This window comes from Cupriavidus sp. SZY C1, assembly GCF_032190535.1.
In the GTDB taxonomy this organism is placed as follows: domain Bacteria; phylum Pseudomonadota; class Gammaproteobacteria; order Burkholderiales; family Burkholderiaceae; genus Cupriavidus; species Cupriavidus pauculus_C.
On sequence record NZ_JAUANU010000001.1, the window covers coordinates 1 to 451089 of the forward strand.

General features: G+C 67.5%; 415 protein-coding genes, 12 tRNA genes and 3 pseudogenes (1 of these 430 only partly in view). 189 read left to right on the plus strand and 241 right to left on the minus strand.

The window, feature by feature from the left end; genetic code table 11:
* Position 1 precedes the first annotated feature (1 nt).
* Together QTN24_RS00005 and gltX are read right to left on the minus strand one after the other, a co-directional pair.
* Positions 2–74, minus strand: a tRNA-Ala gene (locus QTN24_RS00005).
* A 205-nt stretch (positions 75–279) separates the two neighbouring features.
* Positions 280–1677, minus strand: coding sequence for a glutamate--tRNA ligase (gene gltX / locus QTN24_RS00010; protein ID WP_313834937.1), 1398 nt, complete (start codon positions 1675–1677; stop codon positions 280–282).
* 207 nt (positions 1678–1884) lie between these two features.
* Here gltX and QTN24_RS00015 point away from each other — a divergent pair, with 207 nt between their 5' ends.
* Complete coding sequence (locus tag QTN24_RS00015) at positions 1885–2811, plus strand: patatin-like phospholipase family protein (protein WP_124683935.1); 927 nt, start codon at positions 1885–1887, stop codon at positions 2809–2811.
* A 157-nt stretch (positions 2812–2968) separates the two neighbouring features.
* On the opposite strand, the gene QTN24_RS00020 is transcribed toward QTN24_RS00015, so the two are convergent.
* The 5 genes from QTN24_RS00020 to QTN24_RS00040 all read right to left on the minus strand — a co-directional run bounded on the left by QTN24_RS00020 (position 2969) and on the right by QTN24_RS00040 (position 9758).
* The gene (locus QTN24_RS00020; RefSeq protein WP_124683934.1) at positions 2969–3646 is read right to left on the minus strand and encodes a C40 family peptidase; all 678 of its coding nucleotides are present in this window, start codon (positions 3644–3646) and stop codon (positions 2969–2971) included.
* Positions 3647–3993: 347 nt separating this feature from the next.
* The gene (locus tag QTN24_RS00025; RefSeq protein ID WP_313834938.1) at positions 3994–5664 is read right to left on the minus strand and encodes an ABC transporter ATP-binding protein; all 1671 of its coding nucleotides are present in this window, start codon (positions 5662–5664) and stop codon (positions 3994–3996) included.
* On the minus strand, positions 5661–6794 hold the full coding sequence (locus QTN24_RS00030; protein WP_313834939.1) for an ABC transporter permease: 1134 nt from the start codon (positions 6792–6794) through the stop codon (positions 5661–5663). The genes QTN24_RS00025 and QTN24_RS00030 overlap by 4 nt, the downstream gene beginning before the upstream one ends.
* Entirely contained in the window at positions 6791–7840 is a 1050-nt protein-coding gene (locus QTN24_RS00035; protein WP_124683931.1) for a microcin C ABC transporter permease YejB, read from the minus strand. Before QTN24_RS00035 ends, QTN24_RS00030 begins: the two co-directional genes overlap by 4 nt.
* A 31-nt stretch (positions 7841–7871) precedes the next feature.
* Complete coding sequence (locus QTN24_RS00040; RefSeq protein ID WP_313834940.1) at positions 7872–9758, minus strand: extracellular solute-binding protein; 1887 nt, start codon at positions 9756–9758, stop codon at positions 7872–7874.
* Between the two features lie 214 nt (positions 9759–9972).
* On the opposite strand from QTN24_RS00040, the gene fabI reads away from it, so the two are divergent.
* Positions 9973–10755, plus strand: a complete 783-nt coding sequence (gene fabI, locus QTN24_RS00045; RefSeq protein WP_124683929.1) for an enoyl-ACP reductase FabI — start codon at positions 9973–9975, stop codon at positions 10753–10755.
* Between the two features lie 48 nt (positions 10756–10803).
* Here fabI and QTN24_RS00050 read toward each other — a convergent pair whose 3' ends face one another.
* On the minus strand, positions 10804–11700 hold the full coding sequence (locus tag QTN24_RS00050) for a LysR family transcriptional regulator (RefSeq protein ID WP_124683928.1): 897 nt from the start codon (positions 11698–11700) through the stop codon (positions 10804–10806).
* Between the two features lie 101 nt (positions 11701–11801).
* Here QTN24_RS00050 and QTN24_RS00055 point away from each other — a divergent pair, with 101 nt between their 5' ends.
* Both QTN24_RS00055 and QTN24_RS00060 read left to right on the plus strand, forming a co-directional pair.
* Positions 11802–13775 carry an alkyl sulfatase dimerization domain-containing protein gene (locus QTN24_RS00055; protein ID WP_313834941.1) on the plus strand — a complete coding sequence of 658 codons (1974 nt, stop codon included), beginning with the start codon at positions 11802–11804 and terminating at the stop codon, positions 13773–13775.
* A gap of 27 nt (positions 13776–13802) precedes the next feature.
* Positions 13803–15449 carry a GMC family oxidoreductase N-terminal domain-containing protein gene (locus QTN24_RS00060; protein ID WP_313834942.1) on the plus strand — a complete coding sequence of 549 codons (1647 nt, stop codon included), beginning with the start codon at positions 13803–13805 and terminating at the stop codon, positions 15447–15449.
* A gap of 70 nt (positions 15450–15519) precedes the next feature.
* On the opposite strand, the gene QTN24_RS00065 is transcribed toward QTN24_RS00060, so the two are convergent.
* The 3 genes from QTN24_RS00065 to QTN24_RS00075 form a co-directional block, all read right to left on the minus strand.
* A tRNA-Arg gene (locus tag QTN24_RS00065) sits at positions 15520–15596 on the minus strand.
* 93 nt (positions 15597–15689) lie between these two features.
* A complete protein-coding gene (locus QTN24_RS00070) occupies positions 15690–16343 on the minus strand; it encodes a class I SAM-dependent methyltransferase (RefSeq protein ID WP_124683925.1) in 654 nt (217 codons plus the stop codon).
* 123 nt (positions 16344–16466) lie between these two features.
* The gene (locus QTN24_RS00075) at positions 16467–17741 is read right to left on the minus strand and encodes a GGDEF domain-containing protein (RefSeq protein ID WP_313834943.1); all 1275 of its coding nucleotides are present in this window, start codon (positions 17739–17741) and stop codon (positions 16467–16469) included.
* A gap of 422 nt (positions 17742–18163) precedes the next feature.
* On the opposite strand from QTN24_RS00075, the gene QTN24_RS00080 reads away from it, so the two are divergent.
* From QTN24_RS00080 to QTN24_RS00095, 4 genes are all read left to right on the plus strand, one after another.
* Positions 18164–18240, plus strand: a tRNA-Pro gene (locus tag QTN24_RS00080).
* A 539-nt stretch (positions 18241–18779) separates the two neighbouring features.
* Complete coding sequence (gene infA / locus QTN24_RS00085) at positions 18780–19001, plus strand: translation initiation factor IF-1 (protein WP_008641674.1); 222 nt, start codon at positions 18780–18782, stop codon at positions 18999–19001.
* Positions 19002–19187: 186 nt separating this feature from the next.
* Positions 19188–19664 (plus strand): SixA phosphatase family protein, encoded by a 477-nt coding sequence (locus tag QTN24_RS00090; RefSeq protein ID WP_124683923.1) that lies wholly within the window; start codon positions 19188–19190, stop codon positions 19662–19664.
* A gap of 228 nt (positions 19665–19892) precedes the next feature.
* Positions 19893–20744, plus strand: a complete 852-nt coding sequence (locus QTN24_RS00095; RefSeq protein WP_124683922.1) for a GNAT family N-acetyltransferase — start codon at positions 19893–19895, stop codon at positions 20742–20744.
* A gap of 111 nt (positions 20745–20855) precedes the next feature.
* On the opposite strand, the gene ppx is transcribed toward QTN24_RS00095, so the two are convergent.
* Complete coding sequence (ppx, locus tag QTN24_RS00100) at positions 20856–22388, minus strand: exopolyphosphatase (protein ID WP_124683921.1); 1533 nt, start codon at positions 22386–22388, stop codon at positions 20856–20858.
* Positions 22389–22498: 110 nt separating this feature from the next.
* On the opposite strand from ppx, the gene ppk1 reads away from it, so the two are divergent.
* Entirely contained in the window at positions 22499–24619 is a 2121-nt protein-coding gene (gene ppk1, locus QTN24_RS00105; protein ID WP_313834944.1) for a polyphosphate kinase 1, read from the plus strand.
* Between the two features lie 86 nt (positions 24620–24705).
* Here ppk1 and phoR read toward each other — a convergent pair whose 3' ends face one another.
* From phoR to QTN24_RS00160, 11 genes are all read right to left on the minus strand, one after another.
* Positions 24706–26028 (minus strand): phosphate regulon sensor histidine kinase PhoR, encoded by a 1323-nt coding sequence (phoR, locus tag QTN24_RS00110; RefSeq protein WP_124683919.1) that lies wholly within the window; start codon positions 26026–26028, stop codon positions 24706–24708.
* A 140-nt stretch (positions 26029–26168) separates the two neighbouring features.
* Complete coding sequence (phoB, locus tag QTN24_RS00115) at positions 26169–26876, minus strand: phosphate regulon transcriptional regulator PhoB (protein WP_124683918.1); 708 nt, start codon at positions 26874–26876, stop codon at positions 26169–26171.
* A gap of 35 nt (positions 26877–26911) precedes the next feature.
* Positions 26912–27616, minus strand: coding sequence for a phosphate signaling complex protein PhoU (gene phoU, locus QTN24_RS00120; protein ID WP_124683917.1), 705 nt, complete (start codon positions 27614–27616; stop codon positions 26912–26914).
* A gap of 57 nt (positions 27617–27673) precedes the next feature.
* The gene (pstB, locus tag QTN24_RS00125; protein ID WP_061959259.1) at positions 27674–28462 is read right to left on the minus strand and encodes a phosphate ABC transporter ATP-binding protein PstB; all 789 of its coding nucleotides are present in this window, start codon (positions 28460–28462) and stop codon (positions 27674–27676) included.
* Positions 28463–28505: 43 nt separating this feature from the next.
* Complete coding sequence (gene pstA, locus QTN24_RS00130; RefSeq protein WP_313834945.1) at positions 28506–29408, minus strand: phosphate ABC transporter permease PstA; 903 nt, start codon at positions 29406–29408, stop codon at positions 28506–28508.
* A complete protein-coding gene (gene pstC, locus QTN24_RS00135; protein WP_124683915.1) occupies positions 29405–30370 on the minus strand; it encodes a phosphate ABC transporter permease PstC in 966 nt (321 codons plus the stop codon). The genes pstA and pstC overlap by 4 nt, the downstream gene beginning before the upstream one ends.
* A 130-nt stretch (positions 30371–30500) precedes the next feature.
* Positions 30501–31532, minus strand: coding sequence for a phosphate ABC transporter substrate-binding protein PstS (gene pstS / locus QTN24_RS00140; RefSeq protein WP_124683914.1), 1032 nt, complete (start codon positions 31530–31532; stop codon positions 30501–30503).
* Positions 31533–31881: 349 nt separating this feature from the next.
* Positions 31882–33228, minus strand: a complete 1347-nt coding sequence (glmM, locus tag QTN24_RS00145; RefSeq protein ID WP_124683913.1) for a phosphoglucosamine mutase — start codon at positions 33226–33228, stop codon at positions 31882–31884.
* A 4-nt stretch (positions 33229–33232) separates the two neighbouring features.
* Positions 33233–34102 (minus strand): dihydropteroate synthase, encoded by an 870-nt coding sequence (folP, locus tag QTN24_RS00150; RefSeq protein ID WP_313834946.1) that lies wholly within the window; start codon positions 34100–34102, stop codon positions 33233–33235.
* Between the two features lie 126 nt (positions 34103–34228).
* Positions 34229–36130: an ATP-dependent zinc metalloprotease FtsH gene (ftsH, locus tag QTN24_RS00155; protein WP_124683911.1), complete on the minus strand. Its 1902-nt coding sequence runs from the start codon at positions 36128–36130 to the stop codon at positions 34229–34231.
* 198 nt (positions 36131–36328) lie between these two features.
* The gene (locus QTN24_RS00160; RefSeq protein ID WP_124683910.1) at positions 36329–37000 is read right to left on the minus strand and encodes an RlmE family RNA methyltransferase; all 672 of its coding nucleotides are present in this window, start codon (positions 36998–37000) and stop codon (positions 36329–36331) included.
* A 125-nt stretch (positions 37001–37125) separates the two neighbouring features.
* Here QTN24_RS00160 and QTN24_RS00165 point away from each other — a divergent pair, with 125 nt between their 5' ends.
* Positions 37126–37629, plus strand: coding sequence for a YhbY family RNA-binding protein (locus QTN24_RS00165; RefSeq protein ID WP_124683909.1), 504 nt, complete (start codon positions 37126–37128; stop codon positions 37627–37629).
* A gap of 92 nt (positions 37630–37721) precedes the next feature.
* Here the strand turns inward: QTN24_RS00165 and QTN24_RS00170 are convergent, their stop codons facing one another.
* The 15 genes from QTN24_RS00170 to gloB all read right to left on the minus strand — a co-directional run bounded on the left by QTN24_RS00170 (position 37722) and on the right by gloB (position 57279).
* Positions 37722–38225: a DUF4149 domain-containing protein gene (locus QTN24_RS00170; RefSeq protein ID WP_313834947.1), complete on the minus strand. Its 504-nt coding sequence runs from the start codon at positions 38223–38225 to the stop codon at positions 37722–37724.
* 15 nt (positions 38226–38240) lie between these two features.
* Entirely contained in the window at positions 38241–38717 is a 477-nt protein-coding gene (gene greA / locus QTN24_RS00175; protein WP_092594162.1) for a transcription elongation factor GreA, read from the minus strand.
* A gap of 240 nt (positions 38718–38957) precedes the next feature.
* A complete protein-coding gene (gene carB, locus QTN24_RS00180; protein ID WP_124683907.1) occupies positions 38958–42206 on the minus strand; it encodes a carbamoyl-phosphate synthase large subunit in 3249 nt (1082 codons plus the stop codon).
* A 68-nt stretch (positions 42207–42274) separates the two neighbouring features.
* Positions 42275–42949, minus strand: a complete 675-nt coding sequence (gene leuE, locus QTN24_RS00185; RefSeq protein ID WP_124683906.1) for a leucine efflux protein LeuE — start codon at positions 42947–42949, stop codon at positions 42275–42277.
* A gap of 43 nt (positions 42950–42992) precedes the next feature.
* Positions 42993–44141, minus strand: a complete 1149-nt coding sequence (gene carA / locus QTN24_RS00190; RefSeq protein WP_313834948.1) for a glutamine-hydrolyzing carbamoyl-phosphate synthase small subunit — start codon at positions 44139–44141, stop codon at positions 42993–42995.
* A gap of 305 nt (positions 44142–44446) precedes the next feature.
* Positions 44447–44860 carry a RidA family protein gene (locus QTN24_RS00195; RefSeq protein WP_313834949.1) on the minus strand — a complete coding sequence of 138 codons (414 nt, stop codon included), beginning with the start codon at positions 44858–44860 and terminating at the stop codon, positions 44447–44449.
* Positions 44854–45333: a thioesterase family protein gene (locus QTN24_RS00200; protein WP_313834950.1), complete on the minus strand. Its 480-nt coding sequence runs from the start codon at positions 45331–45333 to the stop codon at positions 44854–44856. Before QTN24_RS00200 ends, QTN24_RS00195 begins: the two co-directional genes overlap by 7 nt.
* The gene (locus QTN24_RS00205; protein WP_313834951.1) at positions 45330–47021 is read right to left on the minus strand and encodes an AMP-binding protein; all 1692 of its coding nucleotides are present in this window, start codon (positions 47019–47021) and stop codon (positions 45330–45332) included. Before QTN24_RS00205 ends, QTN24_RS00200 begins: the two co-directional genes overlap by 4 nt.
* 20 nt (positions 47022–47041) lie before the next feature.
* Positions 47042–48217: an acyl-CoA dehydrogenase family protein gene (locus tag QTN24_RS00210; RefSeq protein WP_313834952.1), complete on the minus strand. Its 1176-nt coding sequence runs from the start codon at positions 48215–48217 to the stop codon at positions 47042–47044.
* A 10-nt stretch (positions 48218–48227) separates the two neighbouring features.
* The gene (locus QTN24_RS00215) at positions 48228–49079 is read right to left on the minus strand and encodes an enoyl-CoA hydratase family protein (RefSeq protein ID WP_313834953.1); all 852 of its coding nucleotides are present in this window, start codon (positions 49077–49079) and stop codon (positions 48228–48230) included.
* 54 nt (positions 49080–49133) lie between these two features.
* Positions 49134–49928: an SDR family NAD(P)-dependent oxidoreductase gene (locus QTN24_RS00220; RefSeq protein ID WP_313834954.1), complete on the minus strand. Its 795-nt coding sequence runs from the start codon at positions 49926–49928 to the stop codon at positions 49134–49136.
* A 2-nt stretch (positions 49929–49930) separates the two neighbouring features.
* Entirely contained in the window at positions 49931–52306 is a 2376-nt protein-coding gene (locus QTN24_RS00225; protein ID WP_313834955.1) for a bifunctional salicylyl-CoA 5-hydroxylase/oxidoreductase, read from the minus strand.
* A 214-nt stretch (positions 52307–52520) separates the two neighbouring features.
* On the minus strand, positions 52521–54410 hold the full coding sequence (locus QTN24_RS00230) for a propionate--CoA ligase (RefSeq protein WP_124683897.1): 1890 nt from the start codon (positions 54408–54410) through the stop codon (positions 52521–52523).
* Between the two features lie 187 nt (positions 54411–54597).
* Entirely contained in the window at positions 54598–56301 is a 1704-nt protein-coding gene (locus QTN24_RS00235; RefSeq protein ID WP_313834956.1) for a transglycosylase SLT domain-containing protein, read from the minus strand.
* A 177-nt stretch (positions 56302–56478) separates the two neighbouring features.
* Positions 56479–57279, minus strand: a complete 801-nt coding sequence (gloB, locus tag QTN24_RS00240) for a hydroxyacylglutathione hydrolase (RefSeq protein WP_313834957.1) — start codon at positions 57277–57279, stop codon at positions 56479–56481.
* Between the two features lie 10 nt (positions 57280–57289).
* Between gloB and QTN24_RS00245 the strand changes: the two genes are divergently transcribed.
* From QTN24_RS00245 to QTN24_RS00260, 4 genes are all read left to right on the plus strand, one after another.
* Positions 57290–58090, plus strand: coding sequence for a class I SAM-dependent methyltransferase (locus tag QTN24_RS00245; RefSeq protein ID WP_124683894.1), 801 nt, complete (start codon positions 57290–57292; stop codon positions 58088–58090).
* A 25-nt stretch (positions 58091–58115) separates the two neighbouring features.
* On the plus strand, positions 58116–58553 hold the full coding sequence (gene rnhA / locus QTN24_RS00250; RefSeq protein WP_124683893.1) for a ribonuclease HI: 438 nt from the start codon (positions 58116–58118) through the stop codon (positions 58551–58553).
* Positions 58554–58608: 55 nt separating this feature from the next.
* Complete coding sequence (gene dnaQ, locus QTN24_RS00255; RefSeq protein ID WP_313834958.1) at positions 58609–59346, plus strand: DNA polymerase III subunit epsilon; 738 nt, start codon at positions 58609–58611, stop codon at positions 59344–59346.
* Between the two features lie 127 nt (positions 59347–59473).
* Positions 59474–59548 (plus strand) — tRNA-Val (locus QTN24_RS00260).
* A gap of 68 nt (positions 59549–59616) precedes the next feature.
* Here the strand turns inward: QTN24_RS00260 and QTN24_RS00265 are convergent.
* Positions 59617–60411, minus strand: coding sequence for an aminoglycoside adenylyltransferase family protein (locus QTN24_RS00265; RefSeq protein ID WP_313835372.1), 795 nt, complete (start codon positions 60409–60411; stop codon positions 59617–59619).
* A gap of 259 nt (positions 60412–60670) precedes the next feature.
* On the opposite strand from QTN24_RS00265, the gene QTN24_RS00270 reads away from it, so the two are divergent.
* The 6 genes from QTN24_RS00270 to QTN24_RS00295 all read left to right on the plus strand — a co-directional run bounded on the left by QTN24_RS00270 (position 60671) and on the right by QTN24_RS00295 (position 65765).
* Complete coding sequence (locus QTN24_RS00270) at positions 60671–63046, plus strand: ATP-binding protein (RefSeq protein ID WP_313834959.1); 2376 nt, start codon at positions 60671–60673, stop codon at positions 63044–63046.
* A 54-nt stretch (positions 63047–63100) separates the two neighbouring features.
* Positions 63101–63817, plus strand: coding sequence for a methyl-accepting chemotaxis protein (locus tag QTN24_RS00275; RefSeq protein WP_313834960.1), 717 nt, complete (start codon positions 63101–63103; stop codon positions 63815–63817).
* Positions 63814–64353, plus strand: coding sequence for a hypothetical protein (locus QTN24_RS00280; protein WP_253699814.1), 540 nt, complete (start codon positions 63814–63816; stop codon positions 64351–64353). Before QTN24_RS00275 ends, QTN24_RS00280 begins: the two co-directional genes overlap by 4 nt.
* Before the next feature lie 20 nt (positions 64354–64373).
* Positions 64374–64739 (plus strand): response regulator, encoded by a 366-nt coding sequence (locus QTN24_RS00285; protein ID WP_124683889.1) that lies wholly within the window; start codon positions 64374–64376, stop codon positions 64737–64739.
* Between the two features lie 334 nt (positions 64740–65073).
* The gene (locus QTN24_RS00290; protein WP_124683888.1) at positions 65074–65295 is read left to right on the plus strand and encodes a hypothetical protein; all 222 of its coding nucleotides are present in this window, start codon (positions 65074–65076) and stop codon (positions 65293–65295) included.
* Between the two features lie 5 nt (positions 65296–65300).
* Positions 65301–65765, plus strand: coding sequence for an MEKHLA domain-containing protein (locus tag QTN24_RS00295; protein WP_409558959.1), 465 nt, complete (start codon positions 65301–65303; stop codon positions 65763–65765).
* Positions 65766–65789: 24 nt separating this feature from the next.
* Here QTN24_RS00295 and QTN24_RS00300 read toward each other — a convergent pair whose 3' ends face one another.
* From QTN24_RS00300 to QTN24_RS00310, 3 genes are all read right to left on the minus strand, one after another.
* Positions 65790–67391, minus strand: coding sequence for a rhodanese-related sulfurtransferase (locus tag QTN24_RS00300; protein ID WP_313834961.1), 1602 nt, complete (start codon positions 67389–67391; stop codon positions 65790–65792).
* A 5-nt stretch (positions 67392–67396) separates the two neighbouring features.
* On the minus strand, positions 67397–68008 hold the full coding sequence (locus QTN24_RS00305) for a cysteine dioxygenase (protein ID WP_313834962.1): 612 nt from the start codon (positions 68006–68008) through the stop codon (positions 67397–67399).
* Positions 68009–68097: 89 nt separating this feature from the next.
* Positions 68098–69306 (minus strand): acyl-CoA dehydrogenase family protein, encoded by a 1209-nt coding sequence (locus tag QTN24_RS00310; RefSeq protein WP_313834963.1) that lies wholly within the window; start codon positions 69304–69306, stop codon positions 68098–68100.
* A gap of 194 nt (positions 69307–69500) precedes the next feature.
* Here QTN24_RS00310 and QTN24_RS00315 point away from each other — a divergent pair, with 194 nt between their 5' ends.
* From QTN24_RS00315 to QTN24_RS00340, 6 genes are all read left to right on the plus strand, one after another.
* Complete coding sequence (locus QTN24_RS00315) at positions 69501–70589, plus strand: LLM class flavin-dependent oxidoreductase (RefSeq protein WP_313834964.1); 1089 nt, start codon at positions 69501–69503, stop codon at positions 70587–70589.
* Positions 70590–70655: 66 nt separating this feature from the next.
* On the plus strand, positions 70656–71669 hold the full coding sequence (locus tag QTN24_RS00320; RefSeq protein WP_313834965.1) for an ABC transporter substrate-binding protein: 1014 nt from the start codon (positions 70656–70658) through the stop codon (positions 71667–71669).
* Positions 71670–71684: 15 nt separating this feature from the next.
* Complete coding sequence (locus QTN24_RS00325) at positions 71685–72713, plus strand: ABC transporter permease (protein ID WP_313834966.1); 1029 nt, start codon at positions 71685–71687, stop codon at positions 72711–72713.
* Complete coding sequence (locus tag QTN24_RS00330) at positions 72707–73504, plus strand: ABC transporter ATP-binding protein (RefSeq protein ID WP_313834967.1); 798 nt, start codon at positions 72707–72709, stop codon at positions 73502–73504. The genes QTN24_RS00325 and QTN24_RS00330 overlap by 7 nt, the downstream gene beginning before the upstream one ends.
* Positions 73505–73507: 3 nt before the next feature.
* Positions 73508–74695 carry a cytochrome c gene (locus QTN24_RS00335; protein ID WP_313834968.1) on the plus strand — a complete coding sequence of 396 codons (1188 nt, stop codon included), beginning with the start codon at positions 73508–73510 and terminating at the stop codon, positions 74693–74695.
* 152 nt (positions 74696–74847) lie between these two features.
* Positions 74848–75525, plus strand: coding sequence for a hypothetical protein (locus QTN24_RS00340; RefSeq protein WP_124683881.1), 678 nt, complete (start codon positions 74848–74850; stop codon positions 75523–75525).
* Here QTN24_RS00340 and waaC read toward each other — a convergent pair.
* Both waaC and QTN24_RS00350 read right to left on the minus strand, forming a co-directional pair.
* On the minus strand, positions 75498–76514 hold the full coding sequence (waaC, locus tag QTN24_RS00345; RefSeq protein WP_313834969.1) for a lipopolysaccharide heptosyltransferase I: 1017 nt from the start codon (positions 76512–76514) through the stop codon (positions 75498–75500). The two genes, QTN24_RS00340 and waaC, sit on opposite strands and share 28 nt — an antisense overlap.
* Positions 76515–76662: 148 nt before the next feature.
* Positions 76663–77274, minus strand: a complete 612-nt coding sequence (locus QTN24_RS00350) for a cysteine hydrolase family protein (RefSeq protein WP_124683879.1) — start codon at positions 77272–77274, stop codon at positions 76663–76665.
* A 105-nt stretch (positions 77275–77379) separates the two neighbouring features.
* Between QTN24_RS00350 and QTN24_RS00355 the strand changes: the two genes are divergently transcribed.
* Positions 77380–78240 carry a LysR family transcriptional regulator gene (locus QTN24_RS00355; RefSeq protein ID WP_313834970.1) on the plus strand — a complete coding sequence of 287 codons (861 nt, stop codon included), beginning with the start codon at positions 77380–77382 and terminating at the stop codon, positions 78238–78240.
* Between the two features lie 237 nt (positions 78241–78477).
* On the plus strand, positions 78478–80466 hold the full coding sequence (locus QTN24_RS00360) for a diguanylate cyclase domain-containing protein (protein ID WP_313834971.1): 1989 nt from the start codon (positions 78478–78480) through the stop codon (positions 80464–80466).
* A 103-nt stretch (positions 80467–80569) separates the two neighbouring features.
* Here the strand turns inward: QTN24_RS00360 and QTN24_RS00365 are convergent, their stop codons facing one another.
* From QTN24_RS00365 to QTN24_RS00390, 6 genes are all read right to left on the minus strand, one after another.
* The gene (locus QTN24_RS00365; protein ID WP_313835374.1) at positions 80570–82300 is read right to left on the minus strand and encodes an ABC transporter substrate-binding protein; all 1731 of its coding nucleotides are present in this window, start codon (positions 82298–82300) and stop codon (positions 80570–80572) included.
* Between the two features lie 122 nt (positions 82301–82422).
* A complete protein-coding gene (locus QTN24_RS00370) occupies positions 82423–82731 on the minus strand; it encodes a DUF2160 domain-containing protein (protein ID WP_124683877.1) in 309 nt (102 codons plus the stop codon).
* A gap of 10 nt (positions 82732–82741) precedes the next feature.
* The gene (locus QTN24_RS00375) at positions 82742–83572 is read right to left on the minus strand and encodes a carbohydrate ABC transporter permease (RefSeq protein ID WP_313834972.1); all 831 of its coding nucleotides are present in this window, start codon (positions 83570–83572) and stop codon (positions 82742–82744) included.
* Complete coding sequence (locus tag QTN24_RS00380; protein WP_313834973.1) at positions 83565–84449, minus strand: sugar ABC transporter permease; 885 nt, start codon at positions 84447–84449, stop codon at positions 83565–83567. Before QTN24_RS00380 ends, QTN24_RS00375 begins: the two co-directional genes overlap by 8 nt.
* Positions 84446–85546 carry an ABC transporter ATP-binding protein gene (locus QTN24_RS00385; protein WP_313834974.1) on the minus strand — a complete coding sequence of 367 codons (1101 nt, stop codon included), beginning with the start codon at positions 85544–85546 and terminating at the stop codon, positions 84446–84448. Before QTN24_RS00385 ends, QTN24_RS00380 begins: the two co-directional genes overlap by 4 nt.
* A 1-nt stretch (position 85547) precedes the next feature.
* Positions 85548–86666 (minus strand): ABC transporter ATP-binding protein, encoded by a 1119-nt coding sequence (locus tag QTN24_RS00390; protein WP_124683873.1) that lies wholly within the window; start codon positions 86664–86666, stop codon positions 85548–85550.
* A gap of 158 nt (positions 86667–86824) precedes the next feature.
* Here QTN24_RS00390 and QTN24_RS00395 point away from each other — a divergent pair, with 158 nt between their 5' ends.
* Positions 86825–87595 carry a DeoR/GlpR family DNA-binding transcription regulator gene (locus tag QTN24_RS00395; protein WP_313834975.1) on the plus strand — a complete coding sequence of 257 codons (771 nt, stop codon included), beginning with the start codon at positions 86825–86827 and terminating at the stop codon, positions 87593–87595.
* Positions 87596–87653: 58 nt separating this feature from the next.
* Here the strand turns inward: QTN24_RS00395 and purU are convergent, their stop codons facing one another.
* Complete coding sequence (gene purU, locus QTN24_RS00400; protein WP_124683871.1) at positions 87654–88520, minus strand: formyltetrahydrofolate deformylase; 867 nt, start codon at positions 88518–88520, stop codon at positions 87654–87656.
* Positions 88521–88567: 47 nt separating this feature from the next.
* The gene (locus QTN24_RS00405) at positions 88568–89386 is read right to left on the minus strand and encodes a DUF4743 domain-containing protein (RefSeq protein ID WP_313834976.1); all 819 of its coding nucleotides are present in this window, start codon (positions 89384–89386) and stop codon (positions 88568–88570) included.
* A gap of 33 nt (positions 89387–89419) precedes the next feature.
* Here QTN24_RS00405 and glpK point away from each other — a divergent pair, with 33 nt between their 5' ends.
* The 3 genes from glpK to QTN24_RS00420 all read left to right on the plus strand — a co-directional run bounded on the left by glpK (position 89420) and on the right by QTN24_RS00420 (position 93043).
* Positions 89420–90955, plus strand: a complete 1536-nt coding sequence (glpK, locus tag QTN24_RS00410; protein ID WP_253699810.1) for a glycerol kinase GlpK — start codon at positions 89420–89422, stop codon at positions 90953–90955.
* Positions 90956–90976: 21 nt separating this feature from the next.
* Positions 90977–92581 carry a glycerol-3-phosphate dehydrogenase/oxidase gene (locus QTN24_RS00415; RefSeq protein WP_313834977.1) on the plus strand — a complete coding sequence of 535 codons (1605 nt, stop codon included), beginning with the start codon at positions 90977–90979 and terminating at the stop codon, positions 92579–92581.
* A gap of 78 nt (positions 92582–92659) precedes the next feature.
* Positions 92660–93043: a hypothetical protein gene (locus QTN24_RS00420; protein WP_124683867.1), complete on the plus strand. Its 384-nt coding sequence runs from the start codon at positions 92660–92662 to the stop codon at positions 93041–93043.
* A gap of 80 nt (positions 93044–93123) precedes the next feature.
* Here the strand turns inward: QTN24_RS00420 and QTN24_RS00425 are convergent, their stop codons facing one another.
* Together QTN24_RS00425 and QTN24_RS00430 are read right to left on the minus strand one after the other, a co-directional pair.
* Positions 93124–93345, minus strand: coding sequence for a hypothetical protein (locus QTN24_RS00425; protein ID WP_124683866.1), 222 nt, complete (start codon positions 93343–93345; stop codon positions 93124–93126).
* 110 nt (positions 93346–93455) lie between these two features.
* Positions 93456–93890 (minus strand): YXWGXW repeat-containing protein, encoded by a 435-nt coding sequence (locus tag QTN24_RS00430; protein ID WP_124683865.1) that lies wholly within the window; start codon positions 93888–93890, stop codon positions 93456–93458.
* 232 nt (positions 93891–94122) lie between these two features.
* Between QTN24_RS00430 and QTN24_RS00435 the strand changes: the two genes are divergently transcribed.
* The 3 genes from QTN24_RS00435 to QTN24_RS00445 all read left to right on the plus strand — a co-directional run bounded on the left by QTN24_RS00435 (position 94123) and on the right by QTN24_RS00445 (position 98214).
* Positions 94123–94728 carry a YfiR family protein gene (locus QTN24_RS00435; protein WP_409558975.1) on the plus strand — a complete coding sequence of 202 codons (606 nt, stop codon included), beginning with the start codon at positions 94123–94125 and terminating at the stop codon, positions 94726–94728.
* Positions 94725–95996 (plus strand): diguanylate cyclase, encoded by a 1272-nt coding sequence (locus QTN24_RS00440; protein WP_313834978.1) that lies wholly within the window; start codon positions 94725–94727, stop codon positions 95994–95996. The genes QTN24_RS00435 and QTN24_RS00440 overlap by 4 nt, the downstream gene beginning before the upstream one ends.
* A 286-nt stretch (positions 95997–96282) precedes the next feature.
* The gene (locus QTN24_RS00445) at positions 96283–98214 is read left to right on the plus strand and encodes a putative bifunctional diguanylate cyclase/phosphodiesterase (protein WP_313834979.1); all 1932 of its coding nucleotides are present in this window, start codon (positions 96283–96285) and stop codon (positions 98212–98214) included.
* A 25-nt stretch (positions 98215–98239) separates the two neighbouring features.
* Here the strand turns inward: QTN24_RS00445 and QTN24_RS00450 are convergent, their stop codons facing one another.
* Both QTN24_RS00450 and QTN24_RS00455 read right to left on the minus strand, forming a co-directional pair.
* On the minus strand, positions 98240–98515 hold the full coding sequence (locus tag QTN24_RS00450) for a hypothetical protein (protein ID WP_124683862.1): 276 nt from the start codon (positions 98513–98515) through the stop codon (positions 98240–98242).
* 68 nt (positions 98516–98583) lie between these two features.
* Complete coding sequence (locus tag QTN24_RS00455) at positions 98584–99432, minus strand: D-amino acid aminotransferase (RefSeq protein ID WP_313834980.1); 849 nt, start codon at positions 99430–99432, stop codon at positions 98584–98586.
* Positions 99433–99756: 324 nt separating this feature from the next.
* On the opposite strand from QTN24_RS00455, the gene bcsB reads away from it, so the two are divergent.
* The 13 genes from bcsB (at position 99757) to QTN24_RS00520 (ending at position 117266) form a co-directional block, all read left to right on the plus strand.
* Positions 99757–102018, plus strand: coding sequence for a cellulose biosynthesis cyclic di-GMP-binding regulatory protein BcsB (bcsB, locus tag QTN24_RS00460; protein ID WP_253699808.1), 2262 nt, complete (start codon positions 99757–99759; stop codon positions 102016–102018).
* Between the two features lies 1 nt (position 102019).
* Positions 102020–103207, plus strand: a complete 1188-nt coding sequence (gene bcsZ / locus QTN24_RS00465; RefSeq protein WP_313834981.1) for a cellulose synthase complex periplasmic endoglucanase BcsZ — start codon at positions 102020–102022, stop codon at positions 103205–103207.
* Entirely contained in the window at positions 103189–106983 is a 3795-nt protein-coding gene (locus QTN24_RS00470; protein ID WP_313834982.1) for a cellulose synthase subunit BcsC-related outer membrane protein, read from the plus strand. Before bcsZ ends, QTN24_RS00470 begins: the two co-directional genes overlap by 19 nt.
* A 20-nt stretch (positions 106984–107003) precedes the next feature.
* A complete protein-coding gene (gene bcsE / locus QTN24_RS00475; protein ID WP_313834983.1) occupies positions 107004–108797 on the plus strand; it encodes a cellulose biosynthesis protein BcsE in 1794 nt (597 codons plus the stop codon).
* Positions 108798–108799: 2 nt separating this feature from the next.
* A complete protein-coding gene (locus QTN24_RS00480; RefSeq protein WP_313834984.1) occupies positions 108800–109000 on the plus strand; it encodes a hypothetical protein in 201 nt (66 codons plus the stop codon).
* On the plus strand, positions 108997–109773 hold the full coding sequence (gene bcsQ / locus QTN24_RS00485) for a cellulose biosynthesis protein BcsQ (protein WP_124683856.1): 777 nt from the start codon (positions 108997–108999) through the stop codon (positions 109771–109773). The genes QTN24_RS00480 and bcsQ overlap by 4 nt, the downstream gene beginning before the upstream one ends.
* Positions 109770–112355, plus strand: a complete 2586-nt coding sequence (bcsA, locus tag QTN24_RS00490; protein WP_313834985.1) for a UDP-forming cellulose synthase catalytic subunit — start codon at positions 109770–109772, stop codon at positions 112353–112355. Before bcsQ ends, bcsA begins: the two co-directional genes overlap by 4 nt.
* 21 nt (positions 112356–112376) lie before the next feature.
* Complete coding sequence (bcsG, locus tag QTN24_RS00495; protein WP_313834986.1) at positions 112377–113933, plus strand: cellulose biosynthesis protein BcsG; 1557 nt, start codon at positions 112377–112379, stop codon at positions 113931–113933.
* Positions 113934–113943: 10 nt separating this feature from the next.
* Entirely contained in the window at positions 113944–114144 is a 201-nt protein-coding gene (gene bcsR, locus QTN24_RS00500) for a BcsR/BcsP family cellulose biosynthesis protein (protein ID WP_124683853.1), read from the plus strand.
* Positions 114145–114239: 95 nt separating this feature from the next.
* The gene (locus tag QTN24_RS00505) at positions 114240–115499 is read left to right on the plus strand and encodes a SpoIIE family protein phosphatase (protein ID WP_313834987.1); all 1260 of its coding nucleotides are present in this window, start codon (positions 114240–114242) and stop codon (positions 115497–115499) included.
* A gap of 30 nt (positions 115500–115529) precedes the next feature.
* Positions 115530–116102, plus strand: a complete 573-nt coding sequence (locus QTN24_RS00510) for a SiaB family protein kinase (protein WP_124683851.1) — start codon at positions 115530–115532, stop codon at positions 116100–116102.
* Positions 116103–116127: 25 nt separating this feature from the next.
* Positions 116128–116517: a DUF1987 domain-containing protein gene (locus QTN24_RS00515; protein ID WP_124683850.1), complete on the plus strand. Its 390-nt coding sequence runs from the start codon at positions 116128–116130 to the stop codon at positions 116515–116517.
* A 32-nt stretch (positions 116518–116549) separates the two neighbouring features.
* The gene (locus tag QTN24_RS00520; RefSeq protein ID WP_313834988.1) at positions 116550–117266 is read left to right on the plus strand and encodes a diguanylate cyclase; all 717 of its coding nucleotides are present in this window, start codon (positions 116550–116552) and stop codon (positions 117264–117266) included.
* A 35-nt stretch (positions 117267–117301) separates the two neighbouring features.
* Here the strand turns inward: QTN24_RS00520 and QTN24_RS00525 are convergent, their stop codons facing one another.
* Complete coding sequence (locus tag QTN24_RS00525) at positions 117302–117436, minus strand: hypothetical protein (RefSeq protein ID WP_301337465.1); 135 nt, start codon at positions 117434–117436, stop codon at positions 117302–117304.
* 193 nt (positions 117437–117629) lie between these two features.
* Between QTN24_RS00525 and QTN24_RS00530 the strand changes: the two genes are divergently transcribed.
* From QTN24_RS00530 to QTN24_RS00555, 6 genes and pseudogenes are all read left to right on the plus strand, one after another.
* Positions 117630–118112, plus strand: coding sequence for a hypothetical protein (locus QTN24_RS00530; protein ID WP_313834989.1), 483 nt, complete (start codon positions 117630–117632; stop codon positions 118110–118112).
* 427 nt (positions 118113–118539) lie between these two features.
* Entirely contained in the window at positions 118540–119304 is a 765-nt protein-coding gene (locus QTN24_RS00535; RefSeq protein WP_313834990.1) for a hypothetical protein, read from the plus strand.
* Between the two features lie 265 nt (positions 119305–119569).
* A tRNA-Ser gene (locus QTN24_RS00540) sits at positions 119570–119660 on the plus strand.
* Between the two features lie 58 nt (positions 119661–119718).
* Positions 119719–119883 (plus strand): annotated as a pseudogene (locus QTN24_RS00545) (MFS transporter); the annotation flags it as partial.
* Positions 119884–120004: 121 nt separating this feature from the next.
* Positions 120005–121198, plus strand: coding sequence for a DUF4382 domain-containing protein (locus QTN24_RS00550; RefSeq protein ID WP_313834991.1), 1194 nt, complete (start codon positions 120005–120007; stop codon positions 121196–121198).
* Between the two features lie 36 nt (positions 121199–121234).
* On the plus strand, positions 121235–121390 hold the full coding sequence (locus QTN24_RS00555; protein ID WP_172966044.1) for a hypothetical protein: 156 nt from the start codon (positions 121235–121237) through the stop codon (positions 121388–121390).
* Between the two features lie 127 nt (positions 121391–121517).
* Here the strand turns inward: QTN24_RS00555 and QTN24_RS00560 are convergent, their stop codons facing one another.
* Together QTN24_RS00560 and acs are read right to left on the minus strand one after the other, a co-directional pair.
* The gene (locus tag QTN24_RS00560) at positions 121518–123569 is read right to left on the minus strand and encodes a VC_2705 family sodium/solute symporter (protein WP_313834992.1); all 2052 of its coding nucleotides are present in this window, start codon (positions 123567–123569) and stop codon (positions 121518–121520) included.
* A 108-nt stretch (positions 123570–123677) separates the two neighbouring features.
* Positions 123678–125660, minus strand: coding sequence for an acetate--CoA ligase (acs, locus tag QTN24_RS00565; RefSeq protein ID WP_313834993.1), 1983 nt, complete (start codon positions 125658–125660; stop codon positions 123678–123680).
* 304 nt (positions 125661–125964) lie between these two features.
* Between acs and QTN24_RS00570 the strand changes: the two genes are divergently transcribed.
* From QTN24_RS00570 to murI, 3 genes are all read left to right on the plus strand, one after another.
* Positions 125965–126528: a TIGR00645 family protein gene (locus QTN24_RS00570; RefSeq protein WP_313834994.1), complete on the plus strand. Its 564-nt coding sequence runs from the start codon at positions 125965–125967 to the stop codon at positions 126526–126528.
* Positions 126529–126682: 154 nt separating this feature from the next.
* Positions 126683–128206, plus strand: a complete 1524-nt coding sequence (locus tag QTN24_RS00575) for a fumarate hydratase (RefSeq protein ID WP_124683843.1) — start codon at positions 126683–126685, stop codon at positions 128204–128206.
* A gap of 73 nt (positions 128207–128279) precedes the next feature.
* Positions 128280–129095 carry a glutamate racemase gene (gene murI, locus QTN24_RS00580; RefSeq protein ID WP_313834995.1) on the plus strand — a complete coding sequence of 272 codons (816 nt, stop codon included), beginning with the start codon at positions 128280–128282 and terminating at the stop codon, positions 129093–129095.
* 31 nt (positions 129096–129126) lie between these two features.
* On the opposite strand, the gene QTN24_RS00585 is transcribed toward murI, so the two are convergent.
* Positions 129127–131442: an AAA family ATPase gene (locus QTN24_RS00585; RefSeq protein ID WP_313834996.1), complete on the minus strand. Its 2316-nt coding sequence runs from the start codon at positions 131440–131442 to the stop codon at positions 129127–129129.
* A 458-nt stretch (positions 131443–131900) separates the two neighbouring features.
* Here QTN24_RS00585 and QTN24_RS00590 point away from each other — a divergent pair, with 458 nt between their 5' ends.
* The 4 genes from QTN24_RS00590 (at position 131901) to QTN24_RS00605 (ending at position 134377) form a co-directional block, all read left to right on the plus strand.
* Positions 131901–132557, plus strand: coding sequence for an energy transducer TonB (locus QTN24_RS00590; RefSeq protein WP_124683840.1), 657 nt, complete (start codon positions 131901–131903; stop codon positions 132555–132557).
* A gap of 50 nt (positions 132558–132607) precedes the next feature.
* On the plus strand, positions 132608–133339 hold the full coding sequence (locus QTN24_RS00595) for a MotA/TolQ/ExbB proton channel family protein (RefSeq protein ID WP_124683839.1): 732 nt from the start codon (positions 132608–132610) through the stop codon (positions 133337–133339).
* Positions 133340–133371: 32 nt separating this feature from the next.
* Complete coding sequence (locus QTN24_RS00600; RefSeq protein ID WP_124683838.1) at positions 133372–133785, plus strand: ExbD/TolR family protein; 414 nt, start codon at positions 133372–133374, stop codon at positions 133783–133785.
* A 244-nt stretch (positions 133786–134029) separates the two neighbouring features.
* Positions 134030–134377 carry a hemin uptake protein HemP gene (locus QTN24_RS00605; RefSeq protein ID WP_313834997.1) on the plus strand — a complete coding sequence of 116 codons (348 nt, stop codon included), beginning with the start codon at positions 134030–134032 and terminating at the stop codon, positions 134375–134377.
* A gap of 227 nt (positions 134378–134604) precedes the next feature.
* Here QTN24_RS00605 and QTN24_RS00610 read toward each other — a convergent pair whose 3' ends face one another.
* The 3 genes from QTN24_RS00610 to QTN24_RS00620 form a co-directional block, all read right to left on the minus strand.
* A complete protein-coding gene (locus QTN24_RS00610) occupies positions 134605–135012 on the minus strand; it encodes a heme-binding protein (protein WP_124683836.1) in 408 nt (135 codons plus the stop codon).
* A gap of 182 nt (positions 135013–135194) precedes the next feature.
* On the minus strand, positions 135195–135425 hold the full coding sequence (locus tag QTN24_RS00615) for a hypothetical protein (RefSeq protein ID WP_124683835.1): 231 nt from the start codon (positions 135423–135425) through the stop codon (positions 135195–135197).
* A 286-nt stretch (positions 135426–135711) separates the two neighbouring features.
* The gene (locus QTN24_RS00620; RefSeq protein WP_313834998.1) at positions 135712–136077 is read right to left on the minus strand and encodes a hypothetical protein; all 366 of its coding nucleotides are present in this window, start codon (positions 136075–136077) and stop codon (positions 135712–135714) included.
* Between the two features lie 180 nt (positions 136078–136257).
* On the opposite strand from QTN24_RS00620, the gene QTN24_RS00625 reads away from it, so the two are divergent.
* Positions 136258–136344: transfer RNA gene (locus QTN24_RS00625), tRNA-Leu, on the plus strand.
* A 33-nt stretch (positions 136345–136377) separates the two neighbouring features.
* On the opposite strand, the gene QTN24_RS00630 is transcribed toward QTN24_RS00625, so the two are convergent.
* Positions 136378–137469, minus strand: coding sequence for a YeiH family protein (locus tag QTN24_RS00630; RefSeq protein ID WP_313834999.1), 1092 nt, complete (start codon positions 137467–137469; stop codon positions 136378–136380).
* 103 nt (positions 137470–137572) lie between these two features.
* Between QTN24_RS00630 and QTN24_RS00635 the strand changes: the two genes are divergently transcribed.
* Complete coding sequence (locus tag QTN24_RS00635; RefSeq protein ID WP_124683832.1) at positions 137573–138490, plus strand: LysR family transcriptional regulator; 918 nt, start codon at positions 137573–137575, stop codon at positions 138488–138490.
* Here QTN24_RS00635 and ybaL read toward each other — a convergent pair.
* The 6 genes from ybaL to uvrC all read right to left on the minus strand — a co-directional run bounded on the left by ybaL (position 138478) and on the right by uvrC (position 143593).
* The gene (ybaL, locus tag QTN24_RS00640; RefSeq protein WP_313835000.1) at positions 138478–139713 is read right to left on the minus strand and encodes a YbaL family putative K(+) efflux transporter; all 1236 of its coding nucleotides are present in this window, start codon (positions 139711–139713) and stop codon (positions 138478–138480) included. The two genes, QTN24_RS00635 and ybaL, sit on opposite strands and share 13 nt — an antisense overlap.
* A gap of 392 nt (positions 139714–140105) precedes the next feature.
* A tRNA-Cys gene (locus QTN24_RS00645) sits at positions 140106–140179 on the minus strand.
* A gap of 133 nt (positions 140180–140312) precedes the next feature.
* Positions 140313–140388, minus strand: a tRNA-Gly gene (locus QTN24_RS00650).
* Positions 140389–140471: 83 nt separating this feature from the next.
* A tRNA-Gly gene (locus QTN24_RS00655) sits at positions 140472–140547 on the minus strand.
* A 180-nt stretch (positions 140548–140727) separates the two neighbouring features.
* The gene (gene pgsA / locus QTN24_RS00660) at positions 140728–141327 is read right to left on the minus strand and encodes a CDP-diacylglycerol--glycerol-3-phosphate 3-phosphatidyltransferase (protein WP_124683830.1); all 600 of its coding nucleotides are present in this window, start codon (positions 141325–141327) and stop codon (positions 140728–140730) included.
* A 145-nt stretch (positions 141328–141472) separates the two neighbouring features.
* The gene (gene uvrC, locus QTN24_RS00665) at positions 141473–143593 is read right to left on the minus strand and encodes an excinuclease ABC subunit UvrC (RefSeq protein ID WP_313835001.1); all 2121 of its coding nucleotides are present in this window, start codon (positions 143591–143593) and stop codon (positions 141473–141475) included.
* 133 nt (positions 143594–143726) lie between these two features.
* On the opposite strand from uvrC, the gene earP reads away from it, so the two are divergent.
* Together earP and efp are read left to right on the plus strand one after the other, a co-directional pair.
* On the plus strand, positions 143727–144878 hold the full coding sequence (gene earP, locus QTN24_RS00670) for an elongation factor P maturation arginine rhamnosyltransferase EarP (protein WP_313835002.1): 1152 nt from the start codon (positions 143727–143729) through the stop codon (positions 144876–144878).
* A 131-nt stretch (positions 144879–145009) separates the two neighbouring features.
* A complete protein-coding gene (gene efp / locus QTN24_RS00675) occupies positions 145010–145570 on the plus strand; it encodes an elongation factor P (protein WP_124683827.1) in 561 nt (186 codons plus the stop codon).
* A 94-nt stretch (positions 145571–145664) separates the two neighbouring features.
* Here the strand turns inward: efp and nagZ are convergent, their stop codons facing one another.
* From nagZ to QTN24_RS00780, 21 genes are all read right to left on the minus strand, one after another.
* Positions 145665–146714, minus strand: a complete 1050-nt coding sequence (nagZ, locus tag QTN24_RS00680) for a beta-N-acetylhexosaminidase (protein WP_313835003.1) — start codon at positions 146712–146714, stop codon at positions 145665–145667.
* A 6-nt stretch (positions 146715–146720) separates the two neighbouring features.
* The gene (gene acpS / locus QTN24_RS00685) at positions 146721–147149 is read right to left on the minus strand and encodes a holo-ACP synthase (protein ID WP_124683825.1); all 429 of its coding nucleotides are present in this window, start codon (positions 147147–147149) and stop codon (positions 146721–146723) included.
* A complete protein-coding gene (gene pdxJ / locus QTN24_RS00690; RefSeq protein ID WP_124683824.1) occupies positions 147146–147928 on the minus strand; it encodes a pyridoxine 5'-phosphate synthase in 783 nt (260 codons plus the stop codon). The genes acpS and pdxJ overlap by 4 nt, the downstream gene beginning before the upstream one ends.
* Before the next feature lie 25 nt (positions 147929–147953).
* Positions 147954–148838, minus strand: coding sequence for a DNA repair protein RecO (gene recO, locus QTN24_RS00695; RefSeq protein ID WP_313835004.1), 885 nt, complete (start codon positions 148836–148838; stop codon positions 147954–147956).
* 5 nt (positions 148839–148843) lie between these two features.
* Positions 148844–149782: a GTPase Era gene (gene era / locus QTN24_RS00700; RefSeq protein ID WP_313835005.1), complete on the minus strand. Its 939-nt coding sequence runs from the start codon at positions 149780–149782 to the stop codon at positions 148844–148846.
* Positions 149779–150549: a ribonuclease III gene (gene rnc / locus QTN24_RS00705; protein ID WP_124683821.1), complete on the minus strand. Its 771-nt coding sequence runs from the start codon at positions 150547–150549 to the stop codon at positions 149779–149781. The genes era and rnc overlap by 4 nt, the downstream gene beginning before the upstream one ends.
* A 4-nt stretch (positions 150550–150553) precedes the next feature.
* Positions 150554–150865, minus strand: coding sequence for a DUF4845 domain-containing protein (locus QTN24_RS00710; protein ID WP_253699806.1), 312 nt, complete (start codon positions 150863–150865; stop codon positions 150554–150556).
* A 132-nt stretch (positions 150866–150997) separates the two neighbouring features.
* Positions 150998–151897 carry a signal peptidase I gene (gene lepB, locus QTN24_RS00715; protein WP_313835006.1) on the minus strand — a complete coding sequence of 300 codons (900 nt, stop codon included), beginning with the start codon at positions 151895–151897 and terminating at the stop codon, positions 150998–151000.
* A 63-nt stretch (positions 151898–151960) separates the two neighbouring features.
* Positions 151961–153754: a translation elongation factor 4 gene (lepA, locus tag QTN24_RS00720; RefSeq protein ID WP_313835007.1), complete on the minus strand. Its 1794-nt coding sequence runs from the start codon at positions 153752–153754 to the stop codon at positions 151961–151963.
* 271 nt (positions 153755–154025) lie between these two features.
* On the minus strand, positions 154026–155516 hold the full coding sequence (locus tag QTN24_RS00725; RefSeq protein ID WP_124683817.1) for a DegQ family serine endoprotease: 1491 nt from the start codon (positions 155514–155516) through the stop codon (positions 154026–154028).
* A 130-nt stretch (positions 155517–155646) separates the two neighbouring features.
* A complete protein-coding gene (locus QTN24_RS00730) occupies positions 155647–156726 on the minus strand; it encodes a MucB/RseB C-terminal domain-containing protein (RefSeq protein ID WP_124683816.1) in 1080 nt (359 codons plus the stop codon).
* 8 nt (positions 156727–156734) lie between these two features.
* Positions 156735–157391 carry a sigma-E factor negative regulatory protein gene (locus tag QTN24_RS00735; RefSeq protein ID WP_313835375.1) on the minus strand — a complete coding sequence of 219 codons (657 nt, stop codon included), beginning with the start codon at positions 157389–157391 and terminating at the stop codon, positions 156735–156737.
* A 106-nt stretch (positions 157392–157497) separates the two neighbouring features.
* Entirely contained in the window at positions 157498–158097 is a 600-nt protein-coding gene (gene rpoE / locus QTN24_RS00740; protein ID WP_092594264.1) for an RNA polymerase sigma factor RpoE, read from the minus strand.
* A 253-nt stretch (positions 158098–158350) separates the two neighbouring features.
* Complete coding sequence (gene fabF, locus QTN24_RS00745) at positions 158351–159583, minus strand: beta-ketoacyl-ACP synthase II (protein WP_124683815.1); 1233 nt, start codon at positions 159581–159583, stop codon at positions 158351–158353.
* A 203-nt stretch (positions 159584–159786) separates the two neighbouring features.
* Positions 159787–160026: an acyl carrier protein gene (gene acpP, locus QTN24_RS00750; RefSeq protein WP_008644813.1), complete on the minus strand. Its 240-nt coding sequence runs from the start codon at positions 160024–160026 to the stop codon at positions 159787–159789.
* A gap of 169 nt (positions 160027–160195) precedes the next feature.
* Positions 160196–160945, minus strand: coding sequence for a 3-oxoacyl-ACP reductase FabG (gene fabG / locus QTN24_RS00755; RefSeq protein WP_124683814.1), 750 nt, complete (start codon positions 160943–160945; stop codon positions 160196–160198).
* Positions 160946–160965: 20 nt separating this feature from the next.
* The gene (fabD, locus tag QTN24_RS00760) at positions 160966–161901 is read right to left on the minus strand and encodes an ACP S-malonyltransferase (protein ID WP_124683813.1); all 936 of its coding nucleotides are present in this window, start codon (positions 161899–161901) and stop codon (positions 160966–160968) included.
* 72 nt (positions 161902–161973) lie between these two features.
* Positions 161974–162954 (minus strand): beta-ketoacyl-ACP synthase III, encoded by a 981-nt coding sequence (locus QTN24_RS00765; RefSeq protein WP_124683812.1) that lies wholly within the window; start codon positions 162952–162954, stop codon positions 161974–161976.
* A gap of 87 nt (positions 162955–163041) precedes the next feature.
* Complete coding sequence (gene plsX / locus QTN24_RS00770; protein WP_124683811.1) at positions 163042–164121, minus strand: phosphate acyltransferase PlsX; 1080 nt, start codon at positions 164119–164121, stop codon at positions 163042–163044.
* Between the two features lie 192 nt (positions 164122–164313).
* Complete coding sequence (gene rpmF, locus QTN24_RS00775) at positions 164314–164493, minus strand: 50S ribosomal protein L32 (protein WP_008644820.1); 180 nt, start codon at positions 164491–164493, stop codon at positions 164314–164316.
* A 122-nt stretch (positions 164494–164615) separates the two neighbouring features.
* Positions 164616–165233 carry a YceD family protein gene (locus QTN24_RS00780; RefSeq protein ID WP_313835008.1) on the minus strand — a complete coding sequence of 206 codons (618 nt, stop codon included), beginning with the start codon at positions 165231–165233 and terminating at the stop codon, positions 164616–164618.
* A 177-nt stretch (positions 165234–165410) separates the two neighbouring features.
* Between QTN24_RS00780 and QTN24_RS00785 the strand changes: the two genes are divergently transcribed.
* Together QTN24_RS00785 and QTN24_RS00790 are read left to right on the plus strand one after the other, a co-directional pair.
* Positions 165411–166010: a Maf-like protein gene (locus tag QTN24_RS00785; RefSeq protein WP_124683809.1), complete on the plus strand. Its 600-nt coding sequence runs from the start codon at positions 165411–165413 to the stop codon at positions 166008–166010.
* Between the two features lie 2 nt (positions 166011–166012).
* Complete coding sequence (locus QTN24_RS00790) at positions 166013–166744, plus strand: SAM-dependent methyltransferase (protein WP_313835009.1); 732 nt, start codon at positions 166013–166015, stop codon at positions 166742–166744.
* Between the two features lie 48 nt (positions 166745–166792).
* Here the strand turns inward: QTN24_RS00790 and QTN24_RS00795 are convergent, their stop codons facing one another.
* The 4 genes from QTN24_RS00795 to QTN24_RS00810 form a co-directional block, all read right to left on the minus strand.
* Positions 166793–167950 carry a S49 family peptidase gene (locus QTN24_RS00795; protein ID WP_313835010.1) on the minus strand — a complete coding sequence of 386 codons (1158 nt, stop codon included), beginning with the start codon at positions 167948–167950 and terminating at the stop codon, positions 166793–166795.
* Between the two features lie 39 nt (positions 167951–167989).
* The gene (locus tag QTN24_RS00800) at positions 167990–168394 is read right to left on the minus strand and encodes a Rieske (2Fe-2S) protein (protein WP_124683806.1); all 405 of its coding nucleotides are present in this window, start codon (positions 168392–168394) and stop codon (positions 167990–167992) included.
* Positions 168387–169046: an HAD-IA family hydrolase gene (locus QTN24_RS00805; RefSeq protein WP_124683805.1), complete on the minus strand. Its 660-nt coding sequence runs from the start codon at positions 169044–169046 to the stop codon at positions 168387–168389. The genes QTN24_RS00800 and QTN24_RS00805 overlap by 8 nt, the downstream gene beginning before the upstream one ends.
* A 61-nt stretch (positions 169047–169107) precedes the next feature.
* Entirely contained in the window at positions 169108–170109 is a 1002-nt protein-coding gene (locus QTN24_RS00810) for an RluA family pseudouridine synthase (protein WP_313835011.1), read from the minus strand.
* Between the two features lie 999 nt (positions 170110–171108).
* Here QTN24_RS00810 and QTN24_RS00815 point away from each other — a divergent pair.
* The 5 genes from QTN24_RS00815 to QTN24_RS00835 all read left to right on the plus strand — a co-directional run bounded on the left by QTN24_RS00815 (position 171109) and on the right by QTN24_RS00835 (position 178078).
* Entirely contained in the window at positions 171109–174267 is a 3159-nt protein-coding gene (locus QTN24_RS00815) for an Rne/Rng family ribonuclease (protein ID WP_313835012.1), read from the plus strand.
* 230 nt (positions 174268–174497) lie between these two features.
* The gene (gene moaA / locus QTN24_RS00820) at positions 174498–175622 is read left to right on the plus strand and encodes a GTP 3',8-cyclase MoaA (RefSeq protein WP_313835013.1); all 1125 of its coding nucleotides are present in this window, start codon (positions 174498–174500) and stop codon (positions 175620–175622) included.
* A complete protein-coding gene (gene mobA / locus QTN24_RS00825) occupies positions 175622–176221 on the plus strand; it encodes a molybdenum cofactor guanylyltransferase MobA (protein WP_313835014.1) in 600 nt (199 codons plus the stop codon). Before moaA ends, mobA begins: the two co-directional genes overlap by 1 nt.
* 24 nt (positions 176222–176245) lie before the next feature.
* The gene (gene glp / locus QTN24_RS00830; RefSeq protein WP_313835015.1) at positions 176246–177532 is read left to right on the plus strand and encodes a gephyrin-like molybdotransferase Glp; all 1287 of its coding nucleotides are present in this window, start codon (positions 176246–176248) and stop codon (positions 177530–177532) included.
* A 264-nt stretch (positions 177533–177796) separates the two neighbouring features.
* The gene (locus QTN24_RS00835; protein WP_124685079.1) at positions 177797–178078 is read left to right on the plus strand and encodes a hypothetical protein; all 282 of its coding nucleotides are present in this window, start codon (positions 177797–177799) and stop codon (positions 178076–178078) included.
* Between the two features lie 65 nt (positions 178079–178143).
* Here QTN24_RS00835 and rmuC read toward each other — a convergent pair whose 3' ends face one another.
* The 6 genes from rmuC to QTN24_RS00865 form a co-directional block, all read right to left on the minus strand.
* On the minus strand, positions 178144–179505 hold the full coding sequence (gene rmuC, locus QTN24_RS00840) for a DNA recombination protein RmuC (protein WP_313835016.1): 1362 nt from the start codon (positions 179503–179505) through the stop codon (positions 178144–178146).
* Between the two features lie 23 nt (positions 179506–179528).
* Positions 179529–180524, minus strand: coding sequence for a 2-hydroxyacid dehydrogenase (locus tag QTN24_RS00845; protein ID WP_124683798.1), 996 nt, complete (start codon positions 180522–180524; stop codon positions 179529–179531).
* 5 nt (positions 180525–180529) lie between these two features.
* Positions 180530–181960, minus strand: a complete 1431-nt coding sequence (locus tag QTN24_RS00850; RefSeq protein WP_124683797.1) for a sodium:proton antiporter — start codon at positions 181958–181960, stop codon at positions 180530–180532.
* Positions 181961–182160: 200 nt separating this feature from the next.
* Positions 182161–182847 (minus strand): lactate utilization protein C, encoded by a 687-nt coding sequence (locus QTN24_RS00855; RefSeq protein ID WP_313835017.1) that lies wholly within the window; start codon positions 182845–182847, stop codon positions 182161–182163.
* A gap of 51 nt (positions 182848–182898) precedes the next feature.
* A complete protein-coding gene (pncB, locus tag QTN24_RS00860) occupies positions 182899–184074 on the minus strand; it encodes a nicotinate phosphoribosyltransferase (RefSeq protein ID WP_124683795.1) in 1176 nt (391 codons plus the stop codon).
* A 102-nt stretch (positions 184075–184176) separates the two neighbouring features.
* Positions 184177–184713, minus strand: a complete 537-nt coding sequence (locus QTN24_RS00865) for a hypothetical protein (protein WP_313835018.1) — start codon at positions 184711–184713, stop codon at positions 184177–184179.
* A 426-nt stretch (positions 184714–185139) separates the two neighbouring features.
* Here QTN24_RS00865 and fdxA point away from each other — a divergent pair, with 426 nt between their 5' ends.
* The 8 genes from fdxA to QTN24_RS00905 all read left to right on the plus strand — a co-directional run bounded on the left by fdxA (position 185140) and on the right by QTN24_RS00905 (position 191165).
* Positions 185140–185463: a ferredoxin FdxA gene (gene fdxA / locus QTN24_RS00870; protein WP_061957871.1), complete on the plus strand. Its 324-nt coding sequence runs from the start codon at positions 185140–185142 to the stop codon at positions 185461–185463.
* A 141-nt stretch (positions 185464–185604) separates the two neighbouring features.
* Positions 185605–186708: an NAD(P)/FAD-dependent oxidoreductase gene (locus QTN24_RS00875; protein ID WP_124683793.1), complete on the plus strand. Its 1104-nt coding sequence runs from the start codon at positions 185605–185607 to the stop codon at positions 186706–186708.
* A 242-nt stretch (positions 186709–186950) separates the two neighbouring features.
* Positions 186951–187026 (plus strand) — tRNA-Asn (locus QTN24_RS00880).
* 146 nt (positions 187027–187172) lie between these two features.
* Positions 187173–188012: an AraC family transcriptional regulator gene (locus QTN24_RS00885; protein ID WP_313835019.1), complete on the plus strand. Its 840-nt coding sequence runs from the start codon at positions 187173–187175 to the stop codon at positions 188010–188012.
* 24 nt (positions 188013–188036) lie between these two features.
* The gene (locus tag QTN24_RS00890; protein WP_313835020.1) at positions 188037–188657 is read left to right on the plus strand and encodes a LysE family translocator; all 621 of its coding nucleotides are present in this window, start codon (positions 188037–188039) and stop codon (positions 188655–188657) included.
* A 350-nt stretch (positions 188658–189007) separates the two neighbouring features.
* Positions 189008–189220, plus strand: coding sequence for a 30S ribosomal protein S21 (gene rpsU / locus QTN24_RS00895; protein WP_008648415.1), 213 nt, complete (start codon positions 189008–189010; stop codon positions 189218–189220).
* Positions 189221–189407: 187 nt separating this feature from the next.
* Entirely contained in the window at positions 189408–190301 is an 894-nt protein-coding gene (gene nodI, locus QTN24_RS00900; RefSeq protein WP_409558976.1) for a nodulation factor ABC transporter ATP-binding protein NodI, read from the plus strand.
* 9 nt (positions 190302–190310) lie between these two features.
* Complete coding sequence (locus QTN24_RS00905) at positions 190311–191165, plus strand: ABC transporter permease (RefSeq protein ID WP_313835022.1); 855 nt, start codon at positions 190311–190313, stop codon at positions 191163–191165.
* Positions 191166–191400: 235 nt separating this feature from the next.
* Here the strand turns inward: QTN24_RS00905 and QTN24_RS00910 are convergent, their stop codons facing one another.
* The 29 genes from QTN24_RS00910 to QTN24_RS01050 form a co-directional block, all read right to left on the minus strand.
* Positions 191401–192609, minus strand: coding sequence for an O-succinylhomoserine sulfhydrylase (locus tag QTN24_RS00910; protein ID WP_124683788.1), 1209 nt, complete (start codon positions 192607–192609; stop codon positions 191401–191403).
* Between the two features lie 29 nt (positions 192610–192638).
* Entirely contained in the window at positions 192639–194165 is a 1527-nt protein-coding gene (gene purF, locus QTN24_RS00915) for an amidophosphoribosyltransferase (protein WP_124683787.1), read from the minus strand.
* Positions 194166–194303: 138 nt separating this feature from the next.
* Positions 194304–194801, minus strand: a complete 498-nt coding sequence (locus QTN24_RS00920) for a CvpA family protein (RefSeq protein WP_124683786.1) — start codon at positions 194799–194801, stop codon at positions 194304–194306.
* Between the two features lie 104 nt (positions 194802–194905).
* Positions 194906–195634 carry an SPOR domain-containing protein gene (locus QTN24_RS00925; protein WP_313835023.1) on the minus strand — a complete coding sequence of 243 codons (729 nt, stop codon included), beginning with the start codon at positions 195632–195634 and terminating at the stop codon, positions 194906–194908.
* 60 nt (positions 195635–195694) lie between these two features.
* On the minus strand, positions 195695–197005 hold the full coding sequence (gene folC / locus QTN24_RS00930; RefSeq protein WP_313835024.1) for a bifunctional tetrahydrofolate synthase/dihydrofolate synthase: 1311 nt from the start codon (positions 197003–197005) through the stop codon (positions 195695–195697).
* A gap of 89 nt (positions 197006–197094) precedes the next feature.
* Positions 197095–197967 carry an acetyl-CoA carboxylase, carboxyltransferase subunit beta gene (gene accD / locus QTN24_RS00935; RefSeq protein ID WP_124683783.1) on the minus strand — a complete coding sequence of 291 codons (873 nt, stop codon included), beginning with the start codon at positions 197965–197967 and terminating at the stop codon, positions 197095–197097.
* A gap of 193 nt (positions 197968–198160) precedes the next feature.
* On the minus strand, positions 198161–198958 hold the full coding sequence (trpA, locus tag QTN24_RS00940; protein ID WP_313835025.1) for a tryptophan synthase subunit alpha: 798 nt from the start codon (positions 198956–198958) through the stop codon (positions 198161–198163).
* A gap of 20 nt (positions 198959–198978) precedes the next feature.
* Entirely contained in the window at positions 198979–199905 is a 927-nt protein-coding gene (locus QTN24_RS00945; RefSeq protein WP_313835026.1) for a site-specific DNA-methyltransferase, read from the minus strand.
* A complete protein-coding gene (gene trpB / locus QTN24_RS00950) occupies positions 199905–201098 on the minus strand; it encodes a tryptophan synthase subunit beta (RefSeq protein WP_313835027.1) in 1194 nt (397 codons plus the stop codon). Before trpB ends, QTN24_RS00945 begins: the two co-directional genes overlap by 1 nt.
* Positions 201099–201195: 97 nt before the next feature.
* Positions 201196–201909, minus strand: a complete 714-nt coding sequence (locus QTN24_RS00955; RefSeq protein WP_409558960.1) for a phosphoribosylanthranilate isomerase — start codon at positions 201907–201909, stop codon at positions 201196–201198.
* Positions 201896–202717 (minus strand): tRNA pseudouridine(38-40) synthase TruA, encoded by an 822-nt coding sequence (gene truA, locus QTN24_RS00960; RefSeq protein ID WP_313835028.1) that lies wholly within the window; start codon positions 202715–202717, stop codon positions 201896–201898. Before truA ends, QTN24_RS00955 begins: the two co-directional genes overlap by 14 nt.
* Positions 202718–202861: 144 nt before the next feature.
* Complete coding sequence (locus tag QTN24_RS00965; protein ID WP_313835029.1) at positions 202862–205696, minus strand: FimV/HubP family polar landmark protein; 2835 nt, start codon at positions 205694–205696, stop codon at positions 202862–202864.
* 303 nt (positions 205697–205999) lie between these two features.
* Positions 206000–207136: an aspartate-semialdehyde dehydrogenase gene (gene asd / locus QTN24_RS00970; protein WP_124683777.1), complete on the minus strand. Its 1137-nt coding sequence runs from the start codon at positions 207134–207136 to the stop codon at positions 206000–206002.
* A gap of 417 nt (positions 207137–207553) precedes the next feature.
* Positions 207554–208621, minus strand: a complete 1068-nt coding sequence (leuB, locus tag QTN24_RS00975; protein WP_313835030.1) for a 3-isopropylmalate dehydrogenase — start codon at positions 208619–208621, stop codon at positions 207554–207556.
* Positions 208622–208646: 25 nt separating this feature from the next.
* Complete coding sequence (gene leuD, locus QTN24_RS00980) at positions 208647–209297, minus strand: 3-isopropylmalate dehydratase small subunit (RefSeq protein WP_124683775.1); 651 nt, start codon at positions 209295–209297, stop codon at positions 208647–208649.
* A 10-nt stretch (positions 209298–209307) separates the two neighbouring features.
* Positions 209308–209439, minus strand: a complete 132-nt coding sequence (locus QTN24_RS00985) for an entericidin A/B family lipoprotein (protein WP_066733342.1) — start codon at positions 209437–209439, stop codon at positions 209308–209310.
* A 49-nt stretch (positions 209440–209488) separates the two neighbouring features.
* Positions 209489–210898: a 3-isopropylmalate dehydratase large subunit gene (leuC, locus tag QTN24_RS00990; protein WP_124683774.1), complete on the minus strand. Its 1410-nt coding sequence runs from the start codon at positions 210896–210898 to the stop codon at positions 209489–209491.
* A gap of 356 nt (positions 210899–211254) precedes the next feature.
* On the minus strand, positions 211255–211956 hold the full coding sequence (locus QTN24_RS00995) for an ABC transporter ATP-binding protein (RefSeq protein WP_313835031.1): 702 nt from the start codon (positions 211954–211956) through the stop codon (positions 211255–211257).
* Positions 211956–212723 carry a high-affinity branched-chain amino acid ABC transporter ATP-binding protein LivG gene (gene livG, locus QTN24_RS01000; RefSeq protein WP_313835032.1) on the minus strand — a complete coding sequence of 256 codons (768 nt, stop codon included), beginning with the start codon at positions 212721–212723 and terminating at the stop codon, positions 211956–211958. Before livG ends, QTN24_RS00995 begins: the two co-directional genes overlap by 1 nt.
* Positions 212720–213994 (minus strand): high-affinity branched-chain amino acid ABC transporter permease LivM, encoded by a 1275-nt coding sequence (locus QTN24_RS01005; protein WP_313835033.1) that lies wholly within the window; start codon positions 213992–213994, stop codon positions 212720–212722. The genes livG and QTN24_RS01005 overlap by 4 nt, the downstream gene beginning before the upstream one ends.
* Before the next feature lie 15 nt (positions 213995–214009).
* Positions 214010–214936 (minus strand): high-affinity branched-chain amino acid ABC transporter permease LivH, encoded by a 927-nt coding sequence (gene livH, locus QTN24_RS01010; RefSeq protein ID WP_124683770.1) that lies wholly within the window; start codon positions 214934–214936, stop codon positions 214010–214012.
* Positions 214937–215076: 140 nt separating this feature from the next.
* Positions 215077–216204 (minus strand): branched-chain amino acid ABC transporter substrate-binding protein, encoded by a 1128-nt coding sequence (locus QTN24_RS01015; protein WP_124683769.1) that lies wholly within the window; start codon positions 216202–216204, stop codon positions 215077–215079.
* A gap of 576 nt (positions 216205–216780) precedes the next feature.
* Positions 216781–218082: a citrate synthase gene (gltA, locus tag QTN24_RS01020; RefSeq protein ID WP_124683768.1), complete on the minus strand. Its 1302-nt coding sequence runs from the start codon at positions 218080–218082 to the stop codon at positions 216781–216783.
* Between the two features lie 42 nt (positions 218083–218124).
* The gene (locus QTN24_RS01025; protein ID WP_124683767.1) at positions 218125–218406 is read right to left on the minus strand and encodes a succinate dehydrogenase assembly factor 2; all 282 of its coding nucleotides are present in this window, start codon (positions 218404–218406) and stop codon (positions 218125–218127) included.
* A gap of 131 nt (positions 218407–218537) precedes the next feature.
* Positions 218538–219239, minus strand: a complete 702-nt coding sequence (locus QTN24_RS01030) for a succinate dehydrogenase iron-sulfur subunit (protein ID WP_019449065.1) — start codon at positions 219237–219239, stop codon at positions 218538–218540.
* Positions 219240–219269: 30 nt separating this feature from the next.
* On the minus strand, positions 219270–221048 hold the full coding sequence (sdhA, locus tag QTN24_RS01035) for a succinate dehydrogenase flavoprotein subunit (protein WP_124683766.1): 1779 nt from the start codon (positions 221046–221048) through the stop codon (positions 219270–219272).
* A 3-nt stretch (positions 221049–221051) separates the two neighbouring features.
* Positions 221052–221417 carry a succinate dehydrogenase, hydrophobic membrane anchor protein gene (gene sdhD / locus QTN24_RS01040; protein ID WP_124683765.1) on the minus strand — a complete coding sequence of 122 codons (366 nt, stop codon included), beginning with the start codon at positions 221415–221417 and terminating at the stop codon, positions 221052–221054.
* Positions 221418–221429: 12 nt separating this feature from the next.
* A complete protein-coding gene (sdhC, locus tag QTN24_RS01045; RefSeq protein WP_124683764.1) occupies positions 221430–221840 on the minus strand; it encodes a succinate dehydrogenase, cytochrome b556 subunit in 411 nt (136 codons plus the stop codon).
* 373 nt (positions 221841–222213) lie between these two features.
* A complete protein-coding gene (locus QTN24_RS01050) occupies positions 222214–223053 on the minus strand; it encodes a GntR family transcriptional regulator (RefSeq protein WP_124683763.1) in 840 nt (279 codons plus the stop codon).
* Positions 223054–223467: 414 nt separating this feature from the next.
* Here QTN24_RS01050 and QTN24_RS01055 point away from each other — a divergent pair, with 414 nt between their 5' ends.
* The 6 genes from QTN24_RS01055 to QTN24_RS01080 all read left to right on the plus strand — a co-directional run bounded on the left by QTN24_RS01055 (position 223468) and on the right by QTN24_RS01080 (position 230914).
* Positions 223468–224451, plus strand: a complete 984-nt coding sequence (locus tag QTN24_RS01055; RefSeq protein ID WP_124683762.1) for a malate dehydrogenase — start codon at positions 223468–223470, stop codon at positions 224449–224451.
* Positions 224452–224577: 126 nt separating this feature from the next.
* Positions 224578–225558 carry an HpcH/HpaI aldolase/citrate lyase family protein gene (locus QTN24_RS01060; protein WP_124683761.1) on the plus strand — a complete coding sequence of 327 codons (981 nt, stop codon included), beginning with the start codon at positions 224578–224580 and terminating at the stop codon, positions 225556–225558.
* Positions 225559–225825: 267 nt separating this feature from the next.
* Positions 225826–226380 (plus strand): hypothetical protein, encoded by a 555-nt coding sequence (locus tag QTN24_RS01065; RefSeq protein ID WP_124683760.1) that lies wholly within the window; start codon positions 225826–225828, stop codon positions 226378–226380.
* A 206-nt stretch (positions 226381–226586) separates the two neighbouring features.
* Positions 226587–229292 carry an aconitate hydratase AcnA gene (acnA, locus tag QTN24_RS01070; RefSeq protein ID WP_124683759.1) on the plus strand — a complete coding sequence of 902 codons (2706 nt, stop codon included), beginning with the start codon at positions 226587–226589 and terminating at the stop codon, positions 229290–229292.
* A 182-nt stretch (positions 229293–229474) separates the two neighbouring features.
* Positions 229475–229609 (plus strand): hypothetical protein, encoded by a 135-nt coding sequence (locus QTN24_RS01075; protein ID WP_301337463.1) that lies wholly within the window; start codon positions 229475–229477, stop codon positions 229607–229609.
* A gap of 102 nt (positions 229610–229711) precedes the next feature.
* Positions 229712–230914 (plus strand): DUF2863 family protein, encoded by a 1203-nt coding sequence (locus tag QTN24_RS01080; protein ID WP_313835034.1) that lies wholly within the window; start codon positions 229712–229714, stop codon positions 230912–230914.
* 49 nt (positions 230915–230963) lie between these two features.
* On the opposite strand, the gene QTN24_RS01085 is transcribed toward QTN24_RS01080, so the two are convergent.
* A complete protein-coding gene (locus QTN24_RS01085; protein WP_313835035.1) occupies positions 230964–231635 on the minus strand; it encodes a methyltransferase domain-containing protein in 672 nt (223 codons plus the stop codon).
* Positions 231636–231758: 123 nt separating this feature from the next.
* On the opposite strand from QTN24_RS01085, the gene QTN24_RS01090 reads away from it, so the two are divergent.
* Positions 231759–233345, plus strand: a complete 1587-nt coding sequence (locus QTN24_RS01090) for an ABC transporter substrate-binding protein (protein WP_313835036.1) — start codon at positions 231759–231761, stop codon at positions 233343–233345.
* Between the two features lie 167 nt (positions 233346–233512).
* Here QTN24_RS01090 and QTN24_RS01095 read toward each other — a convergent pair whose 3' ends face one another.
* Both QTN24_RS01095 and QTN24_RS01100 read right to left on the minus strand, forming a co-directional pair.
* Positions 233513–234394 carry a spermidine synthase gene (locus QTN24_RS01095; protein WP_313835037.1) on the minus strand — a complete coding sequence of 294 codons (882 nt, stop codon included), beginning with the start codon at positions 234392–234394 and terminating at the stop codon, positions 233513–233515.
* A 29-nt stretch (positions 234395–234423) separates the two neighbouring features.
* Positions 234424–235191, minus strand: a complete 768-nt coding sequence (locus QTN24_RS01100) for a tetratricopeptide repeat protein (RefSeq protein ID WP_124683755.1) — start codon at positions 235189–235191, stop codon at positions 234424–234426.
* A gap of 158 nt (positions 235192–235349) precedes the next feature.
* Between QTN24_RS01100 and QTN24_RS01105 the strand changes: the two genes are divergently transcribed.
* Complete coding sequence (locus tag QTN24_RS01105; protein ID WP_313835038.1) at positions 235350–235853, plus strand: hypothetical protein; 504 nt, start codon at positions 235350–235352, stop codon at positions 235851–235853.
* Between the two features lie 54 nt (positions 235854–235907).
* Here QTN24_RS01105 and QTN24_RS01110 read toward each other — a convergent pair whose 3' ends face one another.
* From QTN24_RS01110 to QTN24_RS01120, 3 genes are all read right to left on the minus strand, one after another.
* Entirely contained in the window at positions 235908–236402 is a 495-nt protein-coding gene (locus tag QTN24_RS01110) for a DNA-deoxyinosine glycosylase (protein ID WP_313835039.1), read from the minus strand.
* A 136-nt stretch (positions 236403–236538) separates the two neighbouring features.
* Positions 236539–238440, minus strand: coding sequence for a molecular chaperone HtpG (gene htpG, locus QTN24_RS01115; RefSeq protein ID WP_313835040.1), 1902 nt, complete (start codon positions 238438–238440; stop codon positions 236539–236541).
* 128 nt (positions 238441–238568) lie between these two features.
* Positions 238569–240092: a PLP-dependent aminotransferase family protein gene (locus tag QTN24_RS01120; protein ID WP_409558961.1), complete on the minus strand. Its 1524-nt coding sequence runs from the start codon at positions 240090–240092 to the stop codon at positions 238569–238571.
* A gap of 84 nt (positions 240093–240176) precedes the next feature.
* On the opposite strand from QTN24_RS01120, the gene QTN24_RS01125 reads away from it, so the two are divergent.
* The 7 genes from QTN24_RS01125 (at position 240177) to QTN24_RS01155 (ending at position 245636) form a co-directional block, all read left to right on the plus strand.
* Complete coding sequence (locus QTN24_RS01125) at positions 240177–240854, plus strand: VOC family protein (RefSeq protein ID WP_313835041.1); 678 nt, start codon at positions 240177–240179, stop codon at positions 240852–240854.
* A gap of 30 nt (positions 240855–240884) precedes the next feature.
* Positions 240885–241601: an alanyl-tRNA editing protein gene (locus QTN24_RS01130; protein WP_313835042.1), complete on the plus strand. Its 717-nt coding sequence runs from the start codon at positions 240885–240887 to the stop codon at positions 241599–241601.
* Between the two features lie 5 nt (positions 241602–241606).
* On the plus strand, positions 241607–242239 hold the full coding sequence (locus QTN24_RS01135; protein WP_313835043.1) for a LysE family translocator: 633 nt from the start codon (positions 241607–241609) through the stop codon (positions 242237–242239).
* Between the two features lie 15 nt (positions 242240–242254).
* Positions 242255–243223: a DMT family transporter gene (locus QTN24_RS01140; RefSeq protein WP_124683747.1), complete on the plus strand. Its 969-nt coding sequence runs from the start codon at positions 242255–242257 to the stop codon at positions 243221–243223.
* A gap of 13 nt (positions 243224–243236) precedes the next feature.
* On the plus strand, positions 243237–243689 hold the full coding sequence (locus QTN24_RS01145) for a RidA family protein (RefSeq protein ID WP_124683746.1): 453 nt from the start codon (positions 243237–243239) through the stop codon (positions 243687–243689).
* 76 nt (positions 243690–243765) lie between these two features.
* Positions 243766–244953, plus strand: coding sequence for a PLP-dependent aminotransferase family protein (locus tag QTN24_RS01150; RefSeq protein WP_313835044.1), 1188 nt, complete (start codon positions 243766–243768; stop codon positions 244951–244953).
* A gap of 38 nt (positions 244954–244991) precedes the next feature.
* Positions 244992–245636, plus strand: coding sequence for a glutathione S-transferase (locus tag QTN24_RS01155; protein ID WP_313835377.1), 645 nt, complete (start codon positions 244992–244994; stop codon positions 245634–245636).
* Positions 245637–245708: 72 nt separating this feature from the next.
* Here the strand turns inward: QTN24_RS01155 and QTN24_RS01160 are convergent, their stop codons facing one another.
* The 5 genes from QTN24_RS01160 to QTN24_RS01180 form a co-directional block, all read right to left on the minus strand.
* A complete protein-coding gene (locus tag QTN24_RS01160; RefSeq protein ID WP_124685074.1) occupies positions 245709–246239 on the minus strand; it encodes a chromate transporter in 531 nt (176 codons plus the stop codon).
* Positions 246239–246817 carry a chromate transporter gene (locus QTN24_RS01165; RefSeq protein WP_313835378.1) on the minus strand — a complete coding sequence of 193 codons (579 nt, stop codon included), beginning with the start codon at positions 246815–246817 and terminating at the stop codon, positions 246239–246241. The genes QTN24_RS01160 and QTN24_RS01165 overlap by 1 nt, the downstream gene beginning before the upstream one ends.
* 205 nt (positions 246818–247022) lie before the next feature.
* Entirely contained in the window at positions 247023–249353 is a 2331-nt protein-coding gene (gene parC / locus QTN24_RS01170; RefSeq protein ID WP_124683744.1) for a DNA topoisomerase IV subunit A, read from the minus strand.
* A 131-nt stretch (positions 249354–249484) separates the two neighbouring features.
* Positions 249485–250294, minus strand: a complete 810-nt coding sequence (locus tag QTN24_RS01175; RefSeq protein ID WP_124683743.1) for a lytic transglycosylase domain-containing protein — start codon at positions 250292–250294, stop codon at positions 249485–249487.
* A 25-nt stretch (positions 250295–250319) separates the two neighbouring features.
* A complete protein-coding gene (locus QTN24_RS01180; RefSeq protein ID WP_313835045.1) occupies positions 250320–252314 on the minus strand; it encodes a DNA topoisomerase IV subunit B in 1995 nt (664 codons plus the stop codon).
* A 235-nt stretch (positions 252315–252549) separates the two neighbouring features.
* Here QTN24_RS01180 and QTN24_RS01185 point away from each other — a divergent pair, with 235 nt between their 5' ends.
* Both QTN24_RS01185 and QTN24_RS01190 read left to right on the plus strand, forming a co-directional pair.
* On the plus strand, positions 252550–253761 hold the full coding sequence (locus QTN24_RS01185; RefSeq protein WP_313835046.1) for an MFS transporter: 1212 nt from the start codon (positions 252550–252552) through the stop codon (positions 253759–253761).
* Position 253762: 1 nt separating this feature from the next.
* Positions 253763–253888 carry a hypothetical protein gene (locus QTN24_RS01190; RefSeq protein WP_258096258.1) on the plus strand — a complete coding sequence of 42 codons (126 nt, stop codon included), beginning with the start codon at positions 253763–253765 and terminating at the stop codon, positions 253886–253888.
* Positions 253889–253909: 21 nt separating this feature from the next.
* On the opposite strand, the gene abc-f is transcribed toward QTN24_RS01190, so the two are convergent.
* Positions 253910–255826, minus strand: coding sequence for a ribosomal protection-like ABC-F family protein (gene abc-f, locus QTN24_RS01195; RefSeq protein WP_313835047.1), 1917 nt, complete (start codon positions 255824–255826; stop codon positions 253910–253912).
* 519 nt (positions 255827–256345) lie between these two features.
* Between abc-f and QTN24_RS01200 the strand changes: the two genes are divergently transcribed.
* Together QTN24_RS01200 and QTN24_RS01205 are read left to right on the plus strand one after the other, a co-directional pair.
* Positions 256346–257239, plus strand: coding sequence for an amino acid ABC transporter substrate-binding protein (locus tag QTN24_RS01200; RefSeq protein WP_409558962.1), 894 nt, complete (start codon positions 256346–256348; stop codon positions 257237–257239).
* A 162-nt stretch (positions 257240–257401) separates the two neighbouring features.
* Complete coding sequence (locus QTN24_RS01205) at positions 257402–257731, plus strand: DMT family transporter (protein ID WP_313835048.1); 330 nt, start codon at positions 257402–257404, stop codon at positions 257729–257731.
* A gap of 11 nt (positions 257732–257742) precedes the next feature.
* Here QTN24_RS01205 and QTN24_RS01210 read toward each other — a convergent pair whose 3' ends face one another.
* Positions 257743–258024 (minus strand): hypothetical protein, encoded by a 282-nt coding sequence (locus QTN24_RS01210; RefSeq protein ID WP_253699803.1) that lies wholly within the window; start codon positions 258022–258024, stop codon positions 257743–257745.
* Positions 258025–258289: 265 nt separating this feature from the next.
* Here QTN24_RS01210 and QTN24_RS01215 point away from each other — a divergent pair, with 265 nt between their 5' ends.
* Positions 258290–259027, plus strand: coding sequence for a hypothetical protein (locus QTN24_RS01215; protein WP_313835049.1), 738 nt, complete (start codon positions 258290–258292; stop codon positions 259025–259027).
* Here the strand turns inward: QTN24_RS01215 and QTN24_RS01220 are convergent.
* The 3 genes from QTN24_RS01220 to QTN24_RS01230 all read right to left on the minus strand — a co-directional run bounded on the left by QTN24_RS01220 (position 259007) and on the right by QTN24_RS01230 (position 263007).
* Positions 259007–260260, minus strand: a complete 1254-nt coding sequence (locus QTN24_RS01220; protein WP_313835050.1) for an EpsG family protein — start codon at positions 260258–260260, stop codon at positions 259007–259009. The two genes, QTN24_RS01215 and QTN24_RS01220, sit on opposite strands and share 21 nt — an antisense overlap.
* Positions 260261–260462: 202 nt before the next feature.
* A complete protein-coding gene (locus tag QTN24_RS01225; protein ID WP_313835051.1) occupies positions 260463–261518 on the minus strand; it encodes a hypothetical protein in 1056 nt (351 codons plus the stop codon).
* A gap of 1 nt (position 261519) precedes the next feature.
* Entirely contained in the window at positions 261520–263007 is a 1488-nt protein-coding gene (locus QTN24_RS01230; RefSeq protein ID WP_313835052.1) for an MBOAT family O-acyltransferase, read from the minus strand.
* 406 nt (positions 263008–263413) lie between these two features.
* Here QTN24_RS01230 and QTN24_RS01235 point away from each other — a divergent pair, with 406 nt between their 5' ends.
* The 4 genes from QTN24_RS01235 to QTN24_RS01250 all read left to right on the plus strand — a co-directional run bounded on the left by QTN24_RS01235 (position 263414) and on the right by QTN24_RS01250 (position 266849).
* Positions 263414–264154 (plus strand): transporter, encoded by a 741-nt coding sequence (locus tag QTN24_RS01235; RefSeq protein WP_313835053.1) that lies wholly within the window; start codon positions 263414–263416, stop codon positions 264152–264154.
* A 45-nt stretch (positions 264155–264199) separates the two neighbouring features.
* On the plus strand, positions 264200–265258 hold the full coding sequence (locus tag QTN24_RS01240) for a DUF1254 domain-containing protein (protein ID WP_313835054.1): 1059 nt from the start codon (positions 264200–264202) through the stop codon (positions 265256–265258).
* Positions 265259–265507: 249 nt separating this feature from the next.
* The gene (locus QTN24_RS01245) at positions 265508–266320 is read left to right on the plus strand and encodes a DUF2092 domain-containing protein (protein WP_313835055.1); all 813 of its coding nucleotides are present in this window, start codon (positions 265508–265510) and stop codon (positions 266318–266320) included.
* A gap of 10 nt (positions 266321–266330) precedes the next feature.
* On the plus strand, positions 266331–266849 hold the full coding sequence (locus QTN24_RS01250; protein WP_124683733.1) for a hypothetical protein: 519 nt from the start codon (positions 266331–266333) through the stop codon (positions 266847–266849).
* A gap of 62 nt (positions 266850–266911) precedes the next feature.
* Here the strand turns inward: QTN24_RS01250 and QTN24_RS01255 are convergent, their stop codons facing one another.
* From QTN24_RS01255 to QTN24_RS01295, 9 genes and pseudogenes are all read right to left on the minus strand, one after another.
* Positions 266912–267202 (minus strand): PAAR domain-containing protein, encoded by a 291-nt coding sequence (locus tag QTN24_RS01255; RefSeq protein ID WP_313835056.1) that lies wholly within the window; start codon positions 267200–267202, stop codon positions 266912–266914.
* Between the two features lie 72 nt (positions 267203–267274).
* Complete coding sequence (locus tag QTN24_RS01260) at positions 267275–268183, minus strand: T6SS immunity protein Tli4 family protein (RefSeq protein WP_313835057.1); 909 nt, start codon at positions 268181–268183, stop codon at positions 267275–267277.
* Between the two features lie 44 nt (positions 268184–268227).
* Entirely contained in the window at positions 268228–268446 is a 219-nt protein-coding gene (locus QTN24_RS01265) for a T6SS immunity protein Tli4 family protein (RefSeq protein ID WP_313835058.1), read from the minus strand.
* On the minus strand, positions 268344–269126 hold the full coding sequence (locus QTN24_RS01270) for a hypothetical protein (protein WP_313835059.1): 783 nt from the start codon (positions 269124–269126) through the stop codon (positions 268344–268346). The genes QTN24_RS01265 and QTN24_RS01270 overlap by 103 nt, the downstream gene beginning before the upstream one ends.
* Positions 269127–269229: 103 nt before the next feature.
* Complete coding sequence (locus QTN24_RS01275) at positions 269230–270276, minus strand: T6SS immunity protein Tli4 family protein (protein ID WP_313835060.1); 1047 nt, start codon at positions 270274–270276, stop codon at positions 269230–269232.
* On the minus strand, positions 270242–270859 hold the full coding sequence (locus QTN24_RS01280; protein ID WP_313835379.1) for a T6SS immunity protein Tli4 family protein: 618 nt from the start codon (positions 270857–270859) through the stop codon (positions 270242–270244). The genes QTN24_RS01275 and QTN24_RS01280 overlap by 35 nt, the downstream gene beginning before the upstream one ends.
* Positions 270860–270889: 30 nt before the next feature.
* Positions 270890–271111: pseudogene (locus QTN24_RS01285) on the minus strand (hypothetical protein); the annotation flags it as partial.
* Positions 271112–271119: 8 nt separating this feature from the next.
* Positions 271120–272925: a hypothetical protein gene (locus QTN24_RS01290; RefSeq protein ID WP_313835061.1), complete on the minus strand. Its 1806-nt coding sequence runs from the start codon at positions 272923–272925 to the stop codon at positions 271120–271122.
* Between the two features lie 23 nt (positions 272926–272948).
* A complete protein-coding gene (locus tag QTN24_RS01295; RefSeq protein ID WP_313835062.1) occupies positions 272949–275429 on the minus strand; it encodes a type VI secretion system tip protein VgrG in 2481 nt (826 codons plus the stop codon).
* Between the two features lie 1028 nt (positions 275430–276457).
* Here QTN24_RS01295 and QTN24_RS01300 point away from each other — a divergent pair.
* Both QTN24_RS01300 and QTN24_RS01305 read left to right on the plus strand, forming a co-directional pair.
* Positions 276458–276676 (plus strand): DUF2188 domain-containing protein, encoded by a 219-nt coding sequence (locus QTN24_RS01300; RefSeq protein WP_124684668.1) that lies wholly within the window; start codon positions 276458–276460, stop codon positions 276674–276676.
* Between the two features lie 50 nt (positions 276677–276726).
* Complete coding sequence (locus tag QTN24_RS01305; protein WP_313835063.1) at positions 276727–277311, plus strand: hypothetical protein; 585 nt, start codon at positions 276727–276729, stop codon at positions 277309–277311.
* Positions 277312–277692: 381 nt separating this feature from the next.
* On the opposite strand, the gene QTN24_RS01310 is transcribed toward QTN24_RS01305, so the two are convergent.
* The 12 genes from QTN24_RS01310 to QTN24_RS01365 all read right to left on the minus strand — a co-directional run bounded on the left by QTN24_RS01310 (position 277693) and on the right by QTN24_RS01365 (position 285414).
* Entirely contained in the window at positions 277693–278070 is a 378-nt protein-coding gene (locus tag QTN24_RS01310; protein WP_313835380.1) for a hypothetical protein, read from the minus strand.
* Complete coding sequence (locus tag QTN24_RS01315; protein ID WP_313835064.1) at positions 278070–278447, minus strand: DUF6527 family protein; 378 nt, start codon at positions 278445–278447, stop codon at positions 278070–278072. Before QTN24_RS01315 ends, QTN24_RS01310 begins: the two co-directional genes overlap by 1 nt.
* Entirely contained in the window at positions 278444–278632 is a 189-nt protein-coding gene (locus tag QTN24_RS01320; protein ID WP_313835065.1) for a hypothetical protein, read from the minus strand. The genes QTN24_RS01315 and QTN24_RS01320 overlap by 4 nt, the downstream gene beginning before the upstream one ends.
* Complete coding sequence (locus QTN24_RS01325; RefSeq protein ID WP_313835066.1) at positions 278629–279060, minus strand: hypothetical protein; 432 nt, start codon at positions 279058–279060, stop codon at positions 278629–278631. Before QTN24_RS01325 ends, QTN24_RS01320 begins: the two co-directional genes overlap by 4 nt.
* Complete coding sequence (locus QTN24_RS01330) at positions 279044–279415, minus strand: hypothetical protein (protein WP_148094321.1); 372 nt, start codon at positions 279413–279415, stop codon at positions 279044–279046. The genes QTN24_RS01325 and QTN24_RS01330 overlap by 17 nt, the downstream gene beginning before the upstream one ends.
* Positions 279412–279945: a glycoside hydrolase family 19 protein gene (locus QTN24_RS01335; RefSeq protein WP_313835067.1), complete on the minus strand. Its 534-nt coding sequence runs from the start codon at positions 279943–279945 to the stop codon at positions 279412–279414. The genes QTN24_RS01330 and QTN24_RS01335 overlap by 4 nt, the downstream gene beginning before the upstream one ends.
* Before the next feature lie 62 nt (positions 279946–280007).
* On the minus strand, positions 280008–281390 hold the full coding sequence (locus QTN24_RS01340) for an acyltransferase family protein (RefSeq protein ID WP_124683714.1): 1383 nt from the start codon (positions 281388–281390) through the stop codon (positions 280008–280010).
* A 60-nt stretch (positions 281391–281450) separates the two neighbouring features.
* Positions 281451–282443 carry a hypothetical protein gene (locus QTN24_RS01345; RefSeq protein WP_313835068.1) on the minus strand — a complete coding sequence of 331 codons (993 nt, stop codon included), beginning with the start codon at positions 282441–282443 and terminating at the stop codon, positions 281451–281453.
* Between the two features lie 8 nt (positions 282444–282451).
* Positions 282452–283114: a DUF2612 domain-containing protein gene (locus QTN24_RS01350; protein WP_313835069.1), complete on the minus strand. Its 663-nt coding sequence runs from the start codon at positions 283112–283114 to the stop codon at positions 282452–282454.
* Between the two features lies 1 nt (position 283115).
* The gene (locus tag QTN24_RS01355) at positions 283116–284297 is read right to left on the minus strand and encodes a baseplate J/gp47 family protein (protein WP_313835070.1); all 1182 of its coding nucleotides are present in this window, start codon (positions 284295–284297) and stop codon (positions 283116–283118) included.
* On the minus strand, positions 284297–284650 hold the full coding sequence (locus tag QTN24_RS01360; protein ID WP_313835071.1) for a hypothetical protein: 354 nt from the start codon (positions 284648–284650) through the stop codon (positions 284297–284299). Before QTN24_RS01360 ends, QTN24_RS01355 begins: the two co-directional genes overlap by 1 nt.
* Before the next feature lie 8 nt (positions 284651–284658).
* A complete protein-coding gene (locus QTN24_RS01365) occupies positions 284659–285414 on the minus strand; it encodes a Gp138 family membrane-puncturing spike protein (protein ID WP_313835072.1) in 756 nt (251 codons plus the stop codon).
* A gap of 10 nt (positions 285415–285424) precedes the next feature.
* On the opposite strand from QTN24_RS01365, the gene QTN24_RS01370 reads away from it, so the two are divergent.
* Positions 285425–285790, plus strand: a complete 366-nt coding sequence (locus tag QTN24_RS01370) for a hypothetical protein (protein WP_313835073.1) — start codon at positions 285425–285427, stop codon at positions 285788–285790.
* Here QTN24_RS01370 and QTN24_RS01375 read toward each other — a convergent pair.
* The 8 genes from QTN24_RS01375 to QTN24_RS01410 are packed head-to-tail and all read right to left on the minus strand — an operon-like array spanning position 285787 to position 291944.
* On the minus strand, positions 285787–286755 hold the full coding sequence (locus QTN24_RS01375; protein ID WP_313835074.1) for a phage protein: 969 nt from the start codon (positions 286753–286755) through the stop codon (positions 285787–285789). The two genes, QTN24_RS01370 and QTN24_RS01375, sit on opposite strands and share 4 nt — an antisense overlap.
* A complete protein-coding gene (locus tag QTN24_RS01380; protein WP_313835075.1) occupies positions 286755–287069 on the minus strand; it encodes a phage baseplate plug protein in 315 nt (104 codons plus the stop codon). The genes QTN24_RS01375 and QTN24_RS01380 overlap by 1 nt, the downstream gene beginning before the upstream one ends.
* Positions 287069–287647, minus strand: a complete 579-nt coding sequence (locus QTN24_RS01385; protein WP_313835076.1) for a phage baseplate protein — start codon at positions 287645–287647, stop codon at positions 287069–287071. The genes QTN24_RS01380 and QTN24_RS01385 overlap by 1 nt, the downstream gene beginning before the upstream one ends.
* Positions 287644–289353, minus strand: a complete 1710-nt coding sequence (locus QTN24_RS01390) for a phage tail tip lysozyme (RefSeq protein ID WP_313835077.1) — start codon at positions 289351–289353, stop codon at positions 287644–287646. The genes QTN24_RS01385 and QTN24_RS01390 overlap by 4 nt, the downstream gene beginning before the upstream one ends.
* On the minus strand, positions 289328–289501 hold the full coding sequence (locus QTN24_RS01395; protein ID WP_313835399.1) for a DUF6889 family protein: 174 nt from the start codon (positions 289499–289501) through the stop codon (positions 289328–289330). Before QTN24_RS01395 ends, QTN24_RS01390 begins: the two co-directional genes overlap by 26 nt.
* 29 nt (positions 289502–289530) lie before the next feature.
* A complete protein-coding gene (locus QTN24_RS01400) occupies positions 289531–290004 on the minus strand; it encodes a phage tail assembly chaperone (protein WP_124683704.1) in 474 nt (157 codons plus the stop codon).
* 2 nt (positions 290005–290006) lie between these two features.
* Positions 290007–290453 carry a phage protein gene (locus QTN24_RS01405; RefSeq protein ID WP_124683703.1) on the minus strand — a complete coding sequence of 149 codons (447 nt, stop codon included), beginning with the start codon at positions 290451–290453 and terminating at the stop codon, positions 290007–290009.
* A gap of 15 nt (positions 290454–290468) precedes the next feature.
* A complete protein-coding gene (locus QTN24_RS01410; RefSeq protein ID WP_313835078.1) occupies positions 290469–291944 on the minus strand; it encodes a DUF3383 domain-containing protein in 1476 nt (491 codons plus the stop codon).
* Positions 291945–292027: 83 nt separating this feature from the next.
* Here QTN24_RS01410 and QTN24_RS01415 point away from each other — a divergent pair, with 83 nt between their 5' ends.
* A complete protein-coding gene (locus QTN24_RS01415) occupies positions 292028–292708 on the plus strand; it encodes a hypothetical protein (RefSeq protein ID WP_313835079.1) in 681 nt (226 codons plus the stop codon).
* Here QTN24_RS01415 and QTN24_RS01420 read toward each other — a convergent pair.
* From QTN24_RS01420 to QTN24_RS01440, 5 genes are read right to left on the minus strand one after another with little or no spacing between them, the layout of a single operon-like run.
* On the minus strand, positions 292705–293268 hold the full coding sequence (locus QTN24_RS01420) for an LIC_12616 family protein (protein ID WP_313835080.1): 564 nt from the start codon (positions 293266–293268) through the stop codon (positions 292705–292707). The genes QTN24_RS01415 and QTN24_RS01420 overlap by 4 nt on opposite strands.
* A gap of 3 nt (positions 293269–293271) precedes the next feature.
* Positions 293272–293643: a hypothetical protein gene (locus QTN24_RS01425; protein WP_313835081.1), complete on the minus strand. Its 372-nt coding sequence runs from the start codon at positions 293641–293643 to the stop codon at positions 293272–293274.
* Between the two features lie 3 nt (positions 293644–293646).
* Positions 293647–294183, minus strand: a complete 537-nt coding sequence (locus QTN24_RS01430; RefSeq protein WP_124683699.1) for a hypothetical protein — start codon at positions 294181–294183, stop codon at positions 293647–293649.
* Between the two features lie 28 nt (positions 294184–294211).
* On the minus strand, positions 294212–294595 hold the full coding sequence (locus tag QTN24_RS01435) for a DUF4054 domain-containing protein (RefSeq protein WP_124683698.1): 384 nt from the start codon (positions 294593–294595) through the stop codon (positions 294212–294214).
* Positions 294592–294759 (minus strand): hypothetical protein, encoded by a 168-nt coding sequence (locus tag QTN24_RS01440; RefSeq protein WP_313835082.1) that lies wholly within the window; start codon positions 294757–294759, stop codon positions 294592–294594. The genes QTN24_RS01435 and QTN24_RS01440 overlap by 4 nt, the downstream gene beginning before the upstream one ends.
* A 14-nt stretch (positions 294760–294773) precedes the next feature.
* Between QTN24_RS01440 and QTN24_RS01445 the strand changes: the two genes are divergently transcribed.
* Positions 294774–294977: an AlpA family transcriptional regulator gene (locus QTN24_RS01445; RefSeq protein ID WP_313835083.1), complete on the plus strand. Its 204-nt coding sequence runs from the start codon at positions 294774–294776 to the stop codon at positions 294975–294977.
* 133 nt (positions 294978–295110) lie between these two features.
* Positions 295111–295584: a hypothetical protein gene (locus tag QTN24_RS01450; protein ID WP_313835084.1), complete on the plus strand. Its 474-nt coding sequence runs from the start codon at positions 295111–295113 to the stop codon at positions 295582–295584.
* A 14-nt stretch (positions 295585–295598) separates the two neighbouring features.
* Here the strand turns inward: QTN24_RS01450 and QTN24_RS01455 are convergent, their stop codons facing one another.
* A complete protein-coding gene (locus tag QTN24_RS01455; RefSeq protein ID WP_313835085.1) occupies positions 295599–296243 on the minus strand; it encodes a hypothetical protein in 645 nt (214 codons plus the stop codon).
* Between the two features lie 31 nt (positions 296244–296274).
* On the opposite strand from QTN24_RS01455, the gene QTN24_RS01460 reads away from it, so the two are divergent.
* Positions 296275–297039, plus strand: coding sequence for a hypothetical protein (locus tag QTN24_RS01460; RefSeq protein WP_313835086.1), 765 nt, complete (start codon positions 296275–296277; stop codon positions 297037–297039).
* A gap of 103 nt (positions 297040–297142) precedes the next feature.
* Here QTN24_RS01460 and QTN24_RS01465 read toward each other — a convergent pair whose 3' ends face one another.
* Positions 297143–297763, minus strand: coding sequence for a hypothetical protein (locus tag QTN24_RS01465; protein WP_313835087.1), 621 nt, complete (start codon positions 297761–297763; stop codon positions 297143–297145).
* A gap of 34 nt (positions 297764–297797) precedes the next feature.
* Between QTN24_RS01465 and QTN24_RS01470 the strand changes: the two genes are divergently transcribed.
* Entirely contained in the window at positions 297798–298229 is a 432-nt protein-coding gene (locus tag QTN24_RS01470; RefSeq protein ID WP_313835088.1) for an ASCH domain-containing protein, read from the plus strand.
* A 72-nt stretch (positions 298230–298301) separates the two neighbouring features.
* Here the strand turns inward: QTN24_RS01470 and QTN24_RS01475 are convergent, their stop codons facing one another.
* From QTN24_RS01475 to QTN24_RS01490, 4 genes are all read right to left on the minus strand, one after another.
* Entirely contained in the window at positions 298302–299933 is a 1632-nt protein-coding gene (locus tag QTN24_RS01475; protein ID WP_313835089.1) for an AAA family ATPase, read from the minus strand.
* Complete coding sequence (locus tag QTN24_RS01480) at positions 299923–301137, minus strand: tyrosine-type recombinase/integrase (RefSeq protein WP_313835090.1); 1215 nt, start codon at positions 301135–301137, stop codon at positions 299923–299925. Before QTN24_RS01480 ends, QTN24_RS01475 begins: the two co-directional genes overlap by 11 nt.
* A gap of 167 nt (positions 301138–301304) precedes the next feature.
* Positions 301305–301379 (minus strand) — tRNA-Arg (locus QTN24_RS01485).
* Positions 301380–301622: 243 nt separating this feature from the next.
* A complete protein-coding gene (locus tag QTN24_RS01490) occupies positions 301623–302090 on the minus strand; it encodes a lecithin retinol acyltransferase family protein (RefSeq protein WP_313835091.1) in 468 nt (155 codons plus the stop codon).
* A 414-nt stretch (positions 302091–302504) separates the two neighbouring features.
* Between QTN24_RS01490 and QTN24_RS01495 the strand changes: the two genes are divergently transcribed.
* Positions 302505–302795 (plus strand): hypothetical protein, encoded by a 291-nt coding sequence (locus QTN24_RS01495; RefSeq protein ID WP_124683675.1) that lies wholly within the window; start codon positions 302505–302507, stop codon positions 302793–302795.
* Positions 302796–302899: 104 nt separating this feature from the next.
* Complete coding sequence (locus QTN24_RS01500) at positions 302900–303676, plus strand: protein phosphatase 2C domain-containing protein (protein ID WP_313835092.1); 777 nt, start codon at positions 302900–302902, stop codon at positions 303674–303676.
* Positions 303677–303742: 66 nt separating this feature from the next.
* Here QTN24_RS01500 and QTN24_RS01505 read toward each other — a convergent pair whose 3' ends face one another.
* From QTN24_RS01505 to QTN24_RS01545, 9 genes are all read right to left on the minus strand, one after another.
* Complete coding sequence (locus QTN24_RS01505; protein ID WP_313835093.1) at positions 303743–305065, minus strand: sigma-54 dependent transcriptional regulator; 1323 nt, start codon at positions 305063–305065, stop codon at positions 303743–303745.
* Complete coding sequence (locus QTN24_RS01510; protein ID WP_313835094.1) at positions 305062–308163, minus strand: peptidase domain-containing ABC transporter; 3102 nt, start codon at positions 308161–308163, stop codon at positions 305062–305064. The genes QTN24_RS01505 and QTN24_RS01510 overlap by 4 nt, the downstream gene beginning before the upstream one ends.
* Positions 308144–308896 carry a peptidylprolyl isomerase gene (locus QTN24_RS01515; RefSeq protein WP_124683672.1) on the minus strand — a complete coding sequence of 251 codons (753 nt, stop codon included), beginning with the start codon at positions 308894–308896 and terminating at the stop codon, positions 308144–308146. The genes QTN24_RS01510 and QTN24_RS01515 overlap by 20 nt, the downstream gene beginning before the upstream one ends.
* Before the next feature lie 23 nt (positions 308897–308919).
* Positions 308920–310302, minus strand: coding sequence for an HlyD family efflux transporter periplasmic adaptor subunit (locus tag QTN24_RS01520; protein WP_124683671.1), 1383 nt, complete (start codon positions 310300–310302; stop codon positions 308920–308922).
* A complete protein-coding gene (locus tag QTN24_RS01525; RefSeq protein WP_313835095.1) occupies positions 310299–312896 on the minus strand; it encodes an FHA domain-containing protein in 2598 nt (865 codons plus the stop codon). The genes QTN24_RS01520 and QTN24_RS01525 overlap by 4 nt, the downstream gene beginning before the upstream one ends.
* A 210-nt stretch (positions 312897–313106) precedes the next feature.
* Positions 313107–314687 (minus strand): efflux transporter outer membrane subunit, encoded by a 1581-nt coding sequence (locus tag QTN24_RS01530; RefSeq protein WP_313835096.1) that lies wholly within the window; start codon positions 314685–314687, stop codon positions 313107–313109.
* A gap of 160 nt (positions 314688–314847) precedes the next feature.
* Positions 314848–315111, minus strand: coding sequence for a hypothetical protein (locus QTN24_RS01535; RefSeq protein ID WP_313835097.1), 264 nt, complete (start codon positions 315109–315111; stop codon positions 314848–314850).
* A gap of 465 nt (positions 315112–315576) precedes the next feature.
* The gene (locus QTN24_RS01540; protein ID WP_313835098.1) at positions 315577–316083 is read right to left on the minus strand and encodes a DUF4399 domain-containing protein; all 507 of its coding nucleotides are present in this window, start codon (positions 316081–316083) and stop codon (positions 315577–315579) included.
* 27 nt (positions 316084–316110) lie between these two features.
* Positions 316111–316539 carry a DUF4399 domain-containing protein gene (locus QTN24_RS01545; protein ID WP_313835099.1) on the minus strand — a complete coding sequence of 143 codons (429 nt, stop codon included), beginning with the start codon at positions 316537–316539 and terminating at the stop codon, positions 316111–316113.
* 223 nt (positions 316540–316762) lie between these two features.
* On the opposite strand from QTN24_RS01545, the gene QTN24_RS01550 reads away from it, so the two are divergent.
* Positions 316763–318022 (plus strand): formylglycine-generating enzyme family protein, encoded by a 1260-nt coding sequence (locus QTN24_RS01550; protein ID WP_313835100.1) that lies wholly within the window; start codon positions 316763–316765, stop codon positions 318020–318022.
* 12 nt (positions 318023–318034) lie between these two features.
* Here QTN24_RS01550 and QTN24_RS01555 read toward each other — a convergent pair whose 3' ends face one another.
* Positions 318035–320164 carry a protein kinase domain-containing protein gene (locus tag QTN24_RS01555; protein ID WP_313835101.1) on the minus strand — a complete coding sequence of 710 codons (2130 nt, stop codon included), beginning with the start codon at positions 320162–320164 and terminating at the stop codon, positions 318035–318037.
* Between the two features lie 405 nt (positions 320165–320569).
* On the opposite strand from QTN24_RS01555, the gene QTN24_RS01560 reads away from it, so the two are divergent.
* The 5 genes from QTN24_RS01560 to QTN24_RS01580 all read left to right on the plus strand — a co-directional run bounded on the left by QTN24_RS01560 (position 320570) and on the right by QTN24_RS01580 (position 324655).
* Positions 320570–320845 (plus strand): hypothetical protein, encoded by a 276-nt coding sequence (locus QTN24_RS01560; protein WP_124683664.1) that lies wholly within the window; start codon positions 320570–320572, stop codon positions 320843–320845.
* Between the two features lie 69 nt (positions 320846–320914).
* Entirely contained in the window at positions 320915–321181 is a 267-nt protein-coding gene (locus QTN24_RS01565; RefSeq protein ID WP_124683663.1) for a hypothetical protein, read from the plus strand.
* Positions 321182–321263: 82 nt separating this feature from the next.
* Positions 321264–321530 (plus strand): hypothetical protein, encoded by a 267-nt coding sequence (locus tag QTN24_RS01570; RefSeq protein WP_124683662.1) that lies wholly within the window; start codon positions 321264–321266, stop codon positions 321528–321530.
* Positions 321531–321678: 148 nt separating this feature from the next.
* Complete coding sequence (locus tag QTN24_RS01575; protein ID WP_313835102.1) at positions 321679–321894, plus strand: hypothetical protein; 216 nt, start codon at positions 321679–321681, stop codon at positions 321892–321894.
* 850 nt (positions 321895–322744) lie between these two features.
* The gene (locus tag QTN24_RS01580; protein ID WP_313835103.1) at positions 322745–324655 is read left to right on the plus strand and encodes a DEAD/DEAH box helicase; all 1911 of its coding nucleotides are present in this window, start codon (positions 322745–322747) and stop codon (positions 324653–324655) included.
* A 64-nt stretch (positions 324656–324719) separates the two neighbouring features.
* Here the strand turns inward: QTN24_RS01580 and QTN24_RS01585 are convergent, their stop codons facing one another.
* Both QTN24_RS01585 and egtD read right to left on the minus strand, forming a co-directional pair.
* Positions 324720–325976, minus strand: coding sequence for an SUMF1/EgtB/PvdO family nonheme iron enzyme (locus tag QTN24_RS01585; RefSeq protein WP_124683659.1), 1257 nt, complete (start codon positions 325974–325976; stop codon positions 324720–324722).
* A gap of 141 nt (positions 325977–326117) precedes the next feature.
* Positions 326118–327221 carry an L-histidine N(alpha)-methyltransferase gene (egtD, locus tag QTN24_RS01590; RefSeq protein ID WP_313835104.1) on the minus strand — a complete coding sequence of 368 codons (1104 nt, stop codon included), beginning with the start codon at positions 327219–327221 and terminating at the stop codon, positions 326118–326120.
* 582 nt (positions 327222–327803) lie between these two features.
* Here egtD and QTN24_RS01595 point away from each other — a divergent pair.
* The 3 genes from QTN24_RS01595 to QTN24_RS01605 all read left to right on the plus strand — a co-directional run bounded on the left by QTN24_RS01595 (position 327804) and on the right by QTN24_RS01605 (position 329922).
* Positions 327804–328520: a TerC family protein gene (locus tag QTN24_RS01595; protein ID WP_124683657.1), complete on the plus strand. Its 717-nt coding sequence runs from the start codon at positions 327804–327806 to the stop codon at positions 328518–328520.
* A gap of 110 nt (positions 328521–328630) precedes the next feature.
* Positions 328631–329425: a thymidylate synthase gene (locus QTN24_RS01600; protein WP_313835105.1), complete on the plus strand. Its 795-nt coding sequence runs from the start codon at positions 328631–328633 to the stop codon at positions 329423–329425.
* Positions 329422–329922 carry a dihydrofolate reductase gene (locus QTN24_RS01605; RefSeq protein ID WP_313835106.1) on the plus strand — a complete coding sequence of 167 codons (501 nt, stop codon included), beginning with the start codon at positions 329422–329424 and terminating at the stop codon, positions 329920–329922. The genes QTN24_RS01600 and QTN24_RS01605 overlap by 4 nt, the downstream gene beginning before the upstream one ends.
* A gap of 60 nt (positions 329923–329982) precedes the next feature.
* On the opposite strand, the gene pmbA is transcribed toward QTN24_RS01605, so the two are convergent.
* Positions 329983–331350 carry a metalloprotease PmbA gene (pmbA, locus tag QTN24_RS01610; protein WP_124683630.1) on the minus strand — a complete coding sequence of 456 codons (1368 nt, stop codon included), beginning with the start codon at positions 331348–331350 and terminating at the stop codon, positions 329983–329985.
* A gap of 48 nt (positions 331351–331398) precedes the next feature.
* Between pmbA and yjgA the strand changes: the two genes are divergently transcribed.
* Both yjgA and mog read left to right on the plus strand, forming a co-directional pair.
* Entirely contained in the window at positions 331399–332025 is a 627-nt protein-coding gene (gene yjgA / locus QTN24_RS01615; RefSeq protein ID WP_124683629.1) for a ribosome biogenesis factor YjgA, read from the plus strand.
* Positions 332022–332669 (plus strand): molybdopterin adenylyltransferase, encoded by a 648-nt coding sequence (gene mog / locus QTN24_RS01620; RefSeq protein ID WP_124683628.1) that lies wholly within the window; start codon positions 332022–332024, stop codon positions 332667–332669. Before yjgA ends, mog begins: the two co-directional genes overlap by 4 nt.
* Positions 332670–332712: 43 nt before the next feature.
* Here mog and QTN24_RS01625 read toward each other — a convergent pair whose 3' ends face one another.
* Together QTN24_RS01625 and orn are read right to left on the minus strand one after the other, a co-directional pair.
* A complete protein-coding gene (locus QTN24_RS01625) occupies positions 332713–333594 on the minus strand; it encodes an AEC family transporter (protein ID WP_124683627.1) in 882 nt (293 codons plus the stop codon).
* A 78-nt stretch (positions 333595–333672) separates the two neighbouring features.
* The gene (gene orn, locus QTN24_RS01630) at positions 333673–334299 is read right to left on the minus strand and encodes an oligoribonuclease (protein WP_124683626.1); all 627 of its coding nucleotides are present in this window, start codon (positions 334297–334299) and stop codon (positions 333673–333675) included.
* Positions 334300–334461: 162 nt separating this feature from the next.
* Between orn and QTN24_RS01635 the strand changes: the two genes are divergently transcribed.
* From QTN24_RS01635 to QTN24_RS01645, 3 genes are read left to right on the plus strand one after another with little or no spacing between them, the layout of a single operon-like run.
* On the plus strand, positions 334462–335712 hold the full coding sequence (locus QTN24_RS01635; protein WP_124683625.1) for a M48 family metallopeptidase: 1251 nt from the start codon (positions 334462–334464) through the stop codon (positions 335710–335712).
* Entirely contained in the window at positions 335709–336686 is a 978-nt protein-coding gene (gene rsgA / locus QTN24_RS01640; RefSeq protein WP_124683624.1) for a ribosome small subunit-dependent GTPase A, read from the plus strand. The genes QTN24_RS01635 and rsgA overlap by 4 nt, the downstream gene beginning before the upstream one ends.
* A 33-nt stretch (positions 336687–336719) precedes the next feature.
* On the plus strand, positions 336720–337025 hold the full coding sequence (locus QTN24_RS01645) for a putative signal transducing protein (protein ID WP_124683623.1): 306 nt from the start codon (positions 336720–336722) through the stop codon (positions 337023–337025).
* 41 nt (positions 337026–337066) lie between these two features.
* On the opposite strand, the gene QTN24_RS01650 is transcribed toward QTN24_RS01645, so the two are convergent.
* Both QTN24_RS01650 and QTN24_RS01655 read right to left on the minus strand, forming a co-directional pair.
* Positions 337067–338044, minus strand: a complete 978-nt coding sequence (locus QTN24_RS01650) for a CobD/CbiB family protein (protein ID WP_313835107.1) — start codon at positions 338042–338044, stop codon at positions 337067–337069.
* Positions 338045–338230: 186 nt separating this feature from the next.
* Positions 338231–338932, minus strand: a complete 702-nt coding sequence (locus QTN24_RS01655) for a pirin family protein (protein WP_313835108.1) — start codon at positions 338930–338932, stop codon at positions 338231–338233.
* A gap of 144 nt (positions 338933–339076) precedes the next feature.
* Between QTN24_RS01655 and QTN24_RS01660 the strand changes: the two genes are divergently transcribed.
* Positions 339077–340009 carry a LysR family transcriptional regulator gene (locus QTN24_RS01660; RefSeq protein WP_313835109.1) on the plus strand — a complete coding sequence of 311 codons (933 nt, stop codon included), beginning with the start codon at positions 339077–339079 and terminating at the stop codon, positions 340007–340009.
* Between the two features lie 12 nt (positions 340010–340021).
* Positions 340022–340903: a tRNA glutamyl-Q(34) synthetase GluQRS gene (gene gluQRS / locus QTN24_RS01665; RefSeq protein ID WP_313835110.1), complete on the plus strand. Its 882-nt coding sequence runs from the start codon at positions 340022–340024 to the stop codon at positions 340901–340903.
* Between the two features lie 36 nt (positions 340904–340939).
* Here the strand turns inward: gluQRS and QTN24_RS01670 are convergent, their stop codons facing one another.
* Complete coding sequence (locus QTN24_RS01670; RefSeq protein WP_313835111.1) at positions 340940–342457, minus strand: DEAD/DEAH box helicase; 1518 nt, start codon at positions 342455–342457, stop codon at positions 340940–340942.
* Positions 342458–342737: 280 nt separating this feature from the next.
* On the opposite strand from QTN24_RS01670, the gene QTN24_RS01675 reads away from it, so the two are divergent.
* Positions 342738–344333 (plus strand): alkaline phosphatase D family protein, encoded by a 1596-nt coding sequence (locus QTN24_RS01675; protein WP_313835112.1) that lies wholly within the window; start codon positions 342738–342740, stop codon positions 344331–344333.
* A gap of 46 nt (positions 344334–344379) precedes the next feature.
* Here QTN24_RS01675 and QTN24_RS01680 read toward each other — a convergent pair whose 3' ends face one another.
* Both QTN24_RS01680 and QTN24_RS01685 read right to left on the minus strand, forming a co-directional pair.
* Entirely contained in the window at positions 344380–345378 is a 999-nt protein-coding gene (locus QTN24_RS01680) for a tripartite tricarboxylate transporter substrate binding protein (RefSeq protein WP_409558963.1), read from the minus strand.
* 64 nt (positions 345379–345442) lie between these two features.
* Complete coding sequence (locus tag QTN24_RS01685) at positions 345443–347086, minus strand: malonate decarboxylase subunit alpha (protein WP_313835113.1); 1644 nt, start codon at positions 347084–347086, stop codon at positions 345443–345445.
* 141 nt (positions 347087–347227) lie between these two features.
* Here QTN24_RS01685 and QTN24_RS01690 point away from each other — a divergent pair, with 141 nt between their 5' ends.
* The gene (locus QTN24_RS01690) at positions 347228–348046 is read left to right on the plus strand and encodes an IclR family transcriptional regulator C-terminal domain-containing protein (protein WP_313835114.1); all 819 of its coding nucleotides are present in this window, start codon (positions 347228–347230) and stop codon (positions 348044–348046) included.
* A 395-nt stretch (positions 348047–348441) separates the two neighbouring features.
* Here the strand turns inward: QTN24_RS01690 and QTN24_RS01695 are convergent, their stop codons facing one another.
* Positions 348442–349050: a glutathione S-transferase gene (locus tag QTN24_RS01695; RefSeq protein WP_313835115.1), complete on the minus strand. Its 609-nt coding sequence runs from the start codon at positions 349048–349050 to the stop codon at positions 348442–348444.
* Between the two features lie 221 nt (positions 349051–349271).
* On the opposite strand from QTN24_RS01695, the gene QTN24_RS01700 reads away from it, so the two are divergent.
* The 4 genes from QTN24_RS01700 to QTN24_RS01715 all read left to right on the plus strand — a co-directional run bounded on the left by QTN24_RS01700 (position 349272) and on the right by QTN24_RS01715 (position 353372).
* On the plus strand, positions 349272–350255 hold the full coding sequence (locus QTN24_RS01700; protein WP_313835116.1) for a 2-keto-3-deoxygluconate permease: 984 nt from the start codon (positions 349272–349274) through the stop codon (positions 350253–350255).
* Positions 350252–351475 carry a four-carbon acid sugar kinase family protein gene (locus tag QTN24_RS01705; RefSeq protein ID WP_313835117.1) on the plus strand — a complete coding sequence of 408 codons (1224 nt, stop codon included), beginning with the start codon at positions 350252–350254 and terminating at the stop codon, positions 351473–351475. Before QTN24_RS01700 ends, QTN24_RS01705 begins: the two co-directional genes overlap by 4 nt.
* A 27-nt stretch (positions 351476–351502) precedes the next feature.
* A complete protein-coding gene (pdxA, locus tag QTN24_RS01710; RefSeq protein WP_313835118.1) occupies positions 351503–352504 on the plus strand; it encodes a 4-hydroxythreonine-4-phosphate dehydrogenase PdxA in 1002 nt (333 codons plus the stop codon).
* Between the two features lie 91 nt (positions 352505–352595).
* Positions 352596–353372 carry a DeoR/GlpR family DNA-binding transcription regulator gene (locus QTN24_RS01715; protein WP_124683609.1) on the plus strand — a complete coding sequence of 259 codons (777 nt, stop codon included), beginning with the start codon at positions 352596–352598 and terminating at the stop codon, positions 353370–353372.
* Here QTN24_RS01715 and QTN24_RS01720 read toward each other — a convergent pair.
* Positions 353369–354361, minus strand: coding sequence for an FAD:protein FMN transferase (locus QTN24_RS01720; protein WP_313835119.1), 993 nt, complete (start codon positions 354359–354361; stop codon positions 353369–353371). The genes QTN24_RS01715 and QTN24_RS01720 overlap by 4 nt on opposite strands.
* Positions 354362–354602: 241 nt before the next feature.
* Between QTN24_RS01720 and nosZ the strand changes: the two genes are divergently transcribed.
* The 6 genes and pseudogenes from nosZ to QTN24_RS01750 all read left to right on the plus strand — a co-directional run bounded on the left by nosZ (position 354603) and on the right by QTN24_RS01750 (position 362206).
* Positions 354603–356525, plus strand: a complete 1923-nt coding sequence (gene nosZ, locus QTN24_RS01725; protein WP_313835120.1) for a TAT-dependent nitrous-oxide reductase — start codon at positions 354603–354605, stop codon at positions 356523–356525.
* A pseudogene (locus tag QTN24_RS01730) lies at positions 356525–358672 on the plus strand (4Fe-4S binding protein); the annotation flags it as partial. The gene nosZ and the pseudogene QTN24_RS01730, both read left to right, overlap by 1 nt.
* A gap of 50 nt (positions 358673–358722) precedes the next feature.
* A complete protein-coding gene (locus tag QTN24_RS01735) occupies positions 358723–359952 on the plus strand; it encodes a nitrous oxide reductase family maturation protein NosD (protein ID WP_409558977.1) in 1230 nt (409 codons plus the stop codon).
* Complete coding sequence (locus QTN24_RS01740; RefSeq protein WP_313835121.1) at positions 359939–360862, plus strand: ABC transporter ATP-binding protein; 924 nt, start codon at positions 359939–359941, stop codon at positions 360860–360862. Before QTN24_RS01735 ends, QTN24_RS01740 begins: the two co-directional genes overlap by 14 nt.
* Positions 360849–361673 carry an ABC transporter permease gene (locus QTN24_RS01745; protein WP_313835122.1) on the plus strand — a complete coding sequence of 275 codons (825 nt, stop codon included), beginning with the start codon at positions 360849–360851 and terminating at the stop codon, positions 361671–361673. The genes QTN24_RS01740 and QTN24_RS01745 overlap by 14 nt, the downstream gene beginning before the upstream one ends.
* Positions 361670–362206: a nitrous oxide reductase accessory protein NosL gene (locus tag QTN24_RS01750; RefSeq protein ID WP_313835123.1), complete on the plus strand. Its 537-nt coding sequence runs from the start codon at positions 361670–361672 to the stop codon at positions 362204–362206. Before QTN24_RS01745 ends, QTN24_RS01750 begins: the two co-directional genes overlap by 4 nt.
* 105 nt (positions 362207–362311) lie before the next feature.
* Here QTN24_RS01750 and QTN24_RS01755 read toward each other — a convergent pair.
* Positions 362312–362390: transfer RNA gene (locus QTN24_RS01755), tRNA-Ile, on the minus strand.
* Positions 362391–362406: 16 nt separating this feature from the next.
* Positions 362407–364689 carry an RNA polymerase sigma factor RpoD gene (gene rpoD, locus QTN24_RS01760; RefSeq protein ID WP_172966033.1) on the minus strand — a complete coding sequence of 761 codons (2283 nt, stop codon included), beginning with the start codon at positions 364687–364689 and terminating at the stop codon, positions 362407–362409.
* Between rpoD and QTN24_RS24880 the strand changes: the two genes are divergently transcribed.
* Complete coding sequence (locus QTN24_RS24880) at positions 364679–365038, plus strand: hypothetical protein (RefSeq protein WP_409558964.1); 360 nt, start codon at positions 364679–364681, stop codon at positions 365036–365038. The two genes, rpoD and QTN24_RS24880, sit on opposite strands and share 11 nt — an antisense overlap.
* Before the next feature lie 163 nt (positions 365039–365201).
* Here QTN24_RS24880 and dnaG read toward each other — a convergent pair whose 3' ends face one another.
* From dnaG to QTN24_RS01775, 3 genes are all read right to left on the minus strand, one after another.
* A complete protein-coding gene (gene dnaG / locus QTN24_RS01765; protein ID WP_124683602.1) occupies positions 365202–367046 on the minus strand; it encodes a DNA primase in 1845 nt (614 codons plus the stop codon).
* A 218-nt stretch (positions 367047–367264) separates the two neighbouring features.
* The gene (locus QTN24_RS01770; protein ID WP_124683601.1) at positions 367265–367714 is read right to left on the minus strand and encodes a GatB/YqeY domain-containing protein; all 450 of its coding nucleotides are present in this window, start codon (positions 367712–367714) and stop codon (positions 367265–367267) included.
* Positions 367715–367934: 220 nt separating this feature from the next.
* The gene (locus QTN24_RS01775) at positions 367935–369170 is read right to left on the minus strand and encodes an NAD(P)/FAD-dependent oxidoreductase (protein ID WP_313835124.1); all 1236 of its coding nucleotides are present in this window, start codon (positions 369168–369170) and stop codon (positions 367935–367937) included.
* 146 nt (positions 369171–369316) lie between these two features.
* On the opposite strand from QTN24_RS01775, the gene tsaD reads away from it, so the two are divergent.
* Positions 369317–370366, plus strand: a complete 1050-nt coding sequence (gene tsaD / locus QTN24_RS01780) for a tRNA (adenosine(37)-N6)-threonylcarbamoyltransferase complex transferase subunit TsaD (protein ID WP_313835125.1) — start codon at positions 369317–369319, stop codon at positions 370364–370366.
* A 97-nt stretch (positions 370367–370463) separates the two neighbouring features.
* The gene (locus tag QTN24_RS01785; protein ID WP_313835126.1) at positions 370464–372494 is read left to right on the plus strand and encodes an alkaline phosphatase D family protein; all 2031 of its coding nucleotides are present in this window, start codon (positions 370464–370466) and stop codon (positions 372492–372494) included.
* Positions 372495–372569: 75 nt separating this feature from the next.
* On the opposite strand, the gene folE2 is transcribed toward QTN24_RS01785, so the two are convergent.
* The 4 genes from folE2 to QTN24_RS01805 form a co-directional block, all read right to left on the minus strand.
* Entirely contained in the window at positions 372570–373373 is an 804-nt protein-coding gene (folE2, locus tag QTN24_RS01790; protein ID WP_313835127.1) for a GTP cyclohydrolase FolE2, read from the minus strand.
* 330 nt (positions 373374–373703) lie between these two features.
* Positions 373704–375620 carry a 1-deoxy-D-xylulose-5-phosphate synthase gene (gene dxs / locus QTN24_RS01795; RefSeq protein ID WP_313835128.1) on the minus strand — a complete coding sequence of 639 codons (1917 nt, stop codon included), beginning with the start codon at positions 375618–375620 and terminating at the stop codon, positions 373704–373706.
* Positions 375621–375664: 44 nt separating this feature from the next.
* Positions 375665–376549: a farnesyl diphosphate synthase gene (locus QTN24_RS01800; RefSeq protein WP_313835129.1), complete on the minus strand. Its 885-nt coding sequence runs from the start codon at positions 376547–376549 to the stop codon at positions 375665–375667.
* Positions 376546–376845: an exodeoxyribonuclease VII small subunit gene (locus tag QTN24_RS01805; protein WP_124683594.1), complete on the minus strand. Its 300-nt coding sequence runs from the start codon at positions 376843–376845 to the stop codon at positions 376546–376548. The genes QTN24_RS01800 and QTN24_RS01805 overlap by 4 nt, the downstream gene beginning before the upstream one ends.
* A gap of 422 nt (positions 376846–377267) precedes the next feature.
* Between QTN24_RS01805 and QTN24_RS01810 the strand changes: the two genes are divergently transcribed.
* From QTN24_RS01810 to QTN24_RS01820, 3 genes are all read left to right on the plus strand, one after another.
* A complete protein-coding gene (locus tag QTN24_RS01810; RefSeq protein WP_313835130.1) occupies positions 377268–378374 on the plus strand; it encodes an aromatic ring-hydroxylating dioxygenase subunit alpha in 1107 nt (368 codons plus the stop codon).
* Positions 378375–378569: 195 nt separating this feature from the next.
* Complete coding sequence (locus tag QTN24_RS01815; protein ID WP_313835131.1) at positions 378570–379490, plus strand: DMT family transporter; 921 nt, start codon at positions 378570–378572, stop codon at positions 379488–379490.
* Positions 379491–379574: 84 nt separating this feature from the next.
* Positions 379575–380435, plus strand: coding sequence for a sulfurtransferase (locus tag QTN24_RS01820; protein WP_313835132.1), 861 nt, complete (start codon positions 379575–379577; stop codon positions 380433–380435).
* 27 nt (positions 380436–380462) lie between these two features.
* Here QTN24_RS01820 and QTN24_RS01825 read toward each other — a convergent pair whose 3' ends face one another.
* The 4 genes from QTN24_RS01825 to polA form a co-directional block, all read right to left on the minus strand.
* Complete coding sequence (locus QTN24_RS01825; protein WP_124683590.1) at positions 380463–381323, minus strand: ZIP family metal transporter; 861 nt, start codon at positions 381321–381323, stop codon at positions 380463–380465.
* Between the two features lie 138 nt (positions 381324–381461).
* Complete coding sequence (locus QTN24_RS01830; protein ID WP_124683589.1) at positions 381462–382337, minus strand: dienelactone hydrolase family protein; 876 nt, start codon at positions 382335–382337, stop codon at positions 381462–381464.
* Between the two features lie 106 nt (positions 382338–382443).
* Positions 382444–383850, minus strand: a complete 1407-nt coding sequence (locus tag QTN24_RS01835) for an NAD(P)/FAD-dependent oxidoreductase (RefSeq protein ID WP_313835133.1) — start codon at positions 383848–383850, stop codon at positions 382444–382446.
* A gap of 281 nt (positions 383851–384131) precedes the next feature.
* On the minus strand, positions 384132–386942 hold the full coding sequence (polA, locus tag QTN24_RS01840) for a DNA polymerase I (protein ID WP_313835134.1): 2811 nt from the start codon (positions 386940–386942) through the stop codon (positions 384132–384134).
* 4 nt (positions 386943–386946) lie between these two features.
* Here polA and QTN24_RS01845 point away from each other — a divergent pair, with 4 nt between their 5' ends.
* From QTN24_RS01845 to QTN24_RS01860, 4 genes are all read left to right on the plus strand, one after another.
* Positions 386947–387894, plus strand: coding sequence for a TIGR00730 family Rossman fold protein (locus tag QTN24_RS01845; RefSeq protein WP_172966032.1), 948 nt, complete (start codon positions 386947–386949; stop codon positions 387892–387894).
* A 184-nt stretch (positions 387895–388078) separates the two neighbouring features.
* Positions 388079–388492: a DUF2782 domain-containing protein gene (locus QTN24_RS01850; RefSeq protein WP_124683586.1), complete on the plus strand. Its 414-nt coding sequence runs from the start codon at positions 388079–388081 to the stop codon at positions 388490–388492.
* Positions 388493–388664: 172 nt separating this feature from the next.
* Complete coding sequence (locus QTN24_RS01855) at positions 388665–389648, plus strand: homoserine kinase (RefSeq protein WP_313835135.1); 984 nt, start codon at positions 388665–388667, stop codon at positions 389646–389648.
* 6 nt (positions 389649–389654) lie between these two features.
* Entirely contained in the window at positions 389655–390461 is an 807-nt protein-coding gene (locus QTN24_RS01860) for a BPSS1780 family membrane protein (RefSeq protein ID WP_124683584.1), read from the plus strand.
* A gap of 58 nt (positions 390462–390519) precedes the next feature.
* Here the strand turns inward: QTN24_RS01860 and QTN24_RS01865 are convergent, their stop codons facing one another.
* Positions 390520–392874: a UvrD-helicase domain-containing protein gene (locus QTN24_RS01865; protein ID WP_124683583.1), complete on the minus strand. Its 2355-nt coding sequence runs from the start codon at positions 392872–392874 to the stop codon at positions 390520–390522.
* 210 nt (positions 392875–393084) lie between these two features.
* Between QTN24_RS01865 and QTN24_RS01870 the strand changes: the two genes are divergently transcribed.
* Together QTN24_RS01870 and galU are read left to right on the plus strand one after the other, a co-directional pair.
* Positions 393085–395952, plus strand: a complete 2868-nt coding sequence (locus QTN24_RS01870) for a valine--tRNA ligase (RefSeq protein ID WP_313835136.1) — start codon at positions 393085–393087, stop codon at positions 395950–395952.
* A gap of 106 nt (positions 395953–396058) precedes the next feature.
* Complete coding sequence (gene galU, locus QTN24_RS01875; RefSeq protein ID WP_124683581.1) at positions 396059–396934, plus strand: UTP--glucose-1-phosphate uridylyltransferase GalU; 876 nt, start codon at positions 396059–396061, stop codon at positions 396932–396934.
* An 82-nt stretch (positions 396935–397016) separates the two neighbouring features.
* Here the strand turns inward: galU and QTN24_RS01880 are convergent, their stop codons facing one another.
* The 6 genes from QTN24_RS01880 to QTN24_RS01905 form a co-directional block, all read right to left on the minus strand.
* Complete coding sequence (locus QTN24_RS01880; protein ID WP_092134760.1) at positions 397017–397244, minus strand: sulfurtransferase TusA family protein; 228 nt, start codon at positions 397242–397244, stop codon at positions 397017–397019.
* Between the two features lie 12 nt (positions 397245–397256).
* A complete protein-coding gene (locus QTN24_RS01885; protein WP_313835137.1) occupies positions 397257–397853 on the minus strand; it encodes an NUDIX domain-containing protein in 597 nt (198 codons plus the stop codon).
* A 22-nt stretch (positions 397854–397875) separates the two neighbouring features.
* The gene (locus QTN24_RS01890) at positions 397876–398904 is read right to left on the minus strand and encodes a low specificity L-threonine aldolase (protein WP_313835383.1); all 1029 of its coding nucleotides are present in this window, start codon (positions 398902–398904) and stop codon (positions 397876–397878) included.
* A gap of 55 nt (positions 398905–398959) precedes the next feature.
* On the minus strand, positions 398960–399148 hold the full coding sequence (locus QTN24_RS01895; RefSeq protein ID WP_124683579.1) for a 4-oxalocrotonate tautomerase: 189 nt from the start codon (positions 399146–399148) through the stop codon (positions 398960–398962).
* Between the two features lie 59 nt (positions 399149–399207).
* On the minus strand, positions 399208–399981 hold the full coding sequence (locus tag QTN24_RS01900; protein ID WP_313835138.1) for a class II aldolase/adducin family protein: 774 nt from the start codon (positions 399979–399981) through the stop codon (positions 399208–399210).
* 87 nt (positions 399982–400068) lie between these two features.
* Positions 400069–401298 carry a YbfB/YjiJ family MFS transporter gene (locus QTN24_RS01905; RefSeq protein WP_313835139.1) on the minus strand — a complete coding sequence of 410 codons (1230 nt, stop codon included), beginning with the start codon at positions 401296–401298 and terminating at the stop codon, positions 400069–400071.
* Positions 401299–401511: 213 nt separating this feature from the next.
* On the opposite strand from QTN24_RS01905, the gene QTN24_RS01910 reads away from it, so the two are divergent.
* Together QTN24_RS01910 and QTN24_RS01915 are read left to right on the plus strand one after the other, a co-directional pair.
* On the plus strand, positions 401512–402939 hold the full coding sequence (locus QTN24_RS01910; RefSeq protein WP_313835140.1) for a nodulation protein NfeD: 1428 nt from the start codon (positions 401512–401514) through the stop codon (positions 402937–402939).
* Positions 402940–402957: 18 nt separating this feature from the next.
* On the plus strand, positions 402958–403710 hold the full coding sequence (locus QTN24_RS01915; RefSeq protein WP_124683575.1) for a slipin family protein: 753 nt from the start codon (positions 402958–402960) through the stop codon (positions 403708–403710).
* Between the two features lie 72 nt (positions 403711–403782).
* Here the strand turns inward: QTN24_RS01915 and alaS are convergent, their stop codons facing one another.
* On the minus strand, positions 403783–406407 hold the full coding sequence (gene alaS / locus QTN24_RS01920; RefSeq protein WP_124683574.1) for an alanine--tRNA ligase: 2625 nt from the start codon (positions 406405–406407) through the stop codon (positions 403783–403785).
* 239 nt (positions 406408–406646) lie between these two features.
* On the opposite strand from alaS, the gene QTN24_RS01925 reads away from it, so the two are divergent.
* From QTN24_RS01925 to QTN24_RS01935, 3 genes are all read left to right on the plus strand, one after another.
* Complete coding sequence (locus QTN24_RS01925; RefSeq protein WP_313835384.1) at positions 406647–407867, plus strand: CaiB/BaiF CoA-transferase family protein; 1221 nt, start codon at positions 406647–406649, stop codon at positions 407865–407867.
* Positions 407868–407968: 101 nt separating this feature from the next.
* Positions 407969–408424 (plus strand): DUF2214 family protein, encoded by a 456-nt coding sequence (locus QTN24_RS01930; RefSeq protein WP_124683572.1) that lies wholly within the window; start codon positions 407969–407971, stop codon positions 408422–408424.
* A gap of 83 nt (positions 408425–408507) precedes the next feature.
* Complete coding sequence (locus QTN24_RS01935) at positions 408508–409512, plus strand: tripartite tricarboxylate transporter substrate binding protein (protein WP_313835141.1); 1005 nt, start codon at positions 408508–408510, stop codon at positions 409510–409512.
* Here the strand turns inward: QTN24_RS01935 and QTN24_RS01940 are convergent.
* Positions 409484–411289 (minus strand): potassium/proton antiporter, encoded by a 1806-nt coding sequence (locus tag QTN24_RS01940; RefSeq protein ID WP_313835142.1) that lies wholly within the window; start codon positions 411287–411289, stop codon positions 409484–409486. The genes QTN24_RS01935 and QTN24_RS01940 overlap by 29 nt on opposite strands.
* Positions 411290–411654: 365 nt before the next feature.
* Here QTN24_RS01940 and QTN24_RS01945 point away from each other — a divergent pair, with 365 nt between their 5' ends.
* Both QTN24_RS01945 and QTN24_RS01950 read left to right on the plus strand, forming a co-directional pair.
* Positions 411655–412116: a tripartite tricarboxylate transporter TctB family protein gene (locus QTN24_RS01945; RefSeq protein ID WP_124683569.1), complete on the plus strand. Its 462-nt coding sequence runs from the start codon at positions 411655–411657 to the stop codon at positions 412114–412116.
* A gap of 13 nt (positions 412117–412129) precedes the next feature.
* Positions 412130–413632: a tripartite tricarboxylate transporter permease gene (locus QTN24_RS01950; RefSeq protein WP_124683568.1), complete on the plus strand. Its 1503-nt coding sequence runs from the start codon at positions 412130–412132 to the stop codon at positions 413630–413632.
* Positions 413633–413713: 81 nt separating this feature from the next.
* Here QTN24_RS01950 and QTN24_RS01955 read toward each other — a convergent pair whose 3' ends face one another.
* Positions 413714–414598 (minus strand): LysR substrate-binding domain-containing protein, encoded by an 885-nt coding sequence (locus tag QTN24_RS01955; protein WP_313835143.1) that lies wholly within the window; start codon positions 414596–414598, stop codon positions 413714–413716.
* A gap of 161 nt (positions 414599–414759) precedes the next feature.
* On the opposite strand from QTN24_RS01955, the gene QTN24_RS01960 reads away from it, so the two are divergent.
* The gene (locus tag QTN24_RS01960; protein WP_313835144.1) at positions 414760–415737 is read left to right on the plus strand and encodes a tripartite tricarboxylate transporter substrate binding protein; all 978 of its coding nucleotides are present in this window, start codon (positions 414760–414762) and stop codon (positions 415735–415737) included.
* A gap of 50 nt (positions 415738–415787) precedes the next feature.
* Positions 415788–417413 carry a gamma-glutamyltransferase gene (gene ggt, locus QTN24_RS01965; RefSeq protein ID WP_313835145.1) on the plus strand — a complete coding sequence of 542 codons (1626 nt, stop codon included), beginning with the start codon at positions 415788–415790 and terminating at the stop codon, positions 417411–417413.
* Positions 417414–417542: 129 nt separating this feature from the next.
* Here ggt and gltS read toward each other — a convergent pair whose 3' ends face one another.
* On the minus strand, positions 417543–418736 hold the full coding sequence (gene gltS, locus QTN24_RS01970; protein ID WP_124683564.1) for a sodium/glutamate symporter: 1194 nt from the start codon (positions 418734–418736) through the stop codon (positions 417543–417545).
* 208 nt (positions 418737–418944) lie between these two features.
* Here gltS and QTN24_RS01975 point away from each other — a divergent pair, with 208 nt between their 5' ends.
* Both QTN24_RS01975 and QTN24_RS01980 read left to right on the plus strand, forming a co-directional pair.
* The gene (locus QTN24_RS01975) at positions 418945–419805 is read left to right on the plus strand and encodes a PhzF family phenazine biosynthesis protein (RefSeq protein ID WP_124683563.1); all 861 of its coding nucleotides are present in this window, start codon (positions 418945–418947) and stop codon (positions 419803–419805) included.
* A gap of 231 nt (positions 419806–420036) precedes the next feature.
* Complete coding sequence (locus QTN24_RS01980) at positions 420037–420678, plus strand: pyridoxamine 5'-phosphate oxidase family protein (protein WP_313835146.1); 642 nt, start codon at positions 420037–420039, stop codon at positions 420676–420678.
* Between the two features lie 31 nt (positions 420679–420709).
* Here the strand turns inward: QTN24_RS01980 and QTN24_RS01985 are convergent, their stop codons facing one another.
* Complete coding sequence (locus QTN24_RS01985; protein WP_313835147.1) at positions 420710–422179, minus strand: CoA transferase; 1470 nt, start codon at positions 422177–422179, stop codon at positions 420710–420712.
* Between the two features lie 294 nt (positions 422180–422473).
* Between QTN24_RS01985 and QTN24_RS01990 the strand changes: the two genes are divergently transcribed.
* The 7 genes from QTN24_RS01990 to QTN24_RS02020 all read left to right on the plus strand — a co-directional run bounded on the left by QTN24_RS01990 (position 422474) and on the right by QTN24_RS02020 (position 427090).
* Positions 422474–424222, plus strand: a complete 1749-nt coding sequence (locus tag QTN24_RS01990) for a glutamine--tRNA ligase/YqeY domain fusion protein (protein ID WP_313835148.1) — start codon at positions 422474–422476, stop codon at positions 424220–424222.
* Positions 424222–424452, plus strand: a complete 231-nt coding sequence (locus QTN24_RS01995) for an RNA-binding S4 domain-containing protein (RefSeq protein ID WP_124683559.1) — start codon at positions 424222–424224, stop codon at positions 424450–424452. Before QTN24_RS01990 ends, QTN24_RS01995 begins: the two co-directional genes overlap by 1 nt.
* A 99-nt stretch (positions 424453–424551) precedes the next feature.
* Positions 424552–424938 (plus strand): MAPEG family protein, encoded by a 387-nt coding sequence (locus QTN24_RS02000; protein WP_313835149.1) that lies wholly within the window; start codon positions 424552–424554, stop codon positions 424936–424938.
* An 11-nt stretch (positions 424939–424949) separates the two neighbouring features.
* The gene (locus QTN24_RS02005; protein WP_313835150.1) at positions 424950–425549 is read left to right on the plus strand and encodes a YceI family protein; all 600 of its coding nucleotides are present in this window, start codon (positions 424950–424952) and stop codon (positions 425547–425549) included.
* A 154-nt stretch (positions 425550–425703) separates the two neighbouring features.
* Positions 425704–426024, plus strand: a complete 321-nt coding sequence (locus QTN24_RS02010; RefSeq protein ID WP_124683556.1) for a hypothetical protein — start codon at positions 425704–425706, stop codon at positions 426022–426024.
* Between the two features lie 123 nt (positions 426025–426147).
* Positions 426148–426696 (plus strand): YaeQ family protein, encoded by a 549-nt coding sequence (locus QTN24_RS02015; RefSeq protein ID WP_124683555.1) that lies wholly within the window; start codon positions 426148–426150, stop codon positions 426694–426696.
* A 46-nt stretch (positions 426697–426742) separates the two neighbouring features.
* Positions 426743–427090, plus strand: coding sequence for an FKBP-type peptidyl-prolyl cis-trans isomerase (locus QTN24_RS02020; protein ID WP_124683554.1), 348 nt, complete (start codon positions 426743–426745; stop codon positions 427088–427090).
* A gap of 90 nt (positions 427091–427180) precedes the next feature.
* On the opposite strand, the gene QTN24_RS02025 is transcribed toward QTN24_RS02020, so the two are convergent.
* Entirely contained in the window at positions 427181–427501 is a 321-nt protein-coding gene (locus QTN24_RS02025; RefSeq protein ID WP_313835151.1) for a hypothetical protein, read from the minus strand.
* A 232-nt stretch (positions 427502–427733) separates the two neighbouring features.
* Between QTN24_RS02025 and QTN24_RS02030 the strand changes: the two genes are divergently transcribed.
* Both QTN24_RS02030 and QTN24_RS02035 read left to right on the plus strand, forming a co-directional pair.
* Entirely contained in the window at positions 427734–428531 is a 798-nt protein-coding gene (locus QTN24_RS02030; protein ID WP_313835152.1) for a gamma-glutamylcyclotransferase, read from the plus strand.
* A gap of 22 nt (positions 428532–428553) precedes the next feature.
* On the plus strand, positions 428554–429354 hold the full coding sequence (locus QTN24_RS02035) for an ankyrin repeat domain-containing protein (protein WP_216643973.1): 801 nt from the start codon (positions 428554–428556) through the stop codon (positions 429352–429354).
* A gap of 144 nt (positions 429355–429498) precedes the next feature.
* Here the strand turns inward: QTN24_RS02035 and QTN24_RS02040 are convergent, their stop codons facing one another.
* Complete coding sequence (locus tag QTN24_RS02040; RefSeq protein WP_313835153.1) at positions 429499–431205, minus strand: long-chain fatty acid--CoA ligase; 1707 nt, start codon at positions 431203–431205, stop codon at positions 429499–429501.
* A 237-nt stretch (positions 431206–431442) separates the two neighbouring features.
* On the opposite strand from QTN24_RS02040, the gene trxA reads away from it, so the two are divergent.
* On the plus strand, positions 431443–432282 hold the full coding sequence (trxA, locus tag QTN24_RS02045) for a thioredoxin (RefSeq protein WP_124683550.1): 840 nt from the start codon (positions 431443–431445) through the stop codon (positions 432280–432282).
* 28 nt (positions 432283–432310) lie between these two features.
* Here the strand turns inward: trxA and QTN24_RS02050 are convergent, their stop codons facing one another.
* The gene (locus tag QTN24_RS02050; protein ID WP_124683549.1) at positions 432311–432784 is read right to left on the minus strand and encodes a bacteriohemerythrin; all 474 of its coding nucleotides are present in this window, start codon (positions 432782–432784) and stop codon (positions 432311–432313) included.
* Positions 432785–432913: 129 nt separating this feature from the next.
* On the opposite strand from QTN24_RS02050, the gene QTN24_RS02055 reads away from it, so the two are divergent.
* Positions 432914–433492 (plus strand): ATP-binding protein, encoded by a 579-nt coding sequence (locus QTN24_RS02055; protein WP_313835154.1) that lies wholly within the window; start codon positions 432914–432916, stop codon positions 433490–433492.
* Between the two features lie 3 nt (positions 433493–433495).
* Here the strand turns inward: QTN24_RS02055 and tcdA are convergent, their stop codons facing one another.
* Positions 433496–434347, minus strand: coding sequence for a tRNA cyclic N6-threonylcarbamoyladenosine(37) synthase TcdA (gene tcdA / locus QTN24_RS02060; protein ID WP_313835155.1), 852 nt, complete (start codon positions 434345–434347; stop codon positions 433496–433498).
* A 193-nt stretch (positions 434348–434540) separates the two neighbouring features.
* On the opposite strand from tcdA, the gene QTN24_RS02065 reads away from it, so the two are divergent.
* The 6 genes from QTN24_RS02065 (at position 434541) to QTN24_RS02090 (ending at position 442512) form a co-directional block, all read left to right on the plus strand.
* Positions 434541–436859 carry an AsmA family protein gene (locus QTN24_RS02065; RefSeq protein WP_313835156.1) on the plus strand — a complete coding sequence of 773 codons (2319 nt, stop codon included), beginning with the start codon at positions 434541–434543 and terminating at the stop codon, positions 436857–436859.
* 314 nt (positions 436860–437173) lie between these two features.
* Positions 437174–438376, plus strand: coding sequence for an MFS transporter (locus QTN24_RS02070; RefSeq protein ID WP_124683546.1), 1203 nt, complete (start codon positions 437174–437176; stop codon positions 438374–438376).
* A 131-nt stretch (positions 438377–438507) separates the two neighbouring features.
* Positions 438508–439146: a pyridoxamine 5'-phosphate oxidase gene (pdxH, locus tag QTN24_RS02075; RefSeq protein ID WP_313835157.1), complete on the plus strand. Its 639-nt coding sequence runs from the start codon at positions 438508–438510 to the stop codon at positions 439144–439146.
* A 247-nt stretch (positions 439147–439393) separates the two neighbouring features.
* Positions 439394–440635 carry an SAM-dependent methyltransferase gene (locus QTN24_RS02080; RefSeq protein WP_124683544.1) on the plus strand — a complete coding sequence of 414 codons (1242 nt, stop codon included), beginning with the start codon at positions 439394–439396 and terminating at the stop codon, positions 440633–440635.
* 10 nt (positions 440636–440645) lie between these two features.
* Complete coding sequence (locus QTN24_RS02085) at positions 440646–441752, plus strand: DUF72 domain-containing protein (RefSeq protein WP_313835158.1); 1107 nt, start codon at positions 440646–440648, stop codon at positions 441750–441752.
* Positions 441753–441948: 196 nt separating this feature from the next.
* Entirely contained in the window at positions 441949–442512 is a 564-nt protein-coding gene (locus QTN24_RS02090) for a flavin reductase family protein (RefSeq protein WP_124683542.1), read from the plus strand.
* A 2-nt stretch (positions 442513–442514) separates the two neighbouring features.
* Here QTN24_RS02090 and QTN24_RS02095 read toward each other — a convergent pair whose 3' ends face one another.
* A complete protein-coding gene (locus QTN24_RS02095; protein ID WP_313835159.1) occupies positions 442515–443003 on the minus strand; it encodes an Lrp/AsnC family transcriptional regulator in 489 nt (162 codons plus the stop codon).
* A 158-nt stretch (positions 443004–443161) separates the two neighbouring features.
* On the opposite strand from QTN24_RS02095, the gene kynB reads away from it, so the two are divergent.
* From kynB to kynA, 3 genes are read left to right on the plus strand one after another with little or no spacing between them, the layout of a single operon-like run.
* The gene (kynB, locus tag QTN24_RS02100) at positions 443162–443809 is read left to right on the plus strand and encodes an arylformamidase (protein ID WP_124683540.1); all 648 of its coding nucleotides are present in this window, start codon (positions 443162–443164) and stop codon (positions 443807–443809) included.
* 31 nt (positions 443810–443840) lie between these two features.
* Positions 443841–445097, plus strand: coding sequence for a kynureninase (gene kynU / locus QTN24_RS02105; RefSeq protein WP_313835160.1), 1257 nt, complete (start codon positions 443841–443843; stop codon positions 445095–445097).
* A gap of 12 nt (positions 445098–445109) precedes the next feature.
* Complete coding sequence (gene kynA, locus QTN24_RS02110; protein ID WP_124683538.1) at positions 445110–445976, plus strand: tryptophan 2,3-dioxygenase; 867 nt, start codon at positions 445110–445112, stop codon at positions 445974–445976.
* 172 nt (positions 445977–446148) lie between these two features.
* Here the strand turns inward: kynA and QTN24_RS02115 are convergent, their stop codons facing one another.
* Entirely contained in the window at positions 446149–446958 is an 810-nt protein-coding gene (locus tag QTN24_RS02115; RefSeq protein WP_313835161.1) for an IclR family transcriptional regulator, read from the minus strand.
* 193 nt (positions 446959–447151) lie between these two features.
* Here QTN24_RS02115 and QTN24_RS02120 point away from each other — a divergent pair, with 193 nt between their 5' ends.
* A complete protein-coding gene (locus tag QTN24_RS02120; RefSeq protein WP_313835162.1) occupies positions 447152–448345 on the plus strand; it encodes an acyl-CoA dehydrogenase in 1194 nt (397 codons plus the stop codon).
* A 159-nt stretch (positions 448346–448504) separates the two neighbouring features.
* Here the strand turns inward: QTN24_RS02120 and QTN24_RS02125 are convergent, their stop codons facing one another.
* Positions 448505–449143 carry a peroxiredoxin gene (locus QTN24_RS02125; RefSeq protein ID WP_313835163.1) on the minus strand — a complete coding sequence of 213 codons (639 nt, stop codon included), beginning with the start codon at positions 449141–449143 and terminating at the stop codon, positions 448505–448507.
* A gap of 269 nt (positions 449144–449412) precedes the next feature.
* Here QTN24_RS02125 and QTN24_RS02130 point away from each other — a divergent pair, with 269 nt between their 5' ends.
* The 3 genes from QTN24_RS02130 to QTN24_RS02140 all read left to right on the plus strand — a co-directional run bounded on the left by QTN24_RS02130 (position 449413) and on the right by QTN24_RS02140 (position 450869).
* Entirely contained in the window at positions 449413–449760 is a 348-nt protein-coding gene (locus QTN24_RS02130; protein WP_313835164.1) for a YqjD family protein, read from the plus strand.
* Positions 449761–449955: 195 nt separating this feature from the next.
* A complete protein-coding gene (locus QTN24_RS02135) occupies positions 449956–450333 on the plus strand; it encodes a phage holin family protein (protein WP_313835165.1) in 378 nt (125 codons plus the stop codon).
* Positions 450330–450869: a DUF3318 domain-containing protein gene (locus tag QTN24_RS02140; protein ID WP_124683533.1), complete on the plus strand. Its 540-nt coding sequence runs from the start codon at positions 450330–450332 to the stop codon at positions 450867–450869. The genes QTN24_RS02135 and QTN24_RS02140 overlap by 4 nt, the downstream gene beginning before the upstream one ends.
* Here QTN24_RS02140 and QTN24_RS02145 read toward each other — a convergent pair.
* A protein-coding gene (locus tag QTN24_RS02145; RefSeq protein WP_313835166.1) for a diguanylate cyclase domain-containing protein crosses the window boundary here: on the minus strand, positions 450866–451089 show its 3' end. 1789 nt of this gene lie beyond the right edge of the window; the window shows 224 of its 2013 coding nt (coding positions 1790–2013); its start codon lies beyond the right edge, outside the window; it ends in the stop codon at positions 450866–450868. The genes QTN24_RS02140 and QTN24_RS02145 overlap by 4 nt on opposite strands.

Consider the following 451089-nt stretch of genomic DNA (forward strand, 5'->3'; position numbering starts at 1 on the left):
GTGGAGCTAAGCGGGATCGAACCGCTGACCTCTTGCATGCCATGCAAGCGCTCTCCCAGCTGAGCTATAGCCCCATAGTAACTGCCATTTACTACGCTTGCCGCCAGATTTACTGCTTTCCGGCGAAGCGGCGATTATAAATCAATCGCTGCGTTTTGCAAGTCCCTTTTTCAGCTTTTCAACCGATCCGCTTGACTTGCGTCGTGCAGCAGGGAGAACGAGATTATGCTGAAGTCCCGGCCGGAGCGCAAGCCCCCGCCGAGACATTTCTGCACATTTTTACGCGGTGGCCAGGCGGCGCAGCACCGTGTCGCGGCCGAACAGTTCCAGCACCGCGTCGATGCTCGGCGTCTGCAGTTGCCCCGCCACCAGCAGGCGCACCGGCATGGCCAGCTTCGGCATCTTCAGCCCGAACTCGGCCAGCACGGCCTTGAACGTGGCGTTGATGGACTCGCGCTTCCATTCCGGCAACGCGGCCAGTTGCGTAGCCAGCGCCTGCAGCGCCGGACGGATCTCGTCGGTCAGGTGCTCGGCGCGCAGCGCGGCATCGGCCTGCGGCTCGCCGCGGTAGAACAGCAGCGCGGTTTGCGCCACGTCCTTCAGCGTGTTCGCGCGGTCCTTGACCAGCGCCACCACGTCGGCCAGGCGGGCGCCCTCCACCTTGCCGCCCAGCGCCTCGATGAACGGGCGCGTCAGCTCGGCAAGCCGCGCGTTGTCGCCGGTCTTGATGTAGTGGTTGTTCAGCCAGGCGAGCTTCTCGGGGTTGTACTGCGCCGGCGATTTGCCCAGGTGGTCGAGGTCGAACCAGGCCACGAACTGCTCGCGCGTGAAGATTTCGGCGTCGCCGTGCGACCAGCCCAGCCGCGCCAGGTAGTTCAGCACGGCCTCCGGCAGGTAGCCCTCGTCGCGGTAACCGGTCACGGCCATCGCGCCGTGGCGCTTGCTCATCTTCTCGCCCTGCTCGTTCAGCACCGTGGGCAGGTGGGCGTAGACCGGCACGTCGCCGCCCAGCGCGCGGATGATGTTGATCTGGCGCGGCGTGTTGTTGACGTGGTCGTCGCCCCGGATCACGTGCGTGATCTTCATGTCGAGGTCGTCGATCACGACGCAGAAGTTGTACGTCGGCGTGCCGTCCGGGCGCGCGATCACCAGGTCGTCCAGCTCGTCGTTCGAGATCTCGATGCGGCCCTTGACCGCGTCATCCCACACCACGCTGCCGCCGATGGGGTTGCGGAACCGCACCACGGGCTGCACGCCTGCCGGCGGCTCGGGCAGCACCTTGCCCGGCTCCGGACGCCAGAAGCCGTTGTAGCGGGGCTTTTCGCCGGCAGCGCGCTGGGCCTCGCGCAGCGCGTCCAGTTCCTCGGTGCTCATGTAGCACGGGTAGGCCAGGCCGCTGTCCAGCATCTGGCGCACGACCTCGCGGTAGCGGTCCATGCGCTGCATCTGGTAGAACGGGCCCTCGTCGATGTCGAGTTCCAGCCAGGCCATGCTTTCCAGGATCACGTCGACCGCCTCCTGGGACGAGCGCTCGACGTCGGTGTCCTCGATCCGCAGGATGAAATCGCCCTGCATGCGGCGGGCAAAGGCCCACGGATAGAGCGCGGAGCGGATGTTGCCAAGGTGGATGAAGCCGGTCGGGCTCGGCGCGAAGCGGGTGCGGACGCGTTGTGTCATGGTCGGAAGAAACAAAAAAGCCCGCGCACGGATGCGCGCAGGCCGGATTTCGCTGAACGCTGCATTATACGCGCTGCCTCTCTCGCCATCGGCGCGCGGAATCATTTATGCTGCCACCGGTCTGACACCGGGCGCATGCCTTCCGTCACCCGCCGCGACCGTCGCGATGCCCCGCGCATCACTTTCCGGCCTGTTTCTTCCATCTCGATGCAACGACGACATTTCCTGGGCGCCTCCGCCGCGATGCTGCTGGCCGCCTGCTCGTTCGGCCCGAAGCCGGCCCCTACCCTGCCGCCCGTGGCCACCGCGCCGCCGCCGCGCCCGCTGCGCATCGGGCTGGCGCTGGGCGGCGGGGCCGCGCGCGGCTTTGCGCATATCGGCGTGATCAAGGCGCTGGAGGCCCAGGGCATCCACGCCGACATCGTCACGGGCACCAGCGCCGGCTCGGTCGTGGCCGCCCTCTACGCCACGGGCATGGACGGCTTCCAGCTCAACAAGCTGGCGCTGACGATGGACGAAGCCGCCATCGCCGACTGGGCGCTGCCGTTCGGCACCAGGTTCGGGGGCTGGCTCAAGGGCGAGGCGTTGCAGAACTACGTGAACCGGCTGGTCAAGAACCGGCCGATCGAGGCGATGAAGCTGCCGCTGGGCATCGTCGCCACGGACCTGAAGACCGGCGAGCGGATCGTGTTCCGGCGCGGCAATACCGGGCAGGCAGTGCGGGCGTCCAGCAGCGTGCCGGGCGTGTTCCAGCCGGTCTCGATCGCCGGGCACGACTACGTGGACGGCGGGCTGGTGGAGCCGGTGCCCGTGGATGCCGCGCGCGAGATGGGCGCCGATTTCGTGATCGCCGTGAACATCTCGGCCGACCCGTCCAGCCAGAAGAACAATGGGCAGAGCGGCGTGCTGCTGCAGACCACGGCCATCATGGGCCAGTCGATCAACCGGATGGCACTGGCGCGTGCCGACGTGGTGATCCGCCCCGACCTGCCCGACATGGGCGGCAGCGACTTTGCGTCGCGCAACCGGGCAATCCTGGCCGGCGAGCAGGCCACGTCGGCCGTGCTGGGCACCCTGCGCGACAAACTGGCGGCGGCCCGCCAGCGCCCTGCCGCCGCCGTCGCCACCCAGTAGCCGTCCGGCCGGCCCTGCGCGCCAGCCGTTGTCATCGCCGATGACAGAAAACGTCAGCGGCATGACAGACGGTGTCACCGGTGGCGGGGCGGCGCGGGCAACAAAAAAGGACTGCCGGGGCAGTCCTTTTCTTTTTGGCGCAGCGGTGCGGTGGGCGTCAGCCGCCCAGCATCGTGCGGCCCTGGGCGTTCGGATCGAAGCGCTTGAGCGTCTCGATCATGCTGCCCGTGTTCTCGACCGAACCCTTGGCCGAGTCGTCGATCCGGCGGGCGCCGTTGTAGCGCGTGACCCAGTACGACGCGCGCATGTCGTCGACGCGGATCTTGCTGCCGGTGGACGGCGCGTGCACGAACTTGTTGTCGCCAATGTAAATGCCGACGTGCGAGAACGTGTGGCGCATCGTGTTGAAGAACACGAGGTCCCCCGGGCGCAGTTCGTTGACCGCCACGGTGGTGCCCACCTGGCTCATTTCGACGGACCGGCGCGGCAACATGAAGCCGAAGGTGTCGTTGAACACGTAGCGGACAAAGCCGCTGCAGTCCAGGCCCGATTCGGGGCTGTTACCGCCAAAGCGGTAACGCACGCCAATCAGGCCCAGCGCGTTCATGACCAGGTCGCCAGCCTTGCTGGCAACGTTGCTGGTGGAGTTCATCACCGACGACAGCAAGCCACGCTTGCCTTCCGGATGCGCGTCCGTGCCATCGACACGGGCTTCGATCCGGGCGTCGGGGTCCTTGAACACCGTATCCGCCAGCACTCCATTCGACACAGTCGCACCGCAGGCAATGGCAATTCCGATAGCGGCGCGCGCCAGGGAATGAAGTACCGTTTGCATTGGCTCTCCTGATGATCGGACAAGGCTGACCGGCAAATCAGACAAAGCCGGACAGCGCGAAAACATCAGGGCGGATCGTACGCAAAAAGTACGCCAGCAGGACTGCACCAGCCGCGTGCAACAACGGCCTTCCCCAAGGCCAGCATGCGGCGGACGAACCACCCCCGTGAAAACTTATCGCGGGATAGTAAAGTACCGAACCTTGACGTGTCAAAGTTGGTTACAACTTTCCCGCATTTCGCTAGTAAATCAACGAACTACGACCCAAAACGTATTCTGTTTCTCGGAATCCTTATAAGGATTCCGTGTTACCGCCGCGTGACAAAGCGTGTTGCGGCGCACATCATTCAGGCCGCGCCCAACTGGGCCGCCGCCATCAGCTTGCGCGTATACGGATGCTGCGGTGCGCCGAGCACGGTTTCGGTCTCGCCGGATTCCACCACTTCACCGTTTTTCATCACGATCACGCGGTGCGCCATCGCACGGATCACGGCCAGATCGTGGCTGATGAACAGGTAGCTGAGGTTGTACTTGTGCTGGAGCTGGGACAGGAGCGCCAGCACCTGCTGCTGGATCGACACGTCAAGTGCCGAAGTCGGCTCATCGAGCACCAGCACCTGCGGCTTCAGGATCAGCACCCGGGCGATGGCGATGCGCTGCCGCTGCCCGCCCGAGAACTCGTGCGGATACCGCCCCAGCGCGGTGCGGTCCAGCCCCACCTCCCGGAGCGCCTCGATCACGCGCTCGCGCATGGCCTCGCGCGACAGCCCCGGCTGATGCAGCGCCAGCCCCTCGCCAACGATCTGCTCGATCGTCATGCGCGGCGACAGCGAGCCGAACGGGTCCTGGAACACCACCTGCATGCGCTTGCGCAGCGCGCTGCGCTCCTTCTGCGAGCAGGTGTCGAAGCTGCGGCCCAGGAACTGGATCGCCCCGGCGCTCTTGCGCTGGAGCGCCAGCACCGTGTGGGCCAGCGTGGTCTTGCCCGACCCCGACTCGCCGACGATGCCCAGCGTCTCGCCCTCGCGCAGTTGCAGCGTGACGTCCTTGACCGCCGCGAACGCTTCCTTGCCGAACCAGCCGGCGATGCCCGGCCGCTTCTTCTGGTAGTTGACCGACAGCCCATCGGTTTCCAGCAGCACCGGCGCCAGCGGCACCAGCGGCAGCACCTCGCGCCGCGGCCGGCTGTCGATCAGCTTGCGCGTGTACGGATGGCGCGGATTGGCAAAGACCTCGGCCGTCTCGCCGGTCTCGACCAGCACGCCCTTTTCCATCACGCCCACCCGCTGCGCAAAGGCGCGCACCATGTTCAGGTCGTGCGTGATCAGCATCACGGCCATGCCGAACTCGGCCTGCAGGCTGCGCAGCAGGTCCAGGATCTGGGCGCGGATGGTGACGTCCAGCGCCGTGGTCGGCTCGTCGGCCAGCAGCAGCTTGGGCCGGCAGGCCAGCGCCATGGCGATCATCGCCCGCTGCCGCTGCCCGCCCGACAACTGGTGCGGAAAACTGTTGAACCGGTTGGCCGCGTCGCTGATGCCGGTGCGCTCCAGCAGCGCGATGGCCCGGTCGCGCGCGGCGCGGCGGTCCAGGTCCTCGTGCAGCGCCAGCGTCTCCACGATCTGGTTGCCAATCGTGTAGAGCGGGTTCAGCGCCGTCATCGGCTCCTGGAAGATCATGGCGATTTCCGACCCGCGGATGCGACGCATCTCGCGGTCGGACACCTCCAGCAGGTCCTTGCCCTCGAAGCGGATGGCGCCGTGGTAGTGCGCGTCCTCGACCAGCCGCAGCATGGCCAGCGCCGTCACGGTCTTGCCGGAGCCGGATTCGCCCACCAGCGCGTAGCGCTCGCCGGCGCGCAGGTCGAAGCTGACGTCGCGCACGGCGCGCGTGGCGTGCTCGCCCTCGCCGAACGTGACCGACAGGTGATCCACGCACATGAGCTGGGTGCCGGGCGCGGGAGCCTCCACCGGGTCCGGGAAGACGGGCGTGGGCGGCGTCATCGGGGTGGCCGTGCTCATGGCGTGGCCTCCGCGGCGGTGCCGCCGGCCGGTACCTTCGGCTCCACGCGGCCGCGCAACTGGGCCAGCCCCAGGCGCGTGTCGAAGGCGTCGCGCAGCGCGTCGCCCATGAAGGTCAGCAGCAGCAGCGTCACCACCAGCACCGCGAACGTCGACAGCGAGATCCACCACGCGTCCAGGTTGCCCTTGCCCTGGGCCAGCAGCTCGCCCAGGCTCGGGGTCGTCGGCGGCACGCCCAGCCCCAGGAAATCGAGGCTGGTCAGCGCCAGGATGGCCGCGCTCATGCGGAACGGCAGGAACGTGATGACCGGCGTCAGGCTGTTGGGCAGGATGTGGCGCCACATGATCTGGACGTTCGACAAACCCAGCGCCCGCGCCGCCTTGACGTAGTCCAGCGACCGGTTGCGGTAGAACTCTGCCCGCACGTAGTCCGACAGCCCCATCCAGCCGAACAGCGACAGCAGGATGATCAGCAGCGCCAGGCTCGGCTCGAAGATCGACGCGAAGATGATCAGCAGGTACAGCTCGGGCATCGAGCTCCAGATCTCGATGGCCCGCTGCGACACCAGGTCGAAGCGCCCGCCAAAGAAGCCCATCAGCGCGCCGGTCAGCGTGCCGATCAGCACCCCGATCACGGTCAGCGCCAGCCCGAACAGCACCGACACCCGAAAGCCGTACAGCAGGCGCGCCAGCACGTCGCGGCCCCGGTCGTCGGTGCCAAGCCAGTTGTCGGCCGACGGCGGCGCCGGGTTCGGCTCCTTGGCGAAGTAGTTGATGGAATCGTACGAGTACCGGTTGGGCGGGAAAATGGCGAAATTGCCATTCGACGTGATGCGGTCACGGATGAACGGGTCCAGATAGTCCGTGCGCGTGGGAAAGTCGCCGTCGAACGTCGTCTCCGGGTAGACCTTGACGATCGGGAAGTAGTACTCGCCCTTGTAGCGCACCACCAGCGGGCGGTCGCTGGACAGCAACTCGGCGCCCATGCTGAGCACGAACAGGATCACGAACAGCACCAGGCTCCAGTAGCCCAGCCGGTTGCGCCGGAAGCGCTGCCACGCGCGCTGGCGCGGCGACAGGGAATGCGGCAGGCCGTTGCCCGCCACGGCGTGCTTGGGGCCGAATCTCATCGGTGCATCCCCTCGAAATGAATGCGCGGATCGACCATCACGTAGCAAACGTCCGAGATCAGGCGCGTGACCAGCCCGATCAGCGTAAACAGGTACAGCGTGCCCAGCACCACCGGGTAGTCGCGGCGCAGCACGGCTTCATAGGACAGCAGGCCCAGGCCGTCGAGCGAGAACAGCGTCTCGATCAGCAGCGACCCGGTGAAGAACGCGCCGATGAACGCGGCCGGAAAGCCGGTGACCAGCGGGATCAGCGCGTTGCGGAACACGTGCTTCCAGAGCACCCGCCGCTCGGACAGCCCCTTGGCGCGGGCGGTCAGCACGTACTGCTTGCGGATTTCCTCCAGGAACGCGTTCTTGGTCAGCATCGTCACCACCGCGAAGCTGCCGACGACCGACGCGGTGATCGGCAGCACAAGGTGCCACAGGTAATCCATCACCTTGCCCATCAGCGAAAGCTGCTCCCAGTCGTCGGACGTCAGCCCGCGCAGCGGGAACCACTGGACGAACGTGCCCCCGCCGAACAGCACCAGCAGCAGCACGCCCAGCACGAAGCCGGGAATGGCGTAGCCCACCAGCACGATCATGCTGCTGATCACGTCGAACCGGCTGCCTGCCCGGATCGCCTTGGAAATGCCCAGCGGCACCGATATCAGGTAGGTCAGGAAGAACGTCCAGAGCCCCAGGCTGACCGATACCGGCAGCTTCGACTTGACCAGCTCCCAGACGCTGCGGTGCTGGAAGTAGCTCTGGCCCAGGTCGAACTGGGCAAACCGCTTGAGCATCATCAGGTAGCGCTCCAGCGGCGGCTTGTCAAAGCCGTAGAGCGCCTGAATCTCCTTGATCTTCTCGGGGTCCACGCCGCGCCGGCCGCGGTATTCCGCCCCGCCGCCGCTGGCCTCGCCGGCGCCGCCGCGGCCTTTCATTTCGAGCATCATCTGCTCGACCGGGCCACCGGGCACGAACTGGATCACGACGAAGGTCAGCGTCACCACCCCGACCAGCGTCGGGATCATCAGCAGGATGCGCTTGAGCAGATAGGCGAGCATTGGCCGTCCGTAAGGGGTGCGGGTGACTGGATTACTGGGTCTTCGGCGCCAGGTCGCGGCGCCACCAGCTCGACAGGATCCAGCCCTCGGCGGTGTAGTAGTACGGCAGGCGCGTCGGGTAGCCGAGCTCCTTGCGGTACGACACACGGTGGAAGGCACTGTACCAGTTCGGCACGATGTAGTAGCCATGCATCAGCACGCGGTCCAGCGCGCGGCCGGCGGTCACCAGTTCCTCGCGGCTTTCGGCGTGCAGCACGGCGTCCACGAGCTTGTCGATGGCCGGCGACTTCACGCCGAACAGGTTGTCGGACCCCGGCGTGGTGGCCGCCTCGGACGAGAACCGGTCGCGCAGTTCGTTGCCCGGGCTCTGCGAGTCCGGGTAGCGGATCGACACCATGTCGAAATCGAAGTCTTCCAGCCGCTTCTGGTACAGCGCGAAGTCGGTGGTGCGCTGGTGCACCTGGATGCCGAGCTTTTCCAGGTTGCGCACGTAGGCCGTGATCACGCGGCTCATGGCGCCGCCATCGTCCAGGAACTCGAACACCATCGCCTCGCCCTTGGCGTTGCGCAGCGCGCCGTCGTCGTAGGTCCAGCCGGCCTGGGCCAGCAGGCGGCGGGCCTCGCGCAGGTTGTCGCGCAGCGAGCGCGGCGGATTGGTGCTGGGCTGCACCACATCGGCGCCGAATACCTCGGGCGGCAACTGGCTGCGCAGCGGGTCCAGCAGCTTCAGCTCACCGGCGCCCGGCTTGCCGTCGAACGTGGCGCTGGCGGCCAGGTCGCTGTTCGAGAACCAGCTATCGAGCCGCTTGTAGGCGCCGTAGAACAACTGGCGATTCAGCCATTCGAAGTCGAGCGCCAGGATCAGCGCCCGGCGCACGCGCACGTCCTGGAACATCGGCTTGCGCATGTTCATCACGAAGCCCTGCATGCCGGCGCCATTGCGGTGCGGGAATTCGGTCTTGATCAGCGCCCCGTCGCGGAAGCGCGTGCCGACGTAGCTCTTGGCCCAGTTCTTCGACCGGTACTCGACGATGGCGTCGAACTCGCCCGCCTTGTACGCCTCCAGCTTGGCCGTCTCGTCCTTGTAGAGCCGGTAGACCACCCGCCCGAAGTTGAACGTGCCGCGCCGGACGTTGAGGTTCTTGCCCCAGTAGTTGGGGTCGCGCTGGAACACGATGCCGCGGCCGGCGTCGTAGCGCTCGATCTTGTACGGGCCGCTGGTGATCGGCGCCTCGAAGGTCAGCTTCTCGAACGGCACCTTGGCGGTCCATTTTTTCGAGAACACGGGCAGTTGGCCGACGATCAGCGGCAATTCGGCGTTGCGTTGCTTGAAGTCAAACCGGATCGAGCGTTCGCCGGTCACCACCACGCCCTTCACGTCGGTACACATGCTGCGATAGCCGGGGCTGGCGGCCTTGCTCATCAGCATGTCGTACGAATACTTGACGTCGGACGCCAGCACCGGGTCGCCGTTGACGAAGCGCGCCTCGGGGCGGATGTGGAAGGTGACCGACAGCCTGTCCGGCGCCACGGTCACGTCGTTGGCCAGCAGGCCGTAGGCGCTGGCCGACTCGTCGGCGCTGCTGATCAGCAGCGTCTCGAACATCAGCGAGGTCAGGCCCGGCGCGGACGTGCCCTTGAGCGTGAACGGGTTGAACTTGTCGAAGCTGGTGCGGCGGTCGGGGTTGGCCAGCGTCAGCGTGCCGCCCATCGGGGCGTTCGGGTTGACGTAGTCGAAATTGGCAAAGTCCGCCGGATACTTCAGGTCGCCGTGCAGCGCAAAGCCGTGCGCGGCATGCCCCGCTGCGGGAAAACCCCAAGCCAGCACGAATGACAGTGCCAGCGCCCATTGCACTACCGCGCGTCGACGGAAGCACTGCCCTGCCGCCAGACGCGGCCAACGTGCGTGAATCAGCATCCGGTTGCAGACCTCCACAATGCCCGAGACAGCCCGGCGGCTTGTGGCCGGGCGAAGTTGTGCGACAATTTTACATGCGTTCGGGTGGCGCCCAGCCATCCGGACATTCCCTTTACGCGGCGCAACAAACTGCGGGCCAATGTGCCCGCCGTGCACCGGACACGGGCCTGTGCACGAAGCATGCCCGTCCTCACAAAACGATCTTGGAGAAACTATGGGATTTCTGGCAGGTAAGCGGATCCTGATCACGGGCTTGCTTTCGAACCGTTCCATCGCCTACGGCATCGCCTCGGCCTGCAAGCGCGAAGGCGCCGAGCTGGCCTTTACCTACGTCGGCGAGCGATTCAAGGACCGCATCACGGACTTCGCCAAGGAATTCGGCTCCGACATGATCTACGAATGCGACGTCGGCAGCGACGAGCAGATCGCCGCCACGTTCGCCGCATTGGGGCAGCGCTGGGAAAAATTCGACGGTCTGGTGCATTCGATCGGCTTTGCCCCGCGTGAAGCCATTGCCGGCGACTTCCTGGAAGGGCTGTCGCGCGAGGGCTTCCGCATCGCCCACGACATCTCCGCCTACAGCTTCCCCGCGCTGGCCAAGGCCGCCCTGCCGTTGCTCAACGACAAGGCATCGCTGCTGACGCTGACCTACCTGGGCGCCGAGCGCGTGGTGCCGAACTACAACACGATGGGCCTGGCCAAGGCGTCGCTGGAAGCCAGCGTGCGCTACCTGGCGTCGGCGGTGGGCCCGCGCGGCATCCGCGCCAACGGCATCTCGGCCGGCCCGATCAAGACGCTGGCCGCCTCGGGCATCAAGGACTTCGGCCGCCTGCTCAAGCATTTCGAGGACGTGGCCCCGATGCGCCGCAACGTGACGATCGAGGAAGTGGGCAACGTGGCCGCGTTCCTGCTGTCGGACCTGTCCAGCGGCGTGACCGGCGAGATCACCTACGTCGACGGCGGCTACAACATCGTCGGCACGGCGGTCGACGAGTAAGCCTTACCGGCCTGGTTTGCCAAGGCGTCCCCAGCGGGACGCCTTTTTTCATGCCTGCGCCACGGCCTGGAGCACCGCCACGGCACGCGCCGCGGCCGGCGACAGCGTGCGCTGGGCCAGCCGGACGATGGCGAACTGCATCGTCACGGCTGGCAGTTCGGGAATATCCAGCGCCACCAGCCGCCCCGCCTCCACCTCGTCGCGCACGGCCCGGGCGGGCGCCAGCAGCAGCGCGTCGGCGTGCCGCACCAGGTGGGTCAGCGCGCGGAAATCGTTGCTTTCGACCTGGAACGGCATGTCCTCGCCAGGCTTGCAGCGCAGCAGCTTGCGCAGCCGTTCGTGCGTTTCTGGCGGAAATACGACCGAAACCAGCGCCGACGCGCGCAGCGTGGCCAGGTCCACCGGCCCGGCCGCCAGCGGATGCCCGGTGCGGACGAACACCCCGCCCGGCCCGGGCGGCAGCCGTTCCACCTCCAGCTCGGCGGCCGTCGGCACCGTGCCGTGCTCGATCACGACGAAATCGACCTGCTCCGCGTGCAGCGCGTCCAGCAACGCCACCGGATGGCTGACCTCGGTGGCGATCCGCAGCTTGGGCCACTGGCGGTGCAACTGGCACAGCAGCTCAGGTAGCAGGATGGCCGCCGGAAACGCGCCGAGCCCGATCTGCACGCTGCCGATTTCGTGCTGCCGCACCAGCGCCAGATCGCGCGCCAGGCATTTCGACTCGAACAGGATGCGGCGCGCCCGCTCGGCCACCATCCGGCCCACGGCCGTCAGCGTCACGCCGCGCGCGCCACGGTCGAACAGTACCGCGCCGGCTTCTTCCTCCAGCGCCTGGATGCTGCGCGTCAGCGCCGGCTGGCTCAAGTGCACGCGCCGCGCGGCGGCCGCCAGCGAGCCCTCTTCCACCACCGCCACCAGATGCTCCAGCCGCCTCAGATTCATATATGCACCTTGCGCATGTCTGCGATAGATAATTTGCAATTGAATTATAGGTGCGGCGCGCATCCAATAGACGCTTCCCTTCTTCGATGAGCCAATTCGCCATGCGCCTTGTCCGCACTGCCATGCTGGTTGCCACCACCCTGACGATGTCCGCCGCGCTGGCCGCGCCCGGGCCGGCCACGCCGCTCACGGCCCAGTCGAATGCCGAATGGCTACAGCGCCTGCCGTTCTCGGACCGCGCCGACTACGCCGATGCCCAGCGCGGGCTGGTGGCGCGCTTTCCGCAGCGGTCGATCCCGGCCGCCGACGGCACCCCGGCCTGGGACTTCGACGCCTACGCGTTCGAGTCGGGCGACGCCCCGCCCACGGTCAACCCCAGCCTGTGGCGGCTGGCGCAACTCAACAACGAGGCCGGCCTGTTCAAGGTGACGGACCGCGTGTACCAGATCCGCGGCGCCGACCTGGCGAACATGAACATCATCGAAGGCGACACCGGGCTGATCGTCATCGACACCCTGCTCACCGCCGAGACCGCCCGCGCGTCGCTGGACCTCTACTACGCGCACCGCCCGCGGAAGCCGATCGTGGCCGTGATCCACACCCACAGCCACATCGACCATTTCGGCGGCGTGCGCGGCATCGTCGACGAGGCCGACGTCAAGTCCGGCAAGGTGGACATCATCGCGCCCCATGGCTTCATGGAGGAGGCGGTCAGCGAGAACGTGCTGGCCGGCAGCGCCATGAGCCGGCGGGCGCAGTACATGTACGGCACGCAGCTGCCGCGCAGCGCCACGGGCCAGGTGGATACCGGCCTGGGCAAGGGCACCGCGCGCGGCACGATGACGCTGCTGGCGCCCACCTCGCTGGTCACCCGGCCGGTGGAGGTGCGCCGCATCGATGGCGTCGACGTCGAGTTCCAGCTCACGCCCGGCACCGAGGCCCCGGCGGAGATGAACGTCTACCTGCCGCAGTTCCGCACGCTCTGCATCGCCGAGAACGCGGTGCGCACCCAGCACAACGTGCTGACGCTGCGCGGCGCGCAGGTGCGCGATGCCAAGGGATGGTCGTACTTCCTGGCGCAGGCGCTGCTGCGCTACGGCGAGCGCACCGACGTGCTGATCGGCCAGCACCACTGGCCCACCTGGGGCCGCGCCCGCATCGTCGAACTGCTGTCCGACCAGCGCGACATGTACGCCTACCTGAACGACCAGACGCTGCGCCTGATGAACCAGGGCTACACGCCGCTGGAGATTGCCGACCAGCTCAGGACGCTGCCCCAGCCGCTGGCCAGCAAATGGTATGCGCGCGACTACTACGGCTCGGTCAGCCACAACGTGCGCGCCGTCTACCAGCGCTACCTGGGCTTCTACGACGGCAACCCGGCCCACCTGAATCCGCTGCCGCCGGTGCAGGCCGCGCGCAAGACGATCGAATGGATGGGCGGCCCCGACGCCGTGCTGGCCCGGCTGCGCGACGCCTACGCGCGCGGCGAATACCGCTGGGTCAGCCAGATCGGCAACGAGCTGGTCTTCGCGGACCCGTCGAACGCGGCCGCGCGGGCGCTGCAGGCCGACGCGCTGGAGCAGCTTGGCTACCAGAGCGAGAACGCCACCTGGCGCAACATCTACCTGACCGGCGCCCAGGAACTGCGCGACGGCGTGGCCCGGCCCAGCAAGGGCGCCACCAGTTCGTCGGACATGGTGCGGGCGCTGACCGTACCGAACTTCTTCGATTTCCTGGCCGTGCGCCTGAACGCCGACAAGGCCGCCGGCAAGACGCTGACGCTGAACTGGCAGTTCACCGACCTGAAGCAGCGCTACGCGATGACGCTGCGCAACAGCGCGCTGACCTACGTGGCCGAGGCCCAGCACGCCCAGCCCACCGCCACGGTCACGCTGACCAAGGCGACGCTGGACCAGATCAGCCTCAAGCAGCTCACGCTGCCGCAGGCGATGCAGTCGGGAGCCATCCGGATAGACGGCAATCCGCAGGCCGTGTCAGGCTTGTTCGGCATGCTGGACACGTTTGACAGCAACTTCGCCATCGTGACGCCGCGCAGCGTCCCACAACAATAAGACCCCTCGCGGACGGAGACAGACACCATGGGCCCCACCCACTTCGACTACATCATCGTTGGCGCCGGCTCGGCCGGCTGCGCGCTGGCCGGACGGCTGGCGGACCGGCCGGACCTCTCGGTGGCCCTGCTCGAAACCGGGCCCGACGACCACCACCCGAGCGTCTGGACGCCGCTTGCCATCGCCCGGACCGTGCCCCACCCCGGCCCGCGCAACTACGGCCTGCGCACGGTGCCGCAGGCCGGCCTCAACGGCCGCGAGTCGTACCAGCCGCGCGGCCGGGGGCTGGGCGGCAGTTCGTCGATCAACGCGATGCTCTACGTGCGCGGCCATCGCTCCGACTACGACCGCTGGGCCGCGCTTGGCTGCGATGGCTGGGGCTACGACGACGTGCTGCCCTACTTCCGCCGCAGCGAATGCAATCAGCGCAACGCCGGCCGCGACGACGCCTGGCACGGCGGCAGCGGCCCGCTGCACGTGAGCGACCTGCGCACGCCCAATCCGTTCTCGCGGCGCTTTGTGCAGGCCGCCGCCCAGGCCGGGCTGCCGGTCAACGACGACTTCAACGGGCCGGAGCAGGAAGGCGTGGGCCTCTATCAGGCCACGCAGTTCAACGGCGAACGCTGGAACGCGGCGCGCGCCTACCTGCATCGCGGCAACCGGGGCGACACAGGCCACAACGGCGGCCGCCAGAACCTCTGCGTGATGACCGGCACCCAGGCGCTGCGCATCGTCTTCGAGGGCAAGCGGGCGGTGGGCGTGGCGGTATCGCAAGGCGGCCAGACGCGGACGCTCTACGCGCGGCGGGAGGTCATCGTCAGCAGCGGCGCGTTCCATTCGCCGCAGTTGCTGATGGCCTCGGGCATCGGCCCGGCCGATCACCTGCGCAGCGTGGGCGTGGACGTGGTGCACGACCTGCCGGGCGTCGGCCAGAACCTGCAGGACCACCTGGACATCATCATCGGCAAGCCGGTGGCGTCGTGGCACCTCTATGGCTACTCGCTGCGCGGCGTGGCGCGGATGGCCGGCGAGGTCATGCGCTATCGCTGGCGCCGCACGGGCATGCTGGCCTCGCCGGTGGCCGAGGCCGGCGCGTTCGTCAAGACCCGGCCCGGGCTGGACGCGCCCGACCTGCAGCTCCACTTCGCGCCCGCGCTGTTGGGCAACTCCAACGTGTTGCGCAACGGCCGGCCGGGGCATGGCTATTCGTGCCACGCATGCGTGCTGCGTCCCGAGAGCCGGGGCACGGTACAACTGCGCTCGGCGGACATGCGCGAGGCGCCGCTGATCGACCCGCGCTTTTTGTCGGCACCGGCGGACCTGGACGGCATGGTGGCCGGCGTGCGGCTGATGCGCCGAATCTTCGCGCAGGCGGCGCTGGCCGACGCCGGCGGTACCGATCCGCTGCGGGACCTGCTGGGCGACGGCGATGGCGATGACGCAGCCATCCGCGACTTCATCCGCAACCACGCCGACACCATCTACCACCCCGTGGGCACCTGCAAGATGGGCGTCGACGCGATGGCGGTGGTCGATCCGCAACTGCGCGTGCGGGGCGTGCAAGCGCTGCGCGTGGTCGATGCGTCGGTCATGCCGACGCTGATCGGCGGCAATACCAACGCGCCGACGATCATGATCGCCGAGCGCGCGGCAGACCTGCTGGCGGCGGCCTGACAAGGGCGGCACCAAGGGCGGCGGGCAAGCCGGGAAAGACTGGGAAAAAAGGAAAGGAAGGAAAGAAAGCTGGCCCGCCCTAGAGGATTCGAACCTCTGACCGCTCGCTTAGAAGGCGAGTGCTCTATCCAACTGAGCTAAGGGCGGATAACCATGCCCACGGGCGGGGCCTGCCTTGCCATGGCGGCAAGGCAGGCATTCTACCGCAGCGCCTGCGCCAGGGGAACGCCGGCGGCGCCGCTATGCCGGGTGTTTCTGCAGGATGAACTCGATGGCACACTCGGCCGACGGCGTGCGCGTCTGGTCGAAGCTGCCGTCCAGCAGGCTCGGCCGCACGCCGATGTCGACGCGGAAGATCGACAGCGGCGTGACCGCGTCGGAGATCGCGCGGACGAAGTCGAGCACGTTGATCGACACCGGCGACCACGACCGCATCTTGAACATCGTGAACGTGTGCTTGTGGTCGGAGTTGAAGCGCGACGGCCAGTGCCCCTGCTCGTACAGGTCCTCGTCGGGCACCTGGATCACCAGGTAGCCGCCCGGCTTGACCACGCGAATCCAGTGGCGGATGGCCACGGACGGGTCCACCACATGCTCCAGGCAGTGCGACGAGTAGACGAAATCGAACGAGGCGTCGGGCACCCGTTCCAGGTACTGGGCGTCGCCGTGCTGCCTGTCGAAGACAAAGACATGGCGCATGGCGGGAAACATTTCGGCAAAGAGCGCGATGGAGTCGATGCCGCCGCCCACGTCGAGCCCGTCGCCGACGAAATAGCGCGTGGCGTAGCGCGAATCATGCACGCGCCGCAGGATCGAGATCGAGGTCGCCCCAGGAATGTTCTGCTGAATCCGCCGCGGCTGGTCGGCGGCGTGTTCCGGTCGGATGATGTCCATGGATGTTCGCGCGTGGCGCGTGTAGTTGACCCGCGCCATCTTTAGCACCGCCGGACGCGGGCTTGAATCGGAAATCCACGAAATTGGCATCAGCCGCCCCAGGGTGCGCCCCTGGGGCCGGGCTCAGGACGGCTCGCGCTCGCGCACGCGCGGCCGGCGCGGCATGCCGACGGCCTCGGCGGCGTCGTGCGACGACACGCAGTTGCGGCCCATCTGCTTGGCGTCGTAGAGCGCGCGGTCGGCGCGGCGCATCATCGCGTCGGCGTTCTCGCCGGGCTGGCGCTCGGCCATGCCGATGCTGACCGTGTACGCGATGGCGTCCGGCTCCGACGGGCACGGCGTGGACCGGACCATCGCGCTCAGCCGCACGCTGATGGCGCGGCCGGTTTCCAGCGTCGTGTCGGGCATGGCGATCGCGAATTCCTCGCCGCCCAGCCGGCCGATCACGGCCCGCGCCGGCGCCGCCTTGCGCAGCAGGCCGGCAAAGTGGCGCAGCACGCTATCGCCGGCCAGGTGCCCGTACAGGTCGTTGATGGCCTTGAAGTGGTCCAGGTCGATGAACGCCACGGTGAACGGCGCGCGCTGGCGCTCGGCCTGCTTGCAGGCGTCCTCCAGCTCTTCCCAGAAGGCGCCGCGCGACAGCACGTCGGTCAAGTCGTCGTGCCGGGCCCGGCGTTCGATGATGCGGCGCAGCCGGTCGTGCGCCATCAGCGCAAAGCTGACCGACAGGCCCACCACGCCGAACACGAAGCAGAGCGTGATGCTGTCCCGCTCGTCCGGCGCCAGCAGCGGGTGGCCGTCGACCAGCGTCGAGAGCGGCGCCCAAGCCTGCGCGGCGGCGATGACCGTGCAGGCCAGCGCCACCAGCGTCAGCGACAGCACGGCCAGCCGCCCGGTGCCCCGCTTGAGCGGCAGGCGCGGCAGCGTGACGCGGATCATCTCCAGCAACAGCAGCATCTGGATGACCGACGCGGCCAGCATCAGCCCCGCCACGGCGGCGGGCGACGCCAGGTCGGCCAGGATGGGCGGCAGCGCCTGCGGCGCGACGCCAGCCATGCCCAGGCCGGCGTGCAGCCCCAGCCCGACCAGGCCCGGCAGGTTCAGCACCATGAGCACCGCGGCCCGCCCGGGCTTGCCGACGAAATGGCGCGTACCGTGGACCATCATCGACAGGCCGAGCGTCAGCGCCAGCTCCGGCGCGGCGGCCAGCGGCCAGCCGGGCCGGTAGGCATGGACGGCCAGCAGCCCCGCGGCCACGGTCACGACCAGATCGCCGAGCGCCCACGACGTGAGCCCGCTGCGCTCCATACCGGCCGAGCGCCGCAACACGGCACAGACGATCGCCATCTGCAGCGCGAACAACGCTGCGATCAGCACCACCACCTGCGACTGAAACATCTTTATTCCCGTTCACAAAGGCACTTCCGGTGCTCCGCACGCACCTGCCAGCCTTTCTATTGCGGCCTGCGAACAGCCGTCCTTATGGTTTCCGCGGGTCCGGCAGCCCATCGGCCCCCGACGCGCAGGCATCGATGGCGAGGGGATGGCTCAGGCAATGTCCGGCCGCCCGCGTCGCAAGCGGGGGGTGGCACGCCATAGTTGTGATAGTGGGACCTGGTCCGGGTGGGCACAGCAATGCCAGGCGCGAATCGCCGGGTCGGACCGTTGCGGTGTGCGGATTATGTCAGCGCGCCGTCTCAAGTCAAGCCAAATGCGATCCCGCCTGAAGCGGGGTACCGGGCGGCGCCGCGCACGCCACTTGCGGCGCCGGCAGGCTCCATTTGACCGGGGGTGACGTGTCGGGATAGAATCGCCGGTTCCGGAGCGTAGCGCAGCCTGGTAGCGCATCTGATTTGGGATCAGAGGGTCGTAGGTTCGAATCCTATCGCTCCGACCATATTTGCAAGCTGTTTTAGGTAGAGGGATCAAGGGCTTACGCCGCAAGGCGTGAGCCCTTTTTTCCTGGCGCCGCCGCCGCGGGCCGGCGGCCACGGCGATGCCGCGCCTGCGAAAACGCGGGAACGTGCTACAATCGCGCGTCAGTTCGGGGTATCTGTGCATGCCCTGTAACCGGGATCGCGCCGCCTGGCGCACTGGAAAACCCATCGCCCCGCCCCCACCTTCTGCTGTATGTGGATGGCCGGATGCGTCACCTGGCCCGGAAACACCTTGCCCGCTGTCCCCGTGATGTACACGGCTGCGCCCATTGCGCGCGCGGCCGGCATGGCAAGGTAATCGTCAGGGTCATCCGCGCTCCCTTCTCGATTCTCCGGCCCGCCTGGCCTGCAAGCCCGGCCCGCCGGATTGCTTCCCGGAACGTTACGCGCGGCTGCCGCCCTCGGGTGGCGATGCGTGGCCGCGCACAGACCACCGGGCGTCCACAGAATACTCACCAACTCAACGCAGCCATTGCGGGCTGCCACAAAGGAAAACAGATTGGCTAAGGAAGAACTCATTGAATTTGGCGGCGTGGTGTCGGAAGCCCTGCCCGACAACCGTTATCGCGTGACGCTGGAAAACGGCGTGGAAATCTGGGCATACGCTTCGGGCAAGATGCAGAAGCACCGCATCCGCATCCTGGCCGGCGACCGCGTGACCCTGGAAATGTCGCCCTACGACCTGACCAAGGGCCGCATCAATTTCCGCCACAAGTCCTGAGTTCGCTGCATCCGGCCGGTGCCCCGCTGTCATGCGGGTGACACCGGCGCTGCCGACACTGACGGGCTATCCGTGGGCCTTGCCCACCGGATGGCCCGTTTTGTTTTTGGGCGACCGCGGCGCGACGACCTTGCCGGGGCCGCCGCGACTCACCATACTCAAGGCTCGACGAAGCCCCTGCCGAACATGAATCTGATTCTGTGGCGCCACGCCGAGGCCGAGGACCTGCCCGACGCGCTGAGCATCTCGCGCAGCGCCGACCTGCAGCGTCCGCTGACACGCCGTGGCCGCAAGCAGGCCGAGGCCTCCGCCGACTGGCTGCGCGCCCATCTGCCGGCCGACTACCGCGTGGTCTGCAGCCCCGCCCTGCGCACACGCGAGACCGCTGCGGCGCTGTCTGGCAAGGCCGAGATCCTCGACGACCTGGCGCCGGGCGCCGACGTGGGCGCCGTGCTCGCCGCCATCGACTGGCCGCAGGGCCATGACCACACCGTCGTGGTCGGCCACCAGCCGTGGATTGGCCAGCTTGCCAGCCTGTTGCTGGCGGGCCACGAGATGCCCTGGAGCGTCAAGAAGAGCGGCATCTGGTGGCTGGCGGGACGCACGCGCGAGCACGAAGCCCAGGTGGTCCTGCGAGCGGTCGTCCAACCAGATTTTCTCTAAATGCACGGCGGCGTTCGGCGTTGAGCGCCCCGAAAGTCACATATTTGTCATCAGCCTGTCGCATTTCAGCGAACAACGATGTGCGCAATCGTAAGCCTGTTCTATGGTTAAGGCTTGCGTCGCGACAACGATGTGTCAGTCACGGAACGGTCACGATCGATTCACGGCGCTGTCACCCGGCCTCTCTACATTGTTTCGAAGCCGTTTCGTCACCGAAAGGACACACTGATGCGAGACCTCCCGACGCCTACCCAGCCGCTTTTCGACTCCTTGCCCACTGGCCTTTCTGGCCAGTCGGCGCGGAGGCGTCTTCCTCGTCAGCCAGCACAGCACCAAACCCAGATTCAAGCTCCGGCGCCTGCTTTCAGCGTGGCGTGGGCACGTCACCAGGACGAAGTAGCCGAGGCCCAGCGCCTGCGCTACAAGGTCTTTGCCGAGGAAATGGGCGCGCGCCTGCAGTCCTCGGCCACCGAAACCGACGTCGACATGTTCGACGCCTACTGCGACCACCTGATCGTGCGCGACCAGGAGACGCTGAAGGTGGTGGGCACCTACCGCGTGCTGCCGCCGCACCAGGCCAAGCGCATCGGCTGCCTGTACGCGGAATCGGAATTCGATCTCGTGCGGCTCGCGCACCTGCGCCCGAAGATGCTGGAGCTGGGCCGCTCGTGCGTGCACCGCGACTACCGCTCGGGCAGCGTCATCATGGCGCTCTGGGGCGGCCTGGGCGAATACCTGCAGCGCTACAACCTCGAATCGATGCTGGGCTGCGCCAGCGTGCCGATGAGCGACGGCGGCCACTACGCGGCCAGCCTCTATCGCCAGTTCGCCGAGAAGTCGCTGGCGCCCATCGAGTACCACGCCTTCCCGCGCGTACCGCTGCCCGTGGACGACCTGAACCAGGCGCTGGATGTGGAACCGCCGGCGCTGATCAAGGGCTATCTGCGCCTGGGCGCCAAGATCTGCGGCCTGCCCGCCTGGGACCCCGATTTCAACGTTGCCGATTTCCTGACGCTGCTGCGCGTGCGCGACATGAACCCGCGCTACGCCCGGCACTTCCTGGGCATCCAATCGGCCTGACCGCTCCGGCGACCACGGCCCCTGCCACCGGACGAAACGGCTGATCGTACGGAAGGCAAAAGAAAAACGGCGACTCAATGCGAGTCGCCGTTTTTCATTGGCTTGCCAGTATCAGACGTAGACGACCTTGTAGCGCTTGCCTACGCGTTCCCACTCGTCGGCTTCCTGCGCCAGGCTGTATTCGACCAGCGGATTGGCGTCGATCCACGTCTTCGGCAGGCGCACTTCGAACCCTTCGTCCAGTTCGTCGGCGCGTTGCCTGACCTGGATGTCCGGCAGCTTCATGTCGCCACGGCGCCGGCATAGTACAAACGCCAGACGCAGGCTGAACAGCATCCGCCAGTCGACAAACTTACCGCTGCCGGACAGTTTGCCCAGCTTGCCCGCATGGCCCAGCAGCAGCGTGGCCAGCCGCGCCTGGTCGGTCTTCGAGAAGCCCGGCATGTCGGCGTGCGTGGCGATGTAGGCCGAGTGCTTGTGATAGCCGCTGTGCGAGATTGTCATGCCGATCTCGTGCAGGCTGGCGGCCCAGCCCAGCAGCGCCAGGTTGTCGTCGCGGCGCTCGTTGCGCGGCTCGGGAAACTGCGCCAGCAGGTCGCGCGCGGCCTGGCCGACGCGGGTGGCCTGGGCGCGGTCCACGGCGTAGCGGCGCATGAACTGGTCCACGGTCACGGTCCGCATGTCCTCGTGATGGCTGCGGCCGAGCAGGTCGTACAGCACGCCCAGGCGCAGCGCGCCGTCGGTCACGTCCATGCGGTCGACATCGAGTTCGGCAAACACGCCGAGCATGATCGACAGGCCGCCCGGCAGCACCGGAATCCGGTCCGCCTTCAGGCCGGTCAGCTTGACCCGGTTCGTGTTCTCCGCCTTGATCAGCGCGCGCTTCAGGCGCTCCAGCCCTTCGCGCGTGATGCCGTGCTCGGACGCGCTGTCGTTCATGCCATTGAGCTCGATCAGCTCGGCCAGCGCGCGCGCCGTGCCCGACGAGCCCACGGCCTGCTGCCATCCCGCCGCCTTGTACTGGCGCACCAGCACCTGGATCTCGCGGCGCGCGGCCAGCTCGGCCTGCTTGAACGCGTATTCGTCGACGTTGCCGCTGGGAAAGAACTGGCGGCTGTGCGAGACGCAGCCGATGTACAGGCTTTCCATCAGCTTGGACTGATAGCCGCTGCCAATGATGAATTCGGTGGAGCCGCCGCCGATGTCGACGACCAGGCGGTTGCCCTGGCAGGCCGGCGCATCGTGCGACGCGCCCAGGTAGATCAGGCGCGCCTCTTCGCGGCCGGCGATGACTTCGATCGGGAAGCCGAGCGCGGCTTCCGCCTCGATCAGGAAGTCCGATGCATTCTTGGCCACGCGCAGGGTATTGGTGGCCACGGCCCGCACCTGCTCGGGGGCGAAGTCGCGCAGGCGGTCGCCAAAGCGGCGCAGCGCGTCCACGCCGCGGCGGCGCGCGGGCTGGTCCAGGTACTTGTCCGGCGTCAGGCCGGCCGCCAGCCGCACGGGCTCGCGCAGCGCATCGACCTGGAAGATCTGGCTGGCCGGGCCCGAGGCGGTGGGCGTCTCATCCACCCGCCCGATCATCAGGCGGAAGCTGTTGGAGCCCATGTCGACGGCGGCCAGCAAGCGGGGATTCTGTGTCATTGCGTCAGTATTACGCGGGATAGGCCGACGATGGCCAAGCCCGTAAGATTATGTCTGTGTCATGTCCGCAGCATGACAAAATCAAAGTGTCATCAAATTGACACGATTCTATGAAAAAGTCGCCACATCGCCAAAACAAGGTCTTAGACATGTCGACGACGCCGCCCGGCACGCTGCTGAACCGCGAGCTGGGCATTCTGGAATTCAATGCGCGAGTGCTCGCGCAAGCCGCCGACCCCAATGTTCCGCTCCTGGAACGGCTGAAATTCATCTGCATCGTCTCCAGCAATCTGGACGAGTTCTTCGAGATCCGCATGGCCGGGCTGAAGGAACAGATGCGGGACAACGCATCGGGCCTGACGCCCGACGGCCTTTCCTTCCAGCAGGCCTACCAGCTTGTCACCGAGCGCACGCAGCGGCTCGTGGCCTCGCAGTATGACATGCTGCAGAACGTGATTTTCCCCGCGCTTGAAAAAGAGGGGGTGTTTTTTCATCTGACCAGCACCTGGACCGACGCCCAGCGCGAATGGGCGCGCGACTTCTTCGTCCGCGAACTGGGCCCGGTGCTGACGCCCATTGCGCTTGACCCGGCGCACCCGTTCCCGCGCGTGCTCAACAAGAGCCTGAACTTCGTGATCGAGCTGTCCGGCAAGGACGCCTTTGGCCGCGACGCCGACCTGGCCATCGTGCAGGCCCCGCGCGCGCTGCCGCGCGTGGTGCGGATGCCGGAGGCGCTGTCGGGCTACCCGTTCGGGTTCGTGATGCTGTCGTCGTTCATGCAGGCGTTCGTGCACGAGCTGTTCCCGGCCATCGAGGTCGAGGGCTGCTACCAGTTTCGCGTCACCCGCAACTCCGACCTGTTCGTGTCCGAGGACGACATCACCGACCTGCGCGAGGCGCTGCAGGGCGAGTTGCCTACCCGTCACTTTGGCGACATGGTCCGACTGGAAGTCTCGTCCGACACCCCGCCCGCGCTGGCGCGCCGGCTGCTGCTGGAATCGGGGCTGACCGAGCAGGACCTGTACCGCGTCAGCGGGCCGGTGAACCTGGTCCGGCTGATGCAGATCCCGGACCTCGTGGACCGCCCTGCCCTGAAGTACCCGCCGCACGTGCCGGCGCCGGTCAAGGCGTTCCCGCCGGGCGCGAACATGTTCGACGTGATCCGCCAGCGCGACGTGCTGCTCCATCATCCGTACGAAAGCTTTGCCTCGGTGCTGGACCTGCTCCAGGCCGCCGCCAACGACCCGAACGTCGTGGCGATCAAGCAGACCGTCTATCGCACCGGCAACGAGTCGGCCGTCATGGAGGCGCTGATGACGGCGGCCCGCAACGGCAAGGAAGTGACGGTGGTGGTGGAGCTGCTGGCACGCTTCGACGAGGAAACCAATATCAACTGGGCCGAGCGGCTGGAATCGGCCGGCGCCCACGTGGTGTATGGCGTGGTGGGCCACAAGTGCCACGCCAAGATGCTGCTGGTGGTGCGGCGCGAGCCGGCCAGCGCCAAGGTCAAGCACGCGGTGCTGCGGCGCTACGTCCACCTGGGTACCGGCAACTACCACCCGCGCACGGCACGGCTGTATACCGATTTCGGGCTGCTGACCGCCAACGAGCAGGTCTGCGAGGACGCCCACCACGTGTTCCAGCTGCTGACCGGCACGGCCGGCACCATCCGGCTCAATCACCTGTGGCAGTCGCCGTTCACGATGCACAGCAACCTCGTCGAGCATATCCGCGCCGAGGCCCGCAATGCGCGCGCCGGCAAGCGTGCGCGGATCATCGCCAAGATGAACGCGCTGCTGGAGCCGACGATCATCGACGAGTTGTACAAGGCGTCGCGCGCGGGCGTGAAGATCGACCTGATCGTGCGGGGTGTCTGCGCGCTGCGGCCCGGCGTGCCGGGGCTGTCCGAGAACATCTCGGTGCGGTCCATCGTCGGCCGGTTCCTGGAGCACCACCGCGTCTACTACTTCCACGCGGCCGGCGAGGACGTGCTGTACCTGTCCAGCGCCGACTGGATGGACCGCAACCTGTTCCGCCGCGTCGAGGTGGCGTTCCCGATCCTGGACCGCTCGCTCAAGGCGCGCGTGATCAAGGAAGGGTTGCAGGTCCACCTGCACGACAATGCGTCGGCCTGGATCATGGAGCCCGATGGCGAGTACGTGCGCAAGGCGTCGCGCGCCAAGCTGCAGCGCGTGAGCCAGCAGGAGCTGCTGCTGAGGTTCGGCACCTGACCCTGGCTGGCCGGGCGCGGCGGGCGACAAAAAAGGCGGACCATGGTCCGCCTTTCTGTTTGCCGGCCCTGCCCGCTTCCGCCGGGCTACGCCGCGTGGCGCGACGTGTCGGCGTCGTAGCCGCTCCGATCTACGGGAAATACGATGCGGAACGTGCTGCCGCGGCCCACCTCGCTGGTCACGCGCAGGTCGGCATGGTGGCGCGACAGCACGTGCTTGACGATGGCCAGCCCCAGGCCAGTGCCGCCGGTATCGCGCGACCGGCTGCGGTCGACCCGGTAGAAACGCTCGGTCAGCCGCGGAATGTGCTCGGGCGCGATACCCAGCCCGGTGTCGCTGACCGAGAACACCGAGTGGCCATCGGTAAACGTCATGCGGATGGCGATGCGGCCGCCGTCGGGCGTGTAGCGCACCGCGTTGGACACCAGGTTGCCCAGCGCCGACAGCAGCTCGCCCTCGGCGCCGCGCAGCACCACGGCCGGGTCGATCTCGGTCTCGATCTCGTGCCGGCCCTGCGACAGCGCCTCGGCATCGTGCACCAGATGGGCGGCCAGCGCGGCAACGTTGACGCGGTCGTGCCCGGGCGGCTGGGCGTCGGACTCCAGCTTGGCCAGCGCCAGCAGGTCCTCGACGATGTGCTGCATCCGCATGGACTGCACCAGCATCATGTCGACGTAGCGGTTGCGGTCTTCCTCGGACACCGGCAGGTCGCGCACGGTCTCCAGGAAGCCGGTGAGCACCGTCAGCGGCGTCTTAAGCTCGTGCGAGACGTTGGCCACGAAGTCGCGCCGCATGGCCTCGGTGTTCTCGACCTTGGTGATGTCCTGCGTCAGCACCAGCTTGCGGTTTTCGCCATAGGGCAGGATCTGCACCGACGTGATGCTGCGCTTGTGCTCGCCCATGTCGCGCATGACCAGCGGCTCGTCGTAGCGCTCGCGGGTCAGGTAATGGACGAATTCCGGCCGGCGGATCAGGTGCGTGATGCGCTGGCGCACGTCGCGCCGCGCGTTGAGCCCGAAATGCTGCTCGGCCACGTCGTTGCACCATTCGATCTGGTCCGCGTCATCGAGCATCAGCACGCCGTAGGGCGACGCCTGGATGGCCTGGATGAAGCGCGTGTGCTGCTGTTCCACCTGCAGCACCTGCGTGCGCCAGCGCTTGACCAGCCGGTGGAGCCGGTAGTAGACCTCGCCCCACAGGCCCAGCGCGCTGGGGATTTCGCCATACGCCGGGGCGTCGAGCACCCGCCACAGGCGGTTGATCTGGAACAGGTAGTAGGCCAGCAGGCCGAGCAGGGAAAGGCAAAGGAACAGCAGGCCGGGCACGGCGCCGGCCACGGCGTACAGACCGCCGGCCACGGCTGCCAGGCCGACGAGGATGGCCACGGAGCGGGCCCAGATGACATTCATGCGAGGAGTAGATGAGGTTCAGACTGCGTTCGCATTGCGGCACAGTCTGCCACAACAAGCGCCGCGGCGTTGCGTCCGCCCGGCATTATCCGCTATCGGCCGGCGCGGCCCCCGCTGCACCGCCGCCGGCCCGGCCGGCGTCAGTGATTTGGCGATCGCGCCAGACGGTAGCCGCTGCCCCGCACGGTCTCGATCATGTTGCTGTAGCCGCCCGGCGTCAGCGCCGCACGCAGGCGCTTGATGTGGACGTCGACGGTCCGCTCCTCGACGAACACATGGTCGCCCCAGACCTGGTCCAGCAGTTGTGACCGGCTGTGCACACGCTCCGGATGAGTCATCAGGAAGTGCAGCAGGCGGAACTCGGTGGGGCCCAGGTCCAGCTTGATCGGGCCGGTCTCGTCCTGGCCGGTCACGCGATGCGTGGCCGGGTCGAGCCGCAGGCCGTTGATGGCCACCACGTCGTCGGTCAGCTGCGGCGCGCGGCGGCGCAGCACCGCCTTGATGCGCGCCAGCAGTTCCTTGGGCGAGAACGGCTTGGTGACGTAGTCGTCCGCACCGGCTTCCAGGCCCATGACCTTGTCCTGCTCCTCGCTGCGGGCGGTGAGCATGATGATCGGAATCTGCTTGGTGCGGTCGTTGGTCCGCAGCTCCTTGGCGAAGGTGGCTCCGGACTTGCCCGGGAGCATCCAGTCCAGCAACACCAGGTCGGGCAGCACGTCGCTCATCAGCGACAGGGCCTGCTCGGCGTTGTAGGCGCGAATGGGATAGTGTCCCGCGTGCTGGAGATTGACGGCAATCAGCTCGGCGATGGCCGGTTCGTCCTCGACAACGAGAATACTGCTTGGCATGTATTTTTTCTCCGCTTATCAGTCCTGGCGCGTCGTCAGCTTAATGCTTCGCGCTCCATGTCTTCGCGCGAGGCATGGCGCACGTCCGTGCCCTTCACGATATAGATGATGAATTCCGCGATGTTCTTCGCGTGGTCGCCAATACGCTCGACGGCCTTGGCAATGAACAGGAAGTCCAGCGCCACCGAGATCGTGCGCGGGTCTTCCATCATGTAGGTGATCAGCTTGCGCACGAAGGCGCGGAATTCCTCGTCGATGGCCTTGTCGTCCTTGACGATCCGCGCGGCAGCCACGGTGTCGAGCCGCGCAAAGGCGTCCAGCGCCTGGCGCAGCAGGTTGATGGCCATCTCGCCGGACAGCTTCACCTCGGCATAGTTGATGTTGTGCGCAGCCGCATCTTCCATGATGTGCTTGGTGCGCTTGGCGATCTTCTCGGCCTCGTCGCCGGCGCGCTCCAGGTTCGTGATCGTCTTGGAGATCGCCATCACCAGGCGCAGGTCGCGCGCGGTGGGCTGGCGGCGGGCGATGATGTTGCCGCAGTCCGCGTCGATCTCGACTTCGAGCGAGTTGAGCTGCTGTTCGCGCACCATGACCTGGTCGGCCAGGTCGGCGTCGAAGTCGGCCAGCGCGCGCATGGCCATTTCGATCTGCGACTCCACCAGCCCGCCCATCTGCAGCAGCTTAGTGTTGATCGCGTTGAGGTCGGCGTCGAACTGGGTCGACAGGTGTTTGTCAGTCATGGTGTGCTCCTGGCCGCTTGCCGAATGCTGGATGGGTCCTGCGCTGCCCGCCCCGGATCAACCGAAGCGGCCGGTAATGTAGTCCTCGGTTTCCTTGCGGTGCGGCTTGATGAAGATTTTCTCGGTCTCGCCGAACTCGATCAGCTCGCCCAGGTACATGTACGCCGTGTAGTCCGAGCAGCGCGCGGCCTGCTGCATATTGTGCGTCACGATCACGACCGTGTACTCGTCCTTCAGCTCGGCGATCAGTTCCTCGATGCGGCCCGTGGAGATCGGGTCCAGCGCCGAGCACGGCTCGTCCAGCAGCAGCACCTCGGGGCGGATGGCGATGCCGCGGGCGATGCACAGCCGCTGCTGCTGGCCGCCCGACAGGCCGTAGCCCGACTGGTGCAGCTTGTCCTTGGCCTCGTTCCACAGCGCGGCCTTGGAGAGCGCCCATTCCACGCGGTCGTCCATTTCCGAGCGCGACAGCTTCTCGAACAGGCGCACGCCGAACGCGATGTTGTCGTAGATCGACATCGGGAACGGGGTGGGCTTCTGGAAGACCATGCCCACCTTGGCGCGCAGCAGCGAGATGTCCTGCTTGCTGGTCAGCAGGTTCTCGCCGTCCATGTTGATCTCGCCCTCGGCGCGCTGCTCCGGGTAGAGCGCGAACATCTTGTTGAACGTGCGCAGCAGCGTGGACTTGCCGCAGCCCGACGGGCCGATGAACGCCGTGACCTTGCGGTCCGGGATCGACATGTTGATGTTCTTCAGCGCGTGGAACTGGTTGTAGTAGAAGTTCAGGTTCCGGACGTCGATCTTGGCGCGCACGGTATCGGGAATATCGATGACGGTAGAGGTCATGCTGATGTCTCGCTTGAATTCGGTAGTTGGCTGGAGGCGCCGGTTATTTCTTGAACAGCATGCGCGCGACGATGTTCAACGCAAGCACGCCGACAGTAATCAGGAACACGCCGGCCCAGGCCAGTTGCTGCCATTCCGTGAACGGGCTCATGGCAAAGCGGAAGATCGTCACCGGCAGGTTGGCCATCGGTTTGTTCAGGTCCGCGCTCCAGAACTGGTTGGACAGCGCGGTGAACAGCAGCGGCGCGGTTTCGCCGGCGATCCGGGCCACGGCCAGCAGCACGCCGGTCACGATGCCCGCGTACGACGACTTGACCGTGATCGACATCACCATCTTCCACTTCGGCGTGCCCAGGGCCACCGCGGCCTCGCGCAGCGCGTTCGGCACCAGGTTCAGCATGTTCTCGGTGGTGCGGACCACGATGGGAATCTGCAGCAGCGCCAGCGCGCACACGCCGGCCCAGCCCGAGAAGTGGCCCATGCGCGTCACCACCAGCGCGTAGACGAACAAGCCGATCACGATGGACGGCGCCGACAGCAGGATGTCGTTGATGAAGCGGATCAGGCTCGCCAGCGGCGACTTCTGGCCATACTCGGCGAGGTAGATGCCCGCCAGGATGCCCAGCGGCGTGCCGACCAGCGTGGCCATGCCCACCAGCACGAAGCTGCCGAAGATGGCGTTGGCCAGGCCGCCGCCGGCGGTGTTCGGGGCCGGCGTCATCTGCGTGAACAGGTCGATCGACAGGCCGCCCACGCCCAGCGAGATCGTGGTCCAGAGGATCCACGCCAGCCAGAACAGCCCGAAGGCCATGGCCGCGAGCGACGCGGTCAGCGCAAAGGCGTTGGTGCGGCGACGCGAGCCCTGGAGCCGGCCGCGGATGGCGTCGGAATCCGGACGAACAGCGGGAATGGACGAGGTCGATACGGCTTGACTGGCTTGGTTCATTTGCCACCCTCATTCTTGGCAAGGCGCAACAGCAGGATCTTGGACAGGGCCAGCACGACGAACGTGATGAAGAACAGGATCAGGCCCAGTTCCATCAGCGCTGCGGTATGCAGGCCGGCACCGGCTTCGGCGAACTCGTTCGCCAGTGCCGAGGTGATGCTGTTGCCGGGCGAGAACAGCGAGACGTTGTCGAGCAGGTTGGTGTTGCCGATCACGAACGTGACGGCCATCGTTTCACCCAGCGCGCGGCCCAGGCCCAGCATGATGCCGCCGATGACGCCGGCGCGCGTGTAGGGCAGCACGACCTTCCACATCACTTCCCACGTGGTGCAGCCGATGCCGTAGGCCGATTCCTTGAGCAGGACCGGCGTCACCTCGAACACGTCGCGCATCACCGAGGCGATGTACGGAATGATCATGATCGCCAGGATCACGCCCGCGCACAGCAGGCCGATGCCCAGCGGCGCGCCCTGGAACAGCTTGCCGATCACCGGCACCTGCCCCACCGTGTTGGCGAGCGGCTTCTGGAAATATTCGCCGAAGATCGGCGCGAACACGAGCAGGCCCCACATGCCGTAGACGATCGACGGCACGGCGGCGAGCAGCTCGATGGCGGTGCCCAGCGGCCGGCGCAGCCAGACGGGCGACAGCTCGGTCAGGAACAGGGCGATGCCGAAGCTGACCGGCACGGCGATGATGAGCGCGATCAGGGACGTCACCAGGGTGCCGTAGATCGGCACGAGCGCGCCGTAGACGTCGGCGGGCGGGTCCCATTCGGCCGACCACAGGAACGGCAGGCCGAACTGCTTGATCGACGGCCAGGCGCTGATGGCGAGCGACACGATGATGCCGCCCAGCAGCAACAGCGTGACGATGGCGGCGCCGCGGGTCAGGCCGCCGAACAGGATGTCGCCAAGGCGGCTGGGAGGCCGGACGGCGGGGAGATCGGACGTAGTCGCCATGATGGAAATCGGTAGGTGGAACATGCGCCACGGCAGCCGTCCGGCCGCCGTGGCACCGTCACGCGGCCCGGGGCCGGCCAAGGGCCGGCGGGGCGCTGCGCGACGGGTCGGGCTTCAGTACAGCACCAGCTTAGTACAGGGCCTTGCCCGAACCGTCCTTGACGCTCTGCTTCCACGTCGTGCGGATCTGGTTCACCACGGCTTCCGGCAGCGGCACGTAGTCCAGCTCCGTGGCCATGGCGGCGCCGCTCTTGTAGGCCCAGTCGAAGAACTTCAGCACTTCCTGGCCCTGGGCCGGCTTTTCCTGGTTCTTGTGCACCAGGATGAACGTGGCGCCGGCGATCGGCCAAGCGCCCTTGCCCGGCTGGTTCGTCAGGATCTGGTAGAACGTCTTGTTCCAGTCGGCACCGGCGGCGGCGGCCTTGAAGGCGTCGTCGCTGGGCTGCACCACTTCGCCCGCCGAGTTCTTCATCGTCAGGTACGTCATCTTGTTCTGCTTGGCGTAGGCGTACTCGACGTAGCCGATGGCGCCGTTCAGGCGCTGCACGAAGGCGGCCACGCCCTCGTTGCCCTTGCCGCCCGTGCCGCCACCCGGCCAGTTCACGGTCGTGCCCTCGCCCACCGAGCTCTTCCAGTCATTGCTGACCTTCGACAGGTAGTTCGTGAAGATGAACGTCGTGCCCGAGCCGTCGGCGCGGCGCACCGGCAGGATGTCCTGGCTCGGCAGCTTGGCCTTCGGGTTCAGGGCCTTGATCGCGGGGTCGTCCCACTTCTTGATCTTGCCCAGGTAGATGTTGGCCAGCACGTCGCCCGTGATGGTCAGCTCGCCCGGCTTCACGCCTTGCAGGTTGATCACCGGCACCACGCCGCCGATCACGGTCGGGAATTGCACGAGGTTGCCCTTGGCCAGTTCCTCGTCCTTCAGCGGGGCGTCCGACGCGCCGAAATCGACCGTCTTGGCGTTGATCTGCTTGATCCCGCCCGACGAACCGATGGATTGATAGTTGACCTTGTTACCCGTTGCTTTTTGATAGGCGTCCGCCCATTTGGAATACACGGGCGCCGGGAAGGAAGCGCCAGCACCGGTAATTTCCGCCGCGAACGCAGTACCCGCCACCACAATCGACACGATGCCTGCTACGGCAGTCTTGACCAGCTTCATATGTCCTCCAGAGAACATTGGTTGGGAATGACAAATTTTTGACAAGGCGAACTGTATGCCGCTTGTATGACAGTTCCGTGACATCCCGAAATCTTCTTCAAGCTCTCCCCCAAATGGCCGATATCACCGGCCGCGTCACGAAAACGTCGCACTTTCGTGCTTTACTCATCACTCCCTTTGTGTCAACGCCTCAGCCCCGCCTTGCCGGCCACGCCTGGACGTTGTCGGGAAACCTATGGCGGTTAATTGCCAAACAGGAAGAAAAAAGCCACGGCAGGTTGCCGTGGCTTTCGGGGATTCGCCCGACGCGCCGTGTGCAGGCGGCCGGCGTCCGGGCAGCAAGGTGGCGTCAGGCGGTACGCAAGGCGTCGGCCAGACGCTGCGCGGCGCGCTCGGCGGTTTCGACCTGTTCGGCCTCCACCATCACACGCACCACGGGCTCGGTGCCCGACGCGCGGATCAGCACGCGGCCGCGCCCTTCCAGTTCCGGCTCCACCTGCTCGCGGGCGGCCTTCAGGCCGGCATGGCTCTGCCAGTCGAAGCCTTTTTCCACGCGGACGTTGATGAGCGTTTGCGGGAACAGGTTCACGCCTTCCAGCAGTTGCGCCAGCGTCTTGCCGCTGCGGCGCAGCGCCGCCAGCACCTGCAGCGCGGACACGATGCCATCGCCGGTAGTGTGACGATCCAGGCACAACAGGTGGCCCGAGCCTTCGCCGCCCAGCTGCCAGCCGCGCTTGTTCAGTTCCTCGAGCACGTAGCGGTCGCCAACCTTGGCGCGGACAAATTCCACGCCCTGCCGCTGCAGCGCCAGTTCCACAGCCATGTTCGTCATCAGCGTGCCGACCGCGCCTTCCACCTTGTGCCCGGCCGCCTGGCGGTCGCGCACGATCAGGTACAGCAGTTCGTCGCCGTTGAACAGCCGGCCGTTGGCGTCCACCACCTGCAGCCGGTCCGCGTCGCCGTCGAACGCCAGGCCCAGGTCGGCGCGATGGGCGCGCACCGCTTCCACGAGCTTTTCCGGGGCCGTCGCGCCGTAGCCGGCGTTGATGTTGCGGCCGTCGGGCTGGTTGCCAATCGGAATCACCTCGGCACCCAGTTCATGGAACACGTGCGGCGCGATGTGGTACGCCGCGCCATGCGCGCAGTCCACCACTATCCGCAGCCCATGCAGGTCCTGCTCGTACGGGAAGGTGCTCTTGCAGAACTCGATGTAGCGGCCGGCGGCATCGTCGATGCGCTTGGCGCGGCCCAGGTCTTCGGAGCGCACGCAGGTCATCGGCTGCTCGACCAGCGCCTCGATCTGGGATTCCACCTCGTCGGGCAGCTTGTCGCCGGCGGCCGAGAAGAACTTGATGCCGTTGTCGTAGTACGGGTTGTGGCTCGCGGAAATCACCACGCCAGCCGCCAGGCGCAGCGCCCGGGTCAGGTAGGCGATGGCCGGCGTCGGCAGCGGGCCGGTCAGGCGGACGTTGACGCCCGCAGCCGTGAACCCGGCTTCCAGCGCGGCTTCGAGCATGTAGCCCGAAATCCGCGTGTCCTTGCCGATCAGCACGGTGGGCCGCCCTTGCGACGTCTTCTGCCCCAGCGCCAGCACCTTGCCGGCCGCGTAGCCAAGCCGCATCACAAAGTCCGGCGTGATCGGCGACTCGCCCACCCTGCCGCGCACACCGTCCGTCCCGAAATACTTGCGTGTCATCTGTTCATTCTCCTTGCTGCCCTTGCGGGGCAACTGATTCATGGCGGATCGCCCACCAGACCTTGAGGGCGTCCACGGTTTGTTCTACGTCGTGCACGCGCACGATGAAAGCACCCTGCTCGGCGGCGCAGACCGCCGCGGCGATGCTGGCCGCCACCCGGGCCTGCGGCGGCTTGCCGCCGACGATGGCACCGAGCGTCGACTTGCGCGACAGGCCCGCCAGCACCGGCAGCCCGTCGACAGCCAGGCGTGGCAGTTTTCCGAGCAGGCGCAGATTATGATCCGGCGTCTTGCCAAAGCCAAAGCCCGGATCGAGCGAAATGCGTGCATCGTCGACACCCGCCGCGCGCAGGGTTGACACCCGTTCGCGCAGGAAGTCGGCCACTTCGGCCACCACGTCGGTGTATTGGGGGTCTTCCTGCATCGTCTGGGGGTCGCGCTGCATGTGCATGACGCACAGGCCCGCCTGGCCGGCCGCCACGGCCTCCACGGCGCCCGGCATGCGGAAACCCCAGATATCGTTGATCAAATCGGCTCCGCCCGCCAGTGCTGCACGCATCACCTCAGGCTTGTAGGTGTCGATCGACAACGGTTTGCCGCATCCAGTCAGCGCCTCGACGATCGGCAACACGCGGTCGAGCTCCTGGTCCAGCGGCAGCGCGGCCGACCCCGGCCGGCTCGACTCCCCGCCGATATCAATGATGTCCACACCCTCGGCAATCATCTGCTCGGCATGGCGCAGCGCCGCGTCGCGGCTGGCATGCTGGCCGCCGTCCGAGAAGGAATCGGGTGTCACGTTGAGGATGCCCATCACCAGCGGGCGGCGGTTGCGGGCGAAGCGGTAACGCCCGCACTGGAAGAACTCGGTCGACAAGTTGTACGTCCTGAAAACAAAAAGCCGGCGCACCAGGCACCGGCTTTGCAGGCTATCAGATTCCGCCGCGTTTGAAACCGTCGCAAACGGTCTGTTACGCGGCGGTCTCCGCCAGGGAAAACGCGCTTACGCCATGTCGTCGACGCGCGCCGTCGCCGGCGCGTTGCTCGGCGCCACCGGCGAGCCGCCCGGAGGCGTGCTGCCGCCACCGCTCGGGCCCTGCAGGTTACGCGGCGGGCGCGGCGGCTTGCCGGCCATGATGTCGTTCACCTGGTCGGCGTCGATCGTTTCCCACTCCATCAGCGCGTTGGTCATGGCTTCGACCTTATCGCGGTTCTCTTCCAGCAGGCGCTTGGCCAGTGCGTACTGGGTGTCGATGATGGTGCGGATCTCAGCGTCCACCTTCTGCTGCGTGGCTTCCGACACGGTCTTCGACGACAGCTTGCCGAACATGCCGTCCTGCTCGGTGTCGACGTAGACCATCGCGCCCAGCGAATCGCTCATGCCGAAGCGGGTGACCATGTCGCGGGCAATCTTCGTGGCCCGCTCGAAGTCGTTCGAAGCGCCGGTGCTCATGGCGTTGAGGAAGACCTCTTCCGCGGCCCGGCCGCCGAACAGGATCGCAATTTCCTCAAGCATGTTGTCCTTGTACTTCGAGTACTTGTCATGCTCGGGCAGTTGCCACGTCACGCCCAGTGCCCAGCCACGCGGCATGATCGTGACCTTGTGCACCGGGTCCGCCTTCGGCAGCAGCTTGGCCACCACGGCGTGGCCGGACTCGTGGTAAGCCGTCGCCTTGCGCTCTTCCTCGCGCATGACGGTCGACTTGCGCTCCGGACCCATGTAGATCTTGTCCTTCGCGTCCTCGAAGTCCTGCATGTCCACCACGCGCTTGTTGCGGCGGGCGGCGAACAGCGCGGCCTCGTTGACCAGGTTGGCCAGGTCGGCACCCGAGAAGCCCGGCGTACCGCGTGCGATGACCGAGGCGTCGACGTCGTTGCCAATCGGCACCTTGCGCATGTGGACCTTCAGGATCTGCTCGCGGCCGCGGATGTCCGGCAGGCCGACGTAGACCTGGCGGTCGAAGCGGCCCGGACGCAGCAGTGCCTTGTCCAGCACATCGGCACGGTTGGTCGCGGCGATCACGATGACGCCCGAGTTGGCCTCGAAGCCGTCCATCTCCACCAGCATCTGGTTCAGGGTCTGCTCGCGCTCGTCGTTGCCGCCGCCCATGCCGGCGCCACGATGGCGGCCGACCGCGTCGATTTCGTCGATGAACACGATGCAGGGCGCCTGCTTCTTGGCGTTCTCGAACATGTCGCGCACGCGGGCCGCGCCCACGCCGACGAACATTTCAACGAAGTCCGAGCCCGAGATGCTGAAGAACGGCACCTTGGCTTCGCCGGCGATGGCACGCGCGAGCAGCGTCTTGCCGGTACCCGGGGGGCCCACCAGCAGTACGCCGCGCGGGATGCGCCCGCCCAGCTTCTGGAATTTCTGAGGATCCTTGAGGAAGTCGACCAGCTCGACCACTTCCTCCTTCGATTCGTCGCAACCGGCCACGTCGGCAAAGGTCACGGCGTTCTGGTTTTCGTCGATCAGGCGTGCGCGGGACTTGCCGAACGAGAAGGCACCGCCTTTCCCGCCGCCCTGCATCTGCCGCATCATGTAGAACCAGAAGACGATGATCAGCAGCGTCGGTCCGAGGTAGTACAACGCCTGGACCAGCACGTTGGGCTCGTCGTCCGCCTTGCCGGTCACCTGGACGCCGTACTTCATCAGGTCGCCGACCATCCAGATGTCGCCCGGCGAGATGATGGTGTACTTCGCCCCTTCCTTGGGCGACACCACGAGGTTGCGGCCTTGCACGTCCACGCGCGACACCTTGCCGTTCTTGGCGTCATCCATGAACTGCGAATAGGTAACGCCGTCCTGCGCGCGCGGTTTGTCGAACTGCTTGAAGACGGTGAACAATACCAGCGCGATCACGAGCCAGATTGCCGCCTTTTGAAACAGGTTGTTATTCAAGGCCGAACTCCTTTGCAATTGCCTTGCCAACGGGTAGCTGCATTGCATTGTAATGCAGCGTCCGTCCCCACAGGGAAATCTGATTCTATGGGCCTGATAGTGCCCGAGCGGACTGCGCCGGGCAAGCCGGTGCGCCCCCGGCACAAACCCGGAGCCCCCTGCTTCCGTGGGGTCTGCCCTGCACTGCCAGTCGTCATGTCAGTCCACCGATTTCAGGTAACGCCCAAGAATGAAGGTTTCTGAAGACTTGTCGCGCGACGCCTTGGGCTTGCGCTTGGCGACGACCTTGAACTGGCGTTTGAACTTCTCCACGATCTGGCTGTAGCCGGAACCGTGGAAACACTTGACCAGCAACGACCCTTCCGGCTTCAGGTGGGCCTGGGCGAACTCCAGCGCCAGATCGCACAGGTACTCGATCCGCGCCGCATCCGCGGACGCCACACCGGACAAATTGGGGGCCATGTCCGAGATAACAAGGTCGATTCTGGACCCGCCGGACGCCTCCAGCACCACCTTTTCCAGCGCCCGGAACACGTCTTCTTCCCGGAAGTCGCCCTGGATGAACGTCACGTCGGCCACGGGCTCCATCGGCAGGATGTCGATGGCGATCACGGCGCCGTCCGGCTTGCCGTCCCGGGCGTGCGGGGACGCCGCCAGCTTGTTGCGCGCGTACTGGCTCCAGCTCCCCGGCGCAGCGCCCAGGTCGACAATGACCTGCCCCGGCTGGATCAGCTTGTCCTGGTCGTCGATTTCCTTGAGCTTGTAGGCCGCGCGGGCACGATAGCCCTCGCGCTGGGCCATCTTCACGTAGGGGTCGTTGATGTGGTCGTGCAGCCACGACTGGTTGAACTTGTTCTTGCCCTTGGCCATTCCTGAGACTTGCCTGATTGCGGGGAGCGCTTTTTTCCCCGATTTGATGATATTTACCGTCCAGCGGCGACATTCTGGCGTATTTTTGGCGGATAATACGCGCCAATCCGAAATTTGCTGCCCTGATGCCCGCCCTACACCTGATCCCCGCCCAACGTTCCGACCTGCGCTCGCGCGCCCACGGCCTCAACCCCGTGGTCATGATCGGGGCCGAAGGGCTGACGCGCGCCGTGCTGGCCGAAATCGACCGCAGCCTGGCGGCCCACGACCTGATCAAGATCCGGGTGTTCGGCGACGAGCGCGACACCCGCATCGCCATCTACGAGGCGATCTGCGACGAACTGGACGCCGCCCCGATCCAGCACATCGGCAAGCTGCTGGTGATCTGGCGCCCGGGCCCCGCCCGCCTGCAGGAAAACCAGCCCGACGACCTGGGTGCCGCCCGCCGCCGGCTGGGCACCGGTGCCGCCCCGCGCACGGTGATGGTCCGCAAGGCCGCCGGCTCGGGCCAGCGCCGTGCGCCGCGCACGGCCGTCAAGGTGCTTGGCAACGAGCGCGTCACCCAGGCCGGCAACGTCAAGCGCGCCCGGGCCCGTCCGTCCAGCCAGAAGAAGAAGGCGCTGGGCTGACCGGCAGGTTCAGATCGGCCACGCGCCGGTCGGTTCCCTGACCCTGAAAGAAAGGCGGCCTCGGCCGCCTTTTTTCATGCCCTGGCTCCGGCTTACTCGCCGGCGGCGCGCGGCGCGCTGGCGCGCCACACCAGCACCAGGGCCAGCAGGCTCTGCAGAAGGTAGAACACGCTCGACACGCCGTGCAGCATGCCGAACTGGCTGCGATAGGGCGATTCGGACACGCCCAGGTTCATCGCCTGCGCCTTGACCTTGAGCCCTTCCATGAACGGCTGCACCCCGAAGTACCCGGCCAGCACGCATACCAGCATCGCCAGCACGATCCAGCGCAGGGCCCGGTAGCGGGCCGCGCCACGGCGGATCAGCACGTTGCACAGCACCAGCTGCAGCACGCCGACCGTCACGCCCAGGATGGCCTGGTAGCGGAACAGGTGGCCGGCCACCATGCCCGCCGTCTCGCGGCTGGGCAGCACGGCGAACAGCGTCGGCGCCACCATGTAGCCCGTGGTCCACAGGCTGCCGGCCCAGACCACGGTCAGCAGCAGGAAGATCCGGTGCGGCAGCGGCGGCAGGTTCGAATACGACGACGAGAACACGCTGTCCCGCCCGCGTCAGATGTAACGGACGGTGATGACTTCGTATTCGCGCTCGCCGCCCGGGGCCAGCACGGTGGCTACGTCGCCCTCGAACTTGCCGATCAGCGCACGGGCGATCGGCGAGCTGACGGAGATCTTGCCGCTATCCAGGTCGGCCTCGTCGTCGCCGACGATCTGGTAGCTCACGGCCTTGCCGGACTCCAGGTCTTCCAGGTCCACGGTGGCCCCGAAGACGATGCGGCCGTCCGTGTCCAGCTGGGTCGGGTCGATGACCTGCGCGGCAGACAGCTTGGCCTCCACTTCCTGGATTCGGCCCTCGATGAACGCCTGCTTTTCCTTGGCCGCGTCATATTCGGCGTTTTCCGACAGGTCGCCCTGGGCACGCGCCTCGGAGATGGCATTGATCACCGCGGGACGCTCGACGGCCTTCAGGCGCTGCAGCTCTTCCTTGAGCAGTTCGGCGCCACGCTTTGTAATCGGAATGGTGCTCATGTCTTGTTCAACAAAAAAATGAGCCGCAGCGGAGCTGGAACCATGTCCCGGCAACAGCTTCCTGGGACACTTCCGCTCGACCGCGGCTTTCAGATGGAATCGACCCGGCACGGTGCCGGGTCGATCGACGAATTCGACGTAGTGTAGGCCAGAACCGCCGCCGGTTTCAACCCGGCGGCCGGACCGCGCCGCGCCGGGCGTCTCCCGCGGCGCAGCATCGGGCCATGACCCGGCGGACCGTCAGGCCAGCTGCTTGTGCAGGCCCTGCAGGTCGTAGACCTCCAGGCTCTGCATGTGCTTCAGGCCCTCCACCGCGGCGTTGGCGCCGGCGATGGTCGTGTAGTACGGCACGCGGTTGGCCAGCGCGGCGATGCGGATCGAGCGCGAATCGGCAATCGCCGTGCGCGTCTCGTCCACCGTCGTGAAGACCAGTGCCAGTTCGCCGTTCTTGATCATGTCCACGATATGCGGACGGCCGTCCTTGACCTTGTTCACCACGCGCACCGGAATGCCCGCCGCCTCGATGGCCGACGCCGTGCCGCGCGTGGCGACGATCGGGTAGCCCAGGTCGTGCAGCATGCGGGCCACGGTCACGGCGCGCGGCTTGTCGCTGTCCTTGACCGTGATCAGAACCGTGCCCTTCTCGGGCAGGCGCGAACCGGCGGCCAGCTGGCTCTTGAACAGCGCCTCGCCGAACACCTTGCCCACGCCCATCACCTCGCCCGTCGAACGCATTTCGGGTCCGAGCACCGGATCCACGCCCGGGAACTTGTTGAACGGGAACACCGCTTCCTTGACGCTGAAGTACGGCGGCACGACTTCCTCGCCGATCCCCTGCGAATCGAGCGACTGGCCGGCCATGCAGCGCGCGGCGATCTTGGCCAGCGACAGGCCGGTGGCCTTCGACACGTACGGCACGGTCCGCGACGCGCGCGGGTTCACTTCCAGCACGTAGACCACGTCCTCGCCGCCCTTCTGCTGGATGGCGAACTGCACGTTCATCAGGCCCACCACGTTCAGCGCGCGAGCCATGGCAGCGGTCTGGCGCTTCAGTTCGTCGACGGTGGCCTGCGACAGCGAGTACGGCGGCAGCGAGCACGCCGAGTCGCCCGAGTGCACGCCCGCCTGCTCGATATGCTCCATCACGCCGCCGATGAACACGCGCTGGCCGTCGCACAGGGCGTCCACGTCACATTCGATCGCGTCGTTCAGGAAGCGGTCCAGCAGCACCGGCGAATCGTTCGACACCTTCACGGCCTCGCGCATGTAGCGCTCCAGGTCGCGCGGCTCGTGCACGATTTCCATCGCGCGGCCGCCCAGAACGTACGACGGGCGCACCACCAGCGGGTAGCCGATTTCCTCGGCCAGGCGCAGCGCTTCGTCCTCCGCACGGGCCGTGCGGTTGGGCGGCTGGCGCAGGCCCAGCTCCTGCAGCAGCTTCTGGAAGCGCTCGCGGTCTTCCGCGGCGTCGATCATGTCCGGGCTCGTGCCGATGATGGGCACGCCGTTGGCTTCCAGGTCCAGCGCCAGCTTCAGCGGGGTCTGGCCGCCGTACTGGACGATCACGCCCACCGGCTTTTCCTTGTCGACGATTTCCAGCACGTCTTCCAGCGTCAGCGGCTCGAAGTACAGGCGGTCCGACGTGTCGTAGTCGGTCGACACCGTTTCCGGGTTGCAGTTGACCATGATGGTCTCGTACCCGTCCTCGCGCAGCGCCAGCGCGGCGTGCACGCAGCAGTAGTCGAACTCGATGCCCTGGCCGATCCGGTTCGGGCCACCGCCCAGCACCATGATCTTCTTGTTGGCCGTGGGGTCGGCCTCGCACTCGCCATGCTCGGCCTCGTACGTGCCGTACATGTACGCCGTGTTGGTGGCGAACTCGGCCGCGCAGGTGTCCACGCGCTTGTACACCGGGCGCACGTTCTGCGCCAGGCGCGCCTGGCGCACGGCCTTGGCGTCGGTCTTCAGCAGCTTGCCCAGGCGACGGTCAGAGAAGCCCTTCTGCTTCAGGAAGCGCAGCTCGGCGGCCGACAGGCTTTCCAGCGTCCGGCCGCGCACCACGCCCTCGGTCTTGACGATGTCCTCGATCTGGGCCAGGAACCACGGGTCGATGGCCGTCTCGGCGTACACCTCTTCCAGCGACATGCCCAGGCGGAACGCGTCGCCCACGTACCAGATGCGGTCCGGGCCCGGTTCGCCGATTTCCTCGACCACCTCGTCGCGGTCGGTCGACTTCTCGTCCAGGCCGTCCACGCCCACTTCCAGGCCGCGCAGCGCCTTCTGGAACGATTCCTGGAACGTGCGGCCCATGGCCATCACCTCGCCCACGGACTTCATCTGCGTGGTCAGGTGGCTGTCGGCCGCCGGGAATTTCTCGAACGCGAAACGCGGCACCTTGGTGACCACGTAGTCGATCGACGGCTCGAACGACGCCGGGGTCTGGCCGCCGGTGATCTCGTTCTTCAGCTCGTCCAGCGTGTAGCCCACGGCCAGCTTGGCCGCCACCTTGGCGATCGGGAAGCCGGTGGCCTTCGAGGCCAGCGCCGACGACCGCGACACGCGCGGGTTCATCTCGATCACGATCATCCGGCCGTCCACCGGGTTGATCGAGAACTGCACGTTCGAGCCGCCGGTGTCCACGCCAATCTCGCGCAGCACGGCCAGCGAGGCATTGCGCAGGATCTGGTATTCCTTGTCGGTCAGCGTCTGGGCCGGCGCCACGGTGATCGAGTCGCCGGTGTGGATGCCCATCGGGTCCAGGTTCTCGATCGAGCAGATGATGATGCAGTTGTCCGCCTTGTCGCGGACCACTTCCATCTCGTATTCCTTCCAGCCGAGCAGCGATTCCTCGATCAGCAGCTCGCGCGTGGGCGACAGGTCCAGCCCGCGCTTGCAGATTTCCTCGAATTCCTCGCGGTTGTACGCAATGCCGCCGCCGGTGCCGCCCAGCGTGAACGACGGGCGGATCACGATCGGGTAGCCGGCCGAGCCGGTTTCCTGGGCGATGCGCGACTGCACGGCCACGGCCTCGTCCATCGAGTGGGCGATGCCGGACTTGGCCGAGCCCAGGCCGATCTTGGTCATCGCGTCCTTGAACTTCTGGCGGTCCTCGGCCTTGTCGATGGCCTCGGGCGACGCGCCGATCAGCTCCACCTTGTACTTGTCCAGCACGCCGTGGCGGTGCAGGTCCAGCGCGCAGTTCAGCGCGGTCTGGCCGCCCATGGTCGGCAGGATGGCGTCCGGGCGCTCTTTCTCAATGATGCGCTCGACCACTTCCCAGGTGATGGGCTCGATGTAGGTGACGTCCGCCGTGTTCGGGTCCGTCATGATGGTCGCCGGGTTCGAGTTGACCAGGATGACCTTGAAGCCTTCCTCGCGCAGCGCCTTGCAGGCCTGTGCGCCGGAATAGTCGAATTCGCACGCCTGGCCGATGATGATCGGGCCGGCGCCGATGATTAGGATGCTCTTGATGTCTGTGCGCTTTGGCATTGCACGCTCTCTTTGTTGGCCGGCCGCGCGGTGCCGCGCTGGCCGTGCCGGATATCAGGTTTGAACTGTCAGCCCAGGGTGGCGGTCGCCAGCTTGGCGCCGAAGCCGATGAACATGGCCCCGACCCCGCTCGACATGCCCGCGGACAGGCGCCGGCGGCGGCGGAACGCATCGGCCAGCTTCGCGCCCACGAAGATGATCGTGGTCAGGTAGGCGAAGCTGCAGATCTGGCAGACCAGGCCCAGCGCCACGAACGACAGCGCCGGATACGCGAACTGCGGGTCGACGAACTGGATGAAGAACGAGATGAAGAACAGGATGGCCTTCGGGTTCAGCAGGCTGATGACCAGCGCCTTGGTGAACGGGTTGGCCGCGCGGTCCACGGCCACGGCGGCGCCCTGCCCGTCCGCGCCGGCCGGCTTCGACCAGTTGCGCAGCGCGCCGCGCAGCATCTGGAAGCCGATCCAGGCCAGGTAGGCCGCGCCCACGTACTTGACCACGTGGAACAGCGCCGGGCTCGCCTTGAGCAGCGAGGCCACGCCCGCCGCCGACAGCACCATCAGGATCGCGTCGCCCAGGAACACCCCGCACGCGCCCTTGTACCCGGCGCGCACGCCGCGCTGGGCCGCCACCGACAGCACGTACATCGAATTCGGCCCCGGCAGCAGCACGATGAAGATCGTACCGAGCACGTAGGTCCAGAAATCCGTGATGCCGAAGCTGGCGTGCATGAATTCCGTCATGGTCGCATCCCGTTCAGGTTCTCGTTGTCGTCCGGACCGCCGCTTACGCCGCCTTCTTGGCGCGGGCGTCCTGCATCAGCTTCGTGAAGCGGTCGAACAGGTACGCGATGTCGTGCGGACCGGGCGACGCTTCCGGGTGGCCCTGGAAGCAGAACGCCGGCTTGTCGGTCAGCGCAAAGCCCTGCAGCGTGCCGTCGAACAGCGACGTGTGCGTGACGCGCGCGTTGGCCGGCAGCGTCGACGCGTCCACCGCGAAGCCGTGGTTCTGCGACGTGATCACCACGCGGCCATCGTCATGATCCTTGACCGGATGATTGGCGCCATGGTGGCCCGTGCTCATCTTCAGCGTCTTGGCACCCACGGCCAGCGCCATGATCTGGTGACCCAGGCAGATGCCGAACGTGGGGATGCCGCGCGCGATGAACTCGCGCGTGGCGGCGATGGCGTAGTCGCACGGCTCGGGGTCGCCGGGTCCGTTGGACAGGAACACGCCGTCCGGATTCAGCGCCAGCGCGTCGGCGGCGCTGGCCTGGGCCGGCAGCACCGTGACCTTGCAGCCGCGCTCGGCCAGCATGCGCAGGATGTTGAACTTGACGCCGTAGTCATAGGCCACCACGTGGAACTGCGGCTTGTCCTGCTTGCCGTAGCCCTCGCCAAGCTTCCACTCGGTCTGGGTCCACTCGTACGGTTCCTTGACCGACACCACCTTGGCCAGGTCCATGCCGGCCAGGCCCGGGAACGAGCGCGCCAGGTCGATGGCCTTCTGGACGTTGTCCTCGCCGGCCAGGATGCAGCCGTTCTGGGCGCCCTTCTCACGCAGGATGCGGGTCAGCTTGCGGGTGTCGATACCGGCGATCGCCACCACCTTTTCCTGCTTCAGGTAGTGGGCGAGCGTGTGTTCCTTGCGGAAATTGGAGGCCAGAAGCGGCAGATCCTTGATGATCAGGCCGGCGGCATGGACTTTCGTGGCTTCGACATCCTCAGGATTGACGCCGTAATTGCCGATATGCGGATACGTCAGCGTGACGATCTGCCGGGAATAGCTCGGGTCGGTGAGGATTTCCTGATAACCGGTGATGGCGGTGTTGAACACCACTTCGCCGATCGTATGGCCGGAAGCGCCGATGGAATAGCCACGAAAGACCGTGCCGTCTGCAAGCGCGAGGATGGCGGACGGAAAAGACGGTAACACGGGTAGGCTCCTGCTGGACTCACCCCGTGACCGACCTGCTCAACGCCTCGTGCCCCGCGCAGCCCATGGCGGGCTGGCTTTTGCGGCATGACGCTTTCATCACATTTGTGCAGTGCATGAAAGGCCCGCGCAGACAGGGCGGCGGAAGGTGGAATACGGTAGGCGCTAGGGTGAAGGGTTCTGAAAGCGAAACTTTCGAATTATATCCCGCCGCACCCAATTTCTCAAGTATTCAAGAACTTACGATGGACAGGCGGCGCGCCGCCCGCCGCGCCCCTGCGCCGCCTTTACCTTTCCGCAACGATTCACGCAGCCGGCGGCACCACGGCCGTGACCTCGATCTCCACCTTGGCGCGCGGCTCCACGAGGTCGGCCACCTCCACCGCCGTCATCGCCGGGAAATGCCGGCCGATGATGTCGCGGTAATGCTGGCCGATGGCCTTGTAGGCGCCCACGTACTCGGCCTTGTCCTTGACGTACCACGTCATCCGCGCAATGTGCTCCGGGCGCGCCCCGCCCTGCTCCAGCACCGCCACGATGTTGCGCAGCGCCTGCGCCACCTGCAGCGCGAAGTCGTCGGTCTCGAACTCGCACTGGCCGTTCCAGCCAATCTGCCCGCCGACGAAGACCAGGCGGCTGCCCACCTGCATCTCGGCCTGGATGCCGTTGGCGTAGCCTTTCGGAGGCGCCCAGCCGGGCGGTTGCAACGTTTTCAGCATGATGGTCGTCTCTCAGTATTCGTTGGGTGCAGCGGTATGGGGGACGGGGACGCGGATGGGGCCAGGTAGCGCGCCATCGCGGTGCGTACGGCGTCGGGCAGCGGCTGCGGGGTCATCGCGCGCGTGTCGACGCAAACCAGCCGCTGGGCGACGGTCAGGCGCGTGCCGCCATCGGGCCCGGCAAAGCGGATGTCCACGGCAAAGCTGGTGCGGCCGACGTGCGTCACGCGCAGCTCGCGCGTGAGCTGCTCGCCCAGCCGGCTCGGCGCGGCAAAGCGGCAGTCCAGCGTGGCGGTCGGCACGCCCGCGTGGCCGGCGCCGTGCATCGCATCGAACGGCCAATCCAGCGAGTCGGCGAACCAGTCCTCGATGAAGTCGTTCAGCATCTCGAAGTAGCGCGGGTAGAACACGATGCCGGCCGCGTCGCAGTGCTTAAAGCGCACGCGCACGTGATTGCGGAACACCTCGCTCATGGCTGCGACCCTTCGTTCGCCAGCTGGCGCAGCCGAAAGCGCTGCAGCTTGCCGGTCTCCGTGCGTGGCAGCGCGGCCACGAACTCGATGCGCCGCGGGTACTTGTACGGCGCGATCTCGCGCTTGCAGTATTCCTGCAGCGCCGTGCGCGTGGCATCGTCCGGCGCCACGCCGGGCCGCAGCACCACGTAGGCCGTCACCACCTGCCCGCGCTCGGCATCGGCCGCGCCCACCACGCCGCATTCGGCCACGGACGCGTGCTTCAGCAGCGTGCCTTCCACCTCGGGCCCGGCGATGTTGTAGCCGGCCGAGATGATCATGTCGTCGGACCGCGCCTGGTAGAAGTAGTAGCCGTCCGCGTCGGCCATGAAGGTGTCGCCGGGCAGGTTCCAGCCGTCGCGCACGTACGCGGCCTGGCGCGGATCGTCGAGATAGCGGCAGCCCGTGGGCCCGCGCACGGCCAGCTTGCCCACGGTGCCCGGCGGCACCGGCTGCATGGCGTCGTCGACGATGCGCGCCTCGTAGCCGGGCACCACGCGGCCCACGGCGCCCGGCCGCACGTCGGCGCCGGCGCTGGAAATGAAGATGTGCATCATCTCGGTGCCGCCCAGCCCGTCAATCATCTCGATGCCGGTGGCGGCCTTCCACGCCTGGCGCGTGGCATCGGGCAGCGCCTCGCCGGCCGACACGCTCTTCCTGAGGCTGCCGATGTCGTACTGGCCCGCCAGCGTCGCCATCTGCCGGTAGAACGTGGGCGCGGTGAACACCACGGTGGCGCGATGGTCCTGGATCAGCCCGAGCAGCGTCTCGGGCGTCAGCTTCTCAGCCAGCGCCGTGCTGGCGCCAATCCGCAGCGGAAAGCACAGCATGCCGCCCAGCCCGAACGTGAACGCCAGCGGCGGCGTGCCGCAGAAGATGTCGTCCGGCGTCGGCTTGAGCACGTGGCGCGGAAACAGGTCGCACATCGCCAGCACGTCGCGGTGAAAGTGCATCGTGCCCTTGGGCTGGCCCGTGGTGCCGCTGGTGAATGCGATCAGGCAGATGTCGTCGGCGGCCGTGTCGCAGGCGTTGAACGTATCCGGCTTGCCCGTCATGGCCGTTTCCAGTGCATCGGCGCCCGATCCATTGAAATAGCGCACCGTGGTCAGCGTCGGGCAGTGGTGCTCGCCGCCGGCGCGCTGGTTGGCCTCCAGCTCGTCGCGCAGCCGCGCGTCGCACAGCGCGGCCGACACCTGCGCCTTGTCGATGATCTGGCGCAGCTCCTTGGCGCGCAGCAGCGGCATCGTCGGCACTGCTATCAGCCCGGCCTTCACTGTCGCCAGCCAGCTTGCCGCCATCATCAGGTTGTTCGGCCCGCGCAGCAGCACGCGGTTGCCCGGCACGAGCCCCATGTCCGCCACCAGCACGTGCGCGATCCGGTTCACCAGCGCCGCCAGTTGCGCGTAGGTCACGGTCTCGATGCGGCCGTCGGGGGCGTGGCGCACGGCCACGCGCTCGCCGTGGCCGGCCGCCACATGCCGGTCCACCAGTTCCACGGCCGCGTTGAAGCGCACCGGATACTGCGTGTCGGCGTTGAACTGGAACACCGGCCAGCTTTCGGGCGGCGGCAGGCGGTCCCGCGCGAACGTGTCGACGTGGGCGGTGGGCGTGGCGGGGGCTGCGCTTGCGGCGGTTGCGGGGGCGGCCATGCTTGTCTCCTGTTACCGGTTCAGCGAGCCTGGCGCGCGGCCAGCGTCTCGCGGGCGATGATCAGCTTCTGCACTTCGGTGGCGCCTTCGTAGATGCGCAGCGACCGGATTTCGCGGTACAGGCTCTCCACGCGCGTGCCCACCTTGACGCCCAGGCCGCCAAAGATCTGCACCGCGCGGTCGATCACCTGCTGCGCGTTCTCGGTGGCCACCATCTTGGCCATGGCCGCCTCGCGCGTGGTGCGCTGCTGCCGCACGTCGCGCAGCCACGCGGCGCGGTAGGTCAGCAGCGCGGCGGCGTCGATGGCCGTCGCCATGTCGCCGATGGCGGCCTGCGTGAGCTGCAGGTCGGCCAGCACGCCGCCGAACATCGGCCGCGACGTGGCGCGCGCCAGCGCATCGTCCAGCGCGGCGCGGCCAAAGCCCAGCGCGGCCGCCGCCACCGACGCGCGGAAGATGTCCAGCGTCATCATCGCTACCTTGAAGCCCTGCCCGGGCTCGCCCAGCCGGTTGCCCACGGGCACCCGGCACTGGTCGAAGCGCAGCGTGGCCAGCGGGTGCGGCGCGATCACGTCGATGCGCTCGGCGATCGACAGGCCCGGCGTATCGGCATCGACGACGAAGGCGGTGATGCCGCGCGCGCCCGGCGCCTCGCCCGTGCGCGCGAACACGCAGTAGAAATCGGCGATGCCGCCGTTCGAGATCCACGTCTTGGCGCCGTCCAGCACGTAGTGGCTGCCGTCGTCCGACAGCCGCGCGCTGCACTGCATCGCCGCCACGTCCGATCCGGCCTCTGGCTCGGACAGCGCGAACGCGGCGATGGCCTGGCCCTGCGCCACACGCGGCAGGTAGCGCGCGCGCACGGCGTCGCTGCCGGCCAGCGTGATCGCGCCAGACCCCAGCCCCTGCATCGCGAACGCAAAGTCGGCCAGGCCGTCGTGCCGGGCCAGCGTCTCGCGCAGCAGGCACAGCGCCCGCGAATCGAGCCCCGGCAGCGCCCCGCCGTGCGCCGCCGGCACGCAGTAGCGCAGCCAGCCCGCCTCGCCTAGCTGGCGCACCAGCGCGCGGCAGGCCGCGTCGGCGTCGTGATGGTCGATGTCGCGCAGGTGGCTGCCGCACCAGGCGTCCAGTTCGGCTTCGAGCTGGCGGTGCGCCGGGTCGAAGAACGGCAGGTCGAGATAGGTCTTGTCGCTCATGCGGCGCTCCTCAGTCGCCTTCGAAGACGGGTTTCTGCCGGGCGACGAACGCGTCATAGGCGCGCCGGAAGTCGCGCGTCTGCATGCAGATGGCCTGCGCCTCGGCCTCGGCCTCGATGGCCTCGTCCACGCCCATGTTCCATTCCTGGTGCAGCAGCTTCTTGGTCACGCCGTGCGCGAACGTCGGCCCGGCCGCGATCTGCGCGGCCAGCGCCTGGGCCTGCGCCAGCACCGCGTCGCTCGGATGCAGCGCGTTGAAGAAGCCCCACTGCAGCCCTTCCTCGCCGCTCATCGCCCGGCCCGTGTACAGCAATTCGCTGGCGCGGCCCTGCCCGATCATGCGCGGCAGCAGCGTGCAGGCGCCCATGTCGGCCCCGGCCAGCCCCACGCGCACGAACAGGAACGCGGTCTTTGCCTGCGCGGTACCGAGCCGCAGGTCGGACGCCAGCGCCATCATCGCGCCCGCCCCGGCGCAGATGCCGTCGACGGCGCTGACAATCGGCTGCGGGCACGCCCGCATCGCCTTGACCAGATCGCCGGTCATGCGCGTGAAATCCAGCAGCTCGGGCATCGTCATCTGCGTGAGCGGGCCGATGATCTCGTGCACGTCGCCGCCCGAGCAGTAGTTGCCGCCCGCGCCGGTGATGACCACGGCCTTGATGTCAGTGGCATAGGCCAGCCCGCGGAACAGGTCGCGCAGCTCGGCGTACGAATCGAACGTCAGCGGGTTCTTGCGCTCGGGCCGGTTCAGCGTGATGGTCGCCACCTTGCCGTCGGCCGACACCGACCACAGGAAATGCCTGGGCTGGTAGTCGGCAAAGGCCCGCTTGTGGTGACGCATGTCGAGTGCGATGTCAGTCATGGAAGGTCTCGGGTTGGGAATCCAGTCATTGCGAAGGGCGGGTGCGCGCGCGCATCACCCGGCCATCACCTCCCCGCCCGCCACCGGGATGGCCTGCCCGTTGATGGCGGATGCGGCGGGCTGGCACAGCCAGGCCACGGCGTCGGCCACTTCCTCGGGTTGCACCAGGCGCTTCTGGGGGTTGCGGGCGGCCAGTTCGGCGCGGGCCTGGGCTTCGGTGCGGCCGGTCTTGCCGACGATGTTGGCCACGGCGTCGCGCACGATGTCCGTTTCGGTGTAGCCGGGGCAGACGGCGTTGACCGTGATGCCCTTGGCGGCCAGTTCCAGCGCCAGCGCCCGGGTCAGGCCGATCACGCCGTGCTTGGCCGCGCAGTACGCACTGACGTAGCCGTAGCCGATCAGCCCGGCCGTGCTGGCCACGTTGACGATCCGGCCCCAGCCCTGCGCCAGCATCATCGGCAGCGCGGCCTGCGCGCACAGGAACGTGCCGGTCAGGTTCACGTCGAGCATGCGCTGCCAGAGCGCCACGTCGGTCTTGCCGAACGGCGCGCTGTGCGCCTGGCCGGCGTTGTTGACCAGCAGCGTGACCGGGCCGCGTTCCGCGCTGGCCCGGGTGAATGCCGCCGACACGGCGTCGGCGTCGGTGATGTCGGCCGGCGCGGCACCCAGCGCGGCGCCGTCGGCCACCGACGCGGCCAGCGCCTGCATCGTCGCGTCCAGCGCGGTCATGTCGCGGCCCACCAGCGTCACGCTGGCGCCGTCTTCGAGCAAGCGGCGCGCAATCGCGGCGCCAATGCCGCGCCCGCCGCCGGTGACCAGCGCGTGCCGCCCCTGCAAGGCCCGTGTCATGGTCACTTCCCCGGCTGCTGCGCGTACGCCGCCGCACGCGCCAGATTGGTTTCGAGCTGCTTCTTGCCGGCCACGTACTGCCGGGGCCAGGCCACGTCGCGGTAGCCCAGCCGAGCGGCCTCGTGCAGCGTCCACGCCGGGTCGGCCAGGTGCGGGCGGGCAATCGCGCACAGGTCGGCACGGCCGGCGGCCACGATGCTGTCGACGTGGTCGGCCTCGAAAATGGCACCCACCGCAATGGTCGGGATGCCGGCCTCGTTGCGGATGCGGTCCGCGAACGGCGTCTGGTACATCCGGCCGTAGACCGGCGTCTGGTCCGGGCTGACCTGGCCCGACGAGCAGTCGATCATGTCCGCGCCGGCCGCCTTGAACGCGCGGGCGATGGCCACCGCGTCGTCGGCCGTGATGCCGCCGTCGACCCAGTCGTGCGCCGAGATGCGCACCGACATCGGCTTGTCCTGCGGCCAGACGGCCCGCACCGCGGCAAAGACCTCCAGCGGAAAGCGCAGCCGGTTGGCCAGCGACCCGCCGTAGTCGTCGGTCCGCACGTTGGTCAGCGGCGAGATAAAGCTGGACAGCAGGTAGCCGTGCGCGCAGTGCAGTTCCAGCCAGTCGAAGCCGGCCTGCGCCGCGCGGCGCGCGTTGGCCACGAAGTCGTCGCGCACGCGGTCCATGTCGGCACGCGTCATCTCGCGCGGCACCTGCGAGATGCCCGGCAGGTAAGGCAAGGCCGACGCCGATTCGAGCGGCCAGTTACCGTCGGGCAGCGGATGGTCCATCCGCTCCCAGCCCACCTGCGTGGAGCCCTTGCGCCCGGCATGGCCAAGCTGGATGGCGATCCTGGCGTCGCTGTTGGCGTGGACGAAATCGACGATGCGCCGCCAGGCGTCGCGCTGGGCGTCGTTCCACAGGCCGGGGCAGCCCGGCGTGATGCGCGCGTCCGGCGACACGCAGGTCATCTCGGCCACCACCATCGCCGCCCCGCCCATCGCGCGGGCGCCCAGGTGGACCAGGTGGAAGTCGCCGGGCACGCCGTCGACGGCCGAGTACATCGCCATCGGGCTCACCACCACGCGGTTTTTCAGCGTCACGCCGCGCACCGTGAACGGCGTGAACATCGGCGGCAACCCGGCCTCGCCGGCGGCGGCGCGCAGGTTCAGCGTCTCCGGCGGCACGCCGGCCTGGGCGGCCAGCCATTGCTCGAAGCCGTCGACGTAGCCGGCGTCGCGCACGCGCAGGTTTTCGTGGGAAATGCGCTGCGAGCGCGTCAGCAGCGAATAGGCGAACTGCTCGGGCGCCAGCCCGGCGTAGCGCTCGACGTTCTCGAACCATTCGGTCGAATTGCGCGCGGCGTTCTGGATCTTCAGCACCTCCACGCTGCGCGTGGCCTCGTAGCGCGCCAGGGCGTCGGGCAGCGCGTCCAGCCCGGCCGCGCGGTGCGCGCCGATCTCGCTTGCCAGGTCGATGGCATCCTCCAGCGCCAGCTTGGTCCCCGATCCGATCGAGAAATGCGCCGTATGCGCCGCATCGCCCATCAGCACCACGGGCACGCGCCGGCCGTCGGCCAGCGTGTTCCAGTGCACCCAGCGATGACAGATCACGCGCGGAAAGCGGATCCAGTTGGCCGAGCCGCGCAGGTGCGTGGCGTTGCTGATCAGCCGGTGGCCGTCCAGGTAGCGCGCGAACAGCTTCTCGCAGTAGGCCACGCCGTCTTCCTGGCTCATCTGCTCGATGCCGGCGGCACGCCAGACGGCCTCGGGCGCCTCGACGATGAACGTCGACGTGTCATCGTCGAACCGGTAGGCGTGGGCCTGGAACCAGCCGTGCTCGGTCTTCTCGAACGCGAACGTGAAGGCGTCGAACAGCTTGTGGGTGCCCAGCCAGACAAAGCGGCACTGGCGCGTGTCGATATCGGGCTGGAAGGTCTCGGCGTAGCGGGTGCGGATGCGGCTGTTGATGCCGTCGGACGCGATGACCAGGTCGGCCTGGTACTGCGCGGCCAGCGCCTGGTCGTCGGACACGTCGGTCTCGAACACAAGCCTGACGCCAAGTGCCTCGCAGCGCGCCTGCAGGATGTTCAGCAGCCGCTTGCGGCCGATGCCGATGAAGCCATGGCCGCCCGAGCGGATGGTCCGGCCGCCGATGTGGATGTCGATGTCGTCCCAATGGTTGAACGCGGCGTTGATCTCGGCCGCGCTGACGGGGTCGGCCGACTTCAGGTTTTCGAGCGTGGCATCGGAAAACACCACGCCCCAGCCGAACGTGTCGTAGGGCCGGTTGCGCTCCACCACCACCACCTCGTTGGCCGGGTCCTGCAGCTTCATCAGCAGCCCGAAATACAGGCCCGCCGGGCCGCCACCAATACAAAGCACACGCATCCGTCGATCTCCCGCACGCCCCGCCCGTCACACCGGGACGCCGTTCTACATCAGGGTTAAATATTTTATGCTTAAAATATTAGGCGGCAATGGGGCGGGATGGCAAGGGAATTTTGGGCTTCACCCCGCTATAGCGATGGGTTTTCTCCCCTCTCCCGCATCGCGGGAGAGGGGAGCTGGAAACAGACTACCGCCCTACCCCAGCCGTCCTCACCTACCCCAGCGCCGTCTTCACCTGCTCCAGCGCGGTCGGGTCCTCGATCGTCGTCAGGTCGCCCGGGTCGCGGCCTTCGGCCACGGCCTGGATGGCGCGGCGCAGCAGCTTGCCGGAGCGGGTCTTGGGCAGCGCATTGACAAAGAACACGCGCGCCGGGCGCGCCACGGCGCCCAGTTGCTGCTCGACGGTCTTCATCAGTTCGCCTTCGAAGGCCAGGCGGTCCGCCTCGGAGCCGGTGCGGCTGGCGTCGCGGGCGATGCAGAAGCCCAGCGCCACCTGCCCTTTCAGCGCGTCCTGCACGCCCACCACGGCCACCTCGGCCACGCCGGGATGCGACGACAGGCTTTCCTCGATCTCGCGCGTGCCCAGCCGGTGCCCGGCCACGTTGATCACGTCGTCGGTGCGGCCCAAGATGAAGACGTAGCCGTCGTCGTCGCGCACGCCCCAGTCGAACGTCGAGTAGCACTGGCGGTTTGGCACGGCCGACCAGTACGTGCGGATGAACCGGTCGTCGTCGCCCCAGACCGTGGTCATGCAGCCCGGCGGCAGCGGGTAGTCGATGGCCACCACGCCCTTCTGGTTCGGCGGGCATTCCTGGCCGGTCACCTCGTCGACGATGCGCAGGTCATAGCCATAGGCCGGCACGCCCGGCGAGCCCAGCTTGGCCGGCAGCGGCTCCACGCCGCGCTGGATGGCGATGATCGGCCAGCCCGATTCGGTCTGCCAGTAGTTGTCGACCACGGGCTTGCCGATGCCGTCCTGGATCCAGCGCGCCGTGGGCTCGTCCAGCGGCTCGCCGGCCAGGAACAGCAGCCGCAGGCTGGACAGGTCGTGGCGGGTCAGCAGCGCCGGGTCCTGCTTCTTGAGCACGCGGATGGCCGTCGGCGCGCTGAACAGGATGTTGACGCGATGTGTCTCCACGATGCGCCAGAGGATGCCGCCGTCGGGCCGGATCGGCGTGCCTTCGTACATCACCGAGGTCATGCCGGCCAGCAGCGGCGCGTAGACGATATAGCTGTGGCCGACCACCCAGCCCACGTCGGATGCCGTGAACATCGTGTCGCCCGGCTTGCCGCAGAAGATGTACGCCATGGACGTGGCCAGCGCCACCGCGTAGCCGCCGGTGTCGCGCTGCACGCCCTTGGGCTTGCCCGTGGTGCCCGACGTGTAGAGCACGTACGACGGCTCGCTGGACTCCAGCCACACGCACGGCACCACCTGCCCGGCCACCTTGTCGCGCCACGCGGCGTAGTCCTCGTCGCGGCCTTCGGTACGTGGCATTTCCGCCAGATTGCGGTCGACGAGCAGCACCTTGTCCGGATGATGGCCGGCCAGGCGGATCGCCTCGTCCAGCAGCGGCTTGTACGGCACGACCTTGCCCGCGCGCGACCCGGCGTCGGCGCTGACGATCACCTTCGGCCGGGCATCGTCGATGCGCGCGGCCAGGCTGACCGACGCAAACCCGCCGAACACCACCGAGTGCACGGCCCCGATCCGCGCGCAGGCCAGCATCGCGAACATCGCCTCGGGAATCATCGGCATGTAGACCAGCACGCGGTCGCCGCGCTGCACGCCCAGCGCCTGCAGCGTGGCGGCCATGCGGTTCACTTCGTCGTGCAGTTGCAGGTAGGTGTAGACGCGCTCGGTGTCGGTCTCGGTCGACACGTAGACCAGCGCGCGCTGGTCGCCACGCGCGGCCAGGTGGCGGTCCACGGCGTTGTGGCACAGGTTGGTGCGCCCGCCGACGAACCAGCGCGCGAACGGCGGGCGGCTGTCGTCGAGCACGCGTTCGAACGGGGTTTCCCAGTCGATCCGCGCGGCCTGTTCGGCCCAGAATCCGGCCTTGTCGGCCAGGGATCGCGCGTGCAGGGCACGGCTTGCCGTCATGGTGTCTCCTCCGCTTGTCATGGTCGGAATGCGGTGCCGATGGCGTTCGGCCCGGCCTTGTTTTCTGGAGAATCTACCATGACCGCATCGCGGCCAAGCGGTTTGTCGGCGCCGCCGTGCGCCCCAAAACAAAACGCCCCGGCGCGGGGCCGGGGCGTCTGGAGCCAGGGGTCAGGGTTGCCGCGAACTAGCGCGCGTGGCCCTTGGTGGACTTGGCCGACGTGGCCGATGACGTCGACTTGGCCGGCGCCGGCTTGGCGGCGGACTTGGTCGCCGCCGCCTTGCGCGGCGTGGCCTCCACCACCACGCGCTTGCGCGGCTCGGCCTTTTCCGCCTTGTCGGCTTTCGACGACCGGGCCGCAACCGCCTTGCCCGCCGGCTTGCCGGCCGATTTGCCCCGCGCGGCACTGCGCGCGGGCGCATCGTCGCCATCGTCGCCGCGCTCGGCCCGCGCCGCCGCAGCCGAATTGGGCCGCAGCATCAGTACCAGGCTCTGCCCCGCCACGAGCTTGCTGCCCGACAGCTTGTTCCACGACTGCACCTGCCGGGGCGACACGCCGTAGCGGCGCGCCACGGACACCACGGTATCGCGCCGGCCCGCCTTGACGACCACGCGCTTGGCGTCGGGCACGTCGGGCTCCACGGCCAGCATCGCGGTATCCACCAGCGACGCGCTGATGTCCCGGTCATGGCGTTCGGTGCGCGGGATCATCACCGTCGACCCGGCCTTCAGGCGCATGCCCTTGGGGATGCGGTTGATCTCGCGCAGGGTATCGGCATCGACATTGAGCCGCGCCGCCAGTGCCTCCACCCGCTCGCGGCTATCCACCGAGATCGCCGTCCACGTCGACAGGCCGCCCCGGTAGGTGTTGAGGTTGTACTGGAAGCGCTCGGCGTTGTCGAACGGCAGCAGGATCTGCGGATTGGCCGCGCCCAGGATCACGGGCCGGTTGAACGACGGGTTCAGCGCCTTGAACTCGTCCAGCGGCATGTTGGCCAGCTTGGCCGCCAGCGCCACGTCGATGTCGCGCGACGTGGTGACCGTGACGAAGTACGGATGGTCGGGAATGTCGGGCAGCTTCACGCCGTACGCGGCCGGGTTGGCGATGATGTTCTTGACCGCCTGGAGCTTCGGCACGTAGTAGCGCGTCTCGTTCGGCATGGTCAGGCTGGCGTAGTCGGTGGGCAGCCCGCGCGCCTGGTTGCGTGCGATGGCACGCGACACGGCGCCCTCGCCCCAGTTGTAGGCCGCCAGCGCCAGGTGCCAGTCGCCGAACATATCGTGCAGCCGCGACAGGTAGTCCAGCGCGGCGTCGGTGGACGCCAGCACGTCGCGCCGCTCGTCGCGGAACATGTTCTGCTTGAGGTTGTAGGACTTGCCCGTGCTCGGGATGAACTGCCACATGCCGGCCGCCTTGGCCGTCGATTCCGCCTGGGGGTTGAACGCGCTCTCCACGAACGGCAGCAGCGCCAGCTCGGTGGGCATGTTGCGGCGCTCCAGCTCTTCCACGATGTGGTACAGGTAGCGGCTCGACCGGCCGACCATCCGTTCCATGTAGTCGGGGCGCGCGGCATACCACTGCGTGCGGTCGTCGACCAGCGTGCCTTCCAGGTCCGGCATCGTGAAGCCCTTGCGGATGCGGGCCCAGATATCGGCGGAGGGGCCGCGCAGCCAGTCCACGCTGGCCTGGTCGACGTTGACCACCGGCGCGCCGGCCAGCGAGCCGGCGCGGCCGGTGCTGTTCAGGGTGTTGAGCGGGTCCTTGGGCGGACCGGATTCCAGGGCGGTCGGCGTGCCGGCCATCTCGCCGGCGGGCGGAGTGGGTGTGCCGGCGCAGGCTGCAAGCAGCGCGGCACACGCAACTACCGCCAGAAATCGACCAAATCGCATTAAGTTCTCTGAAAGTGACGCCAAAAATTTGGCCTGATCCTATGGAAAAGGCCGGGGCACGTCAATGAGATTTTCCCGAAGATGCAAATTGGACATCTTCCGATACCTGGACGGCCGGCCAAGCCCGTCCGGACGGATGAGAAACGTCTGAAATGTATCGACTGCCGGCCGCCCGGCTCAGCGGAAATTGTCCTTCCAGCCGCGCAGCGCGCCGAATGCGGCGGCGTCGCTGCTGACGTCGCCGCCCTGCGCCTGGACGGCCGCGCGCACGGCTGGCTCGCGCGAGCGCAGGAACGGGTTGACCGCCCGCTCGTGGGCCAGCGTGGTGGGCACGGTGGGGGTATCGGCCTGGCGCAGCGCGTCTACCCGGTCTGACCAGGCGCCCAGCGCGGCGTTGTCCGGCTCCACGGCCCGCGCAAAGCGGACGTTGCTGCGCGTGTACTCGTGGGCGCAATAGACGCGGGTGTCGCCGGGCAGCGCGGCCAGCTTGTCCAGCGACGCCAGCATCTGCGCCGGCGTGCCCTCGAACAGCCGCCCGCAGCCGCTGGCGAACAGGGTATCGCCGCAGAACACCACCGGGCCCACGCCCGGCAGGTCCCCCGCATAGGCCACGTGGCCGGCCGTGTGGCCCGGCACGTCGATGACCCGGAACGTGGCGGCCGGGTGGGCCAGCGACACGGTGTCGCCCTCGCGCACGGCCTGGGTGCGGTGGCCGATCCGCTCGCCGGCCGGGCCGATGACCGGCACCGGGGCGCCGTCGGGGCCGTCGGGATGGCTCGCCAGCAGGTCCGAAACGCCGCCCTGGTGATCGCCGTGGTGATGGGTGATTACAATAGCGCCCAATGCCAGCCCGCGTTGCGCCAGAAAGCGCTCCACGGGCCCGGCCTCGCCTGGGTCCACCACGGCGGCGCATTGGCCGTCGTGGATCGCCCAGATATAGTTGTCCTGGAAGGCGGGGATCGGCTCCACTTTCAACATGTGTGCTCCTATGTCCAACCGACCGATTATAGATTGGGAAGAATGGCTCGCCTCGCCGCCCGGGCAGTACATGCTTGAGTGGGAATCGCGCCAGTACGACCGGACGGTGACGGACATCTTCGGCTATCACGCGGTGCAACTGGGCCTGCCCCACGTCGACACGCTGCGCGAGAACCGCATGCCGTTCTCGGCGCTGGCGCTGGACGGCCGCGCCGGCCCGCACGGCCCGCGCGAGACGCACCCCGACGCCCGCCAGCTGCTGTGCCGCTTCGACGAACTGCCGTTCGAGACGCAGAGTATCGACCTGGTCACCCTGCCCCACATCCTGGAATTTTCCGAGGACCCGCACGAAGTGCTGCGCGAGGTGTCGCGCGTGCTGATGCCGGAAGGGCGCGTGGTCGTGACCTGCTTCAACCCCATGAGCCTGTGGGGCGCCCGGCAGGGCCTGAACCGCCTGGGCGCCACGCCGTTCCTGCCCAGCGACGCCCAGACCATCGGCTTCGTGCGGATCAAGGACTGGCTCAAGCTGCTGGGCTTCGAGATCATCCGCGGCCGGTTTGGCTGCTACTGCCCGCCCTACCGCACCGAGCGCTGGCTGCAGCGCGCCGCGTTCATGGAGAAGGCGGGCGACCGCTGGTGGCCCATCTTCGGCTCGGTCTACATGATCTCGGCCGTCAAGCGCGTCAAGAACATCCGCCTGGTCGGCCCGGCCTGGAAGACGGCCAAGCCGGCCCTGGCGCCCGTGGCGGCGCCGGTGGCCACGCCCACGGGCACCCACGGCAAGCACCACAAGACCCCGCCCGGCCAGTAGCGCCGGGCCATCTCACTTTTTTCCGATGCAAGAAGTCACGATTTATTCCGACGGCGCCTGCAAGGGCAATCCCGGCCCTGGCGGCTGGGGCGCCGTGCTGGTCGCCGGCGACCACGAGAAAGAACTGTTCGGCGGCGAGAACCCGACCACCAACAACCGCATGGAGCTGATGGCCGTGATCGAGGCGCTGCGCGCGCTCAAGCGGCCCTGCGTCATCAACATCTACACCGACTCGCAGTACGTGCAGAAAGGCATCAGCGAGTGGATCTCGGGCTGGAAGAAGCGCGGCTGGCTGACGGCCGACAAGAAGCCGGTCAAGAACGCCGACCTCTGGCAGATGCTGGACGAAGCGCGCCAGCCGCACGTGATCGAATGGCACTGGGTGCGCGGCCACGCCGGCCACCCCGGCAACGAACGCGCGGACCGGCTGGCCAACCGCGGCGTGGAATCGCTCAACGCCTGACGTCCGCTCAGATCCTCACCCGGCGCCCCGGCGCCAGCGATTACAATCCTGCCCCATGCGACAGATCGTTCTCGATACCGAAACCACCGGCCTGAACCACGCCACCGGCGATCGCCTGATCGAAATTGGCTGCGTGGAACTGGTCAACCGGCGCCTGACCGGGCGCAACCTGCACTTCTACATCAACCCCGAGCGCGACGTGCCCGAGGACGCCGTGGCCATCCACGGCCTGACCGCCGAATTCCTGGCCGACAAGCCGAAGTTTGCCGAGGTCATGCACGAGATCCAGGCGTTCGTGCGCGACGCCGAGCTGATCATCCACAACGCCGCGTTCGACATGGGCTTCCTGGAGATGGAGTTCAAGCTCCACAACCTGCCCCCGTTCCGCGACCACGTGGCAAACGTGATCGACACCCTGCGCGAGGCGCGCCAGATGTTCCCGGGCAAGCGCAACTCGCTCGACGCGCTGTGCGACCGCCTGGGCATCAGCAACGCCCACCGGACGCTGCACGGCGCACTGCTGGACGCCGAGCTGCTGGCCGAGGTCTACCTGGCGATGACGCGCGGCCAGAACTCGCTGGTCATCGACATGCTCGACGGCACCAGCGCCGGCGGCGAAGACCGCCGCGCGGCCGACCTGTCCGCGCTGACCCTGCCCGTGCTGCTGGCTACCGAGACGGAGCTGTCGGCCCACATGGGCGTGCTCAAGGAACTGGACAAGGCCAGCGGCGGCAAGACGGTCTGGAAGATCGAGGTCCCGTCCGAAGTGCCGGCCGGCACCACGGTCCAGTAGCCCGCCAGCCGCGCCCGCAACTTTTTCGCAGAAAGTTGAAAAAAGGGCTTTACAAGGTATTACCCCATCGGCATAATCTCGTTTCTCCGCTGCACGACACCAGCAACAACGGTGACGAAGCAGACAGGGGTGGTTAGCTCAGCGGTAGAGCACTGCCTTCACACGGCAGGGGTCACAGGTTCAATCCCTGTACCACCCACCAGTTTCATCAAAAAGCCCAGCAGCGATGCTGGGCTTTTTGTTTTGCCGCGCCCCACGGGCGCGCGCGCCTCATCCCTCCCCCAGCAATTTCTCGATCGCCGGCCGCGCATGGCCGACGAAAGCCGCAACCGCGGCTGGGTCCAGCGGCAGGCCGGACGATGTGCCCAGGTAGCCCGCGCGGGCTTCGGCCAGGACGGGGCGATGGTCCGCCGGCAGCCGTTCGAGCAGCCATGCGGCGGCCGTGTCCTTGGCGGCGATATCGCCGGTCTCCGCGCTGTACCAGATCCGCGCCAGCGCCAGCACCACGTTCCGTTCGTCGCCCTGCCAGTCGGCCGGGCCGTTCCACTGGGCCAGCGTGTCGCGCAGCGCCGCGGCGAAGTCGGCGGCCGGCACGGGGTCGAAGCAGTCCCTGGCCGGACGCCCCACCACGGCCACGCTGTGCCGTCGCGCCTGGGTCAGCAGGAGGGTCAGGTCGGGATCGGTCATGGGCGGCTCGAAGCGGTCGGCCAGCAGGTCGGCGCGCAGCCATTCGCCGAACTGCAACTCGCGCCGCGCGGGATGCCGCCACGGCACCACGGCGTCTTGCGTGACCACGGTGACCTCCAGCGGCCGCCACGCGCCGTCCACGCCGGGGCGCGCGGAGACCGTCAGCAGTTCTTGCAGCAGCCCCTGGCGCGCCGCGTCGGCTGGCGGGGTGGACACGCTGACCAGCAGGTCGATATCGCTGCCCGGCTTCAGCCCGCCTTCCACCGCCGATCCGAACAGGTGGATGCTCCGCAGCGTATCGCCAAGGTGCCGGGCGATCACGGCGCAAGCCAGCAGTACCTGCCCGGCAATTTCGGGGGGAATCGACTCGTGCGCCATCCCGATCATTCGCATTTACTCCTCAAGCTGTTGTCACTTGCCAAGCGGCAAACCCTGAGCATCATCCATAGCCCAGAGTGGCCGTTATATCCAGCCCCTACCCTCCCTCCGGGGGGCCCGGCCGGCCCCGTCCGGTCATGCCGGGGTCATACAGCGCTCCCCATAATCACGCCCATTATTCGTTGGATGGCCTTGCACAGAGCGAGGCCGAATCCCTTCGCCGAAGGGCTTGACATTCGTAATGCCGGGGAGCTTTGCCATGACCATTCGTCAGCGCATCGTGCTGCTGATCGTCCTGATGTGCCTGGCGTTGGCCGCGATTGGCGGCTACGCGGTGCTACAGACCCGTTCCAGCGCTTCTGAAGTCAAACAGGTGACCGAAGGCGTGGTGCCCAGCGCGCTGGCATCCGCCGACGTCGTGTCGCTGGTCAAGGACATCCAGCTGGCCACCATGACCCTGGTCTACGCGCCCGACGCCCAGTTGCTGGCGCAGGCGCAGGACGACCTCAAGGCCCGCCAGGCAGCCCTGCGCGACGCGCTGGCCAGGCAGGCCGGCAACGCCGCCACGCACGCGCAGAAGGGCCTGCTGGCCCAGGCCGACGAAAGCCTGACCAACTACTTCGATGCGATCCGCGAGACGGCCGAGATGAAGGCCGCCGGCCGCGACGAGATCGCCCAGGCGTTCCTGTTCGCCAACGTGGCGCGCTACCGCGACGAGATGGAAAAGATCGTCGACACCCTGCGCGTGGAAAAAAACCGCGAGAAGGACGACGCCATCGCCACGCTGAACGGCAAGCTGGCCAGCGCGGCCGGCACCATCGGGCTGGTCAGCGGCGCGGCCGTGGTGCTGCTGACGCTGATCGGCTGGCTGCTGCACCGCCAGATCGCCCGCCCGCTCACGCGCATGCAGGCCACCATGAGCGAGATTGCCACCAGCCAGGACTTCACGCGCCGCATCGAGGTGGGCCGCATGGACGAGATCGGCCACTCGATCGCCGCGTTCAACCAGATGATCGAGCGGATCCAGGAAAACGCCTCGCTGCTGCGCCAGAAGACCACCGACATCCAGGCCATCCTGCAGAACATGCAGCAGGGCATCCTGACCGTGGTCGAGGGCGGCGTGGTGCACCCCGAGTACTCGGCCTACCTGGAGCAGATCTTCGGCACGGGCGACATCGCCGGCCGCCGTTTCATGGACCTGGTGTTCGCCGATACCCCGCTGGGCGCCGACGCCCTGGCGCAGGTGGACGCCGCCATCGACGCCTGCCTGGGCCAGGACGGCATCAACTTCGTCTTCAACGAGCACCTGCTGCCCACCGAGATCGAAAAACGCCTGCCCGACGGCACGGCCAAGGTGCTGGACCTGAGCTGGTCGGCAATCACCGACGATGCCGACACCATCATCCGGCTGATGCTCTGCGTGCGCGACGTCACGCAGCTCCGCGAACTGGCCGCCGAGGCCAGCGAGCAGCGCCGCAGCCTGGAGATCATCGGCGAGATCCTGGCCGTCAGCGAAGAGAAATTCCACCAGTTCATGGACACGGCCCACGGCTTCGTGCACGAGAACGAGCACATCATCCGGCAGGCCACCGAGGCCGACAACGCCGCCATTGCCGCGCTGTTCCGCAACATGCACACGATCAAGGGCAACGCGCGCACCTACAAGCTCCAGCATCTGACCGACGTGGTGCACGAGGCCGAACAGCGGCTGGAACTGCTGCGCAACCTGGAGCGCGAGGCCGGCGAGTGGAACCCCGACGCGCTGCTGAGCGACGTGGCGCGCGTGCGCGACACACTGAGCCGCTACGCCACCATCAGCGAGGACAAGCTCGGCCGCAAGGGCCGCGGCCGCGCCACGCCGGCACAGGAGGCCGCACGGCTGGCCGACGCCGAGCTGCAGCGCATCCGCCAGAGCCTGCACCTGCTGGAAACCACGCCCACGGACAGCCTGGCCGAGCTGCTGTCGATGCGGGCGGCCGTGCACCGCATCCTGCGCGTGCTGGACGCCACGAGCCTGGCCGAAGTAGTGGCGCCCGTGGTCGACGCCCTGCCCTCGCTGGCGGCCGAACTGGGCAAGGCCGCGCCCGAGGTCAGCATCCAGGACAACGGCTACCGGCTGCGCGCCGAGGTCACCGGCATGCTGGAAAACGTGCTGACGCACCTGCTGCGCAACGCCATCGACCACGGCATCGAACCGGCCCCGGCGCGGCTGGCGGCCGGCAAGCCGGCGGCGGGCCGCATTGTCATCGAGGCCGGCGTGGACCAGCAGGCGCTGCAGATCACCGTGGCCGACGATGGCCGCGGGCTGGCGCTCGACAAGATCCGCGCCACGGCCGTGGCACGCGGCTGGATTGCCCCGGACACCACGCCCGGCGACGACGCGCTCGCGCAGCTCATCTTCCGCCCGGGCTTCTCGACGGCCGATACGGTCACGACGATCTCGGGCCGCGGCGTCGGCATGGACGCCGTGCGCGAGTTCCTGGCCCGCTCGGGCGGCAGCATCGCGCTGCGCTTCACGGACGCCCACGCCGGCGCGCCGTTCCGGCAGTTCCAGACCGTGGTCAGCCTGCCGGAACGCTTTGCCGTCGACAGCGTCGCCGTGCTGGCCGAGACGCCGGCGCCGATGCCGCTGTAGCCCGCCCGCGCTGGCCGGCATCAGCATTCAGGATCAGGACGAGGAACACGCAGCATGGGTGAGTATTTGATAGGGGCGCTGCTGGGCGCGGCAATCGTGGCGGTGCCGGCGTGGCTGGCGTGGCGGCGCGGCGCGCGGACGGCGGCGCTGGCGCAGGCCGGGCGCGAGGCGGCGCTGGCACGGCTGCAACAGGATCACGCGGACCTGGGCGCCCGCCTGGACGCCGCCGAGCAGGCGCGGCAGGCCCTGCAGGACGAGATCGATCGCCTGCGGGCCCAGGCCGCCGGCCACGCAGCGACGCTGGCGCAACGCGACGCCGACCTGGCCGCCAGCCGCCAGCGCCAGGCCGACGCGCAGCGGCAGGCGCGCCGCATCGCCGAGGAAACCACGCGGCTGCGCGGGCTGGCCACGACGTTCGAACGCTGGCACGCGCACATGATCGCGCTGATGGCCAGCAACCGGGCCATGCACGCGCAGAACCTGGAGCTGTCGGCCATCGTCCGGCACGTGGTCATCGTGTCGCTGAACGCGTCGATCGAGGCGGCCCGCGCGGGCGCGGCCGGGCGCGGCTTTGGCGTGGTGGCCAGCGAGGTCCGCGCGCTGGCGGCGCGCTCCGAGGCGCTGTCGAAGAGCTATGGCGACAGCCTGCACCAGAGCGACCTGATTACCACGGCCACGTTCCAGGACATCCAGGCCGGCGGCAAGATGGTGACCGCCGCGCTGGCCAGCGTGGCACTGCTGGCCGATCAGTTCGAGGCGGCCTGCCCGTGAGCGCGGACCTGATCAGCGCCCAGGCGCGGCACAGCCTGGCGCACGTGCTGCACCGCGCGGTACGGTCCCGGCTGGTGCTCGACGCCGGCGACCCATGCACGATCACCGACGCGCCCCCGGCAACGGGTGACGCGGCCGGCAGCGTGGTGGTGCTCACGATCGCGTCGATGGGCTTCCGCTACATGCTGTTCCTGCGCTTTGGCGACGACCCGGCCACCGCCGGCTACTACGCGGCCACCGGCGACCTGCGCGACGCGCTGCTGGAACGCGGCAACCTCTGCTGCGGCGCGATCAACCAGGACCTCGGCCGGCATTTCCCGGACCTGGGCATGTCCACGCCCTACGTGCTGGACGCCGCCTGCTTGCGGCACGTGGACAGCCTGCACCCCGACCACCGCGCCGACTTCGACGTCGTGATCGGCCCGGCCGTCCACGTGGCCGTGACGATGTGCCTGTTCACGCGCGTGCCGGTCGACTTCCACGTGGCGCCCGACGCCGAGGAAGCGACCACCGACGGCGAACTGGAACTGTTCTGACCCCCTTTGGAGAAACCATCTTGGCAAGGATTCTGGTAGTGGACGATTCAAGCGCCGTGCGCGACGAGGTAGCCGGCTTCCTGCGCGGCAACGGGCTGGACGTGCAGACCGCCGTCGACGGCAAGGACGGCCTGTCCCGGCTCAAGGCCGACCCCGGCATCCGGCTCGTCATCAGCGACGTCAACATGCCCAACATGGACGGCCTGACCATGGTCGAGAAAATCCGCAGCGAACTGGCCAACCCGACGGTGAACGTGGTGATGCTGACCACCGAGAGCAGCCAGGCCATGAAGGACCGCGGCAAGGCCGCCGGCGTCAAGGGCTGGATCGTCAAGCCGTTCAAGGGCACGGCCGTGCTGGAGGGGTTGCGAAAGCTGGCGGGGTGATGGGTTGGATGGTGGCGAGGGATGGTTGGCAGGTTGAAGCGCTTGCCCTCTCCCCCGACCCCTCTCCCGCAGGCGGGAGAGGGGAGCAACCCCCCGGCATTACCCGCGCCGTAGCCCATGGTTTTCTCCCCTCTCCCGCGCGCGGGAGAGGGGCCGGGGGAGAGGGCCAGCCGCACAACACCCACCGCCCCGTCCAACCACCCCCATAAACCAACAGCTAATTGCCCACCCCCGCATTGCCCACTACCATAGCCACTCGTCAAACGGCTATCCGCCCCATCCATCGCCCAAAAAAGCGCCGAAAACATCACCCCTCTCACCCAGGACCCAAACAATGACAAAGGCAGACAAGAAGAAGTACCTCAAGGCATTGAACCGCCAGCTTGCGCGGGAAGCGGGCAAGGATTTCGGGGCGAGCTTCGTGTTCTACCCGGTCGGCGCCAAGCCGAAGGACGCCACCGGCGTGACCGCCAGCCCGGCTGCCGATGCGCGGGCGCTGGGTGTGATGGAAGCCGTGCAGGCGCGCGTGTTTGCAGACTTCGGCGGCGCGGCCTGATCCCGATGGCGATGCTGCCCCGCCACAGCGATCCTAATTTCTACGCGCTGCTGGCCGACAGCCACGCGCGCATCCTCGGCAAGCCGCTGGTGCCCCAGCCGATGTCACCGGCCGACGCGATGCACTGGCTCTACGAAGACGCCCCGTTTGCCGTGCTGGCCCACAACACCGCCGCCGATCCGGTCTTCGTCTACGGCAACAAGGCCGCGCAGCGGCGCTTCGGCTATGACTGGGACGAGATTACCCGCCTGCCGTCGCGGCTGTCGGCCGAGGCGCCGAACCGCGAGGAGCGCCAGCGCTTTCTGGAGCGTGTGCAGCGGCAGGGCTACGAGTCCGGCTACAAGGGCGTGCGGATCACCAAGGCTGGCCGGCGTTTCATGATCAAGGAAGCCACGCTGTGGCAGATGATCGACGCCGACGGCGTGCTGCACGGCCAGGCGGTGGTCATCCCCCGCACGCGCGACCTCTGACCGGCCGCGCGTGGGGCCCGGCGCTCAGGCCACGTCGAAGAAGTGGGTGCCGTCGCGCTCCAGCTGCGCGATGAGGCCGAATTCCCAGTCCAGGTACGCCTGCATGGCGGCCGCCGCATTGTCGGTGCCCTCGTACGGCCGGCGATAGCGGTCCGTGCGCGGCACGGCCAGCCGCGTCTCGCCGGCTTCCACCGGCAGCCCAGCCGCGGCCCACGCCGCGGTGCCGCCTTCCAGCACGAACACCTCGGCATCGGTCAGCCCGCGCAGGTCCGCCGCCGCAAAACGCGCCAGCAGGCTCGATCCGCAGGTCAGCACCAGCCGGCGGGCCGGCCGGATGACCGCCAGCGCCTGCTTCAGCTGGGCGCGGATGGCAAACCACGCGCCCGGGATGTGCCGCTTGACATAGTTGGCGCTGGTCGTCACGTCGATCACGGCCGCATCGCCGGCGTCGAGCCAGCCGGCCAGCGTGGCCGGTGCCACGGTGGCCACCTCGGGCGGCGCCGGATGATGCGGCGCCGGCGTGCCGCGTTCGGCCCGGTCGGCCGCCGTCGCGCCGTCCACCACGTAGACCTCCCACCCCATCTGCGCGAGCCACGATCCGGTCATGTTGGCCCGCACGCCATCGTCGTCGGCCAGCACGATCCGCGCGCCCCGCACCGGCGCCTGGTGATCGGTTTCCTGCACCAGCTGGCCGCCCGGCGCGCTGGCAAAGCCGGGCAGATGGCCGTCGGCATATTCCTCGGGCGTGCGCACGTCGAAGCGGTAGACCGTTCGGGCCGGCGCCGTCAGCGACGCCAGCCCATCCAGCGCGATGCGCCGCACGCCGGCGCGCTCGGCAATCGCCCGCGCGCCCTCGCGCGCCTGCGCCAGATTGGCCGCCTCCACCTGGGCCGGCGCGCGGCGGCTGGCGCCGTGGGCGAGCGTCTGGCCCGCCAGCGTCCAGCCGATCGTGCCGTTGCGCAGCGCGGCCACCGGGTTCGGAATGCCGGCGTTGACCAGCGACTGCGTGCCGATGATGCTGCGCGTGCGCCCCGCGCAGTTGACGATGACCTGCGTGCGCGGGTCCGGCGCCAGCTCGCGGATGCGCAGCACCAGTTCCGCGCCCGGCAGGCTGGTCGACGTCGGGATGTTCATGGTCTGGTATTCGTCGAAGCGGCGCGCATCGACGATCACCACGTCGGCCTGGCTGTCGATCAGCGCCTGCACCTCGGGCGCGCTCAGCGACGGCGTGTGCCGCCGCGCCTCCACCAGTTCGCCGAACGACTTGCTCGGCACGTTGACGTCGCGGAACACCTCGCCGCCGGCCGCGATCCAGGCATCGAGCCCGCCATCGAGCAGCGACACGTCGGTGTAGCCCAGCGCACGCAGCCGCGCCGCCGCGCGCGGGGCCAGGTCCTCGCCATCGTGGGTGCCGTAGACGACGATGCGCGTGTCGCGGCGCGGGATGCGCGTCCAGGCATCGAGTTCGATCCGCGACAGCGGAAAGTTGGCCGCCCAGAGCGGGTGCTGCTGCGCGAACGGGTCTTCCTCGCGCACGTCGATCAGCGCGATCTCGGCGCGGTCGAGCAGCGCCTGGCGCACGGCCAGGCTGGGGGTGACGGGGAATGGCGGGTGGTGATCGGTCATGAGGGTCAGGCGTCCTTGGAGCGGTCCCAGGGATTGGGCAGGGTGGCGTTGGAATAGCCGGAAATGAAGGTCTTGGTGCCGCCGGCATCGGGGTAGACGTGGCGCCGCACCGCGCCGATGTTGGCGCCGTAGACGTGGATGCTGATCGACACGCGGTCGTCGAACGCGTTGTGCACGCGGTGGATGTCGCCCACCGTCGGCGACACCGCCTCCACCTGCCCCGGCGCCAGCCGCACCGCCTCGCCGTGCGGGCACGGCACGCCGTCGGCGTCCACCGCATACGGCTGCGCGTACTCGGCGCCGCGCAGCATGCCGATCAGGCCCCACACCGTGTGGTCGTGGATCGGCGTGCGCTGGCCCGGCCCCCAGACAAAGCTGACGATCGAGAACCGCTCGGCCGAATCGCAGTGCAGCAGCATCTGCTGATAGAACTCGGGGTGCGGCTGCGCGTAGGCGTCGGGCAGCCAGTCGTCGCGCGCCACCAGCTTCGCCAGCAGCTTGCCGCCGGCGTCGAGGATGCGCGGCTCGTCCGGGTGCGTGTCGAGCAGCGCGGAAAATGCCGTGATGAAGTCGCGTAGCGGCGCCAGCCGTTGCGCGGCAGGAAGCGTCTCAGCCATGGGCGTGTCTCCGGAAAAGGACGTTCACCGTCTGCGGTTGCGGCGAATCGACCCCAACCATAGCACGATGGCGGACGCGCGGCGCGGGCTCAGCGGCCCAGCGCGGCGCGGCCGGCGGCGGTCAGGATGGCGTCGTTCTGCGGCGTGTGGATGCGGCTGCAGAGCACGTCGCGATAGTGGCGTTCCAGCGGGTTGTGCCGGCTCAGGCCGTGGTTGCCCGATAGCTGCAGCGCCAGTTCCACCGCGCGGATCGCGTTGGACGTGACCGTGTACTTGACCAGCCCGCTGTCGGCCGGCGACGGCGGCGTGCCCGCGTCGGCCTGCGCCGCCAGGTCGTCCAGCAGCACGCGGTTGGTGCGCAGCAGCGCGGCCATCTCGCCCACCGCTTCCTGCACGCGCGCCAGCGTGGCCAGCGGCTGGCCCAGCCCGCTCGGCACGCGCTCGCTGACGAACTGCCGCACCCAGTCCACGCCGGCGCGCGCCACGGCGTCGTACAGGCTGCCCAGCAGCGTCACCATCCACGCCTGCTGGTCCGCGCTGGCATCGAAATCGGCCTGGCTGCCAGACGTGGGCGCCCAGGCCGCGGGCGGCCGGATATCGACCGCGTTTTCCAGCGGGATCCAGACGTCCTCGAACACCACCTCGTGGCTGCCCGACGCGCGCAAGCCCATGTGGTGCCAGCTTTCGATCACGCGGATGCCGGGCGTGTCGGCAGCCGGCTTCGGCACGAGGAAGAAGCCGACGCGCGGCTCCGGCTCGTGCGTGCGGGCCCAGACGGCCAGCCATTGCAGCGCCGGGATGCCGGTGGTGTAGAGCTTGTGGCCGCTGAGCCGCCAGCGGTCGCCCACGCGCATCGCCACCGTGGCCGGCAGCCCGCCGCGCGACGGCGAGCCCAGTTCCGGCTCCACGCGCAGCGAATTGATCAGCGCGCCCGACGCCACCGCGCTGCGGAACACCTGCTCGCGCACGGCGTCTGGCCAGCGCGAATCGCCCCGGCCGATGGCGCGATGCTGCAGGTAGGTCATCGTCAGCACCAGCGCCGTGGCGGCATCGCCGCCGGCCACCGCCGCAATCACGCGCCGCGCCTCGGCCAGCCCGGCCTCGCCGCCACCGTGCGCGGCCGGCACCACGTGCGACACCAGCCCGCTGGCGTGCAACCGGGCGAAGTGCTCGTGCGGAAAGGCGCCGGTCTCGTCGTGATGGGCGGCGCGGGCGGCAAAGCGCGCGGACAGGTCGGCCAGCACGTCGTCCAGGCGGGCGGCGGGGGTGGGCAGGCGATGCAGCGATGACGCGGACATGAAGGGTCTTCCTGATGGGGGATGGCAACGTGGCCGACAAGCGTACCCCCGGCGCCCGGCCCCGCGTAACGACCCATATCGCATATCGACCCGCGTCCGGCGCGCATATGGAGCGGCGTTTTTATTCGTTTGGCGCGCACCGGGCCGGGCGTACGGTTCTCGTCCGTACCCCACGCCAACCAGGAGCGTCGCGCATGAGCGTCAATTTCATCGGCATGATCCAGAGCCAGAAGCAGTCCGAGATCCATCCGCCCGCCGGCCCCGTGGTCGACCGCGACTACGTGCGCGCCTTTGCCCAGGCCCACGAGCAGGCCGGCTTCGACCGCATCCTGGTGCCGCACCATTCCACCGGGCCGTCGGCCACGCTGACCATCGCCTACGCGGCGGCCGTGACCGAGCGCATCCACTTCATGCTGGCGCACCGGCCCGGCTTCACGTCGCCGACGCTGGCCGCGCGGCAGATCGCCACGCTCGACCAGTTCAGCGGCGGGCGGCTGGGCGTGCACTTCATCTCGGGCGGCTCCGACGACGAGCAGAAGCGCGATGGCGACTACCTGGACCACGACCAGCGCTACGCGCGCACCGACGAGTACCTGGACATCCTGCGCCGCATCTGGACGGCCCCGCAGCCGTTCGACCACGCCGGCACGTTCTACCGTTTCGAGCGCGGCTTCTCGGAGGTCAAGCCGGCCCAGCAGCCGCACGTGCCGATCTACTTCGGCGGTGCCTCTGACGCGGCCATCGCGGTGGCCGGCAAGCATGCCGACGTCTACGCGCTGTGGGGCGAATCGCTGGACCAGGTGCGCGAGCTGACCACGCGCGTGCGCGCCGAAGCGGCCCGGCACGGCCGCACGGTCAACTTCTCGGTGTCGTTCCGGCCCGTGCTGGCCGATACCGAGGCCAAGGCATGGCAGCGCGCCGACGACATCCTGGCCCGCACCCGCGCGCTGCGCGTGCAGGCCGGCTACAGCCGGGGCGGGCCGCAGCAGAGCGAGGGCGCGCGCCGGCTGCTGGCGGCGGCCGAGCAAGGCGACCGCGTCGACCAGCGGCTGTGGACGGCCATCGCGCGCGAGACGGGCGGCCGCTCGAACTCGACCGGGCTGGTGGGCACGCCCGAGCAGGTGGCCGACGCGCTGCTGGCCTACTACGAGCTTGGCGTGACCACGTTCCTGATCCGCGGCTTCGATCCGCTGGAAGACGCCGTCGACTACGGGCGCGAGCTGATCCCGCGCGTGCGCGAGCTGGTGGCCGCGCGCGATGCCGGCCAGCGCCGCGCCGCCTGAGGCGCCGGCCGTCCACCACATCCACCATCCAATCCACAACAAGACGGGGAGCGGGAAATCCCAACCATGAGCCAGAACACACTCCAACCCGACGCGCGCCGCCGCCAGGTGCTGCGGCTTGCCGGCACGGCGGCCATTGCCGCCCCGGCGCTGATCCTGGGCCGCCAGGCGTGGTCCGCGCCACGCAAGCTGACGTTCGCGTGGAACCAGAACTCGTTCTGCCTGACGCCGGTGGTCGTGGCGCAGGAACGCGGCTTCTTCGAGAAGAACGGCCTGCAGGTGGACCTGATCAACTACAGCGGGTCCACCGACCAGTTGCTGGAATCGATTGCCACGGGCAAGGCCGACGCCGCCGTGGGCATGATCCACCGCTGGCTCAAGCCGCTGGAAGCAGGCTTCGACGTCAAGATCATCGGCAGCTCCCACGGCGGCTGCGTGCGGCTGGTGGGATCGAAGGCGGCCGGCGTGACGACGCTGCAGTCGCTCAAGGGCAAGACCGTCGGCGTGAGCGACCTGGCCGCGCCGGGCAAGCATTTCTTCACGATCCTGCTGGCCAAGCACGGCATCGACCCCGACCGCGACATCACGTGGCGCCAGTACCCGGCCGACCTGCTGGGCGTGGCCGTGGACAAGGGCGAGATCCAGGCCATCGCCGACGGCGACCCCAACCTCTACCTGCTGGAAAAACGCACCAACGGCGCCTACGTGGAACTGGCGACCAACCTGACCGGCGAGTACGCGCGCAAGGTCTGCTGCGTGGTGGGCGCGCGCGGCGAACTGGTGCGCAACGACCGCCCGGCCGCCGCCGCGCTGGCGCGGTCGATCGTCCAGGCCACCGACTACGTCAACGAGAACCCGAACGAGGCGGCCAAGGTCTTCGCCAAGTATTCGCCGAAGATCAGCCCGGACGACCTGCGCAAGCTCTACGCCACGCTGACCTACACGCACCACCCGACCGGCGTGGACCTGCAGGAGGAAATCGCGTTCTACGCGGGCGATTTCCAGCGCATCGGCGTGCTCAAGAAATCCACCGACACGAAGAAGCTGGCGCAGCACGTCTACGCCAACGTGCTGGGCTGACACCGGAGACCGAACATGGCAACGTCGTCGCAAACGCTCGACGCCCCGCTGCTGCACGGCGGGGCCACGCGCCCGGCCGCCAGGGTCTGGCCGGCCGGCATCGTCGCCGCGCTGGCCTGGGGCGCCTTTGGCCTGGTCACGCTGCGCTGGCCCAACAAGGTGGCCGGCTTCAGCGACTGGGCCTATACCGAGGAACTGGGCATCGCGGTGCTGGTGGCCGCCGCCGCGCTGCTGGCCGTGGCGCTGGCCGGCGGCTACCTGCGCCCGCTGCGGCGCGCGGACCCGGCGCTGCGCCAGGCCGGCCCGTGGCTGGTGGCGCTGCCGCTGGGGCTGGCCGCCTGGGAAATCCTGACCGCCAAGACCGCCACGCTGCCCACGCCGTTCTTTGCGCCGCCGCAGGCGCTGATCGAGGTCTACGTCGACGACTGGCGGCGGCTGGGCGACAGCGTGCTGAACACGGTGAAGCTGCTGGGCTTCGGCGTGGCCTACGGCGGCGTGGCCGGCTTTCTGATCGGGGTGTCGATCGGCTGGTCGCGGCGCATCGGCTACTGGGTGCATCCGGTGCTGCGCGTGCTGGGCCCGCTGCCGTCGACGGCGCTGCTGCCGCTGACGTTCTACTTCTTCCCGTCCAGCTACGCGGCGGCGGTGTTCCTGATCGCGCTGGCCACGGCCTTTCCGGTGGCCGTGCTGACGTGGTCCGGCGTGGCCGGCGTGAACAAGAGCTACTACGACGTGGCACGCACGATGGGCGCCTCCGAATGGTTCCTGGTGCTGCGCGTGGCCATTCCGGCCGCGCTGCCGCAGGTGTTCGTCGGCCTGTTCATGGGGCTGGGCGCATCGTTCTCGGTGCTGGTCACGGCCGAGATGATGGGCGTGAAGTCCGGGCTCGGCTGGTACCTGACCTGGGCCCAGGGCTGGGCGTCGTACGTCAACATGTATGCGGCGCTGATCGTGATGGCGCTGCTGTTCTCGGGCGTCATCACGCTGCTGTTCGCGGTGCGCGACCGCGCGCTGTCCTGGCAGAAAGGAACCGTCAAATGGTAGCCGGCATCGTGCAACCCACCGCCGACCGCGCCGCGCGCGGCGCCCGCATCGACATCCGCGCCGTCAGCCACGCGTTTGGCGACGGCGACCAGGCGCTGCCCGTGCTCGACGGCGTGAACCTGGCCGTGGCGCCGGGCGAATTCGTCGCGCTGCTGGGCCCCAGCGGCTGCGGCAAGTCCACGCTGCTGCGGCTGGTGGCCGGGCTCGATCAGCCGTCGCAGGGCCAGATCCTGCAGGACGACGCGCCGATCGACCGGCCAGACCCGTCGCGCATCGTCGTGTTCCAGGACCCGACGCTGTACCCGTGGCGCCGCGTGCGCGACAACGTGGCGCTGGGCCTGCAGGCGCGCGGCCTGCTGCGCCGCGAGGGCCATCGCGTGGATGCGGCGTTGAAGCGCGTGGGGCTGGAGGCGTTTGCGCGGGCGTTTCTGCACCAGTTGTCGGGCGGCATGGCCCAGCGCGTGGCCCTGGCGCGCGCGCTGGTCAACGATCCGCGCCTGCTGGTGCTGGACGAACCGCTGGGCAAGCTCGATTCGCTGACCCGGCTGGCGATGCAGGGCGACCTGGTGGAACTTTGGCAGCGCGCCGGCTTCTCGGCGCTGCTGGTCACGCACGATGTGGAGGAGGCGCTGTTCCTGGCCCAGCGCGTGATCGTCTTCAGCCAGCGGCCCGCGCGCATCACCGCCGAGATCCGCGTCGACCTGCCCTACCCGCGCCATCGCGGCGATCCGCGGCTGGCCGAACTGCGCCACGAGGCGCTGCGCCACCTGGGTCTCGATGCAAGCTGGTAAGCCATGACCGTCCCGCCCCCGCAGACGTGGCTCAACGCGCTGCTGGAGGCGGTGCAGGCGGCCCAGCTTGGCCTGCTGCGCCTGTGGCACGCGCTGGGCTGGACCGGCGACCGGCACGGCCAGCCCGCGTGGCCGTGGACGCACCGCATCGCCGGCGAAACGCTGCTGATCGACCTGGGCCTGGCGCGGCAACTGGCGCTGACGCTGGTGGCCGTGGCCGTGGCGCTGGCCTGCCTGGCCGTGGCGCTGGGCTGGCGGCGGCGCCGCGCCGTCTGGCTTGGGCTGGGCGCGCTGGCGCTGGTGGCCGCGCCCTGGCCATCGCCGGCGCTGCTGCTCACGCCGGCCGCGCCGACGAGCTTCCATCGCCATCCCGCACCGTTCACCGTCGACGCCATCGCCGAGGGCGGGCGCGTCTACGCCCGCCACTGCGCGGCCTGCCACGGCGCCGATGGCCGGGGCGAAGGCCCGCTGGCCGCCACGCTGACGCGCTGGCCGCCCACGTTCGCCAGCCCGCTGCTGGGCCGGCGCGCCGAGGGCGAACTGTTCTGGCATATCGCCGCAGGGATGCGCGACGGCGCCGGGCGCGCGACGATGCCCGGTTTCGGGCGGCAAATCGACGACGCGCAGACCTGGGCCGTGATCGACTACATGAAGGCGCTGGCCGCCGGCACCGGCGCCGCCGCGCAGGGTAGCTGGCCGATCCCGCTGCGGCTGCCCGAGGTGGCGGTGCGGTGTCCGCAGGCGCCCGTGCGGACGCTGGCCGACTGGCGCGGCCGCCAGCGCGTGCGCGTGGTGGCATTCGACGGTCAGCCGGGCGCCTGGCCGGTCGACGATCCGCGCTTCCTGACGCTGCTGGTCACGCGCGACGGCCAGCCGCTGCCGAACCTGCCGGCGTTCCGCGCCGGTTGCGTGGCGGCCTCGGCCGATGCGTGGCCCGTGTTCGCGCGGCTGGCCGGCATCGATCCGGCACGGCTGGCGGGCACGGTCTGGCTGGCCGACCGCGATGGCTGGCTGCGCGCGCAGGCCGGGCCGGGCGGCGATGGCTGGAGCGAGGCAAGCCTGCTCTGCACGTCGGGACAGGCGGCACAGGCGGCAAGGACGGGCGCCGCGCCGGCCGACGGGCTGACGGCGCTGCTGCTGCGGATGGACGCGGAACCGGTGCGCTTTGTGCAGGGCGGCTTTGTCCACTGATTCCCGCCCCCGGCGGCCGCGTCGCGTTTGTCCGGCATCAAACCGGCCACCAGAAGAGAAATTTCAGCACCGATTTGCAGAATCGTCCTAACGACGTGGGCCGGTGCGGCGCGTAGCGTGTGTGGGTTGCCCACTGCCACGCACCCGCACCGATGTCGCTGGAACTGTCTACCACCCGCCCGACCACCGGAAATCCGTCCGACGCCAGCAGCCTGCGGACCTGGACCGGCCGCTACGCCGCCTCGCCGGGCCTGTTCGAGATCCGGCCCCGCTACCTGCCGCGCGACGCGCGCCCGGTGTTCGACGAGGACATGGACTGCATCATCGGCTACGCGCGCCGCTTCGGGCTGCGCAGCCACCTGTACGACCTCAATGGCGAGATGTTCTACGTCCGGGAGGACCTGTCGCCGCTGCCGCCGCCGCAGAAGCGCGACCCGCTGGTGGTGGTGGGCGGCCTGTGGAGCGACAACGTGCGCGGCGTCACGCCGCTGGGGCTGACCGGCACCGGCGCCACACTGCCGCCGCCGGTGCTGGCGCAGCTCCGCAACCGCTTTGCGGGGCTGGCCCAGTCGTCACTGCTGTATGCGGAAGCGGCGCTGGCGCGCATGAACGCGCCGCAGCTGTTCGTGCCGGTGCACATCCTGCGGCTGGCGATGCGCCATGGCGAACCGACCGGCGCGCCGCCGGGCGTGCGGCGCGGGGCCCGCTACCTGGCGCGCATGCTGATCCGGCGCCAGGCGTTCATGCTCGACCTCGTCACCGCCAACGGCAATTCGACGGTGGTCGACTTCGAGTACTGGCGTTACGCCGACGGGGTGCCGGCCGCCTGAAGCGGCTGGGTCTCGGGAACGGCAAACCGGTGCGTGACATGATCGATCGCCTGCAGCACCTCGGCCACGGTCGGCTGCACGCCGTCGTCGCCGACCGACACCGACTGGCCGGGCTTGTCCACGCCAAAGTGGTGGCGGCGCGTGGCCGTGAACAGCATGACGGTGGGCTTGCCGAGCGCGTCGGCCAGGTGGACGAAGCCGGTGTCCATGCCGACGACCAGCGACGCGGCGTCCACGCGCTGCGCGACCTCGGTGATCGACATGCGCGGCAGCACTTCCGCGTTGGGCATGGCCGCGGCCAGCGCCTGGGCCTCGTCGTGTTCCTTCTGCGAGCCCCACGGCAGTTGCACGCGATAGCCCTGCCGCGCGAGCTGGTGCCCGACCTCGATCCAGTTGGCCTGCGGCCATTTCTTGATATCGAGCGAGGTGGCGTGGAACAGCAGCGCGCGCGGCACGCCGTCGGCGTTCAGCGGCGTGGCCGGGGGCGGCACGCGCAGTTCGGCCGATTCATGGGGCTCGATCTCGTAGCCAAGCGCATTGGCCACGACCAGCCGCATCTTCTGGCGGCAGTTGGCGTCGCCATGGGGGCCAAAGATCTCGGTGTAGGCAAAGACCGCCTTTTCCTCGCCCAGGAACTCGGCGGCATAGCCGAGCCGGCGCTTCGTGCGCGCCAGCCGGGCCGCGATGGCGCTCTTGAACACGCCGTGGACGTCGATGGCCACGTCGTAGCGCTCGCGCCGCAGGTCGCGCAGCGCGCCGAGGATGCCGCGCAGGTCGCGCCACTTGCGGCCGTTCTTCTTGAACTGACGCAGCGGCGGCGCGATGACGCGGTCGACGCCGACGGCCCAGCGCGGGATGTCGGCGCAGGAGGCGTCCGCGATCCAGTCAATCCTGGCACCGGGATAGGCGCGACGCAGGTCGTACAGCAGGGGCAGCGTGTGGACCATGTCGCCCAGCGACGTGATCTTGATAAGGAGGATGCGCTTCATGCGGGGGCGGCGAGAAAACGGGCGCGCGGCCGGGAACGGCGGCGCAGCGAAGGCGCTAGTATGCCCTAGCCCGGCCGGCGGTCTGGCGGCTTTTATGTAAGGGAGTCCACGGCCGCGCCGCCCGGCGGTGGCTCAGCGGCTTAGCGGATCACGCCGCCCATGCCGACGTGTCGGCCACCACGGTGGCAAAGCGGTCGTTCAGCGCCGCCAGCGTCACGCGGTGCAGTTCGGCGGCGGGCAGCGGCTGGCCGCCCAGCGGGTCCGGCAGGTCGCGCGTGGCGCAGGCGGCGGCCACCAGCGTGACGCGGTAGCCGTGGTCCAATGCCGAGCGCACCGTGGCGCTGATGCACATATGGGTCTGGAAGCCGGCCACGATCAGCTCCTTGCGGCCGGTGGCGGCCAGCCGGGCCGCGAGATCGGTGCCGGCGAAGCTGTTCGGCAGGTGCTTGGCCACCGTCTGCTCGCCGGCGGCCGGCGTCAGGCCCTCGATGATCGCGGCATGGGGGCTGGCGGGGTCGAACGCGCCACCGGCCTTGCCTTCGTGGATCACGTGGATGACCGGCGTGCCGTGGCGGCGCGCCTGGGCCAGCAGCGCCGCGCACTCGGCCACGGCGGCCGGCATGCCGGTCAGCGGCAGCTTGCCGTCGATGTATTCGCGCTGGTGGTCCACCAGCACGAGCACGGCGTCGGTCCACGCGGAAGGCAGGCGGCTGGCGCCGGCGGCGTCGAGCAGGGTGAAGGGCTTGGCAGGGGCGGTCATGGCGTCTCCCGGGGGCGGCGGGGGGGTCTGGGTTGGCGGGGTGGTGTGCACGCATCGTAGAGCGCGGTAAGCTGTACGCCAATTCGCCACCAAATCACACAAGCTGTGCAAAAAAGCACAATCGCCTGGGATGACCTGCTCACGCTGTCCACGCTGATGCGCGCGGGCAGCTATTCGGCCTGCGCGCGCGAGCTCGATATCACGCACGCCACGGCCATCCGCCGCATTCGCCGGCTCGAAGCCGCGCTGGGCAAGCCGGTTGCCACGCGCACGGACGGCAGCTTCGTGCTGACGGCGGCCGGCCGCAACGCGCTGACCGCCGCCCGCCAGATGGAACAGTCGGCCGACCGGCTGCTGCGCGAGATCGAGGGGGCCGGCACCGGCGTCTCGGGCGTGGTGCGCGTGGCGGCCACGGCGTCGCTGGGCAGCCATTTCCTGACGCCCCGGCTGCCGGCGTTCTACGCGCGCAATCCCGACGTCGAACTGCGGCTGGAGGTGGACAACCGCGTCACCAGCCTGGCGCGGCGCCGCGCCCATATCGCGGTGCGGCTGGCGCGTCCGCAGGAGGATTCGCTGGTCGCGCAGCGCGTGGGCACGATCCATTTCGGGCTCTACGCGCCGGCCGCGATGTCGGCCGCCGAGGCCAACGCGCGCGCGACGCCGCTGTGCGGGCTGCTGGACGAAGGCTTCACGCTGCCCGAGGTGCAATGGCCACAGGCGCAGGCGCGGCATTTCTCGTTCCAGTCCAACAGCTTCCTGGCCGTGCGCGAAGGGGTGCGCGCCGGGCTGGGCGTGGCGCTGCTGCCGCACTACCTGGGTGCCGGCGAGGCCGGGCTGGCGCTGGTGCGCAACGTGCCCGAGGTGGTGCGCGAGGTCTGGCTGGCCTATCCGGCCGAATTCCGCGGCGCGTCGCGCTTCCGGCCGGTGATCGACTGGCTGGCCGCCACGCTGGCCGACTGCCCCTGACCGGGCGGCGTCCGCGTCATGTCGCGCCGCCGCCACGGCGCGTGCGCCAGCGGCCCGCCATGTGGGCTGTCACACGTGCCGGCCGGCCCCCGGCGCCGAAAATCAATGGCGTTTCTGCTACGCTTTGAACCGTCTGCCGAGGAGGCATCGCAGCGGTGCATCCCGAAGATGGGCAGGGTCGTGGCGGTCAAGCCCAGGCAGGCGGAACGGGTCAGCATAAAAAACAAGAAGAGATTCATGCGGCACTCATTGAAGTACCGGATGGCCATCGCGGCGGCGACGGTTGTCACGCTGGTGTTCGCGGTGCGGGTCGGGTTTTCCCAGCTCTACGCGTACACGCGCCTGCAGCAAGTCATCCAGGCCCAGCAGGACACCTTGGTCAAGCTGGTGGCGGACCAGTTGGACGACAAGCTCGAATCGCGCGCGGTGGTGCTGCGCCGCCTGGCGCGCACGCTGGCGCCCGTGCTGGATCGGCCCAGCGCGCAACTGCGCCAGCTGGCCACCGACACGGTGGACATGCCCGAGCACTTCAACGCCACGTTCCTGGCCTGGCCCGACGGCACCCTCGCCTTCAGCACCGCCGTGCCCGACGGGGTCAAGATGACCGTCGGCGATCGCGAATACTTCAAATCCATCGTCAACGGGGCCGACTTTGCCGTCTCCGACCTGCTGCAGGGCAAGCACAGCAGCGCACCCGGCGTGATCCTGGCCGTGCCGCTGCGCGATGCGCAGGGGCGGCTGCGCGGCGTGGTGGGCGGCGTGCTGAACCTGTCGGCCGACAACTTCCTGCGCGAACTGGCGCACCACCGCGTGGGCGTGACCGGCTACTACTGCCTGGTGTCGGCCGGGCCGAATCCGCGCTACGCGATGCACCCCGACGCCAGCAGGGTGCTGGCGGCGGCGCGCCCCGTGGGCGAGGCGTGCGGCGCCGAGGTGCCGGCATCGCGCTGGGAGGCGCTGGCGCCGGAGCAACCGGTGGTGGCCCGCTACCTGCTGGAATCGAATGGCTGGGAGGTGGTCTCCGTGCTGCCCGCCGCCGAGGCGTACGCGCCGCTGGTGGAGGTGCGCCACCGGGCCATCGTGCTGGGCCTGCTGACGCTGCTGGCCGCGGCCGGGCTGATGTGGATGGCCATCCGCCACCTGCTGGCGCCGCTGGAACACCTGCACCGCTCGGTGCGCAAGCTCTGCGAGCAGCCCAACGCCGTGGCCGAGCTGCCGGTGCGCCGCGACGACGAGATCGGCGAGCTGGCCGGCGCGTTTGCCGACGTGATGACCCAGCTTACCGAGCGCGAGGCGGCACTCAAGGCCGCCACGGACAGCGCCGCCGCCAGCGAGAAGCGGCTGGCGGCCATCGCCAACCACGTGCCGGACCTGGTGGCCTTTGTCGATGCCGACGAGCGCTTTGTCTTCGTCAACCGCGCCTATGCGCGCCATTTCGGGCTGCCGACGGCGCAGATCGCCGGGCTGACGCTGCGCGAACTGTGGGGCACACCCGACTACATGGCCAACAAGCCATACCTGGAACGGGCCTGGCTGGGCGAATCGGTGACCTGCACGCGCGAGACGGCCGAGGGCGTGGCCTGGGAGATGACGTTCCAGCCCGCGTGGAACGACGCGATGGACGCGCTGACGGGCCTGCACATGTTCGCGCGCGACATCACCGGCGAGCGCCAGAAACTGCGCAGCCTGGAGGCGCAGACGCTGTCCGACCACCTGACCGGCCTGCTCAACCGCAAGGGCTTCGACCGCCGGCTGCAGGAAACCATTGCCCGCGCCGACGCCGACGGCCATCGCACCGCGCTGCTGCTGGTGGACCTGGACGATTTCAAGGCCGTCAACGACACCCACGGCCACCCGGTGGGCGACCAGTTGCTGGTCGCATTTGCCGAACGGCTGCGCGGCTGCGTGCGCGGCGGCGACGCCGTGGCGCGGATTGGGGGCGACGAGTTCGCCATCGTGCTGGAGGACGTGGGCAACCCCAACACGGTCGAGCGCATCGCCCACACGGTGGTCCACGCGGCCATGCGGCCATTCGAGATCGACGGGCACCGGCTGGTGGCCACCGCCAGCGTGGGCAGCGCGCTGCACCGGCCCGACCAGGGCACGTCGGTCAGCGAGCTGTTCATGCGCGCCGACATGGCGCTCTACGACGCCAAGCGGCACGGCAAGGCGTGCCATGCGTCGACGCCGGCCACCCGCCTGCTCGACAGCCCGGCCCGGGCCTGACCCCCCGCGCGCCGGCGCCAGACGTAAAAAAAGCGGCGGCGCATGACGCGCCACCGCTTCGCACCGCAGGCCGAACACCCCGTCCGGCGAAGGACTGGCGGGGTCAGCGCACCCGCCCTTCCTTCCACGCCTGCAGCAGTTTGTCGTAGGCGATGGTCTCGCCCTTCGGCTTCTCGTTGTCGAGCTTCTTCCACGGCGCATGGTCCGCCGACAGCCACTTCGACGGGTCGCTCTTCGGGTTGAGCTTCGGCGCGCACTGCGCCATGCCGGCGCGCTGCAGGCGGGCCATGACCTGGTCCATTTCCTCGGCCAGGTTGTCCATGGCGGCCTGCGGCGTCTTCTCGCCGGTCACGGCCGTGGCCACGTTCTTCCACCAGAGCTGGGCCAGCTTGGGGTAGTCGGGCACGTTGTTGCCGGTGGGCGTCCAGGCCACGCGGGCCGGGCTGCGGTAGAACTCCACCAGCCCGCCGTACTTGGCCGCGTTCTTGGTCAGGTACTCGTGGTTGATGTCGCTGTCGCGGATGAACGTCAGGCCGGTCAGCGACTTCTTCAGCGACACCGTCTTGGACGTGACGAACTGCGCGTACAGCCAGGCGCCGGCCAGGCGGTTCGGGTCGGTGTTCTTGAAGAACGTCCACGAGCCCACGTCCTGGTAGCCGTTCTGCATGCCCTGCTTCCAGTACGGGCCGTACGGCGACGGGGCCATGCGCCACTTGGGCGAGCCGTCGGCGTTGACCACCGGCAGGCCCTTCTTGGTCATGTCGGCCGTGAATGCCGTGTACCAGAAGATCTGCTGCGCCACCTGGCCCTGCGCGGGCACCGGGCCGGCTTCGGAGAACGTCATGCCCATGGCCTGCGGCGGGGCGTACTTCTTCATCCAGTCGATGTACTTGGTCAGCGCATAGACGGCCGCCGGGCTGTTGGTGGCGCCGCCGCGCGACACCGACGCGCCCACCGGCGTGCACTTGTCGTCGGCCACGCGAATGCCCCACTCGTCCACCGGCATGCCGTTGGGCAGGCCCTTGTCGGCCGATCCGGCCATCGACAGCCAGGCGTCGGTGAAGCGCCAGCCCAGCGACGGGTCCTTCTTGCCGTAGTCCATGTGGCCGTAGACCTTCTTGCCGTCCAACTCCTTCACGTCGTTGGTGAAGAAGTTGGCGATGTCCTCGTAGGCCGACCAGTTGGTCGGCACGCCCAGGTCATAGCCGTACTTGGCCTTGAACTTGTCCTGCAGGTCCTTGCGCGCGAACCAGTCGGCGCGGAACCAGTACAGGTTGGCGAACTGCTGGTCGGGCAACTGGTACAGCTTGCCGTCCGGCGCGGTCGTGAACTTGGTGCCGATGAAGTCCTTGACGTCGATGCCGGGGTTGGTGAATTCCTTGCCGGCGCCGTTCATGTAGTCGGTCAGCGGCAGGATGGCGCCGTAGCGGTAGTGCGTGCCGATCAGGTCCGAGTCAGAGATCCAGCCGTCGTAGATCGACTTGCCCGACTGCATCGACGTCTGGAGCTTTTCCACGACGTCGCCTTCCTGGATCAGGTCGTGGTTGACCTTGATGCCGGTGATTTCCTCGAACGCCTTGGCCAGCGTCTTGGATTCATACTCGTGCGTGGTAATCGTCTCCGACACCACGTTGATCTGCGTCACGCCCTTGGCCTTGAGCTTGGCGGCGGCGTCGATGAACCACTTCAGCTCGGCCTGCTGCTTGTCCTTGGACAACGACGACGGCTGGAATTCGTTGTCGATCCACTTCTTCGCCGCGGCCTCGTCGGCCCACGCGGCATGCCCGCATGTCAGCGCGGCCGCAAAGGCCAGGGCCGACATCCCCAACTTCACGTGCTCTTTCATTCGTGTCTCCTCAGCTACCCTTCCCCGGCTCTGTACCTGGGTTGCGGCCCCGGGGAAGGGACAAAGATCTCGCAGCCCATGAACGCCAAACCCCAAAGACGCGCCCCGGCTCAGCCGTGGCGCATGATCACCAGCAGCACCACGGCGGACACCGCCGCGCTGATCCACACCGACGGCTCGGCCTGCAACTGGAACCAGCCCTGCATCTTCTCGCCCAGGCCCACCCAGGCCAGGTTGATCCAGGCCGCGCACATCAGGCCGATGAACAGGCGGTCGCCACGCGTGGTGGCGATCGGCAGGAAGCCCTTGCGCTCCACCGTGGGCGCGCGTACCTCCCAGATCGTCATGCCCACCAGCATCAGCACCACCAGCGAGAAGAAGACGGCCACCGGGGTGGTCCATACCATCCAGCTCAGCATCGTAGTTTCCTTAAACGCGGCCCATCGCAAAGCCCTTCGCGATGTAGTGCCGCACGAACCAGATCACGATGGCGCCCGGCACGATGGTCAGCACGCCGGCCGCCGCCAGCACGCCCCAGTCCATGCCCGAGGCCGACACCGTGCGCGTCATCGTCGCCACGATCGGCTTGGCGTTGACCGATGTCAGCGTGCGCGCCAGCAGCAGTTCCACCCAACTGAACATGAAGCAGAAGAACGCCGCCACGCCCACGCCGGCCTTGATCAGCGGCAGGAAGATCGTCAGGAAGAAACGCGGGAACGAGTAGCCGTCCACATAGGCGGTCTCGTCGATCTCGCGCGGCACGCCGGACATGAAACCTTCCAGGATCCAGACCGCCAGCGGCACGTTGAACACTAGGTGCGCCAGCGCCACGCCGAGGTGGGTGTCCATGAGCCCCATCGTCGTATAAAGCTGAAAAAACGGCAGCAGGAACACGGCCGGCGGCGTCATCCGGTTGGTCAGCAGCCAGAAGAACACGTGCTTGTCGCCAATGAACTGGTAGCGCGAGAACGCGTAGGCGGCCGGCAGCGCCACCCCGATCGAGATGACCGTGTTCAGCAGCACATAGATCAGCGAGTTGATGTAGCCCGAGTACCACGACGCATCGGTGAAGATCGTCACGTAGTGCTCCAGCGTGAACGACGCCGGCCAGAGCGACAGCGACGAGACGATTTCCTCGTTGGTCTTGAACGACATGTTCACCATCCAGTAGATCGGCACGATGGCGAACAGCAGGTACAGGGTCAGGAACACCGGCCGCCACCAGCCGGGGCGCTGGCCGGGAAGGGTGCGCTCAGCCATGGGGCATCTCCTCGGTGCCGGACGTGCCGGCGCGCTGCATCCAGTTATAGAGCACGAAGCAGGTCAGCAGGATGATCAGGAAGTACACGATCGAGAACGCGGCGGCCGGCCCCAGGTCGAACTGGCCCACGGCCTTCTGGGTCAGATACTGCGACAGGAACGTGGTGGCGTTGCCCGGCCCGCCGCCGGTCAGCACGAATGGCTCGGTGTAGATCATGAAGCTGTCCATGAAGCGCAGCAGCACGGCAATCATCAGCACGCCGCGCAGCTTGGGGAGCTGGATGAAGCGGAACACGGCGAAGCGCGACGCCCCGTCGATCTGGGCCGCCTGGTAGTAGGCGTCCGGAATCGCGCGCAGCCCGGCGTAGCAGAGCAGCGCCACCAGCGGCGTCCAGTGCCAGACGTCCATCACCAGCACCGTGACCCAGGCATCCACCGCGCTGCCGGTGTAGTTGTAGTCGAAGCCCATGCCGTCCAGCGCGGCGCCCAGCAGGCCGATGTCGGTGCGGCCGAAGATCTGCCAGATCGTGCCCACCACGTTCCACGGAATCAGCAGCGACAGCGCGATGATGACCAGCGCGGCCGACGCCTGCCAGCCCCGCGCCGGCATTGCCAGCGCCAGCAGGATGCCCAGCGGTATCTCCACGCACAGCACCGCCAGCGAGAAGCCGAGCTGGCGAAGCAGCGCGTCGTGCAGTTCACCGTCGCGCAGCACCGTGGCAAACCACTCGGTGCCCACGAAGACGCGGCGTTCCGGCGAGATGATGTCCTGCACCGAATAGTTGACGATCGTCATCAGCGGCAGGATCGCCGAGAACGCCACGCAGATCACCACCGGCAGGACCAGCAGCCAGGCTTTCTGGTTGACGGGCTTCATGAGACCAGTTCCTCGTTGATATAGAAGCAGGTGTGGCGGTTGAACACGGTCAGCCACGCGGTATCGCCGGGCCGCAGCGCGGCGGCCTCTGTGCCCAGCCGGGCACGCAGCGTGGCGTCCTGGCCATGGTCCACCGTAGCCGTCATCAGCCAGTACGTGCCGATGTCCTGCGCGCGGGCCACGCGCACCGGCATGGCCTGGGGGTCGTCGGCCGGGGCCAGTTGCAGGTATTCGGGCCGCACGCCGATGCGGAAGCTGCCGGCCGCCTGCAGCGCGGCCAGTGTGGCGGGCGGCAGGTCTGGCATGTAGCGCCGCCCCGCCACCTCGATGGCGCCGTCGCGCCACTGGCCGGGCAGGAAGTTCATGCCCGGCGACCCGATGAAATGGCCGACGAACGTGTGCGCCGGCCGCTCGAACAGCGCATCGGCAGCGCCCACCTGCACGGCCTTGCCGCGCGACATCACCACTACCTGGTCGGCAAACGTCAGCGCCTCGGTCTGGTCGTGCGTCACGTAGATCAGCGTGAGCCGGAATTCGTGGTGGATTTCCTTGAGCTTGCGCCGCAACTGCCATTTCAGGTGCGGATCGATCACGGTCAGCGGCTCGTCGAACAGGATGGCCGACACGTCCTGGCGCACCAGCCCCCGCCCCAGCGAGATCTTCTGCTTGGCGTCGGCAGCCAGCCCGCTGGCGCGGCGGTCCAGCCAGCCCGACAGGTCGAGCATCTCGGCCACCCGGCCCACCCGCTCCCTGACCTGCGCGGCCGGCACGCCCCGGTTGCGCAGCGGGAACGCCAGGTTCTCGCCGACGGTCATCGTGTCGTAGATCACCGGAAACTGGAACACCTGGGCGATGTTGCGCGCCTGCGGCGAGGCGTCGGTGACGTCCTGCCCGTCGAAGCGGATGGTGCCCTGCGACGGCCGCAGCAGCCCCGAGATGCAGTTCAGCAGCGTGGTCTTGCCGCAGCCGGACGGCCCCAGCAAGGCATAGGCGCCGCCGTCCTCGAACGTGAAGTTCAGCGGCAGAAGCGCGTAGTCGTCGTCCTTCTGGGGATGGGGCACGTAGGAATGGGCGAGATCGAGGTCGATGCGTGCCATGTCAGGCTCCCGTCTCGTTGAGCGGCGTGCTGGCCGCGTCGGCCAGGGCGCCGGGCCGGCGCGGCGCGTGGATGCGCTGGCCGGCGGCGTCGAACAGGTAGATCTGGCCCGGCTCCACGTGGATGGCCAGCGGCGCGCCGAGCCGCAGGTCGAGCACCCCGGCAAACTGGGCCACGAGGTTGCCGGCGGCCGTGTCGATATGGACGAACGTGTCGGAGCCGGACAGCTCGGCCAGCGCCACCTTGCCCGGCACGGCCACGGCGCCCGGCACTGGCTGCAGCCGCAGCGCCCCGGCGCGGATACCCACCGTGACCGGCCCGCCGGGCGCGGCCACGTCGGGCATCGGGATGCGGATCTGCCCCGGCAGCGTCACGTGGCCACCATCGAGCACCCCTTCCACCAGGTTCATCGGCGGATCGCTGAACGCGCGCGCCACGCGCAGCGAGGCGGGATAGTGGAAGACTTCGGGTGTCGGCCCGTATTGCAGCAGCTCGCCGGCGTCGAGCACGGCGGTGTGGCCGCCCAGCAGCAGCGCCTCTGCCGGCTCGGTGGTCGCGTAGACCACCGTGGCATCGCCCTGCGCGAACAGGTGGGTCAGTTCCTCGCGCAATTCCTCGCGCAGCTTGTAGTCCAGGTTGACCAGCGGCTCGTCCAGCAGCATCAGCGGCGCGTTCTTGGCCAGCGCCCGGGCCAGCGCCACGCGCTGCTGCTGGCCGCCGGACAGCTCGGCCGGATAGCGCGCCAGCAGGTGCTCGATATGCAGGCGCCCGGCCAGGCTGCGCACGCGCGCGGCGATGTCGTCGCGGCTGTCGCGCCGCAGCCGCAGCGGCGAGGCGATGTTGTCGAAGACGGTCAGCGACGGGTAGTTGATGAACTGCTGGTACACCATCGACACGTTGCGCTCGCGCACCGGCACGCCGGTCACGTCCACGCCGTCCACCCGCACGCGGCCGGCGGTGGGCTTGTCGAGCCCGGCCATCACGCGCATCAGCGACGTCTTGCCGGCCTGGGTAGCCCCCAGCAGGATGGTGACGGCGCCCGGCACCGGGGCCAGCGACATCGGGTAAAGATAGGCTTGCGATCCCACTTGCTGCGCAATGCCTTCCAGGCTGAGCTGCATCCAGTCTCCAATGTTCCTGTGCTTGCTCAGCCACTTCGAAAACCGCGGCCGAGGCGCACTTTTCCAGTCGTCGGGTGCGTTTTAGCGCAAAAACGAACATAAAACAATACTGCGGTGCGTCATTTGTTTTCGTTTCTGTTTGATCTAGAATGCCCGGCATGACGCTTAATCCCCGCCAGACCGCCCTGCTAGAGGAAGTGCGCACCCAGGGCTTTGCCTCGATCGACGAACTCGCGCGCAAGTTCGGCGTGACGCTGCAGACCGTGCGGCGCGACGTGAACCTGCTGGCCGAGAACGGCATGCTGGCCCGGTTTCATGGCGGGGTGCGGATGGAGGGATCGACCACCGAGAACATTGCCTACCGGCAGCGGCAGGTGCTCAACGCCGAAGGCAAGCAGCGCATTGCGCGCGCGGTGGCGGCGGCGGTGCCCGAGGGCTGTTCGCTGATCCTGAACATCGGCACCACGGTGGAAGAGGTGGCGCGCGCGCTGGTGCATCACCGGGGGCTGCGGGTCATCACCAACAACCTGCACGTGGCCAATATCCTGGCCGACAACCCGGACTGCGAGGTGATCGTGGCGGGCGGCGTGCTGCGCTCGCGCGACCGGGGCATCATCGGCGAGGCCACGGTGGAGTTCATCCGCCAGTTCAAGGTCGACATCGGGCTGATCGGCATCTCGGGCATCGAGACCGACGGCACGCTGCGCGACTACGACTTCCGGGAGGTCAAGGTGGCCCGCACGATCATGGAACACTCGCGCGAGATCTGGCTGGCGGCCGACGCCAGCAAGTTCAACCGCCGCGCCATGGTGGAACTGGCCCCCCTGTCGAGCATCGACAGGCTGTTCACGGACGAGCCGCTGCACGCGCCCTATGACGCGATGCTGGTGGACAGCGGAGTGAAATGTGTGGTGGCGGATGCGACATGACTGCCGCCCATCGCCGGGGGGACACCCCTCTCCGCTGGCGGGAGAGGGGCTGCGGCCTTTACTTGAAGACCACGGTCTTGTGACCGTTCAGCAGGATGCGGTGCTCGGCGTGCCACTTGACCGCACGGGCCAGCGCCACGCATTCCACGTCGCGGCCCACGGCGGTCAGCTGCTCGGGGTCCATGCTGTGGTCCACGCGCTCGATCTCCTGCTCGATGATCGGGCCCTCGTCCAGGTCGGCCGTCACGTAGTGGGCCGTGGCGCCAATCAGCTTCACGCCGCGGTCGTGGGCCTGGTAGTACGGCTTGGCGCCCTTGAAGCTGGGCAGGAACGAGTGGTGGATGTTGATGGCCCGGCCTTCGAGCTTGCGGCACAGGTCGTCGGACAGCACCTGCATGTAGCGGGCCAGCACCACGAGGTCGATGTTCTGGTCGCGCACCACCTCGAACACGCGGGCTTCCTGCGCGGCCTTCTGCTCGGCCGACGCGTTCATCAGCGGCAGGTGGAAGAACGGCACGTCGTACGACGCGGCGAGCTGGTAGAAATCACGATGGTTCGAGACGATCGCGGCAATCTCCACCGGCAGCCCGCCCACCTTGGCGCGGAACAGCAGGTCGTTCAGGCAGTGGCCGATCTTGGACACCATGATCATCACGCGCGGCTTGACCGTCGCGTCGAACACGTTCCACTGCATGCCGAACTGGTCGCCCACGGGCGCGAACGCCTGGCGCAACTCGGCCAGGCCGGGGCCGCCCGGCGCGGCGCTGAAATGCACGCGCATGAAGAAGCGGCCGGTAAAGGCGTCGCCGTACTGGTCAGAATCTACGATGTTGCAGCCATGCTGGAACAGCAGGCCGGACACGGCGTGCACGATGCCCGGCTGGTCCGGGCAGGAAAGCGTCAGGATAAAACCAGTGGTGCTCATTTGGGGCAAATCGGGGTTGGGCAAGGCCGGGCCGCGATGCGGGACATTCAGGGCTGGACGGACGCCCAGCCGCGCCTGCGGAGGGCATCCAGCGTCACCAGCGTGGCATCGACGGTCATGGCGCGGCCCGCCATGATAGCAAGCAATGCCTCCGGGTCGATATGCCGATGCTCGGCCACCTCGCCGTCGCGGTTGTGCGGCACGAAGTCCGGCGGCAGCAGCAAGTCATATATATACACGCGCTCCCACTGCACGCCTTCGGGGATTTCGCGCAGCACGTCCAGCGCGCCGTGGGCCTGGGCCTGCCCGGCCAGCGCCGGCGGGATGCCCGATTCCTCGTCGCATTCGCGCACCAGCGTCTCCAGCGGATCGCTGCCGGCCGGCACGCCGCCGGCCACGAGGTTGTCCCACATGCCCGGGTCCACCGCCTTGGACGGGCTGCGCCGCGAGATCCAGAACGCCCGCTGGCCGGCCACGATGCCGTTCATGTGGGACGCAAACGTCAGCAGCCCCAGGAACCGCGCCGCCGCCCGCTCGATGACCGCGAACGGCACCGCGTCCGGCGCCGGCGTCACCGCGAACAGCTCGTTGCGCCAGCCGCGCACGTGGCCCGCGTCGGCCAGGTCACGCGCCAGCGCGGCCAGCGCCGCGTCGCGCCCGGCCCGGTCATCGCGGCCGGGCAGCAGCGCCACCGCCCCGCCCTGCTCCGGCCCCAGCGTGCCGGGCCAGCCGCGCAGCACGTCGGCATGGGTGCGCGGCAGCCAGCCCACGTGCCGGCCGTCGGCCAGCAGCCGCAGGTGGGCGGACGGATCAAAGGGGCTGCGCGCGGCCACGCCGGCAGCCACCACGCTGACAATATCGGACATAGAGAAGCCATTTCACCGTTACGGATGGACCGCATGACATCCACGCCTTCCACGCAATCGCCGCAGTACGTGCTGGCCCTGGACCAGGGCACCAGCAGCTCGCGCGCCATCCTGTTCGATCACGCCGGCAATGTGGTACGGATCGCCCAGCGCGAATTCCGGCAATATTATCCGCACCCCGGCCACGTCGAGCACGACCCGTACGAAATCTGGCAGTCGCAGCTTGCCGTGGCCCACGAGGTGCTGGGCGACGCCAACGTCAGCGGCTCGCAGCTTCGCGCCATCGGCATCACCAACCAGCGCGAGACCACTGTGCTGTGGGACCGCAAGACCGGCGAGCCGGTGGGCCGCGCGCTGGTCTGGCAGGACCGCCGCACCGCGCCGATGTGCGAGGACCTGCAGGCCGCCGGCCACGGCGACACGTTCCAGCGCAAGACCGGGCTGATCATCGACGCCTACTTCTCGGGCACCAAGCTGCGCTGGATGCTGGACCACTACGACGGCGCCCGGGCGCGGGCCGAGCGCGGCGAGCTGGCCTTCGGCACCGTCGACAGCTGGCTGATCTGGCAGCTCACCGACGGCGCGCGCCACGTGACCGACGTCTCCAACGCCTCGCGCACGCTGCTGTTCAACATCCACGATTTCCGCTGGGACGACGAGCTGCTTGGCATCCTGGACATCCCGCGCAGCCTGCTGCCCGAGGTGGTGCCGTCCAGCGGCCACGTGGCGCGCACGTCGGCGCGGCTGTTCGGCGTGGAGGTGCCCATCGCCGGCATCGCCGGAGACCAGCAGGCCGCCACGTTCGGCCAGGCGTGCCTGAAGCCGGGCATGGCCAAGAACACATACGGCACCGGCTGCTTCATCCTGATGAACACGGGCAACCAGCCGGTGACGTCGCGCAACCGGCTGATCACGACGATTGGCTGGCAGATCGGCCAGGACACCCAGTACTGCCTCGAAGGCGGCGTGTTCATGGGCGGCGCCACGATCCAGTGGCTGCGCGACGGCCTGAAGCTGATCCACAGCGCGCCCGAGGTAGACCCGCTGGCGCGCCAGTGCGACGACACCGGCGGCGTGGTGCTGGTGCCCGCCTTTGCCGGGCTGGGCGCGCCGCACTGGGACCCGTTCGCGCGCGGCACGCTGGTCGGCATCACGCGCGGCACCGGCGGGCCCCATATCGCCCGGGCCGCGCTGGAATCGATCGCGCTGCAGAGCGTGGACGTGCTGGACGCGATGCAGAAGGACGCCGGCATCTCGCTGGCCGAGCTGCGCGTGGACGGCGGCGCGTCGCGCAGCGACCTGCTGATGCAGATGCAGGCCGACCTGCTGGGCACGCCCGTGGTACGGCCGCGCGTGACCGAGACCACGGCGCTGGGCGCGGCCTACCTGGCCGGCCTGGCCACCGGCTACTGGACCGACCCCGGCGAGATCGCGCGCCAGTGGCAGGTGGAGCAGCGGTTCGAGCCGAAGCTGTCGGCCGACGCCCGCGCGCACCGCATCGCCCGCTGGCACCGCGCCGTCGACCGCGCCCGCGACTGGGCCCGGGACGGCAACGACAGCGCAACCTGAACATCGAACGCCCGAACCACCATGTCTACCTCCGTACCTCCGGTCCAGCCTCCCTCGCGGGCCCAGTTGCTCGATACGCTGGCGCGCACGCCGCGCTGGGACGTGATCGTCATCGGCGGCGGCGCCACCGGCCTGGGCACGGCGCTCGACGCCGCCGCGCGCGGCTATCGCACCCTGCTGCTCGAAGCGGCCGACTTTGCCAAGGGCACGTCCAGCAAGGCCACCAAGCTCGTGCACGGCGGCGTGCGCTACCTGGCCCAGGGCAACATCAGCCTCGTGCGCGAGGCGCTGCACGAACGCGGCCTGCTGGCCCGCAACGCGCCGCACGTGGTGTGGCCGCTGGGCTTCGTGGTGCCGGCCTACCAGATGTTCGACCAGCCGTTCTACGGTATCGGGCTCAAGGTCTACGACATGCTGGCCGGCGGGCAGAACCTGTCCGGCAGCCGCTGGCTCAACCACCGCGAGACGCTGGAAGCGGTGCCCACGCTGGCCGAGCACGTCGGCGGCCGGCCGCTGCGCGGCGGCAACCTCTATTTCGACGGCCAGTTCGACGACGCGCGGCTGGCCATGGCGCTGATGCGCACGCTGTTCGACGTGGGCGGCACGGCCGTCAACTACCTGCGCGTGACCGGCCTGGCCCAGCGCAACGGCGTGGTCACCGGCGTCACGGCCCAGGACGCGCTGGGCGATGCCACGTTCGAACTGCGCGCCGACTGCGTGATCAATGCCACCGGCGTGTGGGTCGACGCGGTGCGGCAGATGGAGGACGGCCAGGCGCGCACGATGGTGGCGCCCAGCCAGGGCGTGCACCTGACCATCCCGCGCAGCTTCCTGCCCGGCGACCGCGCGATCCTGATCCCGAAGACCGACGACGGCCGCGTGCTGTTCCTGGTGCCCTGGAACGGCCACGTCATCGTCGGCACCACCGATACGCCGCGCAAGGACCTCCCGCTGGAACCGCGCGCCACGGGCGACGACATCGACTTCATCCTGGAAACGGCCGCGCGGTACCTGGCGCGCGACCCGTCCCGCGCCGACGTGACCAGCGTCTGGGCCGGGCTGCGGCCGCTGGTCAAGGCCACGGGCGAGTCGTCCACCGCGTCGCTGTCGCGCGAGCACACGATCCTCGTGTCGCGCGCGGGCCTGATCACCGTCACCGGCGGCAAGTGGACCACCTACCGCAAGATGGCCGAGGACGTGATCGAGACCGCGATCCAGCGCCAGATGCTGCCCGCCGCGCCGTGCCGCACGGCCAGCCTGCCGCTGCACGGCGCCACCGGCATGCCCGACGACCTGCCCCCGGCCAACTCGGGCTCGCCCGACCGCTACTACGGCGCCGACCTGCCGCTGGTGCGCGCGCTGCCCGGCACCGACGCGACGATCGTGCCGGCCTCCGGCCTGACCGAGGCCCACGTCCGCTTTGCGGCCCGCCACGAACTGGCGCGCCGGGTGGAGGACGTGCTCGGCCGGCGCAACCGCGCGCTGTTCCTGGACGCCCGGGCCGCGCTGGCCGGCGCGCCGCGCGTGGCGGAGATCCTGGCCGAGGAACTGGGCCACGACGCCGCCTGGCAGGCGCGCGAGCTGGAGGACTTTGGCGCGCTGGCGCGCGGCTACCTGCTGGAATGACGCGGCGCGGCGCGGCGGGTGCTGCCCGTGGCGCGGGACTTCGGCGATAATGCCGGCTGACGCATCAGGGAGAACACCATGGACGAGATTGACGATCTGTCCGATCTGCCGATGCCCCGGTTCATCTGGGGCTTCGCCATCACCGCCGGCAAGGGCGGCGAGGTCACGCACGACGAGTTCGAGTACCTCACCCACACGCGCAGCCCGCGCTTCACCTGCCGCGTGGTGGAACTGGAAGACATGCCCGCCGACAGCGAGGAAGCAGGCATCGACGGCCGCATCGTCCACTACGACGAGCCCGAACGCCTGTTCTACATCACCGACGCCGGCATGGCGCTGGTCAACTTCCAGATGTTCGACAAGCTGCCCGACAAGGGCAAGCTCAAGAAGGTCTGCGACGAAGCCATCGCCAACTGGATGCTCCGGCGCGAATTCCTCGACGACGAGGAAGACGAAGGCTGAGCCCCAACGAAAAACGCACCCTCGGGTGCGTTTTTTGATGCCTGGGACCGGCCACGTCACGGCCGTCACGGCCATACGGCCTAGTCGCGCACCTCGATCAGCCCGGCGGCCACGCGCTCGATCTCGCAGTAGACCGCCAGCGCGTCCAGCGGGCCGGTGCAGCCCACGCCCGACGCCTGCTCGGCACTGGCGCCCGGCGGCAGGAACACGAACGCCATGCCGGGCTGGAAGCCGGGATGGCGGCGCAGGCTGTCATTGAGGATGTCGAGATACTGCGAGCGGGAGAACACCTGCTTGGGCATGTCGGGGCTCCGGGTAGTCGGCTGTGCCCGGGCATCCTAGCATGGCCCCGCCGCGCGCCGTCACCGCATGGCGATGGCGGCGGCGCGGGCCCGGGGCCGCGACATGGGCCTCAGCACTCGCCCTTCTTGGCGTGGCCCGGCGGGCAGTGATAGCCCTTGGGGCCGGGCCCGCCGCGATGGTCGTCATGGCGCGGGCCGTGGTAGCGGTCGTAGTCCGGACCGCGGTTCCAGCGTTCGGGCTGCATCACCCAGCCGTTGCTGGCCTGCACCCAGCGCGGCGCCTCGTAGACGTAGCCGGGGCGCTCGGCCACCCAGTGGCCCTTCTTCCACGCATGCTTGCGGTAGTGGTCGTCCCAGGACCAGTAGCCGGGCGCCCAGACGTAGCCGGCGCGCGGCGCGGGAACGACTTCGTAGATCGGGGCCGGCGGCGGGGTGCCGATGCCGATGTTGATATTGACCTGCGCCATCGCGGTGGGCGCGAAGACGGCGGCGGACCAGATCAGCGCGGCGCCGGCGGCGGCACGCAGCAAGGTTTGGCGTTGCATGATGGACCCTTTCTTGTGTTGTTCGGCGGGCGCCGTGCCCCGGCACCCTCGGACCGACAGGCAGCAGTGTACCCACGGGCCGGACCCTGTGATGTAAGAAACGGTTTCGGGGCGTTACCGCCGATTCCGGGCGCCGCGGCGGCCCGTCCCTACAGTTTTGCCGGTTCGCGCCGACACTCTGGAGAGCGTCCACGATCCATCCGACCCCCTCTCCACGCCCGCCGCCTTGTCGATCGCCGCACACCTGCCCCGCCCCGCCTCCCGCCCTGGCCCCCAGCGCCGCCCGCTCCGGCTGGCGCTGGCGGCGTGGCTGCTGCTGGCCGGGCTGGCCGGGGCCACCGCACCGCCCGCCACGCCGCTGCCGGCTTCCGGCGCGTCGGCCCCGCCATCGCGCCCCGAAGCCGTGGCCCGCGTGGTGCTGAGCCTGCTCAGCTACGCCCGGTGGCCCACCGAGCGCGAGACGCTGCGGCTGTGCGTCGATGGCGGCGCCCGCTACGCCGGCAAGCTGATGGAAGGCGGCACGCTGTCCACGGGCCGGCTGGTCGACGCGCGCCGGGTGGACACCGTGTCCGACGCGCTCGTGCCGCAGTGCGACGCGCTGTACCTGGGCGCCGTCACCGAGGCGCGCCGCCGCCCGCTGGCCGCCGCGTTCGTCGGCAAGCCGGTGCTGGTGGTGGCCGAGGAAGATTTCGAGTGCGAAGGCAGCAGCATGTTCTGCCTGAACATCCGCGACCAGCAGGTGTCGTTCCGCATCCATCTGGAAGCCATCGCACGGAGCGGCATCCACGTGCATCCGGGCGTGCTGCAACTGGGACGCCGCAAGGCGCCCGCGCCATGACCGCACCCGCCCGGCCCCGCCCGCGCCCCCCGCTGCGGCCCACGCTCTACAGCGCGCTGCGCCGCATCCACCTGGGCGTGGCGCTGATCGCCGTGCTCACGGCCGGCATCTCGCTGACGTTCCTGGGCATGACCGCGCTGCGCGCCTATGCCGACCACAACCTGAAGCTCGTGGCGCGGTCCATCGCCTACACGGTGGAGGCGCCGGTTGTGTTCCGCGACGATGCCGCCACCGCCGACACGCTGGCCGCCATCGCCGGCGCCGAGGACGTGGCCGCCGTCACCGTGTTCGACCGCGACCACCAGCCGCTGGCGGCGTGGCGGCGGCCGGAGCAGGACCACCTGCCGGCGCTGCGCGCGCTGGCTGGCGAGTTGCTGACGTCCGGCCCGGTCGAGCTGCCGGTCATCCACGAATCCCAGCAGGTGGGCAGCGTGCGCGTGGCCGGCGACCCCATCGCGCTGCTCCATTTCCTGCTCCAGGGCGCGCTGGGGCTGGTGGCGTGCCTGCTGCTGACGGCCATCGGCGCGCACTACATGTCGCGCCGCATGCTGGCGCATATCGTCGATCCGCTGCGCAGCCTGATGCGGGTGGCCCACGCGGTGCGGTCCGAACGCGCGTTCGGCCAGCGCATGCCGCCGGCCAGGATCGCGGAACTGAACGCGCTGTCCGAGGACTTCAACGTGCTGCTGGACGAGCTGGAAGCGTGGCAGAAGCAGTTGCAGCACGAAAACCGCTCGCTGGCCCACCGCGCCACGCACGACAGCCTGACCGGCCTGCTGAACCGCGCCGCCTTCACCGAGGCGCTGGATGTGGCCGTGCGCGCGGCGGCGGCCACCCACTGCCACGCGGCCGTGCTCTACCTGGACAGCGACGACTTCAAGGGCATCAACGACCGCCACGGCCACGCCGCCGGCGACGCAGTGCTGGTCGGCATCGGCCAGCGCATCCGTGCGCGGCTGCGCGAGTCCGACAGCGTGGCGCGGCTGGGCGGCGACGAGTTCGCGGTGCTGATCGGCGCGCTGCGCCATCCCGAGGACGCCGTGCACATCGCCGAGGACATCCTCGACGCCATGGCCGCCCCGCTGCTGCTGCCCGACGGCACAGCCATCACGGCGCCGCTCAGCATCGGGCTGGCCATCTACCCGATCCACGCGCGCAACGCCACCGCGCTGCTGCGCGCGGCCGACGCCGCGATGTACGGCGCCAAGCGCCAGTCCGGCGCCACGTGGCGCAGCGCCGAGGCGGCCGCGCCACCGTCGCACGCCTAGGGCGCCCGGCCGCCCGAATCCGAAGAAACCCTCTAACCGCCCGCTGACATCCTCTTGACGTCCGTCATGCCCGTGTCACGTCCCGCGCGGCACAAGCGCCGGCGGGCCGCCGGTCCCCCAACGAGGGGTTGACGGCGCGGCAGCGCATGTTGCGAAACCGGGCAAACCCTGTCCGTCGGCGGTAAGGAACCGGCTTACACTCGCGGGGGCGTGCGGCTGGACGGCCATCGAGGGAGATGGCCGGGCGCACGCACCGAATTCCAAAATAACGAGAAAGTCACAAAGCATGCGTACCCAGGCGCTGGAGCAGGCGATCGATGCCGTGGTCGCGGTCAAGGCGCACCCCCAGGTTTCCCGGTTCGACGGCGCCGCCGAGGCGTTGTGGGACATCCAGCGGTCTGCCGTGGAAGCGCTCGCGCGCGACCTGCCGACCGCCGGGATCATGGCCGACCTGTGCCGCCGCGTGGAGCGGCTGGCGCCGGGCGCGATGGCGGCCGTCATGCGCGTGGCCGACGGCCGGCTGCGGCTGGTGGCGATGCCGTCGGCCGACCCGGCCGCCGTGGCCGGCTTCGACAATCTGCCGATCGGCCTGCAATCGGGCTCGTGCGGCGCCGCCGCGTTCCTGGGCCAGCCCGTGGCCGTGGGCGACATTTCGCAAGACCCCCGCTGGGAAACGCTGCGCGACGCCGCGCAGGCTGCCGGCCTGGCCGCGAGCTGGTCGACGCCCGTGCGCGCCGCCGATGGCCGCGTGCTTGGCACCTTCGGCCTGTGCTTCACCACGCCGCGCCTGCCCGAACCGTTCCACGAGCACCTGGTGGCCGTGGCCGCCGACCTCTGCGCGCTGGCGCTGACGCGCGACCAGACCCAGGAGCATATCCACCGGCTGTCCAGCTACGACGCGCTGACCGGCCTGCCCAACCGCCAGTTGCTGCTGGCGCGCGCCGATGCCGCCGTGGCCCGCGCCCGCGCCGACGGCACGCCGCTGGCGGCGCTGTTCCTGGACCTCAACGACTTCAAGCGCGTGAACGACGTGCAGGGCCACGTGGCCGGCGACCGCTTCCTGACCGAGGTGGCGGCGCGGCTCCAGCACGTCGCGCACGCGCGCCACGCCGAGGCCGTGGTCGGCCGCCTGTCGGGCGACGAATTCGCGGTGCTGCTGCCTGGGCACGACCGCGACGCCGCGCTGGCCGCCGCGCAGACGCTGCTGCAGGCGCTGGCCGCGCCGATCGACATCGGGCACGGGCGGCGGCTGTCCACGTCCGCCAGCATCGGCATCAGCCTGTCGACCGAACCGGCGCCCGACCGCGCCACGCTGCTGCACCACGCCGACCTGGCGGTCTACCAGGCCAAGCTGGCCAAGCGCCAGCACGGCGGCGAGCCCGGCAACCAGGTCTGCGTGTACGACGCCGCGCTGGCCCGCCGGCTGGGCGACCGCCGCGCGCTGGAAGCCGACCTGCGCGAAGCCATCGCCAGCGGCGGCCTGCGCATGCACTACCAGCCCCAGGTGCACCTGGCCACGGGCGAGCTCTGGGCCGTGGAGGCGCTGGCGCGCTGGCCGCATCCGCGCCGTGGCGACGTGTCGCCGTCGGTCTTCGTGCCGCTGGCCGAGGAATCGGGCCTGATCGTGGCGCTCGGCTACTGGGCCGTGCGCGAAGCCTGCGCGCAGCAGGGCCTGTGGCGCCAGGCCGGTGCGGCGGTGCCGGGGGTATCGGTCAACCTGTCGCCGCTGTGCATCCGCGATCCGGGGCTGCCCGGCGTGGTGGCGCAGGCGCTGGAGGCCAACCAGTTGCCGGCGGGCTCGCTGACCATCGAGATTACGGAGGGGGTCTTCCTGGAGCAGACGGCCGAGGCCGAGGCCACCATCGGCGCGTTGCGCGCGCTCGGGGTGCGGCTGTCGATCGACGATTTCGGCACGGGGTTTTCGAGCCTGAGCCAGCTCACGCGGCTGCCGGTGGAGGAAATCAAGCTGGACCGCAGCTTCCTGCTGGACCTGGAGACCAGCGAGGCCACGCGCACGCTGGTGGAGGCCGTGATCCGCATCGGCCGGGCACGCCAGCTGAATGTGGTGGCCGAGGGCGTGACCAGCGCCTACCAGCGCCAGTTCCTGCTGGAACAGGGCTGCCACGTGGGCCAGGGATTCCTGTTCGCCCAGCCGCTGCCGGCGCGCGCCATCGCGGGATGGCGGCCGCAGTCGGCGTGGCCGGGGCTGGCTTGCTGAACGCCTGCCGCGGGCGGGCGGCCGGTCAGTCGCCGAACGGGTTCGGCACGTGGCTGGCCGGGTCGTCGACGAGGTCGAACTCGTCGCGCACCTCGTCCACCACGGCCCGGATCGCGGCCTCGTAGCCGCGGGCGTTGCCAAAGCGGGCCATGTCCCAGTTGCGGCCGCGCGCGTCGCGCGCATGGGGCGTGGGGTCCGGCACGCGAACCCGCATCCCCTCGTCCGCAATCTCGTCGATGCCTTGAATGCGCCGGCTCACCTCTTCCTTGATGACGCGCCCGCTGCGCTCGCGCTTGGCCATGAGACAGCCTCCTATCGATGGATTACCGCAGCGGCCATCCTAGCACCGGCGCGCCGGCGCCGGTGTGACTACAGCGCCGCCTTGGCCGCCTGGTAGGCCGCGTAGAGCCGCTGGAACACGGGCCCCGGCGTGCCGCCGCCCACGGCCTGGCCGTCGATCTTCACCACGGGCAGCAGTTCCTTGCTGGCCGACGAGATCATGACCTCGTCGGCGCCGAACACCTCGTCGCGCGTCAGGCGGCGCGCCTCGAACGGAATCTCCATCGCCGCGCACAGCTCCTCCATCAGGCCGTAGCGGATGCCTTCCAGGATCAGGTTGTCCTTGGGCGGGGCCGACACGCGGCCCTGGCTGACCACCCACACGTTCGACGCCGACGCCTCGGTCAGGTAGCCGTCGCGGAACTGGATGGCCTCGGTCACGCCGGCCTCGGCCGCGGCCTGCGCCGCCAGCACGTTGCCCAGCAGCGACGTCGACTTGATCTGGCAGTTCAGCCAGCGGCGGTCTTCCATCGTCACGCAGGCCACGCCCTGCTCCACGGCGGCGGCCGGCGGCAGCGCCATCGGGTTGGTCATGATCAACACCGTGGGCGTGACTTCCTTCGGAAAGGCATGGGCGCGCCTGGCCACGCCGCGCGTGACCTGCATGTAGACCATCTGGTCGGCCATGCCGTTGGCCTGCACCACGCGGTCTATCTGGGCCAGCCATTCCGATTCGGTATGGGGATTCGGGATGCCGATGGCCGCCAGGCTGCGCGCCAGCCGCGCCAGGTGCTGGGCGCCGCGGAACGGCTTGCCGTTGTAGAGCGGGATCACCTCGTAGATGCCGTCGCCGAAGATGAACCCCCGGTCCAGGACAGGGATGCGGGCTTCGGACAACGGGAGCAGCTCCCCGTTCAGCAGGACGACGGCTTCGGACATGGCGGGTGGTTTCCTCTTGGAAAATGGAAGACGATGGCTGGCATTGTTTCACACGGCCGCCCGCCACCTCATGCAAATTCGGCATGTCCTACACGCGTGGAACTGCCTCTCCGGCCGATGCAACTGAAAGTTTTTGGGACCTTCGCGCGTATGAATTGAATCTTTCTTAATTCACCGTTGCCCGCCCGCAAACCGTTGCTGCTGGCCGAAAGTGGCGTGCTATATTCGCCACGCAGTAACCTTCCGAAGCGCGGTTCGCGCCGCGCGACACTCACAGGGCGCCCCGATATGACGGAACTCGTGTCAGGCCTGCTACGTGGCTGCATGCCGATGGCTGTCGCGATGACGATGGCATGGTGCGCGGGGCTGGCCCCCGGGCCGGCCGCAGCCCAGTCCCCGGCCAGCGCGCCGGCCGCCACGGCCCCGGCTTCCGACGCCGCGGCGCTGCCGCCGGGGCGCACCCAGTCCCTGACCTTCGCCCAGATGGGCGCCAACTACACGATCCCGCTGCGCGGCGTCGACCCTGACCGCACGGTCAACGTGGGCGTGCGGCTGGACGAGGTGGTCACGGCGGCCCGGCTCAAGCTCGTCTTCACGTATTCGCCGTCGCTGGTCTACCCGTTGTCGCACCTGAAGATCCGGCTCAACGACGAGGTGGTGGCCACGCTGCCGCTGGACAAGGAGCACGCCGGCCAGCAGGTGTCGCGCGAGGTCGACCTGGACCCGCGCTTCTTCACCGACTTCAACCGCATCAACGTGCAGATGATCGCGCACTACACGCTCGATCACTGCGAGGACCCGTACCACTCCAGCCTCTGGACCGACATCAGCCCCACCAGCACGCTGACGCTGACCAAGTCCACCGTCACGCTGCCCGACAACCTGGCCCTGCTACCAGCGCCGTTCTTCGACCGTCGCGACAACCGCCGCGTGACCGTGCCGTTTGTGCTGCCCGCCAATGCCGATCCGGTCACGCTGCGCGCCGCCGGCGTGGTGGCGTCGTGGCTGGGCGCGCTGGCCAGCTACCGCGAGCTGCGCTTTCCGGTCACGCGCACGGCACCGGGCGATGCCCACGCCATCGCGCTGGTGCTGCCGAACGCGCAGCCCGACGGCATCCGGCTGGACAAGATCGACGGGCCGACCGTCAGCGTGATGCCGAACCCGGCCAACCCCGCGCGCAAGCTGCTGGTGCTGGCCGGGCGCACGCCGCAGGAGCTGGAAGTGGCCGCCAACGCGGTGGTGCTGGGCAAGGCCGGCATGGCCGGCGCCAGCACGCTGGTCAAGTCGGTGGATCTGGGCCAGCCGCGCCGCCCCTACGACGCGCCCGCCTGGGCGCCGGTGGACCGCCCGGTGATGTTCAAGGAACTGGTCACCGATCCGCAGCAGTTGCAGGTCTCGGGCGCCAGCCCCGACGCCATCCGCGTGAACCTGAAGGTGCCGGCCGACCTGTTCGGCTGGAACGACCGCGCGGTGCCCATGAACATGAAGTACCGCTACACGGCGCCGTCCACGTACAACGACTCGGTGCTCAGCATCGACGTGAACGACCAGCTCGTGCGCTCGTACCGGCTCAAGCCGCTGACGGTGCAGAACGACGAGAACCTGGTCAGCGTGCCGCTGCTGTCGGGCGGCAGCGCCAGCGTCAGCAACGAGATCCTGATCCCGGCGTTCCGCGTGGGCAGCAACAACCAGATGCAGTTCCGCTTCCACATCGATTCGCAGAAGACCGGGCTCTGCGCGTCGACGGCGGCCAACGTGGCGCGCGCCGCCGTGGACCCCGACTCGTCGATCGACTTCAGCGGCTTCCTGCACTACGCGGCGCTGCCCAACCTGGCCTTCTTTGCCAACAGCGGCTACCCGTTCACGCGCATGGCCGACCTGGCCGACACGGCGATCGTGATCCCCGACGCGCCGACCACGATCGACCAGGAGGCGCTGCTGACCGTGCTGGGCCACATGGGCAAGTGGACGGGGCTGCCGTCGCTGCGCGTGACCGTGGCGCCGTCCCGCGCCATCGAATCGGTCAAGCACCGCGACCTCGTCATCATCGGCACCGGCAGCGCCGCGCAGGTGCTGCAGCGGTGGGGCAAGTCGCTGCCGCTGCTGGTGGAGCGCGGCAAGACCGAGATCGCGCTGCGCGACCAGCGCGCGCATGCGTGGTCGAACTGGATTGGCGGCACCGACAGCGAGAACATCTCGCCGGCCGGCCGCGCGATCCTGTCCGCCGACGGCCCGCTGGCCGCGCTGATCGGCTTCGAATCCCCGTTTGCCGAGCGGCGCAGCGTGGTGGCGCTGACCGCGTCCAGCGACGACCGCGTGCGCGACGTGCTGGACGTGCTGGAAGACCCCGGCAAGGTGGCGCAGATCCGCGGCGACCTGACCGTGATCCGCCAGCGCGACCTGGAGGGCCTGCGGCTGGGCGAGACCTACTACGTCGGCAACCTGCCCTGGTATGCGCGGCTGTGGATGACGATGTCGGCGCACCCGGCGCTGCTGGCGCTGGGCGGCATCCTGGCCGGGCTGCTGGTGGCGCTGACGCTGTTCTGGGCGCTGGGCCGGCTGGCCGCGCGGCGCAACGGAGGGTGACATGCGGCGGGCACGGGCCTGGCTGAAGCGCGTGTCGATCCGCTGCGCCGTGGCGTGCACGCTGGCCGGCGCCACCCTGCCCGCGCTGGCCGCCCCCGCCGCGTCTTGCCCCTGGCCCGACTGGGACGCCTTCCGCCGCGCCACGATCAGCCAGGACGGCCGCGTCATCGACGACAGCAGCGACCAGCAGGTGACGGTATCCGAAGGCCAGTCGTACGGGCTGTTCTTCGCGCTGGCCGCCAACGACCGCGCCACGTTCGACCGGCTGCTGGCGTGGACCGAGAACAACCTGGCCCAGGGCGACCTGACCGCCCACCTGCCCGCGTGGATCTGGGGCAAGCGCACCGAGGGCGAGCAGGCCGGCACCTGGGGCGTGATCGACAGCAACCCGGCGTCCGACGCCGACCTGTGGATCGCCTATGCGCTGCTGGAAGCGGGCCGGCTCTGGCAGGTGCGGCGCTACACCGCGCTGGGCACCGTGCTGGCGCGCCGCGCGCTGCGCGAGGAATCGGCCGTGCTGCCCGGGCTGGGCCGCACGCTGCTGCCGGGGCCGGCCGGCTTCCATCCCACGCCGGACACGTGGCGCCTGAACCCGAGCTACGTCCCGCTGCCCGTGATGCGGCGGCTGGCCGCCGTGCTGGGCGCCGAGGATGCCGGCTGGAAGACGCTCGTCGACACATCGGCGCGGCTGATCGTCGATACGGCGCCCAAAGGCTTTTCGCCCGACTGGGCGGTGTACCAGAAGGGCCGCGGGTTCCAGCCCGACGCGCAGACGCAGGCCGGCGGGTCGTACAACGCCATCCGCGTCTACCTGTGGGCCGGCATGACCGCCCCGCGCGACCCGCTGCGCACCACGGTGCTGCAGCGGTTCCGCCCGATGGCCGACTACGTGGTGGCGCACGGCCATCCGCCCGAGCGCGTGGACACGCAGGCCGGCACGTTCGGTGCGAACGCCGGCAACGCGGGGTTCTCGGCCGCCGTGGCTCCGTATCTGGCGGCGCTGGGGCTGGCCGACGCGGCGCGCGGGCAGGCCCAGCGCACCCGCACGATGGCCGCGCAGGCGCCGCTGGGCTACTACAGCCAGGTGCTGGCGCTGTTCGGGCTGGGCCATCTGGACGGACACTTCCGCTTCGAGGCGGACGGCACGCTGGTGCCGGCCTGGACATCCACATGCCCCGCAGCGCGCTAGCCCCCACGCTGGCCGTGTTGCTGGCCACTTCCACCATGCCTGCCCTTGCCGCAGATCCCGCCCCCGCCACGCGCGCCGCGCCGTCGCCCCAGATGGCGCAGTTGCTGGCCGCCGCGCGGATGTGGGAGGCGCGCAACCGCGCCGACATGGCACGCGGCATTCTGGACAAGGCGCTGCTGATCAACCCGAACGAGCCCGAGGCGCTGAAGCTGCTCGGGCTGATCGAGATCCGCTCGAACCGCCCGGCCGAGGCCGACAAGCTGCTCAGGAAGCTGCAGGCCGTGGCGCCCGGCAGCGCCGCCACGCGGGAGCTGGACGACGCCTACCGCATCGCCACGCGCGACAAGCGCGAGATGGCCAACATCCGCCTGCTGTCGCGCAGCGGCCAGGACGAAGAAGCGGTGCAGCGGCTGCAGAAGCTGTTTCCGCGCGGCGCGCCGGCCGGCAGCCTGACGCGCGACTACTACCGCATTCTCTCGGGCACGCCGGACGGCCGCACGCGGGCCATCGCCGAACTGCGCCAGCGGATCCGCGCGAACCCGTCGGACATGCAGCTCAAGCTGACGCTGGGCGACCTGCTGACCGACCGCGCCGGCACCCGGCAGGAAGGCTTTGCGCTGCTCTACGAAGTCACGCAGCAGCCCGAGGGCGACCGGGCCACCGCGCTCGACATCTGGCGGCGCACGCTGTACCGCGTCAACGACGACCCGGCCTACTACGTCTGGTTCGAGCGCTACGTGAAGGCCGTGCCCGACGACAAGGGCGCGCAGGACACGCTGGCCGAACTGGGCAAGCGCGTGGCCGCGCAGAAGCAGCGCGAGGCCGATCCGGCCTGGCAGGCGCGGCAGCGCGGGCTGGCGCAACTGGAGCGCGGGCAGCTCAAGGACGCCGACATCGCGCTGCAGCAGGCGTACCGCAAGCGGCGCGACGATGCCGAGGTGGTGGGCGGGCTGGGACTCGTGCGGCTGCGCGAGGGCCGCCACGACGAGGCGCGCGAGCTGTTCACGCGCGCCAACCAGCTCGACCCGAGCGACAAGTGGCGCAGCCTGATCGGCACGGCCACGTTCTGGGGCACCGTGGCCAAGGCGCGCGAGGCCAATCGCCAGGGCAAGCCGGCCGAGGCCGAGCGGCTGGCACGGCAGGCGCTGGCGCAGCAGCCGGCCAACGCCGACGCGCAGGGCATCCTGGCCGACGCACTGGTGGCGCAGGACAAGAACCGCGAGGCCGAAACGCTGCTGCGCCAGATGCTGGCCCGCCCCAGGCCCGACGTCGGCACGCTGCGCACGCTGGTCGGCATCCTGCAGAAGGAAGGCCGCGATGCCGAGGTGGAGCCGCTGATCGCCAGCCAGGCCGCGCGCATGCAGGGGTCCGCCGCCGAGCTGCGCGCGATGCGGGCCGACCTGCTGTCGGTACGCGCCGACCAGTCGCTGGCCCGGCAACAGCGCAGCCCGGCCATCCGCGATCTGGAAGACGCCATCCGCCTGCGGCCCGACGACCCGTGGACGCGCTTCACGCTGGCCCGCATCTATCGTGACCTGAGTCTGCCGGCGCTGGGCCGCAGCGTAATGGACGACGGCATGCGCGCCGCGCCGAGCAACGACATGCGCTACGCCAGCGCGCTGTACCTGAACAGCGTGGACGACATCGACGGCGCCGCCGCGATGCTGGCCGGCGTGCCGCAGGCCGAGCGCTCGGACAGCATGCGCGGGCTGGCCCGCAACCTGGCCGCGCAGCAGCAACTGCGCGAGGCACGCCAGCGCGTGGCCGAGGGCCGCGACGCGGACGCCCGCCGCCTGCTCGACCAGGCCGCCGCGGAGGCCGCCGACGATCCGCACATGCTGGCGTCGGTCGGCCGCGAATGGATTGCGCTGGGCGAGACCGACAAGGGCCTGCGGCTGGTCAGCGACTGGCTGGCCGCGCACCCCGACGCGCCGCACGTCGACATCCGGCTGCGCTACGGCGAACTGCTGGCCGCCGCCGACCGCGACGATGCGCTGCGCCAGTGGATCGCCGATACCGGCGCGCTGCCCGGCGCCACCGCCGAGGAGCAGGCCGACCTGGCCGACCAGTCGCTACGGCTGGCGCTGCGCGAAACCGACCGCCAGATCGCCGCCGGCGACCTGCGGCGCGCACAGCAGGTGCTGGACGCGGTGCCGGCCGCGCAGCAGGCCGACCGGCGCTGGCTGCTGGAACTGGCCGACCTGCGCGAGGCAGGCGGTGACTACCGGGGCGCGGCCGACGCGGCCCGCCGGGTGCTGGCCACGCAGCCGCACGACGCCGGCGCGCAACTGACGCTGGCGCGCCAGTACGAGCGGATGGGCCAGACCGCGCAGGCGCTGGACATCGTCCGCACGGTGCTGGCCGAGGCGCCCGAGGACGATATCGACACGCGGCTGTCGGTGGCGCGCCGCTTCACCGCGCTGCGGCGCGAGGACGAGGCCGCCGAGGTGGTGGACGCGCTGGACGCACGCTTTCCGGGCCGCGCCGACATCACGGTGCAGCGCGGCCGCATCGCGCAGTCGCGCGGCGATTTCGACGAGGCCGCCGGCCTGTACCGCGCGGCGCTGCCGCTGGAACAGCGCGAGAGCGTGCTGCCGGGCGCCGACGGCACGCCGGCCCAGCGCGCGCTGGCCGGGCTGGACGCGCGGCGGCAGGGCGAGGTGGCGACGGCGGTCATGCAGTCGAACAAGTCCGGCGACGACGGCATCTCGCGGCTGCACGCCACCGAGATCCCGCTGTACGTGCGCGTGCCGCACGGCTACACGGGCCACATGTTCTTCCATGCCGACACGGTGCTGCTCGATGCCGGCACGCTGCGCGGCACCGCGCCGCTGCGCAACCTGGAGTTCGGCAAGATCCCGGCGCTGGGCAATGCCGGGCTGGGCAACATCGGCCAGACCGACAAGGGCGTGGCGCTGGCGGCCGGCTACGAGTACGACGGGGCCTACAACAGCTGGCGCGCCGATATCGGCACCACGCCGCTGGGCTTCCTGGAAACCACGGTGGTGGGCGGGCTGCGCTACCGGGCGGACCTGGGCGTGCAGTCGGTGACCGTGGACGTGTCGCGCCGCGCGCAAACCAGTTCGCTGATCTCGTACGCCGGCGCGCGCGATCCGGTGACCGGCGAGCACTGGGGCGGCATCGTCCGCAACGGCGTGCACCTGCGCTACGCGCGCGACGTGGGCCGGCTGGGCCTGTTTGCCGACGTGGGCGCCGGCGTCTACACGGGCGACAACGTCAAGACCAACCGCGAGGTCACGCTGCGCACCGGCTTCGACGTGCCCGTCTACGCCCAGCGCGATCACCGCGTGACCAGCGGGCTGGTGTTCAACTGGTGGCACTACTCGGAAAACCAGCGCTTCTACACCTTCGGGCACGGCGGCTACTACAGCCCGCAGCGCTACCTGTCGGTCGGCATTCCGCTGGACTGGACCGGCCGCCATGCCAGGTGGTCGTGGCGGCTGCTGGGATCGGCCGGCTGGTCGTGGACCTACGAGGACGCCGCGCCGTTTTTTCCCACGCGGCCGGACCTGCAGGCGGCCAGCGGCAACGCCACCTATGGCGGCGGGTCGGGCGGCGGCTTCAGCTATACGCTGGGCGCGACCGTCGAATACACGCTGGCGCCGCACTGGGTGGTGGGCGCCGGGTTCTCGATCGACCGCTCGCGCGACTACGCGCCGAATCGCGCCATGGCCTGGCTGCGCTACCTGTTCGACAAGCGCGAGTTGCCGGTGCCGTTCCCGCCGACGCCCGTGCGGCCATACTCGGCCTATTGAGCGGCCCCACAGGACCTTCGATGAACGACGCCGCCCACGCCTCCGCCCCCCGCCCCGCCCCGCTGCTGGCCCGGCTGCAGGCCCGCGCCACGCTGGCGATCGAGGGCCTGGCCCCGGCGCTGGCCACGCTGGCGCCGGGCCGCGCGCACGTGGTCTACGCGCCGCCGTCGCCGGCCCGGGACGCGCTGTTCTGGCAGACCGCCGCCAGCGCGCTGCGCGGCCCGGCCTGCGTGCTGTCGACGCGCGAGGCCGACGGCATTGCCGCCGCGCTGCGCGAGCACGGGCTCGACATCGAGGTCAACCGCGCGCTCCACGCGCGCGCCAACCTGTGCGCGCTGCGGCCGCAGCCGGGGCGCGCCGGCATCGACACATTGATGGAAGCGCTCGACGCGCTGGTCGACCAGTGCGGCGCGCGCGGCACCACGTTCCTGCTGGAAGGCGCGGAAGCATTCTTCAGCTGGCACGACGCCGCGGCGCTGGCGGCCGAGGGCGTGCGGCTCTGCGATTGGTGCGCCGACGAGCGCTGCGCGCTGCTGCTGGCGATGGCGCCGCCCGAGGCGGCCGACGGCCAGCCGGGGCCGGACCTGCACGGCTTTCACGGCCGCTTTGCGGGCGCCGTGCAGCTATCGCAGCAACAGGGCCAGTACACGTGGGAGGTGGCGTTCTGGCGCGACAACCAGGCCGTGGTGGCCGGCGAGATCGTGCGGCTGCGCTTTGCGCCGGGCGAGCACCGGCTGATGGTGGCGGCCGACACGTACAGCGACACGATCGAGCAGGCCGGCATGCTGGCGCCCGACGAGCAGCGCGTGATTGCCAGCCGCGACGCGGTGCTGCGCGAGCGCTTCATCCCCGAAGCGTGGCGCGTGGTGGACAGCAACGAGGCCGCCGTGGCCACGGCCAGCAAGGCGGTGGCGGCCACCGTGATCCTGCACTACGCCGGCACGCGCGACCTGGAGATGCTGGCCGGGCAGGTGCACCGGCTGCGCCGCAGCGCCGGCCGCGCGCTGAAGATCGTGATCCGCGAGGACCGCGAGGCCATGCGCCAGCACTATGAACTGCTGATGCTGAACCTGGGCGCCAACGCCGTGATCGCGCAGCGCACGCCATTCGCGCGGATGCAGGCGATGATCGACGGGCTGCAGGGCCAGGTGTTCTCGCGGCCGATCCTGGCCGACTACCACAACGCGCTGTCGGCGGTGCTGACCACCACGGCCAGCGGCTACGTGGCGGCGCCCACGTTCGTGGCGCTGGTGCGCGACGCGGTGGAGCGCAGCCGCATGATCCGCCTGCCGCACGTGCTGCTGCAACTGCCGCTGCTGCCCGAGGTGGCCCACGTCGACGCGCTGCGCGCCTGCCGCATGAGCCGCGCGGGCGACCTGTGCACCGCCGGCAGCGACAGCCTCTATGCGTTCTTCTTCGCCTGCCGGCTGGACGACGTGGATGCGGTCTGCCAGCGCGTGTTCCAGCGGCCCATGGCCGACCTGTTCCAGGGCGACCTGCGCAGCGGCGACAACGAATCGATCACGGCCGAACTGGCGCGGCTGGAAGCGGAGATCGCCGCGTATCCGCCGCCCGACTACGGCAACTGGCTGCCGGCGCAGCCGGCGGGTCCAACCTCTCCGGCCACCGCCGACGCCGCTGCCGCCGACCTGCCGCCCATGCCGCCCATGCCTGAAGTGGCGCCCGAATCCGAACCCGAACCCGGGCCGGCCGCCGTGTCGCTGCCGCTGGTACCGCCCCGCCGCCCCGGCCCCGGCGCCGCGCCGCGCACCCTGCCGGCGCCGCATCCGGTGCCCCTCAAACGTCAGGACTGACCATGGCGATCTTTCTCGGCTATTTCATCTGGGGGCTGATCCTGGCCGCGCCGCTGGCCTGGCTGGCGTGGCGCTTGGACCTGCTGCGCTGGCTGCCGCGCTGGAGCGCGCCGCGCCCGCGCCGGGCCGTGCGTCTGCCGCCGCAGCTTGACGCGCTGGTGATACGCGGCAAGCGCCAGGGCGGCACGGGGGGCCGGCGATGAGCACGGGCACGCCAGCCGCCACCATCGCCCTGGTATCGACCACGGGCGGCGCGGGGCGCAGCACGCTGACCGCCGAGCTGGCGTCGCTGCTGGCCTGGCGCAAGCACGACGTGCTGGCCGTGGAATGCGATCCGCGCAACGTGCTCGGCTTTCACTTCGGCCTGCGCGACATTCCGGCCGACGGGCTGGGCGGGTCGCTGCACGACGGCTCGGCCACGGCCTGGGCCGGCGCGGGCCTGCGCAGCGACGACGGCGTGCTGTTCGTGCCATGGGGTGACAGCGCGGAATCGGGCGCCATCGAGCGGCTGCCGGCGAACTGGCTGGCGCGGCGGATCGGCCAGGTGGACCTGCCGGCCACCGGCGCGGTGCTGATCGACACGGCGCCGTGGCCGTCCGGTTACGCCAGCCAGGCCATCGACGCGGCCGACCTGGTGCTGGTGCTGGTGCCGGCGCAGCCCGAGACGTGCCTGACGCTGAAGCGGCTGGCCGACGACCTGGCCACGCGCGGCAAGACCGTGCGCTACGTGGCCACGCGGCTGCATCCGGCGCGGCCGCTGCACGTCGACATCGTGGCGATGCTCCAGGCGATGCTGGGGACGGCCATGCTGCCGTATCACGTGCACGAGGACAGCAGCGTGCCCGAGGCACTGGCGCGCAGCGAGTGCTTCAGCCGCAGCACGCCGCACTCGCAGGCCGCGCACGACCTGAACGGGCTGGCGTCGTGGCTGTCGGCATGGATCGAGACGCGCGCCCAGGGCGGAGGCACACCATGAACCACGGCACCGGACGGCTGCGGCTGTGGATGGCGTGGGCCAGCGCCCGCGTGGCGCGCGAGCTGGGCGTGGGTGCCAGCGGCGGCGCCGTGCCGCGTGCGTGGGACTGGCTGCTGCGGCTGTTCTTCCGCCCGCCCCGCCCCGGCAAGCCCGACATCCCGGCCGAATGGGCCGCGCTGATCTACCGCCGCGCGGTGGCACGGCTGGGCCTGGGCAAGCGGCGGACGCCGGCCGCGTGGCTGTGGCGGCTGATCATCCGCCCGCCCCGTCCGCGCGTGCGGCTGGCCGCCGACCCGCGCAAGCAGCGCGGCGGCGCGGAACCCGCGCGCAAGCGCTGGCTGCGCCGCTGGCTCGACCGCGTGCTGGAGCCGGTCTGGCACGCGTCGTCCCGGCTGCGCCACAAGGTCCTGCAACGGCTGCCCCGGCCGGACTGGAACCGCGTGGCCTACGTCACCGAGGCCGTGTCCGCGCGCGTGGGCCGCATTCCGTTCGTGCTGCCGGTGTCGCTGGTGCTGGCCGCCATCGCCGCGCTGGCCGTCAGCACCACGCCGCTGCCGCTGGCGGGCCAGTTACTGCTGTTCGCCGTGGTGTGGATCGTGCTGAGCGTGGTGCGCCGCGTGCCGGGCCGGCTGGCGACGATCACGATGATCGCCATCTCGACGCTGATGGCCGGCCGCTACATCTGGTGGCGGTCCACGCAGACGCTGCAGTTCGCCAGCGCCATCGAGGCGGCCGTGGGCTACGTGCTCTACGCGGCCGAGGTCTACACGTGGCTGGTGCTGGCGCTGGGCTACCTGCAGACCGCGTGGCCGCTGCACCGGCGGCCCAAGCCGCTGCCGGCCGACCCCGAGCGCTGGCCAACCGTCGACGTCTTCATCCCGACGTACAACGAATCGCTGAACGTGATCCAGCCCACCGTGTTCGCCGCGCGCAGCATGGACTGGCCGGCCGACAAGCTGCGCGTCTACATCCTGGACGATGGCCGCCGGCCGCACATCCAGGCGTTTGCCGAGTCCGCCGGCGTGGGCTACCTGACCCGCACCGACAACCGCCACGCCAAGGCCGGCAACATCAACGCCGCGCTGCCCAAGACCGACGGCGAGTTCATCGCCATCTTCGACTGCGACCACATCCCCACGCGCTCGTTCCTGCAGATGACGATGGGCGAGTTCCTGGCCGATCCAGACTGCGCGCTGGTGCAGACGCCGCACCACTTCTTCTCACCCGACCCGTTCGAGCGCAACTTCGACACGTTCCGCCGCGTGCCCAACGAGGGCAGCCTGTTCTACGGGCTGATCCAGGACGGCAACGACTTCTGGAACGCCACGTTCTTCTGCGGATCGTGCGCGGTGATCAAGCGCGGCCCGCTGCTGGAGATTGGCGGCATCGCCGTGGAGACCGTCACCGAGGACGCCCACACCGCGCTGAAACTGCACCGCCGGGGCTACAACAGCGCCTACCTGCGCACGGTGCAGGCGGCCGGGCTGGCCACCGAGAGCCTGTCTGGCCATATCGGCCAGCGCATCCGCTGGGCGCGCGGCATGGCGCAGATCTTCCGGCTGGACAACCCGATGCTGGGCCGGGGGCTCAAGTTCTTCCAGCGGCTGTGCTACAGCAACGCGATGCTGCATTTCTTCTACGGCATCCCGCGGCTGATCTTCCTGACGATGCCGATCGCGTACCTGTACTTCGGGCTGCACGTGATCAACACGTCGGCGCTGCTGATTACCGCGTATGTGGTGCCGTACCTGCTGATCGCCAACATCACCAACTCGCGGCTGCAGGGGCGGTTCCGCCATTCGTTCTGGGCGGAGGTCTACGAGTCCGTGCTGGCGTGGTACATCGTGCTGCCGACCACGGTGGCGTTCATCAACCCGCGCGCGGGCAAGTTCAACGTGACGGCCAAGGGCGGGCAGATTGCCGAGGACTACCTGGACTGGACCATCTCCAAGCCGTACCTGGTGCTGCTGGGGCTGAACGTGATCGGGCTCGGGGCCGGCATCGCCCGGCTGCTGTTCTGGGGCACCGAGGAGCCGGCCACCGTGCTGATGAACATGGCGTGGGCGCTGTTCAACCTGATGATGCTGGGCGCGGCGGTGGGCGTGGCGCGCGAGGCGCGGCAGGTGCGCGTGTCGCACCGCATTCCGATGCGCGTGCCGGCCACGCTGCTGCTGCCGGACGGCCGCACGGTGGCCTGCAAGACCGAGAACTACTCGATGGGCGGGCTCGGCGTGGTGCTGCCCATCGACGTGCCGCTGCAGGAAGGCGCGCGGGTGGGCGTGTGCCTGTCGCGCGGGCCGCGCACCTACCACTTCCCGGCCGTGGTCACGCGCAACGTGAACCGGCACCTGGGGGTGCGCATGGAAGACCTGACGATGGAACGCGAGACGCAGTTGATCCAGTGCACGTTCGGGCGCGCCGACGCGTGGATCGACTGGCTCGACGACGAGCGCGTGGACGCGCCGCTGCGCAGCCTCAAGGAAGTCATGGAGATGGGCTACCAGGGGCTGCTGCGGCTCTACGACGCCCTGGTGGACGCGGTGGACGTGGTGCTCGCGCGGCGCCGCTCGCGCGCGCCCTGACCGCCAGCCGGACGAGACGACATGGGACTCTGGAACCTCTATTTCCTGGCCAAGCTGTACCTGTTCCACACCGGACAGATGAAGCCGATCTGGCTGCTGAACCTGGTGTTCGCGCTGCTGCTGGTGGTGCCGATGGAGTCGCGCCCGCTGCGGGTGATCCGGCAGGTGCTGGCGATTGGCGTGGGCGCGGCGCTGGCCTGGCGGGAATCGACGCTGCCGCCGTTCGAGCGCGTGATCTCGCAGTTCTCGAACATCCGCGCGTTCACGCCGGCCTACCTGCTTGAGCTGCTGCAGCGGCTGGTGTCGATCCAGCTCGTGGTGGCGGTGCTGCTGGTGCTGGTGGTGTTCCTGCTGGTCAACCGCTGGGTGCGGACCACCACGTTCGTGCTGGTGGCGCTGATCGCGATGCCGTTCTGGTACGGCCCGGGCGTGGCGCTGCCGGGCCGGACCACGGCCGTGGCGCGCGCCGCCGACAGCCCGCGCGCCGACATCAACGCAACCGGCAACTACGACGCCATCCTGACCGCGTTCCGCCAGCAGGAGGCGCAGCGCAGCGCCACCGTGGCGCCGCTGACGGCCACCCCCGACGCCCAGTTCGACGTGATCTTCCTGCACATCTGCTCGCTGTCGTGGGACGACCTGGACGCCGCCAAGAGCCTGAACCACCCGCTGCTGTCGCGCTTCGACTACCTGTTCAAGAACTTCAGCTCGGCGGCCAGCTACAGCGGCCCGGCCGCGATCCGCGTGCTGCGCGGCGCCTGCGGGCAGGAGCCGCACAAGAACCTGTACGACCCGGCGCCGGCCGAATGCCACGTCTTCGCCGACCTGACCCAGGCCGGCTTCACGCCGCAGGTGCTGATGAACCACGACGGCCGCTTCGACAACTTCCGCGGCTTCGTGGACAAGGAAATCGGCGTGCCCGGCATCCAGCCGGCTTCCACCGACGGCGTGCCGGTGGCCATGCGCGCGTTCGACGATTCCCCGGTGCTGGGCGACTTCGCCACGTTCGACAACTGGTACCGCAAGCGGCTGGCGCAGGACGCCCGCCCCGTGGCGCTGTACTACAACACGGTGACGCTGCACGACGGCAACCGGCTGCCGGGCAAGCGGCTGACGAGCCTGGAGTCGTACCCGCTGCGGCTCAAGGCGCTGCTGGACGACGTGGACCGGATCCTGGACACCATCGCCAAGTCCGGCCGCAAGGCCGTGGTGGTATTCGTGCCCGAGCACGGCGCGGCGCTGCGTGGCGACAAGAACCAGATCTCGGGCCTGCGCGAGATTCCGACGCCGAACATCATCCACGTGCCGGTGGGGGTCAAGCTGGTGGGCCTGCCCGCCGCCGAGGCGCCCCAGCCGGTGGTCATCGACGCGCCGATGAGCTTCCTGGGCCTGTCGCAGCTGGTGTTCAACCTGATCGCCGACAGCCCGTTCCGCCAGGGCGCGCCGGCGCTGGCGCACTATGCCGAAGACCTGCCGCAGACGCAGATGGTGGGCGAGAACGAGGGGACGATCACGATGAAGCGCACCGACGGCTACGTGGTCCATACGCCCGACGGCGTGTGGGTCGAACAGAAATAGGCGGCGGGCCATGAGCAAGCCGGTCACGTCGCGCAAGGCGGCCATCGCCTACAACGACATCGACGCGTTGAGCCAGAAGGTGGACGGCTTTGACGGCCGCCACTACTTCGACCAGCAGGGCGAGGTGGAAACGGCCGAGGCGGCCCGGCGCTGGCCGCTGCTGGCCCGCGCGATGGGCCTCGACCCTAATGCCGCCACCCCACGCGAGTAGGGCCTTACGCCTTGATTTACAAGGACTTTCGTCACGGATTCGACATATAGGCAGCCTAGACTCGGGGCCATTTTCCAATTCGTGCTCCTTTCGTCATGTCCGGCATTCTGGTGGATTCTCCCGCTGCCCGTCCGCGGTTCCGGCAGCCCTGCGCAGAGGATCTGGCCGTGGCGACGCCATCGGTCACGACCGACCACACCAACCAGGACGTGCTGGAAGTGTTTGCGCTGCACCGGGATCTGGCCTGCCTGCCCGTGACCGAGCAGGGCCGGCCCATCGGCCTGATCAACCGGTCGATCTTCCTGTCGCAGATGAGCAAGCCGTACCACCGCGAGCTGTACAACCGCAAGAGCTGCATCGCGTTCATGGACAAGGAGCCGCTGGTGGTGGACGCCGAGATGGGCATCGACGCACTGACGTTCCGGACCGTGGAATATGGCGAGAAGGCGCTGGCCGACGGCTTCATCGTGGCGCGCGGCGGGCAGTACATCGGCCTGGGCCAGGGGCTGCAGCTGATGCGCGTGGTGGCCGACATGCAGGCCGAGCGCAACCGCCAGATCATGCAAAGCATCGACTACGCCAGCACGATCCAGCGGGCGATGCTGCGCACGTCGCGCGACACGCTGGCCGCCACGTTGCCCGACGCCGCGCTGGTCTGGGAGCCGCGCGACGTGGTGGGCGGCGACTTCTACCACTTTGCCGCGTTCGCCGACGGCTGGTTCGCCGCGCTGGCCGACTGCACGGGCCACGGCGTGCCGGGCGCGTTCATGACGCTGATTGCATCGTCGCTGCTGACCCAGGCGCTGGAGCAGCAGGGCCCGCGCGACCCCGGCGCGCTGCTGATGGCCGTGAACCGCGGCATCAAGCAGATGCTGGGCCAGACCGACCGCGAGGCCGACCAGGAGGCGCGCCGGCTGCCCGGCGCCACCGCGTCCGACGACGGGCTTGACGCGGCGTTCTTCTGGTTCGACAACGCCACGCGCGCGCTGACCTTCGCGGGCGCCAAGTCGTCGCTGTTCGTGCTGCAGCCCGGCGACGCCGACGGTGCGATGGTCAACGGCGCGCGCATGGGCGTGGGCTACGTCGACACCGGCATGGACTACACGTGGCAGAACGCCACGGTGCCCACGCAGCCCGGCACGCTGGTGTTCGTGACCACCGACGGGCTGATCGACCAGATCGGCGGGCCGAAGGAAATCGCGTTCGGCAAGCGCCGCATGCGCGAGGCGATCTGCGCGCGGCGCGACGGCTCGGCCGCCGAGATCGGCGACGCGGTACTGGCGGCCCATCGCGCCTGGCAAGGCGCGCAGCGCCGCCGCGACGACCTGACCTTTTTCTGTTTCCGTGCGCAATGACCCAGCCATTGCACACCTATCCGCTTGACCATGACCGCCGCACAATCGATTGACAAGGAATATGAGCCGTTCTTCGAAATGGCTCGGGAACGCAACGTGATTTTCTACTACGTCGGCTATTTTTCGCAGAACATCATCGCCGCCATGTCCGATGCGGTGCGGCTGCAGCTTACCGTCAGCGGCGTGGACGGCACCACGCGGCGCAAGCTGTTCTCGTCGTTCGTGGAGATGGCGCAGAACATCGTGCACTATTCCTCCGACTCGCTCACGTCGCCGTCGCAGCCCGACGGCCAGCTGCGGCACGGGTCGGTCTGCATCAGCATGGTGGACGAGCACTACCGGCTGATGTGCTCGAACCCGGTGTCGTCGGCCCGCGTGGAACAACTGCGCGGCACGCTGGAGAAGGTGCGGACGATGACGCTGGAAGAGATCAAGCGCGCGTACAAGGAGACGCTGCGCTCGGACGCCCCGGAAGGCAGCAAGGGGGCCGGACTTGGCTTCCTGACGATGGCGCGCGATGCCAGCGCGCCCCTGGAGTACAACTTTCAGCCGATCGACACGGACCCGGTCTCGACGATGTTCCAGCTCGTCGCCACCATCTGACCCTGCCCGATCGCACCGAACCGCCATGGAAAACCTGTTCATCGCCGCCACGCCAAGCTCGCCCGAAGTGAGCTTCGATTTCGCGCGGCACACGCTCTCGCTCAAGGGCGAGTCCTACCCCGAGAACGCCGCCGTGTTCTACGGCGAGGCCCTGGCCCGCCTGCGCGCGTACCTGGCCGACTGCGACGACATGGACATCACCGTCAACGTCGCACTGACCTACTTCAACAGCTCCAGCACCAAGATGCTGTTCAGCATGTTCGACGCGCTCAACGAGGCGGCCGAACGCGGCAACCACGTGACGCTGCACTGGTTCCACGACGAGGACGACGACACGATCCTGGAGTTCGGCCAGGAACTGCACGACGACTTTCCCGCCATCGACTTCATCGACCAGGTCACGACCAGCAGTTGAACGCACCCCGCGACATGCCCCCCGCCGCAGCCATGTCGGAGCCTGACCTGTTCGATTCCGAGAACAGCGCCCTGGCGCATGCCAAGGCCGTGTTCTGCGACGTCGACGCGGGCGAGGAAGCCTATCGGCATACGCTCGGCCAGCTGATCAGCTACTACGAGCGGCTCATGCGCGAGACGCGCCGGCTGATCCGCCGCAGCGACCGCGAAGAGCTGGAGATGAACCGGCTGAACCACCGGCTGCAGGAACTGGCCCAGGAACTGGAGTACCGCGCCACGCACGACACGCTGACCGGCGCGCTGAACCGCGGCGCCGTGATCGACCGCGCCACGGCGGCGCTGGCGCGCGGCAACCTGGCGCTGATCGTGCTGGACATCGACTATTTCAAGCGGCTCAACGACGATTTCGGCCATCCGGCCGGAGACGCCGTGATCTGCGGCGTCACGGCCTGCCTGAAGGACACGATCCAGGCCGAAGGCGCCATCGGCCGCGTGGGAGGGGAAGAGTTTGCCGCGCTGCTGCCGGGCTTTTCGATCGACGCGGCGATGGACCTTGCCGAGCGCATGCGCCAGGCCATCGAGGACTACCGCTTCCCGCCGCCCGTGAACCGCTCGGTGACAGCGAGCTTTGGCGTGAGCTGGTCGGCCCAGGGCCGCACGTTCGAACACGCCTACGGCCGCGCCGACGAGGCGCTGTACGAAGCCAAGCGCACCGGCCGCAACCGCGTAACCCGCGCCTTGTCGGCATAGGGCCCGGGCCACGGCCGGCGCGCCGGCGCCCGCCGCTACTGGCCGATCTGCCGGACCTTGTCCGGATGCGTGACGTAGTAGGCCAGCACCAGCGACGCCGTGAACGCCATGCCTGCCACGGCGAACGCGATCAACGTGGACGCCGTGAATCCTCCATTTTCCTTCGACATGCGGATCTCCGTAGTGAGTTGGGGATGGGTGGATGTTACGGGTTGCCCTTGCATGGTAGCCCTCGACGCCGCATTTTGCGAACCGTCTCATAGCCTTGCCCGCCAAACACCCTGACACTGGAAGCCATCCATCGCTCATCCAGAAGGCCTCTCCATGCGCAGACAGCCATCCCCCCGGTCAGGTTCAAGACAATTGCGCCGGTCCGCCGTGACGCAGGGAGAATTCGACGCCAACCTGCACCGCTTCGACGAACGGATGCAACGCCTGTTCGCCCGCAGCGACGAACGGCACCAGGAAAACGTCAGGTCCAACGAACGGCTGCTGGCGGAAATGGACAAGCGGCACGCGGCGCTGCTGGAGAGCTTCCGCGTCATGTTCGACCGGCGGCTGGGGGACTTGAACCAGCGGATGGACGATTTCAAGGCACAGACCAGCGCGGACGTCGACCGCATCCGAGAAGAAATGGGCGAGATGCGCAAGGAGTCGCGGCTGCTGCGATGGAACATCTGGGTGGCGGCCTGCGCCACGGTCATCGGCATCGCCAGCTTCAACTCGGCAACCACCTCGGCAGTGCTCGACGCCTTCGAATCCGGCCGCAACACCGCCGCCGCCATCGCCCAAGCCCGCCACGCCGCCGAACACCACGATGCGCGGGAACGTGAGCGCCCACCGTAGCGCTACCGATCCGGGATCAGGTCAATCAGGGGTCGCCATGCACCGTCCAAGCCCCTCCACCGTAGGGAAGACAGGGAAGATACATTAGCAGACAATCAACCCCAGTCATGATTGACCCCATGACATTTATCCCGGCCCGCTCGCACCCCGCGCAGCGGGCATTTTTTTGTCCTCTGTTTGTCCTTCGAGCCGGCAGGCTGCCCCGTTCTGCCGCGTCCCCTTCGCCGATCGCCGCCTGCTGGAATCAACCAGCCGTGTGTGTCATTGGCAATCTAGTGGAGGATTTGACGCAGGTCGCTTCGTCAATGATTCGGCGTTCTCATCGCTTCGTAAACGGCGTAACGTCCGGCGCGCAACTTCTGGCTCGTCCGACAAATTGGATCCTTGCCGATCGACCAGACAGCACACTTCTCCCCGAAATGTATAGATGACTAGACTCTTGACGTGCCTGATCTTCTTGCTGGCGTTTGGCGGCAGTTGGGCCGCTTCGGCAAAGGAGTGCGAGAGCATTCCGCACCCGCAGGCCTTCCGATCGTTGATTACCGATCGGGGGACGGTTTGCTTTGCTATCGAGCCTGTAGAGCCAGACTCGTCGGACGGGATGAGCCGGATCACTTTGTACTACTTGCCCCACGGAGCGCACGCTTTCACGAAATCTCAAGGCTCGGGAATGATGTACGACAGTGGTCCTGGGAGAATCGTCGACGCTTTTGTCGCGGCCGTGGACTCGCACAAGCGAATATTTGTCATTCATGCCCTCGAAGTCAGAAGCTCCCTTGCGGAGCCGAATTCGTCGGGCAATTTTTACTCCGTGGACGTTTTCGAGCCGACCGACGCAGCGCTATTGCGCGACGAGCGTGCTTCGAACTGGTTCGGTGCAGGGTATAGCTACATTAGCAAGCCTGGGGAAGGACGCTACAAATTTCCGTACCTTTCACGAAACGATGTGTTGCGCGCATTGGATTCCCCCTTTGCACCTCTCATGATCCATAAAGTCAACATTCCCGCCAGGCTAAAACGGAAGAGCTTTCTATTCCACTACCCCATGCCCGGCAAGCAAACACAGAAATACCTGACGAAAGGGGACCGGGCCACTGTCACTGAAGTTAGAGAAAGCTGGTGCCGTTTAAGCCATCCTTCGCATAGCACTGCCGATAATATGTGGATTCTCTGCCGACACTTAAGCCAATAACACTCGAACAGCGCATGCGACGTCGAATATGGGTTTCGATGCGCGGCGATCCAGGCTTCCCGTCGGCGACCAACTCCAGCGCCTCCACACTGATGAAGGCGTGCGGGCGCAAGCGCCGGTGACGGACGGAATGCGCAGCGCCCTCTCGGACGGCGCACCACCGCGCCTCGTCGTCCAGCCCCGCACCTCATGTTGCGCCTGCAGCGCCGTGCTGCAGATCCCGGCTGGACAGGCGCCGCTGCTCTGCTATAATCGCGGACTTCCCGGAGAGATGGATGAGTGGTTTAAGTCGCACGCCTGGAAAGCGTGTATAGGTTAATAGCCTATCGGGGGTTCGAATCCCCCTCTCTCCGCCAGATTTCAATGCCCGCGCCAGCGGGCATTGTCGTTTCCGGAGAGAAGCAAGCCAACAGTTTGGCGTGGACGGCCCTGCATCCCGCCGGCGCCGTCGCCGTCGCCACGCTGATCGTCTGGGGGCTGTGCGGATGGGGGCTGATCGTCCCGCAGCAGCATCGGCTCGTGCAACTGTCGCCGCAGGGCGCGCCGCTGGTGCTGGCACTGAACAACTCCGCTACCTACAGCCTGACCCCGGCAGTTCTGTTTCATTCCTGTTACTAATGGTTGCAATGGCACCGATGAGAAGTGAAACAGCCGGGCCTATCCTTCGGGCAGCCTCACACACCCGAAGGAGAGAGAAGCCATGAAAACAAGAACCGCACTTAATCTGAGGAAAATATTCGTCGCGTTGCCGGTGCCGTTGCTGGTTGTTGCATGCGGCGGTGGAGACGGCGGCGGCGACCCCGCGCCGGCCAGCGGCACGCTGCATGTGGCGATGACGGACGCGCCGTCCTGCGGCTTCGACCACGTCTATGTCACGGTCAACAAGGTGCGCGTGAACGCCAGCAGCACGGCCGGCGAGAACGATGCGGGCTGGACCGACATCACGCTGCCGTCGCCGCAAAAGGTGGACCTGCTGTCGCTGACCAACGGCGTGCTGTTCGACATCGGCCGCGCCCCGCTGCCGGCCGGCCAGTACCAGCAGGTGCGGCTCGTGCTGAATGCCAACCAGGGCAATACGCTGGCGAACTCGGTGGTAGTGTCCGGCACCACCAACGAACTGCCGCTCGATACCCCGAGCGCCGCGCAAAGCGGGTACAAGATCATCCAGCCGTTCACGGTGCCGGCCAACACGCTGGTCGACCTGATCCTCGACTTCAACGCCTGCAAGTCCATCGTCCAGCGCGGCAATGGCACCTACGGCCTGAAGCCGGTGATCACGGCCACGCCGCTGACGGTCAGCGGCACGATCTCGGGCTACGTGCCCCCGGCCCAGGCCGGCGCGACGGTCTACGCCGAGCAGAACGGCCAGATCATCCGCGGCACGGTGGCCGATGCCAACGGGCAGTTCGTGCTGACGCCGCTGGTGCAGACCAGCACCAATGGAACCTATGACGTCGTCGTGGTCGACAACAGGCTGCCGACCGGCCGCGCCACCGGTATCATCCGCGCCGTGCCGGTCACGGCCAGCGCGACCACCACGGTGTCGACGGCCGCCGCGCCGATCACGCTGCCGACGTCGACCACCAACACGGTGTCGGGCACGGCCACGGCATCGGCGCAGGCGACGGTCCGCGCGTTGCAGTCGATCAGCTCGGTGTCGTACGAGATCGCCTCGACCAACGCCAACCTCGACACGGGCGCTTATTCGCTGGCGCTGCCGGCCGCGGCGCCGCTGGTCGGCACGTACACCCCGACGCTGCCGATCGCGCTGAGCGCGGTGGGTTCGGCCGCCGGCCTGTACTCGGTCCAGGCCACCAGCGCGGCGGGCGCCACGCAGACCACGAGCGTGAACGTGTTCGGCGGCAGCCAGACCGGCGTCAATTTCGGCTTCTAAACCACCAGGAGAAGGGGCTGCGGCCCCTGTCGCACCATGAAATCGCTGATTGCCATCCTCACCCTCGGCGCCACGCTGCTTGGCGGCTGCGCCTACTATCCCGACTACGGTCCCGGCCCGGGCGCCCGCCCGCAAGGCGGCCCCGGCAACAACTACTGCCCGCCGGGACAGGCGAAGAAGGGCAACTGCTGATTGCCGCCGCAAGGGTGCAAGGCCGGTCTCGATGACCGGCGTCAGTGCAAATGAGAAACGGCCACTTCATTGCAACCAGTCGTAACCGTCACCTGCGCCAAACGTCCGTATGGATGCGCGCGGCGCCCTACCCCTTGCGCAGGTAGTTGACCAGCCGGTCGATGACCGGCGCGTTGCGCGGCGTGACCAGGCTGACCAGGATGGCCGCCGCAAACCCGGCCGGCACGCCGAAGGCGCCCGATGCAATCGGGTCCACGCCGAACCATCGGTCGCCGAAGATGCCGGTCATGCGGGTGAAGAACGGGTAGTTAACAAAGATGTAATAGACCGCCACCGCCAGCCCTGTTGCCATGCCCGCGACGGCGCCCGCCGCCGTGGTGCGGCGCCAGAAGATCGCCAGCACCAGCACCGGGAAGAAGCTGGACGCGGCCAGCGAGAACGCCGCGCCCACCAGGAACAGGATGTTGCCCGGCCGCAGCGACGTGACGTACGACGCAAACAGCGCCACGCCCAGCAGCACCACCTTGGCCGTCGTCACGCGCCGCTGGTGCGACGCCTGCCGGTCGATCATGTGGTAGTAGACGTCGTGCGACAGCGCGTTGGCAATCGTCAGCAGCAGCCCGTCCGCCGTGGACAGCGCGGCGGCCAGCGCGCCGGCGGCCACCAGCCCCGATATCACGTACGGCAACCCGGCAATCTCGGGCGCGGCCAGCACGATCATGTCGGGCTGGATCAGGATCTCGGCCCACTGGACGATGCCGTCGCCGTTGACGTCCCGGATGCCGAACACCGGCGGATCGACCTTGCGCCACTGCACCACCCACTGCGGCAGTTCCGCGTACGGCGTGCCCACCAGGTGCTGGAAGAACTCGACCTTGACCAGCGCGGCCAGCGTGGGCGCCGACACGTAAAGCAGCGCGATGCAGAACACGGCCCAGGCCACCGAGTTGCGGGTCTCCTTGACCGACGGCGTCGTGTAGAGCCGCGTCAGGATGTGCGGCAGGCTCGCCGTGCCGACCATCAGGCAGAACACCAGCAGTACGAAGTTGAGCCGGCGGGTCTTGCGTTCCTGCTCGGACGCGGCCGGGTACGGTTCGGTCGACGGCGTGGCCGGCTGGCTGCGCGCCAGGGCCTCGGCCCGTTGCTGGCTCCACTGCTGCAGCGCGTCGGCGGCGTCCGCCGGAAAGGCCTGCCGCTCGCGCTCCACGGCCTTGATCTCGCGCAGCGGCGCGTTGCGGGCGCGCAGTTCGATCAGCCGGGCATCCAGCACCTGCCGTTCCTCGTTGAACGACGCCGGCAGCCGCGCGATGCGGTCCTGCAGGTCGATGGCCTGCTGCCGGAACAGCGCCCGCACCTGCTGCTCGGCCGGGTCGCGGTCCAGCCGCTTCTCCTCGGCGTCGATCCGCTGCAGCAGGCCGCCATAACCCACCTGCGGCACCACCTGCTGATGGTGCTTCCAGGCAATCAGCGACACCGCCAGCAGGAAGGCGACGATCAGCATGATGTACTGCGCCACCTGGGTCCACGTGACCGCGCGCATGCCGCCCAGGAACGAGCAGACCAGGATGCCGGCCAGCCCGAAGAACACGCCGACCGCAAACTCCACGCCGATGAAGCGCGTGACGATCAGCCCCACGCCCTGGATCTGCGCCACCAGGTAGACGAACGAACACAGCGACGCGGCCAGCACGGCGATGGCCCGCACGGGCAGGTTGCCGCCCGGCTTGCCGTTGCCGTAGCGTGCGGCCAGGAAATCTGGAATCGTGTAGCCGCCGTACTTGCGCAGGTACGGCGCCAGCAGGAAGGCCACCAGGCAGTAGCCGCCGGTCCATCCCATCACGTAGGCCAGCCCTTCGTAGCCCGAGGCAAAGATGATGCCGGCCAGGCCGATGAACGACGCCGCGCTCATCCAGTCCGCCGCGATGGCCATGCCGTTGAACATGGCCGGCACGCGGCGGCCGGCCACGTAGTACTCGTTGAGGTCCGACGTGCGGCAGATCAGCCCGATGCAGGCGTAGATCGCGATCGTGACGAACAGGAAGACGTAGCCGAGCCACAGCGCGTCGGCGTTGGAGTGTTCGAGCAGCCCCATCATGCCGACGAAGCCGAACAGGCCGAGCGTGAACAGGCCGTAGTACAGCATCAGCCTGCGGCGGAAGCGCGACTGGGTGTCTGGCATCAGGGACAGGGGCAGAGGGGGTCGATCAATGCATTGTGCCCGCGCCGGCGGGCGCCGGGGCGGGCACAACGGGGGTCACGCCAGCCGGTAGCGGGCATGAAATGGCGATTACAGGCCCTGCTTCAACTGGTCCAGGATGGCCGGGTTCTCCAGCGTCGAGGTGTCCTGCGTGATTTCCTCGCCCTTGGCCAGCGACCGCAGCAGGCGGCGCATGATCTTGCCCGAACGCGTCTTGGGCAGGTTGTCGCCAAAGCGGATGTCCTTGGGCTTGGCGATCGGGCCGATCTCCTTGCCCACCCAGTTGCGCAGCTCGGTGGCAATCCTGGCGGCCTCGTCGCCGGTCGGGCGCGAGCGCTTGAGCACCACGAACGCGCAGATCGCCTCGCCGGTGGTGTCGTCGGGGCGGCCCACCACGGCGGCCTCGGCCACGATCGGGTTCGACACCAGCGCCGACTCGATCTCCATCGTGCCCATGCGGTGGCCCGACACGTTCAGCACGTCGTCGATGCGGCCCATGATCGTGAAGTAGCCCGTGTCCTTGTCGCGGATCGAGCCGTCGCCGGCCAGGTACAGCCGGCCGCCCAGTTCGTCGGGGAAGTAGCTCTTCTTGAAGCGCTCCGGGTCGCCCCAGATAGTGCGGATCATCGACGGCCACGGGCGCTTGATGACCAGGATGCCGCCGCTGCCATTGGGCACGTCCTGGCCGGTTTCATCGACGATGGCCGCCATGATGCCCGGCAGCGGCAGCGTGCACGACCCCGGCACCAGCGGCGTGGCGCCTGGCAGCGGCGTGATCACGTGGCCGCCGGTCTCGGTCTGCCAGAACGTGTCGACGATCGGGCAGCGCTCGTTGCCGATGTTCCGGTAGTACCACATCCACGCCTCGGGGTTGATCGGCTCGCCCACGGTGCCCAGCAGGCGCAGGCTCGACAGGTCGTACTGCTTCGGGTGGATCTTCTCGTCGGCCTCGGCGGCCTTGATCAGCGAGCGGATGGCGGTGGGCGCCGTGTAGAAGATGCTGACCTTGTGGCGCTGGATCATCTCCCAGAAGCGGCCCGCGTTCGGGTAGGTCGGCACGCCCTCGAACACCACCTGCGTGGCGCCAGCGGCCAGCGGGCCGTAGGCGATGTAGGTGTGGCCGGTGACCCAGCCGATGTCGGCCGTGCACCAGAACATGTCCTCGGGCTTCAGGTCGAAGGTCCAGCGCATGGTCATCAGCGCCCACAGGAGGTAGCCGCCGGTGCTGTGCTGCACGCCCTTGGGCTTGCCCGTGGAGCCGGACGTGTAGAGCACGAACAGCGGATGCTCGGCGTCCACCGGTTCGGCGTCGCACTGGTCGGGCTGGCCGGCCGAGACGTCCTCCATGTAGCGGTCGCGGCCTTCGGTCCAGCCGACCTTGCCGCCGGTGCGGCGATAGACCACCACGTGCTTGACGGCCTCGCAGCCGCCCAGCGCCAGCGCCTCGTCGGCAATGGCCTTGAGCGGCAGCGCCTTGCCGCCGCGCATCTGTTCGTCGGCCGTGATCAGCGCCACGGCGCCCACGTCCACCAGCCGCTCCTGCAGCGACTTGGCCGAGAACCCGCCGAACACCACCGAGTGGGTGGCGCCGATCCGGGCGCAGGCCTGCATCGCCACCACGCCCTCGACCGACATCGGCATGTAGATGACCACGCGGTCGCCCTTCCTGATTCCCAGCGCCTTCAGCCCGTTGGCAAAGCGGCTGACCCTGGCCAGCAGGTCCTTGTAGCTCACGCGCGAGACCGTGCCGTCGTCGGCTTCGAAGACGATGGCGGTCTTGTCGCCAATCCCCTTCTCGATGTTGCGTTCGAGACAGTTGTACGAGGCATTGAGCTGGCCGTCCTCGAACCACTTGTAGAACGGCGCGTTGCTCTCGTCGAGCACCTTCGTGAACGGCTTGTGCCAGTGCAGCAGCTCGCGGGCGTGGCGCGCCCAGAACCCCTCGTAGTCTTTCTCGGCCTCGGCGCACAGGGCGTTGTACGCCCCCATGCTCGGGATCGCGGCGTTCTTCGCGAACGCCTCGGGGGGATTGAAAACGCGATGCTCCTGCATCACCGACTCGATGGCGGACATGGGTTGTCTCCTGTTTGGCTTTGACTGCTTTGCGTGCAAGGTACGCCCGGCGCCTTACGAGGACCTGACGGTCGGACGGGGCCGCGCAGCCGGGGGTCCGGCGTCACGGCCGCGTATCGACGGCGCGCATGCTGCAATGCAACGGCTTCGGTGGGGGCGCGGGAGACTGGGGGCACAAGTGCAGTCGGCTCTACTAAGTTAGCACAGCCACATGCGGCGGACGCAAATACCTGAACGTACGCACGGTACAATCGAGCCCCGTTTCGATTGTCTGGCGACATTACATCCGTTTCTGGCACCGCCCATGGCCCAATACACTCCGCTACGTCCGATCCCCCGCATCATCTTTGCCTCGCGCTGGCTGCAGTTGCCGCTGTACCTCGGCCTGATCGTCGCGCAGGGCGTCTACGTCTACCACTTCCTGGTCGAGGTCTGGCACCTGCTGTCGCACGTCACCACCTACGACGAGACCAAGATCATGCTGGTGGTGCTGGGGCTGATCGACGTGGTGATGATCTCGAACCTGCTCATCATGGTGATCGTCGGCGGCTACGAGACTTTTGTGTCGCGGCTGGGCATCGACAACCACCCGGACGAGCCCGAGTGGCTGGACCACGTCAATGCCGGCGTGCTCAAGGTCAAGCTGTCGATGGCGCTGATCGGCATCTCGTCGATCCACCTGCTCAAGACCTTCATCGACGCCGAGCAGCGCAGCTCGCACACGATCATGTGGCAGGTCATCATCCACGTGGCATTCCTGGCATCGGCGCTGGCCATGGCCTGGGTGGACCGGATGGTGACCCATCCCCACCCAGCCCCCGGACATGACGCGCCCGGCACCGATGGTGCGACGCAGCAGGCACACTGACCTTGCCGCCTGCGCCGGGTGATGCTCACGCCACACCCGGCACCCCTTCCGAATACCCGACCAAAGCTGTCGACGGCTGTATGCACCGCGTACGGCCGTCCCCGCCACGGTGTATCATCCCGGGCTGTGTTTCACCGCTGCCCTCCCCCACAAAATGACAGTCATCAAGCAAGAAGACCTCATCCAGAGCGTCGCCGACTCGCTGCAGTACATCAGCTATTACCACCCGATGGACTACATCACCAGCCTGGGCCGTGCCTATGAGCTGGAGCAGAGTCCGGCCGCCAAGGATGCGATTGCCCAGATCCTGACGAACAGCCGCATGTGCGCCGAAGGCAAGCGCCCGCTGTGCCAGGACACCGGCATCGTCACGATCTTCGTCAAGGTGGGCATGGACGTGCGCTGGGACGGCGCCACGATGGGCCTGTCGGACATGATCAACGAGGGGGTGCGCCGCGGCTACACGCATCCGGACAACGTGCTGCGCGCGTCGATCGTCAACCCGCCCGAAGGCGCCCGCAAGAACACCAAGGACAACACGCCGGCCGTGATCCACTATGAAGTGGTGCCGGGCAACACCGTGGACATCCAGGTGGCGGCCAAGGGCGGCGGCTCGGAGAACAAGTCGAAGTTCGTGATGCTGAACCCGTCGGACTCGATCGTCGACTGGGTGCTCAAGACCGTGCCGACGATGGGCGCCGGCTGGTGCCCGCCGGGCATGCTCGGCATCGGCATTGGCGGCACCGCCGAGAAGGCGATGGTGATGGCCAAGGAATCGCTGATGGAACACATCGACATCCAGGACATCATCGCGCGCGGCCCGCGCGACTGGATCGAGGAAATGCGCGTCGAGCTGTTCGAGAAGGTCAACGCGCTCGGCATCGGCGCCCAGGGCCTGGGCGGCCTGGCCACCGTGCTGGACGTCAAGATCATGGCCGCGCCGACGCACGCCGCGTCCAAGCCCGTGGCGATGATCCCGAACTGCGCCGCCACGCGCCACGTCCATTTCACGCTGGACGGCAGCGGCCCGGCCAGGCTGGAAGCGCCGGACCTGAACGCCTGGCCGAAGGTGGAATGGGCGCCGAACACCGAGACGTCGAAGCGCGTGGACCTGAACACGCTGACGCCCGAGGAAGTGGCTTCGTGGAAGCCGGGCCAGACGCTGCTGCTGAACGGCAAGATGCTGACCGGCCGCGACGCCGCGCACAAGCGCATCGCCGACATGCTGGCCAAGGGCGAGCAGCTGCCGATCGACTTCACGAACCGCGTGATCTACTACGTCGGCCCGGTCGATCCGGTGCGCGACGAGGTGGTCGGCCCGGCCGGCCCCACCACGGCGACCCGCATGGACAAGTTCACCGAGACCATGCTGTCGCAGACCGGCCTGATCGCGATGATCGGCAAGGCCGAGCGCGGCCCGGTGGCGATCGAATCGATCCAGAAGCACAAGTCGGCCTACCTGATGGCCGTGGGCGGCGCCGCCTACCTGGTCTCCAAGGCCATCCGTGGCGCCAAGGTGCTGGCCTTCGAAGACCTGGGCATGGAAGCGATCTACGAGTTCGACGTCAAGGACATGCCGGTGACGGTGGCCGTCGACAGCTCGGGTACCTCGGTCCACAAGACCGGCCCGGCCGAATGGCAGGCCAAGATCGGCAAGATTCCGGTCGCCGCCGCCTGAGCCTGACGTAGTTTGCAGTACTGGCCCCTTCCGCCCGGCGGGAGGGGCTTCCTTCCTCTTGGCACGCCTGCCTGTGAATCCCTCCCCCATCGGCGTCTTCGACTCCGGCCTTGGCGGCCTGTCCGTGCTACGCGAAGTGCGCGCCATGCTGCCACACGAGCCGCTGGTCTATCTGGCCGATTCCCGCTACGCGCCGTACGGCGACAAACCCGAAGCGTTTGTCGAGGCCCGCACGCTCCAGGTCTGCGAATGGCTGGTGGCGCAGGGCTGCAAGGCGCTGGTGATCGCCTGCAACACGGCCACGATGCATGCGGTGCAGACGCTGCGCGAGCGGCTGCCGGTGCCGATCATCGGCGTGGAACCGGGGCTCAAGCCGGCGGCGGCGTCGAGCCGCAGCAAGGTGGTGGGCGTCCTGGCCACGGCCAACACGCTCAAGAGTGCCAAGTTCAACCGGCTGCTGGCCACGCTGGCGCCCGAAAGCCGCTACCTCTGCACGGCCGGCCATGGCCTGGTGGCCCTGATCGAACAGGGCGACGTCTCGGGCCCGGCCATCCGCGAGAAGCTCGACGCCTACCTGACACCGATGCTCGACGCGGGCGCCGACACGCTCGTGCTGGGCTGCACCCACTACCCGTTCCTGTCCGAGACGATCCGCGACATGGTCGGCGACCGCCTGGCGCTGATCGACACCGGGCTGGCCATTGCCCGCCAACTGGCGCGCAAGCTCGACGAGTTCGGCCTGGCGGCCAGCCCCGACGGGGCGCCCGAGATCCGCTATCTGTCGACCAAGGACGCCCGGCACCTGCACGACATGGCCGCCGCGCTGCTGCAGGTGGATGCGCGCGCGGAAACCGTCGCGATCGAACCGGCGCCAGCCATCGGCGCCTGACCGGCGTCACCCCGCAAATCTAAGGAAACGGCTACTGCGTGAAGCCGACCGTGCGGTGCTGCCGCACCTCTGGCTTCACCGCATGCTCCTGGCGGAGCTGCGCCAGGAATTCGTCCGGCGTCAGCGCCTCGCCCAGCACGACGGACTGGCGCTTGACCGTCGCAAAATCGCCAGGCGTGAGGCAGTCCATGGCGTCCAGGTCGCGGCGGATCGCGTCGGTCATCCGCCCGGCGTCGCCACCGAGCGCCTCGTCGACAAACATCGCCACGCGCTGCGACGGCTTGAGCGCCAGGAAGCGGATCTTGAAGGAAAAACGACGTAGCGCGGCTTCGTCGAGCCGGTCGAACAGGTTCGTCGTGCAGATGAAGATGCCGTTGAAGCGCTCCATGCCCTGCAGCATCTCGTTGACTTCCGATACCTCGTAGTTGCGCACGGCCTGCTGGCGGCTCTGCATGAAGCTGTCGGCCTCGTCGAGCAACAGCACGGCGCCGTCTTCCTCCGCGCGCGCGAACATCGTCGCAATTTGTTGCTCGGTCTCGCCGACGTACTTGCTCATCAGGTCCGACGCGCGTCGGATCATCAGCGGCAGGTCCAGCGCGGCGGCGATATGCTCGGCCAGCGCCGTCTTGCCCGTGCCGGGCGGCCCGTAGAAACACAGCGTGCCGCGCTGCCGGGCGCCCAGCGCCTGCACGATCTTTTCCACCGCGTAGCGCGTCTCCAGGTGCAGGTTGTCCAGCCGGTAGCGTGTGACCACCGGCCGCGCCTCGGCCTCGGGCCGCAGCCCCATGGCCCGGTCTGCATGCTCCAGCTGGCGCACGATCAGCGCCTCCACGGGCTCGTCGACGTCGGGCCGCGCCAGTTCCACAAAGCGCGCCGCCGACTGGACCTGCGCCGGCGTCAGCGTCTTGCGCGCCGCCAGCGTGGCGATGAACGCATCGCTGACCGCCAGGCTGCCAAGGTGCTTGCGGATGATGTTCTCGCGCACCTGCGGCGGCGGGATCTTCAGTTCCAGGTGGAACTGGAAGCGCCGCAGGTAGGCCGGGTCGATCTGCCGGATCGAGTTCGAGATCCAGATCACCGGCACCGGGTTCTGCTCCAGCGTCTGGTTGACCCACGCCTTGCCATTGACCGACGCGCGCGCGTCTTCCTGGCCGAACAGGCTCATCAGCTCGCGCGCGCTGCCCGGAAAGACGTCCTCCACCTCGTCGAACAGCAGCGCCGTGCGCGGACGCCCGCGCAGGAATGCCTGCGACACCTGCAACGAACGGTATCGGTCCTTGCCGGACAGGCTGTTGCCATCGCGGTCGAAGCAGTCCACCTCGTACAGCTCGCAGCCGGCCTCGCGCGCCACCAGCCGCGCGAATTCGGTCTTGCCGGTGCCCGGCGGGCCGTAGATCAGCACGTTCACGCCCGACGCATTCTGCCGCGTGGCGTTGCCAAGCAGCGCGGTCAGGTAGCGCGCGTCGGTTTCCACATGGGGATAGTCGCTGGTGCCCAGCGTGGGCGGCGCGGCCGGCCGGGTGAAGACGGCCATCATCTCGGCTTCGCTCGCGTAGTTGCCCAGCAGCACGTGCAGCAGGCGGTCGGACAGGCGCATCAGGTCGCCCAGGTCTGTGACGCTGTTCTCGGGCAGCGGCTGCTCGATCAGGTTCAGCGTTTCCAGCCGCGAGCCCGGCCGCAGCGACGCGGCGATGTCGGCCGGCGATGCCCCGGTCAGCCCGGACAGGATCTGGAACGCCTCCTGGCTGTGCGCAACCTTGCAGTCGACCATCACCGCGCGCAGGTCGCGCTTGTACTTGGCCAGCGCCGCATAGAGCAGCAGCTTGCGCTCGTGCTCGGGCAGGTTCAGCACGTGGCTCAGCATGTCGATGTTGCGCACCAGCAGCACGCGCTCGCCATCGAGCCGCGCCGCGATGGCGGCCGACGACGCGGCGAACACCGCGAACATGTCCTTCGCGTGGTGCTTCACGTACTCGTCGAGGTAGTAAAACAGCGCGCTTTCGTCGAAGGCACTGTTCCATTGGCCGTGGCGCTCCAGGAATTCCTCGGGCGACAGGCGGGAGGCGCCCTTCCACGCCGGCATGTCGGCGCACCGCGCGGACAGGAAGCGCTGCACGCGCAGCACCACGCCGTACGGCCACACCATCTCCTGCGCGCTGACGGTCAGCACATCGTTGATGTTGCTGCGCAGGTTGAAGCGCGGCCCGAGCGCGCACACCACGCGCAGCGCAAACTGCGCGCACATCCAGTCGAGCGCCGAGGTGCCCACCGCCCCGGGCGACGCGCGCAGCAGCGTGCTGCGGTCGTCCATCGTGCGGTCGTCTTCAGCAAAACGGGTGAAATCCATGGCTGGTTCCCTTCGCACAGGGCCATGGGGCGCGTCCGGACCGCGGGGAAGCGCCTGGCCTGTGCCGTGTCTGCCGCTAACTGGGGATTCCTGTTAATCGTAGCGCGGTTTTCCGGAAGTGGGGCATCGGCGGCACGCCGCGGCGCGGCATCGGACACGTAGCGCGGGCCCGACATCGGCCCCCGAATTGCTGCGCGACGCGCAATGAAGCGGGCGCAGAATACCGTCACGCATTGCACAATGTGCAACAAATAAGAATCATTATCGTTTATACTATCGCGCTGATACGCTGCCCAAGAGTGGCGCTCCCCCTGTAACCGGTTACCCAACGGCTGTGTTTCTCTGGAGCGTTATCATCATGGAATTGCTATTGAGCCTGCTGGTCGGATGTGGCATCTCGCTGATCCTCTTCTACCGCAAGTGATTGCGCCGCAAGGCGAGCACCTGTTGTTCCTCTCATGTTCGATCAACGATTTTTCAAGATCACCATCGCCGTCCTGCTGTTCCATGCCGGACTGCTGTACCTGATCCAGAGCGGGCTGGCCCGCAAGCTGACAGAGGCCGTCATCGCTCCCGAGATCATGGCCCGCATCATTCCCATGGAGCAGCCCAAGCCCGAGCCGCCTGCCCCGGAACCTCCCAAGCCGCAGCCCACGCCGCCCAAGCAGGTCAAGGTCGTGACGCCGCGCCCGACGCCGCCGAAGCCGCAGCCCACGCCGGCCCCGGTGGCCACGCTGCCGCCGACCCCGACGGCCATCGAGGCGCCGCCCGCACCGCCTGCCCCGCCGGCACCGGAGCCGCCCGCCCCGCCGCCCGTGGCGATGAACTCGGCACCGCGCGCCGTGGGCATCGGCGAGATGGCCTGCTCGCAGCCGGCGCCGGTCTATCCCCGGCAGTCGCAGCGCATGGGCGAGACCGGCACCGCGATCATCCGCCTGAATTTCGACGACAAGGGCCAGGTCATCAAGGCCGTCGTGTCGAAGTCCAGCGGCTCGGACCGCCTTGACGACGCCGCGCTGACCGCCGCCAAGGCCATCCGCTGCAAGCCGTACGTCGAGAACGGGCGCGCCGTGGCCGCCACCGCGCAGCAGCCAATCAAATTCGAGTTGAACTGATTCCCCGGATTTTTCCGATACCCTAAACACTGACCCTTTCAGGAACCACCATGCAGGACCTCGGACTCTCCCACCTCTGGTCGCAAGGCGATTTCGTCATGCGCGCGACCGCCATCATTCTGCTGATCATGTCGCTGCTGTCGTGGATCGTGATTCTCACCAAGGCGTGGGATCTGGTCCGCCTCAAGAAGATGGCGCACGGCGCCGAGAAGCGCTTCTGGCACTCGGACGACTTCGATCACGCGCTGGACACGCTGGGCGCCAGCGAAGCCAACCCGTTCCGCACGCTGGCCGTGACCGGCAAGGAAGCCGCCCAGCACCACCGCGCCAGCCAGCCGCAGCTGCATGACGCGCTGGACATCTCTGACTGGCTGACCCGCTCGCTCAAGAGCTCGATCGACGAGGCCGTGGCGCGCATGCAGTCGGGCCTGGCGATCCTGGCGTCGGTGGGTTCCACCGCGCCGTTCGTGGGCCTGTTCGGCACCGTGTGGGGCATCTACCACGCGCTGATCGGCATTGGCGCCTCGGGCGTGCCGACGATCGACAAGGTGGCCGGCCCGGTGGGCGAGGCGCTGATCATGACCGCCTTCGGCCTGGCCGTCGCCATCCCCGCCGTGCTGGGCTACAACGCCCTGAGCCGCGGCAACAAGGGCGTGATCAGCAAGCTGAACCGCTTTGCGCACGACCTGCACGCCTACTTCGTCACCGGCGCCCGCGTGCGTCCGACCTCCGCGGCCCGCGCCACCGACGATGCGTCGATGCGCCTGGCCGTCAAGAACTGAGCGCGGATTCGTAGCGCCCAAAGGAAAGCATCATGGCATTCGGCACCCTGGACGGAGACGATGACGAGGTGATGAGCGAAATCAACATGACGCCGCTGGTCGACGTCATGCTGGTGCTGCTGATCATCTTCATCATCACGATTCCCGTCATCAACCACGCGGTCAAGATCGACCTGCCGCGTGCGACGAACCAGCCCAACGACACCAAGCCGCAGAACATCAACGTCTCCGTCGATGCGCAGGGCAAGGTGTTCTGGAACCAGGAAGAAGTGGATCCGGCCCAGCTGGAGCAGCGCATCGCGGCAGCGGCACAGCAGCAGCCGCAGCCCGAGCTGCACCTGCGCGCCGATCGTGACGTCCGCTACGAGCGCGTGGCCGAAGTCATGGCCGCGGCGCAGCATGGCGGCCTGGGCAAGATCGGCTTCATCACCGAGCCCAAGCGCTGAGCTGGCAAGCTCCACAATCGGAAAAGGCACCCTCGGGTGCCTTTTTTGTTGGATTCGCGGGTAGCGCAGTTGTCCGATTCACGCGCGTCATGCCACAGCCGCGTCACGGATGTAACTTCGCACGAAGTCGCTTGTAATGATAACGGTTCTCATTTAAGATTCTTTCACTGCTGGTTCGCCACGGCGAACCCCGACCCGCTATCCCGTGTCCCGTCCTGACGGCACACTTCGAACGGAGAAGACCATGAGCACCCTGAGCCTGCCGATGTCGCAACCGCGTGAAGTCACGCGCCGCCGCCTGTCCCTGCGCCGCGTGGAGGTTGCCCCGCAGGCGCGCCGCGAGTCGGCGGCCGCGATGCCGACGGCATCGTCCACGGCGTCGTCGGCGCTGGAATCGGTCAAGTCGGCGGTCGCCGCCCTGCCCGCGCGCCTGGAAGCGTTGATGCGCCAGACGCCGAACAATCCGGTCGATCCGCAAGCCGTGCCGCTGGAAGCCATCATGCAAGGCGCCACGACGCTGCCGATCCTGCATAACGGCGAGGTCTACATGCTGCGCGTCACGCGCTACGGCAAGCTGATCCTGACCAAGTGATCGCCGTCCGGGCCACGCGCCGGACCTGTACAGACTTTTGTGGGGACCACCCGTCGACAACGGGTGTTGGGCAGTAGCCAGACGATCGGATACCCCAGTCAGGCAAGCATTCCAGACCCCTTGCCTGACTGGCCGATGCCAGCCATGCCATCTTTTTATTCCGCCCCGCAGGCGTTGCGCCTGCGGGGCTTTTTACTGCCCGCTCGCGGCACGGGGCCGCGGCGTCATCAGATACCCAGGGCGGCGATACCGGCGCGGGCAATCTGCGCGTCTTCGGTCGACTTGACGCCCGAAACGCCCACGGCACCCACCACCTGGTTGTTCACGACGATGGGCACGCCACCTTCGAGCATGCCTTGCAGCAGCGGGGCCGTCATGAACGAGTAGCGGCCGTTGTTGATCATGTCCTCGTAGATCTTGGACTCGCGGCGGCCCAGCGACGCGGTACGCGCCTTCTCCGTGGCGATATAGGCCGAGATCGTGGCCACGCCATCCAGGCGCAGCATGCCGAGCGGATGACCACCGTCGTCGACGACGACAATCGTGACAGCCCAGTTGTTGGCCTTGGCCTCTGCCTCGGCGGCGACCAGCACCTTCTTCACGTCGTCAGCCGTCAGTACGGTCTTTTGCTGCATACCTCTCTCCATCGTTCAGGGTTGAGGCTGCAGTATATCGCCCGATGCCGGCCCGCCGGAGTTGAAACTGCTTCACCTTGCGATGGCTTGACGCTCAGGGCGCGGCCTGCACCGGCGCCACAAACGACAAGGCCCGCATGCGCGCGGGCCTTGGTATGCCGATGGCGGCGACGCGCGTGGGATCAGGCGCCGTCCGAGAAGGCGTCGCGGCGGTCGGTCACGCGCGCGCCATCCGAATACACGTCGCGCGATCCGGTGACGCGGGCACCGTCCGTGTAGACGTCGCGGCTGTCGACGGCGCGCTGGCCGCCGCTGTAGATGTCATATTTGACCGGCGCGGCAAAGGCGGAGGTCGAGAGCGCGGCAAGCGCGCCGATGGCGGCGGCAATTGCCAGACGTTGTTGGATGGCCATGAAAATCCCCTTGTTCGATTGGACGACGGGCGCCGCGCCATCAGCCGTCGTTGCATGCGGTGGCTGTGGGAGCAACGTCACATTAGGGAGTTTAGGGGGAAACCCCTAGGGGAAAATCCAGATGGCTTGAGCAGACGCATCAAAAACTTTGAGCCTCCGTGCTAGGCGGGAACCTATTCGCACATACGCCGCCCACGGCGAGTCAGATGGGGCGCCGGACTGCCCCAACGCCTGCCAAAGAAAAAGCCCCGTTGCCGGGGCTTTTCGATGATCTGCGAGAGCAGGCTCAGTGGCGATGACCGTGGCCGTGGCCGTAACCATGACCGTGTCCCGGAGGACCGTAGTAGCCACCGCGGCCGCGCCAGCCCGGACCGTAGTAGTAGCGGGGGCCACCACCGTAGTAGCGGGGCGCGCCGTAATAGACCGGAGCCGGGCGAACCACCACCGGCGGCGGGCCGTAGTAGACCGGGGCCGGCGCCACGACCACCGGCGGGGGCGGTGCGTAGTAAGCGGGTGCCGGCGGATAGTAGGCGGGACCCCCCACCACGACGCCCGGAACACGGATCGCCACGTCGACGTTCACACGCGCCATGGCGGCGCCAGACGCCAGCGCGGCGGCCACACCGAATGCTGCGAACAACCAACGTTTCATGATCGTGCCTCTTTGAGTTAGGAGGATTCCTGTTACTCGTAATTGTACGAGGTCATGAATTCCGAGGTGAAACGGAGGGCGCGACATTGTTACCGCCGGTAACAGCGGGATCACATACGCTGGGCGATGTATCCGGCTTGCTTCCTGCCGCCTAAGCCACCACAATACCGGGCTTGCCGTGCGGCCGTGGAGAAATTGGTAGACTCAGCAGACTTAAAATCTGCCGCTCTTACGGGCTTACGGGTTCGAGTCCCGTCGGCCGCACCAACGCTCTCCCCTAGCAACAACGCGGGCAACGCGTCAGACGAGCACCGCGCACAGCGCCGCCCCCACTCCCATCAGGAACACGAACAGCAGCCCGGCCAGCGCCAGCGGCTTGCGGCCGGCGCGCAGCAGGTCGCCGATGCGGGTGTGCAGGCCGATGGCGAGCATCGCGCAGGCCAGCAGCCAGTTGTCGAAGGCGATCAGCGTCGGCTTCCAGCTACCCGGCACCAGCGCCGCCGAATTGAGCGCCATCACCGCGACAAAGCCCACCGCGAACCACGGTACCGAGCGCAGCAGCGCCTTGAGGTTGCGCGTGCCACCCGACTCTTGCGACCAGCTCGTGCGCGGCCACAGCGCCATCACCAGCAGCAGCGGCCCGAGCGCCAGCACGCGCACCATCTTGGCCACCACGGCGGCATCGGCCGCGCCATCGCCAACCATCTTGCCGGACGCGATGACCTGGGCCACCTCGTGCAGCGTGGCGCCGGTGAAGATGCCGAACGCGCGCTGGCTGATCTGGAGGTGCCAGTGCTGCGTCGCCAGTTCGTAGATCCACGGGTACAGCAGCATGCCGACGGTGCCGAACAGCACGACCGTCGCCACCGCCACGGCCGTCTGGCGATCATCGGTCCGCACGACAGACGACACGGCGATGGCCGCCGCCGCGCCGCACACCGCGCTGCCCGCGCTGACGAGGATCGCTTCGCGCCGGCTCAGGCCGAACAACGACGACCCGACCCACATGCCGAACAGCAGCGTGGCCACCAGCATCAGCAGCGGCACCACCACGCCCCCTACGCCCAGCGCCGCAATCGCGCCGAATGTCAGGCGCAGCCCGTACAACGCCACGCCAAGCCGCAGCAGATGATGGCGCGCCACCTGCATGCCAGGCGCCAGCGGCGTCAGCCAGTGCCTGGGCATCGTGTTGGCGGCAACCATGCCCGCCCCCATCGCCAGCGTCAGCGCCGACAGGCCGTACTGCGAGATGGCCGGATGATCGGCCAGCGCCTGCGCCAGCCAGGCAATCGCGCCCAGCGGCAGCAGGGTCAAGAGCCGCTTACGCCACAAAACAAGCGTAGAAGGGGCGATGACGACGGGAATCGAGTGCGGGGCAGGAGCCGTGGACATGGCAGGACAGCGTTATTGTTCGATGCCTTGCAGCGTACGCATCCGAACATGACCCGTAAAACGGGTAATATCGTTATGCCTTATCTGTTTTAGCGATAGACCCATGGAACAACGCCCGCTCCGCCTGACCCTGCGTCAGCTACAGGTATTCGTCGCCGTCGCCCAGCACGGCAGCACCACGGCCGCCGCGGAAGCGCTGGCGATGTCCCAGTCCGCGGTCAGCGCGTCGCTGGCCGAACTGGAACGTGCCTTGAACGGCGCCCTGTTCGACCGCGTCGCCCGTCGCCTTGCCATCAACGAGGCCGGCCGCCAGTTCTTCCCGCGCGCGCTGTCGCTGCTGGACCAGGCGCATGAACTGGAGCGCTTTGCGTCGGAAGGTGGCGTGCAACTGCGGATCGCGGCCAGCAATACGATCGGCAGCTACATCCTGCCGGCGCTGCTGGCGGGCTTCCGCAACGCCCAGAGCGGCCCGTGCACGCTGGACCTGCGCATCGGCAATACGCAGGACGTGCTGCACAGCCTGATGAAATTCGAGGTCGATATCGGGCTGATCGAGGGCACCAGCCATGAGCGCGACCTGCGAAGCGTCCACTGGTGCGACGACGAGATGGTGGTCATCGTCGGCCCGTCCCATCCGCTGGCTGCCGTGGCCGATCAGGCGGACGCGCTGCACACCATGCTGCGCGATGCCGACTGGATCGTCCGGGAGCCGGGTTCGGGCACGCGCGAGATCATCGAGGCCCGGCTGGTGCCGGCGCTCGGCGCCCTGCGCTTCGCGCTGGAGCTGGGCAATGCCGAGGCGATCAAGCGCGCCGTGATGAGCGGCTTCGGGGTGAGCTGCCTGTCGCTACACGTGGTGCGCGACGAGATCGAGCGGGGCCTGCTGGTGGCGCTGCGCACCGGCCTGCCGCGCGTGATCCGCCCGCTGCAACTCGTCGTCCATCAGGACAAGTTTCCCACCCAGGGCCTGCTCGCATTCACCGAATACCTGCGCGGCGCCGCCCCGGTTCAGGCCGGCTGAGCGTCGCGCTGCGCCTTGCCATCCTGACGCGCGCAGTAGCGGTCGAGCAGATGGAACAGCACGGGGTTGAGCAGGATCGACAGCAGCGCGCCGGCCAGGATCAGCGCCTGTCCGCGCTCGGGCAGGATGTTCAGGTACACGCCGAGGCTGGCCAGGATGAACGAGAACTCGCCGATCTGCGCCAGGCTTGCGGCAATCGTCAGTCCCACGCGGGGGCTGTGGCCGAACATGCGGACGATGCCGAGCGCCGCCACCGATTTGCCGACTACGATGATCAGCAGCGTCGCCAGCACGCCCCACGGGTCGTTGACCAGCACCATCGGATCGAACAGCATCCCGACCGAGACGAAGAACAGCACCGCGAACGCGTCGCGCAGCGGCAGCGATTCCTCGGCGGCGCGATGGCTGAATTCCGATTCCGCCAGCACCATGCCCGCGAAGAACGCACCGAGCGCGAACGAGACCCCGAACAGCGAATACGCGCCAAACGCCACGCCCAGCGCCGTGGCCAGCACGCCCAGCCGGAACAGCTCGCGGCTGCCGGTCCAGACGATGCGTTCGAGCATCCACGGGATGAACCGCCGGCCGATCACCATCATCACGGCGACGAACGCCACGACCTTGCCCAGCGTGGCGACGATCTCGATCAGCACCTCGCTGGTGGTCGGCGCCGATGCGCCCTGGCCGTCGGAGCCGCCCAGCAGGCCGGCCATCGCCGGCAGCAGCACGAGCGTCAGCACCATCGCCAGGTCTTCCACGATCAGCCAACCCACGGCGATGCGGCCCTGCGGCGACTCCAGCAGGTCGCGTTCCTGCAGCGCGCGCAGCAGCACCACGGTACTGGCCACCGACAGGGCCAGGCCGTAGACCAGCCCCTGCCCCCAGTGCCAGTCGAAGCCCCACGCCACCAGCATGCCGAGCACCGTGGCGATGCCGATCTGGACGATGGCGCCCGGAATGGCGATCTTCTTCACGGCCATCAGGTCCTTGACCGAGAAATGCAAGCCCACGCCGAACATCAGCAGGATCACCCCCAGTTCGGCCAGTTCCGGCGCCAGCGTCTGATCGGCCGTATAGCCGGGCGTATGCGGCCCCACGGCGATGCCCGCGCACAGGTAGCCGATCAGCGGCGGCAGCCGAAACCGGTTGGCGATGGCTCCCAGGATGAACGCCAGCACAATGCCGCCGACGATGGTGCTGATGAGCGGGGTGGCGTGCTGCATGCGTCTGGGGTTCCTTTCTGGCGAATGGGTGAACGATGGCATCACCGTCGCTCCACAGCGCGGCACGCCGCCGGCGGCCGGCAACGGCCAGGCAGGCACATGTCGCGCATGGGTTCGGGTGATTCGGGAAGCGGCGCCGCAGTCCATCGGCGCACGACGGTCGGTCATGCGCCACGGCAAGGGAATGCACCGGAATACGACTGCGCGAGGTGGCCGATGGCCACGCCAGGCGCCGTCCCGGATGCGTACGGCATGGCGTTAATGTAACACGCGACCCACGCGGCCCCGGATGAGAACAGTCCGAAAAGCAGGCGTCAAATTCGTAGAACGGCGAGAGGAAACGGCGCGCGGGAAAACAAAACGGCGCCCATCGGGCGCCGTTTGCTTGCAACTGGAGGCGGAGGTCGGAATCGAACCGGCGTACACGGCTTTGCAGGCCGCTGCATAACCACTCTGCCACCCCGCCAGGTGACGATGCTGGATTGTATCCGGATTCGCCGCATGCGTCGTCGGGGTTGCCGACACCGCAGCAGGCATCCGATCCGGATTTTCCTGCCAATCTGCTAATGAAAAAGGGAAGCGACGCTTCCCTTTGGGATTGGAGCGGGAGACGAGTCTCGAACTCGCGACCTCAACCTTGGCAAGGTTGCGCTCTACCAACTGAGCTACTCCCGCGTACAACTTTTACTGCTGCGGCAGCTTGCGCTGCCTATCCGCCGACCCGACCTACATCGCCGTGTCACCGGATGCCATTAACCTGGAGCGGGAGACGAGTCTCGAACTCGCGACCTCAACCTTGGCAAGGTTGCGCTCTACCAACTGAGCTACTCCCGCAGGGCCCTGCATCATACCGAAAAGCAGACTATCGCGCAACTTCTTTTAACTACGCAGCTTCGTGCTGGCAATTCGCGCTAAGTACCGCTTATCTTGCTGCTTTCGATTGCGTCGTCAGCAGCGAGAACGAGATTATTGCAAAGGACGAACCGGCTCGTCAACAACTTTTTGCAGCGATTTTCACTTTTGCGTGCGGGCTCCGCTCAGCGCGTCGCTGCGCTCGCGGATCTGCGGCCAGGCGAGCTTCATGTAATAGAACATCGACCACAGCGTGAGCACGGCCGCCACGTAGATCATCACGGTGCCCAGCACCGACGCATCCAGCCCGAACAGCGCATCGTTGAACAGCAGCAGCGGGATCGCGATCATCTGCACCGTGGTCTTGAGCTTGCCCAGGAAGTTGACCGCCACGCTCCGGGACGCGCCGATCTGCGCCATCCATTCGCGCAGCGCCGAGATCGTGATCTCCCGGCCGATGATGACCAGCGCGATCAGGTCCGCCACGCGCCCCAGGGCCAGCAGCGACAGCAGCGCGGCCGTCACCATGAGCTTGTCGGCCACCGGATCCAGGAACGCGCCGAAGGCGGAGGTCTGGTTCCAGCGCCGCGCCAGAAAGCCATCGAGCCAGTCCGTCACCGCGGCGATGATGAAGAACGACGCCGCGGTCACGTTCTTGGTATGCGTCGGCAACCACGCCTCGGGCAGGTAGTAGACCCCGACGACAAGCGGGATCATGGCCACGCGAAGCCAGGTCAGCAGGATGGGAATATTCAGTGGCATGGGCGGAGCGGTCTTGCGCCGGACGGCGGCGTCTTCGTTGTGGTTGCCTGGGCAGATTGCGCGATTGTCGCCGATTTCGGCCTGAAGCCGAAGATTTCGGGTGGGAAGGCGTCCGGCGGCGGGTCGGCCGCCAGCGCCGCCCGTCTCAGTGGAGCTGGCGGTAGATTTCCTCGGCCAGTGTGCGCGAGATGCCCTCGACGCTGGCCAGTTCGTCGATGCTCGCCGCCATCACACCGCGCAGGCCGCCAAAGCGTGTCAGCAGCTTCTGCCGGCGGCGCGCGCCCACGCCCTCGATTTCCTCCAGCCGCGACGTCGTGCGCGCCTTGGCCCGCTTGGCGCGCATGCCCGTGATCGCAAAGCGGTGCGCCTCGTCGCGGATCTGCGCCACCAGCATCAGCGCCGCGCTGCCCTGCCCCAGCTCCAGCGACGGCCGGCCATCGGCGAAGATCAGCGTCTCCAGGCCCACCTTGCGGCCCTCGCCCTTGGCCACGCCAACCAGCAGGCCGATATCGAGCCCCAGTTCCTCGAACACCTGCCGCGCCACCTCCACCTGCCCCTTGCCGCCGTCGATCAGCACCACGCGCGGCATGCGCGGCACGCCGTCGGCGCCCTCGGCGTTCGGGTCGCCGCCGTCCTCCTGGATCTGCTCCACCAGCTTCTGGTAGCGGCGCGTCAGCACCTGGCGCATGGCCGCGTAGTCGTCGCCGGGCGTGATGTCGGTGATATTGAAGCGGCGGTACTCGCTGTTCTGCATCGCGTGATGGTGGAACACCACGCACGACGCCTGGGTCGCCTCGCCCGCCGTATGGCTGATGTCGAAGCACTCGATGCGCAGCATCGCCAGGTCTTCCATGTCCAGGCCGATGGTCTCGGCCAGCGCGCGGGTGCGCGCCTCCTGGCTGCCCTGCTCGGACAACCGCCGCGCCAGGGCCAGGCCCGCGCCCTGCGTGGCCATCTCCAGCCACACGCGGCGCTGGCCCTGCGGCTGGCGCACCAGCGACACCTTGCGGCCCGCCTGCATCGACAGCGCCTCCACCACGGCGCCATCGGCGGGCAGGTGGCTGACGACGATGATCGGCGGCGGCGCCTGGTCCAGGTAGTGCTGGATCATGAAGGCCGACAGCACGCGCATGGCGATCCGGTCGACGGACAGCGGGCCGGTTTCGGCCAGGGCTGCGTCGGACGCAGGATTGGCAACCTGATCCGCAGCCGGCTCGGCCATCGATCCGGCAAGCGGCTCCCCGACGGCGTCGACCACCGGCTCGGCGGCAGCCTCCGCCGTATCGTCGCTTTCCTCGACGATCATCGCCGTCTCGTCGGCATGGGCCGGGAAGTACGCCTTGTCGCCCAGATGCCGGCCGCCGCGCACCATCGCCAGGTTCACGCACGCGCGGCCGCCCTGCACCGCCACGGCCAGCACGTCGATGTCACGCGCCTGGCCCACTTCTTCCACGGCCTGCCGCTTGAGCACCGTGGACAGCGCCGAGATCTGGTCGCGCACGGCGGCCGCCTGCTCGAACTGCAACTGCACCGCGTGGGCTTCCATCTTCTGCTGCAGCCCTTCCAGTACCTCGGTCTCGCGTCCCTGCAGAAAGCGGGCGGCGTTGCCGACGTCGCGCGCGTAGTCGTCCGCCGAAATCGCGTCCACGCACGGCGCCGTGCAGCGGTGGATCTGATGCAGCAGGCACGGGCGCGTGCGGTTGTTGAACACGGTGTCCTCGCAGGTCCGCAGCTGGAACACCTTCTGCAGGATCTGCATGCTTTCGCGCACCGCGTGGGCGCTCGGAAACGGGCCGAAATACTGGTGCTTGCGATCGGTCGCACCCCGGTAGTAGGCCATGCGCGGAAACTTGTGGCCGGTCAGCTTCAGGAACGGGTACGACTTGTCGTCGCGGAACAGGATGTTGTAGCGCGGCGCCAGCGCCTTGATCAGATTGTTCTCAAGCAGCAGCGCCTCGGCCTCGGTCCGCACGACGGTCGTTTCGATCCGCGCGATCTTGCCCACCATCATCGCAATGCGCGGCGACAGCTGCGTCTTGGTGAAATAGCTCGACACCCGCTTCTTCAGGTCCCGCGCCTTGCCCACGTAGAGCACGTTGCCGTCGGCATCGAAATAGCGGTAGACGCCGGGCAACCCCGGCATGCGGGCCAGGATCGGGCGCGGATCGAAGTCGGGCACGTCCGGCGGCTCGGGGGCCGGCGCGGGCGGCGCTTCGGGTGCGGGCAACGCGGGATCGACGGGGGAGACGGGTTCCTGCTCGGGCATCGGGGGGACGATTGGACGGATATCGGTGCGCCGGCACGGGGCGCTGGCCTAGAATCGCAAGTTTAGAGCAATTCGTCCGCGAGACTTTTCTGGCGCGGGCGGCCGCCATCCGAGCCGTAGGCTAATTTCCGCCATGCTAATTCGTTCCTGGGACATCTTCTGCACCGTCATCGACAACTTCGGCGACATCGGCGTCTGCTGGCGGCTCGCGCGCCAGTTGGCGCAGGAGCACGACCACGCGGTGCGGCTCTGGGTCGACGATCTTGGCAGTTTCGCCAAGCTGGCGCCCGAGATCGACTCGAAGGCCGTGCAGCAGCGGCTGGCCGGCGTCGACGTGCATCGCTGGGACGCCCGGCCCGACGCCCCGTTCGCGGCACCCGCGCCGCACGATGCCGTGATCGAAGCCTTTGCGTGCCACCTGCCCGAGCCGTTCCTGGCCGCCATGGCGGCCGCGCCGCGCAAACCCGTCTGGCTCAACCTGGAATACCTGAGCGCCGAGGACTGGGTCAGCGAGCACCATGCGATGGCGTCGCCGCACCCCCGGCTGCCGCTGACCAAGTACTTCTTCTTCCCGGGCTTTGCGCGCGGCACGGGCGGCCTGCTGCGCGAATCGATGATCGGCGCGTCGCGCGATGCGTTCCGCACCAGCCCGGCCGCGCAGGCCACGCTCTGGCACCGCCTGGGCGTCCGGCCCACGCCGGGCACGCTCAGGATCAGCTTCTTCGCCTATGCCAACCCGGCCGCGCCGGCGCTGCTGGACCAATGGCGCGACGGCCCGACCCCGATCGAATGCTTCGTCCCGCAGGGGCTGGCCGCCACGCAGGTGGCCGAATGGCTGGGCGCCCCGCTGACGCCGGGCACCACGCACCACCGTGGCAGCCTGACCATCCACGGCATCCCGTTTGTGCGGCAGGAACACTACGACGAACTGCTCTGGGCCTGCGACGTCAATTTCGTGCGCGGCGAGGACTCATGCGTGCGCGCCCACTGGGCCGGCCGGCCGATGGTTTGGCACATCTACCCGCAGGACGACCACGCGCACCACGTCAAGCTCGACGCCTGGCTGACGCGCTTTGCCCGCGCCGGCGTGGCGCCGGAGGCATCCGCGGCGCTCACCGCCCTCTCCCACGCATGGAACGGGTATGGCACGCGGCCCGACTGGGCCGGCTTCGAGGCGCAGTTGCCGGCCCTGACGGCCGGCGTGGAGCGCTGGCAGCGGCAATTGCAGCACTTGGGCGACCTGGCGGCGAATCTCGTGGACTTCAGTGAAAATCGGGTAAAATAGCCGGTTGATTTCAGAGCTAATGGCGGGCCAGGTTTTCAGGCCAGACAAGCTGCCGGCTGCGCGCCATCGCCATACCGGTTGCCGGGGCATCCATCGATCCCCGGACCATTTTTTTCAGGAAGACAGTTCAGATGAAAATCGCACAGGAACTCCGCGTCGGCAACGTGTTCATGATCGGTTCCGACCCGATGGTGGTGCAGAAGGCCGAATACAACAAGTCGGGCCGCAACGCCGCCGTGGTGAAGATGAAGTACAAGAACCTGCTGACGGATGCCCCGGGCGAGTCCGTCTTCAAGGCCGACGACAAGTTCGAAGTGGTGGTGCTGGATCGCCGCGAATGCACCTACTCGTACTTCGCCGACCCGATGTACGTGTTCATGGACACCGAATACAACCAGTACGAAGTCGAGAAGGACAGCATGGGTGACGCGCTGAACTACCTCGAAGACGGCATGGCCGTGGAAGTGGTGTTCTACAACGACAAGGCGATCTCGGTGGAAATGCCGACCACGCTGGTCCGCGAGATCATCTACACGGAACCGGCCGTCAAGGGCGACACGTCGTCGGGCAAGGTGCTCAAGGGCGCCAAGATCAACACCGGCTTCGAACTGCAAGTGCCGCTGTTCTGCAACATCGGCGACAAGATCGAAATCGACACGCGTACCGGCGAATACCGCAGCCGCGCCAACTAAGCAGTCTGGCGCCACGCGATGAAAAAGGGCAGCTTCGGCTGCCCTTTTTGCGTTCCGGCGCCCCGGGGCGCCAACCGATCGGCTGGTCAGGCGATCAGGCGATCAGGTCCAGGTCCTTCAGCAGGCGCAGCGCCGCGCGGTACTCGCTTTCCTGCACGAGCTTGTTCCAGTCCAGGGGCTTGCGGCGGCCGAACAGCTTGCGGATGCGCCGCTGCGACGTCTTGGTCATCGACGCCTCCAGTTCGGTCAGCAACTGGTCAGCCTTGTCCGGGTTGTTGCAGATCAGGACCATGTCGCAGCCGGCATCCAGCGCGGCGCGGGCGCCCTGCGTGACGCTGCCGGCCACGCTGGCGCCTTCCATGCTCAGGTCGTCGCTGAAGATCACGCCCTCGAAGCCGAGCTGCGTGCGCAGCACGTCCTGCAGCCAGAACCGCGAGAAGCCGGCCGGGTTCGGATCCACCTGCGGGTAGATCACGTGCGCCGGCATGACCGATGCCAGCGCCTGGCCCATCCAGTCGTACGGCCGGGCATCGTGGGCCAGGATCTCGTCGAGCGTCCGCTCGTCGACCGGCACGGCCACGTGCGAGTCGGCCTCGACGTAGCCGTGCCCCGGAAAGTGCTTGCCGCAGTTGGCCATGCCGGCCAGCAGCAGGCCGTGCGTCAGGTGGTTGGCCAGCATCGTCACCACGCGCGGATCGGCATGGAACGCGCGGTCGCCAATCACGCCGCTGCGCCCGAAATCCAGGTCCAGCACCGGCGTGAAGCTCAGGTCGATGTCGCAGGCACGCAGTTCGGCGGCCAGCACGTAGCCGCAGGCGATGGCCGCCTTGGTGGCCAGCAGCACGTCGCGGTCCCAGAGCTGGCCCAGCCTGGCCATGGCCGGCAGGTGCGTGAAGCCGTCGGTTTTGGCGCGCTGCACGCGGCCGCCTTCGTGGTCGATGCAGATCAGCACGTCGTCGCGGACGTTGCGGATCGCGCGAGTCAGGGCCACCAGTTGGGCGCGCGATTCGAAGTTGCGCGCGAACAGGATCACCCCGCCCGTCAGCGGATGGGCGATGCGCCGTTCATCCTCCGCGTTGAGCTGCTTGCCTACCACGTCGAGCACCACCGGGCCGGGGTGCTTGCCGGTCAATTTCTTGTTCATGTTCGTTCAGTTCGAGGCTGTTTCAGGCAGCGGGCCGGGCTGGCCGGTCCGCTCGGCGATCGCGAAGGCGACCGCGTAGTCATGTTCATCGCTGACACTGACCCGGATGGTCAGGCCGCGTTCCCTCACCCAGTCGGCCAGCTCGCCCGTGCATTGCGGCGTGGGCTCGCCCGACGGCAGGTTCAGCAACTCCATGGCTCGCCACGTCATCGGCCAGCGCATGCCCAGGCCAATGGCCTTGGAGAACGCCTCCTTGGCGGCGAAGCGCGTGGCCAGGAACGCCAGGCCGCGCTTTTCCGAGCGGGCCTTGCGCGCGTGATAGACCTTCAGTTCGCGGGGGCCGAGCACCTTTTCGGCAAAGCGGCCGCGCGTGCGGTCCATCACGCCCTGGACGCGGTCGATCTGGATGATGTCGGTGCCGACGCCGTAGATCACGCGGCCTGCCCCGGCACCGGATAGCGGGTGCCCAGCCGGGCGGCGACCATGATCGCCTTCATCTCGCGCACGGCGTTCTGCCAGCCGACGAAGACCGCGTGGGCCACCACCGCGTGGCCGATGTTCAGTTCCTGGATGCCGGGCAGCGCCGCAATGCGCTGCACGTTCGTGTAGTGCAGGCCGTGGCCGGCGTTGACGACGAGCCCGTGCTTCTGGCCCGCCGCGACGCCCTGCGCCACGCGCTGGAATTCGGCTTCCTGCGCCTCGGCCGTGTGGGCGTCGGCGTAGGCGCCGGTATGGATCTCGATCACGGGCGCCTTGCAGGCGGCCGCGGCGGCAATCTGGTCGGCATCGGCGTCGATGAACAGCGAGACGCGGATGCCGGCATCGGCCAGTTGGCGGCACGCGGCGCTGACCTGCTCGAAGTGGCCGGCCACGTCGAGCCCGCCTTCGGTGGTCACTTCCTCGCGCTTCTCAGGCACCAGGCAAACGTCCTGCGGCTTGATCTCGCAGGCGATGTCGAGCATTTCGGCGGTGATCGCGCATTCCAGGTTCATGCGCGTGGCCAGCCGGGGCCGCAGCGCGCGCACGTCGGCGTCGCGGATGTGGCGGCGATCCTCGCGCAGGTGCAGCGTGATCAGGTCCGCGCCGGCTTCCTCGGCCTGCAACGCGGCCTGGATCGGATCGGGATAGACCGTGCCGCGCGCATTGCGCAGCGTGGCAACGTGATCGATATTGATGCCGAGGTCGATGACCCCGGGATGCGCGTGGAAAATCATGCCGGCTTGCTCGGGATAAGGGAAATCAAAGGTACTGCAGGTCGATCAGGATCTGGCGCGTCTTCAGCGGCTCGCCCTGCAGATAATAATGCAGCAGGAACCGCATCAGCGCGCGGCTTTGCGTAACCGTTTGTGCGCGGCCGTAGTCGTCCTGCGCCATGTTCAGCAGCGTCTGGCCCGATACCACCGGCCAGCTCGACGGATCGCTGGCCTGCGCGCGCCGCACGCCGCGCTCGGGCTGGTAGACGTAGTCCAGCCCCGCCTGCACGCGCTCGCCGGTCTTGGTGCACTGGTCGAACGCCACCGCAAAGCCGGTTTCCTGCAGCAGCACCCGCTCGAAGCTGCGCAGCACCAGGCTGGCCGATTCGCCATGCGCCAGCCGCGTCAACGTGATCATGTAGTGCTTGAACAACGCCGGATGCGCGTCTTCGCGCGGGCAGAAACGCAATAGCAGTTCGTTGAGATAGAAGCCCGAGAGCAGCGCATCGCCGGCCAGCGGCAGCATGCCGCCGACGTACTCGGCCTTGGTCAGCGTCTTGACCTCGCCCCGCCCCGTCCAGGACAGCGCGATCGGGTGGAAATGCTGGAGCACCGGGCGCAGCGCCGAATGCGGGCGCTTGGCGCCCTTGGCGACCATCGCCATGCGGCCGTGGTCGCGCGTGAACACGTCCAGGATCAGGCTCGTTTCGCGATACGGGTAGGCGTGCAGCACAAAGCCGGCCTCGTTGCTGACGCGCAGTTCGGAGCGCGCCGGCACGATCCGCATGGCGCGGTCCATCATTTCGCGGCCGGCGGCCACGGCCGGGTTCAGCGCGGGAATGCCACCCGACTCCAGCACCTCGGCCGCTTCCTCGGCAATCGGATCGGCACTGCGCGCACGCGGCGCGGCGGCGCGGCGCACGTCGGGCATCTTGCTCACTCGTAGCCGTAGGCGCGCAGTCCGGCTTCGTTGTCGGCCCAGCCGCTCTTGACCTTGATCCACATCTCCAAGTAGACCTTGCCGTCGAACAGCTTTTCCATGTCCAGGCGCGCCTCGGTGGAGATCTGCTTGAGCTTGCTGCCCTTGTTGCCGATGATCATGGCCTTGTGGGCGTCGCGCTCGACCAGGATCGTGGCGAAAACACGACGCAGCCGGCCTTCGGTCTCGAACTTGTCGATGACGACGGTGCTCGTGTACGGCAGTTCGTCGCCGGTCCAGCGGAACACCTTCTCGCGGATGATTTCCGACGCCAGAAAGCGCTCGCTGCGGTCCGTCATGGCGTCGACGTCGTACATCGGCTCGCCTTCGGGCAGGAACGGGCGGATGATGGCCAGCAGCCGCTGGATGTGGTCGCGCGTCTTGGCCGACATCGGCACCACTTCCGTGAACGGAAAGCGCTGCCCCATCTGCTCCAGGAACGGCATCATCACTTCATAGCGGCCTTCGCCGATGCGGTCGAGCTTGTTGCAGACCAGCAGCACGGGCACGTTCTTCGGCAGCAGCGTCAGCACCTTTTCATCATCGGGGCCGAAATAGCCGGCTTCCACGACGAACAGCACCACATCCACCGAAGACAGCGTCGACGTGACGGCGCGGTTCAGCGACCGGTTCAGCGCGCTGGCGTGCCGCGTCTGGAAGCCCGGCGTGTCCGCGAACACGTACTGGGCGTCGTCCGTGGTCTGGATCCCGACGATGCGGTGGCGCGTGGTCTGCGCCTTGCGCGACGTGATGCTGACCTTCTGGCCGACCAGCGCGTTCATCAGCGTGGATTTGCCGACATTGGGGCGGCCAACGATGGCCACGGTGCCGCGGCGGAAAGCCGGGGCACCGGACGGGTCCGCAGCGTCCTGCTGCGGAGGGAGAGAATCGGTCATTCCTTCAACCTGAGAGACAACTGGGGATCCGGCGGCACCGGCTGCTTGCGCGTCTTGCCCGTGCGTTCGGCACGGCTGCGCTTGAGCAACTGCGGCACCAGCTTCTGGACTTCGTCCAGCGCCAGCTTGGCCGCCGCCTGCTCGGCCGCCCGGCGCGACGCGCCGGTGCCGAACACGCGCACCTCCAGTTTAGGCACGATGCACTCGACTTCAAATTGCTGGCTGTGCGCCGCGCCGTGCGTGGCTATGACGTTGTACTGCGGCAGGGCGATCTTGTGGCCCTGCAGGTACTCCTGGAGCAGCGTCTTGGCATCCTTGCCCAGCGTGCGCGGATCGACCTGCTCCAGAATGGGGATATACAGCTTGCGGATCAGCGCCCGGGCGGCGTCGAATCCGCTATCGAGAAAGACCGCGCCGACGATGGCCTCCAGCGCATCGGCAAGGATCGAGGGGCGGCGGAAACCGCCGCTCTTCAGTTCGCCCTCGCCCAGGCGCAGCGCGTCGGACAGTTGCAGCATCTGCGCAATCTCGTACAGCGCCTGCTGCTTGACCAGGTTGGCGCGCACGCGCGACAGGTCGCCCTCGTCCAGCTTGCCGAACATGCCGTAGAGCATGTCCGCCACCGCGCAGTTGAGCACCGAATCGCCCAGGAATTCCAGCCGTTCGTTGTGCTGCGCATTATGACTGCGATGCGTGAGCGCCTGCTGCAGCAATTCGGGCTTGCTGAATCGGTAGCCGAGACGTTGCTGCAAGGCGTCGAGGGTCATGTCTTTACTGCGTTCCCGAATAGGTTATCAAAAAGCTCAACGGTCCGTAGACCTTCACTTCGGTCCGGTATTCGAAGCCGATGGACCGGATTCGGCCGGTTTCGTCCTCGTTCACGTCCAGATCCTCACCCCGGATCGAGGTGATGTTGTCGATCTGGGCCTGCCTGTCGAAATTGGCGGCCACGTCCTTGCGGTTCATGGCCCGGTCACGGGCGTAATTGATCGCGCGCTTGACCGAGAAATATTCCATGGCACTGGGTAACGATTTCAGTGCCGGCAATGCGACCGCCGCAATCAGAATGACGACGACCAGCATCGACCCCAACGAAAATCCACGTGATCTATTGATCACCAAAGCGCGGACTTTCCCCCGATTAACCCCAAACTGCTGACCCATCGCGCTGCCCTCTTTAGTGAGTGTTTTGCGCCGCCTGGAGCCGCCAACTGCTTATTTGAACGACCCCACGCGCCCGAAATTGCCCAGATTCATCCAGATCATGAAGGCCTTGCCGACGATATTCTTGTCCGGCACGAACCCCCAGTAACGGGAATCGAGGCTGTTGTCACGGTTATCTCCCATGACGAAATAGTGACCTTCCGGCACCTTGCACGTCAGGCCCTGCTGATTGTAAGTGCAGTTATCGCGGAACGGAAAATCCGGATCGGCGCCCGCCACGAATGCCGGCCGGTCCGCGTCGTTCAGGATGCCATGTTCGGGGCCGCCCGGCAGCTTTTCGGTGAAATGCTTCGAGTAGGCCAGCCGTTCCTCGTCCAGGTATTCCGGCAACTGGCTGTATTCGGCCGGCTTGCCATTGATCGTCAGCTTCTTGTTCTCGTAGCGCACCACGTCGCCCGGCACGCCAATCACGCGCTTGATGTAGTCGAGCGATTCGTCCTTCGGGTAACGGAACACCATCACGTCGCCACGCTGCGGCTCGCCGATATCGACGACCTTCTTGTTCATCACCGGCAGCCGGATGCCGTATTCATACTTGTTCACCAGGATGAAATCGCCGATCAGCAGCGTCGGGATCATCGACCCGGAAGGAATCTTGAACGGTTCGACCACGAACGAGCGCAGCACGAATACGGCCAGGATGACCGGGAAGAAGCTCGCCGAATATTCCAGCCACCACGGCTGGCGCATTTTTTCCTCGGCCAGCCTGGCGCGCGAGCGATCCAGATCGGCGGTGCCCTGCCCGGCCTGCATGTACTGGCGCTGCGAGTCGAACTCGGCCAGCGCCAGTTGTGTCACGCTGCGGCGCTGGCGTTCGAAGACCAGCTTGTCAGCAACCCAGGCAATGCCCGTAATGACGACCAGCACGAAAAGGATCAGTGCAAAATTCATGACGGCTTGGAGTGATGTCTATTTTGTTGGTATCGCCCGGAGGCTCCGGCCGGTTGGCGACGCTTATTTGTCGTCCACCTGCAGGATGGCCAGGAAGGCTTCCTGCGGGATTTCCACCGTGCCCACCTGCTTCATCCGCTTCTTGCCGGCTTTCTGCTTTTCCAGCAGTTTCTTTTTCCGCGAAATATCGCCGCCATAGCATTTGGCCAGCACGTTCTTGCGCAGCGCCTTGACGTTCTCGCGCGCGATGATGTTCGACCCGATGGCGGCCTGGATGGCCACGTCGTACATCTGGCGCGGAATGATTTCCCGCATCTTGGCCGCCACCTCGCGCCCGCGGTATTGCGAGTTCGAGCGGTGCACGATGACGGACAGCGCGTCGACCTTGTCGCTGTTGATCAGGATGTCGACCTTGACCACGTCGGACGGACGATACTCCTTGAATTCGTAATCCATCGACGCATAACCGCGCGACACCGATTTCAGCCGGTCAAAGAAATCCATGACGATTTCCGCCATGGGAATCTCGTACGTCAGTTGCACCTGCTTGCCGTGGTAGCTCATGTTGATCTGCGAACCGCGTTTCTGCGTGCACAGCGTGATCACCGAGCCGACATAATCCTGCGGCATATACAGGTTGACGGTCACGATCGGTTCAAGAATTGCCTCGATCCGGCTCGGATCGGGCATTTTGGCCGGGTTTTCCACCGTCACCATCGTGCCGTCGCGCAACTGGACCTGGTAGACCACGGTCGGCGCGGTCGTGATCAGGTCCATGTCGAATTCGCGCTCCAGCCGTTCCTGCACGATTTCCATGTGCAGCAGGCCCAGGAAGCCGCAGCGGAAGCCGAAGCCCAGCGCCTGCGAGACTTCCGGCTCGAACTGCAGCGACGCGTCGTTCAGGCGCAGCTTTTCCAGCGATTCGCGCAGCGCTTCGTACTGGTTGGCTTCCACCGGATACAGGCCGGCAAACACCTGCGGCTTGACTTCCTTGAAGCCGGGCAGCGGTGCTTCCGCCCGGCGCTGGATCGTGGTGATCGTGTCGCCGACCTTGGCCGCCTTCAGTTCCTTGATGCCGGCGATGACGAAGCCCACCTGCCCGGCCGTCAGCGCGTCGCGCTGGATCGATTTTGGCGAAAATACGCCCACTTGCTCGGTCAGGTGCTGCGCCCCGATGGCCATCAGCAGGATCTTGTCCTTGGGACGCAGCGTGCCGTTGACCACGCGCACCAGCATCACCACGCCGACGTAGTTGTCGAACCACGAGTCGATGATCAGCGCCTGCAGCGGCGCGTCGGCGTTGCCCTTGGGCGGCGGCACCTTGGCGATCAGCGCCTCGATCACGTCTTCCACGCCCTGGCCGGTCTTGGCCGAGCACGGCGTGGCGTCGCTCGCGTCGATGCCGATGACGTCCTCGATTTCCTGCTTGGCGTTGTCCGGATCGGCCTGCGGCAAGTCGATCTTGTTCAGCACCGGCACCACTTCCACGCCCAGCTCGATGGCGGTGTAGCAGTTGGCCACAGTCTGCGCTTCCACGCCCTGCGACGCATCGACGACCAGCAGCGCGCCTTCGCACGCCGACAGCGAGCGGCTGACTTCGTAGCTGAAGTCGACGTGGCCCGGCGTGTCGATCAGGTTGAGGTTGTAGACCTGGCCGTCGCGCGCCTTGTAGCTCAACGCGGCGGTCTGGGCCTTGATCGTGATGCCGCGCTCTTTCTCGATGTCCATCGAGTCGAGCACCTGCGCTTCCATTTCCCGATCCGACAGCCCGCCACAGCGCTGAATGATCCGATCGGCCAGGGTCGATTTACCGTGGTCGATGTGGGCAATGATCGAAAAATTACGAATATGGTCCATCTAATGATCTGGAAAGCGCCAGCGCGGCCCGGCAAGTCAGATGGCGCGGGCGCGGCAAGAAAGGAGGGGCGCAGGATTTTGCGCCAATCCGCGATTTTACAGTAGTTTCAAGGACTTCCGTCGCGGGAAATGGGTGGCGCTTGGCGCGCCGGCCGCCGTACGGCATGGCGCCTCGCGCACGCGCCAAGAAAAAACGCGCCGGAGATGCCCTCCGGCGCGATTTCCTGGCCGACGAACGACCCGAAACGGGCCATTTCCGTGCCCCAGCGCCTTAACGGCTCTGGCTCGGACGCAGCGTCAGCACCTGGGTGGCGTCGCCGCGTCGCACGAACACGGCGGCCATCCGGTTGCGATCGAGCCCCTTGACCAGCTCGTTGAACTGGCGCGCGCCCGTGATATCGGTGTCGCCGACGCGCAGGATCACGTCACCGGGCCGGATGCCGGCGCGGGCCGCCGGGCCGTCGGCCGTCTCGACCTCCACGCCAGACTTGATCTTCAGCTCGCGCAGTTTGGTCTCGGCAATGTCGCTGACCACCAGCCCCAGCGCGTTCGGCTTGGCGGCCTGCTGCTCCTCGCCGCCGCTGTTGCCACGGCGATCCCCTTTGCGGGCGGCGGACTTGGCGCCATCCGGCTCCAGCTCGGCCACGGTGATCTGCACGTCGCGCGTCTGGCCCTTGCGCCACACCTGCAGCGGCACGCGGGTGCCCGGCTTGGTATCGCCGACCATGCGCGGCAGGTCAGACGCCTTCTCGATGTCGCGGCCGTTGAACTTCAGGATGATGTCGCCGGCCTCGATGCCGGCCTTTTCCGCCGGACCGCCCGGTTCGACGCTGCCGACCAGCGCGCCCCGCGCCCGGCCCAGCCCCAGCGAGTCGGCGGCTTCCTTCGACACATCGCTGATCGCCACGGCGATCCGGCCGCGCGTCACACGGCCGCTCGTCTTGAGCTGCTCGGTCACGCGCATCGCCTCGTCGATCGGAATCGCGAACGAAATGCCCATGTAGCCACCGCTGCGGCTATAGATCTGCGAGTTGATCCCGATGACCTCGCCGCGCAGGTTGATCAGCGGCCCGCCCGAGTTGCCGGGGTTCACGGCCACGTCGGTCTGGATGAACGGCAGGTAGTCTCCCGTATCGCGGCCCTTGGCCGACACGATGCCGGCGGTCACGCTGTTGTCGAGTCCGAACGGCGAGCCAATGGCCAGCACCCACTCGCCCGGCCGGATCTTGTCCGAATCGCCAAGCGCCAGGCGCGGCAGGTTGCTCGCCTCGATCTTGAGCAGCGCCACGTCCGTGCGCTTGTCGGAACCGATCAGCTTGGCCTTGAACTCGCGCTTGTCGGGCAGCGTGACATAGATGGTCTCGGCGTCCGCCACGACGTGGGCGTTGGTCATCACGTAGCCATCGGCGCTGATGATGAACCCCGACCCCACGCCCCGGCTCTGCTCTTCGCCCTGGGGCGGCGTCTGCGGCTGGCCGCGGCGCGGCGGCGTGGGCGTGCCCGGCATCGGGACGCCGAAGAAGCGGCGGAAGAACTCCGCCATCTCGTCGTCCTCGGGAGAATTGCCGCGCGAGCGCACGCGCTCCGTGGTGCGGATATTGACCACGGCGGGACTCGCCTTTTCGACCAGATCGGTGAAATCGGGCAGGTTGTAATTCGAGGCCGCGGCCTGGGCGTGGCCCAGTTCGGATACGGCCGGACCAAGCACAAGCATGGCCACCATGACCATGGCCCGCGCCAGGGCTGGGGATCTGGAAATCATCGACGAACTCCCGGGAGAATCAGCGAGAAACGGTTGCTTCGCGGCAGGCTTGGCCGGGGGCGCCTGCGAAGCGCACGGCCTGGTGGTCCGGCGCGGGATTCGCTGCCCCGCCGACACACCAGGAACTGGCTCAGTGTAACGCCTTGGGCGGGCGGTACTCCACGCCGGCTGCGAACTGCTTGACGGTGGCGGCCGGCACTTCACCGACCACGGTGATCCAGTAGTCGGACACCCGTCGCACCACCACCTGGGTCGCCCCGAGCGAGGCCACGCCTTCGCGGCGGGCACGTTGTTCCGAGACCGGCTCGATGAACACCGACAGGCCGGTCAGCCCATCGCTGTACACCACCTGCAGCACCTCGAACACGCCGGCGGGCTTGCTGCCCTGCGGCGGGGTCCGCAATTCGCCCAGCGGGCGGCGGACTTCGCGAATCTTCTGGAACCCCTTGATCGGGGTGTTGATGGTCCAGCCCTCGTCGGCGATATTGGCCGACTGGTAGCTGACCTCGTAGTGGTTCCACGACGCCGCAGCCTTGATCGCGTTCAGGATGCGTTGCTTGTCCGACGGCACGCCGATGTCGACCTGCGAGAACGCCACCTGCTCCAGCACCTTGCCGCCTTCGCCGATGGTCTGGGCGCGCATCAGCAGGCCGGAGTTGCGGTCCGCCCAGAGGCGCACGGCATACCGGGCCGAATCATGCGGCTCCAGCGCGAATACCTCGCACTCGACACCGGCAACGCGCTCCGCCGGCAGCTTGCGCATGTCGTACAGATCGAGCACGTCGCTCTTGTTCGTGGCCAGCAGCGCCGGGAAACGGTCCTTCGCCTCCTGCTTCTCGACCACGACGAGCTTCGCCTCGGGAATCAGGCTATGCACGACGTCGTTCTGGCGCAGCACCTCGCGCGGCTTGCCGTCCAGGGTCTCCAGGCGTTCGTACTCGTTGTGCGCGAGGTCGCTGTAATGCTGGATACGCGAGGCATGCATGACGCTGCCGCGCTGGTAGATCAGCGTGCCGACGTAGTTCTCGCGCTGGGCGGCGCGATGGATCTTGTTGAGCCACGCGGTGGCATCGCGTCGGTTCAGCGTGCTGTCCGACGGCTGCGCGGTGGCCGCGGCAGCAGTCAGACACAAGGCCAGAAAAAAGGACCTGCGCAGGCCCTTCCTTCCATGTACGCCCGCTACATTTACGGGCGACCGTCCTTTATGCATGTCCGGCATTATTCCTGCGAATTATCCTGGGAGAAGTTGGCACCGTTGGCCACCGTGCGCATGGTCGGCACAAAGGCGTCGGTCGCCACCGACGTGCGGTGCGCACGCAGGTATTCGTCGAGCCGCGGATCGCGGATCATCTGCGCGCTGTCGGCGGAGACGGTAACGATGCCGCCCGGCGCGGCCGCGACCGGCGCACCGGCCTTCATCGCGCTGCCAGGCTGCTGGTCGGCGCGCGCCACGATGGCGTCCGGCGCGCCCACGTCACCCGTGCCGCGCATCTGCGGCACGACCACCCAGCTCACCGCGGCGACGGCGGCGGCGATTGCCGTGCCGGGCACCACGCGGCGCACCCACGACGGGCGCACCAGCAGGCGGTGGCGGCGTGCGGCGGCTACCGCCGGCACCAGCACGTGCGGTTCGGCCTCGAGCCGGGCAGAAAACCGGGAAAGAAAATCGGCGGTGGACCCCGCGTGCGACAGCTCTTCCGAGCGCAGCGTGTCACCGATCAGTTGATACATCGACCAGTCGGCCATCCCGCTATCGTCTTTCGCGATATCGAGCGCCGCGTCGACTTCGTGCGCCGTCAGCTCACCATCCATCAGGATGGAGACCTGCTCCGCTGCTTCCATTACATGAACCGACTGCTTATGAGCCTGACCCATTTCCAACCCCAAGAAATTCCATGAAACACCGATAAATCCCGTCACTACCGCTTGTCGTTTATCGATGCAGGAATAGGCTGCAACGCTGGCTGCACGACATTCTTACTTACCACCGCTTGCCCTCTGCCGTTCCCAGCAGGGGCCGCAATTTTTCCGCAATCGCCTCGCGCGCCCGGAAGATCCGCGAGCGCACCGTGCCGATCGGACACCCCATCGCCTCCGCGATCTCCTCGTAGCTGAGGCCTTCGATCTCGCGCAGCGTGATGGCGGTACGTAATTCCTCGGGCAATGCTTCCATCGCGCGGTTTACCGTATCGGCAACCTGGCGCGTGTGCAGCATGGACTCCGGCGTATTGATATCCCTTAGTTGCTCACCGTCCGCAAAAGTTTCAGCCTCTTCGGCATCGATATCGCTGGAGGCTTCCGGACGGCGCCCCTGGGTCGCCAGGTAGTTCTTGGCAGTGTTGACAGCGATCCGGTACAGCCACGTGTAGAAGGCGGACTCCCCCCGGAACTGGGGCAGGGCACGGTAGGCCTTGATAAAGGCATCCTGCGCCACATCCTCCACTTCTGCGGGGTCCCGGACAAGGCGCGAGATCAGGCGGATGATCTTCCGGTGGTACTTGACCACCAGCAGTTCAAAGGCCTTCTTGTCGCCCTGCTGGACGCGTTCAACTAGAAGCTGATCGGCTTCGCGTTCGCTCACGAATGGTTCACCTGCTGCAGTGTATCTCTTGGTTTCGTCGTCACGACAAGCGTTGTATTTTACCTACGATCGGGGCGCCGCTGGGTGTCGCAAAGCGCATTCTGTGACCGCGGAGACGCAAATTGGTTCACTTGCCGGGTTGCGCGGTTGCACCGGCGTGCAACCGCGGCAGGGAACGAACCGGGAACATGCGGAATGGAGACCGGGGCCCTCCGGTCGAAGGGCCCGGTCCCGCGCGACGGCTGCCGCGCGTTCAGATACGGCGGAAAACGAGCGTGCCGTTGGTACCGCCGAAGCCGAAGTTGTTCTTCACGGCCACGTCGATCTTCATGTCACGCGCCGTGTTGGCCACGTAGTCCAGGTCGCACTCGGGATCCTGGTTGAAGATGTTGATCGTCGGCGGCGACACCTGGTTGTGCAGCGCCAGCACCGTGAAGACCGATTCCAGGCCGCCCGCGCCACCCAGCAGGTGGCCGGTCATCGACTTGGTCGAGTTGACGGCCACCTTGTAGGCGGCGTCGCCCAGCGCCAGCTTGATCGCGTCGGACTCGTTCTTGTCGCCCAGCGGCGTCGACGTGCCATGCGCGTTCAGGTAGTTCACCTCGTCCGGATTCACGCCGGCGTCCTTCAGGGCCGCCACCATGCAACGGCGCGGGCCGTCGGTATTGGGGGCGGTCATGTGGAATGCGTCGCCGCTCATGCCGAAGCCGACCAACTCGGCGTAGATCCGGGCGCCCCGGGCCTTGGCCGATTCGTACTCTTCCAGCACCATCACGCCGGCGCCCTCGCCCAGCACGAAGCCGTCGCGGTCCTTGTCCCACGGACGCGACGCAGTGGCCGGGTCCTCGTTGCGGGTGGACAGCGCGCGCGCCGCGGCAAAGCCGCCGATACCCAGCGGCGAGACCGTCGACTCGGCGCCGCCGGCCAGCATCACGTCGGCGTCGCCGGCCTGGATCAGGCGGGCGGCCAGGCCGATGCTGTGCAGGCCGGTCGTGCAGGCCGTCACGGCCGCCAGGTTCGGACCCTTCAGGCCGTGGATGATCGACAGGTGGCCCGAGATCATGTTGATGATCGACCCCGGCACGAAGAACGGCGAGATCCGGCGCGGGCCGCGGTTGGCCAGCGTCATCTGCGTGTCCTCGATCATCGGCAGGCCGCCGATGCCCGAGCCCACCAGCACGCCCACGCGGTCGGCGTTGGCATCGGTCACTTCCAGACCGCTGTCCTTCAGCGCCTGCGAACCAGCCGCAATGCCGAAATGGATGAAGGTATCCATATTGCGGGCTTCCTTGGCCGGGATGTATTCCTCGGCGTTGAAGCCCTTCACCTCGCCGGCAAAATGAACTGCCAGGGCGGAGTGATCGAATTTGGTAACGGTGGCGATGCCGGACTTGCCGGCAACCAGATTGGCCCAGCCTTCGGCAACCGTGTTTCCGACCGGAGACACAAGGCCGAGCCCAGTGACGACGACGCGACGACGGCTCACTATTCTTTCCTACGAGTGCGTGAAGTGGAACCGGAATGCTTCAGGACCCGGCGCGGGCTGCCGACATATGTCATAGGGCAGTTGGCCAGATACCTTTCCGATACAGCTTCTTCGAACAGACGAAAGCCACAGAAAACGGCATGACAGGACCGTGACGGCCCCGTCCATGCGCCTTCTGTGGCTCGGAATATGATGACGACGGCTTAAGCCTTGACGTGCGCGGTGGCGTAGTCGATGGCTTGTTGCACGGTCGTGATCTTCTCGGCTTCCTCATCCGGAATTTCCATGCCGAATTCATCTTCCAACGCCATCACGAGTTCAACCGTGTCCAGCGAGTCCGCACCGAGGTCATTCACGAACGACGATTCGTTCTTGATGTCTGCCTCGGCCACGCCAAGCTGTTCAGCCACGATTTTCTTGACGCGTTGTTCGATATTGTCCATGTAACCCTCCAGGGAAGTTCGACAAAAAGTGGGCGCATTTTAGCAGGTTTGGACCACAAAAAATCCGCCTGCCAATCTTTGCAAGAATCGCGCCCGATTGGTTTCAAAAACAGCCACTTCAACCGGCTTCTTGCGGCTTCTCCCTCGAAACCGAAGCCGGCCAGAATCCTCAGTTCATGTACATGCCGCCATTCACGTGCAGCGTGGTGCCCGTGATGTACGCGGCCTGCGGACCAGCCAGGAAAGCCACTGCGTTGGCGATGTCCTCGGGCTGGCCCAGGCGGCCCAGCGGAATGCGCGATTTCAGGCTGGCCTGCTGCTCTTCCGACAGGACCTTGGTCATGTCCGTGTCGATAAAGCCCGGCGCCACGCAGTTCACGGTCACGTTACGGCTGCCGATCTCGGCCGCCAGCGCGCGCGTCATGCCCTCCACGCCGGCCTTGGCCGCCGAGTAGTTCATCTGGCCCGCATTGCCGACCGACCCCACCACCGACGTGATGTTGATGATGCGCCCGCCGCGGGCCTTCATCATCGGGCGCAGCACGGCGCGCGACAGCCGGAACACGGCCGTCAGGTTCGTGTCGATCACAGCCGTCCAGTCGTCGTCCTTCATGCGCATGGCCAGTTGGTCCTGCGTGATGCCGGCGTTGTTCACCAGCACGGCAAGGCCGCCATGCGTCTTCACGATCTCGTCGATCACGGCGTCGCAGCGCGCGGCGTCGTTCACGTTCAGCACCACGCCATGCCCCTTCAGCCCTTCGGCCGACAGGTATTCGCCGATGCCCGCGGCGCCGGCCTCGCTCGTGGCGGTGCCGATCACCATGGCACCCTGGCGGGCCAGTTCCAGCGCGATCGCCCGGCCGATGCCGCGCGAGGCGCCCGTCACCAGCGCGACCTGATTTTCCAGCGTCTTGCTCATGTTGCGTTCGTTCCTTGGTCTTATTTCAGCAGCGCCAGCGTTTCCTGCAGCGATGCCGGATCGAAGATTGCACCACCCACCAGGTTGCTGTCGATGCGCTTGGTCATGCCGGCCAGCACCTTGCCCGGGCCGCACTCGATGACATGGGTCACGCCCTCGGCGGCCATCTTCTGCACGCACTCGACCCAGCGCACCGGCGCGGCGGCCTGGCGGACCAGCGCGTCCTTGATCTGGTCCGGGTCGTTGACGATGGCCACGTCGACGTTGTTGACCAGCGGGATCGACGGCGCCGAGAACGCCAGGCCGGCCATGCGCTCGCGCAGGCGGTCCGATGCCGGCTTCAGCAGCGACGAGTGGAACGGGGCCGAAACCGGCAGCGGCAGCGCGCGCTTGGCGCCCTTGCCCTTGGCGATCTCGCACGCCTTTTCCACGGCGGCCTTGTTGCCGGCGATTACCACCTGGGCCGGGGCATTGAAGTTGACGGCCTCCACCACGCCCACACCGGCCGCGGCCGCCTCGGCGCAGGCCGCGCGCACATCATCGTCGGACAGGCCGAGGATCGCGGCCATGCCGCCCTCGCCCACCGGCACCGCTTCCTGCATGGCCTGGGCGCGGAAGCGCACCAGCGGCACCGCGTCGGCAAACGGGATCACGCCCGCGGCCACCAGGGCCGAATACTCGCCGAGGCTGTGGCCGGCCACCAGCGCCGGCGCCGGACCGCCGGCATCCAGCCAGGCGCGGTACACGGCCACGGCCGCGGTCAGCATCACGGGCTGGGTATTGGTCGTCAGGTTCAGTTCTTCCGCCGGGCCTTCGGCAATCAGCTTGCCGATGTCCTGGCCCAGCGCCGCCGAAGCTTCGTCGAGCGTGGCGCGCACCACCGGGTGGTCGGCGAACGCGTTGAGCATGCCAACCGATTGCGAACCCTGTCCGGGGAAAACGAATGCGAATTTCATCGGCAATCCAGTCCTAGCTATTCATCGTGTCGAGCGGTGCGGCGCCGGCTGGCGGCGCGCACCGGCCGCATATTACATGCGCAGCAGCACCGCGCCCCAGGTGAAGCCGCCGCCCACGCCTTCCATCAGCACGGTCTGGCCCGGCTGGATGCGGCCGTCGCGCACGGCCACGTCCAGCGCCAGCGGGATCGACGCGGCCGAGGTGTTGCCATGCTCGTGGACCGTCGCCACCATGCGCTCGCCGGGCAGGCCCAGCTTCTTGGCCGTACCCTGCATGATGCGGATGTTGGCCTGGTGCGGAATCAGCCAGTCGATCTGGTCAGCCTGCATCTCGGCCGCGGCGATGGCCTCGCGGGCCACCTTGTCCAGCACCGTGACGGCCAGCTTGAACACCGCCTGGCCGTCCATGTGCAGGAAGGCGTTGCCGGTGATGGCACCGCCGGACACGTTGCCCGGCACGCACAGGATATCCACGTGGTTGCCATCGGCATGCATGGCCGACGACAGGATGCCCGGCTCGTCCGAGGCCGTCAGCACCACGGCGCCGGCGCCGTCGCCGAACAGCACGCAGGTGGTGCGGTCGTTGAAGTCGAGGATGCGGGAAAACACTTCGGTGCCGATCACCAGCACGTTCTTGTGCGATCCGCTGCGGATGAACTTGTCGGCCGTCGACATCGCGTACACGAAGCCCGAGCACACCGCCTGCAGGTCGAACGCCGCGCAGTGGTTCGTGATGCCGAGCTTCTGCTGCACCAGGCAGGCGGTGCTCGGGAACACGAAATCGGGCGTGGACGTGGCCACGATGATCAGGTCGATGTCCTGCCGTTCGATCCCGGCGGCGGCAATCGCCTGCTCGGCGGCCTTGACCGCGAGGTCGCTGGCCGTGACGTCGGGTTCCGCCCAGTGGCGCGCCGAAATGCCGCTGCGCGAGACGATCCACTCGTCGCTGGTCTCGATGCCCTTCTCGGCAAGCTGCGCGGCCAGGTCGTGATTCGTGACGCGCCGCGGGGGCAGGTAGCTCCCCGTGCCGATGATTTTTGCGTACTTGGTCATGAGTGTGTCGGATCGTGGTGCTCGCCGGTCCGCCCTGGCCAGGCCGTCGGGCGAACCCTCCGGCCAGCCGCCCGGGGGCGCGCGGCCTCAGGCGGCACGGGTATCGGAATGAGGGTCCGGTGTGTCTGTCTCCGGGCCCGCCGTCGCGGCGCCAGCGGCACCGGACTTGTTGGCGAAGGCCTTGGCAATGCGTTCGATGACGCCATTTCTGGCCGCATCATACCCGCGTTTGATCGCCCACTCAAAGGAATGGGCATCGGCGGATCCGTGGCTCTTGATCACCAGCCCGCGCAGGCCCAGCAGCGAGGCACCGTTGTAGCGGGCCGGGTCCAGCCGCCGCGCCAGGCGCGACAGCACCGGCATGGCCACTGCCGCCAGCAGCTTGGTGAACCACGACCGCGTGAATTCTTCCTTGATCATGCTGCCGATCATCTTGGCCAGGCCCTCGGTGCTCTTGAGCGCCACGTTGCCGACAAAGCCGTCGCAGACGACGATGTCCGTCGTGCCCTTGAAGATGTCGTTGCCTTCCACGTTGCCGTAGAAGTTGAGCTCGGAAGCGCGCAGCAGCTCGCCGGCGGCCTTGACCACCTCGTTGCCCTTGATCACTTCCTCGCCGATGTTGAGCAGGCCCACCGTCGGGTGGTCCTTGTGGTCCACCACGGCCACCATGGCCTCGGCCATGCGCGCGAACTGCAGCAGGTGTTCCGGCTCGCAGTCGGCATTGGCGCCCAGGTCCAGCACCGTGGTGCCCCAGCCCTGCTCGTTCGGAATCGTGGTGGCGATGGCCGGCCGCTCGATGCCTTCGAGCGTCTTGAGCACGTAGCGCGACACCGCCATCAGCGCGCCCGTGTTGCCGGCGGAAATACAGGCCCCGGCCTTGCCTTCCTTGACCTGCGTCACGGCCACGCGCATCGAAGAATCCTTCTTCTTGCGCAGCGCCACTTCCACCGGGTCGTCCATGGTGATGACCTCGGTCGCGGCCACCACGGTCACGCGCGGATGATCGGTCGCGTGCAGCTTCTTGAGCTGCGCGGCGATGGCGTCGGGCAGGCCGACGAGGACCATCTCGGCGTCGTCGTGACGCGAAAGAAAACTGATCGCCGCCGGCACTGTCACGGAGACTCCGTGATCACCGCCCATGCAGTCGATAGCGAGCTTGATCGTCATTGTTTCCTGATACGGAAAGCGCGCCGGCACCCGCCGCCTCGGTTCGCGGGGACGCAACCAGCCGGACGCGCGAATACGCTGCCGTGCGGGCGCCGAGCGCCCAACAAAAAAGCGGCAACGAGCTTGCCGCTTTCCTGTTTTACACCTGACAACGTGCGCGAGCGAGACACAGGGTCACGCCAGACGACCTGGTCAGTCGTTCTTGGTCTTGATGACCTTGCGACCACGGTAGTAGCCGTTCGGGCTCACGTGGTGGCGCAGGTGGGTTTCGCCCGTGGTCGGCTCGACGGCCAGGGGGGCGACCGACAGATGGTCGTGCGAACGATGCATGCCGCGCTTGGACGGCGACTTCTTGTTCTGTTGAACAGCCATGATGACTCCTTCGAGAATTTTGCGATATTAACACACGCATCCTGCGCAAGGCGTAGCCGGGGCCCGGCCGGATGCTTGACCTGCTACCTGGATGACCGCCACCGGCCGCGCCTCGCGCGGCGTCAGTGCCTGGTCTTCAGGCCGGCCAGCGCCGCGAAGGGCGATGGCCGCTTTTCTTCCTCGGGTGCAGCCTCGGGCTCCACCTCGCCGTCCGCCCCGGTCACGAGCGACTCGTGCACCGTGGGGCAGACCACATGCTTGGGTGCCGTCGGCAACGCCAACAGCACTTCATCCTCAATCAGTTCCAGCGCCGAGAACTTCTTCGACCCCACGATCACGTCGAGTTCGTCGTCGTCCATCGGCGCCTCGTCGGCGGCCGCCTCGCTGGCTACCACCTCGAAGCACATCTTCGTGGCGATCGGCTCGGCGTACACGCCCAGGCATCGCTGGCAATCCAGCCAGACGCGGCCGTTGACCGTTACCTCGACGAACAGCCGCTGCGACGCCGGCGCGCCGGGCTCGGCTGCCTCCTCACGCGCAAACCCGGCGAGGGTGTAGGCAAATGCCTCGTCCCGCGCGGACGCTGGCGCATCGGCAGCCGTCTCGGCTAAGATGCGCGGCAAATCGCGCACCGGCACCTCTCCCGCCACGCTGCCACCTTTGCGGCAGAAGACGAAGAGATCGGTTTCACGCAGGTCGAAGGCCACGGCGGACGCCGCTGGCTGGGTCGGCTGACTCATACTGAATCGCAGAAATGCCTTGTTTGCCACACATGAGCGGCAACGATGTGCCTGTGCAGCTAAACGCGCGATTATACGTTGTTTTTTCCGGATCGGTCAAAGTATACGAACCCGCGCCCGCTGGCGCCCCGTATGCCAGCCATCTTTCGCCACCGCCCTAGCGACCACCCTGTTCCTATGTCTTCCGATGCCCGCCCTGCCCTGATCCTCGGGTCGAGTTCCCCGTACCGCCGCGACCTGCTGGCGCGCCTGCGGGTGCCATTCGAGGTGGCGACGCCCGACATCGACGAAACGCCGCTGCCCGGCGAACGCCCCGACGCCACCGCGCTGCGGCTGTCGCGCCTGAAGGCCGAAGCCATCGCCCAGCGCCACCCGGGCGCGCTGGTGATTGGCTCGGACCAGGTCTGCACGCTCGACGACCTCCAGATCGGCAAGCCCGGCACCCACGAGAAGGCGCTGGCCCAGCTCCAGCTCATGCGTGGACGCACCGTCACATTCCACTCGGCCCTGTGCCTGCTCGACAGCCGCAACGGCGTGGCCCAGCTTGCCGACGTGCAGACGCGCGTCACGTTCCGCAACCTGTCCGATGCCGAACTCGACGCCTATCTGCGCATCGAGACGCCGTACGACTGCGCCGGCAGCGCCAAGGCCGAGGGCCTGGGCATCGCCCTGCTGGCGCGCGTGGAATCGGACGATCCGACCGCGCTGATCGGCTTGCCGCTGGTGGCGCTGACCGCCATGCTGCGCCAGGCCGGCTACCCGATCCTGGGAGCCTGACCATGCCCGGCACGCTATTCCTGATTCCCAACACGCTCGGCAAGCGCGACGAACACGACCCGGTGAGCGACGTGATTCCGGCCGGCGTGCAGCAGATTGCCGCGCGGCTCGACTACCTTGTGGCCGAGAACGCCAAGACCGCCCGCGCCTTCCTGAAGAAACTGGGCGAAACCGCGCCACTGGCCCATGCGATCCAGCAGATCGAGATCCGCGAGCTGAACGTCAATACGAAGGCCGACGCGCTGGGCGCGCTGCTGGACCCCATCGCCGCCGGGCGCGACGGCGGGCTGCTGTCCGAGGCCGGCGTACCGGCCGTGGCCGACCCCGGCGCGGACCTCGTACGGCTGGCCCACGCGCGCGGCATCGCGGTCCGGCCGCTGGTCGGGCCCAGTTCGATCCTGCTGGCGGTGATGGGTTCGGGCCTGAACGGCCAGAGCTTTGCATTCAACGGCTACCTGCCGGTGGACGCCGAGGAACGGGCCCGCAAGCTGCGCGACCTCGAACAGCGTTCGCGCAAGGCGCAGCAAACCCAGGTGTGGATCGAGACGCCGTACCGGAATGGCGCCTTGCTGGACGCGCTGCGCCAACATTGCGCCGGCACGACCCTGCTGTCGATCGCCGTGGACCTGACGCTGCCGACCGAAGCCATCATCACGCTGCCCATCGCCGACTGGCGGCCGGACCGCCTGCCGCTGCACAAGCGCCCGGCGATCTTCTCGCTGCTGGCCCAGTAAGAGTAAGAGCCTGGGCCGCCGGGACCGGCCCGGCAGCCTTGGCCAGCGTCAGCGCACCACCGGCGCGCCGACGCTCAGCATGACCTTCATCGCGGCCGATCCCACCGCCGCGCCAAACCGCTTGGCCACGCGCTCGGCCACGTTTTCCTTGACCGTGTAGTCGACGATGTCCTCGGCCTTGAACACGTCGCGCGCCACATAGTCGGCGCTGCCCAGGCCGTCGGCCAGCCCCAGCTCCACCGCGCGCTCGCCCGACCAGAACAGGCCCGAGAACAGCTCCGGATCGTTCTTGAGCCGGTCACCGCGGCCTTCCTTGACCACGTCGATGAACTGTTGGTGAATCTGCTTGAGCATCGATTCGGCAAACGCGCGCTGGCGCGGCACCTCGGGCGAGAACGGGTCGAGCATCCCCTTGTTGGCGCCCGACGTGTAGAGCCGCCGCTGCACGCCGATCTTGTCCATCAGGCCCGTGAAGCCAAACCCGTCCATCAGCACGCCGATCGAGCCGACGATGCTGGCCTTGTCGACATAGATCTTGTCGGCCGCGGCCGCCACGTAATAGCCGCCCGACGCGCAGATTTCCTCCACCACCACGTAGAACGGCTTGTCCGGATAGATCTTGCGCAGCCGGTGGATCTCGTCGTTGATGATGCCGGCCTGCACCGGCGAGCCGCCCGGCGAGTTGATCTTGAGGATCACCCCGGCCGCCGACGTGTCGCCGAACGCCGCCTGCAGCGACGCGTTGATCGACTCCGCGCTGGCCGGCGTGCCGGCGGCGATCTCGCCTTCCAGCGTGACCATGGCGGTATGGCGGCCGCTGGTGCTGGTCAGGCCGTCGCCCTTGAAGTCGATGACCGCGAACAGGATCAGCGCCAGGATACCCAGCCCCACCAGCCGGAAGAAGATCTTCCAGCGCCGCGCCGCGCGCTGCTCGCGCAGGCTGGCCAGCAGCACCTTTTCCAGCACATCGCGTTCCCAGCCGCCGGCCGCGCCGCCCACCGGCTTGGCCGGCTTGCCAGCCAGGCGGGCGCGGCGTTCGTCGGCCTCGCGCTGGGCCGCGTCGTCGCCGGCCTTCAGTTCGTCCTCCAGCGGATAGTCGGCACGCGGCGCGGTCTCCAGCGTCTCGTTGCGCGGCGGCGGCTCGGTGCCCCGGTCGGGCTGGTCCGGTTGATCGAAAGGCGATGGCGGTTTTTGCTGTTCTGTCATGCAGATGGACTCAAGCGTCAAACGGGGCCCGGGCGCCGGTCAGCCGGCGTCGGGCGCAAAAAATGGCGCTTCGGGCTGCCAGAAGACAGCGCCGTCACGTTCCTCGATGCGGAGTTTGGCCAGCGCGGCGCCCCGGCAAGGGCCGCCCACGCAGAGGCCGGTGTCCGGCGCATAGGTTGCGCCATGTGTCGCACACATCAAGTATAGGCCCGCACTGTCGAAAAACTGGCCCTCCTGCCAGTCCAGCTCCATGGGCACATGGGCGCACTGGTTCAGGTAGCCGTGGACGGCGCCGTCGTAGCGGATCACGAACGCGCCAATCTCGCGCGGCGGCGCGCCGGACGCACCGGCCGACACCCGGACCGTGAACCGCACGCCGGCGCCGCCATCGACCAGTTCATCCGCCGCGCACACCCGGCGCGGGGCCAGGCTGCCGTCACGCATGCGTCAGCAGCCACTGCTGCAGGTCGTCGATCGACGTGGCGCAGTGCAGCGGCGCCATCGCGCGCAGCGATTCGGCCGGATGGGCGCCGTAGCAGACACCCAGCCCGTGCGCGCCGGCGTTGATCGCCATCTGCAGGTCGTGGGTGGTGTCGCCGATCATCAGCGTCCGGTCGATGTCCTGGCCCAGTTCGCGCGTCAGTTCGTGCAGCATGGCCGGGTGGGGCTTCGAAAATGTCTCGTCGGCGCAGCGCGTGGCATCGAACAGCTTGCCAAGGCCGGTGCTGGCCAACGCCCGCTCCAGGCCCACGCGGGTCTTGCCGGTGGCGACGCCCAGGAAGTAGTGCTCGGCGTGCAGCGCCTCCAGCATCTCGCGCACGCCCGGGAACAGCACCAGCTCGGCGTCGCGGGTCAGGAAGTGAAAGCGGTAGCGCTCGGCCAGGCGCGGGTAGTCGGCCGGATCGAGCGTCGGCACGGCATACGACAGCGCGTCCTTCAGGCCCAGCCCAATCACGTGGCTGGCCGCGCTGTCGTCGGGCACGGGCAAGCCGAGGTCGCGGCTGGCCATCTGTATACATTTGGTGATCGTCGGGGTGGAATCCATCAGGGTCCCATCCCAGTCGAAGACGATCAGGTCGAAGCGCTGCCTGGCCATTGCGGTCCTTGGTCGATGCAGAAGTGTTTCAGTGAGAAGTGGCGGCGCGTGGCGCCCGCTTTCAGCCAGCGGCCCCGAGCGGACTCAATTGTTGCAAAAATTCGACACATTCGCCCGGCAGCGGCGCGGAAACCGTCACCGGCGCCCCGGTCTGGGGATGCGTGAACGTCAGTTTGTGCGCGTGGAGGAACATCCGCTTGATCCCCGGCCGCGCGCCGCTGCGCGAAAGTGCCTTGTTCAGCGCAAAGTCGCCGTACTTGTCGTCGCCGACGATCGGGAAGCCCGTCGATTGCAGGTGGACGCGGATCTGGTGCGTGCGGCCGGTCTTCAGCTCGGCCTCCAGCAGCGTGAATTCCTCGAACGCCTTGACCCGGTTGAACACCGTATGCGACGGCAGGCCGTCGGCCTGCACCCGCACGCGGCGCTCGCCGTCCGGCGTGTTGTATTTATATAGCGGCAGCTTCACGTGCTGCCGCGCGTTTGGAAACTCGCCGGCCACGCAGGCGAAGTAGCGCTTGTCCATGCCGTTGCCGCGGATCTGCTCGTGCAGGTTGACCAGCGCCGAGCGCTTCTTCGCCAGGACCAGGATGCCCGACGTCTCGCGGTCCAGCCGGTGCACCAGTTCCAGGAACTTGGCGTCCGGACGGGCGCGCCGCAGTTGCTCGATCACCCCGAAGGCCACACCCGATCCGCCATGCACGGCCACGCCGGCCGGCTTGTCGATGACGAGCACGTGGGTATCCTCGAACAGCACCGGAAACTCGCCGGCCGGCACGTAGGCGGCCTCGCCATCTGCCTTTTCCGCCACCCGCATCGGCGGAATCCGGACGACATCGCCCAGCTTCAGCCGGTAAGTTGCATCGATCCGGCCCTTGTTGACGCGCACCTCGCCGGAACGCAGCACCCGGTAGATGTGGCTCTTGGGCACGCCCTTGGCCACCTTGAGCAGGAAGTTGTCGATGCGCTGGCCTTCCGAACTCTCGTCGATCGTGACATACGCCACCTGGAGGCCATTCGCGCGGGAGCGCGGCTCCGTTTCAATTTGATGGCGTAACTCATTCATTTTCAATATAATTTCCCGGCCATTCCCGGCCAAGGACCGGGAGTGTGCGACCTGTGTAAGCGATGTTTGGCGCGGACCCGGCCTGGAAAGCCAGCCCATTGCGGCGGACCGGAACGGAACATGCAGGGCCACCCGGCAATTATTCTGGGTAGTCCCACCAGTACCCGCGCGAGATTCCGCATTTTACACTTCGGGTTGCCGCCAGCCCGGCCTGTCTCCCGCCTGTTGCGTACCCGCAAGGCGCCAGATGGGCAAATGGTGGCAAACAGCAGCACGCACGCGCCGCGCCGGCGCGCAGGAAGCCGCCCATAGGCGGCTTCGGCAACCAGCCGGCCGACACGTGGAAACTGAGTGTTCAGGTAGAAAAGAATTCAATGCGGATGCCGGCATCGAAACAGGCATCCGCATCGGTGAGAGAAGACCGCCCGCACCGGGAACCGGTGCCGGCCCGGCAGGAGACACCCTGCCAACCGACCTGCAGTATCGGCCGCGATCCGTCGCCGCCCGTCGTTGTTCGACGAGCCGGCGCGAGGCGCCCCGAGCGCAGAACGCGAAGAAGCAGCGGCGCGCCCGCCCGCGGACAGGTCGGCTTGGCAACGGCATGCAACTGCTGCGTCCGGATGACTTGCTCTTTGACGCGTCCTGGCCATCCCGGCTCCGGCTGCGATCGGTAGCGCCGCCGTGCCGCTGGCACGGCCCACGTGCCGCCATCGCCCCGGACCCGCCGGCATCCGCCAGACATCGCTGCACCAGGAGCAAGGCCCATTTGCCCTCTCCCACCCAGCAGCGGACCCGCCGCAGCCTTCATCGCGGATGACCGGGACGCCGACAGCCTCTCCTTTCACCCGCGCCCAGCCGGCGCGCGCCACCCTGGCGTGCCCGGCAACTCCGGCAATTCTCCCGCCCTCGCTCAGCTTTCCTCGCGTGCTCCCTGGACCGTCGCAGGCATGATCCATTCATGACAGAAGCGTGCCTGTGACACTGGAGTGAGGTATTGCGATGAAACGCATGCTGTTCAACGCGACGCAACAGGAGGAGTTGCGCGTCGCGATCGTCGATGGTCAGAAACTGATCGACATCGACATCGAAACTGCCGGGCGCGAGCAGCGCAAGGGCAACATCTACAAGGGCGTCATCACCCGCATCGAGCCGTCGCTGGAAGCCTGCTTTGTCAACTACGGCGAAGAGCGCCACGGCTTCCTGCCGTTCAAGGAAGTGGCACGCGCGTTCTTCAAGGACGGCGTGGACGTGCGCAACGCGCGCATCCAGGACGCGCTGCACGAAGGCCAGGAACTGATCGTCCAGGTCGAGAAGGAAGAACGCGGCAACAAGGGCGCCGCCCTGACCACGTTCATCTCGCTGGCCGGCCGCTACCTGGTGCTGATGCCCAACAACCCGCGCGGGGGTGGCGTGTCGCGCCGCATCGAGGGCGAGGACCGCCAGGAACTGCGCGAGACCATGGCGCAGCTGCAGGTGCCGGAAGGCATGAGCATCATCGCGCGCACGGCCGGCATCGGCCGCGCCGCCGAGGAACTGCAGTGGGACCTGAACTACCTGCTCCAGCTCTGGAAGGCCATCGACGGCGCCGCCGGCGACAACAAGGCCCCGCTGCTGATCTACCTGGAATCGAGCCTGGTCATCCGCGCCATCCGCGACTATTTCCAGCCGGACATTGGCGAAATCCTGATCGACACGGACGAGATCTACGAGCAGGCGCGCGCCTTCATGAGCGTGGTCATGCCCGACAACATGAACCGCGTGAAGAAGTACCGCGACGACGTGCCGCTCTTCTCGCGTTTCCAGATCGAGCACCAGATCGAATCGGCATACTCGCGCATGGTAATGCTGCCGTCCGGCGGTGCCATCGTGATCGACCATACCGAAGCCCTCGTGTCGGTTGACGTGAACTCGGCCCGCGCCACCAAGGGTGCGGACATCGAGGAAACCGCGCTGCGCACGAACCTGGAAGCGGCCGACGAGATCGCCCGCCAGCTTCGCCTGCGCGACCTGGGCGGCCTGATCGTGATCGACTTCATCGACATGGAGTCCGGCAAGGCCCAGAAGGACGTGGAAACGCGCCTGAAGGACGCCCTGCGCCACGACCGCGCCCGCGTGCAGATGGGCAAGATCAGCCGCTTCGGCCTTATGGAGCTGTCGCGCCAGCGCCTGCGTCCTTCGCTGTCGGAAGGCTCGCACATCACCTGCCCGCGCTGCAATGGAACAGGCCACATCCGCGATACCGAATCGTCCGCCCTGCAGGTGCTGCGCATCATCCAGGAAGAGGCGATGAAGGAAAACACGGCCGCCATCCACTGCCAGGTGCCGGTGGAAGTGGCCGCTTTCCTGCTGAACGAGAAGCGCCAGGACATCAACCTGATCGAGCTGCGCTTCAAGGTGAACGTGCTGCTGATCCCGAACAAGCATCTGGAGACACCGCACTACAAGCTGGAGCGCCTGCGCCACGACGATCCGCGCCTGGAGGACTCGACCGCCAGCTACCGCATGGCCGAGGCCGCCGCCAAGGAGCTGGAAGCCGACACCAGCTACAGCAGCCGCAAGAAGGAAGATGCGCGTCCGCGCCAGGAAGCCGCCGTCAAGGGCATTACGCCCGACGCGCCGGCGCCCGTGTCGGTGCCGCGCCCCGAGCGCGCGCCGAAGCCGGAAGCCCCGACTGCCCGTCCGACGCCCGCCACCCAGCCGGTGGCAAGTGGCGGTTTCGTCGCCTGGCTGAAGGGCCTGTTCGGCGCCAAACCGGCCCCCGCGCCGGTGGCTGAAGCCGCCAGGCCGGCGGCCGAGGGCCAGGCACGCGGCGAAGGCCGTCCGGGTCGTGGCGAACGTGGCCAGCGCGCCGAACGTGGTGAGCGCGGCGAGCGCGGCGAAGGCCGCCAGGGCCGCGGCGAGCGTGGTGGCGAATCCCGCGGCGAGCGCGGCGAGCGCCAGGGCCGTGGCCAGCGCGGCGAACGCGGCGAACGCGGCGAGCGTACGGAACGCACCGATCGCGCCGACGCCCAGCGCGGCGAGGCACGTGAAGCCCGCGAACCCCGCGAGCCGCGCGAAGCCCGTGAACCGCGCGAGCCGCGTGGCGACCGCCAGCCCCGCGCCCCGCGCGAAGGCCAGCAGGCGGCTGCCCCGGCAGTCGTTGCGGGCGAGCGTACCGAGGCGCGCCGCGAGCGCAACCAGGAACGCCGCGAGCGTCAACGTGACCGCCAGCGCGAGCGCAGCGAGTCCCGCGAGTCCGAGGAAGCGCTGAACGTCGAAGGCGTCGCGCCGCAGTCGGCACTGGAAGCCGCCGAGGCCGCACCGGCCGTGATGGCCGCGCTGGACCTGCCGGCAGGCGCCCCGGGCGCCGAAGCCGGCGCGGAAACGGCTGAAGGCGAAGAGCGCCGCCGCCGCAACCGTCGTGGCCGCAACCGCTATCGCCGCGAGCGCGAGGAAGGCGCAGGCGTGGAAGGCAACGAAGGCAACCTAGCCGAAGTCAGCGCCGGCGTGACCGAGTCGGAAGACGAATCGGCATCGGCAGCCGCCCCGGTGGCGCAGGCCGCACCGGTTGCCGAACCTGCCGCCCCGGCCGTGCAACCGGCCGTGGCCGAGACGCCGGCCCCGCAAGTGGCCGCAGCCAGCGCGCTGGTCGCCACCGAGCCGGTCGTCCAGGCCGCCCCGGCGCAGTCCGAGGCCGCCGCTCCGGCACCGGCACCGGCCGCCGAACCCGTGTTTGCCGCCGTGGCCCAGCCGCAACCGGCTCCGGTGGTGACGCCGGCGCCGACGCACGGTGCCGACGAGGTTCACGCCGAACCGGCGCCCGTCGCCACGGCTCCGGCCCTGCCCGAGCCCGTGATCGCGGCGGCCGAAGTGGCGCCCGCCCCGGTGCCCGCCGTGGAAACGCCGGCTCCGGCCGCGATCGCCCCGGCCGCGCCGGCACCGGCCGGCACCAGCGCCCCGGCGCTGGAGTCGATGCTGGCAACGGCTGGCCTGGAGTGGGTCCGCACGGACAGCGCCAAGCACGCCGCCGCGCAGGAAGCCGCCGCCCGCATCGCGCCGGCCCCGCGCGTGCCACGCGAGCGCAAGCCGCTGCCCCCGCTGCCCCAGGGTCCGATGGTCCTGGTGGAAACCGGTGGCAACCAGCGCGAGATGGCGCAGCAACAGCAGCAGCAGCAATAACCCACCTCCGGGCGGGTCACCAGAAGGGACGGCAGGCGCCGTCCCTTTTTTCGTTTGTGCCGCCGGCCTGACTTGGCACAGCCCGCCCAACTGTACTGCCGCGCCCCGCGGTCATGTGTACATCTGTCATGACAGTGTTGCGCGCGGCGACGCGCCGCCCTCGGCTAGAATGGCAGGCAGAACGGTCCCCGGGGCGCCCAAGCGCCGGACGGCCGCGGCCCCACTCTGCCATGACCGACACTGTCATCCCGATCTTCGACCTGCGCGACCATCGATACCGTTCGATGGTGCCGAGCATTCCGTCGCGCCTGATGGCGCCGACCGGGCTCGTTGCCGACACGCGGGGCCGGCCGCTGCACGACCTGCGCATCTCCGTCACCGACCGCTGCAACTTCCGCTGCGTCTATTGCATGCCGAAGGAAGTGTTCGACAAGGACTACACGTTCCTGCCGCACTCCGAACTGCTCAGCTTCGAGGAAATCGAGCGGGTGGCCCGGCTGTTCGTGGCGCAGGGCGTGGAGAAGATCCGGCTGACCGGCGGCGAGCCACTGCTGCGCAAGAACATCGAACGGCTCGTGGAAATGCTGGCGCGCATCGAGACCGCGTCCGGCAAGCCGCTGGACCTGACGCTGACGACCAACGCATCGCTGCTGGCCCGCAAGGCGCAGTCGCTGCGCGACGCCGGGCTGACGCGCGTGACGGTCAGCCTGGACGCCATCGACGACACCACGTTCCGCAAGATGAACGACGTGGACTTTGCCGTGCGCGACGTGCTGCACGGCATCGAGGTGGCGCAGGCCGTGGGCCTGGCGCCGATCAAGGTCAACATGGTGGTCAAGCGCGGCACCAACGACCAGGAAATCGTGCCCATGGCGCGGCATTTCCGGCACAGCGGCATCATCGTCCGGTTCATCGAGTTCATGGACGTGGGCGCCAGCAACCACTGGCAGATGGACGAGGTGCTGCCGTCCGCCGACGTGGTGCGCCGCATCGACCAGGTCTTCCCGCTGGAAGCCGTCCAGGCCAACTATTCGGGCGAGACCGCCGAGCGCTGGCGCTACCGCGACGGCGGCGGCGAGATCGGCGTGATCTCCAGCGTCACGCACGCTTTCTGCGGCGATTGCAGCCGCATCCGCCTGTCCACCGAGGGCCGGCTTTACCTGTGCCTGTTCGCCACCGAAGGCTACGACCTGCGCGCGCTGCTGCGCGGCGGCCACAGCGACCTGGCCATCGGCAACGCCATCGCGCAAGTCTGGCAGGCCCGCACCGACAACTATTCCGAGCAGCGCAGCGACCCGGCCATCCGCGCGGCGCGGGCCGAACGCAAGATCGAGATGTCGTACATCGGCGGCTGATGATTGCGCGCGACGACATCACGGGCCTGATCCTGGCCGGCGGCCGAGGCAGCCGGATGGGCGGCACCGACAAGGGCCTGCAGCCGTTCCGGGGCGTGCCGCTGGTGCGCCACGTGCTGGACCGCCTGGCGCCGCAGGCCGGTCCGCTGCTGATCAATGCCAACCGCCACCCCGACCGCTACGCCGCGTTTGGCGTGCCGGTCATCGCCGATACCATGCCCGACTTTGCCGGTCCGCTGGCCGGCATGCTGGCCGGGCTGGCCCACTGCCGCACCGGGTGGCTGGTCACGGTGCCCTGCGATACGCCGTTCCTGCCCGATGACCTGGTGCAGCGGCTGGCCCGCGCCATCGACGCCGAAGGGGCCGAGCTGGCCGTGCCGGTGACGACCGAGCCCGACGGCCAGCGCCGCCTGCAGCCCGTGTTCTGCCTGATGCCGGCCGCGGCCGCCGCCAGCCTGCGCGCCTACCTTGATGCGGGCGACCGCAAGATCGAGCACTGGGTCACGCGCCGGCGGCTGGCGCAGGTGCCGTTCGACGACGCCATGGCATTCGCCAACTTCAACACGCTCGACGAGCTGCGCCAGCACGAGGCGCCCTGACACTACATCCCCGGTCCTCCCGCCATGCCTTCGTTGCAATCCGTGATTTCCTGCCAGTCCGACTATGACCCCACCGCGTTGCCGGTGGACCAGGCCAACGCGATCATCGCCGGCGTGCTGGAGCCGGTGCAGGGCGTGGAGCAACTGGCTATCCGCGCCGCGCTGGACCGCGTGCTGGCCTACGACGTGATCTCGCCGATCGACGTCCCGCCGCACGACAACTCGGCCATGGACGGCTACGCGTTCGCCGGCCAGGCGCTGGCGGGCGCCGGCGGCAACATCGCGCTGGAAGTCATCGGCACGGCCTACGCGGGCACCGCCTTCAACGGCGAGGCGCAGGCCGGCCAGGCCGTGCGGATCATGACCGGCGCCACCCTGCCCCCCGGCTGCGATACCGTGATTCCGCAGGAACTGGTCGAGGTCCAGGCCGGCGGCAACCTGGTGCGCTTTGCCGCCGACGCCGTGCGGGCTGGCGACAACCGCCGCCAGCGTGGCGAGGACCTGTCGCGCGGCCAGGCCGCGTTGCGCGCCGGGCGCATCCTGACGCCGGCCGACCTGGGCATGCTGGCGTCGCTGGGTGTGGCCGAGGTCAAGGTGCGCCGCCGGCTGCGCGTGGCATTTTTCTCCACCGGCGACGAACTGCGCTCCATCGGCGAGCCGCTGGACCCTGGCTGCGTCTACGACTCGAACCGCTACACGCTGCACGGCATGCTGCGCCGGCTCAATGTGGACCTGATCGACATGGGCGTGGTGCGCGACGATCCGGCCGCCATGGAAGCCGCGTTCCGCAGCGCGTGCGAGACCGCCGACGCCATCATCACGTCGGGCGGCGTCTCGGTGGGCGATGCCGACTATACGAAGCAGATCATGGACAAGCTCGGCGAGGTCACGTTCTGGAAGATCGCCATGCGCCCGGGCCGCCCGATGGCCTTCGGCCGGATCTCGTCGAACGGCCATGACGCGGTGCTGTTCGGCCTGCCTGGCAACCCCGTGGCCGTGATGGTGACGTTCTACCACTTCGTCCGGGGCGCGCTGCACCGCCTGATGGGCGCCGATGTGGCGCCGCTGCCCCGCATTTGCGTGCGGACGACCACGCCGATCCGCAAGAAGCCGGGCCGCACCGAGTTCCAGCGCGGCATCGTCGCCGCCGGGCCAGATGGCTACCTGCAGGTGCGGCTGACCGGCGAGCAAGGCTCCGGCGTGCTGCGGTCGATGAGCGAGGCCAACTGCTTCGTCGTGCTCGACCACGACCAGGGCCCGGTGGCCGCCGGCGACACGGTGCAGATCGTGCTGTTCGACGGCCTGATCTGACCGCCGCAGGCGCCGGCGCGACCGGCCCCGATCCGCCACATCGGCATGAATGAGAAGGATTCATACCGGCGCGCGATGGGCCTGCACGCGGCGCCATCGCGGCCCCGGCGCACGGTGTCGTTTTTGTGCCGCACTCTTTGCGCGAAAGCACCGCGTGCAGCGGGATTTGCCTCATCCGTTTGGGGGGCGGTCTAGGCGTCGCAAGCCCCAATCGCTACACTTGCAGCACGAAAATCCGAACCCCCCAATATCTTGTCCGTCGTCATGCACCAGGAGATCGCGTACCTCCATCCCGTCAAGACTGCCCGCGCGCTCGTGCTCGTGTACCTGTGTTTCTCGGTGCCGATCGTCGCCATGGGCCTGTTCGTCGCCTTCGTGCGTTACGGCGACCTGCCCGGCATTGCCGTCTTCACGGCCCTGATCCTCAACGCGCTGATCGGCTTCGGCCTGCTGTGGCTGGGCTGCCTGGCCTACAACTGGGTGGCCGCCCGCTTTGGCGGCATCGAGGTCCACGTCCGCGAACTGAGCCCCGAAGACCGCGCCTGAGCGACCGGACCGCGCCGGACCGCCCTGCACCGGGCCTGCCGGCGCCGTGCCGGCTGTGTCGCGATCTATTCCCGCCCCGTATCGTCCTCCGGCGCCGCCGCGTCGCCGGCTGGCGTACCGATCCCCAGCGTTCCCGACGCCGCCGTTCCCAATAGCTGTTCCGCCATTTCGCCTGGCAGGGCTTCCACGGTGCGCAGCTTGCGCTCCATCTGGCGTGTCCGGACTTCGGCCTGTTCGATGTTGCGCGCCGCGCGCACCAGCGTGTCGCGCGTCTTGGCCAGGACCTCGCCGAACTTGCCGAACTCGGTCTTGACCGCGCCCAGCACTTCCCACACCTCGCTCGAACGCTTTTCCAGCGCCAGCGTGCGGAACCCCATCTGCAGGCTGTTGAGCAACGCCGTCAGCGTCGTCGGCCCGGCCACAGTCACGCGGAAATCGCGCTGCAGCAGGTCGGTCAGGCCCGGCCGGCGCAGCACCTCGGCGTAGAGCCCTTCGGTCGGCAGGAACAGGATGGCAAAGTCGGTGGTGGCCGGCGGCGCCAGGTACTTCTCGGCAATCGTCTGCGCCTCGCGGCGCACGGCCACTTCGAGCTCGCGGCTGGCCAGCTGGACGCCGTCGACGTCGCCCCGCTCCTGCGCGTCGACCAGCCGCTCGTACTGGTCTTTCGGAAACTTCGCGTCGATGGGCAGCCAGACCGGGCTGCCGCCGACCTCGCGCCCCGGCAGCCGGATCGCGAACTCCACGCGCGCGCCCGAACTCTGGACGGTCTCGACGTTCTTGCTGTACTGGTCCGGCGTCAGGATCTGTTCCAGCAGCATCGCCAGTTGCACCTCGCCCCAGGTGCCGCGCGTCTTGACGTTGGTCAGCACGCGCTTGAGGTCGCCCACGCCCTGCGCCAGCACCTGCATCTCGCCCAGCCCGCGGTGCACCTGCTCCAGGCGCTCCGACACGAGCTTGAACGATTCGCCCAGCCGCTGCTCCAGCGTGGCGTGCAGCTTCTCGTCGACGGTCCGGCGCATTTCCTCCAGCTTGGCCGCGTTGTTGGCCTCGATGTCGCGGAGCTTCTGCTCCAGCGTGGCGCGCACGTCGGCCAGCCGCCGCTCGTTGGCCTCGGACATCTGCGCAAGCTGTTGCTGCTGCACCGTGGCGATGCTGGTCAGCTGCGCCGAAAGCTGTTGCTGGAAGCGCAGCATCTGCTGGCCGGCCTCGCTGCGGCTGCCGCGCGCGTTGTCGGCCAGTTCCGCGCGCAGCTCGCGCTCCAGCCGCTCCAGCCCACGCGCGGTGTCCTCGCGCACGTCGTCGCGCAGGTCGCCCAGCATCGGCTGCAAGTCGCCCGGCCCGTGGCGCGACAGCCGCACCAGCAGCACGGCCAGCAGTATCACGGCCGCCACGGCGGCGACCAGGGTCAGCAAGGGTATCAACGTCATGAAAACTGGCGATCCGGGTGCCGTCAGCGGCGGCGCGACATGACCTCGGGGTTGATCACGGTGGGCGGATGGCCGGCCTGCGGCCCGGCATCGAGCGCGGCGATCAGGTTGTCGGCCGCCAGGTTGGCCATGGCGCGGCGCGTCTTCTCCGACGCGCTGGCAATGTGCGGGGTCAGCACGACGTTCGGCACCGTCAGCAGGTCCGGGTGGACGCTCGGCTCGCCCTCGAACACGTCGAGGCCGGCCGCGAAGATCTTGCGCTCGCGCAGCGCGGCGGCCAGCGCCGCGTCGTCGACGATGCCGCCGCGCGCCAGGTTGATCAGCGTGGCCGTCGGCTTCATCCGCGCCAGTTCGGCGGCGCCGATGGCATGGTGGCTCGCGGGGCTGTACGGCAGCACCAGGATCAGGTGGTCCGACTGCGCCAGCAGTTCGTCCTTGCTGACGTAGCGCGCGTTCAGCGACTGCTCGACGTCGGCCGGCAACTGGCTGCGGTTGTGATAGAGCACCTGCATGCCGAACCCGGCCGCACGGCGCGCCAGGCCCTGCCCGATCCGCCCCATGCCCAGGATGCCCAGCGTGCTGCCGTGGACGTCCATGCCGACGAGCATGTCGTAGCTCCAGCGCTCCCACTTGCCGGCGCGCAGGTAGTGCTCCGATTCGGTGACCCGGCGGGCCGTGGCCATCAGCAGCGCCCAGCCAAAGTCCGCGGTGGTCTCGGTCAGGACGTCGGGCGTATTGGTCGCCACCACGCCGGCCGCCGTCAGCGCCGGCACGTCCAGGTTGTTGTAGCCCACCGCCATGTTGCAGACCGCCCGCAACTGCGGCAGCGCGGCCACGAGGTCGCCGTCGATCCGGTCGGCGGCGTTGGCCAGCACGCCGGCCTTGCCCGCCAGCCGCGCACGCAGCGCCGCCGCGTCCAGCACCAGGTCTTCCTGGTTGGCGTCGACGTCGAAGTACTGCGCCAGCTTGGCGATCACGTCGGGGAAGATCGCGCGCGTGACAAGGATGGAGGGCTTCATGGCAGTCATACGTGGAAGAAAAGGAAGGTCATCACCAGGAACAGCGGCACCAGCACGCCGCAGGACCACGCCATATAGCCGAAGAAGCTCGGCATGCGCACGCCGCGGCTTTCCGCAATCGCCTTGACCATCAGGTTGGGCGCGTTGCCGATGTAGGTGTTGGCGCCCATGAACACGGCACCGGCGGAGATCGCGGCCAGCGTGGACGCGTCGCGCGTCATCAGCGTGGCGGCGTCGCCGCCGGCCGTGTTGAAGAACACCAGGTAGGTCGGCGCGTTGTCCAGGAACGACGACAGCAGGCCGGTGGCCCAGAAGTACATGCTGTCGATCGGCTGGCCGTTGCTGTCGCTGACCGCCCGGATCACGCCGGCGAACGCGCCGTCGGTGCCGGCCTTGAGCATGGCGATGACCGGAATGATCGTCAGGAAGATGCCCGCGAACAGCTTGGCCACCTCCAGCATCGGCTCCCAGTTGAACTCGTTGCCGCTGCGCGCGGTGCGCGGCGTGGCCAGCAGCGACACCAGCGTCACCCCCACCAGCAGCACGTCGCGCACCAGCGCCGGCAGCGTCACGTCGGTACCCATCACGTCGAACGAGATACCGGGCTTCCACAGCCCGCTCATCAGCACCAGCCCCACCACGGCCAGCAGCAGCAGGAAGTTGATCTTGCCGTCGATCCGCAGGCGGGTGGAATCGGGCGTCGGGTCGTGCGCCGGCGGCAGTTCCTCCTCGCGGTTCAGGTAGTAGTGCCGGTCGATCACGTAGAAGATGATCAGCAGCGCCACGCAGATGAACAGCGTCTCCGGAAAGATGTTGCGCAGCGTCCACGAGAACTCCACGCCCTTCAGGAAGCCCAGGAACAGCGGCGGGTCGCCCAGCGGCGTCAGCGAGCCGCCGGCGTTGGCCACCAGGAAGATGAAGAAGACCACCACGTGCGCCACGTGGCGCCGGTTGTCGTTGGCGCGCAGCAGCGGGCGGATCAGCAGCATGGCCGCGCCCGTGGTGCCCATCAGGCTGGCCAGGACCGTGCCCAGCGCCAGGATGCCGGTGTTGAGCCGGGGCGTGCCGTGCAGGTTGCCGCGCACGCAGATGCCGCCGGCCACCACATAGAGCGACGTCAGCAGGACGATGAACGGCACGTACTCGCCCAGCAGCGCATGGATGACGTTGGCCGCCGCCGCGTGCAGGCCGAACTGGGCCGCGAACGGCACCAGGAACAGCAGCCCCCAGGCCGCCGCCACCTTGCCGTAGTGGTGGTGCCAGAACTTCGGCGCGAACAGCGGGAACAGCGCGATGGAGAGCAGGACGCCGGCGAACGGCACGCCCCAGATCGGCGACAGCGTGGCGCCATCGAGATCGGCCGCGTGGGCCCATGCGGGGCACAGCAGCATCGTGGCGAACAGCATTTGAGGTAGCAGCGTGACGACACGTCGCATCGGGCAGGTTTCTCCTTCATCGCAACGCGGCCCATGCTGGGCATGGGCCGCAGGACCGGCGGCAAGGCGCGCGCGTCCGGGCAGGGCCCAGGGCGTTCGGGACGTCGGCACGCGGGAAAGGGGCCAGTGTAAAGCAAAGCCCCTGGAGAAAGGTCTGAAAGTGCACCAGCCGGAGCGCGACTGGCGCAAACCCGTATGCGTCAGTCCTGGTCGACCAGGATCACGTGCACGCGGTACGGGCCGTGCGCGCCCAGCACGATGGTCTGCTCGATGTCGCCCGTGCGCGACGGCCCGCTGATGATGTTGGTGGCGCGCGGCAGTTGCCCGTGCTCGGCGCGCATCCGGGCGAACGCTTCCTCCAGGTTGGCGACGATACGCCCCACCGGCACCACGGCGATATGGGTTTCGGGCAGCAGCGCGGCCGACGCGTAGGTGTCCGGCCCGGACAGCAGCATCAGCGACCCGGTCTCGGCGATGGCCACGAAGCAGCCCGTGATGCCGACGAGGTCGCCATGGTCGCGATCGGCCTCGGCGTCGCGCAGCGGCGGGCGGCACGCCACGTCCAGCCCCTGTTCGGTCCACGGCAGGCTGCCCAGCGCGGTCCACGCCACCGCGCGGCGGGCGAGCCGCAGGCCGTCGAGATAGCGCGCCACCGCGCCGGGCACATCGGCCATCGTCGCCACGCGGTCCACCGTCGACGCCATCCTGCGCGCCTGCACGGCGAACGCTTCGGCGCGGTCGTCGGGCACCGGCGGCTGCGGGCCCTGCGGGTGCCGGGCCAGGTAGTCGGCCACGGCGTCACGCTCGCCCTGGGTCACGGCCGGCCCCCTGCCCTGGGCGGCGCGGATGCGGGCGAAGATGCGGTCACGGGCGGCGTTGGTTTCCATGGTCGGGGGCGGATGGCGGTCGGTGGATCGGATACGTTGGTCGCGGGCCGGTCAGGCCGTCTTCACTTCGAACACCTGACGCAGGTAGGCCAGGTAGCCGGGGTCGTCGCACATGGTCTTCTCGGGCGTGTCCGACAGCTTGGCCACCGGCTGCCCGTTGCAGCGGACCATCTTGATCACGATCTGCAGCGGCGTGTAGCCCAGGTCGTTGGTCAGGTTGGTGCCCACCCCGAACGCGAGCTTGCAGCGGCCCCGGAAGCGTTCGTACAGCTCGATGACCTTCGGGATGTGCAGCGCGTCGCTGAAGATCAGCGTCTTGCCGCGCGGGTCGACGCGATTGGCGGCGTAGTGCGCGATCATGCGCTCGCCCCACTCGAACGGGTCGCCCGAATCGTGCCGCACGCCGTCGAACAGCTTGCAGAAGTACAGGTCAAAATCGCGCAGGAAGGCGTCGAAGCCGTAGGTATCGGACAGCGCGATGCCCAGGTCGCCGCGGTACTCGCGCGCCCAGTTCTCCAGCGCGTAGACCTGCGAGTCGCGCAGGCGCGGCCCCAGGGCCTGGCACGCCTGCAGGTATTCGTGGGCCATGGTGCCCAGCGGCGTCATGTTGTGCAGCCGGGCAAAGTGGACGTTGCTGGTGCCGGCAAGCTGCGGGCCCAGCACGGCGCGCATCGACAGCAGCACCTCTTCCTGCCAGTCGCCGGAAAAGCGGCGGCGCGTGCCGTAGTCGGCGATCACGCAGTCGGCGTACGGCGACGCCTTGAGCAGCGCCAGCTTGGCCTCCAGCCGGCGGCGGCCCTCGGTCAGGTCCGGCTGCGGCTGCGTGCGGCGGAAGTAGACCTCGTTGACGATGGCCAGCAGCGGAATCTCGAACAGGATCGTGTGCAGCCACGGCCCGCGGATCGTGATGTCGATCTCGCCGTTGCCGCCGGCCGACGGCTGGACGACCACGTACTTCTCGTTCAGGTGGAACAGCGCGAGGAAATCGACGAAATCGCTCTTGATGAAGCGCATGCCGCGCAGGTATTCGAGTTCGTCGTCGGTAAAGCGCAGCTCGCAGAGCTGGCGCAGTTCGTCGCGGATCTCGTCGACATAGGGCGTCAGGTCCACGCCGGCGTTGCGGCACTTGAAGCGGTACTCGACCTGGGCCTGCGGAAAATGGTGCAGGACCACCTGCATCATCGTGAACTTGTACAGGTCGGTGTCGAGCAGGGAGCGGATGATCATAGCGAAGCCAGGGCGGGGGCGTGGCAGAGTCAGGCCACCATGCTAACCGAAAGTCACGTGCCGCATGCGCGGCAGCCCGGGCGCGGCAAGGGTCTTGCCCGCTCAGCCGCCGTCGAGGCTGCGCAGCGCGGGCGGGGCGCCGTGTGCCGGCGATTGCGGCTGCAGGCACCAGCGCCGCTGGCCGGCTTCGTCGGCACAGGTCACCAGCGTGGCCCGGGTGCGCGGCACGGCGTGCGGCAGCGGATCGGAGAACTGGGCGGAGGCGACCATGATGCGCTCCTGGTAGACCGGCTGCCCGGCGCGGTCGAAACGCAGGACCTGGACCAGCGTGTCGGGCGACGGCTGCAGGTCCTTGTCGCACGGCAGGAAGCCGTCGCGGTTGCAGTTGGCCATGGCCATGCCCGCCGGGGTGCGGACGACGCTGAAGCTGTCCCAGTCGAACGCGGTCAGCGCGGGCAGCGCCACCGGCTGGTCGGTCCGGGCGCGCCATGCCACCAGGCGCGACACGACGCTGTCGGCCATCTTGTCGGCCTTCATGTCGGCGACCCTGTCGGCCTGGGCGCCGGCCGGCACCACGGCGCCCAGGAGCATGGCGCCGGCAACGAGGCCGGTCAGGGTCACGGTCAGGCGGGCTGGCATGGGGATGACTCGCGCAAGTTTGCCTCCAATCATTCGGAACGCCGGGGTTGGGTCGGCCGCCAACTGGCGAAAAAGCCACGTGTGGCACAGGGACATAGTAGTCCGTGCGCCCGCCGCCTGCGCGCCAGTTCCGCCCGAATCTGGCGCCAAACCGGCCCCGCAGGCCGCGCCGGGGCCGGTTTCGCACCGAAAGTACATAAAGAAATAAGAAAACTATCTGACCCGGCTATATAGACTGGCTATCCTTGCGAGAAGGCTCAGCTACAATATCGGTCTTTGAAAGGCCTCGGCCCTCGCTCGCCCCAAGTTATCCCGATTGACACGCGCGGCCATCGACGTGTAACGGACAGCTCGCAGAGCGGCTGGCAAGAATCCGGCCCTGGACAATATCCCCATCGAAGACCGATCCGTTTTTCTGGAACCGAAATGACTCACGTTGTCACCGAATCCTGCATCCGTTGCCGTTACACCGACTGCGTTGATGTGTGTCCGGTCGATTGTTTCCGCGAAGGCCCGAACTTCCTGGCCATCGATCCCGACGAATGCATCGACTGCGCCGTGTGCGTGGCCGAATGCCCGGTGAACGCGATTTACGCCGAGGAAGACGTGCCGGGCGACCAGCAGCAGTTCATCGAACTGAACGCCGAGCTGGCCCGTAACTGGCCCTCCATCACCAAGACCAAGGCCCCGCTGGCCGAGGCCGAGGAATGGAAGGACGCCACCGACAAGCTGCAATACCTGCAGCGCTAAGAAAAGACTGACGCGACAGGCGGCCATTGCCCCGGCAGCCGCTGCCGGGACGCGCCGGCAACGCGTCACAGAAAGCCGTCCCCACGCGCGCTTTCCCGTAATACCGGGCACCGGACGTGCCCACAACGTATCAGGACGAATATGGACTTGAGCATTCCAAATCCCGTGGCCGACGCGACCCAGCAGGCGGGCGGCAACACCGGCGGCCAGCCGCTGGAAATCGACGCGCTGATCGTGGGCGCGGGCCCCGTTGGCCTGTTCCAGGTGTTCGAACTGGGTCTGCTCGAAATCAAGGCGCACGTGATCGACTCGCTCAAGGTGGTGGGCGGCCAGTGCGTGGAACTGTATCCGGACAAGCCCATCTACGACATCCCGGCCGTGCCCATCTGCACGGGCCAGGAACTGACCGACAACCTGCTCAAGCAGATCGAGCCGTTCTCGCCCACGTTCCACCTGGGCCAGGAAGTCAGCGTCGTGGAGCGCCGCGAGGACGGCCGCTTCTACGTCGAGACGTCGCTCGGCACCCGCTTCATCACCAAGACGATCTTCATCGCCGCCGGCGTGGGCTCGTTCCAGCCGCGCACGGTCAAGGTGGAAGGCATCGACAAGTTCGAGGGCAAGCAGCTCTTCTACCGCGTGAAGGAGCCGGCCCGCTTCCACGGCCGCAACCTCGTGATCGTCGGCGGTGGCGATTCGGCGCTGGACTGGGCGCTGGACCTGCACGGCAAGGCCGAGTCGATCGTGCTGATCCACCGCCGCGACGGCTTCCGCGCCGCGCCGGCGTCGGTGGCCAAGATGCGCGAGCTGTGCGACCAGATGGAAATGCAGTTCATGGTCGGCCAGATCGGCGGCTATGAAGAGAAGGACGGCGTGCTGACCGAGATCAAGGTCACCGGCGGCGACGGCGTGACGCGCCGCATGCCGCTGGACGACCTGCTGGTGTTCTTCGGCCTGTCGCCGAAGCTGGGCCCGATCGCCGAATGGGGCCTGGAACTGGAGCGCAAGCAGATCAAGGTGGATACCGAGAAGTTCGAGACGAACATCCCGGGCATCTTCGCGGTGGGCGACATCAACACCTACCCGGGCAAGAAGAAGCTGATCCTGTCGGGCTTCCACGAGGCCGCGCTGGCCGCGTTCGGCGCCGCGCCGTACATCTTCCCGGACAAGAAGATCCACATGCAATACACCACGACCTCGCCGAAGCTGCACAAGGTGCTGGGCGTGGAAACGCCGGTGTTCGACTGAGCCAACGGCCCTGGTCGCAGGAAAATCGCCTCCGGGCGATTTTTTTGTTTGCACAAAAGAAAAAGCTGGCTATAATGCGGCCTCGCTGTTGAACACGGCAACGCAGCATCCGGCGGAAACGCCCACTGCAGGCCGGTTTCGAGGCGAACCAGAGTTTTGGAAACAGCTTCTGACGCAAACAAAACGTTAAAAAGTTGTTGACGAAACGAAGAGAGGCTGGTTATAATTTCTTTCTCAGCTGTTCCCCGATAGCTCAGTCGGTAGAGCGCCGGACTGTTAATCCGTAGGTCCCTGGTTCGAGCCCAGGTCGGGGAGCCAACCGATAGAAGAGGAAGGCCGATGCGAAAGCATCGGCCTTTTTCTTTTCCCGCGCCCGTTTCACCCTCCTCCGCACAAACGTTCCAGAACGACCGGCGCGATCCCGCTATGATGGATCGCCGCAGACCCCGGATCAGGACGCCGCAGTGAGCCCCCAAAGCTGGATCGAACTGAAACAGGATGCCGAAACCGGCATCGAGACGATTCGCGCCCATTTCGAAGGCCACGCCTACGACCCGCACTGGCACGACAGCTACCTCGTCGGCTACACCGAAGCGGGGATCCAGCAGTTCCGTTGCCGCGGACAAGTCCAGCACAGCATGCCCGGCAAGGTGTTCACGCTGGAGCCCGGCGAGATCCACGACGGCGACGCCGTGGCGCCCGAGGGCTTCACCTATTCGATGCTCTACGTCGATGCCCAGTGGATGACGCGCGAACTGGGCGCACTGTTCGACCACGCGCCCGCGCACGTTCAGCCCGGCTTTCCGCAAACGCTCGGCGAAGACCCGCTGCTGATCGACGCCATCCGCCACGCCTTCGCGGTGCTCCAGCAGCCCGAGCTGCGCATCGTGCGACAGTCGGCGCTCGACGCCCTGCTGGCCCGGCTGACGGCCAAGTTCCAGTGGCGCGCGCAGCGGGACATCGATCCCAGGCTGCCGCTTGTCGCCCAGCGGGCCCGCGACTACCTGCACGATCACCTCGACGAAGACATCGGACTCGACACGCTGGCAGCCACCAGTGGCGTCGACCGCTACCGCCTCACCCGCGCCTTCAAGGCCGCGTTCGGACTGGCGCCGCATGCCTACCTGGTGCAACTGCGGCTCTCCCGGGCCCGCCACATGCTGGCGCGTGGCGCGACGCCGGCCGACGTGGCCGTGGCACTGGGCTTTGCCGATCAGAGCCATCTGGGACGCTGGTTCCGCCGCGCCTACGGCCTGACCCCGGCCCACTACCGCCGGCGCTGCTCAAATCTTCCAGACGCCTAGGCGCGCGGCCGCAACAATGGCCGCATGCCCGATACCCTGCCCCTCCTCCCCTTCCTGATGTTTGCGGTCGTCGCCTCGATCACGCCCGGGCCGACCAACGTCATCGTGCTGAGCCACAGCGCCCGGCGCGGTGTGCTGGCCACGGTGCCGATCATCCTCGGCGCCTGCGGCGGCGCGGCGCTGCTGGTGCTGGCGGTAGGCATCGGCCTGGGCGGCGCGCTGGCGGCGCATCCGCAGATCCAGCACGCGATGGCGTGGATCGGCGTCGGCTGGCTCTCGTGGCTGGCGTGGCAGATCTGGCGCGGCCCGGCGGCCGGGATCGATGCCGGTGACGCGGCGTCCGCTGGCGCGCGCCGCCCGCTGGGCCTGGCCGGCGCGGCCGGGCTGCAGGTGGTCAATCCCAAGACGTGGATGATGGCGCTGGCCGTCGTCAGCGTGTTCGCGGGTGACGGGGCCGATTCGTCACACCGCGTGGCGCTGCTGTCGCTGGTGTTCTTCGTCGTCTCACTGCCGTGCATGACCACCTGGGCGCTGCTGGGCGCCGGTGCCGCCCGGCTGATCCGCTCGCCCCGGCACATGAAGCGCTTCGAGCGTCTCATGGCGGTGGTGCTGGCCGCCTCTGCCTGGGCCACGCTGTTGCCTTGATGCAAACCAGTCGACAACCTGTAGCCCCGGCCGCAATCTGGTGTATGATCTTGGATTGCCCTGAATGGCTTGACTCCCGTCCGGTATACCTGTAAAAGCTTACCGGCGTATTTCTTGCGCAATATCCACGGAAACAGGTAGTCGCCAAGTTTTTACCTAGCTAGGAAAATTTGGCCAGTCACCCCTGATACTGGCAGTACGGATCTCGATCCGCAGCAGGTTCTAGGGGGCGCACCGCGGCATTGGCCGCAGCGTGCGATACCACCGTTGCCGAAGGCTCCGGAGCCCGACGTGACACGTTTCCCTCCTATGAACCCACCGCCCCTGGCGGTTATTCCTGAAGGACTGAATTGACTAAGATCGTTCTGAAACCGGGCGAGCCCGTTGAAGTTGCAATGCGTCGTTTCCGTCGCGCCATTCTGCAGACTGGCCTGATCGTGGAACTGAAGAGCCGCACCGCGTACGAAAAGCCGACGACCGAGCGCAAGCGCAAGAAGAAGGCTGCCGAGGCTCGCCTGCGCAAGCGTCTGCGCATGCAAATGCTGCCGAAGAAGCTCTACTGATTCCGCGCATTGCCCAAAGAAACCGCCAGTTCGCTGGCGGTTTTTTTTCGCCCGTGCCAAGGCGCCGCGCCCGTCGTCGGCGCTGCTGGAATGGAGAAACCGCGACGCACCAACAATGGGCCCGGCGATGGCCGGCATAATGGCGGCATCCGCCTTCCGGGACCCAGCCTTGACTGCCATCCTCCAGATGCGCAACGTGCGCAAGCTCTACGGCGACCAGGTGGTCGTCGACAACCTCGACCTCGAAGTCCAGCCCGGCCAGTGCTACGGCCTGCTCGGCCCCAATGGCGCCGGCAAGACCACCACGCTGCGCATGCTGCTGGGGCTGACCACGCCGGCGTCGGGCACGCTGACGCTGTGCGGCGAGCCGATTCCCGAGCGGGCACCCCAGGCGCGCATGCGCGTGGGCGTGGTGCCGCAATTCGACAACCTCGACCCCGATTTCTCGGTCATCGAGAACCTGCGGATCTTCGGCCGCTATTTCGGGCTCTCTTCGGCCCAGATCCACGCGCGCGTGCCGAAGCTGCTGGAATTTGCCCGGCTGGAAAACAAGGCCGACGCCCAGGTGCGCGAGCTGTCCGGCGGCATGCGGCGGCGCCTGACCGTGGCCCGCGCGCTGATCAACGATCCAGACCTGCTGGTCATGGACGAGCCGACCACCGGCCTGGACCCCCAGGCGCGCCATCTGATCTGGGAGCGCCTGAAGTCGCTGCTGGCCGCCGGCAAGACGATCCTGCTGACCACCCACTTCATGGAAGAAGCCGAGCGGCTCTGCAATCACCTGTGCGTGATCGACGCCGGCCGCAAGATCGCCGAGGGCAAGCCGCACGAGCTGATCGACCGCGAGATCGGCTGCGACGTCGTGGAAGTCTATGGCGACGAACTCGAACCGCTGCGCCACACGCTGACGCCGCTGGCCGAACGCACCGAAATGCGCGGCGAGACGCTGTTCTGCTACGTCCGCGACCCCGACCCGCTGCTCGCCGCGCTGCACGGCAAGGGCGGCGTCCGCTACCTGCACCGCCCGGCCAACCTTGAGGACGTGTTCCTGAAGCTGACCGGCCGCGAGATGAGAGACTGAGACATCGACATGAGCGAACAGGACCCCCGCAACCCCGACGTGGCCGCGTCCCCTGCCCTGGCGGCGGCCCCGCCGCGCCAGCACTATCCCCAGCCGCTGCTGCCGCGCAACGCGCGCAACTGGATGATGGTCTGGTACCGCAACTACATGGTCTGGAAGAAGCTGGCCATCCCGTCGATGATCGGCAACCTGGCCGACCCGATGATCTACCTGTTCGGCCTGGGCCTGGGGCTGGGCTTGCTGGTCGGGCAGGTACACGGCGTGTCGTACATCGCGTTCCTGGCGGCCGGGACCACGGCGTCGAGCGTGATGATGTCGGCGAGCTTCGAGTCGATGTACTCGGCGTTCTCGCGCATGCACGTCCAGCGCACGTGGGAGGCGATCATGCACGCGCCGCTGACGCTGGGCGATGTCGTGCTGGGAGAAGTCTTATGGGCCGCCAGCAAGGCGGTGCTGTCGGGCGCCGCGATCATGATCGTGGCCGGGCTGCTCGGCTACGCGCAGTTCCCCGGCGCGCTGGCGGCGCTGCCCGTGATCGTGCTGGCCGGCATCGCCTTCGCCAGCCTGGCGATGATCGTGACGGCGCTGGCGCCGAGCTACGACTTCTTCATGTTCTACCAGACGCTGATCATGACGCCGATGCTGCTGCTGTCCGGCGTCTTCTTCCCGCTCGAACAGCTACCGGAAGGCGCGCAGAAGGCCACGCAGCTTCTGCCGCTGGCGCACGCGGTGGCGCTGATCCGTCCGCTGATGCTGGGCCGGCCCGTGGAAAACGCCGCGCTGCACGTGATCGTGCTGGCAGCCTACGCAGCCGTGGCGCTGGTGGTGGCGCTGGTGCTGCTGCGGCGACGGATGCTGCGGTGAAGGCTACGCGGTGAGGGGTATGCGGTGAGGGGTACGCGGTGAGGGGTACGCGGTGAGGGGTACGCGGTGAGGGTATGCAGGGGGGGGTGACTCCCCTCTCCCGCCTGCGGGAGAGGGGTTGGGGGAGAGGGCCAGCGGTGCAAGCTGAGACCATCGCGTCTTGAGGCGCTGAACCTCTCCCCGGCCCCGCTCCCGCGCGCGGGAGCGGGGAGACAACCCGCAGCGGGCGTTAGGACTACTGCCCCAGCCCCCGCAGCAGATCGGCCTTGAGGTCTTCGACCGATTCCAGGCCCACTGCCAGCCGGATCAGCCCTTCGCTGATGCCGGCCGCGGCCTTGGCTTCGGGCGCGACGCGGCCGTGGGTGGTGGTGTACGGGTGGGTAATCGTGGTGCGGGTATCGCCCAGGTTGCCGGTGATCGAGCACAGCTTCGTGCTGTCGATCACGCGCCAGGCGTTGGCGCGCATCTGCTCCGGCGTGTCGCCCTTCAGCTCGAACGAGACAATCGCCCCGCCGCCGCTCTGCTGGCGCCGGGCGATCTCGTACTGCGGATGCGACGGCAGCGCCGGATGGAACACGCGGTTCACGGCCGGGTGCGACTCCAGAAACTGGGCCAGTTGCAGCGCGCTCTGCGAGTGGCGCTCCATGCGGATCGCCAGCGTCTCCATGCCCTTGAGCATGACCCACGCGTTGAACGCCGACATTGTCGGGCCCGCCGTCCGCACCAGCGGGAACACCTTGCCCATGATGTAGTCGCGCTTGCCCACCACGGCGCCGCCCAGTACGCGGCCCTGGCCGTCGATATGCTTGGTGGCCGAATGCACCACCACGTCGGCGCCGAACTTGATGGGCTGCTGCAGCGCGGGCGAGCAGAAGCAGTTGTCGACCACGAACAGCGCGCCCGCGTTGTGGGCGATGTCCGCCACGGCGGCGATGTCCGACACCTCGGTCAGCGGGTTCGACGGCGTTTCCAGGAAGAACAGCTTCGTGTTCGGGCGGACGGCCGCGCGCCATGCGCCCAGGTCGCCGCTGTCCACGTACGTCGTCTCCACGCCAAACTTGGCCAGGATCGTGTTGAACAGCGTCATGGTCGACCCGAAGATCGAGCGCGAGCTGACCAGGTGGTCGCCGGCCTGCAGCGACGCCAGCGCAACCGACAGGATCGCGCTCATGCCCGATGCCGTGGCCATGCACGCCTCGGCACCCTCCAGCGCCGCCAGCCGCGCCTGGAACATCGACACGGTCGGGTTCGTGAAGCGCGAGTAGGTGTAGCCCTCTTCCGAATTGGCAAAGCGCTCGGCGGCCTCGGCGGCCGAGTTGAAGCAGAAGCTCGAGGTCAGGTACATCGCCTCGGAATGCTCCATGAACTCGGCCGAGCGCAGGGTGCCGGCGCGCACGCCGAGGGTATCGATGCCGTAGGACTCGTCTTGGTTCGGATCGCTCATGCTGCAGTGCTGCCCAGTAGGTGTCGTTGTTATTCGTTGCCGCCCGAACGCTGCAGGTGCAGTTGCGAACGCTCGGTATCGCCGCTCGGGCCTTCGCGGTCGGCCTGGCTGCGCGCCGTTTCCAGGCGGTCCAGGTAGGCTTCGTCGATGTCGCCGGTCACGTACTTGCCGTCGAAGCACGACGCATCGAAGTCGCGCAGGTTCGGGTTGATGTCGCGCACGGCCTGCTTCATCGCCTCCACGTCCTGGTAGACCAGCTGGTCCGCGCCGATCATGCGCGCCACTTCCTCGTCGGTGCGGCCGTGGGCCACCAGTTCGCTGCGCGTGGGCATGTCGATGCCGTACACGTTCGGGAACTTCACCGGCGGCGCGGCCGAGGCGAAGATCACCTTCTTGGCGCCGGCGTCGCGCGCCATCTGCACGATCTCGAACGACGTGGTGCCGCGCACGATCGAGTCGTCGACGATCAGCACGTTCTTGCCCTGGAACTCCACGCCCATGGCGTTCAGCTTCTGGCGCACCGACTTCTTGCGCACGGCCTGGCCCGGCATGATGAAGGTGCGGCCCACGTAGCGGTTCTTGAAGAAGCCCTCGCGGTACGGCACGCCCAGCGCGTTGGCCACCTGCATGGCGGCCGGACGGCTGGAATCGGGAATCGGCATGACCACGTCGATCTCGCCGGCCGGCACTTCGCGGCGGATCTTCTCGGCCAGGTAGTCGCCCATGCGCAGCCGGGCGTCATAGACGGGCACGCCGTCGATGCACGAGTCCGGACGGGCCAGGTAGACGTATTCGAAGATGCACGGCGTGAGCTGCGGGTTTTCCGCGCACTGCTGGCTGTGGAGCTTGCCGTCCAGGTCGACGAAGATCGCCTCGCCCGGCGCCACGTCGCGGTCCATCGTGTAGCCCATGCCTTCCAGCGCCACCGATTCCGACGCGATCAGGTATTCCTTGCCGGTCGGCGTGTCAATGCTGCCGATGCACAGCGGGCGGATGCCGAACGGGTCGCGCACGGCCAGCAGGCCGTAGCCCGAGATCTGCGCGGTGATGGCGTAGGCGCCCTTCACGCGGCGATGCATGCCGCTCACCGCCTGGAAGATCGTGGCCGGGTCCAGCGTCTTGCCGCCGCTGGCGCGCTGCAGCTCGTCGGCCAGCACGTTCAGCAGCACCTCGGAGTCCGAGTGCGTGTTGATGTGGCGGCGGTCGCGGCGGAACATTTCCTCGCGGAGCTGCTCGGAATTGGTCAGGTTGCCGTTGTGGGCCAGCATGATGCCGTACGGCGCGTTCACGTAGAACGGCTGGGCCTCTTCCTCGCTCGACGAGCCGGCGGTCGGGTAGCGCACCTGGCCGATGCCCGACGTGCCGGGCAGGCCGCGCATGTTGCGCGTGCGGAAGACATCGCGCACCAGGCCGTTGGCCTTGTGCATGTGGAAGGTGCTGCCGTTGGCCGTGGCGATGCCGGCTGCATCCTGTCCGCGGTGTTGCAACAGCAGCAGGCTGTCATAGATCAGTTGGTTGACAGGGCTGGTGGAAACCACGCCGACGATACCGCACATGCCGAACTCCCAGGAAAGGCAAATGATTCAGGGGGCGCCATTCCGTCATGTACGCGACGGAACTGCGTTGATACTGCGCCGCGGCCGTGGGTTCGTCCAGCAGCCGCGTCTTTCGATCCGGTCAGGCCCGCTACGGGGTCAGGCCTTCACATACTTCGCCAGGTCGGGCGGCAGCCACTGCCGCAGTTCGTCCATGGCCTGCATCACATACGGGCGCGACACCGCGTCGCGCCAGAACGGTTCCTCGGGCAGCTTCGTGAGCCCGGCCACCACGACCACCAGCATCACGATCAGCACGCCGCGCGCCAGCCCGAACACCAGGCCCAGCCCGCGATCGGCCGGCTTCAGGCCCGTGGTTTCCAGCAACTGGCCCAGGATCGCCCCGGCCAGCGCCGACACGATCCACGTGCCGAAGAACACTGCCAGGAAGCCCAGCGCGCTGCGCGTCAGCGCGCCGCCGGGCAGCGTCTCGGGCATCCATCCGGCGGCCATGCCGCCAAAGTGATAGGCCAGCACGAACGCCACCACCCAGCCCACCAGCGCCAGCACCTCGCGCACGAGTCCGCGCAGCACGCCGATCAGCGCCGACGCCACCAGGATGAAGGCGACGGCGTAGTCAAAGAAGGTAAAAGCCATGCGTGCGGCGCCGGTTCCTGTTCAGATGGGGCCGGACTGCCGCCGCGCAATGCCTGGCGCGGCCGGTCCGGGTTGCCAATGCGTCCGATGCGTCGTTGGATGCCCTATTGCTCGACGATCTTCGAGGTCAGGCCGATCGACTTCACCTTCCGGTCCGCCGCATCGGCCGCGTCGCGGCTCGGAAACGGGCCGGCACGCAGCAGGATCCGCTCGCCGTCGGCCAGCGTCTTCTTTTCCACATACGCCGGCACCTTGCTCTCCTTGAGCTTGGCCAGCCAGTTCCTTGCGCGCTCTTCCGACGAGAACGCGCCGATCAGGATCAGGTACTTGGTATTGGCGGCCGGCTTGGCGTCGGCGGGCTTGTCGGCCGGCTTGTCCGCGGGCTTGTCCGCCACCTTCGTATCGGCGGCCTTCGCCTTGTCGGCGGCCGGCGTGCTGACGATTTCCTCGCCGGCGTCCAGCGCGGCGTCGTTGCGGGCCGTGCCGGCCGACGGCGGCAGCGCCTGCGCCTTGCGGGCCTCGACCTTCGGCTTCTGTGCGCCCTGCCCGTTGGCCACGCTGACGGCCACGTCGTCGGACACCGGGCGCGGCTTGTGCTCGAACACGATCGGCAGGACGATGACGGCCACGGCAAGCAGCACCACGGCGCCGATCAGGCGGCGGCGGGCGCGTTGTTTCTGGGGAAAGTCGGGGTCGAGGCTGTCGTCGGCGTACTCATCGGCAGGCCGGCGCGATGCGCCGATGCCGGCGCCGGGTTCCGCGCGGGTACGGCGACCCCGTTCGGGTGCCGGGTCAGTGCCCTTGCGGGACGAGAACAGCGAAAGCAGGCCCATAGATGCCCAAAGAGTGGTGTTCGGTGTGATGTCGTTCCGGCCCGGGAGTTCAGCCTGGTATCAGTTGGCCTGCGTGGCGCGGTATGCCATCACGCCGGCCACCGTGTAGAACGATCCGAAGACCAGGATTCTATCATTCTCGGTTGCCCTGCCGATGGCGTCGCGATACGCCAGTTCCGGACTTGCGAAGCATGCCGCCGTATTGTCCGGGCCCTCGTGGAACCCGGTGGCGTCCAGTGCCTCGCGCACCTGGGCGGCCGTGGCGGCCCGCTCGGTCGGCAGGTCGCACAGGCACCAGTGGTCCACCTTGTCGGCCACGTGCTGCAGCACGCCCGCGATGTCCTTGTCCGCCATTGCGCCAAACACGGCGTAGGTGTAGCGGAAGAACCCCATGTTCTCCAGGTTCTGACCCAGCGTGGCTGCCGCGTGCGGGTTATGCGCCACATCGAGAATCACCGCCGGGCGGCCCGGCATCACCTGGAAGCGGCCCGGCAGCTCGACGAACGCCAGCCCGTTGCGCACTTCCTGCGCGCTGACCGGCAGCCGCGGGCGCATGGCCTGCAGCGCGGCCAGCGCCGCCGACGCGTTCAGCAACTGGTTGGCGCCGCGCAGGGCCGGATAGCCAAGCCCGTTGAGCTTGCGGTCGCGGCCGGTCCAGTCCCATTGCTGGCGCTCCTGCCCCGGCGCGGCCTGGTGGCGGAAGTCGCGGCCCACGAGCCACAGGTCGGCCCCGACGGCCTCGGCATGGTCGATGACCGATTGCGGCGGCATCGGGTCGCCGCAGATCGCCGGCACATGCGGGCGGAAGATGCCGGCCTTCTCGTAGCCGATCTTCTCGCGCGTGTCGCCCAGGTACTGGGTGTGGTCGATATCGACGCTGGTAATCACCGCGCAGTCCGTATCGATCACATTGACCGCGTCCAGCCGGCCGCCCAGCCCCACTTCCAGGATCATGGCGTCCAACCCGGCCGCCGCGAACATGTGGATGATGGCCAGCGTCGTGAACTCGAAGTAGGTCAGGCTGACCGGATCGGCAAAGCTGGTGCGGGCGCGCTCGATGGCCTCAAAGTGCGGCAGCAGCTGCGCGTCGGTGGCCTGCTCGCCGTTCAGGCGGGCGCGCTCGTTGAACGAGATCAGGTGCGGGGACGTGTGCAGCCCCACCTTGTAGCCGGCCTCCAGCAGGATGCGTTCGAGCATCGCGCAGGTCGACCCCTTGCCATTGGTGCCGCCCACCGTGAACACCACGGCGTCGATGCGCAGACCCAGTGCTTCCTTGACGCGCGTGATGCGCGTCAGACCCATGTCGATGCCCACGGGATGGGCGGTTTCCAGGTGGTGAAGCCAGTCGGGGAGATTGTGGAAGATGGGCATGCTCGTTGACGACACTTTCGACACTACAAAAAGCAAAATGGCGCGGGTGGTGGCACCCGCGCCATTGTCCTGCAAATCACGCTACCGCGTCAGGCCACCGCATCGGCCGGCTGCTTCTGCAGCAGCGCCAGCACCTGGGCGATTTCCCCGCGCAGGCGGCGGCGGTCGACGATCATGTCGATGGCGCCCTTCTGCAGCAGGAACTCGGCGCGCTGGAAGCCTTCCGGCAGCTTCTCGCGCACGGTCTGCTCAATCACGCGCGGGCCGGCAAAGCCGATCAGCGCCTTGGGCTCGGCAATCACCACGTCGCCCAGGAAGGCGAACGATGCCGACACGCCGCCCATCGTCGGGTCGGTCAGCACGCTGATGAACGGCAGCCTGGCGTTGGACAACTGGTTCAGCATGGCCGTGGTCTTGGCCATCTGCATCAGCGACAGCAGGCTTTCCTGCATCCGCGCGCCGCCGGTGGCCGTCACGCAGATGAACGGCACCTTCTGCTCCAGCGCGGCCTGCGCGCCACGGGCAAAACGCTCGCCGACGACGGAGCCCATCGACCCGCCCATGAACTCGAATTCGAAGCAGGCCACGACCACGGGGATCGTGTGGATCGCGCCGCCCATCACCACCATCGCGTCGGTCTCGCCCGTGTCTTCCATGGCGGCCTTGATGCGGTCCGGGTACTTCTTGGTGTCCTTGAACTTCAGCGCGTCCACCGGCACGATTTCCTGGCCGATCTCGAAGCGGCCCTCGGCGTCCAGCAGCTTGTCCAGGCGCTCGCGCGACCGGATCCGCATGTGGTGGTCGCACTTCGGGCAGACATGCAGATTGGCTTCCACGTCGGTGCGGTACAGGGTGGACTCGCACGACGGGCACTTGACCCACAGCCCTTCCGGAATGCCCTTGCGGGTGGAAGGATCGGTCTGTTGAATCTTGGGAGGCAGGAGTTTATCCAACCAGCTCATGAAAGCTCCTTTCGGATAGCTGCCGCGCGCGTCGACGCCCCTCTCTGAGAGGTCGGACACCGGGACGGCAGGGAATCAGGCCGCGAATTTACCACGCCGGGCCGTCACGCGGCTAAGCAAAACGCGCCAATTGTGCATCGAACAGCACAATCGGCGCGTATTTTTTCAGCAGGCGTCACACGGCTGTCAAGGCTTACGCGTCCAGCGCCTGGCGGATGCCGGCGATGAAGGTACGCAGCGCCTCGACGGCCTGGTCGCGCGGCGCATCCTCCAGCAACTGCACCAGCCGGCTGCCGATGACCACGGCATCGGCCACGCTGCCGATGGCGCACGCCGTCTCGGCGTCGCGGATGCCGAAGCCGACACCCACCGGCAGGTTGGCATGCCGCTTGATCAGCGGCAGGCGGGCGGCCACGCTGTCCAGGTCCAGCGTGGCCGATCCGGTCACGCCCTTGAGCGACACGTAATAGAGATAGCCGCTGGCCACGCGGGCCACGGCCGCGATGCGGGCATCGGTCGAGGTGGGCGCGAGCAGGAAGATCGGGTCCATGCCGTTGTCGCGCATCAGCCCGGCAAACGACTCGCATTCCTCGGGCGGATAGTCGACCACGAGCACGCCGTCCACGCCAGCCGCCGCGGCAGCCTTGGCGAAGGCCGCCTCGCCCATCCGCTCGATCGGGTTGGCGTAGCCCATCAGCACCACGGGCGTGGCGTCGTCGGTCTGGCGGAACTCCGCCACCCAGGCCAGCACCTGCGCCAGCGACACGCCTTGCGCCAGCGCCCGCTCGGAGGCGCGCTGGATCACCGGGCCGTCGGCCATCGGGTCCGAGAACGGCACGCCGAGCTCGATGACGTCGGCGCCACCGGCCACCAGCGCGTGCATCAGCGGCACGGTCAGCGCGGGCGCCGGGTCGCCGGCGGTGATGAACGGAATCAGGCCCTTCTTGTTCTGCGCGGCCAGCGCCGCGAAAGTCTTCTGGATACGGGACATGGTTGGCCTTGCCGGGAGTCTCAGATCAGGCGCTGCACGGCCGATGCGTCGTCATTGGCATCGTCGTTCGCGGCGTCCGGGGTCGTTGCGGGAGTATCGGGCTGGATCTGCGCGTACACCGGCTGGGCTGCCGTCACGCGCTCGCGCACCAGCGCGGCATACTGCGGATTCATCTCGAAGCCGACAAAGCGCCGGCCGTGGCGCACGCAGGCCACCGCCGTGGTGCCGCTGCCCGTGAATGGGTCCAGCACGATGCCGCCGGGCGGGCAGCTCGACAGCACCATGCGTTCGACAATCTCCAGCGGCTTCTGCGTCGGATGGTCGGCGCGCTCGGGGTCCTGGCGGTGGATGCGCGGCACGCTCCACAGGTCCTTGGGGTTGTAGCCCACTTCCAGCCACTTCTTGCCTTCGAAACGCGGCCGGCTGCGCGCCTTCTTGGTCTCGGCGTCATACGGGATGCGCACCGGGTCCAGGTCGAAGTAGTAGTCGCGCTGGCGGGCAAAGAAGCCGATGTTGTCGTGCACCGACGAGAACTTGCGCGTGGTGCCGCCCATGCTGGGCACGCGGCGGTCCCAGATGATCTCGTTGATCATCGTCAGCCGCTTCTTGAGCATGACGAACAGCTCGGGCGAGTACTGCCACGTGCAGAACAGGTACAGCGTGCCCTTGGGCGCCAGCTTGGGGATGATGGCGTCCATCCAGCGCTCGGACCATTCCAGGTAGGCGTCGCCGGACAGCAGGTCGGAGTCGTTGCCGTAGTCCTTGCCCAGGCCGTAGGGCGGATCAGCGACGATCAGGTCGATCGACTGGTCCGGGATGCGCCGGATGCCTTCGAGCGCGTCTTCCTGGTACAGACGGACCACGTCGGTGTCGAGGATGTCGAACGGCGCCGCGGCGCCGCCCTCTTCCGCTTGTGACGATGCAGTTTCAGGGGGCAGCGCGCGCATTACAGCTTCAGCCCCGCACGTTCGGCCACCGTGTGCATGTCCTTGTCGCCGCGGCCGGACAGGTTCACGAGCAGCAGCTTGTCCTTCGGCAGCGTCGGCGCCAGCTTGCAGGCGTAGGCGATGGCGTGGCTGGACTCCAGCGCCGGGATGATGCCTTCGATCCGGCAGCAGTCATGGAACGCCTTGAGCGCCTCGTCGTCGGTAATCGGCACGTACTGCGCGCGGCCGATGTCCTTGAGCCACGCGTGCTCCGGGCCCACGCCGGGGTAGTCCAGGCCGGCCGACACCGAATGGGTCTCGATGATCTGGCCGTTGTCGTCCTGCAGCAGGTAGGTGCGGTTGCCGTGCAGCACGCCGGGCGAGCCGCCGGTCAGCGACGCCGCGTGGCGGCCCGTCTCCAGGCCGTCGCCGGCCGCCTCCACGCCGATCAACTGCACGTCCTCGTGGCCGATGTACGGGTAGAAGATTCCCATCGCGTTCGAACCGCCGCCCACGCAGGCGATCACGGCGTCCGGCTGGCGGCCGGTCATCTCGGGCATCTGCACCTTCGATTCCTCGCCGATCACACACTGGAAGTCGCGGACCATCATCGGGTACGGATGCGGGCCGGCCACCGTGCCGATGATGTAGAACGTGGTCTCGACGTTGGTCACCCAGTCGCGCATCGCCTCGTTCAGCGCGTCCTTGAGCGTCTTGGAGCCGCTTTCCACCGGCACCACCGTGGCGCCCAGCAGCTTCATGCGGTAGACGTTGGCCGCCTGGCGGCGCACGTCCTCGGAGCCCATGTAGACCACGCATTCCATGCCGAAGCGCGCGGCGATGGTGGCCGTGGCCACGCCGTGCTGGCCGGCGCCGGTCTCGGCGATCACGCGCTTCTTGCCCATGCGGCGGGCCAGCAGCGCCTGGCCGATGACGTTGTTGATCTTGTGCGCGCCGGTGTGGTTCAGGTCCTCGCGCTTGAAGTAGATCTGCGCGCCGCCAAGCGTCTCGCTCCAGCGCTGGGCGTGGTAGATCGGCGACGGGCGGCCGACGAAGTGCTTCAGCTCGCGCTGGAATTCGGCGTTGAAATCGGCGTCCTGCTGGTAGTGCGCATAGGCTTCGCGCAGCTCGTCCAGCGCGTGGACCAGCGTTTCGGAAACGAAGCTACCGCCGTAGGGGCCGAAATGGCCTCGGGAATCGGGCAAGTCGTACATGTCCAGGCTCTCAGGTGGCGCTCCGCGCAGCGGGCGGCGGAGCGCATCAAATTCGGAATCGGGCAGCGGGCGGGGGTGACGCAGGGCCGGCCCGGGGCTACCGGCCGGCCAGGGCTGCGTCCGCCATCCGCACCGCGCGCACGAATGCGGCAATGCGGGCGTGGTCTTTCACACCCTTGCTCGCCTCCACGCCGCTGCTGACATCGACGGCGTAGGGGCGCACGCGCTCAATCGCACCAGCGACGTTTTGCGCGTTCAACCCACCACTCAAAACGATGCGAGGTGCGTCGTTTGCGGACGGGTTGGCAGGATTGGGCGGAAGCCATGGGGCAGGAATCAGGGTCCAGTCGAAGACGTGGCCGCCACCGCCGTAGCCCTCGACAAAGGCGTCGAGCAACAGGCCGGCGGCGTCACGGTATTGATCGGCGAATTCTACCAAATCAAGGCCCTGCTGGACACGGGCCGCGCGCATGAATGGCAGCCGGCAGCGCCGCGCCGTCTCGGTGCATTGCTGCGGCGATTCGTCGCCGTGGAACTGAAGTAGCGTCAACGGCACCCGCTCGGCCACGTGGGCCACTTCCTCGGCATCGGCATTGACGAACAGCCCGGTCACGGTCACGAACGGCGGCACCTGCTCGGCCAGCGCGGCGGCGTGGGCGACGTCGACGTAGCGCGGGCTCTTGTCGTAGAACACCAGGCCGATGGCGTCGGCGCCAGCGTCCACGGCCGCGCGGACGTCCTCCGGCCGCGTCAGGCCGCAGATCTTGATGCGTGTGCGCGGGGGCACGGGGCCGGAATCAGGCGCCATCATCGGCAAACACTCCGTGGAAGAGGCTGGCGGACGCATCCGCCCGGGGGAGCCGGTACGGCTCAGGATACTTTACGCCGACCAGGTACAGGCCGTCGGGCATGAACGTCGGCGCGGCCTTCTGCCGGCTGCGGCCGGCCAGCACCTCGGCCAGCCACTCGGCCGGGTAGCGCCCGCGCCCCACCGCCACCAGGCAGCCCATCAGGTTGCGGACCATATGGTGCAGGAAGGCGCTGGCGCGGAATCGCAGAAAGACCCACGGCCCGTCGGCCTGGATCGTCACGTCGTAGAGTGTCTTGACCGGCGACCTGGCCTGGCATTCGGCGGCGCGGAAGGCCGAGAAGTCGTGCTCGCCGATCAGGCAGGCGGCCGCCGCGCGCATCGCGTCGACATCGAGCCGCTGGCCCGGCGGCAGCATCTGGTAGCCGGCCCGGCCGTGGATCATCGGCACCCGGTGCGGCCCGGTGTAGAGCGCGTAGTAGTACATCCGCTCGTAGGCCAGGAAGCGCGCGTGGAAGCCCGCGTCGACCGGCTCGGCCCATTGCAGCGCGATGGACGGCGGCAGGAATGCGTTGACGCCGCGCACCCACGAGAACTTGTCGCGATCGAGCACCGTATCGAGATGGATCACCTGCCCGAGCGCATGCACGCCGGTGTCGGTCCGCCCCGCCACCGTGGTCAGCAGGCGCGTTCCGGCAAAGCGCTCGATGGCGTCTTCCAGGTGGTCCTGCACGGTATTGCGGTGGGGCTGCGACTGCCAGCCCGAGAAGGCCGACCCGTCGTAGTGGAGTCCGATGGCGATGCGATTCATGGAGGGGACGATGCGCAAAAACAAAATGCGCCGGAAGGGACGCTTCCGGCGCATCGCTTCGGGCCGCGGCGCGCCCGATCTCCGGCGTGCCGCAAACCCTGCATCATACCGGCCTTTGGGGCGGAACCCGCGGGCCGGCGAGGGTCAGGCCACGTCGCGCAGCAGCGTGCGGGCCTCGGTCTGCAGCGGGTCGTCGGACTGCTCGACCACTTCCTGCAGCAGTTCGCGCGCCCCTTCCTTGTCGCCGATCTCGATATAGGCGCGCGCCAGGTCCAGCTTGATCTGCATGTCGCGGCTACCGTCCATGCCCGTGGCGGACAGCGTGCTGGCGGAAACGCCATGCGTGCCGTCGCCCAGCCCTTCGGACGTGACGCGGCTCAGGTCGATCGGCTCGACCAGCTTGCCGTTCTGGAGCATCGTCGGGGCCGGCAGCGGCACGGTCGATTCGGCCAGCGACGGCGCGTCGTACGTGGCCGTGGCCAGCGGCGCCGGCTGCAGCCCGCCCGCGTCCGGCGTGGCCGGATTCAGGTCGAGCGACAGGGCGGACATGTCGAATTCCAGCGGGCGCGAGCGCGTGGGGGTGTCCAGCGCGGGCACGTGAGCGGCGTCGTGACCCTCGTCGAGGATGTCGTCCAGGCGGGCCACCGGCTCGGCGTGCTCATTGCCGAAGACCATCGATGCCGACGCCGGTGCCACGATGGGCTCGCCGGGGGCCGGCGCCGGGAAGGCGTCGAGCGGCAGCGCCAGGTCCGGCATGGCCGACGCCTGCGGCGCGGCCTGCAGCGACTGCGCGGGGTCTTGCGTACGCCATTGGTCGGCCACCGGGGTGGTCGTATCGGCTTCCGCCATCACCTCGGGCGCCACCGACAGGTACAGCGCGTTGCCCGGATCCAGCTTGCGACCCATTTCCGCGACCTGCTGCCAGTCCGCGCTTTGTCCGCCTACCTGGGCGAACATTTCTTCTGCAATCACCCGGAAACCTTCCACATCCTGACGAGTGTTGTAAATCTCCAGCAGCTTCAGGCGGATGGCCTGGCGCTCCGGATTCTGTTGCAACGCTTCGCGCAGGATTTCCTCGGCCTGCACGTCGCGTCCGTACGCGATGTACACCTCGGCCTCGGCAATCGGATCCACTTCCGTCGCTTCGGGCGAGTTGTTGCCGATGCGGAAGTCGGCGCCGAACACGCTGTGCTGCGACGTGTCGACGCTCTGGCCGCCGGCGGTACCGAACAACGAGTGTCCGCCGGCCATGACCGTGCTTTCCTGGGACAGGATGCTGTCACCGAAGCCGGTGTTCTCGCCGGCCTTCTGCTTCTGGCGGCGGCGATAGTACGCATAACCGCCAAGCAACGCAACCAGCACACCGACGCCGGGCAGCAGCATCGGATTGGCCAGCAGTTCGTCGGCGAACGACGGCTCGGCGATCGGCTGGACAACGGGCGGCGCCTTCCTGGCGGCAGCCGGTGCCGAAGCCGGCGCGGCGGCAGTGGCCGAAGCGGCGCCCTGCGGCGCGGATGCGGCGGCGGCCGGGGTGGTGGCAGCGGGGGCCGAGGCGGCTGCGGCGGTGGCTGCGGCCGCAGCGGTGGCAGCGGTCGCCGCCGACGCATCGGCCGTGGCGGCCGGGGCCGGTTCTGGCGTGGCCGTGCTCGGGGCGGCGGCCTTGGCCGGCTCGGCCGGGACCACGGTCGGCGCGGGCGCGGCGGCGTCCGCCGGCTTGGTGCCTGCCGCAGCGGTGGCCGGCGCAGCCGCGGCCTTGGCGGCCTGGTTGCCCTGGTTGAGCTTGGCGATCTCCGCGTTCTTCAGCTCCATCAGGCGCTGCATGTCGGAGATGTTCTTTTCCAGGTCCGTCACGCGCGACTCGGCTTCCTTGAGCTTGCGCTGGTTCGCCACCTCGGCTTCGGCCTTGGCCTGCGCGCCCTTGTCGGCCTTGTCGCCCTTCGACAGCTTCAGCTCGTCGCGCGGGCCGGCGTTCGGCACCGTGGTGTCCTGCACGCGGGCGGTCACGTTGCCCGACTGCTCGCGGCCCGACCCGGCTTCCACGGACTTCGCCGCGGCGGCAGCCGCCAGGCGGCTGCGGTAGCTGTCGAAGCCCTGCGTGCGGGCCACCACCTCGCGGCGGGCCTCGCGCGGGCTGACGGACTGGGCCTGCTGGGCGCTCGGCACCTTGAGCACGGCGCCCGACTTGATCCGGTTGATGTTGCCGCCGATGAAGGCGTTGGGATTGTTCCGATACAGCGCCAGCAGCATCTGCTCCAGCGACACGGCGTCCTGGCCCTGCGCGGCTTCGCCGGCAATGGCATAGAGCGTGTCGCCGCGCTGGACCGTGTAGTTGCCGTTGGCGGCCACGCCATCGCCCACGGCAGCGGGCGGCGCGGCGCGGCGCGGCTGGCGCGCGGGCGCCGGCGTGGGGGCGGCGGACGGTGCGGCGGGCGCGGCGGCCATGGGTGCCGGCGCCGGCACCGGCGCGGCGGCGGGCGACGCATCGGGGGTCGCGGCCTGCACCACGGTGGTCGGCGAGAACGCCTGGTTCGACGGCTTGGCGCCGGCCGGATCCAGCAGGAACGTATAGGCCCGGGTGATCTTGCCGCTGGACCACGTCATGTCGACGAGGATGTCGACAAACGGCTCGCTGAGCGGCTGGTTGGACCGCACGGTGGCCACGTAGCTGCCGTTCGGACGCTTCTGCACGTCCAGCCGGACGCTGGAGATGGCCGACAGATAGGTCAGCCCGGCACGGGAATAGGCGGACGCCGGGGCCAGCTTGACAGCCAGGCTGTCGGCTTCCTCGGGCGTCACGCCGGTGATATCGATTTCAGCCTGGAGCGGCTGCCCCAGGTTGGATTGGACCCTTAATTGTCCGAACCCCGCGGCATAGGCGGCTGGCTGCGCAAGCAGCAGACCGAATGCCGTGACGGCCAGCGTTGACCAGCGCTGACGGACAGTAGGCGCATCTTTCCGGCGATGTAGGCTCACACTCACCTCGTGCTCCGTTTATGGTTTTAGTAGCAAAAGTTAACCCGATCCCAACAAATGGCTGGCTGGCGGGCGCTGAACCGGCCGGGCTTGTTGCCCGTCCTGGTGCGCGCCCATGTCGCTGCCGTGCATGCCAGATGCGCGGCGGCGATGACCCCGTGGCCAAGCGCATGCCGGCTGTATTGTGACCCAAGCCTGTGAAAAAAAGGGTTCCGGATGCGACAACGCCGCGCTCCGGGCGCGGCGTCGATGAGAAAGCAGGTCATTCTGTTGCCTTGCTGCAACGAAGCGGCAAGGCCAAAGAGGGGGTCAGTCCTCGATCAGAATGCGCAGCATACGCCGCAGCGGCTCGGCCGCGCCCCACAGGAGCTGGTCGCCCACGGTGAAAGCCGACAGGTACTCGCCGCCCATCTGCATCTTGCGCAGGCGGCCCACCGGAATCGTCAGCGTGCCGGTCACGGCGGCCGGCGTCAGGTCCTTCATGCTGGCCTCGCGGGTGTTCGGCACGACCTTGGCCCACTGGTTGTTGGCGGCCAGCATGCCTTCGATCTCGTCCAGCGGCACATCGCGGCGCAGCTTGATCGTCAGCGCCTGCGAATGGCAGCGCATGGCGCCGATCCGCACGCACAGGCCGTCCACGGCGATCGGCGCGGCGCCGGTGGCCCCGACAAAGCCCTCGCCCCGGCCCAGGATCTTGTTGGTCTCGGCGGCGCCCTTCCACTCTTCCTTGGACACGCCGTTGCCGAGGTCCTTGTCGATCCACGGAATCAGGTTGCCGGCCAGCGGCACGCCGAACTGCTTGGTCTCGTCGGCGGACAGGCCGTGCTGGGTCGACAGGATCTGGCGGTCGATCTCCAGGATGGCCGACGCCGGGTTGTCCAGCAGCGGCTTGACCGCGGCGTTCAGCGTGCCGAACTGGGTCAGCAGCTCGCGCATGTGCTGGGCACCGCCGCCCGAGGCAGCCTGGTAGGTCATCGAGGTCATCCACTCGATCAGGTCGGCCTGGAACAGGCCGCCCAGGCCCATCATCATGCAGCTGACCGTGCAGTTGCCGCCGATGAAGTTCTTGACGCCCTTGGACAGTGCGTCCTTGATCACGCCCAGATTGACCGGGTCGAGCACGATGATGGCGTCGTCCTTCATGCGCAGCGACGAGGCGGCGTCGATCCAGTAGCCGTTCCAGCCGGCGGCGCGCAGGCGCGGGAAGACGTCGTTCGTGTAGTCGCCGCCCTGGGCGGTGAGCACCACGTCGCACTGCTTCAGTGCGTCGATGTCGTTCGCGTCTTTCAGCGTGGTTTCATTCTTCGCCATGGCCGGGGCCTTGCCGCCGGCGTTGGACGTGCTGAAGAAAACGGGCTCGATATGGTCGAAATCGCCCTCTTCCTGCATGCGCTGCATCAGGACGCTGCCGACCATTCCTCGCCAACCGACGAGACCTACAATCATGACTTACCTCGGATGTGATGTGAACTTCCCCGCCATTTTGCTTCGCCCGGCGTGGCTGCGCGGGGAAGACGGGCAGGCACGACGAACGATCTAGCGGATCGTTTTGGTAATGGTTTTAATCGTCGTTGCGGTCAGGCCGGTCGAACCCATGCCAATCGCGCCGCGGGGGGCGGTGCGGGCAGCAAAAGCAGTCAGGAGGGACTGGGGGTTTCGGGCCATGACGGGAGAGTCTACACGAATTTGCGGCGATGCCGCAGGGGAAATGACGGGTGTTTTCGTGCTTGCGGGGTGGCTTTCCGGCCCCTGCGGCGCACCGGACGGGGCCGGGGGAGCCGACGGACGGCAAAACATTGCGCAACCGGCATCGGATGCCGATCGCGCGCCGGTGCCGCCCGCCCCGCCGGCTGCGGCGGGTGCTTACAGCGCCGCCAGCACCGCCTCGCCCATGTCCCGGGTGCCAACCTGCTTGCAGCCCGGCGTCAGGATGTCGCCGGTGCGGTAGCCCTGGGCCAGCACCTTCTTGACGGCGTTCTCGATGCGGTCGGCCTGTTCGGCACGGTTCAGCGAATAGCGCAGCATCATCGCGGCGGACAGGATTGTGGCCAGCGGATTGGCCACGCCCTTGCCGGCGATGTCCGGCGCCGAGCCGTGCGACGGCTCGTACAGGCCCTTGTTGTTCGCGTCCAGCGACGCCGACGGCAGCATGCCGATCGAGCCGGTCAGCATGGCCGCCTCGTCCGACAGGATGTCGCCGAACATGTTGCCGGTGACGATCACGTCGAAGCTCTTGGGCGCCTTCACCAGCTGCATCGCGGCGTTGTCCACGTACATGTGCGACAGCTCGACGTCCGGGTATTCCTTGCTGACGTCGATCACGATGTCCTTCCAGAACTGGAAGGTTTCGAGCACGTTGGCCTTGTCCACGCTGCACAGCTTCTTGCCGCGCTTGGCGGCCGCCTGGAACGCCACATGGGCGATGCGGCGGATCTCGGGCTCGCTGTAGCGCATCGTGTCGAAGCCTTCGCGGGCGCCCTGGAACAGGCCGTCCGGCGCCTCGCGCACGCCGCGCGGCTGGCCGAAGTAGATGTCGCCGTTCAGTTCGCGCACGATCAGGATGTCCAGCCCGGCCACCAGCTCGGGCTTCAGGCTCGACGCACCGGTCAGTTCCGGATAGCAGATTGCCGGGCGAAAGTTGGCAAACAGCTGCAGGTGCTTGCGCAGGCCCAGGATGGCCTGCTCGGGGCGCAGCGGGCGCTCCAGGCTGTCGTACTTCCAGTCGCCCACGGCGCCGAACAGGATGGCGTCGGCCTCCTTGGCCAGCTTCAGCGTGTTCTCGGGTAGCGGATGGCCTTCGGCCTCGTAGCCGGCGCCGCCCACCGGGGCGGTTTCCATCTCGAAATTCTCGCCCAGCGCGTTGAGCACCTTGACGGCTTCGGCAACGATCTCGGGACCGATGCCGTCGCCCGGCAGGACAGCAATCTTCATGTCGTATTTCCTTTAGTTTTCGGGATCAGCCCACCAGCCGGTTGCCCAGCCACGGCATGCGGGTCAGCCGCTCGGACTCGAACGCCTTGATCTTGTCCTTGTGGCGCAGCGTCAGGCCGATATCGTCGAAGCCGTTCAGCATGCAGTACTTGCGGAACGGGGCGATGTCGAACGGGTAGCTGGTGCCGCCCGGCGTGGTCACCACCTGGCGGTCCAGGTCGATGGTGAGCTGGTAGCCCTGGAACGCGTTGGTCTCGTTGAACAGGTGGTCCACCTGCTGCTCGGTCAGCACCACCGGCAGCAGCCCGTTCTTGTAGCAGTTGTTGAAGAAGATATCGGCAAAGCTGGGCGCGATCACGGCGCGGAAGCCGTATTGCGTGAGCGCCCACGGCGCGTGCTCGCGCGAGCTGCCGCAGCCGAAGTTGTTGCGCGCCAGCAGGATCGACGCGCCCTGGTAGCGCGGCTGGTTCAGCACGAAGTCCGGGTTCAGCGGACGCTTGCTGTTGTCCTGGCCGGGCTGGCCGACGTCCTTGTAGCGCCATTCGTCGAACAGGTTCGGGCCGAAGCCCGTGCGCTGGATCGACTTCAGGAACTGCTTCGGGATGATGGCGTCGGTGTCGACGTTTTCGCGGTCGAGCGGTGCTGCGATGCCGCTGTGTACGGTGAACTTTTCCATGGTGATGTCCTTACTTCCGGGCGGCGTTCTCAAGGGCCTGCCCGGCAGCCTGCGTGTCCTTGCCAAAGCCGGCAATCGTGTTGCAGCCAGCCAGTTGCAGCATGCCCAGGCATGCCAGCAGCGTGATCACGATCTTTTTCATGTTCTCTCTGTTCGAAAGTCGTGGTTGACCCGATGACCCGTCCCGGCGGTCAGCCGAGCTTGCGGATGTCGACGAAATGCCCCTCGATGGCGGCCGCGGCGGCCATGGCCGGGCTTACCAGGTGGGTACGGCCACCGGCGCCCTGGCGGCCTTCGAAGTTGCGGTTCGACGTGGACGCGCAGCGCTCGCCCGGCTCCAGCCGGTCGGCGTTCATCGCCAGGCACATCGAGCAGCCCGGCTCGCGCCATTCGAAGCCGGCGGCCTTGAACACCTTGTCCAGCCCCTCGCGCTCGGCCTGTTCCTTGACCAGGCCCGAACCCGGCACCACCATCGCCAGCTTCACGTTGCCGGCCACCTTGCGGCCCAGCTTCTGCACGACCCACGCGGCGGCGCGCATGTCCTCGATGCGACTGTTGGTGCAGGACCCGATGAACACCTTGTCGATGCGGATGGACTCCATCGGCGTGTTCGGCTGCAGGTTCATGTACTCCAGCGCGCGCTCCATGGCGTTGCGCTTGTTCGAATCCTTTTCCTTCTCGGGGTCCGGCACGCGGTCCTCGATGCTGACCACCATCTCGGGCGACGTGCCCCAGGTGACCTGCGGGCGGATTTCCTCGCCGCGCAGCTCCACGACCTTGTCGAAGTGGGCGCCAGCGTCGGAATGCAGCGTGCGCCAGTAGGCCACGGCCTGGTCCCATTCCACGCCCTGGGGCGCGTACGGGCGGTTCTTCACGTATTCCAGCGTGATGTCGTCCACGGCCACCAGGCCGGCGCGCGCACCGGCCTCGATGGCCATGTTGCAGACCGTCATGCGGCCTTCCATCGACAGCTCGCGGATGGCCGAGCCGGCGAATTCCATCGTGTAGCCCGTGCCGCCGGCCGTGCCGATCTTGCCGATGATGGCCAGCACGATGTCCTTGGCGGTGCAGCCGCGCGGCAGCTTGCCTTCCACGCGGATCAGCATGTTCTTGGCCTTCTTGCCCAGCAGCGTCTGGGTGGCCAGCACGTGCTCCACCTCGGACGTGCCGATGCCGTGGGCCAGCGCGCCGAACGCGCCGTGCGTGCTGGTGTGCGAGTCGCCGCAGACCACGGTCATGCCGGGCAGCGTGGCGCCCTGCTCCGGCCCGATCACGTGGACGATGCCCTGGCGGTGGTCGTTCATCTTGAACTGCGTGATGCCGTAGGCGTCGCAGTTGGCGTCCAGCGTATCGACCTGGAGCTTCGAGATCGGGTCGGCGATGCCTTGCGTGCGGTCCGTGGTCGGCACGTTGTGGTCCGACACGGCCAGGTTCGCGCTGATGCGCCACACCGGACGCTCCGCCAGCTTCAGGCCCTCGAACGCCTGCGGGCTGGTCACTTCATGCAGCAGGTGGCGGTCGATGTAGAGCAGCGTGGTGCCGTCTTCCTCGACGTGGACGGTGTGGTCATCCCAGAGTTTGTCGTAGAGCGTCTTTGCCATGATGCGGGGGGCAGACCGTCCGACCGCACCCCCGGAGGGGACGACCGGCGCGAATCCGCGCGTTGGTTTGCAGGGGAGTTGTTATTCCGGATGCCATCGCGGGCAGGCAGGAGCCATTCTGCTGCGTTTCCGGCGACGCCGGGGATTGCTTGACATCGCAAGCGATTATGCCACCGCTGCCCGCCGCCAGCGGACCGCCCGGCCCGCCGGGGCGACGGTCATTGGCGAAAGGGGGATTTCGTGGATGGCGAAGGGGGCGGGAAGTGGCCGGTGCGGCCGGGGTGGCCGGTGGCCGGTGGCCGGAGGCGGCTCCGCTCTCCCGCCGTGGCGGAGAGCGGAGCAGACCGGGGACTGAATCAACCGCCCAGGTAGGCCGCCCGGATCCGGTCGTTGGCCAGCAGGTTGGCGCCGGTATCCGCCAGCACCACCTTGCCGGTTTCCAGCACGTAGCCGCGGTCGGCCACCTGCAGGGCCTTGTTGGCGTTCTGCTCCACCAGGAAGACGGTCACGCCTTCCTCGCGGATGGTGCGGATGATGTCGAAGATCTGGGCGATGATCAGCGGTGCCAGGCCCAGCGTCGGCTCGTCCAGCAGCAGCAGGCGCGGGCGGCTCATCAGCGCGCGGCCGATGGCCAGCATCTGCTGCTCGCCGCCGCTCATCGTGCCGGCCCGCTGGCTGGCGCGCTGGTTCAGGCGCGGGAACAGCTTGAACACGTGCTCGATGCCGGCCTCGATCTCATGGCGGCTGGCAAAGAAGCCACCCATCTTGAGGTTTTCCAGCACAGTCAGGCTCGGGAACACGCGCCGGCCTTCTGGCGAAATGGCCATGCCCATGCGCATGATCTCGTGCGTGTTGCGGCCCGTGATGTCCTGGTCCTCGAACAGCACGCGGCCGCTGGACGCGCGCGGCGTGCCGCAGACGGTCATCATCAGCGTGGTCTTGCCGGCGCCGTTGCTGCCGATCAGGGTGACGATCTCGCCCTGGTTGACCTCGATCGACACGCCCGACAGCGCCTCCACGGCGCCATAGTGGGTGTGGACGTTATCCAGCTTCAGCATCAGTCCTCTCCCAGGTAGGCCTTGATTACGCGCGGGTCGTTGCGCACCGCTTCGGGCGTGCCGATCATGATCGGCTTGCCGTGCTCCATCACGAGGATGCGGTCCGACACGCCCATCACCAGGCTCATGTCGTGCTCGATCAGCAGCACCGAGATGTTGAACTCGCGGCGCAGGCGGTCGATCAGCTGCTGCAGCTCGATCTTTTCCTGCGGGTTCAGGCCGGCGGCCGGCTCGTCCAGCATCAGCAGGCGCGGCTGGGTAATCATGCAGCGCGCGATCTCCAGGCGCCGCTGGTGGCCGTACGACAGCGTGCCCGCCTCGCGGTTGGCCACGGCGGTGAGCCCCATGCGCTCCAGCCATTCCCCGGCGCGCGCCAGCGCCTCGCGCTCGGCGCGGCGGTAGGCCGGCGTGGCCAGCAGCCCGTGCAGCAGGCCGGCCTTGACCTGCCGATGCTGGGCGACCATCAGGTTTTCCACCACGGTCAACTGGCGGAACAGCCGGATGTTCTGGAACGTGCGGACCAGCCCGTGGCGGGCCACCACGTGGCTCGGCTGGCGGGCGATGGAGTGGCCGTCGAGCATCACCTCGCCGGCGGTGGGCTTGTAGAACCCGCCCACGCAGTTGAACACGGTGGTCTTGCCGGCGCCGTTGGGGCCGATGATCGCAAAGACCTCGTCGCGGCGGACATCGAACTCGATGCCGTCCACGGCCAGCAGCCCGCCAAAGCGCATCTGCAGGCCCGATACTTTCAGCATTTCAGCGCTCATCGCGGCAACTCCACGTGGGGACGGCTCGCGGGCAGCAGGCCCTGCGGACGCCACATCATCATCAGCACCATCACCAGACCGAAGATCAGCATCCGGTACTCGGCGAAGTCGCGCGCCACCTCGGGCAGGATCGTCAGCAGGATGGCCGCCAGCATCACGCCAAGCTGCGACCCCATGCCGCCCAGCACCACCACGGCCAGGATCAGCGCCGACTCGATGAACGTGAACGATTCCGGATTGACCAGCCCCTGGCGCGCGGCAAAGAACGCCCCGGCCAGGCCGGCGAACGACGCGCCCAGCGTGAACGCGGACAGCTTGATGCGCGTGGGGTTCAGGCCCAGCGAGCGGCAGGCGATTTCATCCTCGCGCAGCGCCTCCCAGGCACGGCCCATCGGCATGCGGATCAGCCGGCTGGTCACGAACAGCGTGAACCCTACCAGCAGCAGCGCCAGCAGGTACAGGAAGATCACCATGTGCTGGCCGGTGTACGGGATGCCGATCAGGTCATGGAACGTCTTCGCGCCCTCCACGCTCGCGCTGCGCGCCATCTCGATGCCGAACACGGTGGGCTTGGGAATGCCCGACACGCCGTCCGGGCCGCCCGTCAGGCTGGTCAGGTTGTTCAGCAGCAGGCGGATGATCTCGCCGAAGCCCAGCGTCACGATGGCCAGGTAGTCGCCGCGCAGGCGCAGCACCGGGAATCCCAGGATGAAGCCGAACAGCGCGGCCAGTCCGGCCGACAGCGGCAGGCATTCCCAGAACGTCAGCCCGAAATACTGGTTCAGCAGCGCGTAGGTGTAGCCGCCCACGGCGTAGAAGCCCACGTAGCCCAGGTCGAGCAGGCCGGCAAAGCCCACCACGATGTTCAGGCCCAGGCCCAGGATCACGTAGATCAGCGCCAGCGTGGCCACGTCCACGGCGCCGCGCGACCCGAAGAACGGGAATATCAAGCCCACGGCCAGCAGCACCCACACGGCCGCGCGCTGCTGCCTGGCGCCCATGGCGGGCGCGGCCGGCAGCTTCACGGCGCCGCGCGCGCGCAGCAGCATCGGCTTGCAGAGCTGGAACAGGAAGACCAGCGCCACGGCGATCCAGACCGGCCGCCAGTGCGGCTCCAGCACCACCTTGTAGCCGTCGAGCTTGAGCTGCAGGCCCAGCACCGGAATCGTCAGGATGGCCGTCAGCACGGCCGCCGTGACGGCGTTCTTGAGTGTGTCGGAGGCCGACGCCCGCGGCGCCGAGGCCCGCGCGATCGAAGTTGCTTGAGTCATGAAAATCCCTCCCCCTCAGACCTTTTCCACGTCGGGCTTGCCGAGCAGCCCCGTGGGGCGGAACAGCAGCACCAGCACCAGCAGGCCAAACGCCACCACGTCCTTGTATTCGGCGGGCATGTAGCCAGAGGCGAACGTCTCGGCCAGGCCCAGCAGCACGCCGCCGAGCATCGCGCCCGGAATGCTGCCGATGCCGCCCAGCACCGCGGCCGTGAAGGCCTTGATGCCGGCGATGAAGCCGATGAACGGATTGAGCTTGCCGATCGTCAGCCCGATCAGCACGCCGCCCACGGCGGCCAGCATCGCGCCCAGCACGAACGTGAACGAGATCACGCGGTTGGTGTCGATGCCGAGCAGGTTGGCCATGCGCATGTCCTCGGCGCAGGCGCGGCAGGCGCGGCCCATGCGCGAGTGGCCGATGAACAGCGTCAGCGCAATCATCAGCACCAGCGTCACGCCGACGATCAGCAGGCGCGAGTACGGCACCGTGACCGTGAAGTCGCCGCCCATCTGGAATTCGATGGCGCCCGAGATCAGCAGCGGCACCGACACGTCGCGCGCGCCCTGCCCGATCTGGACATAGTTCTGCAGGAAGATGGACATGCCGATGGCCGAGATCAGCGGCACTAGCCGGGGCCCGCCGCGCAGCGGGCGGTACGCCACGCGCTCGACGGCGTAGCCATAGACGCCGGTGACGGCCACGGCGACGATCAGCGCCGCGCCCAGCACCAGCGGCAGCGGATAGCCAGCCTGCGCGCCGATGGCGGTCAGCGTCACCAGGCCCACGTAGGCGCCGATCATGTAGATCTCGCCGTGGGCAAAGTTGATCATGCCGATGATGCCGTAGACCATCGTGTAGCCGATGGCAATCAACGCATAGATCGCACCCAGCGTCAGGCCATTGACCAGTTGCTGGGTGAACTGCGGTAGGAATTCGTTCATGCGGGGACCTTGTGGATCGGGTGAGTCCGACGTGCGAGGCTGGGCCGCCGTCATGTGGCGGATAAATCGACATCGGACCGATACCAAAACGCCCCGCAGGCCGGTTGGCCGCGGGGCGTTTCGCCAGGATGGCGCCGGGTTTAGTTGGCGGCGGTCTTGGTGGCGTCCTTGTGCCACGTGTAGACGACGAACTTGAACGACTTCAAGTCGCCCTTGGCGTCGTATTCGACCTTGCCGATCGGCGTGGTGAACGCGTTCTTGTGCATGTACGCGGCCACCTTGGTCGGGTCCGTGCTCTTGGCGCCGGCAATGGCGTCGCCGATGATCTTCACGGCGGCGTAGGCGGGCATCTGGAACGGGCCGTTGGCGTCGCGTTTCTTGTCGGCAAATGCCTTGACCAGGCCGGCGTTGGCCGGATCGGCCGAGAAGTCGGCCGGCAGCGTCACGAGCATGCCTTCCGATGCCGGGCCGGCGATGGCGGTCACGTCCTTGTTGCCCACGCCTTCGGGGCCCATGAACGTGGCCTTCACGCCCTGCTCGCGCGCCTGGCGCAGCAGCAGGCCCATTTCGGGGTGGTAGCCGCCGAAGTAGACAAAGTCCACGCCCTGCGACTTCAGCTTGGTGATCACGGCCGAGTAGTCGGAATCGCCGGCGTTGATGCCTTCGAACACCGCCACGGGGATCTTGGCAGCTTCCAGGTCCTTCTTGACCGAGCTGGCGATGCCCTGGCCGTACGACTGCTTGTCGTGCAGCACGGCCACCTTCTTGGGCTTGACCTTGCCGATGATGTACTGGGCGGCTGCCGGGCCCTGCTGGTCGTCGCGGCCGATCGTGCGGAAGATGAAGTTGCGCTTCTTCGTCTCGGTCAGCTGCGGCGCGGTGGCCGACGGCGTGACCATCACGACGCCTTCGTTCTCGTAGATGTCCGATGCCGGGATCGTCGAACCCGAGCACACGTGGCCAATCACGTAGTGGATGCCCTGGCTGACGACCTTGTTGGCCACGGCCACGGCCTGCTTGGGTTCGCAGGCGTCGTCCATCAGCACCGCTTCGAGCTTGTTGCCATTGGCGCCGCCGGCAGCGTTGATCTGTTCGATGGCGGTCAGGGCGCCGGCCTTGACCATGTCGCCGTACTGGGCCACCGAGCCGCTCATGGGGCCGGCGATGGCAATCTTGACGGTTTCGGCCTGGGCCGAGGTGAAGGCAGCGAGGCCGGCCGTGGCTACGGCGGCGGCAATGGCAGTGGACGTGAGACGGGACGTCATCAGGAGCTCCTCGATTATTAGGGGTCATTCCGGGCAGAGTCGGCATGACCGGCGCAATCGAACAACACCCGCGAGGAGGAAGCGTCGCCTGACGTGGCGGACGGTACGGCCCAAAGCGGAAGCCGGGCCTGCGATGAAGACGGTGAAGCGGATGCGGGGCCCGGCGCGTGCTGGCGTGCGCGTCACCGGATGGCCCGGTGTGGCGTACGCCTGAGTTCGGAAAGACAACGTTGATGCGTTCTCTATTGCGCAAGCGCTTCGCCTGCCCCGCTTCCCCAACGCGGCTGGCCGGAAGGGTGGCCCGGCTGCCGGTCGGCAAAGCAGCCCGCATTATAGGGGGAAAGTTGCACCCCGATGAAGCCAAGTTATTCGGCTTTGGCGAAAATCCGACAATTTTTGCGGCGGGTTGCAACCGTCCGGCGGCATGAACCATCGACAAAACCCGGTTTCCCAGCGCTGGTGCATGACCCGGCGGCGGGCCGGGTTGCGCTCGTCCCGCACGGGCCGGACCCGCCGCCGAGGCAAAAAAAACGCCCCGGTGAACCGGGGCGTTTCGGGGACGGCGGACCGCCAGGCGGCTTAGCGCTTGGCCATGTCCGGCACGTCGCGGGCGGCGGCGCCGTTGAAGAGCTGGCGCGGACGGCCGATCTTGTATTCCGGATCGGTGATCATCTCTTCCCACTGCGAGATCCAGCCCGGCGTACGTGCCAGGGCGAAGATGCAGGTGAACAGCGAGGTCGGGATGCCCAGCGCGCGCTGCACGATACCCGAGTAGAAGTCCACGTTCGGGTACAGCTTGCGGCTGACGAAGTATTCGTCTTCCAGGGCGATCTTTTCCAGCTCCATGGCCAGCTTGAACAGCGGGTCGTTGTGCAGGCCCAGTTCGTTCAGCACTTCATGGCACGTCTCGCGCATCAGCTTGGCGCGCGGGTCGTAGTTCTTGTACACGCGGTGGCCAAAGCCCATCAGGCGCACGCCCGAGTTCTTGTCCTTGACCTGCTTGATGAACTCGTTGATGTTGTCGACGCTGCCAATTTCCTCCAGCATCTTCAGCGCGGCCTCGTTGGCGCCGCCGTGGGCCGGACCCCACAGGCAGGCCACGCCGGCGGCGATGGCGGCAAACGGGTTCGTGCCCGACGAACCGGCCAGACGCACGGTCGACGTCGACGCGTTCTGCTCGTGATCGGCGTGCAGGATGAAGATGCGGTCCAGCGCACGCTCCAGCACCGGGTTCACGGTGTACGGCGCGCACGGCGTGCCGAACATCATGCGCATGAAGTTGCCCGAGTACGACAGGTCGTTCTGCGGGTAGATGTACGGCTGGCCGATGTTGTACTTGTACGCCATGGCGACCAGGGTCGGCATCTTGGCGATCAGGCGGATGGCCGAGATCTCGCGCTGGTGCGGATCGTCGATGTCCATCGCGTCGTGGTAGAACGCGCTCATCGCGCCAACCAGGCCCGTCAGCACGGCCATCGGGTGGGCGTCGCGGCGGAAACCGCGCATGAAGAACTGCAGCTGCTCGTGCACCATCGTGTGGTTCATCACCGAGCCCACGAACTCTTCCTTCTGCTTGGCGTTCGGCAGCTCGCCCTTCAGCAGCAGGTAGCAGGTCTCCAGGTGGTCGCACTTCTGCGCCAGTTGCTCGATCGGGTAGCCGCGGTACAGCAGCTCGCCCTTGTCACCGTCGATGTAGGTGATCTTGGAGTTGCACGAAGCGGTCGACATGAACCCCGGGTCATAGGTGAACTTGCCGGTTTGACCGTACAGCTTGCGAATGTCGATCACATCCGGGCCAACGGTGCCCTGGTAGATCGGCAGCTCAACGCTGGGGGAACCATCGGAAAACGATAGCGTGGCTTTCACATCGGACGGCGTCATGTCGGTTCCTTCAAATACTGTGAATAATAGTGTTGACCAAACTCAGACCGAACGCAGCAGGCTGAGTACCCGTTGCATCGGGGGCGTGTCGAGCTCACCGTCCAGCTCCTTGCGGGCAAGCAGCAGGTCCATCAACTCGTTGTCGCTGAGTTCGAACAGCTCGCTCAGCGATGCCACGTCCTCATCGGACAGGCTCTCCTCGTAACGGTTGAAGAAACGTTCGACGATGATGTCGTTCTCCAGGAGGCCGCGGCGGGCGCGCCAGCGAAGACGGGCACGCTTGTGCGGGTCGGCCTGATGGGAGAATGTGGTGGAAAGACTCATGGTCAGCCTTCTTTGACCGGCGGCCCGCCCGACTTGATACCGCATCGGGCTGACGCGCCGCTTACATCAACTGCAGACTGCCTGACTGTCCGCATGCTGCACGGACGCATCAGGCAGTTTATACCGGCCGATCAAACAGCGCGGCGAACCATCAGTTCCTTGATCTTGCCAATCGCCTTGGTCGGATTGAGGCCCTTCGGGCACACGTCGACGCAGTTCATGATGCTGTGGCAGCGGAACAGGCGGTACGGGTCGTTCAGGTTGTCCAGGCGCTCGCCGGTGGCCTGGTCGCGGCTGTCCGCGATGAAGCGGTAGGCTTGCAGCAGGCCGGCCGGGCCGACGAACTTGTCCGGGTTCCACCAGAACGACGGGCACGACGTGGAGCAGCTTGCGCAGAGAATGCACTCGTACAGGCCGTCCAGCTCGTCACGCTCCTGCGGCGACTGCAGGCGTTCCTTCTCGGGCGGCGGCTCGTCGTTGATCAGGAACGGCTTGATCGAGTGGTACTGCTTGAAGAAGTTCGTCATGTCGACGATCAGGTCGCGCACCACCGGCAGGCCGGGCAGCGGACGCAGCACGATGCGGTCCGGCAGCTCGCGCATGTTCGTCAGGCAGGCCAGGCCGTTCTTGCCGTTGATGTTCATCGCGTCCGAGCCGCACACGCCTTCGCGGCACGACCGGCGGAACGAGATCGTCTCGTCCAGCTTCTTCAGCTTGACCAGCGCGTCCAGCAGCATGCGCTCGTGACCGTCGAGCTCGACCTCGTAGGTCTGCATGCGGGGGGCTGCGTCCTTGTCCGGATCGTAGCGGTAGACTTCAAAAATACGCTTCATTTCTGTGGGTCCTGTTTTCTCTGGCGCCGCTTAGAAAGTACGGGCCTTCGGCGGCACCGATTCCACCGTCAGCGGTTGCATCTTGACCGGCTTGTAGTCCAGGCGGTTGCCTTCGCTGTAGAACAGCGTGTGCTTGAGCCAGTTGTCGTCGTCGCGGTTCGGGAAGTCGCTGTGGGCGTGGGCACCGCGCGATTCCTTGCGGGCAGCGGCCGAGATCATCGTCGCCTTGGCCACTTCCACCAGGTTGGCCACTTCCAGGGCTTCCACCAGCGCGGTGTTGAAGACCTTGGACTTGTCCTTCAGGTGGATGTTGTCGGCACGCTCGGCCACTTCCAGAATGCGCTCGACACCTTCGTCCATCAGCTTCTGCGTACGGAACACGCCGGCATGCGACTGCATGTTGCGGCGGATGTCGTTGGCCACGTCCTGGGTGTACTCGCCCGATGTCGTCGCCTGCAGCTTGGCCAGGCGGGCCATCGCGCGGTCGGCGGCGTCGGCCGGCAGCGGCTTGTGTTCCTTCTGCTTGGTCGCGTTGGCCACGATGTGGTTGCCGGCCGCGCGGCCGAACACCACCAGGTCCAGCAGCGAGTTCGTGCCCAGGCGGTTGGCGCCGTGCACCGACACGCAGGAGCATTCGCCGATCGCGTAGAAGCCGTTGACCACTTCGTTCGGGTTGCCGTTCTTCGGCACCACGACCTGGCCGTGGAAGTTCGTCGGGATACCGCCCATCTGGTAGTGGATGGTCGGCACGACGGGGATCGGTTCCTTGATCGCGTCGACGTTGGCGAACTTCATGCCGATCTCGCGGATCGACGGCAGGCGCTTCATGATGGTCTCGGCACCGACGTGGGTCAGGTCGAGCAGCACGTAGTCGCCGTTCGGGCCGCAGCCACGGCCTTCCTTGATTTCCTGGTCCATCGAGCGCGACACGAAGTCGCGCGGCGCCAGATCCTTCAGCGTCGGGGCATAGCGCTCCATGAAGCGCTCGCCATCCTTGTTACGCAGGATGCCGCCCTCGCCGCGCACGCCTTCCGTGATCAGCACGCCCGCGCCGGCCACGCCGGTCGGGTGGAACTGCCAGAATTCCATGTCTTCCAGCGGAATGCCGGCGCGCGCCGCCATGCCCAGGCCGTCACCGGTATTGATGAAGGCGTTGGTGGAGGCCGCGTAGATCCGGCCCGCGCCGCCCGTGGCGAACAGCGTGGTCTTGGCTTCGAGGATGTAGACCTCGCCGGTTTCCATTTCCAGCGCGGTCACGCCCAGCACGTCGCCTTCCTCGTCGCGGATCAGGTCCAGTGCCATCCATTCGACGAAGAAGTGGGTCTTGGCGCGCACGTTGCGCTGGTACAGCGTGTGCAGCAGCGCGTGGCCGGTACGGTCAGCCGCGGCGCAGGCACGCTGCACCGGCTTCTCGCCGTAGTTGGCGGTGTGGCCGCCAAACGGACGCTGGTAGATCGTGCCGTCGGCGTTACGGTCGAACGGCATGCCGAAGTGTTCGAGCTCGTACACGACCTTCGGGGCTTCCCGGCACATGAACTCGATGGCGTCCTGGTCGCCCAGCCAGTCGGAGCCCTTGATGGTGTCGTAGAAGTGATAGTGCCAGTTGTCCTCGCTCATGTTGCCGAGCGAGGCACCGATGCCGCCCTGCGCCGCCACCGTGTGCGAGCGGGTCGGGAATACCTTCGAGAGCACGGCCACATTCAGGCCGGCTTCCGCGAGCTGGAGGGATGCGCGCATCCCGGCGCCGCCCGCCCCGACGATGACCACGTCAAATTTGCGACGCGGCAATCCAGTCTTGACTGCGACCATTTATTACACCCTCCAGAGAATCTGAGCAGCGTAGCCCGCGCAACCCACGAGCCACAGAATCGTAAGAACTTGCAGCACCAGGCGCACGGCCATGGGCTTCACGTAATCCATCCAGATGTCGCGGATGCCGATCCAGGCATGGAACAGCAGCGACAGCACGGTCAGGAACGTCAGGAGCTTCATCCATTGGTTGGCGAAGAGACCCGACCAGCCTTCGTACGAAGGATTGCCGAAGGCGAGGTACACCCCGGCGAGCACCACGGTGAACACCACCATGATGACGGCGGTAACGCGCTGCGCAAGCCAGTCCTTCAGACCGTAGTGCGCACCGACGACAAGACGCTTGGGACCGATATTATTGTTTGCCACTTGACTCTCTCCTCAGAACAGGCCGAACAGCTTGAGCCCGAACACCAGGGTGAGCAGCAGGCTTACCACCAGCACGGCCTTGGCCGACGAGGCCGAGGCGGGCTTCGACACGCCGACGTGCACGTCGAGCAGCAGGAAGCGGATACCGGCGCAGAAGTGATGCAGGTAACCCCAGATCAGCGCCAGGATCACCAGCTTGACGAAGCCGTTGGACAGCAGGGCCGAGAACTTGGCAAAGCTCAGTTCGGACGTGACGCTCTGCTCGAACAGGTACAGAACGAAGGGAAGGAGGAGGAACATCAACGCACCGCTTACGCGATGCAGGATGGATACCTTGCCGGCCCAGGGCAACCGGTAGCGCGAGATTTGCGCGATACCGATGTTCCGGAACTCCGGCCTGGCTTGTTTGGCGGCTTCAGCCATGCGAGACCCCATTTGCGGTGAAAAGAAAACAGCAAAAGAACGACACTGCCATTACTCCCGATTGCATTGGCGCGGCACAGCGGGTACCGTGAATGCACCGTACTGCATCAAGTGGTGTGGGTGCACTGGATGCAAATGGATGCAGGGGAGCAAATCCACGTGATTTTAGCGCCTTTGTTGCGCGCCGCACCAATAATTTTCGCCTATCGCGCACCAGCGCGGCGTGCCCGACAATCGCACGCAACAACCCGCGCACCGTCCTGGCGCCCGGATATTCCGCCATTCCATTCACGACCTGCAATGGTCGGCACGCGTCCCATATACGCGACGCAATAGTCGGCATACGGGACAGACATTCCACCGTCATGACAGGTCAGCTCAGGTCGTTCTGGTAGTAGTGGCGCGTGGTGACATACAGGCCACGGCGGACTTCCACGGGGCGGTCGCCATAGGTGAACGACACCCGCTCCACGGACAGCAGCGGCGATGCGGGCGCCACCGACAGCAGCTCCGCTGCCGTGTTATCGGCAGCGACGGCCCGGATCTTTTCCGTCGCGCGGATCATCCGCGTGCCGAATTCGGTTTCGAAGAGCGCGTACATCGGGCCCTTCCACTCGTTGAGCTTCTCGGCCGTCAGGCCCTTGAAGTTGGCGCCCAGCAGCCAGATCTCGTCCAGCACCGTGGCTTCGTTGGAAAACGTCAGCACCCGGCGGATCTGCACCACGCTGTCGCCGGTGCGGATGTCCAGCAGCCGGGCGATCTCGGCCGGCGCCCGCAGCCGCTTGCATTCGAGCACGCGGCTGGCGCCATAGTGGGGTTCACCCTCGTCGGGTACCAGGCGCAGGAAGCGGAACTTGACCACGTCCTCGTAATGGGTGGTCACGAAGGTGCCCTTGCCCTGCCGGCGGGCCACGAGGTTGTCGGCCGCCAGTTCGTCGATGGCCTTGCGCACCGTGCCCTGGCTCACCTTGTACCGGGCGGCGAGGTCCATCTCGCTCGGGATCATCTCGCCGGGCTTCCACTCGCCGGTCTGCAGGCTCTGCATGATCAGGGCCTTGATCTGCTGGTAGAGCGGGCTGAACGTGGGCGATGGCGCGGCGGCGGCGCCCGCGGCGGGCGCGGGCGGCTGCGTCCCGGCACCGCTCTGTGGGGCGCCAGATTCCGGCGCGCCATTGGCGGCTGCGGCGGACGGGGACGTAGGCAGGGATGACATAGGCCGGATTCAACCACAAAAGCGAGAATCGCGTCCAGCGCACTATGAAATGTCTTATGTCTTATATAAGACATATGAATTGACAGCGGTCGGGACGCACCCTACACTCGCGCAAGTCCGCGCCGCCGCCCCCGCCAGGTTCCTCCCGGGCTACCCCGCCGCGGGGTGAAACCTTCGGGATGCGGCGCACCACACAGCAGTAGTAGTATTACGCCTTGTCGCCCTCGACGCCTGCCCATGGCCCGCGCGCTCCTCGTTGCCGGCCGGGTGCGGGCAGCGTGGGCTGTGGCGGATGCCCGCCTGCCCCGTGGCGACACGCGAACCAGCACCCGGTGCTGCGCCGGCCCGCTCCAGACGCTGGATGGCCGGGCGCCACCGACCGGTTACCCCCTCTTTTCGTTTGGAGACTTACTCATGGCTAAAGCCCCAATGCGCGTCGCAGTGACCGGCGCCGCTGGCCAGATCGGCTATTCCCTGCTGTTCCGCATCGCCAACGGCGACATGCTCGGCAAAGACCAGCCGGTCATCCTCCAACTGCTCGACCTCCCGCAAGCCCAGGCCGCCGTCAAGGGCGTGGTGATGGAACTGGAAGACTGCGCGTTCCCGCTGCTGGCCGGCGTGGTCATCACCGACGACCCCAAGGTCGCCTTCAAGGACGCCGACGTGGCCCTGCTGGTGGGTGCCCGTCCGCGCAGCAAGGGCATGGAGCGCAAGGACCTGCTCGAAGCCAACGCCCAGATCTTCACGGTGCAGGGCAAGGCGCTGGACGAAGTGGCCAGCCGCGACGTGAAGGTGCTGGTGGTGGGCAACCCGGCCAACACCAACGCCTACATCGCCATGAAGAGCGCGCCGAACCTGAAGCGCGAGAACTTCACCGCCATGCTGCGCCTGGACCACAACCGCGCGCTGTCGCAGATCGCCGCCAAGACCGGCAAGCCGGTGTCGTCGATCGAGAAGCTGTTCGTCTGGGGCAACCACAGCCCGACGATGTACGCCGACTACCGCTACGCGACCGTCGACGGCAAGAGCGTCAAGGACATGATCAACGATCCGGTCTGGAACAACGACGTGTTCCTGCCGACCGTGGGCAAGCGCGGCGCCGCCATCATCGAGGCCCGTGGCCTGTCGTCGGCCGCCTCGGCTGCCAACGCCGCCATCGACCACGTCCGTGACTGGGTGCTGGGCTCGAACGGCAAGGTCGTGACGATGGGCATCCCGTCGAACGGCGAATACGGCATTCCGAAGGACGTGATGTTCGGCTACCCGGTCACCACGGCCAACGGCAAGTACGAGATCGTCCAGGGTCTGGAGATCGACGCCTACAGCCAGGAAAAGATCAACATCACGCTCAAGGAACTGGAAGAAGAGCGTGCCGGCGTGCAGCATCTGCTGGGCTGACCTGTAGCGCCTGGCGCTCAGTGAAACCGGGGTCCGCATCGATCTAACAGTCGGCGCGGACCCCGGTTTTTCATTGGGCGGCCGCTTTGTCTTGACAACTTCCCCCCGCTCCATACGTCAACCACCGTGCATCCATCCGAGGTCTTGTTCCAGGGCGAAGCCGTACCGGTGCAGCTCCCCGTCTGCGACCACTATGCGGGCAGCGAAAAGCTCATGCGCAAGTCGCTGGCGCTGCAGCAGGCGTCGGGCCCCGTGTTCGACATCACGTTCGACTGCGAGGACGGCGCCGCCGTCGGGCTGGAGCGCGAGCACGCCAGCCTTTGCGCGCAACTGATCAACAGCGCCGACAACGCGCACAACCGCGTGGGCGTGCGCATCCACGACCCGGCGCACCCGTCGTGGCGCGAGGACGTGGACATCCTGGTGTCCGCCGCCGGCGCGCGGCTGGCCTACGTGGTCGTGCCAAAGGTCACCGACGTGGTCGAGGTGGCGCGCGTGACCGATCACGTGAACCAGGTGGCCCGGGCGGCCGGCATCGCCCGCCATATTCCGATTCATGTGCTGATCGAGACACATTCGGCACTGGAACAGGTGTTCGACATCGCCTCGCTGGTGCAGGTGGAATGCCTGAGTTTCGGGCTGATGGACTTCGTCTCGGCCCACCACGGCGCCATCCCGGGCGAGGCCATGCGCTCGCCGGCGCAGTTCGAGCATCCGCTGGTGCGCCGCGCGATGCTGGAAATCTCTGCCGCCTGTCACCGCCACGGCAAGGTGCCTTCCCACAATGTGAGTACCGACGTACAAACGCCCGAGCGGGCTGGCGACGACGCACGCCGGGCCCGCGCGGAGTTCGGCTACCTGCGCAAGTGGAGCATCCATCCGGGCCAGATCGAACCGATCGTGGCGGCGTTCCGCCCCACCGACGGCGAGATCGGCGCCGCCAGCCAGATCCTGCTGGCCGCCCACGAGAACAACTGGGCGCCGATCCGCCACGACGGCCAGTTGCATGACCGCGCCAGCTATCGCTATTACTGGTCGCTGCTGCAGCGCGCCCACGCCACGGGCACCCGGCTGCCCGCGCCGGTGGCTGACCTGTTCTTCGGCTGAAGCCACGGAATGGCCTTGATCCCGCGCAACGGCCCGTCATCGCGCACATCGGCGGTTCACTTTTGCCGCCAAGTGGCCGATGACAAACCAGCCGCGCGGGATTGTGTAACCAATATCAGACGTGCTTCGCCCGCCCAGGCAAATCGTAGAGAATAGCGGCGGAAAGTTGCCGGGGCGTCCCGTGGCACCCTCGCGGAACGCCCGCCCCGGACTGTTCACTACAACGAGCCCCCTTTGACTACCCAAGCAATCCGGAAGGAAACCCACATGAAACAACTCGTGCTGGCAGCCTGCATTGGCGCCCTGACCCTGACCACCGCCGGTGCCGCCCAGGCCCAGGAACCCGCCAAGAAGCCGGCTGCCACCAAGAAGGCGCCCGCCAAGAAGTCCACCAAGAAGACCGCCGCCGCCGCGCCCGCCCCTGTCGAGCCGTCGGGCGAGAAGTGGCAGTGCGAACTGGGCCATGCCATCTGGATCAGCGGCAACATGCTGCGCGATGAAGTCATCACCGTGCACTGGGACGGCAAGAACTACCGCCTGCCGCGCCAGAGCACCGTCACCGGCGCCGACCGCTACTTCGACCAGAGCTCGGGCCTGGACCTCGTCGTGATCCCGAGCAAGGCCATGCTGTTCAACAAGAACATGGGCCAGCGCCTGGCCGACGAATGCCAGAACGCCGACATGCAGGCCGGCGGCTCGGCCCCGACGCAGGCCGGCGCGCTGCGCGCCCCGGTGTCCGCCCCGCTGCTGATGGCCCCGGCCCAGCCTGCCGCCCCGGCCGAGGCTGCCCAGCCTGCTGCACAAGCCGCGCCGAAGCAGTAAAGTTTCACCTTGCCTAAACATCCGCGCGGCATGATGGGTCGCTCGCCGCGCGGAAACTGGCTGCACCGAATCGTTGTTACGGTGCGCGCCCGGGGTCTGCCGGCCGCGCCGCCAGGCACAGGCGGCGGAACCCTTTCGCGCACCGGGGTCTGAAGAACAAGTATCCAGAAACAGAGTCCGCGTCATCCCTCGATTGGAGTCAGGCAATGCCCCACAACCTCAATAACACCCTCCAGCAATTCAAGCTCGCCACCGGCGGCAGCGGCCAGTACTACTCCCTGCCCCAGCTGGGCAAGGCGCTGGGCGTGAAGGTCGAACGCCTGCCGGTGTCGATCCGCCTGGTGCTGGAATCGGTGCTGCGCAACTGCGACGGCAAGAAGGTCACCGAGGAACACGTCCGCCAGCTGGCGCACTGGCAGCCCAATGCCGACCGTGTCGACGAGATCCCGTTCGTGGTGGCGCGCGTGGTGCTGCAGGACTTCACGGGCGTGCCGCTGCTGGCCGACCTGGCCGCCATGCGCAACGTGGCCGAGAAGATGGGCAAGAACCCCAAGAAGATCGAGCCGCTGGTGCCGGTGGACCTGGTGGTCGACCACTCGGTGCAGATCGACCACTTCCGCGAGAAGAAGGCGCTGGACCTGAACATGCAGCTCGAATTCCAGCGCAACAACGAGCGCTACCAGTTCATGAAGTGGGGCATGCAGGCGTTCGACACGTTCGGCGTGGTGCAGCCCGGCTTCGGCATCGTCCACCAGGTGAACCTGGAATACCTGGCGCGCGGCGTGCACCGGAAGGACGGCGTCTACTATCCGGACACGCTCGTCGGCACCGATTCGCACACGACGATGATCAACGGCATCGGCGTGGTGGGCTGGGGCGTGGGCGGCATCGAGGCCGAGGCCGGCATGCTGGGCCAGCCCGTCTACTTCCTGACCCCCGACGTGGTCGGCGTGGAGTTGAAGGGCCGCCTGCGCGAGGGCGTGACGGCCACCGACCTGGTGCTGACGATCACCGAGATGCTGCGCCGCGAGAAGGTCGTGGGCAAGTTCGTCGAATTCTTCGGCGAAGGCACGGCCAGCCTGACCACGCCGGACCGCGCCACCATCGGCAACATGGCGCCCGAGTACGGCGCGACGATGGGCTTCTTCCCGGTCGACGAGAAGACCATCGACTATTTCCGCGGCACGGGCCGCACGGACGAGGAAATCGCCGCATTTGAGGGCTACTTCCGCGCCCAGCAGATGTTCGGCGTGCCGCAGGCCGGCGAGATCGACTACACCAAGACGCTGACGCTGGACCTGGGCACCGTGGCGCCGTCGCTGGCCGGCCCCAAGCGTCCGCAGGACCGCATCGAGATCGGCCACGTCAAGAGCACGTTCGCGTCGCTGTTCTCGAAGCCGGTGGCCGAGAACGGCTTCAACAAGGACCCGGCCGACCTGGCCAGGGAATACGTCAACGCCGACGGCGTGAAGGTACACAACGGCGACGTGCTGATCGCGGCCATCACGTCGTGCACGAACACGTCGAACCCGAGCGTGCTGCTGGCCGCCGGCCTGCTGGCCAAGAAGGCCGTGGAAGCGGGCCTGAACGTGGCGCCGCACATCAAGACGTCGCTGGCCCCGGGCAGCCGCGTGGTGACCGAGTACCTGACCGCCACCGGCCTGCTGCCCTACCTGGAAAAGCTCGGCTTCGGCGTCACGGCCTATGGCTGCACGACCTGCATCGGCAACGCCGGCGACCTGACCCAGGCGCTCAACGAGACGATCGTCGAGAACGACATCGTGGCCGCCGCCGTGCTGTCGGGCAACCGCAACTTCGAGGCCCGCATCCACCCGAACATCCGCGCCAACTTCCTGGCGTCGCCGCCGCTGGTGGTGGCCTACGCCATCGCCGGCACGGTCACGCGCGACCTGATGACCGAGCCGGTGGGCAAGGGCAAGAACGGCCGCGACATCTGGCTGGGCGATATCTGGCCGACGTCGGAAGAAATCCACGCGCTGCTCAAGTTCGCGCTGGACGCCAAGACGTTCAAGGGCAACTACGAGCAGGTCAAGAAGCCCAGCAAGCTGTGGGCCAACATCAAGGGCACGTCGGGCCAGGTGTACGACTGGCCGACGTCGACCTACATCGCCGAACCGCCCTTCTTCCAGGACTTCACGATCGAGCCGAGCGACGAGGCCGTGACGATCCGCGGCGCCCGCGCGCTGGGCATTTTTGGCGATTCGGTGACGACCGACCACATCTCGCCGGCCGGTTCGATCAAGGACACCTCGCCGGCGGGCAAGTACCTGCTGTCGCACGGCGTGCTCAAGGCCGACTTCAACAGCTACGGCTCGCGCCGCGGCAACCACGAGGTGATGATGCGCGGCACGTTTGCCAACGTCCGCATCAAGAACCTGATGATCCCGCCCAAGGGCGACGGCTCGCGCGTGGAAGGCGGCATCACGCTGCACCAGCCCACCGGCGACGAGATGTCGATCTACGACGCGGCGATGAAGTACATCGCCGAGGGCACCCCGACCGTGGTGTTCGGCGGCGAGGAGTACGGCACGGGGTCGTCGCGCGACTGGGCCGCCAAGGGCACGCAGCTGCTGGGCGTGAAGGCCGTGATCGCGCGCAGCTTCGAGCGCATCCACCGGTCCAACCTGGTGGGCATGGGCGTGCTGCCGCTGCAGTTCAAGGGTAGCGACAGCGCCCAGTCGCTGGGCATCATCGGCAACGAGACGTTCGACGTGGAAGGCATCGAAGGCGAGCTGAAGCCGCAGCAGGACGTGGTGCTGGTCATCCACCGCGCCAACGGCGACACCCAGCGGGTGCCGGTGCTGCTGCGCATCGACACGCCAATCGAGGTGGACTACTACAACCACGGCGGCATCCTGCCGTTCGTGCTGCGCCAACTTCTGGTGGCCTGACCGCGCGGCCGGCCCGGCGCCCCTCCCCTGCCACGGGGAGCGCGGCGCCGGGCGGCGGCCGGCCTTGCGGGTAATCCCCACCCCCGCGCGTAAGTTCCGCGCAAGCCTGCGCTGCCAGACTGGTCTCCACACTGGCGCGGCGTCGTCCGCCGCCCGATACCTACAAGACTGGAGACAAAACGATGGTCAAGATCCTGATCGCATTCGTCGTGATTGCCGGCGCGGCGCTGTACCTGCTCACCAAGGGCGGCGGCGACGTGTCGATGGGCGGCGAGACGCACAGCACCGAATCCCACGCCCCGGCCACGCAGAAGTAACCCGGAAAACGGCCCTCATCGGCCCACAAGGGGTTTGCGAGGACTGCGCGTGTCAACGCAGCGGTTAGAATACCGTTTTACTGAAAAACGGACGCTTTATCTATGGCAGGTTTTCGCCCCAAGTCTTCTCCCCGACTCTCGCCTGACGCCGAGCGCCTGGTGGCCGATGCACTGGCCCTGGACGCCTCGGGCAGCCGCATGGAGGACGGATACTGGGAGCGTCGGCTGTCCCAGCGGCTGTACCGGCTGCTGAAGAACGGCAGCCAGACCGCCCTCGACGCGGCGCTCGAACACCTGTTCAAGCACAATGCCGATGCGTCCGACGTGCTGGCCGAACAGGCCGAAACGCTGGCCGAATCGGCCACGATCGAGATCGACGGGGTTCGCCACGACGCCCTGCTGATCGCCGCGCCGATCCTGGCGCACACCCGCTACGCCATCCCGTCCGGCGCGCTCAAGCCCGAACTGGCCCAGACGCTGGCCGTGCACCTGCAGGCGCACGTGGTGGCCACCGGCACCCAGGTTGCCCTTTCGCCCTATCTCTACAGCATCGACCAGTTGCCGCGCAGCCACAGCGACACGTTCGCGCTGACGCACAAGCTGGCGTCGGCCGCGCTGGCCGGCACGATGCCCAAGGTGGACCTGCGCGACCTGCCCGAGACCGCGCCGATCCTGGCCGATCCGCGCTACCTGCTGGCCGTGGTGGTGGCGCCGCACGAGGGCGCGCTGTTCCGCTGGCAGGAGGACGCCAAGGAACACCACGCCGAGCGCTCGGTCTGCCTGGAGCAATGGCGCAACCAGGTGCAGCCCACCGTGGCCGTGCTGCTGCCCGGCTGCGAGTTCGAACTGCTGCTGCCGGACGCCTTCTTCCTGTCCTGCCGCGAATCGGACAAGAGCATCCGTCCGCTGACCGTGCGCGCCGCCGTGAACTACCTGTGCGGCACGCTGGATATCCCGGCCGGCCAGCTGGCCGCCGTGGTGGCCGGCTTTGGCGAGGAAGTGGTCGAGGAGTACCGCGTCGGCTTCACCATGCGCGGCGAGAAGGACGTGATCTACGGCATCGTCTGGCCGGTCTACGGCCGCGAGTCGGGCGAGGTGGACGCCGAGGAAAAGGGCAACCCGGTGGAGCAGATCTGCGAGGAACTGCGCAACGCCGGCGTCGAGGACATTTTCCGCCACGCGGCGCTGTTCGACCCGGAATACTGCGAGGATTGCGGCACGCCGCTCTATGCGGACCGTTCCGGCGAGATCGTCCACGCCGAACTGCCCGAGGACGCCCCGACGCAGCAGCCGCTGTTCCACTGACACCTGCCCCACGTCGCCCACGAAAAACCCGCCAGTCCGGCGGGTTTTTTCATGGCTGCCGCACGGTCACGCAGCGCCAGAGCCCGTGCCCGGACGCGCCGTACTTGCGCTCGAACGGCGTCATGGGCGCCTGCGGCTGCCACGGCTCGGTGCTGGCTGGCCGGCCGACCAGCGTCAGCGCGGCGGCGAATTCGTCGATATAGACCTTCCAGTTACTGCGACATTCGAGATAGTCGCCGCACGCGGCCAGCGCCGGGAACACCGCATGGCCCTGCCAGCGCCGCCCCAGATGGCCGATCTTGGGCCACGGATTCGGATACAGCACGTAATGCCGCGCCACGGGCACCCCGCCCTGCTGGAGCAGGCGCCAGACGTCGACGAGGTCCGCCCGTGCCCAGTGGAAGTTGGCCGGCATGTCGCCGTCCCACCAGTCTTTGCCGGCGGTCAGGCGCTTTTCCGACTGGTCGATGCCGATCACATAATGGTCGGGGAACGCCGTGGCCAGCCGCAGCGTGCTCTCGCCGATGCCGCATCCCGCATCGACGATCAACGGCTCACCGCCGGCCCGCTGCCAGGCGTCGATGGCCCGGTCAAACGCCTGCTGGCTCGGCGCGCCGATCGGCTTGCGGAACGGCTCGTCCAGATGGCGCCGCACGCGCGCGGCCAGATGCTCGTGGATGTCGGTCTGCGCCGACGAAATGGTGCGGGAATTGGCAAACATGGCCGCGATTGTACCGGCCCGCGCGCCGCGGCCCGGCGCCGCCCGCCCGACCAGACATGGATGTACATTTGACGGCACAATAGCGCCCATGCCTATCCCACGGACCGTACCAGGAGCCCGCCCATGATCCGCCGCACGCTGCTGCAAGCCTCGCTTTCGATGGCGCTCGCCACCGCCGCGCTGACCCTGCTGCCCGCCCATGCCGCCCAGGCCGAGGACCTGCGCATCGGCATGGCCGCCGATGTGACGTCGATGGACCCGCACTGGAACAACGCCGGGCCCAACAACGCCATCGCGCTGCACGTCTTCGAGTCGCTGGTGTTCATGGACAAGAACGCGCGCTACATGCCCGGCCTGGCGCTGTCGTGGAAGCCGGTCAACGCCACCACCTGGGAGATCAAGCTGCGCCCGAACGTGAAGTGGCACGACGGCGCGCCGTTCACGAGCGAGGACGTCAAGGCGTCGCTCGAACGGCCCGAGAAGCTGACCAACGCGCCGGGATCGTTCACCAGCTATACCAAGCCCATCGCCCGCATCGACACGCCCGACGCGCTGACCGTGCGGCTGACCATGAACGTGCCGAACTACGCCAACCTGGCCAACGACCTGAACAGCGTGCCGATCATGCCGAAGAAGGTGGCCGCCGACCTGAACCAGGCCGACTTCGATTCGGGCAAGGCGATGATCGGCACGGGCCCGTACAAGTTCGTCCGGTTCGCGCGCGGCCAGGAGATCGTGATGCAGCGCAACCCCGACTACTGGGGCCCGAAGCCCGATTTCGAGCGCGCCGTCTTCCGCATCCTGACCGACAACGGCGCGCGCACCGCCGCGCTGCTGGCCGGCGACGTGGACGTGATCGAGAGCATTCCGGCCGCCGACGTGGCCAAGATCAAGCAGGACCCGAAGTTCAAGATCGAGCAGACCACGTCGTGGCGCACGATCTTCTGGCAGATGGACCAGTCGCGCGACAACCCGCCGTTCGTCACCGACAAGGCCGGCAAGCCGCTGGGCAAGAACCCGTTCAAGGACGCCCGCGTGCGCGCCGCGATCAGCAAGGCGCTGAACCGCGACGCCATCGTCAGCCGGATCATGGAGGGGCTGGCCGTGCCGGCGTCGTCGATCGTGTCGCCGCAGATCTTCGGCCATCCCGGCACCAAGCCCGACGCCTACGACGTCGAGGGCGCGAAGAAGCTGCTGGCCCAGGCCGGCTACCCCAACGGCTTCGCGATGACGCTGCACGCCACCAACAACCGCTACCTGAACGACGCCCAGGTGGCCCAGGCCACGGCGGGCATGCTCACGCGCATCGGCATCCAGACCAAGGTCGAGACGATGCCGGTGGCCGCCTACTTCACGCGCGCCCGCCAGGGCGACTTCGCGTTCCAGATGCTGGGATGGGGATCGGCCGCCGCCGACGTGGCGCTGCGCTCCATCACCGGCACGCCAAACCCGAAGACCGGCTACGGCACGTGGAACTGGGGCAAGTACACCAACCCCCGGCTGGACCAGTTGATCGAGACCTCGCTGACCACGGTCTCCAGCGACAAGGACCGCGAGCAGAACGCCCGCACGGCCGCCAGGTTCGCGCTGGACGACCACGCCATCATCCCGTCGCACAGCCAGCTCGCCATGTGGGCCATGCGCAAGGGCATCCGGTACGAAGCCCGGACCGACGAATGGTCGCTGGCGCAGTTCTTCAGGAAGGAGTGAGGGGGCAGCCCAGCACGCGCGTCATGGTCGCTGCATGGCACAATGCCTCCCGCCTGCCGCTGGCCTGCTCCCCTCTCCCGCAAGGCGGGAGAGGGGCTGGGGGTGAGGGCGTCGAGGCTCTGCTTGCCGACCGGCTGCAGGACTGCGGAGCCAACCAGCGCGCGACCCTAAATCACCAGCCGCCCCTCCTGCCTGGCATTCGCCGCGCGCAGCTTCCTGACCCAGTCCCTCGCCGGCAGCGTGGTCGACGCCTCGATCACGGCTGCCCTGGCCTCCAGCGTTTCCCATGACACGTCGATGGCCGGCCCGTTGAAGGCCAGCGCGATGATGTTGCCGTCGTGGACTTCGGGAAACACCAGCACGCGGTTGTCGAACGCGTCGCAGATGCGCTCGATGTTCTTCGGAAAGCTGTCGTGGTCGCCGAACAGGTTGATCGTCATCACGCCGGGCGCCTTGAGCACGCGGCGGCAGGCGCGGTAGAACGCCGTCGTGTCCAGCACCGGGCCGCGCGCGGTGGCGTCGTACAGGTCCACCTGCAGCGCGTCGATCGCGGCGGTCTGCGCGCCATCCATCACGTAGTCCCACGCGTCCTGCTCGCGCACGGTCAGCCGGGCATCGTCCTCGCGCAGGCCGAACATGCTGCGGCCGGCCACGATCACGGCCGGGTTCAGCTCGACGGCGGTGACCTTGGCCCGCGCGAAATGCCGATGGCAGAACTTGGTCAGCGCCGCGGCGCCGAGCCCGAGCTGCGCCACGTGGAAGCCGGCCGAAGCCGGCGACAGGAACAGCAGCCACGCCATCATCTGCTGGGCGTATTCCAGCTCGATGGCATCCGGCTTGCGCAGGCGCATGGCGCCCTGCACCCATTCGGTACCGAAGTGCAGGTAGCGCACGCCGTCCATCTCGGAAAACGTCACCGGCGCAAAGCGCGGCGTCATGCGTTTTTCGCCGGCATCGCGGCCGGCGGGGTGGCGGGAGGACTCACGGCTGCCGCGTGCGGGGCGGCGCGAGGCCACCGCCTCGATCGATTTGCGTTTCAGAAGCGTCATGGAGGAAAGGAAAGCGCCCAGGGCGCGGATCATTGGCCCAGCGCGGCTTGCGCGCGCTGCAGCCATTCGCGATTGTGCTCGCGGGCATGACGCGGCCAGTGGCGCGCGTCGTGAACGATTTCGGTGTAGAGCGACTTGGCGCGCTCGCGGTCTGCCGGGTCGGCCTGCGCGGCCAGCCAGTCGGCGTAGAGGCAGCGCGCCGCCACGTCGCTGGCATGGGTCAGCGCACGCTCGAACGCGTCGCGCGTGCCCGGGGCGCCCAGCGCAGCCAGCGCCCGGGCGTAAAGCAGCGACGGGTCGGATTGCTCGCGCGCCCGTGGGTTGGCCGCGAACAGCTTTTCCAGTGTGACCTGGGCCTCAGCATGGCGGCCCGTGGCCAGTTGCGCCCGCGCCAGCCCTTCGAGCAGCGCCGGATCGGACGCGAACGGGCCGTTGGCCGCCGCCTCGTAGTGCTGCAGCGCCTCGGGCGCGTTGCCGGTATCGAGCAGCGCGGCACCCAGCCGCATCCGGTGCTCCACGGTCGGCGCCCGGTCGAACGCGTCGCGCGCCTCGCGCACGGCACGGCCCGGATCGACGATCTGGTGGATCGCCCGCTTGGCCACCTGCGCGCCGCGCGTCTGGCGCAGGCCGGGCAGGTAGACGGCAAAGAAATAGACCACGCTGCCCAGCCCCGGGAAGAGGAACAGCAGCAGCAGCCAGTACATGTTCTGGTGGGTGCGGACGGCGTGCACGGCAAAGAAGATCGCGACGATCACGTGCAGGCCGATACCGCCGATTCCGAGATTCCCGAACGACATATCAGTAAGACCCTTCCAGGTTTTGGTCCAAGCGAGGCATGGCCGCGATTGTGACAGAAGCCGGTGAGACCCCGGCGCCCCGGCTAAAGTTTTCCGATGGCGGGCCGATGTAGATGTGGGCGCTCTCCTCGCCCGCACTTCGACTGGAAACAATGACCATGACATCCATCAGCAGCGTAACCCCGCAGGTATGGGTCGCCAGTGACGCCGCCGTCACCGGCACGCATCGCTATACCCAGCCGGCAGCCGAATCCGCCGACGCCCAGGCCACCGCCACCGACGCCAGCACGACCGAGGCGTCGTCCAGCAGTGCCAGCGCCGGCAGCGGCCGCATCGAGGGCCCGTCCGGCGTTGGCAAGATGGGCGGCGGCGCGGCCGCAGGCGGCAGCACCAGCAGCGACGCCAGCGAATCGGACGTCATCAAGGCGCTCAAGCAGCAGATCGAATCGCTGCAGAAGCAACTGGCCGCCCAGATGGCCCAGCTCCAGGCCGCCCAGGCCGCGCCGACCGACGACCAGACCAAGGCTGCCACGGTCGGCACGCTCCAGGCCGGCGTCTCGGCCACCCAGGCCGCCCTGTCGGAAGCCATGGCCCGCCTGTCGGCCGCCTATCAGGAAGCCACCGGGACCAGCACCGGGAATATCGTCAATACGACGGCCTGACCGGCCATCGTCCGCCCCGCGCCCCCGCCCGTCTTGCGGCGGGCGCGGCGGCCTTCAATCCAGCCACGTCCGGATGGCCTGCCACGCGATCAGCTTCTGCGCGTACGCCAGCGTATAGGCCGGACTGCTCGACGGCAGTTTCAGGATGGCGTGCCGGTCGCCGTGTTCGCCCAGCGCCTTTTCCCCGATCCTTGCCGCCGTGCCGCCGTTGAAGGCGATGGCCCGCAGCGCCGGCAGGGTGCCGATCAAGCCCAACAGGTCGTTGCCCTGGTGATCGCGGATACTGCTGTCGAGGCTGCCGTCGCGGCGCGCCTCGGCCACCACGTCCCAGAGCCCCACCCGGTGCCGGCGCAGCGTAGCCAGCCGGCTGTCGTAGTCCAGCCCCGCCAGGTCCACGCCCAGCACGTCGCCCATCAGGTGCCAGAAGCGGTTCTGCTTGTGCGCGTAATACTGGGACTGGGCGAGCGAGACCTCGCCCGGCAGGCTGCCCAGCACCAGCACGCGGGTGTGGGCGTCGACGACCGGGGGGAAGCAGCGTTTGGTGGTCATCGGGATGGGGTCAGGGGTTCAGCCGCCGGCCCTCTCCCCCGGCCGGCATAGCCAGTGCCATCGGGCGGCGCCCCGCTCCCGCTTGCGGAAGAGGGGCCAGGGAGAGGGTCAGCATGTCGACCGGCGCGGGCGCCAGTCAGGCCAGCAACCGGTTCACGCGTTGCACATAGGCCGCCGGGTCTTCCAGCATGCCGCCTTCGGCCAGCAGCGCCTGGTCGAACAGCACGCGCACGCGGTCGCCAAAGGCGTCGTCCTCGGGCAGGTCGCGCAGCTTGCGGACCAGCGCGTGCTCGGGGTTCAGTTCCAGGATCGGCTGGGCGTCGGGCGCCTTCTGGCCGGCCTGCTTGAGCAGCCGCTGCAGGTAGCCGCTCATGTCGCCCTCGTCGGACACCAGGCACGAGGCCGAATCGGTCAGGCGCAGCGTCACGCGCACGTCCTTGGCCTTGCCTTCCAGCACGGCCTTGGCGCGTTCCACCACGTCCTTCCACTCGGTGGTCGCCTTCTCCTGCTCGGCCTTCTCGGCCTCGTCGGCCAGCGCGCCCAGGTCCAGGTCGCCGCGCGCCACGGACACCAGCTCCTTGCCGTCGAATTCGCGCAGGTACGACAGCATCCACTCGTCGACGCGGTCGGTCAGCAGCACCACCTCGATGCCTTTCTTGCGGAACACCTCCAGGTGCGGGCTCGACTTGGCCGCCGTCCAGGTGTCGGCCGTGACGTAGTAGATCTTGTCCTGGCCTTCCTTCATCCGGCCCACGTAGTCCGCCAGCGACACCGCCTGCTCGGCCGTGTCGCCGTGCGTCGTGGCAAAGCGCAGCAGCCGGGCGATGCGCTCGGCATTGGCGTGGTCCTCGCCCATGCCTTCCTTGAGCACCTGGCCGAACTGTTCCCAGAACGTCTTGTACTTGGCGCGCTCGGCGTCGTCCTCGCTGTCGGCCAGCGATTCCAGCATCGACAGCACGCGCTTGGTGCAGCCCTCGCGGATCGCCTTGACGTCGCGGCTTTCCTGCAGCAGCTCGCGCGACACGTTCAGCGGCAGGTCCGCCGAATCGACCACGCCCTTGACCCAGCGCAGGTACGACGGCAGCAGCTGCTCGGCCTCGTCCATGATGAACACGCGCTTGACGTACAGCTTCAGCCCGCCCTTGTGGTTGCGGTCCCACAGGTCGAACGGGGCGCGGGCCGGGATGTACAGCAACTGGGTGTACTCGCTGCGGCCTTCCACGCGGTTGTGGGTCCAGGCCAGCGGCGGCTCGTGGTCATGGGCGATGTGCTGGTAGAACGCCTGGTACTGCTCGTCGGTGATGTCCGACTTGCCGCGCGTCCAGAGCGCGCTGGCCTGGTTCACGCTTTCCCACTCGCCCGAGCGCTTCTGCGTCTGCGTCTCGGCATCCCATTCCTCCTTGGGCATGCGGATCGGCAGCGAGATGTGGTCCGAGTACTTGCGGATGATGTGTTGCAGCCGGTACGACGACAGGAAGTCGTCCTCGCCCTCGCGCAGGTGCAGCGTGATGGTGGTGCCGCGCTCGGCGCGGTCGATCGCGTCGACGCTGAACTCGCCATCGCCGGCGCTTTCCCAGCGCACCGCCTCGCTGGCCGGCAGCCCGGCGCGGCGCGTTTCCACGGTGACCTTGTCCGCAACGATGAATGCCGAGTAGAAACCCACGCCGAACTGGCCGATTAGCGCGGCGTCCTTCTGCTGGTCGCCCGACAGTTGCTGGAAGAATTCCTTGGTGCCCGACCGGGCGATGGTGCCCAGGTTGCGGATCGCCTCGTCTCGGCTCATGCCGATGCCGTTGTCGGTAATCTTCAGCGTGCGGGCGGCCGGGTCGGCCTCGATCCGGATCGCCAGGTCGGCGTCGTTTTCCAGCAGCGACGGATTGGCGATGGCCTCGAAGCGCAGCTTGTCGGTGGCGTCCGAGGCGTTCGATACCAGCTCGCGCAGGAAGATTTCCTTGTTGCTGTACAGCGAGTGGATCATCAGATGCAGAAGCTGCTTCACTTCTGCCTGGAAGCTCATCGTCTCGTGCGGTGCGGTCATGGTTCTCCTCTTGAAAACGGGTCAGCGCAACGGTGCCCCGCCCCGTGTATCCGGGACGGGATCGATGGCGCTGGAAATCGGGACGGCCCGGCCCTTTTTCAAGGGCCCCGGCCGCGGCTTTTGCGGGCTCAGGACGTCGCCGGCAGGCCGGACAACCGCTCCATCTGCCCGGCCAGGAAGCGCAGCATGCCGGGGTCGCCGCTGCTGGCCACGTTGAAGCGGGTCCACGTGGACGGCATCTGCGACGGCGAGAACAGGCTGCCCGGCGCGAACAGGTAGCCTTCCTCGTGCCCGGCCGTGGCAATCACGTTGGTATCCACGCCGGTATCGGCCCACAGGTACATGCCGGCCACCTGCCCCGGGAAGATGCGGATGCCCAGCCGCTCCAGCTGCTCGCGCGTGGCGTCGCGGGCCCGGTCCAGCCGCACCCGCACGCGCTCGGTGTGCTTGCGGTAGTGGCCCTCGGTCAGCACCTTGTAGACCACCCGCTCGTTGATTTCCGGCGTGGCCATGCCGGTGACCAGCTTGCTGTCGGTCAAATTCACGGCCAGCTCCGGGCTGGCGGCGATATAGCCCACGCGCAGGTTGGCGGCCAGCGTCTTCGAGAAACTCCCCAGGTAGATCACCCGCTTGAGCTGGTCCAGGCTGGCCAGCCGGGTAGCCGCGTGGCCGGGCGGGCAGAGATCGCAGTAGATATCGTCTTCGACGATGGTGAAGCCGTACTGCTCGGCCAGTTGCAGCAGCCGGAACGCCCGGGCGGCCGACAGCGACGTGCCGGTGGGGTTGTGCAGCACGGAATTGACCACCACGAGCTTGGGCCGGTGGGCCTGGGCGATCCGCTCCAGCGCCTCCAGGTCGGGGCCGTCGGCGGTATAGGGCACGCCGATCACGTTGGCGCCCTGCGTGGCAAACCGCGCGAACATCACGAACCACGCCGGGTCGCCCACCACGACCGTGTCGCCCGGATGCAGGAATTGGCGGGCGATCAGGTCGAACGCCTGGGTGATGCCCGACGTCATTACGATCTGGTCCGGCGTCACGCCAATCTCCAGCTCCTCCAGCCGGGTGCGAAGCTGCTGGCGCAGCGGCAGGAAGCCCATCGGCGTGCCGCTGGACAGGAAATGGCCGCCCGGCTGGCGCCCGAGGCTGCGCATCGCGCCGGACAGCAGTTCGCCGTCCAGCCATTCGTTGGGCAGAAAGCCCCAGCCCGGCGCCTTGTGGCTTTCCGCCGAGTGGAACATGCTGCGCAGCAGCCACGTGACGTCGACATTGCGGATGGCCGGCGACGCCGGCGGCGCGGCCACCGACGCAGGCGGCACACGGTCACGCACGTAGAAGCCAGAGCCCCGGCGCGATTCCAGGTAGCCCAGCGCCACCAGCCGCTCGTAGGCTTCCACGACGGTGAAGCGCGAGATACCCTTCTCGGCCGCAAGCTGCCGGATCGACGGCATCCGCATGCCCGCCCGGAACACCCGCTCGTCGATGCGCAGCCGGGCCCACTCGGTCAACTGCTCGACCAGCGTCATCTGGGCCGACGGAATCGGGTCCGGCAGGCGTGGCTGGGCCGCCGACGGCATCACCAGCCGCAGCGGCCGCGTGCCGCCCGGCGCGCCGTCGCTACCGTCCCGAGGATTCTTCTGGCTGCCTTCCATGTGGCGCTCCCGCAACTGTACTGAAGACGACTTGCTCAACTGTATCGGTACTGTACCGACTAGCTTGACTACCATCAACCCACAATGAAACTTGCTCTGGACCATCTCGTCGTTGCCGCGCCCGACCTGGAATCGGGCGCCCAGCATGTGGCCGACCTGCTCGGCATCGCCCCGCAGCCCGGTGGCGCCCACCCCCGCATGGGCACCCACAACCGCGTCCTGGGCCTGTTCGGCGGGATGTACCTCGAAGTGATCGCCATCGACCCGGCCGCCGATGCGCCGCAGCGCCCGCGCTGGTTCGGGCTGGACAGCGACGCCGTGCAACAGCGGCTGCGCGACGGCCCGTTCCTGGCGCACTGGGCCGCCCGCGTGGAACGGCCCGCCGACCTGTCGCGCTGGCAGGCGCAGTACCCGGACCGCATCGCCCCGGCCATCCCGATGGATCGCGGCGCGCTGCACTGGCGCCTGACCGTGCCCGACGACGGCAGCCTGCCCGCGTGGCACGGCGAGGCGGCCAGCGCCGGCGAGGGCCTGTTTCCGACGCTGATCCAGTGGGACGTGCCGAACCACCCCGGCGTCGCCCTGCCCCGCCAGGACCTGGCGCTGCGCGCGCTGCGCGGCCGGCATCCGCACGCGGAACTGCTGCGGCAGGGGCTGGCCTGGATCGGCGCCGCGCACCTGATCGAGATCGAACAGGCCGACGGGCCGCCCGGCCTGACCGCCGAGATCGAAACCCCAGCGGGCATCAAGACCCTGCGCTGACCCCAAAGACATCCCCAAAGGAGCCCCCCGATGCCCCCGACCACGCTGAAGCGTTTCGACGACGACGCCTACCTCGACCACTGCCAGGCCACCGTGGTGGCGGTGAGCGAGGCGGGGATCGAGCTGGACCAGACCGTCTGCTACGCGCGCAGCGGCGGCCAGGCCGGCGACACCGGCACGCTGGCCACGGCCGACGGCCGCGTGGTGACGCTGGCCGAAACCATTTACGCCGACGACCGCACCCGCATCCTGCACGTGCCGGCGCCCGGCATGCCGGCGCTGCGGCCCGGCGACCGCGTGGAAGTACGGATCGACTGGGCGCGCCGGCACCGGCTGATGCGGCTGCACACCTGCCTGCACCTGCTGGGGTCGCTGATCCCGGTGCCGGTCACGGGCTGCGGCATCTCGCCCGATGCGGCGCGCATCGACTTCGACCTGCCCGAATCGACGCTGGACAAGGCCGACCTGACCGCGCGGCTCAACGCGCTGATCGACGCCCGGACGCCGGTCGGCATCGACCGCATCACGCCCGAGCAACTGGCCGCGCAGCCAGATCTCGTGCGCACCATCGGCGCCGCGCCGCCGGCCGGCACGGCCCACATCCGCATCGTCGACATCCCGGGCGTGGACCGCCAGCCCTGCGGCGGCACGCACGTGGCCAACACGGGCGAGATTGGCGCGATGGTGGTGACCAAGATCGAGAAAAAGAGCCGCACCAACCGGCGCGTGGTCGTCAACTTCGCATGAGCGGCATGGAAAGCTGGCTGACGGGCCTGTCGACGGCCCAGTTCCTGGCGCTGGTCACGCTGCTGGCGGTGGGCGCGTTCACGCCGGGGCCGAATACCACCGTGGCGGCCGTGACCGGCGCCAACTTCGGCCTGCGCGCCACGCTGCCGCACTGCATCGGCGTGTCCGTGGGCTTTGCCAGCATCATCGCGCTGTGCGCCACGGGCGTGGGCGCGCTGGTGCTGGCCAGCCCCACGCTGGGCGTGCTGATCCGCGTGGCCGGCGTGCTGTACCTGCTGTGGCTGGCGTGGCGCATCGCCCGCAGCACGGCGCTGGCCGAAAAGCGCGTGCTCAAGCCGATGAATGTCTGGCAGTCCATCGCCATGCAGTTTGCCAACATCAAGGCGTGGATGATGGCGCTAGCCGTGGCCGCGTCGTACATGGAAGGCGCGCCGTCGCTGGGCCAGCGCGTGGTGCTGGTCAGCGCGCTGTTTGCCACGTTCGGCTTCTTCAGCAACGGCGCCTATGGCGCGCTGGGCGCGTCGCTGCGCCACTGGCTGATGCAGGGCAACCGCGTGCGCTGGTTCAACGGCACGATGGGGCTGGCGCTGGCGCTGACCGCCGTCTGGATCGCCGTCGCGGCGCAACCCCATCACTGACCGGCCCCGATCGCCATGACACCGCACTCCTCTCCTCCGTCCGGCGGCATGCTGCTGGGATTCGTCGGCGTGGCGATCTTCAGCCAGACGCTGCCGTTCACGCGCATGGCCGTGGCCGAACTGGACCCGTCGTTCGTGGCGCTGGCGCGCGCCGTGATCGCGGCCATGCTGGCGCTGGCGCTGCTGGCCGCGCGCGGCGCGCTGGCACCGGCCCGCCGGCCGCGCGGGCGCCAGTGGCTGCGGCTGGCCGTGACCGCGCTGGGCGTGGTGGTCGGCTTTCCGATGTTCTCGTCGCTGGCCATGCGCGAGGTGCCCGCCGCGCACGGCGCCATCGTCATCGGCCTGCTGCCGCTGGCCACGGCCGTGTTCGCGGCCTGGTTCGGCAATGAGCGGCCGTCGCTGGGGTTCTGGCTGTCGGCGCTGGCCGGCAGCGCGCTGGTGGTGGGCTTTGCCCTGTGGCAGGGGGCCGGCGGGCTGCAGCACGCCGACTGGTTCCTGTTCCTGGCCGTGGTGCTGGGCGCACTTGGCTATGCCGAAGGCGGCAAGCTGTCGCGCGAGCTGGGCGGGCTGGAAACGATAAGCTGGGCGCTGGTGGTGTCGCTGCCGGTGCTGGTGCCGGTCGTGGCGTGGCTGGCGCTGGCCCACGCCGGCCAGATTGCCGCCGCGTCGCCGCGCGCCTGGATCGGCATGGCCTACGTGTCGGTCTTCTCGATGTTCGTCGGCTTCCTGTTCTGGTACGCCGGGCTCGCAAAAGGCGGCGTGGCCCGCGTAGGCCAGATACAATTGCTCCAGCCGTTCCTCACGCTGGCGGGCGGCGCCGTGATCCTGGCCGAGCCACTCGATGCCGCCACCGTCGCTTTTGCGGTGGCGGTGATTGCCGTAGTGGCCCTCGGCCGGCGCGCCGCCGTGCGCAACACCGCACCTGCCCCCGCACCGGTCCCGGCCGGAGAAACGCCCCCTATCCTCCCAGGACGCATTCACTGACAGGAGTCACCGCATGTCCGTCTACGATACCCTTGCCAAACTCGGCGTGGAACTGCCCACCGCGGGCGCCCCCGCCGCGGCCTACGTGATGGCCGCCACCACCGGCAACACCGTCTTCCTGTCCGGGCACATCGCCCGCAAGGACGGCAAGCCCTGGGCCGGCAAGCTCGGCAAGGACATCGACACCGCCACCGGCCAGCAGGCCGCGCGCAGCATCGCCATCGACCTGCTGGCCACGCTGCACGGCCACATCGGCGACCTGAACAAGGTCAAGCGCATCGTCAAGGTGATGAGCCTGGTGAACTCCACGCAGGAATTCACCGAGCAGCACCTGGTGACCAACGGCTGCTCCGAATTCCTGGCCGAAGTGTTCGGGGAGAAAGGCCGGCACGCCCGCAGCGCGTTTGGCGTGGCCCAGATCCCGCTGGGCGCCTGCGTGGAAATCGAGATGATCGTCGAGATCTGAAGCCCCGCCTCACGTATTAGAGACATGGCCGGGCTTGCACCCCCGGCCGCTGAATTTCCCCACCAAGAGACCAATCATGAAATGGGCCATCTCCCGCCGGGCGCAGCAACTGACCAGCTCGGCCATCCGCGAAATCCTGAAAGTCACCGAGCGTCCGGAAGTCATTTCGTTCGCCGGCGGCCTGCCCTCGCCGGCGTCGTTCCCGGTAGCGGCCATGGAAGCGGCGGTGGCCCGGGTCTTTGCCGATAACCCGCAGGGCGCGCTGCAGTACGCCGCCACCGAGGGCTACCTGCCGCTGCGCGAGTTCGTGGCCCGCCGCTACAACGTGGGCGTGGAGCGCGTGCTGATCACCACCGGCTCGCAGCAGGCGCTGGACCTGATCGCCAAGGTGATGATCGACCCGGGCAGCCCGGTGCTGGTGGAAACGCCGAGCTACCTGGGCGCGCTGCAGGCGTTCTCGCTGTTCGAACCGGAATTCGTGTCGGTGCCGACCGACGAGCACGGACTGGTGCCCGAGGCGCTGACGCCCGAGCTGACCGCCAACGCCCGCTTCCTGTACGCGCTGCCGAACTTCCAGAACCCCACGGGCCGCCGCCTGCCGCTGGAGCGCCGCCAGGCGCTAGTCAAGCGCGCGCAGGACCTGGGCATCCTGCTGGTGGAAGACGATCCGTACGGCGAGCTGAGCTACACCGGCAACACGCTGCCGACGCTGCTGTCGATGAACCCGGACGGCGTGATCTACATGGGCTCGTTCTCGAAGATCCTGGCGCCCGGCATGCGCCTGGGCTTTGTGATCGCCCCGCCCGAGCTGCATTTCAAGCTGTGCCAGGCCAAGCAGGCGTCGGACCTGCACACGCCGACCTTCACGCAGCGCATTGCCTACGAGACGGTCAAGGACGGCCTGCTCGACACCCACATCCCCACCATCCGCGAGCTCTACGGCAAGCAGTGCGCCTACATGCTCGACGCGCTGAAGCGCCACATGCCCGAAGGCGTGACCTGGAACGTGCCCGAAGGCGGCATGTTCATCTGGGTGGAGCTGCCCGAGGGGCTGGACAGCATGAAAATCCTGGAGGAAGCCGTGCGCCGCAACGTGGCCTACGTGCCCGGCGCGCCGTTCTACGCGGGCAACCCGCGCATGAACACGCTGCGCCTGGCCTTCGTGACCGTGCCGCAGGAGCGCATCGAGCAGGGCGTGTCGATCCTGGGCGCGCTGTTCCGCGAAGCCATCGCCAAGGCCGCGCCGCAGCCGCGCGCCGCCTGAGGACGCCGGGCGCCATGGACCGCGACGAACCGCACGGCCTGCTGCGCATCTGGGGCCGCCTGTCGTCGATCAACGTGCAGAAGGTGGTCTGGTGCGCGCGCGAGCTGCACCTGGACCACGAACGCATCGACATCGGCCACCACAAGGGCGAGCTGGACACGCAGGCGTATGTGCGCCTGAATCCGAACCGGCTGATCCCGGTGATCGAGGATTTCCGGGACACCGACGTGGCCGGCGAGCCATTCGTGCTGTGGGAATCGAATGCGATCGTGCGCTACCTGTGCGCGCGCTACGGCGAGGACACGCTGTGGCCGGCCGACGTCAAGGCGCGTGCGTCGGCCGACCGCTGGATGGACTGGCAGACCACCACGTTCAGCCCGGCGATGGTCCAGGCGTTCCTGCAGACAGTGCGGATGCCGGCCGAGCAGCGCGATGCCGAGGTCATCGCCAGATCGTGCCAGCGCACCGAGCCGCTGGCGCAGATGCTGGACGAGGCGCTGGCCGACCGCGAGTTCATCGGCGGCGACCGCTTCACGATGGCCGACATCTCGCTGGCCTGCGCCGCCCACCGCTGGCTGGGCACGCCGGTGCCCCACGCCTCCCGCCCGAACCTGGAACGCTGGCTGGAGGCCATGCGCGCCCGGCCCGCCGCGATGAGCATCCTGGTACTGCCACTGAAGTAACGGGCGAGCGCCCGCCCAGGGTTGCTCCCCGCTTCCGCGCGCGAGGAAAGCGCATGGCAGCCGACCGCCGTCCTACATCAACCCCAGCAGTCCCGCCCCGCCCCCCAGCGCCACCAGCAGCAGCGGATGGGTCTTCGTCTTCAGCATCAGGCCGACCGTCAGCAGCGTGACCGCGGCGGCGGTCCAGCGGTGGTCGACGCTGCTGGCCAGCACCCAGCCGGTCGACATCAGCAGGCCGATCGTCAGCGCGGACAGGCCGCGCCGGATCAGCACCGGCCACAGCGCGTGGGGCGCGCGGCCCGCGAAGTATTCGAAGCCGAGCGCGATCACGCTGGACGGCCCGCAGATGCCGACCATCGACGCAAACGCGCCGGCCGCCCCGGCCACCTGCCAGCCGAACAGGGCCACGAACAGGATGTTCGGCCCCGGCGACGCCTGCGAGATGGCGTAGAGCGCCGCGAACTGCTCGTCGGTCATCCACTGGCGCGATTCCACGAGGTAGCGGTGCATGTCCGGAATCACGGTGCCGCCACCGCCCACGGCCAGCAGCGAGAGCATGCCGAAATGGCCCAGCAGGTCGCGCAGGATCTCGGGCGCCGCCATCATGCGCCCCGCCGGATCGCGCGGTATTCGAGCACCAGCGCCACCGGCACCAGCACCGCCATTACCGGCAGCAGCGGCCAGCGCAGCCAGCCGATGGCGACGAACGCCGCCACCCCGACCACCACGGCCCGCACCGAGCGCGGCTGGCTCTGGGCCAGCTTGACCCCGGTGGACAGCACCAGCCCGGCCGCCACGGCCGTCATGCCGGCCAGCATCTGCCGCACCTGCGGCACGTCCTGGTAGCGCAGGTAGACGCCCATCACGCAGAGCACCACCACCATCGGCACGAACACCAGCCCGCTGAACGCGGCCACGGCGCCGCGCAGCCCGGCAAAGCGCAGGCCCAGCATCAGCGCGAGGTTGATTACATTGGGGCCCGGCAGCACCTGCCCCATGCTCAGGATCTCCACGAAATCGCGGTCACCGAGCCAGCAGTTGCGCTCGACCACGGACCGCCGCACGAACGGCAGCACGCCGCCGAAACCGGACAGCCCCATGCGGGCGAATTCGAAGAACAGGGTGCGCGCCGTGGGCGGCGGGGCAAGCTCGGGCTCGGCGGCGAGAGGCGTGGCGGACATGATCGTGATGGGGGCGCCTGCCATGCGGAATGCGCAGGGTCCCGACATGGTACGGCAGATGCCGCCCCGCCGCCGCGCACGGGCCATCACGAAACGGCAAGAGGGGATCGCGCGGGGCGATGGGGGGAAGGTGAACCGCTGGCTGGCTCCCCTCGCCGACGAGTGGCAGAGGGGAGCCAGGACGCTGACGGGCAAGCGCGGGCGATTATCCCGCCGCCTTCACCGCCTCCAGCTTCACGTCCTTCAGACGGGGCTCGATGGCCTTGCCCTTGCGGGCGCGCTTGCCGACGTACGGCAGCAGCGTCTTGCCGGCCAGCTTCTGCGGCGGCACCTTGCCGCCGCGCATGCCGGTGCCGGAGATCAGCAGGCCCGGGGCGCCCACGGCCACGGCCTGTTCCAGCGTTTCCTTCGGCTCCAGTTCCATCAGTATCACGCCGCGGCCGCCGGCCGACAGGACCTTGACCTCGTCCAGCCCCACCAGCAGCAGGCGGCCGTTGGCCGAGAAGCACGCCACATGCGTGGCGTCGTCGCCAATCGGGGACGGCTGCAGAATCCGGTCGCCGTCGTCCAGCGTGACGAACGCCTTGCCGGCCTTCTGGCGGCCGATCATGTCGCCCACCTTGGTCACGAAGCCGTTGCCGCCCGCCGTGGCGATCAGCATGCGCTGCTCGGCGCCGCCCGCGAACGCGTGGGCGATCTGCGTGCCGGCGGCCAGGTCGATCAGCGTGGTCACCGGCACGCCGTCGCCGCGCCCGCCCGGCAGGCCCGACACGGCCACCGAATAGACCCGGCCGTTGCTGCCGAAGGCCAGCATCGTGTCCACGGTGCGGCATTCGAACGTCGCATAGAGGCTGTCGCCGGCCTTGAACGTGAACTGCGACGGGTCGTGGCCGTGGCCCTGGCGCGTGCGCACCCAGCCCTTGCCCGACATGATTACCGTCACCGGCTCGTCGATCACCTTCACCTCGGCCGCGGCGCGGCTGGCTTCCTGGATCAGCGTGCGGCGCGGGTCCTTGTCCTCGGGGCTGAACTGCTTGGCGTCCTGCTCGATCTCCTTGATGATCTTGCGGCGCATCATCGTCTCGGACTTCAGCAGCACGTCCAGCTCGGCCTGCTCGTCTCGCAGTTTCGCCAGTTCCTGCTCGATCTTGATCGCCTCCAGCCGCGCCAGCTGGCGCAGGCGGATTTCCAGGATGTCCTCGGCCTGGCGGTCGCTCAGGCGGAACGCCTCGATCAGCGCCGGCTTGGGCTCGTCGCTCTCGCGGATGATGCGGATCACCTCGTCGATGTTCAGCAGCACCAGCATCCGGCCTTCCAGGATGTGGATGCGGTCTTCCACCTTGTTGAGCTGGAAGCGCGAGCGCCGGGTCACCGTCTCGAAGCGGAACTGGATCCACTCGCGCAGGATTTCCTGCAGGCCCTTCTGGCGCGGCCGGCCGTCGGTGCCGATCATCACCAGGTTGATCGGCGCGCCCGATTCCAGGCTGGTATGCGCCAGCAGCGTCTGGATGAACTCCTGCTGGTCGGTGTTCTTGCTCTTGGGCTCGAACACCAGCCGCACCGGCGCGTCCTTGCCCGATTCGTCACGCACGGCGTCCAGCACGCCCAGCAGCGTGGTCTTGAGCTGGGTCTGCTCGGGCGTCAGCGCCTTCTTGCCGGCGCGGATCTTCGGATTGGTGATTTCCTCGATTTCCTCCAGCACCTTCTGCGCCGACGTGTTCGGCGGCAGCTCGGTCACCACCATCTGCCACTGGCCGCGCGCCATCTCCTCGATGGTCCAGCGCGCGCGCACCTTCAGGCTGCCGCGGCCGTTCTCGTAGATCTGGGCAATTTCCGATGCCGGCGAGATGATCTGGCCGCCGCCGGGGTAGTCCGGGCCGGGCAGGATCGCCAGCAGTTCGGCCAGCGAGATGTTCGGGTTGCGGATCATGGCCACCGCGGCGCCCGCCACCTCGCGCAGGTTGTGCGGCGGAATCTCGGTGGCCATGCCCACGGCGATGCCGGACGCGCCGTTGAGCAGCACGAACGGCAGCCGGGCGGGCAGCAGCTTCGGTTCTTCCTCGGACCCGTCGTAGTTGGGCAGGAAATCCACCGTGCCCATGTCGATCTCGTCGAGCAGCAGCCGCGAGATCGGCGTCAGGCGCGCCTCGGTGTAGCGCATGGCCGCCGCGCCGTCGCCGTCGCGCGAGCCAAAGTTGCCTTGGCCGTCGATCAGCGGGTAGCGCAGCGAGAAGTCCTGCGCCAGGCGCACCAGCGCGTCATAGGCCGACTGGTCGCCGTGGGGGTGGAATTTACCCAGCACCTCGCCGACCACGCGGGCCGACTTGACGGGCTTGGCATCGGCGCGCAGCCCCATCGCCTGCATGGCGTAGAGAATGCGGCGCTGCACGGGCTTCTGGCCGTCGGCCACTTCGGGCAGCGCGCGGCCCTTGACCACGCTCACGGCGTAGTCCAGGTAGGCACGCTCGGCGTACCGCGCCAGCGTCAGCGAATCGGCCGGCTCTTCGGGCTGGAACGTAGTATCTGCTTGATCCATGGTGGGCAAGGTTTCGGCGTGCCGGGCGCGGGGCGCCAGGCTTCCGGCAGTTGCAATCAGCGTGGGATTCTAAAGGAAGTGGGTCACAAGGCCGCCGGAAAAAGCGGCCGGACCCGGTTCGGGGCGTGGCGTCAGGGCATCGGCCGGCGGCCGCCGCCGATCACCATGCGCACGCGGTCGGCCGCCACGCCGGTGCGGATCACGCCGCCCGCGCCCGGCTGGCCGCGCTGGTACAGGCGGTAGAACTCCAGCACGGTGCTCACGTACTGGCGCGTCTCCGGATACGGCGGGATCTGGTTGTTGTAGCGCTGCACGGCGCCCTCGCCGGCGTTGTAGGCCGCCAGCACCAGCTCCAGGTTGTCCGGGAACAGCGCCATCAGGAAGCGCAGGTAGCGCACGCCGGCGGCGATGTTCAGCTTCGGGTCCGCCAGCTTCTGCTCGACGGTGCGGCGCTTGTCCGCCGCCACGCCAAAGCGCGCGCCGGTGTCCGGGATGACCTGCATCAGCCCGATGGCGCCCTTGGGCGACACCGCCGACGCATTGAAGCCGCTTTCCACCGCCATCACGGCCTTGACCAGCGCCGGGTCGACGTTCTGGGCGCCGGCCACCTTCTCGATGATCGGCTCGACCGTGCGCATGTTCGGATGGTTCAGCAGGTAGCGGAACAGCTTGTCGCGCTCGGGGCTGGGCTTGTCGCCAAGCGCGATCACGCCGCGGTGCCCCAGGTCGCCCGAATCGAACTGCCCGCCGTCCTTCATGAACAGCTTGTAGCGGTCGTCGAGCCTGGCATCGGCGAAGTGCGCCACGCCGTCGGCATCGATATAGCCCCACAGCGCGGCCTGGGCCGGCACGGCGGCGCAGAGCAGGCCGAGCACGGCCAGCACCCGGGCCAGGCGCCAGGGCCTTGCCGTGCCATGCTGTCGTGCTGTGCGTGCCTGCATCGTCGTCTCTCCCGGGTGTCGGCCGTCAGATGTCGGCTTCCACCTCGTTGCCCTTCTCTTCCAGCCAGGTCCGCCGCTGCGACGCCTCGCCCTTGCCCATCAGCATGTTCATCATGGTGACGGTCTGGGGCAGGTCGAACTCGCCCAGCGCCACCGGCAGCAGCCGGCGCGTGTCGGGGTTCATCGTGGTCTCCCAGAGCTGCTCGGCGCTCATCTCGCCCAGGCCCTTGAAGCGCGAGATCTGCCACGCGCCGTCCTTGACGCCGTCCTTCAGCAGCTTGTCCTGGATGGCTTCGAGCTCGCCTTCGTCCAGCGCGTAGAGCTTCTGCGCCGGCTTCTTGCCGCGCGCCGGCGCGTCCACGCGGAACAGCGGCGGCCGCGCCACGCAGACGTGGCCCAGGTCGATCAGCTTCGGGAAATGGCGGAAGAACAGCGTCAGCAGCAGCACCTGGATATGCGCGCCGTCCACGTCCGCGTCGGACAGGATGCAGATCTTGCCGTAGCGCAGGTTCGACAGGTCGGGCTCGTCGTCGGGGCCGTGGGGGTCCACGCCGATGGCCACGGCAATGTCGTGCACCTCGTTGTTGGCGAACAGGCGGTCGCGCTCGGTTTCCCAGGTATTGAGCACCTTGCCGCGCAGCGGCAGGATGGCCTGGAATTCCTTGTCGCGGCCCATCTTGGCCGAGCCGCCGGCCGAGTCGCCTTCCACCAGGAAGATCTCGTTGCGGGCGATGTCGGTCGATTCGCAGTCGGTCAGCTTGCCAGGCAGCACGGCCACGCCGGAGCCCTTCTTCTTTTCCACCTTCTGCGCGGCGCGCGTGCGGGCCTGGGCCTGGCGGATCACCAGCTCGGCCAGCTTCTTGCCGAAGTCGACGTGGTGGTTGAGCCAGAGCTCCAGCGCCGGGCGGCTGAACGTGGACACCAGGCGCACCGCGTCGCGGCTGTTCAGGCGTTCCTTGATCTGGCCCTGGAACTGCGGGTCCAGCACCTTGGCCGACAGCACGAACGAGGCGCGCGCGAACACGTCCTCGCTCATCAGCTTCACGCCCTTGGGCTGCAGCGAGTGCATCTCGATGAAGCTCTTGACGGCCAGGAACAGGCCCTCGCGCAGGCCCGACTCATGGGTACCGCCGGCCGGCGTGGGAATCAGGTTCACGTACGACTCGCGCACCGGGGCGCCGTCCTCGGTCCAGGCGACGACCCACGACGCGCCCTCGCCCTCGGCAAACCCTTCCTCGCCGGCGTTCCTGTCGGGATCGGCAAAGTGCTCGCCCTCGAACATCGGAATCACCAGCTCGGCGCCGCTGCCCTGGGCCAACGCTTCCACCAGGTAGCCCTTCAGGCCCTGCTCGTACTGCCAGACGGTCTGCTCGCCGGTCTTTTCCAGCACCAGCGTGACCTTGACGCCCGGCAGCAGCACGGCCTTGGAGCGCAGCAGGCGCTGCAGCTCGGCCATGGGGATCGCGGCGGAATCGAAATACCTGGCGTCCGGCCAGACCTGCACGCGCGTGCCGTTCTTCTTCTCGCCGCGCTCCAGCTTGCGCGATGCCAGCGGGCGGGTCACCTCGCCGCCGTGCTCGAAGGTCAGCGTGGACTGCGCGCCATCGCGCCAGACCGTGACGTCCAGCCGCGTGGCCAGCGCATTGGTCACCGACACGCCCACGCCATGCAGGCCGCCCGAGAACGCGTAGGCGCCGCCCTTGCCCTTGTCGAACTTGCCGCCCGCGTGCAGGCGGGTGAAGACGATTTCCACCACGGGCACGCCTTCCTCGGGGTGGATGCCCACCGGGATGCCGCGGCCGTCGTCTTCCACGCTGATGCTGCCGTCCTTGTGCAGCGTGACCAGGATCTCGGAGCCGTGGCCGCCCAGCGCCTCGTCCGAGGCATTGTCGATCACCTCCTGCACGATATGCAGCGGGTTGTCGGTCCGGGTGTACATGCCGGGCCGTTGCTTGACCGGCTCCAGGCCCTTCAGGACCCGGATGGAAGATTCGCTGTACTGACTGGTTTTGCTCGCCATGGAGTCGATACGGATAGTAGGGGTGGCCGTGCGCGGCCACGTTGCGCTGCATTGTAATGGATGGGCGCGGCGGCCCCGTGGCGGACCGCCGGCCACCTGCATCGGCCCCAACACGAAATCGGTGCCGGGCTTAAACTAAGCGGCCATTTAATGTCATCCCCCGCCATCCGGGCACGGCGCCCCCACGCCCCCGCCGGACCGCATCGAAAACAATAGAGACAATACCGAGCCCGACATGACCGACCGCAAACTCTCCCTGACCACCGTGCTCGTGTGCGGTGGCCTGCTCGTCACCCTGTCCATGGGCATCCGGCATGGCTTTGGCCTGTTCAACCTGCCGATCACCCAGACCCACGGCTGGAACCGCGAGACGTTTGCGTTCGCGCTGGCGCTACAGAACCTGATGTGGGGCGCCAGCCAGCCCATTGCCGGCGCGCTGGCCGACAAGTTCGGCGCGGTGCGGATCATGATCGTCGGCGTGGCGCTGTACGTGGCCGGGCTGATCGTGATGGCGCTGGCCACCAGCGGCACCGCGTTTGCCACCGGCGCCGGGGTGCTGATCGGCATCGCCCAGTCGGGCACGACCTACAGCGTGGTCTATGGCGTGATTGGCCGCGTGGCCAGCGCCGAGAAGCGCGTCTGGGCGATGGGCATCGCGGCGGCGGCCGGCTCGTTCGGGCAGTTCCTGATGATCCCGGTCGAGCAGACGCTGATTTCCACGGCCGGCTGGCAGAACGCGCTGTTCATCCTGGCCTTCCTGGCGTGCTTCATGCTGCCGCTGGCGCTGACGCTGCGCGAGCCGAAGATGGTGGCCAGCACGACCGGCCACCAGCAGAGCATCGGCGAGGCCACGCGCGAGGCGTTTGGCAACCGCAACTTCCAGTTGCTGACGCTGGGCTACTTTGTCTGCGGGTTCCAGGTGGTGTTTATCGGCGTGCACCTGACGCCGTACCTGAAGGATCGGGGGCTGGTCGACATCAAGATCGCCACCGTGGCGCTGGCGCTGATCGGGCTGTTCAACGTGTTCGGCACCTACACGGCCGGCGCGATGGGCCAGCGGATGCCCAAGCGCTACTTGCTGTCGTCGATCTACATCGCGCGGTCCGTCGTCATCGCCGGCTACCTGCTGCTGCCGCTGAGCGCCTGGAGCACGTGGATCTTTGCCGCGCTGATGGGCTTGCTGTGGCTGTCCACGGTGCCGCTGACCAACGGCATCATCGCGCAGGTGTTCGGCGTGAAATACCTGTCGATGCTGTCCGGCGTGGTGTTCTTCTCGCACCAGATCGGCAGTTTCCTGGGCGCCTGGCTGGGCGGCTACCTGTACGACCGCACCGGCAGCTACAACATCGTCTGGATGCTGGCCATTGCCCTGGGCGTGGTGGCGGCGCTAGTCAACCTGCCGATCCGCGAGCAGGCGCTGGTGCGCCCGCAGCCGGCCGGAGCCTGACATGGCCTGGGCAAAGGGCCTCGGCTTCGTGGCGCTGGCGGCGGTGCTGACGCTGGGCTTCCTGGCCTACCTGCGCCCGGCGTTCATGGTGGACCTGACGAACATGGTGCTGGCCTGGTGTGGCTAGCCAGCCAGGGCAGCAAATCCCTCAGCCCTCGCCCTTCGTCTTCTTCTCCAGCACTTCCCAGCGCTCCAGCGCTTCCAGCAGTTCCATCTCGATCTCATCGTGGCGCGTGGCCAGTTCGGTGGCGCGGGCGGGGTCGGTGGCGTAGAGCGTGCCGTCGGCGAGCTGGTCGGCCAGCGTCTTCTGTTCGGCTTCCAGCGCCGCGATGCGCTCGGGCAGGCCGTCCAGTTCGCGCTGTTCCTTGTATGACAGCTTGACCGTCCGGTTGGCGCCGCGGGCGTCGCGCGTGCTGGCCTTCGGCGCCTCGGCCGGCTTGGGCTCGGCCTTCGGCTGCAGTGTCTGGGCCCGCGCGGACTGCTGTTCCCAGTCCGAGTAGCCGCCCACGGACTCGCGCCACTGGCCGTCGCCTTCGGCGGCGATGGTCGACGTCACCACGTTGTCCAGGAACGCGCGGTCGTGCGATACCAGGAACACCGTGCCGCTGTAGTCCTGCAACAGTTCCTCAAGCAGTTCGAGCGTGTCGATGTCGAGGTCGTTGGTCGGCTCGTCCAGCACCAGCACGTTGGCCGGGCGGGCGAACAGCCGCGCCAGCAGCAGCCGGTTGCGCTCGCCGCCGGACAGCGACTTGACCGGCGAGCGCGCGCGTTCCGGCGCGAACAGGAAGTCGCCCAGGTAGCTCATCACGTGCTTGCGCTGGCCGTTGACCTCCACCCAGTCGCTGCCGGGGCTGATCGTGTCGGCCAGCGACTTTTCCAGGTCCAGCGCGGTACGCATCTGGTCGAAATAGGCCACCTGCAGGTTGCTGCCGTTGCGCACGGTGCCGGCGTCGGGCGCCAGGTCGCCCAGGATCAGCCGCAGCAGCGTGGTCTTGCCCGCGCCGTTCGGGCCGATCAGGCCAACCTTGTCGCCGCGCATGATCGTGGCGGTGAAATCGCGCACCACGGCCTTGTCGGCATAGGCTTTCGACACGTCGATCAGTTCGGCGACGATCTTGCCGGAGCGGTCGGCCTGCGACACTTCCAGCTTGACGTTGCCCTGCACCTCGCGGCGCTGCGCGCGCTCGTCGCGCATGGCGTGCAGCCGCTGCACCCTGGCCACGCTGCGCGTGCGGCGGGCTTCCACGCCCTTGCGGATCCAGACTTCCTCCTGCGCCAGCAGCTTGTCGAACTTGGCCTGCTCCACGGCCTCATTGGCCAGCAGTTCGGCCTTGCGGGCCTGGTATGCCGCGAAATTGCCGGGGAACGACAGCAGCTTGCCGCGATCCAGTTCGACGATGCGCGTGGCCACGCGGTCCAGGAACGCGCGGTCGTGGGTAATCAGCAGCACGCTGCCGCGAAAGCCCAGCAGCAGGTCCTCCAGCCAGCGGATGGCGGCCACGTCAAGGTGGTTGGTCGGTTCGTCGAGCAGCAGGATGTCGGGCTCGGCCACCAGCCCCTGCGCCAGCGCCACGCGCTTCTGCAGCCCGCCGGACAGCGCGTCCACGCGCACGTGCGGGTCCAGGTCCAGCCGGGCCAGCGTGGTCTCCACGCGGGTGCGCAGCGTCCAGGCGTCGGCGGCGTCCAGTTCGGCCTGCACGCGATGCAACTCGGCCAGCGTGGCCTCGTCGTGATGGGTGTCGAGCTTGGCCAGCGCGGCGTCGTAGCGCTGCAGCAGGTCGTGCGCCTGACCCATGCCCTGGCTGACGGCGTCGAACACGGTCAGCCCCGGCGCGAATTGTGGCTCCTGCGCAACATAGGCGGAGGTCACGCCGCTCTGCCGGGCGATCAGGCCGTCGTCGGGCGCGGACATGCCGGCCACGATCCGCAGCAGCGATGACTTGCCGCTGCCGTTGCGGCCGATCAGGCCAACGCGTTCGCCGGCTTCGAGCGAGAAATCGGTATGGTCGAGCAATGCCACGTGGCCAAAGGCCAGTTGGGCATCGGTAATGGAAAACAGGGCCATGGTGGTGCGAGGACGGATGAGCCGCCGGACGCCCAGAGACGGGCGCCGCGCAACGGGCAGGCCCGAATTGTAGACGAGCCGCGCGCGCGGGCCGGCGGCGGGCCGCGCAAAAGAAAAGGCCCGTTCGCCTGAACGGGCCCCAAGAGTCTCTCCTCGGTGCCCTGCTCGCAAGGCACGTCTGAAGGATAGCCAGCGGCGCTGCAAGGCAGAAGTCGGACAAATCCGTAAGGGAAAGTCCCCGTCAACCGGCGCCGCGCCCGGGCGTTGCGCGGCGGGGACGTCCGAACGCTGCCACTAGACCGCGCAGTTGTGCCGTGCCGGGCGCCCGTGGAACAATCCGCCATCAGAATTCTCCGAACGCACAACGCCTCAGCAGCACCGCAGTACCGGGCAGTCTTAGAGCCGGAACCATCCGGCCAGCGGTGGCCAACGCGCCGCCAGGGTTGTTTCCAGAACCATTTTCGACGGGTGTCACTCATGACCAATTCGGGCCTGCCGTGCCGTGCCTCGCTCCGGGGCATGGCGTCTGTCGTATTTTCCCTAGCCACCCTGCTCTGCACGCCGGCCCTGCCGGGCGCGCAGGCCGCCACGCCGAACTCGGTGGTGCTGCGCATCCAGCAGACCGGCGCCATCCGCATTGCGCACCGCGAGAGTTCGGTGCCGTTCTCGTTCGTGGTCGACGGCAAGCCGATGGGCTACGCCGTGGACCTGTGCCTGAAGGTGGCCGACGCCGTGCGCACCCAGCTGAAGCTGCCGCAGTTGCGCGTGGAATGGGTGCCGGTCACGCCGGCATCGCGCATCCCCGCCATCGTCGACGGCAAGGCCGACCTGGAGTGCGGATCGACGACCAACAACCGCGAACGGCGCGACCTGGTGGCGTTCACCATCCCGCACTACATCGCCGGCAGCCGCATGCTGGTGAAGGCCGACTCGGGCATCCGCAAGTGGGGCGACCTGCGCGGCAAGACCGTGGTGTCGACCACCAAGACCACGCCGCTGGAAATGCTGCGCAAGATGGACGAGTCCGGCGCGATGGGCTGGAAGGTGGTGGAAGCCAAGGACCACGCCGAGGCGTTCTCGATGGTGGAATCAGGCAAGGCCGACGCGTTCGTGATGGACGACGTGCTGCTGTTCGGCCTGCGCGCCAACGCCCGCAACCCCGCCGGGCTGGCCGTGACCGGCGACCTGCTGACGATCGAGCCGTACGCGATCATGCTGTCGAAGCACGACGCCGAGTTCAAGAAGATCGTCGACCGCGCGCTGATTGCGTCGATCTACGACCAGGAGACGCAGAGGCTGTACCGCAAATGGTTCCAGCAGCCCATCCCGCCCAACGGCATCACGCTGGACATTCCGATGAGCTACCTGCTGCGCGACTCGTTCAAGTTCCCGAGCGACAAGGTGGCGGACTGACCGGCTGGCCTGCCGGCCGGCGGGGCGGCCGTGCGAAGGGGCCCGGGCCGGAGCGTCTTGCATAATAGGCGTTCCGGGCGGCGTATCGATCGCTTTTTGGCGATGGCTGCCGCCCGCCGGCTTCGCCCTTCCCTGTTTTGCCGCCCTTCCCTCGCCCCAGCCATGAACGGATACGTACTCCTCGCCCTGGCCATCGTCGCCGAAGTCATCGCCACCAGCAGCCTCAAGGCCGCCGAGAATTTCACGCGGCTCTGGCCCAGCGTGCTGGTGGTGACGGGCTACGTGGCCGCGTTCTGGCTGCTGATGCAGGTGATGAAGACCGTGCCGGTGGGCGTGGCCTATGCGATCTGGTCGGGCGCGGGCATCGTGCTGGTCACGCTGATCGCCGTGGTGCTGTACCGGCAGGTGCCAGACCTGGCAGCGGTGGTCGGCATCGCGCTGATCATCGCCGGCGTGGCCGTGATCCAGCTTTTCTCGAAGATGAGCCACTGACCCAGGGCCGGTCAGCTCTTGGGCGGCAGCGTCCGCAGCAGGCGGTTCACCTGGACCAGCGTCTCGCACTCGTCGGCCTTGCGCTTGCGGCGCTGGTCGATGATGTCCAGCAACGCCCGCACCTGGCCGTTCTTGGCCTCGCAGGCTTCCCGGGTGTCCTTGGGACAAACCACGTCGATCTCGCCGCGCAGGCTCTCCTGGACGATATCGATCAGCGCGGTGCAGCCGGAGGTATCGTTCAAGGCCGGATCGGACGCCGGCTGCGCCGCCAGCGCAAAGGCTGCGGCGAACATGGCAGGCGCTGGCAACCAGCGCGCGGGCGTCCGGAACAATCGCATGGATGGGCAGGAAAGAAGTCTCGCCCGCCGCGGCTGCGGCGTGCGGGCTACATCATAGCGGGTTGTGGGATTCGGATTGGGGGAAATGGGGGGCAAAGGCGGTTGCCGACCACCCCTGTGGTAGATTCTGTTGCTCGCAAGTTCAGAACCGTATTCGCATATGACGCAGGCCGGGGCGCCCCCGCATAGGTACCGTAGCGCAGTTCGCCTGCTGGCGGCGATGGCAGCGGCTGGAGGACTGGCAGGTGCGCTGTATGGCGCCATGTCGCCGGAACGATGGCCCGCCTCGCTGGCCATCCAGTTGCCGCAGGTCGGCACGGGCATGGCGCTGATGGATCCGGACACGGTCACGCATCGCATCAATATTCCCGACTTTGCCGACGACGTCCTGCGCGCCGTCCCGGCACAAACCCACGTCGACGCCAGGCTGTTCCGCAAGACGCTGCGCGCCGAAAAGGCGCGGGGGTCGGACATCATCACGGTGAGGGTTCAGGGCCACTCGCCCCAGGACGCCCGCGTGCTGGCCGAGACAGTGGTCGGCGTCCTGCAGCGGGAGCATGCCGAAGACCTGGCCAAGGCCCGGGCGTTCCGGGAGAAGGCGCTTGCTGGCGCCGAAGCCGAGCTGGCGGCCGCACAGGCGGCGCGCCAGAAGATCATGGATTCCGCCCGCTCCACGCCGGACGTCAGGCTGGCTATTTTGCTGTCCGCCAATGGCCGCGAGGTCGAACTGCTACGCAAGCGGCGCGACGAGTTGCGCGATCAGCTTTCTCCGATGCGCACGTTCAACACGCGGGCCATTGCGCCGGTCAGCGTGGCCGCGCATCCCCTGAAGGAATCGATGCCGATCTGCGCGTTCATCGGGGCCGCCGCGGCAACGTTGCTGTGGGGCGCCCTGATGCTGTTCCGCAAGCGGGAGGCTGCGACAGAGGATGGCGACCTATCGTGCCAGGTCAGGTGAAGCGAACAGTTGTCCGGTTGACCCTTCCTCCGGCACCAGGCTGCCGCTTTCGATCCGCTCCATGCGCAGCGCCTCGTTGAAATGCAGGTAGTAGTCTTCCGCCCGCTGGCGGCCGTCGCCGGCATAGCCGGTCCAGGCTTGCTCCAGGTAGGACTGGTACGGCAGATAGGGCTCCATCCCCGGCCAGAGGATCAGCTTGGCGAATACCGCCAGGCTCAGGCCATACACGGCAAGGTACTCCACCCGCATGCGGACCTGCGGCAGCGTGTGCCAGCGCCGTGCCAGCATGACGATCTGCGCCACGATCACGAAATAGTGCAAGCGGTTCCACAGCAGCGGCCATTCCGGGATCAGTGCCTGGGCGATCACCATCATCATCATGGAACCGATCAGGACCGTCTCGATGCGCGATGAGGGGTCGTAGGTCCGGCTCAGGAATAGGAAGATCGCCGTGTGCATCACGAAGTACGCCGCGGCCGTCACGCTGAATCCGGGCGACGGGGCCAGCGCGGCATAGCCGGCGAGTTTGCCGGCGATGAACGCATTGGGAATCAGGCCCGCGATGGCCTGCAGCATCCAGAACATGCTGATGCCCGACAGCAGCACCAGTGTCAGCCCGCCGACGATCCAGTAACGCCACGCCAGCAGCCGACGCCAGATCGCCGTGAAGAAGATCGGCAGGAACAGCAGCAGCGAGTACTGGATGAACGTGCCCATGGCCAGCCAGAGCGCGGCCCTTGCCAGCCGGCGCCGGTCGAAGGCCATGATGGCCAGCATCAGGAAGGAGACGGCCAGCGACTGCCGGATCACGGCCATCTGGACTACCAGATAGGCCCAGCTGAAGTAAATGGCGAGACCGACCGCAATATTGGTGCGGGTGTACTGGAAGAACCGGATCAATACCGCGCCATTGAACAGAGCCACCACGAAAAACAGCGTCTGGATGTCGGCGTCGAACGATTTCAGCGTCGAAAGCAGAAGCAGGAACAGCGGCTCCATCAGCCGGACGGTGTCCTGCAAGACCGCGCCGTTGAAGAGGTCGACAAGCGCGGGCGCCTCGCTGAGCGCAAGCTCATATACGGGCCAGTCGAAACCCGTTTCGTAACGGGTGCCGGCCAGTAATACGAAGGCGACGAAGACGACGCAAAGCAGCAGAAAATCGGTGCGTTTCCGGAACAACGCGATGGTTGCACCGCCCCAGAACAGGGTCAGCGCGGCAATGTACGGCAGCATGGTTATCTCTTTCGTGCCGCGATCACAAAGTCGACTAACGCGCACAGGCTGACCGCGGCCAGCGCCACGGCGCCAGCCGAGCAGGCAACAATGACGGACAAAACGTATCTCCGGATGTGTATGCCTGAATTGTACCGGTTCGCTTACATTGCAGTAGTTTTACGATACCAGTCTGAGCGGTTAGGGATCGTCGGCCTGGTATCTAGCCGTCGTTCTGCGCCCCAGCAAGTGCACCAAGACGCTGGCGCAATGCCCGGACCATGCGGTTGGTCCGCTCGGGGGCACTGCCGCAATTGAGATGCAGGCCGGTATTGAAGAAAGCCGACTTGGGAAAGGTGTAGTCGAACGGTGCGCCGACGGTTTCCAGCCCCGCCTTCTGCAGGCCGGACCAGAGGGTATGGATGGCACGCTGGAAGACCGGGTTCCGGGTGTAATCGTCGTCCAGCATCACGGGCGGGAACACGTAGACGGCCACGCCGCGCGCGCGCATCGTCGCCACGAAATCCAGGACAAAGCGCAGGCTTGCCGGATGGATCTTGCCGTCGGCGGGAACGTCATACTGGCTCGTGATGGGCGCGACATTGCTTTCGCAGGTGTTTCTCATATCCCCATGACCGGTCATGTTGAGGTACGAGTACGAGAACTCCTTCGTCTGCGCTGCCACCTCGTCCCACTTCTTCATCGCGGTAGCCTCGTCATCGAGCTTGCGCCAGGGATGCTCCTTCAGCAGCCTCGCGCTGTCTTCCTTTGCGACGATGTTGCGATAGAGCGCAGGCGCCGACACCGCGGAGACATACTGCAGCTTGCGCAGCGGCGGTAGCGCATCGTAGTAACGGCCATCCCATGCCACCATCTGGTCAACGAACCAGTCATTGGGCTCCCGGTAGTCGAAGGCGTAGTACCCCCACCACAGCGGCAATACGACTACGTCACCGGCCCGCGCATTGCGGACAGCCATGCTGAGGATCCAGTCGAGCGGCAGGCCTGCGTGCAGCCCCATGTTGATGACGGGACGACCCAGGCTCTTCTCGGCCAGTTCGCTATCGAAACCGAACAGCACGTTCGAGTCACCCGCCACGAGCACCCGGCGCCCCGGTGTCCGGTCCGAGATTCTGTTTTTCAGTCGGGCCCAGTTCTCCACGTCGTAGGACGCCAGAATCGGCGCCCCGAATTGATACCGGAACAGGGCGTAATAGGCGACCGCCAGCACTGCCATGGCCAGCGCGAACGACAGGACAAACAATCGCGTGCTTTTCATGTCAGAACTGGAAATAGAGGAACGGGCTGATGACATTGGTGCCGAACTGAGTCAGCAGGCTGGCGGACAGCACAACCGCCACCACGACGGCCCCGCCGACGAACAACATGCGGACGACGCGCGCGCCCTCGGCGTCTTTCACGCTTGCGCGGGTCTCGAGCAAGTCAATGAACTCATAGGCATTCGGGAACAGCCACACGATGGCGCACGAGACAAAGAGATAGCCCGCGAAAGCGACGGGGCTGGTCTTGAACACATCGCCCCATTGCGCCTCCGCCGCCAGCCCCGCCATTGCCGCCAGCAAGGAGTTCGCGGTCTCCATGCCCGGAGCACGGAAATAGACCCACGCCACGACGACGCTCACGAAAGTGAGCGCCACGCCGGCGGCACGCGCCAGGGTCTGTGGCACCCGCCCCTCCATGCCTAGCCGACCGACGACCCACCGGAACCCGTGGTTCACGCACAGCAGCCCGCCATGAATGGCACCCCAGGCAATGAAAGTCCACGCCGCCCCGTGCCACAGGCCGCCGAGCACCATGGTGGCCAGCAGGTTGAAGTACCGGCGCACCTGACCGTGCTGGTTGCCGCCAAGCGGGATATAGAGATAGTCGCGCAGGAACTGCGACAGCGTCATATGCCAGCGGCGCCAGAAGTCGATGATGTTTTGGGCCTTGTATGGCGAGTTGAAGTTGATGGGCAACCGGATGCCGAACAGCATCGACAAGCCCACCGCCATGTCCGAATAGCCCGAAAAATCGAAGTAGATCTGGAACGTGTAGGCCAGCGCGCCGGCCCAGGCGCCCACCATCCCGACCGGATTGCCGTGCGCGGCAGTCGCAAAAGCCGCATCTGCGTAGTGGCTGATCGGGTCGGCAATCAGCAGCTTCTTGCTCATGCCGATCGTGAATAGCAAGACGCCGACCGCAAGATCGCGCGACCGTATCCGGTAGACAGCGGGGTCGGCAAACTGCGGCATCATCTGCCCGTGGTGCAGCACGGGACCGGCAATGAGGTGCGGGAACCAGGTGACGAACAACAGGTAGCGGACGAAGTTGAATTCGCGCGCCTTGCCCTTCCAGGCATCCACCAGGAACGCAATCTGCGTGAAGGTGAAGAATGAAATGCCAATCGGAAGGATGATGTTGAGCGCATGGGCATGGCCGCCCAGCGGGTTGATCACCTGCAACAGGAAGAAGTTGGCGTACTTGTAATAAGCCAGCAGCCCGAGGTCCGCGACGATCCCGAAGACCAGCGCCCGTTTCGCCCACGGCGACCCCAGGCGCGTGATGGCGTAGCCGACGGCGTAGTTGAAAGCGATGGAGCCCAGAAGCAATGGAACGTGCTTCAGGCTCCAGTACCCGTAGAAGAATACGGAAGCTGCCGCCAGCCAACCGGCGGCCAGGCCGCGGTGAATCCGGCCCAGCAGAAAGAAGCCCGCCAGGACAATTGGCAGATACGCGAAAACGAACGCGAACGAGGTGAATAGCACTCCAACCCTTGTTTTTGGATATTTTTGGCAGGGCAGGATTGTATCTGCATCCGTACTATTACAAACCTGTTACAGGCTGGATTCATTGTGCAGAGCGGCCAATTCTGCCTGACGGAATGTTTCGGCATTGATTGCGGACAGTCGGTTCGACCCGGGGTGCCAAGGCCGTTTTTGCTGAGAAGTCCGAAGTAATTTAGATCCGCCCACCGAAACAATTCACTTCCACGCCTTCCCCACAAGCGAAAGGATACGAGTTCGGATCTGCCGACGTGGCGATCCGCTGCCTGGGGAATGTATGTCGGGATTTCAGAATTTACCGCCGCTGCGCCGGCCTTCTAGCCGCCTTATTCGTCACATCACTGTCTGGGGCACCGCGCTGCCACTCCTCTCGGCCGCCGCCCCCGCCTTGGCCGAAGACTCCGCCGATCTGGCCAAGAAGCTCAGCAATCCCGTCGCGGCCCTGATCAGCGTGCCATTTCAGTTCAATTACGACCGCGGGATCGGGCCGGCGCATGACGGCGACCGGCTGACGATGAACTTCCAGCCGGTGGTGCCGATTTCGCTTAATGCGGACTGGAACCTGATTTCCCGGACGATTCTTCCCGTGACGCACCAGTCGTCGGTTACGCCGGGATCGGGGACGCAGACCGGGCTTGGCGACACGTTGCAGAGCGCGTTCTTCTCGCCGAAGACGCCGACGGCCGGCGGGCTGATCTGGGGCGTCGGGCCGGCCATCCTGCTGCCCACGGGCACCGAAAACCAGTTGAGCGGCCGCAAGTGGGGCCTGGGGCCGACGGCGGTCGGGCTGATCCAGCACGGGCCCTGGACCTACGGCGCCCTGGGCAACCATATCTGGTCCGTGGCGGGCGACAACGGGCGCCCGGCTGTCAGCAGTACGTTCCTGCAGCCGTTCCTGTCGTACACCACGCCCACGGCCTGGACCTACACGTTGAACACCGAATCGAGCTACGACTGGAAGCAGGCGCAGTGGAGCGTGCCGATCCACGCTGGCGTCAGCAAGCTCGTCAAGATCGAAGGCCGGCCCGTCAGCCTGGGCGTTTTTGCCACCTACTGGGCCGATTCGCCCACGACGGGCCCGCATGGCTGGGGCGGACGCGCGGTCATCACGCTGCTGTTTCCCAAATAGCCTGATCCGATTCCAAGACATATCGTCCTCCGAAGGAGTGAATGAATGAAAGCCGCAAGCCGTCTCTCGAAGGTTGTCCTGGCATTCCTGCTGGCCGCCGGGGCCGTTGGGTCCGCGACCGCGCAGGACAAGCCGGTTATCGTGACCGACAAGAACTTCGCCCGTGCAATGACCGATTTCGCCATGCAGAAGGAAGTCGAGCAGGGAGCGACCAATACCTGGCATCACCATCGCAAGACCATGGCGTTGTCCGAGCAGCCCGCGCCGCTGATGAACCGTGACACCGTGTATTCGTTCGCCGTGCTGGACGGGGGCGGAGACGTCGCCATTACCCTGCCGAAAAATGACGGGCGGTATATGTCGCTGCACATCGTCAATCACGACCACACCACGTACAAGGTGTTCTACGGGCCAGGGCGCTACGTGATTCCCAAGTCGAAATCGAGCGATTTCTTCTATGCCAACGTGCGCATGCAGATCAACGACAAGGATCCGGCCGACGTCCAGAAGGTCAACCAGTTTCAGGACGAACTGAAGATCGAATATCTGAACGGCTACAAGCCCAAAGAATTCAAGGTCACCAACTGGGACATGAAGTCGTTCGAGAAAGTCCGGGATAAATATGTCGCGCAGGCGCAGAAACAGGGCGTGAAGGGGACGATGGGCACCTCCGCCCATCCGGTGTCGCTGGAAGCGCGTAATCGTGGAGTATCGATCGCCACGGGACTGCTGCCCGACAAGGACGCGGTCTACCTGACCGAAAAACACGAAGTCGATAAGAGCAAGACGTACAAGGCCACCTATCGCGTGCCGGACCAGGTGGACCCCAAGCTTGGCTTTTACTCGATGACGGTCTACGGCGACGACCAGTATCTGAAGACCGACAAGGGATCGACCATCAGCAATTCGGAAATCAAGCTTAATCCGGACGGCAAGACCTTCGACATCTACTACGTCCCCGAAAGCGAGTTCGGCAAGGGCAAGCATGCCAATGAACTAATTATGCCCACGGCGCCGTTCTGGACCTGTTTCCGCGTCTACATGCCCGGCGCGTCCGTGGTCAACGGCAAATACAAGATGCCGAAGCTGAGCCAGGCCCAATAATCCGCGGAAACGCGCCATGAGCCACGTCACGGCAACCCGGAAGCACGAATTCATGAAGATGTTGCCGCCAACCATCTTCTTTTTCGCGGCACTCCATATCGTGGCCGTGATCCGCGCGCCGTGAGCGATTCAGGCGACTGTTGCTGGGGCCGTTGCCCGAACGGACTGCCCCGCTGGATGCATGACGGCGGCCGGCATGCCCGCCCCCTGGTTCGCCAACCATTGCTGTCTATCGACTGGAGTTAGCCCATGAAACGCCTACCGGTACTCGGTGTCCTGGCTGTCATGCTGACGGCCTGCAGCAACACCCCGCCCGCCCCCACCGCCGCGCCAGCCAGCGCGCCGGCCGCGAGACCGTCGTCGGCACAGTCCACGCCGGCGCAGCCCGATGCCAATGCTGTGGACCCGGCCGTCATCAAGGCGTTGCAGGACATGGGCGCCAGCCTGCAGTCACTGAAACAGTTCGAAGTGGGCATCAGCCTGACCGGCGAGCGGGTACTGCAGGACGGCCAGAAGCTGCAGCACACGGCCATCGCCGATCTCGATGTCGTGCGTCCGAACAAGCTGCGGGCGCAGATGCGCAGCGCCCGGCTGCAACGCGACCTGATCTACGACGGCAAGACCGTGACGCTCTACCAGCCCGAGCAGAAGTTCTACTCGCAGGCCCAGTTCAGCGACAACCTGAATACGCTGATCGACCGGCTGAGCGAGCGCTATGGCATCGAGGTGCCGTCCGCGGACCTGTTCCTGTGGGGCACGCCGGCGGCGCCGACCGACAACATTCAGTCGGCGATGAACGCCGGGCAGGACTTCATTGCCGGCGATCTGTGCGACCACTACGCCTTCCGGCAAGGCCAGTTCGACTGGCAGATCTGGATCTCCACCGGCCCGCGCCCGCTGCCGCGAAAGCTCGTCATCACGAATCGCGCGGACGAGGCTCGCCCGCAATCGATCACGTACTACAAGTGGAACCTGAATCCGAAGTTTGGCAACGCCACGTTCGCGTTCACGCCGCCGCCGGGCGCCAGGGCCGCGGAGTTCGTTCCCCTGAAGAACCGCTGAGGAGCCCGCGATGACATACGCAATCGGCAAGCTATGGATGGTTGGCGTGACGGGCCTGGTACTGGCCGCGTCGGGGTGGGTGCCCAGCGCTGAAGCGCGTCCCGGGGGCGGAGGCGGCCATATGGCAGGCGGACGCGGCGGCGGCAATGTGGGCGCCCATGCCGGCGGCGGCGCGCGCCAGGTCAACAACAGCCGCGCCGACGTGCGGACCAACAACGTCCGCAGCAACAGCGTCAACAGTGTCAACGCCAGTCGCAACGTCAACATCAACTCGAACCGCAACGTGAACGTCAACGTCGACAATCACGGCGGCTGCTGCGGCTGGGACAACGACTATCACCCGGTAGCCACGGCGGCAGCCGTCACCGCCACCGTCGCCGTGACCTCGGCCGTGGTCGGATCGATGGTGCGCTCCGTGCCGCCAAACTGCATGCCGGTCAACTACGGCGGCATGGTGTACCAGCAATGCGGCGGAACGTGGTACCAGCCGCAGGGGTCGCAGTACGTGGTCGTGAATCCGCCGTATTGAGGGTGCGGATGGCCCGGGGGGGGGACGTGCGGAGGAAGCGGTGATGGTGTCTCCCCGGCCGGCTATATGTCCATGCCGGAGGTGTACTGCGTGGGAATCAGGAGGGGGCTGGGCTGACACTTGCAGACGCACAGATCGTCGCTCAAGGCAGCCTGCCGGCCGTCGGGGCCTGTCGTGGGCAGTCTCAGGCCACTGCAGACAATGACGCCCATGGTCTTGCAGACCGGGCACCAGACGGGATCACCCTCGTAGGCTTGTTCCCGGTTTCCGACGATGTCGTCGGCCGTGCCACCTTCGACCTTGCCACCAGCAGTCGTCGGGTCGCCTCTCACAATGTCATAGCGTGTTGTCATGGCGTTTTGCTCGGAGAAGTCCGTGGTATTGGCCGACACCCCAAGTCGGCGGCAGACGGCGAGAGGCAAACCTCATACGGCACCTGGACGTAGACGAATCGAATCAATCACGGCATCCCATAATTCCAACGCTTCCTCGTCGGTGGCAAAGGATTCCCTGTTGGAGGCGTAAGCACTTTCTCCAACCCTGAGCGAGGCGTTGAGATTGGGTTCTGCCAGGGATTCCTCTTTGCCGGGGGCCTCCCATTTGAACCCGTAGCCGCGTTTCCCGTCCGTCGTGCTTGCCAGCAGAATCTCGTCTGCCTGGATGGGTCCGACCGGTCGTGCGCGGTCGCGCAGACGTGCAAATCCAGCCACCACGCCGAGCAGGCCGGCTAGGATGCCACCGGCACGTTCGCGCAAGCCCGGTCCCACGCGATATTGCACATACGACGTGAGTTCGAAGAAAACGTCTGGTTTGCCATGGAACTGGATGACCATGCGCCAGCTTTCGGGGTTGAATCGTTTGTCCGCAAGAATCGCATCGTCGACCACGAAACCAATGCCTTCCGGTATTTCCCCGTCTGAAATCTGGCGCCACTTGCCAGACAGTTTCTCAAGGTTAGCCAGAACCGCCGATTGGTGTTCTGGCGACACCTCGCCTGAGTAAGCAAGGAAACGGTTATCAGCGCAAAAATAGGTGTCAAATACGAGGAACTTGTACTTCTCGTCGACATCGGAATTATCCCAGGATATGAATGTCACGGCCCCGTTCGAGTGTTGCACGCGCTCAAGAAACAAGCCGCCAAACCTGCGGTGCTTTACCGCACGCAGTGATATCTCCTTCTGAGCGATAAATCCCTCGTACTCCTCCTTACTATGGATATCCGGCAACGGTTGGATCTTTACCTTGTTTAATGCATAAGTCTCGATCGTCTTGGCGTTCCCGGGAATGTCCACCAAGTGTCGGCCGATTGCTCGCGTTCTCCATCCCTGCTTCATGGGTTCCCCTTACATCCTGAACGTGGAGGGCATAGCCGAACGCTTCACACGGCACCCGGACGTAGACGAATGGAATCAATCACCGCATCCCATAATTCCAACGCTTCCTCGTCGGTGGCAAAAGATTCCCTGTTGGTGGCGTAGGCACTTTCTCCGACCCTCAACGAGGCGTTGAGATTGGGTTCTGCCAGCGAGTACTCCTTCCCGGGCGCTTCCCATTTGAAACCATAGCCGCGCTTTCCGTCCTGCGTACTTGCCAGCAAGATCTCGTCGGCCTGGATCGGCCCAACCGGTCGCGCAGGCGTGCAAATCCCGCCACCGTGCCAAGCAGGCCGGCAACTACGCCGCCGGCGCGTTCGCGCAGGCCAGGCGCTACGCGACGTCGCGCATACGATGTGAGCTCGAAAGAAACATCTGGCTTGCCATGAAGCTGGATGACCATACGCCAGCTTTCTGGATTGAAATCGTTATCTACTAGAATTGCGTCATCGACTACGTAGCCGACACCCCCGGGAATTGTCCCATTTGGTATCTGCTGCCACTCGCGAGACAGTTCCTCACGTGTGGCCAAAGCTGTTGATTTTCTATCCTGCGAAACCTCTCCGGAATAACTAAGAAATCGATTATTAGCGCGAAAATACGTGTCAAACACAAAAAACTTATACTGCTCCTCAGCATCCGTTTTATCCCAAGATATCAGTGTGACAACGTCGTTAGCATGCTGCACACGTTCAATGAATAAACTATTTAGCTCCCTCGTCTTTAAATTGCGCAGCGATACTTCCTTCTGGGCGATAAGGTTCTCGTAGTCTTCCTGACTATGGATACCCAACAACGGTTGGATCTTCACCTTGTTGAAGGCATAAGTCTCAACCGTCTTGGCGTCCCCGGGGACGTCCACCAAGTGCCGGCCAATCGCTCGCGTCCTCCATCCCTGCTTCATGGATTTGCCCTCTCATGCCAGTTTCCCTGTTGCCCCGGCTGCAACCATGTGGGCCGCATTCTGAGAGGCGATCCCACGACTATCGGTGGTTGGGTCGGACGCTTCATGCGGCACCCGGGCGTAGACGAATGGAATCAATCACGGCATCCCACAATTCCAGCGCTTCTTCGTCGGTGGCAAAGGATTCCCTGTTGGTGGCGTAGGCACTTTCTCCGACCCTCAGCGAGGCGTTGAGATTGGGTTCTGCCAGCGAGTATTCCTTCCCCGGAGCTTCCCATTTGAAACCATAGCCGCGCTTTCCCTCCTGCGTGCTTGCCAGCAAGATCTCGTCGGCCTGGATCGGCCCAACCGGTCGCGCGCGGTCGCGCAGGCGCGCAAATCCCGCCACTGTGCCGAGCAGGCCGGCTAAAAAGCCACCGGCACGCTCGCGCAAGCCCGGTCCCACCCCACGTTGCGCAAACGATGTGAGCTCGAAGGACACATCTGGCTTGCCATGCAGCTGGATGGTCATACGCCAACTTTCCGAATTGAAGCGTTCTTCAGCGAGAATCGCGTCATCGACTACGAAACCGATGCCTTCCGGCATTTCCCCATCCGGAATCTGGCGCCATTTTCCAGACAGCTCCTCAATGGTAACTAAAGCTGCCGATTTTCGATCTTGTGCTATCTCCCCTGAGTAACCAAGGAAGCGGTTATCAGCGCAAAAATAGGTATCAAATACGAAAGCTTTGTACATATCCTTGACATCAGAATTATCCCATGAGATGAATGTCACAGCCCCGTTCGAGTGTTGCACGCGCTCAAGGAACAAGGCGCCGAATTTTCGGTGCTTTACCGCACGCAGCAATACTTCCTTCTGAGCAATAAATTTCTCGTACTCCTCCTGACTATGGATATTCAACAAAGGCTTAATCTTTCTACTGTTGAACGCATAGGTTTCAACCGTCCTAGCGTTCCCGGGGATGTCCACCAAGTGCCGGCCAATCGCTCGCGTTTTCCACCCTCGTTTCATGATTTGCCCTTCTCGTCCCATTTTTCCTGCTGGGTCCTCTGCAACCATCGTCGCGAAATTCGGGGAGGCAACCCGACGATTGTTGGTGGCATGGTCGACAGCTTCATACGGCCCCCGGACGTAGACGAATGGAATCAATCACCGCATCCCATAATTCCAACGCTTCTTCGTCGGTGGCAAAGGATTCCCTGTTGGTGGCGTAGGCACTTTCTCCGACCCTCAGCGAGGCGTTGAGATTGGGTTCTGCCAGCGAGTATTCCTTCCCGGGAGCTTCCCATTTGAAACCATAGCCGCGCTTTCCGTCCTGATTACTTGCCAGCAGGATCTCGTCGGCCTGGATTGGCCCGACCGGTCGTGCGCGGTCGCGCAGGCGCGCAAATCCCGCGACCGTGCCAAGCAGGCCGGCTACGATGCCACCGGCACGTTCGCGCAAGCCAGGCCCTACGCGACGTCGCGCATACGATGTGAGCTCGAAAGAGACATCTGGCTTGCCATGCAGTTGGATGACCATACGCCAGCTTTCCGGATTGAAATCGTTATCCACGAGGATTACGTCATCGACTACAAAACCGACACCCTCTGGAACCATTCCGGAAGGAATCTGGTTCCACTCACGAGAAAGCTCTTCGCATAGATCCAAAGCTGACGATCTAAGACTCTTCGATACTTTTCCCGAATAGCCAAGGAATCTGGTACCCGCACGGAAGTAGGTATCGAACACGTAAGGCTGATATCGCGCCTCCGAACCGGCGTTCGGCCATGATATTAGCGTTACTCCACTGTTCGAATGCGAGACCCGCTCAATAAATAGACTGTCGTGTACGGCCGTCCGAGCTTCACGTAACGAACGCTCTTTCTGATTGATAAGGCTCTCGTATTCCGATTGGCTGCGGACATCTTTTAAAACGTTTATCCTGACGTCATTAAAAGAATAAGTTTCTATCGTCTTGGCACTCTCTGGGATATTAACCAAATGACGCCCTATAGCTCGCGTTCTCCATTCATTTTTAATGGGTTGCCTTTCTTGTGCCAGTTTGCTAGCCGGGCCATCTTGATAATGGCGTACATGGTTGCAAAGAGCGATCTCCGGTGTGCATCACCGTAACTTCCCTGGTGGTCGTAGCAGAAATATTCATTACTCGGCCCTGGACTGCCCTGGCCGTGAGCAAAGCTCATCGCGATACCGGCTTTTCCTGGGGCCTCACCTGAGTACACAGGCACCGTACCATCACCTGGGCAATCAGGAACGGCGATGCTCAAGACGGAACCTTTGTTAGTTCTAAGCGTTCCTTTACCGTTGTCCCCAACGACCACAATTGCGGCGGAACCAAAGCCGGAAATCTCGTTTGTTACCCACGACACCTCGCCCCATGTCATACGGTCCCTATCGGCCATCAGCCCCGATCCAAGTATCCCTCCTGCATCCTTTTTTCCGTCACGCTTTCCCTGGGATCCATAGTGGGCATAGGTCGGAGACTTGTATCGGTTTTCGATGGCGCTGTGAAATTCCTTAACCAGATCAATTGTCACCGCGAGCTCTTCGCGGGGTGATTTTCGCCCTTGCTTTTCCCGCTCCCGTCGTTCCTTGCTCCCGGCGTCAAGCAACGCCAAATTGTGCTCAGGCACAAGCCCATACCACGCCGACGACAAATAGATCTCCGAATAGGGATCTCCGTTGGCCGGCAAAGGCGGCATCAATTCATTTCCCTTTTTATCCCGCACATAAAGCCAAGGCTTGCCGTCGTTGTAATCAGCCGTTGGCAACAATTCGAGCCCACCGGGAGCTTGCGAGAGGATTGCCACCACGTCGGCGGCGTGGCGGCCCAGGAACAGCTTCTCAGCGCCCTCGAATCCCGCACGCATGCGCTTGTATGTAGCAGGCGCCCCCGTGGCTGGCTGTACCCCATGCGACACGCCCAAAACCTTGTCGCATTGATGTATCTCGGTCAGCGCACGACTGACCAGCCCGCCCATCGAATGGGTGACGACAATGACTTTTTCCGCCATCGGCCTGTTCGGCTTTCTGCGCTGGATACTGCACTGGTCGCTTCCCTCACCGTCTGGGGTGTCCTTGACGGTCACGCGTTTGCCTTCGTTGTAGTAGGGCAGAATCGTGTTCTCGATCAGGTCTTTGATGGCAGTGCCCGAATCCTTGTTGCTCTGCAGCCAGTTGTAGCCGCCTGCCCATATATCGAATTGATAGTTGGCCGCGTGCAGAATCTCTTCTCGGGTCAGCGCATCGCCTTCGTTGGCGCCCCAATCGTTTGGCGAATCCAGACCGGATTCTGCCGCCCAACCCTTGAGGTCCGCTTCGCAACGATCGAAATCGTACCGGGCCAAATCATTGAGCAGCTTCTGCAACTGCCCCATGAATGGGTGGTAGCTGGAGCGCATCAATGCGCCCCAACCGCGTGCTACGAGCACATTTTTCGGAAGGCCGCTTTCGCCCGCATCGATAGGCCCACTGGGGTCTATCTCAACCGTTTCAGTCACCAGATCATCAGCCCGCTCATTGGTGTTCTTGAAGAGATAGCTGAACAGTTGCACGATCAAGTCTGCCCCGCCACGCAGATCGACGTTTGGGGGTTTCCAGACGCTTGATTTCCCTTCCTTCTTGCGCAAGTTGGTGCCCATGATTCCCGGTATGAAGAGAATCGGAATCACATACGGCTTCGCCAGGACGATTTTCTCGCGCTGATCTTCCTCAGGCGTCAGTACCGCGGTACTGTACTGATCGCCATCTTTATCGACGGTGCTGGGGATGATGAAGGCATTGGGTTCGATCATGGTCTTCGCAACGGATAATGAAATCAGTCAAGCGGACGAATCTGTACGGGTTCCACGAAGAGGCTCTTCTGGATTGGCGTCTTGCCGGACGCGTCCGTTTGCATCTTGAGTCTCGTGCCGTCGCCTCGGACCATTTCAATGACCGAATCGGAGAGTGGTTCCCCTGTCGATGGATTCCGAAGGACATAGGCGTCGTTGAATGTCGCGTGCTGCCAGGTGTTCATCGATTGCGCGAGCGAACTGGGTCCCTGACGGCTGAACGCCGCCGACTTGATGGTCCGGTCGCCACGCGTCCCGTCTTCGATACCCGTGGACGACATTCGCAAGTAGGAGCCGCCACACTTGAGCAGCAACTCGTCCTTGGCCTCGATGACGACGCGACCATTTGCGCTGCTGATCGTCACGTGCTTGTCCGCGAGAAGTCGCATTTCATCGCTCTGGGCCTGGATCTCTACCCGGCCCCGCGCAGCGAATAACTTGATGCCCAGCTTGTGGGCGAAGACAGAGACCAATTCCCCCGCGGCCAGCGTAAAGCGTCTTGCGATGCTGAAATCCGCGTGGCCACCCGCTGTGGCAATGAGATTCTGCGCGGCTGAACACTGGATATCGGCTCTCGAAGCCAGCGCCACGCCTGCGGGCGCGCTGATCAGGATGCCCGCCTTCTTCAATTGCGCCAGGGATTCATTGAGCAGCGTCTTCTGACGGTCGTAGTCAGCGGCCACTGCTTCGGCCGCTTTGGCTGCGGCCGCCAGGGCTTCAGTCTGCTGCAGTGCTTGCTGGAGAAGCCCCTGGGCAGACTCCATGTCGAGCTGCTGGCCATTGGCGGTCGGCTGATCGTCCGCCGAAATGAAGATTCCCTTGCCACCTCGCAAGGCTCCCCACCCCGACGTCCGCAACTCAAAGCCATCACCGCGCTTCTTTCTCTCCCTGTCGACCAGGTAGCCCATATTCAGCTGCGTCTTGCCGCCGTACTCGGTGGACAGCTTGATACCTTCCTGGCCCTCCCAATCCTCGAAGCGCAGCTTGTTATTCGCTTGCGTGCGGATGACATTGCGCGACAGCCACCTATCCTGGTTCGTGATCAGGTCTTCATGCTGGCTGTGGTGATGCGCATGAGCGATGTATGGCTTGTTGGGGTCGCCGTCCCGGAATGCAATCCCGACTTCCGTGCCGTCGATCAATGGGAAATGCATGCCTGTCTGCCCCGTCCCGGCGAACGGTTTAGCCAGGCGCATGGGCACGCTCTCACTACCCTTGGGCCATTCGTCGTAATCGAGGTCCAGGCGCACGACGTACAAGCCTTGCTGCGTCAGATAGGCATATTTGTAGTCGCCCGGCGACGTCACGCGCCCGCTCAGCGTGCCCGCGATACGGGGCCACTTGCTCTCGTCGATCGGCAGGCGGAAGCGGCGGTCCGAGGGAATCGCCTTGTAGGTGTTACGGTAGGCTCTATCGCGCCCGCCGGTATGCGTGACTTCGGTAACCACCTGCCCGTTGGGCGCGTCCGGCAGTGCGAGATCCATGCGCAGAATGCGTGCCGGACGCAGACCGAGGATGTTGCTCTCGCCTTCGTAGATCAATTGCCCCGCAAGCGCCGCTTCATGGCGAAGTTGCGCTTCCCATTTCGCCCCGGCCGGGTCCAGGTGATGTGTACCGTAGACGTAGGATTGCCCGTAGTTACCCTTTTCCTTGCGGGCGACATTGGCTTCCCCTTCCTTGCGCTCGTACGAATCCGCCGGGTTGTAGTCGGCCGTGCGAAACGATTCGGGCACGGTCTGCACGTGCGTCTGGATGGCGGACACGGTCTCGACACCCGACTCCAGACCCGCCGTCTCCCGGTAAGGCGCCAGCAATTCCGGCTCGTAGATATAGTGATCGATGTCGTCGGCGATCTGAAAGACATCGCCAAAGACCGTCCCGTGCCGGCCGGGCAGGAAGTAGCTGTACATCCCCTCCTGTTCCATCAGCAGCCGGATGTAGTCCCAGTCGGACATCTGGTACTGGAGCCGGAACGCATGCTCCGGATACTCGCGGCGAGTCTTGAAGGAGAACTGGTGGCCTTCCAGGCCGTGCTGGCGCAGGATGGCTTCGATGATCTGCGGCGCGGTCTTCTTCTGGTAGACGCGGCTTGCCTGGGTCAGCGTCAGCAACGCCACCTTGGGCCGTACCTCCATCTCGTAGGCGCAGAAATCGCGGGTCTGCCCGGTCTTGGAAAAGCGGAAGATGCAGCCCGAAAACTGGCGAGTCGTGGCGCCGTCGCCAGCATCGATCGTGAAGGTGGCGTCCCGGCGCAAGTACTCCATCCGGTCCAGATCCATCGGATGGGTCAACCGGACCTTCACGCTGTAGGGCTCCCCAAGGCGCTCGGTGGCCGTGAATGACACCACGGAGAGGCCAGTGGCACTGCGCGCGCCAAGCACTTCCAGGTGATAGGCCTGACGTCCCGTCACGGCTGCGAGCAGCCCGCTCCCCGTTGCCTGCAGTTCATTCCCCGCACCAGCCATTGTTCTGCCTCCGTTCCCAGCGTGACCGAACCTTCCCGATAGGCCATCGCCAACAACGCGAGGCCCAACGCCTGCGGGCCGGACGTTACGCCGTTTTCTTCCGAGTGAAAACGGTCAACGCAACGCACATAGAACGGAGATCAAACAGGAGTGAAAATCGATTTTTCGCTATGGACGGGATGCGGCAGGACTGGCCGGCGATCGGCTCGAATAGAGGCAGCCGGAAAAGAAAATCGAAAACCGCGGAGCGCGGCATGGGTCAACGTGTCCCTGCGGACGGTGGGAGGGGCGGGATTATGCCAGAGGAGGAAAATCTCAAAGACCCACGACAGCCGCAATGATGGTCCCGCCGACAGGAATCCTAAACTTGGCTGAAACCCTTGCATATTGCGCCATCGAACATTATGAGTAGATTCGATGCCCCTTCCCGTGCCCCTATAACGCCTTTCTTCGGCCGGATGGCTTACAACGAATATGTTGTAACGCGGAGATACAACCGATAGGTTGTTGGCGGCGCGGTGATTGGCCAAGAAGCGAGTCGATTCTCGCAGAGGAATCGCCCGGCGTGATACTGTATATATGTACAGTACCCAGACTCTCGACGAGCAAGTCCTTCGAGTCTGAGACGTGGGAAGAGGCAGAGGACAAGCACCGCAGGGTGCTAGAGAAGATTGGGCAGACCCTGCCTGCCAAGAACGGGTCTAGCTGCATTGCAAAAAAGCGAGGCTGGCGGGGCCGCCAGCCCCGAACTACTACGGAACGGGTTCACTGGAAAAGCAAGTGACCCCGGTATTACGTCACAACACGATCTAACTTTAGAGCGTGGCGTCCCCACCGGCGTAGGGACGACAACATCACACGACGAGGGCACACTAACGGTTCGCGATTGACCCCGCGATTTTCCATGTCACCACGCAGAACTGCGTGGTTTTTTTTGCCCGCACCCCTTAAGTGGATGTCAGACGCCTACCGATAGTGGCGATGCGTGGACCACGCGCAGACTGTCTTCATAACTCTAGGAGACAGCCATGGCAGCAGATATCCATGTGGTACCGGCCGGCAACGAATGGGCCGTCGAGACGGCCGGCGGCGGCGACCGAACAATGTTCTTCACGCAGGAAGAAGCGATTGCCGCCGGCACCGAGCGCGCCAAGCGCGACAAGGTCGAGCTGCTGATTCACGGCCTCGACGGCCAGATCAGGGCGCGAAACTCCTTCGGCCATGACCCCCGCGACGTCAAGGGCTAAGCGCCATGCGGCGCGCCGCCGGCGGCCCGACACTGGATCAGCTCTGCCCCATGCTGCTCACGGAGCGCAAAACCATTCCGCGCGGGGACGACTGGCTCTACGAGATCAAGTACGACGGCTACCGCGTCTTGGCCAGTACCGGGTCCACGGCCCGGCTGAAGAGCCGCGGCGGGATTGACGCGACTGCCTGGTTCCCGGAGGTGGCCGCCGCAGTCGCGGATATGCCAAGCGGCAGTGTGCTAGACGGAGAGGTGTGTGTCCTCGACAATCTGGGCCGAAGCGATTTCGATCGCCTGCACGCGCGTGCGCGACGCAAGGGGTGGTACGAAGGCGCGGACCTGGTCGTCTATTGCGTGTTCGACGTTCTGGTCGCCATGGGGAGGGACTTCCGGCCTGTAGCGCTGGAGAAGCGCAAGGCAATGCTGGCCAAGCTGCTGCGCTCACACGGCGGCCAGGTGCTCCATGTCACGGGCGTCGACGACGGCGACTGGCTGTATCGCTCCGCCCTAGAGCTGAAACTGGAAGGCGTGGTAGGGAAGCGGCTGGGCTCGCCCTATCAGGACGGGGTGCGCTCGACGGACTGGATCAAGGTCAAGCGGCCGGGCGGCGTCCCTCCCGAGCGATTTAAGCGGTAGTTTTCACCCTTTTGGGCGATGCGCCAAGCCGCTTTCCCGTGACATCCTCGGCACCGCCGGGAAAACCGGTGATTACTTCCTAAATCGATTGAGCCACGGCTATGGCGGCCGTGGCTGCTTTTTTTGGGTCTACGAAACCTGCGGACTGCGCCGATAACAAGGGTTCGTTGCTGAGAAAACTCACAGCGTTCACCCGGCGAGGCGGCACCCGCACGCCTCGCCGTCTTTTTCGGCTACCGAGGCCACGCCTCCACCGTTTTCCGGTGCTTGGCTGCGCATTCCCCCAGCGCCTTTAGCACGTCCCCCATCACCCATTCCTGCCAGGTGTCATAGTCGGCGGCCGCCGGCGCGTCGGGGATCCGGCACGGCGCGGCCAACGCGCTATCGAGCGGCGGCGGCTTGCTTGGCCGCGTCGACGGCGTCGGACAGCTTGCGCACCCGGAAATCGTCAGGGCGGCAATCCACAGGCAGAGGCTTCTTCGCATTCAGAAATTCCTTCACGGCCTGATCGACCTTGGCGGCCAGCGTGGCTTGGCTGGCGTTGAACTCGTCGGCCTTGGACCGGATGGTTTGGCTGGCCGCGCCCAGGTCCTCGATCGCCTTGTTGGCACCAGCGAGGTCGGCCTGAGCGCTGGCCGTCTTCATCCGGTCGATCTCGGCGTCCTTGCGCCAGCCGTTGGCCACCCAGCCGGCGGAGAAGATGGCCAGGGCCAGCAATGCGGCGCCGATGGCACGCCAAGGCAACGTCTTGAGCAGCATCAGCACGCTCTGCCCTCCGGAAAAGCGACCATCGGAACCGTCTGGCCGGCCAGCTCATGCGTGCAGTCGGACAGAAACTGGATGTGGCCATCGGTCACGAAGGTGTGGCAGATGCCACAGGCAAAGTCGCGCGGCTCGTCCGGGTTCTCCTGGTAGTAGGTGCACCAGCACGAACCGTTCTCGTGGCCCGGCACGTAGTGACCGCTGCGCACCAGCACGCTGGGCGTCAACGTCGGGCGCTCTGCATTGCCGTTCCAGCCCCAGCGCGGGCCGGCGCCCTCACCGTGGCGGATGGAATGGGTGTCCTTACAGCCAGGGCACCAGAAAGAAAGCATGCCCGGCGCGGTCTCACGCAGGACTTGGGACAAGTTGGTCATGGCGTTGCCGCGCAGCGCGCGTAGAGATCCGCCGTAACGCGGATGTGTTCGAGCATGTCGGCGCGCGTGGCGCCGGGCTTCAGGGTGGGCAGGGTGTCGCAGTGACGCGGCAGATGCGCCGGCGCAGCAGGCGGCTCGGCCGCGGCGCAGCCGGCCAGGAACAGGCAGAGCAACAGGATTCTCATTTCCGGGCCTCCCTCACCTTCCGGTTCGCCGCCTCGATGTCGCGGTTCACGTCCTGTCGCTCCGCCTCAGTGAGGGGGCGCGGCGCGGTGGCCGCCGGCGCTGTAGCCGGTCGCGCGGCGCGCTTCACGGACTTCGCTGCTTCGACCGACGCCTCCGCCGCCTGGGCCGCTGCCCCGGCCGCCGCGGTCACCTTGGGTGTCAACGCCTCCAGCGTCTGGGTGTAGGCGCCCTGCAGCCGCGCGATCTCGGCCTGATGGTCATCCCGCTGCTGCGCCAGTTGATCGCGGAATTGCCATTGGCAGAGCGCATACCCGGCGCCCATTCCGCCACCAACCATCAGCGCCATCAGGGTTACCGCCTCAAGCATGTGGGCGGTGCGGGCGAACGTAGCGCGGTGGCGCGCCAGCCAATCACGAATCCTTGCCATCCAGCCTCTCCTTGAGCAAGCGCACCTCGGCAGTCAGCGCTGCGATGGTTCCTTTGAGCTCCCCAATCTCGCGGTACGCGTCGTTACGTTCCTTGTAAGCGGTGTCGGCGCGCTGCTCGGCAAGATCCGCGCGGGCATTTGCCTTGTCCACCTGCTCAGACAGCTTGGCGATGATGTCGATCTGAGCCTGTGTTTCTGCCCCATCCACCTTGTCGTTGCGCCAGGCTTTACGGATGAACCAGATCGCCCCGCTTACCGCCGCCACGATGAAGCCCAGCGCGCCACCGGTGCCCCCCGGCACGTTCAATTCATTCAGGTCCATCGTTTCCCCGGTCGTCGTGTGGGCGGCGTTCATTGGAGACCCAGCGCCCGACGGGCACGGTTCCATCTCTCTTTTCGGTCGTCCAGCCCGTTCAGCCCGCCGTTGATCCTCCGAGTGAGGGCCGCGAAGTCGCCGGCGTCAGCCAGCGCATTCAGGCCCCAGCTCCGCCAGTACCAGCCGGCCGATCGCGCCGCGAGCGCGTCGCCCTGAAGCAGCGTGGGGTTGGCCTCGAGGTCGACGCCCAGCGCGGCGCCGCACGACCGGTAGTTGGCTCGCCCCGTAATCTGGATCAGGCCGCGTCCCATATAGCGCTTGCCATCGCCCGGCTGCGTGTTACCGAGATCGGCCCGGCCTTCGTATCGCAGCTGCGCGGGCGTCGGCCCCCATAACTCGCGGGTGTAGATGAAACCGCCCGACTCGTGCCCGATCTGGGCGAGCCACGCTGCCTGCCGCGCCGGCGAGTCGATCCCGTACTCGGCCCAGGCGGCGGTGACATGGGAATGCCAGCGATCGGCCATCGCCTGCGTCAGGCCGGCGGCCAGCTTGAAGGTCTGCCTTTCCATGATTCATTCCCCAAAAAAAAACCACCCCAGGTGGGGTGGCTCATTTGTTCGACATCTATCAGTCAACTGGGGAGAGGTTTGACAATAACATCGGAAGACATTATCTGAGTAGCACGCATCGCACCCCTCCTCCTGAACGGAACTTCGATAAATCTATAGCTGAGCTCCGCTAAGAGCACTGTGAGCACGAGTCCAAGCACCAAGAAGCGAACGGTGAAAGTCCCGTTGAAGGCGACGCCTGGATAGATTTGCTCCATAACGCGCGCAGTAAGCCAAAAGGCAAACAGGTGTATTAGGTAGATGGCAAACGATCGCTCGCCTATCCAAACTAGACCGCTTCGCACTACGCCCGCAGGTATGAAATACCCTCTGTCGTACGAGCACAGCCAGATAATCAGCCCCGCCACCACCGCAGCCAAACCAAAATAGAACGGCACAAAAGCGTATCTCACGACTCCGACAAGGCACAACAACAAGAGCGGCGGAAGAATGAAGCGCAGCCGTGACGCAGTTAGGGAGGGATCGAAGATTTTGTAGCTGGCACGCTCCGTCCAGATCGCTAGGAGCACGCCAATCAGCAACGCCTCGGTTCGGACAGCGCCCAGGAAATGTCCTAAAGGCTTCGGATAGAACACCTGAACAATCACCAGTGCAACTAGGACAGGGACTAGTCTGCGCCCACAGAACAGGAATACAAATGGCAGCAACAAGTAAAACTGCTCTTCCAGGGATAGACTCCAGTACAGTCCGAACGAGCCGCACGTCCCTTCCTTGGCCCAGAAACAAAACCACACCCGGATGTTCTGAACATGCATCACCGAGGCGATCATGTCCGCCATGTCAGCACTGGAATAGCCGCGATGGAGCGTGAAAGCAATCATTGGGATTGCGAGCCAGATCCATGCCGAAGGGGTGATTCGGTAGATTCGTCTTACCCAGAATGCAGCCGCCGCTCGCCAAAAATCGGTACCTTGCGCCTTCAACAGCGTTGTCGCAACGCTCTTCGTAATCACGTAGCCCGAGAGACAAAGGAAAAGGTCAACGCCGACCAAGAAACCTTTTCCAACCTGCGCCCATCCTGCCTGGTCCCAAACAAAGAGACCGGCCGAGTGGGCGATCAGTACCATCCCAATTGCTATAGCTCGAACAGCCTGTAGTTCCTCGTTGTATTTGTTAGTCACAGGACGCCCCGGAGTTATCCAAGGCGAGAATGTTACCCGGAAACAGCGCAGCGCCGTCCGATCGTTGTCCCGCGGCATTGCCGCTGGCCCACTCCCGTGACATCCCACACTACGCACGGGAAACACGCCTCGCAAACTATCCTTCGGCCTCCGCCTCGTCGATGGCTTCGAACTCGCTTGCGATACCCGTCCATCGCCATTTCCCGGGCACCAGCCATTCCCCGTCTTCCAGCGGGATTGCGGACTCTCCGTCCGAAGGGTCATCCATTTCGCTGATGCGCACAATGACCCCTGTACGATTCAAGATGCATGCGATAGTCATGATTAGAAGCGGTAGCGAACCACGTTGATCGAACAGTTGCCCGTCGTATCGAGCTTGTAGAACAGCGTCTGCGGTGTAATGAAACGGACCACCGGCAAGATTCCTCCAAGAATTTGGCCTACCACAGGGTTAAGAAAGAGTCGCAGACCAATCTCGTTTGTGGGATCTGCCGCGATGACCCGCAGCCCGTTGCTTGCAGTATTGACCGAAACGCCCACTGACAAATGCACTTCCTTCGCATTGGCGGGAACAAAACCAGCAAGAGAGAAACTGGTGTACGCGGTTGACGTTCCGTTACTGACGACGGTCAATGGGCCCGTATCCACATCACGATCAAACTGGAACCCGATCGTAAACTGACCGCTCCCATTCGTTCGGCGCACCGAGACTAGCGCCGATGCAGAGTAGCCGGCAGGCATATTGCCGCCGCCATACACCTCGGGTGCGGCTGCGGACGTTGCGTTGACGCCAAGGAGGGCGCGCGCTCCGGTCGCCGGGTTATAAATCGCGTACACCGCGACCCACCCGTTGGCGGGCGCGGCACCGGCATCCATACCGCCCGCTCCCGTCGTACCGAGATTAATAGCCTGGCTGAAGCTCGCCAGCAGGTAGGTCTTTCCGCCCAAAGAGGATTTGACAACCACTTCATCCGCCGCAACTGTCGCGGTGGCTGAAGGCGTCGCGACGTTCATCACCAGATTGCGTGCCCACCCGACAACAGCGAGCGACTGCGCAGAAACAGCCGCTTTATAGTTCGCGAGAATTGTTGTCAGCGTGCCGTCATCGACCGCATCCTGCCCGGTGGTATCCACTACGAACTGGCCCATCACCGCAGCCATGATGCTCGACTGACGCCAGACCTTGTTGAGCTGGGCAGATTGCGCGACTCCGGACGAGAAGCCTGCAGTGCGTGCGGCCAAGCCCGAATAGGTGACTTGCGAGATGACGTTGGCCCCTGCGCCACCGCCAAACACAAGGAAATCGTTTGTTGCCATTGTTGTCCTTACAGTGGAGTTCCCCATGCGCCCGTGTCAAAGCCGGCGACGAGTTCGTTGCTCATGTCGAAACCGAAAATCGGTGCACCATCCTGGGATGTAACGATGACGATGTTGATGCCTACGCCTTCGGGCTTGAGGGGAATGATTCCGTTCGCCAGCAGAGCCAGGAACACGGCCGACGGAATGTCCCCCGCAATGCCGATGGTCATCGACATATCCTGGTTGTCTTGGATGAAGACCGATGTGCCACCGCCGAAGATCGAGTCCAGGATGGCCTTCGACGATCCGAGTGTGCCGTCCCAGTGGTTCGCGCCAATCTTTGCGCGGATGACCAGCCGGTATGTGTCATCGTCCAGCCGCGTCAGCCCGGCGTCAGGATCGAATGGGCCCTTCCAATTGCCCTGGTCGAAGCCAAGCCCTGCGGTATCGAATGAAAAGTAGACACCGGTCAGAGGCACCGGAACGTTACGCGAGATGCCCACCCACCGGCCAACATCATCAAGCTGCGCGCCCACCGCGGCATCGAGGTCAAACTTTCCCGGCATGCTACCGAGCAGGTTCTGCAGCTCGACCATCGGCTGCGCCAACGCTTCGACCACGGCCATGAAGTCTGGCTGCTGGTTGTGCTCGCTTGTGACGCGACCGGTGTACTTGGTGATGTCCGCCATATCAGGACACCGTCAGGGTCACCGCCGCCGGCGTGCACCCGGCAACCTGGCTGAAGCCCAACGCCACGTCAGGCCCGCCCGGCCCGCCCGGCCCGGCCAATGCCAGCGCTGTCAGCTTGAAGGCGGCACCACCCCCGACGCTGTTGGCCGCCGTGATCGAATCGGCCCACTCGACACTGCCCGACTCCCCGCCACCGATGGCTACGCCATTGACGTAGTCGGAGACCGCTTGCTTGATCGCATCGCCGACCGCAGTGGTATAGGCCGTCAAAGCCTTCAGGCTTACTGCTACCGTGATAGCCGCCGTCGAGGGTCGGAAGAATCGGATGGTGATTGGACGCCCGTAGATGTCCTGCACGGCAACGGCGGTCGTTCCGTAGGTTGGCGACCCAGGCGTCTTCTTCTTGGCAATCGCGTTTGCGATATCGGTCGAATCACCGCCTTCCACCACAAGCGAAATCGAGTGCGCGGGCAGCCCGTTGGAATCAGTTGACGCCGTGTCGTTCTCATACGCACGAACCCGCGTTACGCCAGGAACGTTCGCCACGGCACCAATGATGCCGTCCAGGACCGTCAGCGAAGGCAGCGCCGTCGACACTGTCTGCCGCTGTCGCAAGGCGGCATCCTTCTCGACGGGCGCGCCCTCCGCGGCGTCATCCGGATTCGTCACCGTCTGCCAACCGAGCGTCGGCGTGCCGATCTGGCTGATCGTGCCCGCAGCTGCGCTGATGGCGCCGATTGAAATGCACGTCGCGGTGACAGTGATCTGGCCAGAAGACGGAATCGTCACGGTCGCCGGCAGCGTCCACTTGTTCTTGTTCGCGTCCGCGGCGACGCCATTGGTAATGGTCGTACCGGCCTGGCCGACGATCAGCAGATCGGCTGTAGAGAACGATGCGGCCTTTCGCGCGATACCGTTGATCTTGACGTTGCTCGACAGTGCATCATCCTGTGCGGTGGCTGGGCTAAAGGAACGGTAGATCGCCACAGCAACGGCGTTGGCATCGTTGATGGAGTCGGCGAACACAGCCAGCAACTGGCCGTCCTGGCTATCTTCCTCCAGGTACGTGTCCGGCCCATAGATGCCGCGGAATTTTCCCTTCAGATAGTCGAGGACATCAGCATAGGTCGGCGCGGTGATGCCACTGGCATCGAGTGTGGGTGCGGTCGTGGTGATGGCCATTACAGAGTCGCCTCAACGGTGGTGGGGCCGTAGACGGTGTTGATCCTCGCGACCACGCTCAGGTGCCGCTTCTCGGTGTCGACGGTGCCGGAGTACTCGACAATTTCCTTCACGCCTTGCGTGCCAAGGATGCGCTGGCGGATAGCGGCGTCGTACGTACCGTTGGTGTACTTTCCCAGCACCTCGGTACTCCATGGCGTGCCAGCCGTCTTGTCGAGGAACCATTCCCCGCGCAACAAGCGCAGCCGCGTGAGCACAGCTTGGGCCACCGCTTCGGGGACGTCCTTGTAGAAATCGGCCTGCTGCCCACCGAAGACATAGTCACCAGTGCCGGATAGCTTTCGGTACCGCATGGAGATCCTTAGTTCACGTTGCCGCTGCTGCCGCTGCCGGGCTGCACGCCGTTGTGGGTGTGGGTGTCATCGACGCGCTTTCCATTCGCGGTGATTTGCCCAATGACATTCAGTACGCCATTGAAGACGGCTGCCGCCCCGCTAACCGCGCTTCCGACCAGGCCGCCCACAAACGTCAACAGCCCCGTGATCGTCACTGCTGCCGAGAAGGTCGACAGGGGTGCGACCACGTCGAATCCACCAGGCGCGACGATCTTGACCTTCTGTAGCGTTGGATTCATCTCGATGTAGGTCGTGCCGGACTCGGATCGTAGTTGCGTGGCCGTGGTACTCACATTCGGCAGCGCGCGGGGCTTCGACCGAAATCCAAGGAGCACGAACCCGTCCGAGAGGTCGTGCATGCGCACCTCAGCCTGTTCCTGCACGCCGCCGGACTGCCACCACCCATCGATGCATCGGCTGGCGAAAACAACCAGGCACTCGTCTCCTGGAGCAACCGGGAAGGTCAGACTACAATTCCCACCGGATGGGAACTGCACAGGGCAATCCACCAGCAGCGGCAGCGGCGTGCTCACAATGGTGCCGTCCTGCTGTCGCACCAGCACCTTGATCGCAGGCTGTACGGCGCAGGTCATGGGAAAATCGCCGCCGCCGGAGAACGACTGGATGATCCCGGGCAGCGCAGTCCAAAGTCCCGCGCGCATCCCGTCCAACGCCTCCCGAAACGCTGTCTCGGGATCGCCTACTCTCTCTCGTCTGTCCATGGGTGTCGCTATGAAGAAGCTGGTACTGATCGCCGCTGTGCTTGGCCCTGTCCTGGCGTCGGCAGAAGAGGCCTATGTCTATCCCTTCGCCGGCATGCAGGTGGGACAGACGGTCAACAACCCTTTCCCCACCATCCTCTACCTGAACAAGAAGTGCGAGCTGCCATTGGTGCATGCGAAGGGCATGCGCGCCTATGCCTCGTTCACCGGGGTCTGGGACATCGGCTGTTGGGGCAAGGACATCGACGGCAAGGCTATCATCGTGGTGCCGAAGTTGCCCACCAAGTCGATGTCGCTCAGCGTCATGCCGCTGGCGGATGTCCAGGCCGATCGCAACACCATGACCATCAAGGCGCTACCTACCTACGGGCGCTAGCCAAACCGCTTTATCACGTTGTCGGGCGGCACCGCGGCCTTGTCCTTGAAGTTGTCCGGTAGCACCGTCACGTCGGCGGCCAAGCAGATCACGTCTGTGTAGTACTCGTTACCGCGCGTGTCGCCGGAATGTTCCGCGATCATCACGTAGTAGAAGCCGTCGTCTTGGAGCTTCGCCTGCTGCTGGATGCGCTCATTCTGCGCCTGCTGACCGACATTCAGGCTGTACTCGTACCGCTGCACGCTGGCGTTGTCGACCTGGATCAGCCGGCCGATCTTGACGCTGGGGTTCAGCAACATCTTGACCGTGATGCCGTTCTGAGTCTGCTCGGGCAACCCCACCATGCCGGTTTCGGACGTGATCTCCGGGATGTCGCCCGGCATATACGACGTCTCGGGCACCATGATGGCCTTGCCGTCCTGGATGCTCCAGACCGTCTGGTTCGTTTTTGAGACCGACCGCATAAAGTCACGGGCCATGCCGAACATGACCTTGCCGCGCGGCAAAGGGTTGGTGGACAAGGTCGGGACGTATCCCAGCGTCACGCCGAACGGATTCATGGCTGCGACTGCCGCGGCCACGTGATCGGCTGACGTCGAGCCGGCGGCCAGAGTCGTGTTCACCACTGCGAAGTTGTACGCCGAATCGCCGTCCGCCGCCGTGATGTCGAGGTACGTATCCGTCTGGCTCTCGCGGCCGCGGCGCACCTGCTTGATGGAGCCGTCGAAAATGATGCCGAAATTGCCCGTATAGCCTGCCTGCACCACCAGCCGAGTGAATTCCTTCTCGATCCGCTGCCGGGTGGTCTCGGAGACGTTGTACACCCGCACACGGGCCGAGTTGGGCGTCTGCAGGTCGCCGCGACTGATCTTGAACACGCACCGCAGCTCCGACAACTCTGTCGCGGCACCGCCGGACTGGCCGACCAAGATGGATACCTTCCTGCCGTACTGTTTCGTACCCATCAGTCTGTCACCCAGAAGACGTGCGACCCGATGCCCAGGTCCTCGAACGTGGGGACGTCGTCGGGATTGGCCGCGCCCTGCACCCACAACCGGCCGCCGAATTCGAGGTGCCGGTACTGCCCCAGCAGGTCCACACCAGTCACGAGCGGGATGCCGCTCACGAGCGGCTCGTTGCTCGCGTCGGCAATGTCCAGCACCCACCCCGCACCGCCAGCGTCCCGGTATTGCACCGTCATGCGGTAGTCCACGCCGCTCAGCGTCACTGTGAACCGCTGTGGATCCGGCGACAAAGGGATTTCGTAGAAGGTCGGCATCACATGCTCGTCGGTGGCACCGAGCCGCCAGGCGCCGGCGTGGCCGGCATGGCCGCCTTGGTGCCGGTGTTCTGGGTCTCGGCCGTGGCCTGCGGATCTGCCTGATTCTCCTTCGGCGGCAGCTTGGTCGCCTGCGTCTGCACGATCCGGATCTGCTTCAGGGTGGCGGTTACGCTCAGCGCAGCCCCTGTCTTCTGGTCCTTCACCACGCGCAGTGACTTGAACAGCATGTCGCGGTACATGCGCAGCGACGTGACGACGTCGAACGGCTGCCGGGTCTCCTGCAGCGACAGCAGCTGCGAGTACACCGTGCTGATGTAGTCGGCCGACGGCAAGCTGCCGCCTTCGAAGATCGATTCGAGCGTGCCGACGAGCGCGGCCAGGTCCGAATTCGACCAGCCGCACTGGATCGTTACCTCCGGTTGCAGCTTGAACGCATGATCGTTGATCTGCGCACCCTTCTCGACCGGATGCTCGGTGATCTGCAGCTCGTCCTGGTGCGCTTCCTCGATCGTGCAGCCGACCGTCACCGGGCCGATGGTCTTCGGCACGAAGGTGATGATGTCGAGGAAACTCACGAGATTGCCCCCTGCATGTTGCGCACCAGCTCGTCATTCACCTGCCGCTGGCTGTCATTCACCGCGCGCCCTGCCGCCGCCGGATCGGGCACGCCGTACAGGTTGATTGTGGTCTGCTGCTGCAGGTCGACCGCGGCGGACCCTCGGCGGGCGGCTTCCAGATCGGCTTGTGCCGGCCGCTCGTAGTAGCGCGACACGATTTCGCCAGCCTGCTGGGCGTTCTGCGCAGCGCGCAGCAACTGGCCGGCGCGCTGCTCGGCGCCCTGCGTCAGCTCGTAGTTCACAAACTGCAGCTGTTCCATCAGGGACGAATCCCGGATGTCCTTTCCAGACCACGCTTTGAAGTTCGCCTGCCTGTCAGGGTGCCATTGCGCAACGCCATAGGCCCGGCCGCTATCGCCGACGGCCTGGTGATTCAGGCCGCTGCCGCTCTCGCGCTGCAGGTTGGCCACGATCCCCACGGCTTGGTCGTGCGACCAGCCCATGCGCTGGAAGAACGACACAGCGTCGAACGCAGCCCCGCCCGTACCTGCGGGCTGGCCGGCCGCCGCACGCCGGCGCGCCAGCTCTGCATCCTCGCCAGTGTTCAGGTCTCCGCTTCGAAACATGAGCGCCGCAGCGCCACCGATGCGGGCGGCCCACGGCAGGAAGCGAGCCAACCAGCCAGCGCCCGACCCTGCGGCAGCCCCGGCGCCGGCAGCCCCGCCAGCGCCAGCAGCGCCACCAGCCGCCGCGGCAGCAGCATTGGCTGCGCCCAGCGCGCGCACCGCCGCAACCATCTTCCAGATGCCGCTGACGATCTTGAACCCGCCCAGCGCACCGAATGCGCCGACCAGCAGCATGATCTTCGTGGACCAGCCGTCGGTGGCCTTGTCCAGCTCGATGAACTGGTCGGAGAGCCACGACAGCGGCGGCCCGAGAGCCGCCACCGCCGTCAGGATGGCGCTTGCAATGTCCGCGACGCGCTGCGCGATCTCGCCAGAATGGTCCTCGAACCACTTCTGGAACCGTGCGAGCTGCGGCCCGACCTTGCGCAGCAGCGCGCCCTCCACCTTGATGGCAAAGTTCTCGAACGTGGTGCCCAGGCCGCGCAGGGCCACCATGAACGCGTGGGCGTCTTCGGCCGCCTTGTCCAGCCCGTTGCGCCGGGACATCTCCCGATACTGCTGCATGAACCTGGCGAAATCGCCGTCACGCATGGCCAGTAGCAGGTTCTCGTCAATGCCCAGAATGTTGCCGTATTGGCTGGACAGCCAGGTCGGGCGCTTGGCCAGCTCGGCGCCAAGGTCGGACAGGATGTCCACCGTGTCGCGCAGCTCGCCGTTGGCATTGCGCGTCTGCACGCCCAACGTGGCCAGGTAGCCCTCGCCGGCCGGGTTGTTGCGCAGGAACTTGGCCAGGCTCTCGACCGCCCCAAAGGCAGTCTCGGTCGAGATGCCCATATTGCGGGCGGCGAAGTCGAACGCCTTCAGGCTGTTGGCTGCCGCACCCGTGCGCCTCGAGACGAAATACAGGTTCTCCAGCTTCGACGCCAGCGCGGACACGCCGACGCTGACGGCCAGAGCCGATGCCGAGATGGTCGTCACCAGTTGCTTGACGCCCTTGGTGGCCTGCTCGACGCCGTCGGAGAACTTCTTCAGGCCCTTTTCGTCGACCTTGAAGCCAAGGGCGACGAGGAATTCACGGATGACGGTGCTTTGGGCCATTGCTCTGCTGTTCCAAGATGCGGCGCGCGGCCGCCTGGTTGTCGGCCCGGACGGCCAGCGCGTCGTTCATCAGCGCGATGTCTTCGAGGCCCAACGTGCCATCGGTCAGCGACTCGTACTTGCACATGCCCTCCATCACCGGGGCCATCAGCCAGTCCTCGCCGTTCGGAAGGCGCCTCAGCCAGCCTGTGCCGCCGGTTCCGGGCTGCTCGCTTGGCTTGTAAGCAGCCCTTGAATAAAAGGGCCGAGGTTGGCCACGATGACCTGCACCACCAGGGGCAGGATTACTGCCATGTCCATGTCCTGGAACATGAGCGTCTTCTGCCCAGGTGACACCACGGAAGCCCAGCCAGTCTCCTGCCGGCGCTGCACGGCGGTCAGGCAGTTGTCCATGACGTAGTCGGCGTCCGCATCGTTCATGGCGGCAAGCGCATCAGCGAACGGCTGCAGTGCCTGGCCGAAGCCGTCCAGGTCGCCGGTGAGCGCGCCGATTGCGCCGGCAGCGCCGCCGCTCGTCTTCGCCAGCTTCACGAAGACCGGGATCAACGGCGGAATGATCGGCGCGATGCGGCGCGACACGTGGAACTGCTGTTTGGCCGTCAGTCGGCCGATCGAGTAGGCGTTGCCGCCGAGCTGAATTTCACGGCCCATGGTCAGTAAGTCCCCAGCATTTCTTCGATGTGCACACAGTCAAACACCCATTCGACCGTGCCGCCCTCGGTGGCATAGGACAGGTCGGGCACTTTCTTGAACGCGCACTGGGTGGCTGCCACCAGATCACCGGCCACCGATTGGGACACCGTTATGACGTTCTTGCCCCACAAGCGGCTGTCGATCTTCTGCGCGTTGTAGAGCGCCATCAGAATGGCGTTCACCGGCGCAATCTTCAGATATCGGAGGGTGAGCTGACCCGAATTGTCGGCGCGCAGGCTGTGCTGGCCGCTGCCGTCCGAGCCAATAGTCATGGCGTTCTTGTCGTTGGCCATGGCGACGGTGATGCCTTCTTCGGCCGTGGCTTCGCCGTAGCCCAGCTGGAAGGCGCCGCCGGGCCCGACGATGGAGGCCTGTACATCGATGAACGAATAAGTTCCGCCTTTCATGGCTTCTTTCCCCTATCAGCGGTTCACGTTGACCAGGATGTCAACGCTGTGGATGGCGCCGGCTTCTTTCGCCGCTACCTGGAACGACACCGACTTGCGTGCTTCCCGGTCGGCCTGCGACTGCAGCGCAATCGGCGGCGTGTAGACGTAGTAGCCCTTAGCCAGGGTGTCGCCCTGCTTCAGCGCACCGAAGCCGGCGGAGTTCCATACGCCCGGGGCCAGGTAGCCGTTGTTCACGGCAGCCGCGCACGCGCCCTCGATGGCCGTGGCGATCAGCGCGTTCCCGCCATCGGTTTGCGGGATCTTCGTCGTGCTCTGGTACAGCAGGTTGTACACATCGGTCTGGATGCGGTTGCGGAACCAGATCGAGTTATAGACCGAGTCGATAAAAATGCCGCTCGGCGTCACGCCGTATTGCACGATGGCCGTGTCGTTGTCGTACTCGACGAACACGTTACCGCGTTTGTCCTGCAGCACATTGGCCTGAGTGCTCGACAGGGTCTCCGGAACGATGCCGGGTTCCTGCTTGTACATCAGGGTGATCGTCGTGTTGTTGGCGTTGAAGTTCGTCGTCAGCAGGCGGCCGAACAGCGACGCGGCAGCGTAAGGGCTGTTGCTCGAATACTGGGCGAACGAGTACTTGTAGCTCTTTGCCTTGAAGCGCGACAGCAGATCGGTGGTCGCCGTTCCGTCGAGAGCCTGCGGTTCCTGCGTCGTCGCACCGTAGATGTGGCGCTGATCGGCCTCGATCAGGTCCGCCACGGCCACGTGCTGATCATTGGTCAGCGACGTGTCGGCGAACTGGATGCCCAGGAACTTGTTGGCGAAGCGGTCCAGGAAGATGTTCACGCACGTGTCGGGCGACTCCGCGACGATGCCATCCACCGGCGCCGAAGCCAGCGCACTGGTCATCCCCAGCATGGTCGAAATGTCGGTGCCCGAGCCGGTCGGCGTGGCGTAGCTGATCTTCGAGCTGGTGCCCGTGGTTGGTGAGGTCGCAACGAACTGCGACCCGTTCCAGACGAAGCCGGCACCCGCCAGCGCGGTCTGGATAATCGTGGCCACGCCGTTCAGGTTGGTCACGCCCGAGAAATCCAAGGCGGACAAGGTCTTGACCGTTGCGTCCACCGTGATCTTGAACGAGCCGGCCGTGACCGCCTTCCACACCGTGATGTCCTTCTGGGCGGCGGACAGCGCCGCGCCGCGGAGCGAGCCAGACGTGGCCGTCTTTGCCCAGCGGCCGATCTTCAGCTCGGATGGCTGGGGCGTTTGCTGGAAGTACAGCAGCGCGGCCAAGTATTCCGGGGCGGTGATGCCGAATTCGCTGCCGACGGCATCGATGGTGCCGTACGTGCGCATGCGCTCGTTGGTGTCGATTACCGCCGATGCGCCCAGGATCAGCTCCGTATTCAGGTTGGCGCCCTGTGCCGCCAGCGGCGACATGTTGATGGTGACGTTGATCAGCCGCGAAACCGGCAGTCCGTTGGACATGGGATTCCCCTAAATGAGAACGCCCGGCAGTTGCCGGGCGTCGTGTAATAGACTTTGAGTGGATCCATCCACCACTACCACTCATGGGACTTCTAGAAACGTTCATCATCGCTGTCGGCGGGCCGACGCTGCTTATTGGTGCAGTTGCGTACATGGCAAAGTCGCTTCTATCGCAGTGGCTCGCGAAGGAATTGAAGCGCCACGAATCCGGGTTGAACCAAGAATCCAAGCAGTTCGAACTCGAGTTGAAAGCAAAATATGACAGTGCCGCCGAGCGGCTTAAGAATGAACTACAGCTAAAGGCTGGAGAACACCAGGTCCGGTTCTCGAAGCTCCACGAACGCCGTGCGGAGGTGATTGCCGAGGCGTATCGCCTACTCGTCGTGGCATTGTGGGACGTGGAATCGGCACTTGCCCCACTACAGCTCGCGAATGACGTTCCTCTGAAGGAAAAGTACAACGCCGCCTACAACAAGCTCGTCGACTTCTATCGCTACTTCGACGTCCACAAGCTGTATCTGCCGCCCGAGACATGCAAAACCCTCGATGGCATGTTCGCGAACATTCGGTCGACACTGGTCAGGTTCGGAACCTACCTTCAGCTCGACAATGCGCATTTGCCGGAGCACGTCTACAAGGAAAAAATGGAGCAACAACTATCCGCATGGCATCTCATCAGAGATGAGGTCCCCAAGGCGAGGGAATCCTTGGAAAGTGAACTGCGTAGCTTGCTTGGGGACATCGTTTCGGACTCCAATGCCTAGCCTGCACCGCGGTCGTAGGCTACATCGAGATCAGCTTCCAACAGGTTCAATACCGGGTAGGTCCGGGTGATCTTGCGTCGCAGGGTCAGCGTCAGGTCGTATCGCCGATTCCACTGCTGGTTGATGAGCGCCGGCGCGGGCTGGATGTCGCTCGCTCTCACGAACTTCATGCCGCTGAGCGCCAGCTGCTCGCTGTTCTGGGGTATGGACATGCCGTCAGCGAGGCGCTGGGCGTATCCCTTTCCCGCTGGCCCGTAGAACGAGCACAGCAGGTCAATCTCCTGGTGCCGGATGTAATCGTCGCTGCCGTCTCCGTCCCCGTCATGCTGGATGGCCGGGCTGGCATCGTTCGCCTGCCTGTTGACGCCTATGGCACACCAGTTCTCGGACGGCTCTGGATGCTTCGGCACCGTCGTCTGCCAGCGCGGGCGCACCATGGCGCCGGGCAGGCCAGTCACGCCAGCAACCAGTTCCTGCAGCAGATCGTCGAGCGCGTCGTCTTCGAGCGGCACCGGCGCCGTCGGCGCAAGGTAGCCGCCGGTGGCGCTGGTGTTTGCCATGGATTACCCCGAAAGCGGTTTCAGATCACAGACAGCGGCCACGAAGCCCCGCCCGAAATGGCTGTAGTCGTTGACGCTGACCACGGTGTAGGTCCGGCCCTGCCAGATCACCTCGTCGGCGTCCTGACCGGGGCTGCCGTCAATCAGCCGGAACGGCGTATGCAGCGTGATCGAGCCGGTGATCAGGCTACCGTCGGAACCGCGCTGCAGGATGTCGCCCTTGTCGCTGGTGACCACCGCGGCGAAGGTCGTAGCCGACGGCGTGTTCTGCGCGCGGCCGTGCACGTCGACTGTCTGCGCCAGCCGGTTGCACACCAGGCCGGTGTCCATGAAATCCGGATCGAGCAGCACGTCGACGACGTCGAGTAGTGCCATGGGTCACTTCCTTTTGCGAAGCACGTAGGTGATCGAGTTGCGGTATTGCGCAGTGTCTACCAGCGGCTTGGCCAGCTCGGTGCTGGGCTGCTGCCCGGCTTCGCGGGACGCCAACTCTTCCTTCGCGCCCTTCCTGCCGCGCCGGGCTCGGTTGCGCAGCGTGGCGTCGCTCAGCGCCGGGCCGATGCCGCTGTTGATCAGCGCGCGAACCGAGGACTGGGCAGCCAGGCCAGCCATGCTCATGCGCCGCTTGGCACCGTCAAGATCGCCGTCCAGTGCCGCCTCGACACCCTTCTGCAACTGCGGCAAGGTCTTCGGCTGAGCGGCGGCGACGCCTGGCACCAGGTGGGGACGCGCCGGCAGGTTGATCTCGGGCGCCCCGTTCTCCTGGATGTACCCGATTTCCGCGTTGCTGAGCGGCGCGCCTTCGTCTTTTCGACCCGCGGTGCTGTCTGGAATCCCCACCAGCACCTGTTTGTCGACCAGTCCGCTGATCGACTGCAGGACGTCCTTGAGACGGTCCGTCTTGATGAAGCCCATAGGGGATGCTCCCGATGAGGCGGCGCGACTACAGCTGCATGCCGCCTGCGCCCATCATTCTGGCGAGAGTGAGGAACCGAACACCGTATGTCGTCAGGTTCCACATACCAGCGTCGTCAATGGTCGCCGCGCCCGTGTCGTAGCTGGCGCTGACCTTATCGACTGCTTTGGAAGATTGTGGGCCAGTGACCTGGCCCGGGATGCCGCCGACTTCGGCAGTTGCCTCGTCCCGTCGCGCGAGAACGAGGAAGTGCGCCGCGCAAAGCTCAATGCCCTGATCGGTCAGCACGCCCCATCGGCAGGGGTTCACCAGTGACGTCGCGATGGTCAGCTGAAACGCGATCGACGCGTCCGAGTACTTCGTCGTGTCGGCGAATTCCGGAAAATCGGTTCTGAACTGTTCTGGCGTCATAGGTGGTCGGCTGATGCCCCTCGCGAGGCCTGGAAGGCCTGCTGGGCACGAAAGACCTGACCGAGTGGGAACAGGGCTTCGTGCGCTCGCTGGCCGCGCGCATGCACGCCGGCGAGGTGACAAAGCTTACCGGCGACCAGGTCGAAAAACTCGACGAACTTCACGGGAAGTACTTCACATGAACACCCAACCGCAACGCCGGATCATCCGGCTGCCCGAAGTCTGCGAGCGCATCGGCCTGGGCAAAACGGCCATTTACGACCGCATCAAGGACCACACGTTTCCCTCGCCAATCAAGCTCGGCCGCGCCAGCGGCTGGGTCGAGGAAGAGGTGCAGCAGTGGGTGGACGATCAGATCGAAGCCACGCGCGGGAAGCACTGATGACGCCCGCAACTGCACTGGCCATTACCGTCGTGGCCGCGATCGCGTACGTCGCCGCGAGCGTCTGGGCGGCGCGCCGCCAGGCTAAGTGGATGGCCGAGATGGAATAGAAATTCAAGAACGGGACACTGTGATGACCGATACCACTCATCAGGCGGTGAGCCTGACCGACGCCGAGATCCTGAAGATCGCAAGCCAACATTTCCGCTCTGTGCACAATCCGAAGTCCGAACCGGCGTTTATCGCGTGCGTGCGTGCCATCCTAGCCAGCAATGCCGTGTTGTTGAGCGCCGCCGCGCACGACGTGCTGACCGAACGCCGCCGCCAGGTCGAGGGGGAAGGCTGGACACCTGAACATGACGACGCCCACGAAGGCGGCGAGTTGGCCGATGCAGCGGCAGCGCTGGTTCTGGAGGCTTGCGACTATCGCCTCGCAGCGCTGCAGCACTGGCCGTGGGCCGATGCGATCAAGGATGCGTCGCCGCGCCGCAATCTGGTCAAGGCCGGGGCACTGATCCTCGCGGAAATCGAGCGCCTGGACCGTGCGGGGAATACGGTCGCAATCTCTGCAGATGCGGGGAATAGCGACGGCGAGGCGCGTGCATGATCCGCTCAGCGACATTACTCACATTTCTGCTTTCGCTTCGCCCACCAGTCCAATGCAAATTCCACCGGTATCTTGACGAAAGGCGCTATCAGTCTTGCAAGCAGAAATTTTCGAGCAATAAGCCGGCGGTAGTGCGCATCGTGCGACCACCGGTTAGCGTCGGAAGCAAACTGCTGAAGCAGCTCAACACGCGTCCGCATAAGGTTTGTCTCGGCATCGCTAAAGGGATCGTTAATGGGTGCGATAAAAGCGACTCGCGCGCCCGTCAGGGCACCTCGGGCTCTGTAGAGTGCCGTGACCCGCTCTGGCACCTGCTCCCTGGATTCCAAAGCGCTAATCCGACTGAGAAGATCGTCCATTGTCACTGGATCCCACAACGTCCTTCGGGGGAGACCAGTCGGTTCCACGAATGCGACCAAGAATATCTCGATATCGCGCAGCAGGAAGTACAAGCTCTGGGCCAACGCAGAATTTGCATTGGTGGCGGATATCTGCGCATCCCGCCTTTCCGCGTATCGCTGCCACGCCGGCACCCCGATCGCGATGACGAGGGCAATCAGAGCGCCAAACGCTTGCGCCCAGCCAGCCAACTTCTCATTCGCCTCCAACCAATCTCTCACGTTTGGCCACCAAGTGGGCATCATCGCAAGCCATTCCATCCGACCCTCCCTTTTTTGGGGGCATCCTAGCATGAGCCGAATCGTCTGCCAGTTCTCCTGCGGTGCTGCATCGGCGGTGGCTACAAAGCTCGCGATCGCCCAATTCGACCGATCACATGATGTTCGTATCATCAACGCCTTCCTGCGGGAAGAGCACGTGGACAACCGCCGGTTCGCTACCGACTGTGAAACGTGGTTCGGACGGCCCATCACCGCTCTGCGTGACGAGCGCTATGGCGCCAGCGTTATCCAGGTGTTTCGCCGGAAGCAATACATGAAGGGGCCGATGGGCGCCCCCTGCTCGAAGGCGCTGAAGCGTGACGTGCTTGACGCATGGAAGCAGCCGGGTGACATCATGGTGTTCGGATATACAGTGGAAGAGAAAGACCGATTTGACGACTTCCAGGAGCGCAACCCCGACCGCCCCGTAATCGCTCCACTGATCGATGCCCAGTTGAGCAAGGAAGACTGCAAGGCGATGATCCACCGCGCCGGAATTGAACTGCCAGCGATGTACCGGCTTGGCTATGAGAACGCCAATTGCATCGGATGCGTGAAGGGAGGCGAAGGATATTGGCGCGCGATCCGCGTCGATTTTCCTGAGTACTTCGAGGCGACGTGCCTGCTGCAGGACGAAATCGGCGAGGGCTCCTGGTTCCTCCGACACCGTTCAGGCCCGCTCAAAGATCAGCGCTTCCCGCTTAGGGATCTGCGAGTGGGGCCGGTCGTACGAAATGAGCGTCTGCCGTCATGCAGCTTCTTCTGCGAGATCGCCGAACAGGAGTACTCAGCATGAACCCGACCATCATGCTGTCGTCCACGCCCCCGTGGGTGCAGCTCGGGGCTGTCCCACTGACCATGGAGGCGGACCAAGTGGTGCGCGCATGAGAACTCCGACTTCAGATAGCTGCTCTTTCGTCCCTCCGCACGGAACGGCTGTTACGCCTAACAATTCTCGCAGCGGTTTTGATGAAGCCTTGATACTTCTCGAGCCTAGAGAGTTGCCTATGGGCGCGCTCGATGTCCCCGTCGTGCAACTCGTCGGCGATTTCAAGAAAGTACTCGACGGCCGTTTGTGCCATCGCGATTCCCCGCGCCATGCGTGCATAAGGCATCGCATGCAGTGGTACGGCACCGAGATGCGTAAGAAGGCGTTCAGATACTCGCCTACCTACGGTGGGATGAAAGTCCGTATGCTCTCCTGCTTCGATCGCTGTGCGAGCCGCTACTGTGACCGTTGTCAAAACCGCTTCTATCTCAGTAAGTATCGCGAAAACAGCATTGATTTGATCTAGCTCAGCACGCAGCTTCTCTTGGTGACGATCTCGGGCATCGCTGAGGGATTGCGATCTGCTGATAGCGAATGCTCCCCAAATCGCCGCAATTGCCCCTACAGCTTGGACCCAAGACGCTATGTCCCCGGGGTCGATCTCACAACGCCATGCAACATAACCTCCGGCAAGCACCAATATCGTTCCCACCAGGGTGTAGCTGGCCACGCCCCATACCTTTTCACTCATCACTCGACCCTGATTTTTTGGACGGCATCCTAACATGACCCTGACCCGCCTTCTCCCCACCAAAGCCCTGTCCATCCGCCAGCCGTGGGCCTGGCTGATCGTCAACGGCCACAAGGACATCGAGAACCGATCGTGGGCCACGCGATTCCGCGGGCCTCTGCTGATCCACGCGGCCAAGGGTATGACCAAGGCGGAGTACAGCGCGGCGCGGCAGTCATTGGAGCGAGCCGGCATTCGTGCCCGCTTCCCTCGGTTTGAGGATCTGCAGCGCGGCGGCATCGTCGGCGTGGCCGAGGTGATCGCCTGCGTGCCGCCGGAACGCCGGACGTCGTTCTGGCACATGCCCGACTGCCAAGGTTTCGCGCTACGGAACGCCCAGCCACTGCCCTTCACGCCTCTGGCCGGCCGGCTGGGCTTCTTCGACGTGCCCGCCGACGTTTTATCCCAAATTATTCAAAACCAATAATTCACCATAAATCATTCCGCAGCCCTGCGACGTCGCGTGCTTCGGCCACGAGGTGGCGAGCTCCAAGAGATATTAAGCAGCCATAATTTCTTCATACAGCCCTTGAAACATTCCTCGCACCGCGCTCAGAGCATCAACTTCATCCGCCAGCATTGTTAGCACGGCGGACTCATACTGCTCGTGCCCCGGAAAGCCGAAAGCCACAGCAATCCCTTTAAGCGCACCTGTCTCGCGAATCGGGTAGCGAGAAATAAGCGTCTCCGCCGACTTATCTCCCAGAGCCTGTTTGATAGCCTCCAGTTCCACTGCCACCTTCTCACCGAGATCAAACTCGATGACGTGCTTTTGACCGGCCTGCACATCTTTGCTCGTGGGCAGGAAAGACATGATCTCGTCGCGCACCCGCTTTTCTACCGCACGTCCTGCGAGGCGTTCTGCGTTGCGATCGATTGCTTCGAACAAAGATCCTGCAGCGCTGCCCAGTATCTCATCCACGTCCCCACCCATGAACTTTACGACTCGCTCTGCAAGCATCTTCTGAACGACGGGGTGGTAGTAGATCGACTCCACGGAATATGCGGGAACCACATGCACCCCCTTCTTACGAAGCCGATCCGCATCTTCTTGAGACCGTCGATCCTCATCGACGATACCCCACGCCTTGATCCAATGAAGATCAGCTGACTCGCGAATTCCCGTGACGGCCTGCTCAACGGCACGGCAACTCTCCTTCGAGACAATCGAAGCATTCGGGAAAATCAGGCCGTAAAGGGGGATGTCTCGACTACTGTGCGTCCCTTCGACAAAAACCATCTTCCGCCGGCTGCACAATATCGAAAGTCGTACCCCCTCATCTACGTGGTTCGCCGACAGTATTAAGTCGGCATCCCATGCGCGAACATGACCATGCTCCTGCATATCGCACCCGCGGACCAGCAATACAGGGGAATCCCCGCATTCAATCGGAAGAGCGATATCATGAGTCGCCACGATGAAACTGCAGTCCGATCGCTCGGCAATCAGACTAAGCATAAGCGGGGCAGCAATAGAGCGGTGTATGTGTCGCTCCGGCTCATCGATGATAATCACGCTTCCCGACGCGCAAGTCAGCACTGCTGCGAGTAGAAGAAGAGCACTTCGCTCACCATCAGAAAGCATCGAAGCATCGTACGGCTTTGATCCATCCTTGGATGCAAAGATGGCACCATCCTCGCCTTGCTGGACCTGGATTGACAAGTTTGATCGGTGAAGCAAAACATTTAGCTTGTGGATGGCCGAAGGCTCCAATGCAACTGTCTGAGCGAGCCCAAGGTCGCCAGCATCCACTGCCGATGCGATTCTTCTGGCTCGAACTTGCACCGCCTCAACCAGCTTAAAAAAGTAGACGTTCGACCGCACATTGTCGCTGTACGTATTGTCGCGCCAGCGAGAACTCGGATCCTTGTCATATCCGCGAAAGCTGCCCTCTGTATTCCGCGCCACACCCGCAGTCATCTGAACTTGCGAAGTTTGGAACCAGATCATTCGATGCCCAGAAAGGCGCATCGACCGTTCACCACCGGCCGCGTCAAAACGTTGCAGTAGCGCCGACTTTCCGACGCCGTTCGGGCCGACCACGAAGAGGCATTCTCCAATCGGGACTTCGATGGACAGAGCCTCGCCATTTGCCATCGTGGGCACTGAATACTGAAAGCTATTTGCCATTATTACTCCTAGCAAGGATGTCCAAACGATCTCCCCATGCCTGCATCATCTGTCGACGCTCGGGCAAGTACTGCGCGTGGTTGTAGGCTGCGCGCACCTTGTTGCGCTCGACGTGCGCGAGCTGGCGCTCGATGACGTCGGGCCGGAAGCCCAACTCGTTAAGCGCGGTCGAGGCCAGGCCCCGGAAGCCGTGCCCCGTCATCCGCGAGTGGTAGCCCAGGCGGTATAGCGCATACAGCATCGTGTTGTTGCTGATGTGGCCGCTCTTGCCGCGCGGGCTGTAGAACAGGTAGGTGCGATGGCCAGTGATCTCGCGCAGTTCCTTCAGCACGGCCAGCGCCTGCGTGGATAGCGGTACCACGTGCGGGTCGCGCATCTTCATGCGCTCGGCCGGCACCAGCCACTCACCCTTGTCCTGGTCGATCTCGTCCCACTGCGCCTGGATCATCTCCGTGGTGCGCACGAACGTCAGCGTCATGAACTGCAGCGCCAGGCGCGTCACCTTGTCACCCTCGTAGCCATCGATGTCGCGCAGCAGCTTCGGCAGCTCCGCCAGCGGCACGCGGGCCTGGTGCTGGACCGGCGCCTGCTTCAGCACGACCTCGCTATCAATGTCGGTGGCTGGGTTGCGATCGCACACGCCGTAGACGATGCCGTACTGGAACACCGCGCGCATGCGCTGCAGTATCCGCTTCGTGGTGTCGCGGACGCCGCGGGACTCGATCGTCTTCAGCAAGTCCAGGATGGCCGGCGCCCGGATGTCAGCGATGGGGGTGCCGCCCAGCACGGGGAAAACGTCGTTCACGAGTGAGGCGAGCACCTTGCCGGCATAGACCTCGTTCCAGCTCTCCTTCTGTGTGGCATGCCAGTCACGGGCGATCGCCTCGAAGGAATTGCCTGCGGCGATCTTCGCCGCGCGGCGCTGGTCCTGTTTGACCGCGCCCGGATCCTTGCCGTCGGAGACGTGCGACCTGGCGGTCTCGCGTTGCGCGCGCGCCTGGGCCAGCGTCACGCCGGGGTAGGTGCCAAAGCCCAGCCGGTTCTCGGCACCGGACGGCCGGACGTATTTGAAGCGCCAGAGCTTTCGCCCATCGGTCATGACCTCCAAATAGAGGCCACCGCCGTCGAATAGCTTATAGGCGCGCTCGCGCGGCTTGGCGTTGCGGATTTTGGTGTCGGTGAGGGGTTCGACCGTACGTGGCATCGCGTAGGGGCACCGATAATCGAGGCATTAGAGAATGCCCCAAAGAATGCCCCAAAAAGTGACGGATGCCAACGGTTCACGGCGAACTTTGGTGAACGTCGAAAGCCTGGAAGGCGTTGATTTATGGCGGGAGGGAGAACTTTGGAGAACTAATGCGGACTTGATTATGGTCCCGCCGACAGGAATCGAACCTGTATCTAGCGCTTAGGAGGCGCTCGTTCTATCCATTGAACTACGGCGAGCGGACCGTCTGCACCGGCCTGGCGCCGCGGTGGCGCGGGCGGGTCGGAAGACGGGGCGGAGTATAGCAAACTCCGCCGGCGCCCTGCCATGGCGGTCGGCGCGGCGTGGGCGGGGGGCGGGCCGGGCGCTGGCGCGGCCCGGGGTGCAGCGGCGGTGGCAGGCGCGGCCGGTGCGGGTGTCGCAGCTTTCCCAGTCGATCAATCCGGACATGGCGTGCTCCTTTGGTGGCGATGGATGGGGGATCAGGCGGCCGTCAGGCTGGCGGGGTGGATGCCCGACAGCATGGCCAGTGCCAGGTGCAGCACGGTAACCACTGCCGCGGCCGGGTTGCGCAGGCAGGTTTCCACCTGTTCGCTGCGGGCCTGGCCGAGCAGGCACCACGTGCAGAAGTGTTCGCAGTTGTTGGTCAGCAGGTGATAGCGGTTCTCGCCCAGGCGGCTGCGGGCGCGGGCGACGGCTTCCTGCCCGAGGTAGCGCGCGCAGGGCTGGTTGCGCACGGTCACGCCATGGCCCTGAGCGAATAGTTCGAGCGAGGTTTCCTCGACCGGTCCCGCATGCAGCGCCTGGCAAAAGCCGGCGTAGTGGATCACGCGGCACTGGCCGACGTAGATGCCGTGATGGGCGTAGCCATTGCGTTCCGTCACCAGATGGGCGCCGGGCTGGTAGGCATCGTCCGGGCGGCTGGCTTGTTGTTGGTCTTGGGTGTTCATGGCGGTCTCGATTCTGGTGTCGTTGGCGGGCAGGCAGTGCGGCGTTGGTGCCTACCCAACCGCATCAAGCGTGCCAGTGGGGTCGAGCCACGGTCCGACAAGGGCTGGCGGGGAATCAGAGGTTTCCGGGGACCCGGTTTCGTCGGGCATCGACCAACAGCTACAAACCGATTGTGTTGGTCCGCCACCGGCAACCGCCATCGGCCGGTCGCTCTTCGCCGATATGGCTCCGCTCGGCGCGCCCCTGACGGCCCTGCCCCACCACTCCAGCACGGGTGTTGGCGCCCAACCAACGCCGAACGAGCACCCGGGATCACATTTGGCCCGAAGAGCCCCGCCGACGCCACGCACCCACCGTGGCACACCGCTTGCTGAACAGAGGCATCCCCCGCAAGCCTGCCCAAGGAGACCATCATGGCGACCCTGACCATCCGCGACCTGAACACCCATCGCGAGCTCGATTTCCGCGCCATGTCGGCCGTCCGGGGCGGTGGCGCGCCGTGGGTGTTCGGCTGGATCCAGCCCTACGTGGCTGCCCGGCCCGGCGCGTTGCCTGTCGTGAACTTTTACGAGATCAACTACAGCTTCTATGCTGATCAGATGAACAATCAGTTCCAGAACGTGAACGTCCAGAACACGGCGCCGAATTCCACCATCACGGTCGACACCGGCATGGACGCCCGCAACAAGGGACGACTGGTCTGAGCCCTGCCCGCCTGTCGGCAGGACTTTCGCGGTGACTTCCAGACATCCGGCGCCCCGGGGGCGCCTTACGCGCGGGACGGTGTCGCCCCGCGCCGGAGCATGCCGTGACCTGCGTATCGCAATTCCGCTGGAGCTCGGCCGCGTGCACAGACGTGGGCCGGGTGCGTGAGCGCAACGAGGATGCCTGCCTGGCGATGCCCGAGCACGGCATCTGGGTCGTGGCCGACGGCATGGGCGGCCACGCGGTGGGCGATTTCGCCAGCCGCGCCATCGTCCAGGCCCTGGCCGCGCTGCCCCGGGCCGATAGCCTGGACGCCGCCGTCGACCACGCGCGCATCGCCATGCAGACCGTCAACCAGCTGCTGATCGACGAAGCCGCGCGGCTCAAGGTGCGCGTGATCGGCAGCACGGTGGTCATCCTGCTGGCGTGCGAGCGCCAGTGCAGTTGCCTCTGGGCCGGCGACAGCCGGCTCTACCTGTTCCGCGACGGCCACCTGAAGCAGCTGTCGCGCGACCACAGCCAAGTAGAGCGCCTGAAGGCGCGGGGGCTGATCACGGCCGAGGAAGCGCGCCACCATCCTGCCCACAACACGATCACGCGGGCGGTGGGCGCGTCCACCACGCTGGACCTGGAGCGGCTGACGCTGGAAATCGGCGATGGCGACCTGTTCCTGCTCTGCAGCGACGGCCTCAGCAACGAGGTGGAGGACGACCAGATCGCCGCCGTGCTGGCCGCCGACCCCCACCCCACCCGCGCCGCCGACGCGCTGCTGAAGCAGGCGCTGGACAACGGCGGCCGCGACAACGTGTCGGTGGTGGTGATCCGCGCCGAGGACATCGGCGGCGGGTCTGACATGACGCTGCTGAATCCGGAGGTTTGAGCGGGGTCGGCCCTCTCCCGCGAGCGGGAGAGAAAAGCACACACATGGCGTCGAGAAACAGCCCCCTTACTTCCCCTCCGCCTGCCGGTTGCTGTTCCGGAAGTCCTTCGAGTGGATGCCGTGCTTCTTCAGCAGCATCTGGATGTGCGACCGGTTCATGTCGAAGCGGCGCGCCAGTTCCGCCACGGTGCCGCCCACTTCCTGCAGCCCGCGTTCCAGGAATGCCCGCTCGGCCTCGTCGCTGGCCGCGCGCTTGGCTTCGCTGAGCGATGTGGCCGTGCTCAGATCGGTGATTGTCGCCTTGCCGCCCGGGGCCGCCGCCACGGCTTGCAGGCCGGTCGGTCTCGGGCGGATGTCCTGCGGCAGGTGGGCAAAGTCCGCCGTATCGCCGGCCAGGCACGACAGCCGGTACATCAGGTTGCGCAGTTCGCGGATGTTGCCCGGATAGCCGTAGTGCAGCAGGAAGTCGCGCAGCCGCGGCGTCAGCTTGATGGGCCGCCGCTTGAGCTGCCCGGCCGCCTCGTCGCCGAAGTACGCCACCAGCAGCGGAATCTCGTCGCGCCGCTCGCGCAGCGCCGGCAGCGTCACGTGGATCACGCTGAGCCGATAGAACAGGTCCTCGCGGAACGTGCCTTCCTGGCTCATCCGGCGCAGGTCCTTGTTCGTGGCCGCCACGATGCGCGTGTCGACGGCAATCACCTCGTCCGACCCCACGCGCTGGATCTCGTGCGCCTCCAGCACCCGCAGCAGCTTGACCTGCCCGGTCAGCGGCAGCTCGCCAATCTCGTCCAGGAAGATCGTGCCAGTGTGGGCGCTCTCGAACTTGCCCCGCCGGTCGTTGGCCGCGCCGGTGAAGGCGCCCTTCTTGTGGCCGAACAGCTCCGATTCCAGCAGGCTGTCCGGAATGGCGCCGCAGTTGACCGAGATGAACGGCTTGTCGTTACGCACCCCGTTGGCGTGGATCACCTTGGCCATCAGCTCCTTGCCGGTGCCGCTCTCGCCGTCGATCAGCACCGGCAGGTCCGTGGGCGCCGCCTTCTCGGCAATCTCCAGCGCCTCCAACAGCTTGGGGTTGTCGCCGAACGTGCCCTCGAAGATGAAGCTGCGCTCCATCAGCGCCTGGCGCCGCTCCCGCGCCGACATCTCCACGGGCTCCACCTCGGCCTCCTGCGGCTCGCCGGTGGCCGTGGCGGCCGCCACAAAGCGCTCCTTGTGCGACAGGCCCATCACCTCGTCGCGCAGCGTGGTGGCCTGCTTGAGCAGCTTCTCGATCTCGGGCCGCTCCAGCCGCGACGACCAGCGCAGCGTCGAGCGCAGGATCTCGATCCGTTCGATCAGGCCCGCGAACGACACCGCGGACGTGGCAGGGGTGGGGTTGTATAGCTTCATGCCGCGCTCAACTGCTTCTGGACCAGCTGGTAGTACATGCCGCGGCGCTCCAGCAGTTCCTCGTGCCGCCCCTGCTCGACGATGCCGCCCTCGTACAGCACCAGGATCTTGTCGGCCTGCATGATCGTGCTGAGCCGGTGCGCGATGATCACGGCCGTGCGGCCCCGCAGGATCTCCTGCATGTTCGCCAGGATGTTGCTCTCGGACTGCGTATCCAGCGCCGACGTCGCCTCGTCGAACACCAGCAGCCGCGGGTCGTGGTACAGCGCCCGGGCGATGCACAGCCGCTGGATCTGCCCGCCCGACAGCCCGATGCCGCGCTCGCCCACCACCTGCTCGTAGCCGAGCGGCAGCTTCGAGATGAACGCGTGGGCATCGGCCATCTTGGCCACTTCCTCGATGCGGCGGCGGTCCGGGCTGTCGTCGCCGCAGGCGATGTTCTCCGCCACCGTGCCCGAGAACAGCAGATTGGTCTGCATCACATACCCCACCTGCGCCCGGAAGAACTCGGTGTCGATCACGTTCATGTCGTAACCGTCCACCTTCATCGTGCCGTCGGTGGGCTTGTAGAAGCCCACCAGCAGCTTGGCCAGCGTGGTCTTGCCCGATCCGCTGCGCCCGACAATCGCCACCATCTCGCCCGGCCGCATGTGGAAGCTGATGTTCTCCAGCACGTACGGCGTGTCGTCGCCGCCATAGCGGAAGTACACCCCGTCGAACTGGATCTCGCCCTGCAGGTCCGGCAGCGACACGCGCGACATCACGTCCTGCGGCTTCTGCTCGGGCTCCAGGTCCAGCACGTCGCCCAGCCGCTCCATCGCCACGCCGGCGTCGTTGAGCTGGCCCCAGAGCGCCACCAGCCCCATCAGCGGCGCCAGCACGCTGCCCATGAACGCGTTGAACGCGATCAACTGGCCAATCGTCAGCTCCCGCTCCAGCACCAGCGTGGCGCCCACCCAGAGGATCGTGATGGTCGTGGCCGCGTTCAGCACCTGGCTCACCAGCCCCACGAGGATGTGGAACGACTGCGCCTGGTACTGCTTGTCCAGCGCCTTGGCGTACTTGCGCTCCCAGCGCAGCCGCACGGGCCGCTCGATGCCCATGCCCTTGACCGTCTCGGCGCCGCCCAGCGTCTCCATCAGGTACGCCTTGGCGTCGGTCGATGCCGCGAACACCTCGCGCGCATAAGTCTTCACCTTCGGCGTCACCACCACGGTCAGCGCGGCAATCGGTATCACGAACGCAATCAGCAGCAGCGTCAGCTTGACGTTGTAGAGGAACATGATGCTGAAGTAGATGAACACCATCAGCAGGTTCAGCGCCGTGGTCACCGTGGATTCGGTCAGGAACGCCCGGATCGTCTGGTTCTCCTGGAACCGCGCGAAGATGTCGCCGGTCTTGCGCTTGGCGAAGAACGACAGCGGCAGCGACAGCGTGTGCTTGAAGAAGTGCGACATCATCGCGAAGTCCATGTTGCGCACCATGAAGTTCGCCAGGTACGCGCGGATGGTCACCATCAACTGCGTGAACACGTTCGAGATCACCAGCCCCAGGATCAGCAGGTGCAGCAGCCCGATGTTCTGGTGCACCACCACCCCGTCCAGGATGTTCTGGATGATCAGCGGCGGCACCACGCCCAGCACCTGGATCACGAACGTCGCCAGGAACAGGTGTGCCAGGATCCTGCGGTACGGCGACAGGTAGCCGATGAAGCGCAGCCACGGCGAGCGCGACACCGCCAGCTCGTTCATCTGCGTGCCGGGCGAGAACAGCAGGCAGGTGCCGCTCCAGCCGCGCTCGAACTCCTCGGTGCCCATCTTGCGGAAACCGATGGCCGGGTCGGCCACCCAGACGTGGCGCGCCGACACGCCATAGACCACCACGTAGTGGTAGCCCTCCCAGTGGATGATGAACGGCAGCTCGAAGCCCATCAGCGCGTCGCGCGTGCACTGCACCCCGCGCGTGGTGAAGCCCAGCGACTCCCCCGCCCGCGCCAGGCTGTCCAGCGTGGCGCCCGACGTGGTCACGTTGGCCAGCTCGCGCAGCTTGCCCAGCGTCATCGGAATGCCGTGGTGCCGGCACACCATCGCCAGGCAGGCCGCGCCGCAGTCCATCTCCTCGGCCTGCTCCACCAGCGCGAAACGGCGGATCAGCCGTTCGCCCATCTCGGGCTTCGAATGCAGGTCCAGCAGCACGGGCCGCTTGCGGCGCTCGGCCAGCTTCTGCTGCCGGTGCAGCTCGCGGTCCACCGCACGGATCCGCTCCTCCAGCACCTCGCGCAGCCGCGCGTTGCGTTCCAGGATCAACTGCACGGTCTTCTCGGGAATCACCAGCAGCCGCACGTCCGTCTCGGCGATGGCCGACGCCACCTGCTCCTGCCGCATCACGCAGGCGCGCTCGCCAAAGATCTCGCCCTGGCCCAGCGTGGCCAGCGGGAACGTATCGCCGTCTTCCTCGCGCACGATGCGCACCGTCCCCTGGCGCACCACGTACAGCCGGCGGTCGTCGCGCCCGTCCTGTTGCAGGATGGTCTTGCCGGCCGCCACGCGCTTCACGCCCACGCTGCGCACGGCGTCTTCCAGCTCCAGCTTGTCCAGCTTGCCGCGCAGGTCGAACAGCCGCGCCACGAAGCCGCCGGCCGAACTGATCGCCACATAGCTCGTGATGAACGCCAGCGCGGCCGGGTTGCCGCCCACCACCGGCTCGGACACCGCGCGCGGAATCATCAGCAGCTCGGTCTTGCCCGACGCCCGCACCGACGACTCGTGCCGGTATTCGCGCAGCAGCGCGATGTCGGCAAACACCTCGCCGGCCTTGCGCACACCCATGCTGATTTCCTTGCCGTGTTCCTCGTTGAACACGCGCACCGACCCACTGCGCACGATGAAGATGCCCTCGGCCGGCTCGCCGGCGTTGCAGACCGTGTCGCCAAAGCCAAACGCCAGCGGCCGCGCGCTGGCGGCCAGCCGCTCGATCTCGTCGCGCGTCAGCGGCGACAGGATCTCCACGGTCGCCAGAAAGTCGGCCAGCGACTGGCCGGCGCCCGGCGGCTGGGCCGCGGCGCCGGCGGCGGGCTCGCTAGCGGGCTTCGATGACATGTTCCTGCGCCCTTGCCATCAGCCAGTCCTCGCGCAGCCGCCGGCGGATCTCGACAGTTACGTCCGGGTCCAGCCGGGCCGGATGCTTGGCCCGCACCAGGAAGACCTCGAAGAACGACTTGTCCGGCGCCGGAAACGGCCCCAGCAGGTCGCCAGGCTGCGCGTTGAACACCTTGGCCTCGATGTCGCCCTTCAGCGATCCGCGCAGCACCTTGCCGATGTCCCCGCCCTGCTCGCGCGTGTCCGCGATCGAATGCTCGCGCGCCATCTCGGCAAAGCTGTCCGGGTCGTCCTGCAGGTACGACACCAGCTCGCGCGCCTTGCCCTCGGTGTCCACCACGATGTGGCTGACCTCGATGCTGTCGAACTTCGGCGAATTGAGCTGGAAGTACGCCTCCACGGCCTCGTCGGTGCCCACCTGCGCCAGCATCTTTTCCTGGTACAGGCTGTCGGTGATAAAGGTCTCGAACTCGTCCAGCGTGATGTGCAGCGCGTCCAGGTAGTGGTTCATGTCCGCCGCGCGATGCAGGCCATGCACGCGCCGGAACTGGTCGGCGCGCGCCTGCACCTCGTCCTGGCTCAGCGTCACGCCATGGCGCCGCGCGGCGTGGGCGGTCAGCTTGTCCCGCACAAGCTGCTCGACCAGCCCCTCGAACTGGCCGGTCAGCTTCAGCACCCTCACGAATTCGTCGACGCCGATCACTTCGTCGTCGATGCGCACGATGGCTGTCATCGCCCTCTCCCTTGGTTGTCCGTTCAGCCCGCCACCTGCCGGAAGGGGTCGAGCCCCAGGTCGATCAGGCGCCGCTCCCGCACCACGATCTCGGCCGTGGCGGTCATGCCGTAGCGCAGCGGGTACTTGTTGCTCGCCACGCTGTAGTAGTCCTGCGCCAGCCGCACGCGGCCCTCGTACACGGGCTGCTTGTCCGGCCCGGACGGCTTGGTGGCCGGCGAGATGTATTCGAGCGTGCCCGCGATCAGCCCGTAGCGCTGGTACGGAAACGCGCTGAACTTGAGCTTCACAGGCAGCCCCTCGCGCAGGAACGCGCGGTCGCGCTCGGCAATCTCGATGCGCAGCATCGGCCGCGCGTCTTTTGGCGCGATGCCGCCCAGCGGCGTGTTGGCCTGCACCTTGTCGCCGCGCTGCGTCGACGTGACGTCGGTCACCACCCCGGCCACCGGCGCCAGGATCAGCAGGAAGTTGTCCTTGTCGATGTTCTCGAAGCGGATGCGCGCGGCGGCATCGGCCACCAGCCGGGCCGTCTGCACCTGCAGCCGCAGCTTGTCCTCGGTACTGGCGATCTCGCGCACCGCCGCGTCGTACTGCACCCGCAGGCTCGCCAGCTCCTGCCCACTGCCTTCCAGCAGCGCGCTGGCCTGCGTGTATTGCTGCGCCAGCCGGGCGTCGAGCTCCGTCAGCCGCGACTGCGCCACGCGCAGCGTGTTCTCGGCGTCCAGCGTGGCGGCGCGCTTGGCCTCGACCTGCGACTGCGACACGCCGCCGCCAGCCGGCAGCGCGAACAGCCGGGCATAGCGGTCCTGCTCCTGCCGCGCGAAATCGCGCGCGCGGCGGGCGTTCTCCAGGTTGCTGCGCGCCTCGGCCAGTTGCGCGCGCTGCTGCTCGGCCAGCCGCGTCGTGCCTTCGGCCAGCCGGTTCTCGTGCTGGCGCGTGCCCAGTTCGATCTGCTGCTTCAGCGCCAGCGCCCGCCGTTCCAGCAGCGCCTTGCGCTCCGGAAACTGCTTCCATTCGCGCTCGGCGTCCTCCAGCTTGAGCTGGGCCTGCAGCGCGTTAGCGGCGGCCTCGATCGCGCCGCGCGCGTTGAGCCGCGCCACCACGTCGTCCTTCGACACGGGCTGGCCCTCGGCCACGTACAGGTCCACCAGCTCGCCATCGACCGGCGCGTAGAAGCGCCGCACCTCTGACTCCGGCGCCAGCGTGCCCTGCGCGGTGACGATCACGTCCGCATGCCCGAAGAACGACCACAGCAGCGCGCACAGCACCAGCACGCCGGTGACGACCACGGTCAGCAGCGTCAGCCGGCGGGGCTCGGCGCTGAGCAGCGCGATGCCCTCGGCGCTGTGGTCTTCCAGCGCCTCGTTCAGCGGCCGCAGCCGGTTGTCGCGGTTGTCGTCCTTCATGGCGTGCTCCCCGGCGCGGCCTGGGCGCCCGGCTTGGCCGCGGTGGTGGTGCCGTCGCCGGGCCGGTCGTCGGGACGGGTGTCCGGGCGCGCCTCGGGCGGGCTGCCCTCGCCCACCAGCGCGAGCTTGGTCTTCAGCACGGCCGGGTCCAGCACCATGCGCAGGTCGTTCAGCGCGCGGCGCTGGGCGTCGATCTCGGCCTGGATGTCGTCGCGCACCTTGCTCCACTGCGCGGTGTCGTCGATCCGCAGCTGCGCGTAGATCCGCAGCCCCTGCCGCGCGTCTTCCTGCGCGTCGGCCAGCAGCTTCGCCTGCGCGCGGAACCTGGCCGATACCCCCGCTTCCAGCCGCTGCTCGCCGGCTATCAGGCCGTTGTTGCGGTACTGGCGCCAGCCGGTGGCCGCGCGGTTCAGCAACTGGTTGGCGCGCCGCAGCGCGGCCTCGCGGATGCCGTTGACGTCGGCGTCGATGGCCTTGGCGAAGAACGCATCGCTCCGGGGGTCCAGCGACGCATAGAACGCCAGGAGCTGGCTGTCGTAGCCCGGCGTCCCGCGCGCGGCCCGCACGGCGGCGTACTGGGCCAGCACCTGTTCCTTGTGCGCGGCATCGCGCGCCACGTCGGCCGCCCAGGGGCCGGCGGACACCGCCTTGAGCGCCGCGATGGCGGCCTCGCCGTTGCCCTGCTCCCACGCCTTGCTGGCCGTGACGTACTGCTTCTGCACGTCGTCGCCGGGCAACTGCGTCGCCTTGAGCTTCTGGTAGGCGGCCTCGAACGGCGGCGTCTGGAAGCGCGCCTGCTGCATCTGCGCCACCAGTGGGCCGGGCGCGCGGTCGCGCAGCGCCACGATCATCGCGGTGTACTGGCCCAGGTCGCGCTCCACGCGATCCAGCCCGGCCAGCCGCGGATACTTCTCCTTGTACTCGGCCAGCATCGGCTGCAGCGCCTCGGGCCGCTCGCGCGACAGCTCGCGGGCGATGGCCGCGTTGAGCCGGTCGATGGCGGCCAGGAACACCGATTCGTCGTTCTGCAGCCGCCGCAGGTCGCTCATCGCCCGCGCGTAGGTGTCGCGGAACGGCGGCACGTCATTGGCGATGCGGTTCAGCAGCCGCTGGTGCGACGCGGTGTCGGCCTCCCAGCGCCGCAGCAGGTCGCGGATACGGCCCTCGTCGCCAAACATGCGGATCGGCCCCTCGATGCCGCCGCGCCGCGCCACGTACTGCTCCACGTCGCCCACCCACGCCAGTTCGCCCACCAGCGCGCGGCCGTCGGCGTTGTGCCGGCTGCGCGCGCGCATCTCGTCCAGCACGGCCGCCGCACCGTCGAAGTCGGCGGCCTGCAGCCTGGCCACCCACTGCGGCACGTAGGCGCGCATCAGCGCCTGGGCGCCCAGCGTCTGGTAGTGGGTGTCGTCGCCATGGCGGGACAGCACCTGGTCGGCCACCTCGGCCGCGCGCACGTACTTGCCCGCGTCGACCAGCGCCTGCAGCGAGCGGTCCGGCGCGCCGCGCCACCAGAGGTAGCCGCCGCCGATGGCCAGCGCCGCAATCAGCAGGATGGCCACGCGCGCCGCACGCTCCAACTGGGCGCGGTCGCGGATGCCAAAGCTGCGCATCGCCTCTACCAGCATCATCGTCACGCGGCCGCGCCTGGGCGGGGCATGGGGCACGTCGCCGCTGTCGGGCAGCGCCTCCGGGTTGACCTCGTCCTCCTGCGCGGCCGGATAGTCCATGCAGAAGATGTCGAGGAAGGAATCGGCCGCGCCGACGAACGTGGTCTTGTCGGGATCGGCATCGATGGGCGGCGCCGCGTCGGCGGGGGCCGTGGACGGCGGCGGCACGATCGACGTCCGCGTGGCCGTGGCATCGGCGTCGGCCTCGCGCTCGATGCCCACGCGATAGACGAAATGGCTGCCGCCGAACGCCAGCACGTCGTCCGGCTCCAGCCGGATCGACTGGTCGCGCAGCCGCACCCCGTTGACGAACGTGCCGTTGGTGCTGCCCAGGTCCTCAATCCACGGCACGCCATGCTTCAGGTACACGTGCGCGTGGCGGCGCGACAGGTAGTTGACCTGGTGCGGATAGGCGTCGCGGTAGCGGGCAAACGTCTCGTCGGCCTTGCTGACCAGGAACGGAAAGCCGGCGATGACCACGGGCTGCAGACCCAGTTCGTCGCGCATCGGCGTGAGCGTGACGGCCACGCGCGGCGGCTCGGCATCGGCCTGCCGCGCATAGAGCCGCACGCGGTACGCCAGGCCCGCGCCGAAGCTGAGTTCGTCGCCATCGCGCAGCCGGGCCGGCTGCTGGGCCACGGCGTCGCCGTTGACGCGCGTGCCGTTCTTGCTGCCCAGGTCGGCCACGTAGACCGCGCCGTCCTCCGAGAAGATGCGCGCGTGGCGCCGCGACAGCACCGAGACGGCTTCCGTCGGATACGCGGCGAACGGCGCCTCGCCGCGGCCGATGGCGAACAGGTCCTCGTCGATGCGGATCTCGCCCAGCTCGGGGCGGGACACCGGCATCAGCAGGACGTCGAACACCTGGCCCGCCTGTGGCGCCATGACCGGCACATCCATGAAGGGAGCTTCGTCGCGCGTCATGTTTCAACTGAGCCAACAGTGGGGCCTGTGGCGCGCAACCGCGAGCCGGCGCAGCGACGGGCGCCGCATGCGTCGGCAAAGGGGCGACAGGTCACGGGTAAGAACATAGTAGGCCACGCTCGGGGGGAGTCAATGCGCTGCGCCGCAGCGTTGCGCGCACGCACGCGCGGTGCGGGTTTCAGGGTTGAAACGCTTTGGACGCCGCTGCGGCTAACGCGCCGCCTTGGGTGCCGCCACGCCCGCCGGCGCGGGCGCGCTAGGGGCGCCATCGGCCCCGGCATCGGCCGCCGCGTTGCGCACCGCTACGTCGGGCCAGCCGCCACCGAGTGCCTTGTACAGCGTGACGGTGTCGGCCAGGATTTGTTGGTGGGCGGCCAACAACGACTGCTCGGCGGCCAGCAGCGAGCGCTCGGACTCGAACACGTCGAGCTGGGACGCGATGCCCTCGCGCGCCTGGGCCTCGATCTGCCTGCCCACCACGCGCAGCTGGTTCACCTGCTGCTGCAGCTCGATGCGCTGCTGCTTGTGGGCGTCGACGTTGACCAGCGCGCTCTCCACTTCCTCGAACGCGGTCATCACGGTGCGGCCGTACTCGTTCTCGACCACGCCGACGTTGGCCTCGGTCGTCTTCACGCGGGCGCGCACGTTGGGGTCCAGCATCGGCAGGTTGATGCTTGGCATGAAGCCGAACGTGAACGATTTCATCAGGTCGGACAGCGCAAAGCTGGCCGTGCCGCCGCGCGCGGTCAGGCTGATGCTGGGTAGCTGCGCCAGCCGCGCCTGGCCCACGAGGTTGTAGGCGGCCAGCACGCGGTATTCGGCGGCGACGATGTCGGGCCGGCGCGCCAGCAACTGCGACGGCAGCCCGGCCGGCACCGCGGGCAGGTTCACGCGCTCCTGCAGCTTGCCCGGCGGCACCCGCAGCTCGCCGGCCGGCACGCCGACCAGCGTGGCCAGCGCGTTCTCGGCCACGTCGCGCGAGCGGCGCAACTCCAGCAGGTCCTTGGTCAGCCGGTTGATCTCCGCCTGCTGCTGCATCACGCGGATCTGCGGCAGCAGGCCGTTGGCCAGCATCGCCTTGTAGGTCGCCAGGATGTCGTTGTTGCGCGCGAGCGTCTGGCGCTGCTGCGCAAGCTGTTCGTCGAGCAGGAGGATCGTGAAGTACGTGATCGACACGTCAGAGACCAGCGACAGGTAGCCGGCACGCCAGTCGGCTTCGGTGGCGCGGAATTCGGCGGTCTGGGCCTGCACGCCTTTCTCGACCTTGCCCCAGACGTCGATGTCCCAGTTCACGGTGCCGCCCAGGTTGTAGGTCTTCGACACGGCCTGCCCGGTCGTCTTCGTCACATCGACGCCGGCGCCGATGTCGAACACCGGCAGCGCGCCGGCCCGCGCCTCGGCGATCTGGGCGCCTGCCACGCGGATGCGCGCGGCCAGCACCTTGATGTCGTAGTTGCCGGACAGCGCGCGGGCCACAAGCTGGTCCAGGTAGGGGTCGCCAAACGCCTGCCACCAGTTCGGCACGATGGTTTCCGTCGGCGACACGGTGACCGCTGCATTGCCGGCGCGGTCGCCTGTCCACGCGGCCTTGGCCGGCGTCTCGGGCCGCTGGTACGTGGGGGGCCGGAAATCGGCGCAGCCGGCCAGCGTGGCGATCACGATGGCGATGCCGGAGACCCGGAGAAGGCGGCGCGGCGCAAAGGCTAGGGCATTCACGATGGCTTCCTGCTGGGAGCGCCAGCGGACCGTGGCAGGACGTCCTGGCGTTCGATCTGTATTGTGGGTCGGCATGCGGCAGACGCCAACCTCGGCTTGCGTGCCCGGCGCGCGGAACACGCGGGCAAAAAAAGCGCCGGGGCGGAGGTGTCCCCGGCGCAAGCTCCCCGGGCGGCCGGCGCCGAAGCCGATGAACTGGCCTGCGACGCCGCTGCCGCCTGAACCGGTACGAATATCAGGCGTTGTTCTGGGCGTACTGGTTCGTCGTCACGCTGTTGCGCATGTGGTCCTGGAAGGCCGAGCCGTTGCCGAAGTAGTTGCCTACCTCCTGCATCTGCTGGTTCTGCTGCGTGACCGTCTTGTGCGATTCGAACGACAGGCTCACGGGCGTGAAGATCGACGTACGCGGCGCAAACACGGTGCCGCCACGCACGGCGTGCAGCGCCTTGGCGTCGAGGGTTTCGGTCGAGGACAGGTCACGGATGATCAGCTTGGTCATGATGGTCTCCTGGAAAGGAAGGTCACTGCGTTTCAGGTGGTGAGCATCGGGTTGGTGTCGCGCTCGGACTGGATATCGCAGCAAGCGTGCCAGGGGGTGGGCGGGGCGGGATAAAAAGCTGGAAAGGCTTGTGGGGCAAGGGATTGGGGGTGGCGGGGCGGTTTGCGGGCGCTGTTCGTGGGCCGTCGAGTGTTGGATCCGGTCCAACTAGTCTCTCCCGCACTGTCGGTTCGCTCCCCTCTCCCGCAACGCGGGAGAGGGGCCGGGGGAGAGGGCGTGGCGTGTCTGCTTGCCGATCAACGTCGTAACTTGAGCCGCTGGCCCTCTCCCCCAACCCCTCTCCCGCAAGCGGGAGAGGGGAGCAAACCACCGGCAAGCTCATTAAAAAAAAACGGCGCACATCGCTGTGCGCCGCGTGGCGCCGGGCCGGACCGCCCCGTCCTGGCGCGCCTAGCTCTGGGCCGGTCATCTCACATAGATCGTGATCTTCTTCGAGTAGACCGGCGGGTTGGTCGGGATGTGCTTCTCGTCGCCCATCAGCAGTTGCAGCGTGTGCTTGCCCGGCGGCAGCTCGATGGTGGTCTCTGTCTCGCCGGCGCCGAAGTGCAGGTGGTTGCGGTCGTTGGGAATCTCCTTGTCCAGCGGCGGCAGGTCCACGTCGATCAGCAGGTGGTGGTGGCCCGTGTTCGGGAACTTGACGTCCTTGGGCGCCACGCCCATGTTGCGCAGGCCGAACCAGACCTTGATCGGCTTGCCGGCCGGCATGGTCTGGTTGTTGTTCGGGTAGCCGATGTAGAGGTAGGCGTTCCGGGGCGCCGGCGTGGGTCCCGTGCCCTTGGCGGCCGCGGGGGCCGAGGCGTGGTCGGCGTGCGCCGCTGGTGCCGACGCGTCGGCAGCCTGCACGCGCGATGACGGCACGGCGACGGCCAGCGCCGCCAGTCCCGCGATGAGCATCGGTCTGAGATGGGTCATGGCTCTCCCCGTTCGCACCTGTGTGCGCTAGCGCACGGTGATCGTGATCTTCCTGGAGTAAATCGGCGGATCGAACGGGACGTGCTTGCTGTCGCCAAGCAGAAGCTGCAGCGTGTGCTTGCCCGGTGGCAGTTCGATGCGCGCGTCCGTCTCGCCGGCGCCGAAGTGCAGGTGATTGCGGTCGTTCGGGATTTCCTTGTCCAGCGGCGGCAGTTCGGCGTCGATGAGCAGGTGGTGGTGGCCGCAGTTGGGCCGCTCGATGCCCTTGGGGCAGATGCCCATGCCCTTGAGCCCCATGCGGACCCAGAGCCGTCCGCCGTCGATGACCGCGCCGTCGCCCGGCCAGATGATGTAGGTCTCGGCGCCTTTCGGGGCCACCGTCAGCGGTATGGCGAGCGTGGTCCAGCTGGCCAGGAACGCAGCGGCGAGCGCGCGCTGCAGGGATCGTCTGGACATGGCGGCTCCTCCCGGAGATCTGTCCGCTGCACACGGTCCCCCGCGCGGGAGCGGATTCTTGGTGGATGTTCTTGATGCGCTCGGCGATGTGTCCTACAGCGTAGGTCGGAAGGCCCCAAAAAGCGAACTTTCACGCCACAAGCGCTGTGCTATCTTGAAACGGCCGGTACCGCGTCACGGCAACTCCACACCGCACGCCGCGGCGATCCTGAAGGGGGTGAATATGTGGCGGAAAGCATTTGTCGTGGCGCTGCTGGCGTTGGGCGCGGGAGTGGATGGCGACGGCCGGCACTGGGCCACCGTGGCCACGGATGCGCTGGCACCCCCGGCCCGTGCGGGCATCCTGCCCAAGAACAGCGACGAGCAGTACGAGCTGTCGTTCTGGGATTCGATCAAGAACAGCACCTACGCCGCCGACTACGAGGCGTACCTGAAGCAGTACCCGAACGGCCGCTTCGCGGCGCTGGCCAAGACGCGGCTCGAACGGATCCGCGCGGCCACGCCGGCACAGCCCGCACCGGCACCTGCGCCAGCGCCGGCGCCGGCCGCCAAGGCGGAACCGAAACCCGAAGCCAGGCCGGACACCAGGGCGGAAACCACCAAGCCACCGCCAGCCGCCAAGCCCGCCCCCACCCCGCCTCCGTCCGCCAGCGGCCAGCCGCGCACACGCGCGGGCGGTGCGATCTCGCAGGGCACCATCACCTATCCCGCCGAGGGCAAGGAAGCGCCCGCCGCCGGCGCGGCGCGGCCGGCCGAGGCCAAGGGCGGCGAGTCGCGCGACTGTCCGCAGTGTCCCGTGATGGTCAGCCTGAACCCGGGCGCGTTCACGATGGGCAGCAGCACCAGCGACCCAGCCGAGCGCCCGCCGCACCAGGTGAACGTGGGCCGCCCGTTCGCCATCGGCAAGTACGAGGTCACCGTCGAGCAATGGAATGCCTGCGCCGACGCCAACGCCTGCCCGCGCATTGCCACCAACCCCGCCGACGCGCGCAACGCGCCGGTGCGCGACATCAGCTGGGACGACGCGCAGCAGTACGTCGCGTGGCTGTCGAAGACCACCGGCAAGCCCTACCGGCTGCCCACCGAGGCCGAATGGGAATATGCGGCGCGCGGCGGTACCAGTACCGCGTTCTGGTGGGGCGACAAGATGAGCAAGGGCAACGCCAACTGCAAGGACTGCGGCGACCCGTGGAGCGATGCCGCGCCGGCCAACGTGGGATCGTTCGCGGCCAACCCGTACGGCCTGCACGACATGAACGGCAGCGTCTGGGAATGGGTGGCCGACTGCTGGCACAGCTCGTACAAGAACGCGCCCACCGACGGCCGCGCCTGGGACGAACCGGCCTGCACGGCGCGCGTGATCCGCGGCGGGTCGTGGCGCGAGGGCGCCAGCTACATGGTGTCGTCCACGCGGTTCAAGTACAGCACCAGCGTGCGGCAGTCCCAGAACGGATTCCGCGTGGTGCGCGACGCCGCCCGGTAGCCGGCCCGGCCCCTATTTGGCGCGCGTCGAGATCTGCACGATGTCGGCGCTGATCTTCTCGCGCCCGTGCTTGCTGGCCATCTGCGCCAGCGGCTTTTCCAGCGCGCGCAGGTAGTCCTGCCGCGTCTCCACCTCGGGCCGGCGCGCCGGGAACAGCGGCGCCGGCGTGGTCAGCAGCACCACCAGTTCCGTGCCGAATGGCTTCGAGATGACCCAGTCGCCGCTGTCGCCCACCGTGGCGCTGTAGCTGGCGGGCGCCTGGTTGCCCTGGACGCGTCCGCTGGGCACCAGGTGCGCCACCTTGCCGTCGGCCGCGAAATAGTCGACGTAGACATACGATTCGTGCGGCGGCGTGTTGACATCGAGCACCAGCGGCGTGCCCTCGGTCAGCTGCGTGCCGCCACGCGTGCGCAGCAGCGCGCCGGACTTGTCGGCGGCCTTGTCCCCCGCTCCCGCCCGCTGGCCGCCCGACCAGTACGGCGCGACCAGCCGCACCACATCGCACTTGTCGGCGGTCAGCGGCGCGGCGTCCAGCTTCAGCGTCTTCACGCCGGGCAGCTTGCCGAGCTTGTCGCGCAGGCCGGCCAGCGCCGAATCGGCCACGTAGCCGTCCACTGCCAGCGTGTTGCCTTCGATGTTCGCGTGCAGCAGCGCGCAGGGCGTGGCGGCGATGACCTGCGCCACGGCCTCGGGCTTGAGCGGCACGGCCTCGGGCACGGCCGGTTCGCGCACAGCGGGCGCCGCAGCCTGGGGCGGCGGGCGCGCGGCATCGGGCGACGGCTGGTGGCTGCGCCAGAAGTAGACCAGCACGCCCGTGGCCAGCGCCACGCCGGCAATGACGCTGCCGGCAATCACGGGCAGCCCCGTGCCCACGCTCTGCGGTTCGGCGCCCAGCCCGGCCAGGAACTGCTTGACCGTCGGCGTGCGCGTGGCGCGATCGAGCGAGAGCGCCTGGCGCAACACCTTCCACTGCCCGCGCGACAGCGTGCGCGGCTGCACGGGCTTCAGGTTCTTCGCGCGGGCCTCGGTGGCCGACACGCGGTTGTACGGATGCTTGCCGGTCAGCAGTTCGTAGCTGACGCAGGCCAGCGCGTAGATGTCGTCACGCGGGTCGGGCTCGCGGTGCTCGAACATCTCGGGGCTGGCGTAGGCCGGCGTCATGCCGCCGAGCGAGCCGGGATCGAACACGGTCTGGTCGGCGTCGTCGGCTGGCTGCTGGAAGCCGCGCGCGATGCCGAAGTCGATCACCTTGACCTCGCCGCGATCGGTCAGGAACACGTTGGCGGGCTTGAAATCGCAATGGACGAAGCCGCGCTCGTGCGCGTAGGCCAGCGCGCTGCCCATGCCGACGATGATCGGCATCGCCTTGATGTACGGCAGGCCCTGGAATTCCGGCGAGCGCAGCACGCGGTTCAGCGACTTGCCCTGCAGGTATTCCATGGTCAGGAAGACCGTAGGGCCATCGCGGTCGAAGTCGTAGACGGTGACGATGTTGCGGTGGGCGAGCTGCTGGGCCTTGCGCGCTTCGCGCTGGAGCGCGATCAGCGATTTCGGATGGCCGCTGAACTGCATGTTCAGCACCTTGATGGCGATGTACGGCTTGCGGTCCGACGCCTCCAGCTTGCGCAGGTCCAGCGCCTTGTAGACCGTGCCCATGCCGCCCACGCCCAGGCATTCCTCCAGCACGAAGCGGCCGTTCAGCGTGTCGCCCACGCCCTTAGTGGGCCCGGACGGCACATGGCCGCCCGTGAACAGCGCACCGTGGCTGCCGCCCGTGCCACCGGTGGTGCCCGTGGTGCCGCCGGTGCCCGTGCTGCCCGTGGCCACGCCGCCCGGCGCCGCCGCGCCGTAGCCGGCCAGGTCGGGCTCGATGCGGGTTTCCTCGCCGGGGCCGGGCGGCGCGTGCCGCACGTCGCCCATCGGGTCGAACTGCGTGGACAGGTGCGAGTCGATGCGATGCAGCACCTCGGCATAGACGGCCGGGGGCAATGGAAAGCGCGTGTGTTCCTCGGCGAGCACGCGCGCGAACTGGGTCGAGTCGGTCTGATCGTCCTTGAGGGCCAGATCCACCGATGCAAGGAATTCGTCGCGGCTCATGCTGCCGCGCTGGAAATCCCGTATGAGTTCGGTCAGGCTGGACATCCGGTGCATCCCGACGAGTGGTGGCCGAGGGTGGCCAACTGGCCGCGCCCTCAGGGGCGCAACCGTTGCATCACGGCACGTTGCCTTCGATGGATACTAGTGCGCACTCCGGCCATTCGCAATGCCGCCCTGCCCGGCCGCGCACACCCCGGCGTTGCCCCCGCGCCGACACCCGACACCATTCTGTTGGCGCGGCCCCACCACCGGCCCGGCCCGCGCCGCGGCCGCACCCCATCGCACACCCCGCCCCGCAGCCCGCAAACCGTTGCGGCACAAGGCTCGCCGGCTTTTCACGCCGCGCCGGGCCCGCGCTGGCACGCTTGCTGCGATATCTGGTCCGAGCGCGACACCAACCCGATGCTCATCACCTGACCCGAAGCACCCCTTCCTCTCAAGGAGACCATCATGACCACGCTGACCATCAAGGACCTGTCCTCCACCGAAACCCTCGACGCCCGCGCCTGCCGTGCCGTGCGCGGCGGCATCGCCATCCTGCCCGTCACCACGGTCTACAGCCCGTTCAAGCTGTCGATCGACAAGGTGTTCACGGTCAACCAGTCGAACCAGCAGATGCAGCAGGTGGGCAACTACTTCGGCAACGGCTCGGCCTTCCAGGAAAACATGCACAACACGGTGACGACGAACCAGTACGCGCAGAACAACGTGTACCACCCGGCCTGAGCCCCTGGCCACGCCACCGCACAGCTTTTACCCAGACCCACGCACCACACCACCCGCTAGGAGACTGCCATGAGCACCCTGACCATCCTCGACCTGTCCAGCACCGCCACCCTCGAAGCCACCCGCATGAAGTCCGTGCGCGGCGGCCTGGGCCTGATCGCCCCGTGGACCAGCGTCTACGCCCCCGTGAAGCTGTCGTTCGACTCGCACGTGAAGATCGACCAGCAGAACCAGCAAATGCAGGAGGTAGGCAACTACTTCGGCAATGGCTCGGCGTTCCAGGACCACCTGTCGAACACCGTGCGCACGAACCAGTACGCGCAGAACAACGCCTGAGTCCGCCCCCGGCCGGACGGGCGCCGCCCGCAGGCGCCCGCCCGGCGGCCCGCACCCACCGCACTTGCATCAGGAGTCCACCATGTCATCGATCATCGTCCGCGACCTTGCCGTCAGCAAGGACCTCGACCAGCAGTCGCTGTGCGCCATCCGTGGCGGCGCCGACTGGTTCGGCAAGATTGCCGCAGCCGGCCCGCTGGTGAACATCAACATCAACCAGAGCGTGCAGCAGTTGCAGCAGGTGAACGTTGCCGCCTTCAACAACAACAAGATCGTCGGCGTCGACCTGGGCAACCTTGCGCTCAACGTCAAGCCGACGCAATGGGGCGGCAACCTGGCCGTGGCCTGAACGCCGCGCCAGGCAGGGGCCTGCCACGTGCCCGGCGCATGCGGCAGCACCCCTCGCCTATACTGAATCGGGCCCGCGCCTGCCCCGGCGCCGCCCGACCGGCGCCGTTGCGGCCGGCCGTGGCAAGGCCCGCTCGCTGGAGAACGCCATGGCAGTCATCGTCATCAAGGATTTGTCGGAGAACATGGACCTCGACCGCGAGGCCATGACCGCCATCATCGGCGGCGCGCGGCTGGCCGGCAGCTATCGCTGGCAGGCACACCGGCGCCAGCCGCTGGCGCGGTTGATCCAGTATCCGGAAGGTTTTCCCGGCACATCGCAGGTTGCAGGGCAGGAACGGGAAACCGGGCGCACGCGCAAGTAGGGCCGCAATCCGGGCCCCATCGGCTGCGCGCGACGCCAGGTCGCAAAAAAGAAGAAGCCCGCCAAGCAATTGGCGGGCTTTGGCTGCGGACGGGCCCGGACCTCCTGGGTCTGCGTCGCCGGCGGCTTCCGGTCATTCCGGTGCCACGCAGGTTGCCCCATGGTTCCGCCCATGACGCGGACGCCCATCCGGACCACCCGGACAGTCGAAGGAAACCTGGCCATGGCATGCATGACCGCAATGCCGGCGCCGAGTGGCAAGCGAACCTTGCCAAAGGCAGGATCAGCGGGACTGTGGAACGTCCGCCCCGTGCGGGCAGGCAAGCCCGCGCTCTGGAGTATAGGTAGCGGTCCCCCACATGCAAGCGGCTTCGGCCGGCCGGGGCGGCGGACTGCCATTTACGTTTGATTACGTTTTCAACGGCCGCGCGCTTGCGCACCGCAACAAAAAACTCGGGGTTCTGCTATACTCCGCGCCGTGAGTTTCGCACTGTGAGTTCCGCACCGCGCCCCCGGCACCCTGCCGTGGCGTATCCGCTACCTCCCAAGATCTGCTCCCTGCCTCTGTCATCACACGATGTTCCGACAGGTGCCTGGCCAGAACGCACCGCTCACCTGACGTCGCCTCGTCTCCGATCCTGATAACAGCCTGTCATTGTTGAGCTGTTTGCCTGCCAGGGATTTTCGGCCGGTTAGCATTTTCCAGCCGCCCCCTGCCTGCCGCCGTATTGCCAGCTGAGTCTGTCGAACGGCCTACCGATTGGCGCCGAAGCCTTTTTAAGACTTTGCACTTGCGCCCACCCCTTTGCGCACACTGCCCGGGGGTGCCATGCATTTTTATTACGTACGACATGACCCAGCACGAAGATTTCCGTGCGGAGCAGCCTTTTGCTTCCGCCGCCGACGCCACTGCCACGCCCGCCGCTGCCGTGAGCCCGCTCGACAAGCTCGACGCCCTGCTCAACGCCGATGCAGCACCGGCCGCGCCGGCGTCGCCGGCTCCGGAAAGCGGTTTCGCAAATCTCGGCCTTGACGCCGCCATCCTGCGCGCCCTGGCCGAAGCCAACTACAACAACCCCACCCCGGTGCAGGCCCAGGCGATTCCCGCCTTCCTGGCCGGCCGCGACCTGCTGGTGTCCAGCCAGACCGGTTCGGGCAAGACCGCCGCGTTCATGCTGCCGGCGATCCAGCGCATCAGCGAAAAGCCGGCGCCGAATCGTCCCAGCGAGCCCGCCAAGCGCATGAAGGGCAAGCGCCCCCGTCCGGCCGCGGCCCAGCCGTCGCTGCTGGTGCTGACGCCGACGCGCGAACTGGCCCTGCAGGTGACCGAGGCCGCCGCCAAGTACGGCCGCCACCTGCGCCGTATTGTCTGCGCCAGCATCCTGGGCGGCATGCCCTACCCGAAGCAGCTCGCCATGCTGTCGCGCATGCCGGACATCCTCGTGGCCACGCCGGGCCGCCTGCTCGACCATATCGAAGCCGGCCGCATCGACCTGTCCGCGCTGGACATGCTGGTGTTCGACGAAGCCGACCGCATGCTGGACATGGGCTTTGCCGATGACATCGACGCCATCGTGGCCGCCACGCCGGCGTCGCGCCAGACGCTGATGTTCTCGGCCACGCTGGACGCCCGCATCGCCCAGCTTGCGTCGCGCCAGCTGAAGGACCCGCAGCGCATCGAGATCGCCGCCGCGCGCGCCGACCACAGCAACATCGAACAGCGCCTGCACTTCACCGACGACATGTCGCACAAGGAACGCCTGCTCGACCACCTGCTGCGCGATTCGTCGCTCAAGCAGGCCATCGTCTTCACGGCCACCAAGCGCGATGCCGATTCGCTGGCCGAGCGCCTGTCCGACACCGGCTTTGCCGCCGGCGCCCTGCACGGCGACATGACCCAGGGCGCGCGCAACCGCACGCTGACGGCCCTGCGCCGCGGCAACCTGCGCGTGCTGGTGGCCACCGACGTGGCCGCGCGCGGCATCGACGTGCCCGACATCACCCACGTGGTGAACTTCGACCTGCCCAAGCAGGCCGAGGACTACGTGCACCGCATCGGCCGTACCGGCCGTGCCGGCCGCTCGGGCATCGCCATCAACCTGGTGAACCACGGCGACATGTTCCAGTGGCGCCGCATCGAGCGCTTCACCAACCATCGCATCGACGCGTCGGTGATCGAAGGTCTGGAACCGCGCCGCACGCCCAAGCCGCGTTCGAACTTCGGCGGCAAGCCGGGCGGCGGCCGTGACGGCTTCCGTGGCAACGGCGGCGGTGGCTACCGTGGCGGCAACAGCGGTGGCGGCTATCGCGGCAACCGCGAAGGCGGCGAGCGCAGCTTTGGCGACCGCAGCTTCGGCGGCGGCGAGCGCAAGTTCGGCGGCGAAAACCGCGGCTTCGGCGATCGTGGCGAGCAACGCGGCTTTGGCGGCGAGAACCGTGGCTTCGGCGATCGCGGCGAACAACGCGGCTTCGGCGACCGTGGCACCGGCGGCTATCGCGGCCAGGGCCAGGGTCAGGGTCAAGGCCAGGGTCAAGGCCAGCAGCAACGCAGCTTCGGCGGCGAGCGCAGCTTTGGTGGCGAACGCAGCTTTGGCCAGCGCGACGGCAACCGTGGTGGCTTCGGCAACCGCGAAGGCGGCCAGCGCGACGGCAATCGCGGCAGCTTCGGCGGCGAGCGCAGCTTTGGCGACCGCAAGTTCGGCGACCGCGGCGGCTTTGGCGGCCAGCGCAACGGCAACAGCCGCTCGCGCTACGAGCGCTGATCGATCAGGCTGGAAATGAAAAAGGCACCTTCGGGTGCCTTTTTTTGTGGCTGCGCTTGCATCCTCACACCGCGCAAGTCCTGAATCCAACGAACGACACGTCGTCCTCGGGCAGCAGTGCCGTACGGGCGCGGACGTGTCGCAGGCGGGCGGGGCTGGCGAACGAGACGCCGCGCACGGCCTGGTGGGTGCCGAAGCGGCCGATGATCTCGCCGTCGGTGGGTTCGGCGGCAAAGCCCAGGTAGGGCTCGTACGGGGTGGCGGTCCATTCGCGCAGCGCGCCCCATTGCAGGCCGCGGTTCTGCGTGGCGGCCAGTTCCCACTCCACCTCCTGCGGCAGGCGGCGGCCGGCCCAGACGCACCACGCCTGCGCCTCGAACAGCGTCACGTGGCGCACCGGTTCATCGGGGTTGAGCGTGCGTTCCGTGCCAAAGCGCGTGTTGACCCAGCTACGGCTGACCGCGTGGCGCAGCCAGTAGCGCGGCGCCGAGCGCTCCTGCGTCATCAGCCACTGGCGGCCGGCGGCCGACCAGTACGACGGATGTTCGTAGCCGCGGTCTTCCACGAATTCCAGGAACTGGGCGTTGGTCACCAGCGCCGCGTCGATCTCGAACGCCGGCACGTAGACCTTCTGCGCCGGACGCTCGTCGGGCCAGGCAAAGCCGTCGGCATCGGGCCAGCCCTGCGTGAAGTTGCCGCCCGGGAAATGCAGCGTGCCGGCCGACGACACCGACACCCCCGGCACGATTGCCGCCGGCTCCACGGGCGCCATTTCCAGCGCCTGCAGCAGCGTGGCGACGGTTTCGCCCTGCACGTCCTCGTAGTGCAGCGCGCGGCGGAACGCGTACAGCGTGTCGTCGTTATCGTCGGGCAGCAGCGCGATGCGGCGCAGCAGGCCGTCCAGCACGCGCGTGGCGTACTGCTTGACCACGGCCACGTCGGGCAGCGCGATTTCCCAGCGCTCGTCCGGGCCAATGCGCTCGGGGTCGAACCATTCGTCGGCGCCATCCAGCAGCGACGGCTCGCTGGCCACCGGCAGGCGGATGCCGCCCTGCTCCAGGTGCCGCACGCCGCGCAGGCACCACCATTCGGCGTGCCAGGCGATATTGCCGAGCGTCCACAACGGCGGGTTGCCATCGTACTGGCGCGGCACGGCCCAGCCCTTGCGGGTCTGGCCGAAGGCACCCAGCCACGCCAGCGTGCGGTTGCGCGATTCCACCAGCGCCTGCGCCAATCCCTCGCGCGGCAGCCGGCGCGCGTCGGGCCACGCCGCAGTGCCGCCGTTGAAATGGAGATCGGGAAGCATGGAGAAGCCGCTCATCGGGACGTCCGTGTCAGAGGGGTGAACGAAGTCGCCGGCGCCAGGCCGGCTGCGCGCATTATGACACCGCACGCCGGACCGTTCCGGCGCGCGCCGTTTCACCCTGCCGGCGGCGCGGCTACCCCGCCGGCCGCGCCACCGTCAGCCGCGTGCGTGGAACACGGCGAACCAGCCGCGCGGATCGGTCCAGCTCACGGGGTCGGTAAAGCCGGCGGCCTCCAGCAGGATCGCAAAATCCTCGGGCCGGTACTTGTGCGAATCCTCGGTGTGGATGCGCTCGCCGGCTGCAAAGCGCCGCTCGCCGCCGGGCCAGCGCACGGTCACGTCGCGCAGGGCCTCCAGGTGCATCTGGATGCGCGACGCCTGCGTGTCGAACGTGGCCGCGTGCCGCCAGTCATCGATCGCAAAGTCGCTGCCGACGATGCGGTTCACGTTGCGCAGCACGTTGCGGTTGAACGCGGCGGTCACGCCCAGCGCATCGTCATAGGCGGCCACCAGCGTGTCGGCCTGCTTGAACAGGTCCACGCCGATCAGCACGCCGTCGCCGGCGCTGGTGGCGGCGCGCAGCCGCTGCAGCAGCGCCAGCGCCTCGATCGGCGTGAAATTGCCGATGCTGGAACCGGGATAGAAGAACAGGCGCCGGCCGCGCCGGACGCTCGGCGGCAGGTCCAGCGGCGCGCACAGGTCGGCGCCCAGGCCCAGCATCGGGATATGCGGGTGCTGCTGCTGCAGCCCGTTCAGCGTGCCGCGCAGGAAATCGACGGAAATGTCGACGGCCACGTACTGGGCCGGCTGCAGGCTCGGGAACAGCCGCGCGGCCTTCTGGCAGTTGCCGGCGCCCAGATCGATCAGCACGCAGCCGCTGCCGGCGCGGGCCGCGATGGCCGGGGCGGCCGTGGCGAAGATCGACGCCTCGGTGCGCGTGGGATAGTACTCGGGCAGGTCCGTGATGGCTTCGAACAGCCGGGAGCCCAGCACGTCGTAGAAGAACTTGGGGCTGATGCGGGCCGGGCTGCCGCTCAGGCCCTCGGCAATCTCGGTGCGCAGCGCGCCGCTGTCCTCGCGGTACTGCTGCACGAACTCGGGCTGCAGGCCGGCACGGGCATGGCCGTTGCCAACGACGATGCGCGGCTCGGGCGCGATCTCGGGCGTGGCGTGGCCGTTCTGGCGGTGGGGGGCGTTGTTGCGGGAGGTGGGGCGGGAGGTCTGGGTGTCGGGCGTCTGGAGCGTAGTGGAGGCCGGCATGACGTTTCCTTGTTGTCTGGGCACTACGGTGAATCCCTCTCTGCAAACCCGCACGGACGCGTCAGGTCGGTGCGGCTGGGCCGGGATGCGCGCCTGTCCGGTCTGGCGCACATCTTCCGGGCCAATCTTCATAGCATAGGTGCATATGCTTATACCTGCGTGACACGTTGCATCACTTTACAAACTGCCGCACGGCATTCATGTCTGATCCTGAATACATACAAACCCCACCCCGGCAGCGCAACATTTTTCATCGGAGTTCCCTTATAATCGCGTCCAACGTGCTGGCCGGAAGCATCCGGTCATCACGCATCCCTTCCAGAAAGGGAAGTTAAAGGGGAGTAGCTTGGGGGCATCGAATGCCCTTAGCACAATCGTCATTCCGAGACGTCCGCACGTCTCCGGTTGTGCTGACCCTGGCGCGCATTCCGCGCCAGCCAGTCGAGCAAGACCTTTGCACACCTGGTTTCTACGGTTTGCAAAGGCGGCCCCATCCCGCTTCGGCGCGCTTCCGCAGATCCCAGGTGCAACAAGAAACCTTGCCGGCCATTGGCCAGCATTTTTGGCACCTTAGGAGCGTACATGGAGTGGTTTACCGATCTGTTCACGATGCAGTTCCTGACAGCGTTGCTGTCGATCGTCGTCATCGACCTGGTCCTGGCGGGCGACAACGCCATCGTGATCGCGCTGGCGGCGCGTAACCTGCCGCCCCACCTGCAGAAGAAGGCCATCGTCTGGGGCACCGTCGGTGCCGTGGTGGTGCGTTCGGCGATGACCATCGGCGTGGTCTGGCTGCTGAAGATCCCCGGCCTGCTGCTCGTGGGCGGCCTGGCGCTGGTCTGGATCGCCTACAAGCTGCTGGCCGCCGAGGAAGACGGCGACGAGCACGGCTCCGGTGCCAATACGCTGGTCGGTGCCATGAAGACGATCATCATCGCCGACGCCGTGATGGGCGTGGACAACGTGCTGGCCGTGGCCGGCGCCGCGCACGGCAGCTTCCTGCTCGTGGTGCTGGGCCTGCTGATCAGCATCCCCATCGTGGTCTGGGGTTCCAGCCTGGTGCTCAAGCTGATGGCCCGCTTCCCGGCCGTGATCTTCATCGGCGCTGGCGTGCTGGCCTTCACCGCCGTCAAGATGGTGCTGCACGAGCCGCTGACCAAGGCCTGGTTCGAAAGCCAGCCCGTGGTCTACTGGGGCCTGTACGTGGTGATCATCGGCGGCGTGCTGGGTGCTGGCTACCTGACGCAGAAGCGTCGCGGCGAGCGCGAGGCCGCGCAGAAGCCGGTGGAAAGCCACTGACCGGCCTGGTCGTCTGACCGGAAAGCCGCCTTCGGGCGGCTTTCTGCTTTCAGGCTAGAATTCCCGCTTTGCGCCCCGGTGGCGCACGTCACATTCCCTTCCCCGCGCCGATGAAACAGTACCTCGACTTCATGCGCCATGTTTTCGAACACGGCACCGAAAAGTCCGACCGCACCGGCACCGGCACGCGCTCGGTGTTCGGCTACCAGATGCGCTTCGACCTGAACGAGGGCTTCCCGGTCGTCACCACCAAGAAACTGCACCTGAAGTCGATCATCCACGAACTGCTCTGGTTCCTGCAGGGTTCGACCAACATCCAGTACCTGAAGGAACACGGCGTCACGATCTGGGACGAGTGGGCCGACGCCAACGGCGAACTCGGGCCGATCTACGGCTACCAGTGGCGCGCGTGGCCGACCCCGGACGGCCGGCACATCGACCAGATCAGCGAGGTGGTGCAGCAGATCCGCAGCAATCCGGACTCGCGCCGGCTGATCGTCTCGGCCTGGAACGTGGGCGAGATCCCGCAGATGAAGCTGCCGCCGTGCCACGCGTTCTTCCAGTTCTACGTGGCCGACGGCAAGCTGAGCTGCCAGCTCTACCAGCGCAGCGCCGACATCTTCCTGGGCGTGCCGTTCAACATCGCCAGCTACGCGCTGCTGACGCACATGATCGCGCAGCAATGCGACCTGGGCGTGGGCGACTTCGTCTGGACCGGCGGCGACTGCCATATCTATAGCAACCACTTCGAGCAGGTGCAGACGCAACTGGCGCGCGCGCCGATGAAGTTGCCGACGCTGCACATTCGCCGCAAGCCTGACAGCATCTTCGCTTACCGGTACGAGGATTTCGAGCTGGTCGGCTACGAATCGCACCCGGCCATCAAGGCCCCGGTGGCCGTATGACGCTGCTGACGCTGATCGTCGCCCGCGCCCGCAACGGCGTGATCGGCCGCGACAACACGCTGCCCTGGCGCCTGCCGGAAGACCTGCAGCACTTCAAGCGCACCACGCTGGGCGCGCCGATAATCATGGGACGCAAGACCTGGGATTCGATTGGCCGCCCGCTGCCCGGCCGCCGCAACATCGTGGTGAGCCGTAACCGGGATCTGAAGCTGGAAGGTGCCGAAGTGGCGGCGTCGCTGGAAGACGCGCAACGGCTGTGCGTGGGCGTGGAGCAGGTCTTCCTGATCGGCGGCGCCCAGCTCTACGCCGAGGCGCTGCCGAGCGCGGACCGCCTGATCGTCACCGAGATCGATGCCGACATCGAAGGCGACGCCTTCTTCCCGGCCGTCGACCGGTCCCGATGGAACGAGGTCGCGCGGGAGACACACCATTCGGCCGCCAACGGCTTTGACTACGCGTTCGTGACGTACGAACGGCCGGCGTCGGGGGAAGAGTAGCGTTTCTTGCCCTCCCCCCGCCGGGAGAGGGCCGCAGGCCGGGACGGCCCGCCCGGGCCCTCAGTTGCCCGCAATCGTCATCTGCTCGATCAGGATCGAGCCGGTTTCCTTGGTGCCGCGCACGAGTGCATCGGCGCCGATGCCGACGATCTGGCGGAACATCTCGACCATGTTACCGGCGATGGTGATTTCCTCCACCGGGTACTGGATCTGGCCGTTCTCGACCCAGTAGCCCGACGCGCCGCGCGAGTAGTCGCCAGTCACGTAGTTCACACCCTGCCCCATCAGTTCCGTCACCAGCAGGCCGGTGCCCAGCTTGCGCAGCATGCCGGCAAAATCATCCTCGGGCTGCGTCAGGGTGGACGTCAGCGTCAGGTTGTGCGACCCGCCCGCGTTGCCGGTGGTCTGCATGCCCAGCTTGCGCGCCGAGTAGGTCGACAGGAAATAGCCCTGCACCACGCCGTCGCGCACCACGTCGCGGGCCTGGGTGCGCACGCCTTCCTCGTCGAACGGGGCGCTGCCCATGGCGCCCGGCACGTGCGGCTGCTCGTTGATCTGGATGTGCGGCGCAAAGACGGCCTTGCCCAGCGTGTCGTACAGGAACGTCGACTTGCGGTACAGCGCGCCGCCCGACACCGCCTGGACGAAGGCGCCAAGCAGGCCGGCCGCCAGCGGCGCCTCGAACAGCACCGGGCACTTGCGCGTGGACAGCTTGCGGGCATTCAGCCGGGCTAGCGCGCGCTCGGCGGCGTAGCGGCCGATGGCCTCCGGCTCGGCCAGCGCCAGCGGCGAGCGCTTGGACGAGTACCAGTCGTCGCGCTGCATGCCGCTGCCCGAACCGGCGATCGGCGCGGCCGAGATGAAGTGGCGCGAGTACGGATAGCCGCCCACGAAGCCGCGCGACGTGGCCAGCACGAACTGCGAATGCTGGGCCGACACGCTGGCGCCGTCGCTGTTCCGGATCTTCGGCGACACCGCGAACGACGCGGCCTCGGCGCGGCGCGCGATGTCGATGGCGCCCTCGGCGTCGATGGTCCACGGGTGGAACAGGTCCAGGTCCTGCGGATCACGTTCGAGCAGCGCTTCCTCGGCCAGCCCGGCGCAGTCGTCCTCGGCCGTGAAGCGGGCGATGTTGTACGCCGCCTCGGCCGTGGCGCGCAGCGCGGCCGGCGAGAAATCCGACGTGCTGGCGTTGCCGCGGCGCTGGCCGATCATCACCGTCACGCCCACCACCTTGTCGCGGTTCTGCTCGATGGTCTCCACCTCGCCCTTGCGCACGGTCACCGACAGGCCGCTGCCCTCGGAGATCTCGGTGGCGGCGTCCGTCGCGCCCAGCTCGCGTGCCACGCGCAGCACATCGGCCGCCATGGCCTTGAGCTGGTCCTGGGTATAGGTGAAATGCGCGGTCTTCTCGGCGGTCTGGCTCATATGGGCGGGCGTGATCAAAAGTCCAAACGGGAATCATAGCAAGATAAAATGCCGGCCATGACGCGAAATACCCGTAACAACTCCCAAGGCCCCCACGGCCGCTTCCCCGGCGCCTTTGCGCCGGAAGAGGACGACGACCAGCCCAAGAGCAAGTCGCAGCGCAAGCGCGACATGACCGCGCTGCAGGACCTGGGCGCCGAGCTGGAGGCGCTGCCCAAGGACCGCCTGGCGCGCGTGCCGATGCCCGAGGCGCTGGCCGACGCCGTCCTGGCCGCCCGCAAGATCACCAGCCACGAAGGCAAGCGCCGCCAGATGCAGTTCGTCGGCAAGGTCATGCGCGGGCTGGACGATGACGAGGTGGCCGCCATCCGCGCCGCGCTGGAAGGCTTCAAGGGCACCAGCAAGGCCGAGACGGCCCGGCTGCACCTGATCGAGCGCTGGCGCGACCTGCTGCTGGCCGACGACGCCCAGCTCACGAAATTCCTGGGCGAGCACCCCGAGGTGGACGTCCAGTCCGTGCGCAACATCATCCGCGGCGCCCGCAGGGAAAAGGAACTCGGCAAGCCGCCGAAGTACTACCGCGAGCTGTTCCAGGTCATCAAGGCCGCGCTGGAAGGCGGCGATGACGGCGACGAAGACGGCGCGCCCGCCAACCCCGAGGAGCCGCAGGCATGACCCCGACGCTGACCGCCCCCGTGCCCCGCAATCATCCCGACGAGCTGGTGGTCGGCTTCGTTTCCATTTCGGATCGCGCCTCGTCCGGCACCTACCAGGACGAAGGCATCCCTGCGCTGCGCGACTGGTTCGGCAAGGTGCTGACGTCGCCCTGGCAGGCCGTGGAGCGGCTGATCCCGGACGAAGCGCCGCTGATCTCGCGCACGCTGATCGAACTGGTCGACGTGGCCGGCTGCGATCTCGTGCTGACCACGGGCGGTACCGGCCCGGCGCGCCGCGACGTCACGCCCGAAGCCACGCTGGCGGTGGGTACCAAGGAAATGCCGGGATTTGGCGAGCAGATGCGGCAGGTCAGCCTGCAGTTCGTGCCGACGGCGATCCTGTCGCGCCAGGTGGCGGTGATCCGCGAGACACCCAGCCGCGCCGCGCTGATCGTCAACCTGCCCGGCCAGCCGAAGGCGATACGCGAGACGCTGGAGGGCCTGCGCGACGTGGAAGGCCGCGTGGCCGTCCAGGGCGTGTTCGCGGCCGTGCCGTACTGCATCGACCTGATCGGCGGCCCGTACATCGAGACCGACGCGACCATCGTGAAGGCGTTCCGGCCCAAGAGCGCAGTCCGGAAGACCCCCGGGCCGACGGTCTGACGCGGGCGGGTCCGGGCGCAGCCGCCCGGCCGTACTTCAGGCCCTACTTCAGGCCCAGATACAGCCCGACCGGCACGAACACCACCGCCGCGATATTGCCGAGCAGCACGATCGAGGCCACCTGGTCCGGTTCCTGCCGGTAGTGGTCGGCCACCAGGAAGTTCAGCACGGCCGGCGGCAGCGCCGCGAAGACGAACAGCAGGCCGCGCTGCAGCTCGGTCATCGGCACCCACCAGACGATCAGCAGCGCCACGGCGATGCCCGCCAGCGGGCAGACCACGGCACCCAGCACGCCCATGCCCCAGTTGCGCAGGCTGACGTCCTTCATCCGCACGCCCAGCGCAAACAGCATCAGCGGCACGGTGGCATCGCCCAGCAGCTTGATCGACTCGTAGACCGGCTGCGGCAGCGCGAACACGGGCCGGGCCAGCGACAGCGCCACGCCGGCCACCGTCGCCAGCACCATCGGATTCCGGGCGATCTGGGCCATCGACGCCTGCCGGTTCACGATCTTCAGCCCGATGGTGAAATGCATCAGGTTGGACGCCGCGAACAGCGCCACGGCCGGCGCCAGCCCCACTTGCCCGAACGCGAAGACGGACAGCGGCAGGCCCATGTTGCCGCTGTTGTTGAACATCATCGGCGGCACGAAGGTACGCGGGTTGGCGCCACTCATCCGCGCCACGATCCAGGCCAGGATGCCCGAGCCGATCACCACCGCCACGGCGCTGGCCAGCAGCACCAGATGGTCGGCCAGCACGAAGTCCTTGCTGATGAAGGCCGACACCACAAGTAGCGGTGCGATCACTTCCAGCATGGCGCGGTTGATGCCGGTCATGTCCGGATGGGCGCGCCGCCCGTAGATCCATCCGATCAGGATGATCAGGATGACCGGCGTGATGATCGAGACGATGCGCGTGAACATGGCGGGGGGCGGCTGGACGGACGGATCGGCGTGGCCGTCCCGTCCTGGAACCGCCCGCCGGCTTGGCAGGATCGGGCGTTATGCCGCGGGAGCGGCGGGGGCGGCCGGTGCCGGCGGGACCGACGCGGCGGCCTCGGCCGGCGTCTTGATGAAGTGCTGGCGGTAGTAGCGCAGCTCTTCCACCGATTCCAGGATGTCGGCCAGCGCCGTGTGAAGCTGGCGCTTGTGGAACCCCTTGTGGATGGCCGGCTCCCAGCGCTTGCACAGTTCCTTGAGCGTGGACACGTCGAGGTTGCGATAGTGGAAGAACGCTTCCAGCTTCGGCATGTAGCGGGCCATGAAGCGGCGGTCCTGGCAGATCGAGTTGCCGCACATCGGCGACTTGCCGGCCGGCACCCAGCGCTTCAGGAAGGCAATCAGCTCGGCCTCGGCCTGGGCCTCGGTCAGCGTGGACGCCTTGACCTTGTCGATCAGGCCCGAGCGGCCGTGCGTGCCCTTGTTCCAGTTGTCCATCGCGTCCAGCACGGCGTCGGGCTGGTGAATCACCAGCACCGGGCCCTCGGCCAGGATGTTCAGCTCGGAATCCGTGACCACCACCGCCACTTCGATGATCCGGTCGCTGTCCGGCTGCAGGCCGGTCATTTCCATGTCCAGCCAGACAAGGTTGTTTTCACTTTTGACGGAGGCGGCGGCGGGACTTGTCATCTGGCGGTACGGCTTGATATGGGATTCGGAAGGAAAACGCCCCGGCAACGCGGGTGGCCGGGGGCGAACAATTTATAATTCTCGCATATCTGCCCCAGATGGCCCGCCCCGCACTTCCGGTTTTTCCGATGGTGCACCGCGCCATCGCCACCAAGGCCACCGATGTTCACGCTGATCTTTCTTGCCGCCCTGGTCATCATGGTTGTGACCAAACTCTGGCTCGCCTCGCGCCAGATCCGCCATGTGGCGCGCCATCGCAACGCCGTGCCGGCGCGCTTTGCCGACACCATCGCGCTGTCCGCCCACCAGAAGGCGGCCGACTACACCATCGCCCGCACCCGCCTGTCGATGATCGAGGTGCTGACCGGCGCGGCCGTGCTGATCGGCTTCACGATGCTCGGCGGCCTGCACGCGCTGAACCAGTTCTGGCTGCACGTGTTCGACGGCGGCGGCTACTTCTACGGCGTGGCGCTGATCGCCAGCGTGGCCGTGATCGGCGGGCTGTTCGACCTGCCGTTCTCGCTCTACGGCCAGTTTGTGATCGAGCAGCGCTTTGGCTTCAACAAGATGACGTTCGGGCTCTGGCTGGCCGACCTGGCCAAGATGGCGCTGGTGGCCTGCGTGCTGGGCCTGCCGCTGCTGCTGGCCGTGCTGTGGCTGATGGACCGGGCGGGCACCTACTGGTGGCTCTACACGTGGCTGCTCTGGGTGGCGTTCAGCCTGCTGCTGCAGGTGATCGTGCCCACGTTCATCGCGCCGCTGTTCAACAAGTTCGAGCCGCTGGCCGACGACAGCCTGCGCGAGCGCATCGAGGCGCTGCTGCGCAAGTGCGGCTTTGCCAGCAAGGGCCTGTTCGTGATGGATGGCAGCCGCCGCAGCGCGCACGGCAACGCCTATTTCACCGGCTTTGGCGCGGCCAAGCGGATCGTCTTCTTCGATACGCTGCTGGCCCGGCTGGACGGCGAGGAGGTGGAAGCGGTGCTGGCCCACGAACTGGGCCACTTCAAGCGCCGCCACGTGGCCAAGATGATCGCGGTGACGTTTGCGCTGTCGCTGGTGTTCCTGGCCCTGCTGGGCTGGCTGGCCACGCGCGAGTGGTTCTATACGGGGCTGGGCGTGCTGCCCAACTTCGGCGCCAGCAACCACGCGCTGGCCCTGGTGCTGTTCTTCCTGGCGTTGCCGGTGTTCACGTTCATCCTGGGGCCGCTGGCGAGCCAGTCGTCGCGCCGCCACGAGTTCGAGGCCGACGAATTCGCCGCGCACCAGACCAACGCCGGGCACCTGGTGTCCGCGCTGGTCAAGCTGTACAAGGACAATGCGTCCACGCTGACGCCCGACCCGCTCTACAGCGCGTTCTACTACTCGCATCCGCCCGCCGCCCAGCGGATCGACCGCCTGCTGGCGCACGCATGACCCGCAGCGCGCGCCACCACAACGCCGGCAAGGGTGCCGGCAAGGGCCCCGGGGCCGATGCCGAATCCGCACTGATCGTCGCCGCGCACGGCCGCCACTACGTGGTGGAGCGCGCCGACGGCTCGCACCTGCATGCGTTCCCGCGCGGCAAGAAGAGCGACGCCGCCGTGGGCGACCACGTCCGAATCGAGCTGGCCGCCGTGGACCAGGGCGTGATCACCGCCATCGACCCGCGCAAGAACCTGCTGTACCGGTCCGATCAGTTCAAGTCCAAGCTGCTGGCGGCCAATATCGACCAGGTCATCATCGTGCTGGCCACCGAGCCGAGCTTCTCGGAAGACCTGCTCGGCCGGGCGCTGGTGTCGGCCGAGGCGCTGGAGATCCGCCCGCTGGTGATCCTGAACAAGACCGACCTGACCGACCGCCTGGACGACGCGCGCCGCCGGCTGCGGCTGTACCAGGACCTTGGCTACGACACGCTGGAGCTGTCCGTGCACGGCCGCCCCGACGAGGCGCTGGCGGCGCTGCAGCCGCGCACGGCCGGGGTGTCGAGCATCCTGATCGGCCAGTCTGGCATGGGCAAGTCGTCGCTGCTGAACCTGCTGATCCCGGGCGTGGAGGCGCAGACGCGCGAGATTTCGGCCAAGCTGGATTCGGGCAAGCACACCACCACGTTCACGCGGCTCTACCACCTGCCCGACACCTGGGCGGTGGTCGACGGCCGGCCCGGCTACCTGATCGATTCGCCGGGCTTCCAGGAATTCGGCCTGCACCACCTGAGCGAAGGCATGCTGGAGCGCGCGTTTCCGGAGTTCCGGCAGCGCCTGACCGAATGCCGGTTCTATAACTGCCACCACATCAACGAGCCCGGCTGCGGCGTGCTGACGGCCATCGACGGCGGCACGATCTCGCCGCGCCGCCATCAGCTCTACACCCAGTTGCTGCACGAGTCGCGGCAGCAGAAGCCGTGGTAACTTGGGCGCACCTGCTGGCTTGCCGCGCCGAACATGAAACTGCTGCTGAGGACGCCTTCGCTGGTCCACGCCGCGCATTGCGAGAACGTGCTGCGCGCGGCCGGCATCCGCGCCGAGGTGCGCAACACCTGGCTGGCGGGCGCGGCGGGCGACATCCCGCTGCTGGAAAGCGCGCCGCAGGTGTGGATCGTCGACGATGGGGATGAGCCGGCGGCGTGGGCCGCGTTGAACGCGGCGGCCAATCCGTCGCCGGGGCCGCGCTGGCAGTGCCGCCGCTGCGGAGAATGGCACGAGGCCCAGTTCGCGGCCTGCTGGCAATGCGGCGCCAGCGCCGAATGAAAAGGGCCGGCACGCGCCGGCCCTGATGCGGGGGCGGGCCTTCAGCCCACCCACAGCGCCAGCGAGATCATCGCCAGCAACAGCATCCAGAGAATCACCGCGCGCCAGACCAGCCCGACGGCCGACTGCAGCGTGCGGATGCCCGGGTCCGCGCCGAATTCGGGCGGCACCGGCTCGGCCTCGCCCATGCCGGGCGCGTAGTCCACGCCGGCCAGGCTCGTGCGCAGCATCACGCTCGAATCCTCCTCGGCCAGCGGCTGGCCCAGCCGCACGCCCAGCGCCCCGCCGCCACTGGCGAGCAGGATGCCGTTGACGGCGTCGTCCCACTTGCGCGCGTGGTTGCGCCAGGCGTAGACCGCATCCTCGAAATTGCCGACGATGGCAAACCCGATGGCGGTCAGGCGCGACGGAATCCAGTCCAGCACGTAGAACGCCCGGGCGGCAAACCGGCCCAGCGCCGGGCTGCGCTCGTTGGACGGCAGGTTCCACTGGCGATTCAGGAATTCGGCGGTCCGGTAGAGCACCACGCCGCCGGGGCCGATCGGCACCAGGAACCAGAAGAACACGCCGAAAACGTGCCGGTGCACGGCCACGATGGCGGCTTCCAGCGTATGGCGGACGATCTCGCTGACCGGCATCTCCACCGTGTCCAGCCCGGTCCACTCGTGCAGCAGCGCGCGCGCGGTGTGCAGGTCGTCGCGGTTCAGCGCCTCGTGGATGTCGGTGAAATAGTGGCTGAACTGGCGGAAGCCCAGCGTCAGGTAGAGCAGCAGGACGTTCCAGACCAGCGTCAGCGCGACGCTGATCGACGCCAGCAGGTAGTGGACGACCACGGCGGCCAGCGTGAGCGGCAGCACCACGGTCAGCCAGGCCAGCGCGGCATCGCGCGGCCGGCCGGTGTCGAAGGCATGCTCGGCCCGGTCACCCAGCACACGCACGATGTCGTAGATGGGATTGTTCCGGCCGAGCGCACGGAACTGCTCGGCAATCAGCGCCAGAAGAATGGATACGAAGGTCATCGCGTGACGTGAATCGGCGGGCGGCGATGTGCCGCGGCGGTCGCATGGCGGATAGCCAGACGATAGCATAGCGGCAACACTTTCCAGTACCTGTAAGCACTGGTTACCGACACCTCGATGCGACAACGCCCACCCTTGCGGGCGGGCGTCGTGGCGGGCGGGGCGGTCAATGCCCCGCGGCGACGGTCAGGCCGGCAGGTCGAACACCAGCACCTCGGCGTCGGCACCCCGGTCCAGCGCGATCGCATCCACGCCGGACAGCTTGGCCGCGTCGCCGGTCTCCAGCGGCTGGCCGTTGACCGAGATCCGGCCCCGGGCCACGTGGACGTAGGCCTGGCGGCCCGGCTGCAGCGCCAGCGTGGCGGACTCGTCGCCATCGAACAGCCCGGCGTAGAGCCGCACGTCCTGATGGATCACCACCGAGCCCTCGGCGCCGTCGGCGCTGCCCACCAGGCGCAGCCGGCCGCGCTTGTCCTCGGCGTCGAAGCGCTTTTCCTCGTAGCCCGGCTCCAGGTTCTGGCGATCCGGCACGATCCAGATCTGCAGGAAGTGCGTCGTATCGTTGGCGGCGTGGTTGTATTCCGAGTGCCGTACGCCGGTGCCGGCGCTCATGCGCTGGACGTCGCCGGGGCGGATCACGCTGCCGTTGCCGATGCTGTCCTTGTGCGCCAGTTCGCCGTCCAGCACGTAGCTGATGATCTCCATGTCGCGGTGGCCGTGCGTGCCGAAGCCCATGCCGGGCGCCACACGGTCCTCATTGATCACACGCAGCGGGCCAAACTGGATGTGGCGCGGGTCGTAGTAATCGGCGAACGAGAAGCTGTGGTACGACTTGAGCCAGCCATGGTCCGCATAACCGCGCTCTTCAGACTTACGGATTTCAATCATTTTGATGGCCCTCCTTGTGGCCTGGCATTCGAACCTGCCAGCGTCTGGCTGCAGGCCTGCGGCGTTTCGATGCTAGGCAGTTTAGGGGAGCGGGAGTATATTGGCGGGCACCGCGTTAGAAGCAGTTGTTCAGAAATTCTGAATATGCCCCTGTCACTTGAATCCCTTGAAGTCCTGGACGCCATCGAGCGTAAAGGCAGTTTCGCCGCCGCCGCCCACGAGATGGGCAAGGTGCCCTCGGCCCTGACCTACGTCGTACGCAAGCTGGAAGAAGATCTGGACGTGCTGCTGTTCGACCGCCGGCGCCACCGGGCCGAGCTGACGCCGGCCGGGCGCGCCCTGCTGGACGAGGGCCGCCACCTGCTGCACGCGGCCGACGACCTGGCGCGGCGCGTGAAGCGGCTGGCCACGGGCTGGGAGGCCAGCCTGAACATCGCCGTCGACGACCTGATCAACTTTCGCGCGCTGCTGCCGGTGATCCAGGACTTCTACGCCGAGAACACGGCCACCCGGCTGCGTTTTTCGAAGGAAGTGCTCGGCGGCACCTGGGACGCGCTGGTCAGCAACCGCGCCGACATGATCATCGGCGGCGCCTACGAGCTGCCCAGCACCCAGGGCTTCCAGGTCCGGCCGCTCGGCACCATCCCGTTCGTGTTCGCGGTGGCCGCCCACCATCCGCTGGCCACCGAGGAAGGCCCGCTCACGACGATCCAGATCGCCAAGCACCGCATCGTGGCCGTGGGCGATACCTCGCGCAACCTGCCCGCCCGCACCCATGGCGTGCTGGCCGGCCAGGACGTGCTGGTGGTGCCGACCATGCGCGACAAGCTCGAAGCCCAGATCCGCGGCCTGGGCTGCGGCTGGCTGCCGGCCCCGATGGCGCAGCCCCATATCGAAAGCGGCGTGCTGCAGGTGCGCGAGACCGTGGAAGTGCGCGCGCCGGGCACGTTCAAGGCCGCCTGGCGCACCAACACGCGCGGCAAGGCGCTGCAGTGGTGGGCCAGCAAGCTTGAAGACCCGCGCCTGGCGCAGGCGTTGATGCAGCAGGCGCCGCAGCAGATGGAGTCGTTCGAGTAACGGCGCCGTCCCATGCCGCAACGCTACCGGGGGCGCTTTGCCCCCTCCCCCACCGGCCCGCTGCACCTGGGGTCGCTGGTCACCGCCCTGGCGAGCTGGCTCGACGCCCGCGCCCATGGCGGCGACTGGCTGGTGCGCATCGAGGACATCGACTATCCGCGCTGCGTGAAGGACGCCGACACCGGCATCCTGCGCACGCTGCACGCGCTGGCGCTGCATCCCGACGAGCCGCCGGTCTGGCAGAGCCGCCGCGAATCGCTCTATGCCGATGCGCTGCGCCGGCTCGACGCCGCCGGCCAGCTCTACCCGTGCGGCTGCTCGCGCAAGGAAATCGCCGATTCGCTGGTGCACGTGCGCGAGCGCCACCAGACGCTGGGCTATCCCGGCACCTGCCGCAACGGGCTGCACGGCAAGCTGCCGCGCGCCTGGCGCGTGCGCGTGCCGGACGGCCCGGCGGCCACCCTCTGCTTCGACGACCGCTGGCAGGGCCGCCAGTGCCAGGACCTGGAAACGGAACTCGGGGATTTCGTGCTGCGCCGGGCCGACGGGCTGTGGGCCTACCAGCTTGCCGTGGTGGTCGACGATGCCGCCCAGGGCATCACGCACATCGTGCGCGGCGCCGACCTGCTCGACTCCACGCCGCGCCAGATCCACCTGCAGCACCTGCTGGGCATCCCGACGCCGTCGTACCTGCATGTGCCGGTGGTGGTCAACGCCGATGGCGAAAAGCTGAGCAAGCAGAGCGGCGCGCAGGCGCTGGACGCCACCGCGCCGCTGGACGCGCTGCGGCAGGCGGGCGCCCATCTGGACATCGTGAACGGGGAAGCGACGGTCGCCGCCTGGCTGGCAGCGGCCACGGCGCAATGGGCGCGCCGTTGGCGGATCGGCGACTGAGTCGCGCGCATCCGCCGGCGGGAGAGATTCAGGAAATTACGACTTGCGCGGCGCGCCGCCCAGCAGCGCGGCCACGGGGCGCTTGGGCGACTGGCGGCCCCGCGTGAGCGCGGCGGCGATCTGGTCTTCGGGCTTCGGTGCCGGCGTGTAGTTGCCCGACGGCTCGTACGGACGCGAGAAGAACGGATCGTCCGACGGGCGGAAGGCCGGGCGGCCGTTCGGCTCGGTGCGACGACGGCGCGGCGCGGCGGCATCGGCCTCGCCTTCGCTGCTGCTGCCTCCGCCATCGCGGGTCCGGCGCACGTCCGTGCGCTGGCGGCGGCGGTCCGATTCGTCCTGGCGCGCGCGCTCGCCGGTCGGGTCGAAGCCTTCGAGCGTGCCGCGCGGCACGCTGCGCTTGATCAGCTTCTCGATATCGGCCAGCAGGCGGTCATCGTTGCCCGGCACGTAGATCGACAGCGCATCGCCGCTGGCGCCGGCACGGCCGGTCCGGCCAATCCGGTGCACGTAGTCTTCGGCGCTGAAAGGCAGGTCGAAGTTGATCACGCAGGGCATGGCCGGGATGTCCAGCCCGCGCGCGGCCACGTCGGTGGCCACCAGCGCGTCGATCGAGCCGTTCTTGAAGCCGTCCAGCGTCTGCATGCGCTCGGTCTGGGTCTTGTCGCCATGGATCGCGGCGGCGTTGATGCCTTCGCGCTCCAGGTGGCGCGCCAGGCGCGAGCAACCGATCTTGCTGTTGACGAACACGATGCACTGCTTGGACTGCTGCTGCGACGCGCGCTGCTTGAGCAGGTGCACCACGGCGGCCTGCTTGTGGCCGTCCGGCACCTGGAAGACCACCTGGCGCACGTTCTCGTTGGTCGAGTTGCTGCGCGCCACTTCGATCGTCACCGGCTGCTTCAGGTAGCTGGACGCCAGCTTCTTGATCTCGGGCGAGAACGTGGCCGAGAACAGCAGCGTCTGGCGCTGCGCCGGCAGCAGGTTGATGATGCGCTGCAGGTCCGGCAGGAAGCCCATGTCGAGCATGCGGTCGGCCTCGTCCAGCACCAGCATCTGCACCTGCGACAGGTTCACCGATTTCTGCTGCACGTGGTCCAGCAGCCGGCCCGGCGTGGCCACCAGGATTTCCACGCCACGGCGCAGCGCGTCGGTCTGCGGGTTCATGTCGACGCCGCCGAACACCACGGTGCTGCGCAGGTCGGTGTGCTGCGCGTAGCGGGCCACGTTGTCGTAGACCTGGTCGGCCAGTTCGCGCGTGGGCGTCAGCATCAGCGCGCGCACCGGGTGGCGCGCGGGCGAGGCGCTGGCGTTGGACATCGGCAGCAGGCGCTGGATGATCGGCAGCGCAAAGCCGGCGGTCTTGCCGGTGCCGGTCTGTGCGGCGCCCATGACGTCCTTGCCCAGCAGCACCACGGGGATGGCCTGCGCCTGGATCGGCGTGGGCTTGGTGTAGCCCTGGTCGGACAATGCGCGCAGGACGCGTGCGTCCAGCCCGAAGCTTTCGAACGTCTGCTCTGCGGCCGGGGTCTGGTCTGGGGTGTTCGTCATCGTCATCAATAGGTGTCTTTGCAACGGCGTGGCGCCGGGGCAATCGGACACGCGTCTGGAACGGTTCTACGGGCCAGTCGCGGCAGGTAAAGTCGCGAAAAGATGAATTGCCCGGAAAATCAAAGACTTGGATTCTACCACCAGAGTCGGGCAGCGGACACGGGCACACTGGGGCAGTATCGGCGCCGGGGATGTCAATGACGTGTCAACAACACGTCACAATCGCTGGCGAGCATAGCGGCCCGGCCCCGTGCCTCCGCATCCACCCCAACCCGTCGACGCGCCAATGACCGACCGCCTGCCCACCGAACCGACCGACGCCGCCCGCCGCGGCTTCCTGCGCACTTCCAGCCGCTTCCTGGGGCTGGCCGCGGGCGTCGCCACCGGGCTGGCGGCGCCGGCCGTGGTCGCCGCGGGCCGTCCCGGCGCGCCCGACGGCATCCAACTTGGCGATCCGTCCGACGACGGCCTCGTGGTCTGGGCCCGCGCCGACGCCCCCGCGCGGATGATCGTCGAATACGCCACCCACCCCGACTTTCGCGACGCCACGCGCATCTCCGGCCCGCTGGCCACCAGCGAGACCGATTTCACGGCCCGCACCCAGCTGACCGGCCTGGTACCCGGCCAGTCGTACCACGTGCGCGTGGCCTTCGAGCAGCCGGGCCAGCGTCGCGGCCAGGGCGCGTGGATGGCGGGCAGCTTCCGCACCCGCGCGATGACGGCCGACCGCCCGGTGCGCTTCGTCTGGTCCGGCGACACGGCCGGCCAGGGCTGGGGCATCAACCGGGACCTGGGCGGCATGCGCATCTACGAGGCCATGCGCCAGCGCGACCCCGACTTCTTCATCCACAGCGGCGACACGATCTACGCCGACAGCCCGATCGCGGCCGAGCAGAAGGCCGAGGACGGCCGCATCTGGCGCAACGTGGTCACCGAGGAAGTCAGCAAGGTGGCCGAGACGCTCAAGGAATTCCGCGGCCGCCACCGCTACAACATGCTCGACGCCAACGTGCGCCGCTTTGCCAGCCAGGTGCCGCAGATCTGGCAGTGGGACGACCACGAGGTGACCAACAACTGGTCCGATGCCAAGGACCTGTCGGCCGACGCGCGCTATACCGAAAAGGACGTGCGCCTGCTGGTGGCGCGCGGCAGCCGCGCCTTCCTGGAAAACGCGCCGATGCGCTGGCACCGCCAGGGGCTGGCCGAGCGCGTGCATCGCAAGATCGCCTACGGCCCGCTGCTCGACGTGTTCGTGCTGGACATGCGCAGCTATCGCGGCCCCAACGGCTACAACCGCGAGACGGCCGAAGGCCCGGGCACCGCGTTCCTGGGCAACGCGCAACTGGACTGGCTGATGGCGGAGCTGACGGCCTCGCAGGCCACGTGGAAGGTGATTGCCGCCGACATGCCGATCGGCCTCGGCGTGCCCGACGGCAAGGACGCGCAGGGCCGCGCGAAGTGGGAAGCCATCGCCAACGGCGACGGCCCGGCGCTGGGCCGCGAGCTGGAAACCGCGCGGCTGCTGTCGCGCATCCGCCGGGCCGGGCTGCGCAACGTGGTCTGGATCACCGCCGACGTGCACTACTGCGCGGCGCACCACTACGCGCCCGAGCGCGCCCAGTACCAGGATTTCGACCCGTTCTGGGAATTCGTGGCCGGGCCGCTCAACGCGGGCAGCTTCGGCCCGAATCCGCTGGACAACACGTTCGGGCCGCGCGTGGTCTTCCAGAAGGCGCCCACCGTCCAGAACATGTCGCCGTTCGCCGGATTCCAGTTCTTTGGCGAGGTCAACATCGATCCCGCGTCGCGCGCGCTGACCGTGGACCTTCGTGACTTGAACGGCGTGTCGCAGTTCCAGCAGGTGTTGCAGGCGCAAGCCTGATCCGCGCACCCCGCAGCGGGATCCGGCGCGCCGTGCCCGGCCGGGATCAGTCGCTCTTGATCCCGTTGTCCTTGATGACCTTGCCCCACCGGGCGTAGTCGTTCTGCATCCGGGCGGCAAGCTGTTCGGGCGTCTGGTACGACGCCACGGTGCCGGCGTCCAGCATCTTCTGCTGGACGGTCGGATCGGCCAGCGCGCCCTTGAGCGCGTCGGACAGCCTGGCCACCACGTCCTTCGGCGTGCCGGCCGGCACCAGCAGGCCGCCCCACGACGACGCGTCGAAGCCCGGAAAGCCCTGCTCGGCCACGGTCTTCACATCCGGCGCGAACGACACGCGCCTGGCCGACCCCACCGCGATCGGGCGCAGCTTGCCGGCCTTGATGTGCGGCAGCGCGGCGATCATGTCCGAGAACATCATCGGCACCTGTCCGGCCAGCAGGTCGGAAATGGCCGGCGCGCTACCCTTGTACGGCACGTGCTGGACGTCGAAATGGCCCAGGTTCTTCAGCAGCTCGGTCGACAGGTGGCCAAAGCTGCCGTTGCCAGCGCTGGTGTAGTTCATCTTGCCCGGCGCGGCCTTGGCCTTGGCGATGTACGACGGCAGGTCGGTCACGTCCGGCAGCGCGGTCGGGTTCACCACCATCACGATCGGCAGCTCGTAGGCGTTACCGACCGGCGTGAAGTCCTTGAAGATGTCGTAGCTCTTGCGCGGCAGCAGGTGCGGCGCCAGCAGCGTAGGGGTGGCCAGCATCACCAGCGTGTAGCCGTCCGGCGCGGACTTGGCCACAGTCTCGGTGCCGATGGTGCCCGACGCGCCCGGGCGATTGTCGACGACCACGGTCTGCTTGAGCGTTTCGCCAATCTTCTGGCCGATGATGCGCGCGGCGGTGTCGGTCGGGCCGCCGGCCGGGAACGGCACCACGAGGCGGATCGGCTTGTCCGGGTAGTTCTGCTGGGCCTGCGCCGGCGCGAACGGCAGCGCGGCGGCCAGTGCCAGCGCGGAAATGGCCAGACGACGATGTCTGCGGTGTTGACGGTCTTGCACGTTGCTTCCTCCAATATGGGCCGGCTCGGGCCGGCCACTTTTCTGATCGTTGCCGCGCGGCGCCTCAGAGCCGCATCGGGCCGGGGCGGAACAGCCGCGCATCCATCGTGCGCAGGTCGTCGGCCACGGCCACCGGCGTGGCGCACTGGTCCAGCACGTCGCGCTGCAGGTCCACTCCCGGCGCAATCTCCACCAGCGTCAGGCGCGGCTGCCCGTCGGCCCCGGCCCGCATCTCGAACACGGCGCGCTCGGTCACGTACAGCACCGGGATGCCCAGCGACGCCACGTACGGCCCGTTGAAGCTCAGGTGCGACACCTCCGGCACGATCTTGCGGACCCGACCTTCCTTGACGATGGTCAAGCGGCCGTCGTCGGCCCGCACCTCCAGCCCGCCGGCGGTCAGCGTGCCCATGAAGACCACGGCGCGCGCGCTCTGGGTGATGTTGATGAAGCCGCCCACGCCGGCAATCAGCGCGCCTTCGCCCTCGCCGAACTTGCTGACGTTGACGTTGCCGTGCCCGTCCAGCTCGGCCAGGCCCAGGATGGCGAGGTCGATGCCGCCGCCTTCATAGAAATCGAACTGCGCGGGCTGGTCCACCACGGCCTCGGGGTAAGCCGACGCGCCGAAGCTCAGCCCGTCCGCCGGGGTGCCGCCGATGGGGCCCGCCTCGACGGTCAGCGTGAAGCCGCCAAGCCCGGCCTGGTGGGCCAGCGCGCCAACGGCCGCCGGCATGCCCACGCCCAGGTTCACCACGCGCGGCTTGCGCGCGGCCAGTTCCATCACGGCGCGGCGCTGGACGATGGTGCGCGCGTCAAGCGGCGCCGAGGCCGGCGGCAGCGCCTGGGCCTCCCGGGCGCGCTCGGCCGCGTCGGCACGCTCGCCGCGCCAGGGGCGCACGTAGGCGTCGTTGTACGCCTCGGCAAACGTCATCTGGTGATGCGCGGGCTGCTCGCTGACCACCACGTAGTCGACGAGGATGCCGGGCACGTGAACGGCCTGCAGCACCTCGTGGGCGTCGACGATCGACTCGACCTGGGCAATCACGATGCCGCCCGAGTTGTGGGCGGCCTGGGCCATCGCCAGCAGTTCGTGGTGGAACGCCTCGCGGTGCGTGCTCAGGTTGCCGCGCGTGTCGGCCGCCGTGCAGCGGATCAGCGCGCAATCGATGCGGAAGCTTGGGTAGAACAGGTATTCGTCGCCCCGGAACTCGACGGCCTCGACCCAGTTGGCCGTGCCCGCCGCGATTGCGTCGCGCGCACGCTGGTTCACGGCGCCGCCGTGGTAGCGCGGGTCCTGCGCGGTGCGCGGATCCACGAACGTGTGCAGGCCGATCTTCGTCAGCACGCCGGGCTTGCCGCCGGCGATGGCGCGGTACAGGTGGGTCAGCACGCCCTGCGGCAGGTTGAAGCCCTCGCACGCCTCCTGCATCGCCAGCGTGGCCAGCCGCGTGGCCGAGCGCCAGTGCCCGCCGACGATGGCCCGCGTCATGCCCGCATTGCCGAAATGGTTCACGCCGCGCGCGCCGCGGTCGCCCTGCCCGGCCGAATAGACCAGCGTCAGGTCGCGCGGCAGGCCATCGTGCAGAAAGCGCTGCTCCAGCGCCTCGGTCACGCCTTCGGCATGGCCGGCGCCGACAAACCCGGCGCTGGCCACGGTCCAGCCGCTCTGCACGAGCGCAGCCGCCTGCGCGGTGGTGATCACCTTCATTGCCGTCTCCTGGAACCCTGGTCGTGGTTTCTACCGAGCCACGTTTTGCGAACAAATGTTCGGGAAACGCCTATCATACGGATCGGCCCGCCGGACGCCAAGTCGGGGCTGACCCGCAGATACCCTGATGCCAACGCCACCATGCCGCCTCGCGCCGAAGCCTCGTCCGCCGCCAACTCCGAAGACGCGCCCGACATCCCGAAGAAGGACGAACTGCTCGATTCCCTGACCAAGGGGCTGGCGCTGCTGCGCCTGTACGCAAGCGGCGTGGAGCACCTGACGATGCAGGAAGTGGCCGAACAGCTAGACGTGACGCGCGCGGCGGCGCGGCGCCTGCTGCTGACGCTGGCGCACAACGGCTACCTTGCCCAGCAAGGCCGCCAGTTCACGCTGACGCCCAAGGTGATGGACCTGGGCTACGCCTACTTTGCGTCGATGAACCTGCCGCAGCTCGCCCGCCCGTTCCTGCAGGCGCTGTGCGCCGAGGTGGGCGAAAGCTGCTCGATCGGCATGCTCGACGGCGACTCGGTGGTGCTGGTGGCCCGCGAGGAACCGCGGCAGCTACTGCGCGTGGACATGGCCATCGGCCGCCGCATGCCCGCCTATGCCCACTCGCTGGGCCGGGTGCTGCTGGCCGGGCTCGACGACGCCGCACTGGCCGCCTACCTGGCCAGCGCCGACCTGCGCAAGCTGACGCCGTTCACGATCACGTCCCGCCCGGCCTTGGCCCGCAAGCTGGCGCAAGTGCGCGCCGACGGCTGGTGCACGCTGGTCAGCGAACTGGCCGACGGCTTCGCGGGCGTGTCAGTGCCGCTGCACGACCAGACCGGCAAGGTCGTGGCCGGCCTGGGCCTGAGCATGGTGCTGGGCAGCCGCGACCAGGGCCATCTGGAAACGCACTACCTGCCGCCCCTGCGCACGGCGGCGGAAAAGATCGAGGGGATTTTGCGGGCGCGGTGAGGAATAGCGATAGAGGCCGAACCCGGCGGCAAGGATGAATCGCGTTGGTGTGCTCCCCTCTCCCGCCTGCGGGAGAGGGGTCGGGGGTGAGGGCAGGCCGTTCAACGGGCGACTTGTCTCAATTTGAACCGCTGGCCCTCACCCCCAGCCCCTCTCCCGCGCGCGGGAGAGGGGAGAAAATCGTCGCCAAAGCCCATAAGGAAAAAGCCCCGCTGGCCGGGGAGGTCGCGGGGCGGAAGTGGTAGCGGGGCAAGGATCCTGTTGCCCCGTCGCGTATCGTGGTGCAAGCCGGGCGCGGCCACATCACCCGATTGTGGGGGTCTTGGTGGGGTATCGCACATGTTGTGCGATCAACCGGGCACGTGGCGCGCCGGCGCGGCGGGCCTGTACCAACGTTATGCGTGCGGCAGGGCCTGGAAGGCCGGGAACATCTCGACGGCCCGGGTGTAGGCATCCAGCGCCGGATGCGCGGCGGGGTCGACCTGCCCCGGCAGCATTGCCTGCGTGAACGTCCAGACCACGGCGGCGGTCAGGCCCGCCTGATCGATCTCCTGCTCGGCCACAGGCACCGGCACCCGCCGCATCTCGGCCTCCAGCAGCGCAAACGCGCTGGCCCGCTGGCCGTCCACGCGCGCCACCCACGGCGCGTGCACCTTCTCCGACGGCCGCAGGTTGTGCTCGTAGACGTTCTGCACCGCCTTCTCGCAACCCGCCAGCGCCAGCCCGATGATCCGCAGCGCGCACTGGCGTGCCGGCAGGTCGTCCGGCATCAGGCTGCGGCCGGCCAGCGTCTCGGCGTAGTCGATGATCAGCGTCGAATCCATCAGCACGATCTCGTTGTCGCAAACCAGCGTCGGCGCCTTGACCACGGGGTTGATCGCGCGAAACTGCTCGAACGTGCGGAACACCGACACCTGCTCCAGCGCATAGGGCAGACCCAGCAGGCGCAGCGTCAGCGCCGCGCGACGCACATACGGGGAATCGAGCATGCCGATCAGTCTCATTGAAGTCTCCGTCAAGGTAGGCAGGTAGATTGGGAGCCATACGATAGCGCACGTCGTGCCGCTTCGCCCGTCGAGTGACCATATGACCATTTCAATCATTTTTTTGATCGAACTAGTCAAATCCGCACGATTGACCTACACTTCGCCCCACGTTTGATCGATTCGATCAGGCGACTGCGCAAAACACACAGTTGCCGCACCCCACGCGGCAGGAGACGACGATGCAGATTCATATCAAGCGCGCCATCGAGCGCGTGCCGGGCGGCATGATGATCGTGCCGCTGCTGATCGGTTCGCTGGTCGCGACGTTTGCCCCGGACGGGCCCAAGTTCTTCGGGTCGTTTACCAACGCGCTGTTCACGGGCGCCCTGCCCATCCTGGCCGTGTTCTACGTCTGCATGGGCGCGAGCATCAGCGTCAAGGCCACCCCCTACATCGTCAAGAAAGGCGGCGTGCTGTTTGCCACCAAGGTCGGCACGGCGATCCTGCTGGGCGTGGTGCTGGGCCACTTCCTGGGCGAGGCGCCGATCAGCGCCGGCATGTTTGCCGGGCTGTCCACGCTGGCCGTGGTGGCCGCGATGAACGACACCAACGGTGGCCTGTACATGGCGCTGATGGGCGAGTACGGCAAGCCCGAGGACGTGGGCGCGTACACGATCATGTCGCTGGAATCGGGCCCCTTCCTCACCATGGTGACGCTGGGCGTGGCCGGCCTGTCGGCCTTTCCGTGGCCGACGCTGGTCGGCAGCATCCTGCCGCTGATGCTGGGCATGATCCTGGGCAACCTGGACCGCGAGATGCGCGAATTCCTGAGCAAGGCCGTGCCCGTGATGATCCCGTTCTTCGCGCTGGCGCTGGGCGCCGGGCTGGATCTGCACAAGGTGTGGCAGGCCGGCATGCTGGGCCTGGGGCTCGGCGTGGCCGTGGTGGTCGTCACCGGCTTCACGCTGTACATCGCCGACCGCCTGAGCGGCGGCACCGGCGTGGCGGGCGTGGCGGCCGCCAGCACGGCCGGCAACGCCGCGGCGGTGCCCACGCTGGTCGCGGCGGCCAACCCGGTCTATACCGAAGCCGCCAAGCACGCCACCATCCTGGTGGCCGCCTGCGTGGTGGTGACCGCCGTGCTGACCCCGCTGCTGACCGCCTTCGTGGCGCGCCGCGTGGCCATGAAGTCCGGCGCCGCGATGGCCAGGACCCCCGCATGAGCTGGCTGATCATCGCCGACGACCTGTCCGGCGCGGCCGATTGTGCGATCGGCTTCGCCGCGCTCGGGGCGCGCACGGTGGTCACGCTGGACGCGGCCGCCGCCACGGACGTGACCGGTGCCGACGTGGTGGCCGCCGATGCCGACAGCCGTCGCCTGCCGCCGGCCGATGCCGCCGCGCGCAATGTGGACGCCTGGCGCTGCGGCCACGCCGAGGGCCGCCGGCTCTACAAGAAGATCGATTCGACGCTGCGCGGCAACTGGGCCGCTGAGACGGCCGCGCTGCAGCCGCTGGCCGGCCTGGCCATCGTGGCCCCGGCCTTCCCCGCGACGGGCCGCACCACGCGCGACGGCCGCATGTTCGTCAACGGCCAGCCGCTCGAAGATACCGACATCTGGCGCCTGGAAGGGATCGACGGCGCGGCCGACATGGCCGCGTTGCTGACCGCCCAGGGCCTGCGCACCGCGCGCATTTCGCTGTACACGCTGCAGGCCGGCGCCACCGCCGTGCGATCGCAACTGGACGCCTGGCAGGCCGAGGGCTACCACGCCGTGGTCTGCGACGCCGACGTGGCGCAAGACCTGATCACGCTGGCCGAGGCGTCCATCGACCTCGACTACCCGGCCTTCTGGGTCGGCTCCGGTGGGCTGGCCCGCGCGCTGGCGGCGGTCTCGCCGTTGCCGCGCCGCCACCCGGCCGGCGCCCCGTCCGCCGCCCATGACGGCCCGGTGCTGACGATGATCGGCAGCATGTCGGGCGTCTCGGGCCAGCAGGCCCGCTACCTCTGCGAGCGCGCCGGCATCGATTCGCTCGTCGTGCCGCCCCAGGCGCTGCGCGACGGGCCGGGCCATGCCGACTGGACCGACGCCCAGGCCGCCGTGGCCGAATGCCTGACGGCCGGCCGCGACCTGCTGATCTGCATCGGCCGCGACGACGCGTTCGACCCGGCCGAAGGCCCCAAGCTGGCCAGCGCGCTGGCACAGCTGGTGCTGCCCGCGTTCGGCCACGTCGGCGGCCTGGTCGCCACGGGCGGCGAGACGGCGCGGGCGATGCTGGCCGCGGCCGGCATTGGCGCGCTGCGGCTGCAACGCGAGGTGGAACCGGGCGTGCCGCTTTCAGAAACCATGACCGCCCCGGCGCGCCGCATCGTCACCAAGGCGGGCGCGTTCGGCACCGAATCCGCGCTATGGCTTGCCTGGCAGGCCATGCGCCCGACATGAATGCCCACTGAACGGGACCTACAGACAATGAGCCACTACATTCCGGTTATCGGCATCACGATGGGTGATGCCACGGGCATCGGCCCCGAAGTCATCGTCAAGAGCCTGGCGCACGACAGCGTCTACGCCCAATGCCGTCCGCTGGTGATTGGCGACGCGCGCCGGCTGGAACAGGCCGGCAAGCTCGTCGGCTCCACGCTGAAGGTGCGGGCCATTGCCACGCCCGAGGAAGCGCAGTTCGCACCGGGCACGATCGACTGCATCGACCTGGGCCTGATCCCGGAAGACCTGCCGTTCGGCAAGCTGTCGGCCGTGGCCGGCGACGCCGCGTTCCGCTACATCGAGCGCGCCGTGCAGCTCACCCAGCAGGAAAAGATCGACGCGATCTGCACCGCCCCGCTCAACAAGGAAGCGCTGCACGCCGGCGGCCACAAGTTCCCGGGCCATACCGAGATGCTGGCGCACCTGACCGGCACGCCGGAAGTGTCGATGATGCTGGTGGCGCCCAAGCTGCGCGTGATCCACGTGACCACGCACATCGGCCTGATGGACGCCATCCGCAAGATCGAGCCGGGCCTGGTGCAGCGCACGATCGAGCGCGGCAACACCACGCTGCAGCGCGCCGGCATCGCCCGGCCGCGTATCGGCGTCTGCGGCATCAACCCGCACGCGGGCGAGAACGGCCTGTTCGGCCAGGGCGAGGAAGAGCAGAAGATCATCCCGGCCGTGGAAGCGCTGCGCGCGCAGGGTCTGGACGTGGAAGGTCCGCTGCCGGCCGATACGCTGTTCTACCGCGCCGGCCGGGGCGACTTCGACCTGGTGGTGGCGATGTACCACGACCAGGGCCACGGCCCGGTCAAGGTGCTGGGGCTGGAGGCGGGCGTGAACATCACGGTGGGCCTGCCGGTGATCCGTACCTCGGTGGACCACGGCACGGCGTTCGACATCGCCGGCAAGGGCATCGCCGACGAGCGCAGCCTGCTGGAAGCATTGCGCCAGGGCGCGGAGCTAGCCACGCGCCGCGCCTGACCATCCGCCCGGCGGGCCTGCGCCCAGGTCCGCTGCTGTAAGATCGGGGATCGTTTTTTCGATCCCCTTTTTTTCGTTGCCAAGCCGCCCCATGAAAGCCGCCGACCGCCGCCGCGCCATCCTCGAACTCGTCCTTGCGGGCGAGGAGGCCAACGTCGAACGCCTGACCGCAAGCCTGGGCGTGTCGGAAGCCACCGTGCGGCGCGACCTGACCGCGCTGGCGCGCGAGGGCCGCATCGTGCGGACCTACGGCGGCGCCGCCGCGCTGATGCAGGTGGGCGGACACGAACCCGAGGCACCGCTGGAAGAACGCAAGGCGCTGCAGCGCGAACAGAAGGACGCCATCGCCCGGCTGGCCGCGAGCTTTGTGCAGGACGGCGACGCCGTGCTGCTGGACAGCGGCACCACCGCCGCCGCGCTGGCCCGCCTGCTGGCCGCGCGCGAGGACCTGCACGTCTACACCACGAACCTGCTGGCCGTGACGGCGCTGGCCGGGCTGCCGAAGATCCGCGTGACGCTGATCGGCGGCGATGTGCGCCCGTCGAGCATGGGCACCTTCGGCCCGCTGGCCCAGGTGGCGCTGTCGCGCATCAGCGTCGACAAGGCATTCCTGGGCGCTGACGGCGTGGTGGCCGGCGTGGGCCTGTGCGAGGCCACCGCCGAGCAGGCTTACCTGAAGGAATGCATCATCCGCCAGGCCGCCGACATCTTCGTACTCGTCGATGCCACCAAGCTCGGCCGCGCCCGCCAGCAGCACTGGACCCCACTGGAACGCGCCTGGACATTGGTGACCGATGCCGGCGCCAGCGCGGCGCAGCTCGAACCGTTCCACGCGCTGAAGCAGGTGACGGTGGCCGTGGCGGACTAGCCGGCGGCAAGCCCGGCCCGCATGCCGGGCGACATCCAGCGCGCGCCGTCCGCATCGACCAGCAGCGCGTCGACACCGGGCATATCGCCCAACCAGCGGCGCGCCGCCGCCGGCCCCGCCACCATCATGGCCGCGCCCAGCCCGTTGACCGCTCCGGCGTCACGCGCCACCAGCACGACCCCGCGCATCCGCGTGCCGGGCATGCCGGTGCGGGGATCGAGGATATGGTGGTAGCGCCTGCCGTTCAGCGTGAAGGCGCGCTCATAGTCGCCGGAAGCCGCCACCACGGCATCGCCGTGCAGCCTTAGCACCCCCAGCAGATCGGCCGGCGCCAGCGGGTCGCGCACGGCCACCCGCCAGCCCGCCCCACGCGGCCGCCCGCGGACCAGTACGTCGCCCCCGCCGTTTATCAGCGCCGACGCCGCGCCGTGCTGCGCGAGGGCGGCCATGCCGGCTTCGAGCACGGGCAGCTTGGCGATGCCGCCGAGATCGAGCCGCATGCCGCGCCGACGCAGGAAAGCGGTCTGGCGCACGGGATCGACGATCAGATCACGGTAGTCGACCAGGGGCAGCTCGCGTGCGATCTCGCCGGCCGCAGGCACCACGGCCTCGGCACGGTCGAAGCGCCAGCCGGTCAGCCCACCCACGGTCATGTCGAAGGCGCCGTCGCTGCGCGCGGCCAGCGCCTGCCCCGCCGTCAGCACGCGCAGCATTGCGGGCGGCACCGGCACAGCCTGCAGGCCCGCCAGCAGGTGCATCGCGTGGACCAGATTGCCAGGCCGGTAGCGGCTCATCATGTTCGCCAGCCGCGTCATGTCCGCCCAGGCAGCCGCCATGGCGGCCTCGGCGCGGGGCGCAGCCAGGCCGTCCACCGCGATATCGACCCGCGTTCCCATCAGCGTCCGTGTGGAACGGCTGACTTCGGCGCCGGCCACGGCCATGGCCGGCGTCAGCCATGGCGCCAGCGCCAGCAGCGGCGCCGTCTGCATCCACCTTCGCCGTGACACACCGTGCGTGGAACCCTCTGCTGCCGTGCCCATGATCCGCTCCTGTCGATGTCGCCTGCGCAAACGGTCGATTCTAGGAAGTTCGCAAGCGGCGCACGATGGAGCAAATCAAACTGTGGTCAGGAATCGTAGTTCCCTTGCACCGTTGACCGCCATCAATCCCCTCTTCGAAAAGTGCCCGGAGTATTCCACCCATTCCAGTGCGACACCCCGGGAGCAAGCGATGAGCAAGCAGGACAAGAACCACGCCGCCAACGGCGGCTTCGGCCGCCGCCAGTTCCTTGGCACGGCCGCCGCGGCCGGCCTGGCCGGCATCGCGGCATGCTCGGACAAAGGCGATGCCGGGCCGGGCACCACCGGCGCGGGGGCGTCGGCAGCAGGGGCGCCGCACGACGGCAGCGTCGGCAACGTCCACCTGAAGCCGGGGGAGCTCGATACCTACTACGGCCTCTGGAGCGGCGGGCACACCGGCGACATGCGCGTGCTGGGATTGCCCTCGGGACGCGAGCTGCTGCGCATCCCCTGCTTCGTGCCCGACGCGCTCGTGGGCTGGGGCATCACCGACGAATCGAAGCGGGTCATGGGCACCCGGCCTGACGGTACGCTGCGCTACACGGTCGGCGACACGCACCATACGCATGCTTCGTACCGCGATGGCAACTACGACGGCCGCTACGCCTGGATCAACGACAAGATCAACGCGCGCCTGGCCCGTATCCGGCTCGACTACTTCGTCTGCGACAAGATTACCGAACTGCCCAACGTGCAGGGCTTCCACGGCATCTTCCCGGACAAGCGCGACCCCGTGGACCCGGCCATCAACTACACCACGCGCGTGTTCTGCGGCGCCGAGTTCGCCATTCCGCTGCCGAACACGCCCACCGATGACGGCACGAAGTACCGCAGCCTGTTCTCGTGCGTGGACGCCGAAACCATGGCCGTGCGCTGGCAGGTGATGATCGACGGCAACTGCGACCTCGTGGCCACGTCCTACGACGGCAAGCTGGCCGCCACCAACCAGTACAACAGCGAGAACGGCGTGCATTTCGAGGAGATGATGTCGGCCGAGCGCGATGCCTGCCTGTTCTTCCACGTCGCCCGCATCGAGGCCGCCGTGAAAGCCGGGAAGTTCAAGACCTACGGCGACTCGAAGGTGCCGGTGGTGGACGGCACCCTCGCCGCCAACCAGGACCCGCTGACCGCGCTGACCGCCTATGTCTCGGTGCCGAAGAACCCGCACGGCGTCAACGCCAGCCCCGACCAGAAGTACTTCATCTGCGCCGGCAAGCTGTCGCCGACCTGCACGGTGATCGAACTGGCGAAGGTGCTCGACTGGTTCGACGGCAAGCTGGCGAAGATCGACGACGCCATCGTGGCCGAGGTCGAACTGGGCCTCGGGCCGCTGCATACGGCCTTCGACGGCCGGGGCAACGCCTACACCACGCTGTTCCTGGACAGCCAGCTGGTGAAATGGAACGTCGACGCCGCCATCCGCTTCCACGCGGGCGACCGCAATGCCAAGTACGTGCTGGACCGCCTCGACGTGCACTACCAGCCCGGCCACGTCAACGCGTCGCAGTCCGAGACCATCGCCGCCGATGGCAAGTACCTCGCCGTGGGCTGCAAGTTCTCGAAGGACCGCTTCCTGCCCGTGGGCCCGCTGCACGCCGAGAACGAGCAGCTGGTGGACATCTCGGGAGACCGCATGGTGCTGCTGGCCGACCACCCGGTGCGCGGCGAGCCCCACGATTTCATCATCTTCCGGCGCGACCTCCTGCAACCGAAGCAGGTCTACGCCATGGAAGACTTTCCGCTGGCGGTGGCGCCCGACCAGGCAGGCGTGACCCGCGCCGGCCGCAAGGTCACGGTGCGCATGACGTCGCAGGCGCCGGTCTTTACCCCGCGCGAGTTCAGGCTGCGTCGGGGCGACGAGGTCACGCTGATCCTGACCAACCTCGACAAGGTCGAGGACCTGACGCACGGCTTTGCCATCCCGAAGTACAACATCAACTTCATCGTCAACCCGCAGGAAACCGCCTCGGTGACCTTCGTCGCCGACCAGCCCGGCGTGTTCTGGTGCTACTGCACTCACTTCTGCCACGCGCTCCACCTCGAAATGCGTACCCGCATGATCGTGGAAGCGTAATGCGCCGGCTGCTGCTCGCCGCGTTCTGGCTTTTTTGCCATGCGTGGCAGCCTGCGCTGGCCGATACGGCCTATGAAGCGCACTTGCCTGACGATCTCGCCACGGCGCCCGACCTCTGTGCCCGGGTACCGTGCGCCGAGGTATTCCCGGGCGCGGAGTCGTTTTCCGCGCGCATGGGGCAGCCGCCGTATGTCGAGGCCTACGGTCCGGCCACGGCCGATGGCTGGCGTCCACGGCTGGGCTACGTGATGCTGTCTACCGACATCACCGACATTCCCGCCTATTCGGGCAAGCCGGTGGTGACGCTGATCGGCATGGACAACGCCGGCCGCTTCGTCGGCATCAAGGTGCTGAAGCACTCCGAACCGATCCTGCTGCTCGGCATCCCGGAAACGGCTCTGCCGCGCTTCAACGCCCAGTACCTCGGCAAGTCCGTGACCGACAAGTTCGAGATCGGCAGCGCGCGGCCCGACGAGGGCGTGCTTGGCGTGGATGCGATCTCGGGCGCCACCGTGACGGTGATCGCCCAGAACCAGGTCGTGACACGTTCGGGTGCAGCGGTCGCGCGGCAGGTGGGTATCCTGCCGCCCACCCAGCGCACGCCGGCACGCTTTGCGCCGGGCCATCCGCAACTTGCCTGGCAGGCGCTGGTCGAGCAGAAACTCGTAAAACGGCTACGTGTCGAGACCACGCAGGTTGGTCTGGCGCCTTCGACGATGCCTTACATCGAACTATGGTTTGGCGACCTGAACCATCCCGATGTGGGGCGCAGCGTGCTCGGCGAGCGAGGCTGGCAGAACCTGCGGCAGGGCCTGGGGACTGGCGACCATGCGATTTTCGTGATCCGGACCGCTGGCAGCGCGTCGTTCAAGGGCTCGGGCTTTGTCCGGGGCGGCCTGTACGACCGCGTGCAACTGCGCCAGGGCGACGACACATTGACGTTCCGCGATCTCGATTACCTGAACCTGTACGGACTGGCGCCTGCCGACGCCCCGGCCTATACGGAATCGGCCATCTTCATCGTGCGCTCGGGCGCGTTCTCGCCGGCGTGGCCGTGGAAGCTGGTGTTCCTTGGCAACCGTGTGGACCGTGCCACTGGCGCCCGGACGTTCGCCAGCTTCGACGCCGACTACTGGCTGCCGGCCAGCCTGCTGGAAGGGGGCCGGCCGAAGATCGACACGCCGGCGCCGCCATGGCTGCGCGCCTGGAGCACGCGGCCCGTCGGCATCGGCCTGTTCGCGGCCTTTCTGGTGGCCGTTGCGGTCGTCCACGCCTGCCGCGGCCGCCTTGCACGCCGGGCCACGCGTCGCAACAAGTGGCCGGTGGACGTGTTCAAGTACGCCGCCTGGACCATCAGCATCGTGTTCGTGGGGTTCGGGGTGATGGCCCAGCCGTCGGTCACGCAGGTGCTGACGTGGGTGCATGCGCTGCTGTTCCAGTGGCACTGGTCGCTGTTCCTGTCGGACCCGTTCCTCTTCCTGTTCTGGATCTTCATTGCCATTACCGTGCTGCTGTGGGGGCGCGGACTGTTCTGCGGCTGGCTCTGCCCGTTCGGATCGCTGTCCGAGGCGCTATTCCGCGTGGGCAGGCGGGTGGGCCTGCGGCGCTTCCAGTTTCAGCTTCCGCGCCGCCTGCATGACCGCCTGAAATGGCTGAAGTACGGTGTCTTTGCCGGCCTGCTGGCGATTTCGCTACTGTCGATGGGACTGGCGGAAACGCTCGCCGAGATCGAGCCGTTCAAGACCACGTTCCTGGTCGGCATCCAGCATCGCGCCTGGCCGTTCGGCCTGTTCGTCTGCGCCATCCTCGGGCTCTCGCTGTTCACGGAACGGCCCTACTGCAAATACCTGTGTCCGCTGGGCGCGGCGCTGGCGGTGCCCAGCGTGCGGCCGGTCTTCCGGCTGCGCCGCAAACCCGATTGCACGACCTGCCACGCGTGCGCGGTGGGATGCGGCGCGCAGGCCATCGACGCCCGGGGCCGCATCGATCCGCGCGAGTGCCTGCTTTGCCTCGATTGCCTGGTGCTCTACACCGACGACCACGGCTGCCCGCCGCTCGCCCGCGAACGCAAGCGCCGCGAGCGCGAGGGCCTGCCGCTGACCCGCATCGGCCGGGACGGCTACTTCACGCCGATCACGCGGGACCCCGGAGGCGACTCATGATGCCCACCGTCCGGCTGCTCCTGCTGGCCTGCGCGATGGGTGGAAGCGGCGTCCATGCCGCCGTGATCGACGTGGCGCCCGGCGCGTCGATCCAGCAAGCCATCGACGCCGCGCGGGACGGCGACGAGATCCGCATCGCGCGGGGCCGCTATGCCGGCAACCTGCGCATCGACAGGCCGCTGACGCTGCGCGGCGTGGGACGACCCACCATCAGCGGCGGCCTGCAAGGCAACACGATCACGGTGACCGCGCCCGACGTGACGCTCGACGGCCTGATCGTGCGCGATTCCGGCGCCAGCCTGAAAGGGCAGGACGCGGGCATCTACCTGCGCCCGGGCGCGCACCGGGCCACCGTCACCGGCTGCACGCTCGCCTACAACCTGTTCGGCCTGTGGATCGAGAAGGCCAACGACGTGCGCGTGACGCACAACGTCATCACCGGCAAGCGCGATTTCCAATCGTCGCAGCGGGGCAACGGCATCCAGCTCTACAACACCCGAGGCGCGCAGATCGTGGGCAACCAGATCAGTTTCGTGCGCGACGCGCTGTACATCGACGTCTCGCACCATGCCGTGTTCCGCGGCAACCGGCTCCACCACAGCCGGTACGGCAGCCACTACATGAACTCCTACTACAACCTCTGGGAAGACAACGACAGCTACCGCAACCGCGGCGGGCTGGCGCTGATGGAGGTGCGCGACCAGACCGTGCGCAACAACCGCACCTGGGGCAACACCGACCACGGCATCATGCTGCGCACCGTGCAGGACGCCCTGGTCGAGGGCAACGTGGTGGCCGGCAATGCGCGGGGCTTCTTCGTCTACGACGCCGAGTACGTGACGCTGCGTGGCAACCTGGTGACCGGGAACGCGGTGGGCGTGCACCTTTCGGCCGGCTCCACGCGCAACGTGGTACAGCGCAACGACTTCATCGGCAACCGCGAATCGGTGCGCTACGTGGGGGCGCGCGACGAGCCGTGGGGCGCCCCCGCCGGCCAGCCCGGCGGCAACTACTGGAGCAACTACCTTGGCTGGGACCGCAATGGCGACGGCATCGGCGACATCCCGCATGCCGCCAACGACGTGGTCGATCGCCTGACATGGCGGCACCCTTCCGTGAAACTGCTGTTCGCCAGCCCGGCCGTGCAGGCGCTGCGCGTGGTGGCGCGGCAGTTTCCCGTCATGCGCGCGCCCAGTGTGGTGGATGCCGCGCCGCGCATGGCACCCGCGCATCCTGACTGGAGACGATGGCGTGAAGGCACCTGACGTGACCGTCGTGCTGCAGGACGTGGCCCGGTACTACGGCCCGATCCGCGCCGTGGACGGCATCAGCCTGCAACTGCATGCGGGCGAGATGTTCGGCCTGATCGGCCACAACGGCGCCGGCAAGAGCACGCTGTTCAGGATGATGCTCGGGCTGGTGCCACCCTCGCGCGGGACGATCGAGATCGGCGGCGCCGCCGTCGGCACCTCGGCTTTTCGCGCCGCGCGCCGCCGCATCGGCTACCTGCCGGAGAACCTGGCGCTCTACGACAACCTCAGCGGGCTGGAAACCCTGCGCTTCTTCGCCCGCCTGAAAGGCTCCAGCCCGGACGACGGCCCCGCCCTGCTCGACCGCCTCGGCCTCGCCCACGCGGCGCGGCGTCCGGTGCGCGAGTACTCGAAGGGCATGCGCCAGCGGCTCGGCCTGGCCCAGGCGCTGCTTGGCAACCCGCGCGTGCTGTTTCTCGACGAGCCGGGCAACGGCCTTGACCCGGTGGCGCTGCACGATATGCACGCGCTGTTGCGCGAGCGGCAGCAGGCCGGCGTGACCATCGTCATCACCTCGCACATTCTCAGCGAGCTTCAGGAACGCGTGGACCGGCTGGCGCTGCTCCGCCATGGCAAGGTGCAGGCGCTCGGCACGGTGGCGGCGCTGCGCGGGCGGCACCAACTGCCGCTGCGGCTGCGCGTGCGCATCGTGCCGGGTACGCTGCGCCTGATCCAGCGGCGGCTCGAAGCACTTCCCGAGGTGGCGATGTACGGCGCCGGCCCGACGCTCTGCCTGGTCTGCCCGCCCGACACCTGCATGACGCTGGTGGGGCTGCTGGCTGACTGCCTTGATGACCTGCGCATCGACGAGCCCACGCTCGAAGATGTCTTCTTCGGCACGGAGGCCGCCCATGGCATGGATTGAATGGCGCCAGATCGGCACGGTGGCGCACAAGGAGCTGCGCGACCGCCTGCGCAACCGCTGGGTGCTGGTCATCGCGGTGGGCTTCGCGGCGTTCTCGCTGGCCATTGGCTACTTCGGCGGGGCGCAGCAGGGCGAGGTCGGGCTGCGCTCGGCCGCGTTCGTCATTGCCAGCCTGGTCAGCCTGGCGATCTACCTGATTCCGATGATTGCCCTGCTGCTCGGCTTCGACGCCATCGTCGGCGAGCGCGAGCGCGGCTCGCTGGGGCTTCTGCTGTCGTACCCCCTGACGCGCGTGGAACTGCTGCTCGGCAAGTACCTGGGCCTGGCGGCCGCGCTGGGGCTGGCGACATTGGCGGGCTTCGCCACGGTCGGCGTGCCGCTGTTCCTGAAGTTCGGCACCGCGATGCTCGGGCCATTCCTGCGCTTCTGTGGCAGCGCCGTGCTGCTGGGGATGACCTTCCTGAGCATCGCCGTGCTGCTCTCCGTACTCGCCCGCGACCGCGCGCAGGCGTCGGGACTCGCCATCGCCGTCTGGCTGTTCTTCGTGCTGGTCTACGACCTGCTGCTGGTGGGCGCGCTCGTGGCAACCGGGGGACAGGTCGGCGACACCGCGATCGCCACCGCGCTGCTGCTGAATCCCGCCGGCCTGTTCCGCATCCTCAACGTGTTCTCGCTGGCAGCCGTGCGCGAACTGTACGGCCTGGCCAGCATCGTCCCCACCGCACTCGCCAGCCCCGCCGCACTGGCCGCCGCCCTGCTGGCGTGGATCGCCGCGCCCTTGCTTCTCGCCATCTGGAGATTCCGGACATGACCCACCCGCACCCCACCCGCCGCGTCCTGCTGGCCGCCATCAGCGCCCTGCCGCTGCAGAGCCTGCTCGCGGCATGCTCCCGCCCGGCCCCGGCCGCCCCGACCCCGGCCGATTTCGACCCCGCCACCGCCTGCGACCTCGACGGCATGCTGCTGGCCGACCATCCCGGCCCCAAGGCGCAAATCTTCTTCGCCGGCCAGGCGGCTCCAGTCTGGTACTGCGACACCGTGGAACTGTTCAGTACCCTGCTGCGCCCCGAGCAGGTTCGCCCGGTCACCGCCGTCTTCACGCAGGACATGGAACTGGCCGACTGGAATACCCCGCGCGGCCACTGGTTCGACGCCCGCACCGGCTTCTACGTCACCGGCAGCCGCCGCCACGGCGCCATGGGCCCGACCATCCCGGGCTTCCGCAACGAGTCGGCCGCCCAGGCGTTTGCCCACAAGCACGGCGGCAAGGTGCTGCCGTATGCCGGCATCACGGCCGATATGGTGGATCTGAGCGGGGGAGCGGGAGGTGACGGGCGGATGTAGGGCGAGCGCACGGCCGCAGACATGAATGAAGGCCGAGAAAATCGCGTCGCAACGAAAAAAGGGGCTACGGCGAAAACCGTAGCCCCTTCTTCTTACTGCATGAGTTGGTGGGCCTCCCGTGAGTCGAACACGGCACCAACGGATTATGAGTCCGCTGCTCTAACCAGGCATGAGCTAGAGGCCCTTAGAAGGCGTGATGCTTAGCTGCCTTCCAGGAAGCTCTTCAGCTTGTCGGAGCGGCTCGGGTGGCGCAGCTTGCGCAGCGCCTTGGCCTCGATCTGACGGATACGCTCGCGCGTGACGTCGAACTGCTTGCCCACTTCCTCCAGCGTGTGGTCGGTGCTCATCTCGATGCCGAAACGCATGCGCAGCACCTTGGCTTCGCGCGGCGTCAGGCTGTCAAGCACGTCCTTGACCACGTCGCGCATGGAACCATGCAGCGCCGCCTCGGCCGGGGCCAGCGTGTTCGTGTCCTCGATGAAGTCGCCCAGATGCGAGTCGTCGTCGTCCCCGATCGGCGTTTCCATGGAGATCGGCTCCTTGGCGATCTTCATGATCTTGCGGATCTTGTCCTCCGGCATCTCCATCTTCTCGGCCAGCGTTGCCGGATCCGGCTCGTTGCCGGTTTCCTGCAGGATCTGGCGCGAGATCCGGTTCATCTTGTTGATCGTCTCGATCATGTGCACCGGGATACGGATGGTGCGGGCCTGATCGGCGATCGAGCGCGTGATGGCCTGGCGGATCCACCACGTGGCGTACGTCGAGAACTTGTAGCCGCGGCGGTATTCGAACTTGTCCACCGCCTTCATCAGGCCGATGTTGCCTTCCTGGATCAGGTCCAGGAACTGCAGGCCACGGTTCGTGTACTTCTTCGCGATCGAGATCACCAGGCGCAGGTTGGCCTCGGTCATTTCACGCTTGGCTTCGCGGGCGCGCTTCTCGCCTTCGGACATCTTGCGGTTGACGTCCTTCAGCTCCTTGAGCGGCAGCACCACGCGGGCCTGCAGGTCGATCAGCTTCTGCTGCAGCTCGTGCACGGCCGGCACGTTGCGCTCGACGATCGTGCTGTACGGCTTGTGGTCAGCCACGATGGTCTGGATCCAGTCCAGGTTCGTCTCGTTGCCCGGGAAGCGGGCCACGAAGTCGGCGCGCGGCATGCCGCACTTGTCGACCACGATGTTCAGGATGGCGCGCTCCAGCTTGCGGACTTCGTCCACCTGGCCACGCAGCGTGTCGCACAGGCGCTCGACGTTGCGGGCGGTGAAGCGGATGCCCATCAGCTCGGCCTGGATGGCTTCCTGCGCCTTCACGTACGGCTTGGACTTGTAGCCTTCCTTCTCGAACGCGCGGCGCATCTTGTCGAACTGCTCGGCGATGATGCGGAATTTCTCCAGCGCGGCCACCTTCAGCTCTTCGAGCTGACGGGCCGACGCGCCGGCGCCGCCGCCGCTCTCGTCGTCCTCGTCCTCGTCGCCTTCCTCGTCGCCGTCCTCGTCCGATTCCTCGTCTTCCTCATCGGAAGCCGCGGCCTGGGCCGGCGAGTTGTCCTGCACTTCCTCGGCGTTCGGGTCGATCAGGCCATCGACGAACTCGTCGATCTTGATCTCCTCGTTGGCCACGCGCTCGGCGCTGGCCAGGATCTCCGAGATCGTGACCGGGCAGGCCGAGATGGCCATGACCATGTCCTTCAGCCCGGCTTCGATCCGCTTGGCGATCTCGATCTCGCCCTCGCGCGTCAGCAGTTCCACGGTACCCATCTCGCGCATGTACATGCGCACGGGGTCCGTGGTGCGGCCGAACTCGGAATCGACGGTCGACAGCGCGGCCTCGGCTTCCTCCTCGGCCTCTTCCTCGCTGGTGGCGGACGGGGCGTTGTCGTTGAGCAGCAGCGTCTCGGCGTCCGGCGCCTGTTCGTAGACGGCGATGCCGATGTCGTTCAGCGTGGCGACCAGCGTGTCGATCGTTTCCGAATCGACCATGTCGTCCGGCAGGTGATCGTTGATTTCCGCGTAGGTCAGGTAGCCGCGCGACTTGCCCAGCTTGATCAGCGCCTTGAGCTTCTGGCGGCGGAGTTCGAGTTCTTCCTCGCTGCCGGCCTGGTTGGACGAGGCGAATTCCTTGAGCAGCGCCTTCTCCTTGGCCTTGCGGTCCTTGGCCTTCTGCTTCTCGGTCTTCGGGGCCGCCGCCGGGGTCGCGGGCGCGTCGTTTTCGTAAAACTCTTCGGTCACGTCTTCGATGGTGCTGTCTTCTTGCTGCATCTCGGCCTTGGGCTTGCGACCGCGCTTCTTCGGCTCAGGCTTGACGGCCGGAGCGGCGGTTCGCTCGGATGCAACGGATGCGGGAGTCGCGGCACGGGCCTTCGGCGCGGCGGCAGTAGCGCCTGCGCGGGCGCTGCTGCTGCGGGTGCCGGCCGTCGTTGCCGCACGCTTGCTCTCGACTTCGGTATTCTGCTGTTTCGCCACGGTGATACTCTTGCCTTTCACTGGTGCAGCGGCATTGCTGCCGCTTGTATTGGCGCTGCTGCCGCTCTCGCGTGCCGAAGTCGAGGGCCTGGTATTTTCGGATGTGCGATTCCTGGCGGAAGTGGTTCCGGCGGGCGCGGGAGCGCTTCGCACGGACTTTGCTGGCGCAGACCGGGCTGATGTCGTCCTGACTGACGCGGTCGAAGTCTTCGCCGCCGTTGTTTTCACGGACGCCTTGCCGCTCCCTGATTGGGGAGCTTTGGAGGGCGCCTTCTCGGCTGCCCTTTCGGTTGCTTTGGCCTTTGCCATTGGCACGCTCACTTTCGCCAGTACTGGAGAGAGATTTCGCAATCCAAACCGGGCATTGTAGCACGTCACCAATCCCCGGCTTCCTGTCAGGTGAGGTTTTCACCTGAAAAATCAAGGCTTAAGCGATTAGACCCCGGATTCGTCCGTCAGTTGGGATCACTTGTGCAACGGCTCAAGCCGAAAAACGTATCTGTTGTGCTTCTAGTGTGCCGATCCTGTGGCGCCTACGTCGGATCGTCCGACGTCACGGGGCGCCAGCCCATCTGCCGCCGACGCTGCACCTCCGGCATCAGCCAGCGGTACCGCGCCTTGTCGTCCTCGCTGGCGGTGCCGGCCGATATCGCCGCCAGCAGCGTTTCCAGCTCGCGCTGCAGCGGGTCTGCCAGCAGCTTGTGGATGGCCCCGTCGAATTCAAGTGTCGCCGACGCCTCTTCCATGTCTTCCCGCAGCACGGCGGCCCGGGCGTTGGCATAGACGTCGGCAAACGGCGTCTGCGCCAGTTGTTCGTTGAAGGCCGCGAAGTTCATCGTGCCCTGGATGCCGTCGCAGGCCGCCACCAGGTGCGCCAGCACCTCGGTTTCGGGCCGCTGGGGGTCCAGCAGCAGCGCGCGGGCATCGTCGTCCAGCCGGGCGGCCAGCGCCGGGTAGCTCATCAGTAGCTGAATCACCTGCTGCTCCAGCCCGGTCGGCGCCTGGCGCCGGGCGCGCGGGCGCGGCTGCGAGAACCGGCCGACGCGCGACGAATCGCTGCCCAGCCCGCACACCGCCTCAATTTCCGCCGGCGTCGTACCGGTAGCATCGGCAAGTTCGCGCACGATCTGTAGCCGCAGCCCGCCGGCCGGCATGGCCTGGAGCAGCGGCTTGGCCTCGAACTGGGCGCGGGCGCGGCCTTCCGGCTGGCGCAGGTCCTGTTCTTCGGTGACGATCTGGAGCAGGAAGCGCGACAGCGGCATCGCGTTCTGCACCTGTCGCGCGAAGGCATCGGTCCCTTCCTCGCGCACGTAGCTGTCCGGGTCGTGCTCGGCCGGCAGGAACAGGAAGCGGATGGTCTTGTTGTCGGCCACGTGGGGCAGGCAGGCTTCCAGCGCCCGGCGGGCAGCGCGCCGGCCCGCGGCGTCGCCATCGAACGAGAACACCACGGCGTCGGTCTGGCGCAGCAGCTTCTGGACGTGCACCGCCGTGCAGGCCGTGCCCAGCGTGGCCACGGCGTTGGCAAAGCCAAGCTGGGCCAGCGCCACCACGTCCATATAGCCTTCCACCACCAGCACGTAGCCGTTCTCGCGGATGGCGTGGCGGGCCTCGAACAGCCCGTACAGCTCCGTGCCCTTGCTGAACAGCGGGGTTTCGGGGGAATTCAGGTACTTCGGCTCGCCCTGGCCCATGACCCGGCCGCCAAAGCCGATCACATTGCCCTTGGTGTTGCGGATCGGGAACATGATCCGGTCGCGGAACCGGTCGTAGCGGCGCGGCTTGCCGTCGGCGTCGCGCTTGTCCTGCGATTCGATCAGCAGCCCGTTCTCGATCAGCGGCCCGGCCACCGCGTCGTCGCGGTAACTGCCGAACACGGCCTCCAGGCCCTGCCAGTCGTCCGGCGCGTAGCCGAGCCCGAAATGCGCGGCGATCTCGCCGGTCAGGCCGCGGCCCTTCAGGTACTGGATGGCCTGGGGCGCCCCGCGGAGCTGCTTCTTGTAGAAATCGGACGCCCGCGACATGGCGTCGCTCAGCGCCACGGACCGCGCCTGCTGCTCCGCGCGCTGGGCCGGCGGCAGGCTGTTGCGTTCCTCGGGCACGGACAGGCCCACCGACTGCGCCAGCTCGCGCACCGCATCGGGGTAGGACTGGCCGGAATACTCCATCAGGAAGCCGATGGCCGAGCCATGCGCGCCGCAGCCGAAGCAGTGGTAGAACTGCTTGGTCGGCGACACCGTGAACGACGGCGATTTCTCGTTATGGAACGGGCACAGGCCCATGAAATTGGCCCCGCCCTTCTTCAACTGCACGTACTTGCCCACCACGTCGACAATGTCCACGCGGTTGAGCAGGTCCTGAATGAAGGATTGCGGAATCACCCGACTGACCGTCCTGATGCCATGGCCTGCCGGACACGCCGGCGGCCGCTTTTCTGGAATGCGTGACCGGAACGTCGCCCGGCAGCTATCGAACCATTGTAGTGCAGCCGCAACGCCCTGCCGGCCTTTGCCGACATCGGCCGCCAAGTCCCGTCAACCTGGCGGCTACTTCGTCCATCTCGACTGCTAATCGTGCTTATCTCTGATGCCGCCGTCAATTACTTCGGTGCCAGCGCGGCCTTGACCAGGCCGGACACGGCGGTCATGTCGGCGCGGCCCGCCAGTCGGGCCTTGACCAGGCCCATGACCTTGCCCATGTCCTGCGGACCGGTGGCGCCGGCCTCTTCGACTGCCTTCTGCACCTCGGCGGCCACCTCGGCCTCGGACAGCTGCGCCGGCATGTAGGCGGCCAGCACGTCCAGCTCTGCCTTCTCCTTGGCCACCAGGTCGTCACGGCCGGCCTGTTCGAACTGGGAGATCGAGTCCTTGCGCTGCTTGATCATCTTGTCGATGACGGCCGTGACGGCGGCATCGTCCAGTTCCACGCGCTCGTCCACCTCGCGCTGCTTGATGGCGGCCAGCAGCAGGCGGATCGTGCCGAGGCGCTCGGCTTCGCGGGCGCGCATGGCGGCCTTCATGTCGTCGTTGATGCGGGCTTTGAGGGACATGGCAATCTTCCAAAAATTGAGGCTACTGGGACCATAACGCAAAAACCCGCCGGAGCCATGGCCCGCAGCGGGTACGTGCAGAGGCGAAGCCGCGCTCTGGCCGAAAACGAGGAAAAGCGAACGTGCCGGCGCGCCGCCAGCCTTTTGCGAGAGCGCCGATTGTAGCGCATGGGCCATCGCACTGCATATGGATGGCACGCCACGCCGGCGACTGTCCCGCCTAGGCCGCAGCGCCGCGCGCGGCCTCGGAAACCGCCTCGCCGGCCGCGACGGCCGACGCCCAGGCCCACTGGAAGTTGTACCCGCCCAGCCAGCCGGTCACGTCGACCACCTCGCCGATGAAATAGAGCCCAGGCACGTCGCGCGCCATCATCGTCGCCGACGACAGGCCGCGCGTATCCACCCCACCCAGCGTGACCTCGGCCTTCTTGTAGCCCTCGGTCCCGGATGGCACCAGCCGCCACCGGTTCAGCGCCTCCCCAAGCTGCCGGAGTGCCTTGTCCGGCATGTCGGCCACTGGCTGGCCGCCGGACAGCCCGGCCGCCGCGCACCAGGCATCGGCCAGCCGCGACGGCAGGCGCTCTCCCAGCAGGTTATTCAGGTGCTTGCGTGTACCCTTCTTGTGACCGATCAGCCACGCGGCGGCATCCTCGCCGTCGAACAGGTCGATCTCGATCGGCGTGCCGGGATGCCAGTAGCTCGATATCTGCAGCACGGCCGGGCCCGACAGGCCGCGGTGCGTCCAGAGCAGGTCTTCCTTGAACGCGCCGGCCGTCTTGCCGCTGCCCGTGGCGATATCGACCTCCATCGACACCCCCGCCAGCGGCACGAACGGCTGCCACGCCTGTCCGTCGAACGTCAGCGGCACCAGCGCCGGGCGCGTTTCCACGACCTTGAGTCCGAACTGGCGCGCGATGCGGTAGCCGAAATCGGTGGCGCCAATCTTCGGGATCGACAGGCCGCCCGTTGCCACCACCACCGCCCCGGCACGCACCGGGCCCTGCGTGGTCAGCAGCAGGTAGTCGTCGCCTTCCTTGCGGATCTCGTCGATAGTGCAACCGGTGCGCCAGTGCACGCCTCCGGCGTCACATTCGGCCCGCAGCAGCGCGATGATGTCCTCGGCGCTGCCGTTGCAGAAGAGCTGGCCGCGATGTTTCTCATGCCAGCCCACGTCGTAGCGGCGCAGCAGGCCCAGGAAGTCCTGCGGCGTATAGCGCGCCAGCGCCGAGCGGCAGTAGTGCGGGTTCGACGACAGGTAGTTGGCCGGCCCGGCCTGCAGGTTAGTGAAATTGCAGCGTCCGCCGCCCGAGATGCGGATCTTCTCGGCCAGCCGCGTGGCATGGTCGATCAGCGCCACGCGCGCGCCGCGCTGGCCCGCCACGGCGGCGCACATCATGCCTGCCGCGCCCGCGCCCAGCACCGCCACGTCGAACCGGTCGTTCCTGCCTTGTGTCATGTCGCCCCTTCAAGAAGCCGCGATTGTAGCGAAACGCGGGCGCCCGAGCGCGCGCTGCGCGGGTGTGCTACCCTGCTGGCCTTCCGTTTTTGCCGGCACGATCGCTGCAGTTGCAGCCCGAACCCAGCCGGCCGCACCACACAGCCATGCTTGTCCTCGGTATCGAATCCTCCTGCGACGAAACCGGGCTGGCCCTCTATGACACCGGGGCCGGCCTGCTGGCGCATGCGCTGCATTCCCAGATCGCCATGCACCGCGAATATGGCGGCGTGGTGCCGGAACTGGCGTCGCGCGACCATATCCGCCGCGTGCTGCCGCTGCTGCGGCAGGTGCTGGCCGACGCCGGGCGCCAGCGCCAGGACATCGACGCCATCGCCTATACGCAGGGCCCCGGGCTGGCCGGCGCGCTGCTGGTGGGGGCGTCGGTCGCCAACGCGCTGGGCTTTGCGCTGGACGTGCCGATGGTCGGCGTGCACCACCTGGAAGGCCACCTGCTGTCCCCGCTGCTGACCGACGCCCCGCCGCCGTTCCCGTTCGTGGCGCTGCTGGTGTCGGGCGGCCACACGCAGCTCATGGAGGTCAAGGGCGTGGGCGACTACACGCTGCTTGGCGAAACGCTCGACGACGCAGCCGGCGAGGCATTCGACAAGACCGCCAAGCTGCTCGGGCTCGGCTATCCGGGCGGGCCCGAAGTGTCGCGGCTGGCCGAATTCGGCAACCCGGGCGCGTTCGAACTGCCCCGGCCGATGCTCCATTCGGGCAATCTCGATTTCTCGTTCGCGGGGCTCAAGACGGCCGTGCTGACGCAAACCCGCAAGCTTGGCAACGCCTGCGAGCAGGACCGGGCCAACCTGGCGCGGTCGTTCGTCGATGCCATCGTCGACGTGCTGGCCGCCAAGTCGTTCAACGCGCTCAAGCAGACCGGCCACAAGCGGCTGGTGGTGGCCGGCGGCGTGGGCGCCAACCGCCAGTTGCGCGAGCGGCTCAACGAGATGGGCCGGCGCCGCAAGGTGGAAGTCTTCTATCCCGACCTGGCCTTCTGCACCGACAACGGCGCCATGATCGCCTTTGCCGGCGCCATGCGGCTGCAGGCCGCGCCGCAACTGGCACGCCATGGCTACGACTATGGCGTGACGCCGCGCTGGGACCTGTCCGATATCCGGCTGCCCGACGGCGCGGGCGTCCAGGCGTCGTAGGAAACCTCTAATCGGGGCGGCATCCCGACACAAGGCGGTCACAAGGCCGCCGAACAATTTGCGTTCTCCACATCACATAACGATAGAGGGACGCCAGATGGATCGCCGCCAGTTTCTGAAATGGGGAAGTTTCGTCACCGTGACGGTGGCCACCACGGGCCTGGCCGGCTGCGGTGGCGATGACCCCACCACGCCGCCCACCACCCCGGCCACCCCGCCCGCCACCGACCCCGGCAACACCTTCACGTTCCAGCAGGGCGTAGCGTCCGGCGACCCCCGGCCCGACAGCGTCATGCTCTGGACGCGCGTCACGGGCGGCAACGGCAGCCAGCCCGTCAACGTGCAGCTGCAGGTCTCCACGCAGGCCGACTTCGGCACGATGGTCGTCAACAGCACGCTGTCGGCGCTGCCGGACTGGGACTATACGATCCGCAACAAGGTGACCGGCCTTGCCGCCGGCACCACCTACTACTACCGCTTCGTCGCGGGCAGCCAGACCAGCCCGGTCGGCCGCACCCGCACCGCGCCGGCGGCCGGCACGCCGTTGTCGCAGCTCAGGTTCGCGTTCATCACGTGCCAGGACTGGAGCGTGAACCACTGGGCCGGCATGGAGGAACTGCTCGGCCAGGACCTCGACTTCGTGGTCCACATGGGCGACTACATCTACGAGACGGTCGGCGCGGCGTTCCAGACCGGCAAGGTCGAGGGCCGCCACGCCAGGCTGACGCTGCCGAACGGCACGGCGTCGGCCGACGGCACCTACGCGACGACCATCGACGACTACCGCTACCTGTACAAGGCATACCGCAGCGACCCGCGGCTGCAGGCGCTGCACGCGCGCTTTCCGGTCATCGGCATCTGGGACGACCACGAGTTTTCCGACGACTGCTGGCAGGACCACCAGACCTACACGGCCAGCGACGACCTGGACCCGCGCACCGCGCGCCGCCGCGCCGCCAGCCAGGCGTGGTTCGAATTCATGCCGGCCGACGTGAGCTTCGACCGGGCCGACCCGTCGTTCCGCAACATCCAGATCTACCGCGCGTTCACGTTCGGCAACCTGGCCACGCTGGTGATGACCGACGAGCGGCTGTACCGCGCGGACCACGTGATCCCCGAGCAGGCCGCCGGCAGCAGCATCGGCAGCCGCTACTTCGTGCCCAAGGCCACGCTGGCCGGGCTGGAGGCCAGCAAGGTGACGGCGGCGGGCGGCGCCCTGACGCCGGTGTCGATCCTTGGCGACACGCAGCGCGCCTGGTGGCAGCAGCAGATGGCTGGCGCGGCCACGACGTGGAAGCTGTGGGGCAACGAGGTGTCGCTGCTGCGCATGCAGATCGATGGCACGCAGGCCATCGCCGCGCTGCTGGCCGCCGGCCTGGTCAAGGCGAACGGCGCGCTGGCGCCGCTGCAGCCGGCCATGACGGCGGCGCTGGTGACCGACCTGACCACGGCCAAGGGCGACGGCACCTACCCGACGCCGGCCTATGCCGCGCTCAAGGCGCTGCTGCAGGCCAACGCCGGCATTCCGGGCGCCACCTTCGACGCGGCCATCCAGCCGGTGCTCAACGCGGCGCTGCCTTCCGTGGCGCTGCTGGACAAGTACATCCTCAATGCCGACCAGTGGGACGGCTACAACGCCGAGCGCAAGGCGCTGATGGCATTCCTGAAGAGCCAGAACATTGCCAACGTCGTGGCGCTGACCGGCGACATCCACGCGTTCTTCGCCGGCCCGGTCATGGACGACTACGACTCGGCCACGCCCGTGCCGGTGATGGTGGACCTGGTCACGGCCGGCCTGTCGAGCAATTCGTTCCAGAGCTATTTCAGGAGCGTGGTGGACAGCGACCCGGCCTTCCAGGCCGCCGCGCCGCTGATCTACACGACCGACGGCGCCGGCACGGTCACCAACACGTTCAACACCACGCTGACGACGTTCAACCCGTGGCTCAAGTACGTGAACACGGACGCCCAGGGCTACGCGGTGGTCACGCTGACCGCCACCAAGCTGAGCTGCAGCTTCCACAAGCTCAAGCCGCTGGTCGACGGCGCCGCCCCCGCGCAGCCGGCGACGGAAAGCGTGAAGGTGGTGGAAGTGGCCGCCGGGGTGCCGGCGGTGACGGTGGTCTGAGGAAGCTGTCGGACTGTGGATGGGCGCCCCTCTCCCGCACCGCGAGACAGGGGCGCCGGCTGGCGGTGATGACGATCACCCCACCCGCTTGTCCCGTTCGATCACGGCGTACGCGCTGTGGTTGTGGATCGACTCGAAGTTCTCGGCTTCGAGCGTGTAGGCCACGATCCGGTCGTCGGCGTTCAGCCGCATGGCGATGTCGCGCACCAGGTCCTCGACGAACTTCGGGTTCTCATAGGCGCGCTCGGTGACGAACTTCTCGTCGGGGCGCTTGAGCAGGCCCCACAGTTCGCACGACGCTTCTTCCTCGGCCATGCGGACCAGCGTTTCCACGTCCAGGTCGCCGGCCAGTTCCACCTGCATCGTGATGTGCGAGCGCTGGTTGTGCGCGCCGTACTGCGAGATCTTCTTCGAACACGGGCACAGGCTCGTCACCGGCACCAGCGCGGTCAGGAACAGCCGCGTCTGGCCGTCGCGGCGCTCGCCGGCCAGCGTCACCTCGTAGTCCAGCAGCGACTGCACGCCCGATACCGGCGCGATCTTGCTGATGAAGTACGGGAAGGTGACCTCGATGCGGCCGGCATCGGCCTCAAGCCGCACCAGCATGTCGTCGAGCAGCGCGCGGAAGCCGGCCAGGTCCAGCGGCGCGCGGTTGTCCTCCAGCAGCGCCACGAAGCGCGACATGTGGGTGCCCTTCTGGTCGGCCGGCAGCCGCACGTCCAGGTTGAACGTGCCGACGGTGCCGACCTGGCCGGCGGGCGTCTTCAGTGTCAGCGGATATCGCACGCCCTTCACCCCCACGCGCTGGATCACGATCTGGCGGGTATCGACGCTCGACTGCACGTCGGGCATGACAAAGGCGGGATGGATGTCATTCATCTACGGTTTCCTCCAGGACGCCGCCAGGGGGTGGCGGCCATCCTTACGGTCGCGGCGTTTTCGCAGGATTTCTCCACGCCGCGCAACGAGTGTGAAACGGCGGGTCCAGGCGTCATGCTGTCGGCGCCTGCCCGCAGTTGCGAACACGAAAATGGGAACCGCGATTCTACGCAAGATTGGAAGCCGCTGCCGATGCGCCGCCCCATTCCGCGTATTTCGTGCAGCGAATGGGCGGGCGATGCAGCGTCCTGCCATGTGCCGGTGCCCAAAAGCAAAGCGGCGCGGAAGATCCGCGCCGCCGGGGCCGTGCCAGGTGCCGGGTGCCGGGCGTCAGGCGACGCGCGTGGCCACCTTCACCGGCTGGTCGGCCAGTCCAAAGCGCTCGCGCACCGAGCGTTCGATGCCCGCCGCGTCCAGCCCGCACTGCGACAGCAGGAACGCCGGATCGCCATGGTCGATGAACCGGTCGGGCAGGCCCAGCACCAGCGTCGGCACCTCGATGCCGGCCTCGGCCAGTGCTTCCAGCACGGCGCTGCCGGCGCCGCCCATCGTCGCGCCCTCTTCCACGGTCACCAGGTAGTCATGGTCGGCGGCAAGCTGGCGCACCAGGTCCACGTCCAGCGGCTTGACGAAGCGCATGTTGGCCACGGTGGCGTCCAGCGCGTCGGCCGCGGCCAGCGACGGGTGCAGCATCGACCCGAACGCCAGGATTGCCACGCGCTGGCCGGCACGGGCCTGGCCGGTGCGGCGGATCTCGCCCTTGCCCACCGGCAGCGCGGTCAGCGCGGCCTCGGTGGCCACGCCCACGCCGGCGCCGCGCGGATAGCGCACGGCGGTCGGGCAATCCTGCTGGAACGCGGTGGTCAGCAGCTGGCGGCACTCGTTCTCGTCAGACGGCGTCATGACCATCATGTTCGGGATGCAGCGCAGGTACGGGATGTCGTAGGCGCCGGCGTGCGTGGCGCCGTCGGCGCCGACCAGGCCGGCACGGTCCAGCGCGAAGACCACGGGCAGGTTCTGCAGCGCCACGTCGTGGATGAGCTGGTCATAGCCGCGCTGCAGGAAGGTCGAGTAAATAGCCACCACGGGCTTCAGGCCCTCGCAGGCCAGGCCGCCGGCAAACGTCACCGCGTGCTGCTCGGCGATGCCGACGTCGTAGTAGCGGTCCGGAAAGCGCTTCTCGAACTCGACCATGCCCGAGCCCTCGCGCATGGCCGGCGTGACGCCGATCAGGCGCGGGTCGGCGGCGGCCATGTCGCACAGCCAGTCGCCGAACACCTGCGTGTACGTCTTGCGCGACGGCTTGGCCGCCGGGCGGATGCCTTCGGCCGGGTTGAACTTGCCCGGGCCGTGGTAGAGGATCGGGTCGGCCTCGGCCAGCTTGTAGCCCTGGCCCTTCTTGGTCACCACATGCAGGAACTGCGGGCCGTGGCCTTCCAGCGCGCGCTGGCGGATGTTCTGCAGCGTCGGGACCAGCGATTGCAGGTCGTGGCCGTCGATCGGGCCGATGTAGTCGAAGCCGAATTCCTCGAACAGCGTGGCCGGCACGACCATGCCCTTGGCATGTTCTTCCAGGCGCTTGGCGAACTCCAGCACCGGCGGCGCCACGGACAGCACCTTCTCGATGCCCTTCTTGGTCGCCGCGTAGAACTGGCCCGACAGCAGGCGGGCCAGGTGCTTGTTCAGCATGCCCACCGGCGGCGAGATCGACATGTCGTTGTCGTTGAGCACCACCAGCAGCGGCAGGTCCTTGTAGACGCCGGCGTTGTTCATGGCCTCGAACGCCATGCCGGCCGTCATCGCGCCGTCGCCGATCACGGCGATGCCCACGCGCTTCTGGCCCATCGTGCGCGCGCCCAGCGCCATGCCCAGCGCGGCCGAGATCGACGTGGACGAGTGCGCGGTGCCGAACGTGTCGTACTCGCTTTCCGAGCGGCGCGGGAAGCCCGAGATGCCGCCGTACTGGCGCAGCGTCGACATGCGGTCGCGGCGGCCGGTCAGGATCTTGTGGGGGTAGCTCTGGTGGCCCACGTCCCAGACGATGCGGTCGCTGGGGGTGTCGAACACGTAGTGCAGCGCGATGGTCAGCTCCACCGTGCCGAGGTTGGACGACAGGTGGCCGCCGGTCTGCGAGACCGATTCGAGCACGTAGGCGCGAAGTTCGTCGGCAAGCGTGCCGAGCTGGCGGCGGTCCAGCTTGCGCAGGTCCGCGGGGTCGTCGATGTTGTTGAGCAGCGTGTAGGTCATGGTGTCCGTTCGGCCGCCGGATTCTCGGTGTCCGGCTTGTCAGTTCAGTTCGAGCGCAGCACGATCAGGTCGGCCAGTTCGGCCAGCCGGCCGGCGCGTGCGCCAAATCCCGCCAGCGCCTCGTGGGCGTCGGTGCGAAGCTGGGCGGCCAGCTCGCGTGCGGCATCCAGACCAAGCAGCGACACGTAGGTCGGCTTGTCGTTGGCGGCATCCTTCCCGGCGGTCTTGCCGAGCGTCGCCGTGTCGGCGGTCACGTCGAGAATATCGTCCACGACCTGGAACGCCAATCCCACGGCCGCCGCATACCGGTCCAGCGCGGCCAGCCCGGCCGCGTCGATGCTGCCGCACAGGGCGCCCATGCGCACGCTGGCGCGCAGCAGCGCACCGGTCTTCATGCGGTGCATGCCTTCCAGCGCGTCGCGGGTCATGGACTGGCCCACGTTCTGCAGGTCGATCGCCTGCCCGCCGCACATGCCCACCGACCCGGACGCCGTGGCCAGCTCGGCCACCAGCTTCAGCCGCGCCTCGGCGCCCAGCGCGGGCGTCTGCGCCAGCACCATGAACGCCTGCGTCTGCAGCGCATCGCCCACCAGCAGTGCCGTGGCTTCGTCGTAGGCCTTGTGAACCGTCGGCCGGCCGCGGCGCAGGTCGTCGTCGTCCATGCACGGCATGTCGTCGTGGACCAGCGAGTAGGCGTGGATCATCTCGACGGCGCAGGCGGCCGCGTCGCAAGCCTCGGATGGCGCATCCGCCACCTCGCCCGCGGCGTGGACCAGCAGCGGGCGCACCCGCTTGCCACCGCCGAGGACAGCATAGCGCATGGCTTCATGCAAGGTGTGGGGAATTGTGTCCGTGGACGGGAGGGCCGCGTCCAGGGCAGCCTCGGTCCGGGCGCCCTGCGCCCGCATCCAGGTAGCGAAATCACTCATTCGAAGTCTGCGCCGTTATTGTTGTCGGGACGGGATTCGCCGGCCAGCGGCTTCAGGGCGTCGCCTTCCAGTACCTTGACCTGCTGGGCCACGCGCTCCAGGCTCTGCTGGCAGAAGCGGACGAGTTCGGCGCCCCGGCGGTAAGCGGCCAGCGACGCCTCCAGCGGCAGCTCGCCGCTTTCCATGCTCGCCACCAGCGTTTCCAGCTCGGCCATCGCGGCCTCGTAGGAAGCCGGCGGCACGCTGGCGGACGGCGTATCGTCGGGCTGGACCGGGGCGGTCGTCGTTCTTGGCATGTCGGGCCTTGTTCAGGGGAATTCGGGATTTTACGCCAAACCAGGGCCGGGCCGCAGAACAGTGTTATCCACAGGGCGGATGGCCGGCGTGCGGATACGCCACATAACCGGTGCCCGTGACAGGGAAGTGACGTGTGCGCCCGGGTCGTCTTTCCGAATGCGCCCGAAGGGGCACCTCCGTGACGACCCGGGTCGACTTTTTCGCTAAAAAGTCAAAAAAATCAGTCCCTTAATTTTTGGGCTCGGGTACAATCCCCGGCTCGTCGGCGAGTTCAGATCCGTTGCGTCCAGGACGCATTTTTCTCTGCCTCAGGGCGGGGAACCGGCTCCGGTTTCGCTCGTCTGACACGGTTTCCCAAATCGATTCCTATTTCGATGGTTGGGTTGTTCACTGCTTTCGCCTGTCATAGGGAGTGGGGATAATGTCCAATCTCAGCACCGCGCTCAAGCTCGCGCCGGCTGATTCGCAGTTGCCCGTCGACGTCTATTTCGATGAGGCGCTGCATCAACAAGAACTCGAACTGCTGTTCCGCAAGGGCCCGGGCTACGTCGGCCACGCGCTGATGGTGCCGGAGACCGGCGACTTCCAGACGCTGGCCGCCGAGGACGAGGGCCGCATGCTGGTGCGCAACCCGGACGGCATCGAACTGCTCTCCAACGTCTGCCGCCACCGCCAGGCCATCATGATGAACGGCCGCGGCAACGCCAAGAACATCGTCTGCCCGCTGCACCGCTGGACCTACGACCTGCAGGGCGAACTGCTGGGCGCGCCGCATTTTGCCGAGCAGCCCTGCGTGCGCCTGAACCGGTCGCCGCTGCAGAACTGGAACGGCATGCTGTTCGAGGGCCAGCGCGACGTCCGCGCCGACCTGGCGCGCATGGGCGTGGCCGAGGACCTGAATTTCGACGGGTACATGCTCGACCACGTGGAAGTCCACGAGTGCAACTACAACTGGAAGACCTTCATCGAGGTCTATCTGGAGGACTACCACGTCGTGCCGTTCCACCCGGGGCTGGGCAGCTTCGTGTCGTGCGACGACCTGAAGTGGGAGTTCGGCGAGCAGTACAGCGTGCAGACCGTGGGCCTGCACAAGGGCCTGCAGCGCCCGGGCAGCCAGACGTACCAGAAGTGGCACGGCGAAGTGTTGCGCTTCAACAACGGCAAGCTGCCCAAGCACGGCGCGATCTGGCTGACTTACTACCCCAACATCATGGTGGAGTGGTACCCGAACGTGCTCTGCATCTCCACGCTGCACCCGCTGGGCCCGCGCAAGACGCGCAACGTCGTGGAGTTCTACTACCCCGAGGAAATCGTGCTGTTCGAGCGCGAGTTCGTCGAGGCCGAGCGCGCCGCCTATATGGAGACGTGCATCGAGGACGACGAGATCGCCGAGCGCATGGACGCCGGCCGCCTGGCGCTGATGAAGCGCGGCATCAGCGAGACCGGCCCGTACCAGTCGCCGATGGAAGACGGCATGCAGCACTTCCACGAGTGGTACCGGCGCGCGATGGACTACAACAAGCGCTGAGCCGCCGCAATGACGGGCACCAGCCGCCCGCCCTCGCTGTGGACGACGAGAAACGGACCGTGAAAACGGTCCGTTTTGCATTGGAGCGGCCGGCAAAGCACTGATAGAATCGCCACTTAATCGTTGCTGATACAACGATTTTCGGTTTTGCCCCTCCCTTCGCCCCTTTACACCCTTCTCGCCCCGGTTTCCGCCATGCAATCGCTCTGGATGTTGTTCGCCGCCTTCGCCTTTTCGTTGATGGGGGTGGGGGTCAAGCTGGCGTCCGAGCAATACACCACGGGCGAGATCGTGTTCTACCGCAGCCTGATTGGCGTGACGATCATGTGGGTGCTGCTGCGCTCGCAGGGTGTGTCGGTGCGTACGCCGCATATGGTCACGCACATCAAGCGCAGCCTCTTCGGGGTGACCGCCCTGCTGCTCTGGTTCACGTCGATCACGCTGCTGCCGCTGGCCACGGCGATGACGCTGAACTACATGTCGCCGGTCTGGATCGCGCTGATCCTGGGCGCCGGCGCCGCGCTGGCCGGTACCGCCGGGGCGGCCGACAAGAAGCTGATCGGCGCCATCCTGCTGTCGTTTGCCGGGGTCATCTGCCTGCTGCAGCCGTCGGTGGGCAAGGACCAACTGGCCGGCGGCATGATCGGGCTGGTCTCGGGCGTGTTCACGGCGCTGGCCTATGTCGAAGTCCGGCAACTGGGGCAACTCGGCGAGCCCGAAGGCCGCATCGTGTTCTATTTCTCGGGGGTCGGGCTGGTCTGCGGGCTGGTCTGGATGCTGTTCACGGGCCTGAGCACCCATACCTGGCACGGCGTGGGCCTGCTGCTGGCCATCGGCATCCTGGCCACGCTGGGCCAGACGTCGATGACGCGCGCCTACAAGCGCGGCAATACGCTGCTGACCGCCAACCTGCAGTACGCGGGCATCGTGTTCTCCAGCCTGTGGGGCATCCTGGTCTGGAACGACCGGTTGAACTGGGTGTCCTGGCTTGGCATGGCGCTGATCGTGGCCAGCGGCATCGCCACCACGCTCACGCGCGCCCGCGACACCGACAAGCACCCCACCCCGGCCACGCCGGTCAAGTCGCCCGAGGCGGAAGTGCATCCCGAGGTGTGACCGGCTGCGCGGGCCGTCCGGGCTGTCCGGGCCGTTGCGGTGTAGCATTGTCGGCGCACTTTTCCTTACCGACACGGGTTCTCCATGCCATCTCCGCTGATCTCCGCCACCGAACTCCATGACCTGCGGCAACAGGGCCGGCCGGTGGTCGTCGTCGACTGCTCGTTCGACCTGACCAACCCGGCCGCCGGCCGCGAGATGTACCAGCAGGAACATCTTCCGGGCGCCTTCTACCTGCACCTGGACAACGAACTGTCGGGCCCCAGGACCGGCTTCAACGGCCGGCACCCGCTGCCCGATGCCGAGATGTTCGTGGCGCGGATGCGCGCGCTGGGCGTCGATGACGATGCGCTGGTCGTGGCCTACGACGCGCAGGGCAACATGTACGCGGCCCGGCTATGGTGGCTGATGCGCTGGGTGGGCCACGGCGCCGTGGCCGTGCTCGATGGCGGCAAGGCTGCCTGGCTGGCCGCCGGACTGCCACTGGAACCGGGCACGACGCCCGATCCGGACGCCGGCGGCAACCTGACGCGCCGGACGTCGCTGGTGCGTACCGTCGATGCCGCCACGCTGGTCGACAACCTCGCGCAACCGTCGCTGCTGGTCGTCGATGCCCGCGCGGCCGACCGCTTCCGCGGCGAGAACGAGACGCTCGACCCGGTCGGCGGCCATATCCCCGGCGCCGCCAACCGCTTCTTCAAGGACAACCTGGGCCCGGACGGCCGCTTCAAGCCCGCCGACCAGCTCCGCGCCGAGTTCGGCCGGGTCTTCGGCGGCAAGGCGCCGGCGCAGACGGTCATGCAGTGCGGCTCGGGCGTCACGGCCTGCCACAACCTCCTGGCGATGGAAGTGGCCGGCCTGACCGATGCGGCGCTGTACCCGGGGTCGTGGAGCGAATGGTGCGCCGACCCGCAGCGGCCGGTGGCCACCGGTACCGGCACCTGAGCCAGCACCTGAGCCGGGACGGCGGCGTCAGTTCGACGCCGCTTCGGTGCCGGTCTGCGAGTGGCGATGGGCGTGCTGCTCGTGCACGCCATTGGTGATGAAGACGATGGCCGCGATGCCCGCCGCCACCAACACCACCTGCACGGCCGATTCCTTCAGGCGCGGCCGGCGCTGCATCTGCGGCATCAGGTCGCTGACGGCGATGTAGACGAAGCTGCTGGACGCAATCACCAGCACGTACGGAATCCAGGCCGTCAGCTGGTCCAGCAGGAAATAGCCGACGATGCCGCCCAGGATGGCCGCCAGGCTCGACAGCAGGTTGAACGCGAACGCCCGCGCCTTCGAGAAGCCGGCGTTCAGCAGCACGATGAAGTCGCCCACCTCCTGCGGAATCTCGTGCGCGGCGATGGCCAGCGCGGTCACGATGCCGATATGCGGATCGGCCAGGAACGCCGCCGCGATCACGATGCCATCGGCAAAGTTGTGGAAGGTGTCGCCCACCAGGATGGTCAGGCCGCTGCGGCCGGCTTCCTCGCGGTCGTGGCCGTGGTGGTGATGGTGCCCGTCGCCCTCGTGGTGGTGCGAGTGGCGCAGCAGCGAGATCTTTTCCAGCAGGAAGAACCCCAGCAGCCCGGCCAGCAGCGTGCCGAACAGCGCGCGCGGGTCGGCGCCGGACTCGAACGCCTCGGGCAGCGAATGCAGCAGCGCCGTTGCCAGCAGCACGCCCACCGAGAAGCTCACCATGCGCTCCACCACGCGCGAGGCCACGGTCAGCGACAGCAGCGCGGCCCCGAGGATGCTGCCGACGCCCGAAATCGTCGCCGCCAGCAGGATGTACAAAAGCGTGGAATGGATGATGAACTCCCGGACCGGCCCCTGCCCGACCACCGGGCAGTCGTCGCCGACTGACTACGCCAGCGCTTTAACGCAACATGGTTGCAAAAACGCGAGAGTCGGCATTGTACGTACCTCTCCACCCTCTTTGCAATCACCCGCGCGCCGGCAGGGCCAATGCGGCCCGCCCCGTCAGGCCACGTGATGCTGGCGGAACCACGCCAGGCAGCGCTGCCAGCCATCCTTGGCGGCCGCCTCGACGTAGCTGGGCCGGTAGTCGGCATGGAACGCGTGGCCGGCGTCGGGATAGACCACGAACGTCGACGCCTTCGCGTTCGGGTTCGACGATTCGGCCAGCGCCGCCTTCATCTGGGCCACGTGTTCCTGCGTGATGCCGGTGTCCTTGCCGCCGTAGAGGCCCAGCACCGGCGCGTGCAGGTCGCCGACGATGTCCACCGGGTTCTTCGGCTTGAGCGCGTTGGGCTGGCCGACAAGCTGGCCGTACCACGCCACGCCGGCCTTCACGCGCCGGCTGTGGGCCGAGTAGAGCCACGTGATGCGCCCGCCCCAGCAGAAACCGGTGATGCCCAGCCGGTTCACGTCGCCGCCGTTGGCCGCCGCCCAGGTCACGCAGGCGTCCAGGTCGCCCATGACCTGGGCGTCCGGCACCTTCTGGATGATGTTGGCCTGCAGTTCCTGGATCGTCCCGTAGCTGGTCGGATCGCCCTGCCGCGCGAACAGCTCCGGCGCGATGGCCAGGTAGCCGAGCTTGGCAAAGCGGCGGCAGACATCGGCAATATGCTCGTGGACGCCAAAGATCTCGCTGATGACCAGCACCACGGGCAGGTTCTTCTTGCCTTCGGGCTGGGCGCGGTACACGGGCATGCTGAAGCCGCCCGACGGCACGGTGACCTCGCCGGCGGTCAGCCCCTGGAAGTCGGTCTTGATGGTCTGGGCGGTCACCGGCAGCGCGGCGGCCGCGAAGGCCGAGCCCAGCGCGGTCTTGACGAAACTGCGGCGGTCGAACGTCTGACCGGGAACGAGGCTTTCGACTTCGGGCTTCAGCATGGGGGGTCTCCTGGGCATCGGGGGCGCCGCGCCCAAGTGACGTCCGCGCGGCGCCGTCGATTCTAAGCAAACATGGCCGGCAACGCACGCGCCGCCGGCCAGCGGCTCAGTGCAGCTTCACGCGCGGGCTGGTCTTGCTGCGCAGCCAGTGCGTCATGGTGTCCAGCCCCATGCCGATCGCGCCATGCAGCGCCAGCACATGCATCCGGTACAGCGACGTGTACATGAAGCGCGCCATCAGCCCCTCGATGAACATCGACCCGCCGATCAGGCCACCCATCAGGCTGCCCACGGCGCTGAAATGGCCCAGCGACACGAGCGAGCCGAAATCCTTGAAGCCGAACTTCGGCAGCGGCTTGCCGTCCAGCCGGGCTCGCAGCGCGTCGTACAGGAACGTGGCCTGCTGGTGCGCGGCCTGGGCGCGCGGCGGCACCGTGGTCTGCTTCTCGGGCCACGGCGCGGCGGCGCAGTCGCCGAACGCGAAGATGTCGGGATCGGTCTCGGTCTGCAGCGTCGGGCCCACCACGAGCTGGCCCATCTTGCTGACAGGCAGGCCCAGCGTGCGCAGCACGCCCGGGGCCGTGATGCCGGCCGCCCAGACCGTCAGGTCGGCGTCGATATGCTTGCCGCTGGCCGTCAGCACCGCGTCGTGCGTCACCTCGGTCACGCGCTCGGACGTGAAGACGTCCACATCCAGCTTGCGCAGCAGCTTGGTCGTCTCGGCCGACACGCGCTCGGACAGCGCGGGCAGGATGCGCGGCCCGGCCTCGATCACATGGATGCGCACGTCGCGGCGTGGGTCAAGCTGGTGCAGCCCGTAGGCGTTCAGCACGTGCGCGGTGTTGCGCAACTCGGCCGACAGTTCCACGCCCGTCGCACCCGCGCCGATGATCGCCACGTCCACGCGCGGCCGGCCGTCCTGGCCCACGCGGCCCTTGCCGTTCTGGGCCCGCACGCAGGCCGCGATCAGCCGGCGCCGGAAGCGCTCGGCCTGGTCGACCGTATCCAGCGCGATCGCATGCTCGGCCGCGCCCGGCACGTTGAAGAAATGGGTGATGCAGCCGATGGCCAGCACCAGCGTGTCGTACGGCAGGTCGCGCGCGGGCAGCAGTTCGGTGCCGTCCTGGTCCAGGCAGGCGGCCACGAGGATGCGCTTGCCGGCGCGGTCGATGCCGGTCAGTTCGCCCTGCTGGAAGTCGAAATGGTGCCAGCGCGCCTGCGCCGCGTATTCGAGCTGGTGGGTGTTGGGGTCCATGCTGCCGGCGGCCACCTCGTGCAGCAGCGGCTTCCAGATGTGCGTCGGCATGCGGTCGACCAGTGTCACCTGCGCGCGGCGCGACTTGCCCAGCTTGTCGCCAAGCCGCGTGACAAGTTCGAGTCCGCCGGCGCCGCCGCCCACCACGATGATCCGGTGCGCTTGCCCCGCAGGACGCGGCGCCGCGATCTGCGGGCCGCCGGAAGGTTGGTCGATGGGAGTGGGGGCGCTTTCCTCTCTGCCTGTTGCGTTGCTCATGGTCTACCCGATGTTTTCAATTTGAAAACCGGTGCAGGCCCCTGCGGCGTCTTTCTGTTGTGGTCTCGCACCGCGAGGCCGATGTTCTGCGTGCGGCTGGCGGGTGCGGCCAATCCGACGGGATGGCTACCAGTGTGCTGCAGAGCAGCACCGGCTGGCAAGCGGTCAGCCGTCGATTCAGACAGTACTTCTTTGCATACATCGGCATCGCACGGGAGACAGCGGAATAACGGGGCGCGGCGGCCCCTGCCGCCCCGTCCAACCGCGCGCCGTGTAGCGGACTAGTGCGCCTCTTCCCAGTTCGCGCCGCTGCCCACCTCGGCCACCAGCGGCACGTTGAGTTGCGCCACGCCGCACATCAGCTCGGGCAGCCGCACCTTGACCAGCTCGAACTCGGCCTGCGGCACTTCGAGCACCAGTTCATCGTGCACCTGCATGATCTGGCGCGCGCCTAGGCCGTCCGCTTCCAGCCAGTCCTGCACGGCGATCATCGACAGCTTGATCAGGTCGGCGGCCGTGCCCTGCATCGGCGCGTTGATGGCGGCGCGCTCGGCGGCCTGGCGGCGCGGGCCGTTGCCGCCGCGGATGTCCGGCAGCCACAGGCGGCGGCCGAACACGGTCTCGACGTAGCCCTGCTCGCGCGCCTTCTGGCGCGTCTCTTCCATATAGTTGGCCACGCCCGGATAGCGCATGAAGTAGCGGTCGATATAGTGCTTGGCCGCGTCGCGCTCGATGCCGAGGTTGCTGGCCAGCCCGAACGCGCTCATGCCATAGATCAGCCCGAAGTTGATCACCTTGGCGTAGCGGCGCTGCTCGCTGGTCACGGCCTCGCGCTCGACGGCAAAGATCTCGCTGGCCGTGGCGCGGTGGATGTCCTCGCCGTTGGCGAAGGCGCGCAGCAGGTTGTCGTCGCCCGAGATGTGGGCCATGATCCGCAGCTCGATCTGCGAGTAGTCGGCCGACACGATCACGTTGCCCGGCCCGGCGATGAACGCCTCGCGGATGCGGCGGCCTTCCTCGGTGCGCACCGGGATGTTCTGCAGGTTCGGATCGGTCGACGCCAGCCGCCCCGTCACCGCCGTGGCCTGGCCGTAGCTGGTGTGCACGCGGCCCGTGCGCGGGTTGACCATCTTCGGCAGCTTGTCCGTGTAGGTCGACTTGAGCTTGGACAGGCCGCGGTAATCCAGCAGCAGCTTGGGCAGCGGATAGTCCTCGGCCAGCTTCTGCAGCACTTCCTCGTCGGTGGACGGCGCCCCGCTGGCGGTCTTCTTCACCACCGGGAGCTGCATCTGGTTGAACAGGATCTCGCCGATCTGCTTCGGCGAGCCCAGGTTGAACGGCTGGCCGGCGGCCTCGTGCGCGGCGCGCTCGGCCTCCATCATGCGCTGGCCCAGGTCGGCGCTCTGCGCGGCCAGCTTGTCGGCATCGATCAGCACGCCGTTGCGCTCGATCTTCTGCAGCACCACCGAGACCGGAATCTCGATCTGCTCGTAGACGTACCGCAGCCCGTCGGCCAGCTCAAGCTGCGGCAGCATCTTGCGGTGCAGGCGCAGCGTCACGTCGGCGTCCTCGGCCGCGTAGTCGGTGGCGCGCTGCAGGTCGATCTGGTCGAAGCCGATCTGGCTGGCGCCCTTGCCGCACACTTCCTCGTAGGTCAGCGTCTTCACGCTCAGCAGCCGCTCGGCCAGGCTGTCCATGCCGTGGTTGCGGTACGACGCCAGCACGTAGCTTTCCAGCATCGTGTCATGGGCGATGCCGCGCAGCGTGATGCCGTAGTTCATGAACACGTGCGCGTCGTACTTCAGATGCTGGCCGAGCTTGGGCCGCGACGGGTCTTCCAGCCAGGCGCGCAGCTTGTCGAGCACGAAGTCGCGCGGGAGCTGGCCGTGGTTGTCCAGGCCGGCCACGTCGGGGCCGCGATGGGCCACCGGAATGTAGGCCGCCTCGCCCGGCTCCACCGATACCGACACGCCCACCAGTTCCGCCATCATCGGGTCCAGCGACGTGGTCTCGGTGTCGATGGCGACGATCGGCGCGTCCACCAGCTTCTGCAGCCAGGCATCGAGCGCGGCCTCGGTGGTCACGGTCTCGTAGCGGATCTCGGCCGGCGCAAGGTCCTCGGCCGGCTGGCCGTCGTCGTCGGACGCCGGCGCGGCGTCGAACAGCCCGCCCTGGGCCGCCCCGGCCGTGCCTCGGGCCGCGGCGGCGCGCGCGTTCGGCAGCGATTCGCCGGTGGCCTCGCGCAGCCAGGTCTTGAAGCCGTACTTGCGGAAGAAGTCGACGAGCTTGTCCTTGTCCTCGCCCAGGTCGTGCAGCGCGTGGAAGTCGGCCACGGCGCCGCTCAGGTCGCAGTCGGTCTTGACCGTCACCAGTTCGCGGGCGCGCGGCAGCCAGTCCAGCGTGTTGCGCAGGTTCTCGCCCACCACGCCCTTGATGCCGTCGGCGCCGGCCATGATCGCGTCGAGCGTGCCGTATTCGGTCAGCCACTTGACGGCCGTTTTGGGGCCCACCTTCGGCACGCCAGGCACGTTGTCCACGGCGTCGCCGATCAGGGACAGGTAGTCGACGATGCGCTCGGGCGGCACGCCGAACTTGTTGACTACGCCCGGCGGGTCCAGCACCTCGCCGCTCATCGTGTTGACCAGCGTGACGCTGTCGTTCACAAGCTGCGCAAGGTCCTTGTCGCCGGTAGATACCACGGTCTTCACGCCCTGCTGCGTGGCCTGGCAGGCCAGCGTGCCGATCACGTCGTCGGCCTCCACGCCCTCGACCACCACGATGGGCCAGCCCAGCGCGCGCACGGCCTCGTGGATCGGCTCGATCTGGCGCGCCAGATCCTCGGGCATCGACGGCCGGTGTTCCTTGTATGCGGGGTACATCGCATCCCGGAACGTCTTGCCCTTGGCGTCGAATACGCAGGCGATATACTGTGCCGGGTAATCGTTGCGCAGCTTGCGCAACATGTTGATCATGCCGTAGATTGCCCCTGTGGGCAGACCTTCGCCATTCCTCAGGTCCGGCAGCGCGTGGTATGCGCGGTACAGATAGCTCGATCCATCGACGAGCAAGAGTGTTTTTGGACTATCCGACATTCCCATGGACTCAAAATTGACTGGTGCCCCCATTGGCGGTGCAGATGCCGCTCCCCTCGCCGATACGGACGTTTCCGACATTTCCGGTAATTCGGTGAATCCCCCTCCCGAAAAGGCGTCGGCGCATGCCGCCGCCATCGCCGCAAAAGCCGATGCCGCGGCTGCCGGCAAGAGCGTTGAAGAGCAGGATGCCGCCGCACGGGCTGCAGCGGCGCGCGCGAATCCGCGCAAGATGATTCCGAGCCTGCGTGCGCTGGCCGATGAGGACCGGGCCACGGCCAAGAAGGCGCGCGCCTCGTGGCAAATGTTCACGATTATGGCAGAGTTCATTGAGGCGACCGAGTACCTGTCGGAGATCCGTCCGGCCGTCTCGATCTACGGCAGCGCACGGCTGCGCGAGGACTCGCCGTACTACCAGAAGACCATCGAAATCGCGCGGCTGTTCTCGGACGCGGGCTTCGCCGTGATCTCCGGCGGCGGCCCCGGCATCATGGAAGCGGCCAACAAGGGCGCGCACGCCGGCAAGTCGGCCAGCGTGGGCCTGAACATCGAGCTGCCGCACGAACAGCAGGGCAATCCGTACCAGGACATCGCCATGCGCTTTCGCCATTTCTTCACGCGCAAGGTCACGTTCGTGAAGAACTCGGACGCCTTCATCGTCATGCCGGGCGGCTTTGGCACGCTGGACGAACTGGCCGAGGTGCTGACGCTGGTGCAGACCGGCAAGTCCCGGTCGGTGCCGGTGGTGATGTACGGCAGCCGGTTCTGGAAGGGCCTGCTGGACTGGTTCCGCTTCACGCTGCTGCCCATGGGCCTGATTGCCGAGCACGACCTGGACCTGATGAAGATCGTCGACGAGCCGCAGGAAGTGCTGGAGGCCGTCTACGAGTACTACGAGAAGCGCGGCGGCGACCATCCGATCCCGCCGAAGGAAGAAATGTTCTATCTGTAAGGCAAGCGTCGCGCAAGCCACCCGGGGCGTCACGCGCCGGGTGGACGGAAGGCCACGACGGCGGCCCGAAAACGACAGGAATTGCTAGAATGGAAGCCTGTCCGCCTGCCACACCCGGCGCCGCCGGCTGCACAGGCAAAATCCGCGTCGCGGGGCCCCCTGCCCGCGCGCACAGGAGCCTCAGATGACTTCCCCTTCGCAACCGGGTGCCAGGTTGGCCGGTCGGTCCGCCAGGATCGGCCGCCCCGGCTATCTGCTCGCGCTCGTCGCCGCCGTGGCGGCCCTGTCCGGTGCCAACGTGGCGCTGGCCGAGGAAACCACCAACGCGCTGACCCAGCAGGAACTCAACAAGATCAACAACCAGCCGATCGCCCCGGCGGCCAAGAGCCAGTTGAACCAGCCCCGCGAGCCGAGCTTCCAGCTTCGTGAGCGCGACGGCACCCAGGTGACCGAATACCGCGACAAGGGCCGCGCCACCGAGATCCAGGTGCAGTCGGGCTTTGGCACGAAGTACGAGATGAGCAAGCCCGAGGACAGCTCGCCCCGGATTCGGGACCATGACGTGAACCGCGTACCGTCGGTCAACCTCAAGTTCTGACCGGCGCCGTCGCCCGACCTGTTAGTCTTACGCCTTTCTGACCCACGATCCGCGCCTGGCCGATGACCGGGCACGGATCGCGCCGGCCTTCCGGCAGCAATGCCACGGCGACGGAGCCGGGCAACCCCGTGTTGCCGCCCCGCCGTCCCCCGATTCGCACCAATTTGAGAGTATGGCCGTCTTTACCACGGTCTCGCAGGACGAGATCGCCCGCTGGCTGCTTGATTACGACCTAGGCGAAGTGCGCGCGCTGCGCGGCATTGCCTCGGGCATCGAGAACAGCAACTTCTTTCTGACCATGGAGCAGGACGGCGTCACGCGCGAGTTCGTGCTGACGATCTTCGAGCGGCTGCGCTTCGACCAGTTGCCTTACTACCTGCACCTGATGGATCACCTGGCGCGCCACGGCATCAGCGTGCCGGCGCCCATGCCCGCGCGCGACGGCGAGATCCTGCGCGAACTGAAGGGCAAGCCGGCGACGATCGTCACGCGGCTGCCCGGCGCGTCGCAGCTAGCGCCGGCCGCCGACCACTGCGCCGAAGTGGGCGCCATGCTGGCACGCATGCATCTGGCCGGCCAGGACTACCCGCGCCAGCAGCCCAACCTGCGCAGCCTGGCCTGGTGGCAGCAGACCGTGCCCGAGATCACGCCGTTCCTGGACGCCGCCCAGCGCCAGTTGCTGGCCGACGAGATCGCGCACCAGACCGTGTTCTTCGGCAGTGCCGACTATGCGGCGCTGCAGGCCGGCCCGTGCCATTGCGACCTGTTCCGCGACAACGTGCTGTTCGACACCGTCGACGGCCAGCACAAGCTGGGCGGTTTCTTCGATTTCTATTTCGCCGGCCACGACAAGTGGCTGTTCGACCTGGCCGTGACGGTCAACGACTGGTGCATCGACCTGCCCACCGGCGCGCTCGACCCCGTGCGCGCCCAGGCGCTGCTGGCGGCCTACCACGCGGTGCGGCCGCTGACGAAGACCGAGGCAGCCCACTGGCAGGACATGCTGCGGGCCGGCGCGCTGCGGTTCTGGGTGTCGCGCCTGTGGGACTTCTATCTCCCGCGCGAGGCCGACATGCTCCAGCCGCACGATCCGACCCATTTCGAACGCATCCTGCGCCGCCGCCTGGACGACGGGCCGGCGCTCCCCTGGATCTGATTCGCCATGCAACTACTGGAAGTTTCCGCCAAGGAAGGCTACGTCTGGCTGCGCCAGGGCATCTGGCTGTTCCGCAAGAACCCGCTTGCGTTCCTGATGCTGCTGTTCATCTACCTGATTGCCGCGCAACTGGCGATCTTCGTGCCGCTGTTCGGCATCATCGCGCTGCTGGTGTTCACGCCGGGGCTGTACGTGGGGGTGATGACCGCCTGCCGCGAGGTGATCCAGAACAAGCGCGTCCTGCCCACGATCCTGCTGGCGGGGTTCCGCACCAACGGCAAGCAGGCCACCCGGCATCTGCTGATCCTAGGCGGCATCTATGCGGTGCTGGTGTTCGCGCTGAGCCTGGCCGCCACGGCCGTGGTCGACATTGGCGCCGTGGCCCCGATCGTGCTGCGCGGCGAGGAGCCGACGGCCGACGCGATCCGGCAGCTCTACTTCGCGCTGCTGATCGGCGCGGTGCTGTACACGCCGGTGGCGATGATGTTCTGGTTCGCGCCGCTGCTGGCCGCCTGGCACCAGGTGCCGCCGATCAAGGCGCTGTTCTTCAGCTGGACGGCCTGCTGGCGCAACCGCGGCGCGTTCTTCACCTATGCGCTGCTGTTCGCCGTGCTGCTGGTGGCCGTGCCCCTGTTCCTGGAAACGGTCTTCGCGGCGCTGGGCGCGCAGGCGGTGCTGTCGTTCCTGGTGACGCCGTACTCGCTGCTGATGCTCGCGGTGCTGTACTGCTCGTTCTACGCCACGTACCGGGGCTGCTTCAACGTCGTCCCGCCGGGCGAGACGGGGAATGGGGCGGCGGCGGACAACCCCTGAGCTTGTCCGCGCCCCTCTCCCGCGCGCGGGAGAGGGGCAAACACAATCGATCAGTCGATCAATCGATCGGATCCAGCTTCGCCACCGCCAGGGCCAGCCACTTGGCGCCGTGGCGCTTGAAATCGATCTGGGCACGCGCGTCGGCGCCTTCGCCCTCCAGCGCCTTGATCTTCCCTTCGCCGAACTTCGTGTGGAACACGTTCTGGCCCACGCGGAAACCGGTGGCGGCGGCGCGCTTTTCTTCGGCGTAGTTCTTGCCGGTGTCCATGCCGCCGGTGGCCTTGGTGCCCGTGTACGGCACGTCCTCGGCGCGCTTGAACCAGTCGCGGCCCCAAGCGTTGTCGCGTTCCTGGCGGCTGATGCCGTAGTTGCCGTACGACGACTGGCCCTGCGGGGTGATCCACTTCAGCGCCGGCTCGGGTAGCTCCTCGAAGAAGCGCGAGCGCACGTGGTAGCGCATCTGCCCGTGCAGCACGCGGCTTTGCGCGAACGACAGGTAGAGCCGCTGGCGCGCGCGCGTGATCGCCACGTACATCAGCCGGCGCTCTTCTTCCAGCCCGTCGGCCTCCATGGCGCTGTTCTCGTGCGGGAACAGCCCTTCCTCCAGGCCGGTGATGAACACGGCGTTGAATTCGAGCCCCTTGGCGGCGTGTACGGTCATCATCTGCACGGCGTCCTGGCCGGCCTGCGCCTGGTTGTCGCCGGCTTCCAGCGACGCGTGCGTCAGGAACGCCACCAGCGGCGTCATGACCACCGGCAGCTGCTCGGGGTCCAGCACCTGCTGGTCCTGGTCGCCCTGCGCCAGCGCCGGCGGCACGTCACGGCCGACTGGCAGCACCCGTGCCAGCGCGTCCAGGCCGTAGCCCTCTTCCACCACGAACGCCTGGGCGGCCGTCACCAGTTCCTGCAGGTTCTCGATGCGGTCCTGGCCTTCCTTCTCGGTCTGGTAGTGCGTGATCAGCCCGCTGGCGTTGGTCACGTGCTCCACGGTCTGGGCCAGCGTCAGGCGGCTGGTTTCGGCGCGCATCTGCTCGATCAGCCGCAGGAACGCCGCCAGCGACGTGCCGCCCTTGCCCGGCACGTAGGCCACCGCCTCGGCCAGCGAGCAGTTGTACTGGCGCGCGGCGTCCTGCAGGTTCTCCAGCGTCTTGGCGCCAATGCCGCGCGTCGGAAAGTTGACCACACGGCCAAACGCGGCGTCGTTGCGCGGGTTCTCGATCAGTTGCAGGTAGGCCAGCGCATGCTTGACCTCGGCCCGCTCGAAGAAGCGCAGGCCGCCGTACACCCGGTACGGGATGCCCGACGAGAACAGCGCATGCTCGATCACGCGCGACTGGGCGTTGCTGCGGTACAGGATGGCGATTTCCGAGCGCGACATGCCCTGGGCGATCTGGTCGCGGATCTCCTCGACGATCCACGACGCCTCCTGCCCGTCCGAGCCCGCCTGGAACACCCGCACCGGCTCGCCGTGCCCGGCGTCGGTCCGCAGGTTCTTGCCCAGCCGGCGCGCGTTGTGCGAGATCAGATGGTTGGCGCTGTCCAGGATATGCCCGTGCGAGCGGTAGTTCTGCTCCAGCTTGATCAGGTGCCGCACGCGGAATTCCTGCTCGAAATCGCGCATGTTGCCGACGTTGGCGCCGCGGAACGCGTAGATGCTCTGGTCGTCGTCGCCCACCGCGAACACGGCCGCGGCCTGGCCCGTGCCATAACCGGCCAGCAGCTTCAGCCACTGGTACTGCAGCACGTTGGTGTCCTGGAACTCGTCCACCAGCACGTGGCGGAAGCGGTGCTGGTAGTGCTGGCGGATGGCGTCGTTGTAGCGCAGCAGTTCGTAGCAGCGCAGCAGCAGCTCGGCGAAATCGACCACGCCCTCGCGCTGGCACTGCGCGTCGTAGGCGGCGTAGAGGTCGACGAAGCGGCGGTTGAAGTCGTCGTTGGCCTCCACGTCGGCCGGGCGCAGGCCCTGTTCCTTGGCGTTGTTGATGAAGTACTGAAGGTTCTTGGCCGGATACTTCTCGTCGTCGACGTTCAGCTGCTTGAGCAGCCGCTTGAGCGCGGACAACTGGTCCTGGGTGTCCAGGATGGCGAACGTCTGGGGCAGCCCGGCGTCGCGGAAGTGGGCCCGCAGCATGCGGTTGCACAGCCCGTGGAACGTGCCGATCCACATGCCGCGCGTATTGATCGGCAGCAGCGACGACAGCCGCGTCTGCATCTCCTTGGCGGCCTTGTTCGTGAACGTCACGGCCAGGATGCCGGCCGGCGACACGCGCCCGTTCTGGATCAGCCAGGCAATGCGCGTGGTCAGCACGCGGGTCTTGCCGCTGCCCGCGCCGGCCAGGATCAGGGCCGGTTCGTCCGGCAAAGTGACGGCGGCGAGTTGTTCGGCGTTGAGGTTGGCGAGCAGGCTGGACATCGGATCGGGGCCGGTAAAGTAGGCGGCAATTATACCGGCGGGCCCCTGCCCCGATTGTCGGCAGGCCGCGCGCCCGGCCCGGAAATGGGCATCGGCGCGCCGGCTCCCCTATAATTTGACGTTTTCTCCCGGCCGAATGCCGTGGCACGCCATGCCGCCTGCCGGGCCCGAGCCCCGTCCCGCATTCCAAGCATCCCAAGACATCCGAGCATGACCGCAGAAGACCAGTCCCTTGCCAAGAGCTTCGAACCCGCCGCCATCGAGGCGAAATGGGGCCCAGAATGGGAGCGCCGCGGCATTGCCCAGCCCACTTTCGACGATAACCGTCCCGATTTCGCCATCCAGCTGCCGCCGCCCAATGTGACCGGCACGCTGCACATGGGCCATGCGTTCAACCAGACGATCATGGACGGCCTGGCCCGCCACGCCCGCATGCGCGGCGCCAACACGCTGTGGGTGCCGGGCACCGACCACGCCGGCATCGCCACGCAGATCGTGGTGGAGCGCCAGCTGGAGGCGCAGGGGGTGTCGCGCCACGACCTGGGCCGCGAGGCATTCACCGAGAAGGTCTGGGCCTGGAAGGAAGAGTCGGGATCGACCATCACGCGCCAGGTGCGCCGCATGGGCGCGTCGATCGACTGGACGCGTGAATACTTCACGATGTCGCCCGAGATGTCGAAGGCCGTGACCGAGGTCTTCGTGCGGCTGTACGAGCAGGGCCTGATCTACCGCGGCAAGCGCCTGGTGAACTGGGATCCGGTGCTGGGCACGGCCGTGTCCGACCTGGAGGTGGACAGCGTCGAGGAAAACGGCTCGCTCTGGGAGATCCACTACCCGCTGGTCGAGCCGGACACCGTGCGCGGCCTGACGCACCTGACCGTCGCCACCACGCGCCCCGAGACCATGCTCGGCGATACGGCCGTGATGGTGCACCCCGAGGACGAGCGCTACGCGCACCTGATCGGCAAGTCCGTGCACCTGCCGCTGACCGGCCGCCAGATCCCGGTGATTGCCGACGAATATGTCGACCGCGAGTTCGGCACCGGCGTGGTCAAGGTGACCCCGGGCCACGACTTCAACGACTATGCCGTGGGCCAGCGCCACAACCTGCCGCAACTGTCGATCCTGACGCTCGACGCCAAGGTCGTGGCCGACGCGCCGGCGGCCTACGCCGGCCTGGACCGCTTCGCGGCCCGCGAGAAGATCGTCGCCGACCTCAAGGACCAGGGCCTGCTGGGCGAGATCAAGCCGCACAAGCTGATGGTGCCGCGCAGCGAGCGCACCGGTTCCGTGATCGAGCCGATGCTGACCGACCAGTGGTTCGTCGCCATGAGCAAGCCGGCACCCGAGGGCACGTACTATCCGGGCCGCTCGATCGCCGAGGTGGCGCTGGACGCCGTGCAGAGCGGCGAGATCAAGCTGGTGCCCGAGAACTGGAACAGCACCTACAACCAATGGCTGGCCAACATCCAGGACTGGTGCATCAGCCGCCAGCTCTGGTGGGGCCACCAGATCCCGGCCTGGTACGACGAATCGGGCAAGGTCTTCGTGGCCCGCACCGAGGAAGACGCCCGCGCCCAGGCCCAGGCGGCCGGCAGCACGGGCCCGCTGCGCCGCGAGGAAGACGTGCTGGACACGTGGTTCTCGTCCGCGCTGGTGCCGTTCTCGTCGCTGGGCTGGCCCGAGCAGACGCCGGAGCTGAAGCACTTCCTGCCGTCGTCGGTGCTGGTCACCGGCTACGACATCATCTTCTTCTGGGTGGCGCGCATGGTCATGATGACCAAGCACTTCACCGGCCAGGTGCCGTTCCACACCGTGTACGTGCACGGCCTGGTGCGCGACTCCGAAGGCAAGAAGATGAGCAAGTCCGAGGGCAACACGCTGGACCCGGTGGACCTGATCGACGGCATCGACCTGGCGCCGCTGCTCAAGAAGCGCACCACGGGCCTGCGCCGCCCCAAGGACGCGCCCAAGATCGAGGCCAAGACGAAGAAGGAATTCCCGGACGGCATTCCGGCCTTCGGCGCCGATGCGCTGCGCTTCACGTTCGCGTCGCTGGCCACGCTGGGCCGCAACATCAACTTCGACACGGGCCGCTGCGAGGGCTACCGCAACTTCTGCAACAAGCTCTGGAACGCCACGCGCTTCGTGCTGATGAACACCGAGGGCCATGACTGCGGCATGGGCCCGTGCAACAACGACTGCGGCCCGGACGGCTACCTGCATTTCTCGCAGGCCGACCGCTGGATCGTGTCGCTGCTTCAGCGCGTGGAGACCGAGGTCCAGAAGGGCTTCGACGAGTACCGCTTCGACAACATCGCCAGCGCCATCTACAAATTCGTCTGGGACGAATACTGCGACTGGTACCTGGAACTGGCCAAGGTGCAGATCCAGACCGGCTCGGCAGCCCAGCAGCGCGCCACGCGCCGCACGCTGCTGCGCGTGCTGGAGACGGTGCTGCGCCTGGCGCACCCGATCATCCCGTTCATCACCGAGGAACTGTGGCAGAAGGTGGCCCCGCTGGCCGGCCGCGCCAAGGGCGACGGCAGCGAATCGATCGCCACCCAGCCCTACCCGCTGCCCGCCGTGGCCAAGATCGACGAGGCCGCCGAAGCCTGGGTGGCGCAGCTCAAGGCGCTGGTGGACGCCTGCCGCAACCTGCGCGGCGAAATGAACATCTCGCCGGCCCAGCGCATCCCGTTGTATGCGCATGGCGACAGCGCCTTCCTGCGCGAAGCGGCCGCTCACGTGCAGGCGCTGGCGAAACTTTCCGAGGTCAAGGTGTTCGAAGACGAGACCGCGCTCCAGCAGGAGGGGGCCGGGGCGCCCGTGGCCATCGTCGGCGCCAACCACCTGCTGCTGAAGATCGAGATCGACGTGGTGGCGGAACGTGCGCGCCTGTCGAAAGAAATTGAGCGAATCGCGGGCGAGATCGGCAAGTGCCGTGGCAAGCTTTCGAACGAAAGTTTTGTCGCGAAGGCGCCGCCGGCCGTGGTGGCGCAGGAAAACCAGCGTTTGTCGGATTTCGAACAGACGCTGGCCAAGCTTCGGGATCAACTACAGCGTCTGCCGTCATGAAGTGACGGTTTCGGTCCGTTCGGCGCCTGCGCGTCGGACGGCGACCGACAGACGGCACCCCTCCTCCTGCGGCACGGTATTACACCGGATTGAAAAGGAAGCTGAAATGGAAAACCGCGTCACCAAGGCCGTCTTTCCCGTTGCCGGGCTAGGCACCCGATTCTTGCCCGCCACCAAGGCGAGCCCCAAGGAAATGCTGCCCGTGGTGGACAAGCCGCTGATCCAGTACGCCGTGGAAGAAGCCATTGCCGCGGGCATCAACGAGATGATCTTCGTCACCGGCCGCTCCAAGCGCGCCATCGAGGACCATTTCGACAAGGCGTACGAGCTGGAAATGGAGCTTGAAGCCAAGAACAAGCAGGCCCTGCTGGACGTCGTGCGGTCGATCAAGCCCAAGAATGTGGAATGCTTCTACGTGCGCCAGCCCGAGGCCCTGGGCCTGGGCCACGCCGTGCTGTGCGCGGCGCGCCTGGTGGGCGACGCCCCGTTCGCGGTGATGCTGGCCGACGACCTGCTGGACGGTGGCAACGACGAGCCGGTCATGAAGCAGATGGTCGACGTCTACAACCACTTCAACTGCTCCGTGCTGGGTGTGGAAGAGATTTCGCCCGAGCAGAGCCGGTCCTACGGCGTGGTGGATGGCCGCGAGTGGGACGAGCGCGTGATCAAGATGTCGGGCATCGTCGAGAAGCCGGCGCCCGAGAATGCCCCGTCGAACCTTGGCGTGGTTGGCCGCTACATTCTGACCCCGCGCATCTTTGACCACATCCGCCAGCTCAAGCCCGGCGCCGGCGGCGAATTCCAGCTGACCGACGCCATCCAGGCGATGCTGGACCAGGAACAGGTGCTGGCCTACCGCTACAAGGGCGTGCGCTTCGACTGCGGCAGCAAGCTCGGCTACCTGAAGGCCACCGTGGAATTCGCGCTCAAGCACCCGGAGGTGCGCGACGAATTCAGCAGCTACCTGGCCCAGCGCGGCTGATACGGACTGACGCCCCAATGAAAAACCGCCTCCTTGCGAGGCGGTTTTCCTTTTGGCGCGGCGGCTCCGGCCATGGGCCCGCTCAGCGGCGCTTCATGTAGAACACGAACACCTTGTCCACTTCGGCGTGCGACAGCAGTTCGTTGCCGGTCTGCTTGGCGAATGCCTGGAAATCGCGCGTGGCGCCGGGGTCGGTGGCCAGCACCTTGAGCACGTCGCCGCTGGCCATGTCGGCCAGCGCCTTCTTGGTCCGCAGGATCGGCAGCGGGCAGTTCAGGCCGCGCGCGTCCACTTCTTTCTGAAAATCCATTCCTCTCCCCTACTATTTCTGATCGATGCCGTATTGTAGCGAAGCGGCGACGAGGCTGAAGTCCGTCGGCCGGCGCGGATCGGGGATGTCCAGGCCCGTGGCGCGGTCGAAAAATCGCACCGGCAGGCCGCGCCGCTCCAGGAAATCGGCCACGGCAAACCCGGTGCCGGCGTTCCAGATCCGCATGTTCTCGGGCGCCACCAGCCGGTATTCGGCCAGTTCCTCGGACAGCCGGATCTCGCCCTCGGCCCGCACGTGATAGGCGATGATCAGCTCGTTCTTGCGCATGAACTCGTAGACGCCGATCAGCGACGCGGACACCGTGTCGAGATTCGTCTCCTCCTTCAGCTCGCGCGCCACGCCCAGCTCCGGCGTCTCGTCGCGCTCCATGAAGCCGGTGACCAGCGCAAACATCTTTTCCGGCCACGCGGCATTGCGCGCCAGCAGCAGCTTGCCCTCGTACTCGACGACGGCCGCCAGCACCGGCAGCGGGTTGTCCCAATGCACGAAGCCGCAGCCGTCCTGCGCGCAGGCATGGCGAAGACGGCCCGACATGGGCAGGTGTTCCAGCGCCGCGCCGCATCGGGGGCAGAAGCGGTAGGGTTCCATCGACATCTCCAGGGGGCTTTGGTCAGGCGCAGGCGGCGCGGATATCGGCGGCGAACGCCTCCACCGTCTCGGGCTGCAGGTCCCACGCGCACATCAGCCGGCATCCGCCGGCGCCGATGAACGTGTAGAACAGCCAGCCCCGGGCGCGCAGCTTCTCGATGGCCGGCAGCGGCAGCTCGGCGAACACCGCGTTGGCCTGGGTCGGGAACATGATCCGCACGCCCGGCACGTCGGCGATGCGCTGCGCCAGCAGCGTCGCCATGGCATTGGCGTGGCGGCCGTTCTTGAGCCACACGTCGTGTTCGAGCATGCCGAGCCACGGCGCCGAAATAAACCGCATCTTCGACGCCAGGTGCCCGGCCTGCTTGACGCGGTAGGCAAAATCCTCGGCCAGCCGGCGGTCGAAGAACACCACGGCCTCGCCCACGGGCAGGCCGTTCTTGGTGCCGCCGAAGCAGAGCACGTCCACGCCGGCGCGCCAGGTGATCTCGGACGGATGCACGCCCAGCGACGCCACCGCGTTGGCGAACCGCGCCCCGTCCATGTGCACGCGTAGCTGCCGGCGCTTGGCGATGGCGGCGATGGCGCGCACTTCGTCCACGGTATAGACCGTGCCGACCTCCGTGGCCTGCGTCAGCGACACCACGCGGGGCTTGGGATAGTGGATGTCCGACCGCTGCGTGACCAGCGCCTCCACCGCGTCGGGCGTCAGCTTGCCGTGCTCGCCGGCGGCCGTCAGCAGCTTCGACCCGTTCGAGAAAAACTGCGGCGCGCCGCATTCGTCGGTCTCGATATGGGCCAGTTCGTGGCAGATCACCGAGTGGTACGACTGGCACAGCGACGACAGCGCCAGCGAATTGGCTGCCGTGCCGTTGAACACGAAGAAGACCTCGCAATCGGTCTGGAACAGGTCGCGGATGCGGTCGCAGACCTTCTGGGTCCAGCTGTCGTCGCCGTACGCCTTCTCGTGGCCCGTGGCATTGGCTTCCAGGAAGTATTTCAGCGATTCCGGGCAGAAGCCGGCGTAGTTGTCGGAGGCAAACTGCTGCATGGCGGGGACTGCGGAGGTCATCGGGTCGAACCTTGCCTGTCTTGTCGTTGGGGGCTTATTGCTTGTCGAGCCAGAGCTCGCCGCCCGTGGCCCAGTTCTCGCGCTTGATGTCGGTGATGATGATGTCGACGGCGCCGGCCGAGCAGCCCAGCGTCTCGCAGGTGACGCGCGTGATTTCCTCGACGAACTTGCGCTTCTGCTCGACGGTACGGCCTTCAAACATCTCTACGTGAAACGTGGGCATGGCTGGCTCCTTTGGTGTTCTGGTGGGTCTTGGTGGGTGTGGGTTCCGGTTTCGGCGGGTCAGTCCCGGTAGCCCGGATCGATGCGGTCGAGCCGGCGCAGCAGCGCGGGCCATTCCAGCTCGCCCTCGACGGCGCCGCCGTCGTACAGCTGCAGCGAGGTGCGGTCGGCGATGGCCGGCGGCGGCTGCACCGTCGCGCTGCCAAGCTGGGCACCCAGCTGGATCTCGCACGCCTTGATCAGCGTGGCCATCAGCACGTAGGCCTCGGCCACGGTGCGGCCCACGGTCAGCGTGCCATGGTTGCGCAGCAGCATGGCCGGATGGTCGCCCAGCGACGCGGTCAGCCGCGCGCCCTCTTCCGGCGTGAACGCCAGGCCCTCGTAGTCGTGACAGGCCAGGCGGCCGTGGAATCGCATGGCGTGCTGCGACAGCGGCAGCAGCCCCTCGGCCTGGGCCGAGACCGCGATGCCGGCCGTGTTGTGCAGGTGCATCACGCAATGGGCGTCCGGGCGGGCGGCGTGCACGGCCGCGTGCAGCGCAAAGCCGGTGACATTGACCGGGTGCACGGTCTCGCCCACCACCTCGCCCCGGCCGTTGATCTTGACCAGGTCCGACGCGCGGATCTCGTCGAATGCAAATCCGAACGGGTTGATCAGGAAGTGGCCGGGTTCTCCGGGCACGGTGGCGGAGATATGGGTGTAGATCAGGTCGTCCCAGCGCTCGCGGGCGGCCAGCCGGTAGGCGGCGGCCAGGTCCACGCGGACACGCGCTTCTTCGGGGCCGGTCGGCCAGGCCGGGCCGGCGGCGCGCCCGGGCTGCAAGGCAAAGGACATGGGGATGGGCTTTCGCGCCGCCCTGCAGCGCCGGCGCGGGGGCGGCCAGGTCGAGTGAGCGGCGAAGCCGATACTGTAGCGCAGACGCTACCGGGACGTGTGGCCGCCCGCCGGCCACCGGCGCTCCATCCACACATAGAGCGCCGCGCCGGCCAGCAGCGCCAGCGCCGCCACGCCCAGCGACGCGCCAAAGCCGCCCGTGCGCGCCACCAGCGCCGTGGCCAGCGGCGGCCCGGCGATCTGGCCGATGGCGTAGGCGGCGGTCATCAGCCCGATCAGCTTCGACGCCCGCGCGCCCCACAGCCGCCGCGCCTCGCGCATCGCGAACGACACCAGCGCGGTGAACGGCAGCCCCACCAGCAGGCTGCTCAACGCAAACCCGGCCACGGTGGGCCACAGCGCCGCCACGCCCACGCCGGCCGCCTGCAGCGTGTACAGCCACGTCATCATGCGGCGGTTGTCGTGATGCATGCCCACCCGCGTCACCAGCCACGCCCCCACCGCCACGCCGGCGCCCAGGATCGGCCAGAACAGGTCGGCCCAGACGGTGCCGGGCATCGCGTGACGGGCGATCACCGGCAGGAACGTGGCCGTGATGATGTAGCCGAAGCCGGCCAGCCCGTAGGCCAGCGTCAGCGCCCAGGTCTCGGCGTCGAGCCGGGGATGCGCCGGCGCCACGTCGCCCGCCAGCCCGGCGGACGGGCCCGGCACCGGGGCCGGCGAGCCGAACACGCGCCAAACCGGCAGCAGCATCGCCAGCCCCAGCCCGGCGAATGCGATCCAGCCCCAGCTGGCGTGCCATTGCGCCGCCACCATGCCGAATGCCGACAGCCCGGTCACGACGATGCCCAGGCCCGGCCCGCAGAACATCAGCCCGCCCAGCGTGGGGTGCCCCAGCTCGGCCAGCCGCTGCATGCACCACGCGGTGCCGTAGACCATGACCAGCGCGCTGGCGATGCCGGCCAGCGTGCGCCACGCCAGCCACGCCGGCATGCCGCCCGGCAGCGCCATCGCCAGCGTCAGCACCACGGTCAGCGCCAGCGCGCCGCGCACCATCCGCACCGGGTCCGGGCGAATGAACAGGCACAGCACGGCGCCAGCCAGGTAGCCGATGTAGTTCATCGTCGCCAGCGCCCCGCCCTGCGCCAGCGTCACGGCGCCGTCGTGCAGCATCATCGGCAGCAGCGGCGTGAAGGCAAAGCGGCCGATGCCCATGGCCAGCGCCAGCGACACCAGCCCGGCCAGGGCCACGGCGATGGGCCGGGCGGTATGCGGGCCGGCCTGGGCGGCGGAAACGTCGGCGTTGGCAAGAGGCATGGGGGTTGTCTTCTGAGCCGTGGGGCGATGGGAGGGGGACCAGGCAGATTCAAGCACGGTTGGCGAAATGGCGTACGAAACCCGTACGAAACCCGATGTGCCGCCGGGGACATTGGCCGGCCGCCGGCCCCGCTTTCGACCCGGCACGATGTGGCCGGTCGCCTACACTGAAAGTGGCGCGGCCACGGCATCTTTGGCGGGCCGCGCCCCGCCATGACACACGCATTCGCGCCCCATCGGCATCATCGCGCGCCACCCTGGGTGCACTGGCTGGCGCTGGCCTGCCTGGCCCTGGCGCTGGCGTGCCTGCCCCGTGCGCTGGCCCAGGCAGCGCCGTCCCCGGCCGCGCCTGCGCCGGTCTTCGTGATCCCGCTGCAGGGCGCCATCGGCCCGGCCAGCGCCAGTTTTGCCGTGCGGGGCATGGACCGCGCCCGCCAGGACGGCGCCCAGTTGATCGTGCTGCGGATGGACACGCCGGGCGGGCTCGACAAGTCGATGCGCGACATCATCCAGGCCATCCTGGCGTCGCCGGTGCCGGTGGCCACCTACGTGGCGCCCGGTGGCGCCCGCGCCGCCAGCGCCGGCACCTACATCCTCTACGCCAGCCATATCGCGGCCATGGCGCCCGGCACCAACCTGGGCGCGGCCAGCCCGGTGGCCATCGGCATCGGCGGGCCGCGGCCGGAAGCGCAGCCCGGCCCGGCCTCGGCGCCCGCCAGCGCACCGGCCGGCGAAGACACCATGACGCGCAAACAGATGCACGACGCCAGCGCCTATATCCGCGGGCTGGCGCAGCTTCGGCACCGCAATGCCGAATGGGGCGAGCGGGCCGTGCGCGAGGCCGTGAGCCTGTCCGCCGACGAGGCCGTGACCCAGAAGGTGGCCGATTTCGTCGCACCCGACCTGCCGGCCCTGCTGGCCAGGGTCGATGGCAAGCGCTACGAGGCCGCCGGCGCCACCCGCACGCTGCGCACGGCCGGCGCGCCGGTGGTCACCCTGGAACCCGACTGGCGCAGCCGCCTGCTGGCCGTCATCACGGACCCCAGCGTGGCACTGATCCTGATGATGATCGGCATCTACGGCCTGATCTTCGAATTCTCCACGCCTGGCATGGTGGTGCCCGGCATTGCCGGCGCCATCTGCCTGCTGCTGGGCCTGTTCGCGCTGCAGATGCTGCCCATCAACTACGCCGGGCTGGCGCTGATCGCGTTCGGCGTGGCCTGCATGGTGGCCGAGCTGTTCCTGCCGACGTTCGGCGCCGTGGGCATCGGCGGCATCATCGCGTTCGGATTCGGCGCGCTGATGCTGATCGATACCGACGTGCCCGGCCTTGGCGTGCCGCTGGCGCTGATCGCCGGCCTGTGCGGCGTGTCGGCCATCTTCGTGTTCGGCATGTCGGCGCTGCTGCTGCGCGCGCGGCGGCGGCCCGTGGTCAGCGGCGCGGACACGCTGGTCGGCAGCGTCGGCGTGATGGTCGACGATGCCGGACAGGTGCCCGGCGCACCGGCCGACGGCTGGGCCATGGTGCGCGGCGAATCCTGGCGCATCCACGCACCCGGCCCGCTGGCGCGCGGCCAGGCGGTGCGCGTGACCGGCCGCCACGGGCTGGTGCTGGACGTGGCGCCCATTCACGACGCCTGACTCGACAAGGAGCCCGACATGGCATTCGGATTCAGCTTCGGTGGTGTGGTCTTCCTGCTCGTCCTGCTGGTGGTGGCCGCGTTCCGCGTGCTGCGCGAGTACGAGCGCGGCGTGGTGTTCATGCTGGGCCGGTTCTGGCGCGTCAAGGGCCCGGGGCTGGTGCTGATCATCCCGGCGGTGCAGCAGATGGTGCGCGTGGACCTGCGCACGGTGGTGCTCGACGTACCGCCGCAGGACGTGATCTCCCACGACAACGTGTCGGTCAAGGTCAACGCCGTGATCTATTTCCGCGTGGTGGACCCCGAACGGGCCATCATCCAGGTCGCCAACTTCCTGGAGGCCACCAGCCAGCTCGCCCAGACCACGCTGCGCTCGGTGCTGGGCAAGCACGAACTCGACGAAATGCTGGCCGAGCGCGAGAAGCTCAACCTCGACATCCAGAAGGTGCTGGACGCCCAGACCGACGCCTGGGGCATCAAGGTGTCCAACGTCGAGATCAAGCACGTGGACCTGAACGAGTCGATGGTGCGCGCCATCGCCCGCCAGGCCGAGGCCGAGCGCGAACGCCGGGCCAAGGTGATCCACGCCGAGGGCGAGCTGCAGGCGTCCGAGAAGCTGCTGGAGGCCGCCCAGATGCTCGCCCGCCAGCCCCAGGCCATGCAGCTGCGCTATCTGCAGACGCTGACCCAGATCGCCGGCGACAAGAGCTCGACCATCGTCTTCCCGCTGCCCATCGACATCGTGTCGACGATGACGGGCGGGGGGAAGTAGCGGGCGGCGGGCGCAAAAAAAGCGCCTGCATCGCAGGCGCTTTCCAAGACTTCCTGGCAGGAATCAGCCGGATCAGACCTTGGCCGAGACCCACTCCGTGACGCCGGCCAGGGCCTTGGGCAGGCCGGCCGGGTCGGTGCCGCCGGCCTGGGCCATGTCGGGGCGGCCGCCGCCCTTGCCGCCAACCTGCTGGGCGACGAAGTTGACGAGTTCGCCGGCCTTGACCTTCGACGTGGCGTCGGCGGTCACGCCCGCGATCAGGCTGACCTTGCCGTCGGCCACGGCGGCCAGCACGATGGCGGCGCTCTGGAGCTTGTCCTTGAGCTTGTCCATCGTCTCGCGCAGCGTCTTCACGTCGGCGCCTTCAAGCTGGGCGGCCAGCACCTTCAGGCCCTTGACGTCGACGGCCTGCGACACGAGTTCATCGCCCTGCGACGACGCCAGCTTGCTCTTGAGCTTTTCCAGCTCCTTTTCCAGCGCGCGCACCTGCTCCTGCACCTGGCCGATACGCGGCACCAGTTCGGACGGCTGGGCGCGCAGCGCGGCGGCGGCCTCGTTCAGGCGGGCGTCGAGCGACTGCAGGTAGTGCAGCGCGTTGTCGCCGGTGATGGCCTCCACGCGGCGGATGCCGGCCGCGACGCCGGCTTCCACGACGATCTTGAACAGGCCGATGTCGCCGGTGCGCGTCACGTGGGTGCCGCCGCACAGTTCCTTGGAGGTACCGATCGACAGCACGCGCACGTCGTCGCCGTACTTCTCGCCGAACAGCGCCATCGCGCCGCTCTTGACCGCGTCGTCGAACGGCATGACGGCGGCCACGGTGGGCGCGTTGGCCAGGATCTCGGCGTTGACGATCTCCTCGATCTGGCGGATCTGCGCGTCGGTCAGCGGGGCGTTGTGCGAGAAGTCGAAGCGCGTCTTGTCCGGGTCGACCAGCGAGCCCTTCTGCTGCACGTGGCTGCCCAGCACCTCGCGCAGCGCCTTGTGCATCAGGTGCGTGGCCGAGTGGTTGCGGACGGTGCGCGCGCGGCGGACGGCGTCGACCTGGGCCGCCACCGTGTCGCCCACCTTGAGCGGGCCATTGGCCAGCGTGCCCTGGTGACCGTACACGTCGGCCTGGATCTTGGTGGTGTCCGCCACGGTGAAGACGGCGGGGCCGGACACGAGCGTGCCCTGGTCGCCCACCTGGCCGCCCGATTCGGCGTAGAACGGCGTGTTGTCCAGCACGACCACGCCGGTCTGGCCCGGCTGCATCGTGTCGACCGAGGCGCCGTCCACGTACAGCGCGGTCACGCGCACGCCTTCCTTGCTCAGCGCGTCGTAGCCGTGGAACACGGTCTTGTCGCCCGTGTACTCCAGGCCGGCGGCCATCTTGAACTTGCCGGCCGCGCGCGCCTGCTCGCGCTGGCGCGTCATGGCGGCGTCGAAGGCGGCCTCGTCGACGGTGATCTCCTGCTCGCGCGCCACGTCCTGCGTCAGGTCCAGCGGGAAGCCGAACGTGTCGTGCAGCTTGAACGCCAGTTCGCCGTCCAGCACGTTGCCGCCCTTGGCCTTGAGGTCGGCCACGGCGGTGTCCAGGATCGACATGCCGTTCTCGATGGTCTCGAAGAAGCGCTCTTCCTCGGCCTTGAGCACCTCGACCACGCGCGACTCGGCGTCGGCCAGTTCCGGGTAGGCCTCGCCCATCTGCGCCACCAGGTCCGCCACGAGCTTGTGGAAGAACGGGGTCTTCTGGCCCAGCTTGTAGCCATGGCGGATGGCGCGGCGCACGATGCGGCGCAGCACGTAGCCACGGCCTTCGTTGCCGGGGATCACGCCGTCGACGATCAGGAACGAGCAGGCGCGGATATGGTCGGCAATGACCTTGAGCGAGTTGTGGCCCAGGTCGGCGGTGCGGGTCTCGCGGCCGGCGGCGCGGATCAGCGCCTGGAACAGGTCGATCTCGTAGTTGCTGTGCACGTGCTGGAGCACGGCGGCAATGCGCTCCAGGCCCATGCCGGTGTCCACGCACGGCTTGGGCAGGCGCGTCATGTTGCCCTGCTCGTCGCGGTTGAACTGCATGAACACCAGGTTCCAGATCTCGATGTAGCGGTCGCCGTCTTCCTCGGGCGATCCCGGCGGGCCGCCCCAGACCTCGGGGCCGTGGTCGTAGAAGATTTCCGAGCACGGGCCGCACGGGCCGGTATCGGCCATCTGCCAGAAGTTGTCCGACGCGTAGCGCGCGCCCTTGTTGTCGCCGATGCGCACGATGCGCTCGACCGGCACGCCCACTTCCTTGGCCCAGATGTCGTAGGCTTCGTCGTCCTCGGCGTAGACCGTGACCCAGAGCTTGTCCGCCGGCAGCTGGTAGACCTTGGTCAGCAGCTCCCAGGCGTACTGGATGGCGTCACGCTTGAAGTAGTCGCCGAACGAGAAATTGCCCAGCATCTCGAAAAACGTGTGGTGACGTGCCGTATAGCCGACATTTTCGAGATCGTTGTGCTTGCCGCCGGCCCGCACCGAACGCTGGGACGACGTGGCGCGCGAGTAGGGACGCTTGTCGGTGCCCAGGAACACGTCCTTGAACTGCACCATGCCCGAATTGGTGAACAGCAGCGTCGGGTCGTTCGCCGGCACCAGGCTGGACGAGCGGACCACGGTATGGTCCTTCGACTCGTAGAACTGCAGGAACTTGCTGCGGATGTCGGAGACTTTCATGTTGTATCGGGCGCCTCCCGCGTCGTGGCAGGGCGCAGTCAGTCAGGGTGGATTTGCAAACCGTTGATTATACGGGCAAGCCCTGCCCGCAGGCACTGGCCGGGCGGCGCGTGGCCGGCCCGCCGCCCGGCTGTCCGGTTATCGCCCACGGAACCGCCGGCGGCGCCCCGGCCGGGCGCGTGGGCGCCGGGGCCGGTGATAGAGTGCTGGCTCCTCAAGACCTGCCCGCCCGTACCGCCATGGGAGCCTTAAGCCATCTCCGCGTCCTGGACCTGACCCGCGTGCTCGCGGGCCCCTGGTGCGCCCAGAACCTTGCCGACTTTGGCGCCGATGTGATCAAGATCGAGCGCCCCGGCGCCGGCGACGACACCCGCATCTGGGGCCCGCCCTGGCTCAAGACCCCCGACGGCCAGGACACCGCCGAGGCCGCCTACTACCTGGCCGCCAACCGCAACAAGCGCTCGGTGACCTGCGACATCAGCACGCCCGAGGGCCAGCAGATCGTGCGCGACCTGGCCGCCCGCAGCGACGTGGTGCTGGAAAACTACAAGGTCGGGCAACTAAAGAAGTATGGGCTGGACTACGAATCGCTGAAGGCGGTCAAGCCGGACATCATCTACTGCTCGGTCACCGGCTTCGGCCAGACCGGCCCGTACGCGCAGCGCCCCGGCTACGACTTCATCATCCAGGGCATGGGCGGCTTCATGAGCCTGACCGGCGAGCGCGACGACCTGCCCGGCGGCGGGCCGCAGAAGGCCGGCGTGGCGATTTCCGACCTGATGACCGGCCAGTACGCGACGATCGCCGTGCTGGCCGCGCTGGCGCACCGCGACCGCACCGGCTGCGGCCAGTACATCGACATGGCGCTGCTCGACGTGCAGGTGTCGATGCTGGCCAACATGAACACCAACTACCTGGCCAGCGGCGTGGCGCCCCGGCGCTGGGGCAACGCCCACCCGAACATCGTGCCCTACCAGACCTTCCACGCCGCCGACGGCTGGATCATTGTCGCGGTGGGCAACGACGGGCAGTTCCGCAAGTTCGTGACCGCCGGCGGCCGGCCGGAACTGGCCGACGACCCGCGCTTTGCCACCAACCCGCAGCGCGTGGCGCACCGCGACGTGCTGGTGCCGATCCTGGCCGAGATGGTGCTGCCGCGCACGCGCGAGCAGTGGATCCTGGACCTGGAACGCGCCGGCGTGCCGTGCGGCCCGATCAACACGCTGGACGAAGTCTTCGAGAACGAGCAGGTGCTGGCGCGCGGCCTGCGCGTGGACCTGCCCCACCCCACCGGCGGCACGGTCAAGCTGGTCGGCAGCCCGATGAAGATGAGCGCCACCCCGCCCGAGGCGCTGCGCCACCCGCCGTTGCTGGGCGAGCACACCGATATGGTGCTGGACGAGACACTCGGCTACAGTGCCGAACACATCGCCGCCCTGCGCGCCAAGGGTGTGGTCTGAGCCCGGCGCGCCCGGCCAGACCGGCCCGGACTTGACCGCGCCCGCCCCTGGCGGGCGGCCGGGCCGGTGATCATGACGTTTTTCCATCCCTAGGAGAATGCATGCTGACCGACGCCCTCCTCGCGTTCCTGCACTACACGGCCATCTTCGTGCTGATCACGCTGATGGCCGCCGAAGCCGTGGTGCTGCGCCCGGACATGACGCCCGCGGCCGTCCGCCGCCTGTCGATCTATGACCTGGTCTATTTCCTGTCGGCGCTGGCCACGCTGGCCACCGGCCTGCTGCGGCTGTTCTACGGCGCCAAGGGTGCGGATTTCTACGTCCACAACCCCTGGTTCCACGCCAAGATGACGGTATTCGTCGTGATCGCGCTGTGCTCGCTGCCGCCCACGTTCATGTTCGCCCGGTGGCGCAAGCAGGCGCGGCACCTGCCCGACTTTGTGCCGACGCCGGCCGAGATCCGCAAGGCTCGCCGCTGGGTCATGATCGAGGCCCACCTGGTGATCCTGCTGCCGCTGTGCGCCGTGATGATGGCGCGCGGCATCGGCATCCGCTGACCCGGCCGACTTTGCTCCCCGTGAGGCTGGCGCGCAACGTACGCGCCGGCCCTTCCAAGATTCCCGATCCGTACCACGCTGACATGCTGAAGACCCTGCTCACGGCCACCGCGCTGTCCCTGACCGCCTTGTCCCTGACCGCCCCGGCCCATGCCGCCGCCGGCAACTGGCCTACCAAACCGCTGCGCTTCGTCGTGCCCTACCCGGCCGGCGGCCCCCTGGACACCGTGGCGCGCGCCATCGGCGAGAAGCTGCGCGACAGCCTGGGCCAGCCGGTGGTGGTGGAAAACAAGCCCGGCGCGGGCGGCAACCTGGGCGCCGACTACGTCGCCAAGCAACCGGCCGACGGCTACACGATCGTGATGGGCGCCGTGGCCACGCACGCGATCAACCCCACGCTGTTCACGAAGATGCCGTACGACCCGGTCAAGGACTTCGCGCCGATCACGCTGGTGGCCGACGTGCCGAACGTGCTGGTGATGCACCCTGGCAAGGCCGCCGAGCTGCAGATCAACAACGTGCGCGACCTGGTGGAATACGCACGCAAGCATCCGGGCAAGCTCGACTATGCGTCGGGCGGCAACGGCAGCGCGGGCCACCTGTCCGGCGAGCTGTTCAAGAGCATGGCGCGCATCAGCATGGTCCATATCCCGTACAACGGCGCCTCGCCGGCCCAGCTGTCGGTGCTGTCGGGCCAGACCGACCTGATCTTCGACAACCTGGCGTCGGCATCGGCCAACATCAAGGCCGGCAAGCTCAAGGCGTTCGCCGTAACCACGGCCGGCCGCGCCGCCATGTTCCCGGAACTGCCGACGATTGCCGAGGCCGGCAAGGGCCTGGGGCTGGAAGGCTTCGATATCTCCACCTGGTTCGGGGTGCTGGCGCCGGCCGGCACGCCGCGCGAGATCGTCGACCGCCTGAACCACGACATCGTCGCCATCCTGAAGACCGACGACATGAAGGCCCGCCTGGCCCGCATCGGCGCCCAGCCGGCGCCGACCACGCCCGAGCAGTTCGGCGCGCTGATCCAGCGCGAGCTGAAGAAGTACGGTCAGGTGGTCAAGGTTTCCGGCGCGAAGGTGGACTGAGCGGCCGGGCCCGGTCCCGCAGGCGCCACAGCCGCGCCTTGTCGTCCCGGGCCTCCTCGGCCGCGTTGCGCGGCAGCAGCAGCCCCACCTGGACGATCCGGGGCCCTTCCATCCGCGTGACCGACAGCCGCAGGCCGGCAATCTCCACGGTGTCGCCCTCCACGGGCGGCGACGGAAAGGCGGCCAGCATCGCCTCGGCCAGCGTGCTGTCCTGCTGGCCGGCCGGCAGCGGGCCGGCGCCGTAGAGCGCGGCGACGTCTGCGAGCCGCGCCTCGGCATCGAGCAGGAAGTCGTGGGCCACCTGGTCCCAGGCGGGCGGCGTGGTCTCGGTCAGGAACATCCGCGACAGCCGCGGCAGCGCCGGCGTGGGCGCCAGCACGGACACGATGTCGCCGGCGCGCAGCACCACCTGGTCCAGCGGCACCAGCTCGCCGTCGCGCGCCACCGACACCAGCGCGCTGCGCGGCGGCAGTTCCACCTGGTCCGCGCGCAGGTCCTGCATCGACGCATTGGGCGCCACCATGAACTGCATCAGCTCCAGCCCGGGCGGATGCACGCCGCGCAGGCGCTCGCGCGAGATCGGCTCGTCGTAGCGCGGGCGCAGCACCCGCGCCAGCCGGGCGGCCAGCGCCACGGTCGTGCCCTGGCACAGCAGGCTGGCCAGCACCACGGCAAACGCCAGCCGGAACAGCAGCCCGGAATCCTCCATGCCCTGCAGCAGCGGGAACAGCGACAGCACGATCGGCACCGCGCCGCGCAGCCCCATCCAGGCCACGAAGCCTTTCTCGCGCACGTTGAACCGGAACGGCAGCAGCGCCAGGAACACGGCCACGGGCCGCGCCACGCACATCAGGAACAGCGCCAGGGCCACGGCCGGCAGCGCGATGTCCCAGATCCGGTGCGGCGTGACCAGCAGGCCCAGCAGCAGGAACATCGCCGACTGCGCCAGCCACGCCATGCCGTCCATCGCCCGCAGCACGGCCTCGCCCACGGCGTGGTCGCGGTTGCCGACGATCACGCCCACCAGGTAGACCGCCAGGAACCCGCTGCCGCCGAACGACTGGACGATCGCCCAGATCATGCAGCCGGCCGAGCAGATCAGGATGGCCTGCAGCCCTTCGGCGACATTGACGCGCTCCATCACGTTGGCCATGCAATAGCCCAGCCCGATGCCCAGCACGCCGCCCACGCCGAACTGGACCACCAGCCGCCAGGCCAGCGCCCCGGGCGACAGCCCCTGCGGCGCCGTGATCCATTCGATCAGCGTCAGGGTCAGGAAGATCGCCATCGGGTCGTTCAGCCCCGATTCGATCTCCAGCACGCTGGCCACGCGCTCCTTGAGACGGATGCCGCTGCTGTTGAGCAGCGAGAAGACCGCCGCGGCGTCGGTGGAACCGACGATGGCGCCCAGCAGCAGGCCCAGCTTCCAGTCGATGCCGAGCATCCACGTGGCAAACACGCCGACCATCACGGCCGTCACGAACACCCCGACCGTGGCCAGCGACAGCGACGGCCGCAGCGCCACCCGGAACGTGGCCAGCCGCGTGCGCAGCCCGCCGTCCAGCAGGATCACGGCCAGCGCCACGTTGCCCACCAGGAAGCTGAGCCAGGTATTGGAAAAGCGGATGCCGCCCGGGCCATCGACGCCGGCGGCCATGCCCACCCCCAGGAACACGAGCAGGAACGGCACCCCGAAGCGCGCCGAGAACACGCCGAGCAGGATGCCCACCGTCATCACCAGCGCGCCGATCAGGATGGCATGGTCGATCGCTTCCAAGCAGGCTCCTGTGAGGGGTCTTGTCGGGTAGCCGGCCCGGCCACGCGGGGGGCCCGGCCCGCCGCTGTCTGTCGTGGGTTGGCGGATTCGATCCTTACGATCATAGGCGGCGGCAGGCGCCCGGTCTGTCCGGCTCCGTCCTGCCCGAGGGGCGTCCGCCTGCGCGTATTCCCTGCATTTTTTCTTGTATCGTCAACGACTTACCGTCGCCTTTCAGACGTCTGCGTAGGGACATACCCTGAGGTTGCCACTTAATGCAGACATATGAAAGGTGGCTGAAAGGATGCGCTTTTACCTTCCACCCTGCCGCGACCGGGGAGCTTTCGTCGCGTCGATTTCTAGCAGTCATATCGAGGAGAATCATTTTGCGCATACGTAGCCAAAAGGACTTTGCCTCCGGCCTGATGTTCATTCTGGTCGGCCTGGGCTTTTCCTTCGTCGCCCGTGGCTATTCCATGGGAACAGCCGCCAAGATGGGACCGGGATACTTCCCGTTCTGGCTCGGCATCGTGCTCGCCATCCTGGGCGCGCTCGTCCTGTGGGGTTCGCTGTCGTCCAAGGGCGAAGACGACCAGCTTGCACGCTGGGACCTGAAGATCCTGCTGTGGATCCTGGGTTCGGTGGTGCTGTTCGGCCTGCTGCTCAAGCCGCTGGGCATGGTGCTGTCGGTGGTGGTACTGGTACTGGTCTCCTCGATGGCCAGCCATGAATTCAGCTGGAAGGGTGCAGTCCTGAACGCGATCATCCTCGTGCTGATCAGCCTGGGCGCGTTCGTGTACGGCATCAACCTCCAGATGCCGGTGTGGCCGGCTTTCCTGGCAAGCTAAGGAGACGGCCCTCATGGAACTGTTGACCAACCTGGGACTGGGCTTTTCTACCGCCCTGTCCTTCCAGAACATCGCCTACGCGTTCCTGGGCTGCGTGCTCGGGACGCTGATCGGCGTGCTGCCGGGCCTGGGCCCGCTGGCCACCATCGCGATGCTGCTGCCCGTGACCTACACGCTGCCCCCGGTGGCGGCGCTGATCATGCTGGCCGGTATCTACTACGGTGCCCAGTACGGCGGCTCCACCACGGCCATCCTGGTGAACCTGCCGGGCGAATCGTCGTCGGTGGTGACCACCATCGACGGCTACCAGATGGCGCGGCGCGGCCGGGCGGGGGTGGCGCTGGCCACCGCTGGCCTGGGTTCGTTCTTCGCCGGCTGCGTGGCCACGCTGATCCTGGCTGCCTTTGCTGCCCCGCTGTCGGAACTGGCGTTCAAGTTCGGCCCTGCCGAATACTTCTCGCTGATGATCCTGGGCCTGATCGGTGCCGTGGTGCTGGCGTCCGGCTCGCTCGTCAAGGCGATCTCGATGATCGTGCTGGGTCTGCTGCTGGGTCTGGTCGGTACCGACGTGAACTCGGGCGCGGCGCGCTTCTCGTTCGACGTGCCGGAGCTGACCGACGGCCTGAACTTCGTGTCCGTGGCCATGGGCGTGTTCGGCTTTGCCGAAATCATCGCCAACCTGGAGCAGAAGGAAGCGCGTGAGACGTTCACGGACCACGTGACCAACCTGTTCCCGACCAAGGAAGACTTCAAGCGCATGATCCCGGCCGTGCTGCGCGGCACCGCCCTGGGTTCGGCGCTGGGTATCCTGCCGGGCGGTGGTGCGTCGCTGGCGTCGTTCGCGGCCTACTCGCTGGAAAAGAAGACGTCGAAGTACCCGCAGGAATTCGGCAAGGGCGCCATCGAAGGCGTGGCCGGTCCGGAATCGGCCAACAACGCGGCCGCCCAGACGTCGTTCATCCCGCTGCTGACGCTGGGCATTCCGCCCAACGCCGTGATGGCGCTGATGGTCGGTGCAATGACGATCCACAACATCCAGCCCGGTCCGCAGGTCATGACCAGCAACCCGGCGCTGTTCTGGGGCCTGATCGCCTCGATGTGGCTCGGCAACCTGATCCTGATCGTGCTGAACCTGCCGATGATCGGCATCTGGGTGAAGCTGCTGAAGGTACCGTACCGCTACCTGTACCCGGCCATCCTGACGTTCTGCTGCATCGGCGTGTACTCGGTCCAGAACACCACGTTCGACGTGTTCCAGACCGCGGCCTTCGGCGTGATCGGCTACCTGTTCATCAAGCTCAAGTGCGAGCCGGCGCCGCTGCTGCTGGGTTTCGTGCTGGGGCCGATGATGGAAGAGAACTTCCGCCGTTCGCTGCTGCTGTCGCGTGGTGACTTCAGCGTGTTCGTGACGCGTCCGCTGTCGCTGGGCCTGCTGATCGCCGCGGCGATCCTGGTGGCGATCGTGGCGATGCCGTCGATCAAGGCGAAGCGCGAGGAAGCGTTCCAGGAAGAGTAAGACTGCCGCGCGGCCCATCGGCCGCAAGCAAGGAAAGGGCGCCCCGGTGGCGCCCTTTTTCTTTTGCCGGCGCGCCGCGGCCTAGGTGCCGAACAGCGACTCGCAGGCGGCCCGGATGGCCTCGGTCACGTGCACGCGGCCATGGTCGCGCCGCTCCAGCATGCCGATGGTGCGCACCACCGGCTCGCCGCCCGCGCGCAGCGGCAGGATCCGCAGCGCCTTGTCGTCGCGCCAGCGGGCGCGCTTGAGCAGCGGCACGACGGTCACCCCCACCTCCTGGCGCACCAGTTCCACCAGCGCCTCGATCGAATTCAGCTCCAGGTACTCGTTGGTGCGCAGGTGCGCGCGCCGCAGCGCCCGCTCCACCAGCGCGCCGGTGCGCTGGCTGCGGTCGAAGCGCAGGAACGGGTTGGCGGCCAGCGCCTGCCGGGCGTCGTCGCCGTGGCTGCCGCGCGACGCAATCGCGACGATCGGCTCGTCGTAGAGCGGGGTCCAGTGCAGCGTGCCCGCCAGCCGGGCCGAGCCCTCCACGACGAACGCGGCGTCAAGCTCGCCGCTTTCCACCATCGCCGCCAGCTCGAACGACTTGGCGCCGATCAGCCGCACGTCCAGCGCCGGGTAGGTCTGCTTGAGCCCCGCCACCACGTGCGACAGCCCGCCCATGACCGATACCACCGCCCCCACCGCCACGGCGCCGGCCATGGCCTCGGCATCGGCCAGCGGCACGCGCATCTCGTCGTACAGCGCCAGCAGCCGGCGCGCCTGGGGCAGCAGCGCGCGGCCGTCGGCATTGAGCACGGCCACCCGGCCGCTGCGGTCGAACAGCGCGCGGCGCAGTTCTTGCTCAAGGGAACGCATCTGCAGGCTGACCGCGGCCTGGGTCAGGGCGACCTGGCTGGCGGCGGCCGCAAACGACCCGTGCTCGGCCACGGCCACGAAGGTTCGGAGGAAGCGGATCGTGCTCATGGTTGGTGCATCGCGCCGGGCACGGCAGCCCGGCCGGCGAATCACAAGTTTTTCTTGTCAATCAAGCAAGGAATATTAACTTTCATTATGGGGCCGGGCGCGGAATAATTTCGGTTTCCTGCCGCGTTTCACGACGCACCCATCCGTACCGGAGACGCACAATGAACCACTGGCTACGCCATCTTGGCATCGGCCTTGCCACGAGCCTGACCCTGGCCGCCGCACCGGCGCTGGCCGATACCTACCCGAGCAAGCCGATCCGCCTGATCGTGCCGTTCCCGGCCAGCGGCGCCACCGACCTGCTGGCGCGCGCCATTGCGCAGAAGGTGGGCCAGAACATGGGCCAGCAACTCGTGGTGGACAACCGCCCGGGCGCCGGCGGCGCCATCGGTTCGGACATGGCCGCCAAGGCCGCGCCGGACGGCTACACGATCCTGATCGCCACCACCAGCACGCACTCGATCGGCCCGTTCATCAACACGCGCCTGCCGTACAACACCGAGACCGACTTCACGCCGATCGGCCAGGTGGCCACGGCCACGAACGTGCTGGTGGTGCCGAACCAGCTGCCGGTCAAGAACGTCAAGGAACTGATCGACTACGCCAAGAAGCATCCGGGCGAGCTGAACTACGCGTCCAGCGGCAACGGCACGGTCGTCCACCTGACGGCCGAGGCATTCAAGGCCCAGGCTGGCGTGTTCATCACCCATATCCCCTACCGCGGCACCGCGCTGGCCGTGCCCGACCTGATCTCGAACAAGGTGCAGGTGCTGTTCGACAGCATCGTCTCGGGCATGCCGCACGTGAAGGACGGCAAGCTCAAGGCGCTGGCCGTGACGAGCCTGAAGCGGTCGCCGCTGGCGCCCGAGCTGCCGACGGCCAGCGAATCGGGCCTGCCGGGCTTCGAATCGGACACGTGGTTCGGCATCTACGGTCCCAAGGGCCTGCCGCCCGAGATCGTCAGCCGCCTGAACACCGAGTTCAACAAGGCCATCCAGTCCCAGGACGTGCGCGACCGCCTGGCCAAGCTGGGCGCCGAACCGGTGGGCGGCACGCCCGCCCAGTTCGCCGCGATGGTCCGGAAGGACAGCGCCCGCTGGGGCAAGCTGATCAAGGACCGCAAGATCCAGGTGGACTGATGCCCACGCCGGCCAGCCCATACAACGCATAGCATTACTACGAGACAACCATGCAAACCTTCAACTGGACCAACCCCTACCCCACCGTGCGCATTCCGCTGTTTGCGCGCAACGTGGTCTCGACGTCGCACCCGCTGGCGGCGCAGGCGGGCCTGCGCATGCTGCTCAAGGGCGGCAACGCCGTGGACGCCGCCATCGCGGCGGCCGCCGCGATCACGCTCGTGGAGCCGGTCTCGTGCGGCCTGGGCAGCGACGCCTTCGCGATCCTCTGGGACGGCAAGGAACTGCACGGCCTGAATTCGTCGGGCGTGGCGCCGGCCGCGTGGAACACCGACTACTTCAAGAACAAGTACGGCGTCGACGGCAACGGGCTGTCCAACCGGCCGATCCGGGGCTGGGACTCGGTGACCGTGCCGGGCGTGGTGGCCGGCTGGGCCGCGCTGCACGAGCGCTTTGGCAAGCTGCCGTTCGCGGACCTGATGGAGCCGGCCATCGAGATCGCCGAGCGCGGCTACGCCGTGCCGCCGGTGGTGGCGCACAAGTGGGCCGCCGCCGTGCCGGACCTGAAGAACCAGCCGGGCTTTGCCGACACGTTCATGCCCAACGGCCGCGCGCCGCACGTGGGCGAGAAGTTCCAGTTCAAGGCCGCCGCCGAGACGCTGCGCAAGATTGGCGCCACCGGGGGCCGCGCCTACTACGAGGGCGAGATCGCCGAGAAGATCGCCGCGTTCAGCAAGGAATGCGGCGCCGCGATGACGCTGGACGACCTGCGCAACTATCGCCCGGACTGGGTCAAGCCGATCAGCAAGTCCTACCGTGGCTACGAAGTGCACGAGATTCCGCCGAACGGCCAGGGCATCGCCGCGCTGATGGCGCTGGGCATCCTGGACCAGTTCGACGTGGGCGCGCTGCCCGTGGATTCGGTCGATTCGCAGCACCTGCAGATCGAGGCGATGAAGCTGGCCTTTGCCGACCTGTACCGCTACGTGGCGGACCCGCGCAGCATGGAAGTCACGCCCGAGCAGATGCTGGACGACGGCTACCTGAAGTCGCGCGCCAAGCTGATCGACATGCAGCGCGCCACGCATTTCGACTTCGGCATGCCGCGCACCGGCGGCACGATCTACCTGACCGCCGCCGACGAGAACGGCATGATGATCTCGTTCATCCAGTCGAACTACATGGGTTTTGGCTCGGGCGTGGTGGTGCCGGGTACCGGCATCAGCCTGCAGAACCGTGGCGTGGGCTTCTCGATGGACCCGAAGTCGGCCAACGTGGTGGAAGGCGGCAAGCGCCCATTCCACACGATCATCCCGGCTTTCCTGACCAAGAATGGCCAGCCGCAGATGAGCTTTGGCGTGATGGGCGGCGACATGCAGCCCCAGGGACACCTGCAGACCGTGGTGCGCATGCTGGACTACAAGCAGCAGCCCCAGGCCGCGTGCTGCGCGCCGCGCTGGAAGGTCAACCGCGACTTCACGCTGGACGTTGAAGGCACCATGGACCCGAACACCGTGGCCGGGCTGAAGGACCGCGGCCACCAGCTCAAGTCGGTGGACGATCCGTACATGGATTTCGGGTCGGGCCAGTTCATCTGGCGCCTGTCGGAAGATGCCGAGCACGGCTACGTGGCCGCCAGCGACAGCCGCCGCGACGGCCAGGCCGTGGGCTTCTGACGCCGCCGGCCCGCTGTAGAACCGGAGTCTCAAGCAGTACCGCAGCAAGCAGTACGAAGTCCTGCAGGGCGCCACGGTCATGCCGTGGCGCCTTTTTTATTGCGGATGCAGGAGGGGAATAGCCGGGTATCAGTAGATCGGCAGGCTCAGGAAGAGCTTGATCACCACGGCGTTGACGAGGTCGATGAAGAACGCGCCCACCATCGGCACGATCAGGAAGGCCAGGTGCGAGGCCCCGAAGCGGTCGGTAATCGCCTGCATGTTGGCAATGGCCGTGGGCGTGGCGCCAAGGCCAAACCCGCAGTGGCCGGCCGCCAGCACGGCCGCGTCATAGTTGCGGCCCATGACGCGGAACGTGACGAAGACCGCATAGAGCGCCATGGCCGCCGTCTGGATCAGCAGGATCAGCACCATCGGCAGCGCCAGCGACGCCAGCTCCCAGAGCCGCAGGCTCATCAGCGCCATCGCCAGGAACATCGACAGGCTGACGTTGCCCAGCACCGACAGCGCGCGATCGAACACCGTGTACCAGCCCAGCAGCGCCAGCCCGTTGCGCAGGACCACGCCGACGAACAGCACCCAGACGAATGTCGGCAGCTCCAGCCAGCTACCCTTGAACACGCCGGCCAGCGCCTGCCCGGCGGTCAGGCAAACCAGGATCAGCGCCAGCGTCTCGATCAGCGCCGACGCCGTGATCGGCCGCACGGCCTGCGGGTTCTCGAACGTCAGCACCTGGTCGTCCGCCGTCACGCCCGGCTTGGCCACGTTGCGCAACAGGTAGCGCGCCACGGGGCCGCCCACCAGCCCGCCCAGCACCAGCCCGAACGTGGCGCACGCCACCCCCAGCTCGGTGGCATAGGACATGCTGAACTGCTCGGCAAACGTCGAGCCCCAGGCGGCGCTGGTGCCGTGACCGCCGGACAGCGCGATCGATCCGGCCAGCAGGCCCGTGGCCGGCGGCAGGCCCAGCGCGCTGGCCAGTCCCACGCCGATCGTGTTCTGGATCACCAGCAGCCCGGCCACGGCGATCAGGAACACGCCGATGGACTTGCCGCCCTGCTTCAGGCTGGCCAGGTTGGCACTGAGCCCGAGCGAGGCAAAGAACGCCAGCATCAGCGGCGTCTGGGCCGACGTGTCGAACTTGACCTGGAAGTCCGCCGTCACGCGGGCCAGCAGCAGGCAGATGGCGACGACGAGGCCGCCCACCACCGGTTCGGGAATGTTGAAGGCCCGCAGCGGCGGGGTGACCTTCAACAGCTTGCGGCCCACCAGCAGCACCAGCGAGGCCGCGACGAGCGTTTCGTAGTTGTTCAATTCCAGCATGGCGATCGATTGGCAGAAAATCTAGATTCTTGGCGCCCGCCCGCCACCCGCCAATCGCCGTCTCCTTAAAAGCGTGCCACCGCAACTGTTCTGCCCCACATGCACGAAACTGTGCATGGCTTCCGGTGGGCAGTTCCGTACACTGGCCGTTCCGTTCCCTGCTTCGGCACCCCTCCTTTCTCTCCATCTGCCCTCCACGGCGCGACCCATGGCCACCTACGCTTTCCGCATCGTCAATGTCTTCGCCGAGTCCACGTTCGGCGGCAACCCCCTCTGCGTGTTCGAGGACGCGCGCGGCATGGACGACGCCACCATGCAGGCGCTGGCCCTGCAGTTCAACCTGTCCGAAACGACGTTCGTGCTGCCGTCCGACCAGGCCGACGCCGCCGTGCGGATCTTCACGCCCGGCTACGAGATGCGCTTTGCCGGCCATCCCACGCTCGGCACGGCCCACGTCGTGCGGGACCTCGCCCGCACCGGCGACGCGCTGACGCTGTCCTTCCCGGCCGGCATCGTGCCCGTAACCGCCAGCGGCGACCGCTGGACCCTGACCGCCCCGCATGCCGGCGCACCCCGGACGGCGCCGGCCGGCCTGCCGGACGCCGAGATGGCATCGCTGCTCGGCCTGCAGCCCGATGACCTGGCCGGCGCGCCGATGTGGGTCGACACCGGCGCGGACCAGTTGCTCGTCCCGCTGAAGACGCCCGACGCCGTGCGCCGCGCCCAGCCCGACAGCAGCCGCCTGGACCGCTGGCCGCAAAGCAGCCTGGGCCGCAAGACCGCCTACGTGTTCGCGTTCGATCCCGCCCAGCCGGGCAAGGTCTTGTCCCGCTACTTCTTCACCAAGCAGGGCGGCGGCGTATCCGAGGACCCCGGCACCGGCTCCGCCTGCGCCAACCTGGGCGGCTGGCTGATTGCCACCGGCCATGCCCTGCCCGCACGGTTCGAGGTCGACCAGGGCGAATTCGTCGACCGGCCCTGCCGGCTGGACCTGTCCGTGACCGCCGACGGCGCCATCCGCGTCGGCGGCCGCGTGATCGAACTGGGCCGGGGCACCGTCACGGTCTGAGGCAGCCGGCGCGGTCGGCGCGGCGGGTGCTTTCGCCGCGTTCGCCGTGTGGTGGAGTCGGCGCCGATGCCGGCCCCGGAGTCGGCATCGATGCCGGCATCCCTGGCGTGCCGCTAAAGCTGTCGCTGTGTCGTCGTCGCTGTGCCCCCTGTTTCGCTGTTTCATCATGCCGGGATCGCGGTGCGCCATACTGGCGCCTCCGTGGTCCCGTCCGCCCTGTTGAGCCATCCCATGCCCCCGCACACCCCCTCGCCCGCTCCTTCCCACGACATTGCCCAGCTTGCCGACCTCGAAGCGCTGTACGACGAACCGCGCGGCGCGTCGCTGGCGAAGGAGGTCGACTACCTGCACCCCCACTACCGCGCCTTCGTCCACGCCGCGCCGTTCTGCCTGCTCTCGACCCAGAACGAGCACGGCGGCGACTGCTCCCCGCGCGGCGACGGACCGGGCTTCGTGCAGGTGCTCGACGACCGCACCCTGCTGCTGCCCGACCGCCGTGGCAACAACCGCATCGACAGCCTGCGCAACATCCTCAAGGACCCGCGCGTCGGCCTGCTGTTCCTGGTGCCCGGCGTCAACGAGACGCTGCGCATCAGCGGCACCGCCACCATCAGCACCGATCCCGCGCTGATCGCCCGCTGCGTGGTCCAGGGCAAGGCGCCCACCACGGTGCTGGTGATCCGCATCCACTCGGTCTTCTTCCAGTGCGCCCGGGCCCTGCTGCGCTCGCGCCTGTGGGCCGCCGACGCCCAGATATCGCGCGACGCGCTGCCCAGCACCGGCACGATGGTGGCCGACCTGAGCCAGAACGCGATTGACGGCGCCGCCTACGACCGCGAACTGCCCGAGCGCATCCGCACCACGCTCTACTAGCGCCAGTAGCGCTACCGGCGCTACAAGCGCCTCAGCCGGGCGGGCGCGGCAGCCACTCCGGCGCGTGCGAGCCCAGCGGCACCGAGGGCAGCGTCCAGTGCGCGGGCGTCTCGGACAGCTTCGCCGCATGCCGGACGACGGTCAGCTCGCCGAAGCCCGATTCGGCCACTTCCAGCAGGTCCGACACCTCGTCGATATGCTGGTCCGGCACCGTCACCCCGTCGGGCACGCGGCCCAGACTGCGCAGCCACTGTCCCACCTGCGCCAGCGACACGCGCACCAGCCAGCTGCCGCCCTCCACCGAGCGCCGGTGCAGTGCGGCCATCGCGCCAAACGCCAGCAGGTAGCCGGTGGCGTGGTCCAGCACCTGTGCCGGCAGCGGCCGGGGTTCGGCGCTGCCGGCCGCCCGCGCCTCGTCGTCGTTGATGCCGGTGGCCGTCTGCACCAGCGAATCGAAGCCGCGCTTGCCCCACCACGGCCCCACATGGCCGTAGGCCGACAGCGAGACATAGACAATCCCGGGCCGCGCCCGCGCCGCCGCCTCGGGCCCGGCGCCGAGTTCCGCCAGCCCGTTGGGGCGATAGCCCTGCACCACCACGTCCGCGCCGTGAAACAGCTTGTGCAGCGTGCGCTTGTCGTCGGGGTCGCGCAGGTCAAGCTGGCACGACCGCTTGCCGCGCCCGGTGTCGATGACCAGCGACGGCATCGACGGCAGGTGCGCCGCCGTCACCAGCAGCACGTCGGCCCCGTGGGCGGCCAGCGTGCGGCCGGCCACCGGCCCGGCGATGATCCGCGTGAAATCGAGCACCCGCACGCCGGACAGCGGCCGGGCGTCGACGTTGATCTCGGCGTGCGGCGGAAAGGCCGGCAACGGCTCGGGCGGCGCCTCGCCAATCTTCTCGATGGTCACGGGCGGCAGGCCGGCCAGCGCCTGGGCCTGCGGATGGCGCAGCCACGTCTCCAGCGAGCGCTGGGCGGCCACGACCATGCCCGCGTCCGACGCCACGGTCTCGAAGTCCTCGGCCTTCCAGTGCGCAAGCGCGGCGCGCACGGCGTCCCGGTCATGCGCGCACTTGAGGATCTTCAGCACGCCGTCCCGGTGGTGCGGGAAGTTCGTATGCAGGCGCACCCAGCCGCCATCCCCGCACGGATACAGGCCGGCGATCTTTTCCCACAGCTCGGGGGCCGGGCCGCCGTTGACCCGCAGGTAGCGTTCGCTGCGGAATTCGGCCAGCGCGTGCCGCATGTCGACCGACACCGACTGCCAGCGGCCGGTCCGCTGCGCCCAGAGCGCGGCGGCGGCCAGCGCGGACGCCCCCAGGCTGGCCTGCGCCGCCGTGCCGATGGCGAAGCTCGATGGCAGGATCGGGTCCGCACCGGTCAGGGTCAGGTGGGACAGCGCGTCCGGCGGCATGGCGGCGTCGCGCCACAGCGCGGCAAGCGCGTCGGCGGGCGCCTGGTGGGTCGATCCGGCAAGGCCGGCAGAACTGGCGGCATTCATGGCGTGTTTTCCTGCGGCAAGAAATGGGGCGGCATGCGACGATGGCGTCGCACGGACGGACACGGCGCAGCAGTACCGTGCCGTGGATTCTGCACCACCTCGCCCGGCCGCGGGGTTGAGACGATTCTGAAAATGCGGAGCCACTGCCGTGTCGCCCCGCAAGCACGGTAAAATCGCCCCATTCGTCGCAGCCTCTGCGCACCAGATCCCAGGAACATCAGGACGCGCGGCAGGGTCAATCCAGACCCGGGCCGCGCCTTCCAGCTATCGAGCCGCATGTGATGCGGCGCCAACATGAGCCACGACAACAAGCCTACCGACACGCCCGCCGCCTCCAACTTCCTGCGGACCATCATCGACCAGGACCTCGCCGCCGGCACCTACGCCGGCCGCGCGGACACGCAGGGCGCGCCGCTGCCGACCGTCATCACGCGCTTCCCGCCGGAGCCGAACGGCTACCTGCACATCGGCCACGCCAAGAGCATCTGCGTGAATTTCGGGCTCGCGCGCGACTACGGCGGCCGCTGCCACCTGCGCTTCGACGACACGAATCCGGTGAAGGAAGACACCGAGTACGTGGACTCGATCATCGACGCCGTGCACTGGCTGGGCTTCTCGTGGGACGCCAGTCAGCCCGGCGCCGCGCCGCACCTGTACTACGCGAGCGATTACTTCGACCGCCTGTACCAGTTCGCCCAGACGCTGATCGAGCGCGGCGTGGCCTATGTGGACAGCCAGAGCGCCGAGCAGATCGCCGCGAACCGGGGCAACTTCTCGGAGCCGGGCAAGCCGTCGCCCTTCCGCGACCGCACGGTCGAGGAAAACCTGGCGCTGTTCCGCGACATGCGCGCCGGCAAGTACGCCGACGGCGAGCACGTGCTGCGGGCCAAGATCGACATGGCCGCGCCGAACATCGTCATGCGCGACCCGGTGCTGTACCGGATCCGCCACGCCCATCACCACCGCACGGGCGACAAGTGGTGCATCTACCCGATGTACGACTTCACCCACTGCATCTCGGACGCGATCGAGCACATCACGCATTCGCTGTGCACGCTGGAGTTCGAGAACAACCGCCCGCTCTACGACTGGGTGCTGGAACACCTGCGCGACGCCGGCGTCTTTGCCAGCCCGCTGCCGCACCAGTACGAGTTCGCGCGCCTGAACCTGACCTACGCGATCACCAGCAAGCGCAAGCTCAAGCAGCTTGTGGACGAGCGGCGCGTGGACGGCTGGGACGACCCGCGCATGCCGACCATCGTCGGCATCCGCCGGCGCGGCTATACGCCGGAATCGATCCAGCTGTTCTGTGACCGCGTGGGCGTGTCCAAGGCCGACAGCTGGATCGACATGAGCACGCTGGAAGGCGCCGTGCGCGACGACCTGGACGCCCGCGCGCCGCGCAGCGTGGCCGTGCTGGACCCGGTCAAGCTGATCCTGGACAACTACCCCGAGGGCCAGAGCGAGGAATGCTCGGCGCCGGTGCACCCGAAGCAGCCCGAGATGGGCCGCCGCGTGTTCCCGCTGTCGCGCGAGCTGTGGATCGAGCGCGAGGACTTCAACGAGAACCCGCCGAAGGGCTATTTCCGCCTGTTCCCGGGCAACAAGGTGCGCCTGCGCTACGGCTACGTGATCGAGTGCACGGGCGTGGACAAGGACGCGGACGGCAACGTGGTGGCCGTGCACGCGAACTACCTGCCCGAGACCAAGAGCGGCACGCCGGGCGCCGACAGCGTCAAGGTCAAGGGCAACATCCACTGGGTCAGCGCGGCCCACGCCTGCGCGGCCGAGGTGCGGCTGTACGACCGCCTGTTCAACGACCCGAACCCGGACGCGGGCGGCAAGAACTTCCTGGACGCGCTGCATCCCGATTCCAAGAAGCTCGTGACCGCCTACCTGGAGCCGGGCCTGCGCGACGCGCGCCCGGAGGATCGCGTCCAGTTCGAGCGCCATGGCTACTTTGTGGCGGACCGGATCGATTCGCAGCCGGGCAAGCCGGTGTTCAACCGGACGGTCGGGCTCAAGGATAGCTGGGGCAAGTGATGGCGCAGACGATCACGTTCCCGCTCGACCGCGAGTTCATCGCGCTGAACGACCTGCTGAAGCTGGCGGGCGTCTGTGACAGCGGCGGCGCCGGCAAGGCGCTGGTCGCCGCCGGCGAGGTGGCTGTCGATGGCGCGGCCGAATCGCGCAAGACCGCCAAGATCCGCGCCGGCCAGGTGGTGAACGTCGGCGGCGCCGACGGCATCCGCATCAAGGTCGTCGCGGCCTGACCCGGCACCGGGCATCGGCACAGCGCCAGATGCCCGGTGCCGCGACTGACAAGGGGGGCGGCATCCGCCGCCTCCGCACCGAAACACGCAAGGAGAGTCATGCCGATCGCGTTCTGGTGTGTGCTGGTAGCGGGCCTGCTGCCGGTGTTGACGGTGTCGATCGCCAAGATGGGCGGCCGCACCGGCTTCGACAACCACGACCCCCGGGCGTGGCTGGAAAAGCAGAGCGGCCGGGCGCGCCGCGCGGACATGGCCCACCGCAACCACTTCGAAGCGTTTCCGTTCTTTGCCGCGGCCGTGCTGGTGGCCACGCACCTCGACGCCCCGCAGGCGCGCCTGGACGAACTGGCGATGCTCTTCGTCGTCGTCCGCATCCTCTACACGATCTGCTACCTGACCGACCGCGCCACGCTGCGCACGCTGTGCTGGACGATCGGCTACCTGACGGTAGTCGGCATCTTCCTGCTGCCGGTGTTTGTCCATTAAGGAGTGCCACCATGCCGGGGCCGTACCGTTTCGCCAGGGCTGCGGTCGCGCTGGTCGCCCTGCTTGCCCCGCCGGCCTGGGCGGCACCGACCCAGTACGCTGTCGATCCCACGCATACGAGCGTGTACTTCGAGGCGAGCCATTTCGACCGCACCACGGTCCGAGGCCGGTTCGGCAAGATCGACGGCCGTGTGATCTATGACCCCGCCACCGGCGCCGGCGCGATCGACTTCACCGTCGACACCGACTCAGTCGACAGCGGTAACCGCAGCCTCGACGGGGTGCTCCGGTCCGGCCAGTTTCTCGACGCCCAGAACTTTCCGGTCGCCCGGCTGCAGGCCAACCGCTTTGTCGTGGAAGCGGGACGGCTGGTCGCCGTCGAAGGCACGTTCACGCTGCACGGGGTGACGCAGCCGCTGCGGCTGGAGGCCGACCGGTTCAGTTGCGGGCAGACCGTGCTGTTCGGCATCCGCCGCGACGTCTGCGGAGGCGACTTTCACGCCACATTCGCGCGCAGCGCGTTCGGCATGACGCGTTTCCTGCCCGATGTCGGCGATACCGTCACGTTGCGGATTTCCGTCGAAGCGGCGCCGGACGGTCCGGCCCCGTGACGCTTGCGCCCCATCCGGCGAAAAAGGGAAAACCACGACGCGCGATGACGACCGCGCGTCACCTTTGCGCGAAAAAAATTCAGTAAAATCAGCGCCTTCCCTCTTCCCATCCTGCCGCGTTTCGCCTATGCGTACCGGCCAGACGCGAGTCAAGATGAGCCTGATTTCCCCGAACGACGTCGTTGCGGCGTCGCTGGCTGCTGCCGGTGCCTGCGCCGTATGTAGCATTCCGTCCAATTTCCTGCGCCGGTTTCCACTCTGGGCCTTCCGTACCTACGGCCGTGGCGCCCTGCTGCTGCCACTGCTGGCCAGCCTGGTCGGCGTGCTGCTGGCCCGCGTGGCCATGGCCGGGCAGATCAATACCGATGGCGGCCTGGCGCTGGTGGCCGCCGCGGCCTTTCTGGCGCTGGTGCTGGCGTCGGCCGTGCTGCGCTTCTGGCTGGGCGACTACCGCAACCCGAGCCGCGAGCCCTGACCGCTGGGCGCGGCGGCGCACGTTCCCGCGCCGGTTTTCCATCGCGCCGCCGCCCGGATCACGTATGATGCGGCCTTTCGCGTGCCGGGCACGGTCCCGGGCACGCGCCGCAATCCCGATCCCATGGCGCTCAAATCCACGATCTTCAAGGCCGAACTGTCCGTCTCGGACATGGACCGGCCGTACTACGGCAGCCACACGCTGACCATCGCGCAGCATCCGTCCGAGAACGATGCGCGGATGATGGTCCGGCTGCTCGCCTTTGCCTGCGAGGCCAGCGAAACGCTGGCGTTCACGCGCGGCCTGGACGACCCCGACGAGCCCGACCTCTGGGACAAGACGCTGACCGGCGACATCGCCCACTGGATCGACCTGGGCCAGCCCGATGAGACGCGTCTGAAGCGCGCGGCATCGCGCGCGGACCGCGTCACGGTCTATACCTATCAGAGCGCCAGCGCGCGCGAGTGGTGGAAGGGCATGGCCGGCAAGGCCGGCAAGCTGCGCAACGTGACCGTCTACAATGTGCCGTCCGAAGCGGTCGACGCGCTGGCGCAGATGGCCCAGCGCGCCATGCGCCTGTCCGTCACGATCCAGGATGGCGACATCTGGGTCAGCGACGACGACCACAACGTGCAGTTGACGCGCGAAGTGCTCCAGCGCGCCGAAGACTAGCCGCCTCGGCCACCCCTTTATCGCCACACAGACAAGGAAGACCGCGATGCAAACCACTCCCTCCGGCCTGCAGTTCGAAGACACCGTCGTCGGCTCGGGCGCCGAAGCCACGGCCGGCAAGCACGTGACCGTGCACTACACCGGCTGGCTGTACGAAAACGGCCAGGCTGGCCGCAAGTTCGATTCGAGCAAGGACCGCAACGACCCGTTCGTCTTCCCGCTGGGTGCCGGCCACGTGATCCGCGGCTGGGACGAAGGCGTGCAGGGCATGAAGGTGGGCGGCACGCGCCGCCTGGTGATCCCGGCGGACCTGGGCTATGGCGCCCGCGGCGCCGGCGGCGTGATCCCGCCGAACGCCACGCTGCTGTTCGAAGTGGAGCTGCTGTCGGTCTGAGACCGGCCGGCGCCGGGCTGATCCGGCGCGCCACCCGCAAAAACGGACGCCTCGGCGTCCGTTTGTCATTCCTGGGGACCCGCGCGGCGCTCAGAAGCCGATCGCCGCGTTGCCCACGTCGATGCGCACCTTGTCGCGGTCCAGCAGCTTGCCGGCATGCCGGGCGAAGTCCTGGGCCCAGGCGGCGTCGGCGACAAACCGGTTCTCGCCCGAGAACTTGGCGACGTTGAGGATCTTGTCGATCACAAGCACCTTGCCGACCGGGCTGGACGCCTGGCAGTCCAGTTCCGCGTACTCGCGGTCGAACCAGCGCCAGGCGGCGTCGTCGGTCAGCGCCGCCAGATCATTGTCCGCGAGCGTGAATTCAAATTCCTTGCCGCTGCCAAACACCACGGTCAGGGTATGCGCCATGTCCGGTTCTCCGAAGGTCGCTGCACATTGCGCGACAGTTGCACGCCCGTTCGCCGTCAGTTGCACGGCAGTTCCCGGGCGTTAGGGCCCCTATTGTAGTGACCCGGCACCCGATCCGGCCAATCGGCGGCCCCTCGGGCCAGCCCCCGACCGTTGCCTGCTGCACACACCCGGACACGAATCCGTGGTTTGCTTGCGACGCATCAATGCGCTTTGGATTATTCTTTCAGCCATGGCCATCACAAGACAGGACCTCGAGGCAGACCGGCTGCGCACCAAGCTGTGCAGCTCGCCGGTCGCGTCCTCGCTGCTGCCTGAGGCCGACGTGGAGCGCTCGCTGGGCTGCGCGCTGGCCTGCCGGCCCGATACGGCCGACCTGAACGGCGACGTCTGGGTGTTCGGCTACGGATCGCTGATCTGGAACCCGATGGTCGTCCACACCGAGAGCCGGCTGGCCACGGTGCACGGCTATCACCGGGGCTTCTACCTCTATTCGAAGATCAATCGCGGCACCTGGGACAACCCCGGCCTCGTGCTGGGCCTGGACCGGGGCGGTAGCTGCACGGGCATGGTGTTCCGCATCCCGAGCCACGTGGTGGAGCAGGAATTCCGCGTGCTGTGGCGCCGCGAGATGATGACGGGCGCCTACCACCCGCGCTGGCTGCGCGTGAAGCTGGACCAGGCGCCGGACGCGCCCGAGCAGCGCGCGCTCGCCTTCGTCATGAACCGGTCCCACGCCGGCTACGCCGGGCGCCTGCCCGACGCGCGCGTGGTGGACTGCCTGCGCCATGCCTGCGGCCTGTACGGCCCCGCCCGCGAATACCTGCAACAAACCCTGCTGGGGCTAGCCACGCACGGCGTCGACGATCCTTACCTGGGCCGGCTCTGGCGCCAGCTCCAGGAGCGCGACGCAGCCGAGGCGGCCCGGGCGGCCTGCACCACTGCCACGCCGGTGGCCACCTCGGCCAGCGCGGCAACGCGCCCGGACGACGCCGTGGCCGCCACCGTCCATCCACACGAAACCGTCTGACCGCAGCCCAACGCCGATCATCATGACGCCCTCCCAGACCCGCCACCGCCGCCAGGCACTTGCCGAAATGCTCGGGTTGATGGGATTGCTGATGGCGGGCGGGCTGCTGGCGGGCCAGGGCGGCCAGACGCTGGCGCGATCGCTGGGCGGCATGCGCGATGCCTCGGCGCCCGCGCCGATGCCGCGCCCGCTGCCGGCCAGCCCGCCATCGCGCGGCGAAGGCATGACCGCGCTGGATCGCAACCTGGTGACAGCGGCCAGCATCGGCGACCTCGATCTCGTGAACCGGCTGCTGCGGGCCGGCGCGTCGCTGTCGGCCGTGGACGAACGCGGCCGCTCGGCGCTGGTGGCCGCCGTCTACAACCGCCGCGGCGACGTGGCGCGCGCGCTGATCATGGCCGGCGCCGACGTGAACCAGAAGGATGGGGAATCGAACAGCGCGTTTCTGCTGGCTTCGGCCACCAACCAGCTCGACATCGTGCGGCTGTCGCTGTCGCACGGCGCCGACGTCCGCAGCACCGACCGCTACGACGGCACCGCGCTGATCGCGGCCAGCCAGCATGGCAACGTGGAAGTGGTGAAGCTGCTGCTGAAGGCCGGCGTACCGGTCGACCGCGTCAACCAGCTCGGCTGGACGGCGCTGCTGGAAGCCATCATCCTGGGCGACGGCAGCACGCGCTACGAGGAAGTGGTGCAACTGCTGCTGGACGCCGGCGCCGACGCCAACCTGGCCGACCGCGAAGGCATCACCCCCTCACGCCACGCCCGCGAGCGCGGCTACAAGACGATGGTGAAGGCGCTGATGCGGGCCCGGGGGCATTGATTCAGGGAGGGTGTTGGCTGTTGGGGGTGGGGCAAGGCGGTTCTGCCGCGACATGTCGCATCTGGAACCTCAACGCCCCCATCCCCGACCCCGCTCCCGCAAGGCAGGGGCGGGAGAAATACAGCGAACGCCTCGCCCGCTACCTCACGCCGCTGCCGGCGTCTGCCGCGCGTTCTCGGTTTCCTGCAACTGTCGCCACATCACCTTGCCCGTGCCCGACTTCGGCAGGGCGTCGACGAATTCCACCACGCGCGGGTACTTGTAGGCGGCCATGTTTTCCTTGGCCCATTCGATGATGTCCTCGGGCGTGGTCTTGCCCTTGGCGTCGGCGCGCAGCACCACCACGGCCTTGACCGTTTCGCCGCGGTACGGGTCGCGGGTGCCGATGATGCACGCTTCCTGCACGGCCGGGTGCTTGTACAGCAGGTTTTCCACCTCGGCCGGCCAGACCTTGAAGCCCGACGCGTTGATCATCCGCTTCAGGCGGTCGGTGATGAAGTAGTAGCCTTCTTCGTCCATGCGGCCCAGGTCGCCGGTGCGGAAGTACGTCCGGCCCTCGAACTCGATAAATGCGTCGCGCGTGGCGTCGGGCTTGCCCCAGTAGCCCTTGAACACCTGCGGGCCGCGCACGATGATCTCGCCCACCTCGTTCGGCGGCAGTTCCTGCAGCGTGACCGGGTCTACCACGCGGGCGTCGGTGTTGAACGTCGGCACGCCCAGGCATTGCAGCTTGGCGCGGTCCGACGGGTTGCTGTGCGTCGGCGCCATGGTCTCGGACAGGCCATAGCCTTCCAGGTAGCTCAGGCCGAACTGCGTCTTCAGCCGCTCGGCCACGGCCTGCGGCATGGCCGCGCCGCCGCCGCCGATGTAGCGCAGGCTGCTGACGTCGAAGCTGGCCAGGTTCGGGCTGCCCAGGAAGTCGATCACCATGGTCGGGATGTTGGTCCAGTGCGTGACCTGGTAGCGCGAGATCAGCCGGCCGGCCACCTCGCGGTCCCAGCGCGGCAGCATGACCACGGTGGCGCCGGTGTAGATCGGGCCGTTCATGCCGTACTGCATGCCGGTCACGTGGAACAGCGGCAGCACCGACAGGATCACCGATTCCGCGCCGCTGCCGGACCACGTGGCGCCGCCGATCACGTTGTGCATGACCGAGCGGTGCGTGTGGATGCAGCCCTTGGGAAAGCCCGTGGTGCCCGACGTGTACGGCATCACGGCCATGTCGTCGGGCCCGGCCGTATGCGGGCCCGGCTGCTGGCCGGCGCCCAGCGCCTGCGCCCACGGCGTGGCGCCGGCCGGCAGCGGATGCTCGGCGGCCAGCCATGCGGGCGGGGCGTCCTCGGGGAATTCGTACGTGGCGGGCAGCGCGTCGGCGTACTGCGTGACCAGCAGGTGCTGGAGCCGCTGGTCGGCCGGGATCTCGGCGTCGGCCTGCATCACGCCGGCCGCCAGGTCTGCCGTGCAGATCGCCACGCGCGCCTGGGCGTCGGTCACGTAGTGCTTGAATTCCTCGGCCCGGTTCATCGGATTGACCGGCACGACCACGGCGTCCGCGCGCAGGATGGCGTAGTAGCTGATGATGAACTGCGGGCAGTTCTGCATGTACAGCAGCACGCGGTCGCCCTTCTTCACGCCGGCCGACTGCTGCAGCCAGCCCGCCAGCGCGGTGGCCTGGTCCTGCAGCGCGCGGAACGTGATGGCGTTGCCGAAATAGCGGATCGCGGCCTTGTCCGCGTAGCGGCGCGCCGAGACTTCGAGGTTGTACCAGAGCGAGGTCTCGGGCAGCACGATCTCGGTCGGCACGCGCTTCGGCCAGAACTGGAAGTGCGGGCGGGCGGGCGTGGTGGTCATGATGTCTCCTGCGGACGGTCTTCGAGGACCAGTTTTTTCGGAAGGCGGGTGTTCGCAGGGTGGGCCCCGCGTAGTGGTCAAGCAATATAACTGAACGACCGTTCTATTTTCAACCGGAGGTTTTCCCGCCCATCGCGCCGGGGGTGCCGGACAGCCGCCGGTTGCAATTTGGGGCTCCGCCCTCACAATAGGGACATTCGGCCGCTGGTGCGGCTCTCACATTCCAAGGTGCAGAACATGAGCGACGTCACCCTGCAGAACTTTGAAGCCGAAGTCATCAACAGCCCCGTGCCCGTGCTGGTCGATTTCTGGGCGCCGTGGTGCGGCCCGTGCCGCACGCTGGGGCCGATGCTGGAAAAGCTGGAAGCCGAGGCCGGCGGCACCTGGAAGCTCGTCAAGGTCAACGTCGACGAGAACCAGCAGCTTGCCGCGCACTTTGGCGTGCGCAGCATCCCCCACGTGGTGGCGTTTGCCGAGGGGCAGGCGGTCAACCAGTTTGTCGGTGTGCTGCCCGAATCGCAGTTGCGCGAGTTCATCGACACGCTCCAGCCCACCGACGGCGAGCTAGCCGTGCAGAGCGCCCAGGCGCTGGCCGAAGCGGGCGACCGCGAGGGCGCCAGGGCCGCCTGGCAGGCGTCGCTGGCCCACGAGCCCGAGAACGACGCGAACCGGCTGGCCTACATCAGCTTCCTGCTCGACGACAACGCCATCGACGCCGCCGACGCCGAATTCGGCCGTCTGACCGCGCGTGCGCCGCAGGAGGATGGCTACGCGGCGATCAAGACCCGGCTCGATGCGATGAAGGGGCTCGACGACCTGCCGGACGGCGCCGAGCTAAAGGCGCAGGTCCAGGCCGATCCGGCCAACCTGGCCGCCCGGCTGGACCTGGCGAAAGTGCTGATCGCGCGGCGCGAGTATCAGCCGGCGTTGGAACAGTTGATGGAAATCGTGCGCCGCGACCGCGGCTTCGAGGACGACATCGGCCGCAAGACGATGCTGTCGGTCTTCGACCTGATGGCCGATTCGCCAGAAGTGGTGTCGAAGTGGCGCCGCCAGCTCAGCACGACGCTGAACTGACGCGGCGCGGTGTTGGGAGGGTCGCCGGCTAGGCCGCCGGCGCCTCCACCAGCAGGAAGCCGTTGGCCTTCATATGCTCGACCATCATCGCGTCCATCGACTTGACGTGGTTGTCGAACCAGCCTGACAGCTCGTCCACCAGGCGGCGCCCCAGCGACAGCCCGCCCTTGCCCGGCCCTTCCGGGTCCTCCATTTCCTGCGCGATCTTGTCGCGCACGGCCTGCACCACCTGCAACACCCCGTTGTGCTCGTTCGTGTGGCAGAAGCGCGGCCCGAACTGCATCGCCTCCATCCACTGCTCTTCCTGGCCGAAATGGTGCCGGGTGTGGTCGATCCAGGCGTCGTAGGCGGCCAGGAAGCCGGCGTCGTCGGCCTTGGCGACCGCATCGAGCAACTGCAGGAATTCCGCGTGCGTGGCGTCGGTCACGGGCTCGCCTAGCCGCAGCGCCTCGGGCAGGCCTTCGGCGGAAAGCCCGGCGTAGGGATTCTGTTCTGCAGACATGGAATCGGGACTTTGTCTTTGAGATAAGCGGCAAGGATACCGATTTCACGGCCTGCCGATCTGATTTTCCGCAAACAACGGTTATGCTCGGGGTTCACGCCGCTGACGCAACCCCGCCCCGCCCCAGACATGCCCCGACTGATCTTCTTCTGCGGTCACGCCGGCACCGGCAAGACCACGCTGGCACACCGGCTGATCGCGCCGCTGATGCAGGCCACCGGCGAGCCGTTCTGCCTGCTCGACAAGGACACGCTCTACGGCCGCTACAGCGCGGCGGCCATGCGGGCCATCACGGGCGACGCCAACGACCGCGACAGTCCGGCCTACCTGGACAACCTGCGCGACCCCGAATACGAGGGCCTGCTCGATACCGCGCGCGAGAACCTGACGCTCGGCATCAGCGTGATCGTGATCGGGCCGCTGTCGCGCGAGATCCGCGCCCACCTGCTGACCGACCCGCAGTGGCTGCACGTGCCGCCCGGCACCGAGACACGGATCGTCTGGGTCCACCTGCCCGAGGACGCCGCCCACGCGCGGATCATCGCGCGCGGCAATCCCAACGATGCCTACAAGCTGGCGCACTGGGACGCGTACCGCCAGCGCCGCTTCGCGCCGGACCCGGCCGACTATCCCGAGCTGATCTTCTTCGACAACCTGGCGCCCGACGCCGCCGCCATCGACGGCCTGCTGCGCACGCTGGCCGCCTGAGCGTCAGCCCGCGGCCAGCGCGCCGATGACGGCCGACGCCGCCACGAAGCCGAACACCGCCGTCACCGCCACCGACGAGCCAAACCCGGCGCACGCCAGCCCCTGCGGGCCGCGCACCGGCGCGGGCGGCACCTCGTCGATCTCGCACGCCTGCTGCGCGGGCTCGGGATACTGCAGCGGCTCGTCGGAATACACGGCCTGGATGCCGAACTTCTTCTTCGGATCGCGCGGAAAGCCCCACTGGCGGCGCAGGTTGCCGCGCACCTTGGCGAGCAGCGGGTCCTGGATCGTGCGGGCCAGGTCGTCGATGCGCACGCGGGTGGGGTCGAGCTGGCCGCCCGCCCCGCCGCACGTGATGACCCGCGCGCCCTCGCGCCGCGCCCAGCCCAGGATGGCCGTCTTGACCTTGACCGCGTCGATGGCGTCGATCACGTAGTCGAAGCCGCCCAGCAGCGCGGCCACGTTGTCCTCGGTGACAAAGTCGTCCACCGGCGTCACGCGGCAGCGCGGGTTGATCGCCACGATCCGCTCGGCCATGGCGTCGACCTTGGCCCGGCCGTAGGCATCGCCCAGCGCGTGGATCTGGCGGTTCGTGTTCGACGGCGCGATGTGATCCAGATCGATCAGCGTCAGCCGGCCCACCGCGTTGCGGGCCAGCGCCTCGGCGGCCCAGCTGCCCACGCCGCCGATGCCGATCACGCACACGCTGGCCGTCTCCAGCCGAGCCAGCCCGTCGGCGCCATACAGCCGCGCCACGCCCGCAAAGCGGCGGTGGTAGTCGTCGTCGGCGGGGCTTTCGTGGGTCAGGGGCGCGGGCAGGTCCTGCTCCGCCGGGGGCGTGGAAGCGGTGGTCATCGTCGATCTCTGAAAATCTGCCGGCATTCTATGTCAGCGGCCGGTATCGTTCCCGGCCTCGCCGCGCCAAAAATAGGGTTCCGGGCGACCGCAATGTCAGCGGGAGGCCGACAACCGCACGCCGGGCCGGTTTCTACAATGAAACGAGCAGTGGTTCATCCGCCGCATGGCCGCCCACAGGAGCCCGCCCCTTATGCCCGCCTCGCGTCGACAGAAAATCGTCTTCTGGAGTGTGTTCGCGCCCCTGGCGCTGATCACGCTCGTCGTCATCGTCATCCTGACCTTCGACTGGAACCGGCTCAAGCCGTGGCTCAACGACAAGGTGTCGGAGTCCATCGGCCGCCCGTTCGCGATCAACGGCGACCTCAGCGTCACCTGGAAACGCCCGCAGGGCGAGACCGGCTGGCGCACGCTGGTGCCGTGGCCGCGGCTGTCGGGCAAGGACATCACGATCGGCAACCCGGACTGGGCAGAGGCGCCCAACATGGGCACCATCCGCGAGCTGATCTTCATCCTGCGCCCGCTGCCGCTGCTGGCGCACGAGATCAACGTGCCGACCATCGTCGTCGACAGCCCGGCCGTGTGGCTGGAGCGGCTGGCCGACAAGCGCAACAACTGGACGTTCGACACGCGCAAGGAGACCGATTCCGGCAAGTCGAAATGGCACCTGGACGTGGGCGAGGTGGTGCTGCAGCGCGGCAACCTGGCGCTCAAGGACGCCGCCGAGAAGATCGACCTGCAGGCCACGCTGGACACCATCGGCGACAAGGGCATCTACGACAAGGCGCGCGACGGCGCGCTGATGCCGTCCGACGCCTCGGCCGTGGCAGCGTCGCAGGCGGCGGCCGCATCCGCCGCATCCGCCCCGGACGCCCGGGCGCGCGACAACAAGACCGGCAACGACGACCGCTACGGGCTGCGCTGGAAGGCGGTGGGCCACTACAACCAGGCCACGATCAACGCCACCGGCAAGGCCGGCACGGTGCTGAGCCTGCGCGACACCAACACGCCCTACCCCATCCAGGCCGACGTGCGCGTGGGCGCCACGCGGGCGACCATCGAAGGCACCGTGACCAATCCGGCCCACCTGGGCGCGCTGGACGTGAACCTGGCGCTGTCCGGCGACAGCATGGCGTCGCTCTACAAGCTGACCGGCATCGTGCTGCCGTCCACGCCGCCGTATGAAACGCGCGGCCGGCTGGTGGCCACGCTGAACAAGGGCGCGTCGACGTACACCTATCGCAACTTCACCGGCAAGGTGGGCGGCAGCGACATCGGCGGCACGCTGACGTTCGCGCAGCGTTCGCCCCGGCCGCTGCTGTCGGGCGAGCTGGTATCGAAGCAATTGCTGTTCGCCGACCTGGCGCCGCTGATCGGCGGCGGCGCCAAGCCGGGCGAGGCGGCCAAGGACAGCCCGGTCAAGCAGCCGCCCAACAAGGCGCTGCCCGTGGCGCCGTTCCGCACCGAGCGCTGGGACGAGATCGACGCCGACGTGAAGTTCACCGGCAAGCGCATCGTGCGCGACGAAGACCTGCCGATCACGGACCTGACCACCCACCTGAAGCTGACCGACGGCGTGCTGCTGCTCGATCCGCTGAACTTCGGCGTGGCCGGCGGCAACCTGGTGTCGACGATCCGGCTGGACGGCAAGCGCGAGCCGATGGGCGCGATGATCGACATGACCGCGCGGCACCTGAAGATCAAGCAGCTGTTTCCGAAGGCGGACAGCGCCCGGGCCAGCGTGGGCGAGATCAACGGCAGCGCCAAGCTGTCGGCCACCGGCAACTCGGTGGCGCAGATCCTCGGGTCGTCCAACGGCGAGGCCCGGCTGCTGGTGGAAAACGGCACGGTCAGCAAGTTCATCCTCGAAGCCATCGGGCTCAACGTGGGCAGCGTGGTGGTGTCGAAGCTGTTCGGCGACAAACCGGTGCAGATCAACTGCGGCGTGGCGGCGTTCGGCTTCCAGAACGGCATCGCGCGGGCCCAGACCTTCGTGCTGGACACGCAGGACGCCGTGATCAACACCGAGGGCGCCGTCGACTTCAAGGACGAGCGGCTGGCGCTGACGATCCACCCCGACTCCAAGGGGCTGCGGATCATCTCGCTGCGCTCGCCGCTGTACGTGGGCGGCACGTTCAAGGACCCGTCGGTCAGCCCGAACATCGCCATCCTGGCGCTGCGGGCCGGCGGCGCGCTGGCGCTGGCGCTGACCGCGCCTGTGGCGATGGTGGTGCCGCTGCTCGACATCTCGGGCGGCGAGGAATCCAACTGCGGCAAGCTGCTGGCGGAACTCAAGAAGCGGCCCACCGCGCCGCCGCCGGGCAAGACCTACACGGGTCCGTCGGCCGGCAAGGGACAGCAGCAGGCCGGCCCGGCGATTCCCGAGTCGCCGACCAAGTCCGACGCGGCCCGTGGCGAGCCGGCACCGGAGCCCACCAAGCCGCGCATCCCCGCGCCGAACGTGCAGCAGAACCGTCCGGCCAACGACCGGCAGCTCTACCAGGGCGGCTGACCGCGCGCCCGTCCCCTCCCCCGTTGATCCGCAACGCTTCGCCGGCCCCCGCCGCGAGGTGTTGCGGATTTGGCACGCCCGGCTTCACCGGTGTTGTGCGCGGCCGCGGCCAGTCGCATAATCGGCGGGTCGTTGATTAAGCAAGTAATTAATGAACAGCGACGTGCAACGCCACCGTTGCCGGGTTCCAGTCCGGCCACCGGTGTCTTGTCAGGTGCGGCCCCGGCCGCACTGATTTTCTTTTTCGCGCATCTTGTCGCTGGATCGGAGACCCTTGCCGGCGGCGCGAACCACCCTCCTGCCCCGCCCCTGCCATGACGTTGCCTCACGCCGCCGTCCCCCCGATCAGCTGGCTGATCGCGTTGACGGTGTGCAATCACGTGGCGTTCAACGCCAGTCGCGTCGTCGTTTCCCTATTTGCCATCTCGCTCAAGGCGTCCACCGTCACGCTGGGCATCCTGATGTCGCTCTACGCGCTGCTGCCGATGTTCCTGGCGATCCGCGCGGGCAAGCGCATCGACGAGATCGGGCCGCGGCTGCCGATGACGGCGGGGTCGCTGATGGTGGTGGCCGGCACGCTGCTGCCGGCGGTGTGGCACGACATTGCGTCGCTCTACGCGGCCTGCGCGCTGATCGGCGTGGGCTTCATGCTCGTGCAGGTGGCCATGCAGTTGCTGATCGGCCAGGTATCGACCAACGAGACGCGGCTGCGCAACTACACGTGGCACGCGCTGGGCCTGTCGATCTCGGGCACGCTGGGGCCGGTGGCCATGGGTTACACGATCGAGCACGCGGGCTTTCGCACGGCGTTCTGCATCCTGGTGGGCGTGGCGCTGCTGGGCCAGGCCGGGCTGCAGTACGTGCGGCCGCGCCTGCCGGCCACGGGCGGCAACGCGGGCCGCCTCGCCATCGAGGACGGCTCGCGCCATTCCACGCTGGACCTGCTCCAGCATCCGGAGCTGCGCGCGGTGTTCGTGGCCAGCGCGGTGCTGTCGGCCGCGTGGGACCTGCACGCGTTCCTGATCCCCATCCAGGGCACGCGCATCGGGCTGTCGCCGTCGATGATCGGCTGGGTGCTCGGCGCGTTTTCCATTGCCACGCTGGCCATTCGCGTGGCCATGCCGATGGTGTCGCGCCGCTTCTCGGAATGGCGGATCATCCGGCTGGCCCTGCTGGTGGGCGCGCTGGCCTACCTGGTCTACCCGTTCGTGTCGCATTTCTGGCTGATGTGCGCGCTGGCGTTCGTGCTGGGGCTGGCGCTGGGCAGCGCCCAGCCCAACGTGATGAACATCCTCCATACCGCGTCGCCGTCCGGCCGCGCCGGCGAGGCGCTGGGGCTGCGATCGGCCGTGCTCAACACGAGCCAGGTGGTGTGGCCGCTCACGTTCGGCGTGGTCGGCACCGCGCTGGGCATGCTGCCGATCTTCCTGTCGATGGCCGGCGCCATGGGCATGGCCAACTACTACTCGCGCCGCCAGACCCGCAAGCTGCCGGCGCCGGCCCCGACCCAGCCGTAGCCACCCGGCAAATCTAGTAAAACGGCGATGCCGCTTGCCATGGCGCAAATGCGGTGTCCGGCGCATTGGCTATACTCGAAGCATCCTCGTCCGCGTGCCCCGACAGGCGGACCGACTCTTCGACATGCGATATGACCCAGCTCGCCGACCTGCGCCGCAACTACATGCTGAGCGCGCTTTCCGAAACCGACGTGGCCCATGACCCCATCCGCCAGTTCCAGCACTGGTTCGACGAGGCGCTGCAGGCCAAGCTGCCCGAACCCAACGCGATGACGCTGGCCACGGTCGGCGCCGACGGGCAGCCGTCCGCCCGCATCGTGCTGCTCAAGGGCATGGACGCCAACGGCTTCACGTTCTTCACCAACTACGAGAGCCGCAAGGGCCTGGACCTGGAAGCCAACCCGCGCGCCGCGCTGCTGTTCCACTGGGTCCAGCTGGAGCGCCAGGTGCGCGTGGAAGGCGTGGTCGAGAAGGTGGCCGATGCCGAGAGCGATGCCTACTACGCGTCGCGGCCGCTCGGATCGCGCCTGGGTGCGTGGGCGTCCGAACAAAGCCGCGAGGTGGCCGGCCGCGACGTGCTGGAAGCCCGCGAGGCCGACTTCCGCAACAAGTTCGGCGACAACCCGCCGCGCCCCCCGCACTGGGGCGGCTACCGGCTGCGGCCGACCTGGATCGAATTCTGGCAGGGCCGCCCGTCGCGCCTGCATGACCGCATCGCGTTCCGGCAACAGGCCGATGGCGGCTGGCAGATCGTGCGGCTGTCGCCCTGATTGAAACAGGCGATGACGCGGCGCCGGACGGCGCTGCGTGGTCAATGTCTGCATGTGCCGACAGGTACCGCGGCCGCGGCGGCCTGCACTGCACAATCCTGTTTTTTGGCGTAAAGTTCTTGCGTCGCCGCACCGGCCATGCATCGGTGCGCCCCCAAGGCCGGGCTGCGTTCACCACGCAGTCTTGCGCAGCCGACCATGGGGCATTTTTTCGAGAGGGATCACCAACCAATCGGGAGAAAGCCGCATGTTCTTCAAGCAAGCCATCGACAAGCAGCTCGATAGCTGGATCTCCGATGTCCGCGAGCACGCCAACCTGCCGGTCAGGCTCCGGCTCTGGAACGGCACCGAATACCAGCTCGGCAACTTCGACAAGCCCGACGTCACGCTGACGGTGCGTGAAGCCTCCGCGCTGCCGATGCTGCTTGCGCCGAGCCTCGATAACCTTGGCGAGGCCTACGTCCAGGAAAAGATCGACCTCGACGGCCGGCTGGCGGACATCATCAAGGTGGGATACGGGCTGTCGTCGGCCGCCGCGCGCAGCGCCGGTGGCGCACTGGCCAAGGTGGCCCAGCACTTCACGCACAGCAAGGCCGAGGACAAGGCGTCGATCCAGTACCACTACGACGTCTCGAACGCGTTCTACGCGCTCTGGCTGGACCCGCGCATGGTCTACTCGTGCGCGTACTTCGAGCACGGCAACGAAGACCTGGCCACCGCGCAGCTCAAGAAGATCGACCACATCCTGACCAAGATCCGCGTGCAGCCGGGCCAGACTCTGCTGGACATCGGCTGCGGCTGGGGCGCGCTGGTGATCCGCGCCGCGCAGAAGTTCGGCGCGCAGTGCGTGGGCATCACGCTGTCCCAGAACCAGTTCGACCTGGCCACCGAGCGCGTGCGGGCCGCCGGGCTGCAGGACCGCATCGAGATCCGGCTGCAGGACTACCGCGACATCCAGGGCCAGTTCGACCGCATCACGAGCGTCGGCATGTTCGAGCACGTGGGCAAGGCCAACCTGGTTGGCTACTTCGGCCGGATCCGCGACCTGCTCAAGGACGACGGCGTGGCGATGAACCACGGCATCACCGCCACCGACCCCGACAGCGGCGCGGTGCCGCTGGACGGCTCGGGCTTCATGGACCGCTACGTGTTCCCGCAGGGCGAGCTGCCGCACATCAGCATGGTCCTGCATACGATGGCGAAGGCCGGGCTGGAAGCGTTCGACGTGGAGCTGATGCGCCGCCACTACGCGCAGACGCTGCGCCACTGGGCCGACAACTTCGAGGTCAACGCCGACAAGATCCGCGCCATGGTGGGCGAGAAGAAGTACCGGATCTGGCGTATCTACCTGGCCGGCTGCGAGCATGCGTTCCTCCACAGCATCATGTCGCTGCACCAGGTGGTGTGCCAGAAGGCGGACCGTGCCGCCGACACGTTCCCGGTCTCGCGGCGCTATATTTACGCCTCTCCGATCGGTAACGACGCCTGACGCCTGACGCTTGACTGACAACCTCGACCTGTTCGGCGATGCGCTGGCGTCGCCGGACACGCCTCCCGGGCCGCCGCGCGCGGCCCCTTCCGACAAGAAGCCCCCCGCCGGCAAGGCCGTCCAGCCATGGACGCCCGACGCCGCGCTGACCGCGCTGGCCCGGCGGCTGCCGCCAAACCTGTACTTCGGCACGTCGTCGTGGTCGTATCCGGGCTGGCACGGGCTGGTCTACGACGGCCAGTACACCGAGAGCCTGCTGTCGCGCAAGGGGCTGCGCGCGTGCGGCCAGCACCCGCTGCTGCGCATGGCCGGCATCGACCGCGGCTTCTACGGGCCGATCCCGCTGACCGACTACATGAACTACGCGGCCCAGGTGCCCGAGGGCTTCCGCTTTCTGGTCAAGGCGCCGGCCAGCGTCTGCGATGCCTGGCTGCGCGGGCCCGATGGCGCCGGGCGGCTGGTCAACGCGGCGTTCCTGGACGCCGAGATCGCCATCCGCGATTTCATCGTGCCGGCCACGGGCGGGCTCGGCCAGCGCTGCGGGCCGCTGCTGTTCCAGCTCTCGCCGTTGCAGAGCGTGGCCGACGACGGCCCGGCGTTCCTGGCGCGGCTCGACGCCTTCCTGGCCGCGCTGCCGCCGCTGGACCCGACGCTCACGCCGCACGCCTGCTACGCCGTGGAGATGCGCGACCCGGCGCTGCTGACGCCGCGCTACATCCGCCTGCTGCGCGACCGTGGCGTGCGCTTCTGCCTGGCCGCGCGCGACCGCCTGCCGGCCGTGCCGCGCCAGGCCCACGCCCAGGCGCTCATGGACGACGGCGCGCCGGGCCCGCTGGTGCTGCGCTGGATGCTGCGCGAAGGCCGCTCGTATGCGATGGCCGAGCGCGCGTACATGCCGTTCGACAAGCTCGTGGACCCCGACGACGCCACGCGCGACGCCATCGCCGACGTGGTGGTCCGCACGCTGCGCACGGGCCAGCCGGCCTACGTGATCGTCAGCAACAACGCCGAAGGCTGCGCGCCGCACAGCATCGCCCGGCTGGCGTCGGCCATCGCCGACCGGCTGGAAGCGCCGGCATCACACGCAATGCCGGCGGCCGCCGCGCGCCCCGCATGACACCACCGGGGGCAGGGTCGCGCGGACGTCACTTCGGAACCAATGTCCTGAGTCCGTTACAATCGGCCCATCGGCGGCCGTGCCCCTGTGTGGGGCAGGCCACCGAAATTACGCACCGCGAGGAATAGGTTGGACGTGTTGCACGCGCGCCGGCCGTCCCGATATGAAGATCATGGATTTGTGTGGAGCCCGAGAGATGGGCATGCCAGAGGCCGAGGACCCCGACACCGGGAACCGCAAGGCCACCGCCCCCGATTTTGACAGCCAGCATTTCAAGCGCGCGCTGTCGCAGTTCGCCACAGGTGTGACGGTTATCACCACGCGCGCCGCCGGCCATCCGTATGCCAATGGCGCGCCGTTCGTCGGCATCACCGCCAGTTCGTTCAACTCGGTGTCGCTGGACCCGCCGCTGGTGCTGTGGAGCATGGCCCATCGTGCCAACAGCCTGCCGATGTTCCGCGATGGCTCGCACTACATCATCAACGTGCTGGCCGCATCACAAATGGACCTGTGCCAGCGCTTTGCCACACTCAAGGGCGACCGCTTTGCCGGTGTGGACTACCAGTTGTCCGAAACCGGGCTGCCGATCCTGGCCAACGCGCTGGCCTGGTTCGAATGCCACAACCGCAGCCGGTACGACGAAGGCGACCACGTGATCTTCGTCGGCGAGGTGGAGCGCTGCGGCATCCTCGACGCCGGCGGGCAGCCGCTGGTGTTCCAGGGCGCGCAGTTTTCCACGCTCTGCCCGCTCGACCGCTAGCGTCACGCCGCCGGCTGGCCCGGCTCCTTCAGGATCGCCAGCGGCGATCCGCCCGTCTTGATCCGCTGCAGCACGATGTTCGAGCGGATATCCATCACGCCCGGCGTGCGATACAGCCGGTTCACGATGAAATCGGAGTAGTGCTTCAGGTTGCGCGCCTGCACCCGCAGGATGTAGTTGCTGTCGCCGGTAATCACATAGGCAGTCAGCACCTCGGGCCAGGTCTGCACCACGGCATTGAACGTGTCGTGCCAGCCCTCCACGTCGTGCCGCATCGACACCTGCACGATCGCCTCGATCTCCAGCCCCAGTTGCTCGGCGTCAAACCACGCCCGGTAGCCGCCGATCACCCCGCCCTCTTCCAGCAACCGCACCCGCCGCAGGCATGCCGATGGCGATAACGCCACTTTATCGGCAAGGTCCTGGTTGCTGATGCGGCCGTTCTCCTGCAGCGCGGCGAGAATGCGCAAATCGATCGGATCGAGGGTCATGTCGCAGATTCCACGGTTTTAGCTTGTCTCCTTCGCATTTTATGCGAAAGCCAGCCCGGTGGACGGCCCATTTCGCAAGCCTCTTTCCGGCGGATTTGACTATGATTCCGGCACGCACCGCGTCCGCAGAAACGCGCCTCCGGAGACCCGCTTCCATCATGTCGACCGCCCCAATGCCTTCCCGCCGGATCTGGGACATCAGCCCGCCCGTTTCGAACGCCACGCCGGTCTGGCCCGGCGACACGCCGTTCCGCCACGAACCCGCCTGGCAGCTTGACGAGCACTGCCCGGTCAACGTCGGCCGCATCACGATGTCGCCGCACACGGGCGCCCATGCCGATGCGCCGCTCCACTACGCCGCCGATGGCGCGCCGATTGGCGACGTGCCGCTGGACGCCTACCTGGGCCCGTGCCGCGTGATCCATTGCATCGGCGCGGCGCCGGTGGTGGCGCCCCACCACGTGGAGGCGTCGCTGGCCGGCGTGCCGCCGCGCGTGCTGCTGCGCACCTATCGCGCCGTGCCGCAGGGCGCCTGGGATGCGGATTTCTGCGCCGTGGCGCCCGAGACCATCGCGCTGCTGGCCCGCCATGGCGTGCGGCTGATCGGCATCGACACGCCGTCGCTGGACCCCGAGACCTCCAAGACCATGGACGCCCACCACGCCGTGCGCGACCACCGGCTAGCCATCCTCGAAGGTATCGTGCTGGACGACGTGCCGGCCGGCGACTACGAACTGATCGCGCTGCCGCTGCGCCTGGCCACGCTGGACGCGAGCCCGGTGCGGGCCATCCTGCGCGAACTCTGACCCCTTCCGATTTCACCGACATTTGCCACGCATGACCAACCTGACACGCGAACGCTGCCAGGCGCTGGACCGGGACGACCCGCTCCGCGCACTGCGCGAACAATTTGCCCTGCCCGAGGGCGTGATCTACCTGGATGGCAACTCGCTGGGCGCCCGCCCGCGTGCCGCCGCCGCGCGCGCCGCCGAGTTGGTGAACGCCGAATGGGGCGATGGCCTGATCCGAAGCTGGAACACGGCCGGCTGGTTCGACCTGCCGGGCCGGCTGGGCAACCGGCTGGCGCCGCTGATCGGGGCCGGGCATGACGAGGTGGTGGTGACCGACACGACGTCGATCAACCTGTTCAAGGTGCTGGCCGCCGCGCTGCGCGTGCAGCAGCAGCGCGACCCGTCGCGCCGCGTGATCGTGTCCGAGGCCAGCAACTTCCCGACCGACCTCTATATCGCCCAGGGCTTGGCTGACCTGCTGCAACAGGGCTACGAGGTGCGGCTCGTGGACAGCCCGGCCGCCATCGACGCCGCCGTGGGCCCGGACACCGCCGTGCTGATGCTGACGCACGTCAACTACAAGACCGGCGAGATGCTCGACATGGCCGGCCTGACGGAACTGGCCCACGCCCGCGGCGCGCTGACGGTCTGGGACCTGGCCCATTCGGCCGGCGCGGTGCCCGTGGACCTGACCGCCGCGCGCGCCGACTACGCCATCGGCTGCACCTACAAGTACCTGAACGGCGGCCCCGGCTCGCCGGCGTTCGTCTGGGTGGCGCCCGCCCTGCGCGACCAGTTCTGGCAGCCGCTGTCGGGCTGGTGGGGCCACGGCGCCCCGTTTGCGATGTCGCCGCAGTACCAGCCGGCACGCGGCATCGGCCGCTTCCTGTGCGGCACGCAGCCGATCGCGTCGCTGGCGATGGTGGAATGCGGGCTCGACATCTTCGCGCAGACCAGCATGCGCGCGCTGCGCGCGAAGTCGCTCAAGCTGACCGACCTGTTCATCGAACTGGTGGAAGCCCGCTGCGCGGCCCACCCGCTGGCGCTGGTCACGCCGCGCGAGCACGCCCGGCGCGGCAGCCAGGTCAGCTTCTCGCACCCGGACGGCTACGCGCTGGTGGCGGCGCTGATCGAGCGCGGCGTGATTGGCGACTACCGCGAGCCCGGCATCGCCCGCTTCGGTTTCACGCCGCTGTACACGAGCTTTACCGAGGTCTGGGACGCCGTGGAGATCCTGCGCGACGTGCTGGACAGCGGCACCTATCGCGACGCGCGCTTTACCGTGCGCACGGCGGTGACCTGAGCGGAGCCCGACATGAGCGAGAACAAGGGATGCCCGATGGGGCACGGTGCCGGTGGCGACGAGCGCTGGCACGGCGCGCAGATGGATTTCTCGCGCGACATGAGCTACGGCGACTACCTGGGGCTGGACCAGATCCTCTCGGCCCAGCATCCGCTGTCGCCGGACCACAACGAGATGCTGTTCATCGTCCAGCACCAGACCACCGAGCTGTGGATGAAGCTGATGCTGCACGAACTGCGCGCCGCGCGCGACGGGGTGCGGAACGACCAGCTACGCCCCGCGTTCAAGATGCTGGCCCGGGTGTCGCGCATCATGGACCAGCTCGTGCAGGCGTGGAACGTGCTGGCGACGATGACGCCGCCCGAGTACTCGGCGATGCGGCCGTACCTGGGCGCGTCGTCGGGCTTCCAGTCGTACCAGTACCGCGAGATCGAGTTCATTCTGGGCAACAAGAACGCCGCCATGCTGCGCCCGCACGCCCATCGCGGCGAGCACCTGGCGCTGGTGGAGGCGGCGCTGCACACGCCGTCGATGTACGACGAGGCGATCCGGCTGATGGCGCGGCGCGGGTTCCAGATCGACCCGGACGTGGTGGAGCGTGACTGGACGCAGCCGACGCAGTACAACGCGTCGGTCGAGGCCGCGTGGCTGGAGGTCTATCGGAATCCGTCGGCGCACTGGGAACTGTACGAACTGGGCGAGAAGCTCGTCGACCTGGAGGACGCGTTCCGCCAATGGCGCTTCCGCCATGTGACCACCGTCGAGCGCGTCATCGGCTTCAAGCGCGGCACCGGCGGCACCGAAGGCGTCAGCTACCTGCGCCGGATGCTGGACGTGGTGCTGTTCCCGGAGCTGTGGAAGCTGCGAACGGATCTTTGAATTCGTAGCGTTTCGAAGATAGCGCTTGTCTGTTCCCCTCTCCCGCCCGCGGGAGTGGGGTTGAGGGAGAGGGCGTCGAGGCCCTGCTTGCCGAGCCCTCGGCAATCCGCACCCCTGCCGCTCCCCCGCACACGGGAGAGCGGAAGAGCCGCCCCTACCGCCCCTACCGCCCCTACCGCCCCGCCGGATCCGACAGCCTGGCCCCCAGCGCCATCAGCGCCGGCGCCAGCGTTTCGCGGAACGTTTCTTCGGCGACCGCGCCGTACGACGCACTGCAGCTCAGCAGGTGCAGGTCCTTCTCCCCGACCGGCTTGAATGCCACCGCGCAGGCGTGGATGGCCGGATGCCAGTCGCGGAACGACGCGGCGTAGCCGTCCCGCTCGGCCTGCGCCAGCGCGGCGCGCGTGGGCGCCTCCTGCTGCTTCCATTGCTCGGGATACGCCTGGGCGAACTCGGCCAGCACGCGGTCCCGCCGGGCGGCCGGCAGCGCGGCCAGGTAGGCGCGCCCCATCGAACTCGACACCAGCGACAGCCGCGAGCCCACGCCCAGGCCCAGCATCACGCCCGCGTCGTTCCGGATCGATTCCATGTAGATGACTTCCAGCCGCTCGCGCTTGCCCAGCGACACCGACACGCCGTAGCTCTGCGCGAAGGCCAGCATGTGCGGCCGGGCCAGCGCCACCACGTCGGACGCCGCCAGGTACGAAAACCCCAGCGCCAGCACGCCGGCGTCCAGCGCGTACTTGCCCAGGCTGTCGTCGTAGCGCAGGTAGCCAAGCTGCACCAGCGTGCCGGCCAGCCGGCTCACCGTCGCCTTCGGAAAGCCGGTGCGGCGTACGAAGTCCTGGTTGCCCAGCATCGCCTCGCCGGTCCGGAAGCAGCGCAGCAGTTCCAGCCCCCGGGCCAGCGCGGTGACGAAGTTCGGATCACTTTCCCGCTCCTTCTGCGCGGCGGCGGCGGGAGCGGCGGCGGTTGGGGCCAAGGTGGTCTCCAGGGATGGTCGATTGTCGAACGCAAACGTGCGGCGGTCCGGCTTCACCCCGTTGCAGCGAAAACCGGTTCGGCTATACTAGCTCATCGGAACAAGGTTCCGCAATGCGGAACCAAAACTTTTGATTCACCGGACCCGAGAAGGCGCGCAGCCTTCTACGCCCCATCCAAAGAAGGAGACCTCCATGGCTGCCAACGCCGAATTCCACTGGGCCGACCCGCTGCTGCTGGACCAGCAACTGACCGATGACGAGCGCATGATCCGTGACGCCGCCGCGGCCTATTGCCAGGACAAACTGATGCCGCGCGTGCTGCAGTCGTTCCGCAACGAGAAGACCGACGTGGAGATCTTCCGCGAGATGGGCGAACTGGGCCTGCTGGGCCCCACCATCCCCGAGCAGTACGGCGGCCCGGGCCTGAACTACGTGAGCTACGGCCTGATCGCCCGCGAGGTGGAGCGCGTGGATTCGGGCTACCGCTCGATGATGAGCGTGCAGTCGTCGCTGGTCATGGTTCCCATCTACGAATTCGGCAGCGAGGCCCAGAAGCAGAAGTACCTGCCCAAGCTGGCCACCGGCGAATGGATCGGCTGCTTCGGCCTGACCGAGCCCAACCACGGCTCGGACCCGGGCTCGATGGTCACGCGCGCCAAGAAGGTGGATGGCGGCTACGAGCTGATCGGCGCCAAGATGTGGATCACGAACTCGCCCATCGCCGACGTCTTCGTCGTCTGGGGCAAGCTGACCGGCGACGACGGCAAGGAAGCCATCCGCGGCTTCATCCTGGAAAAGGGCTGGAAGGGCCTGAGCGCGCCGGCCATCCACGGCAAGGTGGGCCTGCGCACGTCGATCACCGGCGAGATCGTGATGGACCAAGTGTTCGTGCCCGAGGAAAACCTGATGCCGGGCGTGAGCGGCCTGAAGGGCCCGTTCACGTGCCTGAATTCGGCCCGCTACGGCATCGCCTGGGGCGCGCTGGGCGCCGCCGAGTTCTGCTGGCATACCGCCCGCCAGTACACGCTGGACCGCAAGCAGTTCGGCCGCCCGCTGGCACAGACGCAGCTCGTGCAGAAGAAGCTGGCCGACATGCAGACCGAGATCACGCTGGGCCTGCAGGGCTGCCTGCGCCTGGGCCGCATGAAGGACGAAGGCACGGCCGCGGTGGAAATCACGTCGATCATGAAGCGCAACTCGTGCGGCAAGTCGCTGGACATCGCCCGCGTGGCGCGCGACATGCTGGGCGGCAACGGCATCTCGGACGAATTCGGCGTGATCCGCCACGTGGTGAATCTGGAAGTGGTCAACACCTACGAAGGCACGCACGACATCCACGCGCTGATCCTGGGCCGCGCCCAGACCGGCCTGCAGGCGTTCTTCTGACCGGCCGCGCCGGCGCATGAAAAAGCCCGGCTGGAAGGCCGGGCGGAAAGCACACTACCAAGGAGACGACGGGCGCTGCCCGCCGTGTTACGACATCGGTCACGCAGTACTGGGCCGGGCCGGGGCGACACACCCCGCGCCCGGCTTTTTCGTGCGCGCTTACTTGTTGGGCTGCGGCGTCAGGCGCAGGTACGGACGCACCGCCTTGTACCCCTTCGGGAATTTCTGGCGGATCACCTCCTCGTCCTTCAGCGACGGCACGATGACCACGTCGTCGCCGTCCTGCCAGTTGCCCGGGGTGGCCACGCTGTGGTGGTCGGTGAGCTGCAGCGAATCGATGACGCGCAAGATTTCGTTGAAATTTCTACCGGTGCTTGCAGGATAGGTAATGATCAGCCGGACCTTCTTCTTCGGGTCGATCACGAACAGCGAGCGCACCGTCAGCGTCTCATTCGCATTCGGATGAATCATGTCGTAGAGCGCCGACACCTTGCGGTCGCCGTCGGCCAGGATCGGGAAATTGACCGTGGTGGACTGGGTCTCGTTGATGTCGCGGATCCAGCCCTGGTGCGACTCCACGCTGTCCACGGACAGGGCGATCGCCTTGACGTTGCGCTTGCCGAACTCTTCCTTCAGCTTGGCGGTCAGGCCCAGTTCGGTGGTGCAGACCGGCGTGTAGTCGGCGGGGTGGGAGAACAGCACCCCCCAGCTATCGCCAAGCCATTCGTGGAAGCGGATGCGACCCTCGCTCGATTCTTGCTCGAAGTCCGGTGCGATATCGCCAAGACGCAGTGCCATGAGAGAAGTCTCCAAAAACTTTACGGAAGTAAGGAAAGGTAAGAGCCGGTGAACCAGCCTACTTGGATTGCCATCCAACCCAAACGAATATAAAGTCACTACAAAATCACTCGAAGTCATAAAGACTTCGGTGAACGGGCCGCGGCTCCCTCTCCGGGCGGATCAACGCCGGGATTTTGGATGGCCCGTTGCGTGACATCGTCGTGGTGGCGCGCCGGCGAGCTTGAAACGATGGCCGGCCGCCACATATGCTACGGGGAAGACAAGAAATGCCACAAGCCCGAGCGGGCAAGGCAAAATGTCACCCACTTGAATCAACCGCCCGCAAACAGGAGAAACTGATGAGCGATGTCAAGACCGTTCTGTCCGACGCCGAAGAACTGCTTAAGCAAGCGGCCTCGACCACCGGCGAGAAAGCCGCCGAACTGCGCGAGCGCGGCATGGGGCTGCTGAAGCAGGCCAAAGAGAAGGCACAGGACTTGCAAGACGCAGTCGTGACCAAGAGCAAGGCGGCCGCGCGCGCTACCGACGATTATGTGCACGACCACCCGTGGCGTGCCGTCGGCGTGGCAGCCGGCGTCGGCCTGCTGGTTGGCCTGCTGCTGAACCGCAAGTAAGACAGCGCGGCGCGACCCGCCAACGTCGCACGATCAGTTGTATCAGTACCCGTCGTACTGGCTGTACCAGCCCCGGCTGCGCATCTGCGCCGGGTGCATGAAGTTGAAGACCGACGGCAGCGGCCCATTCCCCGCTGCCGTCATTCCCTTGCAGATGCCGCCCATGCCGGCGCATCGCTTTTTCGCCGGAGCCGCATGAGCGAATCTCACTCCCCCAAGTTCCTGGACTCCCTCCGCAACCTCGGTGGTTCCATCGTGTCGATGCTGCAGACACGGCTGGAGCTGGCCAGTGTGGAGCTGGCCGAGGAGCGTACCCGGCTGATGAAGGTGGCGTTGCTCGCCTGCTTTGGCCTCGTATTCTTCGGCATGGCGCTGATGACCTTCACGCTGCTGATCGCCATCCTGTTCTGGGAAACCTACCGCTGGCAGGCCATTGGCGCGATCGTGGTGTTCTACGTCGCCTGCGCCGCCGCCTGCCTGCTCGTCGCGCGCCACAAGGTGCGCTCCGCCCCGCCGCTGTTTGAATCCACGCTGGCCGAGCTAGACAAAGACCGGGAGATGCTGCGCCAATGACCACGCCCGAAGACGATTCGATCGACAGCAGCCGTCCGCGCAGCGAGCATCCCCGCCCGGTCCGCTTCACGCGCGAGGTGCGCCTGCCGCTGGCGGTGCGCAAGGAACTGCTGATCACCCGTGCCGCGCTGGAACGCTACGACGCCGTGCAGGCGTTGCGGCAGGTCCGGGGCGGCGCCCGCCGCATGGCCAACCTTGGCACGTGGCTGCCGCGCATGACGCGGCCCGGCGGCTGGCTCAAGCTGTTCGGCATCACGCGCGACTACCCGGTGCTGAGCACGGCCATCACGCTGGCCCTGCCGCTGCTGCGCCGCACCCCGGTCGGCCGCATCGCCTGGAAGCTGTCGAAGGTCGGCATGCTGGCCGGCGCCGGCTACTGGGGATACAAGACCTGGAAGGCGTCGCAGCCGCGCAAGCCCGGCGTGGTGGTCGTACCGACGACGTCCGGCTCCACCGTGACCCTCGACACCGGCTTCCGCGACCCGCTGGTGCCCTCGCCGCCGGCCCCGGCCACGCCGCCGCCCGTCGCCCCCTAGCCCACCCGCACCCGGTTGCGCCCTTCCCGCTTGGCGCGGTAGCAGGCCGTGTCGGCCGCGCCCAGCGCCGCCTCGCGGCTGGCCGTCCGTTCGTCGATTGTTACCAGGCCGATGCTGACCCCCACCGCGAACGCCTGGTCGCGGCAGCGGTAGCGATAGTCGGCGATGGCGGCGCGCAGCGTCTCGGCCACGCGCTCGCCGTCGGCCGCGCCACAATACT

Bases quoted from the DNA above. Each gene is read 5' to 3' on its own strand.
- gltX (WP_313834937.1), bottom strand. From the start codon at position 1,677: ATGACACAACGCGTCCGCACCCGCTTCGCGCCGAGCCCGACCGGCTTC.
- QTN24_RS00015 (WP_124683935.1), top strand. From the start codon at position 1,885: ATGCAACGACGACATTTCCTGGGCGCCTCCGCCGCGATGCTGCTGGCC.
- QTN24_RS00020 (WP_124683934.1), bottom strand. From the start codon at position 3,646: ATGCAAACGGTACTTCATTCCCTGGCGCGCGCCGCTATCGGAATTGCC.
- QTN24_RS00025 (WP_313834938.1), bottom strand. From the start codon at position 5,664: ATGAGCACGGCCACCCCGATGACGCCGCCCACGCCCGTCTTCCCGGAC.
- QTN24_RS00030 (WP_313834939.1), bottom strand. From the start codon at position 6,794: ATGAGATTCGGCCCCAAGCACGCCGTGGCGGGCAACGGCCTGCCGCAT.
- QTN24_RS00035 (WP_124683931.1), bottom strand. From the start codon at position 7,840: ATGCTCGCCTATCTGCTCAAGCGCATCCTGCTGATGATCCCGACGCTG.
- QTN24_RS00040 (WP_313834940.1), bottom strand. From the start codon at position 9,758: ATGCTGATTCACGCACGTTGGCCGCGTCTGGCGGCAGGGCAGTGCTTC.
- fabI (WP_124683929.1), top strand. From the start codon at position 9,973: ATGGGATTTCTGGCAGGTAAGCGGATCCTGATCACGGGCTTGCTTTCG.
- QTN24_RS00050 (WP_124683928.1), bottom strand. From the start codon at position 11,700: ATGAATCTGAGGCGGCTGGAGCATCTGGTGGCGGTGGTGGAAGAGGGC.
- QTN24_RS00055 (WP_313834941.1), top strand. From the start codon at position 11,802: ATGCGCCTTGTCCGCACTGCCATGCTGGTTGCCACCACCCTGACGATG.
- QTN24_RS00060 (WP_313834942.1), top strand. From the start codon at position 13,803: ATGGGCCCCACCCACTTCGACTACATCATCGTTGGCGCCGGCTCGGCC.
- QTN24_RS00070 (WP_124683925.1), bottom strand. From the start codon at position 16,343: ATGGACATCATCCGACCGGAACACGCCGCCGACCAGCCGCGGCGGATT.
- QTN24_RS00075 (WP_313834943.1), bottom strand. From the start codon at position 17,741: ATGTTTCAGTCGCAGGTGGTGGTGCTGATCGCAGCGTTGTTCGCGCTG.
- QTN24_RS00090 (WP_124683923.1), top strand. From the start codon at position 19,188: ATGAATCTGATTCTGTGGCGCCACGCCGAGGCCGAGGACCTGCCCGAC.
- QTN24_RS00095 (WP_124683922.1), top strand. From the start codon at position 19,893: ATGCGAGACCTCCCGACGCCTACCCAGCCGCTTTTCGACTCCTTGCCC.
- ppx (WP_124683921.1), bottom strand. From the start codon at position 22,388: ATGACACAGAATCCCCGCTTGCTGGCCGCCGTCGACATGGGCTCCAAC.
- ppk1 (WP_313834944.1), top strand. From the start codon at position 22,499: ATGAAAAAGTCGCCACATCGCCAAAACAAGGTCTTAGACATGTCGACG.
- phoR (WP_124683919.1), bottom strand. From the start codon at position 26,028: ATGAATGTCATCTGGGCCCGCTCCGTGGCCATCCTCGTCGGCCTGGCA.
- phoB (WP_124683918.1), bottom strand. From the start codon at position 26,876: ATGCCAAGCAGTATTCTCGTTGTCGAGGACGAACCGGCCATCGCCGAG.
- phoU (WP_124683917.1), bottom strand. From the start codon at position 27,616: ATGACTGACAAACACCTGTCGACCCAGTTCGACGCCGACCTCAACGCG.
- pstB (WP_061959259.1), bottom strand. From the start codon at position 28,462: ATGACCTCTACCGTCATCGATATTCCCGATACCGTGCGCGCCAAGATC.
- pstA (WP_313834945.1), bottom strand. From the start codon at position 29,408: ATGAACCAAGCCAGTCAAGCCGTATCGACCTCGTCCATTCCCGCTGTT.
- pstC (WP_124683915.1), bottom strand. From the start codon at position 30,370: ATGGCGACTACGTCCGATCTCCCCGCCGTCCGGCCTCCCAGCCGCCTT.
- pstS (WP_124683914.1), bottom strand. From the start codon at position 31,532: ATGAAGCTGGTCAAGACTGCCGTAGCAGGCATCGTGTCGATTGTGGTG.
- glmM (WP_124683913.1), bottom strand. From the start codon at position 33,228: ATGACACGCAAGTATTTCGGGACGGACGGTGTGCGCGGCAGGGTGGGC.
- QTN24_RS00160 (WP_124683910.1), bottom strand. From the start codon at position 37,000: ATGGCCAAGGGCAAGAACAAGTTCAACCAGTCGTGGCTGCACGACCAC.
- QTN24_RS00165 (WP_124683909.1), top strand. From the start codon at position 37,126: ATGCCCGCCCTACACCTGATCCCCGCCCAACGTTCCGACCTGCGCTCG.
- greA (WP_092594162.1), bottom strand. From the start codon at position 38,717: ATGAGCACCATTCCGATTACAAAGCGTGGCGCCGAACTGCTCAAGGAA.
- carB (WP_124683907.1), bottom strand. From the start codon at position 42,206: ATGCCAAAGCGCACAGACATCAAGAGCATCCTAATCATCGGCGCCGGC.
- leuE (WP_124683906.1), bottom strand. From the start codon at position 42,949: ATGACGGAATTCATGCACGCCAGCTTCGGCATCACGGATTTCTGGACC.
- QTN24_RS00195 (WP_313834949.1), bottom strand. From the start codon at position 44,860: ATGCTGAAAACGTTGCAACCGCCCGGCTGGGCGCCTCCGAAAGGCTAC.
- QTN24_RS00200 (WP_313834950.1), bottom strand. From the start codon at position 45,333: ATGAGCGAGGTGTTCCGCAATCACGTGCGCGTGCGCTTTAAGCACTGC.
- QTN24_RS00205 (WP_313834951.1), bottom strand. From the start codon at position 47,021: ATGGCCGCCCCCGCAACCGCCGCAAGCGCAGCCCCCGCCACGCCCACC.
- QTN24_RS00210 (WP_313834952.1), bottom strand. From the start codon at position 48,217: ATGAGCGACAAGACCTATCTCGACCTGCCGTTCTTCGACCCGGCGCAC.
- QTN24_RS00215 (WP_313834953.1), bottom strand. From the start codon at position 49,079: ATGACTGACATCGCACTCGACATGCGTCACCACAAGCGGGCCTTTGCC.
- QTN24_RS00220 (WP_313834954.1), bottom strand. From the start codon at position 49,928: ATGACACGGGCCTTGCAGGGGCGGCACGCGCTGGTCACCGGCGGCGGG.
- QTN24_RS00225 (WP_313834955.1), bottom strand. From the start codon at position 52,306: ATGCGTGTGCTTTGTATTGGTGGCGGCCCGGCGGGCCTGTATTTCGGG.
- QTN24_RS00230 (WP_124683897.1), bottom strand. From the start codon at position 54,410: ATGACGGCAAGCCGTGCCCTGCACGCGCGATCCCTGGCCGACAAGGCC.
- QTN24_RS00235 (WP_313834956.1), bottom strand. From the start codon at position 56,301: ATGCGATTTGGTCGATTTCTGGCGGTAGTTGCGTGTGCCGCGCTGCTT.
- gloB (WP_313834957.1), bottom strand. From the start codon at position 57,279: ATGTTGAAAGTGGAGCCGATCCCCGCCTTCCAGGACAACTATATCTGG.
- QTN24_RS00245 (WP_124683894.1), top strand. From the start codon at position 57,290: ATGTCCAACCGACCGATTATAGATTGGGAAGAATGGCTCGCCTCGCCG.
- rnhA (WP_124683893.1), top strand. From the start codon at position 58,116: ATGCAAGAAGTCACGATTTATTCCGACGGCGCCTGCAAGGGCAATCCC.
- dnaQ (WP_313834958.1), top strand. From the start codon at position 58,609: ATGCGACAGATCGTTCTCGATACCGAAACCACCGGCCTGAACCACGCC.
- QTN24_RS00265 (WP_313835372.1), bottom strand. From the start codon at position 60,411: ATGGCGCACGAGTCGATTCCCCCCGAAATTGCCGGGCAGGTACTGCTG.
- QTN24_RS00270 (WP_313834959.1), top strand. From the start codon at position 60,671: ATGACCATTCGTCAGCGCATCGTGCTGCTGATCGTCCTGATGTGCCTG.
- QTN24_RS00275 (WP_313834960.1), top strand. From the start codon at position 63,101: ATGGGTGAGTATTTGATAGGGGCGCTGCTGGGCGCGGCAATCGTGGCG.
- QTN24_RS00290 (WP_124683888.1), top strand. From the start codon at position 65,074: ATGACAAAGGCAGACAAGAAGAAGTACCTCAAGGCATTGAACCGCCAG.
- QTN24_RS00295 (WP_409558959.1), top strand. From the start codon at position 65,301: ATGGCGATGCTGCCCCGCCACAGCGATCCTAATTTCTACGCGCTGCTG.
- QTN24_RS00300 (WP_313834961.1), bottom strand. From the start codon at position 67,391: ATGACCGATCACCACCCGCCATTCCCCGTCACCCCCAGCCTGGCCGTG.
- QTN24_RS00305 (WP_313834962.1), bottom strand. From the start codon at position 68,008: ATGGCTGAGACGCTTCCTGCCGCGCAACGGCTGGCGCCGCTACGCGAC.
- QTN24_RS00310 (WP_313834963.1), bottom strand. From the start codon at position 69,306: ATGTCCGCGTCATCGCTGCATCGCCTGCCCACCCCCGCCGCCCGCCTG.
- QTN24_RS00315 (WP_313834964.1), top strand. From the start codon at position 69,501: ATGAGCGTCAATTTCATCGGCATGATCCAGAGCCAGAAGCAGTCCGAG.
- QTN24_RS00320 (WP_313834965.1), top strand. From the start codon at position 70,656: ATGAGCCAGAACACACTCCAACCCGACGCGCGCCGCCGCCAGGTGCTG.
- QTN24_RS00325 (WP_313834966.1), top strand. From the start codon at position 71,685: ATGGCAACGTCGTCGCAAACGCTCGACGCCCCGCTGCTGCACGGCGGG.
- QTN24_RS00330 (WP_313834967.1), top strand. From the start codon at position 72,707: ATGGTAGCCGGCATCGTGCAACCCACCGCCGACCGCGCCGCGCGCGGC.
- QTN24_RS00335 (WP_313834968.1), top strand. From the start codon at position 73,508: ATGACCGTCCCGCCCCCGCAGACGTGGCTCAACGCGCTGCTGGAGGCG.
- QTN24_RS00340 (WP_124683881.1), top strand. From the start codon at position 74,848: ATGTCGCTGGAACTGTCTACCACCCGCCCGACCACCGGAAATCCGTCC.
- waaC (WP_313834969.1), bottom strand. From the start codon at position 76,514: ATGAAGCGCATCCTCCTTATCAAGATCACGTCGCTGGGCGACATGGTC.
- QTN24_RS00350 (WP_124683879.1), bottom strand. From the start codon at position 77,274: ATGACCGCCCCTGCCAAGCCCTTCACCCTGCTCGACGCCGCCGGCGCC.
- QTN24_RS00360 (WP_313834971.1), top strand. From the start codon at position 78,478: ATGCGGCACTCATTGAAGTACCGGATGGCCATCGCGGCGGCGACGGTT.
- QTN24_RS00370 (WP_124683877.1), bottom strand. From the start codon at position 82,731: ATGCTGAGCTGGATGGTATGGACCACCCCGGTGGCCGTCTTCTTCTCG.
- QTN24_RS00375 (WP_313834972.1), bottom strand. From the start codon at position 83,572: ATGGCTGAGCGCACCCTTCCCGGCCAGCGCCCCGGCTGGTGGCGGCCG.
- QTN24_RS00380 (WP_313834973.1), bottom strand. From the start codon at position 84,449: ATGAAGCCCGTCAACCAGAAAGCCTGGCTGCTGGTCCTGCCGGTGGTG.
- QTN24_RS00385 (WP_313834974.1), bottom strand. From the start codon at position 85,546: ATGGCACGCATCGACCTCGATCTCGCCCATTCCTACGTGCCCCATCCC.
- QTN24_RS00390 (WP_124683873.1), bottom strand. From the start codon at position 86,666: ATGCAGCTCAGCCTGGAAGGCATTGCGCAGCAAGTGGGATCGCAAGCC.
- QTN24_RS00395 (WP_313834975.1), top strand. From the start codon at position 86,825: ATGACGCTTAATCCCCGCCAGACCGCCCTGCTAGAGGAAGTGCGCACC.
- purU (WP_124683871.1), bottom strand. From the start codon at position 88,520: ATGAGCACCACTGGTTTTATCCTGACGCTTTCCTGCCCGGACCAGCCG.
- QTN24_RS00405 (WP_313834976.1), bottom strand. From the start codon at position 89,386: ATGTCCGATATTGTCAGCGTGGTGGCTGCCGGCGTGGCCGCGCGCAGC.
- glpK (WP_253699810.1), top strand. From the start codon at position 89,420: ATGACATCCACGCCTTCCACGCAATCGCCGCAGTACGTGCTGGCCCTG.
- QTN24_RS00415 (WP_313834977.1), top strand. From the start codon at position 90,977: ATGTCTACCTCCGTACCTCCGGTCCAGCCTCCCTCGCGGGCCCAGTTG.
- QTN24_RS00420 (WP_124683867.1), top strand. From the start codon at position 92,660: ATGGACGAGATTGACGATCTGTCCGATCTGCCGATGCCCCGGTTCATC.
- QTN24_RS00425 (WP_124683866.1), bottom strand. From the start codon at position 93,345: ATGCCCAAGCAGGTGTTCTCCCGCTCGCAGTATCTCGACATCCTCAAT.
- QTN24_RS00430 (WP_124683865.1), bottom strand. From the start codon at position 93,890: ATGCAACGCCAAACCTTGCTGCGTGCCGCCGCCGGCGCCGCGCTGATC.
- QTN24_RS00440 (WP_313834978.1), top strand. From the start codon at position 94,725: ATGACCGCACCCGCCCGGCCCCGCCCGCGCCCCCCGCTGCGGCCCACG.
- QTN24_RS00445 (WP_313834979.1), top strand. From the start codon at position 96,283: ATGCGTACCCAGGCGCTGGAGCAGGCGATCGATGCCGTGGTCGCGGTC.
- QTN24_RS00450 (WP_124683862.1), bottom strand. From the start codon at position 98,515: ATGGCCAAGCGCGAGCGCAGCGGGCGCGTCATCAAGGAAGAGGTGAGC.
- QTN24_RS00455 (WP_313834980.1), bottom strand. From the start codon at position 99,432: ATGTCCGAAGCCGTCGTCCTGCTGAACGGGGAGCTGCTCCCGTTGTCC.
- bcsB (WP_253699808.1), top strand. From the start codon at position 99,757: ATGCCGATGGCTGTCGCGATGACGATGGCATGGTGCGCGGGGCTGGCC.
- bcsZ (WP_313834981.1), top strand. From the start codon at position 102,020: ATGCGGCGGGCACGGGCCTGGCTGAAGCGCGTGTCGATCCGCTGCGCC.
- QTN24_RS00470 (WP_313834982.1), top strand. From the start codon at position 103,189: ATGCCCCGCAGCGCGCTAGCCCCCACGCTGGCCGTGTTGCTGGCCACT.
- bcsE (WP_313834983.1), top strand. From the start codon at position 107,004: ATGAACGACGCCGCCCACGCCTCCGCCCCCCGCCCCGCCCCGCTGCTG.
- QTN24_RS00480 (WP_313834984.1), top strand. From the start codon at position 108,800: ATGGCGATCTTTCTCGGCTATTTCATCTGGGGGCTGATCCTGGCCGCG.
- bcsQ (WP_124683856.1), top strand. From the start codon at position 108,997: ATGAGCACGGGCACGCCAGCCGCCACCATCGCCCTGGTATCGACCACG.
- bcsA (WP_313834985.1), top strand. From the start codon at position 109,770: ATGAACCACGGCACCGGACGGCTGCGGCTGTGGATGGCGTGGGCCAGC.
- bcsG (WP_313834986.1), top strand. From the start codon at position 112,377: ATGGGACTCTGGAACCTCTATTTCCTGGCCAAGCTGTACCTGTTCCAC.
- bcsR (WP_124683853.1), top strand. From the start codon at position 113,944: ATGAGCAAGCCGGTCACGTCGCGCAAGGCGGCCATCGCCTACAACGAC.
- QTN24_RS00505 (WP_313834987.1), top strand. From the start codon at position 114,240: ATGTCCGGCATTCTGGTGGATTCTCCCGCTGCCCGTCCGCGGTTCCGG.
- QTN24_RS00510 (WP_124683851.1), top strand. From the start codon at position 115,530: ATGACCGCCGCACAATCGATTGACAAGGAATATGAGCCGTTCTTCGAA.
- QTN24_RS00515 (WP_124683850.1), top strand. From the start codon at position 116,128: ATGGAAAACCTGTTCATCGCCGCCACGCCAAGCTCGCCCGAAGTGAGC.
- QTN24_RS00520 (WP_313834988.1), top strand. From the start codon at position 116,550: ATGTCGGAGCCTGACCTGTTCGATTCCGAGAACAGCGCCCTGGCGCAT.
- QTN24_RS00525 (WP_301337465.1), bottom strand. From the start codon at position 117,436: ATGTCGAAGGAAAATGGAGGATTCACGGCGTCCACGTTGATCGCGTTC.
- QTN24_RS00535 (WP_313834990.1), top strand. From the start codon at position 118,540: ATGACTAGACTCTTGACGTGCCTGATCTTCTTGCTGGCGTTTGGCGGC.
- QTN24_RS00550 (WP_313834991.1), top strand. From the start codon at position 120,005: ATGAAAACAAGAACCGCACTTAATCTGAGGAAAATATTCGTCGCGTTG.
- QTN24_RS00555 (WP_172966044.1), top strand. From the start codon at position 121,235: ATGAAATCGCTGATTGCCATCCTCACCCTCGGCGCCACGCTGCTTGGC.
- QTN24_RS00560 (WP_313834992.1), bottom strand. From the start codon at position 123,569: ATGCCAGACACCCAGTCGCGCTTCCGCCGCAGGCTGATGCTGTACTAC.
- acs (WP_313834993.1), bottom strand. From the start codon at position 125,660: ATGTCCGCCATCGAGTCGGTGATGCAGGAGCATCGCGTTTTCAATCCC.
- QTN24_RS00570 (WP_313834994.1), top strand. From the start codon at position 125,965: ATGGCCCAATACACTCCGCTACGTCCGATCCCCCGCATCATCTTTGCC.
- QTN24_RS00575 (WP_124683843.1), top strand. From the start codon at position 126,683: ATGACAGTCATCAAGCAAGAAGACCTCATCCAGAGCGTCGCCGACTCG.
- QTN24_RS00585 (WP_313834996.1), bottom strand. From the start codon at position 131,442: ATGGATTTCACCCGTTTTGCTGAAGACGACCGCACGATGGACGACCGC.
- QTN24_RS00590 (WP_124683840.1), top strand. From the start codon at position 131,901: ATGTTCGATCAACGATTTTTCAAGATCACCATCGCCGTCCTGCTGTTC.
- QTN24_RS00595 (WP_124683839.1), top strand. From the start codon at position 132,608: ATGCAGGACCTCGGACTCTCCCACCTCTGGTCGCAAGGCGATTTCGTC.
- QTN24_RS00600 (WP_124683838.1), top strand. From the start codon at position 133,372: ATGGCATTCGGCACCCTGGACGGAGACGATGACGAGGTGATGAGCGAA.
- QTN24_RS00605 (WP_313834997.1), top strand. From the start codon at position 134,030: ATGAGCACCCTGAGCCTGCCGATGTCGCAACCGCGTGAAGTCACGCGC.
- QTN24_RS00610 (WP_124683836.1), bottom strand. From the start codon at position 135,012: ATGCAGCAAAAGACCGTACTGACGGCTGACGACGTGAAGAAGGTGCTG.
- QTN24_RS00615 (WP_124683835.1), bottom strand. From the start codon at position 135,425: ATGGCCATCCAACAACGTCTGGCAATTGCCGCCGCCATCGGCGCGCTT.
- QTN24_RS00620 (WP_313834998.1), bottom strand. From the start codon at position 136,077: ATGAAACGTTGGTTGTTCGCAGCATTCGGTGTGGCCGCCGCGCTGGCG.
- QTN24_RS00630 (WP_313834999.1), bottom strand. From the start codon at position 137,469: ATGTCCACGGCTCCTGCCCCGCACTCGATTCCCGTCGTCATCGCCCCT.
- QTN24_RS00635 (WP_124683832.1), top strand. From the start codon at position 137,573: ATGGAACAACGCCCGCTCCGCCTGACCCTGCGTCAGCTACAGGTATTC.
- ybaL (WP_313835000.1), bottom strand. From the start codon at position 139,713: ATGCAGCACGCCACCCCGCTCATCAGCACCATCGTCGGCGGCATTGTG.
- pgsA (WP_124683830.1), bottom strand. From the start codon at position 141,327: ATGCCACTGAATATTCCCATCCTGCTGACCTGGCTTCGCGTGGCCATG.
- uvrC (WP_313835001.1), bottom strand. From the start codon at position 143,593: ATGCCCGAGCAGGAACCCGTCTCCCCCGTCGATCCCGCGTTGCCCGCA.
- earP (WP_313835002.1), top strand. From the start codon at position 143,727: ATGCTAATTCGTTCCTGGGACATCTTCTGCACCGTCATCGACAACTTC.
- efp (WP_124683827.1), top strand. From the start codon at position 145,010: ATGAAAATCGCACAGGAACTCCGCGTCGGCAACGTGTTCATGATCGGT.
- nagZ (WP_313835003.1), bottom strand. From the start codon at position 146,714: ATGAACAAGAAATTGACCGGCAAGCACCCCGGCCCGGTGGTGCTCGAC.
- pdxJ (WP_124683824.1), bottom strand. From the start codon at position 147,928: ATGATTTTCCACGCGCATCCCGGGGTCATCGACCTCGGCATCAATATC.
- recO (WP_313835004.1), bottom strand. From the start codon at position 148,838: ATGCCCGACGTGCGCCGCGCCGCCGCGCCGCGTGCGCGCAGTGCCGAT.
- era (WP_313835005.1), bottom strand. From the start codon at position 149,782: ATGACCGATTCTCTCCCTCCGCAGCAGGACGCTGCGGACCCGTCCGGT.
- rnc (WP_124683821.1), bottom strand. From the start codon at position 150,549: ATGACCCTCGACGCCTTGCAGCAACGTCTCGGCTACCGATTCAGCAAG.
- QTN24_RS00710 (WP_253699806.1), bottom strand. From the start codon at position 150,865: ATGCTGGTCGTCGTCATTCTGATTGCGGCGGTCGCATTGCCGGCACTG.
- lepB (WP_313835006.1), bottom strand. From the start codon at position 151,897: ATGAATTTTGCACTGATCCTTTTCGTGCTGGTCGTCATTACGGGCATT.
- lepA (WP_313835007.1), bottom strand. From the start codon at position 153,754: ATGGACCATATTCGTAATTTTTCGATCATTGCCCACATCGACCACGGT.
- QTN24_RS00725 (WP_124683817.1), bottom strand. From the start codon at position 155,516: ATGATTTCCAGATCCCCAGCCCTGGCGCGGGCCATGGTCATGGTGGCC.
- QTN24_RS00730 (WP_124683816.1), bottom strand. From the start codon at position 156,726: ATGCATAAAGGACGGTCGCCCGTAAATGTAGCGGGCGTACATGGAAGG.
- QTN24_RS00735 (WP_313835375.1), bottom strand. From the start codon at position 157,391: ATGGGTCAGGCTCATAAGCAGTCGGTTCATGTAATGGAAGCAGCGGAG.
- acpP (WP_008644813.1), bottom strand. From the start codon at position 160,026: ATGGACAATATCGAACAACGCGTCAAGAAAATCGTGGCTGAACAGCTT.
- fabG (WP_124683814.1), bottom strand. From the start codon at position 160,945: ATGAGCAAGACGCTGGAAAATCAGGTCGCGCTGGTGACGGGCGCCTCG.
- fabD (WP_124683813.1), bottom strand. From the start codon at position 161,901: ATGAAATTCGCATTCGTTTTCCCCGGACAGGGTTCGCAATCGGTTGGC.
- QTN24_RS00765 (WP_124683812.1), bottom strand. From the start codon at position 162,954: ATGACCAAGTACGCAAAAATCATCGGCACGGGGAGCTACCTGCCCCCG.
- plsX (WP_124683811.1), bottom strand. From the start codon at position 164,121: ATGACGATCAAGCTCGCTATCGACTGCATGGGCGGTGATCACGGAGTC.
- rpmF (WP_008644820.1), bottom strand. From the start codon at position 164,493: ATGGCTGTTCAACAGAACAAGAAGTCGCCGTCCAAGCGCGGCATGCAT.
- QTN24_RS00780 (WP_313835008.1), bottom strand. From the start codon at position 165,233: ATGAGTCAGCCGACCCAGCCAGCGGCGTCCGCCGTGGCCTTCGACCTG.
- QTN24_RS00785 (WP_124683809.1), top strand. From the start codon at position 165,411: ATGTCTTCCGATGCCCGCCCTGCCCTGATCCTCGGGTCGAGTTCCCCG.
- QTN24_RS00790 (WP_313835009.1), top strand. From the start codon at position 166,013: ATGCCCGGCACGCTATTCCTGATTCCCAACACGCTCGGCAAGCGCGAC.
- QTN24_RS00795 (WP_313835010.1), bottom strand. From the start codon at position 167,950: ATGACAGAACAGCAAAAACCGCCATCGCCTTTCGATCAACCGGACCAG.
- QTN24_RS00800 (WP_124683806.1), bottom strand. From the start codon at position 168,394: ATGCGTGACGGCAGCCTGGCCCCGCGCCGGGTGTGCGCGGCGGATGAA.
- QTN24_RS00805 (WP_124683805.1), bottom strand. From the start codon at position 169,046: ATGGCCAGGCAGCGCTTCGACCTGATCGTCTTCGACTGGGATGGGACC.
- QTN24_RS00810 (WP_313835011.1), bottom strand. From the start codon at position 170,109: ATGAATGAGTTACGCCATCAAATTGAAACGGAGCCGCGCTCCCGCGCG.
- QTN24_RS00815 (WP_313835012.1), top strand. From the start codon at position 171,109: ATGAAACGCATGCTGTTCAACGCGACGCAACAGGAGGAGTTGCGCGTC.
- moaA (WP_313835013.1), top strand. From the start codon at position 174,498: ATGACCGACACTGTCATCCCGATCTTCGACCTGCGCGACCATCGATAC.
- mobA (WP_313835014.1), top strand. From the start codon at position 175,622: ATGATTGCGCGCGACGACATCACGGGCCTGATCCTGGCCGGCGGCCGA.
- glp (WP_313835015.1), top strand. From the start codon at position 176,246: ATGCCTTCGTTGCAATCCGTGATTTCCTGCCAGTCCGACTATGACCCC.
- QTN24_RS00835 (WP_124685079.1), top strand. From the start codon at position 177,797: ATGCACCAGGAGATCGCGTACCTCCATCCCGTCAAGACTGCCCGCGCG.
- rmuC (WP_313835016.1), bottom strand. From the start codon at position 179,505: ATGACGTTGATACCCTTGCTGACCCTGGTCGCCGCCGTGGCGGCCGTG.
- QTN24_RS00845 (WP_124683798.1), bottom strand. From the start codon at position 180,524: ATGAAGCCCTCCATCCTTGTCACGCGCGCGATCTTCCCCGACGTGATC.
- QTN24_RS00850 (WP_124683797.1), bottom strand. From the start codon at position 181,960: ATGCGACGTGTCGTCACGCTGCTACCTCAAATGCTGTTCGCCACGATG.
- QTN24_RS00855 (WP_313835017.1), bottom strand. From the start codon at position 182,847: ATGGAAACCAACGCCGCCCGTGACCGCATCTTCGCCCGCATCCGCGCC.
- pncB (WP_124683795.1), bottom strand. From the start codon at position 184,074: ATGATCATCCGCTCCCTGCTCGACACCGACCTGTACAAGTTCACGATG.
- QTN24_RS00865 (WP_313835018.1), bottom strand. From the start codon at position 184,713: ATGCCAGCCCGCCTGACCGTGACCCTGACCGGCCTCGTTGCCGGCGCC.
- fdxA (WP_061957871.1), top strand. From the start codon at position 185,140: ATGACTCACGTTGTCACCGAATCCTGCATCCGTTGCCGTTACACCGAC.
- QTN24_RS00875 (WP_124683793.1), top strand. From the start codon at position 185,605: ATGGACTTGAGCATTCCAAATCCCGTGGCCGACGCGACCCAGCAGGCG.
- QTN24_RS00890 (WP_313835020.1), top strand. From the start codon at position 188,037: ATGCCCGATACCCTGCCCCTCCTCCCCTTCCTGATGTTTGCGGTCGTC.
- nodI (WP_409558976.1), top strand. From the start codon at position 189,408: ATGCGCAACGTGCGCAAGCTCTACGGCGACCAGGTGGTCGTCGACAAC.
- QTN24_RS00905 (WP_313835022.1), top strand. From the start codon at position 190,311: ATGAGCGAACAGGACCCCCGCAACCCCGACGTGGCCGCGTCCCCTGCC.
- QTN24_RS00910 (WP_124683788.1), bottom strand. From the start codon at position 192,609: ATGAGCGATCCGAACCAAGACGAGTCCTACGGCATCGATACCCTCGGC.
- purF (WP_124683787.1), bottom strand. From the start codon at position 194,165: ATGTGCGGTATCGTCGGCGTGGTTTCCACCAGCCCTGTCAACCAACTG.
- QTN24_RS00920 (WP_124683786.1), bottom strand. From the start codon at position 194,801: ATGGCTTTTACCTTCTTTGACTACGCCGTCGCCTTCATCCTGGTGGCG.
- QTN24_RS00925 (WP_313835023.1), bottom strand. From the start codon at position 195,634: ATGGGCCTGCTTTCGCTGTTCTCGTCCCGCAAGGGCACTGACCCGGCA.
- folC (WP_313835024.1), bottom strand. From the start codon at position 197,005: ATGCCCATCTTCCACAATCTCCCCGACTGGCTTCACCACCTGGAAACC.
- accD (WP_124683783.1), bottom strand. From the start codon at position 197,967: ATGAGCTGGTTGGATAAACTCCTGCCTCCCAAGATTCAACAGACCGAT.
- trpA (WP_313835025.1), bottom strand. From the start codon at position 198,958: ATGTCCCGTATCCAGAAGACTTTCGCGGCGCTGGCCGCGCAGAACAAG.
- QTN24_RS00945 (WP_313835026.1), bottom strand. From the start codon at position 199,905: ATGCGCGCGCTGCCCCCTGAAACTGCATCGTCACAAGCGGAAGAGGGC.
- trpB (WP_313835027.1), bottom strand. From the start codon at position 201,098: ATGTACGACTTGCCCGATTCCCGAGGCCATTTCGGCCCCTACGGCGGT.
- QTN24_RS00955 (WP_409558960.1), bottom strand. From the start codon at position 201,909: ATGATGGCGCCTGATTCCGGCCCCGTGCCCCCGCGCACACGCATCAAG.
- truA (WP_313835028.1), bottom strand. From the start codon at position 202,717: ATGAATCGCATCGCCATCGGACTCCACTACGACGGGTCGGCCTTCTCG.
- asd (WP_124683777.1), bottom strand. From the start codon at position 207,136: ATGATTGTAGGTCTCGTCGGTTGGCGAGGAATGGTCGGCAGCGTCCTG.
- leuB (WP_313835030.1), bottom strand. From the start codon at position 208,621: ATGAAGATTGCTGTCCTGCCGGGCGACGGCATCGGTCCCGAGATCGTT.
- leuD (WP_124683775.1), bottom strand. From the start codon at position 209,297: ATGGAAAAGTTCACCGTACACAGCGGCATCGCAGCACCGCTCGACCGC.
- QTN24_RS00985 (WP_066733342.1), bottom strand. From the start codon at position 209,439: ATGAAAAAGATCGTGATCACGCTGCTGGCATGCCTGGGCATGCTGCAA.
- leuC (WP_124683774.1), bottom strand. From the start codon at position 210,898: ATGGCAAAGACGCTCTACGACAAACTCTGGGATGACCACACCGTCCAC.
- QTN24_RS00995 (WP_313835031.1), bottom strand. From the start codon at position 211,956: ATGCTGAAGCTGGATAACGTCCACACCCACTATGGCGCCGTGGAGGCG.
- livG (WP_313835032.1), bottom strand. From the start codon at position 212,723: ATGAGCGCTGAAATGCTGAAAGTATCGGGCCTGCAGATGCGCTTTGGC.
- QTN24_RS01005 (WP_313835033.1), bottom strand. From the start codon at position 213,994: ATGACTCAAGCAACTTCGATCGCGCGGGCCTCGGCGCCGCGGGCGTCG.
- livH (WP_124683770.1), bottom strand. From the start codon at position 214,936: ATGAACGAATTCCTACCGCAGTTCACCCAGCAACTGGTCAATGGCCTG.
- gltA (WP_124683768.1), bottom strand. From the start codon at position 218,082: ATGACGCCGTCCGATGTGAAAGCCACGCTATCGTTTTCCGATGGTTCC.
- QTN24_RS01025 (WP_124683767.1), bottom strand. From the start codon at position 218,406: ATGAGTCTTTCCACCACATTCTCCCATCAGGCCGACCCGCACAAGCGT.
- QTN24_RS01030 (WP_019449065.1), bottom strand. From the start codon at position 219,239: ATGAAGCGTATTTTTGAAGTCTACCGCTACGATCCGGACAAGGACGCA.
- sdhA (WP_124683766.1), bottom strand. From the start codon at position 221,048: ATGGTCGCAGTCAAGACTGGATTGCCGCGTCGCAAATTTGACGTGGTC.
- sdhC (WP_124683764.1), bottom strand. From the start codon at position 221,840: ATGGCTGAAGCCGCCAAACAAGCCAGGCCGGAGTTCCGGAACATCGGT.
- QTN24_RS01050 (WP_124683763.1), bottom strand. From the start codon at position 223,053: ATGTCATCCCTGCCTACGTCCCCGTCCGCCGCAGCCGCCAATGGCGCG.
- QTN24_RS01055 (WP_124683762.1), top strand. From the start codon at position 223,468: ATGGCTAAAGCCCCAATGCGCGTCGCAGTGACCGGCGCCGCTGGCCAG.
- QTN24_RS01065 (WP_124683760.1), top strand. From the start codon at position 225,826: ATGAAACAACTCGTGCTGGCAGCCTGCATTGGCGCCCTGACCCTGACC.
- acnA (WP_124683759.1), top strand. From the start codon at position 226,587: ATGCCCCACAACCTCAATAACACCCTCCAGCAATTCAAGCTCGCCACC.
- QTN24_RS01075 (WP_301337463.1), top strand. From the start codon at position 229,475: ATGGTCAAGATCCTGATCGCATTCGTCGTGATTGCCGGCGCGGCGCTG.
- QTN24_RS01080 (WP_313835034.1), top strand. From the start codon at position 229,712: ATGGCAGGTTTTCGCCCCAAGTCTTCTCCCCGACTCTCGCCTGACGCC.
- QTN24_RS01085 (WP_313835035.1), bottom strand. From the start codon at position 231,635: ATGTTTGCCAATTCCCGCACCATTTCGTCGGCGCAGACCGACATCCAC.
- QTN24_RS01090 (WP_313835036.1), top strand. From the start codon at position 231,759: ATGATCCGCCGCACGCTGCTGCAAGCCTCGCTTTCGATGGCGCTCGCC.
- QTN24_RS01095 (WP_313835037.1), bottom strand. From the start codon at position 234,394: ATGACGCTTCTGAAACGCAAATCGATCGAGGCGGTGGCCTCGCGCCGC.
- QTN24_RS01100 (WP_124683755.1), bottom strand. From the start codon at position 235,191: ATGTCGTTCGGGAATCTCGGAATCGGCGGTATCGGCCTGCACGTGATC.
- QTN24_RS01105 (WP_313835038.1), top strand. From the start codon at position 235,350: ATGACATCCATCAGCAGCGTAACCCCGCAGGTATGGGTCGCCAGTGAC.
- QTN24_RS01110 (WP_313835039.1), bottom strand. From the start codon at position 236,402: ATGACCACCAAACGCTGCTTCCCCCCGGTCGTCGACGCCCACACCCGC.
- htpG (WP_313835040.1), bottom strand. From the start codon at position 238,440: ATGACCGCACCGCACGAGACGATGAGCTTCCAGGCAGAAGTGAAGCAG.
- QTN24_RS01120 (WP_409558961.1), bottom strand. From the start codon at position 240,092: ATGGAAGGCAGCCAGAAGAATCCTCGGGACGGTAGCGACGGCGCGCCG.
- QTN24_RS01125 (WP_313835041.1), top strand. From the start codon at position 240,177: ATGAAACTTGCTCTGGACCATCTCGTCGTTGCCGCGCCCGACCTGGAA.
- QTN24_RS01130 (WP_313835042.1), top strand. From the start codon at position 240,885: ATGCCCCCGACCACGCTGAAGCGTTTCGACGACGACGCCTACCTCGAC.
- QTN24_RS01135 (WP_313835043.1), top strand. From the start codon at position 241,607: ATGGAAAGCTGGCTGACGGGCCTGTCGACGGCCCAGTTCCTGGCGCTG.
- QTN24_RS01140 (WP_124683747.1), top strand. From the start codon at position 242,255: ATGACACCGCACTCCTCTCCTCCGTCCGGCGGCATGCTGCTGGGATTC.
- QTN24_RS01145 (WP_124683746.1), top strand. From the start codon at position 243,237: ATGTCCGTCTACGATACCCTTGCCAAACTCGGCGTGGAACTGCCCACC.
- QTN24_RS01150 (WP_313835044.1), top strand. From the start codon at position 243,766: ATGAAATGGGCCATCTCCCGCCGGGCGCAGCAACTGACCAGCTCGGCC.
- QTN24_RS01160 (WP_124685074.1), bottom strand. From the start codon at position 246,239: ATGGCGGCGCCCGAGATCCTGCGCGACCTGCTGGGCCATTTCGGCATG.
- QTN24_RS01165 (WP_313835378.1), bottom strand. From the start codon at position 246,817: ATGTCCGCCACGCCTCTCGCCGCCGAGCCCGAGCTTGCCCCGCCGCCC.
- parC (WP_124683744.1), bottom strand. From the start codon at position 249,353: ATGGATCAAGCAGATACTACGTTCCAGCCCGAAGAGCCGGCCGATTCG.
- QTN24_RS01175 (WP_124683743.1), bottom strand. From the start codon at position 250,294: ATGCAGGCACGCACAGCACGACAGCATGGCACGGCAAGGCCCTGGCGC.
- QTN24_RS01180 (WP_313835045.1), bottom strand. From the start codon at position 252,314: ATGGCGAGCAAAACCAGTCAGTACAGCGAATCTTCCATCCGGGTCCTG.
- QTN24_RS01185 (WP_313835046.1), top strand. From the start codon at position 252,550: ATGACCGACCGCAAACTCTCCCTGACCACCGTGCTCGTGTGCGGTGGC.
- QTN24_RS01190 (WP_258096258.1), top strand. From the start codon at position 253,763: ATGGCCTGGGCAAAGGGCCTCGGCTTCGTGGCGCTGGCGGCGGTGCTG.
- abc-f (WP_313835047.1), bottom strand. From the start codon at position 255,826: ATGGCCCTGTTTTCCATTACCGATGCCCAACTGGCCTTTGGCCACGTG.
- QTN24_RS01200 (WP_409558962.1), top strand. From the start codon at position 256,346: ATGGCGTCTGTCGTATTTTCCCTAGCCACCCTGCTCTGCACGCCGGCC.
- QTN24_RS01205 (WP_313835048.1), top strand. From the start codon at position 257,402: ATGAACGGATACGTACTCCTCGCCCTGGCCATCGTCGCCGAAGTCATC.
- QTN24_RS01210 (WP_253699803.1), bottom strand. From the start codon at position 258,024: ATGTTCGCCGCAGCCTTTGCGCTGGCGGCGCAGCCGGCGTCCGATCCG.
- QTN24_RS01215 (WP_313835049.1), top strand. From the start codon at position 258,290: ATGGCAGCGGCTGGAGGACTGGCAGGTGCGCTGTATGGCGCCATGTCG.
- QTN24_RS01220 (WP_313835050.1), bottom strand. From the start codon at position 260,260: ATGCTGCCGTACATTGCCGCGCTGACCCTGTTCTGGGGCGGTGCAACC.
- QTN24_RS01225 (WP_313835051.1), bottom strand. From the start codon at position 261,518: ATGAAAAGCACGCGATTGTTTGTCCTGTCGTTCGCGCTGGCCATGGCA.
- QTN24_RS01240 (WP_313835054.1), top strand. From the start codon at position 264,200: ATGAAAGCCGCAAGCCGTCTCTCGAAGGTTGTCCTGGCATTCCTGCTG.
- QTN24_RS01245 (WP_313835055.1), top strand. From the start codon at position 265,508: ATGAAACGCCTACCGGTACTCGGTGTCCTGGCTGTCATGCTGACGGCC.
- QTN24_RS01250 (WP_124683733.1), top strand. From the start codon at position 266,331: ATGACATACGCAATCGGCAAGCTATGGATGGTTGGCGTGACGGGCCTG.
- QTN24_RS01255 (WP_313835056.1), bottom strand. From the start codon at position 267,202: ATGACAACACGCTATGACATTGTGAGAGGCGACCCGACGACTGCTGGT.
- QTN24_RS01260 (WP_313835057.1), bottom strand. From the start codon at position 268,183: ATGAAGCAGGGATGGAGAACGCGAGCAATCGGCCGACACTTGGTGGAC.
- QTN24_RS01270 (WP_313835059.1), bottom strand. From the start codon at position 269,126: ATGAAGCAGGGATGGAGGACGCGAGCGATTGGCCGGCACTTGGTGGAC.
- QTN24_RS01290 (WP_313835061.1), bottom strand. From the start codon at position 272,925: ATGATCGAACCCAATGCCTTCATCATCCCCAGCACCGTCGATAAAGAT.
- QTN24_RS01295 (WP_313835062.1), bottom strand. From the start codon at position 275,429: ATGGCTGGTGCGGGGAATGAACTGCAGGCAACGGGGAGCGGGCTGCTC.
- QTN24_RS01300 (WP_124684668.1), top strand. From the start codon at position 276,458: ATGGCAGCAGATATCCATGTGGTACCGGCCGGCAACGAATGGGCCGTC.
- QTN24_RS01305 (WP_313835063.1), top strand. From the start codon at position 276,727: ATGCTGCTCACGGAGCGCAAAACCATTCCGCGCGGGGACGACTGGCTC.
- QTN24_RS01310 (WP_313835380.1), bottom strand. From the start codon at position 278,070: ATGCTGCTCAAGACGTTGCCTTGGCGTGCCATCGGCGCCGCATTGCTG.
- QTN24_RS01315 (WP_313835064.1), bottom strand. From the start codon at position 278,447: ATGACCAACTTGTCCCAAGTCCTGCGTGAGACCGCGCCGGGCATGCTT.
- QTN24_RS01320 (WP_313835065.1), bottom strand. From the start codon at position 278,632: ATGAGAATCCTGTTGCTCTGCCTGTTCCTGGCCGGCTGCGCCGCGGCC.
- QTN24_RS01325 (WP_313835066.1), bottom strand. From the start codon at position 279,060: ATGGCAAGGATTCGTGATTGGCTGGCGCGCCACCGCGCTACGTTCGCC.
- QTN24_RS01330 (WP_148094321.1), bottom strand. From the start codon at position 279,415: ATGAACGCCGCCCACACGACGACCGGGGAAACGATGGACCTGAATGAA.
- QTN24_RS01335 (WP_313835067.1), bottom strand. From the start codon at position 279,945: ATGGAAAGGCAGACCTTCAAGCTGGCCGCCGGCCTGACGCAGGCGATG.
- QTN24_RS01340 (WP_124683714.1), bottom strand. From the start codon at position 281,390: ATGACCCTTCGGACGGAGAGTCCGCAATCCCGCTGGAAGACGGGGAAT.
- QTN24_RS01345 (WP_313835068.1), bottom strand. From the start codon at position 282,443: ATGGCAACAAACGATTTCCTTGTGTTTGGCGGTGGCGCAGGGGCCAAC.
- QTN24_RS01350 (WP_313835069.1), bottom strand. From the start codon at position 283,114: ATGGCGGACATCACCAAGTACACCGGTCGCGTCACAAGCGAGCACAAC.
- QTN24_RS01355 (WP_313835070.1), bottom strand. From the start codon at position 284,297: ATGGCCATCACCACGACCGCACCCACACTCGATGCCAGTGGCATCACC.
- QTN24_RS01360 (WP_313835071.1), bottom strand. From the start codon at position 284,650: ATGCGGTACCGAAAGCTATCCGGCACTGGTGACTATGTCTTCGGTGGG.
- QTN24_RS01365 (WP_313835072.1), bottom strand. From the start codon at position 285,414: ATGGACAGACGAGAGAGAGTAGGCGATCCCGAGACAGCGTTTCGGGAG.
- QTN24_RS01370 (WP_313835073.1), top strand. From the start codon at position 285,425: ATGAAGAAGCTGGTACTGATCGCCGCTGTGCTTGGCCCTGTCCTGGCG.
- QTN24_RS01375 (WP_313835074.1), bottom strand. From the start codon at position 286,755: ATGGGTACGAAACAGTACGGCAGGAAGGTATCCATCTTGGTCGGCCAG.
- QTN24_RS01380 (WP_313835075.1), bottom strand. From the start codon at position 287,069: ATGCCGACCTTCTACGAAATCCCTTTGTCGCCGGATCCACAGCGGTTC.
- QTN24_RS01390 (WP_313835077.1), bottom strand. From the start codon at position 289,353: ATGGCCCAAAGCACCGTCATCCGTGAATTCCTCGTCGCCCTTGGCTTC.
- QTN24_RS01395 (WP_313835399.1), bottom strand. From the start codon at position 289,501: ATGGCCCCGGTGATGGAGGGCATGTGCAAGTACGAGTCGCTGACCGAT.
- QTN24_RS01400 (WP_124683704.1), bottom strand. From the start codon at position 290,004: ATGGGCCGTGAAATTCAGCTCGGCGGCAACGCCTACTCGATCGGCCGA.
- QTN24_RS01405 (WP_124683703.1), bottom strand. From the start codon at position 290,453: ATGAAAGGCGGAACTTATTCGTTCATCGATGTACAGGCCTCCATCGTC.
- QTN24_RS01410 (WP_313835078.1), bottom strand. From the start codon at position 291,944: ATGTCCAACGGACTGCCGGTTTCGCGGCTGATCAACGTCACCATCAAC.
- QTN24_RS01415 (WP_313835079.1), top strand. From the start codon at position 292,028: ATGGGACTTCTAGAAACGTTCATCATCGCTGTCGGCGGGCCGACGCTG.
- QTN24_RS01420 (WP_313835080.1), bottom strand. From the start codon at position 293,268: ATGGCAAACACCAGCGCCACCGGCGGCTACCTTGCGCCGACGGCGCCG.
- QTN24_RS01425 (WP_313835081.1), bottom strand. From the start codon at position 293,643: ATGGCACTACTCGACGTCGTCGACGTGCTGCTCGATCCGGATTTCATG.
- QTN24_RS01430 (WP_124683699.1), bottom strand. From the start codon at position 294,183: ATGGGCTTCATCAAGACGGACCGTCTCAAGGACGTCCTGCAGTCGATC.
- QTN24_RS01435 (WP_124683698.1), bottom strand. From the start codon at position 294,595: ATGACGCCAGAACAGTTCAGAACCGATTTTCCGGAATTCGCCGACACG.
- QTN24_RS01445 (WP_313835083.1), top strand. From the start codon at position 294,774: ATGAACACCCAACCGCAACGCCGGATCATCCGGCTGCCCGAAGTCTGC.
- QTN24_RS01450 (WP_313835084.1), top strand. From the start codon at position 295,111: ATGACCGATACCACTCATCAGGCGGTGAGCCTGACCGACGCCGAGATC.
- QTN24_RS01455 (WP_313835085.1), bottom strand. From the start codon at position 296,243: ATGGAATGGCTTGCGATGATGCCCACTTGGTGGCCAAACGTGAGAGAT.
- QTN24_RS01460 (WP_313835086.1), top strand. From the start codon at position 296,275: ATGAGCCGAATCGTCTGCCAGTTCTCCTGCGGTGCTGCATCGGCGGTG.
- QTN24_RS01465 (WP_313835087.1), bottom strand. From the start codon at position 297,763: ATGAGTGAAAAGGTATGGGGCGTGGCCAGCTACACCCTGGTGGGAACG.
- QTN24_RS01470 (WP_313835088.1), top strand. From the start codon at position 297,798: ATGACCCTGACCCGCCTTCTCCCCACCAAAGCCCTGTCCATCCGCCAG.
- QTN24_RS01475 (WP_313835089.1), bottom strand. From the start codon at position 299,933: ATGGCAAATAGCTTTCAGTATTCAGTGCCCACGATGGCAAATGGCGAG.
- QTN24_RS01480 (WP_313835090.1), bottom strand. From the start codon at position 301,137: ATGCCACGTACGGTCGAACCCCTCACCGACACCAAAATCCGCAACGCC.
- QTN24_RS01490 (WP_313835091.1), bottom strand. From the start codon at position 302,090: ATGAACACCCAAGACCAACAACAAGCCAGCCGCCCGGACGATGCCTAC.
- QTN24_RS01495 (WP_124683675.1), top strand. From the start codon at position 302,505: ATGGCGACCCTGACCATCCGCGACCTGAACACCCATCGCGAGCTCGAT.
- QTN24_RS01505 (WP_313835093.1), bottom strand. From the start codon at position 305,065: ATGAAGCTATACAACCCCACCCCTGCCACGTCCGCGGTGTCGTTCGCG.
- QTN24_RS01510 (WP_313835094.1), bottom strand. From the start codon at position 308,163: ATGTCATCGAAGCCCGCTAGCGAGCCCGCCGCCGGCGCCGCGGCCCAG.
- QTN24_RS01515 (WP_124683672.1), bottom strand. From the start codon at position 308,896: ATGACAGCCATCGTGCGCATCGACGACGAAGTGATCGGCGTCGACGAA.
- QTN24_RS01520 (WP_124683671.1), bottom strand. From the start codon at position 310,302: ATGAAGGACGACAACCGCGACAACCGGCTGCGGCCGCTGAACGAGGCG.
- QTN24_RS01525 (WP_313835095.1), bottom strand. From the start codon at position 312,896: ATGACGCGCGACGAAGCTCCCTTCATGGATGTGCCGGTCATGGCGCCA.
- QTN24_RS01530 (WP_313835096.1), bottom strand. From the start codon at position 314,687: ATGCCGACCCACAATACAGATCGAACGCCAGGACGTCCTGCCACGGTC.
- QTN24_RS01535 (WP_313835097.1), bottom strand. From the start codon at position 315,111: ATGACCAAGCTGATCATCCGTGACCTGTCCTCGACCGAAACCCTCGAC.
- QTN24_RS01540 (WP_313835098.1), bottom strand. From the start codon at position 316,083: ATGACCCATCTCAGACCGATGCTCATCGCGGGACTGGCGGCGCTGGCC.
- QTN24_RS01545 (WP_313835099.1), bottom strand. From the start codon at position 316,539: ATGTCCAGACGATCCCTGCAGCGCGCGCTCGCCGCTGCGTTCCTGGCC.
- QTN24_RS01550 (WP_313835100.1), top strand. From the start codon at position 316,763: ATGTGGCGGAAAGCATTTGTCGTGGCGCTGCTGGCGTTGGGCGCGGGA.
- QTN24_RS01555 (WP_313835101.1), bottom strand. From the start codon at position 320,164: ATGTCCAGCCTGACCGAACTCATACGGGATTTCCAGCGCGGCAGCATG.
- QTN24_RS01560 (WP_124683664.1), top strand. From the start codon at position 320,570: ATGACCACGCTGACCATCAAGGACCTGTCCTCCACCGAAACCCTCGAC.
- QTN24_RS01565 (WP_124683663.1), top strand. From the start codon at position 320,915: ATGAGCACCCTGACCATCCTCGACCTGTCCAGCACCGCCACCCTCGAA.
- QTN24_RS01570 (WP_124683662.1), top strand. From the start codon at position 321,264: ATGTCATCGATCATCGTCCGCGACCTTGCCGTCAGCAAGGACCTCGAC.
- QTN24_RS01575 (WP_313835102.1), top strand. From the start codon at position 321,679: ATGGCAGTCATCGTCATCAAGGATTTGTCGGAGAACATGGACCTCGAC.
- QTN24_RS01580 (WP_313835103.1), top strand. From the start codon at position 322,745: ATGACCCAGCACGAAGATTTCCGTGCGGAGCAGCCTTTTGCTTCCGCC.
- QTN24_RS01585 (WP_124683659.1), bottom strand. From the start codon at position 325,976: ATGAGCGGCTTCTCCATGCTTCCCGATCTCCATTTCAACGGCGGCACT.
- egtD (WP_313835104.1), bottom strand. From the start codon at position 327,221: ATGCCGGCCTCCACTACGCTCCAGACGCCCGACACCCAGACCTCCCGC.
- QTN24_RS01595 (WP_124683657.1), top strand. From the start codon at position 327,804: ATGGAGTGGTTTACCGATCTGTTCACGATGCAGTTCCTGACAGCGTTG.
- QTN24_RS01600 (WP_313835105.1), top strand. From the start codon at position 328,631: ATGAAACAGTACCTCGACTTCATGCGCCATGTTTTCGAACACGGCACC.
- QTN24_RS01605 (WP_313835106.1), top strand. From the start codon at position 329,422: ATGACGCTGCTGACGCTGATCGTCGCCCGCGCCCGCAACGGCGTGATC.
- pmbA (WP_124683630.1), bottom strand. From the start codon at position 331,350: ATGAGCCAGACCGCCGAGAAGACCGCGCATTTCACCTATACCCAGGAC.
- yjgA (WP_124683629.1), top strand. From the start codon at position 331,399: ATGCCGGCCATGACGCGAAATACCCGTAACAACTCCCAAGGCCCCCAC.
- mog (WP_124683628.1), top strand. From the start codon at position 332,022: ATGACCCCGACGCTGACCGCCCCCGTGCCCCGCAATCATCCCGACGAG.
- QTN24_RS01625 (WP_124683627.1), bottom strand. From the start codon at position 333,594: ATGTTCACGCGCATCGTCTCGATCATCACGCCGGTCATCCTGATCATC.
- orn (WP_124683626.1), bottom strand. From the start codon at position 334,299: ATGACAAGTCCCGCCGCCGCCTCCGTCAAAAGTGAAAACAACCTTGTC.
- QTN24_RS01635 (WP_124683625.1), top strand. From the start codon at position 334,462: ATGTTCACGCTGATCTTTCTTGCCGCCCTGGTCATCATGGTTGTGACC.
- rsgA (WP_124683624.1), top strand. From the start codon at position 335,709: ATGACCCGCAGCGCGCGCCACCACAACGCCGGCAAGGGTGCCGGCAAG.
- QTN24_RS01645 (WP_124683623.1), top strand. From the start codon at position 336,720: ATGAAACTGCTGCTGAGGACGCCTTCGCTGGTCCACGCCGCGCATTGC.
- QTN24_RS01650 (WP_313835107.1), bottom strand. From the start codon at position 338,044: ATGACCTTCGTATCCATTCTTCTGGCGCTGATTGCCGAGCAGTTCCGT.
- QTN24_RS01655 (WP_313835108.1), bottom strand. From the start codon at position 338,932: ATGATTGAAATCCGTAAGTCTGAAGAGCGCGGTTATGCGGACCATGGC.
- QTN24_RS01660 (WP_313835109.1), top strand. From the start codon at position 339,077: ATGCCCCTGTCACTTGAATCCCTTGAAGTCCTGGACGCCATCGAGCGT.
- gluQRS (WP_313835110.1), top strand. From the start codon at position 340,022: ATGCCGCAACGCTACCGGGGGCGCTTTGCCCCCTCCCCCACCGGCCCG.
- QTN24_RS01670 (WP_313835111.1), bottom strand. From the start codon at position 342,457: ATGACGATGACGAACACCCCAGACCAGACCCCGGCCGCAGAGCAGACG.
- QTN24_RS01675 (WP_313835112.1), top strand. From the start codon at position 342,738: ATGACCGACCGCCTGCCCACCGAACCGACCGACGCCGCCCGCCGCGGC.
- QTN24_RS01685 (WP_313835113.1), bottom strand. From the start codon at position 347,086: ATGAAGGTGATCACCACCGCGCAGGCGGCTGCGCTCGTGCAGAGCGGC.
- QTN24_RS01690 (WP_313835114.1), top strand. From the start codon at position 347,228: ATGCCGCCTCGCGCCGAAGCCTCGTCCGCCGCCAACTCCGAAGACGCG.
- QTN24_RS01695 (WP_313835115.1), bottom strand. From the start codon at position 349,050: ATGAGACTGATCGGCATGCTCGATTCCCCGTATGTGCGTCGCGCGGCG.
- QTN24_RS01700 (WP_313835116.1), top strand. From the start codon at position 349,272: ATGCAGATTCATATCAAGCGCGCCATCGAGCGCGTGCCGGGCGGCATG.
- QTN24_RS01705 (WP_313835117.1), top strand. From the start codon at position 350,252: ATGAGCTGGCTGATCATCGCCGACGACCTGTCCGGCGCGGCCGATTGT.
- pdxA (WP_313835118.1), top strand. From the start codon at position 351,503: ATGAGCCACTACATTCCGGTTATCGGCATCACGATGGGTGATGCCACG.
- QTN24_RS01715 (WP_124683609.1), top strand. From the start codon at position 352,596: ATGAAAGCCGCCGACCGCCGCCGCGCCATCCTCGAACTCGTCCTTGCG.
- QTN24_RS01720 (WP_313835119.1), bottom strand. From the start codon at position 354,361: ATGCAGACGGCGCCGCTGCTGGCGCTGGCGCCATGGCTGACGCCGGCC.
- nosZ (WP_313835120.1), top strand. From the start codon at position 354,603: ATGAGCAAGCAGGACAAGAACCACGCCGCCAACGGCGGCTTCGGCCGC.
- QTN24_RS01735 (WP_409558977.1), top strand. From the start codon at position 358,723: ATGGGTGGAAGCGGCGTCCATGCCGCCGTGATCGACGTGGCGCCCGGC.
- QTN24_RS01745 (WP_313835122.1), top strand. From the start codon at position 360,849: ATGGCATGGATTGAATGGCGCCAGATCGGCACGGTGGCGCACAAGGAG.
- QTN24_RS01750 (WP_313835123.1), top strand. From the start codon at position 361,670: ATGACCCACCCGCACCCCACCCGCCGCGTCCTGCTGGCCGCCATCAGC.
- QTN24_RS01770 (WP_124683601.1), bottom strand. From the start codon at position 367,714: ATGTCCCTCAAAGCCCGCATCAACGACGACATGAAGGCCGCCATGCGC.
- QTN24_RS01775 (WP_313835124.1), bottom strand. From the start codon at position 369,170: ATGACACAAGGCAGGAACGACCGGTTCGACGTGGCGGTGCTGGGCGCG.
- tsaD (WP_313835125.1), top strand. From the start codon at position 369,317: ATGCTTGTCCTCGGTATCGAATCCTCCTGCGACGAAACCGGGCTGGCC.
- QTN24_RS01785 (WP_313835126.1), top strand. From the start codon at position 370,464: ATGGATCGCCGCCAGTTTCTGAAATGGGGAAGTTTCGTCACCGTGACG.
- folE2 (WP_313835127.1), bottom strand. From the start codon at position 373,373: ATGAATGACATCCATCCCGCCTTTGTCATGCCCGACGTGCAGTCGAGC.
- dxs (WP_313835128.1), bottom strand. From the start codon at position 375,620: ATGACCTACACGCTGCTCAACAACATCGACGACCCCGCGGACCTGCGC.
- QTN24_RS01800 (WP_313835129.1), bottom strand. From the start codon at position 376,549: ATGAGTGATTTCGCTACCTGGATGCGGGCGCAGGGCGCCCGGACCGAG.
- QTN24_RS01805 (WP_124683594.1), bottom strand. From the start codon at position 376,845: ATGCCAAGAACGACGACCGCCCCGGTCCAGCCCGACGATACGCCGTCC.
- QTN24_RS01810 (WP_313835130.1), top strand. From the start codon at position 377,268: ATGTCCAATCTCAGCACCGCGCTCAAGCTCGCGCCGGCTGATTCGCAG.
- QTN24_RS01815 (WP_313835131.1), top strand. From the start codon at position 378,570: ATGCAATCGCTCTGGATGTTGTTCGCCGCCTTCGCCTTTTCGTTGATG.
- QTN24_RS01820 (WP_313835132.1), top strand. From the start codon at position 379,575: ATGCCATCTCCGCTGATCTCCGCCACCGAACTCCATGACCTGCGGCAA.
- QTN24_RS01830 (WP_124683589.1), bottom strand. From the start codon at position 382,337: ATGCTGAAGCCCGAAGTCGAAAGCCTCGTTCCCGGTCAGACGTTCGAC.
- QTN24_RS01835 (WP_313835133.1), bottom strand. From the start codon at position 383,850: ATGAGCAACGCAACAGGCAGAGAGGAAAGCGCCCCCACTCCCATCGAC.
- polA (WP_313835134.1), bottom strand. From the start codon at position 386,942: ATGTCGGATAGTCCAAAAACACTCTTGCTCGTCGATGGATCGAGCTAT.
- QTN24_RS01845 (WP_172966032.1), top strand. From the start codon at position 386,947: ATGGACTCAAAATTGACTGGTGCCCCCATTGGCGGTGCAGATGCCGCT.
- QTN24_RS01850 (WP_124683586.1), top strand. From the start codon at position 388,079: ATGACTTCCCCTTCGCAACCGGGTGCCAGGTTGGCCGGTCGGTCCGCC.
- QTN24_RS01855 (WP_313835135.1), top strand. From the start codon at position 388,665: ATGGCCGTCTTTACCACGGTCTCGCAGGACGAGATCGCCCGCTGGCTG.
- QTN24_RS01860 (WP_124683584.1), top strand. From the start codon at position 389,655: ATGCAACTACTGGAAGTTTCCGCCAAGGAAGGCTACGTCTGGCTGCGC.
- QTN24_RS01865 (WP_124683583.1), bottom strand. From the start codon at position 392,874: ATGTCCAGCCTGCTCGCCAACCTCAACGCCGAACAACTCGCCGCCGTC.
- QTN24_RS01870 (WP_313835136.1), top strand. From the start codon at position 393,085: ATGACCGCAGAAGACCAGTCCCTTGCCAAGAGCTTCGAACCCGCCGCC.
- galU (WP_124683581.1), top strand. From the start codon at position 396,059: ATGGAAAACCGCGTCACCAAGGCCGTCTTTCCCGTTGCCGGGCTAGGC.
- QTN24_RS01880 (WP_092134760.1), bottom strand. From the start codon at position 397,244: ATGGATTTTCAGAAAGAAGTGGACGCGCGCGGCCTGAACTGCCCGCTG.
- QTN24_RS01885 (WP_313835137.1), bottom strand. From the start codon at position 397,853: ATGGAACCCTACCGCTTCTGCCCCCGATGCGGCGCGGCGCTGGAACAC.
- QTN24_RS01890 (WP_313835383.1), bottom strand. From the start codon at position 398,904: ATGCAGCAGTTTGCCTCCGACAACTACGCCGGCTTCTGCCCGGAATCG.
- QTN24_RS01895 (WP_124683579.1), bottom strand. From the start codon at position 399,148: ATGCCCACGTTTCACGTAGAGATGTTTGAAGGCCGTACCGTCGAGCAG.
- QTN24_RS01900 (WP_313835138.1), bottom strand. From the start codon at position 399,981: ATGTCCTTTGCCTTGCAGCCCGGGCGCGCCGCCGGCCCGGCCTGGCCG.
- QTN24_RS01905 (WP_313835139.1), bottom strand. From the start codon at position 401,298: ATGCCTCTTGCCAACGCCGACGTTTCCGCCGCCCAGGCCGGCCCGCAT.
- QTN24_RS01910 (WP_313835140.1), top strand. From the start codon at position 401,512: ATGACACACGCATTCGCGCCCCATCGGCATCATCGCGCGCCACCCTGG.
- QTN24_RS01915 (WP_124683575.1), top strand. From the start codon at position 402,958: ATGGCATTCGGATTCAGCTTCGGTGGTGTGGTCTTCCTGCTCGTCCTG.
- alaS (WP_124683574.1), bottom strand. From the start codon at position 406,407: ATGAAAGTCTCCGACATCCGCAGCAAGTTCCTGCAGTTCTACGAGTCG.
- QTN24_RS01925 (WP_313835384.1), top strand. From the start codon at position 406,647: ATGGGAGCCTTAAGCCATCTCCGCGTCCTGGACCTGACCCGCGTGCTC.
- QTN24_RS01930 (WP_124683572.1), top strand. From the start codon at position 407,969: ATGCTGACCGACGCCCTCCTCGCGTTCCTGCACTACACGGCCATCTTC.
- QTN24_RS01935 (WP_313835141.1), top strand. From the start codon at position 408,508: ATGCTGAAGACCCTGCTCACGGCCACCGCGCTGTCCCTGACCGCCTTG.
- QTN24_RS01950 (WP_124683568.1), top strand. From the start codon at position 412,130: ATGGAACTGTTGACCAACCTGGGACTGGGCTTTTCTACCGCCCTGTCC.
- QTN24_RS01955 (WP_313835143.1), bottom strand. From the start codon at position 414,598: ATGAGCACGATCCGCTTCCTCCGAACCTTCGTGGCCGTGGCCGAGCAC.
- QTN24_RS01960 (WP_313835144.1), top strand. From the start codon at position 414,760: ATGAACCACTGGCTACGCCATCTTGGCATCGGCCTTGCCACGAGCCTG.
- ggt (WP_313835145.1), top strand. From the start codon at position 415,788: ATGCAAACCTTCAACTGGACCAACCCCTACCCCACCGTGCGCATTCCG.
- gltS (WP_124683564.1), bottom strand. From the start codon at position 418,736: ATGCTGGAATTGAACAACTACGAAACGCTCGTCGCGGCCTCGCTGGTG.
- QTN24_RS01975 (WP_124683563.1), top strand. From the start codon at position 418,945: ATGGCCACCTACGCTTTCCGCATCGTCAATGTCTTCGCCGAGTCCACG.
- QTN24_RS01980 (WP_313835146.1), top strand. From the start codon at position 420,037: ATGCCCCCGCACACCCCCTCGCCCGCTCCTTCCCACGACATTGCCCAG.
- QTN24_RS01985 (WP_313835147.1), bottom strand. From the start codon at position 422,179: ATGAATGCCGCCAGTTCTGCCGGCCTTGCCGGATCGACCCACCAGGCG.
- QTN24_RS01990 (WP_313835148.1), top strand. From the start codon at position 422,474: ATGAGCCACGACAACAAGCCTACCGACACGCCCGCCGCCTCCAACTTC.
- QTN24_RS01995 (WP_124683559.1), top strand. From the start codon at position 424,222: ATGGCGCAGACGATCACGTTCCCGCTCGACCGCGAGTTCATCGCGCTG.
- QTN24_RS02000 (WP_313835149.1), top strand. From the start codon at position 424,552: ATGCCGATCGCGTTCTGGTGTGTGCTGGTAGCGGGCCTGCTGCCGGTG.
- QTN24_RS02005 (WP_313835150.1), top strand. From the start codon at position 424,950: ATGCCGGGGCCGTACCGTTTCGCCAGGGCTGCGGTCGCGCTGGTCGCC.
- QTN24_RS02010 (WP_124683556.1), top strand. From the start codon at position 425,704: ATGAGCCTGATTTCCCCGAACGACGTCGTTGCGGCGTCGCTGGCTGCT.
- QTN24_RS02015 (WP_124683555.1), top strand. From the start codon at position 426,148: ATGGCGCTCAAATCCACGATCTTCAAGGCCGAACTGTCCGTCTCGGAC.
- QTN24_RS02020 (WP_124683554.1), top strand. From the start codon at position 426,743: ATGCAAACCACTCCCTCCGGCCTGCAGTTCGAAGACACCGTCGTCGGC.
- QTN24_RS02025 (WP_313835151.1), bottom strand. From the start codon at position 427,501: ATGGCGCATACCCTGACCGTGGTGTTTGGCAGCGGCAAGGAATTTGAA.
- QTN24_RS02030 (WP_313835152.1), top strand. From the start codon at position 427,734: ATGGCCATCACAAGACAGGACCTCGAGGCAGACCGGCTGCGCACCAAG.
- QTN24_RS02035 (WP_216643973.1), top strand. From the start codon at position 428,554: ATGACGCCCTCCCAGACCCGCCACCGCCGCCAGGCACTTGCCGAAATG.
- QTN24_RS02040 (WP_313835153.1), bottom strand. From the start codon at position 431,205: ATGACCACCACGCCCGCCCGCCCGCACTTCCAGTTCTGGCCGAAGCGC.
- trxA (WP_124683550.1), top strand. From the start codon at position 431,443: ATGAGCGACGTCACCCTGCAGAACTTTGAAGCCGAAGTCATCAACAGC.
- QTN24_RS02050 (WP_124683549.1), bottom strand. From the start codon at position 432,784: ATGTCTGCAGAACAGAATCCCTACGCCGGGCTTTCCGCCGAAGGCCTG.
- QTN24_RS02055 (WP_313835154.1), top strand. From the start codon at position 432,914: ATGCCCCGACTGATCTTCTTCTGCGGTCACGCCGGCACCGGCAAGACC.
- tcdA (WP_313835155.1), bottom strand. From the start codon at position 434,347: ATGACCACCGCTTCCACGCCCCCGGCGGAGCAGGACCTGCCCGCGCCC.
- QTN24_RS02065 (WP_313835156.1), top strand. From the start codon at position 434,541: ATGCCCGCCTCGCGTCGACAGAAAATCGTCTTCTGGAGTGTGTTCGCG.
- QTN24_RS02070 (WP_124683546.1), top strand. From the start codon at position 437,174: ATGACGTTGCCTCACGCCGCCGTCCCCCCGATCAGCTGGCTGATCGCG.
- pdxH (WP_313835157.1), top strand. From the start codon at position 438,508: ATGACCCAGCTCGCCGACCTGCGCCGCAACTACATGCTGAGCGCGCTT.
- QTN24_RS02080 (WP_124683544.1), top strand. From the start codon at position 439,394: ATGTTCTTCAAGCAAGCCATCGACAAGCAGCTCGATAGCTGGATCTCC.
- QTN24_RS02090 (WP_124683542.1), top strand. From the start codon at position 441,949: ATGGGCATGCCAGAGGCCGAGGACCCCGACACCGGGAACCGCAAGGCC.
- QTN24_RS02095 (WP_313835159.1), bottom strand. From the start codon at position 443,003: ATGACCCTCGATCCGATCGATTTGCGCATTCTCGCCGCGCTGCAGGAG.
- kynB (WP_124683540.1), top strand. From the start codon at position 443,162: ATGTCGACCGCCCCAATGCCTTCCCGCCGGATCTGGGACATCAGCCCG.
- kynU (WP_313835160.1), top strand. From the start codon at position 443,841: ATGACCAACCTGACACGCGAACGCTGCCAGGCGCTGGACCGGGACGAC.
- kynA (WP_124683538.1), top strand. From the start codon at position 445,110: ATGAGCGAGAACAAGGGATGCCCGATGGGGCACGGTGCCGGTGGCGAC.
- QTN24_RS02120 (WP_313835162.1), top strand. From the start codon at position 447,152: ATGGCTGCCAACGCCGAATTCCACTGGGCCGACCCGCTGCTGCTGGAC.
- QTN24_RS02125 (WP_313835163.1), bottom strand. From the start codon at position 449,143: ATGGCACTGCGTCTTGGCGATATCGCACCGGACTTCGAGCAAGAATCG.
- QTN24_RS02130 (WP_313835164.1), top strand. From the start codon at position 449,413: ATGCCACAAGCCCGAGCGGGCAAGGCAAAATGTCACCCACTTGAATCA.
- QTN24_RS02135 (WP_313835165.1), top strand. From the start codon at position 449,956: ATGAGCGAATCTCACTCCCCCAAGTTCCTGGACTCCCTCCGCAACCTC.
- QTN24_RS02140 (WP_124683533.1), top strand. From the start codon at position 450,330: ATGACCACGCCCGAAGACGATTCGATCGACAGCAGCCGTCCGCGCAGC.